This window comes from Paenibacillus auburnensis (assembly GCF_927798115.1).
Lineage (GTDB): Bacteria > Bacillota > Bacilli > Paenibacillales > Paenibacillaceae > Paenibacillus_AQ > Paenibacillus_AQ auburnensis.
In genome coordinates, this window is record NZ_CAKMMG010000001.1 from 1 (window position 1) to 461,373 (window position 461,373).

At 50.6% G+C, this 461,373-nt stretch carries 416 protein-coding genes, 3 tRNA genes, 1 other RNA gene, 3 pseudogenes and 2 other annotated features (1 of these 425 only partly in view); of the genes and pseudogenes, 311 read left to right on the plus strand and 112 right to left on the minus strand.

The annotated features are described in order from the left end of the window. From L6H70_RS00005 to L6H70_RS00055, 11 genes are all read left to right on the plus strand, one after another. A partial coding sequence (locus tag L6H70_RS00005) for a hypothetical protein (protein ID WP_236328336.1) occupies positions 1–858 on the plus strand: 858 nt, incomplete at its 5' end. A gap of 592 nt (positions 859–1,450) precedes the next feature. Further along, a complete protein-coding gene (locus L6H70_RS00010; protein ID WP_236328337.1) occupies positions 1,451–7,087 on the plus strand; it encodes a hypothetical protein in 5,637 nt (1,878 codons plus the stop codon). 26 nt (positions 7,088–7,113) lie between these two features. Then, positions 7,114–14,853: an S-layer homology domain-containing protein gene (locus L6H70_RS00015; RefSeq protein ID WP_236328338.1), complete on the plus strand. Its 7,740-nt coding sequence runs from the start codon at positions 7,114–7,116 to the stop codon at positions 14,851–14,853. An 88-nt stretch (positions 14,854–14,941) separates the two neighbouring features. Then, positions 14,942–23,542, plus strand: coding sequence for a chitobiase/beta-hexosaminidase C-terminal domain-containing protein (locus L6H70_RS00020; protein WP_236328339.1), 8,601 nt, complete (start codon positions 14,942–14,944; stop codon positions 23,540–23,542). A 21-nt stretch (positions 23,543–23,563) separates the two neighbouring features. Beyond that, positions 23,564–24,253, plus strand: coding sequence for a S1 family peptidase (locus tag L6H70_RS00025; protein ID WP_236328340.1), 690 nt, complete (start codon positions 23,564–23,566; stop codon positions 24,251–24,253). 148 nt (positions 24,254–24,401) lie between these two features. Further along, positions 24,402–24,764, plus strand: coding sequence for a LytR/AlgR family response regulator transcription factor (locus L6H70_RS00030; protein ID WP_236328341.1), 363 nt, complete (start codon positions 24,402–24,404; stop codon positions 24,762–24,764). Between the two features lie 78 nt (positions 24,765–24,842). Beyond that, positions 24,843–26,018 carry a MalY/PatB family protein gene (locus L6H70_RS00035; RefSeq protein ID WP_236328342.1) on the plus strand — a complete coding sequence of 392 codons (1,176 nt, stop codon included), beginning with the start codon at positions 24,843–24,845 and terminating at the stop codon, positions 26,016–26,018. Between the two features lie 122 nt (positions 26,019–26,140). Further along, positions 26,141–27,091, plus strand: a complete 951-nt coding sequence (locus L6H70_RS00040; protein WP_236328343.1) for a nucleoside hydrolase — start codon at positions 26,141–26,143, stop codon at positions 27,089–27,091. Positions 27,092–27,238: 147 nt separating this feature from the next. Further along, positions 27,239–28,483: a stalk domain-containing protein gene (locus L6H70_RS00045; protein ID WP_236328344.1), complete on the plus strand. Its 1,245-nt coding sequence runs from the start codon at positions 27,239–27,241 to the stop codon at positions 28,481–28,483. Between the two features lie 170 nt (positions 28,484–28,653). Next, a complete protein-coding gene (locus L6H70_RS00050) occupies positions 28,654–29,607 on the plus strand; it encodes a radical SAM protein (RefSeq protein ID WP_236328345.1) in 954 nt (317 codons plus the stop codon). Between the two features lie 364 nt (positions 29,608–29,971). Then, positions 29,972–30,433 (plus strand): hypothetical protein, encoded by a 462-nt coding sequence (locus L6H70_RS00055; RefSeq protein ID WP_236328346.1) that lies wholly within the window; start codon positions 29,972–29,974, stop codon positions 30,431–30,433. Positions 30,434–30,532: 99 nt separating this feature from the next. Here the strand turns inward: L6H70_RS00055 and L6H70_RS00060 are convergent, their stop codons facing one another. Next, positions 30,533–30,760 carry a KGG domain-containing protein gene (locus L6H70_RS00060; RefSeq protein ID WP_236328347.1) on the minus strand — a complete coding sequence of 76 codons (228 nt, stop codon included), beginning with the start codon at positions 30,758–30,760 and terminating at the stop codon, positions 30,533–30,535. A 327-nt stretch (positions 30,761–31,087) separates the two neighbouring features. Between L6H70_RS00060 and L6H70_RS00065 the strand changes: the two genes are divergently transcribed. From L6H70_RS00065 to L6H70_RS00085, 5 genes are all read left to right on the plus strand, one after another. After that, complete coding sequence (locus L6H70_RS00065; RefSeq protein ID WP_236328348.1) at positions 31,088–33,109, plus strand: methyl-accepting chemotaxis protein; 2,022 nt, start codon at positions 31,088–31,090, stop codon at positions 33,107–33,109. Positions 33,110–33,289: 180 nt separating this feature from the next. Beyond that, positions 33,290–34,528, plus strand: a complete 1,239-nt coding sequence (locus L6H70_RS00070; protein WP_236328349.1) for a helix-turn-helix domain-containing protein — start codon at positions 33,290–33,292, stop codon at positions 34,526–34,528. Positions 34,529–34,918: 390 nt separating this feature from the next. Then, complete coding sequence (gene licT, locus L6H70_RS00075) at positions 34,919–35,755, plus strand: BglG family transcription antiterminator LicT (RefSeq protein ID WP_236328350.1); 837 nt, start codon at positions 34,919–34,921, stop codon at positions 35,753–35,755. Positions 35,756–35,871: 116 nt separating this feature from the next. Next, complete coding sequence (locus L6H70_RS00080; RefSeq protein WP_236328351.1) at positions 35,872–37,767, plus strand: beta-glucoside-specific PTS transporter subunit IIABC; 1,896 nt, start codon at positions 35,872–35,874, stop codon at positions 37,765–37,767. 26 nt (positions 37,768–37,793) lie between these two features. Next, entirely contained in the window at positions 37,794–39,254 is a 1,461-nt protein-coding gene (locus L6H70_RS00085) for a 6-phospho-beta-glucosidase (protein ID WP_236328352.1), read from the plus strand. Positions 39,255–39,395: 141 nt separating this feature from the next. Here L6H70_RS00085 and L6H70_RS00090 read toward each other — a convergent pair whose 3' ends face one another. Continuing rightward, positions 39,396–40,670 (minus strand): histidine--tRNA ligase, encoded by a 1,275-nt coding sequence (locus L6H70_RS00090; RefSeq protein WP_236328353.1) that lies wholly within the window; start codon positions 40,668–40,670, stop codon positions 39,396–39,398. Positions 40,671–41,005: 335 nt separating this feature from the next. Between L6H70_RS00090 and L6H70_RS00095 the strand changes: the two genes are divergently transcribed. The 3 genes from L6H70_RS00095 to L6H70_RS00105 all read left to right on the plus strand — a co-directional run bounded on the left by L6H70_RS00095 (position 41,006) and on the right by L6H70_RS00105 (position 44,586). Beyond that, on the plus strand, positions 41,006–41,668 hold the full coding sequence (locus L6H70_RS00095; RefSeq protein ID WP_236328354.1) for an HD domain-containing protein: 663 nt from the start codon (positions 41,006–41,008) through the stop codon (positions 41,666–41,668). Positions 41,669–41,701: 33 nt separating this feature from the next. Further along, the gene (locus tag L6H70_RS00100) at positions 41,702–43,147 is read left to right on the plus strand and encodes a DEAD/DEAH box helicase (RefSeq protein ID WP_236328355.1); all 1,446 of its coding nucleotides are present in this window, start codon (positions 41,702–41,704) and stop codon (positions 43,145–43,147) included. Between the two features lie 203 nt (positions 43,148–43,350). After that, positions 43,351–44,586, plus strand: coding sequence for a M20 family metallopeptidase (locus L6H70_RS00105; protein WP_236328356.1), 1,236 nt, complete (start codon positions 43,351–43,353; stop codon positions 44,584–44,586). Between the two features lie 106 nt (positions 44,587–44,692). Here L6H70_RS00105 and L6H70_RS00110 read toward each other — a convergent pair whose 3' ends face one another. Then, positions 44,693–46,408: an ABC transporter ATP-binding protein gene (locus L6H70_RS00110; protein ID WP_236333017.1), complete on the minus strand. Its 1,716-nt coding sequence runs from the start codon at positions 46,406–46,408 to the stop codon at positions 44,693–44,695. A 207-nt stretch (positions 46,409–46,615) separates the two neighbouring features. Between L6H70_RS00110 and L6H70_RS00115 the strand changes: the two genes are divergently transcribed. Both L6H70_RS00115 and L6H70_RS00120 read left to right on the plus strand, forming a co-directional pair. Further along, entirely contained in the window at positions 46,616–46,717 is a 102-nt protein-coding gene (locus L6H70_RS00115) for a sporulation protein YjcZ (protein ID WP_197071419.1), read from the plus strand. A gap of 202 nt (positions 46,718–46,919) precedes the next feature. Then, positions 46,920–48,149 (plus strand): CynX/NimT family MFS transporter, encoded by a 1,230-nt coding sequence (locus L6H70_RS00120; protein ID WP_236328357.1) that lies wholly within the window; start codon positions 46,920–46,922, stop codon positions 48,147–48,149. 65 nt (positions 48,150–48,214) lie between these two features. On the opposite strand, the gene L6H70_RS00125 is transcribed toward L6H70_RS00120, so the two are convergent. The 3 genes from L6H70_RS00125 to L6H70_RS00135 form a co-directional block, all read right to left on the minus strand. Further along, a complete protein-coding gene (locus tag L6H70_RS00125; protein ID WP_236328358.1) occupies positions 48,215–48,973 on the minus strand; it encodes a class I SAM-dependent methyltransferase in 759 nt (252 codons plus the stop codon). A 112-nt stretch (positions 48,974–49,085) separates the two neighbouring features. Beyond that, on the minus strand, positions 49,086–49,715 hold the full coding sequence (locus L6H70_RS00130; RefSeq protein ID WP_236328359.1) for a LysE family translocator: 630 nt from the start codon (positions 49,713–49,715) through the stop codon (positions 49,086–49,088). Continuing rightward, complete coding sequence (locus tag L6H70_RS00135; RefSeq protein ID WP_236328360.1) at positions 49,712–50,179, minus strand: Lrp/AsnC family transcriptional regulator; 468 nt, start codon at positions 50,177–50,179, stop codon at positions 49,712–49,714. Before L6H70_RS00135 ends, L6H70_RS00130 begins: the two co-directional genes overlap by 4 nt. A 208-nt stretch (positions 50,180–50,387) precedes the next feature. Here L6H70_RS00135 and L6H70_RS00140 point away from each other — a divergent pair. The 3 genes from L6H70_RS00140 to L6H70_RS00150 all read left to right on the plus strand — a co-directional run bounded on the left by L6H70_RS00140 (position 50,388) and on the right by L6H70_RS00150 (position 54,373). Next, positions 50,388–50,471: transfer RNA gene (locus L6H70_RS00140), tRNA-Leu, on the plus strand. 215 nt (positions 50,472–50,686) lie between these two features. Further along, positions 50,687–54,151, plus strand: a complete 3,465-nt coding sequence (locus L6H70_RS00145; protein WP_236328361.1) for a PAS domain-containing hybrid sensor histidine kinase/response regulator — start codon at positions 50,687–50,689, stop codon at positions 54,149–54,151. A 33-nt stretch (positions 54,152–54,184) separates the two neighbouring features. Continuing rightward, complete coding sequence (locus L6H70_RS00150; protein ID WP_236328362.1) at positions 54,185–54,373, plus strand: DUF6954 family protein; 189 nt, start codon at positions 54,185–54,187, stop codon at positions 54,371–54,373. A gap of 38 nt (positions 54,374–54,411) precedes the next feature. Here the strand turns inward: L6H70_RS00150 and L6H70_RS00155 are convergent, their stop codons facing one another. The 3 genes from L6H70_RS00155 to L6H70_RS00165 form a co-directional block, all read right to left on the minus strand. After that, positions 54,412–55,290: a TIGR03943 family putative permease subunit gene (locus L6H70_RS00155; RefSeq protein WP_236328363.1), complete on the minus strand. Its 879-nt coding sequence runs from the start codon at positions 55,288–55,290 to the stop codon at positions 54,412–54,414. 63 nt (positions 55,291–55,353) lie between these two features. After that, positions 55,354–56,316, minus strand: coding sequence for a permease (locus L6H70_RS00160; RefSeq protein ID WP_236333019.1), 963 nt, complete (start codon positions 56,314–56,316; stop codon positions 55,354–55,356). A gap of 57 nt (positions 56,317–56,373) precedes the next feature. Next, positions 56,374–57,417 (minus strand): CobW family GTP-binding protein, encoded by a 1,044-nt coding sequence (locus L6H70_RS00165; protein WP_236328364.1) that lies wholly within the window; start codon positions 57,415–57,417, stop codon positions 56,374–56,376. Between the two features lie 216 nt (positions 57,418–57,633). On the opposite strand from L6H70_RS00165, the gene rpmG reads away from it, so the two are divergent. From rpmG to L6H70_RS00200, 7 genes are all read left to right on the plus strand, one after another. Then, the gene (gene rpmG, locus L6H70_RS00170) at positions 57,634–57,783 is read left to right on the plus strand and encodes a 50S ribosomal protein L33 (protein ID WP_236328365.1); all 150 of its coding nucleotides are present in this window, start codon (positions 57,634–57,636) and stop codon (positions 57,781–57,783) included. A gap of 51 nt (positions 57,784–57,834) precedes the next feature. Further along, positions 57,835–59,043 (plus strand): GTP-binding protein, encoded by a 1,209-nt coding sequence (locus L6H70_RS00175; protein ID WP_236328366.1) that lies wholly within the window; start codon positions 57,835–57,837, stop codon positions 59,041–59,043. 536 nt (positions 59,044–59,579) lie between these two features. After that, positions 59,580–60,287 carry a metal ABC transporter ATP-binding protein gene (locus L6H70_RS00180; protein ID WP_236328367.1) on the plus strand — a complete coding sequence of 236 codons (708 nt, stop codon included), beginning with the start codon at positions 59,580–59,582 and terminating at the stop codon, positions 60,285–60,287. Continuing rightward, on the plus strand, positions 60,233–61,096 hold the full coding sequence (locus L6H70_RS00185) for a metal ABC transporter permease (protein WP_236333021.1): 864 nt from the start codon (positions 60,233–60,235) through the stop codon (positions 61,094–61,096). Before L6H70_RS00180 ends, L6H70_RS00185 begins: the two co-directional genes overlap by 55 nt. A 34-nt stretch (positions 61,097–61,130) precedes the next feature. Next, entirely contained in the window at positions 61,131–62,216 is a 1,086-nt protein-coding gene (locus L6H70_RS00190; protein ID WP_236328368.1) for a metal ABC transporter substrate-binding protein, read from the plus strand. Between the two features lie 38 nt (positions 62,217–62,254). Continuing rightward, a complete protein-coding gene (gene rpsN, locus L6H70_RS00195; RefSeq protein ID WP_236328369.1) occupies positions 62,255–62,524 on the plus strand; it encodes a 30S ribosomal protein S14 in 270 nt (89 codons plus the stop codon). 171 nt (positions 62,525–62,695) lie between these two features. Then, positions 62,696–63,322 carry a class I SAM-dependent methyltransferase gene (locus tag L6H70_RS00200; RefSeq protein WP_236328370.1) on the plus strand — a complete coding sequence of 209 codons (627 nt, stop codon included), beginning with the start codon at positions 62,696–62,698 and terminating at the stop codon, positions 63,320–63,322. A 103-nt stretch (positions 63,323–63,425) separates the two neighbouring features. Here L6H70_RS00200 and L6H70_RS00205 read toward each other — a convergent pair whose 3' ends face one another. After that, complete coding sequence (locus L6H70_RS00205; protein ID WP_236328371.1) at positions 63,426–64,010, minus strand: helix-turn-helix domain-containing protein; 585 nt, start codon at positions 64,008–64,010, stop codon at positions 63,426–63,428. A gap of 163 nt (positions 64,011–64,173) precedes the next feature. Between L6H70_RS00205 and L6H70_RS00210 the strand changes: the two genes are divergently transcribed. From L6H70_RS00210 to L6H70_RS00255, 10 genes are all read left to right on the plus strand, one after another. Next, complete coding sequence (locus L6H70_RS00210; RefSeq protein WP_054939994.1) at positions 64,174–64,461, plus strand: Dabb family protein; 288 nt, start codon at positions 64,174–64,176, stop codon at positions 64,459–64,461. Between the two features lie 213 nt (positions 64,462–64,674). Continuing rightward, positions 64,675–65,115, plus strand: a complete 441-nt coding sequence (locus tag L6H70_RS00215; protein WP_236328372.1) for a DUF86 domain-containing protein — start codon at positions 64,675–64,677, stop codon at positions 65,113–65,115. 70 nt (positions 65,116–65,185) lie between these two features. Beyond that, on the plus strand, positions 65,186–65,857 hold the full coding sequence (locus tag L6H70_RS00220; RefSeq protein WP_236328373.1) for a helix-turn-helix transcriptional regulator: 672 nt from the start codon (positions 65,186–65,188) through the stop codon (positions 65,855–65,857). Between the two features lie 102 nt (positions 65,858–65,959). Further along, complete coding sequence (locus L6H70_RS00225; protein ID WP_236328374.1) at positions 65,960–66,442, plus strand: YtxH domain-containing protein; 483 nt, start codon at positions 65,960–65,962, stop codon at positions 66,440–66,442. Between the two features lie 221 nt (positions 66,443–66,663). Continuing rightward, positions 66,664–67,470 carry a glutamate racemase gene (gene racE / locus L6H70_RS00230; protein WP_279306713.1) on the plus strand — a complete coding sequence of 269 codons (807 nt, stop codon included), beginning with the start codon at positions 66,664–66,666 and terminating at the stop codon, positions 67,468–67,470. A gap of 850 nt (positions 67,471–68,320) precedes the next feature. Further along, on the plus strand, positions 68,321–69,529 hold the full coding sequence (locus tag L6H70_RS00235) for a M14 family metallopeptidase (RefSeq protein WP_236333023.1): 1,209 nt from the start codon (positions 68,321–68,323) through the stop codon (positions 69,527–69,529). Positions 69,530–69,643: 114 nt separating this feature from the next. Next, positions 69,644–69,895 (plus strand): hypothetical protein, encoded by a 252-nt coding sequence (locus L6H70_RS00240; protein WP_236328376.1) that lies wholly within the window; start codon positions 69,644–69,646, stop codon positions 69,893–69,895. A gap of 127 nt (positions 69,896–70,022) precedes the next feature. Further along, positions 70,023–70,325: a HesB/IscA family protein gene (locus L6H70_RS00245; protein ID WP_236328377.1), complete on the plus strand. Its 303-nt coding sequence runs from the start codon at positions 70,023–70,025 to the stop codon at positions 70,323–70,325. 41 nt (positions 70,326–70,366) lie between these two features. After that, a complete protein-coding gene (locus L6H70_RS00250; RefSeq protein WP_206104237.1) occupies positions 70,367–70,606 on the plus strand; it encodes a YuzB family protein in 240 nt (79 codons plus the stop codon). A gap of 181 nt (positions 70,607–70,787) precedes the next feature. Continuing rightward, positions 70,788–71,612, plus strand: a complete 825-nt coding sequence (locus L6H70_RS00255) for an aldo/keto reductase (protein ID WP_236328378.1) — start codon at positions 70,788–70,790, stop codon at positions 71,610–71,612. 75 nt (positions 71,613–71,687) lie between these two features. On the opposite strand, the gene L6H70_RS00260 is transcribed toward L6H70_RS00255, so the two are convergent. After that, positions 71,688–72,827, minus strand: coding sequence for a THUMP domain-containing class I SAM-dependent RNA methyltransferase (locus L6H70_RS00260; RefSeq protein ID WP_236328379.1), 1,140 nt, complete (start codon positions 72,825–72,827; stop codon positions 71,688–71,690). Between the two features lie 186 nt (positions 72,828–73,013). On the opposite strand from L6H70_RS00260, the gene L6H70_RS00265 reads away from it, so the two are divergent. Then, complete coding sequence (locus tag L6H70_RS00265) at positions 73,014–73,643, plus strand: O-methyltransferase (RefSeq protein WP_236328380.1); 630 nt, start codon at positions 73,014–73,016, stop codon at positions 73,641–73,643. Positions 73,644–73,660: 17 nt separating this feature from the next. Here the strand turns inward: L6H70_RS00265 and L6H70_RS00270 are convergent, their stop codons facing one another. Next, on the minus strand, positions 73,661–74,881 hold the full coding sequence (locus tag L6H70_RS00270) for an MFS transporter (protein ID WP_236328381.1): 1,221 nt from the start codon (positions 74,879–74,881) through the stop codon (positions 73,661–73,663). Positions 74,882–75,106: 225 nt separating this feature from the next. On the opposite strand from L6H70_RS00270, the gene hemE reads away from it, so the two are divergent. The 12 genes from hemE to L6H70_RS00330 all read left to right on the plus strand — a co-directional run bounded on the left by hemE (position 75,107) and on the right by L6H70_RS00330 (position 87,513). After that, positions 75,107–76,165: a uroporphyrinogen decarboxylase gene (gene hemE / locus L6H70_RS00275; RefSeq protein ID WP_236328382.1), complete on the plus strand. Its 1,059-nt coding sequence runs from the start codon at positions 75,107–75,109 to the stop codon at positions 76,163–76,165. A 46-nt stretch (positions 76,166–76,211) separates the two neighbouring features. Beyond that, on the plus strand, positions 76,212–77,162 hold the full coding sequence (gene hemH / locus L6H70_RS00280; protein WP_236328383.1) for a ferrochelatase: 951 nt from the start codon (positions 76,212–76,214) through the stop codon (positions 77,160–77,162). Beyond that, on the plus strand, positions 77,159–78,616 hold the full coding sequence (gene hemY / locus L6H70_RS00285) for a protoporphyrinogen oxidase (RefSeq protein WP_236328384.1): 1,458 nt from the start codon (positions 77,159–77,161) through the stop codon (positions 78,614–78,616). The genes hemH and hemY overlap by 4 nt, the downstream gene beginning before the upstream one ends. Before the next feature lie 156 nt (positions 78,617–78,772). After that, on the plus strand, positions 78,773–80,134 hold the full coding sequence (locus L6H70_RS00290; RefSeq protein WP_236328385.1) for a CapA family protein: 1,362 nt from the start codon (positions 78,773–78,775) through the stop codon (positions 80,132–80,134). Positions 80,135–80,207: 73 nt separating this feature from the next. Beyond that, positions 80,208–80,939, plus strand: a complete 732-nt coding sequence (locus L6H70_RS00295; RefSeq protein WP_236328386.1) for a glycerophosphodiester phosphodiesterase — start codon at positions 80,208–80,210, stop codon at positions 80,937–80,939. Between the two features lie 39 nt (positions 80,940–80,978). Further along, positions 80,979–81,602, plus strand: a complete 624-nt coding sequence (locus L6H70_RS00300) for a fumarylacetoacetate hydrolase family protein (RefSeq protein WP_236333025.1) — start codon at positions 80,979–80,981, stop codon at positions 81,600–81,602. A gap of 15 nt (positions 81,603–81,617) precedes the next feature. Next, positions 81,618–82,418 (plus strand): DUF92 domain-containing protein, encoded by an 801-nt coding sequence (locus tag L6H70_RS00305; protein WP_236328387.1) that lies wholly within the window; start codon positions 81,618–81,620, stop codon positions 82,416–82,418. A 298-nt stretch (positions 82,419–82,716) separates the two neighbouring features. Then, complete coding sequence (locus tag L6H70_RS00310) at positions 82,717–83,337, plus strand: TetR/AcrR family transcriptional regulator (protein WP_236328388.1); 621 nt, start codon at positions 82,717–82,719, stop codon at positions 83,335–83,337. A gap of 36 nt (positions 83,338–83,373) precedes the next feature. Further along, on the plus strand, positions 83,374–85,305 hold the full coding sequence (locus tag L6H70_RS00315) for an ABC-F family ATP-binding cassette domain-containing protein (protein WP_236328389.1): 1,932 nt from the start codon (positions 83,374–83,376) through the stop codon (positions 85,303–85,305). A gap of 55 nt (positions 85,306–85,360) precedes the next feature. Continuing rightward, positions 85,361–85,834 carry a tetratricopeptide repeat protein gene (locus L6H70_RS00320; protein ID WP_423802796.1) on the plus strand — a complete coding sequence of 158 codons (474 nt, stop codon included), beginning with the start codon at positions 85,361–85,363 and terminating at the stop codon, positions 85,832–85,834. Between the two features lie 148 nt (positions 85,835–85,982). Beyond that, complete coding sequence (locus tag L6H70_RS00325) at positions 85,983–86,924, plus strand: copper amine oxidase N-terminal domain-containing protein (protein ID WP_236328391.1); 942 nt, start codon at positions 85,983–85,985, stop codon at positions 86,922–86,924. Positions 86,925–87,030: 106 nt separating this feature from the next. After that, positions 87,031–87,513 (plus strand): IseA DL-endopeptidase inhibitor family protein, encoded by a 483-nt coding sequence (locus tag L6H70_RS00330; protein ID WP_236328392.1) that lies wholly within the window; start codon positions 87,031–87,033, stop codon positions 87,511–87,513. Positions 87,514–87,578: 65 nt separating this feature from the next. Here the strand turns inward: L6H70_RS00330 and L6H70_RS00335 are convergent, their stop codons facing one another. From L6H70_RS00335 to L6H70_RS00360, 6 genes are all read right to left on the minus strand, one after another. Further along, positions 87,579–88,418 carry a hypothetical protein gene (locus tag L6H70_RS00335; protein ID WP_236328393.1) on the minus strand — a complete coding sequence of 280 codons (840 nt, stop codon included), beginning with the start codon at positions 88,416–88,418 and terminating at the stop codon, positions 87,579–87,581. Further along, positions 88,402–89,445, minus strand: coding sequence for a M42 family metallopeptidase (locus L6H70_RS00340; protein ID WP_236328394.1), 1,044 nt, complete (start codon positions 89,443–89,445; stop codon positions 88,402–88,404). The genes L6H70_RS00335 and L6H70_RS00340 overlap by 17 nt, the downstream gene beginning before the upstream one ends. Positions 89,446–89,493: 48 nt before the next feature. After that, positions 89,494–89,820, minus strand: a complete 327-nt coding sequence (locus tag L6H70_RS00345) for a LapA family protein (RefSeq protein WP_236328395.1) — start codon at positions 89,818–89,820, stop codon at positions 89,494–89,496. Positions 89,821–89,907: 87 nt separating this feature from the next. Next, entirely contained in the window at positions 89,908–91,698 is a 1,791-nt protein-coding gene (gene pepF / locus L6H70_RS00350) for an oligoendopeptidase F (RefSeq protein ID WP_236328396.1), read from the minus strand. 194 nt (positions 91,699–91,892) lie between these two features. After that, positions 91,893–92,063 (minus strand): hypothetical protein, encoded by a 171-nt coding sequence (locus L6H70_RS00355; RefSeq protein ID WP_236328397.1) that lies wholly within the window; start codon positions 92,061–92,063, stop codon positions 91,893–91,895. Positions 92,064–92,069: 6 nt separating this feature from the next. Beyond that, on the minus strand, positions 92,070–92,303 hold the full coding sequence (locus L6H70_RS00360) for a hypothetical protein (protein WP_036702226.1): 234 nt from the start codon (positions 92,301–92,303) through the stop codon (positions 92,070–92,072). A gap of 173 nt (positions 92,304–92,476) precedes the next feature. Between L6H70_RS00360 and L6H70_RS00365 the strand changes: the two genes are divergently transcribed. Beyond that, positions 92,477–92,674 carry a cold shock domain-containing protein gene (locus L6H70_RS00365; RefSeq protein ID WP_019911834.1) on the plus strand — a complete coding sequence of 66 codons (198 nt, stop codon included), beginning with the start codon at positions 92,477–92,479 and terminating at the stop codon, positions 92,672–92,674. Between the two features lie 183 nt (positions 92,675–92,857). Here the strand turns inward: L6H70_RS00365 and L6H70_RS00370 are convergent, their stop codons facing one another. Further along, complete coding sequence (locus tag L6H70_RS00370; RefSeq protein ID WP_236328398.1) at positions 92,858–94,123, minus strand: MFS transporter; 1,266 nt, start codon at positions 94,121–94,123, stop codon at positions 92,858–92,860. 202 nt (positions 94,124–94,325) lie between these two features. On the opposite strand from L6H70_RS00370, the gene L6H70_RS00375 reads away from it, so the two are divergent. The 3 genes from L6H70_RS00375 to L6H70_RS00385 all read left to right on the plus strand — a co-directional run bounded on the left by L6H70_RS00375 (position 94,326) and on the right by L6H70_RS00385 (position 99,058). Further along, positions 94,326–95,408 carry a tetraprenyl-beta-curcumene synthase family protein gene (locus tag L6H70_RS00375; protein WP_054942022.1) on the plus strand — a complete coding sequence of 361 codons (1,083 nt, stop codon included), beginning with the start codon at positions 94,326–94,328 and terminating at the stop codon, positions 95,406–95,408. Between the two features lie 69 nt (positions 95,409–95,477). Beyond that, positions 95,478–96,449 carry a 6-phosphofructokinase gene (gene pfkA, locus L6H70_RS00380; protein WP_054940018.1) on the plus strand — a complete coding sequence of 324 codons (972 nt, stop codon included), beginning with the start codon at positions 95,478–95,480 and terminating at the stop codon, positions 96,447–96,449. A gap of 110 nt (positions 96,450–96,559) precedes the next feature. Further along, positions 96,560–99,058, plus strand: a complete 2,499-nt coding sequence (locus L6H70_RS00385) for a CoA-disulfide reductase (RefSeq protein ID WP_236328399.1) — start codon at positions 96,560–96,562, stop codon at positions 99,056–99,058. A 98-nt stretch (positions 99,059–99,156) separates the two neighbouring features. On the opposite strand, the pseudogene L6H70_RS00390 reads toward L6H70_RS00385, so the two are convergent. The 4 genes and pseudogenes from L6H70_RS00390 to L6H70_RS00405 all read right to left on the minus strand — a co-directional run bounded on the left by L6H70_RS00390 (position 99,157) and on the right by L6H70_RS00405 (position 103,319). Then, positions 99,157–100,526, minus strand: a pseudogene (locus tag L6H70_RS00390) (MATE family efflux transporter). 132 nt (positions 100,527–100,658) lie between these two features. Continuing rightward, positions 100,659–101,888, minus strand: a complete 1,230-nt coding sequence (locus L6H70_RS00395) for a putative glycoside hydrolase (RefSeq protein WP_236328400.1) — start codon at positions 101,886–101,888, stop codon at positions 100,659–100,661. Between the two features lie 239 nt (positions 101,889–102,127). Next, the gene (locus L6H70_RS00400) at positions 102,128–102,316 is read right to left on the minus strand and encodes a hypothetical protein (RefSeq protein ID WP_187388763.1); all 189 of its coding nucleotides are present in this window, start codon (positions 102,314–102,316) and stop codon (positions 102,128–102,130) included. Between the two features lie 169 nt (positions 102,317–102,485). After that, entirely contained in the window at positions 102,486–103,319 is an 834-nt protein-coding gene (locus tag L6H70_RS00405; protein ID WP_279306714.1) for a YitT family protein, read from the minus strand. A gap of 314 nt (positions 103,320–103,633) precedes the next feature. Here L6H70_RS00405 and cshA point away from each other — a divergent pair, with 314 nt between their 5' ends. Further along, positions 103,634–105,292, plus strand: coding sequence for a degradosome RNA helicase CshA (gene cshA / locus L6H70_RS00410; protein ID WP_236328401.1), 1,659 nt, complete (start codon positions 103,634–103,636; stop codon positions 105,290–105,292). A 101-nt stretch (positions 105,293–105,393) separates the two neighbouring features. Here cshA and L6H70_RS00415 read toward each other — a convergent pair whose 3' ends face one another. Next, entirely contained in the window at positions 105,394–105,492 is a 99-nt protein-coding gene (locus L6H70_RS00415) for a dihydroorotate dehydrogenase (protein WP_068727871.1), read from the minus strand. Positions 105,493–105,669: 177 nt separating this feature from the next. Between L6H70_RS00415 and L6H70_RS00420 the strand changes: the two genes are divergently transcribed. From L6H70_RS00420 to L6H70_RS00430, 3 genes are all read left to right on the plus strand, one after another. Then, entirely contained in the window at positions 105,670–106,512 is an 843-nt protein-coding gene (locus L6H70_RS00420) for a YesL family protein (protein WP_236328402.1), read from the plus strand. A gap of 103 nt (positions 106,513–106,615) precedes the next feature. Beyond that, positions 106,616–106,808, plus strand: a non-coding RNA gene (gene ssrS / locus L6H70_RS00425) — 6S RNA. A gap of 206 nt (positions 106,809–107,014) precedes the next feature. Then, positions 107,015–107,404, plus strand: coding sequence for a DUF1499 domain-containing protein (locus tag L6H70_RS00430; protein WP_236328403.1), 390 nt, complete (start codon positions 107,015–107,017; stop codon positions 107,402–107,404). Positions 107,405–107,578: 174 nt separating this feature from the next. Here the strand turns inward: L6H70_RS00430 and tpx are convergent, their stop codons facing one another. Further along, the gene (gene tpx, locus L6H70_RS00435; RefSeq protein WP_236328404.1) at positions 107,579–108,097 is read right to left on the minus strand and encodes a thiol peroxidase; all 519 of its coding nucleotides are present in this window, start codon (positions 108,095–108,097) and stop codon (positions 107,579–107,581) included. A gap of 110 nt (positions 108,098–108,207) precedes the next feature. On the opposite strand from tpx, the gene L6H70_RS00440 reads away from it, so the two are divergent. Both L6H70_RS00440 and gltC read left to right on the plus strand, forming a co-directional pair. Beyond that, a complete protein-coding gene (locus tag L6H70_RS00440; protein ID WP_236328405.1) occupies positions 108,208–108,834 on the plus strand; it encodes a rhomboid family intramembrane serine protease in 627 nt (208 codons plus the stop codon). A 14-nt stretch (positions 108,835–108,848) separates the two neighbouring features. After that, positions 108,849–109,763 (plus strand): glutamate biosynthesis transcriptional regulator GltC, encoded by a 915-nt coding sequence (gene gltC, locus L6H70_RS00445; protein WP_236328406.1) that lies wholly within the window; start codon positions 108,849–108,851, stop codon positions 109,761–109,763. A gap of 49 nt (positions 109,764–109,812) precedes the next feature. Here gltC and L6H70_RS00450 read toward each other — a convergent pair whose 3' ends face one another. Next, complete coding sequence (locus L6H70_RS00450) at positions 109,813–110,487, minus strand: zinc metallopeptidase (protein WP_236328407.1); 675 nt, start codon at positions 110,485–110,487, stop codon at positions 109,813–109,815. A 34-nt stretch (positions 110,488–110,521) separates the two neighbouring features. Further along, entirely contained in the window at positions 110,522–110,953 is a 432-nt protein-coding gene (locus L6H70_RS00455) for a MerR family transcriptional regulator (RefSeq protein ID WP_236328408.1), read from the minus strand. Positions 110,954–111,621: 668 nt separating this feature from the next. Here L6H70_RS00455 and L6H70_RS00460 point away from each other — a divergent pair. Genes L6H70_RS00460 through L6H70_RS00470 form a run of 3 tightly spaced genes read left to right on the plus strand, consistent with a single transcriptional unit; the run spans position 111,622 to position 114,876 of the window. Beyond that, entirely contained in the window at positions 111,622–113,016 is a 1,395-nt protein-coding gene (locus L6H70_RS00460; RefSeq protein ID WP_236328409.1) for an ammonium transporter, read from the plus strand. 40 nt (positions 113,017–113,056) lie between these two features. After that, positions 113,057–114,130: a DUF294 nucleotidyltransferase-like domain-containing protein gene (locus tag L6H70_RS00465; protein ID WP_236333029.1), complete on the plus strand. Its 1,074-nt coding sequence runs from the start codon at positions 113,057–113,059 to the stop codon at positions 114,128–114,130. Beyond that, a complete protein-coding gene (locus tag L6H70_RS00470; RefSeq protein ID WP_206104271.1) occupies positions 114,127–114,876 on the plus strand; it encodes an exonuclease domain-containing protein in 750 nt (249 codons plus the stop codon). Before L6H70_RS00465 ends, L6H70_RS00470 begins: the two co-directional genes overlap by 4 nt. Here L6H70_RS00470 and L6H70_RS00475 read toward each other — a convergent pair. After that, positions 114,858–115,334 (minus strand): Mov34/MPN/PAD-1 family protein, encoded by a 477-nt coding sequence (locus L6H70_RS00475; RefSeq protein WP_236328410.1) that lies wholly within the window; start codon positions 115,332–115,334, stop codon positions 114,858–114,860. The genes L6H70_RS00470 and L6H70_RS00475 overlap by 19 nt on opposite strands. A gap of 135 nt (positions 115,335–115,469) precedes the next feature. Between L6H70_RS00475 and L6H70_RS00480 the strand changes: the two genes are divergently transcribed. After that, positions 115,470–116,036, plus strand: a complete 567-nt coding sequence (locus tag L6H70_RS00480; RefSeq protein ID WP_236328411.1) for a TlpA family protein disulfide reductase — start codon at positions 115,470–115,472, stop codon at positions 116,034–116,036. A gap of 96 nt (positions 116,037–116,132) precedes the next feature. Here L6H70_RS00480 and cimA read toward each other — a convergent pair whose 3' ends face one another. Further along, the gene (cimA, locus tag L6H70_RS00485; RefSeq protein ID WP_236328412.1) at positions 116,133–117,752 is read right to left on the minus strand and encodes a citramalate synthase; all 1,620 of its coding nucleotides are present in this window, start codon (positions 117,750–117,752) and stop codon (positions 116,133–116,135) included. A gap of 226 nt (positions 117,753–117,978) precedes the next feature. Between cimA and L6H70_RS00490 the strand changes: the two genes are divergently transcribed. From L6H70_RS00490 to L6H70_RS00500, 3 genes are all read left to right on the plus strand, one after another. Then, on the plus strand, positions 117,979–119,271 hold the full coding sequence (locus L6H70_RS00490; RefSeq protein WP_236328413.1) for a DNA polymerase IV: 1,293 nt from the start codon (positions 117,979–117,981) through the stop codon (positions 119,269–119,271). A 158-nt stretch (positions 119,272–119,429) separates the two neighbouring features. Next, positions 119,430–119,672 carry a ferredoxin gene (locus tag L6H70_RS00495; RefSeq protein WP_236328414.1) on the plus strand — a complete coding sequence of 81 codons (243 nt, stop codon included), beginning with the start codon at positions 119,430–119,432 and terminating at the stop codon, positions 119,670–119,672. Between the two features lie 329 nt (positions 119,673–120,001). Beyond that, complete coding sequence (locus tag L6H70_RS00500; RefSeq protein WP_236328415.1) at positions 120,002–121,390, plus strand: L,D-transpeptidase; 1,389 nt, start codon at positions 120,002–120,004, stop codon at positions 121,388–121,390. Here the strand turns inward: L6H70_RS00500 and L6H70_RS00505 are convergent. Beyond that, on the minus strand, positions 121,387–121,524 hold the full coding sequence (locus L6H70_RS00505; protein ID WP_167347608.1) for a hypothetical protein: 138 nt from the start codon (positions 121,522–121,524) through the stop codon (positions 121,387–121,389). The two genes, L6H70_RS00500 and L6H70_RS00505, sit on opposite strands and share 4 nt — an antisense overlap. A 211-nt stretch (positions 121,525–121,735) precedes the next feature. Here L6H70_RS00505 and L6H70_RS00510 point away from each other — a divergent pair, with 211 nt between their 5' ends. From L6H70_RS00510 to L6H70_RS00535, 6 genes are all read left to right on the plus strand, one after another. Next, positions 121,736–122,830 (plus strand): quinone-dependent dihydroorotate dehydrogenase, encoded by a 1,095-nt coding sequence (locus L6H70_RS00510; protein ID WP_236328416.1) that lies wholly within the window; start codon positions 121,736–121,738, stop codon positions 122,828–122,830. Positions 122,831–122,858: 28 nt separating this feature from the next. Beyond that, complete coding sequence (gene yjbM, locus L6H70_RS00515) at positions 122,859–123,671, plus strand: GTP diphosphokinase (RefSeq protein ID WP_236328417.1); 813 nt, start codon at positions 122,859–122,861, stop codon at positions 123,669–123,671. After that, positions 123,637–124,113, plus strand: coding sequence for a DUF309 domain-containing protein (locus L6H70_RS00520; RefSeq protein ID WP_341482682.1), 477 nt, complete (start codon positions 123,637–123,639; stop codon positions 124,111–124,113). The genes yjbM and L6H70_RS00520 overlap by 35 nt, the downstream gene beginning before the upstream one ends. A gap of 99 nt (positions 124,114–124,212) precedes the next feature. After that, complete coding sequence (locus L6H70_RS00525; protein ID WP_236328418.1) at positions 124,213–125,739, plus strand: RsmB/NOP family class I SAM-dependent RNA methyltransferase; 1,527 nt, start codon at positions 124,213–124,215, stop codon at positions 125,737–125,739. Between the two features lie 3 nt (positions 125,740–125,742). Then, entirely contained in the window at positions 125,743–126,522 is a 780-nt protein-coding gene (locus L6H70_RS00530; RefSeq protein WP_236328419.1) for a pseudouridine synthase, read from the plus strand. Positions 126,523–126,631: 109 nt separating this feature from the next. Next, a complete protein-coding gene (locus L6H70_RS00535) occupies positions 126,632–127,429 on the plus strand; it encodes a Cof-type HAD-IIB family hydrolase (protein ID WP_236328420.1) in 798 nt (265 codons plus the stop codon). 214 nt (positions 127,430–127,643) lie between these two features. Here the strand turns inward: L6H70_RS00535 and L6H70_RS00540 are convergent, their stop codons facing one another. Both L6H70_RS00540 and L6H70_RS00545 read right to left on the minus strand, forming a co-directional pair. Continuing rightward, positions 127,644–127,733 (minus strand): YjcZ family sporulation protein, encoded by a 90-nt coding sequence (locus L6H70_RS00540; protein ID WP_206104282.1) that lies wholly within the window; start codon positions 127,731–127,733, stop codon positions 127,644–127,646. 105 nt (positions 127,734–127,838) lie between these two features. Next, complete coding sequence (locus tag L6H70_RS00545) at positions 127,839–129,236, minus strand: RsmB/NOP family class I SAM-dependent RNA methyltransferase (protein WP_236328421.1); 1,398 nt, start codon at positions 129,234–129,236, stop codon at positions 127,839–127,841. A 184-nt stretch (positions 129,237–129,420) separates the two neighbouring features. On the opposite strand from L6H70_RS00545, the gene L6H70_RS00550 reads away from it, so the two are divergent. From L6H70_RS00550 to L6H70_RS00565, 4 genes are all read left to right on the plus strand, one after another. Next, the gene (locus tag L6H70_RS00550; RefSeq protein WP_236328422.1) at positions 129,421–130,557 is read left to right on the plus strand and encodes a glycosyltransferase family 4 protein; all 1,137 of its coding nucleotides are present in this window, start codon (positions 129,421–129,423) and stop codon (positions 130,555–130,557) included. Beyond that, positions 130,508–131,926, plus strand: a complete 1,419-nt coding sequence (locus tag L6H70_RS00555) for a metallophosphoesterase family protein (RefSeq protein WP_341482683.1) — start codon at positions 130,508–130,510, stop codon at positions 131,924–131,926. Before L6H70_RS00550 ends, L6H70_RS00555 begins: the two co-directional genes overlap by 50 nt. Beyond that, positions 131,923–135,348, plus strand: a complete 3,426-nt coding sequence (locus L6H70_RS00560) for an AAA family ATPase (RefSeq protein WP_236328423.1) — start codon at positions 131,923–131,925, stop codon at positions 135,346–135,348. The genes L6H70_RS00555 and L6H70_RS00560 overlap by 4 nt, the downstream gene beginning before the upstream one ends. A 186-nt stretch (positions 135,349–135,534) precedes the next feature. After that, a complete protein-coding gene (locus L6H70_RS00565) occupies positions 135,535–135,762 on the plus strand; it encodes a hypothetical protein (RefSeq protein ID WP_236328424.1) in 228 nt (75 codons plus the stop codon). 377 nt (positions 135,763–136,139) lie between these two features. On the opposite strand, the gene L6H70_RS00570 is transcribed toward L6H70_RS00565, so the two are convergent. Beyond that, positions 136,140–137,258: a YkvI family membrane protein gene (locus tag L6H70_RS00570; RefSeq protein ID WP_236328425.1), complete on the minus strand. Its 1,119-nt coding sequence runs from the start codon at positions 137,256–137,258 to the stop codon at positions 136,140–136,142. A gap of 177 nt (positions 137,259–137,435) precedes the next feature. Between L6H70_RS00570 and L6H70_RS00575 the strand changes: the two genes are divergently transcribed. The 3 genes from L6H70_RS00575 to L6H70_RS00585 all read left to right on the plus strand — a co-directional run bounded on the left by L6H70_RS00575 (position 137,436) and on the right by L6H70_RS00585 (position 138,767). Then, positions 137,436–138,008: a xanthine phosphoribosyltransferase gene (locus L6H70_RS00575; RefSeq protein ID WP_236328426.1), complete on the plus strand. Its 573-nt coding sequence runs from the start codon at positions 137,436–137,438 to the stop codon at positions 138,006–138,008. A gap of 105 nt (positions 138,009–138,113) precedes the next feature. Further along, positions 138,114–138,431 carry a hypothetical protein gene (locus L6H70_RS00580; RefSeq protein WP_054940049.1) on the plus strand — a complete coding sequence of 106 codons (318 nt, stop codon included), beginning with the start codon at positions 138,114–138,116 and terminating at the stop codon, positions 138,429–138,431. A gap of 117 nt (positions 138,432–138,548) precedes the next feature. Further along, positions 138,549–138,767 (plus strand): hypothetical protein, encoded by a 219-nt coding sequence (locus tag L6H70_RS00585; protein WP_236328427.1) that lies wholly within the window; start codon positions 138,549–138,551, stop codon positions 138,765–138,767. A gap of 82 nt (positions 138,768–138,849) precedes the next feature. Here L6H70_RS00585 and L6H70_RS00590 read toward each other — a convergent pair whose 3' ends face one another. After that, complete coding sequence (locus L6H70_RS00590) at positions 138,850–139,305, minus strand: YhjD family protein (protein WP_236328428.1); 456 nt, start codon at positions 139,303–139,305, stop codon at positions 138,850–138,852. A gap of 179 nt (positions 139,306–139,484) precedes the next feature. On the opposite strand from L6H70_RS00590, the gene L6H70_RS00595 reads away from it, so the two are divergent. From L6H70_RS00595 to L6H70_RS00635, 9 genes are all read left to right on the plus strand, one after another. Continuing rightward, a tRNA-Leu gene (locus L6H70_RS00595) sits at positions 139,485–139,568 on the plus strand. Between the two features lie 203 nt (positions 139,569–139,771). Continuing rightward, positions 139,772–140,230, plus strand: a complete 459-nt coding sequence (locus L6H70_RS00600; protein WP_236328429.1) for a MarR family winged helix-turn-helix transcriptional regulator — start codon at positions 139,772–139,774, stop codon at positions 140,228–140,230. A gap of 87 nt (positions 140,231–140,317) precedes the next feature. Continuing rightward, on the plus strand, positions 140,318–141,220 hold the full coding sequence (locus tag L6H70_RS00605) for a GNAT family N-acetyltransferase (RefSeq protein ID WP_236328430.1): 903 nt from the start codon (positions 140,318–140,320) through the stop codon (positions 141,218–141,220). 239 nt (positions 141,221–141,459) lie between these two features. Continuing rightward, the gene (locus L6H70_RS00610; protein ID WP_236328432.1) at positions 141,460–143,070 is read left to right on the plus strand and encodes a response regulator; all 1,611 of its coding nucleotides are present in this window, start codon (positions 141,460–141,462) and stop codon (positions 143,068–143,070) included. Between the two features lie 30 nt (positions 143,071–143,100). Further along, positions 143,101–144,924: a sensor histidine kinase gene (locus tag L6H70_RS00615; protein ID WP_236328434.1), complete on the plus strand. Its 1,824-nt coding sequence runs from the start codon at positions 143,101–143,103 to the stop codon at positions 144,922–144,924. Between the two features lie 112 nt (positions 144,925–145,036). Continuing rightward, entirely contained in the window at positions 145,037–146,002 is a 966-nt protein-coding gene (locus L6H70_RS00620) for an ABC transporter permease (protein ID WP_423802760.1), read from the plus strand. A 12-nt stretch (positions 146,003–146,014) separates the two neighbouring features. Further along, positions 146,015–146,896, plus strand: coding sequence for a carbohydrate ABC transporter permease (locus L6H70_RS00625; RefSeq protein WP_236328444.1), 882 nt, complete (start codon positions 146,015–146,017; stop codon positions 146,894–146,896). Positions 146,897–146,930: 34 nt separating this feature from the next. After that, entirely contained in the window at positions 146,931–148,490 is a 1,560-nt protein-coding gene (locus L6H70_RS00630; RefSeq protein WP_236328446.1) for an extracellular solute-binding protein, read from the plus strand. 241 nt (positions 148,491–148,731) lie between these two features. After that, positions 148,732–150,132, plus strand: a complete 1,401-nt coding sequence (locus L6H70_RS00635; RefSeq protein ID WP_236328448.1) for an FAD-dependent oxidoreductase — start codon at positions 148,732–148,734, stop codon at positions 150,130–150,132. On the opposite strand, the gene L6H70_RS00640 is transcribed toward L6H70_RS00635, so the two are convergent. Continuing rightward, a complete protein-coding gene (locus L6H70_RS00640) occupies positions 150,126–150,980 on the minus strand; it encodes a YihY/virulence factor BrkB family protein (protein WP_236328450.1) in 855 nt (284 codons plus the stop codon). The two genes, L6H70_RS00635 and L6H70_RS00640, sit on opposite strands and share 7 nt — an antisense overlap. 269 nt (positions 150,981–151,249) lie before the next feature. Here L6H70_RS00640 and L6H70_RS00645 point away from each other — a divergent pair, with 269 nt between their 5' ends. Further along, positions 151,250–152,179 carry a hypothetical protein gene (locus tag L6H70_RS00645; protein ID WP_236328452.1) on the plus strand — a complete coding sequence of 310 codons (930 nt, stop codon included), beginning with the start codon at positions 151,250–151,252 and terminating at the stop codon, positions 152,177–152,179. Positions 152,180–152,256: 77 nt separating this feature from the next. Here the strand turns inward: L6H70_RS00645 and L6H70_RS00650 are convergent, their stop codons facing one another. Then, on the minus strand, positions 152,257–153,108 hold the full coding sequence (locus tag L6H70_RS00650; protein WP_236328461.1) for an SDR family NAD(P)-dependent oxidoreductase: 852 nt from the start codon (positions 153,106–153,108) through the stop codon (positions 152,257–152,259). A 192-nt stretch (positions 153,109–153,300) separates the two neighbouring features. Between L6H70_RS00650 and L6H70_RS00655 the strand changes: the two genes are divergently transcribed. The 3 genes from L6H70_RS00655 (at position 153,301) to L6H70_RS00665 (ending at position 155,969) form a co-directional block, all read left to right on the plus strand. Beyond that, positions 153,301–153,747 carry a MerR family transcriptional regulator gene (locus tag L6H70_RS00655; protein WP_236328463.1) on the plus strand — a complete coding sequence of 149 codons (447 nt, stop codon included), beginning with the start codon at positions 153,301–153,303 and terminating at the stop codon, positions 153,745–153,747. A gap of 109 nt (positions 153,748–153,856) precedes the next feature. Beyond that, on the plus strand, positions 153,857–154,951 hold the full coding sequence (locus tag L6H70_RS00660) for a glycerol dehydrogenase (RefSeq protein ID WP_236328465.1): 1,095 nt from the start codon (positions 153,857–153,859) through the stop codon (positions 154,949–154,951). A 199-nt stretch (positions 154,952–155,150) separates the two neighbouring features. Beyond that, entirely contained in the window at positions 155,151–155,969 is an 819-nt protein-coding gene (locus L6H70_RS00665; RefSeq protein WP_236328467.1) for a divergent polysaccharide deacetylase family protein, read from the plus strand. On the opposite strand, the gene L6H70_RS00670 is transcribed toward L6H70_RS00665, so the two are convergent. Continuing rightward, the gene (locus tag L6H70_RS00670; RefSeq protein WP_236333037.1) at positions 155,956–156,705 is read right to left on the minus strand and encodes an N-acetylmuramoyl-L-alanine amidase; all 750 of its coding nucleotides are present in this window, start codon (positions 156,703–156,705) and stop codon (positions 155,956–155,958) included. The two genes, L6H70_RS00665 and L6H70_RS00670, sit on opposite strands and share 14 nt — an antisense overlap. Before the next feature lie 174 nt (positions 156,706–156,879). Between L6H70_RS00670 and L6H70_RS00675 the strand changes: the two genes are divergently transcribed. After that, entirely contained in the window at positions 156,880–157,068 is a 189-nt protein-coding gene (locus L6H70_RS00675) for a YqzE family protein (RefSeq protein WP_236328475.1), read from the plus strand. A 119-nt stretch (positions 157,069–157,187) separates the two neighbouring features. Here L6H70_RS00675 and L6H70_RS00680 read toward each other — a convergent pair whose 3' ends face one another. The 3 genes from L6H70_RS00680 to L6H70_RS00690 all read right to left on the minus strand — a co-directional run bounded on the left by L6H70_RS00680 (position 157,188) and on the right by L6H70_RS00690 (position 161,200). Beyond that, complete coding sequence (locus tag L6H70_RS00680; protein ID WP_236328477.1) at positions 157,188–158,258, minus strand: hypothetical protein; 1,071 nt, start codon at positions 158,256–158,258, stop codon at positions 157,188–157,190. A 156-nt stretch (positions 158,259–158,414) separates the two neighbouring features. Then, positions 158,415–159,464, minus strand: a complete 1,050-nt coding sequence (locus L6H70_RS00685) for a YqhG family protein (RefSeq protein ID WP_236328478.1) — start codon at positions 159,462–159,464, stop codon at positions 158,415–158,417. Then, positions 159,461–161,200: a DEAD/DEAH box helicase gene (locus tag L6H70_RS00690; RefSeq protein ID WP_236328494.1), complete on the minus strand. Its 1,740-nt coding sequence runs from the start codon at positions 161,198–161,200 to the stop codon at positions 159,461–159,463. The genes L6H70_RS00685 and L6H70_RS00690 overlap by 4 nt, the downstream gene beginning before the upstream one ends. Positions 161,201–161,593: 393 nt before the next feature. On the opposite strand from L6H70_RS00690, the gene L6H70_RS00695 reads away from it, so the two are divergent. Together L6H70_RS00695 and L6H70_RS00700 are read left to right on the plus strand one after the other, a co-directional pair. Further along, a complete protein-coding gene (locus L6H70_RS00695; RefSeq protein ID WP_236328504.1) occupies positions 161,594–164,233 on the plus strand; it encodes an adenosylcobalamin-dependent ribonucleoside-diphosphate reductase in 2,640 nt (879 codons plus the stop codon). Between the two features lie 372 nt (positions 164,234–164,605). Continuing rightward, the gene (locus tag L6H70_RS00700) at positions 164,606–165,046 is read left to right on the plus strand and encodes a hypothetical protein (RefSeq protein WP_236328506.1); all 441 of its coding nucleotides are present in this window, start codon (positions 164,606–164,608) and stop codon (positions 165,044–165,046) included. Positions 165,047–165,175: 129 nt separating this feature from the next. Here L6H70_RS00700 and L6H70_RS00705 read toward each other — a convergent pair whose 3' ends face one another. After that, on the minus strand, positions 165,176–166,078 hold the full coding sequence (locus tag L6H70_RS00705) for an AraC family transcriptional regulator (RefSeq protein ID WP_236328507.1): 903 nt from the start codon (positions 166,076–166,078) through the stop codon (positions 165,176–165,178). Positions 166,079–166,281: 203 nt separating this feature from the next. On the opposite strand from L6H70_RS00705, the gene L6H70_RS00710 reads away from it, so the two are divergent. From L6H70_RS00710 to mnhG, 19 genes are all read left to right on the plus strand, one after another. Next, positions 166,282–168,465, plus strand: coding sequence for an alpha-galactosidase (locus L6H70_RS00710; RefSeq protein ID WP_236328510.1), 2,184 nt, complete (start codon positions 166,282–166,284; stop codon positions 168,463–168,465). A gap of 108 nt (positions 168,466–168,573) precedes the next feature. Further along, entirely contained in the window at positions 168,574–170,358 is a 1,785-nt protein-coding gene (locus tag L6H70_RS00715; protein WP_236328512.1) for a sensor histidine kinase, read from the plus strand. Next, entirely contained in the window at positions 170,351–171,898 is a 1,548-nt protein-coding gene (locus L6H70_RS00720; protein ID WP_236328514.1) for a response regulator transcription factor, read from the plus strand. The genes L6H70_RS00715 and L6H70_RS00720 overlap by 8 nt, the downstream gene beginning before the upstream one ends. Positions 171,899–171,983: 85 nt before the next feature. Then, positions 171,984–172,940 (plus strand): ABC transporter permease, encoded by a 957-nt coding sequence (locus tag L6H70_RS00725; RefSeq protein ID WP_074085595.1) that lies wholly within the window; start codon positions 171,984–171,986, stop codon positions 172,938–172,940. Between the two features lie 14 nt (positions 172,941–172,954). Continuing rightward, positions 172,955–173,893 carry a carbohydrate ABC transporter permease gene (locus L6H70_RS00730; protein ID WP_236328516.1) on the plus strand — a complete coding sequence of 313 codons (939 nt, stop codon included), beginning with the start codon at positions 172,955–172,957 and terminating at the stop codon, positions 173,891–173,893. Positions 173,894–173,976: 83 nt separating this feature from the next. Then, entirely contained in the window at positions 173,977–175,683 is a 1,707-nt protein-coding gene (locus tag L6H70_RS00735) for an ABC transporter substrate-binding protein (RefSeq protein WP_236328518.1), read from the plus strand. A 230-nt stretch (positions 175,684–175,913) separates the two neighbouring features. After that, on the plus strand, positions 175,914–178,316 hold the full coding sequence (locus tag L6H70_RS00740) for a glycosyl hydrolase (RefSeq protein WP_236328520.1): 2,403 nt from the start codon (positions 175,914–175,916) through the stop codon (positions 178,314–178,316). Positions 178,317–178,454: 138 nt separating this feature from the next. Then, the gene (locus L6H70_RS00745) at positions 178,455–179,963 is read left to right on the plus strand and encodes a spore germination protein (protein WP_236328522.1); all 1,509 of its coding nucleotides are present in this window, start codon (positions 178,455–178,457) and stop codon (positions 179,961–179,963) included. Positions 179,964–179,987: 24 nt separating this feature from the next. Next, on the plus strand, positions 179,988–181,247 hold the full coding sequence (locus L6H70_RS00750) for a Ger(x)C family spore germination protein (RefSeq protein WP_236328524.1): 1,260 nt from the start codon (positions 179,988–179,990) through the stop codon (positions 181,245–181,247). After that, a complete protein-coding gene (locus tag L6H70_RS00755; RefSeq protein WP_236328526.1) occupies positions 181,248–182,348 on the plus strand; it encodes a GerAB/ArcD/ProY family transporter in 1,101 nt (366 codons plus the stop codon). It begins immediately after the preceding gene. Positions 182,349–182,435: 87 nt separating this feature from the next. Beyond that, positions 182,436–183,707 carry an MFS transporter gene (locus L6H70_RS00760; RefSeq protein ID WP_236328528.1) on the plus strand — a complete coding sequence of 424 codons (1,272 nt, stop codon included), beginning with the start codon at positions 182,436–182,438 and terminating at the stop codon, positions 183,705–183,707. Between the two features lie 70 nt (positions 183,708–183,777). Further along, a complete protein-coding gene (locus L6H70_RS00765) occupies positions 183,778–184,047 on the plus strand; it encodes a metal-sensitive transcriptional regulator (RefSeq protein ID WP_206104316.1) in 270 nt (89 codons plus the stop codon). 317 nt (positions 184,048–184,364) lie between these two features. After that, positions 184,365–184,997, plus strand: a complete 633-nt coding sequence (locus L6H70_RS00770) for a universal stress protein (RefSeq protein ID WP_236328536.1) — start codon at positions 184,365–184,367, stop codon at positions 184,995–184,997. Between the two features lie 42 nt (positions 184,998–185,039). After that, entirely contained in the window at positions 185,040–187,904 is a 2,865-nt protein-coding gene (locus L6H70_RS00775) for a Na+/H+ antiporter subunit A (protein WP_236328538.1), read from the plus strand. Further along, the gene (locus L6H70_RS00780; protein WP_236328540.1) at positions 187,892–188,224 is read left to right on the plus strand and encodes a Na(+)/H(+) antiporter subunit C; all 333 of its coding nucleotides are present in this window, start codon (positions 187,892–187,894) and stop codon (positions 188,222–188,224) included. Before L6H70_RS00775 ends, L6H70_RS00780 begins: the two co-directional genes overlap by 13 nt. Then, on the plus strand, positions 188,221–189,699 hold the full coding sequence (locus L6H70_RS00785) for a Na+/H+ antiporter subunit D (protein ID WP_236328551.1): 1,479 nt from the start codon (positions 188,221–188,223) through the stop codon (positions 189,697–189,699). The genes L6H70_RS00780 and L6H70_RS00785 overlap by 4 nt, the downstream gene beginning before the upstream one ends. 5 nt (positions 189,700–189,704) lie before the next feature. Further along, the gene (locus tag L6H70_RS00790) at positions 189,705–190,181 is read left to right on the plus strand and encodes a Na+/H+ antiporter subunit E (RefSeq protein WP_236328559.1); all 477 of its coding nucleotides are present in this window, start codon (positions 189,705–189,707) and stop codon (positions 190,179–190,181) included. Then, a complete protein-coding gene (locus L6H70_RS00795; RefSeq protein ID WP_236328561.1) occupies positions 190,181–190,474 on the plus strand; it encodes a Na(+)/H(+) antiporter subunit F1 in 294 nt (97 codons plus the stop codon). The genes L6H70_RS00790 and L6H70_RS00795 overlap by 1 nt, the downstream gene beginning before the upstream one ends. Then, complete coding sequence (mnhG, locus tag L6H70_RS00800) at positions 190,464–190,826, plus strand: monovalent cation/H(+) antiporter subunit G (RefSeq protein WP_236328563.1); 363 nt, start codon at positions 190,464–190,466, stop codon at positions 190,824–190,826. The genes L6H70_RS00795 and mnhG overlap by 11 nt, the downstream gene beginning before the upstream one ends. Before the next feature lie 97 nt (positions 190,827–190,923). Here mnhG and L6H70_RS00805 read toward each other — a convergent pair whose 3' ends face one another. Both L6H70_RS00805 and L6H70_RS00810 read right to left on the minus strand, forming a co-directional pair. After that, the gene (locus L6H70_RS00805; RefSeq protein WP_236328565.1) at positions 190,924–191,781 is read right to left on the minus strand and encodes a sugar phosphate isomerase/epimerase family protein; all 858 of its coding nucleotides are present in this window, start codon (positions 191,779–191,781) and stop codon (positions 190,924–190,926) included. Between the two features lie 90 nt (positions 191,782–191,871). Next, positions 191,872–192,429, minus strand: coding sequence for a hypothetical protein (locus L6H70_RS00810; RefSeq protein ID WP_236328567.1), 558 nt, complete (start codon positions 192,427–192,429; stop codon positions 191,872–191,874). Positions 192,430–192,549: 120 nt separating this feature from the next. On the opposite strand from L6H70_RS00810, the gene L6H70_RS00815 reads away from it, so the two are divergent. After that, positions 192,550–193,137, plus strand: a complete 588-nt coding sequence (locus tag L6H70_RS00815; protein WP_236328575.1) for a TetR/AcrR family transcriptional regulator — start codon at positions 192,550–192,552, stop codon at positions 193,135–193,137. 596 nt (positions 193,138–193,733) lie between these two features. Here L6H70_RS00815 and L6H70_RS00820 read toward each other — a convergent pair. After that, a complete protein-coding gene (locus tag L6H70_RS00820; protein WP_236328577.1) occupies positions 193,734–195,470 on the minus strand; it encodes an SGNH/GDSL hydrolase family protein in 1,737 nt (578 codons plus the stop codon). 289 nt (positions 195,471–195,759) lie between these two features. Here L6H70_RS00820 and L6H70_RS00825 point away from each other — a divergent pair, with 289 nt between their 5' ends. Continuing rightward, complete coding sequence (locus tag L6H70_RS00825) at positions 195,760–198,600, plus strand: glycosyl hydrolase 115 family protein (protein ID WP_236328579.1); 2,841 nt, start codon at positions 195,760–195,762, stop codon at positions 198,598–198,600. A 55-nt stretch (positions 198,601–198,655) separates the two neighbouring features. Here L6H70_RS00825 and L6H70_RS00830 read toward each other — a convergent pair whose 3' ends face one another. The 3 genes from L6H70_RS00830 to L6H70_RS00840 all read right to left on the minus strand — a co-directional run bounded on the left by L6H70_RS00830 (position 198,656) and on the right by L6H70_RS00840 (position 200,987). Continuing rightward, positions 198,656–199,435 carry a helix-turn-helix transcriptional regulator gene (locus L6H70_RS00830; protein WP_236328581.1) on the minus strand — a complete coding sequence of 260 codons (780 nt, stop codon included), beginning with the start codon at positions 199,433–199,435 and terminating at the stop codon, positions 198,656–198,658. A 117-nt stretch (positions 199,436–199,552) separates the two neighbouring features. Continuing rightward, positions 199,553–200,641, minus strand: a complete 1,089-nt coding sequence (locus tag L6H70_RS00835; RefSeq protein WP_236333039.1) for a low temperature requirement protein A — start codon at positions 200,639–200,641, stop codon at positions 199,553–199,555. Positions 200,642–200,753: 112 nt separating this feature from the next. Beyond that, positions 200,754–200,987: a ferredoxin gene (locus L6H70_RS00840; RefSeq protein WP_206104331.1), complete on the minus strand. Its 234-nt coding sequence runs from the start codon at positions 200,985–200,987 to the stop codon at positions 200,754–200,756. Positions 200,988–201,201: 214 nt separating this feature from the next. Here L6H70_RS00840 and L6H70_RS00845 point away from each other — a divergent pair, with 214 nt between their 5' ends. Both L6H70_RS00845 and L6H70_RS00850 read left to right on the plus strand, forming a co-directional pair. Beyond that, the gene (locus L6H70_RS00845) at positions 201,202–201,702 is read left to right on the plus strand and encodes a GNAT family N-acetyltransferase (protein ID WP_236328583.1); all 501 of its coding nucleotides are present in this window, start codon (positions 201,202–201,204) and stop codon (positions 201,700–201,702) included. 128 nt (positions 201,703–201,830) lie between these two features. Further along, positions 201,831–202,739: a hypothetical protein gene (locus L6H70_RS00850; protein WP_236328585.1), complete on the plus strand. Its 909-nt coding sequence runs from the start codon at positions 201,831–201,833 to the stop codon at positions 202,737–202,739. A 105-nt stretch (positions 202,740–202,844) separates the two neighbouring features. Here the strand turns inward: L6H70_RS00850 and thiD are convergent, their stop codons facing one another. After that, positions 202,845–203,657: a bifunctional hydroxymethylpyrimidine kinase/phosphomethylpyrimidine kinase gene (thiD, locus tag L6H70_RS00855; RefSeq protein ID WP_236328596.1), complete on the minus strand. Its 813-nt coding sequence runs from the start codon at positions 203,655–203,657 to the stop codon at positions 202,845–202,847. Between the two features lie 198 nt (positions 203,658–203,855). Between thiD and L6H70_RS00860 the strand changes: the two are divergent. Next, positions 203,856–203,969, plus strand: a pseudogene (locus L6H70_RS00860) (glycosyl transferase); the annotation flags it as partial. A gap of 68 nt (positions 203,970–204,037) precedes the next feature. Here the strand turns inward: L6H70_RS00860 and L6H70_RS00865 are convergent. Further along, the gene (locus tag L6H70_RS00865; protein WP_236328598.1) at positions 204,038–204,811 is read right to left on the minus strand and encodes an SGNH/GDSL hydrolase family protein; all 774 of its coding nucleotides are present in this window, start codon (positions 204,809–204,811) and stop codon (positions 204,038–204,040) included. 173 nt (positions 204,812–204,984) lie between these two features. On the opposite strand from L6H70_RS00865, the gene L6H70_RS00870 reads away from it, so the two are divergent. The 4 genes from L6H70_RS00870 (at position 204,985) to L6H70_RS00885 (ending at position 207,534) form a co-directional block, all read left to right on the plus strand. Next, positions 204,985–205,389, plus strand: a complete 405-nt coding sequence (locus L6H70_RS00870) for a hypothetical protein (RefSeq protein WP_206104337.1) — start codon at positions 204,985–204,987, stop codon at positions 205,387–205,389. Positions 205,390–205,393: 4 nt separating this feature from the next. Then, positions 205,394–205,795: a hypothetical protein gene (locus L6H70_RS00875; RefSeq protein WP_236328600.1), complete on the plus strand. Its 402-nt coding sequence runs from the start codon at positions 205,394–205,396 to the stop codon at positions 205,793–205,795. Between the two features lie 116 nt (positions 205,796–205,911). Beyond that, on the plus strand, positions 205,912–206,283 hold the full coding sequence (locus L6H70_RS00880) for a hypothetical protein (protein ID WP_236328602.1): 372 nt from the start codon (positions 205,912–205,914) through the stop codon (positions 206,281–206,283). 12 nt (positions 206,284–206,295) lie between these two features. Then, on the plus strand, positions 206,296–207,534 hold the full coding sequence (locus tag L6H70_RS00885; protein ID WP_236328611.1) for a sialidase family protein: 1,239 nt from the start codon (positions 206,296–206,298) through the stop codon (positions 207,532–207,534). A 92-nt stretch (positions 207,535–207,626) separates the two neighbouring features. Here L6H70_RS00885 and L6H70_RS00890 read toward each other — a convergent pair whose 3' ends face one another. Further along, a complete protein-coding gene (locus L6H70_RS00890) occupies positions 207,627–208,736 on the minus strand; it encodes a glycosyltransferase family 4 protein (protein WP_206104341.1) in 1,110 nt (369 codons plus the stop codon). Between the two features lie 211 nt (positions 208,737–208,947). Continuing rightward, the gene (locus tag L6H70_RS00895; RefSeq protein WP_236328620.1) at positions 208,948–209,763 is read right to left on the minus strand and encodes a sugar phosphate isomerase/epimerase family protein; all 816 of its coding nucleotides are present in this window, start codon (positions 209,761–209,763) and stop codon (positions 208,948–208,950) included. A gap of 148 nt (positions 209,764–209,911) precedes the next feature. Here L6H70_RS00895 and L6H70_RS00900 point away from each other — a divergent pair, with 148 nt between their 5' ends. Continuing rightward, complete coding sequence (locus tag L6H70_RS00900; protein WP_236328622.1) at positions 209,912–210,289, plus strand: YkvA family protein; 378 nt, start codon at positions 209,912–209,914, stop codon at positions 210,287–210,289. A 26-nt stretch (positions 210,290–210,315) separates the two neighbouring features. Here L6H70_RS00900 and L6H70_RS00905 read toward each other — a convergent pair whose 3' ends face one another. Continuing rightward, the gene (locus L6H70_RS00905; RefSeq protein ID WP_236328624.1) at positions 210,316–210,708 is read right to left on the minus strand and encodes a winged helix-turn-helix transcriptional regulator; all 393 of its coding nucleotides are present in this window, start codon (positions 210,706–210,708) and stop codon (positions 210,316–210,318) included. Between the two features lie 146 nt (positions 210,709–210,854). Between L6H70_RS00905 and L6H70_RS00910 the strand changes: the two genes are divergently transcribed. The 3 genes from L6H70_RS00910 (at position 210,855) to L6H70_RS00920 (ending at position 212,866) form a co-directional block, all read left to right on the plus strand. Then, the gene (locus L6H70_RS00910; protein ID WP_236328626.1) at positions 210,855–211,547 is read left to right on the plus strand and encodes an NAD(P)H-dependent oxidoreductase; all 693 of its coding nucleotides are present in this window, start codon (positions 210,855–210,857) and stop codon (positions 211,545–211,547) included. Positions 211,548–211,763: 216 nt separating this feature from the next. Further along, on the plus strand, positions 211,764–212,180 hold the full coding sequence (locus L6H70_RS00915; protein WP_206104346.1) for a CidA/LrgA family protein: 417 nt from the start codon (positions 211,764–211,766) through the stop codon (positions 212,178–212,180). After that, positions 212,177–212,866: an LrgB family protein gene (locus tag L6H70_RS00920; RefSeq protein ID WP_236328628.1), complete on the plus strand. Its 690-nt coding sequence runs from the start codon at positions 212,177–212,179 to the stop codon at positions 212,864–212,866. Before L6H70_RS00915 ends, L6H70_RS00920 begins: the two co-directional genes overlap by 4 nt. An 18-nt stretch (positions 212,867–212,884) precedes the next feature. On the opposite strand, the gene arfA is transcribed toward L6H70_RS00920, so the two are convergent. Beyond that, positions 212,885–214,393, minus strand: coding sequence for an arabinosylfuranosidase ArfA (gene arfA / locus L6H70_RS00925; RefSeq protein ID WP_279306715.1), 1,509 nt, complete (start codon positions 214,391–214,393; stop codon positions 212,885–212,887). Positions 214,394–214,543: 150 nt separating this feature from the next. Between arfA and L6H70_RS00930 the strand changes: the two genes are divergently transcribed. From L6H70_RS00930 to L6H70_RS00960, 7 genes are all read left to right on the plus strand, one after another. Then, positions 214,544–215,446 (plus strand): ArsR/SmtB family transcription factor, encoded by a 903-nt coding sequence (locus tag L6H70_RS00930; protein ID WP_236328639.1) that lies wholly within the window; start codon positions 214,544–214,546, stop codon positions 215,444–215,446. 108 nt (positions 215,447–215,554) lie between these two features. Further along, positions 215,555–215,728 (plus strand): hypothetical protein, encoded by a 174-nt coding sequence (locus tag L6H70_RS00935; RefSeq protein WP_167347609.1) that lies wholly within the window; start codon positions 215,555–215,557, stop codon positions 215,726–215,728. Between the two features lie 187 nt (positions 215,729–215,915). Beyond that, a complete protein-coding gene (locus tag L6H70_RS00940; RefSeq protein WP_236328642.1) occupies positions 215,916–216,101 on the plus strand; it encodes a hypothetical protein in 186 nt (61 codons plus the stop codon). A gap of 115 nt (positions 216,102–216,216) precedes the next feature. Next, the gene (locus L6H70_RS00945) at positions 216,217–216,846 is read left to right on the plus strand and encodes a putative ABC transporter permease (RefSeq protein ID WP_236328644.1); all 630 of its coding nucleotides are present in this window, start codon (positions 216,217–216,219) and stop codon (positions 216,844–216,846) included. 335 nt (positions 216,847–217,181) lie between these two features. Beyond that, positions 217,182–217,655: an NUDIX domain-containing protein gene (locus tag L6H70_RS00950; RefSeq protein WP_236328646.1), complete on the plus strand. Its 474-nt coding sequence runs from the start codon at positions 217,182–217,184 to the stop codon at positions 217,653–217,655. Positions 217,656–217,687: 32 nt separating this feature from the next. Next, positions 217,688–218,128: a ribosomal maturation YjgA family protein gene (locus L6H70_RS00955; RefSeq protein ID WP_423802761.1), complete on the plus strand. Its 441-nt coding sequence runs from the start codon at positions 217,688–217,690 to the stop codon at positions 218,126–218,128. Between the two features lie 77 nt (positions 218,129–218,205). Beyond that, positions 218,206–219,000 carry a lipid II flippase Amj family protein gene (locus L6H70_RS00960; protein ID WP_236333043.1) on the plus strand — a complete coding sequence of 265 codons (795 nt, stop codon included), beginning with the start codon at positions 218,206–218,208 and terminating at the stop codon, positions 218,998–219,000. Between the two features lie 54 nt (positions 219,001–219,054). Here L6H70_RS00960 and L6H70_RS00965 read toward each other — a convergent pair whose 3' ends face one another. Then, the gene (locus tag L6H70_RS00965; RefSeq protein WP_236328648.1) at positions 219,055–219,837 is read right to left on the minus strand and encodes a hypothetical protein; all 783 of its coding nucleotides are present in this window, start codon (positions 219,835–219,837) and stop codon (positions 219,055–219,057) included. Between the two features lie 326 nt (positions 219,838–220,163). On the opposite strand from L6H70_RS00965, the gene L6H70_RS00970 reads away from it, so the two are divergent. The 3 genes from L6H70_RS00970 (at position 220,164) to lepB (ending at position 222,067) form a co-directional block, all read left to right on the plus strand. Beyond that, on the plus strand, positions 220,164–221,030 hold the full coding sequence (locus L6H70_RS00970; RefSeq protein WP_236328650.1) for an SDR family oxidoreductase: 867 nt from the start codon (positions 220,164–220,166) through the stop codon (positions 221,028–221,030). Between the two features lie 115 nt (positions 221,031–221,145). Next, positions 221,146–221,547 (plus strand): DUF4265 domain-containing protein, encoded by a 402-nt coding sequence (locus L6H70_RS00975; RefSeq protein ID WP_236328652.1) that lies wholly within the window; start codon positions 221,146–221,148, stop codon positions 221,545–221,547. Between the two features lie 22 nt (positions 221,548–221,569). Beyond that, positions 221,570–222,067, plus strand: coding sequence for a signal peptidase I (gene lepB, locus L6H70_RS00980; protein WP_236328654.1), 498 nt, complete (start codon positions 221,570–221,572; stop codon positions 222,065–222,067). Positions 222,068–222,074: 7 nt separating this feature from the next. Here the strand turns inward: lepB and L6H70_RS00985 are convergent, their stop codons facing one another. Beyond that, positions 222,075–222,380, minus strand: coding sequence for a Dabb family protein (locus L6H70_RS00985; protein WP_236328656.1), 306 nt, complete (start codon positions 222,378–222,380; stop codon positions 222,075–222,077). 295 nt (positions 222,381–222,675) lie between these two features. Here L6H70_RS00985 and L6H70_RS00990 point away from each other — a divergent pair, with 295 nt between their 5' ends. The 9 genes and pseudogenes from L6H70_RS00990 to L6H70_RS28855 form a co-directional block, all read left to right on the plus strand. Then, positions 222,676–222,915: a hypothetical protein gene (locus L6H70_RS00990; RefSeq protein ID WP_236328658.1), complete on the plus strand. Its 240-nt coding sequence runs from the start codon at positions 222,676–222,678 to the stop codon at positions 222,913–222,915. A gap of 149 nt (positions 222,916–223,064) precedes the next feature. Further along, positions 223,065–224,093, plus strand: coding sequence for an HD-GYP domain-containing protein (locus L6H70_RS00995; protein ID WP_236328667.1), 1,029 nt, complete (start codon positions 223,065–223,067; stop codon positions 224,091–224,093). A gap of 174 nt (positions 224,094–224,267) precedes the next feature. Next, positions 224,268–225,005 (plus strand): GTP pyrophosphokinase, encoded by a 738-nt coding sequence (locus L6H70_RS01000; RefSeq protein WP_236328669.1) that lies wholly within the window; start codon positions 224,268–224,270, stop codon positions 225,003–225,005. Positions 225,006–225,066: 61 nt separating this feature from the next. Next, entirely contained in the window at positions 225,067–225,933 is an 867-nt protein-coding gene (locus tag L6H70_RS01005) for an HAD-IIB family hydrolase (RefSeq protein WP_236328671.1), read from the plus strand. Beyond that, on the plus strand, positions 225,926–227,569 hold the full coding sequence (locus L6H70_RS01010) for a glycoside hydrolase family 9 protein (RefSeq protein ID WP_279306716.1): 1,644 nt from the start codon (positions 225,926–225,928) through the stop codon (positions 227,567–227,569). Before L6H70_RS01005 ends, L6H70_RS01010 begins: the two co-directional genes overlap by 8 nt. After that, the gene (locus L6H70_RS01015) at positions 227,556–228,230 is read left to right on the plus strand and encodes an HAD family hydrolase (RefSeq protein WP_236328673.1); all 675 of its coding nucleotides are present in this window, start codon (positions 227,556–227,558) and stop codon (positions 228,228–228,230) included. Before L6H70_RS01010 ends, L6H70_RS01015 begins: the two co-directional genes overlap by 14 nt. A 42-nt stretch (positions 228,231–228,272) precedes the next feature. Further along, on the plus strand, positions 228,273–228,821 hold the full coding sequence (locus L6H70_RS01020; RefSeq protein ID WP_236328675.1) for a YfiT family bacillithiol transferase: 549 nt from the start codon (positions 228,273–228,275) through the stop codon (positions 228,819–228,821). A gap of 186 nt (positions 228,822–229,007) precedes the next feature. Continuing rightward, positions 229,008–230,600 carry a sensor domain-containing diguanylate cyclase gene (locus L6H70_RS01025; RefSeq protein WP_236328683.1) on the plus strand — a complete coding sequence of 531 codons (1,593 nt, stop codon included), beginning with the start codon at positions 229,008–229,010 and terminating at the stop codon, positions 230,598–230,600. 142 nt (positions 230,601–230,742) lie between these two features. Continuing rightward, positions 230,743–231,270 (plus strand): annotated as a pseudogene (locus L6H70_RS28855) (cupin domain-containing protein); the annotation flags it as partial. 394 nt (positions 231,271–231,664) lie between these two features. Here L6H70_RS28855 and L6H70_RS01035 read toward each other — a convergent pair. Then, positions 231,665–232,657 (minus strand): acrylyl-CoA reductase family protein, encoded by a 993-nt coding sequence (locus L6H70_RS01035; RefSeq protein ID WP_236328691.1) that lies wholly within the window; start codon positions 232,655–232,657, stop codon positions 231,665–231,667. A gap of 155 nt (positions 232,658–232,812) precedes the next feature. Between L6H70_RS01035 and L6H70_RS01040 the strand changes: the two genes are divergently transcribed. The 6 genes from L6H70_RS01040 to L6H70_RS01065 all read left to right on the plus strand — a co-directional run bounded on the left by L6H70_RS01040 (position 232,813) and on the right by L6H70_RS01065 (position 237,083). Beyond that, the gene (locus L6H70_RS01040; protein ID WP_236328693.1) at positions 232,813–233,409 is read left to right on the plus strand and encodes a TetR/AcrR family transcriptional regulator; all 597 of its coding nucleotides are present in this window, start codon (positions 232,813–232,815) and stop codon (positions 233,407–233,409) included. Between the two features lie 196 nt (positions 233,410–233,605). Then, entirely contained in the window at positions 233,606–235,021 is a 1,416-nt protein-coding gene (locus L6H70_RS01045) for an NAD-dependent malic enzyme (RefSeq protein ID WP_236328695.1), read from the plus strand. A 39-nt stretch (positions 235,022–235,060) separates the two neighbouring features. Continuing rightward, on the plus strand, positions 235,061–235,612 hold the full coding sequence (locus L6H70_RS01050) for an ATP-binding protein (protein ID WP_236328697.1): 552 nt from the start codon (positions 235,061–235,063) through the stop codon (positions 235,610–235,612). Further along, entirely contained in the window at positions 235,609–236,067 is a 459-nt protein-coding gene (locus L6H70_RS01055; protein WP_236328698.1) for a hypothetical protein, read from the plus strand. Before L6H70_RS01050 ends, L6H70_RS01055 begins: the two co-directional genes overlap by 4 nt. After that, positions 236,064–236,603, plus strand: coding sequence for a histidine phosphatase family protein (locus tag L6H70_RS01060; protein WP_236328700.1), 540 nt, complete (start codon positions 236,064–236,066; stop codon positions 236,601–236,603). Before L6H70_RS01055 ends, L6H70_RS01060 begins: the two co-directional genes overlap by 4 nt. Positions 236,604–236,639: 36 nt before the next feature. Further along, positions 236,640–237,083, plus strand: a complete 444-nt coding sequence (locus L6H70_RS01065) for a GNAT family N-acetyltransferase (RefSeq protein ID WP_236328702.1) — start codon at positions 236,640–236,642, stop codon at positions 237,081–237,083. Positions 237,084–237,149: 66 nt separating this feature from the next. On the opposite strand, the gene L6H70_RS01070 is transcribed toward L6H70_RS01065, so the two are convergent. From L6H70_RS01070 to L6H70_RS01080, 3 genes are read right to left on the minus strand one after another with little or no spacing between them, the layout of a single operon-like run. Next, on the minus strand, positions 237,150–237,941 hold the full coding sequence (locus L6H70_RS01070) for an ABC transporter permease (protein ID WP_236328704.1): 792 nt from the start codon (positions 237,939–237,941) through the stop codon (positions 237,150–237,152). Positions 237,942–237,950: 9 nt separating this feature from the next. After that, positions 237,951–238,781 carry an ABC transporter permease gene (locus L6H70_RS01075; protein ID WP_236328706.1) on the minus strand — a complete coding sequence of 277 codons (831 nt, stop codon included), beginning with the start codon at positions 238,779–238,781 and terminating at the stop codon, positions 237,951–237,953. A 55-nt stretch (positions 238,782–238,836) separates the two neighbouring features. Further along, positions 238,837–239,781, minus strand: a complete 945-nt coding sequence (locus tag L6H70_RS01080) for an ABC transporter ATP-binding protein (protein WP_279306717.1) — start codon at positions 239,779–239,781, stop codon at positions 238,837–238,839. Positions 239,782–240,123: 342 nt separating this feature from the next. On the opposite strand from L6H70_RS01080, the gene L6H70_RS01085 reads away from it, so the two are divergent. Continuing rightward, positions 240,124–240,615: a DinB family protein gene (locus tag L6H70_RS01085; protein ID WP_236328708.1), complete on the plus strand. Its 492-nt coding sequence runs from the start codon at positions 240,124–240,126 to the stop codon at positions 240,613–240,615. A 19-nt stretch (positions 240,616–240,634) separates the two neighbouring features. On the opposite strand, the gene L6H70_RS01090 is transcribed toward L6H70_RS01085, so the two are convergent. Further along, on the minus strand, positions 240,635–242,311 hold the full coding sequence (locus L6H70_RS01090) for an ABC transporter substrate-binding protein (protein ID WP_236328711.1): 1,677 nt from the start codon (positions 242,309–242,311) through the stop codon (positions 240,635–240,637). Between the two features lie 114 nt (positions 242,312–242,425). Here L6H70_RS01090 and L6H70_RS01095 point away from each other — a divergent pair, with 114 nt between their 5' ends. The 3 genes from L6H70_RS01095 (at position 242,426) to L6H70_RS01105 (ending at position 246,722) form a co-directional block, all read left to right on the plus strand. After that, on the plus strand, positions 242,426–243,949 hold the full coding sequence (locus tag L6H70_RS01095) for a DUF4153 domain-containing protein (RefSeq protein ID WP_236328717.1): 1,524 nt from the start codon (positions 242,426–242,428) through the stop codon (positions 243,947–243,949). 84 nt (positions 243,950–244,033) lie between these two features. Then, positions 244,034–244,732 carry a Crp/Fnr family transcriptional regulator gene (locus L6H70_RS01100; RefSeq protein ID WP_236328732.1) on the plus strand — a complete coding sequence of 233 codons (699 nt, stop codon included), beginning with the start codon at positions 244,034–244,036 and terminating at the stop codon, positions 244,730–244,732. Between the two features lie 292 nt (positions 244,733–245,024). After that, complete coding sequence (locus L6H70_RS01105; protein ID WP_236328742.1) at positions 245,025–246,722, plus strand: methyl-accepting chemotaxis protein; 1,698 nt, start codon at positions 245,025–245,027, stop codon at positions 246,720–246,722. Between the two features lie 45 nt (positions 246,723–246,767). On the opposite strand, the gene L6H70_RS01110 is transcribed toward L6H70_RS01105, so the two are convergent. Next, on the minus strand, positions 246,768–247,190 hold the full coding sequence (locus L6H70_RS01110) for a hypothetical protein (protein ID WP_236328749.1): 423 nt from the start codon (positions 247,188–247,190) through the stop codon (positions 246,768–246,770). Positions 247,191–247,405: 215 nt separating this feature from the next. On the opposite strand from L6H70_RS01110, the gene L6H70_RS01115 reads away from it, so the two are divergent. Both L6H70_RS01115 and cysK read left to right on the plus strand, forming a co-directional pair. After that, entirely contained in the window at positions 247,406–248,311 is a 906-nt protein-coding gene (locus tag L6H70_RS01115; RefSeq protein ID WP_236328751.1) for an AraC family transcriptional regulator, read from the plus strand. Between the two features lie 115 nt (positions 248,312–248,426). After that, positions 248,427–249,347, plus strand: coding sequence for a cysteine synthase A (gene cysK / locus L6H70_RS01120; RefSeq protein ID WP_236328753.1), 921 nt, complete (start codon positions 248,427–248,429; stop codon positions 249,345–249,347). Between the two features lie 47 nt (positions 249,348–249,394). On the opposite strand, the gene L6H70_RS01125 is transcribed toward cysK, so the two are convergent. The 4 genes from L6H70_RS01125 to L6H70_RS01140 all read right to left on the minus strand — a co-directional run bounded on the left by L6H70_RS01125 (position 249,395) and on the right by L6H70_RS01140 (position 252,666). After that, a complete protein-coding gene (locus L6H70_RS01125; RefSeq protein WP_236328755.1) occupies positions 249,395–249,889 on the minus strand; it encodes a VanZ family protein in 495 nt (164 codons plus the stop codon). Positions 249,890–249,912: 23 nt separating this feature from the next. After that, the gene (locus L6H70_RS01130) at positions 249,913–250,785 is read right to left on the minus strand and encodes a M15 family metallopeptidase (RefSeq protein WP_236328758.1); all 873 of its coding nucleotides are present in this window, start codon (positions 250,783–250,785) and stop codon (positions 249,913–249,915) included. 98 nt (positions 250,786–250,883) lie between these two features. Then, positions 250,884–251,978: a HAMP domain-containing sensor histidine kinase gene (locus L6H70_RS01135; RefSeq protein WP_236328761.1), complete on the minus strand. Its 1,095-nt coding sequence runs from the start codon at positions 251,976–251,978 to the stop codon at positions 250,884–250,886. Then, positions 251,971–252,666, minus strand: coding sequence for a response regulator transcription factor (locus L6H70_RS01140; protein ID WP_236328763.1), 696 nt, complete (start codon positions 252,664–252,666; stop codon positions 251,971–251,973). The genes L6H70_RS01135 and L6H70_RS01140 overlap by 8 nt, the downstream gene beginning before the upstream one ends. A 328-nt stretch (positions 252,667–252,994) precedes the next feature. Between L6H70_RS01140 and L6H70_RS01145 the strand changes: the two genes are divergently transcribed. The 3 genes from L6H70_RS01145 to L6H70_RS01155 are packed head-to-tail and all read left to right on the plus strand — an operon-like array spanning position 252,995 to position 255,166. Beyond that, entirely contained in the window at positions 252,995–253,819 is an 825-nt protein-coding gene (locus tag L6H70_RS01145) for a sensor histidine kinase (RefSeq protein ID WP_236328765.1), read from the plus strand. After that, complete coding sequence (locus L6H70_RS01150) at positions 253,788–254,453, plus strand: response regulator (RefSeq protein ID WP_236328767.1); 666 nt, start codon at positions 253,788–253,790, stop codon at positions 254,451–254,453. Before L6H70_RS01145 ends, L6H70_RS01150 begins: the two co-directional genes overlap by 32 nt. 56 nt (positions 254,454–254,509) lie before the next feature. Further along, positions 254,510–255,166, plus strand: coding sequence for a YcnI family copper-binding membrane protein (locus L6H70_RS01155; protein ID WP_236328769.1), 657 nt, complete (start codon positions 254,510–254,512; stop codon positions 255,164–255,166). Between the two features lie 172 nt (positions 255,167–255,338). Here the strand turns inward: L6H70_RS01155 and L6H70_RS01160 are convergent, their stop codons facing one another. Together L6H70_RS01160 and L6H70_RS01165 are read right to left on the minus strand one after the other, a co-directional pair. Further along, positions 255,339–255,848 carry a GNAT family N-acetyltransferase gene (locus L6H70_RS01160; RefSeq protein ID WP_236328772.1) on the minus strand — a complete coding sequence of 170 codons (510 nt, stop codon included), beginning with the start codon at positions 255,846–255,848 and terminating at the stop codon, positions 255,339–255,341. A 578-nt stretch (positions 255,849–256,426) separates the two neighbouring features. Then, complete coding sequence (locus L6H70_RS01165; protein ID WP_236328774.1) at positions 256,427–256,750, minus strand: hypothetical protein; 324 nt, start codon at positions 256,748–256,750, stop codon at positions 256,427–256,429. 305 nt (positions 256,751–257,055) lie between these two features. Here L6H70_RS01165 and L6H70_RS01170 point away from each other — a divergent pair, with 305 nt between their 5' ends. Continuing rightward, positions 257,056–258,309 carry a purple acid phosphatase family protein gene (locus L6H70_RS01170; RefSeq protein WP_236328776.1) on the plus strand — a complete coding sequence of 418 codons (1,254 nt, stop codon included), beginning with the start codon at positions 257,056–257,058 and terminating at the stop codon, positions 258,307–258,309. Positions 258,310–258,523: 214 nt separating this feature from the next. Beyond that, the gene (locus L6H70_RS01175) at positions 258,524–261,880 is read left to right on the plus strand and encodes a X2-like carbohydrate binding domain-containing protein (protein WP_480244792.1); all 3,357 of its coding nucleotides are present in this window, start codon (positions 258,524–258,526) and stop codon (positions 261,878–261,880) included. A 315-nt stretch (positions 261,881–262,195) separates the two neighbouring features. Here the strand turns inward: L6H70_RS01175 and L6H70_RS01180 are convergent, their stop codons facing one another. Beyond that, complete coding sequence (locus L6H70_RS01180) at positions 262,196–262,936, minus strand: SDR family NAD(P)-dependent oxidoreductase (RefSeq protein ID WP_236328785.1); 741 nt, start codon at positions 262,934–262,936, stop codon at positions 262,196–262,198. Between the two features lie 130 nt (positions 262,937–263,066). Between L6H70_RS01180 and L6H70_RS01185 the strand changes: the two genes are divergently transcribed. Together L6H70_RS01185 and L6H70_RS01190 are read left to right on the plus strand one after the other, a co-directional pair. Then, entirely contained in the window at positions 263,067–263,978 is a 912-nt protein-coding gene (locus tag L6H70_RS01185) for a LysR family transcriptional regulator (RefSeq protein WP_236328787.1), read from the plus strand. 40 nt (positions 263,979–264,018) lie between these two features. Then, positions 264,019–264,711 carry a class I SAM-dependent methyltransferase gene (locus L6H70_RS01190; protein WP_236328789.1) on the plus strand — a complete coding sequence of 231 codons (693 nt, stop codon included), beginning with the start codon at positions 264,019–264,021 and terminating at the stop codon, positions 264,709–264,711. 82 nt (positions 264,712–264,793) lie between these two features. Here L6H70_RS01190 and L6H70_RS01195 read toward each other — a convergent pair whose 3' ends face one another. Further along, the gene (locus L6H70_RS01195; RefSeq protein WP_236328791.1) at positions 264,794–265,360 is read right to left on the minus strand and encodes a hypothetical protein; all 567 of its coding nucleotides are present in this window, start codon (positions 265,358–265,360) and stop codon (positions 264,794–264,796) included. Between the two features lie 648 nt (positions 265,361–266,008). Here L6H70_RS01195 and L6H70_RS01200 point away from each other — a divergent pair. Both L6H70_RS01200 and L6H70_RS01205 read left to right on the plus strand, forming a co-directional pair. Continuing rightward, positions 266,009–266,632: a hypothetical protein gene (locus L6H70_RS01200; RefSeq protein ID WP_236328800.1), complete on the plus strand. Its 624-nt coding sequence runs from the start codon at positions 266,009–266,011 to the stop codon at positions 266,630–266,632. Positions 266,633–266,804: 172 nt separating this feature from the next. After that, positions 266,805–268,994: an alpha-galactosidase gene (locus tag L6H70_RS01205; RefSeq protein WP_236328808.1), complete on the plus strand. Its 2,190-nt coding sequence runs from the start codon at positions 266,805–266,807 to the stop codon at positions 268,992–268,994. Between the two features lie 95 nt (positions 268,995–269,089). On the opposite strand, the gene L6H70_RS01210 is transcribed toward L6H70_RS01205, so the two are convergent. Then, entirely contained in the window at positions 269,090–269,707 is a 618-nt protein-coding gene (locus L6H70_RS01210; RefSeq protein ID WP_236328821.1) for a nitroreductase family protein, read from the minus strand. Positions 269,708–270,028: 321 nt separating this feature from the next. Here L6H70_RS01210 and L6H70_RS01215 point away from each other — a divergent pair, with 321 nt between their 5' ends. From L6H70_RS01215 to L6H70_RS01290, 16 genes are all read left to right on the plus strand, one after another. Next, positions 270,029–270,472, plus strand: coding sequence for a helical membrane plugin domain-containing protein (locus L6H70_RS01215; RefSeq protein WP_236328823.1), 444 nt, complete (start codon positions 270,029–270,031; stop codon positions 270,470–270,472). A 44-nt stretch (positions 270,473–270,516) separates the two neighbouring features. Continuing rightward, positions 270,517–271,695, plus strand: a complete 1,179-nt coding sequence (locus L6H70_RS01220) for an NAD(P)/FAD-dependent oxidoreductase (RefSeq protein ID WP_236328825.1) — start codon at positions 270,517–270,519, stop codon at positions 271,693–271,695. Positions 271,696–271,872: 177 nt separating this feature from the next. After that, a complete protein-coding gene (locus L6H70_RS01225) occupies positions 271,873–272,712 on the plus strand; it encodes a DUF2785 domain-containing protein (RefSeq protein ID WP_236328828.1) in 840 nt (279 codons plus the stop codon). 110 nt (positions 272,713–272,822) lie between these two features. Beyond that, a complete protein-coding gene (locus tag L6H70_RS01230; RefSeq protein WP_236328830.1) occupies positions 272,823–273,452 on the plus strand; it encodes an SGNH/GDSL hydrolase family protein in 630 nt (209 codons plus the stop codon). A 244-nt stretch (positions 273,453–273,696) separates the two neighbouring features. Then, positions 273,697–274,449 carry a metallophosphoesterase family protein gene (locus L6H70_RS01235; RefSeq protein WP_236328832.1) on the plus strand — a complete coding sequence of 251 codons (753 nt, stop codon included), beginning with the start codon at positions 273,697–273,699 and terminating at the stop codon, positions 274,447–274,449. 91 nt (positions 274,450–274,540) lie between these two features. After that, positions 274,541–275,287 (plus strand): type I methionyl aminopeptidase, encoded by a 747-nt coding sequence (gene map / locus L6H70_RS01240; protein WP_236328840.1) that lies wholly within the window; start codon positions 274,541–274,543, stop codon positions 275,285–275,287. 229 nt (positions 275,288–275,516) lie between these two features. Then, entirely contained in the window at positions 275,517–275,837 is a 321-nt protein-coding gene (locus L6H70_RS01245) for a carboxymuconolactone decarboxylase family protein (RefSeq protein WP_054940155.1), read from the plus strand. 39 nt (positions 275,838–275,876) lie between these two features. Further along, positions 275,877–276,458, plus strand: coding sequence for a DJ-1/PfpI family protein (locus L6H70_RS01250; protein WP_236328866.1), 582 nt, complete (start codon positions 275,877–275,879; stop codon positions 276,456–276,458). A gap of 29 nt (positions 276,459–276,487) precedes the next feature. After that, complete coding sequence (locus tag L6H70_RS01255) at positions 276,488–277,276, plus strand: hypothetical protein (RefSeq protein WP_236328868.1); 789 nt, start codon at positions 276,488–276,490, stop codon at positions 277,274–277,276. 64 nt (positions 277,277–277,340) lie between these two features. Further along, positions 277,341–277,775, plus strand: a complete 435-nt coding sequence (locus L6H70_RS01260) for an Rrf2 family transcriptional regulator (protein ID WP_236328877.1) — start codon at positions 277,341–277,343, stop codon at positions 277,773–277,775. Positions 277,776–278,169: 394 nt separating this feature from the next. Continuing rightward, positions 278,170–278,721, plus strand: coding sequence for a GNAT family N-acetyltransferase (locus L6H70_RS01265; protein WP_236328879.1), 552 nt, complete (start codon positions 278,170–278,172; stop codon positions 278,719–278,721). A gap of 3 nt (positions 278,722–278,724) precedes the next feature. Next, entirely contained in the window at positions 278,725–279,159 is a 435-nt protein-coding gene (locus tag L6H70_RS01270) for a hypothetical protein (RefSeq protein WP_236328880.1), read from the plus strand. A 203-nt stretch (positions 279,160–279,362) separates the two neighbouring features. Next, positions 279,363–280,235, plus strand: coding sequence for a VOC family protein (locus L6H70_RS01275; protein ID WP_236328882.1), 873 nt, complete (start codon positions 279,363–279,365; stop codon positions 280,233–280,235). Between the two features lie 34 nt (positions 280,236–280,269). Next, positions 280,270–280,905 carry an NAD(P)-dependent oxidoreductase gene (locus tag L6H70_RS01280; RefSeq protein ID WP_236328883.1) on the plus strand — a complete coding sequence of 212 codons (636 nt, stop codon included), beginning with the start codon at positions 280,270–280,272 and terminating at the stop codon, positions 280,903–280,905. A 181-nt stretch (positions 280,906–281,086) separates the two neighbouring features. Then, positions 281,087–283,114, plus strand: a complete 2,028-nt coding sequence (locus L6H70_RS01285) for a Na+/H+ antiporter (RefSeq protein WP_236328884.1) — start codon at positions 281,087–281,089, stop codon at positions 283,112–283,114. 2 nt (positions 283,115–283,116) lie between these two features. Then, positions 283,117–283,644, plus strand: coding sequence for a GNAT family N-acetyltransferase (locus L6H70_RS01290; RefSeq protein WP_236328885.1), 528 nt, complete (start codon positions 283,117–283,119; stop codon positions 283,642–283,644). A 135-nt stretch (positions 283,645–283,779) separates the two neighbouring features. Here the strand turns inward: L6H70_RS01290 and L6H70_RS01295 are convergent, their stop codons facing one another. Next, on the minus strand, positions 283,780–284,202 hold the full coding sequence (locus L6H70_RS01295; RefSeq protein ID WP_206104411.1) for a threonine/serine exporter family protein: 423 nt from the start codon (positions 284,200–284,202) through the stop codon (positions 283,780–283,782). A gap of 30 nt (positions 284,203–284,232) precedes the next feature. Beyond that, positions 284,233–285,000 carry a threonine/serine exporter family protein gene (locus L6H70_RS01300; RefSeq protein WP_236328886.1) on the minus strand — a complete coding sequence of 256 codons (768 nt, stop codon included), beginning with the start codon at positions 284,998–285,000 and terminating at the stop codon, positions 284,233–284,235. Between the two features lie 220 nt (positions 285,001–285,220). On the opposite strand from L6H70_RS01300, the gene L6H70_RS01305 reads away from it, so the two are divergent. From L6H70_RS01305 to L6H70_RS01325, 5 genes are all read left to right on the plus strand, one after another. Next, positions 285,221–287,341, plus strand: a complete 2,121-nt coding sequence (locus L6H70_RS01305; protein WP_236328888.1) for a chemotaxis protein CheA — start codon at positions 285,221–285,223, stop codon at positions 287,339–287,341. A gap of 84 nt (positions 287,342–287,425) precedes the next feature. After that, complete coding sequence (locus L6H70_RS01310) at positions 287,426–287,926, plus strand: chemotaxis protein CheW (RefSeq protein WP_236328890.1); 501 nt, start codon at positions 287,426–287,428, stop codon at positions 287,924–287,926. Between the two features lie 31 nt (positions 287,927–287,957). Further along, positions 287,958–289,676, plus strand: coding sequence for a methyl-accepting chemotaxis protein (locus L6H70_RS01315; RefSeq protein ID WP_236328910.1), 1,719 nt, complete (start codon positions 287,958–287,960; stop codon positions 289,674–289,676). After that, positions 289,673–290,491 (plus strand): CheR family methyltransferase, encoded by an 819-nt coding sequence (locus tag L6H70_RS01320; protein ID WP_236328912.1) that lies wholly within the window; start codon positions 289,673–289,675, stop codon positions 290,489–290,491. The genes L6H70_RS01315 and L6H70_RS01320 overlap by 4 nt, the downstream gene beginning before the upstream one ends. A gap of 31 nt (positions 290,492–290,522) precedes the next feature. Then, positions 290,523–291,572, plus strand: a complete 1,050-nt coding sequence (locus tag L6H70_RS01325; protein ID WP_236328921.1) for a protein-glutamate methylesterase/protein-glutamine glutaminase — start codon at positions 290,523–290,525, stop codon at positions 291,570–291,572. A 68-nt stretch (positions 291,573–291,640) separates the two neighbouring features. Here the strand turns inward: L6H70_RS01325 and L6H70_RS01330 are convergent, their stop codons facing one another. Together L6H70_RS01330 and L6H70_RS01335 are read right to left on the minus strand one after the other, a co-directional pair. After that, complete coding sequence (locus L6H70_RS01330) at positions 291,641–292,243, minus strand: YitT family protein (RefSeq protein WP_236328922.1); 603 nt, start codon at positions 292,241–292,243, stop codon at positions 291,641–291,643. 113 nt (positions 292,244–292,356) lie between these two features. Beyond that, the gene (locus L6H70_RS01335) at positions 292,357–292,875 is read right to left on the minus strand and encodes a DUF3231 family protein (RefSeq protein ID WP_236328932.1); all 519 of its coding nucleotides are present in this window, start codon (positions 292,873–292,875) and stop codon (positions 292,357–292,359) included. A 182-nt stretch (positions 292,876–293,057) separates the two neighbouring features. Here L6H70_RS01335 and L6H70_RS01340 point away from each other — a divergent pair, with 182 nt between their 5' ends. Further along, a complete protein-coding gene (locus tag L6H70_RS01340; protein ID WP_236328940.1) occupies positions 293,058–293,279 on the plus strand; it encodes a hypothetical protein in 222 nt (73 codons plus the stop codon). Between the two features lie 110 nt (positions 293,280–293,389). Here L6H70_RS01340 and L6H70_RS01345 read toward each other — a convergent pair whose 3' ends face one another. Beyond that, positions 293,390–294,235, minus strand: coding sequence for a helix-turn-helix transcriptional regulator (locus L6H70_RS01345; protein ID WP_236328942.1), 846 nt, complete (start codon positions 294,233–294,235; stop codon positions 293,390–293,392). 167 nt (positions 294,236–294,402) lie between these two features. Here L6H70_RS01345 and L6H70_RS01350 point away from each other — a divergent pair, with 167 nt between their 5' ends. Then, positions 294,403–296,355 carry a glycoside hydrolase family 127 protein gene (locus L6H70_RS01350; protein WP_236328944.1) on the plus strand — a complete coding sequence of 651 codons (1,953 nt, stop codon included), beginning with the start codon at positions 294,403–294,405 and terminating at the stop codon, positions 296,353–296,355. 205 nt (positions 296,356–296,560) lie between these two features. On the opposite strand, the gene L6H70_RS01355 is transcribed toward L6H70_RS01350, so the two are convergent. Both L6H70_RS01355 and L6H70_RS01360 read right to left on the minus strand, forming a co-directional pair. After that, the gene (locus L6H70_RS01355; protein WP_236328957.1) at positions 296,561–298,996 is read right to left on the minus strand and encodes a glycoside hydrolase family 94 protein; all 2,436 of its coding nucleotides are present in this window, start codon (positions 298,994–298,996) and stop codon (positions 296,561–296,563) included. Positions 298,997–299,080: 84 nt separating this feature from the next. Then, a complete protein-coding gene (locus L6H70_RS01360; protein WP_236328959.1) occupies positions 299,081–300,145 on the minus strand; it encodes a LacI family DNA-binding transcriptional regulator in 1,065 nt (354 codons plus the stop codon). Positions 300,146–300,404: 259 nt separating this feature from the next. Here L6H70_RS01360 and L6H70_RS01365 point away from each other — a divergent pair, with 259 nt between their 5' ends. Next, positions 300,405–300,599 carry a hypothetical protein gene (locus L6H70_RS01365; protein ID WP_236328961.1) on the plus strand — a complete coding sequence of 65 codons (195 nt, stop codon included), beginning with the start codon at positions 300,405–300,407 and terminating at the stop codon, positions 300,597–300,599. 34 nt (positions 300,600–300,633) lie between these two features. Here the strand turns inward: L6H70_RS01365 and L6H70_RS01370 are convergent, their stop codons facing one another. Beyond that, positions 300,634–301,047 (minus strand): NUDIX hydrolase, encoded by a 414-nt coding sequence (locus tag L6H70_RS01370; RefSeq protein ID WP_236328965.1) that lies wholly within the window; start codon positions 301,045–301,047, stop codon positions 300,634–300,636. A 208-nt stretch (positions 301,048–301,255) separates the two neighbouring features. Here L6H70_RS01370 and L6H70_RS01375 point away from each other — a divergent pair, with 208 nt between their 5' ends. The 5 genes from L6H70_RS01375 to L6H70_RS01395 all read left to right on the plus strand — a co-directional run bounded on the left by L6H70_RS01375 (position 301,256) and on the right by L6H70_RS01395 (position 306,679). After that, positions 301,256–302,278 carry an ABC transporter substrate-binding protein gene (locus L6H70_RS01375; protein ID WP_236328974.1) on the plus strand — a complete coding sequence of 341 codons (1,023 nt, stop codon included), beginning with the start codon at positions 301,256–301,258 and terminating at the stop codon, positions 302,276–302,278. Between the two features lie 115 nt (positions 302,279–302,393). Next, on the plus strand, positions 302,394–303,995 hold the full coding sequence (locus L6H70_RS01380; RefSeq protein ID WP_236328976.1) for a helix-turn-helix domain-containing protein: 1,602 nt from the start codon (positions 302,394–302,396) through the stop codon (positions 303,993–303,995). Positions 303,996–304,052: 57 nt separating this feature from the next. Further along, positions 304,053–304,838, plus strand: coding sequence for a 5-oxoprolinase subunit PxpB (gene pxpB, locus L6H70_RS01385; RefSeq protein ID WP_279306718.1), 786 nt, complete (start codon positions 304,053–304,055; stop codon positions 304,836–304,838). Next, positions 304,835–305,836, plus strand: coding sequence for a 5-oxoprolinase subunit C family protein (locus L6H70_RS01390; RefSeq protein ID WP_236328978.1), 1,002 nt, complete (start codon positions 304,835–304,837; stop codon positions 305,834–305,836). Before pxpB ends, L6H70_RS01390 begins: the two co-directional genes overlap by 4 nt. 63 nt (positions 305,837–305,899) lie before the next feature. Then, positions 305,900–306,679: a LamB/YcsF family protein gene (locus L6H70_RS01395; protein WP_236333056.1), complete on the plus strand. Its 780-nt coding sequence runs from the start codon at positions 305,900–305,902 to the stop codon at positions 306,677–306,679. A 99-nt stretch (positions 306,680–306,778) separates the two neighbouring features. Here the strand turns inward: L6H70_RS01395 and L6H70_RS01400 are convergent, their stop codons facing one another. The 4 genes from L6H70_RS01400 to L6H70_RS01415 all read right to left on the minus strand — a co-directional run bounded on the left by L6H70_RS01400 (position 306,779) and on the right by L6H70_RS01415 (position 309,758). Further along, positions 306,779–308,062 carry an ammonium transporter gene (locus L6H70_RS01400; protein WP_236328987.1) on the minus strand — a complete coding sequence of 428 codons (1,284 nt, stop codon included), beginning with the start codon at positions 308,060–308,062 and terminating at the stop codon, positions 306,779–306,781. A 138-nt stretch (positions 308,063–308,200) separates the two neighbouring features. After that, positions 308,201–308,548, minus strand: coding sequence for a P-II family nitrogen regulator (locus L6H70_RS01405; protein ID WP_054940182.1), 348 nt, complete (start codon positions 308,546–308,548; stop codon positions 308,201–308,203). Between the two features lie 230 nt (positions 308,549–308,778). Beyond that, positions 308,779–309,249 carry a DinB family protein gene (locus tag L6H70_RS01410; protein WP_236328989.1) on the minus strand — a complete coding sequence of 157 codons (471 nt, stop codon included), beginning with the start codon at positions 309,247–309,249 and terminating at the stop codon, positions 308,779–308,781. A gap of 437 nt (positions 309,250–309,686) precedes the next feature. Then, positions 309,687–309,758: transfer RNA gene (locus L6H70_RS01415), tRNA-Val, on the minus strand. A gap of 166 nt (positions 309,759–309,924) precedes the next feature. On the opposite strand from L6H70_RS01415, the gene L6H70_RS01420 reads away from it, so the two are divergent. The 5 genes from L6H70_RS01420 to L6H70_RS01440 all read left to right on the plus strand — a co-directional run bounded on the left by L6H70_RS01420 (position 309,925) and on the right by L6H70_RS01440 (position 313,435). Beyond that, the gene (locus L6H70_RS01420; protein ID WP_236328991.1) at positions 309,925–310,458 is read left to right on the plus strand and encodes a cupin domain-containing protein; all 534 of its coding nucleotides are present in this window, start codon (positions 309,925–309,927) and stop codon (positions 310,456–310,458) included. A 96-nt stretch (positions 310,459–310,554) separates the two neighbouring features. Continuing rightward, entirely contained in the window at positions 310,555–310,887 is a 333-nt protein-coding gene (locus L6H70_RS01425; protein ID WP_236328999.1) for an NUDIX domain-containing protein, read from the plus strand. Between the two features lie 51 nt (positions 310,888–310,938). After that, the gene (locus tag L6H70_RS01430; RefSeq protein WP_236329001.1) at positions 310,939–311,421 is read left to right on the plus strand and encodes an NUDIX hydrolase; all 483 of its coding nucleotides are present in this window, start codon (positions 310,939–310,941) and stop codon (positions 311,419–311,421) included. 135 nt (positions 311,422–311,556) lie between these two features. Further along, positions 311,557–312,363, plus strand: coding sequence for a helix-turn-helix transcriptional regulator (locus tag L6H70_RS01435; RefSeq protein ID WP_236329003.1), 807 nt, complete (start codon positions 311,557–311,559; stop codon positions 312,361–312,363). Between the two features lie 115 nt (positions 312,364–312,478). Next, positions 312,479–313,435 carry an aldo/keto reductase gene (locus L6H70_RS01440; RefSeq protein ID WP_236329005.1) on the plus strand — a complete coding sequence of 319 codons (957 nt, stop codon included), beginning with the start codon at positions 312,479–312,481 and terminating at the stop codon, positions 313,433–313,435. A gap of 2 nt (positions 313,436–313,437) precedes the next feature. Here the strand turns inward: L6H70_RS01440 and L6H70_RS01445 are convergent, their stop codons facing one another. Together L6H70_RS01445 and metG are read right to left on the minus strand one after the other, a co-directional pair. Continuing rightward, on the minus strand, positions 313,438–313,821 hold the full coding sequence (locus L6H70_RS01445) for a hypothetical protein (protein WP_236329008.1): 384 nt from the start codon (positions 313,819–313,821) through the stop codon (positions 313,438–313,440). Positions 313,822–314,032: 211 nt separating this feature from the next. Next, the gene (gene metG, locus L6H70_RS01450; protein WP_236329017.1) at positions 314,033–315,700 is read right to left on the minus strand and encodes a methionine--tRNA ligase; all 1,668 of its coding nucleotides are present in this window, start codon (positions 315,698–315,700) and stop codon (positions 314,033–314,035) included. Between the two features lie 59 nt (positions 315,701–315,759). Continuing rightward, positions 315,760–316,027: a binding site (T-box leader), on the minus strand. 116 nt (positions 316,028–316,143) lie between these two features. Here metG and L6H70_RS01455 point away from each other — a divergent pair. The 3 genes from L6H70_RS01455 to L6H70_RS01465 all read left to right on the plus strand — a co-directional run bounded on the left by L6H70_RS01455 (position 316,144) and on the right by L6H70_RS01465 (position 317,241). Further along, positions 316,144–316,359: a hypothetical protein gene (locus L6H70_RS01455; RefSeq protein ID WP_236329026.1), complete on the plus strand. Its 216-nt coding sequence runs from the start codon at positions 316,144–316,146 to the stop codon at positions 316,357–316,359. Between the two features lie 114 nt (positions 316,360–316,473). Then, a complete protein-coding gene (locus L6H70_RS01460) occupies positions 316,474–316,917 on the plus strand; it encodes a GNAT family N-acetyltransferase (RefSeq protein WP_236329040.1) in 444 nt (147 codons plus the stop codon). Positions 316,918–317,004: 87 nt separating this feature from the next. Further along, positions 317,005–317,241: a DUF3892 domain-containing protein gene (locus L6H70_RS01465; protein WP_236329060.1), complete on the plus strand. Its 237-nt coding sequence runs from the start codon at positions 317,005–317,007 to the stop codon at positions 317,239–317,241. Between the two features lie 77 nt (positions 317,242–317,318). Here the strand turns inward: L6H70_RS01465 and L6H70_RS01470 are convergent, their stop codons facing one another. Beyond that, the gene (locus L6H70_RS01470) at positions 317,319–318,056 is read right to left on the minus strand and encodes an MBL fold metallo-hydrolase (RefSeq protein WP_236329063.1); all 738 of its coding nucleotides are present in this window, start codon (positions 318,054–318,056) and stop codon (positions 317,319–317,321) included. Between the two features lie 153 nt (positions 318,057–318,209). Between L6H70_RS01470 and L6H70_RS01475 the strand changes: the two genes are divergently transcribed. Both L6H70_RS01475 and L6H70_RS01480 read left to right on the plus strand, forming a co-directional pair. After that, a complete protein-coding gene (locus L6H70_RS01475; RefSeq protein ID WP_054940195.1) occupies positions 318,210–318,761 on the plus strand; it encodes a hypothetical protein in 552 nt (183 codons plus the stop codon). A gap of 91 nt (positions 318,762–318,852) precedes the next feature. After that, positions 318,853–319,176 carry a DUF1292 domain-containing protein gene (locus L6H70_RS01480; RefSeq protein WP_019911532.1) on the plus strand — a complete coding sequence of 108 codons (324 nt, stop codon included), beginning with the start codon at positions 318,853–318,855 and terminating at the stop codon, positions 319,174–319,176. 120 nt (positions 319,177–319,296) lie between these two features. On the opposite strand, the gene L6H70_RS01485 is transcribed toward L6H70_RS01480, so the two are convergent. Then, a complete protein-coding gene (locus L6H70_RS01485) occupies positions 319,297–320,772 on the minus strand; it encodes an aminotransferase class I/II-fold pyridoxal phosphate-dependent enzyme (protein ID WP_236329072.1) in 1,476 nt (491 codons plus the stop codon). Positions 320,773–320,864: 92 nt separating this feature from the next. Between L6H70_RS01485 and L6H70_RS01490 the strand changes: the two genes are divergently transcribed. From L6H70_RS01490 to L6H70_RS01505, 4 genes are all read left to right on the plus strand, one after another. After that, positions 320,865–322,151, plus strand: coding sequence for an MFS transporter (locus L6H70_RS01490; protein ID WP_236329074.1), 1,287 nt, complete (start codon positions 320,865–320,867; stop codon positions 322,149–322,151). 311 nt (positions 322,152–322,462) lie between these two features. Next, positions 322,463–323,059 (plus strand): hypothetical protein, encoded by a 597-nt coding sequence (locus L6H70_RS01495; RefSeq protein ID WP_236329076.1) that lies wholly within the window; start codon positions 322,463–322,465, stop codon positions 323,057–323,059. Between the two features lie 263 nt (positions 323,060–323,322). Further along, positions 323,323–324,735 carry an NADP-dependent phosphogluconate dehydrogenase gene (gndA, locus tag L6H70_RS01500; protein ID WP_236329085.1) on the plus strand — a complete coding sequence of 471 codons (1,413 nt, stop codon included), beginning with the start codon at positions 323,323–323,325 and terminating at the stop codon, positions 324,733–324,735. 132 nt (positions 324,736–324,867) lie between these two features. Beyond that, positions 324,868–325,413 (plus strand): shikimate kinase, encoded by a 546-nt coding sequence (locus tag L6H70_RS01505; protein ID WP_236329088.1) that lies wholly within the window; start codon positions 324,868–324,870, stop codon positions 325,411–325,413. Positions 325,414–325,438: 25 nt separating this feature from the next. Here the strand turns inward: L6H70_RS01505 and L6H70_RS01510 are convergent, their stop codons facing one another. After that, the gene (locus tag L6H70_RS01510) at positions 325,439–325,747 is read right to left on the minus strand and encodes a rhodanese-like domain-containing protein (protein WP_236329089.1); all 309 of its coding nucleotides are present in this window, start codon (positions 325,745–325,747) and stop codon (positions 325,439–325,441) included. A gap of 114 nt (positions 325,748–325,861) precedes the next feature. Here L6H70_RS01510 and aroA point away from each other — a divergent pair, with 114 nt between their 5' ends. The 7 genes from aroA (at position 325,862) to L6H70_RS01545 (ending at position 335,270) form a co-directional block, all read left to right on the plus strand. Next, on the plus strand, positions 325,862–327,154 hold the full coding sequence (gene aroA, locus L6H70_RS01515; RefSeq protein WP_236329091.1) for a 3-phosphoshikimate 1-carboxyvinyltransferase: 1,293 nt from the start codon (positions 325,862–325,864) through the stop codon (positions 327,152–327,154). A 197-nt stretch (positions 327,155–327,351) separates the two neighbouring features. Then, complete coding sequence (locus L6H70_RS01520) at positions 327,352–327,786, plus strand: CoA-binding protein (RefSeq protein WP_236329093.1); 435 nt, start codon at positions 327,352–327,354, stop codon at positions 327,784–327,786. Positions 327,787–328,160: 374 nt separating this feature from the next. Then, positions 328,161–328,829: a hypothetical protein gene (locus L6H70_RS01525; protein WP_236329095.1), complete on the plus strand. Its 669-nt coding sequence runs from the start codon at positions 328,161–328,163 to the stop codon at positions 328,827–328,829. Between the two features lie 658 nt (positions 328,830–329,487). Next, the gene (locus L6H70_RS01530; RefSeq protein WP_236329097.1) at positions 329,488–331,374 is read left to right on the plus strand and encodes a glucose PTS transporter subunit IIA; all 1,887 of its coding nucleotides are present in this window, start codon (positions 329,488–329,490) and stop codon (positions 331,372–331,374) included. Next, positions 331,371–333,128, plus strand: a complete 1,758-nt coding sequence (ptsP, locus tag L6H70_RS01535) for a phosphoenolpyruvate--protein phosphotransferase (protein WP_236329099.1) — start codon at positions 331,371–331,373, stop codon at positions 333,126–333,128. The genes L6H70_RS01530 and ptsP overlap by 4 nt, the downstream gene beginning before the upstream one ends. A gap of 194 nt (positions 333,129–333,322) precedes the next feature. Then, entirely contained in the window at positions 333,323–333,856 is a 534-nt protein-coding gene (locus L6H70_RS01540; protein WP_236329105.1) for a sigma-70 family RNA polymerase sigma factor, read from the plus strand. After that, entirely contained in the window at positions 333,846–335,270 is a 1,425-nt protein-coding gene (locus L6H70_RS01545) for a hypothetical protein (protein ID WP_236329107.1), read from the plus strand. Before L6H70_RS01540 ends, L6H70_RS01545 begins: the two co-directional genes overlap by 11 nt. A gap of 84 nt (positions 335,271–335,354) precedes the next feature. Here the strand turns inward: L6H70_RS01545 and L6H70_RS01550 are convergent, their stop codons facing one another. Next, positions 335,355–335,879: a type 1 glutamine amidotransferase domain-containing protein gene (locus L6H70_RS01550; RefSeq protein ID WP_236329109.1), complete on the minus strand. Its 525-nt coding sequence runs from the start codon at positions 335,877–335,879 to the stop codon at positions 335,355–335,357. 209 nt (positions 335,880–336,088) lie between these two features. Between L6H70_RS01550 and L6H70_RS01555 the strand changes: the two genes are divergently transcribed. The 3 genes from L6H70_RS01555 (at position 336,089) to L6H70_RS01565 (ending at position 338,712) form a co-directional block, all read left to right on the plus strand. Continuing rightward, positions 336,089–336,541 carry a hypothetical protein gene (locus tag L6H70_RS01555; protein WP_236329111.1) on the plus strand — a complete coding sequence of 151 codons (453 nt, stop codon included), beginning with the start codon at positions 336,089–336,091 and terminating at the stop codon, positions 336,539–336,541. A gap of 363 nt (positions 336,542–336,904) precedes the next feature. Further along, positions 336,905–337,915, plus strand: a complete 1,011-nt coding sequence (ccpA, locus tag L6H70_RS01560; protein WP_206104454.1) for a catabolite control protein A — start codon at positions 336,905–336,907, stop codon at positions 337,913–337,915. A gap of 101 nt (positions 337,916–338,016) precedes the next feature. Continuing rightward, on the plus strand, positions 338,017–338,712 hold the full coding sequence (locus L6H70_RS01565) for a 5'-methylthioadenosine/adenosylhomocysteine nucleosidase (protein WP_236329113.1): 696 nt from the start codon (positions 338,017–338,019) through the stop codon (positions 338,710–338,712). 17 nt (positions 338,713–338,729) lie between these two features. Here the strand turns inward: L6H70_RS01565 and L6H70_RS01570 are convergent, their stop codons facing one another. Then, positions 338,730–339,362 (minus strand): GNAT family N-acetyltransferase, encoded by a 633-nt coding sequence (locus L6H70_RS01570; RefSeq protein WP_236329137.1) that lies wholly within the window; start codon positions 339,360–339,362, stop codon positions 338,730–338,732. A 160-nt stretch (positions 339,363–339,522) separates the two neighbouring features. Between L6H70_RS01570 and acsA the strand changes: the two genes are divergently transcribed. After that, on the plus strand, positions 339,523–341,247 hold the full coding sequence (gene acsA / locus L6H70_RS01575; RefSeq protein ID WP_236329139.1) for an acetate--CoA ligase: 1,725 nt from the start codon (positions 339,523–339,525) through the stop codon (positions 341,245–341,247). 92 nt (positions 341,248–341,339) lie between these two features. Here acsA and L6H70_RS01580 read toward each other — a convergent pair whose 3' ends face one another. Then, a complete protein-coding gene (locus tag L6H70_RS01580) occupies positions 341,340–344,327 on the minus strand; it encodes a transglycosylase domain-containing protein (RefSeq protein ID WP_236329141.1) in 2,988 nt (995 codons plus the stop codon). 138 nt (positions 344,328–344,465) lie between these two features. Further along, positions 344,466–344,723, plus strand: a binding site (T-box leader). Between the two features lie 83 nt (positions 344,724–344,806). Here L6H70_RS01580 and tyrS point away from each other — a divergent pair. Further along, positions 344,807–346,060 carry a tyrosine--tRNA ligase gene (gene tyrS / locus L6H70_RS01585; RefSeq protein WP_236329143.1) on the plus strand — a complete coding sequence of 418 codons (1,254 nt, stop codon included), beginning with the start codon at positions 344,807–344,809 and terminating at the stop codon, positions 346,058–346,060. On the opposite strand, the gene L6H70_RS01590 is transcribed toward tyrS, so the two are convergent. Both L6H70_RS01590 and rpsD read right to left on the minus strand, forming a co-directional pair. After that, the gene (locus tag L6H70_RS01590) at positions 346,055–346,591 is read right to left on the minus strand and encodes a GNAT family N-acetyltransferase (RefSeq protein WP_236329145.1); all 537 of its coding nucleotides are present in this window, start codon (positions 346,589–346,591) and stop codon (positions 346,055–346,057) included. The two genes, tyrS and L6H70_RS01590, sit on opposite strands and share 6 nt — an antisense overlap. 189 nt (positions 346,592–346,780) lie before the next feature. Continuing rightward, positions 346,781–347,380, minus strand: coding sequence for a 30S ribosomal protein S4 (rpsD, locus tag L6H70_RS01595; RefSeq protein WP_206104461.1), 600 nt, complete (start codon positions 347,378–347,380; stop codon positions 346,781–346,783). A gap of 391 nt (positions 347,381–347,771) precedes the next feature. Here rpsD and L6H70_RS01600 point away from each other — a divergent pair, with 391 nt between their 5' ends. The 5 genes from L6H70_RS01600 to L6H70_RS01620 all read left to right on the plus strand — a co-directional run bounded on the left by L6H70_RS01600 (position 347,772) and on the right by L6H70_RS01620 (position 352,932). Beyond that, complete coding sequence (locus tag L6H70_RS01600) at positions 347,772–349,769, plus strand: GGDEF domain-containing protein (RefSeq protein ID WP_236329147.1); 1,998 nt, start codon at positions 347,772–347,774, stop codon at positions 349,767–349,769. A 206-nt stretch (positions 349,770–349,975) separates the two neighbouring features. After that, positions 349,976–350,791 (plus strand): hypothetical protein, encoded by an 816-nt coding sequence (locus L6H70_RS01605; protein WP_236329149.1) that lies wholly within the window; start codon positions 349,976–349,978, stop codon positions 350,789–350,791. Between the two features lie 94 nt (positions 350,792–350,885). Continuing rightward, positions 350,886–352,001, plus strand: a complete 1,116-nt coding sequence (locus L6H70_RS01610) for an aminopeptidase (protein WP_236329151.1) — start codon at positions 350,886–350,888, stop codon at positions 351,999–352,001. 147 nt (positions 352,002–352,148) lie between these two features. After that, positions 352,149–352,394, plus strand: coding sequence for an HPr family phosphocarrier protein (locus tag L6H70_RS01615; protein WP_038590490.1), 246 nt, complete (start codon positions 352,149–352,151; stop codon positions 352,392–352,394). Between the two features lie 235 nt (positions 352,395–352,629). Then, positions 352,630–352,932 (plus strand): Fpa/YlaN family protein, encoded by a 303-nt coding sequence (locus tag L6H70_RS01620; protein ID WP_206104466.1) that lies wholly within the window; start codon positions 352,630–352,632, stop codon positions 352,930–352,932. Between the two features lie 100 nt (positions 352,933–353,032). Here L6H70_RS01620 and cax read toward each other — a convergent pair whose 3' ends face one another. Continuing rightward, entirely contained in the window at positions 353,033–354,103 is a 1,071-nt protein-coding gene (cax, locus tag L6H70_RS01625) for a calcium/proton exchanger (protein ID WP_236329153.1), read from the minus strand. Positions 354,104–354,257: 154 nt separating this feature from the next. Here cax and L6H70_RS01630 point away from each other — a divergent pair, with 154 nt between their 5' ends. Then, a complete protein-coding gene (locus L6H70_RS01630; protein WP_019911482.1) occupies positions 354,258–354,623 on the plus strand; it encodes an Asp23/Gls24 family envelope stress response protein in 366 nt (121 codons plus the stop codon). An 80-nt stretch (positions 354,624–354,703) separates the two neighbouring features. On the opposite strand, the gene ftsW is transcribed toward L6H70_RS01630, so the two are convergent. Together ftsW and L6H70_RS01640 are read right to left on the minus strand one after the other, a co-directional pair. Further along, a complete protein-coding gene (gene ftsW / locus L6H70_RS01635) occupies positions 354,704–355,939 on the minus strand; it encodes a putative lipid II flippase FtsW (RefSeq protein WP_236329155.1) in 1,236 nt (411 codons plus the stop codon). 5 nt (positions 355,940–355,944) lie between these two features. Beyond that, complete coding sequence (locus L6H70_RS01640) at positions 355,945–356,292, minus strand: YugN family protein (protein WP_206104468.1); 348 nt, start codon at positions 356,290–356,292, stop codon at positions 355,945–355,947. Between the two features lie 215 nt (positions 356,293–356,507). Between L6H70_RS01640 and L6H70_RS01645 the strand changes: the two genes are divergently transcribed. The 16 genes from L6H70_RS01645 (at position 356,508) to L6H70_RS01720 (ending at position 373,858) form a co-directional block, all read left to right on the plus strand. Beyond that, entirely contained in the window at positions 356,508–357,701 is a 1,194-nt protein-coding gene (locus L6H70_RS01645; protein ID WP_236329157.1) for a M20 family metallopeptidase, read from the plus strand. 79 nt (positions 357,702–357,780) lie between these two features. Then, the gene (locus tag L6H70_RS01650) at positions 357,781–358,212 is read left to right on the plus strand and encodes a CBS domain-containing protein (protein ID WP_236329159.1); all 432 of its coding nucleotides are present in this window, start codon (positions 357,781–357,783) and stop codon (positions 358,210–358,212) included. A gap of 122 nt (positions 358,213–358,334) precedes the next feature. Then, a complete protein-coding gene (locus tag L6H70_RS01655) occupies positions 358,335–360,038 on the plus strand; it encodes a DNA repair helicase XPB (protein WP_236329161.1) in 1,704 nt (567 codons plus the stop codon). Beyond that, on the plus strand, positions 360,035–361,951 hold the full coding sequence (locus L6H70_RS01660; RefSeq protein ID WP_236329163.1) for a helicase-associated domain-containing protein: 1,917 nt from the start codon (positions 360,035–360,037) through the stop codon (positions 361,949–361,951). The genes L6H70_RS01655 and L6H70_RS01660 overlap by 4 nt, the downstream gene beginning before the upstream one ends. Before the next feature lie 73 nt (positions 361,952–362,024). After that, complete coding sequence (locus L6H70_RS01665) at positions 362,025–362,462, plus strand: YlbF/YmcA family competence regulator (RefSeq protein ID WP_206104472.1); 438 nt, start codon at positions 362,025–362,027, stop codon at positions 362,460–362,462. Between the two features lie 41 nt (positions 362,463–362,503). Beyond that, on the plus strand, positions 362,504–362,767 hold the full coding sequence (locus L6H70_RS01670) for a YlbG family protein (RefSeq protein WP_054940223.1): 264 nt from the start codon (positions 362,504–362,506) through the stop codon (positions 362,765–362,767). A gap of 382 nt (positions 362,768–363,149) precedes the next feature. Further along, entirely contained in the window at positions 363,150–364,589 is a 1,440-nt protein-coding gene (locus L6H70_RS01675; RefSeq protein ID WP_279306746.1) for an ethanolamine ammonia-lyase reactivating factor EutA, read from the plus strand. Between the two features lie 18 nt (positions 364,590–364,607). After that, entirely contained in the window at positions 364,608–365,963 is a 1,356-nt protein-coding gene (locus tag L6H70_RS01680) for an ethanolamine ammonia-lyase subunit EutB (RefSeq protein WP_236329166.1), read from the plus strand. A gap of 77 nt (positions 365,964–366,040) precedes the next feature. After that, positions 366,041–366,751 (plus strand): ethanolamine ammonia-lyase subunit EutC, encoded by a 711-nt coding sequence (gene eutC / locus L6H70_RS01685; protein WP_236329167.1) that lies wholly within the window; start codon positions 366,041–366,043, stop codon positions 366,749–366,751. A gap of 238 nt (positions 366,752–366,989) precedes the next feature. Beyond that, entirely contained in the window at positions 366,990–368,663 is a 1,674-nt protein-coding gene (locus L6H70_RS01690; RefSeq protein WP_236329169.1) for an amino acid permease, read from the plus strand. Between the two features lie 65 nt (positions 368,664–368,728). Beyond that, positions 368,729–369,637, plus strand: a complete 909-nt coding sequence (locus L6H70_RS01695; RefSeq protein ID WP_236329171.1) for an EAL domain-containing protein — start codon at positions 368,729–368,731, stop codon at positions 369,635–369,637. Then, a complete protein-coding gene (locus tag L6H70_RS01700; RefSeq protein WP_236329172.1) occupies positions 369,618–370,586 on the plus strand; it encodes a GGDEF domain-containing protein in 969 nt (322 codons plus the stop codon). The genes L6H70_RS01695 and L6H70_RS01700 overlap by 20 nt, the downstream gene beginning before the upstream one ends. A gap of 115 nt (positions 370,587–370,701) precedes the next feature. After that, positions 370,702–371,145, plus strand: a complete 444-nt coding sequence (locus tag L6H70_RS01705) for a hypothetical protein (protein WP_236333060.1) — start codon at positions 370,702–370,704, stop codon at positions 371,143–371,145. A 262-nt stretch (positions 371,146–371,407) separates the two neighbouring features. After that, entirely contained in the window at positions 371,408–372,307 is a 900-nt protein-coding gene (locus tag L6H70_RS01710) for a selenium metabolism-associated LysR family transcriptional regulator (RefSeq protein WP_236329174.1), read from the plus strand. Positions 372,308–372,347: 40 nt separating this feature from the next. Then, positions 372,348–372,914, plus strand: coding sequence for a GNAT family N-acetyltransferase (locus tag L6H70_RS01715; RefSeq protein WP_236329176.1), 567 nt, complete (start codon positions 372,348–372,350; stop codon positions 372,912–372,914). A gap of 62 nt (positions 372,915–372,976) precedes the next feature. Next, entirely contained in the window at positions 372,977–373,858 is an 882-nt protein-coding gene (locus tag L6H70_RS01720; protein WP_279306747.1) for a PHP domain-containing protein, read from the plus strand. Positions 373,859–374,024: 166 nt separating this feature from the next. On the opposite strand, the gene L6H70_RS01725 is transcribed toward L6H70_RS01720, so the two are convergent. After that, complete coding sequence (locus tag L6H70_RS01725) at positions 374,025–375,896, minus strand: Rqc2 family fibronectin-binding protein (protein WP_236329178.1); 1,872 nt, start codon at positions 375,894–375,896, stop codon at positions 374,025–374,027. Between the two features lie 192 nt (positions 375,897–376,088). Between L6H70_RS01725 and L6H70_RS01730 the strand changes: the two genes are divergently transcribed. The 5 genes from L6H70_RS01730 to L6H70_RS01750 all read left to right on the plus strand — a co-directional run bounded on the left by L6H70_RS01730 (position 376,089) and on the right by L6H70_RS01750 (position 383,964). Further along, the gene (locus L6H70_RS01730) at positions 376,089–378,908 is read left to right on the plus strand and encodes a calcium-translocating P-type ATPase, SERCA-type (RefSeq protein WP_236329180.1); all 2,820 of its coding nucleotides are present in this window, start codon (positions 376,089–376,091) and stop codon (positions 378,906–378,908) included. A gap of 76 nt (positions 378,909–378,984) precedes the next feature. Further along, the gene (gene dapF, locus L6H70_RS01735) at positions 378,985–379,821 is read left to right on the plus strand and encodes a diaminopimelate epimerase (RefSeq protein ID WP_236329183.1); all 837 of its coding nucleotides are present in this window, start codon (positions 378,985–378,987) and stop codon (positions 379,819–379,821) included. Positions 379,822–379,997: 176 nt separating this feature from the next. After that, complete coding sequence (locus tag L6H70_RS01740; RefSeq protein ID WP_236329185.1) at positions 379,998–381,641, plus strand: spore germination protein; 1,644 nt, start codon at positions 379,998–380,000, stop codon at positions 381,639–381,641. A gap of 2 nt (positions 381,642–381,643) precedes the next feature. Next, entirely contained in the window at positions 381,644–382,849 is a 1,206-nt protein-coding gene (locus L6H70_RS01745; protein ID WP_236333064.1) for a Ger(x)C family spore germination protein, read from the plus strand. A gap of 14 nt (positions 382,850–382,863) precedes the next feature. Next, complete coding sequence (locus tag L6H70_RS01750) at positions 382,864–383,964, plus strand: GerAB/ArcD/ProY family transporter (RefSeq protein WP_236329186.1); 1,101 nt, start codon at positions 382,864–382,866, stop codon at positions 383,962–383,964. Here the strand turns inward: L6H70_RS01750 and L6H70_RS01755 are convergent. Beyond that, positions 383,937–384,194 (minus strand): hypothetical protein, encoded by a 258-nt coding sequence (locus tag L6H70_RS01755; RefSeq protein ID WP_236329187.1) that lies wholly within the window; start codon positions 384,192–384,194, stop codon positions 383,937–383,939. The two genes, L6H70_RS01750 and L6H70_RS01755, sit on opposite strands and share 28 nt — an antisense overlap. A 169-nt stretch (positions 384,195–384,363) precedes the next feature. Here L6H70_RS01755 and L6H70_RS01760 point away from each other — a divergent pair, with 169 nt between their 5' ends. The 16 genes from L6H70_RS01760 to spoVM all read left to right on the plus strand — a co-directional run bounded on the left by L6H70_RS01760 (position 384,364) and on the right by spoVM (position 401,693). Beyond that, positions 384,364–386,238 (plus strand): bifunctional homocysteine S-methyltransferase/methylenetetrahydrofolate reductase, encoded by a 1,875-nt coding sequence (locus L6H70_RS01760; RefSeq protein ID WP_236329189.1) that lies wholly within the window; start codon positions 384,364–384,366, stop codon positions 386,236–386,238. A gap of 38 nt (positions 386,239–386,276) precedes the next feature. After that, positions 386,277–387,173, plus strand: coding sequence for a YicC/YloC family endoribonuclease (locus L6H70_RS01765; RefSeq protein WP_236329191.1), 897 nt, complete (start codon positions 386,277–386,279; stop codon positions 387,171–387,173). 50 nt (positions 387,174–387,223) lie between these two features. Continuing rightward, positions 387,224–387,484 carry an extracellular matrix/biofilm regulator RemA gene (gene remA / locus L6H70_RS01770; protein WP_006209218.1) on the plus strand — a complete coding sequence of 87 codons (261 nt, stop codon included), beginning with the start codon at positions 387,224–387,226 and terminating at the stop codon, positions 387,482–387,484. An 18-nt stretch (positions 387,485–387,502) separates the two neighbouring features. Beyond that, positions 387,503–388,072: a guanylate kinase gene (gene gmk, locus L6H70_RS01775; protein ID WP_236329193.1), complete on the plus strand. Its 570-nt coding sequence runs from the start codon at positions 387,503–387,505 to the stop codon at positions 388,070–388,072. 54 nt (positions 388,073–388,126) lie between these two features. After that, the gene (rpoZ, locus tag L6H70_RS01780) at positions 388,127–388,327 is read left to right on the plus strand and encodes a DNA-directed RNA polymerase subunit omega (RefSeq protein ID WP_054940240.1); all 201 of its coding nucleotides are present in this window, start codon (positions 388,127–388,129) and stop codon (positions 388,325–388,327) included. A 334-nt stretch (positions 388,328–388,661) separates the two neighbouring features. After that, positions 388,662–389,894 (plus strand): bifunctional phosphopantothenoylcysteine decarboxylase/phosphopantothenate--cysteine ligase CoaBC, encoded by a 1,233-nt coding sequence (coaBC, locus tag L6H70_RS01785; protein ID WP_236329195.1) that lies wholly within the window; start codon positions 388,662–388,664, stop codon positions 389,892–389,894. After that, complete coding sequence (gene priA, locus L6H70_RS01790; protein ID WP_236329198.1) at positions 389,894–392,425, plus strand: primosomal protein N'; 2,532 nt, start codon at positions 389,894–389,896, stop codon at positions 392,423–392,425. Before coaBC ends, priA begins: the two co-directional genes overlap by 1 nt. 62 nt (positions 392,426–392,487) lie before the next feature. Beyond that, the gene (gene def / locus L6H70_RS01795) at positions 392,488–392,973 is read left to right on the plus strand and encodes a peptide deformylase (RefSeq protein ID WP_206104495.1); all 486 of its coding nucleotides are present in this window, start codon (positions 392,488–392,490) and stop codon (positions 392,971–392,973) included. A gap of 5 nt (positions 392,974–392,978) precedes the next feature. Further along, positions 392,979–393,917, plus strand: a complete 939-nt coding sequence (fmt, locus tag L6H70_RS01800) for a methionyl-tRNA formyltransferase (protein ID WP_236329200.1) — start codon at positions 392,979–392,981, stop codon at positions 393,915–393,917. 122 nt (positions 393,918–394,039) lie between these two features. Further along, a complete protein-coding gene (rsmB, locus tag L6H70_RS01805) occupies positions 394,040–395,413 on the plus strand; it encodes a 16S rRNA (cytosine(967)-C(5))-methyltransferase RsmB (RefSeq protein ID WP_236333066.1) in 1,374 nt (457 codons plus the stop codon). 250 nt (positions 395,414–395,663) lie between these two features. Further along, positions 395,664–396,704, plus strand: coding sequence for a dual-specificity RNA methyltransferase RlmN (gene rlmN / locus L6H70_RS01810; protein WP_236329202.1), 1,041 nt, complete (start codon positions 395,664–395,666; stop codon positions 396,702–396,704). Positions 396,705–396,710: 6 nt separating this feature from the next. Beyond that, complete coding sequence (locus L6H70_RS01815; RefSeq protein ID WP_236329203.1) at positions 396,711–397,487, plus strand: Stp1/IreP family PP2C-type Ser/Thr phosphatase; 777 nt, start codon at positions 396,711–396,713, stop codon at positions 397,485–397,487. After that, positions 397,484–399,685 carry a Stk1 family PASTA domain-containing Ser/Thr kinase gene (pknB, locus tag L6H70_RS01820; RefSeq protein WP_236329205.1) on the plus strand — a complete coding sequence of 734 codons (2,202 nt, stop codon included), beginning with the start codon at positions 397,484–397,486 and terminating at the stop codon, positions 399,683–399,685. The genes L6H70_RS01815 and pknB overlap by 4 nt, the downstream gene beginning before the upstream one ends. A gap of 133 nt (positions 399,686–399,818) precedes the next feature. After that, on the plus strand, positions 399,819–400,724 hold the full coding sequence (gene rsgA, locus L6H70_RS01825; RefSeq protein WP_236329206.1) for a ribosome small subunit-dependent GTPase A: 906 nt from the start codon (positions 399,819–399,821) through the stop codon (positions 400,722–400,724). 3 nt (positions 400,725–400,727) lie between these two features. Next, a complete protein-coding gene (rpe, locus tag L6H70_RS01830) occupies positions 400,728–401,396 on the plus strand; it encodes a ribulose-phosphate 3-epimerase (RefSeq protein WP_236329209.1) in 669 nt (222 codons plus the stop codon). A 216-nt stretch (positions 401,397–401,612) separates the two neighbouring features. Continuing rightward, positions 401,613–401,693: a stage V sporulation protein SpoVM gene (gene spoVM / locus L6H70_RS01835; RefSeq protein WP_020431362.1), complete on the plus strand. Its 81-nt coding sequence runs from the start codon at positions 401,613–401,615 to the stop codon at positions 401,691–401,693. Positions 401,694–401,793: 100 nt separating this feature from the next. Here the strand turns inward: spoVM and rpmB are convergent, their stop codons facing one another. Next, positions 401,794–401,982: a 50S ribosomal protein L28 gene (rpmB, locus tag L6H70_RS01840; protein ID WP_036686205.1), complete on the minus strand. Its 189-nt coding sequence runs from the start codon at positions 401,980–401,982 to the stop codon at positions 401,794–401,796. Positions 401,983–402,173: 191 nt separating this feature from the next. On the opposite strand from rpmB, the gene L6H70_RS01845 reads away from it, so the two are divergent. From L6H70_RS01845 to L6H70_RS01865, 5 genes are all read left to right on the plus strand, one after another. Then, positions 402,174–403,952 (plus strand): DAK2 domain-containing protein, encoded by a 1,779-nt coding sequence (locus L6H70_RS01845; protein ID WP_236329210.1) that lies wholly within the window; start codon positions 402,174–402,176, stop codon positions 403,950–403,952. A gap of 29 nt (positions 403,953–403,981) precedes the next feature. Further along, positions 403,982–404,842, plus strand: a complete 861-nt coding sequence (locus L6H70_RS01850; protein ID WP_236329212.1) for a DegV family protein — start codon at positions 403,982–403,984, stop codon at positions 404,840–404,842. Between the two features lie 7 nt (positions 404,843–404,849). Then, positions 404,850–406,907 (plus strand): ATP-dependent DNA helicase RecG, encoded by a 2,058-nt coding sequence (gene recG, locus L6H70_RS01855; RefSeq protein WP_236329214.1) that lies wholly within the window; start codon positions 404,850–404,852, stop codon positions 406,905–406,907. Positions 406,908–406,973: 66 nt separating this feature from the next. Next, positions 406,974–407,261 (plus strand): stage VI sporulation protein F, encoded by a 288-nt coding sequence (locus L6H70_RS01860; protein WP_054940251.1) that lies wholly within the window; start codon positions 406,974–406,976, stop codon positions 407,259–407,261. Between the two features lie 210 nt (positions 407,262–407,471). Continuing rightward, a complete protein-coding gene (locus tag L6H70_RS01865; RefSeq protein WP_236329216.1) occupies positions 407,472–410,213 on the plus strand; it encodes a calcium-translocating P-type ATPase, SERCA-type in 2,742 nt (913 codons plus the stop codon). A 69-nt stretch (positions 410,214–410,282) separates the two neighbouring features. Here the strand turns inward: L6H70_RS01865 and L6H70_RS01870 are convergent, their stop codons facing one another. Continuing rightward, positions 410,283–411,215, minus strand: coding sequence for a C40 family peptidase (locus tag L6H70_RS01870; protein WP_236329218.1), 933 nt, complete (start codon positions 411,213–411,215; stop codon positions 410,283–410,285). A 342-nt stretch (positions 411,216–411,557) separates the two neighbouring features. On the opposite strand from L6H70_RS01870, the gene L6H70_RS01875 reads away from it, so the two are divergent. The 4 genes from L6H70_RS01875 to L6H70_RS01890 all read left to right on the plus strand — a co-directional run bounded on the left by L6H70_RS01875 (position 411,558) and on the right by L6H70_RS01890 (position 415,574). Next, positions 411,558–412,634 carry an ABC transporter substrate-binding protein gene (locus L6H70_RS01875; protein WP_236329220.1) on the plus strand — a complete coding sequence of 359 codons (1,077 nt, stop codon included), beginning with the start codon at positions 411,558–411,560 and terminating at the stop codon, positions 412,632–412,634. A 68-nt stretch (positions 412,635–412,702) separates the two neighbouring features. Next, positions 412,703–413,629 (plus strand): ABC transporter permease, encoded by a 927-nt coding sequence (locus tag L6H70_RS01880; RefSeq protein WP_236329222.1) that lies wholly within the window; start codon positions 412,703–412,705, stop codon positions 413,627–413,629. Next, positions 413,616–414,410, plus strand: a complete 795-nt coding sequence (locus L6H70_RS01885; RefSeq protein WP_236329224.1) for an ABC transporter ATP-binding protein — start codon at positions 413,616–413,618, stop codon at positions 414,408–414,410. The genes L6H70_RS01880 and L6H70_RS01885 overlap by 14 nt, the downstream gene beginning before the upstream one ends. A gap of 264 nt (positions 414,411–414,674) precedes the next feature. After that, the gene (locus L6H70_RS01890; RefSeq protein WP_236329226.1) at positions 414,675–415,574 is read left to right on the plus strand and encodes a GNAT family N-acetyltransferase; all 900 of its coding nucleotides are present in this window, start codon (positions 414,675–414,677) and stop codon (positions 415,572–415,574) included. An 80-nt stretch (positions 415,575–415,654) separates the two neighbouring features. Here the strand turns inward: L6H70_RS01890 and L6H70_RS01895 are convergent, their stop codons facing one another. Continuing rightward, positions 415,655–416,737 (minus strand): GntR family transcriptional regulator, encoded by a 1,083-nt coding sequence (locus L6H70_RS01895; protein ID WP_236329228.1) that lies wholly within the window; start codon positions 416,735–416,737, stop codon positions 415,655–415,657. 292 nt (positions 416,738–417,029) lie between these two features. Between L6H70_RS01895 and L6H70_RS01900 the strand changes: the two genes are divergently transcribed. The 15 genes from L6H70_RS01900 to L6H70_RS01970 all read left to right on the plus strand — a co-directional run bounded on the left by L6H70_RS01900 (position 417,030) and on the right by L6H70_RS01970 (position 437,047). Continuing rightward, a complete protein-coding gene (locus tag L6H70_RS01900; protein WP_236329229.1) occupies positions 417,030–418,643 on the plus strand; it encodes a xylulokinase in 1,614 nt (537 codons plus the stop codon). Between the two features lies 1 nt (position 418,644). Then, positions 418,645–419,340, plus strand: coding sequence for an L-ribulose-5-phosphate 4-epimerase (locus L6H70_RS01905; RefSeq protein WP_236329232.1), 696 nt, complete (start codon positions 418,645–418,647; stop codon positions 419,338–419,340). 282 nt (positions 419,341–419,622) lie between these two features. Beyond that, positions 419,623–421,047, plus strand: coding sequence for an L-arabinose isomerase (gene araA, locus L6H70_RS01910; RefSeq protein ID WP_236329234.1), 1,425 nt, complete (start codon positions 419,623–419,625; stop codon positions 421,045–421,047). A gap of 210 nt (positions 421,048–421,257) precedes the next feature. Next, positions 421,258–422,049, plus strand: coding sequence for an SDR family oxidoreductase (locus L6H70_RS01915; protein ID WP_236329236.1), 792 nt, complete (start codon positions 421,258–421,260; stop codon positions 422,047–422,049). Positions 422,050–422,266: 217 nt separating this feature from the next. After that, on the plus strand, positions 422,267–422,989 hold the full coding sequence (locus L6H70_RS01920; protein WP_236329238.1) for an MgtC/SapB family protein: 723 nt from the start codon (positions 422,267–422,269) through the stop codon (positions 422,987–422,989). An 84-nt stretch (positions 422,990–423,073) separates the two neighbouring features. Further along, entirely contained in the window at positions 423,074–424,063 is a 990-nt protein-coding gene (locus L6H70_RS01925) for an aldose 1-epimerase (RefSeq protein ID WP_236329239.1), read from the plus strand. Positions 424,064–424,290: 227 nt separating this feature from the next. Further along, positions 424,291–426,096: an LTA synthase family protein gene (locus L6H70_RS01930; RefSeq protein WP_236329241.1), complete on the plus strand. Its 1,806-nt coding sequence runs from the start codon at positions 424,291–424,293 to the stop codon at positions 426,094–426,096. A 205-nt stretch (positions 426,097–426,301) separates the two neighbouring features. Beyond that, the gene (locus tag L6H70_RS01935; RefSeq protein WP_236329243.1) at positions 426,302–427,315 is read left to right on the plus strand and encodes a substrate-binding domain-containing protein; all 1,014 of its coding nucleotides are present in this window, start codon (positions 426,302–426,304) and stop codon (positions 427,313–427,315) included. Positions 427,316–427,339: 24 nt separating this feature from the next. Beyond that, complete coding sequence (locus L6H70_RS01940; RefSeq protein WP_236329245.1) at positions 427,340–429,196, plus strand: cache domain-containing sensor histidine kinase; 1,857 nt, start codon at positions 427,340–427,342, stop codon at positions 429,194–429,196. A 23-nt stretch (positions 429,197–429,219) separates the two neighbouring features. Further along, positions 429,220–430,452 carry a response regulator gene (locus L6H70_RS01945; protein WP_236329247.1) on the plus strand — a complete coding sequence of 411 codons (1,233 nt, stop codon included), beginning with the start codon at positions 429,220–429,222 and terminating at the stop codon, positions 430,450–430,452. A 235-nt stretch (positions 430,453–430,687) separates the two neighbouring features. After that, entirely contained in the window at positions 430,688–431,773 is a 1,086-nt protein-coding gene (gene chvE / locus L6H70_RS01950) for a multiple monosaccharide ABC transporter substrate-binding protein (protein WP_236329249.1), read from the plus strand. 97 nt (positions 431,774–431,870) lie between these two features. Further along, complete coding sequence (mmsA, locus tag L6H70_RS01955; protein WP_236329251.1) at positions 431,871–433,400, plus strand: multiple monosaccharide ABC transporter ATP-binding protein; 1,530 nt, start codon at positions 431,871–431,873, stop codon at positions 433,398–433,400. 6 nt (positions 433,401–433,406) lie between these two features. Continuing rightward, positions 433,407–434,570, plus strand: coding sequence for a multiple monosaccharide ABC transporter permease (gene mmsB, locus L6H70_RS01960; protein ID WP_236329253.1), 1,164 nt, complete (start codon positions 433,407–433,409; stop codon positions 434,568–434,570). A gap of 202 nt (positions 434,571–434,772) precedes the next feature. Further along, positions 434,773–435,441 carry a TraX family protein gene (locus L6H70_RS01965; RefSeq protein WP_236329255.1) on the plus strand — a complete coding sequence of 223 codons (669 nt, stop codon included), beginning with the start codon at positions 434,773–434,775 and terminating at the stop codon, positions 435,439–435,441. Between the two features lie 91 nt (positions 435,442–435,532). Beyond that, a complete protein-coding gene (locus L6H70_RS01970) occupies positions 435,533–437,047 on the plus strand; it encodes a copper amine oxidase N-terminal domain-containing protein (protein WP_236329257.1) in 1,515 nt (504 codons plus the stop codon). Positions 437,048–437,158: 111 nt separating this feature from the next. On the opposite strand, the gene L6H70_RS01975 is transcribed toward L6H70_RS01970, so the two are convergent. Next, the gene (locus L6H70_RS01975; protein ID WP_236329259.1) at positions 437,159–438,595 is read right to left on the minus strand and encodes a metallophosphoesterase; all 1,437 of its coding nucleotides are present in this window, start codon (positions 438,593–438,595) and stop codon (positions 437,159–437,161) included. Between the two features lie 270 nt (positions 438,596–438,865). Between L6H70_RS01975 and L6H70_RS01980 the strand changes: the two genes are divergently transcribed. Next, positions 438,866–439,465: a nitroreductase family protein gene (locus tag L6H70_RS01980; RefSeq protein ID WP_236329262.1), complete on the plus strand. Its 600-nt coding sequence runs from the start codon at positions 438,866–438,868 to the stop codon at positions 439,463–439,465. 75 nt (positions 439,466–439,540) lie between these two features. Continuing rightward, positions 439,541–439,735, plus strand: coding sequence for a DUF2188 domain-containing protein (locus L6H70_RS01985; RefSeq protein ID WP_236329264.1), 195 nt, complete (start codon positions 439,541–439,543; stop codon positions 439,733–439,735). An 81-nt stretch (positions 439,736–439,816) separates the two neighbouring features. Here the strand turns inward: L6H70_RS01985 and L6H70_RS01990 are convergent, their stop codons facing one another. Together L6H70_RS01990 and L6H70_RS01995 are read right to left on the minus strand one after the other, a co-directional pair. Next, the gene (locus L6H70_RS01990; protein WP_236329265.1) at positions 439,817–441,025 is read right to left on the minus strand and encodes a peptidylprolyl isomerase; all 1,209 of its coding nucleotides are present in this window, start codon (positions 441,023–441,025) and stop codon (positions 439,817–439,819) included. Between the two features lie 239 nt (positions 441,026–441,264). Further along, positions 441,265–441,600: a hypothetical protein gene (locus tag L6H70_RS01995; RefSeq protein WP_206104527.1), complete on the minus strand. Its 336-nt coding sequence runs from the start codon at positions 441,598–441,600 to the stop codon at positions 441,265–441,267. A 222-nt stretch (positions 441,601–441,822) separates the two neighbouring features. On the opposite strand from L6H70_RS01995, the gene L6H70_RS02000 reads away from it, so the two are divergent. Beyond that, on the plus strand, positions 441,823–442,929 hold the full coding sequence (locus L6H70_RS02000; protein ID WP_236329267.1) for a lactonase family protein: 1,107 nt from the start codon (positions 441,823–441,825) through the stop codon (positions 442,927–442,929). Between the two features lie 154 nt (positions 442,930–443,083). Here the strand turns inward: L6H70_RS02000 and hfq are convergent, their stop codons facing one another. Continuing rightward, positions 443,084–443,320 (minus strand): RNA chaperone Hfq, encoded by a 237-nt coding sequence (gene hfq / locus L6H70_RS02005; protein WP_054940279.1) that lies wholly within the window; start codon positions 443,318–443,320, stop codon positions 443,084–443,086. A gap of 135 nt (positions 443,321–443,455) precedes the next feature. On the opposite strand from hfq, the gene L6H70_RS02010 reads away from it, so the two are divergent. Beyond that, entirely contained in the window at positions 443,456–444,058 is a 603-nt protein-coding gene (locus tag L6H70_RS02010) for a phosphatase PAP2 family protein (RefSeq protein WP_236329268.1), read from the plus strand. A gap of 67 nt (positions 444,059–444,125) precedes the next feature. Here the strand turns inward: L6H70_RS02010 and L6H70_RS02015 are convergent, their stop codons facing one another. Continuing rightward, a complete protein-coding gene (locus L6H70_RS02015; protein WP_236329270.1) occupies positions 444,126–444,620 on the minus strand; it encodes a hypothetical protein in 495 nt (164 codons plus the stop codon). 335 nt (positions 444,621–444,955) lie between these two features. Here L6H70_RS02015 and L6H70_RS02020 point away from each other — a divergent pair, with 335 nt between their 5' ends. Both L6H70_RS02020 and helD read left to right on the plus strand, forming a co-directional pair. Further along, positions 444,956–445,987, plus strand: a complete 1,032-nt coding sequence (locus tag L6H70_RS02020; protein ID WP_236329272.1) for an FUSC family protein — start codon at positions 444,956–444,958, stop codon at positions 445,985–445,987. A gap of 230 nt (positions 445,988–446,217) precedes the next feature. Next, positions 446,218–448,575 carry an RNA polymerase recycling motor HelD gene (gene helD / locus L6H70_RS02025; protein WP_236329274.1) on the plus strand — a complete coding sequence of 786 codons (2,358 nt, stop codon included), beginning with the start codon at positions 446,218–446,220 and terminating at the stop codon, positions 448,573–448,575. An 85-nt stretch (positions 448,576–448,660) separates the two neighbouring features. Here helD and L6H70_RS02030 read toward each other — a convergent pair whose 3' ends face one another. From L6H70_RS02030 to fsa, 3 genes are all read right to left on the minus strand, one after another. After that, the gene (locus L6H70_RS02030; protein ID WP_236329276.1) at positions 448,661–449,863 is read right to left on the minus strand and encodes an MFS transporter; all 1,203 of its coding nucleotides are present in this window, start codon (positions 449,861–449,863) and stop codon (positions 448,661–448,663) included. Between the two features lie 12 nt (positions 449,864–449,875). Then, complete coding sequence (locus L6H70_RS02035; RefSeq protein WP_236329278.1) at positions 449,876–450,319, minus strand: MarR family winged helix-turn-helix transcriptional regulator; 444 nt, start codon at positions 450,317–450,319, stop codon at positions 449,876–449,878. 162 nt (positions 450,320–450,481) lie between these two features. After that, positions 450,482–451,135 (minus strand): fructose-6-phosphate aldolase, encoded by a 654-nt coding sequence (gene fsa / locus L6H70_RS02040; RefSeq protein WP_206104535.1) that lies wholly within the window; start codon positions 451,133–451,135, stop codon positions 450,482–450,484. Between the two features lie 229 nt (positions 451,136–451,364). Between fsa and L6H70_RS02045 the strand changes: the two genes are divergently transcribed. The 3 genes from L6H70_RS02045 to L6H70_RS02055 are packed head-to-tail and all read left to right on the plus strand — an operon-like array spanning position 451,365 to position 452,888. Continuing rightward, positions 451,365–451,835, plus strand: coding sequence for a hypothetical protein (locus L6H70_RS02045; protein ID WP_236329280.1), 471 nt, complete (start codon positions 451,365–451,367; stop codon positions 451,833–451,835). After that, a complete protein-coding gene (locus L6H70_RS02050) occupies positions 451,819–452,373 on the plus strand; it encodes a macro domain-containing protein (RefSeq protein ID WP_236329281.1) in 555 nt (184 codons plus the stop codon). Before L6H70_RS02045 ends, L6H70_RS02050 begins: the two co-directional genes overlap by 17 nt. A 38-nt stretch (positions 452,374–452,411) precedes the next feature. Further along, positions 452,412–452,888: a GNAT family N-acetyltransferase gene (locus L6H70_RS02055; protein ID WP_236329283.1), complete on the plus strand. Its 477-nt coding sequence runs from the start codon at positions 452,412–452,414 to the stop codon at positions 452,886–452,888. 6 nt (positions 452,889–452,894) lie between these two features. On the opposite strand, the gene L6H70_RS02060 is transcribed toward L6H70_RS02055, so the two are convergent. Then, entirely contained in the window at positions 452,895–453,092 is a 198-nt protein-coding gene (locus L6H70_RS02060; RefSeq protein ID WP_236329285.1) for a hypothetical protein, read from the minus strand. A gap of 73 nt (positions 453,093–453,165) precedes the next feature. On the opposite strand from L6H70_RS02060, the gene rpiA reads away from it, so the two are divergent. From rpiA to L6H70_RS02085, 5 genes are all read left to right on the plus strand, one after another. Continuing rightward, entirely contained in the window at positions 453,166–453,852 is a 687-nt protein-coding gene (gene rpiA, locus L6H70_RS02065; protein WP_236329287.1) for a ribose-5-phosphate isomerase RpiA, read from the plus strand. Next, positions 453,836–454,327 carry a VanZ family protein gene (locus tag L6H70_RS02070; RefSeq protein ID WP_236329289.1) on the plus strand — a complete coding sequence of 164 codons (492 nt, stop codon included), beginning with the start codon at positions 453,836–453,838 and terminating at the stop codon, positions 454,325–454,327. Before rpiA ends, L6H70_RS02070 begins: the two co-directional genes overlap by 17 nt. 14 nt (positions 454,328–454,341) lie before the next feature. Next, complete coding sequence (locus tag L6H70_RS02075) at positions 454,342–454,782, plus strand: GNAT family N-acetyltransferase (RefSeq protein ID WP_236329291.1); 441 nt, start codon at positions 454,342–454,344, stop codon at positions 454,780–454,782. A gap of 192 nt (positions 454,783–454,974) precedes the next feature. Beyond that, a complete protein-coding gene (locus tag L6H70_RS02080; RefSeq protein WP_236329294.1) occupies positions 454,975–455,448 on the plus strand; it encodes a MarR family winged helix-turn-helix transcriptional regulator in 474 nt (157 codons plus the stop codon). Beyond that, complete coding sequence (locus L6H70_RS02085; protein ID WP_236329295.1) at positions 455,426–458,587, plus strand: MMPL family transporter; 3,162 nt, start codon at positions 455,426–455,428, stop codon at positions 458,585–458,587. The genes L6H70_RS02080 and L6H70_RS02085 overlap by 23 nt, the downstream gene beginning before the upstream one ends. A gap of 113 nt (positions 458,588–458,700) precedes the next feature. Here the strand turns inward: L6H70_RS02085 and L6H70_RS02090 are convergent, their stop codons facing one another. Next, a complete protein-coding gene (locus L6H70_RS02090; protein WP_236329297.1) occupies positions 458,701–459,372 on the minus strand; it encodes a tetratricopeptide repeat protein in 672 nt (223 codons plus the stop codon). A gap of 155 nt (positions 459,373–459,527) precedes the next feature. Here L6H70_RS02090 and L6H70_RS02095 point away from each other — a divergent pair, with 155 nt between their 5' ends. The 3 genes from L6H70_RS02095 (at position 459,528) to L6H70_RS02100 (ending at position 460,853) form a co-directional block, all read left to right on the plus strand. Beyond that, positions 459,528–460,310: an aldo/keto reductase gene (locus tag L6H70_RS02095; RefSeq protein ID WP_341482686.1), complete on the plus strand. Its 783-nt coding sequence runs from the start codon at positions 459,528–459,530 to the stop codon at positions 460,308–460,310. After that, entirely contained in the window at positions 460,289–460,525 is a 237-nt protein-coding gene (locus L6H70_RS28785) for an aldo/keto reductase (RefSeq protein WP_341482687.1), read from the plus strand. Before L6H70_RS02095 ends, L6H70_RS28785 begins: the two co-directional genes overlap by 22 nt. A gap of 169 nt (positions 460,526–460,694) precedes the next feature. Continuing rightward, a complete protein-coding gene (locus L6H70_RS02100) occupies positions 460,695–460,853 on the plus strand; it encodes a hypothetical protein (protein ID WP_167347611.1) in 159 nt (52 codons plus the stop codon). A 169-nt stretch (positions 460,854–461,022) separates the two neighbouring features. Here the strand turns inward: L6H70_RS02100 and L6H70_RS02105 are convergent, their stop codons facing one another. Together L6H70_RS02105 and L6H70_RS02110 are read right to left on the minus strand one after the other, a co-directional pair. After that, entirely contained in the window at positions 461,023–461,328 is a 306-nt protein-coding gene (locus L6H70_RS02105; protein ID WP_236329299.1) for an HNH endonuclease signature motif containing protein, read from the minus strand. Between the two features lie 3 nt (positions 461,329–461,331). After that, on the minus strand, positions 461,332–461,373 hold the final stretch of the coding sequence (locus L6H70_RS02110; RefSeq protein WP_054940297.1) for a hypothetical protein. 171 nt of this gene lie beyond the right edge of the window; 42 of the gene's 213 nt are visible here — the last part of the coding sequence; its start codon lies beyond the right edge, outside the window; its stop codon occupies positions 461,332–461,334.

Sequence of the window (461,373 nt, forward strand, 5' to 3'; positions counted from 1 at the left end):
AAAAGTATTAATGGTAATATATTCATAATTAATAATAGTATTTGTTGGGAGATGTTTGAGTATATGACTAAAAAATTGAAAATAATTCTAACATTTATACTTATTATTTTAGTAGTGATTTTTGGTACATATTTTTCTTTAACAAAAGACAAATTTGCCTCAGCACACTTTATCCAATACAATTCTTCCATAGCAGCAGAACTAAACACAAATTATACTCTTGATTTAGCTTATTTTATTGAGAAAAACCATAAAGATAAAATATCTAATAAAAGTATAGTATCCATAAACTTTAAGAATTCAGTAACTACTCAGGTCAAATCCTATAAATTAGTTAAAAGTGACTCATCAAAAAAGTATGATATTAGAAATATTACATTAGATGTATCATTTCAAAAACCCGGAAAGGAAAAAGTAAGATACATAGAAATAAAATTTGATGATAATTCTGTTGAAGAATACCCAGTAGGTATTTGGAACTTTAATGTTTCTAAGGATAAGAATGAAGAAAAATTGGTTATGAGTGACACTTTTCCATTAGTTTCTAATGATTTTAATGGATATAATTTTAGTTTTACAAATACTACTGCGAATGATATTAAGGTTATCGATTTGGGAATAGACTTAAATGAAACTTCTTTAGAAAATAAACCCATAAACATTAAACCAAAAGGAACAGAGAAAGTTGTTATAAAAACCAGCACAAAAAACAAGGATAAATTCTATATAATAAAACCTAAATTATCCTATGTTTATAATAATAAAGTTTATGTATATTATCCGTTTGCGACCTATTATGGTTTTTTAAACATGACATATGCCGATATAGATAAAGAAGTAGAAAAAACAAGTATATAGACTGAAAGCCTTCCTGATTGAAGCTTATCCATTTCTGTGACCATCTTCCGTAACTCAATGCTATGAGTTTCTTGCACACTTGCAAGTTGATGACTACGATGTGAATGATGAGGATTCGATTTCGGCGATTCTGGGACAGGTGGGGAAGGTGATCAACCGGAGCGCGGTGACCAAGTAAAGGCTGCATGAAGAGAAAATGAACTTCATATCTGAATTCCAGAAACCTGGATGGTATTTACCGTCCAGGTTTTTTTGTTGTACAGAATATTTTTATTGAGGTATTTTTACAAGAAAAAGTCGAATTTTCGCACCATTTTAGCAGAATTTTCAAAAAAATATTCATTTTCAAGCAAAATACCCGATTTTAGTTCCTCTGAACCAGTATATTGTCGAGATTTGTTAAGAGTTTGTTTAGAGCGTCCTGCTAGAATGAATTTCAGTTATGAAAAAATAGGTAAATAGACGTTATTTGTTTTTTGTCCGCCGGAAGGGAGCCGAAAGGAGAGAGTGCGAGCGCATAGAGAGATTAGGAGCAAACAATCTTGTAGGACGGCGGGCGAAAAACAACGAAAGAATAAGGGGGAGCATTGATTTGCTGAAGAGCAGGAAAGCGAAGAAATACACGGCAATAAGTCTGACGATTATAATGCTAATGTCTTTGATACCTGATATTTGGACAGGGAAAGCACAGGCTGCTGCCAATGACCTTGAGGTGGTCTTTAAGAGCGGAGCACATGTAGGAAATCTGTCCTATGCCGCGGATAATACGTTCGTAAACTTTTACAACAACCAGGTTGAAGGATTTGTGCAGACGGAAACAGACAAAGATGCCAGTTATGATTGGGCTAGCGGGGATATTTTTGCCGGTGATGGCAGTGATGAAGCAACAGTCCAATTTGAGATTCGCGTTGCGGATAATCCAATTCTGCGTGAAATGGCAAAAAGCGGGCATGCAGAAGTAATCACCGGATTCAGTATTTTAAGACGGCACTATAAGTTCTTTAGTGGATCACGTGAATCTGAGATCAAGATAAGTATCGACGGGAATCAGGTTATCCATGAAAATACGAATGATGGCGACAGTCAAAAATATAACAAATCTGCATCAGCTATTATAACTCCTAACTCAGTAATTCACGTATGGCTGTATGGTGAGGGATCAATGGACGGAGAAGGGGTAGGAGTACGCGGCCTATACTTCAAGTTCCAGGACCTTCAGCGCCCCGTACTGAACAGCTACACCTTCACCGGTAACGGGGCAACGCGTGAGAACACCACGATTAACCAGACCGAGCTTTATGTCAAGAACACTGAGAATGTTACGCTCGGTTACAATTTTTCAGAACCAGTAAAGCCAACTTCGGTTGTTGCTCAAAACTCAGACTGGTTTCTGCGCCATCCGCTGTTTGTAAATCCGGCGGGTGGCGGTTTGCCGGGAGCCGGACAGCAGCAGTACATGGAGAATATCACATACAGTTCTTCCAATCTGTCGACTCTCAACAAACAAATCGCTTTCCAATACAGTCCGAACCAATACTCCCAGAGCGGGAATCTTCCGCTGGAGCCGAAGATCGCGGGGACTACACCAAACAATCCTCCAATGGAACAGACGATGCAGGAGAAATTTATGGCCGCTGGGCTGGCCGATGCCGCCGGGAATATGGCAACGATCAGCTTCCCGAACGTTGGCAGTGCGAACAGTCTGCCTAATGTACAAGGCGATACCATTGATCCCTTTGACTACAAGCACGGTGGCTACCGTGTCATTGTCGATGCGGTGAGACCTAAATATACGAAGGAAGGCAACGGAATCCAGCCGGAAATTTTAACGGGCGTAACGCTAAACAAGGGCGACGTTATTGATTTCACGGTCCAGATGACCGAAGAAGCTGTGGTGAAGAAAGGCTGGGATACTGCGAAGACCTTCCTTTATTTCAACAATGGCATGAAAGCATATTATACCGGCGGTTCTAATACGAAGAACTGGACATTCCGGATGACCGTTCCTGACGGTGTCACTGTGGAAGCGCCACTGCTCAAGGTTATCGCTTTGTCGAATGATGCCAAGGGCAATAACACTGACCTTAACGTTGTTCAGGACTATGCGGGTAACCTGCTGTTCCAGCCGGCTAACTATGCCGGCGATCATGTCGACGGCAACACCACGCTGATCAACTCTAAGATTGACTGGGCAAACCTGTCCATTGACAACACGAAACCAATTGTCAGCTACCGCTATGAGAGCGGCGGGGGCAGTAATACGACTTATCAGAAGAAAGGTAAGGTTACGATTGATGCCAATGATCCGGCCGTCCTAGTGCCTGCCTTTGACCCGATTCCAGAAGACAAGGGGCAATACAGACCAAGCCGGGGGATTTACCGTCCGTCTAATATGACAGGCTCAGCCTCACCATCGGTTGGCTTGGTGTACTACCTATGGAGCCAGGATCCGTCCGATCCGTTTGCTGACAAGACGGAGGATAATTTTGCCGCACTAAAACGCTATGCGCTGGCAGCCAAACAGCCATCGGAGGAACTCTATCCGGGAGAGTATCAGAACATTAAGCTCCAAGTGGCTAATAACAAAACCAATCTGCTCTCTCCGCCTGCGGAAGCCTTTACTTCGGAGAACAGCGGTGAGTGGTATCTGCACACCTGGACCGCGGATATGACTTGGGATTCCGCGCGTGAGCTGAAACAGTATGAATTAATGAAGAATTATGTCCGCTTGCATTATGAGCAATACGAAGCCTGGAAAGCGGAAGTCCCAGGTACTGACGACAAGCAAAAGGAATTATATGCCAACAACAAAGCGCTGGTTGCCGTAGGTCAATACGGTGATTTAACCACATGGAAGCTGGACTATTTCAAACAGGATGATTCCAACTGGACTCATGAGGTAGGGGTCCTGAAGCTGGACAACCAGGTTCCGGTGATTGCTAATGGTACCCCGAACAACGACAACTCTAACAATGTAGAGATTACAGCACTTGTTACGGACCCGCACAGCGGAATCGGCAGTGTGAAATATCAGTGGGTCAAGGACGGCAATCAGCCGTTGGACGATGACTGGAAACCGGCAACTTATAGCGGCACTACGGTGACACAGTCCACTTATGAGGATGTTTTTGAGGATGGCAGCTACTGGCTCTACCTCAAGGCAATGGATAGAGCCGGCAATGAAATTACGGGCAAAGCGTACGACAAAACGGTGACGGTCAATTCGCAGGACAGCGTTCCTGCTACATTCTCCCCCGAGGCTAACCCTAATTATGTGCAAAGCCATGATGTGATGTTCAAGATCAGCGGGATTACGCCGGATTACGTTGGATATGCCATTACCGGCAGCGCCAATCACCCGGTTACCGATGCGGAATTTAAGGGGGTTGAGCCCATAGAGCCGCAGAAGATGAAGGTGGAATCCAGTGACGAGGTCAAGGCAACGCCAACGCCAAGTACGGGTAGTAATGACGCTGCATCAGAACAACCGGCGGCTTCGCCTGCTCCAACTCCTACTCCGGATTCCGATCCGATTAAAGAGCCTACAGTTGGTGCTGTGTTTGGTCCTGTAGCCATGATGAAGCTGTTGGCGGCTGGTCCGGTGAGCGCAGGCAGCTTTACGCAAGTAGCAGTGAGCGTATCGGAAGCTACTCCTGCTCCGGAAGTTACTGCATCACCGGAGGCGGCACCAACTGCGGGCAGCAGTTCGAGTCCGGAACCGGCGGCTACGCCGGGACCCACTCCATCTTCTGAACCGCAAACGTCACCGGCGGCAGATGGTGCTGAACCTGCTGCCAAGCTGCTGGCTGGTGACAAGGAAGAATCACTAAGCTATCTGATTCCGGCTGATGCCACCAAGAATGGTGTGCAGTACGTGCATATGATTGTGAAGCAGGGCGACAAGGCGTATTACTACTCCAAGGCCTATTACTTTGATAATCAGCCGGCTGCTATAACCTTCAGCAAGAACGGGGTATCGTATCCGCTGCCTAAGCAGTCCGTGACCGTGTCGGTGTCTGAGCAGTACAGCAAGACAGGCATGAAAACCAAATACCAATGGGTTAAAGAAGGTGCAGGTGTACCTGATGCCAATTCCCAAGGCTGGCAGGTGCTGCCGTCCGGCGGGAATACGGAAATCGATGGCACAGTGCTGGCACCGGGTGAAGTAGCTGATTTCACTCTGTATGTGTGGTCTGTAGATGGCGCAGGCAATAGTGTCATCGCGAAGACACCAGAAATCTTCAAGGTATCGGCAGCAGGAGGCAAGGAAGCCCCACCGGCTGATGCCAAGTCGGCGCTTCTGTATTTGTCCGGTGACCAAGAAGACGGCTATACCGCGATTGTGAAGCTGAGCCTCGATACTGAGGATAAATCAGGATATGAATATTCCATCTCACCAGACAACGGCAGCAGCTGGGTGAATTGGAAACCTTACACGAACTTTGTATCGGTTAAGGTGCCGACGGGTGTTCCGGGACAACTTGAAATTATGGTGAAATACAGAACGCCGGGCGGCAAGGTCAGTGACGCAGCTAAGCTTGAGCTTCCAGACAAGATGCCGGAAGAAGCTCCGGTATACGCGTTGGCCAGTCAGGTGACTACCGGTCCGGTGAATGCCAAGGTTGGTGCAAACATTGATGTGACGGTGCCGGCAGGCATAAAAGTGATCCTAGGCAAGTCGAATCCGACAACACCGACACGCACCGGCAATACCTTTAACGTCAAAGAGAACGGCTTTTACAGCTTTGAACTGATTGATCTCAACGATCCTGAACGAACAGATAACCTGTATGTAGTTGTCAAAAATGTGGACGGAACCGATCCGAAGGCGACAGTGGAGTATCCGTTCACGAAGCTCACCAACAGCAATGTTACAGTTCTGCTTACAGAACCATCTGAGCCGATTATAATCACGAACAATAACGGTAAGAGCAGCCATACCTTCACTGAGAACGGTACATTTACGTTTGAATTTAAGGATGCTGCAGGCAATACAGGAACGGCTGTAGCCCAAGTGAACAATATTGATAAAGAAGCGCCTAAAGTGAAAATTGTCCGCTCTTACCAATATGGAATGGATGGCAGCAAGGTGTTCGGTACGATCAAGGATGGCAACGGCAATGTGCTGCTCTCCTCCGGTGTAACGCTTGAAGTTCAAAAAGCGGATGATTCGGCCAAGGAACTCTTTATCACCAGCCAGAATCAGACGATTTCGCTCAAAGAAAACGGCGTTGCTTCCTTTACCGTTGCTGATCAGTTCGGTAATACAACGGTAGTCAAGGAAACAGTGACTAATATCGTGAGTGCACCACCGGAAGCGGATAACGTTACTTATACCTTCGTTGATGCTGCAGGCAAAACTCTGCCGGACAGTAAGATTGTCACCATCGGCGGACAGAAGTACGCACAGGGTAAGGTGAAGGTTACGATCTCCGGTAAAACGGCAGCGCCGAATATGATTTTCTCAGGCCTTAAGCCAATTCTGTCTGGTGGCAGCTACACCAATAAGATTAGCGGGTCCAACGGAACGTTCACCTATTCAAGAGAATTTGAGGGCAATAGCTCTACGGTGATCGCAATCTCTGATTTGCTCGGCAACTCGAACAAGATTCCGGTTACGGTCAAAGGATTGGACAACTCGGCGCCAGAACTGACGCTGAAAAAAGAAACCATCGGCATTGTCCAGAACAAGCCGGACTTCAATTTTGCCACTGACCTGGGTGGCTACACCGTGTCCGATAATGTATCGGCGGCAGGGAATGTGAAGGTTGCAGTCAGCGGCCTCGATCTGACGAAACTGGGACGTCAGCTGGTTACCTATACTGCCACAGATCAGGTAGGGAACAAGAGCATTGCTACTCAGAGTGTAGTCGTAGTAAAAGACGGCGGACTGCTTATTTTCGGGGACGATACACTGATTTCGGCTTCTTCCGGGGAATCTGCATTGTTCAGCAGCAATACGATTACCTTCAAGATTTCCGGCTACAACGTGATGAAGGTAGCTGGAGCAGACAAAGTTAACGAGTGGGGTACCTTCGATCTGCTGTATCAGACAGGACTTTACCGTGAAGGGCAAATGAAGACGATCGCAACCAAGATCACTTATCAGGAGCTGGTCAGCGGCCAGTACAAGGTTACTTTCCCGAAAGCCGGCTGGTATACGATTATCGTGAGAACGCAGGAACGCGACCGTGAATATGCGACCTTCTTTGTCAGCAGCACGAATTAGAAAACTATGAAACAGGGGGGACTATGGTGAAGCTGTTTAAAAAAACGTGTGCGCTGATGCTCTCATTTGTGATGGTATTCCTGTCCACATCGGAAAGCCTGCATGCCTTGGCTGATGCCGTGAAGAACACGAACACAACGACTATCCAAAATGAATTCATCAAAGTTACCGTGGATAACGCTACGGGCCGGTATGGTGTCCGTACAGTGGAAGGCCAGCCAATACGTAAAAAAGACCAGGAAACAAGTCTGTTATTCAAGGGAGATGATCCGGAAACATCGTTCACGACGTTCCGGATTGATGGAACAGATTATATCTATGGTAACAAATATAAGTTCGGCAACAATTTTTACTCCGAGACCACAGCACCGAAAATTGTGGTGAACACGAACGGAACCCAGCAGCTGGAGATGATCTGGAAGATCAAAGGCGTAGAGATCAAGCAAATTCTGATGCTCTATACCGACAGCGCCGATAAGGTGAACTCCGGAAATGTGAATATCCGTTATGAAGTGAATAACAAGAGCGGTGCCAAGGTTCAAGTCGGCAGCCGGATATTGCTGGATACGATGGTAGGCAGCAATGACGGACCTCTATTCCAGATTGGTACGGCATACCAGGCACCTTTAATGGTAGAAAGAAAACTGACGCATGACCCGAAAGCTGCCGGTATTCCGGATGAGGATGCCGCACTTTATAAATTGCCTTCCTACTGGGTAATGCGCGATAAGCTGGACCTGGCGAACCCGCAGGCGACGAACGTTGTCGCCTACGGCTTCAACAATATCGCCGAGCAGAATATTAACATTGTGGATGAGATGATTGTCGGCCACTGGAACGGCCTGGCCAACACGAAATGGGATTACACCGTACATCCGAATCTGGATTTCACGCGTGATACCAATGATTATGGGAGCTCTGACTCCGCAGTTGCCTTCTACTGGAACCCGGATACCATTGCTGCCGGCGGCTCCCAGAGCTTCGAGACTGTATACGGTCTGGGAGAAATCATTGCCCCGGATAAAGTCTTCTCGATCCGATATGTTGACCAGATTCAGCAGCTGGCTACACTTCCGGACAACAGCGCTTATAACAATGAGGGGATCTTTGACATTACCGCTGAAGTGGAGAATCTGGCCGCTTTTGGTATGGAGCATTCCCAAATTGAAGTGCAGCTTGACCTAGAGAGCGGGCTTGATTTCGTTAAGCTCGACAGTAAGGGCGATGTTGTTAGGGATAAGAACGGGAAGCCGGTTCTTGAGAATACGCGGAGCCGGAGTCTTGAATTCAAAAAATCCGCCACACCTGAAGAAGCGGAACAAGGGATTAAGCCTAAATACAAGCCGGGCGATACGATTGCCGTTTCCTTCAAAGTTATGGCTAAAGGCAGACCTTGGCCGGTAACGCGCGAATATATGCTGACTGCCCGCAGCCCGGAGACACAGAGCAAGATTGAGGGTGTCTCAGACAAGAGCATCAAAGCACAGTATGAATCGAATAAATCCAATTTCATTCTGCTGCCGCCGGTTGGCGAGGCTACTCCGACCTACGTGTACGGAATTTCGCCGAAAGAGCTTTACAGCTCTGATGTGAAATATATGACGGTGAACCTCTCAAATATTGAAGCGTACAATACCGGAAATGAGACCACAGCACCTAACTTTGACTTATATCTGAAAGAAACCGTAACAGGTGAACGGTATAAGGTTGATGTGCAGGATGCGATAGTCATGCAGCCGACGGATGATGGGATGTCCGGCGACATGCGGATTACGTACCGCGGCGGAGCTAAGGTAGATGAGTCGGGGAAAGTGATTGAACCGGACCTCGGACCCGAATTGCCGCTTGGTGAATATCAGGTGGAGATCGACTACAAAGGCGATGCCGGCGGCGATGAGGAAGTCGCTGCAATGTATGACATTACAACCGAACAGACCATTCTCGTATCCGACAATGATGAATCACGGATCCGTGAAGCCGGTATCATGGTTGTTTACAAGCAGCTGGTAGATGTCAGCGGAATCGCGAACGGAGCTTCAGTGAGCGGGGATCTGCTTGACGATCTGAACAGCATGTTCCCGGACGAACCGTTCGAAGACGGTGCGTTTCTCTACAACGCTGTAACGGAATACAAAAAGACCAAAGCGGTATTCGGAATGGCCAGCAAGGCGGTTGATCCGGAATTTGAGCTCAGTGATTTCATGGATGATGAAGCACTGGAAGAAACACCTCTCTACAATTACAAACTGTTTGACTCCGAAGAAGAGCTGGAGGCCTTCGAGGCCGAAGCGGAGGAAGAGGAAATTGACCGCGAAGTGGTAGTTGTCATCCGCGGGATGATCAAGCAGGTCGGTTCCAAAGCAGACGAGCAGGTTATTGTAGATACGAAGACTGAACCGGCAATCATTAATGATTCTGTAGCATACACAGGAAAAGATTTGGCGTTTGTCCGTGGTAAACTCGACATTTTCGGAGTATCGCAGCCGGATGATATGCCGTTCCTTGATACGCTGTTTATTAAAGGGGACGGTACGCTGAGTGTGGCGAGCAGCGGCTTTATTTTCCATCAAGGCGAATGGACACTGGACTTCTTCAACGGCTTCAACAAGTCTCTGGGCGGAGATAACTACAATCTTCCTTCCGCAAGCACCGGTGATGATGAAGATGAAGATGAAGAGGGTGAAGAAGCGAAAGAGAACACGAACCCGGAAGATGATACCGAGAATGGCAGTCTGAAATGGGCCGTCGGGGGCGTGGGCGACCGGTTGAACCCGCTGCGCCAGGTGATGATTGAGGACGTATACTTCAACAAGCAATCGCTGTTCGGTGCACCGAGCTTTTCGATTGACGGATTCGGACTTTCTTTTAATGACTTCATTTTAAGAGAAGGCGGTATTTCCTTCGGCGGTTCCTTATCGATGAAGATCGTTAATGCAGAGATCAACAACGTTGTGTTCAATGATAAAGGCTTTGTCGGCATTGACGCGGCGCTCAAATTCGACTTAGGTGAGGAGCTTGGATTGTTCGGACCTAAGAAAGAAGGGGTTGCCAAGAAAAAGGAAGACGGACCAAAGAGTCCTAGCGGTGAGATTACGGTCACCCACTATGTTCAGGATGTGGGCGGTGAGCCGGTTGAGAATCAGTACGGGCTTGCTTTTGATGCCCAACTGAAAAATATGCTTGAAGTGTCGATTGAGCTGTCGCTCAAGAAAGTAAAGGACGGGCGGATTCTGCCGGATGTTATCGCCTTCGGAGCGGGATTGCCTTCTCCGGGTATTCTGATTACCGGTGCAACCTACCTGACCGGTATTCGCGGTGCGGTTCGGGAACTGGCCGATACGATTGCCGGAGGCAGCAAGGATGATCCATTCCCGCTGACCGTATCGGCAGGCGTGAGTGTGAGATTCGGTATGGCTCCGGCGTATTTCTTCGGAGATGTAGACCTGACTGTCAAACGGACCGGACTTAAAGTCGAAGGTAAGCTGGATTATTCAGCGAAAGCAGACGCAGAAGATGACGATAAGCTGCCGATGCTGACGGAGGCGCTGCTCGAAGCTCAGTGGGTCACCCCATGGTTCGTGCGCGTGCAGTCGGAGATGGATATCGGCGGTTGGGATATTATTATCGGTAAAGCGGGGATCTTCGTCGGGCAAAACCTTGAGAAGAACCGGACGGATTTTGAGGGCTATATTGGCTCCAAAATACAGATTCCTAACGATGTGCCGATTGTCGGCGGGATGCCGCTTTCCAGCATGTTCCTCGGTGTCAACAACGACAAGGTATGGGGCAGCATCGGCATTCTGCTGATCTCGCTCGGAGTTACCTATTACTGGGGCGGCGGGGTCGAATTCGGCACCTCGACCGATCAATTGCCGGATGGTATGATCCATCTGGTTGTCGATGACCCAGAGCTGGGACCGCGTCTGATGGTAATTGGACAGGGCGTAGAAACTTTAGCAACCTCAGAAGCAGCAGCTCCGGCAGCTGAACAGGAAAATCAGGAAATCGTTTATCACGATGTTGCAGAAGGCGTCGAATACATTGAGAATGGTTCGATGAACATCAGCGTAGGCGGCATCACTGTGAAAAACAGCGGCCGGGTGCATGAGATCCCAATGGATAATGTAACCGGTAATGCGGTCATTGAAATGGAATATGAATCGAAAGACCTTCCGGCATTCAGTCTGAAGGATGCCAGCGGCAAGGTGTTCCCGGTTAAATTCGATAACACGAATACAGACCCTACTGCCAATGCATTCACCCAGTACATTCCGGCCAGCAAATCTCCTGACCAGGTTGATGTGCGCAAAGCTTATATCATAGTTCCTGCGGACAAAGTGAAAAGCGGCGGCAAATGGACGCTGACGGCGGTTTCTCCGGTTAAAACGAAGCTGCTGAACGTGCCTACGGTACCACAGCTGAATGATATTAACCTTGCCAAGGACAGCACGAATGCCAATAAATTCACAGCCTCCTGGAAGGTAGCCAATGCTGGCGAAGGGGATACAGTCAATCTGTATCTGGCAGAAGATGCTGTAACCAAGAATGTGACGAAGCTGGACAACGGCCAATCCGTTCTTGAAGCGGGCGATCCCGGACTGCTGATTGCGAAGGATATTCCAGTCGGCCAGGGCGGCAGTGTCAGCGGCGGCATTACGAGCGGCAGCACAAGCATTGATGTTACGAATGTAACCTTGATGGGTAACCCGGAGGATATCCGCGGACTGCTGCGTCAAGGCAATTACTATCTGCGTGCCGAGCTGAATTCCAGCGCGAACTTCGCTACCAAGACTTCAGCGCAGAAATTCGAGATCACTGATCCGTTTGCTCCGCAAAACGTGAGTGAAGTGAAGGTTGAACCGGCAGGAAACGGACTGTTTGCCCTTTCCTTCAAACCGGGTGCAAAAAAGGCAGGACATGCAGATTATGAACACAGCTATGTCATTGATGCCAAGCGTGAGCAGGACGGCGCGATGAAGGATTATTCTAATTTCGGCGAGATCCTGTTTACTGAAGACGAACTGGCGCCTTACTGGAATGCTTCGACCGGCAAATACGAAGGTATCCTGATCGGCGGATGGTCTGCAACCTCCACGTCGGATAAAGTGGAGCTGGGCAGTCTGGAAGGAACTGTAATAGACCTGAAGGATGTGAAGTATGTAGGACTTGAAGTCGGTCACGAATATGAGATCGGCGTTTCTGCAGCAACGATTCCGACAGCGGCAGATGATAAGAATCAGAATTATCATTATGCGGACCGTGTCGCCGGTGCCAAGAAACTGCTTCCAGTACCTGTTAAGCCTAAGCTGAACGTTACAGGCCAAGGTAAAGCAGTGAATACAGGCGACTATATCAACCTGCTCACAAAACAGACTGAGCAGACGCTGACCCTAACTTCGGATCAGAAGAATGTGACGGTTGAAGCCTTCTATGCGGATCAATCGATCGGCAAGGTTGCGCTCAGCAATACCGCAAGCGGAAGCCAAGGCACACTCAAGCTGGATCAGTTCAAGACGGACGGACCGTTCGCGATTGAACTGCGGGCAACGAATTCGGTGTCCAAGGATCTGTCGGTCACCATGCTGTACCTGACGGTCGATACGATTGCACCTGTGCTCTATATTGATCAGCCGGCAACCGGAGCCAGAACCGTCAATGACGGTACAGGCAACACAATTACAGTAGCGGGTACAACCACGAAGGATACTCTGCTTAAAGTGGGAAGTACGGTAATTCCGGTAGCGGATGACGGAACCTTTAATGCCAAAGTAGCGGTGAATTCTGCCGAACCTACAGTGGCGCTTCAGTTCACTGCTACGGATGCGGCCGGCAATGAGAATTCGGCGGTTGTGGATATCTCGAATGAGAGCTTCGAAGTTCCGTCCGCACTGATTTTGGAGAAAGTTCCATCCCTGCAGCCTGGCCAGACTGGCACGATTAAGGCCTATCTTAAAGTGGCAGACGGCAAGGATGAGAACGGGAAGACGAAGTATAAGCAGGTGGCTGTGAAAGACAGTGAGCTCAGCAAAATCACCTATTCGGTGGCTTCCGGGGATTCTGTCGAGGTTGTAACAGCGAACGATACGCTTACGAAAAAACCAGTAACAACAATTACCGCCCTATCAACCGGCTCCAGCCTGATTGAAGGGGAATATACGGTAGCGGAAGGTGTTACCCTTCAGGGTTATGCAGTAGCTTCAGTTGCAGTACCTAAGCCTGAGAAGCTGGGCAGTCTGACGATTTCTGCAGAAACAGTTTACGCGGATACCGATCATACGAAGATTGTCGTCTCTGATTCTGGGGATATGACCGGCCAGCAATTGGCTTATAAGATCTACCCTGCAGGTACAGCAGCTGTACTTCCAGTATTTGAATCCAATCTGAGCGATTGGAAAATGCTGCCTGCGGACGGTGTGATTTCTGTAAAACCGGGTGACGTAATCGTAGTTGCCAAACGAACCTCACTCCATAAGCTTGCCATGGCAGCAGCTAAAGTATCATCTATTATTCACTCCAACCTTCCGGGCGGAACAGGTGGTACAGGTGGCGGCGGAGGCGGTGGCGGTGCTGTTGGCGGCGTTGTGCCAGTAACACCGGCCGGACTTCCGGCTGCGACATTGAATGGTCAGCCTGTGGACGCTGCTTGGGATGGAACGACGGCCATCATTCATGTGACCGCGGACAGCAAAGCTGGGGAAAGCAGCGGGGACATTACGATTAGCAGCACAGATTCTGCAGCTACAGGCTTCAATATTACTGTTGACCTGAATGTAGCAGAGCAGGCCATAGCAGCCAAGAAGAAGATAATTGTCAGTCTGCCACAAGGACAGCTGGTAATTGGACCTGAGAACCTGGCTGGGCTGAAAGAGCCGCTTAAGATCAGCATTGGAAACAACTCCGCTGCAGACAAGGATGCAATGACAGCCCTTGCCAAGACTCAGAACTTCACCGTACTGGGTGCAGGCGGCGGGACAACTGTTGCTGTCAATCTGCCTGCGGGCAAATGGACACCGGCGCTTCAGTCTAAGGTTATGATTCCAAGTGGTATCACTTCAGGTGAGCTAACCGCTGTAGTCCTGAAGGATGACAGCGGCAACTGGACGACAGTACCTTGGAAACTGGCCGCAAACGGCAGCTATGTGGATGTTCAGCTGACAGGAGAAGGAAGTCTGTTCTTTATCAACAATACCAAGGCGTTCAAGGATGTTGCCAAGGGCTTCTGGGCTGAACAAAGCATTCAAGACGCTTCGGACAAACTGTTTGTCATGGGTAAGGCTGCTGACAGCTTTGTCCCTCAGGCTAAAGTTACCCGTGCCGAGTTGCCTACCATTCTGCTTAGAGTAGCGGGCCTCATGAACAATCCGTTCACGCAGCAGAACTTCACGGATGTGGCAGCAGGCAGCTGGTACAGCCGCAGCGTATCTATCGCCGCTGAGCTGGGAATTGTCACCGGACAGAGCTCCGGACAATATGCACCGCAGGCTACATTAACGCGTATGGAAGCAATGACGATGGTCGGAAGACTGCTGAATGTGGTCAGCGCTGGCGGTGAAACGCTCAGCAATGCTGAGATTACACAGATTCTTAGCAGTTATGCCGACAAGGATATGATTCCGGCATGGGCTAAGCAATCGATCGCACTAAGCATTAAATACGGAATCCTCCGCGGTACAGACGGCAAGATCAACCCTGCGGGCGTATTGACCCGTGCGGAAGCTGCTGCGATAGCTATTAGGCTTGATGAGTACATTACAGACAAACAATAGAGAAGCAGGGCCCACACCCGTGAAATGACGGGTGTGGGTATCCTACTGTAAAGGATCACAATACTATTTAAGGTGGTGCATGATGGGAATGAAGCAGAAATCAATCCTGGGGTTGGCGGTTGCGCTGATCGTGCTGACTATCGCAGCGGTTGCCGGGGGCTTGATGGCGAAAGCTGATGGGCAGACCTGGTCGGGCGCGGCAGATACGTCATGGTACAACCCGGTTTATACAACCTTTAAGATTGACAATGTAACCAAGCTCGCCGGGGTTGCGAAGCTGGTAAATGAGGATAAAGATGCCAGTGGGGACCCGATTAACGGGTTCAGCGGCAAAATTCTGGAGATTGACCGTAACTTGGATCTGGGCGCTTATCTCTGGGTACCGATTGGAACCGGGGAGCATCCGTTCCGCGGAACCCTGATTTCCAAGGAAGGCTCAATCATCACCCTTTCGGGGATGAAAGTGCAGGACGGCCTGTCCTATCAGGGGCTGGTCGGCAATATGATTGACGGAACCGTAGGCGGGTTTGTATTTTCCAATAGCGGTTCCATTAGTGTTACAAGTGTTACCTATGATGTCTATGCAGGTGCGGCAGTCGGCAAGATGGCCGGAACAAGCATTGTGTATGATATTACCAACAATATGAAGATTACAACGGATAGTGCACCTTACCCTGCTTATGCAGGCGGGATCGTTGGGATGGGGGAAGGCTCCATCGCCAATTCCTTTAACCATGGCGTGGTTACCTCAACGGGTACGGCTGCTGCCGGCGGGATCGTGGGTTATGGAGACGCCGGCGGTTTGAAGGTGAAGAAGGTGTCCAACTACGGCGCAGTTGCGGCGGTCGGGCGGGACGGAGACTCTGTCTATGCCGGTGGTATCGCCGGGCATGCGGTTGGCTCCGTTACAATGAATGATGAGAATACCGTGATCAGCAATACTGCTCAGGTAACCGTAAACGGCGGTTCGACCGTCTTTGCCGGGGGCATTATCGGTAAAATCGACAATACTGCAGTATTTTCCGACTCAACAATCAACAGCGGAGCAGTAAGTATCGACGCACCGGCAGCAACTGGCACCTATGCAGGAGGCTTGCTTGGGGCAACAGGGACTGTGACCAGTCCTGACTTCAACATTGCTTTTGTCAATTCTGCTCCAGTCACCAATATTGGTGGAACCAATGTGCATACTGGCGGGATTGCCGGCTATGCAGACAGTACGTTTACCTGGACAAAAGGCTATATTCATGCTGCCGATGTCACAGCTGCGGGTTCGCAGAATATTTACACCGGTGGATTGATCGGCTATGCAGCTAAAGGTATTGTCCTGAATAATCCTGCGGCCAATGCTTATGAGAATACTGCCCATATCAAAGCCAACGGTGGCACTGTAGTGTATACGGGCGGAATTGCCGGCTACGATACAGGCGGCAGTATCTCCAATGCCTCCTTCACCGGCAGCATTGATGCTGTTGGTACAGCGGATGTGTACACCGGCGGGATCGCCGGATATGAGATCGGCGGCACCATCCTCTCATCCCAAGCCGGCAAATCGTCTGCGGCTCCTACGATTACTTCCGACGGAACAATCGGCGGGATCGTTGGTTATCTGGATGGAACGGTCAGCCAAGCTGCCGTTAAGTATATTCGCCTGAAAGCTACAGCTGAAGGCGGTGTTATAGGCGGGATCGCAGGCCGTGCGCAAGGAACCATCAGCAGCGCTTTTGCCGGGGATGCTGAAGCTGCGGACTACAACAGCTTAACGATTGAGTCCGCGGTTAAGAATCCGGCTGCCGGCGCTGATAACATCACAGCGGGCGGGCTTGTCGGTATTAATGACAAGGCGCTGGAGCTTACCGGCAGCAAGACTGCCAGAGTAGGTTTTATTACGGAGAGCGGGAAGAGCGGATACACCTTCGGTGCTGTAGCGGGTGAGCTTAACGCGCTGGCTGTCATCGGGACAACAGCAGCACCGATTGAAGCCAATGATTTCCTGATTGAACTGAAAGCAGATAATAGCATTGCAGGCGGTGCGGTCGGGATTAACCGGGCAACCGGACTCCATCTGCACACGAACCGCATTGAGATCAAGGCAGTTGGAATATCGGCGCGTGCCGGAGGTGTCTTTGGTGAGAATCACAGCGCGGCCCCATATGTACTGGCTGAAAATATTGCCTTGTCTTCCACAGGCGCAGATGCGAAGCTTGGCGGGATTGTGGGATATAACACGGGATCGCTCACAGACGCCACTGCAAATTCGGTGAGCATTATTGTTAATGGTGAACGTACCGAAGCCGGCGGTATTGCCGGACGTTCGGAAGGAGCGGACGCTGCCTCCAGCCGGGCCAGTATTGTTACCCCAGTATTCACTGCCGGGGAAGCAATCGTTGTAACGGTTAACGCAGTTGATGCCAAAGCCGGCGGCATTGCCGGATTTGCGAAAGCTACGGATATTATCAACCCTGCAGCCGGTGCGGTAGCACCGGATTACGTCAGTTTCTCGGTCAAAGCAGCCGGGGCCAGAGTCGGTGGATTAGCCGGAGCCCTGGAGAACAGTAATATCAGCGGGGATACCACTACAATCAATATGGAGAATCTGTTGATCAATACAACCAAGGACGCTGCAAACGCCTATGTCGGCGGTCTGGTTGGCTATAACGACAAGTCCAGACTGGAACGTCTGGTCGGCAAAACCCTGAATCTGACCTTAAACGGGCCTGGCGTGATAACCGGAGGAATGACCGGTTACAATCTAGGTACCAATTCGGCAGTTATAATGAACAACTATATTTCCGCCCTTAGTCTGAAAGCTAACGCTACCGCAACCGGCTCGACAATTGGCGGTATCGTCGGACTCAATGATGCGCGGACCACAGACCCGGCCGTAAACCCGGGAACTGCGGTAAGCACCCTTCAGAACAGCCGGACACTTGGCAGCATTGCGATTACGGCACCTTCCTCGAAGCTGGGCGGAATGGTCGGCGAAAACCGCAGCCTGATTGCCAATAACAGCATTACGGATAAAATCTCGGTGTCCTCCAAAGGCAGCAATGTAACCTTCGGCGGCTTGGCCGGATTGAACACGGAAAAAGGAACACTTTATTACACCTATTCGAATGCCAACCTGACCATCGAGGGTGCCGGCACACTGGCAGGCGGTCTGGCAGGCGAGAATGCCGGACAAGTCAAAGGCTCTTATGTTGATATCGACATTACGGGCAAGGCTACTGGTACAGCAAGCCAGTCTGTCTTCCTGGGCGGTCTAATCGGCCGTAACAGTGCAGGTACGGTGGAGCAGTCTTATACTTCATCCAAAGTTACTGCGGACGGGATTTATACCAATGTCGGCGGGCTCATCGGTGAGCTGACCGGTGGTTCAATTAAGAACTCCTACGTGGCAAAAAGAGTATCTGCCACTAAAGAAAATTCCTATGCCGGCGGATTTATCGGCAGAATTAAAGACGGTAAAGTAACAAACGCCTACTCTGCGGCTGAAGTATCAGCCACAAATGGCGCTTATGCCGGAGGTTTTGCCGGCCGCTATGATAATGCCAGCAAAGAGCTCTTATATAAGACCTACTATATTAAAGATGATTCACTCAATATCAATACAGATCTGCCGGACTTTGCAGAAGGCAATCACCGTTGGTTGAACGTGCATGTAAGGCTGACAACCATTCTGTCGTCTACATTGAAGGACAGAACCGCATTCCCTGACTTGTCCGGCTGGGATTTCACCAGTGCATGGAAATACGGATCACTAAATGCGGATTACAAATACCCTGAAGTGAACCGTGAAGCAAATACGGGCGGCGATACCGGCAATGAGGTCAATGCCAATATCAACTGGTACATGAAGGATAAGGATGCTATCGGCTTCCAGATTACCAGTGAAGCGGAACTAGCCGGCCTCGCGGCAATTGTTAACGGCACGATTGCCGGTGTGGACCAATTCGACTTCGCAGGCAGAACTATCACCATCATGAACCCGATTCATATTCAATCGAAGCAATGGGTTCCGATCGGCGACAAGGAAGTAAATGCCTTTGAAGGAACACTGGATGGTGGCAATCATCTGATTGACGGCCTGACCCTGCAGCCGGTCTTCACTTACTCCGGTTTGTTCGGAGTTATCGGAAAAGAAGGAACGGTATCCAACATTAATCTGGAGCCATTATCCGTGACCGGTAACCAATACAGCGGCGCTCTGGCCGGTCTGAATCTGGGTACGGTATCGAATGTGGATCTGAAGCTGCTTGGCGGCATCAAGATCAGCGGCGGAACTGTTGGCGGAATAATCGGTAAGAACACCGGGGCTGTCTCCGGGCTGAAGCTGACCCTGGATGGCGGAAGCCGGATCGAGACGGTTTACAGCAGCGGAATTGCCGGAGGTATTATTGGTGATAACACAGCCGATGTCACCTCCGTCACACTCTCGATGAATACAATCGACGGCAGCATCGGCAGCTCTGCTGATCAAGCTGTTGTTGGCGGCGCCTTTGGCAGACAGTCGGGAAATGTAACAGGACTGAAATTGGAAGTAAGCTCGAAGATCCGGATTACTTCAACAGGCATGAACAGCATCACGGGCGGTCTGATCGGTTCTTACACCGCCGGAACGGCCAGTGAACTGGAAGTAAGCTTCACTGACGGAACGCTGGAAGCCCGCGGACATGATTCCATTCTGGGCGGCGTGATCGGCCAATCTGCTGCCGGTACACTGCTCAAGAATATTACGGTCACTGGACCAGACAACGGTGTTCAATTGACCGGTAACGGCACAATGGGCGGAATCGTCGGTGTGAAAGAAGGCGTACTTGGCGGCATCCTGCCTCTGAATATTGAAGCTGGCGGCAGCACCTTCGATATTGATCATGCAGCAGCAAAACAGATTCATCTGGTCACGACGGAAGACTCTCTGGAAGCTGTGATTGGCGGGATTACCGGACAGGCTGTAAATGTAGCCATGAACGGAAGCTCGTTTGAAGGCGGAATATCGGCTCCGGGCGAAACCGTGGCTGCCGGTGGTATTACCGGACAAGCCGGGAACTCCATTCTATATGATGTAGAAGCCGCTCCAGTGATTACGGCGACAGCCAAAACTGGTGAAGCAGCAGTTGGGGGTATCACCGGAACAATCTCCAGCGATGATATGAACCAAGGCTTTGACTTTGGCAAAGCCTATCCTCTATACAGAGGTATTTATCTCGCAGAGGTCCATAACGGGGCTATCACAGTAACTGGAGTAAACAATACAATGGATCTATATGCCGGAGGTTTGACAGGCCGTATGACAGATGCATCGGTCTACCGCTCCAATACGGCAATTGACCTGAAGGTTACCGGCGGAAAAACTGTGAATGCTGGCGGTATCGCAGGTTACAGCAATGGCATTATCGTGGATGCATTGGGGAACAACAGCCTGAATGCAGAAGCCGGCAGCGTGTACAATGTTGGCGGTATCGTCGGCTGGGGAGCCGATGGTGAAATTCATTACAGTGAAGCTGCTGCCCAAGGCGGCCAGTCTATTACTGTAGGCACTGCTTTGACTCTGGAAAATTCCTTGCCGGCGACACATGCCGGAGGTATTGTAGGATTGGGGGATCACATTAAGATCACCTATACTCATGCACAGCTTCCAGTGAACATTAACGATACCAATAAAGACAATACGATTTATGCGGGCGGCTTCGCCGGCCTTATGGGTGATACCGATGTCCGTGAAGCACAGATTCAGCACTCTTATGCTACTGGTGCTTTGAATGTCAGCGGCAAGCTGGGGTCTTATGTCGGCGGCTTCGCCGGTTCGGTGGATCACTACAGCATTAGCGATGCTTATGCTTCCGGTGATATTGCCAACACGGCGCTGGACACGCGCAGCGGCGGTTTCGCAGCAGCGGTTGAAAGAAACGCCAGCATCAGCAGCTCCTACGCGCTGCAGGCGAAGGTCACTACAACAGGAATCAAATCATCAACCCGGTCTTATACAGGCGGCTTCGCCGGTTATAATGACGGATCTTTAAACAATGTATACGCGAATGTTCCTGGTCTTACGGCAACCGCACCTGCGGGAGCGGATTTCCAGAAGGGTGCGCTGGTCGGCTATAACTTCCGGGACGGCAAAGTGAGCGGTTCGAAGTATGTCGGAACATTAAATGCACTCGGCAAGAATGCCGGTTCGGCAGCGGATGCCTTGAAGTTAGAGGATGCACTAGATCCGCTTGCTTCCGGAGCATGGAACATTGATTTTGACACTTCGTTCATGGATAATGCTGCAGAAGGTGTCATGACGCTGAACTCTCCGCAGCAGTTAACGGGTGCAGTTCTGCTCTACAATGAGACAGGTCTTGAATACTACCGTCTGTATAACAGAACAGCTACGGAGAAGCCTGAGATCAATACACTGCTGCTTGGTGCTGATATTGATCTGGGAGGCAAGCCATGGGTCTCCTTTACGAGCTTTGCAGACAAATTCGACGGCCAAGGGCATACGATTTCCGGTCTTACGCTTGGCTCAGCCGGTGAGATTTATGTCGGCTTTGCTGCTGAGAATCTCGGAGAGATTACCAATGTGAACTTTACAGGCGCTATAGTTACAGCAGACAAGAATGGCGGAGCTGTTGCCGGAATCAACAAAGGAACGATCAGTAAAGTTCATGCCACGAACCTGACAGTGTCAGGTACAGGCACGCTGGGCGGCATAGCCGGCATCAATGCGGGCACCATAGCAGCTTCCAGCTCCGGCGGCAGTATCAGCGGCACTGGTCAAGCGGCCGGCGGTATCGCCGGCGACAATGTGGCTGCTGGTACGATTGCTAACTCGCTGTCTTATGCGGATATTCATGTGGCAGCAGCCGAAGCGGTTGCCGGCGGGATTGCCGGACGCAGCAGCGGCAAGATCAGCAACAGCTACTCAGCGGGTAGAGTTTCGGCTGAGGGCACGGTTAAGGCATGGAGCGGCGGGATCGCCGGACTTGCCCTGAATGGCTCCATTCTTTCTTCATTGAATACTGGTGAAGTAAGAGCCGCAGTGGGCGGTAAGCTGGCACCGGGACAAGCCTTCTTTGGAGGTATTGCCGGGCAAATGGCCAAAGAAGCTTCCATTAGCGGGTCTGTCTTCAACTCACAGATGCTTAAGACCAATACTGCTTACTTTGATGCAGACGGCAAAGCTATAACAGGCAACGCCAGCGCATCCAGCGCAAATGGAATGAAGGCTGCAGAGCTGGCGGGCGGAACACTTCCAGCAGGTCTGAACAACGGATATTGGAAGGCACATGCCTCCTTCTATCCGGGACTTGAAGCTTTCGAAGGCACGAAGCAAGGGCTGCTCAGTTCAGCGGCTGTAATCCTTGCTCCGAAGGATCTTATTAACCGTGTGGCTTCCAGCTTTGCACTGGGAGGCACCGATGCTATTAACTGGACTGCAGACTCCTCCAAAGTAATTCTGAACGGAAAAACCGGAACGCTGACATCCGGCGGCAGCACGAAGCTGACGGTATCCGTTCAAGGAATAAGCAGAAGCATCATCATCAATGAACCTGCCGTGAAATATCCCGAACAGGCACTGGCGCCGGTTGATCTGACCGAAAGCAAAGAAAAGTGGATTATGGTCGGGAAGCCTATCGTTCTTTCTACAAATGAGCCGGGCGGAAGTATTTATTACACACTGGACGGCAGCGCACCAAATGAAACATCTCTGCTGTATAGCGGGCCAATTACGCTGCAGAGTACAACAACGCTTAAAGCAATAACGATTGTTGAGGGTAAAGAGTACAGCGGCGTATTGACGGAAGAGTGGATCATTCCACCATCCGGCGGCGGTGGTGGCGGTGGATTCGTTGCCATACCTGTCAAAGAGCCGGCAATTACGGCTATCGCGAATAACACCAGCGTGAGCGGCAACAGCGAAGCACCGGTGAAGGTAGCCCGGAATAGCAAGCTGAAGCTGACTGCACCGGAAGGGCAAATTATCTATTACACGCTCGATGGCAGCACGCCGACAGTCAATAGTACGAAATACACCGGTGAGCTTCTGATTACCGGAAATATGACGATAAAAATGATCACAGATCAGGATGATACGGTCATCACCATCCAGTATACGGTAGAAAATGCGGAGTACAATCTAAAGAGCACTGCCAGTGAAATCAAGTATATGACTGCCTATGCGGACGGAACATTCAGACCGAAGGCGGCCATTACGAGATACGAGCTGATTTCTGCGCTTGCCCCACTGCTGGATATGGAAGACGTGAATGTCGGAAACCTGTTCAATGATGTAACAGCAGAGCATGAGAAGCTGACGGCGTTCTTTGCTTCTGCGGGAATTATTCAGGGATATCCGGACGGAGGCTTCGGCGGCGAGAAGGGATTGACGCGGGCTGAGTTCGCGAAGATCATGACTAACGTGCTTAACCTGGACCTCACCAAAGCTGGAAGTACGAAGCAATCCGATCTGAAGGGCCACTGGTCCGAGCAATATGTCAACGCCCTATCTAAAGCGGGTTATGTCCAAGGCTTCCCGGACGGAACGTTCAAACCGAATGCACCGATTACACGGGCTGAGGCTGTAGTGATGATCAACCGGATCGCCGGTACGAAGAAGCTGACGATTACGGCTGTGAAGTACAAGGATCTGCCGGCTACCCACTGGGCGTATAAAGATATTATGTCTGTAGTGCAATAAATCGAAGGGAATGTGCAGCGGATGAAAAAACAACTGGCTTACCTTTGCATCATTGTGTCCCTCTTGTCCGCAGTGCTCTTCTACAACGGAACTACTAACGCTGATACGCCGGTTGTTAATAATGCCGAACAGACCTATCAGCTAACCAAGAAGGCTATGTTCTATCTCCGGGTGCTGAAAAGCGACGGGACAGCTAGTGCCACGGGTACGGGAGTGATCCTGTCCCCGGGCGGCACAGCGGCAACCGCCTACCATGTGGTAAAAGGCGCACAGCGGATGGAAGGGATCATGGCAGACGGAACGATCATTAGTCCTATCAAAGTCAGTAACTATGATGAACAGAAGGATCTTGCCGTGCTGGATCTGCCTACACCGGCAGCAGCGAAGCAGGCAGACAATGCCTATCCTTACCTGGAGATACGCACAGAAGCGGTGAAGCATGGCGAAGCTGTATTCGCACTCGGGTACCCCCTGAAGAATACGAACATCATTACCGAGGGGATTATCAATACCCCTGCAGCTGAGATTAACGGAAGAAGCAGAATTCTGACCTCAGCCCAGGTGGTAAGCGGAATGTCCGGAGGACCGCTGATGGATGCGCACGGGCGGCTGGCCGGCATTATTTCCGGCTCTCTGCGGACGATGGATAATATTCATCTGATCATCAATATGGATGACCTGCGCAGCATATTGCCGGCGGCAATGAAGTAAGGGCATAATAACAAGTAGCTAATCTTCTGTAAGCAGCATAGAGGTTTTTACAATCATGGCTGTCCCCCGATAATTCAGATCTACGCGGGGGCGGCTCTTTTTTTAAAGTATAGGTCAAAAAGATTTCCTGGCGAGAGGCGGGAGAGGTATGATTAGAGCGTTTTTGCTGGATGTGAATCAGAAGGATCTCTATAAACTGGCAACAATGCTCCAGCAGTCCGGGAAAGTGGATGTAATCGGAATGTCCTCCCATCCGCAGAGCGCTTTGCATCAGATCATCGGGCTTCATCCGGATGTGCTGTTTCTGGATCTCCAGCTCCACGGCTTGCAGGGAGTGCTGGTAGCCGAGCAGATCAAGCAGCAGCTTCCGGCGATTCAGATCGTAGTGATCACAGAGAGTAAGCAGCATGCCCTATGGGCATTTGATCAGGCAATTGCCGACTATCTTTTGAAGCCGCTTGAAGAGGTTAGGCTTTGCCAGTCATTGGAACGGCTGCGTAAGGGGGGCTGAAGACGTGAAGGATGCCGGAAAGCCCGCCCCTGTGATACAATAATCTGAAAAGCTGAAAATGATGGGGGATTGAAGTGAATGTATGATTTTGAACGCATAATTGACCGCCGCAATACCCGCTCTTACAAATGGGATCAGAATGAAAAGCTCTTCGGCAACAAGGATATTCTGCCGCTTTGGGTGGCGGATATGGATTTTGAGAGCCCTCCGGCGGTGAAGGAAGCGATCCTGCGCCGGGTGGAAGCCGGTGTCTATGGCTATAGCATAGCAAGTGAATCTTACAAACAAGCGATTGTTAACTGGTTCGGACGGCGCCATGATTGGGCGATTCAGCCGGAGTGGATCACGGATTCACCGGGAATTGTCACTTCGCTTAGCTTTTCGGTAGAGCTGTTCACCCAGCCGGGTGATGAGGTGATTCTGCAATCGCCGGTCTATTATCCTTTCTATGATGTCATTAAGATGAATGACCGCAAGGTAGCCAAGAATCCGCTGATTCTTCGCAATGGGCGGTATGAGATGGATTATGCCCACCTTGAATCGCTGATGCAGGGCGGCGCCAAGCTGCTGCTGCTGTGCAACCCCCATAATCCGGGGGGAACCGTCTGGAAACGCGAGGAGCTCCAGCAGCTTGGAGAGTTATGCCTGCGTTACGGGGTAACCGTCATTTCAGACGAAATTCATTGCGATTTGACGCTTCCGGGACATAAGCATATCCCGTTCGCCTCTTTATCTGAAGAACTGGCTAATATTACAGTTACAACGCTGGCAGCAACCAAAACCTTCAATCTGCCCGGCCTGCAGACCTCTTTCATCGTGTCCCGGAATCCTGAACTGCAGGGGAAATTTGAGCGTAAGCTGAAGGCGCTCAGCCTGCATATGTCGTCTTATTTTGCTCCCGAAGCGGTAGAGGCGGCATACAATGAAGGAGAGACATGGCTGGACGAGCTGCGTCAACATATTGCCGGTAATGCCGAATATGCGATCAGCTATCTCGCAGAGCATCTTCCTGCGGTTAAGGTTATGCGCCCTGAGGCCACTTATCTGCTATGGCTGGACTGCCGGGCGCTGGGACTGGATGCAGCAGGACTGAAAAATCTGATGTACAGAGAGGCAGAAGTGGCTTTTAACGAAGGTTCTGTGTTTGGAGCTGAAGGAGAAGGGCATCTGCGGATCAACCTGGCTTGTCCGAGATCGGTACTCACTGAAGCGCTGCTGCGGTTCAGCCGGGCGGCTGCTTCATACGCAGAGTAATAAGGACCCGTTCTATTACAGTTAAGCTTGCTGCAGTCCTTTGAACGCTTGTTGTTCATAGCGCTGCGGCAGGCTTTTTGCTTGGGATCATAAACACATAGAAGAATGGGAGAGAAACAAAAATGAGCAAAACCCGAATCATAATCGACTGCGATACAGGTATTGATGACGCACTGGCCATATTGTATGCGCTTCGTGCTCCGGATGTTGTTGTAGAAGGGATTACTACGGTATTTGGCAACATCGGTGTCGAGCAGGCGGCGGACAATACGCTGCGGCTGCTTGCGCTGGCCCGGCCCGAAGCAGAGATTCCGGTTGCTCTCGGTGCTTCTCAGGCACTGGTCCGTGAACTCCGCGGCTTCTCCCAGCATGTGCATGGTGAAAATGGCATCGGCGATGTGCAGCTTCCGCCATCCAACCAGCGCCTGGTTAGTGAAACAGCGGCAGAATTTATTGTACGGCTGGCGGATGAAAATCCCGGCGAAATTGTACTGGTAACCCTCGGGCGGCTGACGAATCTGTCGCTCGCGCTTGATCTGGACCCCGGACTCAAGGGCAAGTTGAAAAAGGTAGTTGTAATGGGGGGAACGATCTTCAAGCCGGGCAATGTGACTCCGGTGGCGGAAGCCAATTTATGGGGCGATCCCGAAGCGGCTGACCGGGTATTCACCTCAGGACTGCCTGTGCTGATGGTCGGTCTGGATGTGACACTGAAGACACTGATCACCACGGAGCATTTGGAGCTGCTGAAACGGTATGGCCGGGAAGACAATCAGGCGATTATTGAATTTATGGACAAGTCTCTGCAGCATTATTTCAAATTTTACCGTGATGCTAATTATGTGATTAACGGTGCACCGCTGCATGATCCGCTGGCTCTAATGGCTGCGCTGCAGCCGGACCTGCTGACCTGCCGGCAGATGAAGGTACGTGTGGAGCATCAAGGGGAGCATACCTCCGGGATGGTCGTTGCCGATTTGCGGGCGCAGCCCCGGATAGGTGAATTCATCGAGGTCGCCGTCGATGTGGATGCCCAGCGGGCAGTTGGTGTCTTTTTAAGTGCCTTCATGTAAATGTCCTGTTTGCGTTGATTCTGGCTGGTATAAATCTGTAATCTGCAGAAGTTACAATCTATTAATTTGCCAAAAATATCAATTTTGGTAAAATGATAGAGGTGTAACATATATCATTCGGAATCTTGCAGAATGGAGAATCAACATATGAAAATGCTAAGTAAACTATTATTATGTGCGGCAATTTCGATAGGCGGATATACAGCTCTTCCCGCACAGCCTACACAGGCTGCGGCAGGCAGTGTCAGTATCATGCTCGACGGTTATCCGCTGCCGTTCCCGGTTCCGCCTGCGGTGATGAACGGGACTACAATGGTGCCGTTCCGTGCTATCTCCGAAGCGCTCGGTATTCAGGTGGAGTGGAATCAGGCCGCCAAGAAAATTACCGCCACCAAAAGTGACGCAGCGGGCTCCAAAGTAGTCATTCTTACACTGGGCAGCACAAATGCGGCAGTGAACGGAGCCCCCGTAAAGCTGGCTGTGCCTCCGCAAAATTTCCGCGGCACCACGATGATTCCGCTCAGCTTCTTCGGACAGCAGTTCGGGGCCGGAGTTGGATGGAACCAGGCCACTAAAACCGTGTCGATCACCTCATCCCGGAAGGATATGTATACCCTGGGCTTCTATGCACAGAAGTCATACAGTGAGGTTTCGCTGATTCCGGATTTTAATGCGGTTGCTTTCGGCTGGAGCCGGATCGACCGCAGCGGCCAGTTCACGACGACCAGCACGGATTTCTGGTGGCCGAAGGCCGACGGTGATGTCACGCCTGAATCCATTGTTCAGAACGCCGCTGCCGGAGGAACTGCTCCTTATTTGATGGTTTATTCAGGCGATAAGGAGCTGGAATTGACTAAAAATCTGGAAGATCCTGCGCTTCAGCAGCAGACCATATCTGGCATTGTCTCACTGGCTGCAGAGAAAGGATTTCAGGGTATCGGACTGGATCTGGAAGGGCTCGGTCTGACCGGGGACAAGAAAATCGTACAGGGCCAATTCAATACATTCGTGAAGAACTTGGCGGCAGCAGCCAGGCCGGCGGGGCTCAAGCTGACCGTTATTCTGCCCCCGCTGAACGGCTCCTTTAAAGGGTACGACTACAAGACCTTGGCTTCGCTTGCTGATGATCTGGTCATTATGGCCTACGCTTATGAGGACGAATCCAAGCCGGAGCCGCTGAACATGGTGGACCAAGGTATCCGTCTGGCACTGGAGCAGGTTAGTAAAGACAAACTGATCCTCGGCATCTCCGTATACAGCGAGGATGAAACCTCTGTAAATGCCAAGATCGGGCTGGCCAAACGGTACGGGCTTAAAGGTATAGCGATCTGGCGTCTGGGACTGATTGGACAGCCGGTATGGAACGAAATGGGCAAATCCGTGGAATTATAGAATAAATATTGTGAAGGGGCAGCCCGCGGGCTGCTTCTTTTTTGCGCGCTCAGACGATTCTAAACAGACCCATTACAACAAAAGTCACATTAACCTGCGCCTGAAACCTTTATAATTTTTAAGGTTGACCCTAAAGCAGAATATCTTATTTTTCAGGAGGACTATAGAGCATGAGCATTAAATATAAAGCACTGGAGCTGGATAAACCGCTGACTTACGAGCTGGAGGGCCTTGAGGTCGGTGTAACTTCAAACTGCAATTTCCGCTGTGATTACTGCTGCGCATACAATAGAAATGACGGGCAGAGTATTAACGGCAAGGAGGTTATCCGCATCCTGGAGGAGCTTCCGGGACTTAAGCGCGTCCGGTTATCCGGCGGCGAGGTGACACTGAAATTCGAGGACTGTGTGGAGATTGTGACCTACTGCTCCTCACGCGGGATTCAGACTCAGCTGAACTCTAACGGCAGTCTGCTGAATGCGGCCCGGATTCAGGAGCTGGTAACGGCCGGACTGACTACAATACATATTTCGTTTAATTTTACGACCGCTGAGGCGTTCTCGAATTATTATAATATTCATCCTAGTGTCTATGACAAAATTAGAGAGAACATCACCATGTTTGCCAAAACAGACGTGAATGTGGTTCTGGAAACCCTGCTGTTCAATGAAACGCAGGACAATATGCAGGAAATCAGCGACCATGTCTATGCGATGGGTGTACGGACGCATGAGATTCAGAACAGTATTATTATGGGTCACACCGGCTGGAAGGCGATCGCCGCGCAGGAGCAATTGAAGAATGCCGTTGCGGAGCTAATTGCTAACCGTAAAGAGGATACTACACTTTACTTCACCTGTATGGACCGGTTTATGGATAAGCTGGGTTTTGCAGAGCAGCCGGGCGTGTATTTCCCGCACTGTATTGAAGGCAAGAAACAGCTGCACCTGCACGGGAATGGCGACATCCTGATTTCCGAGCTGTGCCATCCGGTTATCATCGGCAATATTTATAACGGAACCTCACTGAATGAGCTGTATACCAACATGCCGGCACCGCTTTCGCAATTTTTGGAGAAGCTGCCTTGCCCCGCACTGGATGCTCTATTCCCGCAAGAAGTTTAAAGCGTTCGAATTCACATCCGCAATTACACAAGGGCCGCGGCGATTCTGCCGTGGTCTTTTAATTTATATATGTAAAGTCATGAACGTGTAACATATTTCTGTAATACTTTCCGATCAAACTGAAAATTTTCATGTATAATCATCAGCATGTTTACGGGTTTTTACTATTGCTGCTGGCCTGCATTTTCCAGGGGAGCTGCGGATTGGGTGATCTTCTCCGTCGTTGGCATCCTGCATATACAGGCGACGTTTTTCTATACAAGCATACAGATTCAGTGTTCTGCTGCCGAAATAATAAATACGGAATACACGAAACATTACACTGCAACTGCTATCCTTTCCTAAAAGCTATGCGGCAAAGAAGGTGAATAAACTGAAGGATCAATTGTTTCATCAGGTAGTAAGTGAGCTGCTAATGCGGTCTAACAGCCGGGTCCAAGTGAAAATAGAGGCTTGCTTCCCCGGAAAACGGCTGGTCGGCGGCAAATATCATATGGGCAGTCACACAGTTTACCTATATAAAGCAGAGATCAAGGAGCAATGCATCCGTTTATTCGGGTCTCTGGACCGGTTGGACGAATATATTGCGGTCATTTTTGCCCATGAACTCGGGCACTCGGAAGACAAGGAGCTGAATGAGCTTGCCGCTCTTCTCGACAGCCCCCTTTCGGACAGGGAAGAAGCAGAGATCTGTTTGCACCTAGAAAAAAATGCATGGCGATATGCCCGGTGTCTGCTGAGTCATATGGACCCGCTTTTTATAGATCATATTGTTGGAGAATCCCTGTCAGGCTATTATCAGAGGCTCGAACTTAATACCGCCTGAGAATTCTTAATATTAATCAAACAGGGCCAAACCTTATAAGGTTTGGCCCTGTTTGATTAATTCCTGTTACCTGTACATTTCAAGTTAATATATTATAAATTAATTATCATTGTTACGCTGGCGTGCTCTGGCTTCTCCGCCTTTGCGGCCTGCTTCTTCACGGCTCATTTTGCCTTCATTGCCGTCGCTGTTCTCACTTCTTGCTTGTCCACCTTCACGGCCAATTTCCTGGTAGAATTCACGATCATGATTTTTGGCTGTTGCTTCCCCACCCTTACGTCCTGCTTCTTCACGGCTCATCTTATCATTCTGGTTGTTTTGTGCCATTACGAAATTCACTCCTCAGGTTGTGGTATGGTGTTGCATTGTTAATTTACCCGTTCCCTGTAAAACGAAACAGCAGTCCCTTTCTCTTAACGAGAAGAGGGACTTTTTGCTCAACTTGCTGGACGGCGGCCAAGGTTTTGTTAACGGAGTGTAAATTAAACCTTAAATTTCGACAAAGTATGATAATTTTCACCGAATTCCCCCATGTCATATTAACTATCAACAAGAATAATCCGATAATAAATTAAACTATATTACATTATTTAGGGTGTTTAACAAGCTAGGATTAGACGAGGGCGGAAGGATGTTGAGAAGATGAAGATTCGGATGAAGCTATCAGTTATGATGATCGCTGTAACAATGATTTCAACAGCACTAATGGGGATTTTTACGTATAACAAATCTACCAGTACGATTCTGAATCTCACCGATGCCTCTATGGGGCAAGTCAATACCAACAAAGCACAGACGATTGAAGCGATGATCGACAAAGAAAAGCGGAGCATACAGCTGGTAGCCGGGGAAACAGAAATCGCCGAAGTGCTACTGGAAGAACAATCCGGTGCATTAGCCGCTGGCGATGAGCTTCAGACCGAGGTTAATACCAAGCTGCAGGCTTTGGTCAAGGATGCAGGCAACCTGGAGCATATGTTTGTGGTCAATATGAAAGGAATCATTGTTGCGGATAGCGATACCAAGCTTTTGGGCGCGGATCTAAGTGAACGGAATTATACAATCAATGTCTTGAAGACGGCTGCACCGGTGGTTAGCGAAACGCTCAAGTCCAAGTCTACAGGAGCTTATGTACTTGCTTTTGTACATCCGGTAACCAGCGGTGGCAAGATGATCGGGTTCGTCGCTTCAGCGGTGAATGCGAACAGTATTATTAAGTATCTGGCCGATGCCAAGGTGGCGAATGCGCCTTCCTCTTATGCCTATCTGGTGGATGAGACTGGAAATATACTCTATCATCCGGATGAGGCCAAGATCGGAACACCGGTAGAGAACGCGCAGATTAAAGGGGTTGTAGAGCAGGTAAAAGCCGGGAAAACCGTTAAAGACGGTAACGTGCAGTATCTTTACAAGGGCGCCGAGAAAAAAGCAGCCTTTACCGTATTGCCTAATACGAATTGGACGCTGGTTCTGACTGGTGACCTGGACGAAATTACAGAACCGGTTCAAAACATGACGAACTATATCCTTCTGCTGGGGATCGGGAGCCTGCTGGTTACCCTGCTGATCGGGATCATTGTGGCCACCCGGATCTCATCGCCGATTATTAAGCTGACCGAGCTGATTAATAAGACGGCTGAGCTGGACCTGAAATACGATAAGCAGTATGAGCATCTGGTGAAAAATAAAGATGAGACCGGAACGATCGCCAAGGCGATGTTCCACACACGGGCGGTACTGCGGGAGATGGCCGGAAGCCTGGTGACGATCTCTGCCAAAGTGCTGGATAATGCAGAGACACTTGAGAAGCTCTCCATTGATGTACGAGAGAATGCTCATGACAATTCGGCTACTACAGAGCAGCTGTCGGCAGGCATGGAAGAGACGGCGGCATCTACGCAGGAAATGACTGCAGCAATCCACGAAGTTGAGAATAATGTGCGCATGATCTCCAGCCGCGTCAAAGAAGGCGCTGGAGTATCCAGTGGTATCACTGAGCGTGCATTGGTACTTCAGCAGGATGCCCTTACATCCACCGACAATGCCAAACGGATCTATGAATCCGTGCGGGTTGAAATGGAGAAAGCCATTGAGCAGTCGGGGGCCATCAATGAAATTAACGTGCTCGCCGATACGATTCTCTCTATCACCAGCCAGACGAATCTGCTTGCGCTGAATGCGGCTATTGAAGCCGCGCGGGCAGGAGAGGCCGGCCGGGGCTTCGCTGTCGTGGCGGGTGAAATCCGCAAGCTGGCGGAGAAATCCTCTGAGACGGCTGCGGGCATCCAGGGCGTCGTCAAAAATGTATATTCCTCTGTGGAGCAGATGAAAGAGCATTCTGAGGCTATGCTAGTTTTTATAGATCAGAATGTATTAAGCGACTACGAACGGTTAACCGAAGTCAGCCAGCAGTATAATGATGATGCCTCCACGATCAACCAGCTGATGGGGCAATTCGAGGAAGCTGCCGATCATCTGAACGAGACCGTGTCCAGTATTGCCATAGCAGTCAATGAGGTTGCGGCTACCGTGAATGAGGGAGCGATCGGTGTGCAGGATATTGCAGAAAAAACTGCCGATATCGTTGAGAAGACCTTCCATGAAGCAACTATGGCTGACGAGAATACCCAGAGCGCCAAAGAGCTGCAGGGACTGGTGGAAAAGTTCAAAATATAAGCAATATTTTACCCCGCCGCGAATCCGGCGGGGTTTTTCGCCTCTCTTTTCAAATAAATTTGGGTTTTGCGGGTTCTTCCTGTTTTTTTGGTCCATAATGATAGTAAGGAATGCGTTTTCCGCCGGAATATGGGAACAGAGAGGATTAATGCTGCTTCTGTTATAGGGGGTGATACGGCTATGTTTGAGATTAGCCAGGTAGAGGAAGAACAGCAGGGGAGCAGCCAGGTGCGGCAGCTGCAGGAGAGCTTTTTGCAGCAGATGGTCAAGGAGGATTGGCTCAGTGCGGAACCGGTCAGAACCCGGCTGCGCCAGCTCAAGCTGTCTGTGCTTGCGGGAGAGGGTTTGAAACTGCGGTATGCTGCAATCGAACTGAAGGTGCCGCAAGAGCTGATGGCTTCCAGGCACAAGCACCGGCTGCTTACGGGTACACTATTACAGAAGCTGTGCCGGGAGACGGCAGGCGGATGGAAGCATATTTACCCCTTCGGTGATGAAGCTGATCCGCTGCGGATGTATTTCCTGATTCCTTCGAAAGAGGGAGTGGAGCATGCAAACCGTACCGAACGTTTCATAGAGGAGCTGCTACAGAAACTTAAGGATATTATGGAGCTGGATTGCTCTTGTGCAGCTGGAATGGAAGTGAAAGGCCTGAAGCGGGTGAAAAATGCGTTTGCTTCCTGCCTGTGCGCCTTACACAGAACCAATACGTCAGTCTCAGAGAGTTGGGTAGAAGCCGGGACGGGTATGGTGATGACCTGGTTGTCCCCTGAAGAAGAGCGCAGGCTGGCGCAAATGATAGAACAAGCGGATTTAGCTGCTTATGAGCGGGAACTGGAACTTCTTTTTGAGGTCGGTGAACAGGAACAAATACCGTTTGACATCTCCATGTATAGGGCCATGCGGCTGCTGCTGCTCCTGACAGCAATAGCCCGTAAATTTGAATGCAGTGGCACGGCCTTAGGGAAGTTTATGTGGAACAGCCACAAGACACTGGCTGCCTGTACCTCTCCTGAGGAACTGAAGCAGCAGCTGCATGAACGGGGACTGCTGGTAATGGAAGAAGTTACGCTGGCACGTAAGTCCAGCAGTAGCGCTCTACCCGAAGCGGTCAGAAGATATATGGAACGCAACTATGGCTGTGAGCTGCCGCTTGCTGCTGCAGCACAGCTGTTCGGCTTGGAGGAACATAGCCTGTCACGCCAGTTCAAACAGCATGTGGGCATTCCACTGGCCGATTATGTTACCAAGATCAGAATGGCCAAAGCGGAGCAGCTGCTGCAGGCTGACGGTCTGAAGCTCCCGGAGCTGGCGCTGCTCGTCGGTTATTCCAGTCTGAGCCATTTTGTCAGCGCCTTCAAAAAATTCTGCGGCAAAAGCCCCAAGGAGTATCGCGAACGGATCCAGAGAACCCGCTAACAGCATACGCAAGCACCGGAGGCAGCCTTACAGCGGGGGCTTCTCCGGTTAACTTGGTTGAATATTACAAGCAGGACTGGTGTGATATGGCAATAAAGAAAGCGCATACTTTTCTCTTGCTAAATCAATAAATTGATGGTATTCTGACTTTGGGATTGTTACTGAAAAGGCAAAACCCAGGACATGTGTTGAGACATGTTTTGGGTTTTGCCTTTTTTTAATCTCACCACTTGTACTCACGATGGTTACAGAACTTAGGAAACGGAGTGGGTGATGTTGAAATCCTAATCTATATGGAAGCGCTTAACATTGTCGGCTGGCCTGAGTTTTTTCGTCCAGTGTCTAAATCCTGCGGGTACATTATTTAGGGATATGGAGGAGGCAGCTTGGATGATTATCAAAAAAATCTTTAACAACAACGCCATTGTAGCTAAAGATTCGCAGAAGCAGGAATTTGTAGTCATGGGCTGCGGGCTTGGCTTCAAAAAGAGCATTGGAGACGCTGTGGACGAAAGCTTAATTGAGAAGGTCTTTATACTCAAGCAAAAGGAAGCTTCCGAGAGATTTAAGCTCCTGCTGGAGGATGTCCCTTCAGAGTACGTATCACTATGCTACGACATCATAGAATACGGCAAGAATATGCTGCAGGTGCCTCTAAGCGAATATATCTATGTTACACTCACGGATCACATTCATAATACATTCAAAATGTATGACGAAGGGATCCAGAACCCCAATCCGCTGATTTGGGAAATCAAAAAAATCTACCCGAAAGAATTTGCAGTCGGCTTAAAAGCACTGGAGTTCATTAAAGATTCTGCCGGTAAAGAGCTGTCGGAAGATGAAGCGGGGAACATCGCCCTTCATTTAATCAATGCCCAGATCAACAGCTCGTATCATAAAACATCCGATGTGGCCGGCCAGACCCAGAAGATTCAGGACATTCTGAACATCATCAAATACACCTACAATATCACTCTGGATGAGAAATCAATCAGCTTTGAAAGATTTATAACCCACCTGCGCTTCTACTTCCAGCGGATTCACCAGAAGAAGAAGATGGAGCTGGAGGATGACTTCTTACTAAAGCAAGTCAAGGCCAAATATAAGAATGCTTACAACTGTATGCTGAAAATAGAGAAGTACTTGAACACCGAACTGTCGGATGAGGAAAAGCTGTACCTGACCATTCACGTGCACCGTGTAACAGATCAGGCAACTGAATAACTATTTTGGATTGTTACTGGTAAAGCAGGCGAGACCAAAATAGATAGTATGCTCTGTATGCTATCTATTAGGTCTCGTCTTTTTTTATAAGAAATTTGAAATGAGGAGCGGTCAACATGAAATACGAAAAGCTGGCTAAAGAGATTATCAAGAACGTCGGCGGCAAAGAGAACGTAAGCAGTCTGACGCATTGTATCACCCGATTACGCTTCAAATTAATAGATGAGAGCAAGGCGAATACGGAAATTCTCAAGAACATGGACGGCATCGTGACGGTAATCCAGAGCGGAGGCCAGTATCAGGTGGTAATCGGCAACCATGTGCCAGAGGTGTATGCGGATGTCTCGGCGATCGGCGGTTTTCAGTCGGCCGCTGCAGAGTCCCCGGACGAGAAAATCGGCTTGTTCAATAAATTTATAGATATTATCTCAGGAGTGTTTACTCCGGCACTTGGTGTATTGTGTGCGACCGGTATGATCAAAGGCTTTACCGCTTTGTTCCTGTCTCTAGGCTTGCTGACCAGCACCTCTGGAACCTATCAGATTCTTAATGCAATCGGAGACTGCTTATTCTATTTCTTCCCGATCTTCCTGGGATATACATCAGCCAAAAAGTTCAATGCCAACATATTCCTGGGGATGGCGATCGGGGCAACGCTGGTCTATCCTACCTTTTCTTCAATAACGGCTTCGGGACAACCGCTGTACACCCTGTTTAGCGGCAGCGTCATTGAGTCACCTGTGTACCTGACCTTCCTTGGGATTCCGGTGATCTTAATGAGCTATTCTTCAAGCGTTATTCCGATTATCCTCTCGACCTATGTGGGGGCTAAGATTGAAGCCTTGTTTAAAAAGATTATTCCGAGCGTAGTGCGCACCTTCCTGGTTCCCTTCTGCACGCTGCTCATTATTGTTCCTCTGGCGCTGATTGTGATTGGACCGGTTGCCACCTGGGCAGGCCAGCTGCTTGGCGCAGGTACATTGTTTATTTATAATCTGAGTCCGGTTATTGCCGGCATTCTGCTCGGTGCCTTCTGGCAAGTATTTGTTATCTTCGGCCTGCACTGGGGGTTTGTACCGATTGCGATCAACAACCTTACTGTGCTGAAATATGATCCGATTCTGGCTGGTGTATTCGGAGCTTCCTTTGCCCAGACAGGTGTTGTACTCGCGATTCTGCTGCGGACCAAAAACATAAAATTGAAATCGCTTTCTATTCCAGCGGTCATCTCCGGGATCTTCGGGGTTACAGAGCCGGCTATTTACGGGATTACCCTGCCGCGCAAGAAGCCGTTTGTTCTAAGCTGTATAGCAGCGGGAGTCGGCGGCGGAATTATCGGCCTGATGGGAACCAAGGGATATATCCTGGGCGGACTGGGGATTTTCGGAATCCCGAGCTATATCAGTCCGGAGGGGATGGACGCAGGATTTTACGGGGCAATCATCGGGATTACAGTGAGCTTTGTGCTCGGATTCCTGCTGATGTACTTCGGCGGATTTAAGGACGATGTGGTCAAAGATCAGCCTGCAGATGGCCCTAAGGGAGAAATTCTAGTTAAGCAGGAGACCGTAAGCAGCCCGTTAAAAGGCGAGGTTGTCGCGCTTTCTGACGTAAAGGATGAAGCATTCTCCACAGGAGCGCTGGGCAAAGGGATTGCTATCGAACCCGCGGAAGGCAAGGTGTTTTCTCCGGTAGACGGTGTATTGACCTCACTATTCTCATCCGGGCATGCGATTGGAATCACCAGCGATCATGGGGTGGACATCCTGATTCACGTCGGCAAGGATACCGTTAAGCTGAAGGGAAAACATTTCACACCCCGAGTGAAACAAGGGGACACCGTAAAAAAGGGAGACCTGCTTATGGAATTTGATATGGAAGCGATTCGGGCGGCAGGCTACATCCTGACTACACCTGTTATCGTCTCTAATTCGAATAATTACCTGGATGTCATTGAAACCGGGAAGAAGTCTATCGGCTACAAAGAAGATTTGTTAACGGTAATGATCTAAACAACCTTATAAGGAGGAAATAAACTATGCAACCATTGAATAAGCGTTTTCCGGAAGGATTTCTATGGGGGGGAGCGACAGCCGCGAATCAGCTGGAGGGCGGTTACAACGAGGGCGGCAAAGGCTTAAGCACTGCGGATGTCATCACAGCTGGAACACACACGACACCCCGCAAAATAACACCGGTGCTGGAGCAGGGGATGAACTACCCGAGTCATGAGGCGATAGATTTTTACCGCCATTATAAAGAAGATATCCGGCTGTTTGCAGAAATGGGCTTCAAAGTCTTCCGGATGTCCATGGCCTGGTCGAGAATTTTCCCGAACGGGGATGATGCGCAGCCGAATGAAGCTGGCTTGAAGTTCTATGACGATGTGTTTGCTGAACTGAAAAAGTATAATATCGAGCCGCTCGTCACCATTTCCCATTACGAAGCTCCGTTTCATCTGGCGCAGAAATACAACGGCTGGTCTGACCGCAGGGTTGCCGATTTCTATGTGAACTATTGTGAAGTGATCTTTAACCGCTATAAAGATGTGGTGAAATACTGGCTGACCTTTAATGAAATCAATATTCTGACCATGCCTTTTGGCTCCTTTATGGCCGGAGCGATCTTACCGGACGGGAATACGGAGTTCGGTCATACCGCGGGTGCTGCGGAAGATGAAGCCTTGAGATACCAGGCGCTGCATCACCAGTTTCTCGCCAGTGCAAGAGCAGTGAAGCTGGGGCATTCCATTCATCCGGATTTCAAAATAGGCTGCATGATCGCGTATATGTGCTCCTACCCACTGACCTGCAATCCTGAAGACATTATACTCGCGCAGCAAAAGGATAACTTAACTAACTTCCTCTGCTCCGATGTGCAGGTCCGGGGAGCGTATCCCGGCTTTGCCAAACGCTATTTTGCAGATAAGGGAATTGAAATCGCCATGGGTGAGCAGGATGAACAGATTTTGCAGGAGGGCCGGGTCGATTTTTATACCTGCAGCTACTACTCATCCACTTGTGTGAGCGCGGATCCGGAACAGGAGAAAATTGGCGGCAACCTGTCCATGGGGCTGAAGAATCCTTACTTGAAGGCTAGTGCCTGGGAATGGCAGATTGATCCGAAGGGTCTCAGATGGTCTCTGAACAACATCTACAACCGTTACCAGATTCCGATGATGGTGGTAGAGAACGGTCTCGGCGCAGTTGATACTGTGGAAGAGGACGGAACTATTAATGATGATTACCGGATTGATTACCTCAGGGGCCATATAGCGGAAATGAAGGAAGCCGTAGCGGACGGAGTTGAACTGATCGGTTATACACCATGGGGCTGTATCGATCTGGTGAGTGCAGGGACAGGTGAAATGAAGAAGCGTTACGGCTTCATCTATGTAGATAAAGACAATGATGGACAAGGAACGCTGGCCAGATCACGCAAGAAGAGCTTCGGCTGGTACAAGCAAGTAATTGAGAGCAATGGGGAAGAGCTGGAATAAGCATTCAGGCAGCCAGAAATAGAACGGAAAAGCAGCCGTATCAGACGAAGGTCTGGTACGGCTGGTGTGCTTTAAGCCCACGGATATTCAATAGCATTCACCAGCCTCACAAACCCGATCTTCAGAAGGTTCAGTCCGGCCTTAACCCGAAATAACCATCTTCGCTTCTTCTGCTGTAACCACTTGCTCTGTTTGCAGCGCCATATCCTTCAGTCGCAGTTTACCCAGCTCTGCTTCGCTCTCTCCGATCAGCAGACAATACCGGATGCCCTTGGCAGAGGCTGAGGCGAGCGTTTTTTTGAGCTTGCGTTTACCTGGATCCACACTGACCCGGATGCCGGCATTCCGCAGTTCTGCTGCGGCCAGTAGTGCCTGCGGCATAGTCTCACCAATCGGTACGATCAGCACAGCGGAATATTCCTCCTGAACCGGGCGCTCCCCGATCAGCGCCATGATCGACTCCATCCCGAAAGAAATACCCACTGTCGGATACGGGATGTCATCGCGTCCCACCAGCTTGCCGATGATGTCATCATACCGTCCGCCGCCGCCAAGGCTGGAGGGATAACCGCCTGTGGCATCGAAAATTTCATATACCGTTCCGGTATAAAAGGATAAGCCCCGTGAAAGGAACGGGTCGAACATGCAAACAGCAGAGAGTCCGGTGGCATCAATCAGCTGCTGCAGCGCCAGTACTTCAAGAGCTCCGGGCTGACCGGTTAGTCCATAGCTGTCTGCCAGACTTTCGAAGTCTGTTTTGTCTGTCATCAGCAGTTCAGTAATGCCGAGTAGCGCTTCCGCAGACAAGCTTTTCCCGCGCAGCTCTGCCAGCACACCCTGGATGCCGATTTTGGCTAGCTTATCCAAAGTCAGCATCACGGACAGGCTGTCTTCCGCAGGAACGCCGGCCGCCGACAGAATTTCACCAAGGAACCGGCGGTTATTCCATTTGAGGACGACCGGAATCTCCAGCCGGCGGAAGACTTCCGCGGCCAGCTGCATCAGCTCGGCTTCGGCCTGCGGGCCGGCAATTCCGACCACATCGGCATCGCATTGCAGGAACTCGCGCAGCCGGCCTTTTTTGACCGGGCCATCACGGAATACCTTGCCAATCTCATAACGTTTATAGGGAAATTCGATACCCGGATTCAGCGCGATTACTTTGGCGAATGGGATCGTCAGATCATAACGGAGTCCTAGAGAACGCCCGCCTTGATCCGTCAACTGGTACATTTCGCGGAGAATTTCGTCCCCGCCGGCATATTTGGAGGTCAATAGCTCCAGCTCATTCAGCATTGTAGTCTCCATCGGTTCAAAATCATACAGGCCGAACAGTTCGCGCAGCGTACCCTGTACCTTTTGTCTGACCGCCTGCTCCCGTCCGAAATAATCATAGGTTCCTTTAATATTTTGCATATTACGCAGCTCCCTTATGGTGTGGCCTAAGCCTGATTTCCGGAATTTCCGGCAAAACAAAAAACGCGCCGGACCTCATGGTCCTGCGCGTTTCATATTCCGCAGGGAGGTCAAACGCAAAATGCGTTAGCCCTCCCTGAACTGATTCAGGTGTGCTAACGCTGCTTGTGATGATGAAGCTGATTCTGTATGATGGAAATGCTGTTTATGAGGTTCATAGGAAAAAGCTCCCTTCAGATTTAGATTACTGCACATTATAACGGATGAAGATACGCCATGCAAGCAGCAATTTCAGCATTAAACCGGATTGACTTATACGAAAAGGGGAATTATTTATGGATAATCAACAATGGATAGCAGCAGCCGAAGACTTTGCCAAATCGGAGCTGAGCCGGGACACTACAGGCCATGACTGGTTTCATACAGACCGTGTGCGGAATACGGCTGCGCTGATTGCCGGGATGGAGGGGGCCGATGTCCTCACCTGCACCATCGCCGCACTGCTGCATGATGTGGCTGACGAGAAGCTCAATACATCCAAGGAAGCGGGACTGCTTAAAGTACATAACTGGCTGGAACAGCATCTCGCAGATGAGGAGAGAATCAGACATATTATGTTGATTATCGAAACAATGTCTTTCAGTGGCGGCGGAGGGACGCCTATGTCTACACTTGAAGGACAATGTGTGCAGGATGCGGACCGGCTGGATGCGCTTGGGGCAATAGGTATTGCGAGAACGATGGTTTTTTCGGGGGCAAAAGGACGGCCGGTCTATGATCCGGATCTCACGCCGCGCGATGAATCGCTGCAGAAGGAATACCGTGATTACTCCAAGGGGACGGCGGTCAATCATTTTTATGAGAAGCTGCTGAAGCTGAAAGACCTGATGAATACATCCTATGGACGCAAGTTGGCCGAGGAACGGCATGATTTCATGTTGCTGTATCTGGAGCAATTTTATAAGGAATGGAATCAGGGCAGCCAGAAGCTGCTATAATGAGACCATGCTTAACACGGAAGGAACAACTACATGAGTGAATTACAATTTAGAGACTATGATTTAAATGAAGAGATTATCAAGGCACTGGACGTTCTGGGCTATCATAGCCCGACCGAAGTACAGAGCAAGGTCATTCCGGCCGCGCTGAAGGGTCAGGATCTGATCGTCAAATCCCAGACCGGCAGCGGCAAAACGGCTTCGTTCGGCATCCCGGTCTGTGAGCTGGTGGACTGGGCAGAGAACAAACCGCAGGTTCTGGTACTTACTCCGACACGGGAATTAGCTGCACAGGTCAAAGAAGACATTACCAATATCGGACGTTTTAAGCGGATCAAAGCGGTGGCTCTATTCGGCAAGCAGCCGTTTGCCCCGCAGAAGATTGAGCTGACACAAAAAACGCATGTTGTCGTAGGCACGCCTGGACGGGTGTTTGACCATATCGAGCGCGGCACCTTGCCTCTGAACCGGATCAAGACCCTTGTGATTGACGAAGCGGATGAAATGCTCAGCATGGGCTTCATCGAGCAGATTGAGAAGATCATCCAGCAGCTGCCGCGGGAGCGGGTCACGATGCTGTTCTCGGCGACTTTGCCGGAGGCTGTGAAGAACCTCTGCCGCAAATATATGACGCAGCCGCTGGATATTGAGATCGAAGCTGCCGGGCTGACTACTGCATCTATTGAGCATGCCCTGATTGAAGTAAGACAGGCAGCCAAGTTCGCGCTCTTGCTTGATCTGCTGACGGTGGAAAATCCGGACAGCTGCATTATTTTTTGCCGCACCCAGGATCAGGTGAATGCGCTGTTCCGGGGGATGGCCGATCAGGAGCTTCCGGTGGACAAGATCCACGGGGGGATGATGCAGGACGAACGGTTTGAAGTGATGAATGCTTTTAAGAGAGGCCAGTTCCGCTATCTGATCGCTACGGATGTTGCGGCCCGGGGCATTGATATCGAGAACATTACCCATGTGATCAACTATGATATCCCGATGGAAAAAGAGAGCTATGTGCACCGCACCGGCCGGACAGCCCGCGCAGGCAAAAGCGGCAAAGCCATCACGCTGGTTACGCCAAATGAACATAAATGGGTGGCGGACATTGAAGGATACATCGGCTTCAGCATTCCGGTGATGAAGGCTCCGTCCGAAGATGCCGTGGCCTATGCCAAACCGGCTTTTGAGCAGAAACTCGGCAAGCAGCAGGTACGCAAGGTTGGCAAGACTGAGGTGATGAACCAGAACATCATGAAGCTATATTTCAATGGCGGCAAGAAAAAGAAGCTCAGAGCTGTCGATTTCGTCGGCACCATTGCGAAGCTTGAGGGCATCACCGCCGATGATATCGGGATCATTACTATTCAGGATAACGTGACTTATGTAGATATTCTCAACGGCAAAGGTGCATTGGTGCTGCAGGCGATGAGGGAGACTACGGTAAAAGGCAAGCTGCTTAAGGTGCATATTGCGAAAAAATAACAAGATGTAATAGCTGGTAGACGGAAGCAATATCCGGTGTCGCCTCATTTCGCTGTGGATGGTATGCCATTCATGGACTGAAATGGGGCTTTTTCGTGTATAAACGCTGGGAACGTGATATTTTCGGCTGCATCCTGCTCCCGTATAGCGTACATTTCAACATAACTATTGCGGGTTTACGCTGCCAAAGGGGATGTGGAAGAATGATAGATGTCAGAAGCCGGGAAGTCGCGGTTCCCTTTCTGCAAAGCTTGATTCAAGTGGATACCTGCAATCCGCCCGGGAATGAACACCGTTTGTCCCTGCTGCTGCAGGATTTTTTGCGGAAGGCTGGGCTTGACAGCAGGATCAGCAGTATCGGTGGGATTGAGCAGGGGCGCAGCAATCTGGAGGCCGTGTTTCCAGGCGACGGAGGCCGGAAGCTGATGTTCTGCGGCCATCTGGATACCGTCAGCCCGTGGACGGCCGAAGCCGGGAAATACCACCCGCATGGCGCGGTTATCGATAACGGCAAGATGTACGGCCGGGGAACCTCTGATATGAAAAGCGGCCTGGCAGCCATGCTGCTTGCCGCCGTTTCGCTGCACCAGGACGGCATCCGGCTGGGAGGCGATCTGATCTTTCTGGCGACAGCCGGGGAAGAGGTTGACAGCTGCGGGGCCAGGCAGTATGCCGAGCAGCACAGCCTGTCGGAGCTGGATGGCCTGGTCATCGCCGAACCGACAGGCAGCCGCGTTGCTGTCGGACATAAAGGTGCGCTATGGCTGCGGATTTCGCTGTTCGGGCGTAGCGCCCACGGCTCCATGCCACAGCTTGGCCTGAATGCCGTGGAGGGCATGATGGAAGTGATCGCACTGCTTCACCAACATGCGCTGGAGTGGCAGGCCCATGATCCGGTGCTGGGGTCAAGCAGCCTGTCAGTCAACAAAATTGATGGCGGTGTGCAGACCAATGTCATTCCCGACCGCTGCACCATCGACGTGGATATCCGGACCGTTCCGCCGCTCCTGCATGAAGAGCTGCTTAGCGAAATCACGGCCAAGCTGGAAGAGATGAAGCAGCTTCACTCCGGCTACCGCTATCAGGTGGAAGAACTGCTGGACCGAAGTGTTGTTTACACTGATCCCGTTGAGGAATTGATCCGAATTGCGCTGGAGCTCGCAGGAAAGACGGGCGGCGCTGGCGGACAATCCGGTGAGGAAGAAGTGCATAGGAAGGCTGCTGCAAACGCAACTGACACTGCTGTACGCGGGGTATCTTATTATACGGATGCCTCTGTACTCCATGATCACGGAAGACTGCCCGTGCTGATCTATGGCCCCGGTGATCCCGGGCTTGCTCATCAGCCGGATGAGTGGGTCGATATTGAAGCTTATCTGGATTCGATTGAGTTCTACCGTAAGCTGGCCGTCTCCTACCTTGGAGTTATCAGGGATTAGGCTGTGTCTGCTTATCACGCTCAAAAACAACCTTCCGCCAGCAGCCGATGAGGCTCCGAAGCAGAAGGTTGTTTTTGGGTTCATTATTTATTTTTATAAAAAGGATTTACGCATGATATTGCGCCTGATACAGGCGGCTGTATGTCCCTCCGGCATTCACCAGCTCCTCATGGCGGCCTTCCTCGGAGATGCCGTCCTCGTTCACGACGATGATCCGGTCGGCATTTTTGATCGTCGTAAGACGGTGGGCGATTACCAGGGTAGTGCGCCCCACAGACAGCTCAGCCAGTGACTGCTGGATTGCGGCTTCCGTCTCGGTATCGAGGGCTGAAGTAGCTTCGTCCAGAATCAGAATCGGCGGGTTCTTCAGGAACATCCGGGCGATGGCCAGCCGCTGCTTTTGCCCGCCGGACAGCTTCACACCACGTTCTCCGATCACCGTGTCCATGCCTTCCGGCAGGCTGTTGATCAGGTCCTCCAGATGGGCCCGCCGGGCAGCTTGCCAGATTTCCGGCAGCTCCGCCTCCAGCTTGCCGTAGGCGATGTTCTCACGGATGGTCCCGGAGAAAAGGAATACATCCTGCTGTACAATCCCGATCTGCCTGCGCAGCGAATTCAGTTTTATATCGCGGATATCTGTACCGTCAATGGAGATGGAGCCGCCGGTAACATCGTAGAAGCGGGGTAGCAGGCTGCAGATCGTTGTTTTGCCGGCACCGGAGGGTCCGACAAAGGCAATCGTTTCGCCGGCATTTACCTTCAGGCTGATCTCCTGCAGCACCGGACGGGCGGCATCATAGCCAAAGCTGACATTGCTGAAGAGAATGTCGCCGCGCAGGGTACCGGCCGGGGCCGCACCCGGCTTATCCGCAATATCCGGCTCGGTATCCATAATTTCCAGATACCGCTTGAAGCCGGCGATGCCTTTCGGATAGCTCTCGATTACGGCATTGATCTTCTCGATCGGCCGGAAAAACACATTGGCCAGCAGAATGAAGGCGACAAATTCCCCGATTTCAAGCTCCCCTTGAATGAAGAACCAGGCCCCGCAGACCATGACCACAATTGTAATCAGACGCGTCATCATATAACTGACCGACGAGCTTTTGGCCATCAGCTTGTAAGCCATCAGCTTCGTTTGACGGAACATTTGATTGTCGGCAGCGAACAGCACCTTCTCATGTTCTTCATTGGCAAAGGACTGGACCACACGGATACCGCCGACATTGTCTTCGATCCGGGCATTGAAATTACCTACATTGCCGAAAAGCTGGTGGTAGGTGGAGGTCATATTGCGTCCGAAATGAATAATGACCCAGGCCATAACCGGCACAATAATGAAGGTGATGACAGCCAGCTTCAGATTGATGTCTGCCATTAAAATAAAGGCTCCGATTAGCGTCATCACAGCGATAAATACATCTTCAGGCCCATGATGCGCCACTTCGCCGATATCATTGAGGTCATTGGTGATCCGGCCGATCAGATGACCGGTTTTATGATTGTCGAAGAAGCGGAAAGAGAGCTTCTGGATATGATCAAACATTTTTTTACGCATATTGGTTTCGATATTGATTCCCAGCATATGTCCCCAATACGTGACCACATAATTCATGGCAGTGTTCAGGGCGTAGATGGCAAGTAGGGCAACACAGGCCATGAGAATCAGCGGCCAGTCCTGTCCGGGCAACAGATTATCAATAAATGTATTCACAGCCACCGGGAAGGCAAGCTCCAGCAGACCCGCACCTACCGCACAGGTGAAGTCGAGAATAAACAGCTTTTTGTAGGGGCGGTAATAGGAGAAAAAACGACGCAGCATCTCTTTTTCACTCATTTCTGTTGTAATATGCATTGTCAGTTGAGAGTCATTCTCAACTATTCTTATTCTTAGGATACTAAAGAGGACTTAGAGTTTTGTCAACCTTTCCAATGTAGGGAATGAGCAGCATTTAATGCCTTTTCACCCAGTCCGGCCTGGCCGTTTTCGCATATTTTATCAGTATTCAAGTGCAAAGGAGGAGTTAACATGAGCGAAAATGTCGGCGGATACAGCCCGTTCACTTCTACTGGCGCGATTCTGGTTTTGTTCATCCTGCTGGTAATCATCACTAAATCCCTCTGGGTATAAGGTTAGATGGTCTTATCCCGAAGCTGCCGGTCCTTATGGGCCGGCAGCTTCTTTACATAGGGGTGCCTGGAAGAGGAGCTGAAATCTTTATGCAATTACAGTCATGTAAGGTTATAATAATACAATGTGCGTTGACATAGGGCAGTAATCCCTGACAAGCCCGGGTTTGTCAGGGATTTGCGCTGCAACCGGGAGGAACATCATGACTGCAAAACCGCAAGACCAAACCTTACTGAATCCGGACATATCCCGTCCTGATGCCGGATCCGGCCGCTTCCTGCTGGTGCTGGGTATTCTGTTTGTTGCCGCAGCACTGCGTGCTCCATTCACCTCTGTCGGGCCGCTGCTGGGACAGATTCGTGACGATCTGGGCTTGACCAATACACTCGCGGGGTTCATTACTACTTTGCCGCTGCTGGCCTTTGCGCTGTTATCACCTTTTGCGCCGCAGCTTGCCCGCAGGTATGGTCTGGGGAAAATTCTGCTGCTGGCTATGCTGGCGTTATCGATAGGAATTCTGCTCCGCTCAGTGGCGGGAGCTGTTACCTTCTTTGCAGGCACGGCGCTAATTGGACTGGCAATTGCCGTCTGCAATGTGCTGCTTCCCGGACTGATCAAGGGCAGATTTCCTGCACGGATCGGTCTGATGACTGGTATGTATACAGTTTCCATGAATCTTTGTGCAGCCGCGGCTTCTGGCTTCAGTGTGCCGCTTGCCGGTATTGATGGCTTCGGGTGGCGGGGAACGCTCTCGCTGTGGTTTATTGTCGCTGTCTTGGCTACGGTGTTCTGGATTCCTCAAATGAAGAATCTGGTTCAAGGCAACGGGACCCGTTCAGCTGCTGCCACTGTCACCATATGGCGTTCACCGCTTGCATGGCAGGTAACGCTGTTTATGGGTCTGCAATCTTTGCTCTACTATGTTCTGATTGCCTGGTTTTCGGTGATCTTAAGTGAACGGGGCATGTCTTCCGGCCATGCCGGCTGGATTCTGTCGTTGATGCAGCTGGCCCAGCTGCCGTTTACATTTTTTGTACCTCTATGGGCGGGAAGATTGAAGAATCAGCGGGGGCTTGTTCTGATCACCTCCATGTTGTTCATCTTCGGCATTCTCGGAATCTGGCTTGGCGGCAGCCGGTGGATGGCGCTGTGGGCGGTATGCATCGGTATCGCCGGCGGGTTCGCCTTCGGCCTCGCGATGATGTTCTTCAGCCTGCGGACCCGCACGACTCAGGAGGCAAGTGAGCTCTCGGGGATGGCCCAGTCTGTCGGATATCTGCTGGCTGCCGCAGGTCCGGCATTGTTCGGGCTGCTGCATGATGCGACGCGTAGCTGGAATGCTCCACTGGCCCTGCTGGCAGGGGCAAGCCTGCTGCTATTCGTTGTAGGGATGGGAGCCGGAGGAGACAGGTATGTAGGGGAACAGACATAGCCGTTTGCTACACGTAATCACTAAAGGAGCGCACCGGAAGGAACTATTCCGGTGCGCTCTTATTTTTACCGTTTCATGGCCGATACACGGATTCTCCGGTAATCCATTACCCAGACTCCATCATAGAACAGCTGGGGCTTCAGCTCCTTTTCCAGGAACTTCAGTACTTCTTCACACTGCGGAGGCGTCAGCACACTAAGTATTCCGTCAGCAAAAGTATTCAGCCAGCGCCTAAGTCCCTGCTCACCGCCGGTGAGTGTGGTCGGACGGTCATAGCAGAGTGCGAGGCTGGCAGTCAGCCCATGCTGCTCCAGCAGTGTTGTGTACTCCGCGATGCCGGGGAAATACCAGGGCAGCACTAGCTTATCGGCGCAGCCGATAGCCTCGAAGGCGAGCGGCAGTCCGTTAATGACCGAGGCAATATTGCCCTGACCACCGAATTCAGCGATGAAGCGGCCGCCAGTACGCAGGCTTGCAGCAATGCTCGCCGCAGCTCCTTCTGCATCCTTCAGCCAGTGCAGCGCTGCATTGCTGAAGATAGCATCCGCTAGTGGGTCTGCAGTATAATCCTGGCCATCGGCTAGGATGAACGCCAGCTCCGGGTGCTTGCTGCGGGCAGCAGCGATCATCTCAGGTGAAGCATCGATCCCGGTGACGGCTGCGCCATAACCTGCGATGGCAGCAGCCAAGTCCCCAGTGCCGCAGCCCCAGTCCAGGATTCGTTCTCCGGGCAGCGGCTTAAGCAGTTCAACAAGTGATTCGCCGTATTGTGAGACAAAAGCCATATCCGTATCATAGGTTCCGGTATTCCATTGCTGATTCATGCGGGAGCTCCTTTCGGGTTGCACAGGAATACTATTGTTGTAACACAGGACGCTCTTATAAGTGAAATATATGGATGTAATAGAGTTTATTGTCTTTGCCTATCAGTGGGGGTCAAGCCGGAAATCCATTCCCCAGATTGAATATAGCGGATATAATCCCGTATAAGCTGAACAGAATCAGGATGAGGGCTGAGGCCAGACTCAGAGTGCGGGTGAAGGACACAGGCAGCCTGCTGCTGATCCATAATATGACCGAAGTCAGGAGCAGCCACCAGAAAAATGAACCGAAGGCAATACCGGCCGGGAGCAGAAGTGAACTGCCAATGGTGCTGCCGAGTGAAGCGGCGAGTGCCATAAAGCTTAGGATCGTCGCCGGATTAGCCATGGTCAGGAGGAAGGAAGAGATCATGCAATAAAGAACTCCGCTGTGTCCGGTTTCCGGACGGGATTCAGCAGCACCATTCCGCAAGCCTCTGACTCCAAGGTAGCCGATAAACAATGAACCCAGGAATTTGAGGGGGAATTCATAAACAGAAGTGAATTCATTCACAATCCTGAAGCTTGAAACAGTCACCAGAGCATAACAGGTATCTGCCAGAGCGATCCCTGCTCCGGTAGCAAGACCTGCGAGTAAACCCAGCCTCAGTGTCCTGTTCATGCATAGAATAGACATGGGTCCGACAGGGGCGGCAATGATGAAGCCGAAGCTAAAGCCGCCGATCAGTGCAGACCAGAGGGTCATGGCTCACGGTCCCCGGGCGGCAGAGGAACATTCGGTGTTTCCTTCACCGTACCCAAAATAATGGTCGTCCGGGTGCGTACAATCCCCGGAAGACTCTTCAGCTCTTCGCTGATGATCCGGTCAAGATCCCGTGTTCCGCGGCAGCGGATCTTAAGTACATAGTCGTCATCGCCTGCGGTGTGATGACACTCCTGAATTTCCGGGAGCTTCTGCACCAGCTCCAGAAAAGCCTGCCGGTGTGCCGGGCGCTCAAGCGATACTGCTACTAGTGCAGCCAGTCCATAGCCAGTTGATTCGGCATCTATCAGCGCCGTGTAGCCTTTGATCACTCCCTGTTCTTCCAGACGCCTTACGCGGTCAGCAGCTGCCGGAGAGGAGAGGCCCAGCAATCCGGCCAGCTCGGCCCAAGTTATTCTTCCGTTAGCCATCAGTGCCTTGATGATCTTGTGATCTAAAGAATCCATGCTTATCATCCTTTCTTTAGTAAGTTTTTTGATAATATATCTTATTTAAGTTTATATTACAAGGTAGAATTCATCTAAAACCTTATATTTATCAAAATTAATATTCTTTTAGTAATTAAATTAAGGTTAATAAAAAACCTGTTGCAATTGTGTTGCAAAGAGAGTATATTCTTAATTACGGTGATTGAATCACTGAAGTACATAATATGCGGTCGTGGCGGAATTGGCAGACGCGCACGGTTCAGGTCCGTGTGGTAGCAATATCGTGGAGGTTCGAGTCCTCTCGACCGCATCAATAGTTTCAACTAAACCCTTCTAACGAAGGGTTTTTTCATTTTTTCCGGCACATTAAGACCATCTTACAGTCATTCCGGTGACAAAGGGGCGGTTTTTTTGTGCCTTAGCAGCTGCACTTTACAGGACTTCATATCTAGGGCGTGTTGGCCGAAAAAAAGGTATAATGTTTATAATTTAAGACCCCCGACTTTTACTGAGGAGGCATTATCATTGTCCGACACTCTTTATAAAACACTATATTTGCGCTCTTCTACAGGCTTTGCCGTCGTTTCCCTGGAGGACGGGACGATCCGGCTGGCCAACCCTGCCTTATGCAAGATGTTCGGATATACGGAGGAGGAGTTTAAAGGTCTCCGGTATATGGATATTGCTTGTGCAGAAGAAAAGGACCGGGCGGACCAGGACCGTGTGATGAAGCTTTTGCTGCATAGCCCCGGCGCGGCTGTAGACAGCGAAGAACGGTTTTTGCGTAAAAACGGAGAAATGTTCTGGGTATCGCTGCATTTATTTCTGACCTTTGAGGAAAATGCCGAAGCCCCTACATATATGATTGCGGAATTGACCGATATTACGGAACGCAAGCAGGCGGAAAAGAAGATCAGGGAGGAGCATAATCTCTATAATCTGATTACGCAAAATACACCGGATATGATCTCGCTGGCTTATCCTGACGGCACTATATTTTATGTATCTCCCTCTGTAGAGAGAATGCTGGGATATCCCGCCTCAGATATGATCGGCAAAAAAAGACCGGAGTTCTATCATGAGGAAGACGCTCATGAGATGAGGGAGCACGGGAAGCTCTTTTCGGACAACGATGTGTTTACCCGCAGAGTACGGCATAAAAACGGGGATTATTTGTGGATTGAGAGCTCTTTTCAGGTGATGCGTAATTCAAACGGTGAAGTGGAGCAGGTGCTCACGGTTGCCCGGGATATTACAGTGCGGAAGAAGTATGAAGAGATGCTGGCGAACGCCCAGTTCCTGGCAAAGATGGGCTCCTGGGAGTGGGATCATGCCGGCAAGCAGCTGACCGCCTCAAGGGAAATGCGCCATATTTTCGGACATACTGATGATAACAGCAACCATTCCTTATATGACCCTGAGCTTATTATGAGCTGTATTGATCCGGAGGATTTGCCCGGGGTAATTCAAGCGATACTGGATTGTTTGGAGCACGGGGGAAGCGGAAGCAAGGTGTTCCGGATTACTTCAGCTGACGGTGTGAAGAAATTTATAGATGCCCATTGGAAAACTGCGCTGGATGCTTCAGGGAACATGCGTTATATCAGCGGTGTGATTCAGGATGTGACCGTACAAGTGATGATGGAGGCGCAGCTGCGGGAAAGCGAGCATAATTACCGGCTGATTTCGGAGAATACTCAGGATTTCATTACAAGGAATGCCTCGGATGAGGAAGCTACTTATCTGTATGCTTCCCCTGTATGCCAGCAGATGTTCGGATTTACCCCGGAAGAATTGATAGGTACCGCCGGGATGAGTTATGTTCATCCGGAGGATAAAGACAGAGTGCAGGCATATCGGATTGAAGGCGGGAACGGGAAGCAGCTTGAACCGATCGTTTTCCGTTTCCGGTGTAAAGACGGCACGTATATGTGGGTGGAGACCACGCTTCGCCATATCACCTCTGGGACTGGTGGAGCACCCGAGATCATCGGCGTGACACGTAATGTTTCGGAGCGCAAGCAGTATGAGCTTAAAATGATGGAAAGTGAGAACCGCTACAAATCCCTGTTCGAATATAATCCCTCCGCAATTATTGCGATGGATCTGGAGGGCTGCATTCAATCACTGAATGCCAGTCTCCAGTATCTGACCGGTTATTCCCGCGAGAGTCTGCTGCATTCGTCCTACAGTGAGCTTATTGACTTGGATGAACTGGATTTTGTGTCAGACCGGTTCAAGCTCGCTGCCAGCGGTGTGGCTCAGACCTTTGAGAGCCGGCTGATTCACAGGGACGGCCATGCTGTTGAGGTAAGTATGATTTATGTTCCGATTCTGCTGGACTCCCGGGTTGTCGGGGTGTTTGCCATTACGAGCGATATTACGGAGCGCAAACGCCATCTGGAGCAGATCGAAAAGCTAAGCTATGAGCATGCGCTCATCCTGAATTCAGTCACCGAGGGTATTTTCGGGATGAGTCTTGAAGGTGAAACGGTGTTCATTAACCCTGCTGCCTCTGCGATGCTGGGTTATGGTCCGGGGGAGCTGGGAGGAAGCATTGCACTGCACTCGATACAGCAGACCTGGCTGGACGGCGAGCCCTACCCGGGAGGCGGCAAGACACTGCCGGAATGGTTCTCCGAGCATCTGTCCTACGAAGAGAAGGAAGGGGTATTCTGGAGACGGGACGGCTCCAGTTTTCTCGTCAAATACCGGATGACCCCGCTGTTCGACAATGGGGAGCGCAAGGGCGTTGTTGTGGTATTCCGCGATATTACTGAGGAAAAGGCTATTGTGCGTGCCAAGGAATCGGCGGAGCAGGCGGACCGGGCAAAATCGGAGTTTCTGGCGATCATGAGCCATGAGCTGCGCACACCGATGAACGGGATTATCGGGATGGCCGATTTGCTCGCCGGAACGGAACTGAGTGAAGAGCAGCAGTATTATACGCAAATCATTAATAAAAGCGGCGCATCACTCCTGCATATTCTGAATGAGGTACTTGATTTCAGCAAAATTGAGGCGGGGATGATGTCCATCGAGCTGCAGGCGGTCGATCTCCGTCAGGTCATGACCCATGTCACCGAAATTTTTTACCCCCGGGTAAAGGAAAAGGGCCTTAAACTGCATGCAGAGATTGATCCTGCGCTTCCGCAGCTTCTGGTGACCGATGAAGGACGGCTTCGCCAGATTCTTATTAATCTCGTAGGGAATGCAGTGAAATTTACCGAAGAAGGGTCAGTCAGTCTTTCTGTGAAGCTGGAAACGTTCAGGGAGCCTGCACAGGCGATTCTCAAGTTCACTGTCAAGGATACCGGCATTGGCATTCCGCAAGCCAGCCAAGGCCTGCTGTTCCAATCTTTTTCCCAGCTGCATCCATCCATTAACCGCAAGTATGGCGGGACTGGACTTGGGCTTGCGATCAGCAAAAAGCTGGTCGAGCTGCTGGGCGGAGCGATTGGGGTCGACAGCCAGGAGGATGAAGGATCGGAATTCTACTTCACCATTGAAGCATTAATCCCGCAGCAGTCTACCCAGGGAATCATTACTGCAGGCACCGGGGATAAACAGATAAAAGTGAAAAACAGACGTTCAGAGTACTCTATAGGCGAATTCGGACCGCTCTCGATTCTGATTGCCGAAGATCATCCGGTGAACCTGCAAATTTTGCAGGTCTATCTGAAGAAGCGGGGATATGCGGCCGATGTGGCTCTGAATGGTCAGCAGGCTGTTGAGGCGGTGCGCTTGCATCACTATGATCTGATCTTTATGGATATTCAAATGCCGCTTATGGATGGTATTGAGGCTACGATGAAAATAAGGGAGGAACACGGGCTGTATCCGGTGATTGTAGCAGCTACGGCTTTTGCCCAAAAAGAAGACAGGGAGCTGTGTCTGAAAGTAGGCATGCAGGACTTCATCTCCAAACCGATCCGTACGGAGGAGCTGGACAGAGTGCTGCGGGAATGGTCGGCCCAAATCCGCAGATAGGGTATACTACCCTTGTGAAGGGAGGGCCTCTACATGAAATGGCTCCTTTATATACTGTTCGCTCTGCTGTATCTGATCGTTACCTTTTTCGGGCTGGGACCGGTATTGTTCGCGGATGGTTCTACAACAGAGCGGATGGTGACGCTGGTTGTGGTGCTGCTGATCTATGTGCTAATTACGTTTTGGCTGCGAAATGTACTGAAGCGGCTGCGTAATCGTTAATGAAGAGCCTCTGGCAGAGTACAAAGAGCTGGGTATAATTATTTGCCCTCGTTCTCTGCCCGGCTGACCGGAAGCTGCTCCAAGGCTGCAATGGAATCGGCGCTGGTGTACACATATGGTGTTGAAGGCTGAGAGATCGGTGTCAGACTCTCCGGCGTAATCATCACAATTTCCTCATTTTCAAATACTGCAGCATGAAGCTTGCCCCGTACCTCAATCCAGGTGTCCGCGGGCAGGCTTATTTGTGTTTGCGGGTCAAGCAGGATGCCAAAAGGGGTCGCGTCAGCTGTGCAGCACTGTACGAGAAAGCGGCTCACTGCATAGATATAACTGCCGGCCCGCTGCTCCCGGTACAGAAATCCGGATACGCTGATCTCTTTACCCTCAAATTGCTTCTTATACAGATCAATTGCGCCGAATGTCTCCGAAAAGATCTCCGGATGTACGTTAATAACCGGCTGCTTATACAGCTTACCGGCCAGTTCGGCGAACTCAGCCTGATAAGGATTAACGGCGGTAAAGCGCTCTTCTCTCCCGGTTTCGGGCAGGGCATAGGTTAGGGAGATTCCCTTCCTGGCAGCCGCTTCGCTGCCTAACGCCCGGTCGGGAAGCAGAAAGCCGAGCAGCAGGGGAAAGAGGAACAGGCCGTAGAGGGCACTGCTTCTCAAGGGAGAACGGGGCAGCTGGTGCTCGCAGTCGCACAATGCGCTGCTTTTGCCGAATAAAGCCTGCAGACCGAGACTTGCAGCCATCAGTGACAGCGGCACCGGACAGAGCCTGATCCAGCGCGCCAGCTTGGGCGCAACATAATAATGCAGTGCATCCTGCTGGCTTAAATGTCCGATATACAGCGCGAAACCGAGCAGAATGACCGCCCTGAGCAGATAATGAATGCGGATGCTTCGCGGGTCATTCATGTGGACCTCCTAAAAGTTTTGTAAGCATAATCTTCCACGAGCTACATCGGCAAAACTTGCTCTTCACAGCCATAATGAAGCGAGTACCGAACCGATGAACACAGCGGAGAAGATGAGGAAGAACAGGTACATGGCAAATCGTGTTTTGAACAGCGACAGCAGCATAAGTGAATTCTTGAAATCAAGCATCGGACCAAGCACCATGAAGGCGAGCAGAGAACCGGCAGGAAACGTATGCAGGAAGGTAGCCGCAACAAAGGCATCGGAAGTCGAGCACAGGGAGAGCACGAAGGCGAGTCCTATCATGAACAGATAGGAGCCGAGCGGCTGTTCTCCAATGGCGGCTAAGCTGCCGTGATTCATAAAAGTCTGAATGCCGGAGGTCAGCAGGCATCCGATGATTAAATATTTGCCCATTTCAAAAAACTCGTCCGAGGTATGTACAAGGACCGAGACCAGCCGGCCTCCACGCGTACGGAGCTGATGGGGTTCGGCAGTCTCCCGTTTGATGGACAGGCGCAGCGGCGATTTTCGGACCGTGGCATAAATGATGAGTCCGATCCCTGCAGCCACGGCAAAAGCCAGTCCCATCCGCGCATAAGCCAGCCATGGATGAGAGCGGAAGGCGGTCAGTGTTGCCCCATAGACGACAGGATTCAGAATCGGGCCGGAAAGAATGAACACGACAGCTACATATAGCGGCATCCCTTTGTGCATCAGGCGGCGGACGAGCGGGATCATCCCACATTCGCAGACCGGAAAAATAATACCAAGCAGACAGCCGAACAGAATCGCCGGAACCGGCCGCCGCGGAATCCACCGTGAGATCCATTCGTCCGGCACGAATACGCGAAGCAGCGAGGAGAGCAGCGCCCCCAGCAGCACAAACGGCAGGGCTTCCAGCAATATGCCGATAAAGGAGGTTTTAAAGGTATCCATATACGCATTGTCCAGCAGCTCCGGGTGATCCGGCAGCCAGACCATACCGAGGATGATCAGGAAGACAGCGGGAACAAGCAGCGGCATGATTTTGAACGGCAAAAGGGTTGTCAAGGGTGGATTAGCTCCTTCCCGGTCTTTGCTTTAGGCGAATAGTGCATTCCAGCCCTCGGCCAGACGTTTCTCATCCAGATTAAGACCGATGAATACGATATAGGGCAAGCCGGGATAGCGGGAGGTTTCCCAGGTTACGCGGTTTCCGGCGAATTGGACCAGCTGAACGGGCTGAAGCTCTTCTTCCAGTCCGGATAGACGGACATGTCCTTTTGCCCTTATCAGGCTGCTGCCCCATTCTTGGAAAAAAGCTTCCAGATCCCCTCTGCAGATACTCCGTTCCCCTGCTTGCGGGAAGGTTAGCGTAACGGCAGAGACTTGTGAATAAGAGGTTTCCGACTTTGTTTCGGGCTCCTGCACAGCAGTTGCTCCCCGGGAGTGCCCTGAATTCATGCGCTCCAGCGGAACTCCATGAATGCTGCGGGAACTGCGCTGTGCCGCTGCGCTGCGGGGGGCCTGAGGGCTGATTCCAGCCAGAAGCGGAGCCAGATTAATTTCGCTGTAATGGGTAAAGACGATCTCCGAGTCCGCGTTATACTTACGGACGGTCTTTTCAATTCTCCATAATGTTTCCGGCTCCACGAGATCGGATTTATTGACGATCAGCAGGTCGGCACCGCTCAGCTGCTTGCGCAGGGTGCGGATCAGCTGCTTATCGGCCGAAAAACGGCTGTTATACTCCAGTACGTTCTCCGCATCCAGCACCGTAACTGTATAATGCAGCATGAGACGCTCGCTTAGCGGAGGGGCCTGCAGCGATTTGGCAATTTCTTCGGGGTCGGCAACCCCGGTTAGCTCAACAAAGATGATATCCGGCCGCCGGGCGAGCAGGGCATTCAGGCTCCTCGGCAGATCCTCCTTGCGGCTGCAGCATACACAGCCGTCCAGCAGCTTTTCCACCGTTGTGCCAGTATGCTCTTGCAAAATGTATCCGTCCACATCACGTTTCCCCAACTCATTCATCACTACACCCGGATTCAGCCCCCGTGCCTTGCTCTCCTTCAGCAGGGTGAGCAGGAGGGTTGTCTTCCCGCTCCCCAGAAAACCGCTCAATATCATCACCGGTATCTTCATGGTCCACACTCCCGCTTTTGTTTTTTGTAACTGCAAGAATCATAGTTTCATAATTCCATCTATACGTCATTTGGCGGACAGAAAGACCACAATTCTAAGAGAGTACCCGTGATGAAAATTAGAATTTTCTGCCGCGGACGGTTGACATCCGGTTATTATTACCTGTATGATGTGTAAATCGTAATTATTACGATTAAATAAAAGGAGCTGAATCCGATGAGAACAGTTGTAACTTTGGCTTGTACAGAAACAGGCGACCGCAACTATACCACTACCAAGAATAAGAGAAATAATCCGGGACGGCTGGAAATGAAGAAGTATTGTCCGCGTCTGAAGCGCGTTACGCTGCACCGTGAGACACGCTGAGCATTTCAGTGACGCGTAGAATGAAACTACGCTAAGGTAAGGAGCAAACCGATGAAGAAAATACCTGTAACTGTGCTGAGCGGCTACCTCGGCTCCGGCAAAACCACACTGCTAAATCACATTCTGCATAACCGCGACGGTTTGAAGGTGGCGGTCATTGTCAATGACATGAGCGAGGTGAATGTGGATGCCAATCTGGTGAAATCCGGAAACACGCTCTCACGGACGGAAGAGAAGCTGGTGGAAATGTCTAACGGCTGCATTTGCTGCACTCTGCGGGATGATCTGCTGCGTGAAGTAAGCAATCTGGCCGCTGAAGGCCGGTTCGATTACATTCTGATCGAATCCTCCGGCATCAGCGAACCGGTTCCTGTGGCCCAGACCTTCACCTACGCCAATCCGGATCTTGATATTGATCTTACTGAGCTGGCCCGACTGGATACGATGGTCACGGTGGTTGATGCTAACCGGTTTTGGCATGACTTTGCTTCGGGCGACAGTCTGATCGACCGGCATATGACTGCCGGGGAAGGTGACTACCGTGATATTGTCGATCTGCTGATCGATCAGATTGAGACCTGTGATGTACTTCTGCTCAACAAATGTGATCTGGTGGAAGAGCAGGAGCTGAACAAGCTGGAGGCTGTGCTGCGCAAGCTTCAGCCGTCTGCCAAGATGATCCGCACGGTCCATGGCGTCGTGGATCCCAAAGAAATTTTGAATACGGGGCGGTTTGATTTTGAACAAACAAGCATGTCCTCCGGCTGGATCGCCGAGCTGAATAAGGACGGCCATACACCGGAAACAGAAGAATACGGCATTAGTTCCTTTGTCTACCGGCGCAGAACGCCGTTCCATCCGCAGAGACTAAGCTTTTTCTTCAGCAACTGGCCGGAAGAGGTTGTACGCGCCAAAGGGCTGGTCTGGCTTGCGGTAGGTGGAGACCTTGCCGCGACATTAAGCCAGGCTGGGCCTTCGATCCAGTTCGGACCAGCCGGCTACTGGCTGGCTACACTGCCGGAAGCGCAGCAGCTTGAGGTGCTTGAGAATGAGCCGGATGTAAAAGCCAAATGGGACGGACAGTGGGGAGACCGGATGAATGAGATCGTGTTCATTGGTGTCGGCATGGACCGCGCTGCGCTGGAGGCACGGCTCGACAGATGTCTGCTGACCACGGAAGAGATGCAGCAGGACTGGAAGCAGTTCAATAATCCGCTGCCCTGGCCGGCAGAGAAGCTGCTGGCGGCAGTTCAGGAATAGGTGCCATTTACAGAATAGGGATAGAGAGCACCAAGTATGGGAGTAAGTGATGCCAACCCGGATCAAGCGCAATATGCTTAGGAAAGGTCTAACGGTAAGCCGGAATCGTCGTCAGGTGATTCCGGCTTTTTGCCGCCTTAATTCATGATTAATCGTTGGTATTACGATTAATTTGTTGTTTTGGGTTTACAAATCGTAATTATTACGATATTATCAGTGGAGTCAATTCGTAATAATTACTAATAAGCAATGGGAGCGAATAATCATGATGGTTCTAGGCGAGTGAGTTCGCTGTTTGGGACTCCAGTGCCGTTATTTTGCAAATAATCAATCTCGGGATTTCCATACGGACACCAGAGACGTTATCTGCCGGAAATAGGAACGGATTAGCATGTTCTGGACGAATTAACGTCATCTGAGTCCGTAGGAGGGCATTCCCGCTCCAAATGATCCAACTAACGGCGCTGAAGTCCGTATCATTTCTTTCAGGTGAATGGACAGTTAAACCATTATAAATTTGAAAGGGAGGCGACTCCATGATTTTGTCATCGATGCAGGATGTAGTGTTCGGTTACGGGGAGGATCCGGTCATCGACCGCCTCTCACTGGATATTGAAGCCGGGCAGTTTATCGGGATTACCGGCCCGAACGGGGCAGCGAAGACTACACTGCTTAAGCTGATGCTGGGACTGCTCCGCCCATGGAGCGGAACAGTTACCATAAACCAGGAGCTGGCTGTGGAAGGCAGGCTTGAGATCGGCTACGTTCCGCAGCAGGTCGCAGCCTTCAATGCCGGATTTCCCAGCAAAGTGATTGAGCTGGTCCGTTCCGGCTGCTACGGGCGGCTGGGGCTGTTCCGGCGCTTCACGCAGGAGCAGGAGGCGCTTGTGGAGCGCTGCCTGCGGCAGGTGGATATGTGGGAATACCGCGACCGCAGAATCGGCGAATTGTCCGGCGGGCAGAAGCAGCGGATCTGTATCGCCCGGGCGCTGGCCCAGCAGCCGCAGGTGCTCGTGCTGGACGAACCTGCAACCGGCATGGATCTGGAGAGCCGTACCGGCTTCTATGGACTGATGCGTCATTATGTAAGTGCGCATGGCCGGACGGTGATTATGGTCACTCATGGCCTCGAAGAAACAAGCCCCTATCTGGATTGCATTATCAGCCTGGAGCGGAAGGAGCGGGAGGGCTGGACATGTTTAGTTACGAATTCATGCAGCGCGCATTTTGGGCCGGGGGCCTGATTGGTATGATAGGTCCGCTGCTTGGCGTGTATCTGATGTTGCGCCGCCAGGTGCTGATGGCTGATACGCTGTCGCATGTATCGCTTGCCGGGGTAGCACTGGGCACGGTACTGCAGCTTAATCCCGCGCTCAGCGGCTTTGCGGTGGCCGTTGCCGGCGGCATCATCATCGAGCAGCTGCGTCGTTCTTACCGTACATACAGCGAGCTTCCGGTAGCGATCATCATGACCTCTGGGCTGGCGCTAGCGGTTGTACTAATGAGCCTGAAGCAGAATCTGAGCAAGAGCTTCAGCTCCTATCTGTTTGGCTCCATCGTCGCTGTCAGCGATACCCAGCTTAAGCTTATCGCACTTGTTGCGGCCGCCGGATTGCTTTATTTCATCGTTTTACGCAGGCCGCTTTACAGCCTGACCTTTGACGAAGAAACCGCTAGCATCAGCGGTGTACATACAGGTCTGCTGTCCTTTTCGTTTGCAGTGCTTACGGGAATGACCGTTGCTGCAGCTATGCCTGTAGTCGGTGTACTCCTGGTGTCCGCACTGATTGTGCTCCCGGCATCGATCGCTTTGCGCATCGCATCCGGCTTCACCGCCGCAATACTAATTGCAGTGTTGACAGGCCTTCTCGGAGTTTTCAGCGGTCTGACCGCATCCTATTACATCAATACACCTCCGGGAGGCACGATCGCCCTTATTTTGCTTATATTCCTGCTTACAGCAATCGGTGTTCAGAAGCTATTAAGGCTGAAACACCGCTGCAGCAAATATAGAAGACCTTTGAAGCAACTCGAAATTCATGCCAAACCATAGAAATCATTGAAGAAAAAAGGAGCTGTTATCCCTCATGTTTACTTTTCGAATCCGTCATCTTGCTGTTCTGTCCCTATCTGCCCTGCTGATTGCCGCCGGCTGCGGAAGCAACAGCAACTCTGCAAACAATGCCGGCAGTACAGGTGCTAATGCTAACCCTGGCCCGTCTACAGTAGAGACCAGTTCTGCTGCCCCGGATAAGCTGAAGATTAAAGTCAGCTTCTATCCGATGTACGAATTCACCAAAAACATCGTTGGCGATCTCGCCGATGTGGAGACGCTGGTCCCTGCGGGAATCGAGCCGCATGACTGGGAGCCAACCGCCCGGGACATGGCGGCAATAACCGGTGCCGATGTGTTTGTCTACAATGGGGCTGGTATGGAGGCCTGGGCTGAGCAGGTGCTGGACAGTGCCTCAGGCAGCAAGCTGGTTGCCGTGGAAGCCAGCAAAGGACTGGAGATTATGGAAGGCACAGAGGAGGAAGAGGCTCATACCGAAGGAGAAGCGGATGACCATGATCATGCCGAAGAAGATCATGAACATGCGGATGAAGCTCATGCTGAAGAAGAACCGGGCCATGATCACGACCATGGCGGACTTGATCCGCATGTCTGGCTGGCTCCTGCCTTGGCAATTCAAGAGGTCCGTACCATTGAAGCTGCGTTGTCCGCTGCTTCTCCTGAGAATGCCGCTGCATTCCACACCAATGCAGACAGCTATGTCGCTAAGCTGGAACACCTTGATCAGGACTTCAAAGACGGACTTGCGGGTACGAAGCGCACGGATTTCATTACCCAGCATGCAGCCTTCGGCTATCTTGCTAAGGAGTATGGCCTAACACAAGTACCGATTGCCGGCCTTTCACCGGATCAGGAGCCATCCGCCGCCCAAATGGCTGAGGTTGTTGAGTTTGCGAAGGCACATGTTGTAAAGACGATCTTTTTTGAAACCCTCGTCTCCTCCAGTGTAGCAGATACTATTGCCCAGGAAATCGGAGCCAAGGCGGCTGTGCTGAATCCGATTGAGGGATTAACTGATGAGGAACGCAGCAATAATCTGGACTATGCGGCGATTATGCACCAGAATCTTGAAGCACTGAAGACAGCGTTAAATGAATAGGCAATATACTATTTGAACTAGGAAGGTGGAGACCCAGCGTGGCAAAGAAATCTAAAGTAGTTAAAGAGCTTAAACGGCAGGAACTGGTCGCCAAATATGCGGATAGACGAAGAGAGCTGAAGGCAAAGGGGGATTATGCGGCACTGCAGAAGCTGCCGCGCGATTCCTCGGCCACCCGACAAAAGAACAGATGCGCCGTCTCCGGCAGACCCCGAGGCTATCTAAGCAAATTTAAGGTTTCGCGGATCGTCTTCCGGGACCTGGCGCTGAAAGGGCAGATTCCCGGTATCACCAAATCAAGCTGGTAGCTGCAGGTATGGTTCTTTTCATATGGACTAACAAGAACGGCCAATGTCCCGGAATACCGGACCGGCCGTTCTTTGCTGTGCGTTTAAGCTTTGCATGAATCACTCCGGTGAATTAAGATAGACATCAATGCAGTACAAGCTGTATGAACACTGCAAAGGGGGGGGACAGATATGTCGCAGTACTGGAGCGGGCGGTTTGCCCGTGAAGGCATGATTTGGGGAAGGGAACCCAGTCCCTCCGCGGAGTGGGCCAAAAAGAAGTTTCAGGAAGCAGGGCTGAGCTCTGTCCTGGTTCCCGGTGCGGGCTATGGACGTAACAGCAAGGTATTCTCAGCCGCATTCACTACCTACGGGATCGAATTAAGCACCGAGGCCCTGGAGCTTGCTGCAGCATGGGACCCGGACACTATCTTTATCGCCGGTTCTGCGCTGGAACCGCAGCTGAATACCCAGATTGATGCCGTCTACTGCTACGATGTGCTTCATTTGTTTCTGGAAGAGGAGCGGAAGCAGCTGATTGCTGCAAGTCTTGCCCAGTTGCGCACCGGCGGGCTGCTTTATTTCACAAGTTTTTCCGATGAAGACCGCAATAACGGCTGCGGCAGACGGCTCGAACAGGGAACCTATGAATATAAGCCGGGGAAGTATGCCCACTTTTTCACTGAAGCCGATTTAAGAAGTCATTTTTCAGGGACAGAGATTCTCCAGACCGGATCATTCCCCGAGAAGCTTGAGAGTGAACAGGGAGGAATCCACGAATACATACTCAGATACATTGTTGCGCGTAAAATAAACTGAATCTCATCAGACGTCAATAGGCCCTTCTTTTATATAAAGAAGGGCCTTAAGTATAGTTGGAACCAGGTTGTGGGGGATTGTTCATGTGGGACTTCGCGCCCGCCTATCTCAAATCGCAGTCAGCGAACAGAATATTCCGTGGAATACGGAAGAAGTTTTCGGCTTTTTCCTGCAGGGCCAAGGTTGGAAGATGGCATTGATGCAGCCATTTGCGGAATGTGCCGGGATGTACACCGATCCAGACGCTGACATCGGTTACAGAGAAATCATACACCATACACAGCCCTGTCAAAATCACATTATTCTGCGGTGAGTGGGCAAGTGTTCTTTTCATAAAACGTGAAGGTGTAGGCTGGCATACAATCGGACTTTGCCGCAGGAGAGCTTCATTGAACAGGATATGGGACGGATAGCCTAGCAGGCGGCAGACCTTCTCCAGATTGTTTCTGGAAGGAATGCGTCCTTCGTATACCCAGGCGCTCACACTGCGCGAGGATACGGCGAGCTCTTCCGCAAGCTTGGACAATTTAATGTCCTTAGCCATCAGGATAGCAAGCAGAACGCGGTTGCGGATCTGGCTGCGTTTGGGCCTCCGGAACCGTTTGACCCGTACGCCTTGTCCAAGATATTTGCGGTTGATCAGAGACCAGGCCTGGATTTTATGAGATTCTTGTTGATTCTTAGGCATACTTCCTCCGAATTTTTAACGTTATACTACAATACTTTCGGGAACGCTGCAATGGTTAATGCTGTAATTGCTGACATGAGGTTTAAGTTTCTTTCAGAAGTCTTGCCGTTATGATATATTTTTACTAAACAAATTACAATATTCAGGGCAGGGAGCGAAATAGATGATTAAGCATATCGTATTTTTCAAATTAAAAGACTCGTCACCGGAAAGTATCGCTGCTACAGTAGCAGTTCTGCAGAATATGGAAGGTAAAATCCCTCAGCTGATTTCCATCGAGGTTGGAACCGATGTCGTTCGTTCGGAGCGTTCTTTTGACATTGCGCTGGTAACTGAGGTTGCCTCACTGGAGGATTTGCAGGCATATCAGGTGCACCCCGCCCATAAGGAAGTAATAGCGCACATCAACGAGGTCAAGGAAGTGTCCTACGCCGTAGACTACGAAATTTAAGGCTGCCGGGAGCGGCAGGAGTTCCCATTCTATTCCGGAAGCGGTGATGTAAATGCGTGAGCTTGAGTATCCGATGGAAGCGTTAACCTACCTGATCGTCTTTCTGGCCGCCTGCTTCACCATGCTGTTCTGGCTGAAACGCCGCGGCAAGCGAGACAAATAAATTCTTAATCGTTGTAGTTCATTTATACCACCAGACTTGGAGGGTCAGCTGTGTACTATGTTAACCGGAAGCAAATTGAAAATATACTGGGGCAGATTCCTGATATCGGGACCGGTCTGCGGGGCGCTGCGGATTCCTGGGATGGAAGCATTGTCATGGGTCTGGTGCAGGAACGCTGCCTGCATTTGGCGATAGAGGTCGTTACCGACGTGGGGAGCTGTCTGATCGACGGATTCATTATGCGTGATGCCGGTAGTTATGAAGATATCATCTCGATTATCCATGAGGAGAAGGTGCTTGGAGACAGCGGGATATACGATGTGCTCATTAGCCTGGTAGCGCTCCGTAAGCCGCTTGTGCAGGATTATTATTCCTGGGATCGCAGCGCGCTGCATCCGCTAACGAAGGTGCTTCCAGGCGTTCTGGAGCGTTTTGCCGCAGAGGTGCACCGGTATCTGGATCAGGAGCTGGGAGCGGAGCTGCCGGTTTGAAAAGAGGGTAACCTGGCGGACCGGAGGGCATTACACGGACGGAAGCCGTAAGGAGAGGAGGTTCCAGAACATGAAGAAGGGTCAGGAGAGCGGATCGACAAGACGCAATATAATGACGCTGCTCAAAATGAAAGGGCCGCTGACCATCGGCGCGCTGGCGGAAGAGCTCGGGATTACCGAGATGGGCGTGCGGCGTCATGTGCTCCAGCTGGAGCAGGAGTCGCTGGCCAAGACCAAGGTAGTACGCCAGGCAATGGGCAGGCCCTTGCATGTATATTCGCTGACCGAGCGGGCAGAAGAGCATTTTCCCAAAACGTATCATAATCTGGCCCTGGAGCTGCTGAGGGAGCTTGATCACACCAGCGGGCTGGAGGCTGTGAATGTGTTGTTTGAAGGCCGGCGGAGGCGGATGCTTGCCCAGTATACCCCGATGATGGAGAACCGTAATCTGGAGGAGCGGGTAGCTGAGCTGTCCTCTATCCAGAACTCCGGGGGGTATATGGCGGAATGGAGCAAGGGGGAAGACGGCTCATATGTGATGCGGGAATATAATTGTCCCATCCGTCAGGTTGCCACCCAATACCGCAAAGCCTGCCAATGCGAACAGAGTCTTTTCGAGGAGCTGCTCGGGGCTAAGGTGACACGCACGGAATGTATGGCGGAAGGCGGACAATGCTGCCGGTATGCCATCACTCCTAACCCGACAAACCGACAGGACAATCCTTCTGAAAAAACTTCCTGAAGTAATCACAGGACAAACTCTCTGCGCTTATGATATAGCAGAACTAGGCGATAGCCCGGATGGCCGGGCAGAGGCACTTTGAATCCAAAGGAGAGATGGACGATGAAAAAGGATAGCAAAAGCTTGCTGTGGGGAATTCTGGCCGGTAGCGTAGTGGGTTCAGTCACGGCGCTGCTGCTGGCACCCAAGCCGGGAAAAGAACTGCGCAAGGATATTGTTGACGGAACGAATGGGGCGATTGATAAAGTGCAGGAAATTGCCGCCCAGGCAGGAGATAAAGGATCGGAGCTGTATGGCAAAGCCAAGGACGCGGTAGAGTCTGTGGTGAGTGAAGTGAAGGAATGGAGCAAGCAGTATACCCAAACTGATACGGAAGAGGAGCTTGCCGTGGTCAGCGGAATCGCCACAGAAGAAGCTCCGGTAAGCTTGGACGAAACCGAAACAGCAGAAATTATTGCCGCAGCCATTGAGGATGACCAGGATGTGGCGGATGCCGGTATCGAAGAAGCCGCAGACAGCGCGGAGGCTGTTGTGAATGAAGATGGTGCAGCGGATACAGACAAAGACAAAGACGGTATTATCTAAATTTATTTTGCAGCCCGCGTAACTAGTGAATGCTGAATATATAAGGCTCCAGCAGGCATACAGCCGCTTTCCGCGCTTCCGGCGGGAGGCGGTTTTTTCAATACTTCCTTGAATTGGGGCCGTAAAAAGAGTAATATCTGCAATTGGGGCTCAAAGTCAGGTACACTTTGTTTTGACCTTACATAAGCTACACAAAACAAGTTAAAGGAAGCGGTGTGTTCGTGCAGCAAGCTATAGCTATACTAGACTCAGGTGTGGGGGGACTTACGGTTGTCAAAGAAGTAATGAGACAGCTCCCTAGGGAGAAAATCATTTATTTTGGCGATACTGCCCGTGCCCCATACGGACCCCGTTCAACCGAAGAAGTGAAATTGTTCACTGAACAGATTGTGGACTACTTAATTCAATTTAATCCTAAAATGATTGTTATCGCCTGCAACACCGCAACAGCGGCAGCGCTGGACTATATCTCTGCCAAGGTGTCCATACCGGTAATCGGAGTCATTCATCCCGGTGCCCGCGCCGCCATCAGTGCAACCAAAACAGGCCGGGTCGGTGTCATCGGCACCATCGGAACGATAAAGAGCGGGGCTTATACAGCGGCGCTGAAGCAGCTGTCCCCGTTTGTCGAGGTGGTCAGCCAGGCTTGTCCGGCGCTTGTCCCTTTTGTGGAGCAAGGCATGTTCCGCTCAGAGGAAAGCCATATCGCAGTGGCTGAATCTCTCAACGGAATCAAATACGAGCCCATCGATACTATGATTCTCGGCTGTACACATTATCCTTTCCTGGTAGAGCCGATAGGCAAAGTAATGGGGCCGGGAGTGAAGCTGATCAGCTCGGCGGATGAGACTGCACGGGAAATTAGCACCATTCTCTACCAGAAAGGCCAGCTGGCCAAGGGGGATGAAACCCCGATCCACCAATTTTTCTGCAGCGGAGATGCCGAAATGTTCCAGCGGATCGCCCGCGACTGGCTTGGTGAGCAGCTCAAACGCACACCTGTAGTCTGGCAGGTATCCTCTTTGTAGATTACTGTGGTGACATGAATAGGGACAAACTGTATTCGAGGCTGTACTAAGTGTTTATCAAGGAAACCAGGGAAATATTGCCCTGGTTTCTTTTTTTTAACGCTCTTATCGAAAGTATTGTTGTTAAAAGGGTATTAATTACTGCACATAAATTGGTATAATATAGTGAATTTAAATAAATGGTGGTGGTATGCGTGATTCTAAAAAGAGCTACATTTTGGTTTTCGCTTGTTAGTATTGCAATCTGCTTACATAACTATTTAGGGTATGACAGAAAAAATATTCTTTTATTTATTTCTAATCCCGTATTGGTTAATACGATTTATTTGGAACCGTTTAACCATTGGTATTTCAATTATGAAAGTGCAACGATAAACAGTGGTAGTGCCGATATTACCGTTGCCTTTCCCTCTTATATCGTTCATTTTCTTTCATACTTCTTAGAAGGGTTAATTATTGATGGTTTAGTTAGATTAAGAAATCGGAAACCTAGATGTAAAGTTGATAATTAACATGCCGACCTCATGCTTGCGATTAGTCATTTGATTCTTCTTTTTATAAGCATTCAAAATTATTTTGCGTCTATGTTGATCTTTATCGAGTTTTTTATGCATCTCTAAGAAACGGAACCAAAAGAACAAATCATTTTGTTTTTTTCACCTCCCTGTTGAGCCATATTATTGTAAGCTCCACTATGTTTGTATGCGGTTACACTTTTTCGTGCGGTCAGGCGCGGTCAAGCTCTTTTCGTTCATGCGCGGCAGTAGGGGCTGCATACAATAAGTTGAGGCTGTGCCCCGAAGTCTTGCAGGGGATGACGGCAACTAGAGGGTTTGAGAGGATGAGACATATGCAGCAATATATTACCCGCAGGGGAGACACTGTTAACCGCATTGCCGCCAGGCATGGACTTACACCGGAACATGTCATCCAAGGGAATCCGTGGGCAGGGAGACAGCCCTACTTGTACCCGGGGCAAATTCTTTTCCTGCCCTCTGCACCGCGCAAGCGTTACTCCGTGCAGCAGGGGGACGATGCAGCTTCCATCTCTGCTCTGTTCGGAGTGAGCATTGAGGAGCTTGAAACTCTAAATCCCGGCGTCACCTCCGCACGCCAATGTATCCCGGGTAAGGTGCTGGTCATCCCCCAGCCGCTGTCCAGCGGCAGGGTAGCTGTCAACAGTGAATACGGACCGGAAGATGTTGAGGAAGATGTCAGGCAGCTTACGGACAAATTTCCTTTTCTTCACCGGGACAGCATCGGAACCAGTGTGCTCGGCAAACCGCTGCATGTGCTGCGGCTCGGGAGTGGACCCCGGCATCTGCATGTGAATGCCGCTCTGCACGCCAATGAATGGCTGACATCACCCTGCCTGATGTCTTTTATAGAACAATATGCCTCGGCTTACGCGGAGGGGAGGGACTGGAACGGACATGATCCTTCTCTCTGGTACCAGAACTGGACAATATGGGCTGTGCCGATGGCCAACCCGGATGGTGTGGAGCTGGTACAGGAAGGCGTACAGCCGGGACATCCCTATTATGAAGCGCTCATGAAATGGAACTGCGGCAGACACAGCTTCCGTCATTGGAAGGCCAACCTCCGCGGTGTGGATCTAGGTGACCAGTTCCCGGCTCACTGGGAGGAAGAGGTTGCCCGGCGCAGAATAACCGGTCCGGCCCCCCGCGATTACAGCGGCCCCGCTCCGTTAAGCGAACCGGAAGCAGCAGCGCTCGCGGCTCTGGCTGAGCAATATCCCGGGGAGGCAGCAGTGTCGCTGCACAGCCAGGGTGGAGAGATCTACTGGAACTACCGGGGATATGAACCTCCGGAGAGCAAAGAGCTGGCCGCCCGTCTGGCGGCGGCCAGCGGATACCGCGCGGTTGAGCTGACCGGCAGTGACGCCGGGTATAAGGATTGGTTCATCCAGCGTTTCCGTAAGCCTGGTTTTACGGTAGAGCTGGGGATTGGCAAGAATCCGCTGCCCCTGGCTGATTATGAGGATATGGCGCTGGAAACAGGCTGGATTTTAGCAACGATTCTCTCGAATTTTAAATAAAAATGAAACACATCCTGCAAATTTGCGTAAGATAACAGCAAAGGGTACGGCCGCAATCATATTTGCACTTGCTTCGCGGCTGTATCCTTTTCTTATGGAAAGAGGAGGATACCTATGAAACTAAGAAAATTGCTGTCGCTGAAGCGGTGGTCTCATATATTACGCAACTCCTGGCAATACGTTATTTCACCTTCTGTAACGCTTGCGGACAAGCTGCTCTTCACCATTCCGGTGCTCCTGTATTGGGTTTTGCCTGATATCATGCCTTTTATGCCGATTGATGATATTGGCGTGACCATGCTGCTGATGGGCTGGTTCGTGTCTCGGATGGACCGCAAGTATCCGGCGCTGAAGAGCGGAAGGTGAAATTTTTAAGAATCTTTTGCACTTGATTCCAGATCTATTTATCCCAGGGTGGTTGCTTTTACAGTCCACTTTCCTTAAAATAAATTATTGAGGTTTTAAAATATAGTGCCTGGGAGATGGATGAGGAATGAACGTCAAAATTACCCGCAATGCGGCTAAAGTGATAAAAAAAACCATGGAGCTTGAAGGCAACAGCGAATTGAAGCTGCGCGTAGCGATTACACATGCTCACGGCGACCATGCCCACTACGGTCTTGATTTGGACACGCCCCAAGAAACTGATGTTGTAATTTCTACGGATAAAGAGATCGATGTTATTCTTGATCCGAACCAGCCGCTGCTGGACGGTGTGAAGATCGACTACTTGTACTTCCCGGAAGAAGGCTTTGTCATTACTAATCCGTCAAAAGGTAATCATGGCGACCACTAAAAATTCGCCGATGACTAACGGACAAGAAGAAGGGTTGCTCCATGGCTAACGAAATACAAATTTGTGATCAATGCAATCACACCCGAATGAAAACCATCCTGCCCAAGCTGCGTAAAATGGCGCCGGACGCCGAGATCAAAGTCGGCTGCAAGTCCTACTGCGGACCTTGCGGCAAACGGGCCTTTATCTATATTAACGGACGTTATGTCAGTGCTCCAACTGAGGATGAAGTGTTGGCCAAAGCAGAAGCTTTTGTAAAACGGCCAGTCGCCAAAGATTAATTCAGATACCTGGCAGCAGTATTCAGCCAGTGCACCATATTAACGGGTTTAACAGCCTCCGCACCATGTGTGGAGGTTTTTTGCATGCCCGGGTCCGGGCTGGTTTGGGTCCGGCTGTCAGGCCATGATATAATGTGCTTATTGTTTCACAGCTGTATACATAGATTAGGAGGGATTTGAGATGATGCATCTGACTGACAGTACGGTTCTGAATAACGGTGTGCACATGCCCTGGTTTGGTCTGGGGACCTATAAAGCGGAAGGGGCCGAGGTGGCCAAGGCGGTAGCAACCGCACTCGAACTGGGGTACCGCAGCATTGATACAGCAGCGGTGTACGGCAATGAAGAAGAGGTCGGACAGTCGATAGCTGCAAGCGGTGTGGCGCGGGACAGCCTGTTCGTAACTACAAAAGTGTGGAATACCGATCAGGGGTATGATACAACTCTGCGGGCCTTTGAAACCAGCTGCAAAAAGCTCGGGCTCGATGTCATTGATCTGTATTTGATCCATTGGCCGGGCCAGACCCTATATAAGGACACCTGGCGTGCCCTAGAGCGCTTGTACGGGGAAGGCCGTGTGCGGGCGATCGGGGTCAGCAATTTCCAGATCCATCATCTGGAGGAATTGAAAAAAGAGAGCAGTATTGTTCCTGCAGTCAATCAGGTGGAGCTGCATCCTCGGTTTATCCAGAAGGAGCTGCGTGACTACTGTACACAACATCAGATCCAGATTGAAGCGTGGGCACCACTGATGAAGGGAAGACTGCAGGATAACGAGCTGCTGCAGGGCATTGCCGGGAAACACGGCAAGACGGTATCCCAAGTTATTCTGCGGTGGGGGCTGCAGAGCTCCATCGTCATCATTCCCAAGTCAGTTACAGCCTCGCGGATCAAAGAGAACAGCGAAATCTTCGATTTTGAGCTGTCAGCGGATGAAGTCAGCGCGATTAGCGGGCTGGATGCCGGAGAGCGGATCGGCACGAATCCGGATAACCTGCTATTCTAGAACGTCGAAGACACATAAAAAGCCTTAAGCTCCTTACAGCGCTGCTGTATGGGCTTAAGGCTTTTTGCATGCTGCTTATTGCGGATTACGCGGCGGAAGCGGGCCGAGATACTGATAATATTGGCATTCGATCCGGCCGTTGTACAGCTTGCGGCGCTTGTCCGCTTTGCGGCCGTAGTATTGCTCAAATTCCTTGTACGGGCTGATCGCAAAAAAGGACCAAGTCGGTAGATACAGCATCATCTCGCCGAATTGGCGGGTCAGCTTCTCTACTTCCTTGTCATTACTGATCCGCTCGCCGTAAGGCGGGTTCGTGATGATGCAGCCGTAATCGCCCTCAGGGCGGGCTTTGGCAGCCGCGAGATGCTTGAAGGTGATTTCTCCGGCCAGCCCAGCGCTTTTGGCGGCAGCTTCGGCAATTTCAATTGCTGCGGGATCGATATCGGTGCCGGTTAATTGCAGCGGATAATCGTCGCGTACGGCATCGAAGGCCTCATCGCGGGCTTCTTCCCACAGGCGCTTTGGAATCTCCGGCCAATGTTCGGACGGGAACGAACGACGCAGTCCCGGCGCGATGTTCCAGGCAATCATTGCCGCTTCGATCAGGATGGTACCGGAGCCGCAGCATGGATCGTACAATGGACGGTGTCCGTTCCAGCGGCTAAGCTGGATGAGGGCGGCAGCCATTGTTTCTTTCAGCGGCGCTTCTGTCGCCTGGCGGCGGTATCCGCGTTTGTGCAGTGCCGGACCGGTGGTATCCAGAGTAATCAGGGCAATGTCGTTCAGCAGAATCACCTCAACCACATAGCGCGGGCCGTTCTCCGGGAACCACTCGGTGCGGTACGACTGCTTCAGCTTCTCAACAATCGCTTTCTTGACAATCCCCTGGCAGGCAGGTACGCTGGTAAGCTGGGATTTGTGGGACCGGCCTTCTACCGGAAACTCCCCGTTTTCGGGAATCCAATCTTCCCAGTTGATAGCTTTGACGCCTTCGAACAGCTCATCGAAGGTTTTGGCAGGGAATTGGCCCATTTTTACCAATACCCGGTCAGAGGTACGAAGCCATAAATTGCAGCGGCAGATATCGATATAATCTCCGCTGAACAAGACCCGTCCGTTCTCGACGGTGGTCTCATAACCCAGTTCGTTTAGTTCACGTGCTACTACAGCCTCCAGCCCCATAGGGGCGGTGGCGATCAATTGTAATTTACCCAAATGCGCTCAACTCCGTTTAGCTTGTAGATGGTTGCTCCTAGCCAGTACAATAAGAAAAGCAGAGAAGTAACAACGACACTGTGCATCGCCTTTATTCTGTGCATGCGCTTAGTAAAGCTTGGCCTAGCCGATCCTTCTAAGTATAGGTGAATGCGCGGGACTTCACAATATCAAAGGAGAATACATATGCCTAATCAGGAAGAATACAGCGAAATGCTCTATAAAGAGGATGAATTATTGCTTGAGGTCAAACAGGCGATTGCGGATCACGGGATGCCTGAGGTCTCCATCGCTCCGGGGTACGGGCGGCTACTCTCGATGCTGGTCCGCCTGTCCCGCTCCACCCGCATCCTGGAGATCGGTGCGCTTGGCGGATACAGCGGGATCTGCTTATGCCGCGGATTTGCCTCCGGCGGCCAGCTGACATCCCTTGAGCTGAAGGCGGAATACGCCGAACTGGCACATAGCCACTTAGTCAAAGCAGGCTTCGGCGAAGCCGTAGAATACAAAATCGGCCCCGCGCTGGACAGCCTGCAGGGGCTCGAAGCGGAGGGCCGGACATTTGATTTCTTTTTCATCGATGCGGACAAAGAGAATTATCCGAATTATCTGGAGTATGCAATCCGCCTGGCATCACCGGGGGCCATTATCGCCGGGGATAATATTTTCCTGCGCGGCCGTACCTTGAATACAGATAAGAACGGACCCGCAGTACAGGCGATGCGCCGGTTCAATGAGATGATCGCCAGCGATGAGCGGCTGACCAGCACGCTGCTGCCTGCGTACGATGGACTAGCTTTAGCCATGGTGAAGTAAGCTGGAGTCTCCGGGTGTCAGCGGAACCAATGGTGCCGGGTCGGCTTGTACAGCTTGAGGCGTACCCAGACTGTATTGATCAGCAGGAACCCGCCGGAAATAATGAATAAGCCTTCAATCCCGATATAACCCGATAAGAATCCGCCGATAACCGCTCCAAGCATATTACCCAGGGCCAGCGTGCTGCTGTTGAAGCCGAAGGCCCTGCTCTCTTTACCGTCTGGAGTATAGGAACGGATGAGAGCATTCACGCTTGGCAGGAGCCCTCCCATAAACACTCCCATCAGGAAACGGATGATGATCAGCTGCCAGACGCTTGTCACAAAGGCTTGCGGAATTAGGAACAGGGACGCGCCGATCAGCGCATAAGTCAAAATACGATGGGCGCCGACCTTGTCGCTCAGCCTGCCGAGAAGCGGAGAAGCCAGCATGTTGGATATACCGGTAACCGCGCTGACCATCCCTGCCCAGAATGCGATATTAACGGCGGAGCCATGCAGCTTCTCCACGTACAACGGCAGCAGGGACATCGGGCTGATCATCGCAAACTGCAGCAGGAAGGTCACGCCGAACAGTGCAGGCAGCTGCGGCACCTTCGCCAGTTCTTTAAATCCTTCGAGTACCGATACCTGCGGTGCCTTTGCGGCTTCGCCCCGGTTGAACTTCTCTTTCACGAGGAATAAAGCGAGCAGCGAAGCAACGAACAGGAGCGCACCGACGACATAAAAAATCGGGCGGAAGCCGATCCAGTCAGCCAGCGCCCCGCCGATCAACGGTCCCAGAATCGTTCCTGCAACCGACCCGGACTGCATCAGCCCCATGGCAAAACCCATACGAGGTTTAGGGGTTGTACCGGATACCAGCGCGATGGAGGCCGGATTGAAGCCGGAAATCGTCCCGTTTAGCAGACGCAGCAGCAGGAGCTGCATCGGCGACTGGGCGAAGCCCATCAGTACCATGACGATGGCCATACCGAAGCTGGAGCGCAGAAGCATGATTTTGCGGCCGTATTTGTCGGCGAGCTTGCCCCACAGCGGCTGGAATAAGAACGAGGTCAAAAAGTTTGCGGCAAAAATAAGGCCTGCCCACATCCCGATAGAATGATCACCGGTTACTCCAAGATCCTTGGCTAAATAAAGAGACAGGAACGGGGTAATCATTGTCATGCCGGCATTTACCAGAAATTGGCCAAACCAAAGCACCATGAGGTTGACCTTCCAAGTCTCCCAATTCTTCAAAGTGCTTTCACTTCCTTTCAGAGAGTTCTATCTAAAAAATTCACGAAAAATTGACATTCTATCAGTATATCATATATTTTTGGTTGTCCGGTGCAACACTTGTCATAGTAATGTCATTGGATTGTCATTCCGTTGACGTGAGAACGGTTGTTACCATCTTTTAAAAGGGGCATAATAAGTTATATGCGTCAGCAACTATCCTATCAAACTAATGGAGATCTTATCATGACCTACAATGATACTTTTATCCGCGCCTGCAGACAGCAGGACACGGACCACGTTCCCGTATGGTACATGCGGCAAGCCGGCCGTTATGATCCCGAGTACCGTAAAATCAAAGAAAAATATTCGCTGCTGGAAATTTGCAGCCAGCCGGAACTTGCGGCGGAAGTAACCTTGATGCCTGTGCGCAAGCTGGGTGTGGATGCGGCTATCCTGTATTCCGACATTATGAACCCGGTGGCTTCCATCGGTGTGAAGTTTGACATCGTGAAGAATATCGGCCCGGTTATCGAGAATCCGATTGCGACAGCTGCCGATGTGGACCGGCTGAAACCGATTGATGTAGAAGGCGACCTCAGCCATGTGCTGGAGACTATCGCCATACTGGACAAGGAGCTGGATGTGCCGCTGATTACGTTCGCCGGTGCCCCGTTTACGATTGCCAGTTATTTAATTGAAGGCAGACCTTCAAAGAGTTATCACCGTACCAAGGAAATGATGTTCAGCCAGCCCCGCGTCTGGGAGAAATTGATGGATAAGCTGGGCGATATGGTAATTGCTTATCTGCGTGCCCACGTGAAGAGCGGCGGCAAAGCCTTTCAGCTGTTCGACAGCTGGGTGGGTGCACTGGCCCCGCGTGACTTCGAACGGTATGTGCTGCCTACGATTTCCCGTATTTTTGCCGAATTGTCTGATCTTGATGTACCGAAGATTTATTTTCCGGGCGTAAGCTCCGGAGAACTGCTTCCAAGCCTTACCAAGTTGCAGGCCGATGTCATCGGACTGGACTGGCGTGTGAGCCTTACTGAAGGCAGACGCAGAACCGGCGGAGGTTTTGCTATTCAGGGCAATCTCGATCCTTATCTGCTGACAGCCCCAATGGATCTGCTCAAGGAGCGGGCTAAGGATTTGATTGATGAAGGCATACAGGAGCCGGGTTATATTTTCAATCTGGGCCACGGCTTATTTCCGGAGGCTTCCCTGGACACGCTAAGGGAACTGACGGAGTATATCCATACGTATTCACAGCAGGCGTTGAAAGCAGCTGCACCGAAATTATAATACCGCACACTGGTATGAACATTATTCGTAAAAGGAGATGGATTCCGTGACAGCTAAAATTGGTGTACTCGTGATGTCTTACGGCACGCCTGAAAGTCTGGAGGGTGTGGAAGCCTATTATACTCATATCCGGCGCGGCAACGCGCCTTCCCCGGAGCAGCTAAAAGAGCTGAAAGACCGCTACGAAGCGATTGTAGGCGGCGTGTTCCCCCTCCGGGAGAATACAGACCGTCAGGTGGAGGCTCTGCAGGAAATGCTGAACCGCAGCGGCGGGGATGTGGAATATGTGTGCTACCAGGGACTCAAGCATGCCCGGCCTTTTATTGAAGACGGCGTTGAAGCTATGGTACGGGATGGCATTAGCCAGGCTGTCGGCATTGTACTTGCCCCTCATTATTCTGTAATGAGTGTCGGCACCTACATCAAACGGGCAAAAGAAAAAGCGGATGCCAGCGGAATCCGGATGGAATTCGTGGAGAGCTACCATCTGCATCCGGAACTGATAGACGTGCTTAGCAGACGGGTATCAGCGAAGCTGGATCAATTCGAAGAAACCGGTGCAGCCCGCGGGGATGTGCAGGTCTTATTCAGCGCGCACAGCCTGCCGGAACGGATTCTGGCCATGGGCGATCCTTACCGTGACCAGCTGCTGGAGACTTCCAAGGCAATCGCTGACAGGGCAGGAGTCACCTCCTGGCAGTTCACCTGGCAGAGTGCAGGCAGAACGGCTGAACCTTGGCTTGGCCCGGATATTCTGGATACACTGCGTGAGCTGTCCAAAAGCCAAGTGAAATATGTGCTGTCAGCTCCGATCGGATTCGTGTCCGACCATCTGGAAGTGCTGTACGATCTTGATATTGAAGCCCAGGCGCTTGCTTCGGAGCTGGATCTGCGGCTGATGCGGATTGATTCGTTAAATAGTGATCCGGCGTATATGTCTGTTCTCAGCGATGTAGTCCGCACCAAGGCAAGCCAGCTGAAGGTGATTCAGCCATGACCGGTATGCCCCGGAAGATCGTCATTATCGGCGGGGGCCTCAGCGGCCTCAGCGCCGCGTTTTATGTCCGCAAGTTTTACCGGGAAGCCGGATACCAGCCTGATATTGTGCTGATCGAAAAGGAAACTGCACTCGGCGGCAAAATCGAAACGCTGCACCGCGACGGCTTCGTCATAGAGAAGGGGCCGGATTCCTTTCTGGCCCGCAAAACAGTGATGAGTGATCTGGCCAAGGAGCTTAAGCTGGATCATGAGCTGGTAACCACCAATCCGAATGCCAAGAAGACGTACATACTGCAGCGGGGCAAGCTTCATCCGATGCCGGCGGGGCTGGTTCTCGGCATTCCTACCGAGCTGAAGCCGTTCCTCAAGAGCGGCCTGGTATCCTTCAGCGGCAAAATGCGGGCGATGCTCGATTTCGTGCTTCCGCCGCGCCGGAGCAGCGAAGATGAGTCGCTCGGAGAGCTGATCGAGCGGCGACTGGGGACTGAGGTCCTGGAGAATATGACCGAACCGCTGCTCGCGGGGATTTATGCGGGTGATATGCGTAAGATCAGTCTTCAGGCTACCTTTCCGCAATTCGGTGAAGTGGAGCGCAAGTACGGGAGCCTGATCCGCGGAATGACTACCGGCCGCAAGCCCGTCGAAACGCATACGGGTACCAAGAAAAGTGCCTTCCTGACCTTCCGTAATGGTCTGCAAAGCCTTGTGGAGGCCTTAATCCGTGAACTGCATGATGTGGAGCAGCGGACCGGAGCGGCAGCAGCGGGGATTACGGTGCTGAACAATGCTGCAACAGATGGGCCGCGGTATGAGGTGAAGCTGGAGACGGGTGAAATTCTGCAGGCTGATGATATTTATGTCACCGTGCAGGATTTTGCTGCAGCGGAGCTGTTCCGTCCGTATGTTGACGTATCTCCGCTGGAGAACGTTAATTATGTATCCGTTGCGAATGTGGTGCTGGCGTTTGCCAAGAAGGACATCGTCACCGAGTATGACGGCTCTGGTTTTCTTGTACCACGTAAGGAAGGACGCAATATTACAGCCTGCACCTGGACCTCCACGAAATGGCTGCACACCAGCCCTGATGACAAAGTGCTGCTGCGCTGCTACGTCGGGCGTTCCGGTGATGAGCAGAATGTGGAGCTGCCGGATCAGGCGCTGACGGAGCTGGTGCTGAAGGATCTGCGGGAAATCATGGGAATTACGGCTAAACCTCTGTTTGCCGAAATTACCCGGCTTAAGCATTCGATGCCGCAATATCCTGTCGGGCATCCGGCCAGAATAGCCGGTTTCCGCAGTGAGCTGGGACAGAAGCTGCCCGGCGTTTATGCTTTTGGCGCAGGTTATGATGCTATTGGCTTGCCGGACTGCATTAAGCAGGCCAAAGAAGCTGCCGAAAGTGCGGCGGCAAGCTTGAAGAAACAGCCGGAACCCGAAGCTGTATTCATTTAATTTAAAGAACGGTGAGCCGGGATGATTCGGCTTCACCGTTCTTTTTTTGCCGGATAGAGAAGTTAGCAGTAGCAATACTCCCTGCGGTTTGGAGGGGGGAGTGTGAGTTATGCTATAATAGAAACACTTTTAATACAAAGGAGATTCTTAGTACCCATGTATCCGCCGCGATCACGAAAAAGAGAGAAGAATAAGCGCAGCAGTAAACGCCGACGCAGAACGGTATGGTCATGGATTAATGTAAGCTTATTATTGTTGATTACTGCCATGTTAACCTATTATTTTATTGGAGACTCTGACGGCGGCCTGTCCTCGCAGCCCCCGTTAACGGAGACAGCAGGTTCGCCATCCCCATCTCCAGAGCCGGTTACTGCTGCCCAGCCTTCCGCAACGGTGACACCTGAGCCGGAAGCTACTGCAACACCTGAGCCGTCGCCTTCCGCTACTCCAGAGGTTTCACCAACACCTTCTCCATCTGAGGAGGCGGCTGAAACCTCTTCGCCTGAGAGCAGCGATACAGGTGATAACAGTTCAGAGGATGTTTCCGGCTTGCCCGGGGATGTTTCAGGGGCGACGGTTAAGCTCAACTTTGCCGGGGATGTCATTTTCTCGGGCAAAGTAGCCGAGCTGCTTCAGAAGAAGGGCTATGATTATTCCTACTCTGCGCTGGACGGAATGTTCCAGAAGGATGATCTGACCGTAGTAAATCTGGAGACCCCCATCACTACCGGTGGCGTGGGTGCCGAGAACAAGCAGTATGTGTTCAAGGGAGCCCCGGAGGCGCTGGATGCGCTCAAGTCAGCAGGTGTGGATGCGGTCAATCTGGCCAACAATCATACGCTGGACCAGGGAGAGCAGGGGCTGCTGGATACACTGAACAACCTGAGCACCAGGGGCATTCCTTATGTCGGCGCAGGTAAGAACAGCCAGGAAGCATATACCGCCCAATATTTTGAACGGAACGGGATTAAGATCGCTCTGCTCGGCTTCACCCGTGTCATTCCGCACAGCGATTGGATGGCGGGCTCAAGCAAGCCGGGAGTAGCCAGTGTCTATGACAGTAAGGAGGCGCTCAAGACCATTGCAGCCGCCAAGAAAAAAGCGGATCTGGTTGTCGTAGTTGTCCACTGGGGCAAAGAGCGGGTGGAACAGTATGACGCTGCCCAGCAGACCCTGGGCCGCAGCTTCATTGATGCTGGAGCAGATCTGGTCATGGGCGGTCATCCGCATGTACTGCAGGGGATCGAACCTTACAAAGGCAAGTGGATTGCCTACAGCACAGGTAATTTCATTTTTACACGCTCAACAACTGCCGCCACCTGGGAGACCGCTGTCTTTCAGGCGGAATGCGGCATCACAGGCCAGTGTTCACTTACTCTGCATCCGATGGATGCAGAATTAGGCCAGCCCGTGCCAATGAATGATGCTGACGGACAGCTTTTGCTGAACAAGGTCCAGTCCTTATCTTCCGGTTTAGTCAAGATCGGCAGTGACGGCCGCGTTACTGAAGGCCGGTAGATAGGCTGGAGCAAGGGCTCAATATTTGTAAGCAGCCCGGGGACTGATCATACTTCTGCTGGAGGTGGTTATGATGAAAAACATATGTGTTGCCCATCGCGGGTTTTCCGGTAAAGCGCCGGAAAACACACTCGCCGCCGTCCGGATGGCACTTGCTCTGCCCTATGTCCGCTGGATGGAAATCGATGTGCAGCTGACCAGGGACGGCGTGCCGGTTGTGATTCATGATTTCACGCTGGACCGGACAACCAACGGCCACGGGAAGGTAAAAAATATGGATTTTGAGCCTATGCGGCGATTGGACGCGGGAGGCTGGAAGAGCCGTGCCTTCCGCGGGGAAAAGGTTCCTTCACTCGAAGAGGTGCTGGATCTTGCTTCCGGGAGACTGAAGCTGAATATTGAGCTGAAGACGAGCGGCGACATGTATCCGGGTCTGGAGAAGGCGGTCATTGATCTGATCTCTGCCAAAGGCATGCGCGATGAGGTAGTGCTGACCTCCTTCGATGCAGGGGTACTTCAACGGGTAAAAGAACTGGATGCCCGGTTTCGTACCGGGCTGATCTATGACTCCCGTTCAGGGGATCCTGCACGCAAGGTGAAAGAGCTGGGTTGCTCCTTTCTGTCAATCAGCTTTACTAGGATCAACGCGGGGCTGGCCAAGCTGCTGGCCGAACGCGGAGTGAAGACCATGGCCTGGACCGTAGATAAGGCGAAGGAAATGCGCCGCCTGGCTGAGATGCATTCGGATATCATGATCTGTACGAACCGCCCGGATATATGGGGCGACACTTTTTTGGAAGTCTGACTGCATTTAAATTTGACCGGAAAGCGAGCTGAAGCTTCGATGTGTGCTGATGTAAATAATGTATACTGTGTTGGACGTAATTATAGATTGCATGCGGAGGAACTGGGCAATAAGGTTCCATCAGAACCGCTGATTTTTCTAAAGCCCTCCCATGCTGCTGTTCCGCTCGATAAAGCTATCATTCATCTTCCCCAGGACGCCGGGCTGATTCATTATGAGGGAGAACTTGTCCTGCGTATCGCCCGGGATTATGTGCCGGGCATGAGTGTCGATGAGCTGGTGGATGTCATGGCGCTGGGTCTCGATTTCACCCTGCGGGATGTGCACAACGATCTGCAGAAGAAGGGGCTGCCCTGGACGCCGGCCAAAGGCTTCAAGAACGCCGCTCCGCTCACTCCTTATATTGCTTTCCCCGAAAAAGAAGAACTCGAGGCTACAGATTTCACTGTCCTCAAGAATGGTGTAGAGGTGCAGCGGGGGAATGTGAAGGATATGATCTTTTCACTGCAGAAAATCGTCGAATTCATAGCTGCGCGGTATGGGCTTGGTAAAGATGATGTTATTTTTACCGGAACCCCGGCAGGGGTGGGGCCGGTCGTTTCAGGAGACTCCTTCGAGCTGTTCTGGGGCGACAAGCTTTTAGGCACCTGCCTCGTCGGTTAACGGGAGCTGAATGATATGCTGTGGATATTAGGCGCCTGTGGCGCCTTACTGGTTGCCGGAGCAGCTTACCGGAAGCGTTCGCTGAGCTTCTCCGGCATGATCGCGGCTTTTGTAATGGGTACGATTTACTTTGGAGCAGGCAATGCTTTCTGGTTCGGTATCCTTCTGCTTTTTTTTATCTCCTCAAGTTTGCTCTCTAAGCTCCATCACGAGAACAAAGCAGAGCTTGAGCTGACATATGATAAGACCGGTACGCGTGATGCGGGGCAGGTCTTCGCGAACGGCGGCATGGGTATGCTGCTCGTCTTGCTGAACGCGGTTTATCCGCTGGAGCTTTGGGGATTTCTTTTCATTGGCGTAATGGCGACCGTAACCTCGGATACATGGGCCACAGAAATCGGCACCCTGGCGAAGAAGCCGCCCCGTTCTGTGCTGACAGGCAAAGTGCTGCCGGCAGGAACCTCGGGCGGCGTATCGCTGCCGGGCACACTTGCCGCTGCCGCGGGCGGAGCGCTGATCGGCGCTGCCTCCTGGCTGCTGCGGGCGGCTTCCGGAATGGCAGACCATTCCTTCCTGCTCCTGACGCTGGCCGGCCTTACCGGCGGACTCGCCGGCGCGTTCGCTGACTCCATCCTTGGCGCTACGGTACAGCGGATGAACCGCTGCACTGTATGCGGACGAGAAGTGGAGGCTTCCCGGCACTGCGGTCAGCCAACGGTATTCGCAAGAGGTTGGCGCTGGATGGACAATGATGCCGTCAATGCAATCAGTTCCATTATTGGCGGTGCAGCCGCTCTGCTGGTTAGCTTGCTGTAAGCAGGCGGCAGAGCAAATCAATCACATAATTGAATTTAAAATACACATTTAGGGGAAAGTGGCGAAGGGGAATTTTGGAACTGTAGGAGCGGTAGCGTCCGCCTGAAAGCTTTCCGTAGGAAAGGTCGCTTCGGAAGCATAAGCAGTCATCAGATTTCTACCGCTAATAGCGGTTCTGATCAAGAAATCTGAAGACAACAGCGGCCGAAAGTCCAAACATCCTCTGTAGTCACAACCCATCGCAAAATATAAGAATTACAAGTTCAATATATAGAGTCATTAATTGGAGGTGAACCGGTTGGGCGGCACAGTAAGTCACAAGCATACAGCCATTTTGGATGCCGCATATGAACTTTTTGGTTCAGAAGGCTTCTACGAGACGAAGATGTCGGAAGTGGCAGAACGTGCGGGAATTGCCAAGGGCACGGTCTATTTATATTTCAAAAGCAAGGAAGAGCTGTTTATGGCCGTCACACGCCGTGACTGTGAGGACTTCCTCCAGCGGCTTGAAGAGCTGCTGCAGGCTTGCAGCACCCTCGCGGATAAGCTGTCGGCCATTGCCGGACATCATCTGCTGTACTATTATGAGCGTAAGCAGCATACTAAGCTGTTCTTCCGGGCCCCTAATAACAATCCGGAGCTGATGGCTTATATGGCCCGCTTCATGGAAGAATACATGCAATCTGTAATGAAGGTTATGCAGGAGAGCGGTGCCGCCGAACCGGAGCTGCTGGCAGAGTCTTACATCGGCATGCTGGACCGGCTGAAGATGGATATTATGCTGCGTCCCGGTTTTTCTGAGGCGGATGCGCATAAGCGGGCGGAATTTGCCGCCGGACTCTTTATTCACGGCGCACTAGGCAGCCGGCATGCGCCAGAGTTACATACAATGCACGAAGATCATCAAGAAGAAGCGTAACCCGCTATTAAAATATAAGGCAAGCGAGGACAAAGCATGAATATTATGACTGTGGAGCATCTATCCAAAAGCTACGGAGAGAAAACATTGTTCCAGGATGCATCGTTCGGGATGGATGACCGGGATAAGATCGGCGTTATCGGTGTGAATGGAACAGGAAAATCTACCTTTCTGAAAATTATCGCAGGTCTGGATACTGCCGATGAAGGACAAATCGCCATCGGCAACGATGTGCGGGTACAGTATCTGGCGCAGAATCCGCCGTACGAGCCGGACAATACCGTGCTGCAGCAGGTGTTTGCCGGGGATGATCCGGACCTTCGTACGATGCGTGAATATATGGAGATCCTGGCTGAACTGGATAAGAGCCCAGGCAATGCAGAACTTGAAGCTGCATTGGTCCGGATTGGTCACAAGATTGACGCAGCCGGCATCTGGCATCTGGAGAGCGAAGCCAAAACGGTACTGACCAAGCTCGGTATCACCCGCTTTGATGCACAAATGGGAACACTGTCGGGCGGTCAGCGGAAGCGCGTAGCACTTGCGGCTGCACTTATTACGCCTTCTGAGCTACTGATTCTGGATGAGCCTACCAACCATATCGATACCGATTCGGTGGCCTGGCTGGAACATTATTTGCAGAAACGGCGCGGCGCGCTGCTGATGGTCACGCATGACCGCTACTTCCTGGAGCGGGTAGCCAGTGTGATGCTGGAGCTGGACGGCGGACGCCTCTACCGGTACGAAGCAAACTATTCCCGCTTCCTGGAGCTGAAAGCCGACCGCGAAGAGCGTGAGGCCTCAGCGGAGCAGAAACGCAAAAACCTGCTGCGCACAGAGCTGGCGTGGATTCGGCGCGGAGCCAAGGCCCGTTCGACCAAGCAGAAGGCCAGAATCGACCGCTTCGAGAAGCTCAAGGAAAGCACAGGAGGAAGCTCGGCGGGATCGCTGGACATTTCGGTGGCTTCGACGCGGCTGGGCCGCAAGATCATCGAGATGAAGGACCTGACCAAATCCATGGACAGGCGGACTCTGATTAAAGACCTGACCTATATCGCGGTACCGCAGGACCGGGTCGGCATCGTCGGTCCGAACGGCAGCGGCAAATCCACTCTGCTTAATCTGATTGCCGGGAAGCTGCAGCCGGACAGCGGCGAAGTTGAGCTGGGTGCTACGGTCAAGCTGGGGTATTTCACCCAGGAGCATCAGGATATGGATGACAGCATGCGGGCGATTGAGTATGTTAAGGAAGAGGCAGAGGTGATCCGTACAGCCGACGGCAGTGTGATTACGGCAGGCCAGATGCTGGAACGCTTCCTGTTCCCTCCGGCCATGCAGTGGACGCCGATTTCTAAGCTGTCCGGCGGCGAGAAAAGACGCCTGTACCTGCTGCGCGTCCTGATGGGAGCACCGAACGTGCTGTTGCTGGATGAGCCGACCAATGACTTGGATATCGGCACACTATCAGTACTCGAAGACTACCTCGATGAATTCCCGGGTGTCGTCTTTACCGTATCCCATGACCGCTACTTTCTGGATCGTACCATCGATAAGCTGATCGCATTTGAGAACGGCCAAATCCGGTTACATGTCGGGGATTACAGTGAATATGAAGAATGGCTGGCGAAGAATGTACCTGCGCAGAGCAGCACGGACAAAGAAATGAACAGTAAACAGAATACCGTTCAGGAGCCGGCTGCGAGTGCTGCGGCTGCCCCTCCGGCCAGGGAAAAGGTCAAATTCACCTTCAAGGAACAGCGTGAATACGAAACAATTGATGAGATGATCGGGCAGGCTGAACAACATCTCGTGGATATCACTGCGCAGATGGAAGCGGCCTTTGCCGACTCGGGCAGACTGCAGGAGCTGGTCGAACAGCAGCGGCAGGGTGAAGCGGAGCTGGAGCGGCTGATGGAGCGCTGGACGTATCTAAATGAGCTTGCAGAGAGAATTGCCGGCAAAGCTTAATTTAATCGCATGATTTCAATCCATAGTCAGGAGGCGGCGGCCTTTGAAATATACCATGCAGGATGCCGTTGCCTTACGCAGCGGGGGTCAAACGGAAGAAGCGAGGATAATACTGCTCAATCTGCTGGCAGAGGACACTGAGAATGCAGAGCTGCTGTACCAGCTGGCCTGGACGCATGATGTGCTGGGTCTTGAACGGGAGGCTGTTCCCTATTATGAACAGAGCCTTGCGTTAGGGCTGCCTCAAGATCAGCGGGCTGGAGCGCTGCTTGGACTGGGAAGTACCTATAGAACGCTGGGAGAGTACTCGCGTTCAAGGGAGGTGCTTCAGCAAGGGGCCCGGGAATACCCGGAGCGCAAAGAGTTCCAGGCTTTTCTCGCGATGGCACTTCACAATTTGGGAGCGCATCATGAAGCGATGGAGATTCTGCTTAAGCTGCTTGCAGAAACCTCTGCTAATCCGGGAATTAAGGATTACAGCAAAGCGATCGTGTTTTATTCGGATAAGTTGGATCAGATCTGGCCGTAATGGTCTCAACCTTTCATTCATAAGCAAGCTGAAACCGGACAATCCGGGAGTCGGCTTGCTTTTTTTATTATAGAAACCAACCTACTAAATTATAGAAACTAATTAGGTCGTTTAGAGTAAAACTTTTATACAGGAAAGAGGTGGAATTGTGAAAAAATTTATTCTCGGCCTGCTATGCGGCCTGGTCATTGCCAGTTCATCCGTTGCCTTCGCATCAGGCTCTATCAAGGCCTTATTGTTTCCGGTAAGCTTTGAAATCAACGGCAGTACGGCGACAGCAAGCAGCAGTGCCCAAGCGCTTAATGTGAACGGCTCCACTTATGTCCCGCTGCGTTTTATCGCAGAGAGCCTAGGAGCAACGGTGGGCTATGATGCGGAGCTGCAGCGGATTATTGTCAAGAATGGGGAGCTGAATCTTAAAGACCCGGATTACGCAGACATAAAAGTCGGTAATCTCATTGTGACCCCATCGGGCGGGAATTCCATAGTCACGGGCCAGCTAATATTTGCCGGGGTAGGCAACAGTAAGAATAAAATCTCCGCCACACTCTCATTTTACAATGACAACAGCAGAAAGATAGGCGAAGTTCTGATTAAAGGGAATCAGTTTGGAGTCGAAGCCCAAGCCTTTACAGCCAAAGGAACGGGGGATTTCAGAGCCTATTCCACTGCTATTCTGCATGTTGATGCCGTGAATGATAAGGCTGCTCCCAAGCCTGCCTCCATCATCTACAAGAATTCCAAATACAACTTTACTTTGCAGCTTCCAGCTTACTGGGAGGGGAGATACAAGGTAGAGTCTTCGGTAAACGCAGCTTCAGACCGGGAAAGCATTCATTTTGTTACCAATCAGGGTGGAATTATCTTCTCAATCCTGGTGTGGAGTTCACAAGAATGGAAAGAGCAAGGCGCGATGACTCAGGAGGTTACGCAAATCTGGAAAATCGGTGAGCAGGGAGACAAGGTGTTTACGATCATTCTTCCGGGCGATGTGCAGTATGTTACGGAGAATGAAGAGCAGACAGCGGAGTATCACAAACTGGTTTCGTACATTGATCTAATTAAAACAAGCTTTAAACTCCAGGAATAACGCGCCAATCCAAATCAAGTCTATGCAGCAAAAAGTTCTCTCCCCGTGGACAATCACCCGGGCATTTATTGTCTGCCGAAATACGCTGTACGGAGGAGGCGAATAAATGGCGCAAACAGGACAATCACCGGGTGAGCTAAAAGCTTTAATTGATGCAGCGGAAGGTGTCTGGTTCGAGGTGTTTTATTCCGGGGACTTAAATGAGGCGATTACCGTCGGCAATAGGGAGTATTATCTTCTGCCGCTCAAATTCAGTACAAAGGAAAAGGTGATCACTTACTTCAGGCGTTTCTGGGGAGTAACTATGAGCAATAGAATGTTCTGTAATCTGTATACGATTAAGCGGAATAACAGACTCTATGTTATTGGGGGCGATCCTGGTATATTTACCATTATCCCTAGAAGAGTAAGGGTGACCAGCCGTACGGCAACCAGAATTAAGGTTACAGCTGTCCTATCCATGAGTGAGGATTACGATGAGGAAACTATGGTAGTTCAATACCTGATCGGCACATCCGGAACGGGGCTTCGCGTCCTGGACCGCAATAAGAAGGATGAACGTTTTGCCAGATGCGGAAGGTCAGGATAACATTCATATGAAAAAGAAGCAGAGCCAGCACGGAGTTCCGCTGATTCTGCTTCTTTTGTATTCGTTCATTTGCCGCCCGCCACGGCAATCATCTGCACGACCGGACGGGAGTCTCCGGTGAGGATAGCTTCGTCAGCATTCATCTGTGAGGAGCCGTCGCCGTCGAGGAAGATGCCCTCCCGTCCATTACCGGGAACGGTTTGCAGTACTGCTGTACGGAACTCTTCAGCCGTACAGAGTGTTGGCGTGACGATCAGCCACAGCTTACCGGTTTCGTCATAGACGAGTCCGGAGCGCATCCGCTGCTCGTCTGCGTAAGGCAAATGCTCGGCAGCAATCGCGGCTGCCCACAGCCCTTCCTGCTGCAGATTCATGCTGATGCCGCCCTGGGCCCAGTAATGACTACGGTCGCTGACGGACAGCTCATCACCCGAGGAGACGGTCTGTACCGACAGCCTGCCGGCAGCTCCATCCCAGACCAGCGTGCCGCGTGCATATTTAGCGTTGAACCAGCCGGAGCCATAAGCACCCTTGGCGCCATTTACCGGGACATCATTCATGATCGCCACCGACAGGAGATCGGTGCCATAGAAGAAGCCGCCGTTAATGCCGTAAGCGGGAACCCTGCGCAAATCGGACCCTGCGGTCCGCAAAATGATGTCTTCCGGAGCGACCGCCATCATATGCAGCTGAACCTGACCGGGGCTTACCGCTTCGAGATACTCATAGTCATGCGGGAGGCCGCTGAAGGCCTCCCGTATTTGTTTCTCCGGCTTGTTCAACAGAATTGCCGGTATCACGATCACCAGAGCAAGCAGGACAAGCAGGGCGATGCTAAGCGGCCACCGCTTGCGCATCCATATCTGCCGCAATTTACCGCTTCCGGCTTCAGTTTGCACCAACATAGGCGGCAAGCAGCTTGGCCGTATTCAGGACGGCCCGCTTATGTGTGCGTTCCATGGAGTGGGAGGCATGCACCCCCGGACCGATCAGTGCAGCACGGATGTTGTTGCCGCCGCGCAGTGCAGCGGAGGCATCTGAGCCGTACTGCGGATAGATGTCAACCGCAAATGGAATCGCCAGGCTGTTCGCCAGATCGATCAAACGGCCGGTCATCGCATAATCATAAGGGCCGGAGGAATCCTTGGCGCAGATGGAAACATCCGTTTCCTTGCAGCTCAGGTCATCCCCCATGGCGCCCATGTCTACCGCAATGAATTCGCTGATTTCACCTGGAATCCATGCCGTACCGTGGCCGACCTCTTCGAAGTTGGAGATCAGGAGGGACAGATTGTGAAGCGGCTTCCAGCCTTCACGCTTGATGCTTTCCAGCAGGCCGAGCAGGGCGGCTACACTGGCTTTGTCATCCAGATGGCGTGACTTGATATAGCCGCTAGGAGTAATAACCGCGCGGGCATCAAAGGAGATGAAATCACCGACCGCAATACCGAGCTTCAGCACATCATCTTTGGTGGAGACCAGCTCGTCGATCCGGATTTCCATATTCTCCTCGGCCCGTTTGAAGTCACGCGCATCAGCATAGACATGCACCGAGGGATGGCTGGTTAGAATGGTGCCGGTATAGGTCAGACCGCTGCGGGTATGAATGACGCAGTATTCATTTTCGATGCTGTTCATTGTAAACCCGCCGACAGAGGTCAGGCGCAGTGTTCCGTTTGGCTTAATGGAGCGGACCATCGCGCCCAGGGTGTCTACATGCGCGCTAATGCCGATTGTGCGGGATGGATCAAGCCCGGGCACGCTGAGAATGATTCCGCCTTTCTCGTTCCAGCTGAGCGGAACGTTCAGCGCAGCCGCTTCCTCGGCTACGAGCCGCATAACCTCAGCGGTGAAGCCGCTGGGGCTGGGAGTATCGAGCAGTTTTTTGAGAACGGATAGAATATAGTCTTCATTTGGCTGAATTGTAAGCAAGATTAAGCCCTCCAGTTCATACTTGATTTAGAATAGGTGGTAAATAACTTAGCGCTCCATGTTCGGCTCTTCAGCCAGGCTGTCATGCTTGGCTTGAGGAGATAAGGGATCGAAAGTATTTCCCGCATCCCGCAGTTTGGACAGCTCTGCGTTCAGTACCTTAATTTGTTTCTGCAGCTTGTACTGGCGGAAAATACCGTAGGAACCGACGATGACCCCGCCGATGACCGCGCAGCCCAGAATAACAAGAATAAGCGGGAGTTCGATCTGATCGAAGCCGAAATTCACCTGGACCGGATCTACGTTGATCACCGCGAATACAGCTGTAAGCAACGCAAAGATTAAACCTAAAATTAGCGACCATTGCAGTTTCATATGTTATCCTCCCACTTTGACAGTGTAACAGTATAAATCCCCTGCCCGCGAGGGGCAAGGGATTACCTCAATCCTAAGCTGTATAATTTATTTGGTCAACTGTTCCATCTGCTCGATGACGCTCTCGAAGACACTCATTGCTTCGCGGATCGGTTCCGGAGAAGACATGTCTACACCGGCTTTGGCCAGGATATTGATCGAATAATCACTGCCGCCGCTCTTCAGGAAGCCGAGATAGCGGTCCACCGCCGGTTTGCCTTCCTCGAGAATCTGCTTGGAGAAGCTGGTTGCCGCGGAGAAGCCGGTAGCATATTTGTAAACATAGAAGCTGTTATAGAAATGCGGGATCCGCGCCCATTCCATTTCGATATCCTTATCAACGACCATGTCCTTTCCGTAGTACTTCACATTAAGGTCATAGTAGATAGCCGACAGGTCCTGCGGAGTCAGCGATTCTCCGTCTTCAGCACGCTGGTGGATAATCTTTTCGAATTCGGCGAACATGGTCTGACGGAACACCGTAGTACGGAACTGGTCAGCGTAGTAGGTCAACAGGTACATTTTTTCTTTCGGATCCGTCGACTTGTTCAGCAGATAGTCCATCAGCAGCGCCTCATTCGTTGTAGAAGCCACTTCGGCGAGGAAAATCGTGTATTGTGCATCACGGTACTTAAGCGCGTTATCCGAATAGTACGAATGCAGGGCGTGACCCATTTCATGCGCCAGTGTGAACATGCTGTTCAGGTTGTTGTTATGGTTCAGCAGCACATACGGATGGGTGCCATAAGCTCCCCAGCTGTAAGCTCCGGTGCGTTTGTTCTCATTCTCGTAGACATCGATCCAGCCCTTGTCGTAGCCTTCCTGCAGCACGCTGAGATAGTCTTCTCCGAGCGGCTTCAGTCCTTCTTTGGTAATCTTTTTGGCTTCTTCAAAAGTAATATCCAGCTTATATTCATCCACCAGCGGAGCGAACAGGTCATACATATGTAGTTCATCGACGCCAAGCAGCTTCTGGCGAAGCTTCATGTAACGGTGCATCAGCGGCAGACTCTCGTGAATGGTGTCGATCAGGTTGGTGTAGACTTCCTTGGGAATATTATCGCCGTAGAGCGACATTTCCAGCACGGACGGATACTTGCGGACCCGCGAGTAGAAAACATTCTTGTTAACATTGGCGCTAAGTGTGGCGGCGATAGTGTTTTTTTGCTTGCCATAAGTCTCATAGACGGCTTTAAAAGCGTTCTTGCGCACTTCGCGGTCCGGACTCTCCAGGAACTGAATATAACTGCCGTGAGTCAATTCCACTTCCTTGCCTTCTTCATTTTTTATCTTCGGGAATTTGAGATCGGCGTTGTTCAGCATGCCAAAAATATTCTGCGGTGCCTGGGAGATGTTTCCCACCTGAGCGAGCAGAGCTTCCTCCGCTTTGGAGAGGACATGTGCCTTTTCACGCTTCATTTCTGTCAAGGTAAAGGTATAAGCGAAAAGGGCAGGGTCAGCGATGAACTGATCGAGCTTCTCCACGGGCAAAGCAAGAATTTCAGGGGTTACAAAAGAAAGAGCTTCACCAGCTTCGACACTCAGCTTTTTCGCTTTTTGCGTAAGCGCCTGATAGGTCGGTGCGGCGGTGTCCTCATCCTGGCGCATATGTGCGTAAACATAGAGGCGTTCTGTCAGCAAAGACAATTGGTCATCCAGCTCAAAGCATGCTTTAAGCTCTTCCGGCGTATCCAGTTTGCCCTGGAAAGCGGCAGCTTTTTTAATCAGCTCTTTGACTTCGCTGTATTCAGAATCCCATTCCGCCTGCGATGCAAACATATCTTCAAGCTTCCAGCGGTTTTCGGCGGGCACTTCACTTCTCTTCAATAACTGTTCCATAGAAATCCTCCTTAAATGATGAGATGTAGCAGGCATATTATTCTGTGCTGCGCTTGAGAAATCACCCGGAAGCAGGCACAGCGCTAATAGAAGCGATAGAGATTTGACTGTAAAGGACATGACCTGTGCCTCCTGAATCGTAAAGTCGGCTTAGTATGCCCTGCCAAAATCTGTTGTATGAGCTTCTTAGAGAGTTATGCCAGTAAGCTATAAATAATGAAGATAAAAGCTAGAGCAATCAGAATTACAGCGGTTAGCGCCATGCCGCGATTAAGGCGCGGCGGCACTTTTTCCTTGCCCATAATGAGCACGGCACCAAGACAGAGGACTACTATAACGAATATGACCAGACTCTCGTTATCCATGCCCCTCTATACCTGCTTGAAAGCTGCGATGATATTCTTGTATTCTTCTTCGTTATCTTTATAGGATTCTTTGTTAAAGCGGTTATTGACCCATTGCATCATGGCCGGCCGGCTCATAAAAGTATGCGTTTCTTCTCCCCATTGATCGGAAATTTCCCGAAGGATGATGTAGCGCCCCTGAACCTCAACGGTCATCATATTCCATTTGTCTGTTTTGTATATTTCATGTTTTTTGATCATTGTCATTACCACCCTGGCGATTTTTGGCTTTTGGGTCAATGATAACGCACCGGGTCAGTGAAAAGCAAATTAAATCATTAATAAAGGGAAATGATGGATTGCTTTGCAGAATTAGCTGGAGTATAATGTAAGCATACGCCATATATGGCGGTATTTTTTAGGAGGTTGTTCATTTGAAAGGTACAGTAAAATGGTTTAACGCAGAAAAAGGTTATGGTTTCCTTCAAGTAGAAGGCGGCGAAGACGTATTCGTTCACTTCTCAGCTATTCAGGGCGACGGATTCAAGACTTTGGATGAAGGCCAAGCGGTTGAATTCGATATCACTGACGGTAACCGCGGTCCACAAGCAGCTAACGTAGTTAAATTATAAGAAACGGCTGGACAGATTATCTGTCAGCTGCAATATATATTTGATTTATGGCAGGCACTTGCAAGAGTGGTAACCAACAACTTACAGAGCACACAGTTCTTCCGGGAACTGTGTTTTTTTATGCGTAATAAGACCTGCTCCGCCCCTTAAGGGTAGTGCAGGTCTTATTTTGAATGCTAAGAATTAGAGTGAAGCCTTCTCTGCAGGAGCCGCTTCCTGAAGTGTCTTTTTCTTGAAATAACGGCTTGAAGGTCCGCTGATATCCATCAGATGCTTCACGAGAAAACCGATGAATGCAAGTACCGAAAAGCCCATGGCGACCAGATAAAAGACGCTCCGTCCGGAATCCTCATAGATGAGCCCTCCGAAGGTACCGCTTAGCAGCCCTGACACACTGGACCAGACTACTGTGAAAATCGCCAGACCGGTCGCCCGGAGGTGGTCGGGAATAATACGTGTAATATACCTGACAGCTGTTACATAAAAAATGCCGAACGAAATGCTGTGCATGGCCTGAATGGCAATAATGGCGCCGGGTACATCCGCAATCGACATGAAGAAAAAGCGCAGACCATACATCAGGCTGGCAAAAGCGAGCAGAGGAAGCTCCTTGAACCGTTCCCCGTATTTGCTAAGCAGGAAGAAGATTGGAATCTCACTTAGCGCAGAAGCAAGCAGCGCCCAGCCGATGACCTCATCACCTGCATTCATGCTCTTCAGACTAAGCGTAAGAAAAGCTTCATTCATCCGGTGGCCAAGCGCCAGCACAAACACGCAGCTAAAGAACCACAGGACTTCTTTTTGCAGCAGAATTTCTTTAAGCCCGCCGCCCTTTGCGCTTATTTTGGCAGAACCCTTACTATTGTCAGAATCACCTTCGGTCCGCTTCACATCCTTCAGTCCGAGGGTGATAAATAATGCGACTACTACTATTACAATACACACACCGATACTGTAAGAAGAACCGAGTGCTCTCAGTACATATCCGATCGTAAGCGCAAAAAAGGAATATCCCAGCGAGCCAAACACGCGAATCGCAATAAAGTTCCGCCCATGACGCTGTGCGATTTTGATGGCCATCGTGTCTGCGAGAGGAAAAACAGGGTAATAGAAGAAGTAGAAAAGGGTTAAAATAAGCATGACCATCCCAAAGTCCGTGGCTTTGGCCAGCATTATTGCTGTAACAAGCTGACCTGCAAGCAGAATAGCCATAATCTTTTTGATGGTTCCCAGCCGGTCGCTCATCATGCTCCAGAACAGATTGGACAGGATTGAGATCAGGGGTCCAAGGGAATACAACAGGCCTACCTGAGGACTGCTAAAGCCGAGATGGGTATAAAATAACGGGAAATAAGAAACTACCAGCACACTGGTGCCATAGAGCGTAAACATAAAGGAACGCAGCCAGTTTTGATCACTATAATGCCCGCCGGTCCGTCCGGATTCCATGAAATTGCACTCCTTAAGGTTCAAATACGAGTAGTATAGCATAAAGGAAAGTCACGATGTTTGTTAAAAGCTTGTTAAAATTGTGCTATTTCTGAATCTTTCAACGTTTTGCGAAAGTGATTTTGTTGTTTGTACAAATACGCTCTGCATATTATAATAATGATGATTTGGATAAGGAGACAACAATGTGGAGGCACTGTCATTGAATGAATTTGAGCAAGGCCGTTACCTAAGCCCCAGAAGCCCGATAGGGCTCATGAGCAGGGTCTATAAGTACGTGCTGCCGGAAGTGCGGGAATGTCTTCACTTTTGGCGCCAAGATGCGGAAGGGATTCCCGATCCCGAACTCCGGAAACAAGCGCTTGCCAGCATTGAAACCAAACAGTTTCATTGTGAAGGCGGCGGTATTTATGCTGCCGGCAATTTGTCGATGAGACATATACTTATTCCGCTAATTGTCGCTTATCAAACGATCAGTGATTATCTGGACAATCTGTGTGACCGAAGTACATCACTGGATCCGGCTGATTTCAGACTGCTGCATCAATCAATGCTGGACGCCATTAATCCTAAGGCTGAACCCGTCAATTATTATGCATTGCGCAGTGAGCAGAATGACGGCGGATATCTTCACAGGCTTGTCCGCAAATGCCAGGAGATGACTGCGTGTTTACCAGGCTATGCTGCGGCAGCTGCGGAGATTCATGATCTTGCCGTGCTGTATACGGATTTGCAGGTGTACAAGCACATCCGCCCCGAACTCAGGGAAGCTGCCCTGAAGGAATGGTGGGCGGTGGAAGGAAAGCGTGCTCCGCATCTTCACTGGAATGAATTTGCGGCGGCAACCGGCTCTACACTGGGAGTGTTCATGCTTTTCCTGGCTTCTTGCGACCCCCGGCTAAGCACATCGAAAGCGGCTTCGATTCGTGCGGCGTACTTTCCGCATCTTTGCGGATTGCACATCATGCTCGATTATCTGATTGATCAGGACGAAGACCGGGCCGGCGGAGACCTCAATTTCTGCAATTATTATGACAATACTGATACCATGCTGAATCGGATCGCTTCCATCGTGGAGTGGGCCCGCAAGGATGTCCAGAACTTACCTGAGACCTCAATGCATCGTATGGTCATCGAGGGGCTTCTGGCACTTTATTTATCCGATCCAAAAGTCAGCGAACAGCGGGAGGTTCGTTCGGTATCCAAGCGATTAATGAGAAGAAGTCCGCTGACCAGATTGTTCTTCTTCGTCAACAGTCGCTGGATACGCAAACACATGTATTAAATGCTGTGAAGCAGCTATTCCATTTCCGGAACCCCAAGCTTCACACAATTTTAAGGAGGAACTAACAGGATGGCAAATGTAAAAAGAATCGCAGTATTAACCAGCGGAGGAGACTCCCAGGGCATGAACGCGGCCGTTCGCGCGGTTGTGCGCAGTGCAATCTATTACGGTATTGAAGTATTCGGTATTCAACGCGGCTACCAAGGCCTTTTGAACCGTGATATTTTCCCGATGGATCTGCGCAGTGTTGGCGATATTATCCAGCGCGGAGGTACCATCTTGCAGTCTGCAAGATGTCTCGAATTCGTGAAGCCGGAAGGGCAGCAGAAGGGCGCGGATATCCTGAATGAAATGGGAATCGACGGCCTGGTGGTTATCGGCGGAGACGGCTCTTACAAGGGCGCTAACAAACTCAGCAAGCTCGGTATCAACACGATGGCTTTGCCGGGGACTATTGATAATGATATTTCTTTCACAGATTACACTATCGGCTTTGATACTGCGGTAGGTGTGGTTGTAGATGCAATCAATAAGCTCCGTGACACGATGTCCTCCCACGAGCGTTCTTCCATTGTTGAAGTAATGGGACGCCACTGCGGAGATATCGCGCTGCACGCAGGTCTGGCTTCCGGGGCGGAAACGATTCTGGTGCCGGAAATGCCTTACGATCTTAACGAAGTGGCAGACCGGATGAAAGACAATTTTGCCAGAGGCAAACGCCACAGTATCGTAATTGTTGCTGAAGGCGTAGGCAAAGGTGAAGATGTAGCGCAAGCCCTCAAAGACCGTCACTCAACACTCGATGCACGGGTAACCGTTCTGGGTCACATCCAGCGCGGAGGCACGCCTACTCCAGGAGACCGTAACCTGGCCAGCCGTTTAGGCGACTTCGCAGTACGCAAACTGATTGAAGGCGAATCAGATAAAGCCTGCGGAATCATTAAAGGCGAATTAACGCTTACTGATATCGATAAGGTTGTTAACACGAAGAAGGGCTTCGATACTGAATTGTACGAGCTGGCTTCCCGCCTGTCCCAATAGAATTCATTTTGAACCGCAGCCGCCTAGAAATAGGCGGTTTTTTACATTTGACAATATACCCCCACCGGTATACTATAAACCCCATAGGGTATACAACTAGGAGGGTGAACATGAACAGGAAAATTGTCATTATAGGTGGAGTAGCGGGAGGCGCTTCTGCTGCTGCAAGATTGCGCAGACTGAATGAGCAGGATGAGATTGTAATGTTTGAGCGTGGTGAGCATGTATCCTTTGCCAATTGCGGCCTGCCCTATTATATTGGGGAATCCATTACTTCCCGCGAGAAATTGTTTCTTCAGACGCCTGAGGGAATTAGAGCGCGCTTTAATATCGATGTAAGAGTATTTCATGAAGTGACAGAGATTGTCCGTGACCAGAAGCTTGTCCGGTTCCGGAATGTAGTTACAGGCGAAGCAGGGGAAATCTCGTATGACATACTAATCCTGTCTCCGGGTGCCAGACCTGTAGTCCCGCCGATTCCAGGTATCGCCGAAGCCGGGAATTTGTTCACCTTAAGAAATATACCGGATACTGACCGGATTAAAGCCTATGTCGACGATAAGCAGCCCAAGCATGCAACAGTTATCGGCGGCGGCTTTATCGGGCTGGAAATGGCGGAGAATCTGCGGGAAAGGGGGCTTGAGGTGACTCTGATTGACCGGGGGAGTCAGCTCCTGAACCCGCTGGATCCGGAAATGGCCCGGCTAATTGAGGATCACTTTAAGCTAAATGGGGTAGATCTCCGATTGAGTGAGGGTGTTAAGGCCTTCGAGCAAGAGGGTCAATACTTGCGTTTATCCTCAGGCGGCAGGCTCAGAACCGATATGATTATCCTGGCAATCGGAGTTGCCCCGGAGAACGGATTGGCCCGGGATTGCGGCCTCGATCTTGGATTCGCCGGAGCAATTAAGGTAAATGCTTCCCTGCAGACGAGTGATCCTCATATTTATGCTGTTGGTGATGCTATCGAGGTGAAAGACCGTAACCATGGTTTTGCCACTATGGTCTCACTGGCTTGGGGAGCAAACCGCCAAGGCCGGCTGGCAGCGGATCATATTAATGGAAGGGCAATCTCCTATGACGGGGCGTTAGGCAGCGCGATTATCAAAACATTTGCCCTAACCGCTGCTGTAACAGGCAATAATGAAAAGACGCTCAAATCGCTTGGCGTTCCGTATGAGGCGATTCATATTCACCCGAATTCACATGCCGGTTATTACCCGGGAGCTTCTCCAATTGCCATGAAGCTGCTGTTTAATCCGCATACAGGAGCAATCTATGGTGCTCAAGCAGTGGGTGCAGCCGGTGTAGACAAGCGGATTGATGTCATTGCGACCGCCATTCGCGGGAATCTGCTGGTGAACGAGCTGGCAGATATAGAATTGGCATATGCTCCGCCATATTCTTCCGCCAAAGACCCCGTCAACATGGCTGGTTATGTAGCCTCTAATGTGATGGATGGACTGGTCTCCCTCATGCAATGGCATGAGGTGGATGAGTTCACTACCGGAGGCGGACTCTTAATTGATGTCAGAGACGCGGTAGAGCTACTAGCCGGAACTATTCCCGGTTCCGTTAATATTCCGCTTTCGGAGCTTAGAGAGCGGCTGGTCGAGATTCCCCGGGACAGGGAAGTGGCTGTCTCCTGCCAGGTAGGCTTGAGAGGTTATATTGCTGCAAGAATGCTAACCCAGCATGGCTATAAGGTAAAGAATGTTGACGGAGGCTACAAAACGTATTCTGTAATGGCAGCTGACAGCAAAGGGACTAATTCTGAGCCAACAGCATCTGTGGAAACGGCAGAAGCAGCGGAAACAAAAGCAACGGACACTCTTACAGCTGTCGGTGGCAATGAGAATAATAGTGTAGCGAGTCAGCTTTTTCTGGATGCCTGCGGTTTGCAGTGCCCCGGCCCTATACGCAAAGTCTATGAGACTGTGAATTCCATGCAGGAGGGACAGCAGCTGGAGATCGCCGCGACGGATTTCGGGTTTGCCGCAGATATTAAGCAATGGTGTCTTTCAACGAACAACACCCTGGAATCCGTCGATGTCACTGCAGGTAAGGTAAAGGCGCTGCTCCGTAAGGGTTTAGGCCAACAATCTGGCGATAAACCTTCCGCTCCGGCATCCGCTGACAAGGACGGTACGACAATGATCGTATTTAGCGGTGATCTGGACAAGACGATTGCCTCTTTTATTATTGCCTCCGGTGCAGCCGCTATGGGTAAGCAGGTCACGATGTTCTTTACTTTTTGGGGACTAAATGTTCTACGCAAGGGAGGGGCATCAGACGTGAAGAAAAAGGGGCTCGACAAGATGTTCGGAATGATGATGCCGCAAGGCACCCGGAAGCTGCCGTTATCCAGAATGAATATGGGCGGTTTAGGAGCCAGATTGATCCGTCATACGATGGGCCGTAAAAATGTGGACTCTCTTGAGGTGCTCATGCATGAGGCGCTGAAAGCCGGTGTAAAGCTGATTGCCTGCACGATGAGTATGGACATCATGGGAATCAAACAGGAAGAGCTGATCGCAGGCGTTGATTATGGCGGAGTGGCAAGCTATCTTGGTGCCGCCGAAGATTCCGGAGTTAATTTATTTATCTAAGCCGCTGATACACCAACAAACCCGCTTTCCACAGTACTCATTTTGTGGAGAGCGGGATTGTTTTTTTTATAGATTAAAATTGCAACAAGAATTATGTGTTATCTCGCTATAGAATCAACTGACCGAACAGTAAAGCTCCGCTGAACCTTTACCAGTCGTGAAAGAAGCAGGATCGCTCCGATGGCCAGGCCTGTAATCAATCCGACCCAATAACCGTAAGCTCCCATATCCGTATAGGTAGCCAGCAGATAGCCGGTAGGGAGTCCAATAACCCAGTATGCCGCGAAGCAGATGATGAACGCCGGATTGACATCCTTATAGCCTCTGAGCACCCCTTGGGTAGGCGTTGCAATAGCATCGGAGATTTGGAAGAAGATTGCATAGATCAGGAAATGCTGAATGAGTGTGATTACCTCAGGTTCGTCCGAGTATAATCCGGCAACCGAATTGCCGGCGAACAGCAGGACCAGAGCTGTCAAAAGCGAAAGTACCGCCGCAGAACCTATGCCCATGATGCTGTATTGGCGGGCATCCTTCAATCTGCCTGATCCGCTCTCAAAGCCGACAAGAATCGTTAGGCTCATGCAAATACTAAGCGGAATCATGTACAGCGTGGACGCAAAGTTGATTGCCGCCTGATGGGCTGCGATCGTCACCGTATCGAAGCGGCTCATCAGCAGCGTTACCGCCGAGAATACAGCTGTCTCAAAAAAGATGGAAAAGCCGATCGGTACGCCAATCTTTAGCAGTTCTTTAAAGCTGGATAACGATACGGAGTAGAACTTGCGGAACAGCTGCAGGCTCTTGAACGGTTCAAACCGGTAGATGAAGGACAGGGCAATCCCAAAAATCACCCAGTAGGTAATCGCAGAGGCGACCCCTGCGCCTACACCGCCGAGCCGGGGGAATCCGAAATTCCCGAAAATCAGCAAATAGTTCAGACCGACATTGACCGGAAGGGCGATTAAGGTAATCAGCATCGAGATGCGGGTCTGGCCCAGGGCATCGATGCAGCTGCGCAATACCGTATAGCCGAACAGCGGAATAATACCGAACGAAATCGCACAAAGGAACCGGAAAGCAATGTCACGTACCTGCGGCTCCAAATTCATGAAATTCAGCACCGGAGACAGAATCAGGCTGCCGATGGCCAGCACCAGAATAGAAATGAACAATGAAAGCCACATGCCCTGGGTAACCTGGTAGGCCACATCCTTATTTTTTTGCTGCCGAGGAGATGGGAGACGATGGGGGTAATCCCCATCAGAATACCGCTAAGACCGGTTTGAATGGGAATCCATAGGCTGGTACCGATTGCAACGCCGGCTAGATCATTGGTCCCGAATTTACCGGACATGTTGGTGTCAAAGAAGGTAATGGCAGATAAAGCAATTTGTGTGATTAGAATCGGAAAAAGGATATGCAGAAACTGTCCTGCTTTTTGTTTGAGCGAATGGGTTTGTTTCATTGATAAATGCCTCGTTATCTATAATTTGAAATGATCTATATCCCCAGTAAAAGACCCGGCAGACGCCGGGTCCTAATCCATACATTGAATTGATAAATGGTTGTAATGAATGCTGAATAATGGCTGGATGCTTTATTGTTCGTAATCTACACCTGAAGTATAACGGTTGTTGGCGTTCCAGAGCAGGTATTCATCCACCTTCTCATCCTTTAGGGCACGGATCTGGTCTTCAACCTGTTGTTTGCCGTATTTCACATAATGACCGCTTCCCAGCCAGCTGGCGGTGAAGTCCTGAATCCAAGGCCGGATGACCGGTTTGTAGCTGCCCAGCGGGTCGAGCTTCTTGTGCGTATCCACCATGGAGCCTTTGATGGTAGCATACGGGTCTTTATCCGGGTCTTTTACATCAAACCAGCCAGTGGAGTAGTGGCTTGGATACACCATCGGGCTGATCACATCCACGTTCTTGGAGATCTTCACGAAATCCTGGCCGATTCCTTCCGCAGCGGGTACAGAAGCCGCGTAGCCGAAAATATCAACGGATACTCTGACCCCAAGCGGAGCAAGCTCAGCTTTGGCATATTTGACGAAATCAGCAATAATCTCGACACGGGGTCTATTACTCTTCGTGTATTTCAGAGTATCCGCTCGTTTTTCAAAGCCCTCAGGGAAGCGTACATAGTCAAATTGAATTTCTTTGAAGCCGAGTTTGACCGCTTCCTTAGCGATGTCCACGTTGTATTTCCATACCGCTTCATTATAAGGATTCACAAAACTGTCGCCGCCTTTGTTCTTCCAGATGCTGCCGTCTGTATTTACAAATGATAATTCCGGATTTTTCTTAGCCAGTACAGAATCTTTGAACACAACGATCCGCGCGATCGGATAAACTTCATGTTTTTGCAGACGTGTCATAAGCTTGTTGATGTCTCCGATGAAGTTCTGGGGTTTGCCCATTTGCTGAAGCTCGGCGTTATCCGTTTTGTATGTGATATATCCGGCATCGTCCTTGATGTCGATAACCATGGAATTCAGCTCAGTCTTGTCAAGCAGGGCTAGCAGCTGTTCCATCCGGGAGCCACCGGCACTGTAAGCTGTTACATAGATACCTTTAACTTTTGGAGCCTCCGGCTGAGGGTCCGTCTGAATTGCGCTGTCCGCAGCTCCGGGCGTAGTGCTTGGAGAAGGAGCAGGTGATGAAGTGCCGCCTGTGGCGTTCTGTGTAGGTGATCCGGTGTGCTCTGCGGTAATGGGTGGATTGACAGCGGACTGCAGGGCGGCTGCCACATCGGTGTCGTGCCCGTTATGCTGGACGCCGACACCCCCCAGAGCCATCATGAGTAATGCCCAGGTGATGTTCATTGTGTTTTCTCTCCCTTTATGTACATTCCTTTAAAGTATAATGGAACGACTGCTTCCAAAAAGAACAGACTTGTAACAATCCCTGTAATTTTTGGGTTCAGTAAAATTTACCGTTCCCTGTGTTCTTAAACGGGATGCACAGATTTTAAACCCTCATATTAAAAAGTAAATGCCGCTCAGAGCGGCACGGGGCCGGACTCAAAGCGGCAACTATAAAGACTTGCCATCAAGCGGTTTTGCTATTGAAGATACGCAGGATTCTGATGCTCGCAAATGCTGTAATGGATGATATCCATGGCATCCGCCGGTTCCAGAATACTCAGACCGTCGCGCAGCACGATTACGGAATTCAGTTCGTTCTGCTTGAGAAAGGGCATCATGTCGGGATACCACCTCATGACGATTGCTGACAGTTTTACCGTTTCCATTTCCACAAAAATCACCCTTTCCTTTTTCGAATGGTACTGAACATTAAATTCAGGGTACATCCGTAAAGCGAAGTGCCTGGAAAAAAGAGGGGTAAAGCACAATCTTCATGAAATTGTTAGGTCCTGCGTGAGTCTAATATATCACAATTTTAAAGTATGCGCATTTCTTTCAATTTGATCTTTTACGGAATGAACCCATGACACCTACTGTTTCCACGATATTCACGAAGGCCTGGGGATCGCTGGTTTTAATGATTCGTTTAAGCTCTGCGAGTTCGTAACGTGTTGTCACTGTCATTAGCATATCCCGTTCAACATGAGAATAAGCACCTTCCGTTTTGATCTTGGTCACGCCGCGCTGCAACGGGAGAAGCTGCTGAAGCAGCTCGTCGGTCCGCGTTGTTACAATATATACAGTGACCTTTATATGGCTGATATGGATCAGGTCTACAACTTTGCCGGTGACATAGATAGAAACCATGGAAGCAAGCGCCAGGTTCCAATTGTTGTCAAAATAAGCTGCGGCCAAAATGACGAGACCATTCAAGCCGACCAGTACGCTCCCGATTGGAAAGTCGCGATAACGGGTAATGATGGAACCGAGGATATCAAATCCGCCGGAGGATCCGCCCATACGGAAGGAGATACCCGCACCAACGCCCACAAGCACTCCCCCGAAAACGGAAGCCAGCAGCATATCCGAAGCTACAGTCACTGTAGGAATCAGCGCCATCAGCCAGGTAGTTGAAACTACGGACAGGATGCTGAGGATAATGAATCTGCGCCCCAACTGAAACCAGCCGGCTACGAGCAGCGGCACATTGAAGAGCAGATACATTAGACTGATGTTAAACGGGGTGAAATATCCCACTAACATAGCCAGTCCGGAAACCCCGCCGCTGAGCAGCCGGTGGGGCACCAAAAACAGATTAAAGCCGCATGCAATCATCGCAGAACCCAAGATGACGGCAAGGTAATTCCCGATTTGTCTTAGTCTTAACAAGCATGTTCACCTCTGACTTCTAATGTAAGTAATGAAAGAAAGGAATACACTGGTATTCCTAATTGGGTTTGTGATATAATGTATAGGATATTCTTGAGTAGAACGTTACAATGGTATTTTTGCATTGCTTCGGATGTGAAGCTACAATTGTTCAGGCCTTTAGAGACCTGATCTTAGGACATCTTTTCGTCCCAATACGCGTAAACCATGCAGAAATTACGGCATGATTGGACAGCCTATAAATGTGTTTACCGCTACTTAAGAATACAGACAAGCATGTGGAATGTCCACTGTATAGAAGGAGCATGAATAATTTGAAAACATTCGCAGAATTCGGCTTGGAGCCAAAAGTGCTACAAGCAATCACAGAGCTAGGATTTGAGGAAGCAACACCGATTCAGGAGCAGGCGATTCCCATCGCACTGACAGGAGCAGACATGATCGGTCAGGCCCAGACGGGTACTGGTAAAACAGCTGCTTTCGGTATTCCTCTTATTTCCAAAATCGCCCGTGAAGATGAAAAGATCCTGGCGCTTATTATGACGCCAACCCGTGAGCTGGCCATTCAGGTTGCAGAAGAAATCGGCAAACTGACCCGCTTCAAAGGACTTCGTTCGCTGGCAATTTACGGCGGACAGGATATCGGCCGCCAAATCCGCGGACTGAAGAAAAAACCGCAAATTATTATTGGTACTCCAGGCCGTTTGCTTGACCACATCAACCGTAAAACCATTCGTCTGGATGATGTTCAGACCATCGTACTGGATGAAGCTGATGAAATGCTGGATATGGGCTTCATGGAAGATATCCAATCCATCCTCAAGCTTGTTCCGGAAGAACGTCAAACCATGCTGTTCTCAGCTACAATGCCTCCCAACATTCAACGCCTTGCCCAGCAGTTCCTGAAGAACCCGCAGCATGTTTCCGTAATTCCTAAGCAGATCAGTGCACCGCTGATCGATCAGGCTTACATTGAAGTGCCTGAGCGCCAGAAATTTGAAGCACTAAGCCGTCTGATTGATATGGAATCCCCTGATCTGGCAATCGTCTTCGGCCGCACCAAGCGCCGGGTTGACGAACTTGCTGAAGGTTTGCAGAAGCGCGGTTACTCCGCTGACGGATTGCATGGCGACTTGTCCCAGAACCAGCGTGATGCGGTAATGCGCAAGTTCCGCGATGGCAGCATCGACGTTCTGGTAGCTACTGACGTAGCGGCACGCGGACTCGACGTATCCGGCGTAACGCATGTTATCAACTTTGACCTTCCGCAGGATCCGGAAAGCTATGTACACCGTATCGGCCGTACCGGCCGCGCGGGTAAAGAAGGTACAGCATGGTCCTTCGTGACACCTCGCGAAATGGATCACCTGCATCTGATTGAGCGTGTTACACGCCACCGGATTACCCGTAAACCGCTGCCTACCATGGCTGAAGCCATTGAAGGTAAACAACGCATTACAGCAGAACGCCTGCTGGCAATGGTTGAAGCTGGAGAACTGAACGAATACAAAGGCATCGCCATTCAGCTTTTGGAACAATATGATTCTGTGCAATTGCTATCTGCAGCAATGAAGCTGCTTACCGGCGACAGTAAAGATGCACAGGTTGAATTGACTCCTGAAGATCCGATCCGCGCTAAACGCCGCGGCGGCAAGAACGATATCCGCAGCGGACGCAAGCCTAGCGGCGGTTATGGCGGTAACCGTACCGGCTCCGGAACTGGCAGCAGCGGCGGATACCGCGGCAACCGTGACGGCGGCAGCAGTTATGGCGGCGGCTATAAAGGTAACCGTGACAGCAGCACCGGCAGCAGCACCCGCGGTGGATACAGCAGCGGCTACGGCGGCAATAGCAGCAGCGGCGGCTACAAGGGCAACCGTGATGATGCAGGTCGCAGCGCAGACCGCAAGCCGCAGTCACGTCCAAGTACCACAAGTGCACGTCCGGCTAAACGCGAAGATTACGATATCTAAGCAGCAGGCTTAAGTTATACAGAAGAAGACGAGAGACCGATTAGCGGCTCTCGTCTTCTTTTTTGTGCGGATATGAAGAGAAGTGTTAGAAGCTCCGGTTGTTAGACCACAAAAGTACGGGTGATGATTACGAGCAGAATGAACAAAACGAGAATAGTGCCAGTAGAAGTCCAGAGGCCGTAGCCAGCAGGTGTAGACATGAGGTCAACCTCCTTTAGAATGGGGTGGAATTATGGTTACGATCCTAATATATGGACGAATCGGAGGGGATGCTTAGACTCTAACCCAGATTCCTCGGATTGGGCGCTGGAAAAGTTCCGGGCAAAAAGGTATAGTTAAGATACGCAGTATGCGCGAGACAGACAGGAGGAAGGGAATTGGAGTTTAAGGGAGCTATGGGCGGTTTATACCGCATCACGGAATGGATTTCACGGATCGCTTTCAGTAATATATTATGGGCGGTGTGTTCTGTTCCGTTTCTGTTTATGGCAGTTATGAAAATGATTATGCTAGGTTCGGGTGCAGGTGGACCCAATGAACAGATTACACTGAACTGGACGCTGGGGATTCTGGCTCCGTTCACTGTGTTTCCTGCTACGGCAGCACTGTTCACAGTAGTACGCAAGTGGGTTATGGGGAATACGGATGTCAGCACGTTCCGCACTTTTTTCCAGGGGTACAAAGAGAATTATTTCAAGAGCATGCTTGGGGGACTCATCTATACCGTGCTGTTTGTTGTGATGTACGTCGATGTGACCGTATACATGACACAAATGGCCAACTTCAAGATCGTAGGGATCCTGATGCTGGTGCTGATGATTATTTTGTTCGTCTCCATGTTTAATTTCTTCTCCATCGTAGTTCATTATCAAATGACCTTCAAAGAAGTAGTGACTAACTCTGTACTGTTGACGATCGCCCGGCCGATCCGAGTATTCTCTACGCTAATCGGTGCAGCGGTGCTTGTTTATATAGGTCTGCGGTACCCGGTATTATACGCAATATGTATTCCTACCTTAATCGCTATGTTCGCCTTCTTCAACTTCTACGCCACGTATAACAAACTGCAGCTGCAGGTGGAGAAGAAGAAGCAGGAGGAGCTGGAAGCTCAAGAGGCTGCGGAAAGAGAAGCAGCGGAACGGCTCATGAACGACGATGATGAAGATGACGATGAGGATTTGGACGATGTTAACGAAACGGATAAGCCTAAGCGGATTTAACATGTTCTAAACAATCTTCGCCAAAAGAGACGAGAATATTATTCCAGTGTTAATTAAAGCGCATACAGGTTTACTTTTTCGTCAAAACGCAATATAATAGTTATAAATCCTGCGATGTTCGTTACGGTTGCTCGTTGTTTTGAACCAATGATAATGTCTTGGGAGACTTATTACGAAGCGCGGCTGAACAGCCCTGTCTATACGACGTGGGGAATTCAAAAACGACTTCTGCGGTCACCCACCTGCTATAGCAGGTTCAGAAGACACTGTAGCCGGACGGCATAAGCGGGTTTTCTACTGATTTTGACAAGGTGCCCTGTATCCCGCTTATCCGCGGGGACGGGGTACCTTTTTGTTTGTGGTTTTTTGCTTCTTTGAGAGGGTATGTGATACTGCTCTTACTACATAGAAGGTCAGGAAAGTGAGCTATGCTCTTTTGTTCCTGGGATAAGAATGTTACACTGATAATAATGAACTTGGGATTTGAAGAGGGGGAAAAATTTTGTCGCTCAAAAGAACCTTGGTCGGTTTATTCCGCAGTCATGACGGAACAAGCGACCGTGCAAAGGACCCGGCCTTAAAGACGCGTTATTACAATCTTTCTAGAGATAAGGCGTGGGATGAAGTATCGTCAACGCTGAAGAAGGTTCCTGGTTTCAAGGTGCTTCATGAAGTGCAATCTGTAGGGGAGATTACCCTGGAGAAAAGAACGGCATTCGGCCGTACGCTGGACATTACCGTATCCGTCCTGAGCACCTCGCCGGTGCGCTGTGGTGTAGATATGTACTCTGCCTCCAGAGGATCGCTTGGCGATCTGGGTGCCAATTACCGCGTCATTCAGCGTCTCTTCGAGTCGCTTGATAAGAAGCTGGGCAAATACAAGACCGAATAAGCTCAACCGGTCTTCGTTGTTCAGAGATTGTATGCGGTTTCGGACAAATGCTGAGACTGTACAAAAAACAATATTAAATAAGGTTGCCTATAGCAAAAAGCGGGAGAAGGATGACCTTCTGCCGCTTTTTTTATAGATAACGTATGGTATGTGTCAAAATGAGCACTGAGGTGATTACAGTAATTCCTTCACGGCAGCGATAGCAGCTTCATAATTAGGATGCTCGGCCATCTCACTCAGATACTCTACGTAAGCTAATTTGTCGTTTTTGTCGACGACGAAGATAGAGCGCATATCCAGGCGGAATTCCTTGATCAGCACGCCATAAGCTTGTCCGAATGCCGTTTCTTTGTGATCCGAGAGGGTGATAACCCGGTCAATGCCGGCAGCGCCGCACCAGCGGGCTTGGGCGAATGGCAGGTCCGTGCTGATGGTGAGGATGACCACATCGTCACCGAGCTCTGCGGCTTCGCTGTTGAAACGGCGGGTCTGGGCATCACATACGCCTGTATCCAGGGAAGGCACAACACTGATCAGCTTAATTTTGCCGGCATAATCACTGAGGGAGCTATCCTCCAGCAGGTTCTTGCTTACCACGAAATCCGGTGCGGCATCTCCGGCCTGAAGTTTAGGGCCCACGAGAGTGATCGGGTTGCCTTTAAATGTGGCTACGCCTGTTCTTTCTTGCGTCATGTCCTTGTTTCCTCCTTGAATTGCATTATTGGATTGTTACTGCCAGAATAAATTATAATCTTTTTAGAAGGTTAAAGTCCAACGGACAACATACATAAAGGATGGGTGCGATGATATTTATACGTTATGAGAATTGGAAAAGCTATCTGCGGTATTATCCAGTAACGGTTATTCTGCTGTTGGCGAATGTGCTGATGTTCATCATTGTGTCACTGAACGGCGGTTCAACCAACCTCGATACACTTGTGAAGTTCGGAGCTGTTGTGGACAACGGTCCGGAGAAGGAAGAGCTATGGCGATATTTTGCTGCGACCTTTTTGCATAACGGGTTTGCCCACTTGTTCTTTAACAGCTTCTCTCTGCTGGTGTTTGCACCTCCGCTGGAGCGCCTGCTGGGCTGGTGGCGGTATACAATCCTCTATGTGATCGGCGGTTTTTTGGCTAATATTCTTTCGGTTGCTCTGGGCGGCACGCCTGAACCGTACACGGCCACAGTTTCTGTCGGGGCTTCGGGGGCGATTTATGCGATCTATGGTGCGTTTTTATATATTGCCGCGATTCAGCGAGGGATGATGGATGAAGGCTCGCGTAAAACGCTGTACGGGCTGTTAGTCGTGGGGATTATTATGTCTTTTGTTACGCCGAATATTAACTGGAAAGCCCATTTGGGCGGTTTGGTGGCCGGATTTTTCCTGTATGGTTTGATTATCCGTATTTTCAAAAGACGCAGAAGATAGGAGAGGATGGGGAAGTGGAGCTAAGACAGCTGCAGTATTTTTTGAAGGTTGCCCAAAAAGAGCATGTCACCAGAGCGGCAGAAGAGCTGCATGTAGCCCAATCAGCGGTAAGCCGCCAGATTCATCAGCTGGAGCAGGAGCTTGGGGTGGACTTGTTTATGCAAAAGGGCCGGAATCTGCAGCTTACCCCCGTTGGGCAGCTTTTTTGTAAGCGGGTAGAGTCGCTGCTGAAGGATTTGGAGCGATCTGTGGCTGAGGTGCATGAATTTTTAGACCCGGAGCTCGGTGAAATCCGCATCGGCTTTCCGCACAGCCTTGGCACTCATCTGATTCCTACTATTGTAGCGGAATTCCGGCGCCTGTATCCTAATGTCAGGTTCCGCTTCAAACAAGGGACTTACTCTTCTTTGATCAAAGATGTGATATCGGGCGAGGTAGATCTGGCGTTCATTTCCCCTTTTCCGGAAAATGATGGTCATGTCGCCGGAGATATCGTGATGACTGAGGAACTGTTCGCGATTCTGCCGCAGCATCATCCGCTTGCTGGAGAAGCGGTAATCCGTCTGGAACAGCTGCGTGATGATAAATTCGTATTGTTTAGCCAAGGGTATTCCTTAAGGCCAATCGTATGGCAGGCCTGTGTTCAGGCAGGGTTTAAACCGCAGATTGCCTTTGAGGGCGGAGAGACGGACACGATCCGCGGGTTGGTGGCTGCGGGGATGGGGGTAAGCCTGCTTCCGGAAACGGCACTGTATCAGACGAACCCGATGCAGCCAGCCCAGGTTAGGGTGGTGGAGCCGACTATAACCCGCACCGTGGGTATCATTCACCGCAGTGAAGGGAAGCTGCCGCTGGTGGCCAGATCCTTCCTTACGTTCCTGCTCACTTATTTCAAAGACAAAAACAACAATACCCCGGTAGGCTCGTAGCCTTCCGGGGTATTGCTTGTTCAGTGATGCGCGAAAGCTGGAATTAAGCTTAGTTGCGGTTGCCAAGGAACATCATGATCAAGCGCAGAAGTTCAAGCAACGATACCAAAGCAGCAGCGACATAAGTCAAGGCGGCTGCATTCAGCACCTTAGCCACACCGCGTTCTTCTTCGTTACGGATGAAGCCTTGTTCGACCATGACCTGGCGGGCGCGGCTGCTGGCGTTAAATTCTACCGGAAGTGTTACCAGCTGGAATGCTACAGCGGCGGAGAAGAAGATAATCCCCAGACCGACCAGATTCATGGAGCTAAACAGAAAACCTGCCAGCAGCATGAAGGGAGCTACGCCGGAAGCAAAATTAACGACCGGGAACATCCGGTGGCGAAGTGCCAGCATCGGATAACGTTCTTTATGCTGGATGGCATGACCGATCTCGTGGCAGGCCACGGAGACGGCGGCGATAGAGCTCTCGTAATAGACTGGCTCGGACAGCCGGACAACCCGGTGGATCGGATCATAATGGTCGGACAATGTTCCTCGGACCGGTTCGATGGGAACGTCATGCAGACCGTTGGCATCGAGCATGCGCCGTGCTGCTTCGTATCCGGTTAAGCCGTTCATGTTGGCCACTTTAGCCCATTTATTAAAATTGCCCTTTACCCGGAACTGGGCCCACAACGAAAATAGAAATGCAATAATTACTAATAGATACATTAAAGCCATCTTTCATTCCTCCAAGTAATGTAAGTGAGTTGAATTACATTGGCGGCCCCTGTGTCAGCAGAAGCCGGATCGCTTCCATGCAGGCAACACCTTGCGGAATCAGAGCGGCAAGTGCTCGTTTAGCTTGAACTGGCTTTAAACCGCTGATCATCGGTTCCAGTGCTTTCACTTCACGTTCCAAACGCTGCATCTGAAGCTCCAGCAGGACAAGTTTGTCCGAAACATCAGTTTCAGGAGTAGCTGAATTCCATTTGCTCATCATGGATTTAATTTCTTCCAATGTATATTTCTCTTGCTTAAGTTGATTAATACGTTCCAAGGCAATTAAAGTTTCATGGCTGTACAGCCTGTAATTCTTCATGCTTCTTGATTCCGGAGCGATTAGCCCCAGTTTTGTATAGTAATCGATGGTTCGTTCACTAATATTGGCAGCCTTGGCAAGTTCTCCAATCCGGTACAGGATCATATCCCCATGCTATTTCACCTTCCTTGCGAATTCATTCAGCTCGAATGACAGCAGTTTTTTAACTAAATGCTTCTATATCAAATGATACCAAATGACGAACCGTACAGTCAAACGTCATACTTACTTTATGTATATGCAAGGCGGGCTGCATAGATTCTGCAAATAGCATGGCGATACCATTTCTTTCAGGATGCCGATGAACCCCCGTGCGAGGTTTAGGGAAAAAGGGGGCTATAGGGCGCGCTTGAGATTAATCTAACATTTGATGTGATATTTATAGATGGCAATCATTTTTTGGCGGACTTGTCATTATAAAAAATGGTAGCTGTTGTTAATTCGCATTTGTTTTTCACTTTATTAGAAAGAAAGGAGTAGATTATTTAACATAGAGGAGCATGTTTAAGCCCAAGAGCTAATAAAAATACATTAAAGAAGATGAAGTGACTGTATCCGTTTGCAGGGGAAATAATCTGTGGATTAGGCGAAAATCCTTTACCCATCAGTAATAATGTATAAATAAGGTCAAAAAGTGTAGAATTCATCTTCGTTCTAAATAAATTAAATGCAATCAAAAAAATAGTCTTGTCAATTTACCTGACTTCTGATTATAATGACATTAAGAGTTTCACGCTTTGTTAGAAAATATAACATTGGGGAGTGGGGTTAAGATGAAGAAAAAGATGTTGATGATGTTTCTGGCCATGGTTACGCTGATGATCTACCCTGTCAGTGCCTTTGCTGCTGATGGACCGGCAACACCGGATTTACAGATCGGTCTGGATACGGCGTTTACGTTTCTGGCATTTATCTTAGTATTCTTTATGCAAGCTGGGTTTGCAATGCTTGAAGCCGGTTCGGTCCGGATGAAGAACGCAGGTCACGTTGCCGGTAAAACGGTACTGACACTGGCTATTGCGTGTTTGTGCTTCTGGGCACTCGGGTTCGGTCTAGGCTTTGGTAACGGCAACAGCTTCTTCGGAACTACAGGCTTCTGGTACGCTGGGGATCCACAAGCTGCATCCTTCGATAATGCCCTAGGATTCTCCGATGTCACCCTTAACGTTAAATTCCTGTTCCAAATGGCTTTTGCAGCAGTTTCCCTGGCTATCGTATCCGGTGGTATGGCTGAACGTGCTAAGCTGAGCGTATACATTATCTTCGGTATTCTGTTCTCTGTAGTCATCTATCCTGTCGTAGCTCACTGGGTATGGGGCGGCGGCTGGTTGGCTGAACTGAGCATGCAGGATTATGCAGGTTCCACAGTAGTCCATCTTACAGGCGCAACGGCAGCGGTAGTTGCTACAATCTTGCTTAAACCTCGTCTAGGCAAGTTCAACAAAGAAGGTAAACCGGTTATTATTCCAGGCCACAACCAAGTGTTCACCGTACTCGGTGTAATCATCCTCTGGTTCGGCTGGTTCGGCTTCAACCCAGGTAGTGCTTTGTCTCCAATGGGCGGGTTCTTCGGACACGTAGCCCTGACAACTAACATTGCCGCGGCTGCTGGGGGTCTGGCTGCATTGATTGCTTCCTGGCTGTACTTTGGTAAGTCTGACATTCCGGCTATGCTGAATGGCGTACTGGCAGCGCTTGTTGCTATCACAGGTGCCTGCGCATATGTACAGCCTTGGGCAGCTATCATCATCGGTCTGGTTGCAGGAGCATTCACATTCATGACTTCGCAATGGCTGGAACGTGCTGGTCTTGATGATCCAATTTATGCATTCTCTGTACACGGTATTGCCGGGATGTGGGGCGCATTGTCCACGGGTCTCTTCGCAGATCCGGATCTGATTGAAAAAGGTGCACTTGTAGGTAAAGCTGGTCTGTTCTACGATGGCGGATTCCACCAGCTCGGCGTTCAGGCGCTTGGTGTAGCCGGCACCTTCGTATTCGTGGCCGTGATGTCCTTCATCATTCTGTATGTAATCAAGCTGGCTATTGGCCTGCGTGTTACAGAAGAGGAAGAATTGATGGGTCTGGATATCAGTGAGCATGGTACTTACGGTTATCCTGAGCAAATGAAACTGATTGCAGAATCGGAATCCAAAACCCGGAAATAACTGATAACATTACTGACGGGGGGCGGACCGATTGGCTTCGATGGAATTGACAGACTGGAATGAAGATAAGCGATACTTGTCCATCGCAACGGCCGGTTCGCCGCAGGAACTTAAGGGCAGGCGCACGGCCTGCCAGCAAGTACTTCTGGAGCAGTTGAACATTATTCCAATTGAGGAATGGATGGACCGTGTCAACGCGATGCACGATCTGATTGCTAAGACGGCGGTAAACATTTGTGAGGCGCAGATGAAGGAGGCGGGCTACGGCCTGCCTCCCTGCGCCTATTCCTTTATTGTATTTGGCAGCGCTGGCAGACAGGAAGCTACGCTCTGGAGCGACCAGGATAACGGCCTGATTGTAGAAGGAGAACCGGATGACGATAAGAATCGTTATTTCACCACTTTTGGCGGGATGTTGTCCGATGTGCTTGAAGAAGTGGGCTTTGAAAAATGTGAAGGAAAGGTAATGTGCTCTGAGCAGTTATGGAGCAAGACACTTCCGGAATGGAAAATGCAGCTGCAGAGCTGGATGGGCCAGATGGAATGGGAACCGATAAGGTATCTTATTATCGCTTCTGATATGAGACATGTAGCGGGAAGTGCTGAACTGTCGGCTGAATGGAGGGAAGCCTTTCATGCCGGCTTTGTGGACAACGAGAAATTGAGTACTGCGGTTCTGCGCAATACCGTACGTCACAAAGCAACGCTTAACCTGCTTGGACAGGTTCTCACAGAACGATTCGGCGATAATGCCGGGGGATTTGATATTAAATATGGTGTCTATATCCCGCTTGTCAATATTGTTAGACATTTAGCGCTATTGCATGGAATTGAGGACAGTTCTACGCTTAAAAGAATTGAAAAGCTTAGTGAAATGGACAAATACGAGCATCTTGAAAATATCCGGCGGGCTTTTTTGACGGCGTTGCGGATGCGGGTGAACACACCTTTCGTTGAACGTGATGGTATGTTGTCGAGTAGTGACTATATTTCCGGCAATGCTTTGAAGAATAAGCAGCTCATGTCTGAGCTGCGTGAAAGTCTGCTGCTGGTCAGACGCTTACACAGGGCTCTGCAGCGTCAGCTCCGGTCAGCGGAAAGGAGGCAGTCATGAAGGAGCCAAATAAAGGCGGAGGATTCTGGAATAATCTGAGGCAAGGCGGAATGCCCTCCGCCATTGCATCGATGAGAGGCGGGGAATCGGCACAGCAAACCGCGCAGCAAATGGCCTTTATCCGATCACTCATGCGCGAGAAGCGGCGACCTGAAGTACTGCATACCCCGCTTTCCGAACTGGAGACGGTCATATTCGATCTGGAAACTACCGGGTTCTCTCATCAGCATGGCGATGAAATTATGTCCTTTGGAGCAATCCGGGTGGTCGGTGAAGAAATCAAAGAAGATGAGTGCTTTTACACACTCGTGAATTGCCAGACGTCGATACCGGACAATATTACTAGACTTACGGGAATTTCCGAGGAGATGACATCATCCGCGCCTTCATTGATCGACGGCCTTCATAATTTCATGTCGTTTGTAGGCCAGCGTGTGCTTGTGGCCCATGGGAGTGCGCATGACAAAGCCTTTCTAAACGCTGCATTGTGGAAAACTTCAAAGGTACAGCTTACCCACAGGGTACTGGACACGATGATGCTGGCCCGCTGGCTGGAGCCGCACCGCAGCAATTATACCTTGGATGAGCTGCTCGCGGTACATGAAATCCCCATCGAAGGGCGGCATAACGCCCTGGAGGATGCTAAGATGACTGCCCGACTATGGGTGTCCTATCTCCGGGAAATTTCGCAGAAACGCCAGGTGGAAACACTGGGAGATCTTTATGCTTACTTGAGCAGAGCATAGAGCTGGGTATGCAATAATTGCTGGCTTAGGCTGCCGTCAGTTCCACGTTGCCGGTCAATAATGAAACCATTTAGTACCGGAAGCTCAGGGTTATCTTTGCCGGGGGAGCCGATCAGATAAACTTTGAATTGCGGCCCCAAGGAAGATAGACCCTGCACGTCGGCAGCAGATGGCCAGGGCGGTGAGCTTGGATGGGAATGGAACAGGCCAATGGGAGCCGGTTCGCTGTAGAGCCCTTTGACCCATTCCCGCGGGTCGGGAACAAATGCATGCAGCGGGTCAGGCGCTACGTTGCTCATCGGCACATAGTTGCTGATGAGCATGCCCCCCGCTGCGGCAGTGCCCAGCAGTAATCCGCATGCTTCATGCGGAAAGCAGGTCAGCAAGTGCTTCCCCAGCATGAGCTGAACGGAGGAATCCAGCCTTATCGGCGGGGTTGTTCCCTGGTATGCTGTCAAGTATTTACCCCTCTCTCTTCATAGGATTCCGTCTTTGACGGGATCCTCTTTTTTATTTTACAGATGGTTTGAAACTGCCTGCATTGAGGGTACAATAGGAGCAACCCATCCCATTTGTAAAGGACAGACATACTGATGAGAGCTGTTAATAAACGTAATCTAACGGTTGTGGCCCTGATTGTATTTCTGGCTGTGCTTGCGATAGAGCACCGCTTTAAGACAGAGCCGGAGACGGTTCCTGTCATTGAGCAGCAGGCGTCTGCGTCCGCAAGCGGTGCAGGTGCGGGTCTGGCAGCCCCAGCGTTCTCTCTGGAGGACAGCACCGGGAAGGTGTATAAAGTGGGCGGGCCCAGACAGAAGGCGCTTATTGTGAACTTCTGGGCTTCGTGGTGCGAACCCTGCCAGCTGGAGGCACCTGAACTGAATAAAATGGCGCTTAAATATAAGGATGTTCTGGATATTTACGGAATCAACGTAACGAGCCAGGATTATAAGCCGAACGCGGAACGGTTCATCAGGAAGTATATGCTGGCTTTTCCGGTGATGTTTGATAGTAAAGGTAAAGTATTTGACAAATATCAGGGCCAGGTGTTTCCAACCAATGTGCTGATTGACAAAAATGGTGTGATTGCAGAGGTTGTACTTGGTGCTTTGACAGCCGAGGAGCTGGAAAAGAAGATTATTTCACTTACCGGCTCTTAAGGCATACGGAAATCTGCCTAAAGCCCCTTTGCGTACAGGATATCCTGGCTGCAAAGGGGCTTTATGGTGTGTTATGCCTTTTCAGAGAAACGAACTTTAGTGGTTAACTAATCCCTTAGGTTCATTGCTGTTCTTATGCTGATTTTCCAGCGAAATCTGTCCAAGAAGAGCATAACGCATACTGTCAACCAAAGCTTCCCAGCTTGCTTCAATTACATTGCTGGATACCCCGACCGTACTCCATGTATGATTGAAGTCTTTGGATTCTATCAAGACTCGTACCTTCGCAGCGGTCTGATCCTGCTCATCGAGTACCCGCACCTTATAGTCGGAGAGGTGCATTTCATCGAGCTGAGGGAAATAGGTCTGCAGCGCTTTACGTAATGCATTATCGAGTGCATTGACAGGTCCATTACCTTCAGCGGCTGTATACAGACTGTCTCCGCCAACCCGAAGTTTAACAAAGGCTTCGGAGACAACAGGCTGGCCGGCGTTCTTTTCAACAAGCATTTTGAAGGATTCGAAAGTGAACAGCTCATTCAGCTCCCCGGTGGCTTCGCGTAGCAGCAGCTCAAGCGAGGCATCTGCACCTTCGAATTGGTACCCCTGATGCTCCAGGTCTTTGATCTTGTCAATGACCTTGCGGGCCTGCTCGCTGGTAGGATCGAGGCTTAGCCCCATATCCAGCGCTTTGGACAGGACATTACTCTGGCCAGCAAGCTCAGAGACAAGTACACGCTGTTTATTGCCGACCAATTCCGGTGCAATATGCTCGTAGGTACGTGAATCACGCAGGATGGCTGAGACATGAATGCCCCCTTTATGGGCAAAAGCAGCGGTTCCGACGTATGGCTGATTCACCGGCATATTTACGTTGGCTACTTCGCTGATATATCTGGCGGTGTTGGTCAGCTGCGGGAGTGAATCCCCGGGTATGCAGTGATAACCCATTTTAAGTTGAAGTGTTGGAATAATAGAGCATAAGTTGGCATTGCCGCAGCGTTCACCATAGCCGTTAATGGTACCCTGCACCTGGCGGGCACCGGCACTAATAGCACTGAGTGCATTGGCTACTGCAAGTTCGCAGTCGTTATGGGTGTGGATGCCAAGTGAAGCGCCGGACAGTTGCCCCGACATTGCTGACACGATGTCATAAACTTCATTAGGGAGTGTGCCGCCGTTTGTATCGCACATCACGAGCCAGTCTGCTCCGGCTTCCCGGGCCTTGGCAAGCACAGCGGAGGCATACTCCGGATTGTTCTTGAAGCCGTCGAAGAAATGCTCAGCATCGAAGATGACCTCGAGGCCTTTATGTTTGAGATAAGCAATGGAATCACCGATCATGGCAAGATTCTCTTCTAAGGTAGTCTGCAGTGCGGTATGCACATGAAAATCCCATGACTTTCCGACTAGAGTAGCCGCAGGCACTCCGGCGTCGATCATTCTTTGCAGATTCTCATCATGCTCAGCAAGGGAGTTTTTGCGGCGAGTGCTGCCAAATGCGGTAATTTTGGCATTTAGGTACAGTTCCTTGACTCTTTTGAAAAACTCAATGTCTTTATTATTGCTTCCCGGGATGCCACCTTCAATATAATGCACACCCAGATCATCGAGTTTCTTAGCAATCTTCAGCTTGTCATCTGCCGACAGACTGATGCCCTCGCCTTGGGTGCCGTCGCGCAGTGTCGTATCGAAGATGGAAATGGACTTAGACATAAGAGTCCTCCTAAAAGTTTGATGAGCATGGCTTCTGAGGAACAGCTGCGTACAAAACTGACTCCGGAAGCATACGTATGGGGTAAATAATTTTTATATTATAGCATTTTTACGCGGGAATGTAACAAAGAACTTTACAGGAGGCTGCTGCTTGGTTGACCTCCCGCCGGCGAAAGAGGTATGCTGAATTTAACAATGGAACCATGAAGATAAGAAGGTAGATATTGTGCAGAACGTGGATCAGTATTACCCGACGAGCGGCAGGGTCATTCTGCATGTGGATATGAACGCATTTTACTGCTCTGTGCATGATGCGGAAGATCCTGCTCAATATAAAGGCAAACCGACGGCAGTAGCAGGCAGTGTGGAGCTGCGCAGAGGGATAATCGTCACCTGTTCCTATGCGGCGCGGAAGTATGGAATCTCTACAGGTATGCAAGTACAGAAAGCGCTGCGGATTTATCCCTCATTAATTTTGATTAAGCCGGACTTTAACCTGTACCGGAAATACTCCAATGCTTTTATGCAGATTGCCTATAGCTACACTCCGCTGCTTGAAGCAGTCTCGATTGATGAATGTTACCTGGACATCACCGGTTCCCGGCAGTTTGGTACACCTCTGGAGATTGCTGCAGCTATACAGCGGCGGATTATGGAGGAGCTTGGGCTTCCCTGCTCCATTGGTATTGCCCCTAACAAGCTGCTGGCTAAGATCGCATCTGATCTGAAGAAGCCCAATGGTATCACCGTCCTGCGCCTGCGTGATGTGCCGGAGATTCTATGGAACAAGCCATGCGGGGAAATGTTCGGTATCGGCGGAAAAACGGCTGAGAAGCTGCGTAAACTAGGCATCTACACTATAGGCCAGCTGGCGGCAGCCGACGAGAAGTTTCTGGTAGATCATTTCGGAGTCATGGGCTCCTGGCTGAAGCGGGCGGGGAACGGTATTGATCATGGCATCGTGAATCCGGAACGGGAACAGAGCAAGTCGATCGGCCATACGACGACGCTGCCGAGAGATGTGGTCGGGCTGGCTGAAGCCAGGCCGATTCTGCTCAACCTCAGCGACCAGGTGGCTCGTCGCTTAAGGAAGCAAGGCTTGGTCGCTTCGGGAGTGCAACTCACGATCCGTACACCCGATATGAAGACTATCACCCGTTCCCGCCAGCTTGAGGCTCCCACCGAAAGCGCTGAAGATATCTACAAGGCTGTATGCGAGCAGTATGCCCGCCACTGGAACAACGAGAAGCCTGTGCGGCTGCTGGGTGTAACCCTGCAAGGGCTTACGGCCAAAGAGGAGTCGGCGATCCAGCTGGATTTGTTCGATTATGAACGCCAGCCGAAAAAGGAATCCTTGAATAAGACAATGGACATGCTGCGCAATAAATTCGGTGAAAATGCTGTTCTCACCGCGGGAATGCTCAGTGACAGCCATTCAGCCCGCCTTCGCAATCATAAGGAGCGGGGCACCTCGCTGCAGAAGGACAATCTGCAGAGTGTAGATCCGGATCATGCTTGAATCGTCCTTTCCGGGCATAGGAAAACAACCCGCAGATAATGCGGCAATTGTGTAAACGTGTTGAAAATTCATTGAAATTGTATTCTATTTATATTAATATGATTGAAATAACAGGCTGCAACTGCAGGCTGTATTGTTTAACGGGAGGCAGAGATAAAATGGCTAAGTACACTTGGGTCGAAAAAGACACTTGCATCGCTTGCGGTGCGTGTGGCGCAACGGCTCCTGATATTTTTGATTACGATGACGAAGGTTTGGCAGAAGTGATTTATGAGAATGACAGCAACCGCGGCTGCACAGCGATTCCGGATGATCTGTTTGATGATCTTCAGGATTCGGCTGACGGATGCCCAACGGATTCCATTAAAATTGCGGATGTACCTTTCAACAAAGAAGGTTAATCTTCTAAGCGGTTAGTTCTTCACAGCATAAGGATCAGATATAAGGCGTAAGCTTATATTTGATCCTTATATTTTAAATATAAGGATGTATTTGTTTACATTATAAATTATCCTTCTATTTCTCAGGAACGGTACCATCCCTCCATAAAGACGGCAAAGCCGTTTCTTCTTGCATAAAGACATCTCTTCGCCGGCAAAAATTCGGCTGGGATGTCTTTTTTTGATGAACTGGCCGATATAAGGAATATATGAATCAATCACCCGCGGAGGCCCCGATGAAAAATTCGCAGCATCTTAAGGCATATGTCCAAATGCATCCTGATAACAAGATGGCATGGTACTTGCTTGGTAAGGAATACTATAAGAACGGCCAGCAGGGGAAAGCTAATTACTGCTTCAATCAGGCCGGAGAAGTATATGAGGCTTTTGAACGCAGCAAGGTTCCCGCGGATATGCTGCGCGAATATGAGGATGGGCTGCTGAAAGTGGCGCATGAACGTCATCAGTCCAAGCTGAGGAAGCGCAGGATGCTGGTGGCTCTCGTACTGTTGCTGTTATTGTTCCTGCCCCCGGCGGTATCGCCCGAAGCAGACTCCGGGATTACTCTGGAATCCCTGCTGGATGATGGTGAGGACGTTCCTGCACAGCTGGCTGCCGATGCCCAGGAGACAGTTGCAGAGGAAGAGCATAGTGAACAACCGCCAAAGCTGGCTTTTACAGCCATGGCCGGAGATGCAGCCGCTTCTAGCCAAGCGTTTGCGGCTATTGTAAAGAGCAAGAGTCCAGTAATGACTGCCATCATGGGGATGGAGCGTTCCGGGAAATGGCTGGTATGGAAAAAGAAGCTGCCGCTTACTGCAACTCTGGTGAAGAATGATAACGGGCGCATTGTCTACCAATCCTATGATCAGGCCCGTTGTGAATGTCAGCCGCCGGAATCCGGGGAGCTGCAGAAGCAGGCGGCGCAGTGGCAGGAGCAGCAGGAGCAATTAGCTGTTTTATGGAGCGCAATGCGCGCTTATAAGAGCAGCAAAGGGAATCTGCCTCAATCCCTAAAAGAGCTGACAGGTGCTTTTCCCGGCAATTGGCTTGGCGCGGCTACACCGCTGATGAAGGAGAAATTCGCCTCACTGCGTGCTTCAACAGCGGATTCCTTATCCGAACAGCCAGCAGGCGGAACTGGCGGGGAAGAGAATCAGGAAGCGCAAGCAGCAGCCGATGGCGGAGGCGGAGCTGGGGCAGCAGGAGAAACAGCGCAGGAAATGCCTTTTTTCACCGGATCTCTTACTATTATTGTGGATAAACAAAATCACCGTCTGGCAGTGACCAGCGGCTCGGTTATTCTGCGGAACTATGCGGTAGGGCTGGGTGGAGATAAGACTCCTGAAGGTGCTTTTGCAATTACAGATAAGGTGGTTAATCCGAATGGCCATGATAACGGGGAGTTTGGCAGCCGGGGCATGCAGCTCTCAGACAGCAATTATGCGATCCATGGCACCAATGAACCGGAAAGCATCGGAAAGGATGAGTCGCTGGGCTGTATCCGCATGAGCCGTAAGGATGTGGAGGAGTTATTCGCACTTGTACCCAGGGGAACGAAGGTGCAGATTAGTAAAGGGGTTTTGCCTGAGGAGCTGCTGGTTCCGGAGGACCGTTTCCCCTCTGGAGCACCTCGAAATCAGACCAACCCCAACAAAGTCTACCACTGGCTGAATTAATTGCCTGCTACAATAAATAGAACAATGATGAGAAGCACCAGCAAGACCAGACTTGCGCTAATCCACAGGATTGCTTTGCGGTTTACTTCTTCTTTCTTCTGCTGAAGTGTTGGAGGTTTACGTTTAGTTGACATAATTGCCATCCTTCTTTCTCTCTTGATCGGTGATTACCCTTACATTGTAATGGGTTTAGGAGAAAATTACTATACTCTCCACTTCAGCCCGGAAACTCCGCAACCCAAAAAACTTTTCTTTTCCCCCGGAAACGGATAAAATTAAGAAGAAAACTAACAGAAACGGGGAGTCGGAGGACGAATCGAGTGATCCCTTGAAGGAGCGAGAACGGTGCTGTATCGACATTTTGGCAAACCTATTTTCTTTAAAATGGACCCGGAGAAGGCACATCATCTCGTCATAGGCGGATTAAACAAATCGGCACTGGTTCCGGGCGGCAGCGCGGCCATGCGTTTGATGTACGGTGTACCTGAAACTGCGGATATGGCAGTGGATCTGTTCGGGCTGCATTTCCCCACTCCGGTGGGACTGGCAGCGGGACTGGACAAAAATGCCGAGGCGGTGGGAGGCTTTTCGTCAATCGGCTTCGGATTTATGGAGGTTGGTACGGTAACCCCCAAAGGACAGCCCGGCAATGACAGTCCGCGCCTGTTCCGTCTTCTTCCGGACGAAGCGCTCATCAACCGGATGGGCTTCAATAATGAAGGTGCGGAGGCAATGGCGGAACGGCTAAAGGCACTTAAGAAACGCAGGATACCGGTAGCTGTCAACATCGGGCGCAACAAAGCTACTCCGAATGAAACGGCGCATGAGGATTACCGCAAGTGTATCCGTACGCTATATCCGTACGGTGATTTTTTTGTGGTCAATATCAGCTCTCCGAATACACCGGATTTGCGCAGTCTTCAGCATGGAAGCGAGCTGTCAAATCTGCTGGCCGAGGTCAAAGAAGAGATGGCGATCCAGCGGAACAAGAGCGGAATAGCTAAAAGCCTGCTGGTCAAGATTGCTCCGGACGTCAGCGACAGTGAACTGGAATTCATGGTACATACACTTTCGGAGGCGGGAGTAGATGGTGTAATTGCCACTAACACGACATTGAGCCGAGAAGGATTGACCAGTGAGAAAGCCGGAGAAACAGGAGGGCTTAGCGGTAAGCCGCTGAGAGACCGTTCTACAGATATTATCCGCAGTATTTACCGCCAGACCGGCGGGAAGCTGCCAATCATTGGCTCGGGCGGGATTTTTAGCAGCCAGGATGCTTATGACAAAATCCGGGCAGGTGCAAGCCTGGTTGAAATTTATACGGCTCTCATCTATGAAGGACCGGAGGTTAACCGCAGACTGCATGCAGGACTTAGGCAGCTGCTGCGGCGGGACGGATTCTCTCATATCCTAGAAGCGGTGGGCGCCGATCATCACTGATGGATGAATGGACAGGAGGACGAAGGCGATGGACGGCAGGGACTGGGGAACTTTTTTGCTTCCATATGAACAGACTGTGGAGGAACTTAAGGTTAAATTTAAAACAATGCGCTCGGAGCTTAAGAAAAGAGAAGAATATACGCCGATTGAGTTCGTAACAGGACGTGTAAAACGGCTGTCCAGCATACTGGAGAAGGCCCAGCGGCTTAATGTGAAGATGGAGGATCTGGAAACAGGCATTGAAGATATCGCCGGCATACGGATTATGTGCCAGTTCGTTGAAGATATCCGCAGAGTGGCGGAATATATCCGCGCCCGCAAAGATCTTGAAGTGCTGTATGAGAAAGATTACATCACAAATTATAAGGAAAGCGGCTACCGCAGCTTCCATATGATTATTAAATATCCTGTGCAAACCGCTCTGGGACAAAAGATTGTACTTGCCGAAATTCAAATCCGTACACTCGCGATGAATTTCTGGGCAACGATCGAACACTCCCTGAACTATAAATACCGCGAAAGCCTGCCGGATGAAATGCGGATACGCCTGAAAACAGCTGCGGAGGCCGCGTCGATTCTGGATAGTGAAATGTCCAGCATCCGTGAAGAAATTCTAGAAGCACAAAAGACATTCGAGGAAAACTCAAACACGACTACTCAATTGCTTAAGGCGATTCATCAATTGTATTTCCATCATCTGGTGAATGAGGCGATTGAAAGCCAGGAGCGGTTCAACGTGATCTGGCAGGCACAGGATATGGAAGCCATGAAAGAACTGCTGGTCCATGTGCGTGAATTGCTCTCAAGTGCGAAGAAAGACAGTCTGCCGGATGGCTTATGAACCGCTTTACCTGGCTTACCTGGTCTACTTCAACCGTGACAGAGATTATTTTGAATGCCATGAGGTCCTTGAAGAGCTTTGGCTGGCGCAGGAACGTAATCCTTTGTACAAAGCCCTTCTACAGGTAGCAGTGGGGCTGTATCATTTCCGTAATAACAATGTCCGAGGCGCAGCGATCATGATGATCCGGGCACATGAAGTGCTTGGAACCTATCCTGGTGATTCCTTGGGCATCGATCTTGCCAAGCTGGTGCTGGAAGCCGGTATATATGCAGAGCAGTTGAAGGCTTATGAAGCTCATCCGTTTCCGTATTATGATCTGACGATCGACATTCTTGATCCGGCACTGGCTGAAGAAGTTAAGCTGGCAGCGGCTGGCATTACGCCGAATCAACCCCAGCGGCGCGGACCACAGCGGCCGGACAAAGCGCATCGTAAATAAGATGCTGAGATATCGCTACATCATCAGGAACACCCCGCAGGGGTGTTCCTTGAACTATTATTTCCCTAAATTCAGGTAACACAGCAGGAGGACGGCAACATGGCGGCACAACTGCCCAGCACTTTCATAGAACGTATGAAGGAGCTGCTGGGAACGGAATATGAGCAATTTGCGGACACCTATAAGCAAACACCTTATGGAGGTATCCGTGTCAATACACTGAAGATTACGGTCCAGGAGCTGCTGGAACGCTCGCCGTTTGAGCTCCAGCCCATTCCCTGGTGTCCCACAGGATTCTATACGGAAGATGGGACAAGACCGGGCAAACATCCCTATTACCATGCCGGCTTATATTACATACAGGAACCGAGTGCCATGGCACCGGTTGAGCTGCTTAATGTACAGCCGGGCGACCGTGTACTCGATCTGTGTGCCGCTCCAGGCGGTAAATCCACTCAGATTGCCGCCAAGCTGCAGGGCCAAGGGCTGCTCATTAGTAACGATCTTCACCCGGAGCGGACCAAGGCTCTGGCCAAAAATCTGGAGCTGTACGGCGTCAGAAACGGCATTGTGCTGAACGAGAGCCCGGATCGGATTGCCGCAGCTTTTCCGGGTTTTTTCGACCGTATTCTGATCGATGCGCCGTGCTCCGGCGAGGGCATGTTCCGCAAAGACGAAGATATGGTGAAGCAGTGGGAGCCGGGAACCCCCCGGAAGTATGCCGATATGCAGCGGGATATACTACGTTCAGCCGCGGAAGCATTAACTCCAGGCGGAACGATAGTCTATTCGACTTGCACCTTTGCTCCCGAGGAAAATGAGGGTTCCATTCTGGAGTTTCTCGCCAGCCATCCGCAGTTTACAGCGGTTCCGGCTGGGGGGGCAGGCAGCTTCTCGCCGGGACTCGGTGAATTGCCCGAGGCAGCGCGGCTATGGCCGCATAAGGTCAAGGGCGAAGGCCATTTCATGGCGGTGCTCCGCCATGACGGAAGCTCTGCTGCGCAGGGAGATACCGGGAACGCGGACACCGCGCTCCCGGTTTCCGTGCACAGCAAGAGGGGAAAGGCTCCGATGGCGGCCAAAGCGCCTGGCGGCAGAGGGGATGGCGGACGCGGAGGCAAAGGCGGACGCGCTTCAGGCAAAGGCAGCGCACCGAAGGGACGCGAGCCGCAGGGTTCCGGGGAAGAGGCTGCGCTTGCAGCATTTGCCGAGTTCTGCAGGGAGCAGCTTGGCTGGCAGCCGGATGGTTGTCCGGTGATGTTCGGCGACCACCTGTACATCTCCCCGCTGCCAAAAGAAGCGCTGGATGGACTGAAGACCATCCGCCCGGGCTGGTATGTAGGCCATGTGCGCAGCGGCAGGTTTATACCTGGCCATCCGCTGGCTACTGCGCTGAAGCCGTCTGAGTGCTGCCGCAGCCTGTCTCTGTCCAGCGGGAACGGCGAGGCGGTGTCCTATCTGAAAGGCGAAACGCTGGCTATTCCTGAACAACGCCTGTCCGTGAAGCCCGAAAGTACAAGCAAGGGCTATGTACTTGTCTGTATCGACGGTTTCAGTGCCGGCTGGGCGAAATGGCAGGAAGGTATGCTTAAGAATGAATATCCCGCAGGCTGGAGGTGGACTTAAGGCATGAGCGCACCAGGAAATAAGAAACAACGGATTGATAAAGTGCTGTCCCATATGGGCATTGGCTCCCGAAGTGATATTCGCAAACAAGCGAAGCAGGGACTAATCACTGTGAACGGTGCTGTGGTCAAAGACAGCGGTTTTCATGTTGACCCCTATAAAGACAAGATTGAGGTGGCCGGTGAACCGGTCCGCTACCGTGAATATGTGTATTTGATGATGAATAAGCCGCCTGGCGTATTGTCTGCCACTGAAGACAAAAGGGACCGGACCGTGCTTGATTTGTTAAAGCCGGAGCACGCGCAGTTCGAACCGTTTCCTGTCGGCAGGCTGGACAAGGATACCGTCGGACTATTGCTGCTCACCAATGACGGCAAGCTTGCCCATGAGCTGCTCTCCCCGCGCAAGCATGTGCCAAAGACCTATGAGGCCACGGTAGAGGGAGAGGTGGATGCCGATGATGTCGCGGCATTTGCCGCCGGGGTCGAGTTGGAGGACGGTTATGTCACACTACCCGCACAATTAACGATTCTCAGCCGGGAACGCGGCAGTAAGACGATCTCGCAGATCTCTCTTACCATAACGGAAGGGAAATTCCATCAGGTGAAGCGGATGTTCATCGCCGTAGGAAAAAAGGTGACTTTTTTGAAGCGGGTATCGATGGGGGAATTAAAGCTGGATGAAAGTCTGCCGCTGGGTGCCTGCCGGGAGTTAACTGCTGCGGAACTGGAGCTGTTGACAGCAGCAGATGGAGCGGCAGATCTGACACCGGAGTCTCGCTAGGCGATTTAATACAGGCTTAATTAAAGTGCGATTTCTCGTTGACCGGACTTTGGTAAGCTTGCTTAATATATAGGCGATATGATAAACAGACAGACAAGGATGGTGGGGTATGAAATACAAACTGATTGCATTAGATGTGGATGGAACACTGCTGAACGATGATCATCACTTAAGCGATGAGAATAAAGAAGCGATTGCCGAGGTTACACAGAGGGGCGGACAAATTGTACTATGTACGGGCCGTAGTCCGCAGAATTCAATTCCTTTTATGGAAGAGCTGGGATTGACCGGGTATGTGCTTGGACACAACGGTGGAGCGACCGTATCGGTAAGTGACCGTAAAGTGCTTGATCAATATGGCATGGACGGACGTGGCCTGGACCCGTACATCGAATATTGCCGGAAGCATAATATACATTTCGATGTCAGTACCGCCTTTGAGATGTATGTTGATAATGCGGATAATCTGACCAAGGAAGCTCATTTCATGTATGAGCATTTCCGGATCGTCCCGGCGTCACTGCCTGCCTGGGAGGAATTCCGCGAACCGATTGTCAAATTCACGGTATTCACGCAAGCAGACATTTTGGATGAAGCAATGCGCGAATGGGGGACCTGGACCCAGCAGTACAACCTCCAGCGCAGCGGAGAGTTTTTTGCTGATTTTATGCATCATGAAGCGTCCAAAGGCAATGCGCTGAAGAACCTTGCAGCGAGGCTCGGAATTCAACGGGAAGAAGTGCTGTCTATCGGGAATTATTATAATGATATTTCTATGCTGACTTATGCGGGTCTGGGAATTGCGATGGAGAATTCACCGCTTGAGGTCAAAGCGGCTGCAGATGCAGTTACGGGTACGAATAACGAAAATGGCGTGCGTGACGCACTTTTAAAATATTGTCTATAGCCCTCATTTAAATCGAAGCAAAGCATAAACCGGTGCCGGACGGCGTTAGTTTATGCTTTTTTGTTTCATGTGCCGGATTGTTGCAATGGGGGGCCAAACCGGTATTTATCAAGAAGCGGTTCTGATAGTAATCCACATGCAAAAAAGCGGCTGTTCCGCCCTGTTTAGGGCGGTACGGCCGCTTGCTGTCACTGTTGCATTGTCTCGGATGGAATTAGACAAACAATGAACGGGAAATGATGACGAGCAAAATGAAGAGTACCAAAATCGCACCGGTCGATGTGAAGCCTGGCATTGTACCCATGTCTGATTCCTCCCTTAACTCATGTCTAGGTCCCATTGCCGTGCTCTTGGCTCCGGCTTTCCTGGGATAATGACATCATATGCGAAGGAAGGCCTTGTGAACTGGTCAGTTGCCTAACCCGCCGTCAAGATGGGCTTTCAGAATTCTGAGTCCTTTAGGCAGATGATTCTTAAGCTGGCCGGAGCTGGCTTTGCCCCAGCTGACCGGCAGGCCGTCTACCGTAACAAGCGTCCAGCCGTGCAGCTCTGGCGGAACCGGCAGGCTTTCGCCTCGCAGCCAGGCCTGAATATCCATACTGTCCGCAGCCAAATCAAAGCTGCGCGCTGCCTGCTCAGGTTTCAGTGCCATTGCCAGGGCATGGGCGGGTTCAATCCGGTTCTTCTTCAGGTGGGCGATATGCAGGCCGGCACGGGGAACCTTGAGACCTTCCAGCAGGCCGGTATGCAGACGCTCATTAAAAGAATCAGGCAGCAGGTATAATGATTCACCGAATAGGAGGGGCACGCCCTGCCCGGTAAAACCGGGAAGTTCGGCCGCGGCCCAGTCCATGAATTGCTGATAGGCATCCCGGACGGAGGACATGAGCCGGGGGCCGTTTTTGCCCCGGCCGTCATTTCGTTTGCTGCGGGGACTCCCGCTTTCCTCAGAGGCTGCTTTACGCAGCAGCGCGACAAAATGTCCTTCGCCTTTTTCCAGATGCGGCCAGAGCCTTTTTTGCGTGATCAGCTGCATGTCTGGATAAGCTGCTGTAAATCTGGCAAGAGTCTCCTCATTTTCTTGGCGGTTGAACGTGCAGGTTGAGTAGGCCATAGTGCCGCCGGGCTTCAGCATGAGGTAGGCATCCTGTAAAATATCCCACTGTCTTTCGGCACACATCTTCACATGCTCAGGTGACCATTCGCTGACGGCGTCGGGGTCTTTTCGGAACATGCCTTCCCCCGAACAGGGTGCATCGAGCATAATCCGGTCAAAGACCTCCGGGAACCGCCGCGACAATTCCCCCGGACTGCTGCTTGTCACCAGTGCGTTCGAAATACCTAGCCGCTCGACGTTTTCAGCCAGAATTTTCGCCCGTTCGGGATGTATCTCATTTGATACAAGCAGTCCTTGTCCCTGCATCAAAGATGCGAGATGCGTAGTTTTACCGCCGGGCGCTGCAGCCAGATCAAGCACGGTTTCACCGGGGAGCGGAGCTAGCAGCTCGGCGGCGGACATTGCAGACGGTTCCTGAATATAATATAATCCGGCGGAATGATAAGGATGTCTGCCCGGACGGGCAGGATCTTCATAGTAATAGCCTGTGGGGCACCACGGAACCGGAGTCAGGCCAAACAGTGAAATTGCATGCGCAGCAGGGCCGCTGCCGGGAGCAGCTTTTAAAGAATTGAGCCGCAAACCTTGAGTCCTCGCCATATTATAGCTGTGCAGAAAAGCGTCCGCCTCCTGCCCCAGCATCTCTTTCATGGCAGTGGTAAAAGCGGCGGGCAGCCGTTCTTCCTTCATAAGTCATTCTCCTCTAGTTAATTTCAAAACAGGCTCAAGTGTTCTTATTCCTTGCTGTTTCAGGTGGATACCGATAAAATCATGGTATGGGACCTAAGCGTGCCTGTAAATGTACATATATACAACTATATCATAATTGCCGGGTCTCACTGTAATCAGGGCAATCGAAAAGGGGATGTACCTTATGAATTTGCTGCAAGCGCTATTCTTCCCACCGGAGCAGCCCGGTGGCGTATCTTCTATGATCCCTTATCTGCAGGAGCGGTTCCGTTCCAGCCGCTGGGATATGGATTTATTCTGGCTGCCCAAGCGAATTCGGGGCAAGGGACGCGAAGAGATTGTCTTTGAGACATTTGACTGGACAGTGTACGGCGAAAGTCCGGTTGTGCAAAAATATATTCAGACCTACCGCGATTATATCTGGTGGACGAAGCTGCGGATGAATAAGCAGTATGATCTCATCCATGCCCATCATCCGATTGCAGGACTGGCGATGAAAAAAATCTATCCGGACATTCCACTCATTCAAACGCTGCATTCTAGCTATGAACGCGAGCTGATTTTGAATGGTGTGATTGAAGAGGGCGGCGTGGAGCATCAGTTTCTGGTGTCCATTTACCGCGAGCTGGAGCATGCCAGCGACCGTCTGATGACGGTATCGCGATCGTTCGCCGACTATTTAGCGCCTTATATTGATCATCCTGATCAGATCGGCATTATTCCCAACGGTTTTGATGAAAAAAGATTTAAACCGGTGCCGCATGACAACAGCATTCCGCAACTGGTGACAGTCACCCGCCTGGTGCCGGCGAAAGGGATTGATACCTTATTTAAAGCCTGTGCAGAGCTGAAAAGCCGCGGCCATGAATATGTGTTGCATATTATCGGGGACGGACCTTCACGGGCTGAGCTGGAGCTGCTCGCGCAGGAGCTCGGGATTTATAATGAAACTATTTTTTACGGGTATACGCTGCATCCGGAAGAGTTTATGCCGTTCTTTGATATCTTTGTATTGCCGTCACGCGCAGAAGCATTCGGTTCGGTGTTTGCGGAAGCTGCGCTTAGCTGTCTTGCTCTGGTAGGCACGAATGTAGGCGGGATTCCCGAACAGATTGAGGACGGGGTGAACGGCCTGCTGGTGAATCCGGAAGACCAGCTGGCGCTTGCGGATGCGCTGGAAAAGGTGATTACCGATCCGGGCTACCGCTATGAGCTGTCGAGATCTGCATGGGATAAAGCGAAGAGCCTCTATTCTCTGACCCGTGTCGCCAATGAGCTCAAGAAAATCTATTTGCAGTATCAGCCGGGAACGAAAGGGTGAGCAGATGATTCCTTTCCGTTTTCTGCATGCTGCGGATCTGCATCTGGACAGCCGGTTTGCCGGGCTTTCGCAGCTTCCGCAAGCTATACGCTCCTATTTACGGGAATCCACCTTCGCCGCCCTCGGGCGGCTTGTTGGCGTAGCTATTGAGGAGAAAGTTGATTTCGTTGTGATCAGCGGCGATGTATATGATGTCTCTGACGCATCACTGCAGGGCCAGCTGCGTTTTTATGAGGCGCTGAAGGAACTGGGTGCCCACGGCATCCATGTCTATCTCATTCATGGCAATCATGATCCGCTCGATGGACCCCGCCTGCAAATGGAGCTGCCGGAGCACGTTACTGTGTTTGGGGCCGGAGAGCCGGGACAAGCCGTTGCCTGCCGCCGCAGCGACAGCAGAGAGGTCGCTGTAATCAGCGGGATTTCCTATCCCACCGCTAAGGTGACAGAGAATACGGCATTGTTGTTCAACCGCAAGCCGGGGAGTACCTTGTTCCATATCGCTTTACTCCACGGAAATGTGGATGGTGATCTGCAGCATGAAACCTATTCACCGTGCAGCCGCAAGGATCTGATCGGACGCGGATTCGATTATTGGGCGCTGGGCCATATCCATAAACGCAGCATTCTGCACGAGAATCCTGTAATCGTCTATCCGGGCAATATCCAGGGGCGTAGTGTCAAAGAAACCGGCCCTAAAGGCTGCTATGTTGTCGAAGTGAATGAAGAAGGGTATGCACAGCTCCGCTTCCGTGAACTCGATTCTGTCCGCTGGCAGGTGCGGGAAATTCCGATTGAAGGTCTGGCGGACGAAGCGGAATGGACACGGGCTGTGGAACAGGCGGTGGAAGATATCCGGGAAGAGCTTCCGCAGCTGATGTCTGTCGTGCGCTTCCGGCTCACCGGCAGGGGCAATGTACACCGGATACTGTCGGAAAAAGGAGCTGCAGCCGATCTGCTTACCGAGCTGCAGCGGCGGGAAACGGTCCGGGCCGAACGCAGTGAGTATGCCGGACTCGTCTGGACCGAAGGTTTCTCGGTGGAAACCGGGCTGTCAATTGACCGGGAACGATTGCTTCAGGAGGACAGTTTCCTCGGTGAAATGTTGCGGCTCTCCAGGCATAGCGGACAATCTGCGGAAGGGCTGGATGACCTGCTCTCTGCTGCGCTGAAGCCGCTGATGGAGAACCGGGAGCTGCGTAGGCTGCTCGCCGGCGCCGGAGAAGAAGAGAAGCTGGGGTGGCTGACCAGTGCTGCAGAGCTCGGTATTACCCTGCTTAGCGGCGTGGAGGACGAGGGCGGGGCAGCAGGGCCCATGTTCTCCAATGGAGCGGCTGCTGCCCGGCATGAGCGGGAGGCTGAAGAATGAGGATTGAGCAGTTACAGATTGGCGGTTTTGGCCGCCTGCAGCAGCGGGAGATGGTGCTGCAGGAGGGGGTTACCGTCCTGTATGGGCGCAATGAAGCCGGCAAAAGCACAACGCTGCAGTTTATCCGGGCAATGCTGTTCGGAATTCCCAGCAGGGCCAACCCGGCGGAGAGATATGAGCCGGCGCAAGGCGGGCAGCATGGGGGTATGTTGACCGCTTACGACCGGGAAGGGGCGCGCTGGATGATCCGCCGCTATGCTGCAGGGGGAGAACTGCAGGGGCGGAGCGAAAAACTGAACATCACCGTCAGCCATCCCGATGGCAGAACAGAAGAAGCAACACAGGAAGAGCTGGAGCGGCGGCTTTTGGGAGGGATCTCTCGAAATATGTTCCGCCAGCTGTTCGCCGTGTCGCTGGACGAGCTGCAGGAGCTCGGCGCGCTGCAGTCCGAGGAGATGAGCAGCTATTTGTTCCATGCCGGCATGGGCGGGGGCGGGGAAATTATGCGGGCCGAGCGCAAGCTTATTCAGGATGCAGAGAAGCTGTATAAGCCGCGGGGCAAGGTGCAGGAAGCTGCAAAGATCCTGCAGCAAATCGAGAAGCTGGAGCGCGAGATGGCAGAAAGCCGCTCTTTCCTGCCGAGATATAACGAGAATTTGGCCGCACTTGAACGGGCGGAACAGAAATTGATGCAGCTGGAGGAATCCCGCACGGGCGCCGGCAACAGGTTGGCGCTGCTGCGCAAAGCTGCGGATATCCGTGAGCTGTGGCTGAAATGGCGTGAAGCCCGCCTTGAGCTTGCCGATCTGCCGGTGATCGAGTCTTTTCCAGATAACGGGATGGCCCGGTGGCAGGCGCTGGAGGGGGAGATCCGGAACGCAGAAAGTGCAGTGTACCGGCTTAAACGCCAGCAAGATGAGCTTACGGCCGAGCTTGCAGAGCATCCGCCGGACGAGCTGCTGGCTGCGCAGGGTCCAGTACTCGAGCAGCTGGACCGCCGCCGGTCCAGCTATGAGGACCGGCGGGCTGAACGGCAGCGGCTGGAAGCCGAGCTTGCCTCACAGCAGGCACATCTGGAGCGCATCCTGCGCAGTATTGGTGCTGGCTGGGGCCCGGCGGAGCTTGCCGGCTTCTCCGGCTCCGCAGCGGACCGTGAAGCGGCACGGCGCTTTGCTGCGGCATTCGCCGGCTACGACCGGCGGATGGAGGCCCGGGAGGCGGAGCGGCAAAGCCTCCGCTCCCGGATGGCTGCCGCTGCTGCCGCGCTGCAGGCGGCGGAACGCTCGCTTGCGCGCGAGCATGCAAGCGGCGCAACCAGCTTCGCGGGCCTCGCCCCGCGAAGCCCGCGCGAGGTGCTGCAGCTGTGGGACGAGCTGCAGCAGGCCGCCGAGCGCTGGCGCGAAGCGCAGCTCGGCGCAGGTACCGGCGCCGGCCGCAGCCCCGGCGCAGAAGACCGCCGGGCGGCACGCTACCGGCGGCTGCTTGCCGCAGGCGCAGCGCTAACGCTGCTGCTGCCGGCGGCGCTTCAGCTGACCGGCGCGGCGCCGGTCAGCGTCTGGTCCGCGCTCGGCCTGCTGGCCGCCGCGGACCTGGTCCTGTGGGCCGGCCTGCGCGCAGCTGGCCGGGCTTCGTCCCCGCCGGGAGCTGGCGGGGACAGCGGGGCCGCCGCAGCCGAGATGCTGCGGCTGCGGGGGCTTTTGCTCTCCGGCGCGGAGCCGGAGAGCGGACTGAGCCGGCCGGGACGCAGGCCGGCGGGCGGCGCCAGCCCTGATGCAAGCGGGCTGGAGGCCGGGATGAAAGAGCTGCGCCGCCTGATGGAAGCATGGAACGCTTGGCGGCAGCGGATAGACCGGCTGTCCGGCGAACATGAGACCTGCCGGACAGAAGCAGAAGCGCTCGCCGGGCAGGAGCGCGCACTGGCCGAAGAGCTGAACCGTGCCGAGGCCGAGTTCACGGAGCTGGACGAACGATATGCAGAGTGGCTCCGTCAGCGCAGCCTGCCGGAAGGCTTGTCGCCGGAAGGCCTGCCGGATATTTTTGCACTGGTCGAGCAGGGCAACGACCTGCTCCGCCAGCATAGCAAGCTGACTCAGCGGCTCAATGAGCTGGAGGCGGAATGCGGCGCTTATGAGCAGGAAGCCTTGTTGCTGATGAAGCAGGCCGGAATGACAGCTGCCAGCCGTTCAACTACCTCAATTCCAGGCAGAACAGTGAGCGCAGCAGGTATTGTTCCAGCATCTATCCATCCGGACATTCCGTCGATTGCTGAGATAACCGATACTCTGACAGATTCAAAAGGCATCCCTGCCGTTCAGTCGCAACAATCGCAGGAAGCCTCTAAAATTCCAGCTATAGCTTTGAATACAGCAATCACGGGACAGGACAGCCCTTATTTTGCTTCGGTTGAAGGAGACAGTGATGCTGGAATTTCTGTATTCACGCTGCTCAGCTGGCTGGAGACCCGGAAGCGGGATTGGGATTTGTTGAAGCGTGAACTGCTGCGCCGGGAGGGCATCCATACCCGGTTGACCGAGGTACAGATAGAACTTGCAGAGAACAGCCGGATCCTGGAGGATTTGAAGCAGCGCAGCAGCAGCCTGCTGCGTGAGGGAGGAGCCTTGGACGGTGAAGATTTTCTGCGGCGTTCATCGGCGGTGCAGCTGCGGGTCGAACTGACGAAGTCTATCCGTCAATGGGAGCTGGCGATGTTCGGCGGCTGGGAGGGCGGCGGGGCAGAACAGCTGCAGCAACTTCTGGAGCACCATGATGCCTTTGCTCTGGAACAGGAGCGGTCCGCCGCCGAAGATACGGCGGCTAACATTGAGGAAGAACGGAATACGCTCCTGCAGCAGCGGGGCAAGCTGCTTCAGGAGCGGGAATATTTGAAGGAACGCTGTATGCAGGATACCGTTAATCAGCAGCTGGAGGAACAGCGGACTGCGTTGCGGAGTCTGGCCGGACAATATGCAGTAAACGCATTGGCTGCAGAGTTGATCGGCCGGACAAGAAGGATTTATGAGCAGGAGAAGCAGCCCCAAGTGCTGCAGCTGGCCTCTGCCTACTTCGCGAAGCTGACGGAAGGGGAATACCGGCGGATTGTAATGACACTCGGACATAAGGAGCTAAAAGCGGAGCATGCTTCCTTGGGTCTTATAGACAGCGGGCTGCTTAGCCGGGGTACTGCGGAACAGCTCTATCTCGCCATCCGGCTGGCTCTGGCAGGGACGATGACCCGCCAGAACAGCCTTCCTCTCCTCTTCGATGATCTGTTCGTCAATTTTGATGAACAACGACTGTTTGCTGCATTGGCCCTGATTGGTGAGCTATCGGCTACCCGGCAAATCGTAATGATGACCTGCCACCGCCATGTGGCGGAAGCAGCGGCACGGATTCTTCCCGCTGCTGGGGTAATCAATGTATAAAGAGCAGACATAGGCTGAGGGGCCTCAGGGAACCGTTACCCTGTCAGTGAGACAGTGTTCAGTTCCAAGGCTCTTGCCTTCTGCTTTTTTGCTGTTTCAGAAACTTTAATTTAATCTGCTGTTGATACTATGGCAATAAGTGTTAAAAGAGTGTTTATGTCAGCTGGACAAAGTTACACTTGAAAAATGGAAGAAGTCATTCTACAGAGCCAGAGCCAGAGCCGGAGCCGGAGCTTGAACTGGAACTGGAACTGGAACTGGAACTGGAACTGGAGTTGGAACTGGGATTTAGCCGGAGCTGGAGCTGGAGTTGGAGTTGAAGCTGTGAATGCAGGTACAGAATATCGGGGATCTGGGAAGACAAGCGTCGAGAGTCCTGTGCACCCCCGATTCTGCCGCCAGCAGGTAGAATGAGTAAATCAAAGGTATAAATCCCTTTGATTCTGCCGCTAGCAAGCAGATTGAGTGAAACAAAGTCATAAATCCCCCAGATTCTGCCACCAGCAGGTGGAATGAGTAAATCAACGGTATAAATCCCTCTGATTCTGCCGCCAGCAGGCAGATTGAGTAAATCAACGGTATAAATCCCTCTGATTCTGCCTCCAGCAGGCAGATTGAGTAAATCAAAGGTATAAATCCCTTTGATTCTGCCGCCAGCAGGCAGAACGAGTAAATCAAAGGTATAAATCCCTCTGGTTCTGCCACCAGCAGGCAGAACCAGTAAATCAGAGGCATAAATCCCTCTGATTTACTTCTGAACTGGGCCCTTCCCGGCGTAGGGGGATGTTAAGTTATTTTCGGATCCGGATCGCTGGCTTTACAGCGACAATAGTAATTCCTGTGCTCTCGGGGCTGGGGGGCTCGCCTGTCCGCGGCGGCAGCGACGTTGGGGCCCGCAGCAGCATGATGACCCAGACCAGTGCCAGGGCACCGAAGATCGGGTAAAATACTCCAAGCAGCGAGCTGAAGCCGAATTGGCTGAACAAATAGCAGATCAGCATGAGCAGCGGCGTCACCAGGGTTGGCGCAATAGGCAGACGCTGTTTCAGCTGTACACTGACTCCATAAATATCGGCGACAAAGGTGCTGAAGATTTCCAGAAAGATCAGCAGCAGATAGATCAGCTGCACAATGGGGCCGAGCCGGAAGGCGATGCTGCCCATGGGAACCTCAAACTGCAGGATGCCCGGCATCTGCGAGCTCATTGCAAAATGTGCAGCCAGCAGCATAAAGCCGATTCCCAGCCCGCCAAGAATGCCGCCGCGCATCAGGGCTTGTTCATCATCCGTGTGCCGGGCCAGCGGAACAAGTACGGCTTGGGCCATTCCGAGGTTAAAGGCAGTATAGAGCAGCGGCGACATCCATGCGCCAAAGATACTGCTGTCCGTCTGCAGGAACAGAAAACGCTCTGCACCGGGCAGTCCGAATGTATTAAAAATAATGATTAGCGACAGAGTAAGCATCAAAGGTACAACCAGACTATTGATTTGTAAAATTCCGTTAATCCCGCGTTTCAGCAAAAAATAAGATCCAAGAATAGTAATCAGCAGTCCGGCCTGGTAGGGCAGCCCCAGATGCTCCTGAAAAATAGCTCCAGCCCCTGCTAACATGATACTGTTCACCCCGATCAGGATGACCATCGTAAAGAGACTGATGCTGGCGCCTGCTTTTTCACCAAACAGATGCCGGTTGAAATCCTCATACGAATCCGCTTCAATCCGCCGGGCGATGATCATCATCTTGGTACCCAGCCAAATGAACAGCGCGGTCGATAACAGAATGGTCAGGAGTGCAAAGTGGCCGTACCGGGTGAAAAAACGTAGAATCTCCTGTCCGGTAGCAAAGCCGGCGCCAACGATGGTGCCGATATAAGTGAAAGCAATTTGCAGCGTGCGGACATGCGATTTCATAGCTCCCCTCCTTTAGTCCTCTAATTATAAAATGGGCAGCGCCCGCAGGATTGCCTTGTGCAGTCCGTATAGTACAGGTTATGATGATGAGCAGAAGGACATGACTTCCGCCTCTTGAAATGAGTAATAAGGAAAGTGGAACGTCTGGAATTATAAAGGTAATGGAGGTACACAGTCATGGAAGTTTTGAAACAGCGGATTTTAGAGGAAGGCGTTGTCCTTTCGGATCAGGTGCTGAAGCTGGATGCTCTGCTTAACCACCAGGTTGATCCTATCCTTACGATGGAAATGGGACGGGAGTTTGCCGGGAGATTTGCGGATGCCGGTGTTACACGAGTGGTTACCGTGGAGTCCTCGGGTATTGCCGTGGCGTTTGCCACCGCATTGGAAATGAAAGTGCCGCTGGTGTTCGCCCGCCGCAAAAAAACGCTTCTGGCCGATCCCGATGCACTATGCGAGCGGGTTCCGTCGTTCACCAAAGGAATCGTGACCGATATTATGTTGTCCCGCCAATACATCTCGGCAGATGATAAAGTTCTTTTTATCGATGATATTATCGCTAACGGTGATGCTGCACGCGGACTTATCAAGATTATCCAGCGTTCCGGGGCTGAACTGGTCGGACTGGGTGTTGTCGTTGAGAAATGCTTCCAGGCAGGAGCACGTACAATTAGAGAGCAGGGCATCCGACTTGAATCTCTTGTCCGCATCACTTCGCTTGAAGACGGTAAGGTTGTCTTTGGCGAATAACCCGTGGCAATTAACAAAACAAAAGCCTATTTTTAAAACATCTTCTTTTCACCCTATAACTTTTCCTTTATAATAAGCATTAGACATAGGAGAGGAGGCGTCACAATGGGGAAAGAACCGGTGACAGAGCAATTTTTTATTGATAAACTAACCGAGGCCAAGGATCATTTCGAGCGTGCGCTGGATTGTAAACACACAGAGTTCGACGACCTGTATCCCTATATGATTGAACATCCTCAATTTTTCTGGTACAAACGTTATGTCGCATGGTCGGAACTTTTGACTATCACTAGTCTGTGTCAAGAACTGGATTTCAACTGGAAAGAGAATTTCACAGAAAATCAGGTTGAGTATCTGGAACAACGTGTGATGTCCGCTAAAGTTCTTGATTTCTGGTTTGAGAAGAATGAAGCGCTGATATAGGAATTTGGTTAAGCAGGCAAGACCCAAATGAGCTATCATTTGGGTCTTTTTTTGGATACAAGAGTGTTATCTATATCAAAATGATACATGCTATAACTGAAGGGGGAATACAAGCTCATGATTAGTGATGAACAGCTGGATGCCTACCGCATTTCCGGCGAGAAGATAAGGGTCATTCGAGATGCTCTGGAGAGCAATGATGTTAAAGGCATTATTCTGGCTTGGGATGATTCCCAGGTGATGGTGCGCCGTCCCAATAAACGTGTAGTGAAGCTGGACCGCAACTACATATTCCAGCCCTTCTCGGAACCGAGACAGGCTATTGAAGAATTATAGGATTACCCGCGAACAACAGATGCAGCCCCCATCCAATAGGACGGGGGCTGCATCTGTTATGTTGTAAAGATGGTCATCAAAGTTAGATGGACATTGCCATCTGTTCAACGCTTTCCGGTTTAGGCAGAACGGCGAGCTCAGGATTCAGCCCCAGATAAGCGCGCATGCGCTGCATCATCTCACTGCGGAAGCCGGGCCATTGGATATTAATCTCACCAGTGTAGCCCCTGCAGGTATATTGAGCCTCGACGCCGCGCTGATCCTGGCGGACAGTGGTGATCTTCAAGTTGCGGGAGGTCAGCTCACGGGTAACTTCCTGGAGCATTAGAGAGGTCTTCTTAGTCGCACTGGACACCAGCTCCATATAGAGCTGTGGAGTCTTGAACAACCCGCTCTTGCCGATGACCCGGCAATCACGTTCAAATACTTTATGAATAAACGTTAGCAGCAAGTAGCTTCTGACAAGGGATAATTCGTCTTTAGTTATATCTTCAGGAATAGTTGGTGTGTTTAGTGTAGATCTGTTGGTAGTCGCCATTATAAATCACCTCATTTATAGTATGCGAACCTTTGTTCTTATTATACCTCTAATTTATAATTAAAAGCAATAAATATCCAAAAATTAATGAAATAATTGAAAAGTAAAAAAAGGTTGACTCTAATTTCTCCACATGTTAAGATCTATCTTGTGGCCGCGAGAGCGAGTCAACATAATATGCGGTCGTGGCGGAATTGGCAGACGCGCACGGTTCAGGTCCGTGTGGTAGCAATACCGTGGAGGTTCGAGTCCTCTCGACCGCATCATGAATCAAAAAAGGCACGTATAATCACCCTTTCGGTGGTATACGTGCCTTTTTGTATGAGTTCAGTCTCTTATGTGTGATACAATTCGTTTTGGAAATAAATGAATATGATTGATATATATCAGCCATATTGATATGATTGATATATATCAATTAACTATAAATTTAGTATTGTTCCTTAGAAAAAGAAAGGTGAGGAAATTGCAGAGAAACACTTCAGGAAATGCTCCAAGGGAGCAGCTTGAAAATGCATTAGGAAAGCAGCTGAATGCACTGCTCAGCGCTTCGCATGCCATAAATGTCAGGGCCGCAGCCCGCTTCGATGCTTCCTTACAGCCTGCTGCATTTCATCTAATCCGCTGGCTGTACGCTTACGGGCCGGCCAGTGCTGCTGTGCTGGCGGATTCTACGGCCATGGACCGCAGCTCGGTCAGCCGTTTGATCAAACAACTGGAATCTTTGGGTTATGTGCGGAGAGAGGCCTCTCCTGAGGATGGCCGGGCTATTCTTTTGTCCTTGACTGAGCATGGGCAGCAAATGACGGTTGAAGCGCTTAAAGAAAAGGGATCGTTGTTCTATGAGCGGATTGCCGGCTGGGAAGACAAGCAGCTGCATGAATTTATTGAGCTGCTTAGAAAGTTTAACGGCTTGGAGTGTTAGCCGGAATGGTAAAATGATGGAGCGAATATCTTAGAGGGCCAACGGTATTGGATGCAAGTGTGTTTTATTCGGATAGGGGGAAGTCTGTTGATTATAGAAAAGTTGGATGAGGTCCGAAAGGAAGAGTTCCTGAACTTCTGCCGGAAGCACCGGAATGAGCTGGATGATTCTTTTCTGTATGAGGAGGACCTTGCGGAATATGAGCCTAATGCTGAAAATCCCACTTATATTGCACTGAATCCGCAAGGGACAGTCGCTGGAGCGGCTTCGCTGATACTGAATGATTACAGCCGCAGAGGCCGGAAAGCCCGGTTCCGTATTCTGCATGCGGAAACGGATGATCCGGCAGTATACCGGGAGCTGCTGCAAGCGATGCTTCAGCATACAGCAGGGCTGGATAAGCTGGATATTTTTGTTCCAACGGTAAATACGGGTGATATAGATAAGCTGACAGATGCGGGTTTTACGGTCGAAAGATTTTCCTATCTGCTTGTCCGGGACGAGGAAGTACTGCCTGATATCAATATTCCGGAGGAGTATGAGCTAAGGCCTTTCCGGCCTGGAGCCGATGAAGCAGTCTGGTGTGAGGTCAGAAATGCGGGCTTCGCCAAGCTTAAGGGGAGTGAGACGCCGGCGACTCCGGATATGGTGAGTTCCATGATTGCCGGAGCGGATTATATCGAGGACGGAATGCTGCTGCTGTATCACGGCGGCAAGGCTGTCGGGATTGTGCGTGGTTCTGATGATGAGTATAATGATGCGCCGATTATGAACATTGGACCCGTGGCGCTCTTGCCTGAATATCAGGGTAAAGGACTCGGGAGAGTTCTGCTTAGAGCAGCGCTGCATCTCTCAAGAAACAAGGGCTATACCCGCAGCATCCTGTGTGTGAATGCGGAGAATGAACGGGCCCAAGCGTTGTACACCGGTGAAGGCTTCAGGCAGGTGGAGGCAGCCGCCTGTTACAAATATGATTTGACGGTGCAATAGTAAAACATAGTACGTGAGCAGAGCAGCGATTTTCCCAATACTGGAGAATCGCTGCTCTTCGTTTTTGGTCCATTGTAGCTTGGTATAGGCAGATTATGGGCAATGGCAGCCTTCTCAGCTGTTCTTTCCAAGTTCCATTATTAATATAAAAAGCAGCAGGAGAACTTCGTTCTGTGTAGAAAATTTTTACATAATGATATTTAATTTGGTTAAATTTTCGAATTGAAAGGAATATGCCTATGAAAACGCTGGTTATTGTGGACGATGAACCGTCAGTGATAAACGGGCTACGCACATATGTGGATTGGGCCGGGCAGGGAATCGAGCTGATTGGCACTGCTGACGACGGGGACACAGGACTTGCACTAATAAGTGAACTTAGGCCTGATATCGTGCTGACCGATGTGCAGATGCCGGCGATGGATGGGATAGCAATGGCGGCGGAGGTCCGTGCGCTGCTTCCAGACACCAAAATCGTGTTCATCAGCGGACATAATGATGCCGAATATCTGCGATCAGCACTGCAGATGCATGCGGCGGATTATATTTTTAAGCCGGTGAGCCGTAAAGAATTATCGGTGGTGATGGGGAAAGTGACAGCGGCGCTGGATGTGGAGCGGAGAGAGCGGCAGCTGGTGAAGGATATGCAGGTCAAGCTGACGCAGAGCATGCCGCTGCTTCGTGAGAAATTTCTGCTGTCTGTGATCAGTGACAACATCCACCCGGAACGGGTTCATGACAAGCTGGCCTTCCTGGGGCTGCAGAGCCTTGAATCGGACAGCTATATTATTATGGTCATTGTAATTGATGATGTGCCGCAGGTGATGGATATCCGCACCGAGCAGGATAAGCAGCTGTTATCGTATACCGTGCTGAATATTATTCAGGAGCTTATAGATGAACAAATGCGCGGAGTTACTTTTGAAAAAGAGCCGGGGGAGTATGTCGGTATTCTCCTGCCCGGCCAGCGGTTCTCGGAAGATGATCTGCTGCAGCTGGCCGAATTGATCCGCGATAACCTGCGGAAGTGGCTGAAGCTGAGTGTGACCATCGGTGTCGGTGAGGGGGTAAGCAGCCTTTCTGAGCTGCCGGCATCTTATAGGCAGGCCCGGGGAGCCGCTGACCAGAAATGGTACCTGGGTAAAAACCGTATTCTCACCATGGATAACATCGAATCCGCAGAGAACCTCCGCTACCGGTTTGAGCCGGAATGGGGAGAACGGGTGCTGACCTCGATCAAGTCGGGGGATAGCAGCCGCCTGCATGCAGAGCTAGCTGAAATGTTCGGCCTGCTGGAGAAAAACCGCGGGCAGGGGCCGCGTTATGCGCAGAACGTCAGTCTGCACCTGATTCTGCAATCCGGCCAGGTGCTGCTGGAGCTGAACGGGATGACGGCAGAGTGGGAGCAGCGGGAGCTGGCGGCCTGGAAAGCGGTGGCCCGTCAGGAGACAATGCAGGATCTGCTCTTTTTCACAGAGTCGTATTTGCAGCAGGTCTGCGAATTCGTGCAGGTGAAGCGGAGCGGGAAAGCGAGTGAGACAATTGCGCGGGTCCGCCGCCTGATAGAGGCGCGCTATGCCGAGAATTTGACCGTGGCTGATATCGCAGCCGGGGTATATCTCAGTCCCACTTATGTCAGGCTGCTGTTCAAGCAGGAGACAGGAGAAACGCTGTTCGAGTACTTAACCAAGGTGAGGATCGAGAAGGCGAAGCAGCTGCTGGGTGATCCGCAGAACAAATTCTATGAGGTGTGTTATGCGGTAGGCTATACCGATCCCAGCCACTTCAGCAAGCTGTTCAAAAAAATAACCGGCTTTACACCAAGTGCCTACCGGGAGCAGCACCATTAGATTCGTTTAGCGGAAGGAAGGGAGTGTATTATGCAGTTTGGCTGGAATTATCTGAAAGGCCTTCTCCAGGGAATACTGGCGGCACGAAAATGGCTGCTGGCATACATCCTGCTCATCCTGCTGCCTGTCTCCATTCTTCTGGCTTCCTTTTATACACGTTCCAACAGGATCCTGGAAGAGGAGGTCACCCGCACCATGCAGCTAACCTTGAAGCAGGCGGGGCTGAATTTAACCTATAAACTGGAACATATCCGGGACAGCAGCAATTCTGTTTTTATGAATCAGATCCTGTATGAGAATCTCCAGCGGAAAAGCACCATTACTGACCAGCTCAAACAGATCAAGGAGCTGCGTAATCTGGCAGAGACCGCCAAGGAGAACGGGGATATTTTTCGGACGCGTTTTTTTATAGACCCTTCCCGGCTGTATGCAGGTGACAGAGTCAACTTATACAAGCTGAACGACATTAAGCAATATCCATGGTACGAAGCTGTGATGGAAGCGGGCGGGGGGATGGTCTGGACCGGAGTGTATCAGGAGAGCTATAACGATATAGGGGTAAAAAAAATCTTCTCTGTAGCCCGAATGCTGCGCAATCCGCAGAATTATGAAGAGATCGTCGGCGTTCTGGTGATGGATGTTTCCGAAGAGCTGATTGGTGAGATTCTGTCGGAGCTGCATTTCTCGGATACCTATGCTCCTTATCTGCTGGATGGGGCCGGAAATGTTATCTATAGTTCCGCCAAAGCGGACAATGGTCCGGCTTCGTCAGCCGCAGTGCTGCCGGCAGAGCTGCTGGATACGATCCGGCACTCGGAGGAAGGCATTCAGCAGAGTAAGGACGGCCGCAAAGCTGTGAACGTAGTGTATACCACCATTGGTCCGTCCGGGTGGAAGCTGGTGGCCAGGGTAGCCCAGTCCGAAATTTCGCACCGGGCCACGGCACTGAACCAGTTTACCAGTATAGCTACTCTCGCGGGGATCACCATTCTTTTTCTGGTCCTCTCTTTTGTCCTGCTGATGTTCATGACCCAAAGCATGCAGCACAGGGTGCAGATGATCCTGAAGATGATCCGCAAGGAAGGGATCGGATGGCTGGAAGAGCGCCGCTCCATGCCGGACGGGGATTTCCGGCTGCTGGAACGCAGCGTGGATCATCTGATTCATAAAGTCAACAATCTGATGGAGGAGTCGTATCAGGCCAAAATGCAGGAACGGGAGGCCCAGCTCCGGACGCTTCAGGCGCAGATAAATCCCCATTTTCTGTACAATGCCCTTGATATGATTAACTGGTCGGCCATTTCGCATGATGCGGAGGATACCAGCCAGATGATTGAAGCGCTGGCGCATTATTTCCGGCTCAGCCTCAATAAAGGGCGTGATAACGTCAGCATTAGAGATGAGCTGGAGCTCGCCAAGGTCTTTTTGGAGATTCAGCAGAACCGTTTTCCGTCTACCTTTACGTTCACCATTGAGGCCGGGCTGGGACTCGAGGCGTATATTATCCCCAAGCTTACCCTTCAGCCGCTGGTGGAGAATGCTCTGCTTCACGGCATCCGCAAAACCAAAGATAAACAGGGGACGATCACCATTGCTGCCCGGCTGGAGCAGGAGACCATTGTGCTCACCGTGTCTGATGACGGCATCGGCATGAGTCCTGAACAAGGGCAGCGGCTGCTGCGTGAGCCTTCCTTGGAGAAGCAAGACAACGGTTCGTCCGGCTCCTTTGGCCTCTACAATGTCAACGAGCGAATCCGTTATTTTGCCGGCAACCGCTACGGATTGTCCATCGATTCGGAACCCGGAAAAGGGACGGTTGTCACGGTAAGAATTAAAGCGGTTACATCAGAGTAAGGCCACACGGAATATACAGTCGCCAGAGACCAGAAATAATCGGATTACCACCTACAATACCACCTGGATGAACTCGTATAATCATCTCATAAACCAGGCGGAGGTGAGTAACTTGGGCACAGGTGTCACGGATTTGAAGCGGAAGAATAATGTCAAACGGGTCAGGACGAGTTCAGCAGGCAAGTGGAGGCTGGCCTGGAGAAACAGGGATTATTATGTACTGCTCATTCCCGGACTCCTGTTTCTGCTGCTCTTCAAATATACACCGCTCTATGGTGTACTGATTGCGTTTCAGGATTTTAATATTTTTGAGGGTGTCAGAGGCAGTGAATGGGTCGGGCTTGAGCAATTTCATAAGCTGGTCCAGTCGGAGGAATTTGGAAGGGTATTCATGAATACCCTCCTAATCAGTGTGTATAAGATTGTGCTGCTGTTTCCGATTCCAGTTTTTATCGCGCTGGTGCTGAACGAGGTCAGGCTGATGTTCTTTAAGCGGACGATCCAGACAATCATTTATCTGCCGCATTTTCTCTCATGGGTGATCATCTCGGGGTTATTCGTGACCATTCTTTCGACTTCCGGGGGGCTGGTCAATAATATCATCCAGTCGCTGGGCGGCGAGCCCATCAGCTTTTTTGTCAGCAATGAGTACTTCCGCAGTCTGGTTGTGTTCACGGCGGGGTGGAAGGAAACGGGCTGGAATGCGATTGTGTTTATTGCCGCTATCGCCGGAATTGACCAGGAGCAATATGAAGCCGCTGCCATTGATGGGGCGGGCAGAATCCGCAGAATGCTGCATATTTCGCTCCCGGGTATCCTGCCTACCGTTGTGCTGATGTTCATTCTCCGCCTCGGTTCGGTGCTGGATGCAGGGACAGAGCAGATTCTCACCATGTACAATCCGGTTGTCTATGAAACCGCCGATGTTATTGGAACCTTCGTGTACCGCATCGGCCTTGGCAAAATGGATTACAGCTTCAGCACCGCAGTTGGTCTGTTCAACTCGGTTGTCGGTTTTATCCTGATTATCTCAGGCAACTTTATCAGCCGGAAGCTGCTGAAGCGCGGTATCTGGTAGCGGGAAGGGAGAGTGGAAAGGTTGACGAAACGAACCAAGGGCGATTTGGTGCTGGATACGGCGGTTTATTTCTTCCTGATCCTCCTGGGTGTCATTATGCTGCTGCCGTTGATCAACGTATTATCGAAGGCTGTTAGTGCGGAATGGGCCATCACCTCCGGTAAAGTTGGCATTCTGCCGGTAGGCTTCCAGCTGGATACGATGAAGGAGGTCATATCCTCCTCAACGTTCATCAGAGCCTTCGGAGTTTCGGTAGGCGTTACTGTTGTCGGAACTATAATCTCCATCCTGATGACCGCACTAACCGCGTACCCGTTGTCCAAGCGCCTGCCGGGTATCCCCTTTATTATGGTGCTGTTCATTTTCACCATGCTTTTCAGCGGAGGGCTAATCCCCAACTACTTGCTGATGCGCCAGCTGCACCTGATCAACAATCTATGGGTACTGATTTTGCCGGGAATGATCAGTGTGTTCAATCTGCTGGTGATCAAGAGCTATTACGAAAGCCTGCCTGAAGCACTCGAAGAGTCGGCGCGGATCGACGGGGCCAAAACCTACACGATTCTGTTCCGTATTATCCTGCCGCTCAGCATGCCGGTCATCGCGACGATCGCTTTGTTCTATGCGGTTGGGTTCTGGAATGATTATTTTGGCCCGATGATCTATATCAATGATACGGCGCTTAAAACGCTGCAGCTCTACCTGCAGGACGTTGTGATGGATGCCAGCGCAGCGAATGCCGTGAACAAAAGTGTGGATGATCTCATGAACATGTCTCCCGAAGGAATCCGGGCAGCGACAGTTGTTGCTTCCACGGTGCCAATCCTGTTTGTGTATCCGTTCCTGCAGAAGTATTTCATTAAAGGCGTGCTGATCGGCTCTGTCAAAGGCTGAGCCGTGATCTATTATTTAGAGGAGGGTTATACGTATGAAATATAAAAAAGGCTGGTCTCTTCTGCTCTGCACCGGACTGCTGCTTGCTGCAGCGGGATGTGGCTCATCGGGTAACAATGGGAACGGAAATAAGGAAGCTGCAGAGGCAACTAAGGCTCCGGCGAGTGCTGCCGCCACTACCGCGCCAACGGAGGACACGGCCAAACCTGAATTGAAATCGCTTAATTTGTGGTCGAAGGATGATTATAATACGTATCCGCTTGCCAAGGTCATCGAAGAGAAGACGGGGTATAAAGTGAAATATGAAATGCTGCCCGCCGACAAAGCGATGGATAAGCTGAACCTGTTGATTTCATCCGGCGAACCCTATGATGTCATTACCATTTCAGGTGAAAAGGCTGTATACACGGACTATGCCAAAATGGGGGCGCTGGTCGATTTGACCCCGCTCATTGAAGAGTATGGACCGAATATTAAGGCTTCCATCTCCGAAGCATCCTTCGATGCGGTTAAAGTGGATGGTAAAATCTTCGCCATCCCGAACAGCTCCTCGCAATTTGCGGGCGCCGACCTGATGATCCGTCAGGATTGGCTCGACAAGCTGGGCCTGAAAACACCTACAACTCTGGATGAATTCACCGAAGTACTGAAGGCGTTCAAGGAAAAAGATCCCGGCGGCAACGGCAGCAGCGGCGCTCCGATGTCAATAGACGGCGGCCTGGCTACAACTGCCAATATTACCGGCGCGTTCGGCATCGGCACCAGCTGGAATAAGCTTGACGGCAAGCTGGTACCACCGCCGCTGCACCCGGGCTTTAAGGAATATCTCACGTATATGGCTGACCTGTATAAGCAGGGACTGCTAGATAAGGAGTTTGCCGTCAACAAGGATGCTACCCTGAAGGAGAAATTCACCAGCGGCAAAATCGGTGTCATTCAGCTCCCTTGGTATGATATTCCGAGCGTTGCCGATGCCCTGAACGCCAATTTCCCGGATGCCAAGTTTGTATATCTTCCGGCTTTAAAGGGTAAAGACGGGCAAATGGGTCTTGGCATGAGTGGAGGCTTTGACCGCCTGACCTTTATCCCGAAATCTGCCAAACATCCTGAGGATGCCATCAAGTGGATTAATGCCAAGCTGGATAAAGACACCTTCAAACTGATCGCCATCGGGGAAGAAGGCAAACATCATACGTATAAAGACGGCATCTACAGCCCGATCTTGCCGCTGTTCACGGACGAACGGGGCAATGCCAGCAACTATCTTACCGGTATCGATGAGAAGCTCTACCCGATCTACTGGCAGGCCCGTGTCCAGAAGGATGCACGCTTGTTCGCAGGCTTCTCGTATCTGAACAATGAACTGCCTGCCGAAGCGCGGATTGCTGATCCGCTTGCACTTGCGCCGTCTCTTCCTGAATATTCTAAGAACAACGCTTCCCTGAATCAGATGATCAATGATTTCGCTGTGAAGGTGATTGTTGGTGAGGAATCTCCGGATGCCGTGGACGCTTTTGCCGAGAAGTACAAAGCAGCCGGCGGAGAAGCCAGCTACAAAGAGGTTAACGACTGGTACGCGGCTAGCGGTAAATAGCAGTAGTAAAAAGAAAAATATAAGATGAACTTGGGAACAAACATAAAGGTAACAGTAACGGAGGGGATTTTGGAACTGGAAGAGCGTTAGCGTCCGCCTTTGTCTACGGATTTCTACCACTAAGAGTGGTATTAATAAATGAAATCTGTAGACAACAGCGGCTGGAAGTCCAAATATCCCGCAGTTACGACTATACCAAATGTAAGTCCCAAGCTCGTCTTATATTGCAGGAGGAGATCAAATGAAAACCTACCGGATGCGGATCAGCGAGGTTCCGCTTCAGGATGATTGGGATGTCATTGTTGTCGGAGGCGGGCCGGCCGGTTGTACAGCAGCTGCCGCAGCTGCGCGGGAAGGTGCAAGAACGCTGCTGATCGAAGCGACGGGAAGCCTGGGCGGGATGGGAACTTCGGGGCTTGTGCCGGCCTGGTGTCCTTTCTCTGATATGGAGCAGATTATCTATAGAGGGCTGGCTATGAAAGTGTTTGAGGCGCTAAAAGCGCAGATGCCGCATGTGGCTAAGGACGCGATGGACTGGGTGCCGATTGAGCCGGAGAAGCTGAAGGTGATCTACGATGATCTGGTCCAGGAGGCAGGAGTGACGGTATTATTCAATACGCTGCTTGGCTCAGTGGAAACTGAGCCGGAAGGCAGAGTTTCCGCGCTGATTACGGCTAACAAAAGCGGACTCCAGGCACTTCAGGCCAAGGTTTACATTGATTGCACTGGGGATGCCGATGTTGCAGCCTGGGCGGGGGCGGAATACCTCAAAGGGGATACGGCGACCGGTGACCTGATGCCGGCTACACACTGCTTCAATCTGGGCAATGTGGATGAATATGCTTATCTGAACGGTCCGCTGCTGCATAACAACAATAAGCAGAGTCCCATCTTCGATATCCTTCGGTCAGGCAAATATCCGCAGATTCCGGACTCGCATATCTGCAACAATATGATCGCGCCGCGCACGGTAGGTTTTAACGCCGGACATTTATGGGATGTGGACAATACGGATGCTTACTCGGTATCTGCTGCGCTGATGCAGGGAAGAAAACTGGCGGCCGTCTATCGGGATGCGCTTGCGGAATTTATGCCGGCTTCCTTTGGCAGTGCTTTTGTCGCCAGTACAGGTTCACTTATGGGTGTACGGGAGACTCGGCGGATCACCGGTGACTATGTTCTTAGTGTCGATGATTATGTGAACCGCCGCAGCTTCGAGGATGAGATCTGCCGTAACAGTTACTTTATTGACATCCATGGAACGGAAAAAGAAGAGAAGCAAGCCGGAGGCAAGCCGGAGGTAATTAAGCGGTACGGCCCTGGTGAATCCCATGGTATTCCCTACCGCTGCCTGACACCCCGCTCCCTGCAAAATGTACTGGTAGCCGGACGCTCCATCTCTTGTGTACGCGAGGTTCAGGGCAGTGTCCGGGTAATGCCGGTCTGCCTGGCTATGGGTGAAGCCGCGGGAATTGCTGCAGCGATGGCAGCACAGCTTCCGGATCATGATGTTCATACTGTGGATGTTCAGATCCTGCGAAGACGGCTGAAGGAAGAAGGAGCCTATCTGCCTGATCTTCCGGTGGTTCAAGCCGGAGAATCAGCAGATCAAGCGCAGAACGGAGCGTTCAAATATCATTGATGATGCGCGGATGTATGAAGACTGGTCCGGCGATTGCGCAAAATGGCATTGATCTCCCCGCCGGCCAGAATAATAATGGAGCTGATATACAGCCAGATCAACAGGATCATCACCCCGCCGAGGCTTCCGTAGGTTTTGGTGAAATCGCTGAATTGGTTGACATACACGGAGAACAGCACGGAGGTGGCTATCCAGCCGATGGTAGAGAAGAATGCTCCCGGCATCACTTCCTTCAGCCGCAGTCTGCGGCTGGGGGCAATCCAGTACAGCAGGGTGAACACCACAAACATCACGAAGAGAGGAACGGCATATTGCAGCAGATCCCAGAGCTTTTGCAGGCCATAAGGCAGATCAGCCAGTAAAAATACCTGTGTCTTCAGCCAGCTGCCGAGAACGAGCAGTAGAATGCTGAGCAGCACCACAAAACCGATGAACAGGGTGGCGAGGAAGGCAATCCCCCTAACTTTCCAAAACACCCTGCTCTCATCAATATCATAGGCGCGGTTCAGTCCTTTGATGATCGCGTTGACACCTTTGGAAGCAGCCCATAGAGTAGCTAGCATCCCAAAGGACAACAAAGCCTGGCTCCGCCCCTCGGAGACATCCTGCAGAATTTCTTCTATAATGGAGACGGCTTCCACCGGCATGATTTGCTCCAGCTGCTGAATTTTATCCTCCAGGGAAATATTGGCGTACCCGATGAGTGTCATAATAAAGATCAGAAAAGGAAACAGGGAGAGAATAAGATAATAGGTTAATTGCGCACTAATCCCCTGCACATCATCATTTTTTATTTTTTGGAACAGTTCTTTTAGAAAAGAGTACACCCCGGCCGCATTCTTCTTCATAATTCCCTCCTCAGCTTCTTCTATAATATGCACCAGCCTGTCTTTAATATTATTATTAACCTAAATTCAGCGGACGTTTTTGACAAGAGGATCGCCATAGCTAGTCTCCCTCAAATAGATGGTTATACCTTCTTTGATTTCCGTCTTCCAATATCCTGCAAATGTTTCTCCTGGGAAATGAAGGACCTCACAGCTTTTCTTCCGGCAGTCCAGTTTAATACGGGTATATGGAATTTTCTGAATCCTATAACTGGAAAAGGGGAATGTTGATGAAGACACTCACACCCGCGGAATTTGAGGTTATCAAAAACTGGATTTACCGCAACGCCCGTCCGCTGGATCTGGCACGGTGGAAATATCATTTCGAAGAGGGGGATCTGCCGGCTGTACTGGAAGCATTGGCTGCTTACCAGAATGAGGACGGCGGGTTTGGACATGCTCTGGAAGCGGATGCCTGGAATCCGTATTCTTCGCCAATTCAGACGGGTACAGCGGTGGAGAGACTGCTTGAGATTCATTTTCAAGATAACACCCACCCGGTCGTGCGAGGTATATTGAATTATCTGGACAGCGGAGCCGAGATGGACGGAAACACGTGGCGTAATGTTATTGCCTCCAACAACGATTATCCTCATGCGCCTTGGTGGCATACGGACTCGGACAGTACAGCCCGCAGCGTGTTTAACCCTACGGCAATTCTGGCCGGCTTCATTCTGCGCTTTGCTGACAGGGAGAGCAGGCTCTATACACGGGGCCTCAGTATCGCCAAAGAGCTTGAGGAGATTTTTTTGCAGGATCCCCATATCGAAATGCATCCGCTGATCTGTATGGTTACGCTGCTGGAGTGTATGGATGCGGCCGGTGTGCAGGAACAGTTCGCCTATGCAGAACTGAATGCAGCTGCAGCGAAGCAAATTACGGTGCTGCTGGAGAGAGATGCCGGAGACTGGAGCGGATACACCTGCAAACCCTCGGCATTCCTCAAAACTCCGGAAAGTTTAGGGTTCAGTGACAACGCTGCTCTGGTTCAGAAGGAACTGGATTACATATTGGAAATCAGGAATCCGGAGGGATTATGGAACCTGAACTGGACCTGGGCCGGCTATGAACAAGCATTTGCGATCAGTGAGAACTGGTGGAAGGCGCACATAGCGATTGAGAAGCTGTTGTTATTGCGGGCGTTCGGGCGGCTGGACTAAACGATTATCAAGCAAATAGGCAATCAGAGCAGCGTCCTCCCGTTACTTGGTAGGACGCTGCTCTGATTGTTTGGCTATTAGCGGCTTGCAGCAAATTCATGCTCATAGATCTTCTGAACCTTATTCAGAACAGCGGGACCTTGATCGGCGAATTTAAGCTTGGATATTTCGTCCTTGATCAGGAAGACACCAGGCTCATTCTTATGCTTGCCAAGCGCCGCGTTGTACAGCAGACCGGCTCCATAGCTCGGATGCCGGAAGAACATTTTCATAATCGGCTTAAGCCAGAAGGGAAGGCCGGATTTTTTACCGCCGCGGATCGTATTGTTGCCTCCCGGGTCGGCACTGCGGATCCTAATTCCCTCACCTGCCAGCTGCGGGGCGATTTCTTTTGTCCATAGAGATAGCGCCATCTTGGAAGTGGCATAGGGTCCAAAAAGCTTCTTGAACTCTGCCGGACGTTCCAGCTGGGCAGGGTCAAACTTCTTGAGGCTGAGCGTAGCATTGGAAGAGGTATTAATGACTGTTCTCAAAGAGCCCTTAAGCAGCAGCTCCTTCAGCTCCATGGTGATAATATACGGGACAACGGCCTGCAGCTCGAAATGCATCTCACGCCCCTGTTTGGAGTAGCTCAGCTCCGGGAAGCTGCCGCCGGCGTTATTGAACAGCAGATCCAGACGGGATTCGCCCAGCCTGATCTTCGCTAATGCAGCCCGGAGACTGCCGAAATCAGACAGGTCTGCTGTGTAAATCCGCAGCTGCTTGCTGTTTAGTGCATCACGGATCTGGTCGTCATCAGAGGGAAAAGCTGAACGGATCAGAGCAGCGATCTGCCAGCCCTCGGCAAGCATCCGGCGGGTCAGTTCTAGTCCGATGCCGTTGTTGGCACCTGTGATAAGCGCGGTTTCGGGTTTAAGTTGTATAGTCATTTTAATCTCTCCTTATCTTTATCATCTAGACCAGATAAACTGTGTGCTGTCGTTGCTTATCTGTGAATTGCGCTCATTGTATAACTTGGAGTCGACTCCAAGTCAAGGCATTGATTTGCACAAAAAATTAGCTTGACCTGGAGCTGACTCCAAGTTATACAATAAAGAAATGAAGAAGTAGGAGGTGGCAAGATGAGTGAGGCGGGCGTAATGACAACGGGGTACTCCATCAAAGCTGCATCAGAGCTTACAGGAATTACGGAGGATACGATTCGGTATTACGAGAAGATTGGACTCCTGCCCCGGGCACAGCGGAAAGAAAACAGCCACCGGGTATACACTGAGGGGGATGTTGAGCTGATGAAGCTTATCTCCTGTCTGAAAAAGACGGGCATGCCGCTGGATGAGATGCGTCCGTATCTGAATCTGTCGCGTGATTCCAATCTTTCAGAATATCCCGAGCTGTATGACAAGATCCAGATCCACAAGCGGAAGATCCTGGATCAGATTGCTTCCTTGCAGCAGATTGTAGATTTTATTGACACCAAGGTCAGTGAGGGCAACTTTGGAGAGAGAAAAAGGAATGAGGATTGTACTCTTACAGGAGATGTTAAACGCATGCCAGTCCGAAATAAATAGAATTTGATGAATCAAGTGCTCCAATCTGCCGGGATTGGGGCTTTTTTAATTGCCCGCTGCCGTTTTCTTGCTTACAATAAGTAGCGGTTGGAAAAAGGAGGAAATCAAGATGAGACAGATTACTTATTCCCCGTCCAAGTATATTCAGGGCGAAGGGGAGATTGCCAGACTGGGTGCTTATTGCTCGCAGATGGGAGTCGGGGCGGCTTATGCCATCATTGACCCGTATATTCTCGGCGTATATGGTCAGGAGATCCGAAACAGCTTTGCAGAGGAGTCGCTGCCGCTGACAGAACGTGAGTTCAAGGGTGAATGCAGTATGAACCAGGTGGAGCACATTGTTGCCGGGCTCGATCTTGACACGGTAGGGGTCATTCTGGGAATCGGCGGCGGTAAAACACTGGACACGGCCAAAGCCGTCAGCCATTATGCGAACCTGCCGGTGGTCCTCGTGCCTACGGTGGCTTCCACTGATGCCCCCTGCAGCGCCGTGTCGGTGTTGTACACCGAAGAGGGAGCCTTTGACCGCTACTTGTCTTTACGGCGGAGTCCGGATACGGTTATCGCAGATGTCGGGCTAATCGCTAAGGCACCGGCCAGATTGCTGGCGGCAGGTATGGGCGATGCCCTCTCCACCTTTTACGAAGCCAGAGCCTGCCGCAATTCAGGCGCTATCACTGAAGCCGGAGGGACAGGCTCCATCGCTGCCATCTCGCTTGCCAGGGCCTGCCTCGAGACGGTTCTATCGGAAGGGGCAGAGGCCCTGCGGGATGCCCGGCAAGATATTGCTTCTGAGGCGGTTGCACATATTGTAGAAGCGAATATTTACCTTAGCGGCATCGGGTTCGAAAGCGGCGGCCTTGCTGCTGCCCATGCTATCCATAACGGCCTGACGCTGCTGGAAGAATGCCGTCATATCCTGCACGGGGAGAAGGTTGCCTTCGCGACCCTTGCACAGCTGATGCTGGAGCAGGCTCCGGAAGATGAAGTTTCTGCTGTGGTCAGCTTCTGCCGTGAGACAGGGCTTCCGGTGACTCTGGAACAAATGGGACTTTCCGGCATTGCACCAGAGAAGCTTATGAGTGCTGCGGCGGCCAGCTGTGCAGCGGACGGCCCAATGGGTAATATGCCGTTTACTGTAACCCCGCAGGATGTATTTGAAGCTATTGCTGCCGCAGACCGCCGGGGGCGACAGGCTGTATAACGATTGTTAATTATTGCGTACCTTGCCGGTACATATTTACCCTTCGTGTTCCAAACAATGAGAACAATGGTTACAGAAGACGAGGGAGGCGTTTCTTTTGACAAAGTATAATCCGGCATGGTTAAAATGCACAAAGCGGCTATCCTTGACCGCGATTGTTATATTAATGACCGCACTGTTTCCGGGAGGTCCGTCAGTGATGGGGGCAGCTTCGGGGCAGCGCCAGGATACTGCTCTACACACCGCCGTACTTACTGAGCCCGCCGGGGACAGTAAGGCAGCTGAGGTGCAGGAAAAGCCGCTGCGCCCCGCCCGCAGCCGAGTAGCGATCATCGTCGATGACTTCGGCAATGGGATGCGGGGTACAGACGAGATGTTCACACTACCGGTGAAGATTACAGCGGCTGTAATGCCATTTCTGTCTACGACGGAGAAGGATGCACGTCGTGCTCATGAACACGGCTATGACGTATTGGTGCATCTCCCGATGGAACCGCGACAAGGGAAGCCGGAGTGGCTTGGGCCGGGTGCTGTTCTGACCCGCATGACGGATGCAGAGGTGCGTGAACGGGTGGAAGCCGCGTTGGATAATGTGCCGTATGCGGTAGGCATTAACAATCATATGGGCTCTAAGGTAACCGGTGATGAACGTGTGATGGGTATTGTACTTGCTGTATGCAAAGAGCGCGGGCTGTTCTTTGTGGACAGCCATACGAATTACCGTTCCGTTGCGGGCAGAATGGCCAGGGAGCTTGGACTGCCCCCTGTAGAGAATCATATCTTCCTTGATGATGTTCACTCTGCCGGCCATGTCATGAAGCAGATGCGTCTTGTAGAGCAGCGGGCAAAAAGCCAGAGATATTGCGTGACGATCGGCCATGTCGGCATTCAGGGCAAAGAGACCGCAGCGGGTATCCGCAGCGGTATTGCCGCAATGAAGGACAGTGTGGACTTTGTCGGCATCTCTGAGCTGGTCAAGGAGGAGTGGAAATGGAATACGCAGCTCACACTTCCATAAGATAGGCAGCTATGCCGCCAGCAATGGCTTCAGCGATTTCCTCCTGGCCATGTGGAGTACAGAGCTTACTGCGGTCCGCCGGACTGCTAATAAATCCCGCCTCAACGATAACCGTTGTGGCGGTTATTTTGTTGAGCAGATAGAAGGGTTTGCCCTGTCTGGGAGCTGCATTTATATCATAAATCTGGTTAAGCTGGTCCTGAATGGAGCGGGCAAGCAGAAAGCTCCTGCCTTCCTGGCGGTACAGCACCAGCGGCCCATGCTTAGACGGCGAAGGCGCCCAATTGATATGAATGCTGACGACGACATTCGCCGGAAGCATTTCAGCCAGCTCCTTCCGCTGGGCCAGATCCCGAAGATGACGGGAAGAGCTGCGCAACCAGCGGTTCTCCTCGCTTGGCGCGTAATCCCCAGAACGATTCAGGATTGCATCGAACCCGTCGCTGCGCAGCAGGAGAAATAAACGCTTGGAGATAGCAAGCGTAATATCTTTTTCCAGGATGTCGCCATGGGATGTCCCGCCGTCAATTCCCCCGTGGCCGGCATCGATCAGAATGATCCGCTGATCATGGCCCAGCATTTGCTGCCTTTCCTCCTGCCGCCCGGAAGGGGAAGCGGAAGGCTCCTGCACAAACTTTGCGGCATCAGCCTGTCCGGCCAGCAGAGCCAGCAGACCGGCAGAAGCCAACAGAATGGACCATCTCCGCCATACAGGGTTTATCCTGCGGTAGCTCATGTTTCTCAAGTGCATGACCTCCTTGCACATTGTTAATCTTCATCCAAATGGATACTTTGTTAGATTGTGCTGTTATAGGCAAGTCTATACGAATTACCGTTCTCCTGTTTAGACACAGCTAATCTGGAGCACACTATGGATATTAGATCCTTCGAAGAATAAGGAGGTGGCGATATGGCTTCGGGCGGTGATGATCTGGTAAAGTATATTACCGAAAAAGTAGTGGTCTATATGGAGGACCCGCGGGCCAGCCGGGCGCGCAGAAAAGCCGAGAAACAGCCATGGGCGGAAAAATGGTTCGGTATGCTGCCGCTGGGACTGTCGATCTGGCGGAGCAAGTGGAGTGATGGCGGCCGCAAGTAGCGGTACTGAGGAATAAGTTTCCACTTGTTTCGGCGAATATTCTGATAAAAAAACAACCTTCCCAGCCGTATACGGCAATTTACGGGAAGGTTGTTTGGTGTGAGGCGGCTGCCTGAACTTTACTTCAGCATAAAGTCAGCTGCCTGAATAATCGTGCCGGATGCAATATTCTGGGATTGCGGGAGCTTATGCAGCGTCCCTGTCTGCTGCAGCGCGGTAAGAGGAAGATAACGCCGTCCCTGCAAGCCGGAGGCGGCATATATAACTGTCTTTGCTTGGTTTGGACTCCCTTGAGCGGGGAGCTGCCAGCTCTGATAGCCAGTGATCATAAATGGTGCGCCTGTCGTATCATTTTTGCCGGCTGACTGAAAGGCCAGGGCGCTCCCGCTGCCTAGCAGTACCGCGACATTGTCCCCGTTCACCAGTTTGAGCTTGGGACTGGCCAGCCACTGTAAATCGGCATACGGGTCATCCTGCCCGCCGCTCCGGAAAGCGCGCTGCGGAGTCCAGCTGTGCTCCACGCTGGTCACTGTGCCTGCTGCAGGCAGAGTTCCATTCAGGACGGACTCGGCCTTGCTGAGACTCCAAGGCAGAATTTCCAGGGTTAAGGCGTTAATATAGTAGGTTTGTTTATCGAGTGTTAATTTCCATACCGGCAGCATGGGAGCGTAGAGCGCTGTTAACTCGGTTTTACCTGAATAAGTTGAAGGTATAAGTTCTTCCTGCACCAGAAACTGGCGCAGCTCTGTCATACTGTAAGGGAGTCCGGAAGTTCCGGCACCGTATTCACTGAGTAAATATCCGCCGTCTTGCGTAGCAGAAACGATTAGATAACCTATGCGTTGTTCCCCGTTCTTCACATTGACCAGCCAGCTGTGTGTGCCCGGGCCGAGCGGGTAAAATTCGGTTTTGGCATTTTTCCACTCTGTAAATGGAGCGGCTGCAGACAGCCTGCTAATGGTGAGTGCAGTGAAATCCTGAAGGGATTGTGGAGATGGTAGTGCCTTCAGAGTAAGTCCGGGCTGAAGCTCAAGAGAAACCGCTTGTGAAACGGTGATGCGGCTGCCCTGAGCCTCCGTAGCAGATGGAAAACCGGAAGCGATGGGGAACAGGGTTAGCCCCAGACACAGAATGAGAAGAAGACGGCCGCGCCGCCTGGACGCTGTCCTTGACCTTACGTTTGAGTTCATGAAAGTCAGTCACCTTTCTTTGTCCATATTCGTACGGGCTTGTCCTATACCCATTATTGTAGAGTACAAGCTCTGAAAAGGCTGTTGCTTGCTGTCGCGCTGCTGCTTTGGAATTTCGCTGTTTTTTTGCCTGCTTTTAGCGGACCTAGTCGCATTCTATGTGCTGCGCAGGTGAAACAGACCATAGGTTACGGCAGAAACTGCAATTTGCGGCTCATATTGCCAGGCTGTCTCTTTGCGGCGGCGGTTGTACTGCTCCTCTATGGCCTGCTTTTTCTCTTCATCCGGCTCCTTCAGAAGCTCCTCATAATAGATATCTACGATGCTCAGCTCCAGACGCAGCCGTTCGCGGGCTTCCTCAGCCCAGGTATAGTCGAGCGCGGCCAGCTGTGAGGTCAGATAGCTTTCCAGTCTATCTGCTCCAGCGGCAACATTCATCTCATAAGGCTGGATATGAATGTTCTCCGGCAGACGGGGTGTCAGCTCCAGGGCGTTTAGTCTGGAACCGAAATCCTCGGTAATTTTCCCGGTAGCAAGCGATATGCCGATAAAATGTAGCTCTTCCCGCTTAAGATCACAGGTCATCTCCACCTTATAGCACACACCCAGCCAAGGCTCGTAAGCGGCAGAGAACAGAGTCGTCCGCTGTCTGCTGCCCGGGTCCTCGAACAACTGCAGACATTTGCCTTCTTCCTTGGCCGCAGCCCAGATTTGCCGCAGCCGCTTGCTTCCGTAGATAACATCCTCGCGGCGGATCATTCCCGGACCAATCCGCGGCAGTGCCGGGACAATGCCGAAGTACCGGGCAAGAATACTGTCCTGCGGATCGGTGGAGACGCCGGGAGGGGCTCCGCTTGCTGCTGCCGACGCGTTATCCGCCCCGGCTTCCATCTCTGTTCCGCCGGAAGTCAGCGCCGCACCGGCAGGACGGTTCAAGCCGCCGGGCGGGCGCGAGGGAGGCGGCGACTGTGCTGCGGCAGAGTCGTATTTCTCCGGGTCGAACACGAAGGTAAAAGACAAGGTCTCCGGGTCTACACCGGTGCGTTCAACAAAACCCCAATAGTAAGGCCGATCGGTCAGCATCCGGTCTGCACGCGGCGAGAGCTTGACCGTTACATGCAGCGGCGATACTTCAATCAAGGAGCAATCGGTCGCTTCCAGATAATCCATTACCTGCTTGCGAACCTCTAGCGGACTAAGTGTCATGGCATTATTTCCTTCCGGGTTTCGTGGGACAGCTCGCTTAGCGATTCGCCGATATGGTCAAGACCGCTGCGCAGTTCTTCATCGCTTCTCGCTTCGAGCATGATCTTGTAGAGGCTTTTCTCCAGCGATTCCTTCTTCTCGAACCGCTCCAGAATCACATCGAGTCCGCCGATAACCATTTCGAACATGTTGATTTTTTCGTGGAGCAGGTGCAGGATATGCTCTTCAATCGTGCCTTCGGTGGACAGATTATAAATGACAACATCATTTTGCTGGCCCAGCCGGTGAACCCGGCCGATCCGCTGCTCCACACGCATCGGGTTCCACGGCAGATCAAAATTGATCATATGGTGGCAGAATTGCAGGTTAATCCCTTCACCGCCGGCTTCCGTGGCAATCATGACCTGGGCCCGGCCGCGGAACAGATCCATCATCCAGTCTTTCTTCCCGCGGTTCATGCCGCCGGAATAGGACACGCACTGCAGCCCGTGCTCACGGAAGTATTGCAACAGATATTCCTGAGTGGCGCGGTATTCGGTGAAGACGATGACCTTTTCATTCATATCCCGGATCAGCTCCATCGTTTTCTCCGCTTTCGTGTTCGTTTTGACAGTGCGGATGCTCTGCAGGAGATCCATCATCCGTTCACGCTTTGGAGAATCAGCCGGAAGCTTTTTGATCAGGTTGACCAGTGTTATGAAAACGGCATCTCGGCTGCTGCATACCTCACGCTGAAGGGTCACCAGGGAGAGCATGCTGCTGAGATTGCCGCCTGATTCCTGATATTGGTCTTTGACAAAAGCCGTTACTCCGTCATATAATGCCTTTTCCTCCGGTGAGAGCGTGAGCGGTATATTCCGGACTTTTCGCTTGGTGAAGTTGACAGGCCCCTCGCCCCGCCGGTTGCGGATCATGACCTTAGAGAGCTCGCCGCGCAGCTGGACTTCATTCTTCGGCTGGCGTTTATCCACAACAAAGTTGGCGGCGAAATCGCCCTGGTTGCCGAGCTGTCCCGGCTTAAGCAGGGTGATCAGATTGAACAGCTCGCCGAGATCATTTTGTACGGGAGTTGCGGTGAGCAGAAGACAGTATTTTTTACGAAGCTGCTGCACAAACTGGTAGTTGGTCGATTTCTTATTTTTCAGCTTGTGCGCTTCATCGATAATGAGCATGTCGAATTCCGAGCTGAGCAGCAGCTCCTTATGGGGATCGCGCTTGGCGGTATCCATGGAGGCCACCACAATGTCATTGCCCCAGGAGTAAGATTTTTTCTGTGCGACTGCCGTGATGCCGAATTTAGTATTCAGCTCCCGGACCCATTGCAGCACGAGTGAGGCGGGTACCAGAATCAGCACCTTGCTCACAAGGCCCCGCACCAGATATTCCTTGAGGACGAGTCCTGCTTCAATGGTCTTACCCAAACCGACCTCATCGGCGAGAATTGCCCGGCCGGACATTTCAAACAGCACCTTATGGGCGGTATCGAGCTGATGGGGCAGCGGGGATAAGCCGGAAAGATGCTTCATACACTGCAGTTCGTCGAAGCTGGTGACAAGTCCAGATTGTTCACCCTGAATGGCCAGGCGGGTTAATCTCCAGTCCCCCCAGGGTCCGCCCTTGTCCAGTTTCGATTCAAGATCATGCAGCCAGTTTCGCTCAAAAGACAGAGGGACGGGCAGCAGCGGGGCGGGTGTGCTTCCCTCCTGCGGCAAGGAATTGCGGGATAATTGCGTCATGTTGCAGCCTCCTCCGGCGCGGTTTCATATAAGAATTGCGTAGAAGTAGTATGCGCGTAAAAGAGAGAATTCATAACTATACAAAGTATTCTTGTAGAGCAGACGTGCTGATTTTGCGGTCTTTTTTTCATGCTGAATCTGATAAAAAAGCGAGAAAAAGTGAGAAAAAGCGGCTCAAAGCTGATTTTTCGCGATAAGGCTTCCTTTTTCGAAAAAGAACTTCGATACAATATGTGGTATAGTTGAAAAGCTGGTTCACACAATATATTGTTACAAAAGCTTGAAATTATTGTTTACGGAGGGCTTTTGGCGGTTATTTGATATTGACAAGAGGACTCCACATGACTACTTGCAGCGGAAGATTTACATATTACACACCGGGAGGTTTTTCTATTGAGTACAGTGGAACGCAAGCAGCGCCTTGAAGGGCTAAGTGAGAAAATATTTTTGGACCGTTATGCCTGGAAGGATGCAGACAGCAACAATGCCAAGGTTGGCGATGTTGTGCTGGTCCTGACCAAAGATGATCCCAAATTTCCGACAAAGGAAGTGGGGGAGATTGTTGAGCGCAACGGCCGGATCGTTACCGTCAAGACGCGCAGCGGGGAACTGGTGCAATCGGATGTAGAAAAGCTGACGCTTAATATAGAGAAGACTCCGGAAGAAATGTGGGACCGTCTGGCCGCTGCCATGGCTTCTGTAGAGAAAACACCTGAACTGCAGGAAGAATGGACAGGCCGGTTCCGTTCGATTCTGGATGACTGGAAGCTTGTACCGGGCGGACGGATTGCTGCAGGTGCAGGGGCAAGTGAAGAATTGACCCTGTTCAACTGTTATGTTGTGCCTTCGCCAAAAGACAGCCGCGGCGGCATCATGCAGACCCTTTCGGAAATGACCGAAATTATGGCCCGCGGCGGTGGTGTGGGGATCAACCTGTCCTCGCTGCGCCCACGCCGAGCAATTGTGAGAGGCGTCAACGGCTCGTCGAGCGGTTCTGTATCCTGGGGCGGATTGTTCAGTTACACAACCGGACTTATTGAGCAGGGCGGCAGCCGCCGCGGGGCACTGATGCTGATGATCAATGACTGGCATCCGGATGTTGTTGATTTCATCACTGTGAAACAGACCATGGGCCAGGTGACCAATGCCAACCTGTCGGTATGCGTGAGCAATGCCTTCATGAAGGCAGTCAAAGAGAATCTGGACTGGGAGCTGGTCTTCCCGGATACAACGGACCCTGATTACGATACAATCTGGGACGGGGATCTGGATAAATGGAAAGCGGACGGCCGTGCGGTTATTCCTTATCGTACCGTCAGAGCGCGTGATGTCTGGCATACGATTATTGAATCAGCCTGGAAATCGGCTGAGCCGGGTGTAGTGTTCATGGAATATTACAATCAAATGTCGAATAGCTGGTACTTCAACCCGATTATCTGCACGAATCCGTGCGGTGAGCAGGGTCTTCCGGGCTGGGGCGTCTGCAATCTGTCTGCCGTCAACCTCTCCAAATTCTACGATGCGGAGAATCATGATGTGGATTGGGCAGATCTGGCGACAACTACCCGTTATTCTGTGCGTTTCCTGGATAATGTTATCGACAAGACGCCTTACCACTTCCCTGAGAATGAAGCCAACCAGAAGCTGGAACGCCGCGTAGGTCTGGGTACTATGGGTCTGGCTGAGCTGATGATCAAGCTGAACATCCGTTACGGCAGCCCGGAATCGCTGGAGTTCCTGGACAAGCTCTACGGCTTCATGGCCCGCGAAGCGTACCTGGCTTCGGCGGAAATCGCCGGCGAGAAGGGTTCCTTCAAGGCATTTGATGCCGAGAAATATCTGCAGAGCGGATTTATGCGTAATATTACAGAGGTCTATCCGGAAGTCGGCGAATCGATCCGTAAGCACGGCATGCGTAACGTTACCGTGATTACCCAGGCACCAACAGGTAGTACCGGTACAATGGTCGGCACTTCGACCGGTATCGAGCCGTACTTTGCCTTCAAATATTTCCGCCAGAGCCGTCTTGGCTATGACGAGCAGTTCGTGCCGATTGCCCAGGAGTGGCTGGAAGCCCATCCGGGTGAAGAGCTGCCAGATTACTTCGTGACTTCCATGGATTTGTCAGCTAAAGACCATATCCGCGCACAGGCAGCCATTCAGCGCTGGGTGGACAGCTCGATCTCCAAAACAGCGAACTGCCCGTCTGACTTCACCGTCGAAGAGACAGCCGAGCTGTATGAAATGGCCTTCGATCTGGGCTGCAAAGGCGTAACGATCTACCGGGACGGCAGCCGCGATGTGCAGGTGCTGGAAACTTCGAAGAAGGAAGACAAGAAGGACACACCGGCAGCAGAACCTACTGCAGAAGAAGCAGCTCCGGCCGCGGCGGCAACAACCGCAGTAGCAGCAAGTCCTGCACCACAGGCCAATGTGGTGGACAAACAATACAAGAAACGCCCGCAGGTGCTGCGCGGCGCTACTTATAAGATCAATACGCCGTTCGGCATGGCGTATATCACCATCAACGACCTGGACGGCATTCCGGCCGAAATCTTCCTGAATGTCGGCAAAGCCGGCTCCGACGTCTTCGCCATGGCGGAAGCCCTGGGCCGTGTCTGCTCGCTGTTCCTGCGTTACGGCGACCACGGCGAGAAGGTCGAGCTGCTGATCAAGCATCTCAAGGGCATCGGCGGCTCCGGCGCCATCGGCTTCGGCGCGAACCGCGTCGAGTCCATCGCCGACGCAGTGGCCAAGGCCCTGGAAACCCATGTGCTGAACAACGCACAGGATGACCACGTGGCGGCGCCAATCGCAGCCACGCTGGAGCTTGATTTCAATGAAGCGCTCAGCGCGGAGCTGAAATCTAGTGTCCCTGCTGCCGCTGCTACGAATGATGGTCACGGCGGCCATTCGGCGCACAGCCATTCGACCGCTTCCCGCGACCTCTGCCCATCCTGCGGCAGCGCTTCGCTGGTTAACATCGAAGGATGTAAGACCTGCAGCAACTGCGGGTATAGCCGGTGCGGGTGAGGGAATTCAGAACATGCATTTTTGGTTTATTAAAATGATTTAATAATATTTCATTAAATATAAAGGTGGCAGTCTAGAACTTAACTTGTTCGGGACTGCCACCTTTTATATAAATTTTAAGCCGTGGAGATATGCCCATCATCCATGATTGATTGACAGCGAAAGAACTAAGCGTATTACGATTGGTTGCGGAAGGTCTGTCCAACTATGTTCAACTGTTAATCCACAGGTGGAGCCAAACAACGGAGCCTAACAAGAGCCAATTGGGGAAAATGCTCATGCTAAACGCCTTATTTTGTAGATTGGGCGGTACTATGAGAAGTTCGCAGGTATACCTGCATATGCTATGGGATATCAGAAAGGAGGTGCTTTATGACTCTTTTGCTAGATTCCCGAACATCACAAAATGCAAGCTTCGCCTCTTCTCTTGGCGATCCTTTCCCGGCTATACTATCGCCCCAATTATACGGGCAGGTCGGATTGAATATTGTGAGACCCACAGGTAATATTAGGGTGGAATTTTTCACTACGGTAACCATCTTACAACCTGCCGAAACTCCCCCGACTGGAATCTTTGTAATAATTGTTAGAGGAATCAGTACGACTGATCCTATCATCTATTCTGCACTCGAGGTATCCCTGCCATCCAATACGAACGAACAGGTATTACCCATCACGGTCATAGGATCTGACTTCAATGTTCCTGCTCCAGAGAATAATGAATTAATCTATTCAGCTTTTGTTAGCACTACAACCCTCGGACCGGTTCGGATCGGACCTGAAAGCTTTACCGTTACAGCTTATTCAGATTAAGTTGAGAATACGGAAAACCAGCCATACGGGATACCTATACGGCTGGTTTTTTGTTTTCTTCTTAATTTATTCATTTAAGATGCTAAATATCTTTAAGACTACGACAAAGTGTTACATTACTGGTGCGTCCTAATTTGAGCTTGGCATGTAACTATAAAATAAATGCTCCTCTTCAATCTGGATCATAGATTCTTGAGTGTCATCCTGGATTTGAGCCTGGATCTCCGTCCGGTAATTTTTAGGGGAAGAGCCCTTTAGCTTTTTGAACATTTTGGAGAAGAGCAGTGGATCATTGTAACCTACGGATCGGGAAATATCAGCGATCGAAAGTTCAGCATTCCCCATCATTTCACATGCTTTGTTAATTCTATAATGAATTAAGTAGTTTTGAATGCTGACCGACATCCGCTCCTTAAATAATGAGCACAAATAGCTTCGGTTAAGTCCGATATACTGGGCAATGTCCTCAACGGTAATGCTCTGAGGATAATTCATTTCGATAAAATCTTTTACCTGTTCCACGTAGATTTCTGCCCGGGTCTCTTTAACTTCAGGGGATGCCACCGGGCCGTATTCCACGAGCTGCGATAACAATAAATATAGTAACCCTGTCAGTCTGGTTTCCCTGGCTTTATGGAATACTCTTGATTCGTTCATCAACTGCAAGTACTGGTAAATCATATCATCTCTATCATAGTGAATGATTGGAGATGCTTTGGTTAGCCCGGCCTGCTTGAGGAGCAGCTCCGCCGAGGTTCCGTTGAAGCCAACCCAGCAATAAGTCCATGGATCTGATGTATCGGCTTGATAATAAGTAATAATCTCCGGAAAAATTAAGAACCCCTGCCCCTTCTTTAAATAATATCTCTTTCCCTCGACTTCAAAAACCCCTTGTCCGCTTAATACATAATGGAGCAGATAATGACTTCTCACCGCTGGCCCGAAAAAGTGACCCGGGATACATTCCTCAATACCGAATTGAGTAGTATGCAATTCTGCGTGTTGTTTACTACGCGGTAAATATTCGAGCACAGTAAGCCTCCTGTGTATAATAATAATCTAGCATTATTATATATTTAGTGAGTACCAAGCCATGTACTAGACGGCTTATTTTATATATTATTTCTATAGAACTGACTGCTATATTATATAAGCTTATCAAGTATTAAGCCATGTCTAAATAGCTGGAAGAAATAAACTCTTAATAGCATGAACTAGAAAGAAGGGGATTTTCAATGGGCATAATCGTACAAGAGCAGGAAGGGCTGTTTCATCTGCAGTCGTCTGGCATGAGTTATATTTTTCAGATCGTCAACGGGTATCCAGTACATGTCTATTGGGGAAGCAGGCTGATACACCGGGAATCTATGACTGAACTGATGGTTCATACCCCGATAAATGCCGGATTAGACCGGCTGCCGCAAGAATACCCGCAATATGGGAGCGGAGATTTCCGGAATCCGGTATATCAGGTTGAACTTGAGGATGGAACACGCATCACAGAGCTTAAATACATCGGTTACAAGCTAATAAAAGGGAAATCGTCCTTAACCGGACTTCCGGCTGTTTATACAGAGGATGAGACTGAAGCGGATACATTGGAAGTGGAACTAAAGGATGCTTATTCGGGTCTAATAGTTGTGCTAAGTTACTGTATCTACGCAGACCGAAACGTCATTGTCCGCTCGGCCCGACTATGCAATAAGGGAGACAAGCAGTTACGGCTTCGCCGTGCCTTGAGTGCCAGTGTCGATTTTCCGGGTAACCGTGATTTTGAGATTACTTATCTTTCAGGTGCATGGGCCCGGGAAGGTAATATTACCCGTAAAGGTCTTCATCAAGGGGAGACCCGAATCGATAGTAAAAGGGGCATGAGCAGCCACCAAATGAATCCATTTGCTGCGCTAGTCACCCCGGAGACGAATGAATACCAGGGGGAGGCTTTCGGCTTTAGCCTTGTCTATAGCGGTGGCTTTGAAGCAGTGGCGGAAGTGGATTCGTTCGGCTCTACCCGGTTTAGCATCGGTATAAATTCCTTTGACTTTGCTTGGCTGTTAAGCCCCGGGGAGGGTTTCCAGACTCCTGAGACTGTAATGGTATACTCCGGACAAGGACTGGGAGAAATGTCACGGACGTATCACCGGTTGTACCGGACCCGGTTGTGCCGGGGGAGATACCGGGACGAAGAACGTCCGATATTGGTCAATAACTGGGAAGCTACCTATTTTGACTTTAATGCTGAGAAGCTGATATCGATAGCAGAAGAAGGCGCCAAGCTGGGGATCGAGCTTTTTGTGCTGGATGACGGCTGGTTCGGGAAACGGGATTCTGACAATTCGTCGCTTGGCGATTGGTACGAGGATCGCCGGAAGCTGCCAGGCGGTCTTGCCGATGTGGCGGAGCGCATCAACCAGTTGGGCCTTGAATTTGGGCTATGGTTTGAGCCAGAGATGATCTCGCCGGACAGCGAGCTGTACCGGAAACACCCGGACTGGTGCCTTCATGTCCCAGAGCGCAGACGCAGTGAAGCCAGATGGCAACTTGTTTTGGATTACACCCGCCAAGATGTACGTGATTATATTTATGACTCACTTTCCGCTATTTTCTCAAGTGTGCCTGTCGCTTATGTGAAATGGGATATGAACCGGTGTCTGACGGAAATTGGCTCGGCTGACCTGCCGCCGGAACGTCAATCCGAGACTGCTCATCGTTATGTTCTAGGATTATACGAACTGTTAGAGCGTATTACTGCCTCATTTCCGCATATTCTGTTCGAAAGCTGCTCCAGCGGGGGCGGGAGATTTGATCCGGGGATGTTATACTACATGCCGCAAACCTGGACCAGTGACAATACCGATGCGGTGGAACGGCTAAAGATCCAATATGGTACCAGCCTTGTGTATCCCGTAAGTGCAATTGGAGCGCATGTCTCCGCTGTGCCTAATCATCAGGTTGGGAGAATAACTCCTCTTGATTTCCGGGGGGATGTTGCAATGTCTGGAAACTTTGGTTATGAGCTTGATTTGACGAAGTTCACTGAAGAGGACAAAGTGACGGTCAAGCGCCAAATCGTAACCTATAAGGAGATACGCGGATTGGTACAGAGTGGGGACTTGTACCGTCTAAAGAGCCCGTTCGAAGGCAACGAGTCAGCCTGGATGTTTGTTTCCGACAATAAAGAAGAAGCACTTGTTTACTACTTTCAGGTGATGGCCGTGCCTAACGCGCCACGGAGATTTTTGCGTCTTGCCGGCCTTCATCAGGAATTGGAATATGAGATTCGTCCGGGGCACAGTGATGAACAGTACATCTATGGCGGAGACAGGCTGATGCAGATTGGACTGCCGATTGTTTATGAACAGAAGGATTATGAAAGCGGATGGTTCAGAGTTAGGGCATTAAAGCCAACTATTGCTTGACTTATAGGAATAACCAATCGCAGAAGAAATCAACCAATCAATACCCCTTTCTGTATGAATAGGGGTATTTGGTGTGTAGCGGTTAACATTGGCCTGGGAGGGTTAACCATGTATTTTATCCGCATGATGAATGATATGAGAATGAAGAAAAAACTAGCGTTTACCTTTATTTCAGCGGCCATACTCCCTTTGCTGTTATCCGGACTTTATTTAACCGGAAAGCTCAGGGAGATCGTCATTAATAATGCCTTTATGCAAGTATCGGATAATGTAGATCGCGTCCGCAAGCGTACGGAGGAACTGATTAAGGTACCGCTGGACATCTCCTACCGTCTATCCGTTGATAACCGGATGAAGAAGGTAGCCTCGCGGGAGTATGCCAATTACGGTGAAGTTATTCAGGCTTACCGTGAATATACGGATATTCGCGATTATATCCAGTTGTACAAGGAGATATCGGGCATCCGGGTATATGTCGAAAACCCGACAGCACTGAATAACTGGGAATTCATACAGCCGGACAATAGCATTATGGACCAAACCTGGTATAGGGAAGCCATTGATCAGAAGGGACTCGCCGGTTGGAATCTCATTAAGGATGAACAGAGTGATACAGAATCTATCAGTCTCATTCGTTCTTTCCCCGTGGATGCCGTAGGTAAAAAGGGAGTATTGGTCATTAATGTGGATCAGCAGCAATTAAGCTCGATTCTGGAACAGGAATCATTTACAACCTTGATTGTGGATAGCCGAAACCGGATTGTCGGATCTAATGAAGCGGAACTGACCGGGATGAATCTGTCGGACATCAAGGTTGATGAACAGATCCTTTTAAATCAGGAGGGAAGCTATAACACGGTCGTTAAAGGAAAAGACTCCAAAGTGGTTATAGCGGATCTGAATCCGCCGAACAGCTGGAACGGGCTGCGCGTGATTTCTATCATAACCGTTGCCGGAATTACCCGTGAAGCCGATCAGGTTATTCTGCTGGGTGCAGTTGTGATCTTGGTCAGCCTGTTGTTTGCTGTCCTGCTTATCTATGCTTCTGCTACACTGTTGTCCCGGAGAATGCTTCGTTTAAGCAAGCATATGGCCAAAGTGGGTTCGGGATCTTGGGAAACGTATATCCATATTGACGGTAAAGATGAAGTGGGCCTGTTGTCTAAGCAATTCAATACGCTTCTTAGAAGCGTGCATGATCTGGTCCAGGAAGTTCAGGAAACAAATGCCCAGAAGAATCTTATCGAGCAAAGACAAAGCGAGATCAGGTTCAAAATGCTGGCCAGTCAGATTCATCCGCATTTTCTCTTCAACTCCCTGGAATCCATACGGATGGAAGCCCATATCCGCAGGCAGGACGATATCGCAGAGGCTGTGTGGCTCCTGAGTACCCTGCTGCGGAGCAGCCTGGAGGCTGGGAGCGGCAATATTCCCCTTCGGGAAGAAATCGAGCGCGTACGCTGTTATCTCGATATGCAGAAGTTCCGGTATGAAGACCGCTTGGAATATCACTTAACCGTTGATCCGGACCTGCAGGAGCTGCCGGTTCCTCCGTTAATTATTCAGCCGCTGGTAGAGAATTCTATTCTACATGGTTTAGATAACCGTGAAGAAGGAGCTGTCATTACTGTTGAAGTGAAGAAAATAACGGACGGAGCTTTAATTAAAGTATTTGATAACGGTGCTGGCTTCCCGCCAGAACGGCTGGCCGGGATTCGGGCGGAGCTTGCAGAAGACGTTCATGAACAGGAGAGTGAGCGGATTGGTATGCGAAATGTAAACGACCGGCTTGTTCTGATGTATGGGGAATCCAGTGCTTTACGTATCGAAAGTCAACCGGAAACCGGCACCACGATTACATTCTATATTCCTGGAGGCGTAGATAATGATTAAGGCTGTTATTGTGGACGATGAACCGAAGCTGAGGCAGGGACTCCAGACACTGATTGCATGGGAAAGCCTTGGTTTCACTATCGCCGCCACCGCAGGCAATGGCAGAGATGCATTGAAGATCATTGAGGATGAAGAGCCTGAACTATTAATCGCAGACATTCGGATGCCCGTTATGGACGGCCTTCAGCTTATTCAGCACTTGCGTTCGGCGGGTCATCAGCTGCAGTGCATCATCCTTAGCGGATATGCCGATTTCGAATATGCCAAACAAGCGATCAAGTACGGTGTAGCGGGATATCTCGTTAAACCAGTCAATATCGCAGAAATGACAGCTACGCTCAAGCTCGTACGCGGGCAGATCGAGGAAGAGCGTTTGCGGAGGGACTGGAATAGGACGCAGGTGAAGAACCCGGAGCTGTGTCTGCAAAAGCTGCTCAACCCGGAGAAGAATGAAGATCCGGCCGCGCTACGAAGCATGATCAGACAAACGGGTTTATTGTGGAGCCACTACGAGATCGTAGTCATATCTCCCCGTGTATCTGAAGCCGACCGTTCAGAATCCTTAAGCCGGCTGTCTGCAGGACTGAAGCGAGGGATAGAGGAGCGGAATAGGGGGATCGTGACTGAAAGCCCCCCGTATATCATTCTCCTGCTCAACGCGCCTTTACACGGAAGACTGCGGCGGGATCAGCTATACGAGGAGATCCGGTGCATCGCTGGCGATACCCGGTTTATTGCTGCGACCGGAGGAACTGTTACTGAACCCGGGCATATTTACAACGCTTATGTGAATGCAAGGCAAGCGGTTAAACAAGCCTTTTTTAGCTTTCATGACCGGCTCCTGGAACCAGGCCTTATTCTGTTGTCTTCTCCCGAATTTCCCTGTCTGAGCGGTGATACTGATGAAAAAGTGCTGGATGATTTAATATTCCGCTTGTATTACAGCTTGGATGCAGGTAATAAATCCATGGTAATGCCGCTTCTCAAGGAGGCTGCTGCTTTATTTTACAGACAGGAACAAGAGGAGAAGTCGGTCAAGCAATCCTTCTTCTTCCTGACAAACGCGATTATTCATAGGCTCGCTGCCTCCTCCCGGATAGAACCCAAAGAAATGGAGTCCGTTTCACGCTTCTTAAACGGGATTTATCAGTATGATTATCTACTGGATCTTCTGGAAGAGACCCATCATTTCCTGTTTGAGTTTACGGAGGATTCCGGGCCGAAAGGCAAAGAACAGGAGATTAAACAAATGATCGACTTTATTCACAGACATTATGCAGAAGACTTAAGGCTATCAACACTGGCGGGCCTGCTGAACTACAGCACACCGTATCTGGGGCAATTGTTCAGGAGCAAGACCGGAGAGTACTTTAATACCTACCTGGACAAAGTCCGGATCCAAAAAGCCAAAGAGCTGCTGGCCCAGGGAATGAAAGTCTATGAAGTGGCTGAGCTGATCGGATACGCGAGCGTGAATTACTTCTTCAGCAAGTTCAAAAAATACGAGGGCCGTTCTCCGTCCGAATATAAAAATCCATAGTTTGTGTATGATTTTTCCCGAAATCCGTAGTATGGGATACACCTCTCCTCTGAATTATGATGGTAAACAAGAGAGGGGAGGAACTATGAAAACGATAACACTAGGAACGGAAAACGCATACAAAAAAAGAAGGAAGAGTGCGTGGAAGCAACTGAAGAATCAGAAATACCTGTATTACATGTCTATACCCTTTGTGCTGTGGGTCTTTGTCTTTCAGTATTTGCCCTTATGGGGCTGGACAATGGCCTTCCAGAAATATAAGCCGGGAATCGGTTTTTTTGATCAAAAGTGGGTAGGCTTTGAGCACTTCCGAACATTGTTCCGGGATGAGCACTTCTATCAAGTGCTGCGAAACACGCTGGCAATGAGTTTTATGGGACTGATCGCCGGGTTCATCGTACCAGTCATCTTTGCCCTGCTTCTTAATGAAGTACGTGTGCAGAGTATGAAACGGTTCGTGCAGACTGTATCCTATCTTCCGCATTTTGTCTCTTGGGTCGTGGCCGCAGGGATTGTCAGCAAGATGCTCTCTACGGATGGCGGAGTCATCAATGATATCCTCCTTGGCCTGAACATTGTGGATCAGCCGGTTCAATTCATGGCACAAGGCCACCTGTTCTGGGGAATTGTCACCGGCGCGGATATTTGGAAGGAAACAGGCTGGAATGCGATTATCTATCTCGCTGCCATATCCGGCATTGGCCCCGAATTGTATGAAGCTGCAAGGGTGGACGGTGCGAGCCGTCTTAGACAAATGTGGCATATCACGCTGCCGGGGATCCGGCCGACAATCATTGTCCTGCTGATTATGTCCATCGGACATTTGCTCGGAACGGGATTTGAGAAGCAGTTTTTGCTGGGAAATCACCTGGTCATCGATTACTCTGAAGTGCTTGATTTATATGCGCTTAATTATGGTCTGGCCATGGGAAGGTACTCCTTCGGAACAGCAATCAACATCTTCAATTCAGTGATTAGCCTGATGCTGTTATTTGCGGCCAACGGAGTATTCAAGCGCTTTACGAATGAAAGCATTATGTAGGGAGGAAGGGTGACATGGGGGTTGTCAACAGCAATACGCAGGTCGGCCGGTTAAAACAAAGCCTTCAGGCAAAATCAGCACATGACCGGTTTCTTGAAATCATTGTTTATGTATCCATGATTGTTGTAACGGTTCTGACGATTTATCCGTTCTTAAACGTGCTGGCCATCTCACTTAACGATTCGGTGGATACGGTCCGGGGAGGTATCACCGTTTGGCCTAGACAGTTTACGCTGGAGAATTTCAGTCTGATTTTTACTTATGGAAGTCTGATTACCGGATTTAAAATATCAGTTTTGCGGACGGTTATCGGTACAATAGCAGGCCTGATCAGTGGCTCTATGCTGGCCTTTACACTGGCGAGAAACGACTTTCAGGCGAGAAGATTTGTCTCCATGTTTCTTGCTGTCACGATGTATGTCTCAGGCGGGCTGATTCCGGGATTTATTCTGATGAGAGATCTTCACATGATCGACACTTTCGCTGTTTATATTCTGCCTGGTCTTGTAAGCGCGTTTAATGTCTTCGTCATCCGCTCGTTCATCGACGGTTTGCCGTTCGCATTGCAGGAATCCGCTAAGCTGGACGGGGCTAACGATTTCACGATATATTGGCGCGTTATTCTGCCGCTGTGCAAGCCGGCATTGGCGACCGTGGCCCTGTTTCTTGCAGTAGGCCAGTGGAACTCATGGTTCGATACGTATCTGTTTAACGGCAGTAATGAGTCCTTGACCACGCTGCAATATGAATTGATGAAAATTCTACAGAGTACGACTACAAGCGCAACTAATTCCCAAGACACTGCTAACATGGCTGAGCGGATGTCACAGGTCTCACCGGAGTCGGTGAAAATGGCAATTACTATTGTGGTTACAGTTCCGATTTTGATTGTGTATCCGTTTTTACAAAAATACTTTGTCAAAGGTATGACGCTCGGTGCGGTTAAGAGTTAGTACCTCACAGCTGTGGTGTGTCCAGGCTAAAGGCCTGTCTCATACGAAATATGATCGAATTCATAAAATTAGGGGGTTGCTTCATGAAGCCGGAAAAAAAGAAGTTTGTTGTCTCCTCCTTGGTGGCGCTGACTATAGCGTCCACGCTTGCAGGATGCAGCGGGAATAATGGCTCTACTGCCGGAGAGGGCAGCAACGCGGAAGATTCTTCGTCCGGGACAGATTTAAAGCCAATCACGTTAACCTATTTCTCGGAGGACGGCAGCACGAATTGGAATAACATGAAGGATGAAGTCGGCAAGATTATTACGGAGAAAACGGGTGTAACCCTGGATGCCGAGTTTGCTGTCGGTGATCCGGTACAGAAGATCTCACTGATTGCCGCAACAGGCAACTATCCTGATCTGTTAGCTGCAAAGGCGGATGTGGGCAAGCTTGTAGACGCCGGTGCGGTCATCGATCTGACAGATTTAATCGACAAGTATGCTCCGAATATCAAAAAAATGTTAGGAGATAAGCTTGTACGGACCAAGTACAGCCTGGATGATGAGGCGATTTATGCCATACCAACCTGGTCAGCAGTGGATGAGAAGAAAATGAAAGCCGACGGCGGATTTGAACTTCAGCATCGTGTAGTTAAAGAGGCCGGTTATCCGGAAATAAAAACAGTGAAGGATTACGAAAAGGTTATTCAGGATTACATCGATAAACACCCGACGGACGAGAACGGAAATAAAAATATCGGGCTCTCACTAAACGGGGACGATTGGCATATGTATCAGGTTACCAACTCGGGATTCCAGACAACCGGGGGACCGGACGACGGCGAATATTACATCGATCAGGAAACGCACCAGGCAACTTATCATTTCCGCCGTCCGGAGGAAAAGGAATATTTCCGCTGGTTGAATCATATGAACGACATCGGTCTGCTGGATCCGGAAAGCTTCGTGCAGAAAACCGACCAGTTTAAAGCTAAAGTGGCTTCGGGCCGTGTTCTCGGGCTGGCGGATCCGGAATGGGATTACGGGGATGCACAGAATGCATTAAAGGCGGCAGGTAAGTTTGATCAGACTTATGGTCATTATCCGGTTACCATGAGTAAAGAATACAAGGATACCAGCTTCTGGCCGGCCGGCTTCGACGGAGGGTATGGGATCTCGATTTCCAGCAAGTGTAAGGACCCGGTACGTGCCATTCAGTTCCTTGACTTTTTGGCCTCAGAAGAGGGTCAAATTTTCAATAACTGGGGGATCGAAGGGAAGCATTATACGATGGAAAACGGTAAACGTGAGGTTATTCCGGCTGTGCAGCAACGTATGGATAATGATAACGCCGCTTTCCAAAAAGAATCGGGTGTCGGACTTTACTGGAACATGATGGTTCATTACGGGGACGGGATTAAAGATTCAACTGGAAACTATTTCACCCGGAGTTTTCCGGAACAGCTGACAGCGAGCTACAGTGAGCCGGAAAAGGAAGCACTGAAGGCATACGGTGTGGATCATTGGAAGGAACTCTTCCCGTCAGAAGAGGAATTCAAGCCAAGAGCTTATGGTGCGGCTTATACGATGTCACTTGCCAGCGACGATCCTGCTGTGATTCTTGGAGCCAAAATGAAGGATATTACCTGGAAACGAATTCCGGAAGCAGTGATGGCTAAGCCGGATCAATTCGACAAGATCTGGGACGCCTACATGAAAGATCTGGATAAGGCCGGAGTGAAAGAGATGGAAGAAGCTTATACCAAGCATGTCCAGAACCGTATTAAATTGTGGTCTTCAAAGTAATCTAGCTGCGTATCCGGGCCCGTTTCCAACATCTGTGCGAGGGAAGCGGGCCTGTTACTATGATGGGTGATAGAGATAACTGTTCCGCCAATGGCACCGGCTTAATTTATTATCATATCTGTAAGCGCTTTATTGTGTTGTGGAATCCTATTGCTATCAAAGATATTCAAGGAGGTACGTTAATGAGGCTGGAGATGAAGAGATTACTATTAGGCTTTTTATGTTTTAGTTTGGTCTTCTCTTTACTGCTATATTCAGGTGCGAATCGTTCGGAGGCCGCAGCATCCGCTGCAGAGTCGGACAGCCAACCAGGCGTTATCAAACTTATTTATGCAGATGCCGTAATAGATGGCTATGGCATCGAGAAGCGCGGAAATGTCTTTGAAGATCAGGATCGGCTTTATAATGGCGAAGGTTACATCTCATTCTTTTTCGCTGAAGATGCGTCCTCTGCGGAGCAGGCCGGAAGTGCAACCTTTACTGTAGAGGTTACAGAGCCGGGATTGTACAAAATGAGTATAGGCTACTATATTCCTGAAGGCTATGGCGGAAAAGCGACGAGCATTCAAATTAATGGGGTTGGCACTGGTGAGTTAACGCTGGATGCACCTGCAGCAGGTACGGTTAGGGCTGAAAAAATGGTTAGCAAAGTGATGTTAAATGCCGGTAAGAATACCATCAAGGTCAACCGGGGCTGGGGGTATTATGGCCTTGAATATTTGAAGCTGGAAGCGGCCAAGGCATCTCAGGCAGGGGGCATGCTGGAAGCGGAGGATGGTGTGATGAGCGGCGGCGTTTCAATAGAAACCCAAGGAGAAGGGTATTCCGGCCAAGGTTATGCGGCATTCCAGCAATCAGGTTCACTTACCTTTACTTACAAGGCACCCTCGGCAGGAATGTATAACCTTCTTATAGGCTACAGTGCTCCAAACGGTGAGAAGAAAACCAGTATGATTGTGAACGGGCAAACATCTGAAATTTCTCTGCCGGAGCAGACAGGTTTCAGCGAAATTTCCGCCGGAAAAGCATTGCTGAAGGAAGGCGGTAACACGATCGAATTCTCAGCGAACTGGGGCTGGTACAATATTGATTATGTCAAATTGACGGCTGCCGCCAAAGCGGAAGGCAATGCCGTAACGGGCAAACTAATTAACCCGGAAGCGACCTCTGAAGCCAAGGCGCTGATGAATTATTTGGTAAGCCAGTATAGCCATAGAATCATATCGGGTCAGCAAACATTGGAGGATGCCGAATGGATCGGACAGCAGACCGGCAGATTTCCGGCGATAATGTCCACGGATTTAATGGATTACTCCACTTCCCGTGTCGACAATGGCGCCACTTCAACAGAGGTCGAAAAAATGATTGATTGGTACAAACGCGGCGGTATTGTAGCTCTATGCTGGCATTGGAATGCCCCCAAGGGGATTGGTGGGAATGAGCCCGGCAATGAATGGTGGAGGGGCTTCTACACTGAGCATACAACCTTTGATGTGGAATATGCGCTCGATCATCCGGATTCTGAGGACTACAGCCTGCTTATCAGGGACATTGATAATATCGCACTCCAGCTGAAACGTCTGCAGGATGCAGGTGTTCCCGTGTTATGGCGGCCACTGCATGAGGCAGAGGGCGGATGGTTCTGGTGGGGAGCGAAGGGACCGGAGCCAGCAAAGCGTTTATGGAAGCTGATGGTTGACCGGCTAACCCATTATCACCATCTGAACAATCTGATCTGGGTATGGAATTCCGAGAAACCGGAGTGGTATCCGGGAGATGATGTCGTGGATATTGCCAGTGTGGATACGTATAACCCGGCAGGTGATTACAACCCTAGCGTTGCAAAGTATGAGAGACTAATCTCTTTGGTGAATAATAAGAAGCTAGTCGGATTGGCAGAAAACGGGCCGATTCCCGATCCGGATATGCTGCAGGCTTATGGTGCGTACTGGAGCTTCTTCAGCACTTGGACAGGCGATTTCATCAAGGATGGCAATACAAACACTGCTGAACACTTGAAGAAAGTTTATCAGAGCGACTATGTTGTCACACTCGACGAACTTCCGGCTAACCTGTATACCTTTACGGAATTTTCTGATCTCAGCGGCCATTGGGCTAAGGAGGATATTGAATTATTGGCGGATAAATTGCTGGTCAAGGGTGATGGCGGCCGGCAGTTCGCCCCCGGCCGTTTAACGACACGTGCTGAATTTACAGTGATTATTACCAGAGCACTGGGCCTAAGCGCTTCAAGTACACCCGTCCAATTTACAGATGTTCCGGAAACAAAATGGTATGCGGAGCCGATTAGAGCCGCTGCTCAAGCTGGTTTGATTACCGGTTATTCGGACGGTACCTTCCAGCCAGACACACAGATTACGCGTGAGCAAATGGCAGTTCTGATCGTTCGCGCTGCGGCACTTGCTGGTAAGAAACCGGCAGCGGTAAAGAATGTTCTGGATCAGTTCGCGGACGCTTCATCTATTAGTACCTGGGCAATAGACAGTGTCAATGCAGCGGTTGCTTCAGGACTTATGAAGGGATTAACCCGCAACCATTTTGCGGCGAAGGATTTAGGAGATCGCGCACAGGCAGCAGTCATGGTTAAGCGTCTGATGGCATATGTGAACTAAATAATTAAATAGGATTGATGAAAGAGAGCCGTCCCGGCGCAGAGAAAACTGCTTATGGGACGGTTCTTTTTTATATAAGGTTCTGACAATGCATATTTCCCCCATTTACAGCAAATACCAACATTGGGGGGATGTCGTATGGAACAGGAAACAACCTATAAGCCAGAAGAACCGGAAATGCTGTATCCGGATCTTGCGTACAACCTAGAACGGATGCAGCTGGAGTTCCTGAATTGTTCAGATATTATGTACCGGAATTGCAGCATCGGGGGACTAAACCGGGCGACACTCATTTATGTGGACGGGATGTGTGATGTCCAGGCCGTGGATGAATTTGTGCTGCAGCCGCTAATTGAGCATTTCCGCAGAAGCTCTATGGTGGATGAAGGCAGAGCAGTTGAGCTGAAGGGGATATTTATTCCGACTCTGAAAATTCGTATCGTATATCAAACGAAGGAAGTCATCAAAGCGGTCCTGCGCGGTGAAACGGCAATATTCACGGAGGGCAATGCCTTTGTGATGTTGGCCGATCTGATCAAAATGGAGAAACGTGCGATAGAGGAAGCCACCTCGGAGAAGGTAGTCCGCGGTCCGCGGGATGCGTTCATGGAGACGCTGCGGACGAATACCTCGCTGCTCCGGCGGCGGCTCCGTTCCTCCAAGCTGAAACTGGAAAGTATGACGCTTGGGAGTATCAGTGAAACGGATATTGTGATCGGCTACATGGAAGGCATTGTGAAGGAAAGTCTGGTCAAAGAAGTGAGAGCCCGTCTGCAGAAAATTCAAATTGATGGAATCATTCACTCCAGCAATATTGAAGAATTTATTGAAGATGATGTGTTCTCGCCATTTCCGCAGATTCAGAATACGGAGCGGCCCGATGTAGCGGTCTCCAGTCTGCTTGAAGGCAAAGTCATTATTATCACGGACAATACGCCATTTGTCCTTATCGTGCCTATGACCTATTGGTCCGGTCTGCAGGCTGCAGACGATTATACCGACAGATTTATGTATGCTACCTTTGTACGGTGGATTAGGTATACTTTTGTGCATACCTCTTTGCTGCTGCCTTCCTTATATGTGGCATTGACCACTTTCCATTTGCAGGTTATTCCCACACCGCTTGTGGTCAGCATTGCATCTGCCCGAGAGGGGGTTCCCCTACCGGCTGTTATTGAGGCCCTCATTATGGAGTTTATTTTTGAGGGCCTGCGCGAAGCCGGACTGAGGCTGCCCCAGCAGGTGGGCCCAGCGGTCAGTATTGCCGGAGCACTTGTTATTGGACAAGCGGTCGTAGCTGCGGGGATTATATCCACACCCATGGTAATTATCGTTTCCCTGACTGGGATCGCTTCTTTTGCTTTTCCGCTGTATAACCTGGGAGCAGCCTACCGGATGCTCAGGTTTCCTTTGCTGGTGGCAGCAGGAATACTAGGCTTCTATGGAATTGTTCTATTTCTTATTGCACTTTCGGTACATATGGTAACGCTGAAGCCCTTTGGCGTGCCTTACATGGCCCCATATGCACCCATGTCGACCGGCAATCTGAACGATGTGCTTGTACGTGCGCCTAAACCCAGGATGCGCAAGCTGCTGCCTTGGCTGGCCAAGGGCAAGTCCGAACGCTTCCCCAAACGCACCAAATAACAGGCAGGAAAGGGGAAGGGGCGTATGTTCAAGAAAATAATAGTGTTATCCGTAGCCCTGTCGCTGGTTCTCACCGGATGTTGGGATCGGCAGGAATTGAATGACCAGGCGATTATTCTGGGCTGGGGGATGGATCTCTTAGAGGATGGCCGATATTTGGCGACAGCCAATCTGGTGCTTCCGCTTGCCTCCAAATCGGGAGGGCAGCAAGGCGGGGAACAGGGGGGCCGATCCGGCTTCATGACGGAGAGTGCTTACGGAAAAAACAACAGGGATGCCGAACAGAATATGCAAAGAAAGCTATCACGGGTGCTTTTTCCGGGGCATCGACGGAATATCTTTATCGGGGAGAAGCTTGCGGAGCAGGGGGTTTTTTCGATCCTGGATGAGTATGGCAGAAGCCCGATGGTACGCCCGAGGGCCAATATTTTTGTCGTCAGGAAGGGGACTGCCCAGGAGGCGATGAGCCTGGCTTATCAATTGGAGACCAATCCGGCGGTTGCCGTGCAGAAAATTCAGGAGAAGAGCGGGGCACCGATCAGCCGGTCACTGCTGGATTTTTTTATCTCGGCCAACGGGACCGGATGTGGAATAATGCCTGCGCTCACCATTTTGCCGCCCGAAGTGAAGATTGACAAAAAGAGCAAGAATGACAGCCCGCCGCAAACGACGCTCGGCTTATATGGGGCTGCTGTTTTTAACGGTCAGCTGAAGCTGGCAGGGTATTTGAAATATGATGAGTTCTGGGTAAGACTCTGGATTACGAACCTGCTGGCATTCCGGACTTTCACTACAATCATCAATGCTGTGGATGAGGATAAACCAGGCGGAGCCGCAGAGGATGCCCTCTCAGGAGCAAGCAGGGGCAAAACGGTGACTGTCAGTGTGGACACCTTCAAGAGCGATATTACACCTATATTCACCGGAGACCTGCCAAGGTTTCGAATCCTGCTGAAAGGCAAGGGATATATTGAAGAGAATAACTCCCCGCTGAATCTCTCCAAACCGGCAAATGTGAAGAAAGTGGAAGCCCGGATGAATCAATATCTTGAAAAGGAGATCCAAAAAGTCGTCACGAAAGTGCAGAAGGACTTCAAATGTGATATTTTTGGGCTCGGAGATACGATTCACCGCCGCCATCCTTACCGTTGGAAGAAGCTTTCTGCTGACTGGAATACGATCTTTCCGGACCTTGATCTGGACATCACTGTTAAGCTTGATCTCACTGGTACCGGGCTTACAGGGGAATCGCTGCTGCCAACGAGGGAAGGCGGTGATAAGTAGATGAAGATCAACAACCGCCAGCTGTTCTGGATGATCATGATGCTGGAGATCGGGATTAACCTGCTGATCACGATGACGGCGACGATCCAGAGTGCCAAACAAGATTCCTGGATCTCTTATATTCTGGCTGGAGTAATGGGGCTAATCATTACTTATGTTGCCGCCAGGCTGAGCTCGCGGTATCCCCGGCAGACCTTGATAGAGTATAGTGTAGTTATTCTTGGAAAATGGGCCGGCAAGCTGATTGTCATCCCGTTTTTCCTCCAGTGGTTCTGGGTGATGGGCCTGATTCTGCGTGATGAGTTCTTGTTCATCCGGTTGAGTGTCCTCTATAAGACACCTGCCTGGGTAATCATCGGAACGATGATTGGAGTGGTGTTCTATACAATGTACCATGGCGGGATTGAAGCGATCGGCAGGGTCAGTGAGCTGTGGGGTCCTATCCTGATGGTTATTCTTGTACTCACCTTTGGCCTAACCGCCAATAATCTCAACTGGCCGATGCTCCTGCCCGTGTATGCAGATACCGGACTCTGGTCTATTGTGGAAGGAGCGCTTGCACCGGTATCACTGCTGGGCGAAGCCGTCCTGCTCATGATGCTGTTCCCCTTCGTGGAGCATCCTGGCAAAGAAACACGAAAGGCGCTGCTCCTGGCGTTAGCCTTCTCAACGATACTGCTGCTGTTTGGCGTTCTATGGGTCATCATGACCTTCGGTCCGGAAGTAAGCGGACGGCTGCAATTTCCTTTTTTTGAGATGGTTAAGCTGGTCTATCTGATGGAGTTTATTCAGAACATGGATATTTTTGTGATGGCTGTCTGGCTGGTTTCCATCTTCGTCAAGTTATCCATCTATATGTTCATTACCAGCTACGGGTTTGCACAGTGGACCGGAAAGACCCGCAGCTGGAAAAAAATTATCTGGGGCGTAGCTCCGGTAACGTTCATTCTCACTATGCTGGTTATTACTTTAAATCCTCCTTCCGGACTGCTGTTGAAAAGTGTCTGGATCCGCTATGTGCTTCCGGTGAATATGGTTGCGATCCCGTTATTTCTGTTGGCAGTATCTTCTATAAAGGCAAAAGTGAAACATCAGAAATAAATCACCTATGATTTAACATCCTTTTAACATGTTTCATATGTTCACGTGATATAACTGAAACAGTTGGTTAAAAGAGGAGAAGATTAGATGAAGCTGAGCAAAGAGGAGAAATCATGGATTCTGTATGACTGCGGGAATTCAGCGTACTCGATGGCAGTAACTACGGCGCTGCTGCCGATTGTATTTGGCATGTTCACGAATGTCGACAGCAGTATGGATTTGGGCTACTTTAATTCCATTGCCAGCATCTTAGTAGCGATTCTCAGCCCGATCTTAGGGACGATAGCGGATTATAAGGACCGGAAGAAGCGCTTCTTTATTTTTTTCGCTGCGGTCGGCGTGCTGGCTACGGCTTCACTGGCCTTTATTTCACCGGATAGCGGGCAATGGCAGCTGCTGATTGCTTTTTACATTCTGTCAGCGATCGGGTTTGCCGGGTCCAATATCTTCTATGACTCCTTCCTGGTGGATATCACAAGTGATGAACAGATGGATAAGGTATCCACAAGAGGATTCGCGTTCGGATATATCTTCAGTGTCATTCCGTTCGGAATCAGCCTGCTGCTGATTTTTGTGATGGGGATGGACAAAGCCATTGGTTACCAGATCGGGTTCATCATTACGGCGCTCTGGTGGGGGCTGCTCACAGTACCTATGATCAGAGACGTGAAGCAGAGATATTATATTGAGCCTGAACCTAAGCCGATTGCGAACAGCTTCAAAAGGCTGGCTGTCACTTTTATGAATATCCGCCAGCACAAAATCGTATTTGTGTTTCTGCTCGCCTATTTCTTTTACATTGACGGGGTGGATACCATCATTAAGATGGTGGTGCCGTATGCCACTTCCGTGCTGGGCACGGACGCGATGGATACCTTTACACTGCTGGGGATTCTGCTTATTATCCAGATTATTGCTTTTCCATGCGCGATCCTCTATGGCAACCTGGCTAAAACCTTCTCTGCCCGGAAGATGATCATTGCCGGGATTTTCACCTATATCATCTCCTGTATCGCGGCGTTCTTCATCACCTCTGTGTGGCATGTTTTTATTCTCGGTGCGCTGATCGGATCGGCCCAAGGCGGAATTCAGGCACTCAGCCGGTCGTATTTCGCCAAGATTATTCCCAAGGAGAACTCCAATGAATTCTTCGGGTTTTATAATATCTTTGGCAAGTTTGCGGCCATTCTCGGCCCTGCGCTGATGTCACTGACTACGACGCTTACGGGCGAAGCCAGCTATAGCATTTTAGCGATTATCCCGCTGTTTCTGATAGGCTTCTTCATCTTTATCACTTTACCTAAGGGGAACGGCTATCGGATCGATGACTCTATACGCACAAAAAGTCAGGACATTTAGCGTGTACAATCCCCTCTTTTGATCTATACTTTACCTATACAGGTATAGTAACGAAGAGGAGATGAACAATATGGAATACAGTTATCCCGATGAGATCAAAACACGCTTACGGAGAATTGAAGGACAGATTCGCGGCGTGCTGCGGTTAATGGATGAAGGAAAGTCCTGCAAAGAGGTAGTTGCGCAGCTGTCTGCTGTCCGGAACGCCTCCGACAGAGCGCTAGCTCAAATCGTTGCGGAGAATCTCCAGCATTGTATTCTGGAAGAACAGGCTAACGGTAACTATGATCCCGGTAAAATGGTCAAAGAGGCCGTGGAGCTGCTTGTTAAAAGCAGATAATAACGAAGGCTCCACCCGTTAGGGTTAGACGCTATGGCCAATAGAAGAGAACACTAGTTAAATATCAGGATAGAAGCCAGATCACTTTGTTAGTGATTTGGCTTTTTTGTTTTCTGAATGGGAGAATTTGAATGCTTCATTAGGGGAATAATTACTTCAGTCACAATCCAGGCATTCACCCGGTAAGCTTTACATTCTCCTTTGGTGACGATATAATTATTTTAATTGTATACGGAGTGAAAAGGAGGAGCCTGCCAACAGCGGGCTCTTTTTGTGTATTTTTAATGGAAAAAATTTACTGACACGGAGGCTTTGGGATGGAAATGAACAATGAGAGCATCATGGTGTGTGTGCATTATGGTCCTCACGGGCAGCGGTTGATTCAAAGAGGGAGCCAGTTGGCCAGACTGCTGCATGCCCCTTTGACTGTACTTACTGTAGATTCAGCCGGTGACAATGAGTATAACCGGGAGAAACAGCAATACCTTTCCGGTTGGGAGAATCAGACGAAAGAAGCCGGCGGACAATTTTTAAACCGCAAATGTAATGGTAAAAAAACCGTTGACGTCATTGTGGAAACCGCCAGGGAAAAGAATATCACCCAGATTGTGATCGGGCAATCGAGTCAAACCCTCTGGCAGGAGATTACCCGCGGTAGCTTCATCAATGATTTGATGGAACAGCTTGGCCCCACCGATCTGCACATTGTGGCCGTTCAGCGGTATCCCGAGCTGCTGGAGCAGACGCATGAGCAGGGGTTTACTGCTTATTTGGTCAAAGATGGCGGCCGTTACGTCCTCACGGAGGAAGCTGCCGGAAGCGAACCGGTGAAGGGTGTGTTTTTCCGTGAGCTCGACACCGATTTTAATACCGGTCTGTTTAAAATCGTTAAAAACGGTGAGGCGCAATACTTGAGAATTGTACAGAATGAATGGGTTAAGCCGCGCTAAGGGGATATTACTCAAAATTTATCAAAAGGGGGGTGCTGACCCATGCTGCATGTCATTATCTTACTTCCATTTTTGCTGGGTGTGCTGATGCTGATGATTAGACAAAACCTGCGCTTTCACATGGGCTGGATGGTCCTGCCTCTGCCTGCGGCTCTGTTCCTTTATTTCCTTACAAGGATTCCATTGATCCGGGCGGGTGACAATATCCTGGACAGCTTCACCTGGATGCCATCCCTTGGGATCGATATCACATTGATTCTTGACGGGCTAAGCCTGATCTTTGTCCTGCTGATCACCGGGATAGGGGCACTAGTCGTGCTCTATTCGATTTATTATCTTCAAAAGCACACGGATGGGATCCGCCAGTTTTACATTTATCTGTTAATGTTCATGGGAGCGATGCTGGGGGTTGTCCTGTCGGATAATCTGATGGTGCTGTACGGGTTCTGGGAGCTAACCAGTATATCGTCATTCCTGCTCATCGCTTTCTGGCACCGCCGGGAAAGATCCCGTTATGGCGCGATGAAATCCATGCTCATAACGGTATTCGGCGGTCTGGCGATGTTTGCCGGATTTAATCTGCTCTATGTAATGACCGGTACCTATAGTATCCGCGAGATTGTTGCGCAGGCTGGAACCTTAACGGCTAACGCCATGTTTGTCCCGGCCATGCTGCTCATTCTGCTGGGTGCCTTTACGAAGTCCGCCCAATTTCCGTTTCACATCTGGCTGCCCGATGCGATGGAAGCACCGACGCCGGTCAGTGCCTATCTTCATTCGGCTACGATGGTTAAAGCAGGGATCTATCTGGTAGCGCGTCTCACACCGCTGTTTGCCGGGCAATCGGAGTGGTTCTGGCTGGTTTCCCTGACGGGGTTGTTTACTCTGATCTACGGCTCGTTTCAAGCCATCAGGCAAACCGATCTCAAAGCTTTGCTCGCATACTCGACTATCAGCCAACTGGGCTTGATCATGTCTCTGCTGGGGCTTGGCTCGGCGGCAGCCTTCTTTGCCGGTACAGAGGAAGCGGTCTTTTATTCGATGGCTACCTCGGCAGCCCTATTTCATCTCATCAATCATGCCGTCTTTAAAGGCAGTTTGTTTATGGTGGTGGGTATTATTGACCATGAGACCGGTACCCGCGATCTCCGTAAGCTTGGAGGATTGATGTCGCTCATGCCGGTCACCTTTTCAGTGGCAGTGATCGGAGCGTTCTCCATGGCTGGATTGCCGCCGTTCAGCGGATTCCTTAGCAAAGAAATGTTCTTTACCTCCGTATTGAATATCCGTGAGTTTGATCTCCTGAGCTCAGGGTTCTGGATGCAGTTCTTTCCGGTGATTGCCTGGCTTGCCAGTGTATTCACCTTTGTATACAGCATGATTCTCGTCTTTAAGACCTTTGGCGGCAAGCTTCAGGAAGCCAAGCTGGATAAGGCTCCGCATGAAGCGCCGCTCGGCCTTTTACTGTCTCCGGTGATGCTAATATCACTTGCTGTTGTGTTTGCCTTCTTCCCTGATCTGGTCTCCGTTCCGCTGATTGAACCGGCAATGGCTTCCATTCACAACGGTCTGCTGGCACCAGGGACAAACTTCGGGGTTTCCATCCATTTCTGGCATGGCTGGACTCCGGAGATATTCATGACACTAGGCGTTATAGCTGCAGGTACGCTCCTGTTCAAAGGTTACAGCCGGCTGCGGGTACTGGATCGTGAAGCAAGCGGACGCAATCCGCTTAACCGCATGTATGACGGATCGCTCCAGCTGCTGGAAAAGGGTTCGAGACGCTTGACCGATGCCTATATGACAGGCTCCAACCGTCATTACCTGTTGTACATTTTCAGCTTTTTGATTATCGCGCTGCTTGCTGTTCTGGTGAGGGAACCCGGTATAAGCCTTGGGATGGAGCACTATGCCCCATTGTCCTTCTATGAAGCTGTTGTTGTAGCCATCATGCTGCTGGCAGCCTTTGCCGTACCTTTTGCCAAATCACGGGTCAACGCGATCCTGTTCACCGGGGCTGTCGGCTACATGGTGACGCTGCTATTTGTCCTTTTCCGGGCGCCCGATCTTGCGCTTACACAAATGATTATCGAGACCGTTTCGGTCATTCTGTTCCTGCTCTGTTTCCGGTATCTGCCGAAGCTGAAGAAACAGAAGGAGCCGCTGCGCTTTAAGCTGCCCAATCTGATTATCGCGCTGGGTGTTGGCATTACAGTGACATTGATCGCACTGGCAGCTATGGGCAGCAGTCCCTTTAAACCCATCTCCGAGTTTTTCTTAAAAGAAAGCTACAGCCAGGCCGGAGGGAAGAACGTTGTCAACGTCATCCTGGTGGATTTCCGCGGCTTTGATACCTTGTTTGAAATTATGGTGCTGGGCATCGCCTCACTGGCTATCTACGGGCTGATCCATTTAAGAATGGAAGCAGATCTACCGCAACGGCAGCGGGACAAAGTCGGTTCAGCTTTGACTCTGCGGAGCAATGACGTGATCCTGCAGACCATGTCCAAGGGGATCGTCCTTATTATTCTGATCTTCTCCCTGTATCTGTTTTTTGCCGGACATCATCATCCGGGGGGAGGTTTTATCGGGGCATTGATGGCCTCTGCCGCACTTGTTCTAATGGCGATTGCCTTCGGTATGGATTGGGTCCGCAAGGCTCTTCCTGTAAATTACCGGCTGCTGACGGCAGTAGGGCTCATGGTTGCCATTCTTACCGCGTCAGGATCTTTTGTTTTTGGAGCCCCTTTTTTAAGCCATGCTTTCGGTCATTTTCATCTGCCTGTCCTTGGGGATGTAGAGCTGGCGACTGCTGTGTTGTTTGATCTGGGTGTGTATTTGGCTGTCGTGGGTGTCACGATGAACATCATCTTATCGATTGGAGGGGATAAACAATGGAACTCGTAATGGCTGTAGCGGTGGGGATTCTATTTACTATAGGCGTCTATCTGATCCTGTCCAAAAGCCTGCTGCGCATTGTACTGGGAACCTCCCTGCTGACACATGGTGTGCATTTGCTGCTGATGACGATGGCCGGACTCAAAAAAGGCTCAGCGCCGGTACTGGGCTCAGCAGATACTTATGTTGATCCGCTGCCGCAAGCGCTGATTCTCACCTCTATCGTAATCAGCTTTGGGGTCACTGCCTTCTACTTCGTACTCGCATACCGTTCTTACCAGGCTCTGGGGACCGATGAAATCGACAGCATCAAGGAGGACAAAGAATGAGCAATTTACTGGTGCTGCCGATTCTGATTCCTCTATGTACAGCTGTTATTCTGATTTTCTTCAAAGAAAAGACAAGGCTCCAGCGCGGTATTAGTGCAGTCAGCGGAGTGCTGAATATCCTAATTGCGTTGCTTTTGGTGGCACGTGTTCACGCTGAGGGCATTCAAACCTTGCAGATGGGGGGCTGGGCTCCTCCCTACGGCATTGTCTTTGTAGGTGATATGTTTGCTGTGTTACTGGTAACGATGGCCTCGGTCGTCAGCTATGCGATTTTGCTCTATTCCTTTCACAGTATAGGAGAGAAGCGGGAGCGGTTCTATTACTACACGTTCTTTCAATTTTTGCTGGTCGGGGTATACGGGTCCTTCCTTACCGGTGATATATTCAATTTGTTTGTTTTCTTTGAAGTGATGCTGATTTCTTCTTATGCTCTGATTTCAATTGGAGGCACAAGGCTCCAGCTGCGGGAAACGTCAAAATATCTGCTTATCAACATCGTATCCTCGACACTGTTTGTTGCTGCGGTTGCTTATCTCTACGCGGCGGTTGGAACGCTTAATATGGCGCATCTGTCCCAGCGTATTTCGGAAGCAGGGCAGGGCGGCGTGCTGAATGTGATTGCGGTTTTGTTTTTAATTGTATTTTCCTTGAAGGCCGGGCTGTTCCTGTTCTTCTGGCTGCCGGGATCGTACAGTGCACCTCCCGCAGCGGTCAGAGCATTGTTTGGCGCCCTGCTGACAAAAGTCGGGTTATATGCAATTATCCGCACGTTCACCCTGCTGTTTGTAAACGATCCGGGGTTCACCCAAAGCTGGATTGCCTGGATGGCGGCAGTAACGATGATTTTAGGCGGCTTGGGGGCAGTGGCTTACAAGGATATCCCCCGGATTCTGAACTACAACGTCATTATCAGCGTAGGGTTTGTGGCCTTTGGGCTTGCTGCGGGAACCAGGGATGCACTTGACGGAACAGTCTTCTATCTGCTGCACGATATGCTGGCGAAGGGACTTATGTTTATTCTGGGCGGAATTATTATCTCTGCTGCGGGAACTGACCGGTTGAACAGCATGGGGGGCATGATCAAAAAGTATCCCGTCATCGGCTGGATGTTCTTCATCCTTACGCTTGCCCTGGTGGGCATACCGCCGCTCAGCGGTTTTGCCGGCAAGGTGCTGATCATCCGCGGAGCTTTAGATACGGGCATGCTGACCTTGTCGCTCATTGGTCTTGGATCAAGCTTCCTGGTGCTGTATTCCTTGATTAAGGTGTTCAGACAGGCCTTCTGGGGAAATGAACCAGAGAATGAACAGCCTAAAGTGAGCCTGAAATGGCCTTCGGCTGTAGCTGGCGGACTACTAGTCCTCGTAATTGCTATGGGGATCGGAGCAGAGTTCGTATTGACCTATGTATCGCAGGCTGGAGAAGTTTTGGCCTCCCCCGTGCAATACATTGAAGCTGTAATGAAGAAGGAGTAGAGGAGATGGCCATACAAATCCTGTTTAACCTGTTGATAGCCTTTCTGTGGATGCTGCTGAATACCAATAGCTCGGGTTCCAGCTTCATCGTGGGCTATGTGCTCGGTATAGCTATTTTGCTGATCCTGCGAAAATCCTGGACCCGGCCGTTCTATCTGAGACGCTTATGGGCTATGCTGAAGCTCCTGCTGATCTTTATCCGTGAGCTGGTTATCTCAAACTTTGTAGTGATCGGTCACATTATTCGTCCAAAACTGGCTATACGTCCGGGTATATTTGCTTATGAAACTGCATTAACTTCAGCCTGGGAAGTCACCTTATTATCCTGCCTGATCTGTCTGACTCCGGGAACGCTGACGTTAGATGTTTCAGGTGATGGCAAGACCCTGTATATTCATGCTATTGATATTGCTGATGCAGAGGAGCTGGCTGCGCAGATTAGAGGTACTTTCGAGCAGTCGATTATGGAGGTGACCCGCTGATGATCTCAGCCCTGTTAACTGCATCATTGGTGATTCTGGCTCTGGCAATGCTGGCTTGCCTGTACCGGCTCCTGAAAGGGCCGACCCGTTCCGACAGGGTTGCCGCACTCGATACGATCGGCATTCATGTGCTGGCCATCATAGCAGTGGTCTCTATGCAGCTGAACACACAGGATTTCCTGGAAATCATTCTAGTGATCGGTATTCTAACATTTATAGGAACGACAGCGCTGGCCAGATATATTGAACGGGGCGTTGTGGTCGAAGAAGGAGGTGACACCCATGACAGGTGAGCTGATTAGTTCGATTCTGGTATTGGTAGGAGCCATTTTCTGCGCTCTGAGTGCCTTCGGCTTAGTCCGCCTGCCCGATGTCTATCTGCGTTCGCATGCTGCAACCAAAAGTGCAACGCTTGGGGTGCTTTGTGTGCTGGGCGGGGGATTTGTGTACTTTTGGGTGGTGGATGGAACGGTCAGCTTCAAGCTGCTGCTCGCCATCGTGTTTGTATTCATCACTTCACCGGTGGCAGGTCATTTGAACGGCCGGTCCGCCTACCGCTCAGGAATACCCTTATGGGAAGGCAGTGTTCAGGATGACCTAAAACACCCGGTGGAAGAGGGTAAGGAAATACCCGTGGAAAAATAGGTATCGCAGTATTATGGAGGCATACTCCATGGAATAATGAGGGTAGAGGGATTGGCTTGCAGCCTGAATCAAGCCAATCATCCTCAGGGAAGGTCCATTAGTTGCTTTTTCCCAAAACCTCAGTTCGGAGCCCAAGCAGCCATTCGGCAGATTGCTTCATATACGCCAGCTGATCCACTGCACCAAAGTGTTCGATGGCGAAAGTGTCATCATAGCCGCTTTTCAGCAAATCCGTTACGATCTCCTTCATCGGGATACAGCCGCTGCCTACAGGGATTGCATACATGGCCTGGCCGTCTGTGGTCAGTTTAGGCGTTTCTCCGGCATGCACCTCAAACGTGCGGTCTTTGCAATGGACATATCCGATATACGGCTTGCATGCGGTATATGCCTCCATGACGTCTTCCCCGCTGTACAAAAAATTCCCGGTGTCGAAGGTGCAGGAGAGTTCTGCTATTTCCTGAACAAAAGACAGCAGCTGCGCGGTAGTTGCAAACGGGGCCTCTAAGGCATCAAAATCCTCCATACCCACCGCGATTCCCAGTGGTTTCGCATAAGCACACATTCTGGTTACAGCGGCTTTCATGGATTGCACACATTCCTGATATTCAATTGAAGCGGAACCCATCTCTTGTTCGTTTAAAAAGCCCGGGATCACCAGCACCCGTGAAGCGCCGGCTCTATGAGCCATAGAGAGGAAAGAGTGGATCTGCCGGTCTTTCACTTCCTCACTATCTTCATGGCCGAAATCGAAGAAACCGTACATACAGCTTACCTGCAGGCCTGCTTTGTCCAGCAGCTCTTTGATCATTGCTTCCTCAGGCGCGTAGCAGTCGGCATCCATCTCCACTGCATCGATCCCGTAGCTTTTTACCAGATTGCAGATTTCTTCCAGGCTCCGGTTATTCTGTCTTGCAGCTTCCTGGATATGATCGTAAAAAACAGATAATTTCATCGTTGGTTGCTCCTTATAGGACACTTTGGTGAGATATATTCATGACTTATAGTAACGCTATTTAAGCGTTATTACTACAAATCACTTGTACTATAAATCCCGGGTGACCGGGTTTTTTGCTTTTCGCGGCCAGAGAAAATATGAACCTGAGATGAGCAGATCAATGGCGACCACTACTGACCATATCGTGATGATGTTTTGCAGCGCCTCCGTTCGGGCAGGATCGTTAATCCAGGTGATCAGACCATACAGTATTCCGGCTCCAAGCAGATAAGCGAGCACATGCTTTAGCCAGCTTTTGAAATAATGAACGGCATGTTCCATCCCATAACGCTTGAGCGGCAACGGCCCCTGCTTAGTGACATAATACCGGAAGCGTTCGTCGGCCCAGCTGATCATGCTTTTACCAAAGACAATGGACACTGAAATATAGATGGCTGCGAGCGCATGCGCTGTGGTGGCGGACGCGCCCTTTGCCAGATCCGTGCCTGCAATCACCAGCAGAATGAGGTCCAGCACCGGAGTCATAGCAAGGAACAAGAGCCCCAGCTTCTTGCGTTTGAAGATGTAACGAGCCGTAAGTCCGGCGATAATGACCACCCAGAACAGAATTTCACAAGTGACAATTGCCCACGCTACCAGATTCATAATCCACCCCTGTAATCGAATAATGTGTGTTAGATAAGTGAAATTATAGCAGCCGGATTTATATAATACAACTGTATTATAAAATTGCACGCAGTGTTTCTCCTGTGATACAATACGGCTATGCCAAAAATTGTCGATCATTCAGAGCGGAAATCGCATATTGCAGAGGCGACCTGGCGCGTCATTATGAATCAGGGGATGAAAGGAGCCACTGTACGTAACATTGCGCAGGAAGCAGGCGTGTCTCTGGGAGCTTTACGCCATTATTTCACTACGCAGCAGGAGCTGCTTGCGTTTGCCATGAATCTGGTGAAGGAACGGGCCAACGCCAGAATCGAAGCCGTAGTCAGTCTCGGCCTGCCGCCAAAAGAGCTGGTCACCAGGGCACTGATGGAGATGATTCCTTTAGACGAGAGTACCATGGCGGAGATGGAAGTATGGTTCGCGTTTATCTTTCATGTTAGGAATACGGAAGGGGAGCATAGCGGGCTGAACGACGGGGTCTACCCGGGTATATGCCATCTCGTTGACCATCTGGACGAGCAGGGCTTGTTGAGACAGGGGCTGGATAAGGACAACGAAGCGGAGCGGCTGTATGCCCTGGTCGACGGTCTGGCCCTACATGCCATGCTGGAGCCTGGGCGGATAGACAAACAGCGGATCATCCGCGTACTGAACAGCCATATGGACTCCATCTGCAGGGAATAGAGCGGAAGAGGGATTAGGGCCGGAGACCGAAATCAAAGGGAAAAATCCCTTTGATTCCGCCGCCAACGGGCTAAACGGGAAATCAAAGGTAAAAGTACCTCTGATTCCGCCGCCAACGGGCTAAACGGGTAAATCAAAGGTAAAAGTACCTCTGATTCCGCCGCCAACGGGCTAAACGGGTAAATCAAAGGTAAAAGTACCTCTGATTCCGCCGCCAACGGGCTAAACGGGCGAAATCAAAGGTAGAAGTACCTCTGATTCCGCCGCCAACGGGCTAAACGGGTAAATCAAAGGTAAAAGTACCTCTCCAACGCCAACGGGCTAAACGGGGAAATCAAAGGTAGAAGTACCTCTGATTCCGCCACCAATGGGCTAAATGGGGAAATCAAAGGTATAAATACCCTAGACTGCACACTAGTAGCTATTGAGAGCAAGGGTGCCCTCCAGCCATAATACGGCAGAGAGGACACCCTTTTATTAGTTAGCAATAATGGAAATTGGTCTGAACAAACGATGTGTCACTAGCATTCCGAAGCGGGATATATTTATTTTCTCATACAGCAGCTCACATAATGGACAATAACTTCTACACTCCCTTAGCAATACCCAAACCCCAGTATCGTAAAGCACTTGTCCTCATCCCCAGGGGCCATTGAGATTTCGATAGTATGCTCCACGCTGCTCTCATTCTGATAAAGGATGACCGGATTGCAGTGTGTCCAGCTGTTCTCGTGCGGGTCCGCGGTGATCACCAGATCGCCGTCCACGTAAATATTTGCCTTACCGAAGTCGGGGCTGCCGGAATCCTTGAAGATCAGGACCAGGATTCTGCTTGTGATCGTCAGCTTGAAGCCCGCAGAACCTGACGAAGCCGAATGCATCCAGTTATGCGGAAATTCCGCTGTACCGTAAGGGTTAGCATCCATTTCTACCATCTGCAGCTCGGTATCCAGCTCCGTGAAACCGCCTATGTCAATCTTCGCAGCTTCCATTGGGGTGATCCGGTCCAGCAGTCGGATGCCCGTGTAATCATTCCCGATCACCGGAGGCTGATCCAGACTAATATCACTGCTATCCATTTCAGCCTTACTGGTTTCGGAGAACAGATAAGTTAGGCAATCCGCCATGACCCGGTGGCCGTCATTGGTAGGATGATAGATATCATAGAAAAATTGCCGTTTCGAGATGATGTTCCCCTCCGCCTTGGTTAGCTGGAATTGCTCTGATACGGCGTCCTTTACACTGACCATCGGAAGATTATAGCGCAGTCCGACAGGGGAGAGCCGTTCCTGCAGGTTCCAGTCATTCACAAACACGCTGAACAGCAGAATAACAGCCGGCTGGTTGTCAGCGGACAGGATTTTCAGGCATAGGCTTTCGTAGCAATTCCCCTTCGTTTCATCGCCTTCGTCGTTTACGGCAAATTCCACGATTACTATGTCCGGCACCACGGAGCCCTCCCGGAGAATGTCCCGGTCATAACGGATAACGCCTAGCTCGGACGGGGTGCCGCCTACTCCGGCTTTTACAAAATGGATATTCTCTCCGCCGTCCTTACCGAACTGCTCCTTAAAGCCCAAATAGGATTGATAGGCATAACATTCCGTATGTATCGGCTTGGCTCCCGCGCCTTGCGTAATCGAACCTCCGATATAGGCAATCGTAACCTCCTCACCCCGTACCGCTTTGTTTATAGCAGACTTCAATCTTCGATTATTCCCTGAATGCATCAAGGACTTCGCGATCATCTCCAGGTATTCGTCTGAGCCGAAATGGACCGGTGCTTCAGCCGTCAGTTCTGGCGCAGCATATCCGTCATTCAGATAAAAGATTATACTCGCCGTAGCCAGCTCGCCCGGATGATTGAATTCAAAAGCAAACTTGCCGGGAGCCTCATCATCTGCGGACCATTCGAAGTCCTCCAGTCTTAGAATGACCTCCGTTCCATCGCCGGGGCAGGGAATCCGCAGACTGCTGCCGGTTACATACTTATTCGTCTTCCCCCAATTCTGCAGCAGAAAGGAGACCTCCGACTGCTTGTTCTTCACTTTTACAGCCACACCGATACTGTGCACCAGCTTGCGGAAACCGCTCCAGCTTCTCAGAAGCTCAAGCATATGCTCATCCGTTACGCCGCCAATATACCTGGCCTTGTCCGTCAGATAGCTCCCTTCCAGATAAATCTCCTGTGAGGGTTTGCCTTCGGCCCGCGCCGTTGCTTCCACGTCTGTCTCGAACAGCACGTAGAACCCGTTTCTCCGCTCAGCGGGATCCTTAGGGGCTTTGGGGCCAGCGGCTGTATCACCTGTTATGGTGCTGTAATTGTCCTCCATCGTTCAAATCATCCTCATTCGTTTATATTTTTGAAGGCGCTTTCCAATCGTCCGAAGTGAATAAGTGAATATTCCATTATTAATCTGCTGACCGCGCCTCACAATGTCTACACTGTACCAGAAACACTCCGGGACTGGAATCCTTAATCGTTCATTTCAGCCCCAGGATCACAATTTCCCTCTGTTTATTACAAAAAGTATCTAATTTCCACATGGTCGCTGAAACCGCTTTACTTATATAATGTGCCTGAGTCTAGTCTTTGAAAAAAGCTACGGAGGGAAATTTCGAATGATACTTGTGAAGCAAGGGGAAGCCGCAAAGATATACCTGGACCCTACGGCGAAGGAGTATGACGGATTGAGAAGGGTGGCCGGGTCTTTTGCAGAAGATATAAATTTGGTGACCGGGGCCACCCCTGAAATCATCACCCGGCAAGAGCAGCTTGGCAGCACTGCGGTTATTGCCGGAGCAGTCGGCAGTAATGACTTTATCGATACATTGATTGCGGCGGGTAAGCTGGACGTATCATCCATCCGTAATAAAAGGGAGTGTTACATCATTCGGCTGGTTGAACAGCCGGTTGACGGGGTGGATCAGGCGCTGGTTATTGCGGGAAGCGATAAACGGGGCACTATCTACGGCATTTATACAATTTCCGAACTGATCGGTGTCAGCCCGTGGGTGTACTTTGCGGATGTGCTCCCGGAGAAGAAACCGCTGCTGGAAATTCCCGATCATCTCCTGAACAGCACTTCCAAAGAGCCTTCTGTGAAATACAGAGGTATTTTCCTGAATGATGATTGGCCGTCTCTGGGCTCTTGGGTTACCGGGGCTTTTGGCGACTTCAACGAAGATTTCTACGACAAGGTATTCGAGCTGATCCTCAGATTGAAGGGGAACTACCTGTGGCCGGCCATGTGGAGCGCCGAATTCAGTTTGAACGGCAAGAGCCACCCGCTGGCGAACGCCAGGCATGCGGAAGAATACGGCATTGTTATGGGCACATCTCATCATGAACCGCTGTTCAGGGCAGGCAGTGAATGGCAGAAGGTGTATGAGCAGTACGGGACAAGTAATCTGTGGGATTTTGCCCGGAACAGGCAGGCTATTACGGCTTTTTGGGAGGACGGAATCAAGCGAAATAAAGATTACTCCAACCTGATCACACTAGGGATGCGGGGAGAGAGCGATTCTGCACTGGAGGGCTCTGACCGGGAAAATATAGAGCTGCTGAAGGATATCATCCGCACGCAGAAAGCGCTTTTGAGAAAATATAATCTTGAACATGCGCCGCAAATTCTCGCAGTCTATAAGGAAGTGGAGAAATACTGGTACGGTACTGACGAGGTAGAGGGGCTCAAGGAATGGGATGTGCTGAACGATGTGACAATTCTGCTGGCTGACGATAACTTCGGCAATCTCCGCAAAATCCCGGCGGGTGAAGAGCAGCAGCGCAGCGCCGGTTGGGGAATGTATTACCATTTTGACTATCACGGAGGTCCGCATTCCTATGAATGGCTGAATACGAGCCCGCTTGAAAAGACCTGGGAGCAGATGTGTATGGCCTTTGATTACGGCATCCGTGACGTATGGATCGTCAATGTCGGAGATTTGAAGCCGATGGAGCTGTCAATCTCTTATTTTTTGGACTTGGCCTATGACTTTGAGGCATGGGGCACAGGTGCAATTAACCGGACAGCGGAATATACCTTGCGTTGGACCAGGCAGCAGTTCGGGCATATCGCAGATCCGGAAGCACTCACTGGGATCGCACAGGTACTCTCGGATTACACGAGAATGAATGGACGGCGTAAACCGGAAATTATAAGGCCATTCACCTTCAGCCTAGTTCATTATAATGAGGCCCGGAGAGTCCTGCAGCAGGCGGTCATGCTTGAAGAAGCTGCCGGTAAATATGAGAGTCTCATTCCGGAAAGCCACAAAGACGCGTATTATCAGCTCGTTTATTTCCCGGCGGCAGCTTCAGCCAATGTGGTCAAAATGCAGATTTACGCCGGACTTAGCCAGCTGTTCGCTGAGCGGGGCAGTGTCCTGGCCAATACCTATGCCGAACGGGTCAACGAAGCGATAGAGCGGGATAAGCAGCTGGAACAGGTCTATAATAACGTAATCTCCGGAGGGAAATGGCGGGGGATGATGAGCTCCGCACATGTGGGTTATGTCAACTGGGACGCGGAAGGCTGGAGCTATCCCGAAGCCAAGACCACTGTACCTGTCAAAGGATCACAGATGATTGTCAGTGTTGAAGGAACAGAGCGAGGCTATAAGTCCGGTACAGCGAGTCTGCCGGAATTTACGAATCTGCGCAAAGAAAGGTGCGAAATTACGATCAGCAATGGCGGAGATACTGGATTTGCCTATGAGGCGGTCAGCAGCACGGAGTGGGTCAGGCTGGATAAGCCGAGCGGCTGGGTTGAAGAAGGTGAGACGATTGCTGTCTCTGTGGATTGGGAGAAAATAAGGGAGTCAGCAAGCGGTGAGATTACCATTACGGGTGCAGGAGGAACGGTCAAGGTGAGTGTGGCAGCAGACTGGATTGACGTCCGGGAAGTGCCGCCGCTGACCTTTATTGAAACACATAACGTCATTTCTATCGAAGCGGAGCATGCGCTTAGCCGCGTGTCGAAGTCCGGTGTGGAATGGAAGATCATTGAAAATTACGGGCGTACCTTATCTTCGGTGAAAATGTATCCGGACGGAGTGTCCTTTGAACAACCGGAGCATGCGCCATATTTGGAATACTCGGTACTAGTGCAGCGAAGCGGGGAGTACAGCCTGACTTCGTATCTTGCCCCGACGAATAACCTGTCACAGACCAGCGGACTGAAATATGCGGCAGGCTTTGATAATGGGACACCGGTTATTGCTGACGCTCTTCCGGCGGACTTTGAGGGCGGCAATCATGATAATGCAGCCTGGTGCCAGGCCGTGATGGATAATATTCATACCATGACTACCCGCCATACCTTGACCAAGGGAATCCATACCCTCCGTTTCTACGGCTTGGATGCCGGTCTGGTCCTGCAAAAGCTGGTGCTGTCTGCTGTCCCGCTCCCTTATTCGTACCTGGGGCCGGAGGAGAGCTTTTATACAGGACAGCCGGAGTAATAGCGTACATCTTCACGGTTGAACTTGAATGTCCATGAGTGTCCCGGGCAGTACGTTATCTCAGGACGGATGACGGAGGATAACCCTTGATACTTTTAAAGACATTGCTGAAATACGCGGCGTCATGATAACCGCAGTGCTCCGCTACTTCGGATACATTAAAGCCGCCTGCTGCCAGAATCATCTCGGCGTTGTTCACCCGTACCCTGTTGAGGAATTCTTTGCAGGTGGAGCCGGTGTTCTGCTTAAACAGCTTGCCCAGGTACTCGGGGTTCAGGCCAACCAAACCGGCAAGCTCATGTATGGTGACATCCTTGGCATAATGATCCATGATATAGGCCATTGCCTTTTGGATTCGGGGATCTACCAGCGGAGCCTGCTGATGGTGGGCGATACAGAGCAGACGGTATATAATCAGCTGGAAGATGGCCCGTGCCTTCATTTTGTAGAAGGGCTGTTTGTCCATCCAGACATGCGAGAATTCACGGATATCCTCCAGGAGCTCTTTGGTCCTCCAGTTCTTGGTGACCGTCCCGAAAGGAAGCTGTACATGGTTGTCCGCACCTTCCCAGACGAAATTAAAGGCAAAAGAATGCATGGGGGCCTCCTTGAAGGTATGGGCCTGCCGAATACTGCCGGAAGGGGCATATAGCATATCGCCTGCTTCCACGGTGAATTTCTCCCCGTTTATGTAGTAGTTGGATTTCCCTTCAACGATGAAGGTAAGATCATGGAAATCGATGGTGCTCCGGCCAATCTCCCAGTCCGGGAAGGATCTGCGGTCCACGAACAGAAAGACGTTTGGCACAAGTTGCTCATATTTGTTAATATCCATTCTTAGCTGTACCTCCTTCTGTTAAATCATAGCATCCCTCTTCCAATTTAAAAAGCCGCTGGCGGGGAATCCCCTTACCAGCGGCTGCTTCTGTTTATTGGTAATAACATGTCTGGGTCATGTCGTGACTTTGGCATAGACCGCAAAGAACAGAGCCATTTCGCCCATCATCAGCACATTGGATACGTGGAATACCCTATCCAGGATGTATAAGCCGGCCAGAAGCGCTGCCAGAATTGATAGTTGAAAGATTCCCAGCCGGTGCTGCTTGTGCCTGTAGACATGGAAAACCAGGGTAGTAGATGCAAAATAAAGAGCTACCGAGCCAAAGAACAGATTCACCATCAGCTCATAATGAAGCTTATTCAGGAACAGGAGCTGAATGGTTGCGGCGATGGTGCACAGCGACAGAAAAATGAACAGATGTCCGTAGATAATCGTCTGTCCGGCAGTCTGCACATGCTTGTCTACCTTCTTCTCCAGGTTGTCATAATATTGCCACCACATCGCAATAATCAGCACAAAGGCCAGCGCTGCAAAGGTCACGGATTCCGGTGTCCAAGTGCTGGATTGCAGCACCGCGAGGATGCTGACTACAGATTCACCGAGCAGGATCAGCGCGAACAGTGAGAAACGCTCCAACAGATGATGCGTGTTCGTTGGGGTCTTCAGCAGGATTCTTCTCCCGGTTAATGGCAGGATAATGTCGAGGGCAATTCCGGCGTATAGCACGGCATAACGCACCCATGAATCAAAGAACAGGGAGCAGGCGGAGATGGCCAGCCCAATCCAAAAACGGGTCCCGAAATAGCGGGCGGTAGCCCGCAAATGGCCTTGTTCTTTAGCGTGCGCGTAATGATACTGCACCGCGGTCATCGCCCGGAGTCCGATGTAGCCGATCAGAAATGAATAATACGTGTCATCGAAATCCACGGACAGACTTGCCGTCATAATCAGCACGAAAAATAATTGGATGATCAGAAAGACGCGGTGGGAGACACTATCCTGCCCAAAACGGTTTACAAACAGTGTCTGCCCCACCCAGGCCCACCAGATCGGGATGAAGATCAGTACGAATTTGCCAAGTGTCTCAAGAGAGAGAGTCCCGTCCTCTACATGAAGCAGCACATGGCTTGCTTTGGACACAGCAGCGACAAACAGAAGGTCATAGAACAGCTCCAGCCAGGTTACTTTCTTTTCGGTTATTTGCACAGGGCCTCCTCTGCCATCCGGATAGGTTCATTCCGGCTTCCTTGGGTTTCCCCTATCATAAAGGCTATCGCGGAGTCAGTGCAAGGCATTTGTGCAGATGAATTCTTTATGCAAACGGTGATTCAGCAAGCTGGATGCATTGGGTAGGACAGCTGTCAAAAGCCTCTTGCAGCTCTTCCTGCAGCTCTTCAGCAATGGCCGTAACGCCGCGGTTGTTGTCACCTGCAAAAACCACGGTAGCGATTCCACTATCATCCAAATCAAAAATATCCGGAGCAGCTGAGTTGCAGGCACCGCAGGCGATGCATTCTTCCTGATTAACACTGGCAAATAAGATCATGATTTGTTTCCTCCCTCTCGCCTTATATGAAGTAGTTAAATCCCCATATCTAGTGGCATGTATATGTAAACCAAGGCTTTATATTCCGGTTATCCGGACGAAACCATAGTTTCGAAGGTTACTTTGTGACGTGCTGTTGACGAATTTACGCCCCGTGCTATAAATTAAGCACAGCACATATTTCGGAAGGGTTAATCAGGAGGATGAAGATCGGATGGCAAACGATATTAATATTACCTATAAGCTTAGATTGATGGAGAAACAGGATGCTTTTGAGATTGGCAAATGGAAATATGAGCCGCCGTACTCCCTATACAATTCATCGGATGACCAGGAGAGTCTGGAAGAACTGCTGGACGGTTCCTATTACGCTGTAATCACACCAGAATACGGGCTGACCGGATTTTTCTGTTACGGAAGAAACGCACAAGTTCCGGGCGGAGTGAAACAGGGCTTATATACAGGTGACAACGTACTTGATATTGGCCTCGGGTTAAAGCCGGAATACACGGGGACCGGGCTGGGTAAGGGATTCCTTCAGGCGGGTATTCAGTTCGCAGAAAGTGTGTTTACTCCGGAGAAGTTCAGGCTGACCGTAGCTGCATTCAACCAAAGAGCCATTGCTTTATATAGCCATGCGGGATTTAGGACTCTGGGCAGTTTCATCAAAATAAATGGAGAGAGTCAGATGGAATTTCTGGTGATGGAACGGTAGTGCACCTGCCTTTACGCTAACGATAGTTTCCCAGGCCGGTGTCCGACTGGAGAATTGGAGTGGATGTCTGTTAGAATAGTAGTAGTTCGTAAGAAGTTGGCATCATACATACCAAAGGAGAAATTAATGTGAATGAGAAGCTGAAGCAGGCATATGATCGGTTAGGATTATCTGAAAACGTATCCAGAGAAGAGATAAATAAACGGTTTGACCTCCTGCTGAAACGGCGGCGCTCCAAATCCTCCGATGAGGAAAGATCTGCACCGGAGGAGGATTTTCAGGCCTTTAAGTTCATTCTGGACAGTCTGGACGAACAGGAAATTAGTGAAGCGGAGCAGCAGCGTCTGGCGAAATACGGCAAGCTCTCAGGTGCAGCGAGTAAGTGGGAACGGTTCATGCGCCTGTATAAAACCCATGTGTTCGTCTCGGTTATCGTGCTGATCGTGATTGCATTTGCAGGCAATGCCTTGTATAACAACTGGCAGCATAAAAAGTATTTGGCCTCGTTGCCGCCGCTCGATGCGTCGATCATGTTTATCGGTAATTTCGGGCTTAAGGATCCCAGCGGAAAAAACGATGATCTGAATGAAGCAATTATTAAGCAGTATCCGGAATGGAAGCGGGTAGATGCAAGCATTTCTTATCTGCCAAGAACCGGCGAAGGTGCAGATTCGTTCGATATGAACTTTATGCAGAAAGCCGTGGTGGAGCTGGCCGCGAATCATCCGGATATTCTGATCCTCGATAAGGCTACTCTGGAATGGATCGGCGGACAGGATGGCTTCCAGGATATTAAGAGTATTGTGGAGAGCGGGAAAATCGCTAAAGACGATCCGCGACTGAAGTGGGGAAAGAATCCGGATAGCGGACAGGAAGAGCTGTACGGCGTCGATATTACGGACTCACCGTTTGTTGCCGCGCTGCCGGTTAACCGCGGAGATGAGGATATGATCATCGGTGTGCTCGCCGACGACGAAGTGAAGGACAAGGCTATCGCCTTAATTGAGCATATCGTCGGAGAGGCTCCTGCAAAGTAAGTGTGATCAAAAAGGATAAGAAACAAACAAACCGTGCCCCTGAATAAGGGGGCACGGTTTGTTTGTTATATGCATACAGGCTATAGCCTTGTAAACAGGCTTGTCTTATTTCTCCAGACGGTAGCCGCCGTGGAATACAGGCCCGACGTACTGGTTGAAGGCATATCCGCTGCGGATCGCTGCCGAGACGAAGTCTTTCGCTTTGGCCACTGCTTCATGCACGGACAATCCGTTCGCCAGTCCGCCTGTGATCGCGGCGGCGAAGGTACAGCCTGCCCCATGGTTATAAGCCGGCTCAATTTTTGCGGTTTCCAGCACTGTATAGTCTGTGCCGTCGAAGAAGACATCAATGGCCAGATCGCCGCCCAGCGCCTTGCCTCCTTTGACAACCACATTTTGAGTTCCCAGTTCATGGATCAGCCGGGCAGCCTCTTTCATTTCTTCCAGGGTAGTCAGCTTGCCCAGTCCGGAGAGAACACCGGCTTCGAATAAATTAGGAGTAACTACCGTTGCGAGCGGCAACAGCAAATCGCGGATCGCATTTGCACTCTCAGGGTTTAATACCTCATCTTCGCCTTTGCAGACCATAACTGGGTCAATAACTACGTTGGTCTGATGATTGTCTTTAATTGCTTTTTCTGCCACAAGCACGATATCCACACTGCCCAGCATGCCAGTTTTCATTGCATCGACAGGACCGCCGGCAAAAATAGTCTTAAGCTGTTCAGCAACAATAGCAGCCTCAATCGGGTAGACGTTATGGTGCCAGCCGTTATCCGGGTCCATCGTAACGATGGTAGTTAATGCGCTGAAACCATAAGTGCCGTATTCCTCAAAAGTTTTTAAGTCAGCCTGGATTCCTGCGCCTCCGCTGGAGTCACTTCCGGCTATAGTTAGGGTTTTAATAATTTTTGACAAAGCGAACGTCCCCTTTTTGTATATAAATTATCCTGCTCTTTCTTGCAGAAACGGATACCGCCCCTAATAGGACGGCAACGCCGTTTGTACTTGTTCTCCGATATTATAACAAATATCACTTCAGGAGTCGTCAAAAAGCGGATTGGAAGAACGGTATGGGTAAGTACAGGGGTTTCTATCCGCCAGCCAGCCTTGCATATCCATATAGTAGATACAGGCTCAACCGATGAGACTAAGGCCATCGCTGAATCCTTCGGGGCGGTAATTTATGATTTTACTTGGATTGACGATTTCTCGGCAGCGCGGAGCTACTGTCTATAATGGGCACACAGCAAAAATCCTTAGATACACTAAGTGCATCCAAGGATTTATTTTTGGTGTTAATGGCCGGCGGCAGCGTGTCCGGTGCTGTCCAGAAGCAGCTGGGGTTCGCTGTTGCGGATGAAATCAAGTACTTTGTCATAAATAATCCGGTGCCCTTCTTTATTCGGATGAATTCCGTCCAGGCAGATGAATTTGGTGAAATCCGGCTGCTGGAGAAAAGCCCCCCGGACATCGATGATTTTGGTCTTTGTAGTCTCGGCAACTTTGATGATTGTGGAGTTGTATCTCTCCTGCCACCAGTAGATTTTGGTCACGCTGCCCAGAAATTTCAGGATAGTGACTTCCGATTCCGGTTTGTTTCCGCTGACCCATTTGAAATAACTGTCCGCATTAAGCGGAGGGAGACTCATAAGAATCGGCATCACTCCCTGGTTTTTCAGGAAGTCGATCATATCGAGGAGCATTCCTTCAAAAGCGGAGAAATCGGTCTTAGGATTATGCTCTGCCTCCGGATTGTTCACGATTTCTTCCCAGTAGAAGTCGCAGTCATTTCCGCCGTATTCGATCAGTACAACATCCGGCTTCTCCTTGAGTACATCCCGCTTAAGATTGGTGAAGCCCTTCATTAGCGTATTGCCGAATCTGGCGGTATTGCGCATTGCCCCCTTCAGCTTGCCCTGAAGCAGCGAAACATAGTTGTCTTCAAGAATGACATATTTGCTTCTGGCTTCGTCATAGATGACCCCTTTCGAAATCGAGTCCCCGCTGACCATATATTTGAGCTGTGCACTGGCACTATAATTTAGTCCATTATCCAGTTCCTTATTCATTTTTGCGCCACACCTCCGGTATCCCTAGTGTACATAATACAAGTGTAATCCATTCATGATACGGTGCCTATGTATAGATGTCATGGGTTTTTGTGTTTCTTACGGTCCAGTCACTGGCATAACCATGCTCATATTCTATACAGTATAGAATCTTCCATAAGGAGGCGTTAGTTATGACCCAGGTTGTTGATTTCAGCAAAAGCGCAATATCCAGCTTCAGTCAATCGATTTCCATTCCGATCCTTGGAGCTCCTTCCAGCAATACATTGACCCAATTCGGACTGGCAACAGCACAGGGCGGTAATGTGCTGCTTAATGCAACCGTCGGTGTCCAGACCACACTCGGAAATCCGGATCTGCTATTCACGATTACACGTGGCGGCACCTCGGTTTTTACGACTCTTGCCAGTGCACTGGACGCCGGATTGTATGATCCGATCAGTTTCTCGTACGTCGACAGCAATGTGCCAGCCGGTTATTTTGCTTACACATTGACCGTTTCGATTGTAAACTCCACAGTGACGAATGCCGCAAATCTGGTGGGTCCTGTAGATTTTTCAGGGCTATCGTTGGTGTGACGCGATGAGACAAATTATAGATTTTGGTAAAAGTATCCCGTCCAGCTTCAGCCAGTCCGCTACGCTTCCTGTACAAAGTCTCCCCAACAGCACCATTCTGGGACAGTTCGGTTTAAATGTAGGTACGAACGGTTCGGTATTACTTGAAGGCACAATTGGCCTGCAGAACAGCATGGCAAATTCATCCGATGTTATCTTTACGGTTGTCCGCAATGCGGTGGAGATCTTTAGCCTGCGCTCCAGCGGACGGGATGCCGGTGATTTTGAAACCGTCCATTTCTCCTTTGCGGACAGTGGAATTGCTGCAGGTTATTACGGATACGCACTGACTGTGTCCGCAATCGGTGCGATGAATCAGCCGGTTGTTGTCGGCCCGCTTCTATTCTCGGGTATGTCCATCCTGTAACTTGAGTCAGCTGCCGGAAAAGGTTCACCTCCGGCAGTTTTTTTCATCATTGGACAAAAACAAACAACATAATATAAAGAAATAAAGGAGTTGAGAGAGAAGGGAGTTTGAACATTATGCCTTTTACAACCGGATCGGTATACAATCCGCCGGCCGGACTGAACCATATTGACCGTATCCGCGTCGCTTGCCTGAATGATTCGATTCTAACGCCAATTAATATCAATTTGCAGATTTTTCATTTCCGCGGGAATTCGCTAACCCGGTTTCCAGTAGGCGAGGCCTTATTCCAGGTTGATCCCCAGCAGCTTGTTGTCCAGACCTTTTCGGTAAATATTGCAGATTATTACGAAGTTCAGATCAATTTCTACAGTGCTGTTAATACCATCATCAACGTGTTTGCATTAGACGCAGCAGGTAATTTACTGGAGAGGATACTGCAGTCTGAACTTACATACATCGACCGGCTAACAATAATTCCTACGTGAACAGGGAGTGATATGAATTTGGCAAATGTCAATATTACTGCCGCACTGCCGGGCAATCATATCGAGCCTTCAATTGCAGTAAATACGCTTTCCCCGAATTTCCTGTGCGTGGTCTCGGTGGATGACAGTACGGGGACGGCTCTGACCGGATTCTACAGATCAACCGACGGTGGGCAGACCTGGTCGACGACGATTCTCCAGCAGGCTCCCGGCTATATGAGTGCAGAAGCGCCGACCATAGACTATACGTTTCCCAACACCTTTATTGTTGCGGTCCATTTTTTCAACGAGTTTGATGATGGTACGATTGCTACCTACACCTCATTTGATAATGGAGCCACCTTTAATCCGCCCGTTATCGTGCAGCAGGGTTTTGGTCTGTATATTCACAATGATGAACCATTTCTGGCTGTGGACCGTTCACCGTCCAGCCCGTACCGCGGAAATGCATACGTTGGCTATACCCCTTTGTATGATCTTGCACAGAATGCAGCGATCTTCTTCCAGCGTTCCTTGGATCAGGGATTAACCTGGGAACGGCCGCAGAGGATCTCCGATCCGCGGGGAGATCTTGAACGTGCGGCGCTGGTTGTGGGTCTCGCGGGAGAAGTGTATGTCGGTTATATTCAACTTGGGCCGGCACCGAAGTATGCCCTGATCCGGGTATCCCAGGATGGTGGCGTTACCTTCAGTCCTCCGGTTTCACGCGGAGCTACCTTAATTGCGAATACAGTTCCTGTGCCAAGTCCCCTGCCTGTGCCGAACTATGCCTTTCGCGTCCAGACCAATCTCAGCTTGGGTGCTGATATTTCAGCGGGACCGTTTGGCGGATTTGTATACGCAGTCTGGAATGATTTCCGGCTTGGCTATGCCGATATCTTCTTTTCGCGGTCACCTGATGGTCTGCTCTGGTCTCAGCCGGTTAATATCACGGGAGCGCCAGCTGGCTCGCAGAATTTTTCGCCGTCGATCACGGTTTCACCTTCGAATGGGACGATAAGGGTCATTTATTATACGAACCGGATTGACGGCTTCCTGCTGGATGTATTTGTTGCAGAATCGATCAATAGCGGCCTGTCCTTCACCAATCGGAGAGTGTCGGATGTGTCCACGAATCCCAATGGTAATTCGCCGACACCTGTTCCGCTAATCGGCGATTATATTACAGCTGCAACGATCTTCCCGAATACACTCGGAGCGGTCTGGAACGATACCCGATTAGGCAAGCAGGACATTATTTTCGGGAATTGAAGAAGGAGGGCGGAATACATCCGCCAACACGAAGCAGCAGCAAGTCTCCGGTTAACCAGGGATTTGCTGCTGCTTCGTAATTATAGTGACGATTACTTGCGGGTTGCCCGCAAGCTGTCAGTCCGGCGGAGCATGGCCTGGGCAGATCTGGGCGGATCAATTAAGGGGATGCCCTGCAAATAATGGATAACTGTCCGTTCCATAATCCGGACACTGTTCTCCCAGGTCCAGCTGTTTGAATCAGCCTCTCCCTGTGAAGCCAGCCTGATACGGAGCACATGGTCCTGTACCAGCCGGATGATATCTTCAGCCAGCCGGTTCTCATACCGGTAGGAGAGCAGGCAGTTTTCTTCATGTCTGGCATACTCCATATTGCCTCCGGAGTAGACGGTGACAAGTGCGGCGCCGCAGCGCATAGCTTCCAGTCCGGGCAAAGAGCCGCTATCAAAAATACTGGAGCTGACAAAGATATCGGCTCCGTTATAATGATAGCAGAGCTCTTCGTCATTCTGTGGGGTGAAGAAGCGGTATTTGCCGCTTGCTTTCATGTTTTGCAAAGAATCCGAGCTGTAGAACTCGTCAGGCGGACTGATAAAGTTGATATTCACATGCGGAAGATTCTGTTTAACAATGTCCAGCTGCCGGACCAGATAATCCTGTTCGCGGTGCCAGGAGAAACCGTTCTCCACTTTTCGGAGGATGGCGGTTATGTTCATCGGTTCCTGCAGCCTGTGGCGGATATGCCTGTTGCTGAAACTCGAGCTGATGCCTACAGGTACAATGCTGCCCGTAATTCCATGGTTGAGGGCAATGATCTCCCGCTGCCATTCGGATAACACAATCAGTCTGGGAGTAGTATTGTAGGATGGGAAAGATACACTATTTTCCGGTAGGAACAGCGGTTCATAACATAGAGAGAGGCGGACATGCATGCCTTTGCCATTAAGGCTTGCCGCTTCTGACACAGGCACAGTAGTGTAGAAATTGGAAACGATGATATCACTAGCCGGAAAATCGGATTCGCGAAGCACCGTGTGGTCGGTGCGGTGAACGGTGGAGTGAACCTCATAAGAAATGTCTCCCCCCGACGGCATGACAATGACTACCTGGTGACCCAGAGCGGTAAGACCATTGGTAAGCTCCACCAGCATCCGTTGCGCCCCGCCATGGCATAAGGTGAGAATGGGGAATGTGAACCTCATCGCTGATCGCTTCCCTTCTAAATTAGCGCTGGATTGGCATTAATGCTTTTGTATACCATTTTATTCAGCGGATAGGGAAAAGTACCGTGGGAAGGTCATGCGTCTATTTCGAGGCATCCGGGAGTTACTGGCCGGTGCGGCAGTAGATTTTGCTTACCACACCAGCCAGTCTGTTGAAGAGGAGTATTATAACAAGTAGGTCACGGCCTATTTAGCTGCTGCGCAGGCTGTGTAATAGGGCGGCAGTCTCATTGAACACCGGCAGTGTGATTTCCTCGAGCGAGACATCAATCATCGGCTTATAAGCCTGAAGCTTGTTCAAAAACTCAGCAGTGTGGAACAGCCCCCGGCCCGGTACGCCGTGACGGATTTTATCACCTTCGTCGTAAATATCCTTCAAATGGGCCAGAATAATCCGGTCTCCGAACAGATTGAAGGCGCTGTCGACAATTTCATCCTGCCTGTGCAGATCTTCACCGATCAGATTGCAGGGGTCGAACACGACTCCGATGGAGCTGGACGGCACTTCGTCCAGAATGCGCCGCATATGAGCCGGGGTGGCTAAAGTATGAGTACTGACACCTTCAATCCCTACAAACACACCCCATTTTTCCGCTTCCTCGGCCAATTCCTCCAGTGTAGCCTTGAAGGTCTGCCAGCCGATTTCTTCATATTGTTCTGGTGCAGACGCCTGATAAGTATTCAAACCGCCGCTTTCGGTGGCTACCATAGGGGCCCCGAACTGCTTCGCATAACGCAGCTGCTCCTTGAACCGGTTAATCTCCGCCCTGCGTACAGCCGGATCGGGGTGGATGGGATCAATATAGCAGCCGAGCACACCGATGCGGATGCCGGCTTTGTCGAACTGCTCCCCGATATAGTTAGCCAGCCCTGGACTCAACTTGCCTGGAGAAGTATCAATATCCTGGATAGCCTTGGTCAAGGCAAGCTGTACGAAATCAATATCATGGGCCTGGAGGGTTGAAGTCAGAGTATGCAGCGGCAGACAACCGGCGGTATGGGCCAAAGTTCCGAAGCGAATGAGAAACATCTCCTTTTAAATGCGATAATTTCGTATTACCATTAATAATAATAACGCTTTCAACTACTTGCAACGTAAAAGTTCAGAGACAAGAATAGCAGAATGGGGTAAATGCTAGTAGGAGGGATGAATAATGGAACTGGACAAAGGTAAAATTCCGGCAGACCTTTCGGCCGGGGAATTTAAATACAGCCAAGCGAATGAGCAGCTGGTGAAAAACAACTTCTGGCGCAAAACCAAAAAATTCGCCGGCAAAATTCCGTTTACCAAGGATGCTGTAGCGATGTATTACTGTGCTCTGGATGCCAAAACCCCGCTCTGGGCCAAGGGCATTGCCTTCGGGGCACTGGCGTATTTCATCTCACCGCTCGACACCATTCCGGATGCCTTGCTCGGGCTTGGCCTTACGGATGATGCCGCAATCATTGCCGCAGCTGTGCGGGCCATTGCCGGACAGGTTACCGATGAGCACCGGCAGAAGTCCGAGGAATTTTTTGACGATGGCAACTGATACAAAAAGAGGGTGTGGCCTAGTGCCTACACCCCAACATCTTCTTCTATCTGTTCGCAGCTTTCCGAGGAAAGCTGTTTTGTTTTGTAAACCTCGCCCCAGTCCCGCATAAGCTTGATGATCGGAATCAGGGTTTTGCCGAATTCGGTCAATGAATATTCTACCTTTGGCGGAACCTGATGATAGACTTCCCGGTGCACCACCCCGTCTTCTTCCAGTTCCCGAAGCTGGAGCGTTAGCATGCGCTGGGTAATCCCAGGGCAGATCCGCCGGAATTCATTAAACCGTTTCTTCTCATCCATCAGGTGGTATAACAGCACACCCTTCCATTTCCCTCCGATAACGTCGAGCGTAAATTCTACAGGACAGGCAATTGCGCCTTCCGGACACTCGCCAAATCCGCCTTTTCTGTCACGCATGGCGCTTCACCTCATAGTATCAATTTGTATACTACATAACAAAAATGTGCGTACTTCAAACTTTGATATATATACTTTATTATTATGCATGTGAGCAAGACTGAGTCAAATAAAACTTTAATAGGAATGGAAAGGGTGACTGGGATATGGGAACATTGAAAACTAATGAAACCAATGCAGAGGTTAAAAAAGAAATACTGTCCGCATTTGAATTCAGGCATGCCACTAAGGAATTTGACAGCAGCAGGAAGATCAGTGACGAGGATTTTCAGTTCATCCTGGAAACCGGGCGTCTGTCACCGAGCTCCTTCGGCTTTGAGCCCTGGAGATTTGTCGTGGTGCAGAATCCCGAACTCCGCGAGAAGCTGCGTCTACATGCCTGGGGTGCGCAAAAGCAGCTGCCTACGGCCAGCCATTTTGTGCTGATCCTGTCCAGACAGCCTAAGGATTTGGCCGCCGACTCTTCCTTCATCGGAGGAATGATGCGGGATGTGCAGCAGCTGCCGCCTGCCGTCGCGGAAGGCAAACAAAAGGTCTACGATACGTTCCTTAACGATGATTTCGGGTTGAGGGGCAATGAGCGGGCCCAGTTCGAGTGGGGAGCGCGCCAGACCTATCTTGCCCTTGGCAATATGATGACCAGTGCGGCACTGATCGGTATCGATTCTTGCCCGATTGAAGGATTCGACAAAGAGAAGATTGAGCAGACGCTGGAGGCGGAAGGGATTTTGGATCGTGAGCATTTCGGAATTGCCTGCATGGTTGCATTCGGATACCGGATTCATGAGCCGCGCGGCAAAACAAGACAAACCGCCGATCAGGTAATTCAGTGGGTGTAATGTAGGCGGCAGCTGCAAATTACCGGGATATATTAGAAGAAACCTCTCTATTGAAGCGGGTACAGATTAACCGCCGTTTATAGAAAGGTTTCTTTTTTGTGAAAATATTGAGAAGGTGCGAAAAACGATTGAAAATTTACTGAAAGGTCGCTAGGCTAAGAAGGTGATCATTTTTGATGACGTTTTTCATTTCAAGATCGAAGGGATTCCTGCAACATGAAAATCATTCGTGTCATTGCCGAGGTCGGACTATTGTACGTGTTCTATTTGATAGGGGACTATCTGCAAAAGCTGCTTCATCTCCCGGTTCCCGGCAGTATCGTCGGGCTTCTGCTGCTTTTTGTACTGCTGCTGCTCCGAATTGTACCCGTAAAGCTGATTGAGAACGGCTCTTCCTTTATTCTTGCCTATCTTCCTATGTTTTTCATACCCGCAACCGCGGGAATTATGAATCATCTGGACATCTTCAGCGGCAGAGGGCTGCTGCTGATTGCCATTCTGGTGGTAAGCAGCGTGCTTACCATGGTAGTGACTGCCCATTCCAGCGAATGGATCGCCGGCTTGAGCGCAAACCGCAGCAGCAGACGGCCCCTCCGCGCCAGAGGGATTAGAGAGAAGGGGAAGGAAGCATGAGAATTCTACTAGCTGCCGGGTTCGTTCTGTTCAATGTTGTGATATATCTGGTGATGGCCCTGCTATACAAACGGTACCGTCTTCCCGTCCTTTTACCTGCGCTGACTGCGACTTTTACTGTGGTTGTTCTGCTGCTAGGATTTCATATTTCCTATGATACTTATATGATTGGCGGACAGTGGATTAACCGTCTGCTGGGACCGGCTGTAGTGTCTCTTGCTTACCCGCTGTACAAACAGCGGAATGTACTCTGGGAGAATCTTCCGGCGGTTCTAGGCGGAACAATAACAGGTCTGCTGGTAGGCATGCTGAGCGGGCTGCTGATGGCGGCCAGTCTCGGCTTCTCCAAAATTTATGTGCTCTCGATCCTGCCCAAATCGATTACGACAGCTGTTGCGATTCAAATTTCGGGCAATCTGGGCGGAGACTCATCTCTAACCTCAGTTTTTGTAATGATTGCCGGGTTCACCGGCGCTATTGGCGGTCCCTACATCATTAAACTGTTCAGAATCCGCAGCGAATCCGGGATCGGTATTGGGCTCGGAACGGCATCGCATGCGCTTGGTACGGCCAAAGCCCTGGAATACGGTGAACAGTCCGTATCCATGAGTTCAGTCGCAATGACAGTATGTGCGATTGTCGGCTCCATCGTCAGTCCGCTCGTCGCCTGGATGATGTACCATTAAGTATTGCGGGATTATCTGCTAAGCGTTGACCCGCAGACGGATAACATTCCAGGAAGCTTTGGGCAGCAACGCGCTGACCCGCCCACCTTCTGCCGAGGCATTTCCGCGATCATGCGGAAGTACGGTTCCGGGGTTCTGACGGGTGTTGGCTGCATAAATATCCTCATGTTCCAGTACGGTATGCTGGAGCACGGTTGTTGCGCCGAAGCTGCGCAGATCCACGGACAGCTCCAACCCTTCGGTCAGGTGGCGGTTTACGGCAAATACCGTAACCTCACTCAGCTCCTCATTGTAGACACTGACCGCTTCCAGGTATGGAACGTCAGTGAAACTCTTAGAATCATATTTCGGACTGGTAATCAGAGGGTGCAGCACAGTTCCCCGGCCGTACACGGAAGCATGCATATAGGGGTAATAGGTTGTCTGCAGCCAGAGCGGACCGCCATTTTCGGTCATAATCGGTGCGATGACATTGATTAGCTGGGCGATGCAGGCCATCTTCACCCGGTCCGCATGCTTCAGCAGACTGATCAGACAGCAGCCAACGACCAGCGCGTCTTCCAATGTATATACATCCTCAAATTCCGGGGGGGCGATCTGCCAATGCTGTTCCGCGCGGCTCGTGCCCTGGGATTTCCATACGTTCCATTCATCAAGCGAGAGGAAGATTTTCTTCTTGCTTTTCTTTTTGGCCTTGATATAGTCACATGTAGCAGCTACACTGTCGATAAACTGGTCCAAATCCAGCGATTGGGCCAGAAAGTTTGGCGTATCGCCATCATTATTGTTGTAATAGGCGTGCAAGGACAGGTAGTCCACATTGTCATAGCTGAGATCCAGTACAGTTGCTTCCCATTCCGCGAAGGTGCTCATTCCTCTGCCTGAGCTTCCGCAGGCGACTAGCTCAATCGTAGGATCAACCCAGCGCATGGCTTTGGCGGTTTCGTTCGCGAGTCTGCCGTATTCAACTGCTGTTTTGGCGCCAATCTGCCACGGACCATCCATCTCATTGCCGAGACACCAGGTCTTGAAGCCATGAGGTGTTTTATATCCGTGCGCAATCCGCATGTCACTGTAGTAAGAGCCGGAAGGATGATTGCAATACTCGACCAGGTTTCTGGCCGCATCTATTCCCCGGGTTCCGAGATTTACCGCCATCATAACTTCTGAGCCGACCAGTCTGGCCCAATCGGCAAATTCATTAGTGCCCACCTGATTGGTTTCTGTCGTCCACCAGGCAATTTCAAGAGAACGCTTTCGTTCTGCCTTGGGACCAACGCCGTCTTCCCAATTGTAGCCAGAGACAAAGTTGCCGCCAGGGTAACGGATGATCGGAACGTTCAGTGCACGTATAGCTTGTAGAGCATCTCCACGAAAACCTTGCTCATCGGCCGTAGGATGTCCAGGTTCATAAATCCCGCCGTAGACAGCCCGCCCTAAGTGCTCGATAAACGAACCATATACCCTGGGGTCTACCTCAGCCAGCTTGAAATCCTTATCCACAATCATTGTCGACCGTATTGTCATCTTCATATCGCTCCTTGTATTAGAATTAATGAATTTATTAATTCGAAGTTCTTTTTTATGATTACATAATACGTACTTAATGATATTATAGGCAATATAAATATTGAGGATTAATTAAATTGCTAATTCTAATGAGGCGGAGGGTTTGAGGTGTACTTAACAACTGATTCTGAATCTCTTAAGGTGTATGAGGCACTGGCCAGCGAGGTCCGTCTAAGGATTATCGACCTGCTCGGCACGGAGGAAATGCATATTAAAGAACTGGCGTCGAAGCTGTACCTCAGCAGTGCCATTGTAAGCACCCATGTCGCTAAACTGCAAAAAGCCGGCATTGTCAGCTCACAAATGAAAAGAATCGACGGCGGTACCTATAAATACTGCTCCCTGTCCGCCAATTTCCTGCAGATTAAATTGTCCGGAGCGAAGGGGATCGCCAGAAAAGTAGTGGAGGTATCCGTCCCTGTAGGCCATTATACAGATTTGCAGGCTTCGCCTACCTGCGGGATTGCCACGACGGAGAAATTAATCGGATATTATGATGATCCGCGTTATTTTCTTGATCCGGAGCGGGTGGATGCGGGCATTCTATGGTTTGCCAAAGGGTATGCCGAATATAAAGTACCTAATTATCTGTTTATGGATCAGAAAGTCCAAGAGATTGAAATTTCGCTGGAAATAGGCTCGGAGGCTCCGCATATAAATGAAAAATGGCCTTCCGATATCCTGTTTTCATTAAATGGACATGATCTGGGGAAATGGACGAGTCCCGGAGATTTCGGCGTTATGCGCGGACGACTGACCCCGGCCTGGTGGAATTCCGATGTGAACCAATACGGGCTGCTGAAGGTGCTGCGGGTAAACCGGGGGGGCACCTACATCGATGGACAAAAGATTTCGGCGGTTACGCTGGATGATGTATGCTGGCAGCAGGATCAGTGGACCTTCAGGCTTACAGCGGAAGACTCCACCCGAAGGCGTGGAGGACTGACGCTATTCGGCCGCGGCTTCGGAAATTACGAGCAGGATATTGTTTTTCGGGTGTATTATGAGTAACCTCAATAAGGCTTAACATCCTCCGGCAGAAAAAATGTTTGCGAAACAGTTCAACGGGTAACTATAACTAAGTGACCAAAAAACTGTACAGCACGAGGAGGATTTCACATGACAGATCATATTCAGAACGAAGCGGATCTCCGCAATAAAGAGAACAAAGACGGCGACTCTCTTGCGGAACGCAAAAAAATGGAGAATGGCGTAGATATTGAGCCGGAAGCCGATGACTGGGTAGCCAAACCAGCGGAATCCGCTCATCCGGACCCGCTGCCGAAGAACTAAATAGGGTTAAGACAAACAGGCTGTCCTGCGGGACGGTCTGTTTTTATTATTGCGGGCTGTTAAGTATTGAGCAGGGTTTAGTTAATATTGTATAATCTACCTACGTACAACCATCTGTCTTCATTCTCCAGGATCATCGCAGATTTCCCAGGTTATTAAGCTATTGAACTTGCGGGGAGGTAATGAAATGCGTAGTCGGAACGAGAACGGCCGGTATAGGCATAAGCGTGGCGAAGCGATGGCCGGCAATTTCGAAAAGAAGTACGGATCGGATGTTGGTGTGCGCAGCGAGGTGAAGCTGGAGACGCTCAAAAGGCTAAACGACAGCTCAGTAATAACGCCACTGCTCAAGGAACAGCAACATAAGGAGTGAACCCTCAGGTGTACCGCACCCAGTCTTTTAGCACAAGAAAATGTCCATGAAGCCACGATATTGGCTGCAGGGACATTTTTTTTTGATTCTTGGATTACATAAATTGGGCTGAAGGATGGCATACTACCTCCCGGATGTACCTGATGACAATACTCGCAGGGAGAAGGGGATTAATATATTTCCGGTGCTGTCGCTGGATAGCTATACTGCAGTTGTTGTGGTGGCGGGTCAGTATTTCTTTTATTTTATGATTTACTCATTCTTTGGGTGGGTACTCGAAGGGTTATATAATCTATATAGTCAGGGAAGCTTCCGCAAGGAGGGGTTTCTTAAGGGGCCGTTTAAGCCGATGTACGGCTTTGCCCCGCTACTGCTCCTGGCAGTCCAGATGTTAGAACTACCACTTCCGCTGTTTCTGGGGCTTACCCTGATCATTCCTTCAGCGGTTGAATATGCAAGCGGCTGGCTGCTGAAAACGGTCTTCCATAAGCAGTGGTGGGATTATTCAGCGATGCCCTATCAGCTGCATGGACATATCTGTCTGAAATTTTCTTTATACTGGTGGGTGCTCGCGACGGCTTGTATTTATCTTTTGCAGCCGCTTATGGAGCTTGTCTATCTTCTCCTTGAGCCGATTTGGGTGCTGGGAATGCCCTTGATAATAATGCTGTTCAGTGCCGATTTACTATGGACCTGCTGGTCCAGGCGGCGTACCTTGAGAAGGCTGGAGTTAGGGGAAGGATGATCACAAGTTAAGATTATGTTAGACACAATAACAAGGGACATTTCTTAGCCGCCATGGTAAGGATGTCCCTATTTAGCATGTCCCCAAGGAAAAACGACCAGCTTTGTAAAATATAGTGAAGTGAACTAACGGGATATTAGCAGGATGAGATATGAGGGGGTGGTGGGCTGAAGCCTATTAAGGTTATTATTGTGGTCGAGACGCTGATTATCGGCGTTTTGCTGGGGTTGCTGCCCCAGACCAGCGGATCCCGATGGTTTCCTTTCCTAAGGAGAACCTGTAATCTGTCCATAGACATAATCATATAATGTATGGAAAAGAGAGGGGAAGCAATCATGCCAATATCTGAATACTACCGCGATCTGCGCAGCAAAGTGGGGACAGATCTGCTATTAATTCCGTCTGTTGCGGCAGTCATACGTAATGAGGCTGAAGAGATCCTCTTTATCCGTAAAGGCGGAGAAACACTGTGGGGATTGCCGGCAGGTGCAGTGGAACCTGGGGAAACGCCGTCCAGAGCGCTGCGGCGCGAGGTTTTTGAGGAAACGGGACTCATGGTAACACCGGAGCGGATCATTGGCGTATTCGGCGGTGCAAAATATGCATACGAGTACAGTAATGGAGACCGTGTGGAGTATTCAATTACTGTCTTTGAGTGCTCAATCGTTAAGGGGACACCAAGAAGCATGGATGGGGAATGTGAGGAACTCAGGTTTTTCAGTGAAGAAGAGCTCCCGCAGATTGCTATTCCCTATCCGCCTGAGGTATTCCGCCGGGAATCGGGTACAGTAAAAACGATTTTTGAGTAAAATCTACTGAAAGACCTCTGAATATACACAGGTTGTCTAAGATTTTGCATGAAGGGGGCAGAGGTATCAGACGATTACAGAGTGATATTAATCTCATTACATACAGCTGCGCAGCACTGATAACCATGGTTCTGGGACTGGGCTCCAGAGCCTACTCTGAACATCTGCCGCGGTTTGTGGCAAGCCATCTGGGCGATGCGCTGTGGGCGGCGATGGTATACTTTGCTTTCCGGCTGCTGCTGGGCCGTCGCAAGCTGTACATCTCGTTTGCATTGAGCCTTAGCTTCAGCTTTATGATCGAGTTCAGCCAGATGTATCAGGCAGTATGGATTAATGAAGTAAGAGCAACAATCCTGGGCGGACTGATTCTGGGCAAAGGGTTTCTCTGGGTAGATCTTATCCGCTATTCACTTGGGGTTTGGGGCGCATACGCCCTTGACCGCTGCTGTCTCACAAGAATACCGCCGGCATAATCAGCCAATTCAACCGGAAAGCCGGATTTATTGTAATTCTATATTGCCAGATTTGGAGATGAGATCCTGTAATGACCATGGTGAATAGCTTAATTGTGGTATGCCTGTTAACAATGATTATTAATACGGCTGAAACATTATCATATTCAGTCCGCTATGCCGGGGTGAAGCTCAACAAGATCGCCATTGCTTTGTCGCTGACCGGAATTATTGTACTTGTATCGAGAACAGCAAATATGATCCAGGGTCCGCTAACGGCTAAATTCGTTGATTATTCCAACGGTGCAGACACAAGCTTTCCGCTTGGTAATTATTTACGGATAATTATGCTGGCCTCTTCACTAGGCACATTAATCGCCATTGCGCTCTTCCCGACCTTTGTCGGCCTGTTTAGCAGGGTAATCTCCAAGCTGGAGGTGGAAGGCTCCCTTCCTAAGCTCCTAAGCAGCGTGACGGTAGAACAGCTTAAGAACACGCGCAAATATATCAAAAGACCTGGAATAAAGCTGCCCAGCTTCAGATATCTTGGAATCCCTAAGCGGTTTATCATTTTGAATATTTTCGTTACCGGCTTTTACACTGTAGGGGTAATCTCCTCATTGTATGCAGGGCATTTATCCCCCCATCTCCTAGCAACGGCTTCAAATTCCTCGGGTCTGATCAACGGATTGGCTACGATCTTGCTGACCGTCTTTATTGATCCGCAGCTGGGAATTATTACTCACAAAGCCACAGAACATGCAGAATACCGCGACCAGCTGGGTAAAATCTATGTGATGTTAATGTTTACCCGGTTTCTTGGAACAATGCTGGGCCAGCTTGTGTTCATACCTGCAGCCTATTTCATAAGCTGGATGGTGCAACTGATCTGATGAGGCCATTATTAAGACGTAGCTCCAGCAGATGACGATGATCGCAGAAGGGACTCAATTCGGCAATTTGGTTTCGGCTAATCGGAGCGCTGTGGTAATCTTTTGTTCCAAGTTATTGATTTGGGTCAGCCAGGTACGGATGTCTTCCATTTTGGTACAAGATAGCTTCATCGCTGCCGCCGCAGTGACCGCGTCGCCCGCCTTCACTGCGGCTTTGTAGCGTTTGTCGGCCTCCGAACGTACAGTCTGGATTTCACTGACCTGTTTATTACCAGCAGTTACCTGCTTCCTAAAGCCTGCGATGGGTGAGAGTGCATCTTTGGCAGGCTTATTTCTTGCAGAGGCTGCTGCCTTGGCTACGGCAAGCGCGGTGTTCTTGCTTTTAATCTCCGCCCGGGCTGCCGTTACCGCTGGTTTCAATTTATTGCGCTGCAAATCCAGGGCTGTGACAGACTTGAGATTTCCCGCTTTACGCGCGGCGGCTGCCTGTTTGCTCAGTGCCGAATATTGCGCAAGCAGCATCGCATGCTTCTTCTGTACCGCTTCTGCTTCTGACTTGAGACGGCTCAGCAATGCCTGATCCGTTAATTCGAGCCGGGCATTAATGGCGGCAAGATCACTGATGTTCTGCTTGCGGAGGGCCTGATTACGTTTGCTCTCCGCCTTGACTGTTTCCTGCAGGCTAATGTAGCTGCTGTACAATTCATTAATCTGGTCCAGCGCCTCATCCCACCCGGAGGCTGCTGCAGCCTGGATGCTGTTCCCGGTGAGGAGTGCCAGCACAACCAGTAAACCAGTGAATCTTCTGATACCATTCGTGATCACATGTTTAGCCATTTCAGTCAACTCCAGTCTTAATATTGATATAGAGCGCAAAAAAAAGCACCCCCAGGAAAGGCATCAATGCCTGTCCTGCGAGGTGCTTCACCCGCTCAATATGTGTAATTGCTATTACTATAGCCTGAGATTATTGGGAAGTCAAGGAATAAAAGAACATTAGTTCGTTCGATTAATTCTAAAAACTACCAGTCTATCTTTTCCAAGGATTGCCAGATGTATGTTACAATACTAGAAGGACTGTGAAATATGTTGCGTATACAACTACATAATGAGTAACTCCCGTATATTGAAATGGGATTATCAATGAACCAAAGGAGGCGGATATGAATCAGATTCAAGATCTACCCTATGATCAAATAGCTCTTATTACTGGGACCTCCAGCGGCTTTGGACTGCTGACTGCGCTTACTTTGGCGGCAAAAGGATATCACGTGATTGCCACGATGCGTGATCTGGGCCGCAAAGACGAGCTTATCCGTCAGGCTGAAGAAGCTGATGTGCTCAATCGGATTCATCTAATGACGCTGGATGTCACAGATTCGGAGTCCATTGAATCGGCTGTTTCAGCAATTATAGACCGTTTTGGAAGAATTGACGTGCTGGTTAATAATGCAGGCTTTGCCGTCGGCGGGTTCGTTGAGGAAGTAAGTATGGAGGAATGGCGTCACCAGATGGATACGAACTTTTTCGGGCTGGTAGAGGTAACTAAGGCTGTACTTCCTGTGATGCGCCAGCAGCGCGGGGGAAGCATCATCAATGTCAGCAGTGTCAGCGGATTAATCGGCTTTCCCGGTTACGCACCTTATGCCGCGTCCAAGTATGCCGTGGAGGGCTTCAGTGAAAGTCTGCGCCAAGAATTGCTTCCCTTTGGTATCCGGGTCATTCTTGTCGAGCCGGGCTCTTTCCGCACTTCGATCTGGGGCAAAGGTATTGACGGAATCCGGACAAGTGAGGATTCGCCCTATAAAAAGCAGCTGACTGAGGTACTGCGCTACTCCCGGCGAACCGCGGAAACTGCACCCGATCCCGGGCAGGTGGCTGAGCTGATCGGAAAGCTGGTACTCCTGCGTGCGCCCAAGCTGCGTTATCCCATCGGCAAAGGCTCTAAGGTCCTGAGCATAGGCAAAGTGCTGCTGCCCTGGAAGACGCTGGAACGGTTCATTGCCAAATCCCTGTCGGGAATGAAATGACCACTCACCGAAAGCTTAAGCTCTATAACCGCACACGCAGATTCATTGCCAAATATCATGAGTTTGCCTAAAATGAAGGTTGATGGATTTTGTATATGAAGAATTGAGGTGTGCTATGCCGGAAACAGTAGGACTACATATCTGTTTTGATGATCAGGGGCGTGAGATTGAGGTGCTCGATGTGACTCCCGTGGCGCAGGATAAATACAGGATCGAGGAGACACCGATTTTCAACCCGTGCATTACGCTGGGAGATATTATCCGGGTAACAGAGAAACAGGGCATTTCGTATTACGTGGAGACGGTGCAGAAGTCCGCTTACCGGAGATATGCATGGCTGCTCAGTAAAGAGGCGGCAGGTTCCCCGGAGATCAGGGATATGAAGCAGCGTGTGAAGGAGAACGGCGGAAAATGGGAGCAGATCTTCGGCGGATTGCTCGTTATCCACATGCCCAAAAATACCGTGATCGACACGGACGCGGAAATGTCGCGGATACTAGCAAAGTTCGAACTCTAAATATAGATAACTGAGGTGGCAAATGAAAAAATTTCTGAAGCAGTGGGTTCCGAGTATCGCAATTGGTATCATCCTGTCCTTATTTATCCGGTCTTATGTTGCTGAAGCAATGAGAGTTCCGACCGACTCCATGGTTCCCACGATAAAAGTGGATGACCGGCTGCTGGTAGAGAAGATGCTCTGGCTGACCACGCTGAAGCATGGCGATATCGTTGTGTTCAATCCGCCGGTTGCCGGTGATGAACAGAAGAAATATGTCAAACGCCTGATTGGCCTGCCGGGTGACACGATCGAAATTAAAGAAGGTGCCTTATTCAGAAACGGTGAAAAGATCGATGAACCTTATCTGAAGGAGACCATGAACTATACCTTTGGGCCGGTTACTGTTCCAGCGGATCACTATTTTTTCCTTGGCGACAACCGGAATATCAGCTACGATGCTCATTTGTGGGCGACACCCTTTGTAGCCAAGGATAAATTGATTGGTAAAGTAGTTGCCGATGTGAACGATCTTTTTTAGAACCGTATTAGCCTGTGACTGGGTAATCTACCACAACGACATTTTCAATTATTCCCTCTAGCATAGCTACAAACTCCTGGTGGGCCGGATGCGGTCCATATTGACGCAGGGCTTCCTGATCTGTAAAGGTCACGCGAAGCCCCAGCGTATATCCATGGATATTCCCCGCTTCCTCTGTCACATTTACCCCTGCCGTCAATTCGACAATCCCTGGTATCTGTTCCTTCAGCCTCAAAAGTGTCTGCACCAGCAGCTCTTCTGTTTGCGGTTGGTAATTATTGTTGAATTTAAAGACAACCAAATGCTCGTACATAATACTACCTCCTCAAAGTTACAGCTTAGCGTTCATTATACTATATAACTGAAACATGAAAGGATAAGCCATGACAGATCCTGTCTATGTAACGAGAATCAAACCTCCGTTAGCCCTTAGAACGATGCTGAGCGTGCTGGTAAGCATCGCTATTCTTCTTATATCATTCTTTAGGAGTCCAGGTAATACGATCCGGCCGCATGACACCTTGTACTATGTTCTAATCCTTTGTCTCATTTTCTCTACTTTGTTAGAGGTGTATTTGATTTTGCTAGCGCTCCGGAAGGCAACTGAAATGAAGTGGAGTACTGATACTTTGCAGATTCATAACCGTATGATCCCAGCACCTGAAATCAAGTCTTTTCATATTGATGGTCCTTTAGTCGGTATTTTGCCGAAGAATACAAGAATTGTACCGCTCAGCCTGTGTTTCAGGTTCACGGATGACCGGACACAAGCAATAGAGAGTCTTCATGCCTGGGCCGAAATGAATGGAGTCAGGCTGAAATACGGCAGATTTGTGAAATGGATGTAGTAATATTTGAAAAAGGCGGCTAAAGTAGGGATTCATTTGAACTAGTCCGGGCAGTGAATGCGACTTTAACCATATTGTCACTATAAAGGCATTTGACTATGATCAATTTACACAAGGAATATTATTTACTCAAGAAGGAGTGCTGCAATTTGAAAGTTCATGTCACAGATCTAAAACCCGGTGATTGTCTTATGACTGACACTTTCAATAGTGTGGGCTTGCATATATTGCCCAGCGGGACCATTGTCCAGCGTGAAGAAATCTCCCTGCTGATCCGGCAAAGAATAGAATATGTAGCAATTGTAGCCCGCGAGCTGCCGCAAACCATTGAGGAGCTGAACCATGGTCTCCATGATGATTTTGATCAGGTGATCATGAATTATGAATCGACTTTCCTGGAGGCTCTTTCGCAGGGCAGCTTTACCCCGGAACTTGTTGATGCTACGCTGCAGCCGCTGCTTGAAACCTTGGATAAGCAAAAAGATGTCGTATCCCTGCTGCTTCTGCTGGACCGTGAAGATGTTGATACTTACCAGCATTCGCTGCAGGTAGGGTTGCTGTCTTATTATATTGCGACATGGCTTGGTTACTCCAAAGAGGAGCGCTACAAGATCAGCCGTGCCGGCTACCTGCATGATATCGGCAAAAGCCAGGTGTCATTGTCCATCTTAAATAATTCGGGATGGCTAAATGCTGCCGAGGAAGAAGAACTGAAGCGCCACACCGCTTACGGTTACGATATTATCCGGAGATCCATGAAGGATGAAGCTACGGCACTAGTTGCGCTGCAGCATCATGAATATGAGGATGGTTCGGGTTATCCGGCCAATCTCCGCAAAAATGATATTCATCCCTATACTGAAATAGTGACTGTCGCTGATATCTATATGAAGCTTACTACGTCCAGGCTGAACCGGCCGAAGCAGGGGCTTGTGTCCGTGCTGCGCCAGGTGCATGAAATGGGCTTTGGCAAGCTGAACGGAAATGTAGTGCAGGCCCTTACGGGGCATTTGCTGCCAGGGTTTGTAGGTAAGACGGTGCAGCTCAGTAACGGAGAGACGGGCACTATTGTAATGAACAACGCTCTGGATATCTTCAAGCCGCTGATCAAGGTGGATGAGGATTACAGGGATTTATCACGGGAGCGTAGTCTGACCGTTGATGAAGTTTTTATTTAGAAAATCAGGTTGTCATATAAGCAGCCATAGTGTATAGGCTATCTTCACGGATCCAGAGTGACCGTTGGGGATAGCCTTTTTACATTCTGCTGAATTTGAATTCCCTCTGTTAAATGGGCTATGATTAATTCAGAGCCGGCCTATTAAATGGCAGCAGAAAGAGGAGAACTGAATATGAAAACAGGCAACCAGATAGAGAATTTTAAGCAGCTAAAATATGAACTTACCCGTTTTATGATGATCTATAAATTTGCCCTGGAAGAAATAGAGACGAAGATTGAAATTCTGAAACAGGAGTTTCAGATGCTCCATGACTATAGCCCAATTGAACACACGAAGTCCCGCATTAAATCTCCTGAGAGTATTATGAACAAAATGCTTCGTAAGAACAGCGAGCTCTCACTGCCAGCCGTCCGTTCCAGTATTAAGGATATCGCCGGCCTCCGCATCACCTGCTCGTTTATATCTGACATTTATCAAGTCAGCGAAATGCTGCAGAAGCAGGATGACCTGAAGGTGCTTCAGATTAAGGATTACATCAAAAATCCGAAGCCTAACGGATATCAGAGCCTGCATCTGCTGGTCGAAGTGCCGGTGTTCCTGTCGGACTGCACAGAGATGGTGTGTGTTGAAGTACAGATTCGCACCATTGCTATGGATTTCTGGGCCAGTCTTGAACATAAAATTTTCTATAAATACAGCCAGTCGGTTCCTGAGCATCTGACCCGTGAGCTGAAGAATGCAGCGCTCAAAGCCAACGAGCTGGATCTGCAGATGGAGCGTCTGCACCGTGAGATTAAAGAAATTAAAGATGCCCAGGCCGACGAGGAAGTGCTGGAGTTCCAGCGGATCATGATTAACAATCAGCAGTTTAATTTGCCGGCCAACTTTATGAAGCTGCTGGGTGAATAATCATAGTCGAAACCTTCGATCAGCGTATAGCATGTAATTATCACTGTAAGGGGGATGATTCATGGCAAGGCAGGCCTATATTACGGATCTCGACGGAACGCTGCTCACCTCAGAACAGAAGCTTACAGACTACACAATTCAGGTGATTACAGCAGCAATGGAGCAGGGGGCGATCATCAGCTTCTCAACGGCCAGGGGCTTCATTAGTGCAGCCAGTGTAGTTTCGGAAATTGCCTGGAAGTATCCGCTTATTCTTTATAATGGAGCCCTTATTTATGACGGAATGTCCGGGACGGTGATCGACGGATACTGGCTGGATTGCTTTATTTCTAAGGAAATTATAAGCATCGGGCGGCAGCTTGGCGGGATTACTCCATTTTATTTCTCGCTGGATGATAATGACCGTGAGAGAGTGCTGCATGAACCGCTCAAACGCGAGGGCGATGTTGTGTTCTTTAACAGCCGTCCGGGGGATAAGCGATTTCGGGAGGTGGACAAGCTGGAATGCCCGGCAGGACACCGGACTTTGATTATCACTTATATCGGCCTGCTGGAAGAGCTTCAGCCTATTCATCAGGCGGTGCAGCACAGATTCGGGGATAAGCTGCAAATCCACTTCATGAAGGACTTATACATAAAGGATCACTATTTTCTGGAATTCAGCCATCCCCAAGGCAACAAAAGCGAAGGACTCAAGTTATGGGCGCAGCATATCGGTCTTGAACCGCAGGATATTACTGTATTCGGTGACCACTTGAATGATCTGGGACTGTTCGCAGCCGCCGGAACAAGGATTGCCGTACAGAACGCCCAGCAGGAGATAAAAGCATTGGCACATCAGGTCATCGCTTCGAATAACGAAGATGGTGTAGCCAGATTCTTGGAGAAAACTTTGATGTACAAAAAGGAGCGGATACCAGGTGAGTGAGCAACAGGTTCGCGCAATTACAGTAGATCAGATCGGATATTCCACATACATGAAGAAAATCGCCCTGTTAACCGGGACGGAGCATTCATTCCGGGTTGTGAATGCAGAGACGGGAGCGGTAGTATTCAAGGGAGAATCTGCTGCCGTAGCAGACGATAAGGCCAGTGGTGCCAGAGTTCATGCCGCTGACTTCTCAGCGGTTACCGCTACAGGACAGTATTTCCTTGAAGCTGGGGATGGGGCGGTATCCGCAACTTTTGTCATTGCAGATAAGCCCTATCAGGAGCTGCAGAAGGGATTGTTGAAAGCCTTTTATTATTACCGCTGCGGGGCCGAACTAAGCGGGGATTATGCCGGACCTTGGGGACATGCTGCCTGCCATCTGGCAGAGGGAACCGTAATCGGCCAGCCTGAGCTGAAGCTCGACAGCAGCGGAGGCTGGCATGATGCAGGGGATTACGGAAAATACTCCGGTCCGGGCGCCAAGGCTGTCGCTGATCTGCTGCTGGCCTATGAGTTATATCCTGCTGCGTTTGCGGGTGACTTTACACTCCCGGAAAGCGAGGGGATGATGCCGGATGTGCTGCTGGAGTGTAAGGTAGAGCTGGATTTTCTGTTCAAAATGCAGGAGGCCGGCAGCGGCGGGGTCTATCATAAGCTGACCACGCTGAACTTTCCCGGCCTTGATGTTATGCCGGAGGATGATACATCAGAACTGTTTTTCTCACCGGTATCCGCTGCTGCTACAGGAGATTTTGCCGGGGTAATGGCAATGGCAGCAAGGATCTATAAGCCATTTGATGAGTCCTATGCAGACCGTTGTCTTGAAGCAGCGTGTGCCGCCTGGCAGTGGCTGGAGCAGCATCCGCAGGAGCCTGGCTTTAAGAATCCGCCGCAAATCACGACGGGTGAATATGGGGATGCCGAAGATCATGACGAACGTTTCTGGGCAGCAGCGGAACTGTACCGGACGACAGGCGAAGAAGTCTACCATAAGGCTGTCCAAAAGTTATCCAGACTGCCATTCCCCAAATTCAGCCTGGGCTGGGCGGACATGGGCGGTTATGGTACACTGGCCTATCTGCTGAATGTGGAGGCACAAGGGGAGGCATTATACGCATCCCTTAAGGAAGGACTGCTTGCGGAAGCGGAGCAGCTTGTCCAGGTGAGCCAGTCAGACGGATACCTCATTTCTCTGCGGGAAGAGGATTACATCTGGGGCAGCAATATGCTGGTGATGAACAACGCGATGCTGCTGCTGGCTGCGGAGCATTTCAGCGGAGATGCCCGTTATGCCGATTGTGCACTGGACCATCTTCACTATCTGCTTGGCCGAAATGTGCTGGATATCAGCTATGTGACCGGTTTTGGCGACCGTCCGGTATTGCATCCGCATCACCGCCCGTCTGTAGGCGATCATGTGGAGGCGCCAGTTCCCGGACTTGTGTCCGGCGGGCCTGACCGCGGATTGCATGATGAATATGTCCTGCAGCATTTACAGGGTAAGCCTGCAGCGCAGTGTTTTGCCGACCATGAACTCAGCTACTCCACGAATGAGGTTACGATCTACTGGAATTCACCGGCTGTCCTGGTGGCAGCGAGGTTTAATACACAGGTGAACCATGGGACGTTATAAAGTCATCAGCCTGGATATGTTTCAGACATTGGCAAATATTCAGGACCGCAGGGCATATGTATGGAAGCCTATTTTGCAGCGGGACTATAGTGAGGAACGGGCTTTGGCACTTGGAAGCATGCTGCTGAGCAGCTATCAAAGGTTATCTTCTGAGATACGAAGTAACGGAGATTTTTGGACCAGTAAAGAAATTTATACCCGCAGCTTCCAGCAGGTTTTTAAGCAGCATGGGGTGGAATTTGATCCTCTTCAGGCAGTTGATATTCTGTTTGCACAGCACCGGTTGTCCACGTTATATGAGGATACGGAGCGTTTCCTGCAACAGATATGTGCTAAATACCAGGTCTGCATAGTCAGTGATACTGATGAGCTGATGCTGCCGGACTTTTATCAGAACTATCCGGTTACTTTATTCACATCGGAAATGCACAGGTCCTACAAAAATGACAGCCGCAACGTAATGTTCCGAGAGGTCATTGCCCATTACGGCGTAGAACCTGTGCAGATTATCCATGTAGGAGACACAGCATCGGATGTGTTAGGTGCGGCAAGAGCGGGAATTACCGCCTGCTGGATCAACCGGGAGAAAGCCGTTTGGCAGCAAGCGGTGCAGCCGGATTATTCAGTAACATCGCTGGTTGAGTTATATGAGCTTCTATAAGGCGGTTAAGCTGATGACTCCATTAAAAGGAGGGCAAAGTAGATGAGCAGTTATACTGAGGATGACATGGAGCACCTATGTTACCCCATTGGAAGGTTTGCGGCCAAGGAAAACCGGACGGCAGACGAACGGAATCAGGATATTCTAAAGATTGGCCGACTCCCGGCTGGCTTAAGTGAAGCCGTGGGCCCGCTCACATTAGAGCAGTTAAATACCCCTTACCGGCCTGGCGGCTGGAGTGTTGCACAGGTTGTTCATCATCTTGCTGACACGAATATGTTCGCCTATCTCCGCTTTAAGCGGGGGCTTACTGAAGATGCACCGCAGATTCCAACCTACCGGCAGGACCTGTGGGCGGAACAGAGCGATTATCTGGAAGAGCCGGTAGAGTCTTCACTCCGGCTGCTGGAGTATCTGAACCCGCGGTTCATGAACTTGCTGAGTTCACTGAGTGATGCTGATTTTGACCGGATTTTTGTGAGTGCAGGCCTTGGGACGATGAGCCTGGATACAGCATTACAGAGATATATCTGGCACAACAGCCATCACATTGCGCAGATCACCTCGCTAATCAAGCGGAGCGGATGGTAATATAAACAAGAGCAAGCGGAGCAGGAGGCACTCCTGCCGCTTGCTTTTTTTCTTTTGGAGATATATAAATCGTGCCCAAATCTGCTCCATCATGCAAAAAATGGAAATGAAATCTGTATGTAGATTCTCTTTCTTTATCGTATATAATTATACCAAATGGGCACAGGTACATAAGGAGGTCGGGGAATGCCTACACCACATAGAGCAGAAACCAAATCAAGAATGAAACTCAGCCTCACTTTGCTGCTGATGGCGCTGGTGACAATGGTGTTTCTATTGACAACTACGATTCTGCTCATTGGGTCATACCAATCTAAGAAGAAATCACTAATAGAGACAACGCTTAATTTGAATTATGCCAATGCGGAAAGAATGAGTAAAACGGTAGATTCATTGTTCCGTTCGATGCACAGCAGCCTGCTTTTCAGTGCGGATCAAATCGCCAATATGGAGGCATCGCGGCCTGAAGATATAGATGCTTATCTAGATTTAATGCGCCACAGCAGCAACTACTTTAATTCAATTATTCTGTTTAACGAAAACGGATCGGTACTGAATAATTCACCGAAAACGCTAGGGATGATGGGGAAAAGAATTCAATCGCCTCAGGTTCTGGAAGCTCTCCGGCTGAAGAACTCCTATCTGTCTTCACCGTATACTTCGTCCACTACAGGCAGGATGATCTTGTTCATGAGCGAACCGCTGTATAACAAAGACAGACATTATCTTGGACAACTGGCAGGTACGGTCTATCTCCGGGATTACAATATTCTGAATATGATATTCGGGAACAATAATATTGATGAATCCGGTTCGTATTACTATATTGTCAGCGCTGAAGGGCATGTGCTGTTTCATCCGGACGCAGAAAGAATAAATAAGGATATTAGCAGTAACGAGGTCGTCCAGAGATTAAAGAGGGGAGAGAGCGGGAAGATGCAAGCACTGAATACCAAAGGGGTATCCATGCTTGCCGGCTATTCTGCGGTTCCCGCTAATAATTGGGGAGTCGTTGTTGTATCGCCAGTTCATGTCATACAGGAACAATTGCTGGCTCACTTACGCAAAATTCTGGCCTATACGGTTATTCCATTCGTTATTTTGCTGCTTAGTGTGTTTGTCCTTGCACACCGCTTAGCCAAGCCGTTCGTTGTCCTGGCCGACCTTGTGAACAGAATCGGCAAAGAAAATGTCGAGCTGCCGGAGCTCAAACCTCATTGGAACAGGGAAGTTGATCTGCTTACCAAAGCAGTGGTAATGGCCTGGTCGGACATCCAGAAGCAGACCGATCAGCTGACCCAGGATGCGATGACCGATCTACTGACAGGTCTTACGAACCGCAGAGCGCTGGATATCAGCATCAATCAGTGGATAGCCGCCCGGGTACCTTTTTCCGTAATCGTTCTGGATGTGGACAAGTTCAAATTCGTCAATGACACTTACGGTCATTTGGCTGGTGATGAGGTGCTTAAAAGCGTTGCAGAAATCCTTACTGCAAGCATCCGTCCCGGCGATATCTGCGCCCGTTACGGCGGTGAAGAATTTGTCCTGCTGCTTCCCCGGACGAAGCCCGATCATGCTTTTACAGTGGCCGAAAGAATCCGTAAAACACTGGAAAAAAGTGAAGTTCCCTTACCGATCAAAGTGACTTCCTCGCAGGGAATTGCCCATTATCCCACACACGGGCGTACCCGGGAAGAATTGCTTGGACATGCAGATGAAGCTTTATACTCCGCCAAACATACTGGAAGAAACCGGACAGTTATTGCGGGAGAGTAAGGAAATAGAGCATCTTCCCCAGGGAGGATGCTTTTTTAATGCGGTCTTAAACCAAACCAAGAAAATCATCACCTGAACATAGGCGAATACATATCCTACTTCAGAACGATAAAAATGGGCTCCGAAGAAAGGAAGGATTCGCGTGACTTTAAATATGGATTATACTTCCCCCAATACTCAATTTACCTTTGATTTGAATTGCAGCACCTTGTTTAAGAAGGATGACTGCAACTATATCAACGTTATGGGGATTAAAGAGCTGAATACGCTGGATAATACGTCGCTGCTTGATATTTTTCTCAGCAAATCAAATGTGGTCGAACCGCATTATCATCAAAATGCTGCTGAGTTGGTCTATTGTATCTCCGGTGAGGCAGTAGTTTCGTTGATTAATCCGTTCACGGGTGAGCTGCTGCACTTTACGATAACACCGGGCCAGGTGGCTAACGTGCCGCAGGGCTGGTGGCATTACGAAGTTGCAACGGTAGATTGTACGCATCTGCTGGCTATTTTTAATGCTCCTACACCTCAGGTCATTCTTGGATCAGATATATTAAGCAAAACACCGGCCCGTGTGCTGGCCCATACTTACTGTCTAAATGAAGCTATGCTGAAGGAGACGTTGGCTCCGCTGAAGCCAATGACGTTCATTGGTCCTCCGGCGGATTGCTGTGAACCGTCAAAGGCAGCGGCTGAAAATGTAAAAGGAGCCATAATAGCACCGGCGAATTTAGCTCCGGTGAACATGGCTCCAGTTAACATGGCTCCAGTTAACATGGCTCCGGTAAATATGGCTCCGGTAAATATGGCGCCAGTGAATATGGCTCCGGCTATGGCTACAGCAAATATGTCACCATACATGTATCAGCCGGCTCCACAGAGCTTCGGATACCAGCCTACGAGTGTTCATGGCTACTATGGTCAGCCTTATGTTCAGCAGACCTACCGTCAGCAGCCGTATGCTCAAGATTATCCAGCCTATCCGAGCGCAGGAATAGAGAACGAGTAAGATCAGTTAGTGCCAAAGAAAGCCTCCCTGGAACGATCCCGGGAGGCTTCTGCTTCTAGGACAGGCGGACAAGCACCCTGCCTCTAATATTTGAATTTAGAATATCTTCGAGTGCTGCAGGCAGAGCGTCCAGTGTGATCTCGCGGTCAACCAGTGCTTCAAGCACCTCCGGCTTCAGATCCGTTGCCATCCGCTGCCAGATGTCTTTACGTTTCCCGGCAGGACAGGACACGGAATCAATACCGAGCAGGCTGACCCCACGCAGGATAAATGGCAGTACTGTTGTCGGAACTGCCGTGCCGGCGGTTAGGCCGCTTGCAGCCACAGCGCCGCCGTATGCGATCTTACTCAGCACGGCTGCCAGCGGACTGCCGCCTACTGAATCTACTGCTGCCTGCCAGAGCTGCTTGTCCAGCGGTTTCAGCGCACTACCGCCTACATCCTCGCGGGAAATGACCTCATCGGCACCTAAAACCTGCAGATACCCGGCTTCGTCTGTTCTGCCTGTGCTGGCAGTTACCTGGTAGCCTAGCTTGGCCAGCATCGCTACTGCCGCACCGCCAACACCACCTGTTGCTCCGGTGACGAGCACCTTGCCTTTATCCGGTGCAGCCCCGTGATCTTCCAGCGCTTGAATGGACAGTGCGGCGGTAAAGCCGGCCGTCCCGTAAATCATTGCTTCCCGCAGGCTAAGACCATCCGGGAGCGGGAGAACCCAGTCGGCGGGAATTCTGGCATATTCACTGAAACCGCCAAAATGGGACACGCCAATGCCATAACTGGTGGCGATGACAGACTGGCCTGCCTCAAACCGGCTGTCGGCCGAAGAAATTACAACCCCTGACAGATCTATGCCGGGGATAAAGGGATAGTTACGTACAATATTTCCATTTGGAATGCTCGCTAATCCGTCTTTATAGTTTACGCTAGAATAGGATACCTTGATCAGCACCTCACCTGCAGGCAATTCTTCCATTGCCACTGGCTTGACCTCCACTGAGAAAGTATCTGTTTTGTCTACAACCAAAGCCTTAAAAGTATTTGACATTTGATGTTCCGCTCCTAATCCGGACTGTATTTATAAGCCTGTTATATATTAATTATTCTGACCGGTCAACTTTTTTATTACCATGATATAATACACATCATATATATTGAACTTAATCAATGATTGCTTTACATACCTACTATCATGGAGGTCCTATGGTACGTTACAAGAAGTCGGAAGAGAAACGCAAACAGATTTTGTATGCCGCTTTTCACGCACTCTCCGAACGCGGCTACGATGCAGTGACCCTGCAGACCATTGCCGATCATGCAGAGGTCAGCAAAGGGGTTGTCCACTATTATTTTGAGAATAAGGAAGCGGTTCTGGTTGAACTGCTCGAATGGCTGACCGGCAAAATCTCTGCAAAGGAGCAAGCAGCGGTAGCAGAGCAGCATACAGCAACCGGCAAGCTGACCGCCTATATCAGCTCCGCCTTCCCCGGCCCGGACCAGAACCGGTCCTTTTACCGCGTCTATTTGGATTTCCTGGCGAGAGCCAGCCGCATTCCGGTCTACCGGGAGATTAACCAGCGGTTCTATGACAGCTGCGCTAGTATCAGTACGGAGATACTGAGACTCGGACAGCAGGAGGGGATTTTCGCTAAGGAGTTGTCCCCGGATACAACAGCACCCGTCATTCGTGCGATCATCGACGGTTGCCTGATCCAATGGCTGATGGCGGATAAAGACGAGCTGCACGGGTTGTATAAGGACTCCTGTTATGGTGCCATTATGAAGGTGCTCAGCGTGTGAAAGCTTGTGAATATTAGAAGGAGGATAAGTATGCCTGGAGAAATAGTTACAATTTTGCAGGCATTTATCTTCGTGAATATGTTAAATTATGGTTTGATATGGTGATGATTCTCATTATGAAATCTCTACCATTATGTACATTGTGTGAACTGTAGTATAGTAGATATAGAAAATTTTGGTCTAGGAGGCCTGTTCTATGTCCATCGCTACTACAATGATTATTCGTCTGGAAATCCGCAAATCGGTTGCTTCATTTGGTGATGTAGCTTCAGCGCTCGCAGCAGCGGGCGGGGATATAGTAGCTATTGACGTTATCCGTGCCGGGAAAGAGTTGACCATCCGCGACATTACCGTAAATGTCCAGGATGCGGCTAACGGAGAGATCCTCACCGTACTTTCAACCTTGCCGGGGATCAAAGTCATCAATGTATCGGATCGGACATTCCTTGCACACATCGGCGGCAAAATTGAGATCACCCCTAAGATGCCGATCAAAAACCGTGAGGATCTCTCGCTGGTCTACACCCCTGGTGTGGCCCGTGTTTGTATGGCTATCGCGGAAGACCCCGGCAAAGCCTACTCTCTCACTATGAAAAGAAATACGGTAGCTGTCGTTACCGACGGTACGGCAGTACTCGGTCTCGGCGATATCGGTCCAGAGGCGGCAATGCCGGTTATGGAGGGGAAGGCAATGCTGTTCAAGCAGCTGGCAGATATCGATGCTTTTCCGCTCTGCCTGGACACGAAAGACCCGGAGCAAATCATCAGTATAGTGAAAGCGGTTTCCTCAGGCTTTGGCGGAATCAATCTGGAGGATATCAGTTCTCCGCGCTGCTTTGAGATTGAACGGCGGCTGGCTGCTGAACTCGATATTCCTGTATTTCATGATGATCAGCATGGTACGGCAGTAGTCGCATTAGCCGGATTGCTGAATGCACTGAAAGTAGTAGGCAAGGAGCTCGCAGAATGCCGGATCGTTGTTGTTGGCATCGGTGCAGCCGGTGTGTCCATCTGCCGTCTGCTGCTCGCGGCAGGCGCCGGGAAAATCTGCGCTGTTGACCGGGAGGGGATTCTTAGCAGGGAACAGGTCTACAGCAATGCCGAGTGGCAGTGGCTGGCCGGAGCGACCAATCCGGAAGGGATTACAGGAGGCTTAACGGAGGCCTTACGCGGAGCGGATGTATTCATTGGGGTATCCGGCCCGGGCGTGCTGTCAGTGGAGCAATTACGGAGCATGGCCAGTGATAACATCGTATTCGCGATGGCCAATCCGTCTCCGGAAATAGAGCCTGAACTGGCCGAGCCTTATGTCCGTGTGCTGGCGACAGGTAGAAGTGATTATCCGAATCAGATCAATAATGTGCTGTGTTTTCCGGGGATTTTCCGCGGAGCCCTGGATTGCAGGGCCAAGGCGGTTAATCTAGAGATGAAGCTGGCGGCAGCCCGGGCCATTGCTTCGGTGGTTCACCACGACGAGTTGAATGAGCAATACATTATCCCGAGTATTTTTAACGAAAAGGTAGTTGAGCAGGTACGGCTGGCTGTAATCAAAGCTGCTGTCTCTACAGGAATGGCTCGCCGCATTCCACCGGATATCTCGGAGGAGGGCTAACTTGGCTACGTGAAACGGGATACGGATCTGGAGGTATAGATGAAGAGTAGGATTCATATTATGGGTGCTTCGGGAGCAGGTACGAGCACGCTCGGACATGCGCTGGCCGGACGGCTGCCGCATGTCCATCTGGATAGTGATGACTATTTTTGGGAGCAGAAGTTTTCGAAGCAGAGTGATATCCGTGAGCGGCTTAGCAGGATTAAGTATGATCTGGAGCATCAGGAGCCATGGATTCTATCGGGGGCCGTTTGCGGCTGGGGAGACGGGCTCCGCTCTTATTTTGATCTGGTCATCTTCTTGTGGATTCCCCCGGAGCTTAGGCTGGAGCGGCTTAGGGCAAGAGAGTTCACACGTTATGGCGAACAAAGTCTACCAGGCGGGAGCAGGTACGAGGATGTGCAGACATTTCTGGAATGGGCCAGCTTATATGACACGGCAGGGCCGGAGGTCAGAAGCCGGAAGCTTCATGAAGACTGGATGAGGGAGCTTGAGTGTCCGGTTCTGCGGCTGGAGGGTAATCTGTCCGTCGAAGAACGGGTGGAGACTGTGCTGAGCTACTTATCCTGCGAGAGAGGGGTAAGGACATGAGGAAGATAGTAGTTATACGTACATTGCTGCTGTGCGGACTTATGCTTATACTGAATTCCGCCTGCAGCAGCGGAACCCTTTATCATACCTACACTTTTTCCGGAGAGGGCGAGCACTGGTCAGCAATCTATAGTGAGACACTTACAGAGAAACCGGTCCACTCAGAAGGAAAAGCAACGTATTACCAGCCTTCCAGTGAGTATGCTTTCCAGCTTGCCTACAAAGGGAAATCCGGGGATCTGAAAAAGATTAAAAAATTCACCTTTGGCTTTGATGCGGTTGGACACGGGTCCAGTCAGACGATGGAAGGACCTGTAAGGGTAGAAAGTCTGCGGCTGGAGGGCTCGGGCGACGGATTGGTGGGCCGTGAGGAGTCAGTCATTAAGGTAAGTGTCGATTGGGACGGACAGAGTGAGCAGTTTGAACTGCTGACAGACTGGAATGAGCCGAAATGAGAATGGGTCTGGTCAGGCATTTTAAAGTAGAACATATCCCGGTGCGGGGCTGGATCACTGGTGAGCAGTTCAATAGGTGGGTTGCAGAGTACGATGCAGCCAGCATCCGCCTGACACCATTCACGGATCATACAGAGCACTGGGATTACTGTATAAGCAGCGATCTTCCAAGAGCCGTACATACTGCAAGGCACATCTATTCAGGCGATATTGCACTAAGCGAGCAGCTTAGGGAAATTGGAGTGGCGGCGGTAAAGCTGTCCGGCTTAAAGCTTCCGGCAGCATGCTGGATGGTTATAGGGCGGCTGTTGTGGCTAGCCGGACATCCCTCTCAGCCGGAGAGCCGGCGGGAAACAACGCAGCGGATCATTTCGGTTCTGGACAAATTGGAAGCGGAGCCGCAGGGGAAGAATGTACTAATCATAACGCATGGAGCATTCATGAAACAGCTGGAGCGGGAGCTGCGGCGCAGATCTTACAGCGGGCAACGGATGAAGCACCCGCGAAATGGACAGCTTTATGTATATGAGAAATAATCCAAACATGCAGGAAGCAGGAGGTACAGAGTACAAATGGTGTCTATTAAAGAAATTGAGGCTGACTCGCTTTCAGCCTTAAATGAGCTATATGGTGAATTGACGGGTACAATGGCGGAACTATACAAACTTACCAATGCTTTTGCGGCAATTAAGGCAGACAGCAGGTACATATTATTAGGTGCTTATGTGGACGGGAAGCTGCTGGGCTCCATAATGGGCATCATTTGCCAAGATCTCGTAGGAGATTGCCGGCCGTTTATGGTCGTTGAGAATGTTGTTGTCTCCGCGCGGGCCCGCCGCCAGGGTCTGGGCAAACAGCTGATGACCGCCATTGAAGGCATTGCCCATGAGCGGGATTGTTATTACATCATCCTGGTCTCCGGTGAGAAACGCAAGGAAGCCCATGTCTTCTATGAGAGAATGGGCTACCGGGATGAGAAGGTTGAGGGCTACCGTAAGCATCTGAGCTCACATTGAAGTATGTAATGGAGCCCATACTTAGCCATGAAGTTCTGCCAGGGAAGCTGATTCCGTTCACCGGAGTCAGCTTCCTGTGCTTTTATAATGCCTCACGCCGATGCGCCAGACCAGAAGTGAGAGTCCCAGGAATACAGCCCCGGCGGGTAGCGAGAGGAAGCCCAGCCAGTGTGGATATTCCCAGCCGCATACTGTAGCTGCCGGATAGAAGCTGATGAACAGCATCGGGAGCACAAAGCTGAATACAGATTTTAGCGCCCGCGGCATATACGGCTCCGGACACCGGGTAATCTGGTAGCTGGCATTGGTCAGCAGATATATCCAATCGAGTCCTTTGATTGTGAAAAATGCCAGACCCGAGGTCAGCACGAATACTCCGCAGTACATCAAGCAGCCTCCCGCCATCGCCATCGCGAGTATTCCCAGCTTACCGGGCGTCAGGGGGATGCCGAGCTCCCCAAGCGCCCAGCCTGCCGCACAGATTCCGGTGACAGGCCGGACCAGCCGGTGTAGATGGAATCTGGAGGCGGCAACCTGCACGAACAAGGAACGGGGGCGGAGCAGCAGCCGGTCGAAATCCCCGGAGCGCAGCAGATGCCACGGGAAATAGTCAAAGCCGCGGCAGAGGCTCTCGGCGAGTCCGAAGGAAGACACTGCCAGCGAGTAGACGAGAATGATATGGGCCACGGTCCATTCGCCGATATTGCCAAAGCGGGAGAACAGTAGGATGGTGGCAATGGGGTCAGAGATCACAACGATAAGGACCTGAATCAGCATCAGCCACCAGCCCTTATACTCCATGCCGGACAGCAGATGCATCCGCAAATATTTGAAATAGATTTTACCTTCAGCGATCATTCGTTTATCTCACCCTCCCTGGACGATGATACTGTTCAGTTTACGTTTCATGATGAGCCGGCCGGCCGCAATGAAGAGCAGGCTCCAGATAAGCTGCAGGCCAATACCGGGCAGTGCGGTGGCAGGAGCCATACTCCCTATATACAGCTGTACCGGTATATCAGCGAACCCTCCAAAGGGCTGAAGGTACAGGAAGGTCTGCATGAAATCAGGCCAGAGCCGCAGCGGAAGATAGGTGCCGGACAAAATGCCGCTCACTAGTAAAAGCATATAGGTCGGCCCGTCACCCCAGGTGATGTTCAAGCGGATTGCGGTCACGAGCATGGCAAATGCGGAGCATAACACAAACGCCATGATCACAGATAATAGAAAACAGAACAGCGCGGTGAGTGATGCCGGCCCGCCCAGTGCATATCCGGCAGGCATTAGCAGACCGGTAAACACGGTGGCTACACTGCGGATCCACGAGGTGCCGAGCTTGCCGGCCGAGCTTTTGACGAACCAGTGAGTATAAAGGTTCATAGGCCGGCACAGCTCAATACCGACGTCGCCGCTGTTGATTTTGCCCATGATCTCGCTGTCGATGCTCATGCTCTGCAGCACAAACAGTCCCTGGGCCAGCCACACATAGGATATCGTCTGCGGAAGACTCAGCCCGTTATTGTTCCACGAGCCGTTCTCGCTGTATGTATAGAACACAGTGAACAGCACACATTCCAGAAGCGCCCAGAATACCCCGACCACCGTGCCGGATATTGCGGATACACGGTACTGCAGCCCTTCGGCCATCCTAATCCGGAACAGGGAGCTGCAGGCCCGGAACGTATTTCTAAAATTCATTGTTACACCTCCTGATTGATGAGCATACAGACATAGTCAGTCTGCCATAACTGGCTTAAGTTAGGGCCAAATCATTGTACATGGCGGCAATCATCGCGTCGGTGTTGACCTTCATAACCACTTCAGGCGCGTATTTCTCCTGCAGGCCCGAGAGCCTTCCGTCATAGAGCAGCTGGCCGTGTCCGATAACCATAACCCGCTCACATAGTGCCTCAATATCATCCATATCGTGTGTTGTCAGCAGCATCGTGACCCCATACTTGCGGTTCTCTTCCTTCAAAAAATTGCGTAGCGCCAGCTTCGATACCGCATCGAGTCCGATGGTCGGCTCATCCAGAAACAGAATTTCCGGCCGGTGCAGCAGCGCCGCCACCAGCTCACAACGCATCCGCTGTCCCAGCGACAGCTGTCTTACGGGCGTTCTTAAGAGCGCTTCCACACCAAGAGTTGCTGTTAACTCCGATAATCTTAACCTGTAGTCTCCTGGAGGAATCGCATAAATATCCTTCAGCACGTCAAAAGAATCAGCCACCGGCACATCCCACCACAGCTGTGACCGCTGGCCGAAGACGACGCCGATTCTGGATACGTGCTCAACGCGGTGCTTCCAGGGAACTTTGCCCAGGATGGTGCATTCGCCGCTGTCCGGCGTCAGGATGCCGCTCATGACTTTAACAGAGGTAGATTTGCCGGCACCATTCGGGCCGATGTAACCCACCAGCTCGCCTTCGGCGATATCAAACCCTATACCGCCGAGCGCCTCGACAGTTGTTACGTTCCGCATAAAGGCTCCCTTCAGCAGCCCCCATTTTCCTTCGGGCCGTTTGTACACTTTAAAGCTTTTGCGGATATTTCTGAGTGTAATTTGCATCTTTGCCGCCTCCTTCGTGCAGAAGATCATATCATCATAGGCAGACGGGAATACAGCGACACTAAACACGTTCTTGATCCTTTGCTTCCAGCCCCAGGGGGGAAACCATTTATTTTCTTCGTTTTCCATAAAAATGCTTGCTATGTTGACATTTCCGTGCTATATTAATTTTATAGTTAACGCAAGGAAAACTGATGTTTTTTTACATATGTATCTCAAATATAACCTTAACGTACCGGTGATAAATTCACCGGTATTTTTGCGTTTTCTGACAAGTGGATTAACAGTGAAATCTGCGACAATGAACCGGTAACGATATTACAGCTCTGAGTTCCGGGAGAGATTCCATACCTGCGAACATGAACAGGCCGTAATGCAGTTTTATACTTATTTTTTACCTTCGGTGCGGCAGCAGGCTGTGATACACTGGACACAATTATTCTATTAAATTTTAGATATTGGAGGCCTTTCATGCAGACATTTTTTCGCTATAACTGGATGGTCCGGGAAGAATGGTATAAATGGTGTGAGGAGCTGAGTGAAGAGGAGCTGCTGCAGCCGCGGGTCGGCGGGGTTGGCGGGATCCTGAAGACGCTGTTTCATATCGCCGATGTGGAGTGGAGCTGGATCATGGTGATGCAGGGCAAACCGGATTTTCAGGAGGATTTTGCCAATTATAATACGGTGGAGAAGGTTAGAGCGCTGGACGCTCGTTTCCGGCCGGAGGTAGAAGCGTTTGTCCTGGCATGGAATGAGAGGCTGGAGCGGAATATTTTTAAGGATGTACGCCAGGACGGCTCGGTAGTGACCGATGGCTGGGGAGAGATTATGCGCCATGTCATCGCCCATGAGATCCATCATATCGGGCAGCTGTCACTCTGGGCCAGGGAACTCGGCAAAGCGCCCATTTCGGCCAATCTGATTGGCCGCGGACTCCTGGAAACCTTGCCGGGCAAGGAATAGTTCTGAGTAGCGCAGGGATTCACAATTCAGGTGGAAACCACAGGTGTCGCAGGTCTACCCAGCCTTGGCTGTTAAAGGTAACGCCGCGGACAGAGGGCAGATAGGCTGTTTCCGCTGGCTTCTCATACAGGATATGCAGCTGGTGCTCATGCCTCAGGCTGTCTTCTATCGCCTGGAAGCCTGCGGCACGGGCCTTCGGATCCTGTTCGCGCGTAATGATCTGGAGCCGTCCTTCAATATCGGCCCGTGTGCGCGGCTCAATATGCTGCACCATCGTAGAATACAGATCGAACAGTCTGAGCTGCTCATCCTGATCACGGAGCAGGGAGAAGACGATCAGATCAGCCAGCAGGCGGACAGGACCTTTGAATTCCTCAGGGGAGACGGATAATACATTGCATGAATATCCGCGGTGCGACAGCTTTGCAGCAACGGCCTCGGCATCGCCGGCATACTGCGGGATGGTTGCGATTTGCAGTGAAGGCGTATCAGCATGATGCTGCTTTGGCCCCTGCGCCGCGGCTCCTTCATGTAAACAGGAGAGTACATCTGCACGTAGCAGGGGATCGCTGAGCGGTCCTCTTTTTTTCGTATTGCAGGTGATGAATTTCCGCACAGAGGATTCCGAGTGTATCCGGCTCCAGACAGCTGAGCCTGCGGTGGCAGGGTTCGGGATGATATGAAACGGAGAGCTTGTCTCAGCCGCAGCCGAAGCGATGTCCCACGGGACATAGAGAATCTCCACCCGGTCGAGATGAGCCCGTCCCTGGAAATAATAAGGGAATACTTCCAGCGCACACATATCCTCATTCATCTCCACCAGCTTAAAGGGCCCGGTACCCGCCGGTCTGCGCCCGAAGCTGCCGGCAAGTGTTGTCTCCAGATCACGCGGAACGATGGCAGCCCGGCTGGTGCAGAGGAAGGGAAGGAACAGCTCGTTCGGTTTCTTCAGCAAAAAGCGGACCGTAGTCAGGCTGAGTGCCTTGACTTCCCGGATCTCTTTGAAGATGTTGCTGTAAAGCATGCGCTGCGAAGTATTCATCATCCGTTCGAAGGAGTATACGACATCTTCAGCCGCTAATACCTTTCCGTGATGGAACAGTACATCCTTGCGTAAGTGAAAGGTCCAGACCGTGCGCTTCTCATCCGTATCCCAGGCATGAGCCAGTCCGGGTATGATCCCGCCTTGTCCGCCGCTGCGCGCCACCAGACCGTCAAAAATGTGGCTGGAAACAAAGGATTCAGCCAGCAAATTCATATACAGCGGATCCAGGTTATGGAGGTGCTGCGTTACCGGAAGCCGCAAGGTATCAATCCGTCTATCACTGCGGATCTCGGAATGATGCCCGAAATAAGTAAGCAGCCAGCCCTGAAGTGTATCCTGCAGGGAGGAGGAGCGGGCATACCTGCGGATACCTTCAATAGTGCTGCGCATATCGCTGCTGCTGATTGCCTGCATCATGGACTGGAGCGCAATCTCTTCAGCACCTGCCAGGAACCTCAGTGAAGAACGCCGCCCGCGTCCCCGGCTTGGCGTCCAGCGGATCCAGCCCTGTTCTGCCAGCTTGCTAATTACATTTAGGGCATTCCGGTGGGTGCAGCTCAGGGTATGCGCCAGCTCGTCCAGTGTAACCGCGGCTTCCTCCGTACCTCCATGCTGCGAATGCAGCTTCAGAAATTGACTGTGCAGCTTCACGGCAGGTAGCCCCCTTTTAATAAAATAGGAAATGAACTTGGTTTTTTTTCTCTTTTTCTTCTTATTTTATCAGCTAGAATCAGGATATGAAAGTGATCAACTGGAGGGATTCCCATGGAAGAGAAAAGCCCTGCTAACCCGAAGACTGCGCTTCAGGCACTGGCTGCAGCCTTTATACTGGCAATTGTGCATCAATATTTGTTCTTTGGCCATAAGCCCGGTGTTTCATATCCCATCTTCGTGGCCCTGTTCTATGGCTTCATGCTCTACTATGCCAAAGAACGCCTTCGTCCGCCCACATGGTTCAGTTATGTCTGGCTAGGTGTAATTTTCCTGCTATCAATGACGTTTGTGCTGTTCTCGAACTGGTTTTTCATCGCACTGAACCTGCTGGTGCTTCCGGCGCTGATTCTGTTACATATGACTTATATGCTCAGCTACCGCCAGCCTTCCTGGAGCAGATTCAGCTTGATCGGTGCAGCGCGGGAGCACTTTTTTGCCCAGAGCTTGAGGCATTGGCCTACGGTATTTGCCGTTATCAAACAATCAAGTGGACGCAGTATCCAGGGGGAACGCAAGCAGGTGGTCATCAAGGTATTGATCGGTCTGGCGTTTTCGTTTCCGCTTCTGCTGGTAGTGGTTTCCTTGCTCTCTTCGGCGGATGGTGTCTTCCATCAGGTTCTTAATCAATTTCCCGATCTGCTGGAGCGGATTTCGTTCGATGAAGGCTTTGCCCGTACGCTGTGGAGTGTCCTGCTTGGAATGGGGTTGTTCGGGTATCTCTGGGGTTTTGTTGCTCCCCGGCTGAATAAGGCGGGTCTGCAGCTGAAGGAAGGGAAGGCAGAGGGTGAAGGGAATGTTGAACCTGTAAGCTTTACCCTTGATCCGGTCATCATCACGACGGTTCTGACCATGATTAATATTGTTTACGTACTGTTTGTTACGGTTCAATTCTCTTATCTGTTCGGTGCCTGGGATGGCATTCTGCCACAGGACAGTACATATGCCGACTATGCCCGGAGCGGTTTTTTTGAGCTGATGCTGGTGACAGCGATCAATTTTGCCATCCTGCTGCTGTCACTGCTTGCTCTCGGAAAGGCTAAAGCGAGGCTGCAGACCTTCATCCGCATGCTGCTCTATATTATGGTGCTGTGCTCGATAGTGATGCTGTATTCGGCCTATTCCCGGCTGGCACTTTATGAAGAAGCCTACGGCTATACGCAGATCCGCTTTCTGGTCCATGCGTTTATGATCTTCCTTGGGCTGCTGCTGGTTCTGGCCTCAGTTCGGATAAGCCGGGCACAGTTTCCGCTGATGAAATGTTACATTGTGCTTGGCCTGTTCGCCTACGTGATCATGAATTATATCGGAATGGACCGAATCATCGCCGGCCAGAATATAGCCCGTTATGAAACCAGCGGGAAGCTGGATACGCACTATCTGATGGAGTTGTCGTGGGAAGCTGTTCCGAAGCTGATTGCGTTCAGTAAACAGGAAAACGGCTTGCTCGATCAGAGCCTGCGTGAGAAAAGGTCTGAACCATCGCTAGACGCACAGGAATGGCCTTCCTTCAACATCTCTACATACCGGGGGCAGCATGCGCTTAAGCGGTATCTCGGAGCGCAGCAGACGCCTTAAGGGTACATTCTTCCTGAAGACAAAGGGTTGTGTTACAGTGAATACAATTGGACAGCGGTCCTTGTGTAGAAGGAGGAAGGTTGTATGCAGTCGATCATTGACCCGGAAGTAGTTCATAGGCTTGCCGAGCAAAATGGTCTTGGGGAGATGTTCAGCAGCGGTGTTATAGCGGCCATGGAGCTGCGGAGGTATAGTGACGGGGAGGCGGTCTGCTCGGTTGGTGACCGGCTGGAGAGCATGTTTATTCTCGTGCAGGGCAAGCTGAAAATTCATACGCTGCTCCCGAACGGGAAGTCTATGCTGGTGCGGTTCGCAAGGCCGATGTCTGTCATCGGGGATGTTGAGCTGCTCCGGCAGTATCCGGTTAAAAATGAAGTGGAGTCCGTAGGCGATAGTCTGCTGCTGGTGGCCGGTCGGAAGATGCTACTGAAGGAGCTGGAGGAGAATACGGTGCTGCTGCGTTTTCTCATGGGGGAGCTGAGCCACAAGATGTATACGCTGGGCCAGACCTCTGCCCTGAATCTGCTCTATCCGGTAGAAAACCGGTTTGCCAGCTACCTGATGTCCTTGTTCGAAGATAATGTAGGGGGACAGCGTGTCGAGGAAATCCGTACCTCCAGCCTGACAGAGACTGCGGACCTGCTCGGGACGAGCTACCGCCATCTGAACCGGATTGTGCGCCGTTTCATCGAGGAAGGGATTATTGAACGGAAGCGCGGCCGCCTGAGCGTGCTGGATAAAACCCGGCTGGCCCAGCTGGCTAACGGGAATTTGTATGAATAACTGATATTGGATGTCATATGACCGCAGAGTCTGGCCTGGAGCCGCTCATGACGGTCTTTTTTTTGCCGTTTGTTAGACAAAACATATTTTCAGCTAATGTTCAGCTTAAGCCTATAGCTATTTAAGGTCCATTTAAGGCTTAGGCCGTAGGATAAAGCCAGAGGAAATGTTTAGCATTAGAACGGAAGCGGCAGGCCTGCTGCTAAGAGAATGGAGGGCCACACTGGGATGTAAGGTGTTCAATACATAGGAATAGCATCACAGATTACATAAGAATGGGGAGAAATTATTTATGTTCAAAGGGATCCGCGCAAGAATTTTAATGGGCTTCACTGCCGTTATTCTCGTATTTATTTTCGCTATAGCCGGCAATACTTTTTTTCAGGGCAAGGCTACGATGCTGTCCGACCAGATCAACCGTAACTACAGCAAGCTGACGCTGGTGCAGGAGCTGACCGATAGCATCCGCACGGCGGACGGTCTTGCCGCCAGATATGTGATGAGTAATACGGATGGAGACAGGAAGACTAATCTGACCGCTTATGAGGCGGAGATTCCGGAAATCACTGCTGCCATTACGGAGCTCAAAAATACCGGATTAAATGAAGCGGAGCTGGCAGGGATTACGGATCTGGAAACCGGATGGAGCACTTATTTGACCACGCTGGACAGTGCCTTCGCACTGGCTAAGGAAGGGAACTTCCCGGCTGCACAAAAAGAGTTCACCAATCTCTCCCTGGATAAGATCATAGACTCCCAGCTGGTATTTGAGAACATGCTGAATGAAGAGATAGCGGCTGAGCAAAGCCAGGCGGAAGCACACCGTGGCTCGGCAATGGGCATAAGCTTAGGAGTAACTGGCTTATCTGTACTGCTGGCCGCAGTTATTGCACTGCTCCTGTCGCAGCGGATTCTTAAACCTATCCGAGATATGAACGGGCAGCTGATGGAGATTGCTGACGGTGAAGCGGATCTGACCCGTAAGCTGACTGTCCGCACCCGGGATGAGATTGGTGAAATGGCCCGTCACTTTAACCGGATGACGGATAATCTCGGCCGCATCATCGGACAAGTAAGCCAGTCTGCGAACAGCCTGGCCGTATCTTCCTCGAAGCTTACTTCGGACAGCGGAATGACCGCCGCAACTACGGAGCGGATTGCTGATATTATGGGTACTGTTGCTTCCGGTACGGATAAGCAGATGAATGATCTGCAGACCAATATGACGACCATTCTGGAGATGTCCGCCGCGATCCAGCAGATCGCTGCAAGTGTGCAGGATATTTCTGATGCTTCCCTGCGTTCGGCAGATTATGCCATTTCCGGCGATGAGTCGCTGCAGGCGGCTTCCCGCCAGATGGCTTCCATCAACCGCTCGATTCAATCATTGTCCCAGCAGGTGCTTGGGTTCGTGGAACGTTCACAGGAAATCGGCAGTATCGTGGATGTGATTAAAGGGATCACTTCACAGACCAATATGCTGGCACTGAACGCAACCATCGAAGCGGCACGTGCCGGAGAGCAGGGCAGAGGGTTTGCTGTGGTTGCCGATCAGGTACGTAAGCTGGCAGAACAATCGGGTGAATCGGCCAGCCTCATTGCCGGGATGGCGGCCAGCATTCAGACCGATGCTGCGAGTGCGGTGAAAATGATGAAGAGCAGCATGAACGAGGTGGAGGAGGGAACCGGAATTATTGAGCAGGCTGGCCGTTCCTTCGGTGAAATCCGCATTTCAATTGATACGCTGGCCGGTCAAATACAAGAGGTGTCGGGAGCCGTGGAGGAAATGACGGCGGCTACGGATGAGATTGTTGTCTCCATCCGCAACGTAACGGAGATCTCAGAAACAACTGCCTCCAATACACAGCATGTCTCCGCTGCTTCTCAGGAGCAGATGGCTTCGGTCGAACAAATCGCCTCCTCTGCAAGCAACCTTAGCACAATGGCGCAAGGGCTGCAGGGTCTGGTAGCAAGATTTAACGTAGCTTAGCAGAATAAAAACAACAAGACCCTGCCGTCATCCGGCAGGGTCTTTCTATTGGCTTCTTTTTCCCCGTAGATATTTCAGGTCTTTAATCAATCCTATGATCAGAAAAATAATTATCAGGATCAGCGTGACCGGGCCTGTGATCAAGATCAGCCAGAAGATGGTCCCGCCGTTAAATGCCGAAAGGCAAAATAAAGAGAAGAGATGAATATTTAAAATGATCAGCGGATAATTCAGCCAACGTAAAAAGGCTATCCGTTTCAGGCTCAGGACACAAAAGAGAATATAAACGGCCAAGGGAGGCGTTGTCATTAAGAAATAGGGAAGGATTTGACCGTCTTCGGGCATGCTTGCTTCACTAAAAAAACTATGCCGGTCTCCATACGGCGCAGCTACGAAGAAAAAATAAACAATAATCGCAACAGATGCAAGCAATACATAAAGATCCATATTTTTTCGCTTAGCCGCCATAAATCAGCCTCCAATACTTTAACATATTCGATGCACGGCCATAATTTCCTCTCACACAAAGCTTTCAGCTAAGTTATTGCAAAAGAGGGATCACTCGTTGCGGAAACCAGTAACTTCTTGCTATTCTGAGAAATAGTAACAGTTTGGATAGACATCTTTTATTCTGTATCCATATTATTATCGGGATTGAGGGAAACCAGGTGAATAATGATTACATGGCACGTATTCAGGCTGTTCTTCAGTTTATCGAGGAGAATTTAGAACAAGATTTGACTCTGGAAATGCTCGCTGAGATTTCGAATTTTTCGAAGTTTCATTTTTCCAGAATCTTTTCGGCAGTCATACATAAAACGCCCATGACCTATCTTACGGAGAGACGTCTGCATCACGCGGTTACCTATCTGTCTACAACGAATAAAACGATGCTGGATATTTCATCACTATGTGGCTTTACTTCCGTCTCCAGCTTCAATTCATCATTCAAAAAGCAATATAAGACTACACCAAGCGCAATGAGAAGATCCATGCAGGAAAATAGCAACATTCCGTTAATCTCCGGCAATAATCAGGAAGAATTGTCCCTCTCTAAAAATTATGATTTGAATAGCAAGAACAATAATAATTTTCTGAGGAGAGTGTGGGATATGAACATTGAGGTAAAAGAGCTTCCAGGCTATCAGGTGGCATATGCAAGGCACATTGGGAGCTATCTTGAAACGTATAAGGCTTGGGAAACCATCGGCAAATGGGCCCAGGACAACGGTATACCGCGGGAGCAATATTTTATCGGAATCTCTTTGGATGATCCTAGTGTAACCGACGAGCAATTCTGCAGGTACGATGCCTGCATCACACTTCCGGAAGGATTTTCTGCAGAGAGCGGTTCGGGCATTGAGTTTAAAACTTTATCCGGCGGTCAATATGCGCTGTACAAGTTCTACGATACAATTGACAAATTAGCGATTGCTTACCAAAGCGTGTACGGCGGGTGGCTGCCTAACAGTGAATTTGAACCGGATGACAGACATGCTCTGGAGTTTTGTATGAATGATCCATATACGGACCCTGATGGCAAAGCGAAGATTGACCTTTACATCCCGATAAAGCGTACTCTATCGTAATCTGCAGCTATCGTCTAAGTTAGCCTCCGCCAGTCCCGCTAATCGACAAATGCCAGCCTTTAAGTCTACAATGGGGGATACAGAATGTATGAAAAGGAATAAGGAGGACAACAGAATGAGATCCCTGGTAGTGAACAATATTACGGAACTGATCGGGAACACACCGGCGGTCCGGCTGAACCGGCTGGCGGGGCCGGATGATGCGGAAGTATTTGTGAAATTGGAGATGTTCAATCCCAGCGGGAGCGTGAAGGACCGGGCGGCTTATAATCTGATTCTGCAGGCAGAGCTGGACGGCAGACTGAAGCCCGGCGGCACGATTATCGAGCCGACGAGCGGCAATACGGGCATCGGTCTGGCGATGAATGCTGCTGCCAAAGGCTACAAGGCCATTCTCGTTATGCCGGATAATATGACGAAGGAACGGATCAATATCCTGAAAGCCTATGGCGCGGAAGTGGTACTTACTCCTGCGACAGAGCGGATGCCGGGAGCGATAGCCAAGGCGCTGGAGCTGGGTGCGGGCATACCGGACAGCTTTATCCCGCAGCAGTTCGAGAACAAGGCCAACCCGGACATTCACCGCACAACGACAGCACCGGAAATCCTGGAGCAGATGGAGGGTAAGCTTGATGTGTTCGTCGCTACTTCTGGAACCGGCGGAACGATTACCGGTACGGGTGAGGTGCTGCGCGGGCAGCTGCCGGACCTTCGTGTAGTAGTCGTAGAGCCGCAAGGTTCGCCGGTGCTCTCCGGAGGGCAGCCAGGACCGCATAAGCTGGTCGGCACCAGTCCGGGCTTCATCCCGGCGATCCTCAATACTGAGGTGTATGATGAAATTGTCCAGGTCACTGATGAAGATGCCTTGGAGACAGTCCGGGCGCTGGCGAGCCGGGAAGGGATATTAATCGGCCCTTCCGGCGGTGCGGCGGTATGGACGGCACTGCAGGAAGCACGGCGGCTTGGCCCTAGCAAGCGTGTGCTGTGTATTGCACCGGATACAGGGGAAAGATACCTTAGTATGGGAATATTCTAATTTTCTATTGGAAGCATAACCAGCTGTAAGCACTGACCGGCCCTTCGTCACTTTTCCGTGACCGGAGGGCTTTTTCGCATGCCCTTCCACAGCCTGAACAGGCCATAACCCAGCATGCCTCCGAAGGTATTCAGAATAAGATCATCCACATCAAAGGTTCCAATCGAGAATAGGCCCTGTGCACATTCCAGCAAGGCACTTAATCCAAAAGCCCGCAGGACCAGCCCGCGCAAGGAAAGGTTCTGGTTAGGAGACAGGAACGCTACAAATAGGCCAAACGGCAGGAACAGCGCTATATTGCCGATAAAATTCAACAGCGTAGTAGCTGTAAGATGATGAAAGGTATTAGATATGGTAGCCAGCGGGACGAAATTACCCATCCGCAGCTGACGCACTATGGTATCAGGACTCCGCTGCAGCTGATGCCAGAGGAAAGTGAAATCAATGGGACTGAACTTGAACAGAATGATTTTGAACAAAATATAGATATATACTGCATACAAAGCCTGTAATGCGTATTGGCGAAATTTAAGCAGATTCATCGGGGTTCCCGCCTTCTTATAGATTATTGATTGCTGTCATGATATACCGTTACAATGACTCCATCCATGTTGTTGCCCGAGACCTCATAGTGCCGGCCTGCGGGAATGGTGAACGGGGTATTGCCGGTAATAGGAATGTAGCTGATTTGGTATTGCCTTCCATCTACAGCCGCTGTTATGTTCTTCTCCTTTTTGAGAAACTCCAGATATTGCTCAAGGGTTAAGTTCTTGTCACGCATAATGATGCTGTGCGGCAACCCGACATAGCGGAAATGCCAGGGCTCATATTTGATGCCGGTGATGTCCGTCTTATCCTGCGGATAACGTAAAATAAATCCGTAGTCCCAGGCATTCTCCTCAAGCCATTGCCCTTCAGGTGCACGGTTCATTTCCATCTGTGTAGATCCGATATCCAGCGACAACCCGAGGTTATGCTCACTGTGACCGGGGGGCAGAGCAACTTCCGCGCCTTTCTCCTCATAGAGCCGCTCCTGCTCCTTTTTGCCGCGGTAACCGCTGCTGATCAGAAAATGCGTAATGCCTTGGCGCCCGGCAGCCTCTACCATGGCCGAGAACTTTTCCGCTACCTTTTGCGACAGCATGATCTTGTTGTTCAGCAGCCCGTATCCATTCGTCAGCTCGTGATGTTGGAACAGGTTAACGATGTCGGGGGTAACCCCCGTCTTATGTACAGGATAATCCTTGTTGACCAGCAGCAGATTTCCCTGATAGATCTGATTCTTCGAAAGGACCGTAATATCAAAACCTCCGGATTCTCCAGTCAGAGCATGGACAGTTTCTGCTCCACGCGTATTGTAGTTAACCTCCTTATTCTGATGCAGCGCCTCATAGCCCACCAGCAAAAGGATGACAGCCCAAAAAACCCACTTCTTCATTTCGGTCTCCTCCTTATCTTTATGTCTAAAGAATAGAGGCAACCGTTTAAAAAGAAGTGGGGTAAAGTTAAAGTTTTTCTTAAATTCGCTTAGCAGAATTATTGTGGCCGCGGCAGGCGGACTTCAAAGAGCGTACGGATAGGGTCGCTCTGCACCGTGATCGTACCGTTATGCTGCTCTACGATATTTTTGGCAATGAATAATCCGAGTCCGGTGCCGCCTTCAGGATGCTGGCGTGCCTGGTCGCCGGTATAGAACATATCGAACAGATAAGGCAGATCCGGCTTCGGAATGCTGCCGCCGTAATTGATCACTTGAACGACCGCCTGCTCCCCCTCGGGGTAACTGCGGATGTCGACATATTGGCCGTCCTTGCCGTACCGCACGGCATTAGTTAACAGGTTCTCAAATACGCGTGCCAGCAGCTCGCCGTCACCTTCAATCTCCATCTGCGTTGTGATCTTCAGCCGGGCATGGAGCCCGTTGTTGTCCAGGAGCGGATACAGCTCTTCATTTAACTGGACCAGCAGCTCGCTCAGGTCAAGCGGACGCTTATCGAGGGTCAGCATGCCGTAATTCATCCGGGTAATTTCAAAGAGCTCATCAATGAGCCTTTCCAGCCGCTGGGACTTGGTATAGGCAATCGAGGTATAATGCCTGATTTGTTCGGCGGATAACTCTCCATCATTCAGGACATAGTCGAGATAACCCAGCACAGATGTCAGCGGCGTACGCAGGTCATGAGCCAAATTCAGCACCAGCTGATCCTTGCTGTTCTCGGCGAAATCCCCGCGTTCCACCGCCTGTTGCAGCTTGCCGCTGGCCAGATTCAAATCAGCGGCAATATCGCCGAACTCGTCGCTTGCGGAAATATCAATCCGGCTGTTGAAGTCCCCGTTAGCCAGCTGGCGGATATGCTGCGAAATCTCCCGGAAGTAGCGGGCGTAGGGCTTGGTGAAGAGGAAGAAGAACAACAGTGCCAGCGGAATGAAAAAAATCAGGAAGAAATTCAGATCGCCGATATTGCCGATGATATAGCGGAATCTGGCCAGAGAGTCCTCCGCCTTAACCTGAGATACATAATATGTTTGCAAAACCTTATACAGTGCATAAGTAAGCGTGCCGGAGCAGAGCATGCTCAGGACAAGCAGCAGGATCATGGTGAAGCGGAAGCTGCGGAACAGTTTAGCCATTGAATGTATACCCTACCCCCCAGATCGTTTTAATCCATTTATTTTTGTTCTGCTCCTCGCCGAGCTTTTTGCGCAGCGTACGGATGTGCACCATAACGGTATTCCCGCTCTCATAATAGGCTTCGCCCCAGACCTGCTGGAATAACTGCTCCGCGCTGAATACTTTCTTGGGATAGCTTGCCAGCAGATAGAGAATATCGAACTCCTTGGGTGTCAGCTCCACATTGTTTCCAAAAACAATAACGGTCCTGCGGTCCGGATCAATCATCAGGCCCCCGGCTTCAAGCACCGACTTTTGTTCGGCCTGCGGCTGATTAAGCTGCATAGAACGGCGAAGCTGCGCATTCACCCGGGCGACCAGCTCCATGGGATTAAACGGCTTGGTCATATAATCATCGGCTCCGATCACGAGGCCGGTGATTTTATCCAGGTCCGAGGTTTTGGCGCTTAAAAAGATAATTGGCAGCCTGTGCTGCTCCCGGATCTGCCGGGTCACTTCATGCCCATCCAGTCCGGGCATCATAATATCGAGTACGGCCAAATCAATATGCTGCGATTGGACCGCCTGAACGGCGGCTTTCCCGTCGGTTACCTTGACGGGATGATAGCCCTCTTTTTCCAGATGCAGCCCGACCAGATCGGCAATTTCGGCATCGTCATCGGCGATAAGAATCGTTATCCGTTTCATTTCATTTCCGCTCCTGTTAAAGTTAACTAGATTTGTGCGCCTGTACGGCGCTTTGCTCCTAGTGTACCTTATCGGATGTTGTTTCGCGAACGGCAATCGTGAATAATAGGTATAGGCTGCTTCGTCTGGCGAAATAGAGGTTCCACTGGTCTGCCGGGCAAGAGAGTTACATTTTAAATACTTAATTTTGTAACATTTATAGAAACGGCATAGCCCGAAAGAGTCATGCCGGAGCTTAGCCGGAGATGGTAAGTTTAGAATCAGGATTTAGGAGGGGACAGCAACGTATACGATAATCAAGCTGCTAATTCTGCTGCTTCCAACGGTCATGGTAGGCATCTGGGAATTTGTGCGCCACCAGTTCTTGATGCCTTATATTTCGATGGATATGGGGAACTATTTAACACCTGCGCTGGTCTTTTTGTTCAGCATTATGCTGCTGCTGCCGCTGTTCCGGATGATGGAGCGGAATCAGCGGGAGCTGGAACAGGAACGGGCTGCAACAGCTGCGATGGAAGCCCGTGAAGGCTTGGCCAAGGAGCTGCATGACGGGATGGCGCAGTCCCTGTTTCTATTGTCGGCGAGGATTGACCGCCTGGAGCAGAGCCGCAAGCAGGGTGGGATTAGCGCAGAGAGTGTAGATCAGATTAAAAAGACGGTCCATGAGGTAAACCGTTATATGCGTCAGGCGATTGCCAGTCTTAAAGTGCCGGTCTCCGGTAAGGCGGAATTCTCCCTGGAACAGTCTGTGCAGGAGCAGCTGTCCGGAATCGCCAGTGAAGTGATGATCGATGTCTCGCTGAATTGGAGCCTGCAGAAGGATGCATTGACGGCTGCGGAACAAGCCGAGCTGCTGTCCTGCATCCGTGAAGCGATAATCAATGTACGCAAGCATACGCGGGCAGGCAGAGTTACCATTTCCGGTGAAGGCGGACAGCGTCACTGGAGAGTGACAGTTGCGGATGACGGTGCGGGTATTATACATAGTGATCCTTTTGCGGTGAGCGGAAGCTACGGCCTCCAGATTATGAAGGAGCGGGCTGAGAGCATGGGCTGGCAGCTTGCCTTGAAATCCGGTGCCGGAGGGACGATTGTCGAACTAACGAAAGGGGGGCCTGCGGATGAACCGCTGCCGGGTGCTGATCGTCGATGATCATGCGCATGCGCGTGAAGCAATGGGCGAGATTCTGTCGCTGGATGAACGTTTCGAAGTGATAGGGGCAGTGGGAAGCGGGGCTGAGGCGATGGTCTGGACCGGGCAATGGATGCCCGACCTCATTCTGATCGATATCGAAATGCCGGGAATGGACGGGTTGGAGACCACAAGACGGATCAAGCTGGAGTACCCGTATGTCAAGATCGTCATTGTCACCGTGTCGGATGAAATCTCTTATTTATTCGAGGCGCTGAAGCAGGGCGCACAGGGATATCTGCTGAAGAATCTGGCTCCGTCCACGTGGATCGAATATCTGCTGGCAATTGTCAGTGAAGAGGTTCCGCTAAGCCGTGAGCTGGCTTTTCAGATCCTGAAGGAATTTGCAGTTACCTCCGTGAAAGAGGAAGGGGAAGCATTAACGGCACGCGAGAAGGAAATACTGGGCTGTGTCTCCTCCGGTTCCACGAACAGGGAAATTGCTGCAACCCTCGGCATCTCCGAGCACACGGTCAAAAACCACCTCAAAAATATTCTGCAAAAGCTCCAGCTTCAGAATCGGACACAGCTGACGCGGTATGCCCTGGAGCAGGGGCTGGCCTCACGGGAGCGGGATTTTCCGCGGAAGAGATAGAAGCTGAATATAGCTAAACTTTAACATCATCGAAAATAGAAAGAGAGGAAATGATCTTGAATACATTACTTCGTAAAATAATAACTTTGACTGCACCCATGGCGGCAGCCTTGATGCTGTTCGCAGCGGTAGCCAGTGCGCATGTAACCGTCGCTCCGGCCGAATCCACCGCTGGTGCGTGGGAGACTTATACACTGAAAGTGCCTTCGGAAAAAGACGTCGCCACCGTGCAGGTGGATCTGCGCATTCCGGAAGGTGCCGCGTTCAAGCAATACGAAGCTGTGCCAGGCTGGAACGTGACCATTGAAGGCAACAAAGTCAGCTGGACAGCGACGGGAGAAGGTATTCAGGCTGGGCAATTCCAGCGCTTCACCTTCACCGCCCAGAACCCGGATACCGCAGGCAATATCGCCTGGGATGCCTACCAGCATTATGCGGATGGCAGCTTAGTGCAGTGGTCCGGCGAGGAAGGCTCGGAATCCCCGCATTCCATTACCGGGATTGTAGAGGCAGCGGCAGGCAGTGACAGCCACTCACATGGTTCAATGGATATGGGAAATGGCGATTCTATGAGTATGGATGAGCACAATGCAATTATGGCGGACGTGGACAAATCCAGTGATACCTCACCGCTGCTTTATATCACGCTGGGGATCTCTCTACTGTCGTTTCTGCTGGCGGCGATTAGTCTGATGCGGGGGAAGAAGGAGTAGGGCTGGGAGCGCTGCCAGAATACTTATATACAGCGATAATACGAAACTGCGGATCTGTCGTCCTTTAGGGGGTGGCGCGGTCCGCAGTTTTTTGTTGTGTAAGGGGGGGGAATTGACTACAGTTGAAATGTATGGAAGTAAAAATTAGAGGGAAATCGTGGCAGTCCCCAGTTCATTTTGATTTTATTAAGTAAAGAACAAGTTCATCGTCGATACAAACCTGACTTCCGGGTTCTACAGGTAAATCATTGTACATTACTCCTCTGCCATCAGGGATGTAACCGCGTTTTACGTACAACCGTTGCGCGGTTCCGTAGCTGGCATATAATCCAAAACCAATACCGATCGAATTTGATCTGGAAAATGCTTCTTCTTCAAGCACTTCAATTAGAGCACTCCCTATCCCACGTTTTCTAAAAGGGGGGATGATATCGAAATTCTGAATTTCGGGGATGTTGTTTTCAGCAAAGTGTGGGTAGTGGGATTTAAAGACGACATGTCCCCATCCTGCAAAGTCATTTTCATAGAACACTAAGTGTGTAACGCGTGCTTGGGTTTGGTTTTCTTCCCAGCAACGTTCAATATATTTCAGAGGTTTGCTTACGTCATGTAGTGCTAATCCCGTATATATAGTCTCTATGTCGCTCTGCATCATTTGGCGAATCTGAATAGATTGACTCATAGGTGTTATTCCTTTCAAGATTTTTAAATGCATCTAACAATATTGTAACAGCTTATTTGAATTTTATTTGGTAATAAACTATTTTTGTTAAACTATCCAGCAGATAAGTAAGGAGGGAGTTTATGTCGATATCAGCATCGATTGATATTTTCCTAAGCGAGCGTAGTCGTGCAGTTTTATCAGTACCTGATTGCTGACCAGGAATATAGGGATAAGTAGCTAGTTGCTCACCTACCAAATCAATTTTCGAATATAGTGGGAAAACCTCCCTCTAATTCTTTCATTTTCGCCTAAAATCAGAACATAGGCGGAAAACCTCCAGTTAAATTTCCTGAGAACGCTGATTGTAGCTCGTAGTGAGAAATTAGTGGGAGGAATTCCCGCTATGCTTAGGCTGCGCCCCGTTTGGAGGAATTTAGGTGGAGGAAATCACACTATTATCTTGTAGTCCCATCAAAGCAAACGTTCCACATGTAGTTCCCTTGTTCAGATGAAGAACTGACGGATCTTCAATAATCAGAGTATTATAGCTTTTGTATATAAAAGCCTCAGACGGCCTGCCGTCTGAGGCTTATTTGTTACTGTTTAGAGTCGTTTCCGTTTGTAGAACGTAACAAACGCATGCCCAACAGCAGCACGATAATCGCTACGCCGGTAGTAATGGCTTCGCTAGTGCTGCCTTGCTGCTGGGCGCCGTCTGGTGCGCCGCCAAAATCGCCGCTCATCCCGCCGTCCCCGCCAAAGCCGGGCATGCCACCGCCGCCCATGCCGTCCGAAGCCGCCACCTCCGGCCATATCGCCGCCGTGGCCGCCGTACTGGCCGACCAGGCCCGCCACGCTTTTGCCCTTCGCGGCTTGACCTCCGGCAGCTCCATCCGCGCAGCCGCCACCGGAGCTGTCACCGCTGGAAGCGGTGGAGCTGCCGTACTGGCCGGAGACGCTCGCAGTCATCGTGGACACGAAGGTATTCGCGGCCTGCAGGCCACTCTCCTATCGCTCGAGCGTTAGAATGCGGAGGGATCAGCCTTCGCTTCACTTGCGATGATCAGATCCGGCTCATCAATCCGCGCCTGGAAGGTGTCATCCTGCAGATAACCGTCCAGCATCTTCGTGATGATCTCGTGGTCAGTCTTTTGCTTAGGGATTTGACTTCCAGGCTTGCAGAAGGCTATGTTTGTAAACAAAGGACGGGTTTGGGAGGGATAGGATGAAAGACTTAAAGACTATAATCATCATCGGAATCATCATTGTGGTCTTAATTGTGGCGGCGGTGGTGCTGGAATGGCTGAAGTCCGGTCGGACTGCGGAGACCTTGTCTTCTTCCGGTATACCCTATGATGTGGTCACTTCATTCAAAAGAGATGCGGAGACCAGCCGTGCATTCACCTGGTACACGGGAGACTCCGGCGCTGCAGGTGTGCTACAGGTGGTTAAAGGCGGGAAAGCCACTTTTGACGAAAAGTCTGTAATCAAGGCAGAAGCTGATAATACGTTTATTAAGACAGACAAAGGCAGCAGAGGCGTACATAAAGCAGAGGTTAGCGGACTTGAGGCAGGTGCGCTCTATACTTACAGAGTGGGCACGGGCAATGAAGGGGAATGGAGTGCAGCGGCGCAGTTTACGACGGCGGAGTCGGACAACGATAGTGTAACGTTTATCAATGTAACTGACTCACAGGGTGTGACGGCAGGGGATTTCGAAATTTGGGGCAAGACGCTTAATAAGGCGTTCGAGACCTTCCCGGCCGCACAGTTTATTGTGCATAATGGTGACTTCACGGAGACTCCGGGAGATTCGGCGGCATGGGACAGCTTGTTCAGCAATGCAGCACGCTGGGTTACAGGCATCCCGCTGATGCCGGTTACGGGCAATCATGATGAAATCAACGAACAGGCGGCGGAATTCACCTCCCACTTCAATCTGCCGGATAACGGGGCCAAAGGTTCGATCACGGGGACTTCATATTCTTTTGACTATGGACCGGTGCATGTGACAGTACTCAATACGGAGAGTAATCTGAAAAAGCAGGCCGAGTGGCTGAAAAAGGATCTGGCGGGTACGGATAATCCGTGGAAAATCGTAGCGATGCACCGCCCGGCCTACGGCGGCAACACCTATAAGAAGGTGGAGGACTGGACAGAGATTTTCGATAAATATCAGGTCGATCTGGTCCTTCAGGGTCACAATCATGAATATTCCAGGTCTTATCCGCTGCTGGATGGTGCCATCGTACCCGAAGGAGAGAACCCGGTAGGAGCGGCCAGGGGAACGGTGTATGTAGTTACGAACGCTTCCGGTTCAAAGTTCAATGAGAAAAAGGAGGACCAGTTTTACCATAAAGTCCATTTTCAGAATAACCAGCCGGTGTTTGCCGGAATTACCGTCAGCGGCCGCACGCTCAGCTTTGAGGCTTATGATATCGGCGGCAACAAGCTGGATGAGTTCATACTGACGCATTAGTCGAAGGAGACTTTGCTGAATATCATTTAGCAGAGTCTTTTGTTTGACTAAAAATGTAATATTTAGTGCGAAAATGGTACGGTATCTGGTGACGTATTTCCGAAAAGGTGAACCCTTTTCCCTCCCTATGAAACTGGTTTTCGCTCTATAATGTAAGCGATACCAAAATAAAGCATAGGAGGCTGGAATCGTGATTCGTAACCGTATCCGAAGAATGGGAATTGTTGTCCTGCTGGCCGCAATGTCAAGCACGTTATTTACTGCCTTTCCCGCGGTTACTCATGCTGCAGCAAGTGAAGCGTACACCTGGAACAGTGTTGTCACCGGAGCTGGCGGAGGGTTTGTGCCGGGAATCATTTTTAATCAGACTGAACCGAATCTGATCTATGCCCGAACGGATATCGGCGGCGCCTACCGCTGGAATCAGGCTTCCGGCAGCTGGACTTCCATCAGTGACGCCGTCGGCTGGGTAGACTGGAATAAGAACGGCGTGGATGCGCTGGCTACGGATCCCATCAATCCGGACAAGGTATATATGGCCACTGGCACCTACACAAACTCATGGGATGATAACGGCCAGATTATGCGTTCGAGCGACCGCGGAAACACCTGGCAGTCAACGGCACTTCCGTTTAAGGTCGGCGGCAATATGCCCGGCCGTTCTGCGGGTGAGCGGCTTGTGATTGACCCTAACAAGAACAGTATCTTGTTCTTCGGGGCACGCAGCGGCAATGGCCTGTGGAAAAGTACGGATTCCGGGGTCACCTGGTCTAAAGTCAGTTCTTTTCCCAATGTAGGAACGTATATTCAGAACCCTACACTTGATTACGGAAACGATCTGGTCGGCTTATCCTGGATTACCTTTGACAAAAGCACAGGAACACTGGGCAACGCCACCCAGACGATCTATGTCGGTGTAGCAGATACCGCAAGCAGTATCTACCGCAGTACAGACGGAGGCGCAACCTGGTCCGCAGTGCCCGGGCAGCCTACAGGATACCTGCCGCATCACGGTGTACTTTCTTCAACGGGCAATCTTTACATCACCTACAGTAATGGAGTTGGCCCGTATGACGGCAGCAAAGGTGAAGTCTGGAAGTTCAATACCACAACCGGAGCCTGGACCAATATCAGCCCTTCCACAGGAACCGACAACTGGTATGGCTTCGGCGGTCTTGCTGTGGATGCCCAGAATCCGAATACAGTTATGGTCTCCAGCCTGAATGCCTGGTGGCCGGACGAGGTGATCTTCCGCAGCACCAACGGCGGGGCAACCTGGAGCCGGATCTGGGACTGGGGCAATTATCCTGAGCGGACCTATAAATTCGCGATGAATATTACGGCGGCTCCATGGCTTGATAACGGAACAACTTCGAGTTCGCTTGATCCTTCGCCGAAACTGGGCTGGATGATGGGCGATCTGGAGATCGATCCGTTCAACTCGAACCGGATGATGTACGGAACGGGTGCTACCATTTACGGTACGAACAATCTGGGAGCATGGGATACTGGCGGGACCGTCAACATCTCAGTCATGGCTAAGGGTGTAGAGGAGACAGCAGTACTGGGCCTAATCAGTCCTCCTTCGGGTGCCCACCTGATCACCGCACTTGGCGATGTGTCCGGTTTCCGGTATGACGATGTGACGGCAGCCCCTGTTAAGTTCCAGACCAGTCCGTCCTGGGCGACCACGACCGGCATCGATTATGCGGAGCTGAGCCCGTCCTATATTGTTCGTGTAGGCGGTGCGGATAAAGAGAAGACCCCAAGTATGAAATCGATCGGGATCTCCAATGACGGCGGGTCCAACTGGTACATGCCCAATGCCGAGCCGTCGAATGGAACGATAACAACGGCCGGGCAAGGCCAGGTCGCAGTATCGGCCAGCGGCAATTCGATCCTGTGGAGCACCTCGGATATCGGAGTTTATTATTCCAAAACGTCGGGCAATTCCTGGACCGCGAGCACCGGAGTACCTGCGGGATCAAAAATCGCCTCGGACCGGGTGAATCCAAACAAGTTCTATGCCTTTTATGCAGGCACCTTCTATGTCAGCACAGATGGCGGGGCTACCTTTACCGCTAGCGCGGCGACGGGCTTCCCGACCAATAATGTCGGCAGCCTGCAGCCGAATCAGGCCCAGATCAGCATCAAGGCGATGCCGGGCATTGAAGGCGATATCTGGTTTGCTGGCGGCAATACCGTGGAGAACAAATATGGCTTGTGGCATTCAACCAATTCAGGAGCCAGCTTCACTAAGCTGTCCAATGTGCAGGAAGCGGATCTGATCGGCTTCGGCAAAGCCGCTCCGGGCCAGAGCTATATGGCACTGTACACTGTTGCCCAAATCGACGGCGTGAGAGGTGTTTTCCGCTCCGATGATGCCGGGACGACCTGGGTGCGGATTAATGACGACGCCCATCAGTATGCCAAAATCAATATGGCCATCACCGGAGATCCGCGGATTTACGGCCGGGTGTATCTTGGAACAAACGGCAGAGGCACACTTTATGCCGATCCGCTAAACCCGCCGGCTGCAGGCTCGGTGATTACACCGGTCAGCGCAAGCTTCGATAAGAAAACGGCGAACCAGGCGGATCTGACTGTCACGATGACGCTGAACGGGAACACCCTCAGCTCGATCAAGAACGGGACAGCAACACTTGTTTCGGGAACGGACTACACGGTCAGCGGCAGCACGGTAACGATTAAGAAGTCATATCTGGCAGCGCAGGCGGTGGGGACAACGACGCTGACCTTCAGCTTCAGCGCCGGAGCAGCACAATCTCTGGCAGTAGCAGTTGTGGATACGACAACTACAGCAAGCGATTCAGTGATTGCGCCGGTTAGTGCCAGCTTCGACAAAAAGATGGCGAACCAGGCGGATCTGACTGTTACGATGACGCTGAACGGGAACACCCTCAGCTCGATCAAGAACGGGACGGCAACACTTGTTGCGGGAACGGATTACACGGTCAGCGGCAGCACGGTAACGATCAAGAAGTCATATCTGGCATCGCAGGCGGTGGGGACAACGACGCTGACCTTCAGCTTCAGCGCCGGGGCAGCACAGTCTCTGGTGGTTACCGTTGTGGATACGACAACGGCAACTTCCGGCGGTCTTAAGGTGCAGATGTACAACAGCAGCACAGCGGCTGCGGCGAATACTTTGAGTCCGCGGATTAAACTGGTGAATACGGGCACTACTGCGGTTTCCCTGGCCGATGTGAAGCTTAGATACTACTACACCATCGACGGCGACCAGCCGCAAAGCTTCTTCTGCGACTGGTCGCAGGTGGGAAGCGCCAATGTAACCGGATCATTTGCGAAGCTCACAGCCGCTAAAACCGGAGCCGACTACTACTTGGAGCTGGGATTCACCAGCGGCGCCGGTTCCCTGGCGGCAGGGACAAGCCTTGATATTCAGATGCGGGCTTCCAAAGCTGATTGGAGCAATTATACCCAGACCGGAGACTATTCCTTTAATGCATCTGGAACAAGTTACGCTGACTGGGCTAATCTTCCGGCATATCTCTCGGGCAGCCTGGTCTGGGGCAATGAGCCCTCATAATCTGGCGCGGCAGGAAGCGGAACGCTGATTTTAAGCCCTAGGCTAACCTTAACGAACAGCCTCATCCTTCACTTTGCAGTGGAAGATGAGGCTGTTTACATTTTAGTGGGAAAGTCTCCAACTAATTCTTCCGTTTTCGCTTAACATCTGGCTTTAGGTGGAATTCCTCCAGCTATTTTCCCTGGAAACGCTGATTTGGGTCTTTACGAGAGGAATTAGTTGGAGTAAATCCTGCTTATATCTTTTTCAACACAGGCTGGAGGAAATTAGATGGAGAAATTCCCACTACTGTAACTTTAAATAGTCCTTCTGCCGCTATAACGTCTGTCCGCTGTCCACCGTAATGATCTGCCCTGTCATGGCTTCCTGTGTAAGTGAAGCGCAGATGAACTGTGCGATATCCTCCGGTTCCGCAATCCGCTGCAGCAGCAGGTTCGGTGCTAGACTGTGCATTTGTTCCTCCCGGCCTGCCCACCACCGTGTTGCCACTGCACCCGGAGCTACACAGTTCACCCGGACATCGGGGGACAGGGCGCGGGCCAGCGATTTAGTTAGCCCGTGGACGGCTGCTTTGGATACTGCATAGGGCAGTGAAGAACCGTTGCCTGTATTCCCCGCAATGCTTCCGAGATTGACGATTGCCCCCTGTTTGCTCTGCTTCAGATAAGGGGCAGCTGCCCGGGCGCAGTAGAACATTCCTTTGACGTTGACATCAAACAGCTCATCCCACACCTCATCACCAGCAGCTTCCAGATCCGCAAGCGGAATATGCCTGGTGATGCTGGCGTTATTCACTAGCAGATCAAGCGTACCAAATGCTGCTATGATCTGCCGGACCATTTCCCGGACCTCGCTGTCTTTAGACACATCGGCCTGCACCGCAATGGCCTGTCCGCCCTGTTCTCTAATTAACCGCACGGTTTCTTCGGCCTCAGCTGCGGAACGGGAATAATTCACGGCGACTGCTGCACCGCGATGGGCCAGCTCCAGGCTGACAGCCTTACCAATCCCAGTGCCTCCGCCGGTCACAAGTGCTGCTTTTCCTGCCAGTTCCATTTTATATCCTCTCCTCTGTACACATAGCTTTGTTCTTGATATAAACTATTTTAAAGTTAACCTTTGATTCTGTATAATTGAATTAAGTGAAGCTATGATTCAATTATGTTGAACTGTAAGGGGGATGACTATGGAGCTCAAAACCTTAAAAACCTTCCAGGCCATTGTAAATACCGGGAGCTTTAACCGGGCTGCGGAAGAACTAAACTATGCCCAATCTACGATCACCATGCAAATCCAGAAGCTGGAGGCGGAGCTTGGCATGTCACTGCTCGAACGTGGGAAACAGCAGGTTAGTTTAACTGAGGCCGGGCGTCTTCTCTACGAACAAAGCCTGCGGATTGTAAAAGACATGGAGCTGCTTGAGAGCAGATTGGGTGAATTGACAGCAGGCGAGGCCGGGAATCTAAGGCTTGGGGCGACCGATCCTACCGCCAGTTACCGGCTGCCGGCTCTTTTGCGGGAGTTCATGACAATGCATCCCGGTATAGATATCTCAGTCGACATTGGCAGTACACCGGCGCTCACGGAGCGTCTGCTGAAGGGCGAACTGGACATGATCCTCTGCTCGGTACCGGAGATGGGCAAGGGACTGCATTATGAGCCGCTTTTTACGGAAAAATTCGTGCTGCTCCTGCCGGAAGACCATCCGCTGGCCGCTGAACCGCAGGTTACCGCGAGTCAGCTCAGGGAGCATCGCCTGCTCATTACGGCCGCCGGCTGCCCGTACCGCAAGAAATTGGAAAGTGTGTTGCAGGAATCTGCAGGGCCGCCGCTGAATACTATGGAAATCGGCAGCATGAGTGCATTGAAATATTATGTGCAGAGCGGTTTGGGGATGGCCTTGGTTCCGGAGTCAACGCTAACGCCTTTGCCTATAGGTACCATAGGAAAGAGACTGCAGGACGGGCCGGTGGATATGAGCTGCGGAATAGCCTGCAGAACTGCCGATTATCCCTTACAGCTGGCCGCTTTAAGCCTGTACCAGTTTTTAAAAAGCGAGCTTGCCGAGCAGCCTAATGTCCAAACTGTAAATTATTGAGATGAGAAGAGCTGAGCAGAGAAAGGTGAGATGATTGCAGATGAGTGGAGCTAAATTGGATTTAGAGCGGATTGTGTTCATTGGCCGGACGTTTGACGAGTATATGAGGATGTTTGATTTACAGCCGGGTGAGCTTCGGGGACGGAGTATTCTTGACTGTCCTGCAGGAGCCTGCTCCTTCACTGCGGAAGCGAACCGGCACGGGGCTATGGCTGTTGCGGCTGATATCGCATACAGTTATTCGGCAGAAGCCCTTCAGGTTAAGGGACTCTCTGATATTGAGCATACATTGATCCAGCTTGATAAGGCACGTGATAATTTCAAATGGGATGTTTTCCAATCCATAGAGGGACTGAGGCAGGCAAGAACGGAAGCGCTGACTGTGAGTACCTTAGACAGACTGGCCCATCAGGAGCGTTATGTAGCTGCAGAGCTGCCTGTGTTGCCTTTTGCCGATCAGGCGTTTGATATAACCTTATCCGCTCATTTTTTGTTCATGTACGGAGACAGACTGGATGTTGATTTTCATCTGGAGACCCTCCGCGAGCTGCTGCGTGTAACGAAGGCGGAGATCCGTATTTTCCCGCTGGTGGATCTGTCCTGCCGGAGATATGCGCATTTAGATGGACTGATCCGCTTTATTCAGACCCAGGGCTGGAGTGCAGAAGAAGTACAGGTTTCTTATGAATTTCAAAAAGGTGCGGACTCCATGCTGCTTTTGAAGAGGGGATAGCCTTTTTTGGAGCTGCGGAAAAAGAGATCCTATGCCTGTGACATAAAGTCATTAGACATAGGATCTCCAAAAGCTGAATAAATCAGCGGGAAGAGCGGCGCTTCAACCGGAAGGTTCCTGCAATCTTCGGTACATCTTCATTGACCATGCGCTTCAGCAGGCGTATCGGCCTCCCGTATTTCCGGTAATCATAGTCATCTTTGGATGGATTGAGGAACTTGTCAGGAAGCTCCTCCGGGACCGTGTAGGCGAAAATTCGTCCCTGCCGGTATGCTAGGAAAATTATCGGAGATTCAGCATATCCCTCGTCATGCCACTGCTTCAAGGTCATCTTATAGACTAACAGATTTAGCGCATCATCATATATCTTCCCTTTGTACTTAAAACGGAAAAACACGCCATATTCTATATCCTTCAGCCGGCTGCTTCGTTTAATGGAGGTATAGCATTTCCACCAGCGGGGAAGCTTCAGCGTGAAGCCGTACCTGGGGTCACGGTACAAAAGTACATTCGTACGCTTCCTGGCGGCGCCAGAAGGAGGCTTCTTCGCTGCCGTTTTTCTTGCTTGGATTCTGCGGTTCAGCGTCATCACATCCTCATGCATCGTTATAGGACTGTAGGTCCCGGACATAATAGTCAGGATATTCATCCAGGGGATTATGTGATTGGGCTGCTGCCCGGCGCTGATTGATGAGGTTACACTGGGGTTCCTATATGTATAAAAAAAAGTGCCTGTAACACAGGTAAACCCCTATTATTGATTTGCATCAACAATAGAGGTTTACGTAGTAAGCACTATATCCATGTTCTTCTCAGACTCCTTATCCTATCCTTTGTACTCAGCCGGGTAGAAATCGTCCGAGGTGGCAGTAAATTTGCCTATCCTGCACATTAAATCTTCTCTAATTCATCCTCTGGCCACGCTAGGATTGATGTTCAACATTTGAGCTTTAAGAAGCTCATACCAGTTCGTTCCGGGATGGATTGAAAGCTTTAGCGTCAGGATCAAAGATATAGTCTCAAGCTCAGGGATTACAGCGGCTAAGGATTGCTGCGGTGAAATTTTCATGCCCGTCAGGCTTCCTTCCAGCAGTGTAAGGTTCCCTTGAGTTGATGTCTAAAGTATACCCTGCTTCTCATGGGCAGTAAAAAGCCGTATGGTTGTAAAATAGGACTATTTTACAATAAACGCTAATGTAAGCGCTATTATTCTGGCTGGTTCTTAGTTTTTTGAAAATAATTCACGGCGGTTTGCGGCCTGCTTATCCTGTATAATTAACCGGAGAGGTGAGAAACAATGAAGCTGTTTCAGATGAAAACATCGCCGCAGGGTGTGGAGCGGATTAAGGAATTTCTGGAGGACAACTATCTGTGCATCGGGTATCCCGGCACCGGAGATTTGGAGCAGGCCGAGCGCGAGGATTTACGTGTAAAGCTGCTGCGGAGTGGGATTAATGGGGAACAGAAACTGGAAGAGGCAGTGGATTATCTGGATCTGTTTGTGCATGAAATGCAGGATGGGGACTATGTTCTAATAGCTGACGGGGATTGGGTGCACCTGGGTGATCTGGGGGACTATTTCTATGATGACACCCAGGACAATGAGGAGGATGGCCAGTGCCACCGCCGGGGAGTAACCTGGCTGAAAAGCATGCCCCGGCGCTCACTGAATTCCGTTGCAGCAGAACTGCTGGCGGAGGAAGCGCTGATTTCCCGATACCAGGGGACACTTCCGTCGGCAAGGCTGGAGCTATGGATCGAGGATACGGGAGCTGATATAAGGAATTCGGGCGAAAAACCAACTGGTGTGGATGAGGACACTCTTGAATTGGCCGTCGCCGTCCTGAAGGAAGCACTTCACAGCGGGGATGCTGAACGGCGGGAACGGGCAGCGATTGCAATTTTGCAGTACGCGAGATGAATGCAGGGATGATTTTGAAGCGATTACAAGATATAATGAACGAGATTGAATGTTAAAAAAAGTAGCCTTTACTAACAAAAAAATGCTAACAAATTTCAGCCTATTCTTCCGGTGCGGTTTTTTACGCGGTGAAGTGCAGGAAGCAAGGCTCACAACCCTTTAGGAGGCTTCAATGGGAATTCAATATTTTGCAGAAGAGCGTATTTTTCATCTTCAGAGCAAGGCCACCAGCTATGTCATTCAACTGCTGCCCACCGGGGTGCCGGCGCATGTCTATTGGGGCAGGAAAATTCGTTCAACAGGCTTATCTGCCATCCTTCAGCGGACAGAGCGCTGCTCTTTTTCGCCAAGTCCATATCCTGAAGACATGTCGATTTCTTATGACACCATCGCCCAGGAATACCCGTCCTACGGGGTAGGGGATTTCCGACATCCGGCTTATCAGATTCAGGCGGAGAACGGGACTACCGCTTCTGAGGCTATCTATGATACACACCGGATATACCAGGGCAAGCCCAAGCTGGAAGGTCTGCCGGCTACGTATGTCCAGCAGGAGGATGAAGCAGAGACGCTGGAGCTTGAGCTGCTTGATCCGGTTGCCGGGCTGCGGATTATTCTGAGCTACACCGTGTTCGAGGCATTGAATGCCATCACCCGATCCGTTAAATTTGTGAACGAAGGCGGACAACAGCTGAAGCTGCTGCGCGGACTAAGCATGAGCGTAGACTTCCGCGACGCGGATTATGAGCTGCTGCATCTCTCCGGCTCCTGGGCACGTGAGCGCTATGTGGAGCGCAGAGCCCTTGCCTCCGGAATGCAGGGCATCGAGAGCCGCCGCGGGGCAAGCAGTCATGCGCATAACCCGTTCATTGCATTACTCTCGAAAGGCGCAGACGAGGATCATGGGGATGTCTACGGTGTCAGCCTGGTATACAGCGGCAGCTTTACCGCCCAGGCAGAAGTTGATCCGTACCGGACAACCCGCTTATCCGTGGGGATTAATCCGTTTGATTTCAGCTGGCTGCTGGAGCAGGGCCAGTCGTTCCAGACGCCGGAAGCCGTGCTGGTCTTCTCGCCCGATGGTCTGGGAGCGATGTCGCGGACCTATCATAAGCTGTACCGGACCCGCTTAAGCCGCGGCAGCTTCCGTGACCGTACGCGTCCCGTGCTTGTCAACAACTGGGAAGCCACTTATTTCGACTTCACCGCTGACAAAATTGAAGATATTGCCCGTGCGGGTAGCGAACTGGGCATGGAGCTGTTCGTGCTGGATGACGGCTGGTTCGGTCACCGGGACAATGACCGCAGTTCTCTGGGTGACTGGTTTGTGGACAAGAAGAAACTGCCGCAGGGCCTGGAGGATTTGGCCCGCCGGGTTAATGAGCTGGACATGCAGTTTGGCCTCTGGTTCGAGCCGGAGATGATCTCGCCGGACAGCGAGCTGTACCGCCAGCACCCGGACTGGTGCCTGCATGTGGAAGGCCGGCGCAGAACGGAAGCACGGATGCAGCTTGTGCTGGATTTCTCCCGTGCGGATGTCTGCCAGGCGATAGGCGACCGGGTGGCGGATGTGCTGCGCAGCGCTCCGATTTCCTATGTGAAGTGGGACATGAACCGTAATATGACCGAGATTGGCTCGGCGCTGCTGCCGCAGGAGAGACAGCGGGAGACAGCGCACCGTTATATGCTTGGTCTATATGGTGTGCTTGAGCGGATCACCGCGGAATTTCCGGATGTCCTGTTCGAGAGCTGTTCAGGCGGCGGCGGACGGTTTGACCCGGGAATGCTTTATTACATGCCGCAGACCTGGACAAGCGACAATACCGATGCCATCAGCCGGCTCAAAATCCAATATGGAACCAGCATCGTCTATCCGCTGAGCGCCATGGGCAGCCATGTATCGGCGGTGCCGAACCATCAGGTTCAGCGCAGCACTTCGCTGGAGCTGCGCGGCCATGTTGCGATGTCAGGCAATTTCGGATATGAACTCGATCTAACGAAGTTCACGGAGGATGAGAAGACGGCTGTTCAGGCACAAGTGGCGCTATATAAAGAGCTGCGCAATCTTGTGCAGTTCGGGGAGCAGTACCGACTGCTCAGCCCGTTTGAAGGCAATGAAACAGCGTGGCTGATTGCGGCCGAGGACAAATCCGAAGCCGTCGTGATGTACGCTCGGACCCTTGCAGAGCCGAATGATGCGCTGCATTACCTGCGGCTGAAGGGGCTGGATCCCGAAGCGGATTATGAGTGGGTGGAGGGCGGCGGCGTATTCGGCGGAGATCATCTGATGTATGCCGGGTTACCGCTGCCTGCACTGCATGGGGATTTCCAGAGCGTCCTGTGGCGTTTCCGCAGAGTGTAGGAGGGATTCCCCAGCGATTAACCAGCTATGAACACAAAAGAGCCTTCCGGCGTAATGCCGGAGGGCTCTTTTGCATAGAATATAGATGGTTTGGATTAGATGAAATCAACAAATTCATTCACAGGCTTGCGGTAGCCGCGGGGTCTGATCTTACGCTTGTTATCTTTGCCGATGGTAATCATCAGGGCAGGGACGAAATTGTCCGGTGCATTCAGCGTAGCATTGACCGCCGCAGGATCAAAACCGATCATCGGGCATGTATCCCAGCCCTTGTCTTTCGCAATCAGCATGAACTGCATGGCTGAAAGGGAAGCGTTGCGGATCGCTTCGTCGCGCTGGAACTGGTCATTTCCGCTATAAGCATCGTTGATCGACTGGATGGTGCTGTCGTATTCTTCCTGGCTCATCGCCCCCAGCAGCTTGAGGCCGCCGTATATTTCCGGCGCCTGCAGGTAAGCATTTTTGTCCCCATAAACAATAATTACAGCTGAAGCGGTGTGAACCTTGTACTGGTTATAGGCATCCTTGTGTAGCTGTTCTTTAACAACCGGATCGGTAATTACCTTGTAATGCGCATGCTGCAGATTGTTGCTTGAGGGGGCAAGGCGGGCGAGGGAGAACATTTCCTCCAGCTCTGCCTTAGAAATCGTAACTCCTTCCACAAAATTCATAGCGGATCTCCGGGCTTGGACCAAATCTGAAAAAGTACTCATAAGTAATGCCTCCGTTAGTTTATGTATTGGTTAATAAATATAAATAGCTAGTTTTTATTAATGAACTTACAATTAGTTACTTGCTAAAGATAACACGGCATTCAGCGGTCGTCAATGATTTTGTACATGTATGTAAAAATTATTTTGAAAAAAGAAGATATTTCGCAAAAACGACATTAAAGAAGTGATTTTTATCACAAAACAAGGATATACAGGCAAAAACTTTGTGACATAATTAACATTATCGGTGGTATAATAGGCACATTGAGTTTGTGGATTTTTAATTATGCAGTATTAAGTGAATACGGAGGAGAGGCTAATATGTCAGAAACTATCACTCAAACCCTGCCTAAAGAAGAACAAACAGCAGGTAAACCGGCTTATACCAAAGAGGATTTACTGGATCAGCTGCTCAAACCTGAGGTTCAGGAATCGCTCACACTGCTGGTGGAGGAACTGCCTAAGTTAACTCAGCTGGTCGGAGTACTAACCAAATCGTTTGACTTCGTACAGGCGGTTGCCTCGGATGAGGTCCTCAAAAATGATACGGTAGGTGCTATCAAGGAAATTGCCGAGCCGGTGGTGGATTCGGTTAAAAATATGGCGGCTACAGTCATTGAAGCAAAAGACCGTGCGAATGAAAGCACTGAAACGATCAGTCTTTTTGGAATGATGAAAATGGTCAAAGACCCGCAGGTCCAAAAGATGCTCCGTTTCCTGAATGCTTATCTTCAAGTCAGCGGCGAACGCAGTACTCAGAAATAGATTCCCTAATTCCATAACACACAAGTAAGGACGGAGGATATATGATGTCAAAACATATCGTAATTCTAGGAGCAGGGTACGGCGGCTTATTGAGTGCTTTAACTGTGCGCAAATATATGAGTAAAGCTGAAGCGAAGGTTACAGTGGTCAATCAGTACCCGACACATCAGATTATTACGGAGCTTCACCGTCTGGCTGCAGGCAGTATCTCTGAGAAGGCTGTGGCGATGCCGCTGACAAAGCTGTTTGCAGGTAAAGATATTGATCTCAAAATTGCTAAAGTGAAATCATTCTCCGTTGACAACAAGCAAATCGCTTTGTCTGACGGTACAGTTCTTTCCTATGATGCACTTGTTGTAGGTCTGGGCAGCACGACGGCATATTTCGGAATTCCGGGTCTGGAGAAATTCAGTATGGTGCTAAAATCTGCTGAAGATGCCAAAAACATTCTTGCCCATATTGAAGCCCGGATTCGTGATTATGCCGCAACTAAAAATCCAGCTGATGCAACGATTCTGATCGGCGGAGGCGGCTTGACAGGCGTTGAGCTTGTGGGTGAAATTGCAGATGTGCTACCTAAGCTTACAAGACGTTACGGAGTAGATCCGAAGGAAATCAAGCTTCTGTTAGTTGAGGCCGGCCCGAAAATTCTGCCGGTATTGCCGGATCATTTGATCCAGCGCGCAACATCAAGCCTTGAGGCCCGCGGTGTACAGTTCCTGACAGGTCTTGCTGTTACCAACGTTGAGGGCAATACAATTGATCTGAAGGATGGACAGAAGGTTGTTGCGAATACATTCGTCTGGACAGGTGGCGTGCAAGGTAATCCGCTGGTCGGAGAATCCGGTCTTGAGGTTAACCGTGGACGTGCGACCGTCAATGACTTCCTGCAATCTACTTCCCACAAAGATGTGTTCGTTGCCGGAGACAGCGCTGTTTACTTCGCGCCGGATGGCCGCCCTTACCCGCCAACCGCGCAAATCGCCTGGCAGATGGGCGAACTGATCGGCTATAACCTCTATGCCAGCTTGAACAACAAATCACTGGAAACCTTCAGCCCGGTGAATTCGGGTACGCTGGCCAGCCTGGGCCGTAAAGACGGTGTGGCGATTATCGGCGCCAACTCGACTCCGCTCAAAGGCCTGCCTGCAACGATGATGAAGGAAGCGAGCAACATCCGTTATCTGACCCATGTTAAAGGTTTGTTCAGTCTTGCCTACTAAGACTCCCTGATATCCGTAGCGGATCTCAGTCATAAAGACCCCCTTCAATTCACCCGAAAAACTCATGCCGGCATGAGGTGCGGGCGCTTTTGAAGGGGGTTTTGTGTAGTTTTATATAGTAAACTTCTGAAAATGGATATAGACTGGTTTGGTCTGTAGGGTAAAGGAGTGAAAGTTATGAGCGATCCGAGAGCAAGGCTAATGATGGATCTGAAAAGAATTGAGACCGAGGAGTACCTGCTTCGTGAAGGTGAAGCGCATGCCGATTTCATCCGCCCCATGCTGGAATATATCGGAGATCCGCAACCAGAGCTGCGGGATGATCTGATCTATCCCACTTTTTATAAGTGGATACTGGAGCAGCAGCTGTTTACCGCTGATGAGCTACGCAGCTTCCTGAAAGTCCTGCTTGATGAGCAGCATTTGTTCTATGGCATCGGCAGGACGGAAGATAACAGCGTATTTACGCGGACATTCTCTGTGCTTCCGGTAGCTCTGATCGTGCAGCGGCATATCAAGCAGCCGTTTCTCACTGCGGAGGAATTCCGTATTTTGAAGAATGCGCTGCTTCGCTATTACCGGGAAGAGAAGGATCTGCGCGGATATGTAGAGGATGGCGGATGGGCCCACGCTGCGGCTCATGGAGCGGATGCGCTGGATGAACTGGTGCAATGCCCGGAGAGCAGTGAGGAGGTGCAACTGGAAGTGCTGGAGGTTATCAAAGATATGCTGCAATACCGGATGTGGCTATTCGGCGAGGAAGAGGACGAGCGGATGGCTACGGTTGTGGATACGATGATCGTTCAGAACCGCCTGAGCTGGAACAGTATCGCCGGCTGGATTCTTAGCCTGGGCGACTGCGTGGATTGGACGCCTGGCCGCAGCCAGCGCATCGCCCAGAACAACAGTAAAAACTTTCTGCGCAGCCTTTATTTCAGAAGAGGACGTCAGGAGCGGAGTGAAGCCTTTGAACAGGTGCTTCTTACTGCAGAAGCTGGTTTGAATCGATTCTGTTAGGTAATTTTATTCTATGTATCCTAACTAAAATAGAAGATGTTATATTGAATTCTGTTTGATATAATAGGCATGTTTATACTATTAAGCAGTTTTATAGGAGGATTATGTAGATGGGACTCAAGGATAATGATGTTATTGTTTTCATCGGCGACAGCATCACAGACTGTGGGCGGAATTATGAAGACGCTTCATCACTGGGTGTCGGTTATGCCCTGATGGTAGCTGCACGCCTCGGGCTGCAGTATCCGGAGAAGAAGCTAACGTTTTTTAACCGGGGAATCAACGGCAACCGTGTTGTCGATTTACAGGAACGATGGGATAGGGATTGCCTGGGTCTGAATCCAACCTGGGTCTCGATTTATATCGGGGTCAACGACACCTGGCGCTATATGGACTCCGGTCAGGAAACGACTGCCGCTGAGTTTGAAGCCGCTTACCGGGACCTGATTGAGCGCACGAAGGCATCCGTGGACGCTAAGCTGGTGCTGATTGAACCGTTCGTGCTGCCGGTGCCGGAGGACCGCAAGACATGGCGCCGCGATCTTGATCCGAAAATTCATGTTGTGCGTGAATTGGCGCGTGAATACGGTGCGCTGCTGGTACCGCTTGACGGCTTATTCGCGGCCGCCTCGATGAAGGCTGAGCCTGCGTTCTGGGCAGGTGATGGCGTTCACCCTTCATCAGCTGGCCATGCCCTTATTGCTGATGCCTGGCTGAAGGCTGTAGGCGCGATTAATTAGTTCATATCATATCATGCCTTCCGGTTTAAGACCGATCCGTTAATATGCTGCGGAACGGTCTTATTTATATTTCATTAAAGGTACATAATGCTTTGCATTTATTCTCCCTATAGACACTGGTATAATTGAAAGATACATATGGATTTGGAGGTGGAACCCATCAGGCGGTTTCTGCTGATCATACCTTGCTCAAAAAGTTCAATAAGCTGTGGACTGCCGGACATAACTATAGATGGGGATGTCTATGTATAACGTTATAGCAGTAATTTCAGATATCCATAGCAACAGGTTTGCTCTTGAGGCTGTTCTACAGGATGTAGAGAACCAGAATGCTGACCTCATCGTGAACCTGGGCGACACACTATTTGGTCCCATAGATCCGCTGGGTACAGCAGCACTGCTGATGGAGCAGCCGGCAATTGTGAATATAATGGGCAACTGTGATGAAATTTTACTGCAGGAGAGAAGCGGATCACTCTCCTATATGCAAGTGAAGCCGCTGCTTAGTACTGCCGAGGAGGAATGGATTTCCTCTTTCCGGGGGACATGGAGCTATGAAGAGCTGCTGTTCTGCCATGGCACGCCTTGGAACAATGGCCGTTATCTTCTGGAGCGGGTTCAGTCCGATGGTACCGTGGTTTATAAGGAGCCGGAAGCGTTGGCTGCAGAGCTGCAGGGGATAGAGGAAAGAATCGTTTTTTGCGGACACAGCCATGTATTTCATTCTATTGACTTACCTGGCGGGAAGAAGGCGGTTAATGCGGGGAGTATAGGTTTGCCAGCCTATGAAGATGAGGCGCCTTATCCCCATGTGATGGAGTCTGGCACCCGCTTCGCCAGCTACTGTCTTTGCCGGAGAACCGGAGAACCGAACGGCTGGGCTGTCCAGCATAGATTGGTGGAATATGAATGGGAGGCTGCTGCTGCAATGGCGGACAGCAAGGGGCGGCATGATTACGCGGTTGCCATCAGAAACGGCCGGATGAGCCGGGGATAAGCACTACTGCAATGAGCAGGTTATATAGTAATTCATAGATGCAGCTGATGGAATCCGTTACGGATACCGGCGCGAGAGGGAAGTGAGCAGGGTGACGAGTGATACAGCAGAAGATTTGCAAGGTCTGAAAGAGGCCGGTAAAGTGGTCGGTTATACTATTGCCGAGATGAAACGCAGAGTGGTTCCCGGTATGACAACGGCAGAGCTTGATCAGGTGGGTGCAGAGATACTGGAGCATTTTGGTGCAAAATCCGCGCCAAAAGTGACTTATAATTTTCCAGGAAGCACCTGTATCAGTATCAATGAAGAAGTGGCTCATGGTATTCCGGGTCCCAGAGTGATTCAGCCTGGAGATTTGATCAATATTGATGTTTCTGCCGAACTGAACGGCTATTACGGGGATGCGGGGGTTTCTTTTCAGCTGCCTCCGTATGATGAGAAGCTTACCCACCTGTGCCGCAGCACCGAGGAGACGATGATGAATGTGATCAACCATCTCCGGGCAGGCATGAAAGTGAATGAGATCGGCCGGATGATGGAAATGGAAGCACGCAAACGCGGCTACAAGGTAATCCGCAATCTCTGCAGCCATGGGATCGGAAAATCCCTGCATGAGAAGCCTTTCGAAATCCTGCCGTTCTATAATCCGCGTGAAACTACGGTGCTTAAGGAAGGGCAGGTGATTACGGTCGAACCTTTCCTGTCAACAGGGGCGGATTTTGCGGAGCAGCAGAGCGACGGGTGGACTCTTAGTGTTAAAGGGGGCAGCCGGGTTGCCCAGTTTGAGCATACGATTATCGTGACAAAAGGCAAACCGATAATTCTGACAAGTGCATAGGCAGCTGTTCTCCGTAGCTGTATCCTCAGACTTCATTTAAGTAATCGAAGGCTGTTCCACGATGCCGTCACATGGCGATCAGGAGCAGCCTATTTGTGTTAAGGCAGGATGGCACGGCGGGTGTGTGATATGCAAAATATTCCCTGTTTTGTGACGTGTTTAACCGAACGGCCGGCTCGTTTACGCTAGTGTAGAACTGTTAAGGTTAAACAAACGGGAGGGATTGGATATGGAGGGTTCGCCGCAAGTCAGTAATTCGTTTATGACGTTTATGAAGGAGGCTCCTGAGCAGCAGCAGGCCTGGATGGAAGCTGTTCACAAGCTGGATGCAGCAAGCAGACTTGATCCCAAGACGGAAGAGATTGCCTATATTGCCGTCTTAGCCGCGGTTCGGCTGGAGAGCGGCTTGCCGTTTCATGTGAAGCATGCCAAACAGCTCGGGGCTACGCGGGATGAGATTATTAGTGCGGTACTGCTGGGTCTTCCGGCAGCGGGCAATGTGGTGGTGCAGGCGCTGCCAGTAGCTTTGCAGGCTTACGATTCAGAGTAATGAACAGCTGTATTGCCGCAGGAGAAAGGAGGAGTCCCGGTGAAGATTGCCTTTATTCTTTTTGACGGGATGACATTTCTGGATTTCGCCGGGTTCTATGATGTGATCTGCCGGCTGGGACAATTTGAAGCAGGTAAAGGTCTGGAATGGGACATTTGCGGCATCTCGGATGAGGTTACCGATGAGCGGGGTCCGATGAAGACCGGCCGGGTGATACCGGATTTATCGGGATATGATCTGGTTTTTGTGCCGGGTGGACTTGGAACGAGGAAGCTCCGTTATGACGAAGTATTCATTAACTGGCTGCGCGGTGCTGCAGTAGCTCCTTATAAAGTATCCGTATGTACAGGTTCGCTGCTGCTGGGTGCAGCAGGTTTCCTGCATGGGTGCGGCGCAACAACGCATCCTTCGGCTTACGAATTGCTGGAGCCTTATTGCCAAAATGTAGTAAAATCGCGTATTGTTCAACACGGCAACGTTATTACCGGCGGCGGTGTTTCCACTTCGATAGATCTGGGCTTGTACGTACTGTCGCTGCTGGCAGGGGAAGAGGCAATGCGCGCTGTGAAGCAGCAGATAGATTATCCTTATATCACACAGGAAATAGTCCAGTGGCATTAGAGTGTACAAAGGAAAGGATGTCATGAGGCGTGAGCGGAAAAAAAGCTGAGGAAGTACATTTTCAGGAATGGATCGAGAACCGGGAGCATTGGCCTCTGCTGGAGGGTTACATGCAAGACAACAGCGGGCTTCCCGGACCTCGGGCCAATCTTGAACTGGCTGCGGGCTTTGCACGGTATTTTGCGGATTCAATGATATCGGATACAGCCTGGGTGCTGCTGTGTTCGTGGGTAGATGCTCCTGATGAATTTCTGGCGTTCTGTGCAGTTCAGGCCTGCGGAGCCCACTATGCATTTGCAGATGACCAGCGCCGCCGCCTGGTAGAGCGGGTGCTTAAAGCGGCGATGAATGCTGCGGGGTGGCGGGTACGCGAGGCGGCTGCGATCGGTCTGCAAAGCCTAGGGGAGGCCGATTTCAGGCTTTTGACCCAATTGCTTGACGGCTGGAGAGAAGATGCTACTCTGCTGGAACAGCGGGCCTTTGTCGCCGCACTTGCCCACCCGCCGGTGCTCAAAAACCGTGACCATGTGCTATACGCTTTGGACCTGGCAGCCGGAATTACGGACGGTATCCTGCACGGAGCGGCTAAAGGCTGTGATCCCGAGCATTTCCGGGTGTTGTCCAAAGGTCTGGAGTACAGCCTCAGCCTCTTTGCGGCCGCCGAACCGGAAGAAGGTTTTGCCCTCTTGCGCAGGCTGGCAGAGAGCGGTGATGCCCGGATGATGAAGATTGTGAAGAGCAATCTGGGAAAAACAAGGCTTAGCAAAAAGTACCCTGACCGGGTTCATGAGCTGTTGGCGGGATTGACAACTGTTTAAAATGTAACTATTATTGTTGCATCTACAGCTTTTTTTGTCTGAAGGCTCCAAAGGAGAGATACCCATGAATATCAGCACCCGGTTTGCGGTCGCTATTCATATTGTGACTTTAATTGACAGTAACAAGGAAGGCAAGAGTACCTCTGAGTGGATTGCAGGCAGTGTGAATACCAATCCGGTCGTCATCCGCAGGCTGACTGGGATGCTTCATAAAGCGGGTCTGGTGGATGTCCGTCCTGGTGTAGCCGGTGCTAAACTAACACGCAGTGCTGCCGAAATTACGCTGCTGCAGATTTATAAAGCCGTTAATGCAGTGGAGGATGACAGCTTATTTGCGGTGCATGACCATCCGAATCCTGAGTGTCCTGTAGGTAAGAACATTGCTGGTGCTATTGTACCAGTCTTCTCGCTGGCGCAGAAAGCGATGGAAAATGTGCTGCAGGAAGTTACCCTGGATCAGATAGTGAACCAAATTCCGGTGTCCCAGGTAAGTAAATAACTGTGTTCATTCCGAATTTAAGAAAGCTTTCAGCAGGATTTTATCTGTTTTTAAGGTTCGGGGAGTATAGTTAAGGTCTCCACCCCCCAGTGGATACATTTGTAGTCGGATCCTGCCGTGCCCCGGCGGGATCCTTTTTTGTTCGCCGCAATCAGAACTGCAGAAGGAATCCTGTCCGATATGCGGCTAAATTCAGCAAAACTTTATGTCCTTTTCATCCGCTTTTAAGCTTCGAGCGTTATAGTAATCACATGACCCCCCCTTATAATAGACTTTGGCCCTGCCGGATGACGGTAGGGCTACTTTTTTGCCATTCGAGCCGCTGCTTTACACAATATTCCAGTTAACTTAGACTGACAATAGGGACTATATGTTGTTATAAGGAGTGACTGCTTTGTTGTTATATGGTAACGGAGAAGTAGATGTCAGAAGCTTAGAGCCTGAGGATGCGGAGCTGCTGGTTAACTGGCTGTCAGATCCTTCTGTGCTGGAGTATTACGAAGGACGCGACCGTCCGCATGATATGGACATGGTATTGGAGCATTTTTATGGTGATGACACAGAGGAAATAAGGCGGGGCATTGTCCGGTACAATTCACAGGATATCGGTTACATCCAGTTTTATCGGTTAGATGATGCGGAGCGGGGGATTTACGGATACTCGGAATTTGGCGGCAGCATCTATGGCATGGACCAGTTTATCGGGAACCCTTCCTTCTGGAACCGGGGGATCGGATCGCAGCTGGTCAAAGAAACGGTACAGTACCTGATTGAGGTAAAGCAGGCCGGTAAAATTGTCATGGACCCGCAATGCTGGAATCAGCGGGCGCTGCATGTGTACGAGAAAAATGGCTTTGTACGGAAACAACGGCTTCTAAAACATGAACGGCATGAAGGTGAGCTAAGGGACTGTTGGCTGATCGAACATGCTGGTAAAGGGGAATAGGGGATGCAGATGAAAACAAATCAAATAACTATTCTGGCGGCGAGCTTGATACTGGGCTTGTCACTTATCATTGGCTGTCTGATTCTTGGCAATGAAAGAGCCTCAGGTACGGAGAAGGAGATAGAAGCGCAAATTGCAGAGACCGAGACAGAGGCCAAGACACAGGATGCATTGATGGAGCAGGCCCGGTCAAAGGATAAAGCGGTAATGACGCTTCAAGAAACGGCACAATTCCTGAATATGCAGGAGGCTCAGGTGCTGAACATCATCAAAGCAGAGAATGCGTTCTTAAGCAACAACGGTGTATTTACGGGAGTCCGCCTGCCTTATTTTAAAATAGACGCCGAGTTTATGTTCGCCAAGACAGCAGTCCTGGCGTGGGTTCAGGCTGTGACGGCCGAGAACCGGATCTACAGCGGAGACAGAATTATTAAATGAATAGTGTTAAGTGAGTGATAGCAAATGTGAACCCCTGGCACTGATTGCGAAAGTAATTGACAAACTTTTAAACTGCTACTATACTAAAGTTAGTTAAAGTGTAACGGTAATGGTTACAGGTGGATGTTATTAGCAGCAGAGGTTAAAACTAAGCCGCGTGAAATAGATTTACCGAAAGCGGCATACCTTCAGGAGGGGTTAATATGACAGCAACAGCGACATTACATGAGGATGTTCAAATTGGTCTTGTACAGATTAGAGTAAGCAATTTGGAGCGTTCACTCGCTTTTTATCAGAATGTGGTCGGACTTAAGGTGTTGCGCACGAATGGAAGCGTAGCGGAATTGACGGCAGACGGACAGCAGGTACTGCTTGTTTTACGGGAAATCGAGCATGCCCGGATGCAACCCCGTAAGGGAGCAGGGTTGTATCACTTTGCGATTCTCGTGCCTGACCGCCCGAGTCTCGGCCTGGTGCTGCGAAACCTGATCGACTCAGAGATTGAGGTCGGCCAGGGTGATCATCTTGTGAGCGAAGCACTCTATATTCAGGACCCTGATAATAACGGAATTGAGCTGTACCGCGACCGTCCGCGCGATACATGGAAACGTGATGCTCAAGGAGACTATATCATGACTACTGATCCGGTAGATGTGGATGGTCTGCTGGCTGCTTCCGAAGGCTTAACCTGGAACGGCCTGCCTGCAGGCACCGTGATCGGACATGTTCATTTTCATGTGGGTGATCTTGCCCAGGCTAAGAAATTTTATGTCGATGCGCTCGGCTTTGAGCCAACCACCCATTACGGAAACTCGGCGCTGTTCATCTCGGCCGGCGGTTATCATCACCACATGGGGCTGAATATCTGGGCTGGTCAAGGCGCTCCTGCAACACCGGATGATGCACCGGGAATCGATTATTTCACCCTGCAGCTGCCGGATGGCCGGGAGATTGCTGAAGTGGCAGAACGTGTACGCCAAGCGGGATATTCTGTGGCAGAAGCAGCGGACGGAGTCACACTTACAGATCCCTGGAACATTGGCATTAAGCTGATCACAATTCCGCAGAGTAACTAATTATCGGTTCATTTAACTTTTAGGAGGGCGTATTATGAAGATTGCAGTTATTGGAGCAAGCGGCAAAGCAGGAAGCGAAATCGTAAAGGAAGCGCTGAGCAGAGGTCATGAAGTAACGGCTATTGTGCGGAATGCCGCAAAGGCAGCAGACAGCGGAGCGGCTATACTTGAAAAGGATATTTTGGCTTTGACGTCAGATGATTTAAGAGGATTTGAGGCCGTTGTAAATGCCTTCGGCGCACCATTTGGGCAGGAGCATCTGCATGTAGAAGCCGGAAATGTGCTGATCGGGGCGCTTAAGGATACCCCGGGTACGCGGCTAATCGTAGTCGGCGGAGCCGGAAGTTTGTTCGTCGACGAAGCTAAAACCATGAAGGTTGTAGAGACGCCTGGCTTCCCTGATTTTGTTAAGCCTACGGCGCTAAACCAGGGTAAAAATCTGGAGATCCTGCAGGGGACTGAAGGACTGAACTGGACCTTTGTCAGCCCGTCGGCTAATTTTGCCATTGGCACAAGAACAGGATCATACACTAAGGGTAAGGATAACCTGCTGGTCAATTCCAAAGGCGAAAGCTATGTCAGTTATGCCGATTATGCCATCGCTATTGTTGATGAGATTGAACAGCCGCAGCATATACGTGAACGTTTCACAGTTGTATCGGAGTCCTGATCCCAGCAGTTTTGTTTATCCACTTCGTACTAGAGGGGGCAATGCCGGATGATACGGCTTGTCTCCTTTTGTTCTTTGTTCGTGTAGAGGATAGGCCTGGTAAAGTTTTGCTCTTCTTTTGCCGCAGCAGCGGGGTTTAGGATATAATGATAGAAAAAAATTGGATTGGAGTTGATGCAGCTTGGAGACTTTTCTTGCCGTGCTTCTACTGCTCGGGCTTATTGCGGCATCAAATATTGTGAACCGGTTTATTCCGTTTGTGCCGATTCCCCTGATCCAGATCGGGCTGGGTGTAATTGCCGCAATGGTCCCGACAGGAATACATATGTCCTTCGAACCTGAACTGTTTTTTTTATTATTTATTGCGCCGCTATTGTTTAATGACGGCAAACGAACACCACGCGATGAGCTATGGAATCTGCGCGCGCCCATTCTGCTGCTGGCACTGGGGCTGGTCTTCGTAACTGTATTTGTAGCCGGATATGCCATCCACTGGATGATTCCTGCGATTCCGCTGGCGGCATCGTTTGCGCTGGCGGCAATTCTCTCGCCGACCGATGCTGTTGCGGTGAGTTCGCTGGCAGGAAGGGTAAATCTGCCTGGCAGTATTCACCGGATACTGGAAGGCGAATCGCTGATGAATGACGCTTCCGGTCTGGTTGCCTTTAAATTTGCCATTGCCGCTGCGGTTACCGGAGTCTTCTCCCTGCCCAAAGCGGCACTGAGCTTCGTCCTGATTGCAGCCGGCGGCCTTCTCCTCGGGGCACTACTGTCCTTCCTGCTGATCCGGTTAAGCGTATTTCTGCGCAGGTTCGGCATGGAGGACGTCACTATGCATGTGCTGCTGCAGATCCTTACGCCGTTCATTATCTATCTGATCAGTGAGGAGATCGGAGTATCGGGTATCCTGGCGGTCGTAGCCGGGGGTGTAGTCAATGCGATCGAAAAGGACCGTGCCGTTTCGCCGCAGTATAAGCTGCAGTTAGTGTCGGCCAGCACCTGGTCGGTGTTGCTGTTTATCCTCAACGGGATGGTATTCCTTATTCTCGGGGTGTCGGTCCCGGATGTCGTCGAGGTTATTTATCATGATCAAAGTCTTAATAACTTTATGGTAGCCGGCTATGTTCTGGTCATTACCATGCTGCTTATTGTGCTGCGTTTTCTCTGGATATACTTCTATTCATTCTTTGAAAGCCGCCGGCTGAAGGTGAAGTGGTCGCCGCTTAAATCACAGCTGATAACCTCCATTTCTGGTGTGCGGGGAGCCGTTACATTAGCCGGAGCCTTTTCTATTCCCCTGACGCTGGGAGACGGTTCACTATTTCCCCAGCGTGACCTGATTATCGCGATTGCGGCAGGCGTTATCCTGATGTCGCTGTTGATTGCCAGTGTCCTGTTACCGCTTTTGGCAGAAAAAGAGGAGTCTGCAGCTGTAGTTCTGAAGGAAGGCACGGGGAATCCGGAGCTGGCCGCAAGATCAGTAGTGATTGATGCGGGCATGACTATGCTGCGGAGCCTCGTCACCGAGACGGGCGGGGGCCAGGCACAGCCTGCCTTGCTGGAATTTACCGACAAAATCGACCGCCTCTGCGGTCTCAAAACCGAAAATGATCCTAAAGCGGAGCAGTTCCGCCGCTTAGGGATTGAAGCCCGGCTGAGCGGCCTGGAGGCGGAGCGGACGGAGCTGCGGCGGATGACGGAGAACGGCATGCTGCCGGCACCCGTAGCGGTGAAGATGGAAGAACTGCTGGATCACAAGGAGGCTGTCCTGTGCCGGCGGTTCGATACGCAGGTGAAATTTTCATTGACCGAGATTCAGCGTCTTCTCTCCGGGATATTCACGGGGCGGCTCAACGGCAGTGAGGGCCGCCAGGCGCTACAGAATGCAGAAGAGGCCCGAAAGGCTAAAATTGCAATGTGCCAGGCAGCGGTCACGGCTGTCAGCAGCGGGATCAATGAGAACAACCGCGAAGCTGCACAGCTGGTCATTGACAAATATGAGAAGATGGAGTCACGGCTTGAGCAAGGAGACGGATGTAGCAAGGAAGGCGTGATCGACGATCAGAATTTTGAGCTTAAGCTGAAGGCGATCCAGGAGCAGCGGGATACTGTACAGCAAATGTACCAGAATGGTGCGATCAACCTTAAAATCGCCGGCAAGCTGCGCCGGTTCGTCGATCAATTAGAGACATCAATCTGGGAGGATTAAATATGAGGGAAATCATTGCTGGCGGGCTGTCTTTTGAGGAGATCAAGGAAGAACATCTGGCTGAGGTGCTGGATATTTATAATTATTATGTGTTGAATACAACGGTTTCTTTTCATACCGAACCACAGACCTTACCGGAAATGCGCAATTCCGTGCTAAGCGGCGACCCGCGGTTCAAATCCTATGCCATCCTGCAGAACGGCGTTTTGGAAGGGTACGTTCTTATAACCAGACATAAAAATAAGCAGGCGTATGACACCTCCGGTGAAATTAGTGTCTACCTGAAGCCGGGCAGCAGCGGGCGGGGAATCGGCGGACAAGCGCTGCGGTTTATTGAAGAGCGGGCTGCCGATCTTAAGTTCCATGTACTGGTCGCTACGGTGTGTGCGGATAATGAGCCGAGCCGCCGCTTGTTTACCAGACACGGTTACGAGCAGAGCGCTCTGTTCAAGGAAATCGGCCACAAATTCGGACAGTGGCTGGATATTGCCAGCTATCAGAAGATTATCGGCCAATCGTCCTCCAGCTAGAAGCTGCCGTTAATAAGCAGCAAAGCATAACAAAGTCCGCCCGCCGTAAGGATAAATTCCTTGCCGGCGGGCGGACTTTGCTGTGTTATCGGCCTGATGTATCTTACCTATGTAAGCTGTATGGTTTCGAATGCCTTATGCTTTTTTCCGCCGGAATATTTGCCCGAGCACTTCACTAAGCACAAGACCGGTGGCGATGGCTCCGGATAGCAGCAGAGCCTGCACGGCAAACTGGATCGCCTGATTATTATCATTTTCCACGAACTTGCGCATCGCATCATACGCCAGTCCCCCCGGGACAAGTGGAATAATCCCTCCGACGCTGAAGATAATGACCGGCATCTTGAAGGATCGGGCAAAGATTTGACTGATTACACCGACAACGACGGTGGCTAAGAAGGTGGCAATCACTGTATCCCACCGCTCATCAAGCTGCAAATACAGTATCCAGCCCACCATTCCGGCGAAACCGCATTGCAGCAGCGCACGCCCTGGCGCATTGAACAGAATGCAGAATGCGGCAGCGGCGATAAAGCTGGTTATCAATTGCAAGATCATGAAGGGTTGACCTCTTTCACACCATTTATTTTAGAATAGCGACAGCACAAGCCCGATTCCTGTTCCAATCGCAAAAGCGGTCAGGAAAGCATCGGCTCCCTTGGACAGGCCGGAGACCAGATGCCCGGCCATCAGATCACGGACGGCATTGGTAATGAGCAGACCCGGCACGAGCGGCATCACGGACCCGATAATAATCTTGTCCATCTCCTGGCCGATACCAGCTTTAACGGACCAGAAAGCAAACAGGCCGATCAGGAATGAGGCGCTGAACTCTGCGAAGAATCTGATCTGCACAAGCCGGTGCAGATAGGTTGCAGCGGCGAAGCCTATTGCCGACGCGATGAGGGCCGGGAGGGCATCCCACAGGCTGCCCTTGAACATTACGGTGAAACATGCGCCGGTGAGGGCAGCTGCAGCGATCTGCAGCCAGGCCGGATAGGCATGCGCAGCATCGTCAACAGCCCCAAGCCGCTCGCGGGCTTCGGCTGCTGTAAGCTGGCGCTCGCTGAGACGGCGGGAGATATCGTTGACCTCCGACACCTTTTGCAGATCGGTTGTCCGCTCGGCGATCCGGAACAGCTTTACCGGCTCGGTTCTGCTCGTCGTAAACATAATAACCGTAGGGGTCACATAGCTGTGTGCTCCGGGAAAACCTAAGGCTGCTGCCATGCGGGACATGGTGTCCTCCACACGGTAGGTTTCCGCGCCGCTTTGCAGCATGATTTTACCTGCCAGCAGGCACAGGTCGATAATATCATGCGCGGAAGTATTGCTGTTATTGCTTAAGCTATCCAACTTCGTTCGATCCTCCCCTGGAGTGTTATATATATCCGATTGTCGCCGCAATTTCATAAAAGATCAACCTCAATTGCTGTTATTTACCGAAATAATAAAAATTTATTGAAAGTTTTAACTAGATATTAACTTTTTATTTCCAGTTTACGATATAAAAAGGGAGAAAAGTAAAAAAGAGAATTACGCATTCCTATTTAAAATAGGCCGAAAGGAGAATTTTATGTCAGGCTCTTTTCCGGAAGAATCACTGCTTGAGCTATTTATATTCGAAACCCTGCAATCCCTGCAGCAGCTGGAAGATTCGATCCTTGCCAGTGAGCAGCAGGATTCGCTTAAGCCAGAGGATATCAATCTCATTTTTCGCATTATGCATACCATCAAAGGCTCGGCAGGCGTGATGGGGTATACGAATATTTCCGCCTTGGCGCATGCCATGGAGGACTTATTCTTTTATCTGCGCGCCAAACCGAAAGCCCCTTATGACTGCTCCGAGCTATCGGATCTGATTCTGCAGGGCATTGATTTCACCAAGCTGGAGACGATTAAGATCAGAAACGGAGATCCGGCAGATGGGGACGCCTCTGCGCTGGCAGAGGAGCTGGCAGCCTATTTGCAATTTCTGAAAAACCGGTCTGAAAGCGAGACTGCAGAGAGGAATACGGACGTCGCGAAGCTTCAGCAGCCTGATGCAATGAGCCAAACCACCGATGCTGGTGCAGCAGGAACTTTATGTTATAGAGCTTTTCTGCGCTTTGAAGAGACTTGCCAGCTGGAGAATATCCGCGCTTTCACCGTGATTCACCAGCTGGATGAGACACTGGATTGCAATTTTACCTACCATCCCGAGGATATTATAGAAAATCCGGACAGCGCGGATGTCATTCGCCGGGACGGATTTGTGATTGTGCTGGAAACCGCTGTTTGCCGGGAAGTGGTTGCTGATTTTTTGCGGAATGCCCCTTATGTAAGCGTAATGGAGCTTGAACAGCTTCAAGAGCGGCCTTCTGCTATTCAACATCATACACCACAAATGCGAAAGTCAGAGCTGCCACTTCATACTAAGGAGTTAGCTGCACGGATGCCGGATTCTACTCTTCAGACCGCCGGCGGGAAGAAGCCTAAGGAGAGTGGACACATTCCCCCTGCACACCAGACAATGATTAGTGTCAATGTGGCGAAAATGGACAAGCTAATGGACCTGATCGGGGAACTGGTCATTGCTGAGGCAATGGTGACACAGAATCCGGATTTGGCCGCTGTGAACGGGACGCTGGACAACTTCAGCAAAGCGGCCAGGCAGCTGCGTAAGATTTCGGCTGAAATGCAGGATGTGGTCATGTCGCTGCGTATGGTTCCCATTGCTGCCACGTTTCATAAGATGGGCCGGATTGTAAGGGATATGACCCGGAAGCTGAATAAAGAGGCCACTCTTGTGATTGTTGGCGAAGAGACAGAAGTAGATAAAAATATTATTGAGCATTTGTCCGACCCGCTGATGCATCTGGTGCGCAACGCTCTGGATCATGGCATTGAATCACCTGAGGAGCGTCTCACTGCGGGCAAGCCGCGGAGCGGAACCGTGACGCTTGAAGCCAAACATTCCGGGGGGGATGTGATGGTTATGATTAGGGATGACGGCAAGGGGCTACACCGGGACAAAATTGTCCGCCGTGCTCTCGAGAACGGGCTGCTGACCCGGGATGAACGGGAGCTTAGTGATAAGGAGATCTTCAAACTGATCTTTCACCCAGGCTTTTCCACCAAGGACAGCGTCAGTGAATTCAGCGGGAGAGGTGTCGGGATGGACGTCGTTGTCAAGGATCTGGAGCAGGTCGGAGGCACGGCAACTGTAGACAGTGTGCCCGGTGCCGGGTCGACAGTGACCTTAAGAATTCCGCTAACACTTGCAATTGTTGATGCTATGAACGTTGGGGTAGGTCATTCACGGTTTTCTTTGCCGACAGCATCGATCGTCCGCTCTTTCCGGCCGAACGCCAAAGACCTGCTCCTGGATCCGCATGGGAATGAGTGGATTATGGTGCGGGGCGGATGCTATCCGGTACTCCGCCTGCACCATCTCTCGGGAACAGTCCGGAGCACAGCTTCGATAGAGGAAGGCATCCTGATCATGGTAGAAGATGAGGGACGCAGCCTGTGCCTGTTCGCAGACGAATTGCTTGGTCAACAGCAAGTAGTGGTGAAGGCGCTTCCAGATTATATTCTGAACAGTGCGGGGAGCAAGCATTTTGTCGGCTGTACACTGCTTGGTGACGGCAGCATCAGCCTGATTCTTGATGTCATCCGGTTAACCTCCGCGATGAATGCCGTTGCTATCTCTTAAGGAGGGCGGAGCAATATTCTGCATAGATTGCATTAGCTATAGCGCTTAGGGTATTAATTTCTAGATTAGTCAGGAGGTGTTCCAGTGGCTGGAAACCATGCATACGAAGAATCGCCGGAGGAGGACACACAGCGGGATAAATATCTGATTTTTTCGCTGGGCAGCCAGTTTTATGGAATCGAAATTGAATATGTGACGGAAATTATCGGGCTCCAACCGATTGCCGGAATCCCGGATCTACCGGAATATATCAAGGGTATTATTAATCTGCGGGGTAAAATCATTCCCGTGATGGATGTAAGATTGCGTTTCAGAATGGAACCGCAGCCGTATAATGACCGCACCTGTGTAATTGTAATCGATATTTTGGACGAGGTGCTCGGGTTAATTGTGGAGAGCGTATCGGAGGTATTGCCCATCCCGCCGGAGGAGATAGTGCCTGCGCCGGATTCACCGGGCAGCGGAAGGTTTGTTACACGTATCGGTAAAACCGCTCATGGAGTGAAGCTGCTTCTTGACTGTGCTAAGCTGCTCCGGGATGCCGAGCCGGAACTGCCTGGTAATGCGATTCAGCCGAACGAATAAGGAGAAGATGATGATGAAATGGTTTAACAATATGAGAATAAGCACTAAACTGATCACTTCGTTTATTATTGTCGCAATGATGGCCGGTATTGTAGGCCTCGTGGGAATTGTTAACTTGCACAGGATTGACCGAAACTATTCGGATTTGTATGTTAACTATGGAATCGGAGTGGGTGACATAGGCAAGTCCGGTATTGAGTTTCATAAAATCCGGTCCCTTACCCGTGATGCGCTAATTAACTACAAATCCCAGGATTTAAATGAGATTCTGGACAAAATTGAAACCTTGGATAAGCAGCTTGCGGCCAACCTGGACGCCTTCGAGAAAAGCATCCAATCCCAGGAAACTCGGGTTATTTTCAATAATCTGAAAGCATCTATTAATGAGTATAATCAGGTGCGTGACCAGGCGATTACAATGGCAGGCGGCGGACGGAGTGAAGAGGCGCTTGGTTATTTCTATAAGGAAGCTCTCGATAGCGTTACGAAGACGAATGAGTATATTGACAGCCTGTTCGAAAGTAAAGAGACTAAGGGATTTAAAAAGTCAGAAGAGTACTCGGATGCTGCCGCCCGGACCATTCTGATTTTGGGAATTGTTGTAACGGTAGCCGTAATTCTGGCGGTACTGCTTGGTCTGGTTGTATCCCGTATCATTAGCAAGCCGGTGGTTGAACTGGTTCGTGCGGCGGACCGGATCGCTGACGGTGACTTAAATGTAGATATCCGGAGCGAAGCGAAGGATGAAATCGGCCAGCTGTCGGCTTCATTCCGGCGCATGTCGGGCACGTTAAGTGAGGTAATGTGCAATATCCGCTCAGCATCTGAGCAGGTGGCTTCAGGCTCCAAGCAAATGTCGGAGTCGAGCATGGCGCTCTCTCAGGGTGCAACTGAGCAGGCGAGCTCCATTGAAGAGCTGACAGCATCGATTGAAGAGATTGCTGCACAGACCTCCCGGAATGCCCACAGTGCAGAACAGGTCAATGGCCTGGCTCAAGGTGCCATGAGCAATGCCGTGCAGGGCAATGCACAAATGAAGGATATGCTGGTGGCTATGGAGCAGATTAATGAGTCTTCGGACAGCATTTCCAAGATTATCAAGGTAATCGACGAGATCGCCTTCCAGACGAATATACTTGCCCTGAATGCTGCGGTTGAAGCGGCCAGAGCGGGCCAGCACGGCAAAGGGTTTGCAGTTGTAGCGGAGGAGGTGCGTAATCTTGCAGCGCGTTCTGCAGGTGCGGCTAAAGAAACTACGGCAATGATTGAGAACTCGATCAAAAAAGTGGAGGGCGGCACGAAAATCGCCTCGGCGACGGCATCCGCACTGGAGCAGATTGTCGGTGATGTCTCCCGGGTTGCCGAGATTATCGCAGAAATCACTTCGGCTTCCACCGAGCAGGCTGCAGGCATCAGTCAGATTAATCAGGGAGTCATTCAGCTCTCGCAGGTGGTTCAGACCAACTCGGCCACTTCGGAGGAAACCGCTGCGGCCAGTGAAGAATTGGCCAGCCAGGCAGAACTGATGCGTGAGCAGGTGACAAGATTTAAGCTGAAGGAGCAGGGCCAGCATGCTTTTGCCGGTATGGAGGACTTGAATCCAGAGGTTCTGCGGATGCTGGAGCAGATGTCGCGCAATAAACAGGGCATCGGAAATGCTCCGGCACAGTCATGGTCGAAGGACAGTTCCCCCGCTGTTCCTGTAACGATTGCGCTCAGCGATAAAGAATTCGGCAAATATAGCCTATGATCGCGATGACGGATATGGAGTTTGCCCAGCTTGCGGAGCTGATCAAAGCACGTACGGGTATTCACCTCAAGACGGAGAAGCGGGCGATGATGGCAGGCAGGCTCCAGAAAATTGTTCAGGACAAGGGGATGACCAGCTTCAGTGAATATTACCGCTTCCTCCAGAGCCAGGGCCGCAGTGACACAGCAGAGCTGGCTCTGCTTGTGGATAAAATCAGCACGAATCATACCTTTTTTATGCGGGAGCGCGGACACTTTGCCTATTTCCAGCAAAATGTGCTTCCTGAGCTTATGAACCGTCAGAGCGACCGGGATCTGCGGGTGTGGAGCGCTGGCTGCTCCAGCGGGGAAGAGCCATATGTGCTGTCGATGCTTATCGATGAAGCCTTCACCGGCGGCAGGAAAGGTTGGGATACACAGCTGCTCGCCACGGATATCAGCCATACGGCGCTGGAAATGGCGCGCAGGGGCAAATATGGGGCGGATGCTTTACAAGAGCTGCCCGAACGCTGGATCAAGAAATACTTTGAGCCTTCGGCGGGAGGGGAATATTCGGTGAAGCCGAATATCCGCAGCCAGGTGCTTTTCCGCAAATTTAATCTGATGGAGGAACAGTTTCCGTTTACCCGGCGTTTTCATGCCATTTTTTGCCGGAATGTTATGATCTATTTCGATCAGGCCACCCGCTACAAGCTGGTTCGTAAATTCTATGAATGGACGGAACCGGGAGGTTATCTCTTTATTGGACATTCGGAATCGCTGGAACGCGAGCGTACGGCTTACCGTTACATCATGCCGGCTGTCTACCATAAATAACAGCTGTGCTGAAGGAAAGGAGGATGCAGTTATGAAGAATACCCGGAGCATACGGGTATTGGTAGTGGATGATTCGCTGTTATTCCGGGAAGTTATCTCCCGGGGAATCTCCTCTGATCCCCTAATTGAAGTCGCTGCAAGAGCAGGAGATCCGTTTGAAGCGAGGGATGAGCTGTTGCGGGTGCGTCCGGATGTGATGCTGTGTGATGTGCAGATGCCAAAGATGAACGGCATTGAGTTCATCCGCAGGCTGCTGCCGCAATATGCGATTCCGGTCATTGTGGTAAGTGGAGTAACAGAAACGGTATTTGAGGCGATGAACGCAGGTGCTGTTGATTTTGAAGCGAAACCGGACATGAATTCACCCGGGAGTGTGCAGCATTTCCTGGAACAGCTGATTGTGAAGATTAAGAATGCTGCTCAGGCAAAGATTATAGCGCCGGTGCAGCCCGCTATGACCGCTGGGTCAGCAGTTTGGCCTGGCAATGGTATTAAAGGAAGTGCTCTATCCCTTAAGGAACGGCTGATAGTTATCGGAGCCTCGACCGGAGGCACGGAAGCCATTGCCAGTGTGATTAATGCGCTTCCGCCGGATATGCCCGGAATCATTATAGTCCAGCATATTCCACCAGTATTCTCCCGGATGTTCTCGGAGCGGTTGAACTTAAGCTCGGCTCTTTCGGTTAAAGAGGCGGAGGATGGTGATCTCGTAGTCCCGGGCAAGGTGCTTGTGGCGCCAGGAGATAAGCAGGTGAGTGTGCGGCGAATCGGGGGACAATACCGGCTGGAGTGTGCGTCCGGAGCAAAAGTGAACGGTCACTGTCCATCGGTCGATGTTCTGTTTGAATCAGCAGCGAAGGCAGCTGGCGCCCAGGTAATCGGGGTGCTGCTGACGGGAATGGGCTACGACGGGGCTAAGGGCCTGCTTGCCCTGCGCCGCAAGGGTGCGCGTACCATCGGTCAGGATGAAGCTACGTCCGTAGTCTATGGTATGCCTAAGGCTGCTTATGAGCTAGGCGCTGTGGAGAAGCAGGCGGCACTCCCCGCTATTCCCCGGCTGCTTCTTTCGATGCTGCAATAGGTGGCGCTGTTATTAACTCCGCCTATTTTACAGTAAGCAGAGTGAAAGGATAGCCGCTCAGGCATCCGTTATTTCCACGTGCTGTCGGGTTTGTTTTCAAGGGTACATAATCCCGTTGCAACGCCCCCTGAAAAGATTGTCAGGATCGAATGGAAAAAGGTTTCTTTGGAGATGAGCAGACCACCGGCCCCGATAATAAGAATATCCGTCAGAAAAATAATGACCCCTACATTCAGCGGAACATAACGTTTCAGAAATTTAGCAAGCAGATCCGTGCCCCCTGTACTTGCCTTGAATCGCAGCATCAGCCCGAGGCCGCTGCCCATCAGAAAGCCTCCGATAATAGCGCTGGAGATGGAGCCGAGTTCAATGTAATAGAGAAAATAAAACTGGAGCGGCCCGAGCAGCTCGATCAGGAATGAGGAGATCACAAGCCCGAGAATGCTGTTATAGAAAATGTCCCGCTCCTTTACCCAGGCAAGCAGAAAGATGGGGAGGCTGCACACGATGATGGCCAGTCCGATTTTTGTACCGGTTATATAATTGATAATTAAGGCAATGCCGATTATTCCGCCGTCCAGAATTTTGTAAGGGACAAGAAAAAAATTAGTTCCAGCTGCAATAAGCAGTCCCCCCAATAAAATGACGGTGTACCGCAAAAATGGGCGCATATTCAACATCTCCAAAATGAGGCATGTCTTAAAGAATATGCTTGGCCCTTACAAAAAATAGCCGGAATGCAAAAAATCCTGCTTGCGCAGGATTAGGCGGGATGCTGGGTTTATTAAACCAGCACAGGCTCCCGAGTTTTAAGCTGAAGCGGAGGCGGTACCAGCCACCCTTTCTTTTTATTCATTTTGAGCACTTGGAGCCCCAGTGCAGCCATTTGTGCATGAAATTTCATGAACATTGCCCCGAGGTCCTCACGGATTGAGGTTCCCATAGCCTGGCTGCATACCACGAGGCCTAACGAAGCGGCGGCAGAAAGCGCAGCGGCAATTTCAGGATCGGAGAACCGTGCTCCGGCGGGGATATCCTCCAGCTTCACTGATGGCCGGTCCGGGAGTCCGGGAGGAGGTGTGATCCCGTTTGTTTTCAGAAGCTTGTCACATTCCTTGATTTCCCGGTGTACCTGATCGATGAAATTATCAATGACTTCTTTCAGATCCTGATCACCTGCATGATAATGAAAGGCCTGGAAAGTGGATAAGGACATTTTGGTTGACGCAGAAAATTGCCACAGGTTGAAGATTTCCCCGTAATGCAGCGGTTCATCTTTAGAATTTCCGGATAAAACACCCATAACTAGTACAACTCCTTCACAAATAAAGTTAGGAACGTGGAGTTAGGATGTCCGGCATAACCTGTTTTATACGGAGATAAACTGATAGTGCAACATTAAGTCTTGCCGAAGCAGATAAAAAAATATATATTAACAGTAAACGTTACGAATAATATATTGCTGGCAAAGCAGGTGAACGACAGATGGACTATACATATAAAGTACTGGAGAGCGACTTGGATTTGCTGGCAGCCGCGCTGTCAGAGGTCCCGGTAGCGGTTGCCGTAAAGGAGTATGAGGATGATATTCTGGAGGATGGCGGACGTATCAGAGAATATACCCCCAATTCTGTTCGCATCCGCGGATTGTCCTACAGCCGGGAGCTATATGAATTTCGCGCCTATCCCATACTCATGAGAGAATAAACTTTTATTCCATCAAGACCCCTCAAATTAGCCTTCACTGCTTGGGCAGTTAAAGAAAGGCTGATATGGGGTTTTTTTTGGTGTTTTCGCCCGGGCAGCTGTTATCCGGATTAACGTGAATACCGCTTACGGTAACGCAACGGGGAGATACCAACCTTCTTTGTGAACCGCCTTGAGAAGTAGGCCGTGCTCTCAAACCCTGTACGCTCTGCGATCGCGGCAACAGAAAATTCCGTCTTCAGCAGCAGCAGCTTGGCCTGCTCAAGCCGGTAATCGGTCAAATATTCCATTGGTGTCAGCCCGTAGACACGCTTCATGCAGCGGGCTAAATAGTTGTAATGGAAATGCAGTTCATCGGTGAGGACCGTATTGGTGAGCGCTTCCGTATAATGATTGCGGAGATAGGCCTCCGTCTGCTCAGCTATCTCTACCGCATGACTTCCTGCCGCATCCAGCTGGGCCAAATCCATCATCCGTAGCATCTCCTCGAAGATCCGCTGCTGCTGCCATACTGCGCTTGAGCGTCTGGCGCGGTTCAGCTGGAGCAGCATTTCCGCCTGTCCGCTCCGTTCAAAGGGGTGCGGCAGCGGCCCGAACTGGGGCACACGGATCGTGTACGGAAATGTAAGGAATTGCCGGAAGTGCTCTTCCCGGCGGGCATAGACGGGGTCTCCCTCTGCAATCATCCATTCTCCGACGGTATGAAAATGAATCCATGTGAAGCTGGTTATCTCCTCACACGGCTTGGCTGAGTAATGATAACGGTCGGGCAGCAGCAGCAAGCTGTGGCCGGCAGGTACAGCCCATTCCTTCTCCTCTTCACCGATATACAGGCAGCCCTGTTCAACAATGAGCAGGTCGAATTTACCCATCGCATTGCGGTTAGGATGCTGGTCTCCAGGCTGATAGACAGTACGGTTACACTCCAGAAAATAAGGGAATGGCGGTGCCGCCAAGTGAATATATGAAGGGGCGAATAACATGAAATTCTCCTTTCAGTTTCGCATGTTCATTAGTGTGAAATAGTACAAAAACAGGGTTGCTTCTGATCCTGTTTTTTATTCATTTTACCCTCTATAATGGCAATTAGCGAGGGTAAATAAATTGCGAAGGGAAGAGGAAAATGAACAAAATTACTGAGATGAAGCTGACGCAGCCGGGGAATACAACAATCAAAGACGAGTTCTGGGGACGCTATATCCGGCTGGTACAGGATGTCGTTATCCCGTATCAATATGAGGCATTGCATGACCGCGTGCCGGAAGCTGAACCAAGCCATGCGATCGCCAATTTTGAAATCGCTGCCGGGAGAAGGGGCGGAGAATTTAAAGGCTGGGTGTTCCAGGACAGCGACGTGGCCAAATGGCTGGAGGCAGTCGGATACTCTCTGAAGCTGAAGCCTGACGCTGAGCTGGAACGTCAGGCGGATGAGGTCATCGATCTGGTAGGCGAGGCACAGCAGGAGGACGGTTATCTGAATACTTATTTTACAATTAAGGAACCGGGGAAACGCTGGACCAACCTTCAGGACTGCCATGAACTGTATTGTGCCGGTCATTTTATCGAGGCTGCAGTGGCGTATTATGAAGCTACCGGCAAAGATAAGCTGCTGAATATCATGCGTAGGGTAGTTGATCACATTGATACTGTCTTTGGCCCGGAAGCCGGGAAGCTCAAGGGCTATGACGGGCACCAGGAAATTGAACTTGCACTCGTGAAGCTGCATCGGCTTACGGGGGATGAGAAGTACCTGAAGCTCAGCAGCTTCTTTATCGACCAGCGCGGACAAGCGCCCAATTTCCTGCAGCAGGAATGGGAGGGCCGGGGGCAAATCACGCATTGGAGCGGCAAAACAAATGATATTGATCTTTCTTATCTTCAGGCGCATCTTCCAGTCCGTGAACAGAGTGTTGCCGTAGGACATTCCGTCCGTGCAGTCTATATGTATACGGCCATGGCGGACCTGGCACTGCTTAACGGAGACGGGGCGCTGCGCGAGGCTTGTGTACGGCTATGGAATAATATGACGGAGAAGCAAATGTATATCTCAGGAGGCATCGGCTCTACGCATCATGGTGAGGCATTCACCTTTGATTACGATCTGCCTAACGATACGATCTATGCAGAGACCTGTGCTTCTATCGGATTGATCTTTTTTGCACAGCGGATGATGAGACTTGCTCCCGAAGCCCGGTATGCGGATGTGATGGAGCGGGCGCTCTACAACAATGTGCTCGGTTCCATGGCCCAGGACGGCAAACATTATTTCTACGTGAACCCGCTTGAGGTATGGCCGCAGGCCTGCAGCTGCAATCCTGGCAAACATCATGTGAAACCGGAGCGCCAGGGCTGGTTCGGCTGTGCCTGCTGTCCGCCCAATGTAGCGCGGCTCCTGACTTCGCTGAATCAGTATATCTACACAGTACATGGTGATACGCTCTATACGAACCTGTATATCGGTAGCGAATCGAACTTCACGCTAGGCGGGACCGAAGTGGCTATCACCCTGGAAAGCCATTTCCCGTGGGAGGGAAAGATTTCGATGAAGGTGAATCCAGAACAATCCGGGGATTTCGGCATCGCACTGCGTATCCCATCCTGGAGTGTTGGGGCAGAGATCAGGGTGAATGGAGAAGCAGTGAATGTCACCGAGAGTCTGGAACAGGGCTATGCAGTTATCCGTAGAACATGGAAGGCAGATGATGTGATTGAATTGACACTTCCTATGGAAGCGTACCGTGTCTATGCCCATCCAAATCTGCGTGCTGATGCCGGGAAGACAGCCATTCAGCGCGGGCCGTTGGTATATTGCCTTGAAGGTGCTGACAACGGCGAGCCGCTGAGCTCTATTTCCTTAAGTAAATCCGGAGGCTTTACGGAAACCTTTGATGGGGGACTGCTTGGCGGAGCCGTAGTGGTCAAAACAACGGGCTACCGTGTAGATGAGCAGAGCTGGAATGACGGACTTTATAGCAGAACCAAGGCAGCAGAGCAGCCGGTAGAAGTAACGGCCATTCCATATTATCTATGGGGCAACCGCGGCAGCGGTGAGATGAAGGTATGGATACCGGAGTAATGCCTGAATAGCTGAATTGCGGGTCATCGGAGAAACTCAGCAACTTCTGCTGCGGTGCCAGCGACTAATGAACATCCGGGGAAGTTTTGGCTTACAAGTTCAGGTAGCACAACAATAAACAACCCGGTTGTACCGCCTCAGCGGACATCCGGGTTGTTTGTTGTGGAATTATTAGCTCAGGTGTGAGTTCCGCCCGTATAACTGCTTAACCAAGAACTACAACCACTTGGTGAACAGCACCATCACCAACAGGGGCAATGATGTTGCCTTCAACAGCTGTGCCGTCAAGTGTCAGGCTGGCAACACCCTTGGATACATGGTTCGGGTTCTGGATGCTGATGACATAAGTGTCTCCCCGGAAGACGCGGGTGATTTCGAAGCCGTCCCACTCAGCAGGGATACAAGGATCTACTTTCAGACCGGCAAAGTCAGCCTGGATACCGAGAATGGATTGGGTAATAGCTACATAGTTCCATGCAGCTGTACCAGTCAGCCAGGAGTTCTTAGCTTCACCATGACGTACGGCATCTTTACCTGCGATCATCTGCGAATACACGTATGGCTCCATACGGTGTACTTCACTGATGTCTTCCAGATAAGCCGGAGCGATCTTTTTATAGATTTCGAACGCTCTGTCACCATGGCCGAGCACGGTTTCAGCAATCATGATCCATGGGTTGTTGTGGCAGAAAATACCGGCATTTTCTTTGTAGCCCGGAGGGTACGTAGAAATTTCACCCAGGTTCAGATAGTACTTGGAGTACGGAGGCTGCTGCAATACGATACCGTATTCAGTATCCAGACGTTCCTGCACGGAAGTCAGGGCTTTTGCAGCTTGACCTTCTTCTACACCGATACCTGCCATTACGCACATACCTTGCGGTTCGATGAAGATCTGGCCTTCTTCGTTTTCCTTGCTGCCGATCTTATCGCCGTAGTGGTCATAAGCGCGCAGGAACCAGTCGCCGTCGAAGCCGTGTGTCAGCGTAATTTCACGCATGTTGTCGATCTTCGCAACAGCATCTGCAGCCACATCATCAAGACCGCGCATACGGCAGATTTCTGCATAGTCCGGTCCAACGAAGACGAACAGACCTGCGATGAATACGGATTCCGCAACGCCGCCTGCAATGTTCTCGGTTGTCTGGAACGATTCGCCCGGCTCGGTGGAGAAGCAGTTCAGATTCAGACAGTCATTCCAGTCTGCGCGTCCGATCAGCGGCAGGCCATGAGGTCCGAGGTTGTTCGTTACATGCTCGAAGGAGCGTTTCAAGTGCTCGAATAGAGTAGCGGTGTTATTAGGATCGCTGTCGAAAGGAACCTGTTCATCGAGAATCGAATAATCTCCGGTTTCCTTGATGTAGGCAGCTGTTCCTGAGATCAGCCAAAGCGGATCATCATTGAAGCCGGAACCGACTTCGTTGTTGCCCTTCTTAGTGAGCGGCTGGTACTGGTGATACGCACTGCCGTCAGGGAACTGGGTAGCGGCAATATCGAGAATACGTTCTCTGGCACGTTCAGGAATCTGGTGTACGAAGCCGAGCAAGTCCTGGTTGGAATCGCGGAAGCCCATACCGCGGCCAATCCCGGATTCGAAGTAGGAAGCGGAACGGGACATGTTGAAGGTAACCATACATTGGTACGGATTCCAGATGTTAACCATACGGTTAAGCTTGTCATCACCGCTTTGAATCTGGTATTTGGACAGCAGGTTATCCCAGTGTGCAGCAAGTACCGCCAGGGCAGCATCTACTTGAGCATCTGTAGCGAACTGTTCAATAACAGCCAGCGCCGGTTTTTTGTTGATGACATTCAGGGATTCCCATTTCTCATCTTCCGGGTTCTCGATGTAGCCGAGTACGAAGATGAAGCTTTGCTCTTCGCCTGGTTCCAGCGTGATTTCCAGAGCGTGGGAGCCGATTGGCGACCAGCCGCTTGCTACGGAGTTGGTTGCTTCACCTGCTGCTACAGCCTGTGGAGCGTCCAGGCCATTGTACATACCCACGAAGGATTCGCGGTCGGTATCAAAGCCGGCGATTTCTTTATTTACAGAATAGAAAGCGTAGTGGTTTCTGCGCTCGCGGTATTCCGTTTTGTGATAGATAACAGAATCCTTCACTTCAACTTCACCAGTGCTCAGGTTGCGCTGGAAGTTGGTCATATCATCATTGGCATTCCACAGACAGAATTCGGCAAAAGAGAACAGCTTAACTGTCTTTTTCGCGGAGCCGGTGTTCTTCACAACAAGGCGGTGTACTTCAGCATTATGGCCCATTGGTACAAAAGCCAGCTGATTTACGGAGATCCCGTTACGTTCGCCAGTAATGGAAGTGTAACCCAGACCATGGCGGCATTCGTAGAAATCAAGATCGCGTTTAACCGGCATCCAGCCCGGGGTCCAGAAATCGCCGTCGTCATACAGATAGTAGTAGCGTCCGCCTGTATCCAGCGGAATATTGTTATACCGGTAACGGGTAAGTCTTCTCATGCGGGCATCGCGGTAGAAGGTGTAACCACCGGCAGTATTAGAGATCAGGCCGAAAAATTGCTCATTACCGAGGTAGTTAATCCATGGGTAAGGTGTTTTAGGAGTGTTAATTACATACTCTTTACGAGTGTCGTCAAAAGTTCCGAATTTCATTAGAGGAAAGTCTCCTTTCAATTGTGAACGCGCGTTTACGATGGTGAGAAAAAATTCCCTCGGGGCAAAGGGAGTTTCTCGGGTTTATTGAATAGATGACTTCGGCGGCTGGCACGAATCTCTTTCGACCAGCCGGGCCGGAAAACTGATGGTGCTGAAGGTCGGCTGCCGGGAATCACACAGCTCGATAACTTTCTCTACAGCAGCCTTGGACATTTCGTAAATCGGCAGCCGCACGGAGGTCAGCTTCGGATTGATGCGGGCAGCCAGCTGCACATCATCGAATCCGGCAATGGACATGTCTTCCGGTACGGAGATTCCATGTTCGGTGAACGCTTCCATTGCGGAGATAGCCATGTCGTCATTGGAAGAGAAGAAGGCGGTTGGCAACGGACTGCCGCTACTCAGCAGCTTCTTAACTTCTTCATAAGCCGTCTCCTTTAGAAAGTCACCCCGGAGGATAAACTGTTTGTTCAGAGCCAGCCCGTGTCGCTTCAGCGTATCCTCGTAGGCCATGAACCGTTCCCGTCCGGAGTAGGTGTTCATTCGTCCGCAGATCATGCCGATTTCTTCATGGCCAAGGCTGATCAGATACTCAATCGCTTCGACTGTACCCTCATAATCCTTGGAATTGACGATGGCCAGATGATTGCGGTCCAGGTGCTCCGACATAATCTCCGAAATATCATAATCAATCAGCACAAGAGGGGAGTCAAGACTCACCATTTCCCGCACGATATCAATATCCTTCTGGGTGCCGACGATGATACCGCCGTCAATCCGTTTCTGCAGGAAAGCCTGCTTCACCTTCAGGAAATCATCGGGGGAATATACGGTGTGGATCAGCACATAACAGCCGCGGGCATTCGCCGTGTCGACTACGGCATCGACGAAAGGTGCGAAGTAATTGTTCTGATAGATCCGGGTCGTATTCTCCTTCTCGTTCATGCTGATGGCGAAAAGGCCGATCGTATCGGTCTTCTTGCCGGCCAGCGCCCTTGCAAAGCTGTTAGGCTCGTACTGGTGCTGTTCAATGACCTTCAGTACCTTGGCACGTGTCTCTTCAGGGACGTTGGAATAATTGTTGATCACGCGGGATACCGTGCTTCGGGACACCCCTGCGAGCTTGGCTATATCTTCGCTGCGCATATTGCCCCCTTTTCCAAAACATAAGGATTAATAAGGTATAAGTTATAATCATCCTTATATTTCTTGCTGAAACTGATGCCGTCCGCTTAAGAACGGAATATCTGTTTCTAATTGTAAACGCGCGTTTATGAGCCTATTGTAAATGAAAACCCTGGAGAAATCAATTGTCAGAATGAAGAATTTTGCCTTGCGGGCGGAGCGGATCCGGGTTACAAATATAGCAGCAGTTAAATTTACGGGGTGGAAGGAAGGGCAAGGAATGTTAGTTAAACCAATCGATGCGGAAACAAGAGAAGCAGCGCTGCAATTAAGTGGCCCGCTTATTGTATCCAGAGGCCGGGTCCATCATTTAGGCGGATTGCCCGGATTTTGTTCGGTTTCGGACGGGAGAGTGGAGGCTGCGGTTTATTACTGCTGTGAGGATGGAGCGTGCGAGATTGTATCCCGGGGCTGACAGGAATCTGAACGGACTCACCGGGGATTCACGTTTAGTGATTAAATTCAATCAGATAGGAATCCTTTTGACTCAGGCAATGCACAATCTGCTCCTTGATGCTGTCCCAGTTCACCTTAATGAGTGCCTCATCTATATTAAAATACCCTAGTTCATAACTTTCACTGGATGTTCTAAACTCACCACCAATGGCTCTGGCTAAAAATATATTGCTAATGACGGATTCCTTTACATTTTGGAAGATACCGCAAAATCTTAAGATTTCGATATCAATACCTGTTTCTTCTTTTGTTTCGCGTATTACTGCTGATGATATAGATTCACCTTCTTCAACCCGTCCCCCCGGAATTTCCCATCCTCTTTTTGGCCCGTTAAGAAGTAAAATATCATTGTCTTCATTCAGTACAACAGCTGCTGCGACTACAATGTGCTTCGGTGACTGATTCATTATCCACTCATTCCTTTCTATATATTACATTCATTCAACAAACGCTTCTAACTATCCTGCCTTTCAATGAATACGAGAAGATTCTTAGAGTTTGTATAAGAAATTTACGGAGAATGTGCATTGAAAGCCTGGGAAGACATGCTAATATTGAAATTGAGATTATTGAGAATGATAATCAATCACAGCGAAAACGGGAGTGAAGTGACCAATGGCAAGATGGGGGCGGAAATTAGTCTGTACAGCTATGCTCATGCTGGCAATGGCTGCGATGGCAGCCTGCGGAACGAATAATAATGCAGCCAGCGGAAATCCCGCACAAACAGAGAATGCGGCAGAGACAGCGGCAGTAAACAGCAATGCACCGGCTGCAACGAACAGCAATACTACAGTTGAGGGTGAGACCCGCATGATTGCCGGAGAGTTCGGCGACGTTGAAATTCCCGCACACCCGAAGCGGGTGGTTGGTTTATATGTGGAGGACTATCTGAAGGCGCTGGGAGTAACGCCTATTGTGCAGTGGTACACTCCAACTTGGGGCAAGCAGGATTATCTGGGACTGGACGTTCCTGAATTTGATATTACCGGCAGCATAGAAGCCCTACTGGATAAAAATCCGGACTTGATCATTACAGACGGCGGCGTAGATGCGGCGAAATATGAACAATATTCCAAATTAGCGCCAACCTACCGTCTGCCGGAGAGTGTTCTGCAAGACTCGAGAAAGATCCTTACAGCAATTGCAGATGCTCTGGGTATTCCGGAAAAAGCGGAGAGTGTGCTTGCTGAGTACGATCAAAAGGTAGCGGATGGAAAAGCCAAGCTGCAGACGGCAGTGGGGCAGGAGAAGGTTGCGGTCATCAGACTCAATGTAGCCGATAAGACCTTTGCCTTATTTGGTATTAAAAACCGCTTCACAGGTGTACTCTTTGACCAGTTTGGACTCACGCCGATTCAAATGGCTGCTGAAATGACAGAATTCCAAGCGCTTATCTCGCAGGAGGTTATTCCGGAACTGGGTGCCGACCACCTCATCGTATTCCCGGACAACGGAGGCTGGGACACACCAGAGAATCAGGAGGCACTCAGCATTCTTGATGGTCCGCTGTGGAAGAATATCCCTGCAGTGAAGAACGGGAATATTTATAAAATGGAACGTTCCCATTGGCAGTCCGGAGCCATCACGGCCAATTCGATGAAGCTTGATGATCTGCTGGAGGCTATGGTGAAATAAAGCGGCTGCAACGGTTGGAATATAATACTTATGAAGGTCTATCAGCAGGTTGATAGACCTTCTTTTTTGTTTTACACTAGATTAGTGAAAACGATTCTCAATTAGGAGGGGGATAATGGGAGGGACTAGGAACCAGAGCATATATAAAAAGCTATTTTATAGTCTTAACAGTATAGATATAGCAACGCAGTCCCTATTTGGAAGCAAACAGGCTTCAGTGTTTCCGGCGCTAACCCTAATCGTTGTAACGGAAGGGCAGGGCTGGGTTGAAGCAGAGGAGGGACGGTATCCACTGGAGAAGGGGACGGGATTTCTGTTTGAAGCTGGCTCTATGAACAGAATCCAAGCGGTTGAGCATGGACTGAGCTATTACCGGCTTTGCTTTGAAATAATCCTTACAGGAGAACATAAGCATATTAGTGTGAACAAGCTGCCCAAGGAAGGTATGCTCCGCCCGGGGCATGTAAGCTGCAGGCCTTTTGCCCAATGCATTCTGATGCTGGAATCTATTCATAAGAGCTGCAGAAGTGCGGAGGATATCGAATGGTTTGCGGGACACAGCCGTTTTCAGGAGCTGCTGCTGTTAATCATGCGTGCAAATCCCGCTGTACCGGATACAGAGGATGATCGTGAAGCGGTTCAGCGTTCCATTCAGCATATGCAAGAGCATTTCAATGAAACGATGAACGTCGACCATCTGGCAGAGATTGCCGGCATTTCCCGTGGGCGCTATACACAGCTGTTCAAAGAGCAGACGGGGCAAATCCCCCTGGAATATTTGAATGGCCTCCGTATAGAACGGGCACAGCAGCAGCTGCTGCTCACCAAAAACCGCCTGCATGATATTGCGCTGGCAGTGGGCTACAGTAATGAATATTATTTTAACAGGCGTTTTAAAGGGACAGTTGGCGTTACACCCGGCCAGTATAGAAGCCTACATCAGGAGGGTGTACGTATATTCGCACCCTTTCTGGAGGATTATCTGCTGGCGCTTGGAATTACGCCGGTGGCGCAATATACTCATCCGAAGTGGGGCAAGCAGGACTATCTTGGTCTACATGAGGTTCCTGTGTTTGATATCTCATCCGGTGACTGGCAGGAGCTCTCCCGTTACTCACCTGAGCTGATCATGCTGGATGACGGTTTTCAGCGCTGGCATCTTGAGGAGTCCCGCCTGGTCGCGCCGCTGTTCAAGCTTCCTTTTCATCAGGAGGATTGGCGTGCCACCCTGCGCTCTGCAGCAGCGATCTTTGGCAGAACTGGACGGGTGCAGGAAGTTATCGACAATTATGAGCAGCAGGCGCTTACCGCAAAAAGGATTCTGAGCCGCTCTGTACGAGGACAGACTGTAGCTTTTCTGCGGATCTCTTCCAGCGGAGTGAAGCTGTACGGATGTGACGAACTGGGTTATACGGGAGGTGTGCTGCACCGTGACCTGGGGCTCCAGCCGCACCCGCTTGTCCGGCAACTTAGCCGAGGCCAGAAGCTTGTAAGTCTTACGAGTGAAGCCTTGTCACAGCTGACTGCGGATCATTTATTTATTACCTTTGACCGGCAGGCAGGTGAGGGGCGGGAGCTTCTGGATACAGCACTTTGGCGCAGTCTTCCTGCTGTACAAAGCCGCTGCGTCTATGAAGTAGATTTCATGGCGTGGATGAATTACGGCGTGCTGTCTCATCAGCGTAAAATTGAGGATGTATTGCGGGTGCTGGCGTAAGGCGAGCAGAAATACAGTATAATAAGCATAATTAACTTTGAAAAGGGGGCGCTGGATATGGGGGAGACAACAGACGGCAGGGAGTTTATGCCCAACATCCCCGGCAATCCCGGCTCTGCCCGCATTGTTCCGCTCGGTGACTCGGCGGCTGTTGTAATTCTTGGAGACTCCATCAGTCTGCAAATTCACTACCGGGTCAGGGCTTTATGCAGTTATCTGGAGCACCATCCGTTTACAGGCATGGCGGAGCTGGTGCCTTCTTTTACCTCAATAGCCGTCTATTATGATGGACTGGCAGTCCTTAAGGCGTATCCGGGATATATCCGTCCAGGCGGGGAGTATTATCCGTTCCCGGTTGTAGCTGCACTCCTTGAGATGATGCTAAGTCATATAGATGATGAGCCACCTCCCCAGCCGAGAACGGTCAGAATTCCCGTATATTATGGAGGGGAGGCCGGTCCGGATCTGGAATTTGTCGCTGAGCATAATGGGCTCTTGCCTCAGCAAGTGATCGATATCCATTCTTCTGCCGAATATCTGGTATATATGCTGGGTTTTGCCCCGGGGTTCCCCTATCTGGGCGGTCTGCCTTCTTCAATCTCTACACCGCGCAGACTATCGCCGAGAGTGGCCATTCCTGCAGGCTCGGTGGGCATTGCCGGTGACCAGACAGGTGTCTATCCGCTCGAAACCCCGGGCGGCTGGCAGCTAATCGGCAGAATGCCGCTCTCCCTTTTCAAGCCGGAGTCAGTACCGCCTACACTGCTTCAAGCAGGAGACACGGTCAGGTTCTATCCCATTTCCCGGCGTGAGTTCATGGAGTGGGGGGAGGATTTGCCATGAGCCTGCTGATTATGACGCCGGGCCTGTTAACTACCGTCCAAGACCTTGGAAGGTACGGATATCAGCAGTATGGTATTATTGCCGGCGGTGCGATGGACAGCTATGCCCTGCGCATGGCCAATCTGCTGGTGGGCAATGATGAATGGGAGGCGGGGCTGGAAATGACGGTAACCGGGCCGGAAATCACCTTCGCGGAGCCGTCCTTGATTTCCATCTGCGGCGGGGGATTATCACCAATGCTGGATGAGCACCCGCTGCCGCTCTGGCGGACGGTATATGCGCCCAAGGGAGCCCGGCTGCATTTCGGTCGCCTGTCACGCGGCTGCAGGGCCTACCTGGCGGTAGCCGGAGGCATAGCGGTCCCGGTTCAGCTGAACAGCCGCTCAACCTACCTGCGTGCAGGAATCGGCGGCCATCAGGGCAGGGCATTGCGCTCCGGGGATGTATTACCTGTAGGAACCCCCACGCTAAGGGGAGAAGTCTGGACAGAGATGCTGACCAAGATAAACGGACCGGAGAGTTTATCTGTGAGCCGCTGGTTTCCCGCCTACAGCCTGATTCCTTCATATAATGAAATCCCTGTTCTGCGAGTCATCGCAGGGGAAGAATTCCACTCATTCCGTGAGGAGAGCCGGGAGCGGTTTCTCTCAGAGCCCTTTACGATCCTCCCCCAATCAGACCGTATGGGCTATCGGTTGTCAGGCAGCAGTCTGAATCTGGTGCGGGAGCAGAGCCTGATCTCATCGGCTGTGACCTATGGAACGGTTCAGGTTCCAACCGGTGGCAGCCCCATTATTCTGATGGCGGACCGGCAGACGACCGGCGGTTATCCGAAGCTGGCTCAGGTGATTACGGCTGATTTGCCGCTGCTTGCTCAAGCTAAGATCGGCAGCGCCGTCCGGTTCCGGCTGATCACATTGCAGGAAGCCCAGGAGCAGCTACTGCAGCAGGAATTGGAGCTGCGCCGGCTGCGCTTAGTGCTGGAACACTATTATTAGAAGCTGAAGCCGGACAATTTTAATGCATTAATGCAAATACATAAATACTGGGGGTTAGAGCCGATGAAGGTTGTTGATTTAAACTGCGATCTAGGCGAAAGCTTCGGGGCTTACCGCTTGGGACGCGATGAGAAAATCCTTCCATTAATTACCTCAGCCAATATCGCTTGCGGATTTCATGCTGGAGATCCCGGGGTCATGTCACGTACTGTCAAGCTGGCGCTTGAACATCAGGTGGCTGTGGGTGCTCATCCGGGCCTGCAGGATCTGGTCGGCTTCGGGCGCAGGGAGATGAAGCTCTCCCCCCGGGAAGCCTATGAGATTACCATTTATCAGGTGGGGGCGCTATGGGGGTTTGTACGGGCGGAAGGGGCGGTGCTTCGGCATGTTAAGCCGCATGGCGCACTTTATAATATGGCCGCTGTTTCCGCAGGGCTGGCGGAGGCGATTGCTGAGGCCGTGTACCGGATTGATCCGGAGCTTATTCTAGTCGGTCTGGCCGAAAGCGAACTGATCCGGGCGGCCAAGAAGACTGGGCTGCGCAGCGCCAGTGAGGTATTCGCCGACCGCACGTATCGGCCTGACGGATCGTTAACGCCCAGAAGCGATCCAGGTGCGCTGATCACGGATGAACAACAGTCATTGCAGCAGGTCCAGCAGATGGTAACGGAAGGTAAGGTGCGCACTACGCAGGGAGAGAATATAGCTATATTCGCGGAGACAATCTGCCTGCATGGTGACTCTCCACACGCCGTAAAATTTGCATCGTCCATCCGCAGTTTATTGGAGACAGAGGGAGTGGTGGTAAAGAGCCTGAGCCATACAGCTAAGCGCTTATCTTGAACCACATTGACACTGTCACCCACATAACAAAAAGAAACCTCGCTTTAGAAATGGTTGCCTGTACCCATTTACTAAAGTGAGGTTTCTTAATTGTGCTTTCTAATCTTCTGAACCGGTTCTAAGGAGCAAAGCTTCATCCAGACCAGGCTGATCGCTGAACCGTTCCAGCTCATTATATGCAGGGATACCGTGCATAGCCATGTCCAAACCTTCTTCTTCTTCAGAGGCATGGACCCGCAGACCAACGGTTTTCTGAATCAGCTTGGCCGCAGCATAGCTCATTACAAATCCCCATACCATGACCACGGCCACACCTAGCAGCTGAACACCCAGCTGGTGAAACTGTCCTGTGGTGAACAAGCCTTCCTGCTGATCAAAAAGCCCCACAGCTATCGTACCAAATGCTCCGTTAACTCCGTGTACCGCAACCGCTCCGACAGGGTCATCCACCTGCAGCTTATCGATGGCAAGTGTTCCCCAAATCACCAGTATACCGGCAATAAGGCCAATGAGAATCGCAGAGTAGGGAGTTACAAACGCGCAGCCTGCTGTAATTGCGACGAGACCGGCCAGTGCGCCGTTCATGGTCATACTGGGATCTGCCTTGCCAAAACGGAACATCGTGTAGACCATAGCGGAAGTTCCTCCGGCTGCAGCAGCCAGCATAGTGTTCAATGCTATAACGGAGAGATTGAGATCCGCAGCATTCAAGGTGCTTCCGGCATTGAAGCCAAACCAGCCAAACCAGAGAATAAAGGTTCCTGCCGATGCCAGCGGAATATTACTCGGTGCAAACACGTTCACACTGCCGTCGGTGTTGAATCTTCCGCGGCGCGGGCCCAGAACTTTGGCGAAGGCCAATGCGGCTGCTCCTCCAAGTGCATGTATGGCGGCCGACCCGGCGAAATCCTTCATTCCAAGTCCGGCAAGCCAGCCGTCCGGGTTCCAGACCCAGTGTCCGGAGACCGGATACAGAATCGCTGCCACAAAAAAGGCGATAAGGATATAAGCTTTAAAGGACATTCGTTCAGCTACCGCACCGGAGATAATCGAGATGGCTGCGATGGCGAAGCCGATCTGAAATAATACGTAAGCTGATAATGGGAGATTTAAATCTATAGGTAGAGACTGGGAAGCTCCCCAAAAATTAAAGCTAATGATTCCGCCAAAATCTTTTCCGAACATAATCCCAAAGCCAATTAGGAAAAATGCCAGAACACCGACTGTAAGATCCACAAAAATCTTCATGGTGACATTCACCGCGTTCTTCGTCCGCACAAAACCTGCTTCGAGCAGGCTAAAGCCGCCCTCCATAAACAAAACCATAGCAGCAGCAAGCACTACCCAAACCGTATTTAATGCCATATCCGTTCCGGCGTTCATGATGTTACCCTCCCTGTCACTTTTACAACATAGTAATGATATAAGGAGAGTGTGGGGAATGTCAACTTCAAATGTTATGTTAGCTTACATAGATTTCGGTTAAAACCGTCTGGTCATTTGCACTTTTTAACATATGGGTTATTTTAACTCGTCGATCGTATCATCGGTTTCGCCAGTTCGGATGTTGTACATTTCAAGGAGGGGCAGCACGAAAATTTTGCCGTCTCCCATTTCTCCGGTCTGGGCGGTAGCAATAATGGTCTTAATTGTTTCTTCGACTTTATGGTCGGAAACAACGATTTCTAGCTTTATTTTATGGTGCAAATTGACGGTATACGATTTCCCTCTGTACACTCCGGTTGTGTTTTTTTGCTGTCCGCGTCCTTGGGCCTGGGTCACTGTGAATCCGGTGACTTGAATCGTACGGAGTGCATCGATCACTTCTCTTAGTTTCTCGGGGCGAATAATTGCTTCAACTTTTTTCATATTAATCCTCCACAATCAGTGTTCTGATACGTGAATTGTACCACAAGATTTGCACTCATAGGTATTTCAAAAAAAGTGACTTTAGCAAGGGGAAGCGTTAAAAAGTTTTTTTGGTAACGCTATCACACAGCTGAGTCACAAGAGTAAGATAGTGGCACAGTAGACGCAAAATGCGTAGTAATTAAAAAAGAAAAGGCGTATCACCTAAGTGATTACACCTGTGAGATAGGTTAATCCCAGACACGTACTCTTGGAATCCTTGCCGTTCTTAAGTAATCCAGCAATTGGCCGGTATGGACTGATTCATGATAGGCGACTCTTAACAACATGTCCCCCAAACTTCGTATATAACCTGAATCAGAACGATCAATTTTAATACTTGTTAAATCTTCTTCAGAAAATGACTTAATAGTTTCTAAGAAGTGATTTCTAAAGGGTTCTGCAAATTTCAATTCCGCATTTACGGTAGAAAAAGGTTGTTTTTCGAAAGGAGAATCAAATACTACCAGACTGCCTCGATTTTGGATAGCTAGATGATAATAATATTCACTTTCTAGAACATGCCTAATCATCTCTATACAAGTCATTGCTTCGTTATCGGGTTTCCATAATAGTTTTTCTTGGGGAATAGAAGTCCAAACTTTAATACTTCTTCTTCGTACTTCATTGAAATTTAAAAGAATTAAATCAATTGAGTTCACTAATTTGGTCTCCTTTAGTTGGTGTGAATTAATTATATACGAATGAATGTTCGAATAAAAGAAAGCGATTTTGTTTAAATATTACGTCACAGTACGACGATACCAGGGAGTAGAACTATCCCTCAAAACCAAAGGTTCTTTAAATTACTTCTTCTTTTTGAAGAAACCAAACAAAAACAAGAGAATTAAAATAACGATTATAAATTTCATCGGTATCACCTCTTTTTTTGGGGATTATAGCATGATCTGTAAGATTGATATAGAGGGTAGAGGAAGTATGAAATGGTTAGAAGGATAAAAAAGCTGGTGCCGAAGATGGCACCAGCTTTTACCTTAGTATAGTACAGGGCACCAAATCGGCACCAACACCATTAATACTGTGTTTGTATTAGTCAGAGAAAAAGAAAAAAGCCTTGATATACAAGGCTTTCTCTGTATAGGACGGATGGGGTTCGAACCCATGACCCCTACCCTGTCAAGATAGTGCTCTCCCGCTGAGCTACCGTCCTGCAACGAAATTTATAATACCACAGGATGTCAGGTGAGCGCAATATTTTTTTCGTGGAAGGATAAATTGTGGTTTCAAGGTGGATTTAGAGGGATGGAAATTATGGAAAACTATACAGAAACCATGTTATCTTATGTGGGAAGAATTTAAGGCGGGAGTGAGCGGAAATGGCGACGATTTTTAATGAACATAATATTTTATTTAAGCAAAAGCAGTCTCCTGTACCGGAATTTGCCTGGCATACCAGTGAGAAGCTGGCGAGTGTGGTGGGCTCGAAGCATTTGTTCTTTGATATCCGGTCACTGGATCCGGGGAAATACTCTTACCCTTATCATTTTCATAGAAATGCGGAAGAGATCTTTGTGATCATGGAAGGGAAGGCACTGCTTAGAACGCCAAAAGGAATTGAGGAGCTGGGCACAGGCGATGTTGTGTTTTTTGAGACGGGCCCGGAAGGAGCGCATCAGCTGTTTAATCATACAGAGGCACCATGCAAGTACTTGGATCTGCGGACGAATAACGGATTAGATGTTGCAGAGTATCCTGATTCCGGGAAAATCAATATTTTGCCGTACGAAGAGCTATATCAAACAGATGACAAGGTGGATTACTACAAAGGCGAAGACAAGACCCGTGAGAAGTGGGAGAAGTTATCCGGGAGTTCTTCCAGCTATTCAGACAAAGGGGACAACAGCCAGTGAAAGTAACGATGCATAAGACAGGTGTAGATGAAACCGTTCTAAAGTATGTGGTTATTGTTGTAAGACAGGATGAGCATTGGGTTATGGCAAAACATAGTGAACGGTCGACGTGGGAATTTGACCGGTGGTCATATTGAGCCGAATGAATCCCCGGATGAAGCCGCGGCCAGAGAGCTGTATGAGGAGACTGGAGCGGAGGAATATACGTTATATCCTATCAGCATATACTCGGTTGTCAGTGAGGGAGTACCTGAGAGCTTCGGCAAACTCTATCTGGCGGCCGTTCATAAGTTCGGACAACTCCCGCTATATGAAATGGAGGGAATTAAGGGCTTTGCAGAAATACCCGATGAAGTAACATACCCGATGATCTACCCTGCGCTAATCGCTGAGGTGAAGAATTTCATGGGGCAGGAAGAGCGGGTCTGACTAGCGGACAGGATACGCGAAAAAATTCACATTTGATATGGAGGTGCCGTCATGGCAATGCCCGTTCATATTGTAGCGGTCGGGGGAATTGTTGAAAATGAGCAAGGCGAGGTTCTTTTAGTCAAAACCTTTCATGGAGGTTGGGTGTTTCCCGGCGGGCAGGTGGAATCGGGGGAGAATCTGCTGGATGCGCTGATAAGGGAGATCCGGGAAGAGAGCGGAATCGAGACGGAAGTCTCCCATTTAATCGGCGTCTATTCCAATACAGGAATGTACAAATGGCATGATGGCGTAACAGATGTGCCTACCAAAGTGATGTTGGATTATGTGTGCAGGCCCGTGGGCGGTGAATTAGCGGTTTCAGAGGAGACGTCGGAGAGCTGCTGGACCGCAAAAGAGAACGCCCTGAATATGATCACGAGCGCTGCGATCCGTACAAGGTATCAGGCTTATCTGGATTTTAAGGGTCAAGTCGCTTACATGGCCTATGAGACTAGGCCTGAATTTACAGTGAGTGTGACGAGACATATATAGTTTAATTAAGAATTGGATTTAAGAAGCATTAAATCCTGTGCGGCTTCTGCCTGGACTGTCTTGCAAGAGTTTATCTGTAGAGTCGGTTAGTTTAAAATAAGAAGCAACGCTTGTGAAGAGAAGAGGTTGCTTATATTGAATGAACATAGCAGAGCTAAAACGTTAGGCGATTACCTTAAATCGCGCCGCAACCGGCTTCAGCCCGAGCAGGCGGGGTTCAAAGAGTCCTACGGCAACCGGAGAACGCCGGGACTGCGGCGGGAGGAAGTTGCTATACTGGCAGGTGTGAGTCCGACGTATTATGCATGGCTGGAGCAAGGCAGAGAAGTGACGGCATCGCGGGAGATCATGGAGAGCATCGGCAAAGCGCTGCAGCTTACAGCGGATGAGCATACTTATCTGATGAAGTTATGGAACCCTCATGAGCCGGAAATAATTCCTTCTATAAATACGATGCTTAATCCGCAATGGCGGGAGATTATCGGGCAGCTGTCCTACCCGTCTTTTATCAGCAATGAACGTTCGGAGATCCTGGCCTGGAATGATGAGGCTGCTAGAATGATTGTTGATTTCGCCGCGTGGCCTGATGTGGAACGGGTTATGCTTCGCATGTTATTTGTTGATCCGGCTTTGCGGAGCCGCATGGTCAACTGGGAAGAGTTCACCCGTCATTCCGTAGCCGTATTTCGAACCTATTATGATAAACATCTGAATGATCCCTGGTATATAAATATGGTGGACCAACTCGCGCAGGAAAGTGCAGAGTTTAACGCGATGTGGAAGCTGCATAATATCCAGCTAAAAACAGTAAACAGGGTTTTTCTCCGCTCCTCCGACAGTGCTGCACAGACTGCTGCTTATGATATCCATTCTTTTATGAGTCCGACAGAGCATCCTGATGTGCACATATGTGTCTATACACCGGTATCTGACGCGGAGTGATTCTATCCTGGTAATAATCTTACTAGCATAATCCTACTGTGGTTGCCTCTTTTCTTAGAGACTAGAATAAATGCATGTTCATTTATCCAATCCCTAAGAAAAGAGGAACTAAACGATGCAGACAAGAAAACTTGGAAATGAAGGACTGGAAGTATCAGCCCTGGGCCTCGGCACGATGATGATGCCAGACAATGAAGAGTCGGTGGATACGATTCGGGGAGCGCTGGAGCTCGGGATCACCATGTTTGATACTGCAGATCTTTATGGTGAAGAATATGGCCTGCAGCGTTTTGGCGGCAATGAACGGCTGCTCGGCCGTGCGCTTAAGGGACGCAGAGACAAGGCCATTATTGCGACCAAATTCGGGGTCACGCATACTCAAGGACCTAAAGGGGATCGTGCCTATATTAAAAAATCCGTCGACGCCAGCCTGTACTCGCTTGGAGTGGACTACATCGATTTGTACTATCAGCACAGGGTAGATCCCAATACGGAAATTGAAGAGACGGTCAACACCTTGGCTGAATTGGTCGGACAAGGGAAAATCCGCTATATCGGCCTGTCGGAAGCTCCGGCAGAGGTAATCCGGCGCGCTCATTCGGTGCATCCGATTACAGCTGTAGAAACTGAATATTCTCTGTGGAGCAGAGAAGTGGAGGACGACATTCTGCCGCTGCTGAAGGAGCTTGGTATTGGGTTTGTACCTTACAGTCCGCTTGGACGCGGATTCCTGACCGGACAGATCAAGAGTTTTGACGATTTGCCTGAGGATGATTACCGCCGTTATTATCCGCGGTTTCAAGGGGATAACTTCGCCAAAAATCTCGAAGTCGTTGCGCTGATTGAACAGCTGGCTATCCAAAAAGGCTGCAAAACCTCACAGCTTGCGCTAGCCTGGCTGCTTGCTCAAGGCAGCAATGTCGTCCCCATTCCAGGAACGAAACGGCTGGACAGAGTACAGGAGAACCTTGGTGCGCTGCAGATCACTCTGTCACCAGAAGAGCTCGCTCGGATTGAAGAAATCTCGCCGAAAGGTATTGCATCAGGCGGGCGGTTTGCTTCCGGGATTTAATACTATTGCAGAACAAAACCATAATCATAATAAAACTGCGCCACTGCTTGCGCTCCCAAATCGTTGTATATGAACAGCGCCTTATCCGGCAAATTCCAGGAATACCCTTGAAAATTTGCATTATTCTTATAGGTGCCTTCACCATAAATATATAAGTATTGTTGCGTAAGCTTGTCAACGATCTGAGTTCTGGCATAATCATCTTCAATATAATAGATGTAGCCGGCTATGCTTAACCTGGAATTGCTCTTCTCCGGGAAAAAATAATAAACATATGCGCTGTCTGATTCCGGTGACGGGTAGCGGTACTGCAAAATCTTCATCGCCCCATCATCCAGGGTTTCATACGGAAGATCTTCACTTGCCCTGACCTCTCGAATGCTCATACCTTAGTATGCGCTGCGAAAGAAAGGCTCTTGTTTGGGAGAAGGAGACGCAGTCAGAAATAGGAGGGTCAATAAAATTAGTGTTTTTCTCATAGGATGTCCTTTTTAATAATATGAGTGTTGCCGGATAAGTAAGCAGTTATTGTCAAATACCCGGCAGATTTATATTAATCCCACTCTCCAGCATATGGCAATCAGGATAACCGGAGTCTCAGTGAGATCCGGTTATTTGTTTATCCAGCAGCGCTGTTTCTTCTTCGATACGATTAACGTCGATACGATCGAAGAGCAGCTTCAAGCCGTGAATAGCTCTTCCCGCAGGTACAGAGATGCTGTGCCAGCAGGGCTCTTCCAGCGAGAGGAATGAGCGGATCTGGTCACAGGAGAAAGGGATAAACGGACTCAGCAGGTTAGCAAGGTTGGCGATAATCTGCACGCAGTTGTAAAGCGTATGGCCGCAGGAAACGGGACTTACTTTAAGCTCAATCCATGGCTTTTGCTCATCGAAATATTTATTGGCTTGGCGGATGTAACTGAAAATGAATTCCAGTGCATCTTTGAACTGGCCTGCCTCGATGTGTTCCCCCGCTTTTGTATACAAGACTTTGATATTATTGTCCCACTGGGGTTCTAGTACACCTTCAGGTACAAGGCCCTCAAATGCTTTATTCACGAAGGCCAGACTGCGGTTGACGAAATTGCCGAAGGCACCAAGCAGTTCGCCGTTATGGCTGTGAATAAATTCCCGCCAGGAGAAATCGGTATCCCGCTTCTCGGGGCCGTTCGCCACCAAGAAGTAGCGGACCGAATCGGGCTGATAGCGGCTCAGAATATCCGGCACCCAGATGGCCCAATTGCGGCTGGTGGAGAACTTCTGACCTTCCAGCGTCATATATTCGCATGCGAGTAACTGGTCTGGCAGATGTAGGCCGCCGGCGCCAAATAGAATAGCAGGCCATATCAGGCTGTGGAACGGCACGTTGTCTTTGCCATGTACATAATAGGCCCGGATGTCAGGATTCTGCGAGCCGTTCCCGGGATTTTCCAGCCAGAAGTCTTCCCACCTGCCGCCTGTTTCGGTGGCCCATTGCTTGCTGGCGGACAGGTAGCCACTGACTGCTTCAATCCAGACGTAGATTTTTTTGTCGCTGAATCCTTCTACCGGTACATCCACCCCCCAGTCCAGGTCGCGGGTAGCTGCACGGTCCTGTAGCCCCTCCTGCAGGTAACGCCGAGTCAGCCGTACGGCATTCTCTCTCCAGCCCGAAGTTGTATCCACATAGTGTGCAAGTTTAGACTGGTAATTAGAAAGTGCGAGATAATAATGCTCTGTAGGCCGCAGAACGGGCGGCGTACCACAGATTTTACAGACCCGTTCCAGCAGATCTGAAGGATCGAGCAGAGCCGAGCAATAATCACATTGATCGCCGCGCGCCGGCTGTCCGCAATTTGGACAAGTACCCTCTACATAGCGGTCCGGCAAAAAACGCTGATCCCGCTCGCAGTAGCATTGCAGCGTTGTTTTTTTGTACAGGTACCCATTGTCCCGCAGTTTTAGGAATAACTCACGTACGACGGTATGGTGGGCAGGCTGGTCAGTCCGTGTATATAAGTCATAGGTGAAGCCCAGTTTACTGAAACAATCCACAAATTCTGCATGATACCTGCCAGCAAATTCTCCGGGAGTCACCCCCTCTTTGGCTGCTTGAACAGCTACCGGTGTTCCATGACAATCGCTGCCTGATACATAAAGCACTTGAGCTCCTTTTGCGCGGTAATAGCGGGCTAGAATATCACCGGGCAAAATGCTTGCCAGCCTGCCGAGATGCAGGGAACCATTGGCATATGGCCAAGCCCCACCGATAAAAATATTAGTCATGATCATTCTCCTCTCATTCTGTGCCAAATGTCTGAACAACAAAAAAGACTCCCGTCCCCAAAAGGGACGAGAGCCTGTGCTCACGTGTTACCACCCAACTTCATCAATGCCTTGCGGCATTCACCTCTTCAGGTACGCCGCTAAATTCGCGGGTATACCCTAGCATGTTAACGGATGCGGGTTCCGGCGCAGCCTACAACCCGGTTAAAGGGCTTCGATGCGCAGCTCAGAGACCATATTCCCTTGGATTTTCTTTGCTCCTTTTCAGCGGACGGGAGCTCTCTGTGAAAGAATGGCCAAAGTACTCTTTCTCTTCTCAGCTTTTGCAGTATCCTAATTACTGGATATCTTACGGCCTGGTTGAGCAGAAGTCAAGTCGTTAGTTTAATAATCCCCCCAATCGTCAAAGCTGGAAACAGCAGATGATGATAGGAGGATAAACAATGCGAAAATTCAATATACCCTTAACGGGGCTCTGTCTGGCTCTGCTCCTGGGGTTAACCGGTTGTAAGACAGCCTATCAGCCTCCCGAAGCTGTGGAAATACACCAGATGACGGACATGGGCGGCAAACAGAATAGTCTATATGGCCCCTTGTCACCCGTAATGCAGGATGTCTATGACCGTTCCATCTCCTCTGATGTTTATTCGGCAGAATAAGTCCTGCTGCCCCCGCCGTGGCAGGAGGAAATGCACTTTCCTATACAGATAATCAAAAATTCTGTATAATAGGTCAACTATTGTTTTGACATAGAGAGGGGACAAAGGGAGAACATGGCGGCGGAAATTGTACATGTGACTACAGATGAACTGCTTCAGATGGGGCTGGATATCCGCAAAAAGGTATTTGTTGACGAGCAGAAGGTACCGGCGGAAGAAGAAATTGATGAATACGATGTGATCAGTGATCAGGCACATCATATGCTTATTATCGATAACGGCCTGCCGGTAGCCACCGGACGCCTGATTTATTATAAAACGGGAACTGCCAAGATGCAGCGGATTGCTGTTGATAAGGATTACCGGAGCAAGGGATTCGGACGTGTTCTGCTGATGGCACTGGAGGAGCGGGCCCGCGAGCTGGGTCTTGAGTTTTCCGTGCTGGATGCACAGTGCCAAGCAGAGGACTTTTACAGCAAGCAGGGGTATGAGGTTATCTCTACGGAGCCGTTTTATGATGCCGGTATTTTACATGTAAGAATGCAGAAAAAGCTATAACGGGCACAGGTACATATTTTGTCGGTGCTGAGGGCAAGATAGGGGTGAGCCGTATGGCTAATCCAAGCGTGAAGGAATGAATCCCAAGTGATGAACAATGAACGCGAGCGGTTTATAGCAGCCCAAAGAAATGGTGACGGTGACCTGATGAAGTTTCAGACGTCCTCAGGACGAGTGCTGGATTACCAGCAGGCACTTCAGGAGGTTCAGGCCGGCAGTATAGCGGGAGTGAACGTGTTCAAAGGAAGAGACGGGGAGATGTACATTCGCGGTGATGCAGACGGTGATCCAAGCAATAATCTGGATCAGCTGCCGCAGTTCTAAGTATGGCTGGACAAACGCTATTAAAGCGTAATTGTCCGGCCCTTTTTTTCGTTTACTTCCCAAAAGGTTAGTGGATCTTACAGCGCATAGATTACATGCTGCTCCAGAAAGGTCATCTCAGCAGTTTTTCCCTCGAACTGAGGCTTATGATCCCCGTAATGCATCAGACGGATCATTTTACGGACGTCTTCGGGCAGAGACAATAATTCACTAAGCGTTGTATGAACCTCGCCGGGACCTTTAAGCTGGCAATCGTGGAAAATTTGACGGATTCCTTGCTTACGGACCAGCTTCAGGAGCAGCTCAGGCTGAAAGATCATATCGGCACTATAAAAGATATCTCCGCCCAGCAGGAGTGAGTAGCTTTCTTTGCCGCGGATATGGGGTGTGCGGATCAGCTCCAGTATGATTTCAGTGGAGAGCTTATGAGGAGAGCCTGGTTTCAGCAGCCTGACCTCAAACGCGTCTTCTAGAGAACTTGGATTATGAGCTGTCACGGGGCTGTTCTTTTGAAAACTTTCCCACAGCGGTTCAGCTAAAGTATCGGCTATCAGCAAGATCATCTTTCTGCCGAATTTAGTTTTCATCAGCCTGGAAAGCTCAGGAAGACCGCCGACATGATCATCATGGATATGAGTGATAAGGACGGCGTTTACATCCGCGAAGGATCTGCCCAGCTTCTCCATTGCCCGCGGAGCTGTCGTTCCACAGTCAATCAGAAGTGTGTAATCCCTGCTTAGAAGCAGCCCGTTATTATTATAGTAGTTTTTGGCAAAAGCATCGCCTGTACCAAGCATTTGCAGATTTACAGTCATCGCATCGTTCCTCCAATATTCAGTGCTGAGGCCTTAATTTAAATATAGTATCATTTTAAGCTTTGTATTGAAATTTTCCCCTTAATCCTGCGCAACTTGTGGCAATCTTGGTAGTATATATTAACAGCATGAATTATTTGGAGGGTCTCAATTATGAGATGGAAAAAAATTGCTCTGTGCGTGGTTGTTTTTTCCCTAATGGGAGGATCATTATTGTTCGCGGACGCTGTAAATCAGAAGCTTAGGGTATGGAGCAATGGAAAGGAAATGGCCGACGGTGGCTATTTGATTGACGGAAAAGCCTATATACCGGCTAGAGAAGCCGGAGGTGTCGTCAGCTGGGACGGTTCGGGCAAAGTGACGATCCTTAAGCCAAATGTGCAAATCGTGCTGTTTAACGGCGATAAGGTTTTTGGCAATGTAAATGTAGGCAAGCTCAAAATCAAGGTGTTGACCCAAGTGGACAGTCTGACCGACGATATTGCTGCAGTGAAGGTTGCCATTACCGATCCTTCCGGCAATGTGAAGGACATTCAGTCGCAGGAGCTTGGCGGTTCGAAGAAGGAGGACTTCTGGTTCCCGACTTCGGAGTTCACGTATGATTTCAAGGATGCCGGCAAATACCGGGTGGGCTTCTATATCAAGGCGTCCAAGGGCTCTGATTACGTACTTGTGTCGGAGAAGGTAATCACTGCGCTGGATTAAGGTTTTTGGGCGGCCCTCAAATTGACCTGAACTTATCATACGTGTTACGATACCAAATGTAGGATAATTCAATTTAAAGTGAGGTATTTCAATGAGCGATCACAAACATGAGCATGGCCATGAACATGGTGAAGCATGCGGTTGCGGACATGATCACGACCATGAGCACGAGGAGTTTGTGCTGACCTTGACGAACGAGCAGGGCGAAGATGTAGAAATGGTGCTGGTGGAAACGTTCGACGTAGGCGAGAAATTGTACGCACTGCTGCTGGAACGTGAAAACCCTGAAGCGGACGGCATCATTCTGCGTATGGAAGAAGAAGATGAAGAAATGGTGCTTTACAACATTGAAGATGAAGCTGAATGGAAAGCTGTTGAAGAAGCTTACAATGAGCTGCTTGCCCAGCAAGAATAGATTTCAGTGTAGCTGAGAGGCTGCGGACCGGACAGGCAGCGGCGCTCTAATGCACAAAACCCGATACTGATCCAGTATCGGGTTTTTGTATGGGGACATTTAATTGGGAGAAGCGGCCGATCAGGAGATCGGCTCGGCTTCTACAATCACTTTCACGAAGTTGATGCTTCGGTCTTCAGGCCCTTTGACCGGCAGACCGATTTCTACATGGTCGATGATATAGTCGATGTTATCCTGGGTAATAACTTCACCTGGGAGCAAAATAGGAATCCCCGGCGGATAGACATAGATAAACTCCGCTATGATATAGCCTGCAGACTCGCGGAACGGAACCACCTGAGTGTCTGCGTAGAAGGCATCCCGGGGGATTAAGGCAAGCTGCGGAATTTCCGGCACTTGTACCTTTAGCTCATAAATTTCACCTTTGCTGTAATGGATCGCTGAGAGCACCCGCATTGCAGAAATCAATTTATCTACAGATTCCTGGGTATCACCAGGGGTAATCAGGCAAAGAATGTTATACATGTCGCTCAGTTCAACTTCAATGTTGTACTTCTGGCGGAGCCAGTTCTCAGTCTCGTAACCGGTAATGCCAAGATGACGAACATGAATGTTGAGTTTCGTCGGATCCAGATTAAAGGTGGCTTCTGTACCGAGAATTTCTTTTCCAAAACTGTACAAGCCGTCAATGTTGTTAATCGCTTCACGTGCGTAATTGGACAAAGCAATCGTCCGTGAAGCCATTTCGTGGCCGTTCAGTGCCAGATTGCGTCTGGAGGTATCCAGGGACGCCAGTAAAATATATGAAGTGGACGTTGTTGTGAGCATGCTGATGATCGTCTGTACCCGCTGCGGGTTGACCAGGCCGGTCTTTGCATTCAGATTCAAAACCGAGCTTTGCGTCATGGAGCCGCCCAGCTTGTGCACACTGGTTGCTGCCATATCCGCTCCGGCCTGCATGGCCGATACCGGCAGATCCTCATGAAAATGAATCAATACTCCATGTGCCTCATCCACCAGTACGGGAACCCCGTAGCTGTGGGCAAGATCCACAATCGAACGCAGGTCGGCCACAACGCCAAAATACGTCGGATTGATTACTAGAACTCCTTTGGCGTCCGGATGACGCTTTAATGCCCGTTCCAGCGAGCTGGTGGTAATGCCGTGGTCTATCCCAAGATTCTCATCCTGTACAGGTGAGACAAAAACAGGCTTGGCTCCGGAGAAAATAATCGCCGACATCACTGATTTGTGAATGTTACGGGGGACAATTATTTTGTCTCCTTCCGAGCAGACAGAGAGGATCATAGTCATGATGGCATTGCTCGTGCCTTGTACGCTAAAATACGTATAGTCGGCGCCAAAGGCCTGCGCAGCCAGCTTCTGAGCTTCTAGTATCACGCCGGTAGGCTGATGAAGGTCATCGAGCGGTGCGATGTTGATCAAATCTATGGATAGCGCGTTATCGCCGATAAACTCACGGAATTCGGCATCGGTTCCTAGCCCCTTCTTATGCCCGGGAATATGAAATTGAACTGGGTTTCCGGCGGCATGCTTTTTAAGAGCGGTGAAGAGGGGAGTTTCGTGTTGATTCATTTAATGCTGTCACAACCTTTCGTCAAGATTTATTTTTTTACGACAAGCATCAGTATAACAAATCAATCACCATAATACTAGGATGTGATGTAATGTCTGGCAAAGTAGCACAACGTATGCATATCAATCTGGCTTCGCCGTTCATCATGGAGATGTGGGTAATCATCTTTCTGGTGGAATTTGTAAAAGGATCCCTGCTGGTCGCTTTGCTGCCGGTTTATATGGAGAACATTCTGGGTCTGTCAGTCACTGTTGTCGGGTTCGCTTTCGCCCTGCAGTATTTAGGTGATAATCTCTTTCGCAGTCCATTCGGCTGGGTGATGGAGCGGATCGGGTACCGCTGGACCATGACCGGGGCTCTGGCCCTGATTCTGGTGGCTGTCGGTATGATTATATATGCTAAGGATGCCGTAACGTTGTCTGCAGCCTGTCTTATTCTAGGCATCGGTACATCGCCCCTCTGGCCATGCACCATGACCGGCATCACCGAACTGGCAGGCTCCACGGAAAGCGGCAGCAGCGGGGCAGCGATGGGTGCGGTGGAGATGGCTTCGCTCGCCGGAACGGGTATCGGACCGATTGTTGTCAATTTCATGATGGATCATGGGGGACAGAGCTACCGGTTCGTATTTCTTGTACTCATGGGCTGTGCCGCAGCGGTGGCTGCGATTGCCCTGCTGCTGCCTTCGAGAATTGGCGGGCAGGCGACTCATGTGGTACGCGATATGCATGGCGATGCCCCGGAAGGGGAGCGTAGACCGCTACAGCCCCTGAAGAGTCTGAAGCGTACGATGCATCAGGTAAGAACCTCGCTGAAGGTCAGCAGACTGCTCTTCCCGGCTTTGTTCCTCCAGGCGTTTGCCATTGGGCTCATGACCCCTGTGGTGACCTTGTTTACACGCGCTGAACTGCATGTGACCCCGAACCAGTTCAGTCTACTATTGATTGCAGGTGGAGGAATCACGGTACTGGCGCTTATTCCAGCAGGAAAGCTGGTAGATCGGATCGGAACAACGCTCTTTTTGAATATCGGCTTCCTGCTGGCGGCCTGCTCGCTGGCATTCTTCTCCCAGGTGCGCTGGCTGCCGCTGGCCTTCGTGGCTGTGGCACTTGTCGGAATCAGCTATGCGCTTATTCTGCCCGCCTGGAATGCTTTTTTAGCCAAGCAGGTGCCGAAAGGTGAGCGGGGTACTGTATGGGGCTTATTCCTGACCCTGCAGGGCTCCGGGATGGTAGCCGGGCCGGTGCTGTCTGGCAAGCTGTGGGATTCAGTCAGCCATAGTGCGCCTTTTCTGGCGAGTGCAGCGGTGATGGTATTGCTGTTCGGCCTTCATCTGCTGATCGTTCATAGAACCAAGCTGAAGCATAATCCAAGCTGAATAAAGCCGGTCATCCGCATTAACAAGCCGCAAGCCAGGGAACTCTGTTGTTCCTGTGCTTGCGGCTTATTTTATGGTAAGGGCTGAATTAATAGGGACATAAGTAAAATGAGGAGACACCGTTTGGAAATGACAGGAAACGGGTAAAAATAGTCAATAAACCAAGTTACCGCTACATAAAATGAAGTATAAAATAAGTGTAAGACGAATGCATAGCTATTGACAGGTTAAGTGGAGGTCCGGCAGTCAGTTTTACTCTATGTATACAGATCAGCTGCATTGTATTAACAAAGCTGTTAGGGGGGAGTGCCGTGAACAAAAATGATGAAGTGGAGTACTGTAATCTGGAGCTGCGCTTTGACAGACAGCATATTCAGGAGCTGATCAAGGATTTGATCAAAGAAGGCTATTCCCTTTACTGGAGTGAGAATGAAAGTGTTTTTTTGATTTCGGTGCGCACCGGACGCAAGCTGGTAAAGCTTCGCTTCCAGCAGATCAAGGATGGATATAAGCTAGTAGGCGATTATATGATCCGTGATGCGCGCCTGTCCGAGTGGATGGAGAAGCTGATTGGCGATATGAGAGGTCATGCGGTAGTCAAACGGTTCCGTGACCGCCAGATCATTATTGAGAATATTTTATTTGGTGAAGTGATCCGGCTGGTGGAGATTTCCGGCTATCAGCAGCGTGTGCTGTACCAGAAAGGTCCGCTGCTATCAGATCAGGAGCTGACGAAGCTATTCTACTCCGGCGAGGGGGAGGAACGGATCCAGCAGCGCAGAGTGGAAGTGGATGAGGAACTGGACCGCCTGAGCGAAGCGCTGCGAAGCGAGGATCCCGCGCTAGTAGAGGCTAGCAAGGTGAAACTGGCTAAACTGGCCCGTGAATTGAACATGCTTGAATGGTAAGAACATCAACAGCAATGATACCAGGGTATCCCGCAGGCCGGGGTGCCCTGAGTTTTTTTGACTTGTGGGCAGGGGTTCACTTCTGGCGGCAAAAACGGTAAAATAGTCATTGTGAGCAATTTCCTGATTGAAAAGGATTTTGTCAATGAAATTGATCTCTCTTTCGCAGACGGAACTTTGCTGTATCTGACAAAGGGTGGTATTCTTAATACTGCGAGAAATGGATTTCACAAAAATACAGGGTGCAAAGGGTGGAGGACCAGATGGCAAAACAACAAATCGGCGTGATTGGCTTGGCGGTAATGGGTAAAAACTTGGCTCTGAACATCGAGAGCAAAGGCTTTACCGTATCGGTATTTAACCGTTCCCCGGAGAAGACACATGATCTGATTGCCGAGGCAGAAGGCAAAAACTTGGTAGGTACTTTTTCTGTTGAAGAATTTGTAGAATCACTTGAAGTACCGCGCAAAATTCTGATTATGGTGCAAGCGGGTAAAGCTACTGACGCTACAATCGAGCAGCTGCTGCCGCATCTTGACCAAGGCGATATCATTATCGATGGCGGTAATGCTTACTTCCCTGATACTGTTCGCCGTAGCAAAGAGCTTGAAGAAAAAGGCTTCCGCTTCATCGGCACCGGTGTATCCGGCGGTGAAGAAGGCGCGCTTAAAGGACCTTCCATTATGCCTGGCGGTCAGGAAAGTGCCTATAAGCTGGTAGAACCGATTCTTACGGCAATTTCGGCCAAAGTGGACGGAGAGCCTTGCTGTACATATATTGGACCTGACGGTGCCGGACACTATGTAAAAATGGTGCATAACGGTATCGAGTACGGCGACATGCAGCTGATCTGTGAAGCGTACCAATTATTGAAGGATGTGCTTGGGCTGGATGCCAAAGAACTGCACAGCATCTTCAAAGAGTGGAACAGCGGGGAGCTGGACAGCTACCTGATTGAGATCACTACCGATATCTTCGCACAGTATGACGAAGAAACCGGCAAACCGATGGTAGACGTCATTCTGGATGCAGCGGGCCAAAAAGGAACTGGCAAATGGACAAGCCAAAGCTCGCTCGACCTTGGTGTGCCTCTGTCCATGATCACCGAATCGGTATTCTCCCGCTTCCTGTCTGCTATGAAGGATGAGCGTGTAGAAGCCAGCAAAGTGCTGAGCGGACCGGCTGTGGAGCCTTTCCAGGGCGACAAGGCAGAGTTCATCGAGAACGTGCGCAAAGCACTGTTTGCCAGCAAAATTGTATCCTACGCTCAAGGCTTCGCCCAGCTGCGCGTAGCTTCCGACGAATACAACTGGGATCTGAAATACGGCAGTCTGGCTAAAATCTGGCGCGGCGGCTGCATTATCCGCTCCCGTTTCCTCCAGAACATCACCGACGCTTACGAAACCAATCCTGAGCTGAAGAACCTGCTGCTTGATCCGTTCTTCAAAGACATCATGAGCTCCTACCAGTCCGCTTGGCGTAAAGTGGTTGCCGCAGCGGTAACCCAAGGGGTACCTGTACCAGGCTTCTCCAGTGCACTTGCGTACTACGACAGCTACCGTACAGAGCGCCTGCCTGCGAACCTGCTTCAGGCACAGCGCGACTACTTCGGCGCCCACACCTTCAAACGTGTGGACAAGGAAGGCGTCTTCCACCACAACTGGCTGTCTGAATAGTAGTAAGGGATAAACCGCAAGTTACGGCCCGAACAGCTTCCCTTTCGAGGGAGGACGTTCGGGTCTTTTTTATTTGTGCAACCTTTTCACCCTGTGTTATGATATGACAAATGTCGCGGTTGGAGGGTAGTCATGACAGGGGATAGGGAGCAACAAAGTGAAAACAGGGCGAACCGGAGCAGGAATATTATCCTGGTTGGGATGATGGCTACAGGCAAGTCAACGGTTGGCGCAATGCTGGCAGAGGAGCTTGGCTACGAACTGATTGATTTGGATCATGTGATTATTGAGCGTGAAGGCCGGAGCATCGCGGAGATTTTTGGGAATGAGGGTGAGGCGTATTTCCGGAAGCTGGAATCGGCAGCATTGCTACAGATGCTTGAGGGAGAGGGAAGAATAATCTCCACAGGCGGAGGTGCGGTGCTTGTGCCCGGTAACGCCGAGATCATGCTGGCCCATGGTCTTGTGGTGGCTCTTACAGCAACTGAGGAGGCAATTCTTGCGAGGGTTAGCGGGGATCAGAATCGTCCGTTGCTCGCCGGCAACGCGCAGGAAAGGGTCCGCACCATAATGGAACAGCGCCGTGAGGCTTACCGTTTCGCGCATTGCACGGTCGATACATCGGAGTTGAGTGCGGTAGAAGTGTCGCAGCATATTTTAATGCATTACCGCGGTTGAGCTTTTAAGTGTGCTTGCGGGCAGCTTATTCTTCTGCAGTTTCGTTCCATTCAATCATCCCGCCGCTGAGGTTGGCGGTAGTGAAGCCGAACTGCTGCAGATATTCACAGACTCGCTGGCTGCGTGCGCCTGAGCGGCAGATGAATACCACTTCAGCATCGGCCGGAAGCTCTGCGGTACGCTGCGGGATCTGGCCCATGGGAATGTGAATAGCGCCCGGAATCATTCCGGTGGCTACTTCATCATCTTCACGGACATCTATCAGACACAGGTCCTCACCTGCCGTAAGACGCTGCCGCAGCACTTCGGGTGTAATTTGTGGAATATCATTCATGGTAAAGACCTCTTTTCTTTTTGAAGAATGATTTTATGATAACACAGCATTAGATTACCATGTCAAACTCAGCACTACATATATACACTACTTATATTAAGGAGCGTTTGGATTATGGACGTTATTGTTAGGCCGACACCTACCCTGCAAGGAGAATTTGGAGCACTGTCTTCTAAAAACTACACTACACGCTACCTGCTGGTAGCTGCTCTGTCCGAAGGTGTAAGCACCATTTATCATCCTGCGCACAGTGAAGACAGTGATGCAATCCGCAGATGTATCGCTGATCTGGGAGCTGTGCTGACGGAAGACGACGAGAAGATCGTGATTCAAGGCTTCGGCCGGAACCCACGTGACGTTAAGGAATTAAATGTCGGCAATGCCGGAGCAGTGCTGCGTTTTCTGATGGCTGTTGCAGCGCTCAGCCCTGAGGTAACGTTTGTGAATACATACCCGGATTCCTTGGGTAAACGCCCGCATGACGATCTGATTAAGGCGCTGGGGCAGCTGGGTGTTGAAGTGGAGCATAATAACGGTAGGCTTCCGATTACGATTCGCGGCGGCAAGCCTGCTGGCGGTCAGATTACCGTCTCCGGAGCAGTCAGCTCTCAGTATCTCAGCGCGCTGCTGTTCCTGACGCCGCTGCTTGAGGAAGACAGTGAGATCATCGTTCTGGACGATCTGAAATCGAAGGTCGTTGTCGGACAGACTCTAGAGGTGTTGGAGCAGGCAGGCATCATTGTGCATGCTGCAGATGATTACATGTCCTTTAAAGTGCCAGGCCGCCAGGCCTATGCAGCCAAATCCTACACTGTACAAGGCGATTATCCGGGATCAGCGGCTGTGCTTGCGGCAGCGGCAGTCACGAAGTCGGATGTAAAGATCCACCGGTTGGCTGAACACAGCAAGCAGGGAGAGCGGGCAATTGTCGACGTGCTGCGTATGATGGAAGTACCGCTTACCCATGAGAATGGTACAGTTCATGTGCAGGGCAACGGAATCCTGAAGGCTGTGGAATTCGATGGTGATGCAGCCACTGATGCAGTACTAGCGATGGTAGCGGCGGCGGTATTTGCCGAAGGTACCTCACGTTTCTACAATGTGGAAAATCTGCGGTATAAGGAATGTGACCGCATTACAGATTACCTGGCCGAGCTGACCCGGGCCGGAGCCAAGGTCGAGGAGCGCCGCGACGAGATCATCGTCCATGGGTCGCCGGAAGGCGTAGAAGGCGGCGTGACCATTAACGCGCATTACGATCACCGGGTCATTATGGCCTTGACTGTGGTCGGCCTTCGGGCCCGTCAGCCGCTGCTGATCAAGGACGCACACCATGTGGCTAAATCGTACCCGCAATATTTTGACCATTTGCGCGAGCTTGGTGCCGACGTGGAATGGGTAAAATAGGAATAGAGCGTAGAGTCTAATATGACTTGATCACCGTAGGGGCTGATGGCCGAAGATTTACTTAAATCGGTACGTACTCGTACTTTTGTGAGAAGCTTGCTTTGAGCTGAACCCAAGTCTAGAATTAATGTGTTTCGTAATATTCACAGGGAATCCCGGCCTAAGGCGGGGACAGCTGAAGAGAGGGGCAAATCATTATGAGTTTTGAGAACCCGAGCCGTGAGCAGATCGGCGATATTCTAGCCTCTGCAGGCAATATTGCTGTAGTAGGCCTTTCTGACAAATCGGACCGTACCTCGTACATGGTCGCTTATGCCATGCAGAGCCGGGGTTACCGGATCATTCCGGTTAATCCTACAGTGGACGGCGACATCCTGGGCGAGAAATGCTACCATACACTGGCTGAGATACCGGAGCCGGTTGATATCGTCAACGTGTTTCGCCGTAGTGAATTCTGCGCTGAGGTTGCGCAGGAGGCGGCTGACATCGGGGCACGCGTGCTGTGGCTCCAGCAGGGCATTATCAGCCAGGAGGCGGCTGACATCGCCGCTGAGCACGGCATGACTGCGATCATGGACCGCTGCATCAAGGTCGAAGAAGCTATTACGATGCACGGGCGCAGCCGAGCGTAATCATTCGGGCTTGGGGGGACGCGAAAGCCGTCCGGACACAAGCATGAATCGTGACTGGGATTCATAGATCAGACGCACCGGAACTCTGGAATCTCCGGCACCTCATGATCCCCCAAAGTTCGGGTACCTGGAACCCAGAACCCCATGATCCCCGGAAGCTTGAGTACCCAGAACTCAGAACCGCGGATACCCGGAACCCCGGGCACCCGGTACCTGGCACTCCGGCAAACAAGAGCGAGTGCTTGGGTCCAGTTAGTTTATTCTGGAAAATGCCGGGCCGGATTGTTATACTGGCATTAGACGAAGAACGTCCATACCGTAAGTTTACTTACGAACTATGGGCGTTCTTTTTTTATTTGCCGGGAGGGGACCATATGGAGTTTGAAGAAGGGCACAATCTGTGGATCAGCCGCCATTCAGCAGAAAGAAGCGGTGAACGTAAGGGGAGATTAATGAGAGGTCTTCATTTTGCGGAGAAGCTGTTCGTACAGAACGTGTGGTGGCCTCTGTTTGAGTCGCTAGACCATTTACATCCCGAATATGAGGTGTATGACTGGAACCGCAAATCACAGTTTCTGGACTTTGCTTATCTGCCGCAGAATGGTGCGCGCATCGGAATTGAATGCGATGGGTATCAGAGCCACATTAAGGATATGGACCGCGAGAAATTCAGCTATGCGCTGAACCGGGATGCTTTTCTCACCGCAATGGGATGGAGGATGCTTCATTTCTCATTTGATGATGTCCAGCAGCGTCCAGAAGTGTGCAGAATGCTGCTACAGCTTGCGCTCGCACCTTATTTGGCCAGAAAAGAAAATGTAACCAAACTGCTCTCCGAAGAAAAGGAAGTGTTGAGGCTAGCCTGGCAACTTGGCAAACCGCTTCGCCCAAAAGATGTTACCGACTATTTTCAGATAAATTTCCGGACCGCCCGGAGGCTGCTGGATACTTTAAGCGGAAAAGGGCTGCTAAAGCCAATTGCGGGTGGCCGAGGGGTTCGATATTATGAGCTAAAGCCAATGCAACCTGATCAAATTTGGTAAACAAGAGTGCTTGGGGTGAAAATTCGCAAAAGTATAGAATGATATTCACTAGTTGTACTCACAAAAAGGAGGCTTCCCATTAATTCTGATGTATTTGGTGCAGTAGATTGAAAGAAAACATCCTCTGAATGGATTCTATTGCACTTTGTACTGCAGAATTCTCCGATTTCCTTCTTTTCGGTCTATACGTGCGAAATCTGATGTACGAAGTGCAATAGATTGCAAAAATGAACATGAAATCAACCAATCTATTGCACGAAATACAGCAGAATTGAATAGGACCCTGAAAAACGTTTATGACTGGTAAGTGACTAACACACGATGTTAATTTAATCGAGTTTTTGTATCTATTTGCAACATTTTAGTTGTAAAAATACACTTAGCAGCACCAGCACCATTCTGTTTTTTAAATAGTTAGTAAACAAATAAGCTCGATAACCTCCTTAACCACCAAAATAAAAAATGTTGTGCGTGAGCCTCCATCCGCCGATTCCCTTGCCGGTTCCCTACTGCAGGACCAGCTTTTTTCTGTGCCTCATAATTTCGATTTCCCTTCCCATCCCCCGGGAAAGCGTGGTATTCTAAGTGTTGCGTATTCTTTTGACAAAAACTGTTGTAGCGCTTACCATTCATTATAGAACGAAAGGAGAGGGTCACCTTGAATTGGCTCGGATCTTTGCAGCAGTTGGGCAGAGCCATTATGCTTCCTACCATGGTGCTTCCGGCTGCGGCCATTCTGCTGAGTCTGGGCAGCTTACCGTGGTCTGCATGGGGACTTTCTTCGGTATCCGAAGTGACTACATACGCGGGGCAGGGGATATTTTATTTCATGCCTTATTTGTTTGCTGTCGGTGTAGCCTGGGGGCTGTCCAATCAGGCCGGACCGGCCGGGCTTGCAGCGCTTGCGGGAATGTTCACCTATGACCGGATTGTTACCAATATGGGCAACGGGGCTGTTCAGCCTGCAACACTCATCGGAATTATCCTCGGGATTGTCGCCGGCGTGGCGCATAACCGGTTCAAGAATATTAAACTGCCAGAGGCAATCCAGTTTTTTGGCGGTTCACGTTTCGTACTGTTGTTCATGGGACTGTTCTCCGCCTTGTTTGCCTGGGTAATGCTCGGTGTTTCTCCGGTCTTACAGGATGTGCTGGATATTTTATTCCGGGATATACAGGCCGCCGGCGGTTTTGGGGTCTTTGTATATGGGGTTTTGTATAGGGTCCTAACAGCCTTCGGGCTGCATCATATCCTGAACAATGTATTCTGGTTCCAGCTGGGCACCTTTACCACTCCTGACGGCAGTGCGGTCGTGCAGGGGGATTTGCCGCGTTTTTTTGCGGGTGATCCAACAGCAGGCGTCTTTATGGCCGGATTGTTCCCGATTATGATGTTCGCTCTGCCGGCGATTGCGCTGGCTATTATTCAGGAAGCACGAGAAGATTTGAAGCCGAAGATTAAGAAGACTTTCTTGCGGGCCGCACTCGTCTGCTTTTTGACAGGGGTTTCGGAGCAGATTGAGTTCGCCTTCCTGTTTGCTTCCCCTTATCTATTCGGACTGCATGTGGTGATGTCGGGTCTAGCTATGGTGCTCACCTATGCGCTGGGGATTCATCACGGGTTCTCGTATTCGGCGGGGGCGATTGATTTCATCCTCAATATGCATCTCTCACAGCGTGCCTGGCTGCTGATTCCGATCGGGATCGGCTATGGCATTGTATATTATAATGTGTTCCGCTGGGCGATCCGCCGCTTCCAGATTCCGACGCCGGGGCGTGAGGAAGGCTCGGAGCTGGGGGATTGGGCAGGTAACATTCCATATCAGGCACCGCTAATTCTGGAAGCTCTGGGCGGCAAAGAAAATATTGTCCAGGTACAAGCCTGCATCACAAGGCTAAGATTAACGGTACACAATGACCGATATATAGATACAGCGGCACTAAAAGGCCTTGGCTCTGCAGGGATTATCAAGCTGGGCGGCGGTAACGTGCAGGTGGTGTTCGGGACTTACTCCGAGCTGATCCGCGAGGAGATCGATAAGCTGATGCTGCGTGATCTCCCGCAAGTGTTATTCTGTTCACCGATTCAGGGCCGGATGATGCCGATTGAAGAGGTGCCGGATCATATTTTTGCAGCTAAGCTGGTTGGAGATGGAGTTGCCTTTTTCCCGGAAAAAGGAGAACTGGTTTCGCCTGTCTTCGGCAAGGTAATGCACGTGTACCCCACAATGCACGCAGTAGGCATTTCAACGCCTGAGGGGCTTGAGGTGCTTATGCATATAGGGATCGATACTTCGCAGCTTAAAGGGCCGTTTGAGGCGCTTGTACAGGAAGGTGACAGTGTGGAGCCGGGACAGCTGCTGGTCAGATTTGACCTGGCCTTTTTGCAGGAGCATGCAGCTTCACTTGCCACACCTATGGTCATTACCAACCCTGACCGTGTAAAATCCTGGAGCTATGCTCCATTCAAAAACGTGAAAAAGGGGCAATCGTCCGTAATGTCCGTGGTACTACATGAGAGTAATGTTGGAGGGATCGAAGCATGATACAGGGCATAGGCGCTGCAGCAGGTGTTGCCATCGGGAAGGCCTTTGTCTTGCCGAACTGGGAATGGAGCCTGCCGGATACGCAAGTGAATCCCGTGGATCTGGCCAAGGAGTTTGAACGGTTATATGAAGGCATCCGTACCTCTAAAGATGAAATAGAATTTATTAAAAAAGAATTCCGTGAGGTCGTAGGTCCGGAAGAATCAAGTATCTTCGACGCTCACCTGGCTATCCTGGATGATCCGGTATTCATGAGTGAAATCCGCGGGATTATTGAACGTCAATATAAAGCGGCTGAGGTAGCTGTTAAGGAAGCAATCGATCACTTTGTTGCGATGTTCGATCTGCTCGACGATGAGTACATGAAGGAGCGGGCCGTTGATATCAAGGATGTCGGAAACCGTCTGCTGAAGCATCTGCTGGGAGCGCCAGAGGTGACGCTGCCGTCGGATACACAGCCATATATTCTGGTGGCAAAAGAGCTTTCGCCTTCCCAGCTGGCTCACTTGAATCCGGTTTATGTGCTCGGTATTGTTACTATGATGGGCGGCAAAACCTCTCATTCCTCGATTATGGCCCGGGCGCTGGGCATTCCTTTGGTAGCGGGCTTGGAGAACAAGCTGACGAGCCCGATCCAGACCGGGGATATGCTAGTAATGGACGGCGAGACCGGGACAGTACAGATTCATCCGGATGAAACCACCGTACAGGCCTACGCCGCAAGACGCGACAAGCAGCAGAAGAAAAAAGAACAGCTCGAGCTGCTCGCGACGGTGGAAGCCGTCACCAAAGATGGTGCGTCGCTGCACCTCGCCGGCAATATCAGCTCCGTCAAGGAGCTGGATATGGCGTTGAAGTATGGGGCGGAAGGCGTTGGGCTGTTCCGTACAGAGTTTTTGTATATGGACCGCCACTCGTTCCCGACAGAAGAAGAACAATTTGAAGTCTACAAGCTGGTTGCCGAGAAGGTGGGCAGCAACAGTGTAGTGATTCGTACCCTTGATATCGGGGGGGACAAGCACCTGGATTATTTCCAGCTGCCGGAGGAGCAGAACCCGTTCCTTGGCTACCGCGCAATCCGCATCAGTCTGGACCGCAAGGATATGTTCAAAACGCAGCTGACTGCGATTTTGCGGGCCAGCCACTATGGAAATGTCAAGCTGATGTTCCCGATGATTTCATCGGTAGAAGAGGTTCAGGCGGCCAAAGCCATACTGAATGAAGTGAAGAATGAGCTGGATGAGCAGGGAATTCCTTATAACCATAAAATACCCGTCGGCATCATGATTGAGGTTCCGGCTGCTGTTATGATTGCGGAGCTGCTGGCGGAAGAAGTTGACTTTTTCAGCATTGGCACGAACGATCTGGTGCAATATGTACTGGCGGTTGACCGGATGAATGAGCAGATTGCCCATATGTACCACCCGTATCATCCGGCTGTACTGCGTATGATCCGGATGACCGTGCAGGCTGCACGGGATGTTGGCATCGACGTTAGCGTATGCGGCGAGATGGCTGCTGATGAGCGCTCGCTTCCGCTCTGGCTGGAGCTGGGCATCCGCACTCTCAGTATGTCACCGCAGGCGCTGCTGCGGGTGAAGCACCGCACACTTAATACATTAGCTGCGGAAGCTAAAGAGATTGCCAAGGCTTGTTTCCGTCACCGGACAAGCCTGCAGACGGAAGAGGTGCTAAGCGCATTCGCCGTACGAAGCGGAGCTACAGGCGAGGCACCAAAAGAGAAAACCTTGTAATGATCAGGCAGCCAAAGTATATTCGATGAAGTGAAGGGTCCGGCGGATACGCCGGGCTTTTTGCGTTACTGCTCCAAGAATGTCGTTAGCAAAAAAAGTAAAACCGTTTTTACCTTAAAGGAGTCAGTATAGATAGAAGTACATAAAGGGGCGCTTTTTGAGGCTGTTGTTAAGGGAGGCAGAGAAAACGGAGCATGGAAAACCTGATGGAAGGTGAACGGGTTAAATATGGTGAAGAAAGCGGCCAGGCTTTTATCGGACTCGTCTCGGCGCAGAAAAGAATACTTTACGGAATCGCATACAGCTACTTCCGGAGTGAAGCGGATGCGCTCGAAATGCTGCAGGAAGCTACGTACCGGGCTTGGATGAAGCGTAAAAGTCTCAAAGATCCGGAACGGTTTGCACCCTGGGTCACGCGAATACTGATCAACTGCTGCAAGGATGAATTGAAGCGTAGACAGCGGCTGGCTTCCGTAAAGCCTACCCATAACGGCAATGATGGATTGATGGAAATGACCAGTGACCGCAAGTTGGACATGGAGCAGGCACTTGACAGCGTGAAACTGAAATACCGCCAGGTGCTGGTGCTGAAATATTACCGTGATATGACCCTGACAGAGATTGCGGAAGTACTCGGCAAGCCCGAAGGGACGGTGAAGACCTGGCTGAATAAAGGGTTAAAGCAGCTGCGTGACAAACTGAAAGGGGGGCTTACTAATGGCCGGTAATGAGGAAAAGCTGCTGAAGGATTATTTTGAGGAATTATCCGGACAGGTGGAGGAGGTGCCGGAGATCAAGTTGCAGGCGGCAATACGAAGCGGGATGTTACAACCAGTTCGTTACCGTATTTCTGCAGTCAAAAAGCGGTTTGCAATATGTATTACGGTAGTTATGGCTGCTGCCCTGCTCTTCGCATTCCCTTGGATTGGTCAGCAGGTTGTGAGGCCTCACAGTGCTCAGATTCCGCCGGAAATGGTCCAGAGAACTGGAGAGTTCGACGAGTACCGGGTAGTGGCAGGCATTAATCCTGCGGGATACGATAACACTACCGTACTTTCTGCGATCGAAGCAGGTTTGATACAGCGTGTCAGCGGTGCTACAGCCCGGCAGAATGGATTTGTGCTGACGGTAGACGGAATTGCTGCAGACCGTATGGGGATTATTATCTTGTATTCCCTTCAGAATAATACCAAACAGAGAGCCCGCGTGAATGTTCTGCAGCTTACAGGAACTGGAGATGAGCTGGTAAACACCCTGCCTGGATCGGCCTGGAATGCCAAGGATGTGCCGACCGGCACTACGCGCGGATATGAAGTATTGCAGTGGGGTGAAGAGTTCAGCTCGCTGCCGGAACAGATTACGTTCGAGGTAAAGCTTGGGGAGTATAAGCCTGCGGATTTCGGAAATACGCTGGCTCAGCTGTCCGTGCCAATCCTGCTGGATAAAGAGCAGATGGCCAAAACAGGTGAAGTCCAGAATATAGACCAAACTTTAACTATTGCGGGACAGCATATACAGATTGATGATGTTTACCTTTCAACAACAGGTGTTTATTTGGATTATGCCTACGATCCGCAGAACACCAAACAAATCTTTTCGATGCTTAACCCGCAGCTTTTAATGGGCAGCAAGGGTGATTTTACGAATCTGGCTTTGCTTCGTACATTGGCGGTTGAAGGGAATAGTCGGTTGGTGTTTGCGAATGATAGTCGCTTCAGCCAGCCGCTCAAGCTGCAGATCGGCGGAATTCTGGCGCTGGATAAGGAGGCAACAGAACTGATTATTGATACGGAGAAGCAGGAAATTATTAAAGCGCCCGACAATCATTTGAAAATGTCACTTTACAGCACTGATAAGGGTTCTACAATGATTCTGGAGTATCTCAGAGCGCCAGCGAAGCAGAGATTATACAACTCCCTGATGATAGGCAGTGAGTTTACGGATGCAGATGGCCAGATTCATTCAGCCAGCCAGTTTGATATCAGCATTCCACAGCGCCAGGAGTCAGCGGAAAAAAAGTCAATCCCACTGCTGCATTATCTGGGTCTCGGCAGCAATAAATATTCCCAGCCCCTGACGTTCACCATAACCGGCTATCCTAATCCAATACAGGAGACACTATCGCTCCCCATCCGCAAATAGCTGCCATAAAGCACAAACAGCCCTGTACCTCAACAAGCAGTAGAGGCGGGGCTGTTTATCTTTCTGAAGATATTTAATTACGCCCTATTCCCCGGCCAGCGCATCACAGAATGCTTTACCGTAAGGCGGAAGATCCGGCGGACGGCGGGCAGAAATAATATGTCCATCCGTCACCACAGGTTCATCCTTCCAGATGGCCCCGGCATTCTCCATGTCATCACGGATGCCAGGGGTAGAAGTGACGGTAACACCATTTAGAATCTTGGCCGAAATTAATACCCAGCCGGCGTGGCAGATTTGGCCGATCGGCTTCTTAGCTGTGTTAAAATCCTGCACCAGCTTCAGTACGGCACTATAACGGCGAATTTTATCCGGTGCCCAGCCACCAGGCACAAGAATTCCATCATAATCAACCGCATTTAGCTCATCCCAGGAATATTCGGCTGTAGCAGGTACGCCGTATTTACCGGTATAGGTTTTGCCTTTTTCAAGGCCTGCCAGATGCACCTCAGCGCCTTCTTCCCTCACACGGTATACGGGATACCAGAGCTCCAAATCTTCAAACTCTTCATCGACAAGCGCGATAACCTTTTTACCGGAAAGTCTCATGATCTTTGCAGCTCCCTTCAAGTCATCATATCCTGTTTATTCTATCAAATTTGAAATATGAAGTCATCTTGGAACATGTAAACCTTTGCTTTATTACCAAATAAATCATTTTATGCAAATGAGAAGGGATTTAAGGCGGAGAGGGCGAATATAGCAATTGAAAAGGCGGACTCACGTGTTTTTTCAATATTGAGCCTGAGGTGTGGGAGATGTTAAAAGATAATCTGGTTAAAAAGTCATGCGGCTGCGGCGGAATCATGACCCTACATATGCATACGCTGATTTACAGCGCAAAGATCAAAATCACTCATGTTCCAGTTTACACATGCGGCGTCTGCGCACGTTATGAACCTTTTCCTTTCATTAAAAAGGAACTGGGTAAGCTGATTGGCGAATTAGGAGAGACTCCACCCAGACGCCATCTTTCCTTTGCAGACCGGAATGAGTGGGCGAGTGTACTTAAGGATGCTTTTACTTCCGGCATATTTCCCGGCGGAATGACTGAGCTTGAAGAAACCATTTATAAAGCGATTCAGGGACGGATCGATGTCCTTTTGGATGTGTACCGGCTGTCAGTGGAGCTTGGTGACCATCAATGGATGGAAGAAACTGGTTCTAGACTGTCGCAATTGACACTTCAATCGGCAGAAAGTGCGAAATGAAAAGTTTTTTCTGCAAAATCAATGAAAATTTTTCACGAATGTTGGATTTTTCACGGACTTTTTGTTACGATAGAAGCAGGTTCAGATTATCGCTGATTTCGGTAGAACTCCTTGCTGATGTCTCCGGCATTTTTCGTTAAATTACAGCAAAGGGAATCAACGCCGCGCCGATAAACCTACTGGAAATCAGTGGAGGGCTTTATTGAGGCAATTGGAGATAGAACCGCGCCAGGATAAGCTTTATGGTCCTTTGAAAGAATTTTGAAAGGAAAATGAAGCGTTATCATTGCACAATTGTACAAAGTGTCGTATCATAATTTTAATTAGTCGAACGATAAAATTTATCGCAATGGAGAGAGTAATTTGACGGTAACCATTTACGATGTAGCTCGCGAAGCAGGCGTATCTATGGCAACGGTATCACGGGTTGTGAATAATAACCCTAACGTGAAGCCGCAGACCCGGAAGAAAGTATTTGAAGCAATTGAGCGTTTGGGCTATCGTCCAAATGCTGTGGCGAGAGGTCTCGCCAGCAAGAAAACGACAACCGTAGGGGTTGTCATTCCTGATATCTCCAACTCGATTTTTGCAGAAATTGCGCGCGGGATTGAAGATATTGCAAATATGTATCATTACAACATTATTTTGTGTAATGCCGATAAACGCAAAGAGAAGGAAATTCGTGTAATTAACACACTTCTGGAGAAACAAGTGGACGGGCTGCTCTTCATGGGCGGAACGGTAACTGAGGAACATATCCAGGCTTTCCAGACCTCTGCAGTTCCGATCGTGCTTTGCGCAACGCGTGATGAGAAGGGGACTTACCCGTCGGTTGATATCGACCACGAGAATGCGGCTTTTGATGCTGTGAACACGCTAATCCGCCACGGACACCGTGAGATTGCTATGATCAGCGGAACGCTGCAGGATCCTGCAAACGGTTATGCCCGGTTCCAAGGCTACAAGAAAGCACTGGAAGCGGCAGGAATCGAGTATCAGGAAGACCTGGTACGTATTGGTAACTACCGTTACGAATCCGGTGTCGAAGCGATGAAGTATTTCCTAGGACTCAAGAAGAAACCGACAGCTGTATTCGCCGCAACGGATGAAATGGCTATTGGCGCAATCCACAGTATTCAGGATGAAGGTCTTAAAGTTCCGGATGATTTCTCAATCATCAGCGTAGACAACATCCGTATGGCTTCGATGGTTCGTCCGCTGCTGACTACTGTAGCACAACCTATGTACGACTTGGGTGCGGTAGCCATGCGGCTTTTGACGAAGCTGATGAAGAAGGAGACGGTTGAGAATCCGCGGGTTATTTTGCCGCATGAGACCATTCTCCGTTTGTCTGTCAATCATGTAAACAAATAAGATTATTAATTCGTAGAAAGCTCCTTCGGGGGCTTTTTATGTTGAAGAAGTGAAAAGTTTCAGCCTCCCGCTTGGCGGAGGAATTTACGGAGGGATACATATTGAGTGAGTTAATCGGTTTAATTGGCGCGATGGATGAGGAGATTGAACTGCTGTTGAATAGTATGGAGAACAGGCAGACCACCGTTAAAGCCGGTATAAAATACTATTCGGGAGACATCTTTGGCAAGCCGGCTGTCCTCTGCAAGTCGGGAGTAGGCAAAGTAAATGCAGCGGTGACTACGCAAATTCTGCTCGATACCTTTGGTGTATCCAAGGTGTTGTTTACCGGTGTGGCGGGGGCTGTTCATCCTGACCTTAATATTGGAGATATCGTAATCTCCTCCCATTGCATCCAGCATGATATGGATGTAACAGCCCTTGGTTATCCCAAAGGGGTAATCCCTTATCAGGAGGTATCAACTTTCACTGCAGATGAGTCTTTAGTAAAATTGGCTGAGCAGGCCTGCTCTGAGCTGAAGCAGCATGCCATCACTGGAATTGTGCTGTCCGGCGATCAATTTATTGCCAGCAGTACAGTGGTTGCTAATCTGCGGGAACAGCTTAACGGCGCTTGTGCCGAGATGGAAGGGGCGGCTGTTGCACAGGTCTGCACCATGAATGCTGCACCGTTTGTGATTATCCGCTCCATGTCAGATAAGGCTGACGGCTCGGCTCATGTGAATTACCAGGAGTTCACTGTATTAGCCTCTCGGCGTTCCCATGCCATTCTTGAATATATGCTAAAAGCTTTATAACGGTACTCACCCGCTAATTAGTACATAAAACGCTGCCTGAAGCGTACTCTGTCGAAGGTCTCTTGAGAAGACATCGGTACTTCATTTCCAATCCGGACCATCAGGCAGTTGGCAGGATGCGAACAGATTTCCGGATCATCGGTGGCATACCAGACCATATCAACGGTTTTCATCAGGTTTTCCATCATTTTTCGGTATGCCCATACATCCAGCCCGCTGCCCTTCAGGTCCCAATGCCAATAGTATTCTGTAGTGAAAACAATACAATTCTCCAGCTGCTCCCGCTCAAACGCTGTGGCAATCAGCAGTTTGCCAAGCCCGCCTCCCCTATAAGCGTCTGCTACCTCTATAGCTCCTAATTCAATCAAGTCAGGCATTCCACCCTGTGACCATAGTTCCAGCTCATCCGGATAATGAAAGGTTACATAGCCTATCAGCATGTTATCTGTAACTGCGGTAATAACCCGGCCCTCGGGTAGTCCCGAAATTTCAATGAGTGCTTCCAGCTGTTCATGCGGCTTGCGGAAGGCATCCAGATCGTGATGGATGTCCAGGCTTTGCAGTACTACAGGGGACATTGGACCGCTAATAATAATTTCTTTATTGCGATATACGTATGCATGTGAGACGGGTATCTTGCGGTGCTCCATGAATGGGCTCCTCTCGAACAACTAATTTATGGAATGTAACCGTTTCCTATGTTATACTGATTCCGACATAAATATTTCACATTTAGTACATTGACAGTTTTCATGAACTAAGAATCTCGCCCTTAAAGCTTAATTCAATCTAGTAGGGGAGGCAAGAGTAATGGGGCAAGTCCATAGTGAAATTTTACCGGGCCGTGTACAAAATGCGAACATGACAGATTACACCCGGGCAGTCAGCGAATTCCGGTGGGAGGATGTAGAGAAGGAGTTCTCCTGGTTTCATACGGGCAAAGTAAATATGGCCCATGAAGCCATAGACCGCCACGTAGCAGAGGGGCGTGGAGCGGCAACAGCGCTCATCTACAGCGATTCTGCGAGAGAGGAAAGGTACACTTTCGCGGATCTGCAGGAACGCTCCAACCGCTTTGGGAATGTTCTGCGTAAATACGGTATAGGCAAAGGCGACCGGGTATTTATCTTTATGCCGCGGAGCCCGGAGCTGTACTTTAGTTTGCTTGGTGTCCTAAAGGTTGGTGCAGTGGTCGGACCGCTGTTTGAAGCTTTTATGGAAACAGCTGTGAAGGACCGGCTGGAGGACAGCGGAGCGGTGGCATTGGTTACTACACCGGAGCTGCTGAAGCGGGTCAGGCATGAGGAGCTTCCAGAACTGCAGCATATTATTGTTGTTGGTGCTCAGGCAGATCCGGAACACGGTATACTAAGCTACGAAGAGGAGACAGCCACTGCTGCAGCCGAACTGGAGCCGGAATGGCTAACCTTGGAAGATGGACTTATTATGCACTATACCTCGGGCTCAACCGGGAAACCTAAAGGGGTCTACCATGTGCAGAGGGCGATGATTCAGCATTATTATACAGGCAAGATCGTACTCGATTTACGTCCGGATGATGTGTATTGGTGTACCGCAGACCCTGGGTGGGTAACAGGAACCTCCTATGGGATTTTTGCACCCTGGCTGAATGGGGTTGCCAACGTAGTCCGGGGCGGGCGCTTCAGCCCTCAGGACTGGTATAAGACGATAGAACGCTTTGCGGTTACGGTATGGTACAGTGCACCTACAGCATTCCGGATGCTGATGGGAGCAGGCCTCAGCAGCCTGCAGGGGATTGATCTGAGCAGTCTGCGTCATGTGCTGTCTGTCGGGGAGCCGCTTAATCCAGAGGTTGTCCGCTGGGGGGATAAGATTTATAACCAGCGCATTCATGACACGTGGTGGATGACCGAAACAGGCGCACAGCTGATCTGCAATTACCCGGGGATGGACATTAAGCCAGGCTCCATGGGACGTCCGCTGCCAGGTATTGAAGCGGCGATTCTAGATGACCGTGGCAACGTGCTTCCCCCCTATTCGATGGGGAACTTGGCGATACGGACACCTTGGCCTTCCATGATGGGGACCATCTGGAATAACAAAGCAAAATACGACGAATATTTCCGCATTCCCGGCTGGTATATTTCCGGTGACTCAGCTTATATGGACGATGAGGGGTATTTCTGGTTTCAGGGGCGGATCGATGATGTAATCAATTCATCCGGTGAGCGGATTGGCCCCTTCGAGGTGGAAAGCAAGCTGATAGAGCATCCGGCAGTGGCGGAGGCGGGAGTCATCGGGAAGCCGGATGTGCTGAGGGGAGAGATCATCAAAGCATTCATCTCTTTGCGGGAAGGCTACCTGCCTTCAATAGAGCTTAAGGATGAGATCGCTGCCTTTGTCAAAGCGGGGTTATCCGCGCATGCAGCCCCCCGGGAGATTGAATTCAAGGATAAGCTGCCGAAAACCCGTTCGGGCAAAATCATGCGCCGGGTGTTAAAGGCCTGGGAGCTTCATCTTCCGGCTGGAGATCTGTCGACAATCGAGGATTAGGCGTGCTTAAGCAGACACACACAAAAACACCGATTCCCGCACTTTCGTGAGGAATCGGTGTTTTTGTGTTCTGATAGGCCGAGATGGAGCGGTTACTTTGTTTTCCCGGCACCCTTCTCGCCGCCAGCAGCATTATTGCCTCCGCCAGCAGCGTTGTTGCCCCCACCACCAGCGTTATTGCTTCCGCCGGCAGCATTGCTGCTTCCGCCGGTAGGATCGTTGACACTGCCAGTTGGTACATCCGAGCTGCCAGGATCCACAATGATCATCCCGGGATCTTCGGTTGCTTCGGGTACCGCGCCACCGTCAGGTGTCGGATCAGTTCCCGGCAATGCCTCCGGTGTCGGCGTTACCTCCGGTGTCGGAGTTGCCCCGCCGGATACGCTGCCAGAAGCTGTCTCATGGCCGGCTACATCTACAGCTGTCACGTAGAAGGTAGCATTCACGGTCTCTGGCGTGCCGGGCGAGAAGACGGTATTTTCACCGGCAGAAATGACCGCCTGCTTCTTGAAGGTACCTCCGTTTAAGGAACGGTACAACCGGTACCCTACAACGTCGGATGAGCTGCTTGGTGTAAATGTTATAACGGCTTTACCCGAGCTGTAGGAGACATTAACACCGCCTGGTGCTGCGGGTGCGTTTCCGTCATCAACACGCGGGTCAACTTCGGTTGGGAAGTCGGTCTTGGCATCTTCCGGCATATAGTATTCCAGCGGTTCATGCTCTTTCATAGCCGGGAAAGCAGCCAACAGTTCCTTGACCAGATCCTGAATTGGCTTTTCACGCTTGACGACGATTTTCTCCTTCAGGAAATCCTCCGGTGTGCCTTCCAAAGGCAGATAGTTCACGCCGCCATATGTTATATATTTGGCTTTGGAAATGCCGTCATCGCTATCTTTAGGCACATATTTTGTATTGAACAGGTCTGTTGTGAATTTGTCGGTCAAATCTGTAGGCAACTTGCCGCTGTATGCGGAGACCGTCTTTTTGACGATACCCTCAGGCTTTGTGAACGCTTTGGTTACGAACAATTCAGGCTGTTTCTCGATCACCTTGTTCATTACCTTAGCCCAGAGCGTCTGTGCCTGTCGTTTTTGGGTATCACCCTGGAGAGTGTTGATCTGCTCTTTATAGCCCACCCACATACCCAGTGTTACATCTGGTGTGTAGCCCATAAACCATACATCCCCATAGTTCTGTGTAGACCCGGTCTTCCCGACAATCGGCACTTCTTTGAAATGCTTATAATTGCTTCTTACCGTGCTGGCTGTACCTTCGGTAATAACCGTACGCAGCATGTCGGTCATAAGATAAGCCGTCTGTTCGGAGAATACCTGCTCCGGATTCACTTTATGCTGATACACAATTTTACCTTGCGAATCTACGATCTTCTCGATCATATAGGCGTCATTAAAAGCGCCTTTGTTACCGATGGAAGAGTAGGCATTGGTTAATTCTTCTACGGACACCCCGTAACGCAGCCCCCCGATAACCCCGGTTTGCGCATTATAGTCATCGTCCTGAATGGTGGTGATCCCCAGTTTCTTAGTGAATGCCCAGGAGGCTTCGATTCCTACCTTGTCATTAAACAGTTTAAGGGCAGGGAGGTTCAGGGATTTGTTGAGCGCATATCGTGCTGTAACGAGCCCCTGATAGCGGTTATTGGCATTCTTCGGAATATGAAATCCCTTGGTGCCGTCCTTCAAAATAATCGGCGCATCATCCACGATACTGGCAGGCTGAATTAATCCGGCGTCGAGCGCAGGCAGGTATGCAGCAATTGGCTTCATGGTGGAACCCGGTTGACGAACCATCTGCGTGGCGTAGTTCATCTGCTCGATATTGAAGTCACGGCCCTCGATCATCCCGAGGATAGCCCCGGTTTTGTTATCGATCATCATGCCCGCAGTCTGTTCCTTGCCTCTTGACTTACTGTCCTTCGTAAAGTTGTCGCTGTCTTCTGAAATGCTGTGCATCGCACTGTATACTTTTTTGTCAATAGTGGTGTATACACGGTAACCGCCGGTCATAAGCTGCTGGCGTGCTTCCTCGAGCAGTACAGTGTCATCAGTAGAAGCGGCGGGATCTGTTGCATCGGTCTTTTCTTCATTTATTGAGAGAAGGATCTCTGCAGCCTTGCGTTCCGTTTCCAGCATCAGATAAGGATATGTAGCGTACGCTTTCTTCGTGTGCGGAGCCAGGGAAGCTTTGATGTCGAACAGTAACGCTTCATCATATTGTGAGGTGGTGATTTTGTTCTCTTCGAGCATCCGGCGCAGGACCAGCTTTTGACGGTCCATGGCACGGCCAAAGGCAGTCTCGTTGAATTCGCCTACTCCGTTAAAAGCAGAATACTTGGAAGGAAGCTGCGGAAGCCCGGCTAAGTATGCAGCTTGGGCAATATTCAGCTTGTCGAGATCATCGAGCCCGAAGATCCCCTTGGCAGCAGCTTTGATGCCGTATACATTATAACCGTTAGATCCGTTTCCAAAGGGAACCTTGTTAAGATAAGCTGTAATTATTTCCTGTTTGGACAAAAAACGCTCCAGTCGCAGAGACAGCAGAATTTCTTTTACTTTGCGGTCTTCTGTGCGGTCCAGGTTTAAAAATACACGTCTTGCCAGCTGCTGGGTGAGTGTACTGCCTCCGGTCTGAACGGATTCATTAAGCAGCTTCTGTTTGACGGCACGCACAGTGCCGCTGAAATCGACTCCTTTATGGTTATAGAAATTATTGTCCTCTATAGCGAGGACGGCATCGATCACTAGCTGTGGGATATCATTAAATTCAATAAGCCTGCGGTCTTCTTCAGTGCGAAGCTGACCGATAGGCTGGCCGTCACGGAAATAAGCAAAGCCGGTGATGGCGTTCTGGCTGACTTGCTGCTGAATCAATTCTTCGGAGCGTACAGGGTCATCCTTCACTATGGAAGTGACATAGCCTGCCACGGCACCGCCTGCAAACAGAATGCCCAGGATGCCGAGTATAAACATCCACTTTACGACTGAACCGAACCTGCGGAGCCAGGATCTTCGCGCGGGACGCTGTTTTGCGGTCTTCTTTTTGTTCTCCTCAACCATCGACGATAATCCTCCTTTTAACGGAACTATTATAGCACAATTTGCCGATTTTGAATGCGCTTCTGGCCGGAAACCCGGTTTGCGCGGGTGTTGACTTATTTAAAGCTTATGTGGTATAAATTTACTCAATTGGATATCCAAAAAGCATTGAAAGACATCAGTAGAAGGCATGCCATGTGTTTCAGAGAGCCGGTGGGTGGTGCGAACCGGCAGCAGGCCCCTTTGAATTACAGTCTGGAGCTGTCCGGAGGAACCTCAGGCACTAACCTGCTTGCTTAGTAGTCCGGAACCGGGGCGTGCCCCGTTATCGCAATGAAGTGAAGGATTACGGCTGCGTCCGGACGCGGCTGGATCTTTAATTAGGGTGGTACCGCGAGTCTTTTACTCGTCCCTTTATGGGATGAGTAAAAGGCTCTTTTTGCGTTGCTTAACCGGAAAAAATGCATTGAGCACTGACAGATTTTTAAGGAGGAATACATATGAAATGGGAAGAGTTGACTCCCCAGCAGCAGCTGGAAGTGGAACGGCAGCTGGAAGCTGTCTCACGTGGTGCAATGGAAATTGTACCGCAGGAGGAATTGCGAGGCAAGCTGATAAAGTCTGTGGTGACAGGGGTCCCGCTTAACATAAAGCTGGGGCTTGACCCCTCGGCGCCTGACATTCATATCGGGCATACGGTTGTACTCCATAAGCTGCGCCAATTTCAGGAATTTGGACATGTCATTCAGCTGATCATCGGGGATTTCACCGGACGGATCGGGGACCCCACTGGTAAATCTGAGACACGTAAGCAGCTTAGTGAAGAAGATGTGCAGCGTAATGCCCTGACTTATAAGCAGCAGGTGTACAAGATCCTAGATCCGGAAAAGACACAGATCCTATGCAACTCGGATTGGCTGAGTCCAATGACTTTTGCTGAGGTAGTGAATTTATCGGCAAAAGTAACTGTGGCCCGGATGATGGAGCGTGACGACTTCACCAAACGTTTCCAGGGCGGCCAGGCCATCAGCATTCATGAATTTTTCTATCCGCTGATGCAGGGGATGGATTCGGTTGCGAACGAGACGGATATCGAAATTGGCGGTACGGATCAGAAATTTAATATATTGATGGGACGCACCCTGCAAAAGGAATACGGGGCGGAGCCGCAGGTGGTCATGCTCATGCCGCTGCTCGAAGGGCTAGACGGAGTGAAGAAAATGAGCAAGAGCCTCGGAAACTACATTGGTATCGATGAAAAGCCGAATGAAATGTACGGGAAGGCAATGTCTATTCCTGATGAGCTGATGCTGAGATACTATGAAATGGTCACGGACCTCAGCAATGGGGAGCTGGATATGCTCAAAGAAGCATTGTTTTCCGGAAAGGCACATCCAAGGGATGTCAAAATGCAGCTGGCATATACCTTTGTACGCATGTACCATGGTATAGCAGCAGCGGAGGCCGCGCAGCAGCATTTCATCACTGTGTTCCAGCAGCGTGTCCTGCCTGACGATATTGAAGCTCACACCCTTCCGGCAGATATGCTGGTGAATGGCACGCTCGCACTGGTTAAGCTTCTGACTCTCCTGGGCTTTGCAGACTCAAACAGTGAGGCAAGAAGGAGCATTCAGCAGGGCGCAGTGAAGCTGAACGGGATGAAGCTGGAGGACCCGAACAGGGTGATTAAGCCGCAGGACGGGGATATTGTTCAGGTAGGTAAGCGAAAGTTTGCAAAATTGAGCTTGTCATAATGGGAACGGCGGATACTCTAAATAATCTTCTTTGGTTAATTCATAATCAATAAAGGATTGCAGCTCACCAAGTTGGTTACGCCTGGTATCATAATGAACAGCACATTCCCGGAAGCCGATCTTTTTATATACATGCTGTGCTCTGTAGTTCTTGAGGTTAGTATCCAGTTGGATAGTGTCGATCCCCTGCTCCTTAAATAAGTAGCGGATTAACATCTTCAGAAAGGCAGTCCCGTATCCCTGGTTCTGCTGGTGCAACAGACAGATTTTGATGCCTATCTCTACAGTGTGGGGAGCAGTCTGCCTGCAGCTCATCTCTCCTGCAGGGATGCCGGCGATCTCGAGTATATAACGGCGGTGATGTTCTTGTCCGGAGCTGAGAGTATCTACTACTTCATCGACAGTAATGCCAAGGCCGTTCGGGAAGCCTGCGTGAGCCATGACGAGACCGTCATTCCACCAGTTACACAGAATTTGGGCGTCGTCCGCAACTGCCTGGCGGATTATTAAAGTACCGTTGCTTAAGAGCATTCTAGTTCCTCCAATTTATCCATTTTACCTAAATGTACCATGATCCAATTTTTTAGAGGAATGGAAAGAATGAGTTAAACTGAAATTGAACATTCTTGGTCCGCAGCCCGATATAAGTATTTAAAGAAGAGCACAAAAAAAGCCTCCGGAAAACCGGAGGCTTTGCTTGATTCGCGTAAACGCGAAATCTTAACGGTTGTAGAATTCGACGATTTGCTTTTCATCGATATCTTGGGACAGCTCGGCACGTTCTGGCAAACGGATGTATTTACCTTCGAAAGAGCCATCAGCATATTCCAGATAACCTGGAAGGTGGGAACGGTTATCCAAAGCTTCTTTGATCGAAGTCATGGAGCGGCTTCTTTCACGAAGTCCGATAACGTCGCCTACACTTACACGGTAAGAAGCGATGTCAACTTTTTTGCCGTTAACGGTTACGTGGCCGTGGGATACCAGCTGACGTGCGCCTGCACGGGAGTTAGCAAAACCAAGACGGTAAACCAGGTTGTCCAAACGGCTTTCGAGCAGGAACATGAAGTTTTCGCCCGCGATACCTTGGAGCTTTTGTGCTTTGGTGAAGAGAGTTTTAAACTGTTTTTCACCCAAGCCGTACATGTGGCGCAGTTTTTGTTTTTCCAAAAGCTGCATTCCGTAGTTACTTACTTTTCTGCGTTGGTTAGCGCCGTGCTGTCCTGGTGGGAAAGGGCGTTTCAGGTCTTTGCCTGTACCGCTAAGGGAAATGCCCAGACGGCGGCTGAGTTTGAATTTAGGTCCGGTGTAACGTGCCATGATATAGTAGACTCCTTTATAATTGAAATTTCATGTTAGGGCCTATTTGTGCCGCAAATCGTATCCGTGAAAGCGTGTATTGGTTTCACTCTGCCGGGGAAGTTCAGCCGCTGCCCTGGCAGTAACGAAATGCGTGAGGGTGACACAACGTTACGCCCAAGTAAGACTTCTTACAGTCTTGTTCAACAATAAATATTATATGAAAACAATATATAATGTCAAGCGCATCTTTAAAGAGATTTTGTCTATCTTTGTCGTTAGTTCTTTGGTCCTAAAAAAAATCCCGGTTTTCAGGAAAATATAATGCATTGCAGGAAAAAAGAGAGTAAAATATAGCTAATTAGATGTTATCGGAAAGAAACTCATTTGAGATGCAAAGGGGATCCTTTTTATGTCGGAACAGGAAGCATATGGTCGTAAAGACAATCGTATGCTGTTGCAGGACACGATGCAATCAAGCGGAGAGCTCAATGATCCCGCCGCATGGCTCAAGGAAACGGATATTGTATCCTATGATTTTCCGTATGCAGCCGAATTGATTGCTGAGAGCTTCAGAGAATGGCGGGGACAGGCTGTCCCTCCGTTTGCAAAGCTTTGGGAATGGTGCGTGCTGAGTTTCGAAGGGAAGTGGCTTGAGGGCATTGACGGGTCCGGAGCCCGGAGTGAACGCTGGAAAGCGCAATGGGAAGCGGAGGCGGCATATTCTCTTCGCTCCGGAAAGCTTTATTCGGCAGAAGAACGGACAACTGAACCGGCGATAGTGCTGCTGACGATTCCCGTATTGACCAGAGGCCTCGGAGAAATTTTTGCCCTGCTTGGATGTGCAATGACAGCAGAACAATACGAACAGGGGGGAGTGCATACGGCGGAAGCGATGGCTATGCATTTCCAGACCTGCTTTTACCACAGATTTGAGCATGTTTTTGTGTCGGATCTGGCAGGTATACACCAGCATGCGGAACGGGAAAGCAGCCGCCGGTCATTGTTGTTTCAGATCGTTCAGCGGATGCATGACAATATCGATGTCAACGCTGTGCTGACTGAAGTCATCGACAGCATCTCAGCGATGTATCCGGGAGCACGGCTGGATCTTTTCATGTCCCAGGATCATCGCAGCACTCACCCCCAAGTCAAGCCGCTTCCGTTGCGCTGGGGCGATGAGGATGTCTGCGCCAAAGCCTTCAAGGACGGGCGTGTGGCCCTCCACGCTGGTTCTGATAAGAGGTCTGTGGAAATCGGGCTGCCGCTTGGGGGTAAACAGGGAGTATACGGTGTATTTCATATGGTGCTGGACAGGCCGGCATTTCCCGATGTAGATCTCCGCTTTCTTTCTATGGTAGCAGATACTGCGGGGACTGCTTTTGAGAACGCCAAGCTGTATGAGCGCTCTAATCAGCTGATCCGTGAGCTGCGGATGAGTAACGAGCTGACCCAGCGCCTGAACCAGAGCTTACGGCTCGGGGATATTTTTCAATATGCCTTTGAAGAGCTGCTGGAGATGTTCGATGCGGATTACTGCTGTATCCTGCATCTTAATGAAGAAAAGGGCGGCCTCGAAGCGATTGCCTGCAATTATCTGCCGCTCCGCGGTGAGATTATTGATGCGGGCAATGGACTCGGGGGGAAGGTTTATATCACGGGTGAGCCCATTATAGTGTCTAACTATAGAGATGCCGAAGATACCACGTCCAAGCTTATGCAGGCAACGCACTCACAGTCACTGATTGCTACTCCGCTGAGTGTCGGCGGGGAGGTGCGCGGAGCGATCATGCTGGCCCACCGTGAACCTCAGTTCTTTTCCTATGACAGCTTCAGGTTGCTGCAGGCGATGGCCGGCCATATCGGACTTGCCGTAGGGAATGCGCGTTTACATGCAGAGGTTCGTTACCTGGCGAACAGGGACAGCCTGACCGGGCTATATGCCCGCCATTATTTGGACGAGGAGATCAAGGAAAGGCAGTCTAAGGACTTCTGCGGCTCCTTGATTGTTGTCGATATCGATCAATTCAAAATGGTCAACGACACCTACGGGCATCAGAAAGGCGATAAGATTCTGAAGCAGGTTAGTGAAATTGTGAAATCCTCGATCCGCCAAGGTGATATCGCTGCAAGATGGGGCGGGGAAGAACTGGCGGTCTACCTGCCTCAGCTGGGAGTTCAGCAGGCTGTGTTTGTGGCCGAGCGGATACGCAAGCGGGTGATGGGTGAAACGGAGCCTCGTGTTACCGTATCCTGCGGAATTGCGGAATGGAGCTGGACTGATGATAGAGTAAGCGTAGAATCCCTGTTCTACCGGGCCGATATGGCGCTTTATGATGCTAAGAACAACGGCCGCAATCAGGTCGTGATCGACTGTAAAGATGCAGATGTCAATGTGAAGAATCCTTAGGCTTAAGCCGCAAGGGTTCTTTTTTTTGCCCGGGGAAGAAAGGAAGTATAAGCAAAATGTGATAGGAGAACCTATAAAAGATCGTTCAGGCGAGAAGTGGAGTCTTTATTCAGCCTGAACCCTCCACAGCAAATCACTCGACCGGGAAAGGCTTGAATGTCATGAATATACCTAACTATCGGAGTAAGAGAAAGGCTTCATTCATAATGCTATTGCTGCTTCTCAGCGGCTGCGGGACCTCAAACGGCAAACCGGCTGCGCAGGAGCTGAACCTGGTTCTCGCCGGTATGGACGGCAGCGACGCGGTATCTTTTGAAGGAGCGGCGGCGCTGCTGATCGGCGGACAGACTGTTTCCGAATCCGCGCTTTATTATGGAGGCAAGATTGAGGACCATAACAAGGTCAGTCTGTATTCACTGCTGCCTGATGAGCCGGGAGGGACGAAGGCGGCAGCACTAGAAGGCCTGAATAAGCTTGAGCAGAGCCGTTCGGCAACTCCTGCATACTACACTCGGCTTGAGAAGAAAGACGGGGAGTGGCTAATGCAGTCTTCATCCCCGGAATCCGGGGCAGGAAATCCGCTTACGGCGCTGAACCCTCTGCGGCAGCTGGAAGAGCTGGAACAGCTCGAGAAGCAGGTGACAGAGGAAACGGGCTCGGCCAGGGGCAGCAAGGTGCTGCGGATTAAGCTGAGTCCCGGTGAAGCAAAGCGGCAGCTTAAGGCACAGCTTGAGCGGGAGATGCAGGCTATCCGCCCGGCTGCAGGCAACGCTCAGGACACAGCAGGGCAACGGTCTGAAGTTACTACAGCTATGAATACCTTATGGGCACAAAAGGAGAAGGAGCTGCAGCAGAAGCTGGCTCAAGCTGAGATCTCGTCTGTGTATTTCTTAAAGGTGGACACCAAGCGCAATCTGCCCAAGCGGTTAACCTGGACCCGTACGGTAAGTCATCCCGCTTCCGGGGACCCTGCGGAGGTCGAAACCTATGTGACCAAAGTAGATTTTTACGGGTATCACTGAGAAGCTGCTGTAGGGGAAAACCTTGCGCTAAGTAGTGGGCGTGCTACAATAGAACAGTATGTTTATTTTCTGTAAGAGGAAGGAAGAGAGAAGGATGAAAGATCCAAGAATTCAAAAGCTTGCGGCAAACCTTGTAGGGTATTCCGTAAATGTGCAGCCGGGTGAGAACGTGCTCGTCGAAATGATCGGCAGCGAAAGAGATTTGATAAAAGCTGTGGTGGAGGAAGTCGGCAAAGCCGGAGGTCATCCCTTTGTGCAGCTGACAGACCGTACCGTCCTGCGCAGTATGCTTCAATATGCTACCCCTGAAGGCCTTAAGGCCTGGGCGGACATTGACCTGAACCGGATGAAGCAGATGGATTGCTATATCGGAATCCGTGCCGGTGAAAATGTCAACGATCTGGCAGACGTGCCGGAAGAAAACATGAAGCTGTACAACGCCCTTTATTCGCATCCGGTACATAGTGAGCAACGCGTTAAGCATACTAAATGGGTTGTATTGCGTTACCCGAATGCAAGTATGGCTCAACTGGCTAATACCACTACAGAAGCTTTTGAAGACTTTTATTTCGAGGTCTGCAACCTGGATTACGCCAAAATGGATAAAGCACAGGATGCCTTGGCAGATCTTATGCGTAAGACTGATAAGGTGCGTATCACAGGACCTGGTACAGAGCTTACCTTTTCGATCAAAGGGATTGGCGCAGAGAAATGCTCCGGCCAGAAAAATATTCCGGACGGAGAAGTGTACAGCGCCCCTGTCCGCGATTCCGTTAACGGTACGATCAGCTATAATGCAGCAACCCTATATAACGGGATAACGTTTGAAAATGTGAAATTCAGATTCGAGAACGGTAAAATTGTTGAAGCGACAAGCAATGATACTGTGCGCCTGAACGAAATTCTCGATTCCGATGATGGTGCGCGCCATATTGGTGAATTTGCCATTGGCTTTAACCCTTACATCCTGCATCCGATGAAGGATATTTTGTTTGATGAGAAAATTGCCGGAAGTCTACACTTTACACCGGGCCAGGCTTATGATGTAACTGATAACGGCAACCGCTCTTCCATCCATTGGGATCTTGTGCTGATTCAACGTCCAGAATACGGCGGGGGCGAGATCTATTTTGATGATGTGTTGATTCGCAAGGACGGCATTTTTGTCATTCCTGAACTTACAGGTCTGAACCCTGAAAACCTGAAATAAAATGTAATAACAAGCAGAGTGTTCTTATGTTCTTAGTGTATTTACAGAAAACACCTTGCGCGAGTAAGCGGATTCAATGTATCATGGAATTGGTTACAAATGAACAAGCGTACTAAGTTTTTCTAATCAAGTTGCGGAGGGATTCCTATGTCCAGTAACAATGCGGCAATCGTGGATATTGCCCAAACGGCAAGCCAGTTCAACTCATCTATCGTTCTTCAGGCGGACAACAAGTACATTGACGTTAAGAGTATCCTTGGATTGTTTACTACTCTGGTTTCCAGTCAAAGTTACGAACTTCATGTTCATGGTACTGATGCCGAAGAGGCTAAGAAGGCAATGAGCGAAGTTTTTGCCAAACATGGTCTGAACTTTACAGTAGTTGCTGAGTAATCTATTCAAATCTGAGACGTCCTGCCCTAAACGGCAGGGCGTTTTTAGTTCATATCAGAAAGTATATATTCAGAGTTCCCTCAAAGGTTCTGAATAAGCTTCAGTGGAAAGGCCCCGCTTTGTGGGGTTATTTTGTATACTTGAAACTGAATTCTTGTATTGGGTCCGAATTTCGACTAATATTAAACTAAATAGCAGTAGCAGCTGTAACTTTTGGACATGGGGGGGAAAATGCATGACTTCATCGGATTTGCAGGAACAGCTTAACCTTAAAGCCATCACTCTTCTACAAGAAGATGCCGATAAAATTCAGAAGCTCATCGAAGTGCAGATGGAGAATCTGGCAACTCGTTACTGCCCTCTCTATGAGGAAGTGCTGGATACCCAGATGTACGGCTTTTCAAGAGAGGTTGATTTTGCGGTCAGAGCGGGTCTGGTGCCTGAATTTACCGGCAAGCAGGTATTGAGTGAACTGGAACGCAATTTGGCTGTGCTTTATGAGGCTCTGAACCAAAAAGCGAAAGAGCGCGAGAATTAGGCTGAGCTTCCGGGCTAATCATAAAAACGCACTTGAGGACCTGCTGGCCGCTCATGTGCGTTTTTTGTTGTGCTGCTATAGATGTAAGAGAAGCCCGTGCTTAAACCAGATAAAAGGATACACCGAGGATCAGGTACACTGCCAGCAGGAGCAGTCCTTCATACCAGTTGGTCGCACCGTCCTGAATGATTGATTTGGCAATAAACACGGATACGGCGATGGCCACAATTTCAATGGTGGTAAAGACGATATCCATCGTATTCCCCAAAAAGTAGCTGGCGAAGATGAGCACAGGGGCTACGAATAAGGCGATCTGCAAGCTGCTGCCGACAGCGATTTCCACTGCTGCACCGATCTTGTTCTTCATTGCCAGCATGATTGCAGCACTGTGTTCAGCCGCATTACCGATAATGGCTACGAGGAACGCACCCACGAACAGTTCGCTGAAGCCAAAGCGTTCAGTTAACGTCTCCAGCGTACCGACCAGCCATTCACTGACAAAAGCGACCATTACAGTTGCTAATACCAGATAGATGATCGACTGTTTCATCGACCAGGCCGGCTTGTGCTCATTAGGCAGCTCTTCCTCAGAGTCCACGGTGACATCAGCCAGGTATTTCTTGTGTGTGATCATTGAGAAGACCAGCCAGGCCATATAAGAAGCAATGAGCAGACCTGCGACGACAAGACTGAGCACATCGGTGTCTTTCTCTGTGATCGAGTGGGTATTGAAGAACATAGCAGGAACAAACAGGGCAATGACAGCCACGATCATCAGCGAGCCGTTCAAGCCGGCCAGGGTAACATTGAAATTCTGAACCTTAAACTTCATCCCTCCGGCAAAAATGCTGAGGCCAAGCACGAGCAGCAGGTTGCCGATGATAGAACCGGTAAGACTGGCCTTTACCATGTCGAAAAGACCTTCCTTGACCAGGAAGAAGGCGATGATCAGTTCGGCAGCATTACCGAAGGTGGCATTAAGAAAACCGCCCAGCCGCTGGCCTGCATAGTGGGCTACACTTTCTGTGGCTCTGCCGAGAAAGCCGGCGACAAATACGACTGCAATTGCGGATAACACGAACTGCAGAGTGTGGTCCCAGTCTGCATAGTGTCCGATGGCGCTTAAGATAAATGTGATTATCAACAGCGCTGGAGAAATCCATTTTTTCAAGTAAGACACACCCCAGTTTCTATATGTAGGTTGAATTCATAATTCAATATACCCAAATTGATCCACTGTGTAAACGGGTGTGATAGAAAGTCATTTGCTTTTTAGCCTGTTTTCGAATTACAATAATTGATAATGAGTGTAGGGGGGATATGGCATGGCGGAACAACTTCAACTTGAAATGGGAAACATACGGATATCCAATGACGTCGTCTCGAAGATTGCCGGATTGGCTGCGCTAGAGACTCCGGGAATTGCAGCCATGTCAGGCGGATTGTCCGAGGGATGGGCGAAACGCCTCAGCGGTAAAAACGTGCAAAAGGGCGTTACCGTTGAAGTAGGACAGCTTGAAGCCGCAGTGGATTTACGCATTATCGTGTTGTATGAAACTCCGATCCATGAAGTCTGCCGGATGCTTCAGCAGAACGTCCGCGAGGCTGTGGAGAGCATGACCGGACTTCATATTGTTGAGGTCAATGTTAAGGTGGAAGGCGTAGCTTTCAAGAATGATGAGATTTCGTAAGACAGTACACAAAAAGGCAGTCCGGAGGTTATTCCGGACTGCCTTTTTTGTGTTCCTTAGCTAATGTTGTATATGTAGGCTTAGCGTGCCCGTACTTGTCTGACTGTGGTTACTGATTTTGTTACTTCTTCTTTGGCCGGCCGGTTAGTCTCGCGGGAAATGCTCAGCATGATACCCATACAGAACATGGTGACCACAAGTGAAGAGCCGCCGTAGCTGATAAATGGCAACGTGACCCCTGTGAGCGGAATGGTTTTGGTAACACCGCCGATATTAACGAAAGCCTGGATCGCTATCAGGCCCATGACCCCAATTCCGACTAGGGTACCGAAAGGATCGGTACACCTTAGGGCAATCAGAATGCCCCTCCAGATGAAATACAGATATACCAGGAGGAAAATCGTCGTTCCGATAAATCCAAGCTCTTCACCGATTACGGCAAAGATAAAGTCTGTATAGGGATAAGGTAGATAATGCAGCTTCTGGATGCTCTGTCCGAAGCCGGCGCCGCTCGTTCCGCCTTCACCAAGCGCCATCAAAGATTGAATGATGTTGTAACCGCCGTCTTCGGCATCCTGAAACGGATTCAAAAAAGCTTCGATACGGTCCTTTTTATAATTCTGGTCGGCTGCGACGGTTTGGGTCTGCGGTGACAAAGATTCAATAGCAGTCTTAGCTCCCATGACGATCCCGACACCAAGCACAAGCAGCGCGATGGAAGCGAGAATATGCTTCATGCTTGCCCCTCCGGCATAAATGACCAGACCGCTTGTCGCTACAAGGATTAAGCAGGATCCTAAATCCGGCTGCATCATTATTAGTCCTGCAACGATTCCTACGATAACCATTACCGGAATGTAGCCAGTGCGCAAGTCTCTCAGCCGTTCGCCTTTTTTGGTAATCAGTGCCGCAAGATACAAGATAATGGAGATTTTGGCCAGCTCGGTGGGCTGGATACCAAAGCCTCCGATATTAAACCAGCTCTTGGCGCCGTTCGTACGCTCTGCAAAGGCAACGAGAAACAGCAGCAGAAGCGTTAGCAGAAATATCGGGGCATACCATTTCTTGAATTTGCTGTAATGGACATTCATTACAAAGAACATCACAACAGTACCCACGACTACCCATTGCATCTGGTTCTTAAAAAAGTATAGTGGATCATTGCCGAATTTTTCGCTTGCCAGAGTTAGGTTGGAGCTGGCGCTGAATACCATGACGAGTCCAAAGCCTACAAGCAGCAGGGTGAGAATAAGTAACTGGAAATCGGGTGTTCCTCTTTTGGGCAGGCTGACTTTTTTACTTGTCTTTCCCTTCATTGTACTCAAGCTTCAAGCAGCTCTTTCAGCTCAAGAATCCGCTGCGCGGCAGTATCCAGTATAGGCTGTGGAACCGGAGAGTCATACTCCAGGCCATGGGGAAAGGTAGCCTTGCCCAAGTAAACGGCTTCAATGGCCAGTATGCTATCGGGTTTTTCCAGCTTGCCTTCGACAGCACGGGTATTAACCCGCAGGAAGTATTCCCCGCCATTCTGATGGTCTTCTATCTTACAGTCGTAAGTGGCGCGGTAATATTCCCATTGCCAGCGGATGAATCCGGCTTTGGCCGCGCTCTCGTCAAGATAAAGAAGGTCGCTTTTTAATCCAACGAGGCCAGTGTTCTCAAATATCATAGCGAACATATCCCCCTTATGAAGTATAATGATTATTTTGTAACCGTAATTATTAATGTTCTACCTCATGATAGTATGTTTCCGGGGGATGCGCAAGGTAGGCGGGGCCTATCGATACACAGTTTTTTGCGTTTCTGCTACAATATAAGAAATATAGTTCTTTGCGGCAGGAGACCTGCGCAAACGTTGCGTTTGCAGGTCTGCCGGAGCGGGCTATGGAAGAAGGGAATGGAAGCGATATGGAGAACACTGCATTGGAACAGCTGCTTCCGGATATGGTGGCATGGCGCCGCCATCTGCACATGCATCCGGAGCTGTCTTATCAGGAGAAAGAGACATCAGCTTATGTAGCCGCCCGATTGGCTGAATTCGGTATTGAAGTCAAACGGAGCAGTGCAGGCTTCGGTCTGACCGGGATTATTAAGGGGGACAAGCCGGGAAAGACGGTAGTCCTGCGCGCAGATATGGATGCGCTGAATATCACTGAGGAGAATGGAAGCGAATATGCTTCGCTGAACAATGGTGTTATGCATGCCTGTGGACATGACGGACATACAGCGATGCTGCTTGCAGCAGCTTCCTATTACAGCACCCGGCGTGATGGCCTCCAAGGGGAGATTCGCTTCCTGTTCCAGCCTGCTGAAGAAATCTGCCCCGGCGGAGCTAAGGACATGATTGCCGAAGGAGTACTTGAAGGGGCAGATGCCGTCTATGGCCTGCACCTGTGGACACCGCTGCCGCTCGGTACGATTGGCAGTGCACCGGGACCGCTGATGGCTTCGGCGGATGAGTTTTTTATTGATATCACCGGTAAAGGCGGACATGGCGGCATCCCTCACCGCACGGTAGACAGTATAGTAGCCGCAGCAGCGCTTGTAACCCAGCTGCAGACGATCGTCAGCCGCAATGTTGATCCGCTACAGCCTGCCGTTCTGAGTGTTGGAACGATTCAGGGCGGATCTGCTCAGAATATTATTGCCGAACGCTGCCGGATTACAGGGACGGTCCGGGCTTTTGATGAGGAGACCCGTTATTTGATCCGCCGAAGAATCGAAGAAATGGCCGTTTCTGTAGCTTCAGTATACGGGGCAGAAGCGAACGTAGATTATATGATGGGGTATCCGCCGCTCGTCAATGACGAAGCGGAGTTCAACAGATTTTTCCGTGTTGCTCCAGAAGCCCTTGGAGACTCCGTAAATGTGATCCGGATGGAGAAGATCATGCCGGCCGAAGATTTTGCCTATTATGTTAAGGAGATTCCTGGCTGCTTTATTTTTGTGGGGGCAGGCAATCCGGACAAAAATGCGGTATATCCGCATCATCACAGCAAATTTGATTTCGATGAGGATGCTATGCTGCATGGTGTGAAGCTGCTGGTAGCACTGGCTGACTCCTGTCTTAATGAATAGTTCGTATTATTGCGAATAAAAAGCATAGTTCGGGGAGAACCTACTTCCGTAGATTACTGAGCAGACAGGAGGTTCTTTTTTGAAAACAGTCCAGGAAGTAATGACAACACAGCCTGCAGCCGTTACGCTGCAAGATAACATTTATGAGGTTGCCGTCAAAATGAGAGATTTTGATACGGGATTCATTCCTGTAGTTGATTCAGAAACGGGTAGAAAGCTCATTGGTGTGATAACAGACCGTGACCTGGTGCTTAGAGGATATGCGGACAAGCACTCAGGCTCTACCTCCGTTGAGACGGTCATGAGCAAACCGGTGACCTCGATTGCAGAGAACGCATCTGTAGATGAAGCGGCTGAAATTATGGCCTCAGGACAGATCCGCCGCCTGCCGGTAACACGTGATAACGAACTAATCGGTATCGTATCGCTGGGCGATCTGGCCGTGAAGCGTATCTTCGCAGATGAAGCGGGAGAAGCGCTGAGCGACATTTCGCAACGTCAGCTGCATTGAATAAGCAAACAGGGAAGCTCATGTCCGCATTCGTGCGGAGGTGGGCTTTTTCCTGCTTCACCTTGACAGGAAATGGATACTGAGCCGACAGCTTGTAATGTTAAAAGACAGGAGGAGACCCTTTGACTGGGACAGGGTCATGCATTATCCGCAAAGACAAAACGATTCTGCTGGAATGCGGCCATCCAGGATTTGATGCGGCGAGAACGGCGCTGGCTGATTACGCCGAGCTTGTGAAAAATCTTCCTGCCTACCACACCTATCGGATTACACCTCTGTCTTTATGGAACGCGGCATCCGGAGGAAGGACAGCGGAAGATATTATTGCCAGCCTGCAGGAATTGTCTCGTTGGGGTACACCGGCCGGACTGGAGGAAGAAATCCGCAGGCTCATATCCAGGTACGGCAGGCTGGAGCTGCATTCCCATATGACAGATAACCGGCTCATGATCCTTCGCACTGATCTGCCTGCTCTGCTAGATGAACTGGGGGAATTTCTAGTGCTTAGCGGGCTCCAGTTGGACAGATCCGGGCTCATGGAATGTGAATGTCCTGCTGTGAATCGGGGACTGCTGAAGCAGGAGCTGACCAGACTTGGTTATCCTGTGATCGACATGGCAGGCTACCGGGAAGGCCAGAGACTGAACATTGCCTGGAAGGAAAGAGAATACCATGAAGGTGCTTCTAAAGAAAATGTCTTCGGGCTTCGGGATTATCAGCGGGAAGCGGTCCGCTTATTTCATGGCAGTGGCGGCAGCGGTGTTGTTGTCCTGCCCTGCGGGGCAGGCAAGACGGTAGTTGGACTTGCTGTGCTGGAGAAGCTGCAATGCGAAACGCTGATCCTCACTTCGAGTACAACATCAGTGGAGCAATGGCGGGAAGAGCTGCTGCAGCGGACGAATCTGGAGGCAGAGGAAATCGGGGAATACAGTGGTGAACGCAGAGAAGTGCGGCCTGTTACACTAGCTACTTATCAAATGCTGACACACCGGCGCTCTAAGGACGATCCGTTTGTTCATATGAACCTGTTCAAGGAGCGTAACTGGGGGCTGATCATCTATGATGAGGTGCATTTGCTCCCGGCTCCGGTGTTCCGGGCTACCGCTGACATCCAGGCAACACGTCGCCTGGGGCTGACCGCGACTCTCGTCAGGGAAGACGGGCGTGAGGGTGATGTCTTCTCCCTGATTGGCCCCCGATGCTACGATCTTCCGTGGAAGTCGCTGGAGCGGCAGGGCTGGATTGCGGCAGTGGAATGTGTAGAGATAATCGTGCCGATGGAGTCTGCCCTAAGGAGCCGTTATATCTATGCAGGAGGGAAAGAACAGTTCAGACTTGCTGCAGGGAATCCGGCTAAGGCTGAAGCGGCGGGGCAGATTATTGCAGCGCATTCCGGAGCAGCAGTGCTCGTGATCGGTCAATACCTGGATCAGTTAGAGGCTATAGCAGACTTCCTGGAAGCCCCTTTGATAACCGGTAAAACGCCGCAGCGGGAACGTAATGAGCTATATGCGGCATTTAATGAGGGGAGCCTTAAGGTTCTGGTGGTGTCTAAGGTTGCTAATTTTGCCGTAAATCTGCCGGATGCCTCGGTGGCAATAGAGGTTTCCGGCGCTTACGGCTCGCGGCAGGAAGAGGCTCAGCGGCTGGGCCGAATCCTGCGCCCTAAACCGGGTGAGAACAAGGCGTATTTCTATACGCTTGTAACCGGAGACAGCCGGGAACAGGAGTTTGCTATGCGGCGCAGGCTGTTTCTGACCGAGCAGGGCTATGAATATGCCGTCAGAGCGGGAGACCAACAGGAGGAGGCGATATTATTATTATGATGACTCTGAGTCCGCCGGCACAGGAAGTCCTGAGGCGGATCTGCGCCGCCCATGCCGCACGGCCTTTTGCCGTGGAGAAGCTGGAGCGGCTGCGCCCCGAGGCGCTGTGCCGTGCCGAACTGCAGCTGGCCATGCTGGAGCTGCGCCAGGCAGGGCTGGTTGAGTTGCGGCAGAAAATCTGGGGGGAGCAGTTGTATCAAATCCCCCCACAAGAGCTGGCAGTTATTCAATGGAGCTGCTTCCCTCATACACCTAAGCCGTTACCTGCAGGAACGGTAACCGTGGAGTGTCCAGCGGATGCAGGCCTGGCCGGACAGCTGTTCCGGGCGCTGGTGTTCACAGCGCAGCAAGGGCTTCCTCTGACTGCTAAGGGAAGCATCCACAAAAAGCAGGCGGGCCGTCTGGCTGCCCTGCTGCCGGTGCAGGATAAGCACCTGCGGGGGCTGTTTCCTCAAGCTGTCGATTGTGAGACATGCCCGCTCGCGGTTACAGTAATCGTAGATCTGATGCTGGTTCTGGGACTGGTGGAACGTCAAGGATCAGCTTATTTTCTGGATATGGTGAAGCTTGAGAGCTGGCTTGGGCTCAGCGAGCTGCAAATGACAAGTATTCTATTTAACGTGATACTGAACCGTTATGGAATAGACGGGCCTGCACCACAGCATTTCAGATATCTTATCTCTTCTCCCGCCTTCTCTAAGGGCAATTGGTATCCCTTGGGCGATGTTCTGGAGTGGATGTCCGAGGTTCAGCTTACGGCTGAGCAGCCTTTAGAAGCTCTCCAATCAGCCTGTCTGGCTTGGCTGGGCAGTCTGGCCGGATTTGGCTGGTGTGAGCTGGGGTATACAGAAGGTGGGGCATGGTGCTTCCGCTGGACAGAGCATAAACCGCTGCTGGTTACCGGTAAGATGTTGGATTCTGACCCTGATAATCTGTCCGGCATCTTCGGGGATAGTGAAGGGCAACAAATAAGCGGCGATGAAGGCCATTTTATTGTCCAGCCGGATTTCGAGGTTCTGGTTCCTCCTGGCGTGAATTACCGTCTCCGCTGGGGGCTCGCTGGCTGTTCGGAGCTGCTGTACGCCGATGAGCTATGGAGCTTCAGACTAAGCCGGATGAAGCTGGAGGAGGCTGCTGAACAGGGGCAGCCGCCAGAATCGGTCATCAGCTGGCTGGCTTCCCATGCCAGGGGAGGATTGCCGGCTCAGGTAGAGCTGACCTTAAGGCAATGGGCCAGAAGCATCGGCCGTACGGCCTGGTCCGAGGTGATTCTGCTGGCTTGCCGGAGCGAAGCGGATGCTGCTGACATCGCCGCTCATCCCCGGCTGCAGGGCAGCCTATCGCGGGTGGGACCGCTTCATTTCATCGTACGGCATGACAGCACTGAGCTGGTCCGTAAAGAACTGTCGGCCGCCGGACTAGCCCCGCCGCGAATTATCGGCGGTCGTGAAGGGGAGGTCCCGCCGCAACAGACGGTTTACTTTATGGACAATAAAGTTCCGAAGGCTGACGTATATGCGCTTCCTGTACAGGAAGCGCATATAGGATTGCTGGGTGGAGGGGCCGTTCTGCAGCCGCTGCCGCTTCCATCATCAGATTCAGAGGAACTTATCCTGCCCGGTGAAGAGGCTGTTCCCCAAATGTGGCTCCGGGAATGGCGGGAGTATCATATTACTACGGCTCAAAAGGTCATGGAGCAGGCTCTGACATGGGGCATCAAGGTCCGTTTGTCCCTGGAGGGCCAAATCTGCGATTTTATCCCCGAGCAGCTCCGGGGGAATCCCTGGAGAGTCGCCGGAGGCCTGCTGCCTGCCGGCACAGAAGAGCGTGAAGATGCGGAGCTGGCTGCCGGGGACTGGAAAGAGATGAAGCTGCTGATTCCGCAGAAGCGGAGAAATTCCTCTTCTGCTTAAGCAACTGGTTATGGTATGATAAGGTAGTCTACGGTTTACTGTAGAACATTAACACAGAAAAGAGTTGAAGTTCATGAGCGTAGCGGAATTAAATACGGTCGATATGGCCGAAGTGCTGACATACGCCTATGAATTAGGCGATATGATTAACCAATCCGCCGAAGTGTCGGATTACTTATACTGGAAAGGGCGGGTTGACGCCAATCCCGAAATCCAGGCCATAGTCAAGCGGCTTCAGAACAAGAAGGAGCTGTTTGAAGAGACACAGCGGTTTGGACATTTTCATCCGAACTATCATTCGGCCAAGGATGAAGTGACGGCTGTAGAGAAGGAGCTTGAGCAGTTCGAGGAGGTTGTCCGCTTCAAACAGGCGGAGGCGACGCTGGATGATATTTTACATTCCATGTCTGAAGCAATCGCGTTCTCAGTCTCGGACAGCATCAAGGTTCCAAGCAATGACCCGTCGCCGAAGGGCGGATGCGGCAGCGGAGGCAAATGCTCTTGCGGATAAGCTGCCTCTAAGAGGGAGAGAAGGAAAGGGCGGTTGAGCTTATGTTTGCGGAACGGACAGGATATATCGTTTGGGTTAGTGATGTCAAAGCGGCACGCAACCTGGAGAAATACGGGACACTGCATTATGTATCCCGGAAAATGCATTACGCTGTAATGTATGTAAATGCGGAACGCGCCGAGGAAGTCATGAAGACCGTCCGCAGACTCTCATATGTGCGTAAGATTGAAAGATCATACCGTAATGAATTGAAGACGGAATACACTAGCAACGGGCCGGACAAGACCCGTTACTATGGACTGTAGGATGTGCTGATAGATCATTCAGAAGCAGGCACCACTGGTGCCTGTTTTTTTGTGCCCTGTGTTAACAATTATGTTAGGTTTTGAGTAGGGAATCCATTTTAGGTATACATTATATTGAATTTTGTGACTTTTGAGTTATTATAAATGACACATACTCCGAATAATATAAATAAAAATGAATTAGATGTGATTTAAATTGACATTTATATAACCCTGTCATACTATGATCGAAGACAGCATCCAACTCAATATGATTTAAACACAGACGCTTTTTAGGCATGCATAGAGCAAGTAATGCAGGGCTTACGGCGTCTTTTTTGTTACTTATGAACTGAACTTCCAAGAAAGGGAGGCGGAAAGCACGGATACAGTCTGCTCGGTTATAAGCGTCGGGATTGATGTCGGAACCAGCACGACGAAATGCATTTTCAGCAGACTGGAAATTGAGCGTTGCTACGGAGCATCATTGCTTCCAGGGTTCAAGATTACCGGGCGGAAGCTCTTGTATGAAAGCCCCATGTACAGTACGCCACTCCTCAGTGACCGGGAGATCGATCACCTTGCACTCCATGCTATCCTGGCCGGGGAATACGAGAGAGCCGCTTTACAGCCGGAAGATGTGGACACCGGGGCAGTGATTATTACAGGTGAGACGGCTGTGAAGCACAATGCGGATCAGATTGTGCATCATCTGGCCCGATTTGCCGGTAAATTTGTCGTTGCCCAGGCTGGGGGCGATTTGGAGGCCGTGCTGGCAGGTAAAGGATCGGGGGCAGAGGCCCGTTCACAGGAAATTGCAGGCCAGGTTGTAAATGTCGATATCGGAGGCGGAACAGCGAACTGTGCATTTTTTGCCGGAGGGAGCTGCACACGTACTATCAATTTCCATATTGGCGGCCGATTGATCAGACTTGGCGCACAGGGAGAGGTCCTTAAACTGTTCCCGGTAATTGAGGAATGGCTGAGAAGAGAGGGTTACGGGCTGGCGGAAGGGGATCTTGCTGAGTTGGAGCAGCTCAAGGAGATTACCGGCAAATGGAGTGTCATGCTGCTGGACACTATCTTAAATTCGCGTGATCCCAAGGGCTGCCCTCTTGTCTACGGCCAGCCTGAAGAAGTAACGGGCACAGCAGAGCCAGTATCAGAGCTGTGGGTCTCTGGGGGCGTGGGTCTGCTGCTGGAGCAGCCCGGTACACGCAGCCTGACGGAAGCCGCCCGATTTGGCGACATTGGTCCGCTGCTGGCTGAATCCCTGGTCCAGACCGCGGCGAACTACTCCATTAAGCTGAGGACCACACCGGAGGCGCAGCGGGCAACTGTAATCGGCGCTGGAGTCCATACAACGACACTTAGCGGCTCGACTGTATTTGTGGATAGCACACTGCTGCCGCTGCGGAATATTCCGGTGGTAAAGTTGAGCCGGCCGGAACTCGCGGAGGGGGATCTGCCCGGGCTGGCTTCGGCAGTGGAGAAGGCGTATGCAGAAGGGAAACGGAGATTTGGCACAGGAGAACCCGCAGATCTGCTATTTGCGGTCGCCCTCCCGGGTTTCATACCTGCCACCTATCCGGTAATCCGCAGGATTGCTTCCGCCGCGACAGAGGCTTCTCTTCGGAATGGAATGAAGGTGATCATTCTAATTTGTGAGAACGACATTGCCAAAGCAGTCGGTAATGTTATCCATCTGCTTACCCTTGGAGAACAGCGCTGCATTTGTCTTGATCAGATTGTTGTCAGACATGGTGACTATATTGACATCGGCTTTCCTCTGGACGGAGACTGTATTCCGGTGGCGGTAAAAACCCTTGTTTTTCAGCCGTGAATAAAGGAGTTGAAAGGCATGAAACTAACGGTCACCCTGCTCGGTGAAAGCTACCGGTTCCATGATTTAAAGGAGTTGTTTGCCAAGGCGAATGAAGAGAAGTCCGGGGATCAGCTGGCCGGCATCGCTGCGGATCATGCGAAGGAACGGATGGCAGCCAAGCTGCTGCTGGCTGATTTGACCCTGGCTGATATCCGTACCCACCCGCTGCTGCCCCCGGAGGAGGACGAAGTGTCCCGGGTGATTGAGGAAGGGGTGGATGAGGCGGTGTATGAGCAGATCCGCCACTGGAAGGTGGGGGATCTGCGGGAACAGCTACTATCACAGGAGGATGCGCAGGTACAGGCAATCGGTAGGGGCCTTAATAGCGAAATGGCTGCGGCGGCTGCCAAAATCATGTCCAATCTGGATCTGATCCAGGCCTCCGCCAAATGCGAGGTGCTTACCCGCTGCAATACTGTTCTCGGGCAGAAAGGCAGGCTGGGCAGCCGGGCCCAGCCCAATCACCCTACCGATGATCCGATGGGAGTCAAAGCCTCAATCTATGATGCGTTAAGCTATGGGGTGGGCGACGCGGTGATCGGCATTAATCCGGTCATTGATACAACAGACAATATAGTGCGCCTTTTCCATGAAACGATGGAGGTTATCACAAGGTGGAACATCCCCACGCAGAACAGCGTTTTGGCCCATGTGACCACCCAGATGAGGGCAATCCGTAAAGGGGCTCCCGCGGATCTGATCTTTCAGAGTCTGGCCGGCACCGAGAGCGGTAATGCTTCATTCGGCATCAGTCTGCGGCTGCTGGAAGAAGCGGATCAGCTGATCCGCGAGTCAGGGACGGCGAAAGGCGAGAACCGCTGGTATTTTGAAACGGGCCAAGGCTCGGAGCTGTCCTCCGGAGGGCATCACGGCATAGACCAGGTCACACTGGAATCCCGCTGCTACGGTCTCGCCAAACGCTTTAAGCCGTTTTTGGTCAATACAGTGGTTGGGTTCATCGGCCCGGAGTATCTCTATGACAGCAAGCAGGTGATCCGCGCCGGCCTGGAAGATCATTTCATGGGAAAAATTCAGGGGATTCCGATGGGTGTCGATGTCTGCTATACAAACCATATGAAGGCTGACCAGAACGACATGGATAATCTGTCCGTACTGCTGGCTGCCGCCGGGGTTAACTTTTTCATCGGTGTGCCGATGGCTGATGATTGTATGCTCAATTATCAGTCCACCAGCTTTCACGATATTGCCACCTTGAGAGAGCTGCTGCGCCTCCAGCCGGGAGCTGAGTTTGCCGCATGGGCGGAAGGCATGGGAATTCTGCAGAACGGACGGCTGACCAGGCGGGCCGGTGACCCGGGAATTTTTGTGTAATGTGAGTATTAAGCGGTGTATGACATGAGAGTTAGCGGTAATGCTGAAGCACCAGAAACTATAAGGAGGGAGATCCTATGGTTTACAGTGAGGTGGACAAAGTTGAGTGGTTAAAGCAAAAGACACCCGCCAGAATCGGGACTGGCCGGGCAGGAACCCGGCCCACTACAGCCGAGCAGCTGAAGCTGCGCTGTGACCATGCGGCGGCCGTGGACTCGGTTTACGGTAAGGTCAGCCAGGGGCTGCTGGAGGAACTGGGGTTATTTTCAGTGGAGTCGGGCGCTCTGGATAAGGAGCTGTATCTGCGGCGTCCTGATCTGGGCAGGCTTCTGCCTGACAGCAGCCTCCAGGCCCTGAAGCAACGCTGTATTCAGCAGCCGCAAGTGCAGATTGTAGTATCGGACGGACTCAGCGCAAATGCGATTGAGAGTAATCTGCGGGACATCTACCCGGCGCTGCTGGATTCGCTGGAGGTGCACCAATTGTCCGCAGGTACTCCGTTTTTTGTGCATAACGGCCGGGTAGGCTGCATGAATGCCATCGGTGATATCCTGCACCCGGAAGTGATAGTGCTTCTGATCGGGGAGCGGCCGGGGCTGATCACTTCCCATTCGATGAGCGCGTATCTCTGCTACAAACCCGGTTATGGAATGACTGATTCCGAGCGGATCGTCGTTTCGAATATCCACCAGGGAGGTACCCCTCCTGTAGAAGCTGGAGCCTATCTGGGCGGGCTGATCGCCAAAATACTGGAGCAACAGACGAGCGGTGTCGGTCTGCAACTGTAGCCCTCTTGGAGTTCTCCCCGTACACACTATGCACCTGACCAAAAACGGAGGTTTTGCCAGGGAGGTGAGGAAAATGGTTCTGGGTATCCTATGCGTTCTGCTGCCTTGTCTGGTTATACTTGGTATTACACTGGCAGCAAATAAAAATATCCGTGAATTTGATGAGTCCACTCATGAAAGCTTTTTGGGGTAAATGGCACGTAGCATCCATTATGTGATTCGGGAGAGGAAGATGGACATGAATCAGATCAAAGATGAGCAACTGCTGCAGGACAAAAAGGATTTAAATAAATTCGGCTATGCCCAGGAGCTGCTGCGCAGTATGGGCGGCTTCTCCAACTTTGCCATCTCCTTTTCCATTATCTCTATACTCACCGGGGCTGTCTCCCTTTACGGCCATGGCCTGACTTACGGTGGTCCGGGGATGATGGGCTACGGCTGGCCGCTGGTAGCGCTGTTCGTGCTGCTGATAGCGGCTGCGCTGGCTGAACTGGCTTCTGCGATTCCTACGGCTGGGGCACTGTATCACTGGGCTTCGGTGCTGGCGAACAAACGGTGGGGCTGGTACACAGCCTGGATCAATCTGATCGGCCAGATCGGGATTGTTGCCGGGATTGATTATTCGGCTGCATTGTTCGCTGATCCGCTGCTGTCGGATGTCTTCGGCTATACCTCGACGGATACCACGATTCTAATCACGTTTATTGTTATCCTGCTCACCCACGGCATCTGCAATCATATCGGTATCCGCATGGTCGCAAGACTGAATGACTTCTCAGCCTGGTACCATATTGTGATTGCCGCGGGACTGGTCGTAACACTGGCGCTGTTCACTAAATCCGATCTTCAGCCGGTCAGTTATTTATTCAAAGTTGGAGAGACGTTCTCCGACAAACCGTATGCCTTTGCCTTTCTGATCGGACTGCTGCAGGCACAGTGGACCTTTACCGGCTACGATGCGTCCGCCCATACCATAGAAGAGACGGTGAATCCGCGGATCCGCGCACCTTGGGGGATTTTTACCTCGGTAGCTTATTCGTTTGTTTTCGGATTTATTATGCTGGCTTTTGTGACTTTGTCGATTCAGGATGCGGGCGCGGCTACGGCGGCGGACAATGCTTTTATATATGTTATTAGCGAGGCGCTAGGCGGCACATTCGGCAAAATCATCCTGTGGCTCATTACCCTGGCAATGTGGTTTTGCGGACTGTCTTCCATCACCTCTTTCTCCAGAATGATGTATGCCTTCTCCCGGGATAAAGGGATGCCGCTAAGCAGACACTGGGCGGAAATCTCCAAGAAATACCGTACACCGGCCAAAGCGATCTGGCTGTCCGTCGCCCTCTCTTTTTTGCTGGCTTTTATTGATTATATGATTAAAATCATCAATCCGGATGCTGCCTACGGAACGTTAGTATTTCTCACGGCAGTAAGCGTAGTAGGTCTATATGTGGCATACGGCATTCCGATCTTCCTGAAGCTGCTGGCCCAGCGTAAAGGCTTGTTCCAGCCCAAGCATCTGGGACCATGGAATTTAGGCAAATACAGTAATATTGTAGCTGTGCTATCCCTGGTGTGGATCGTGTTCATCAGTGTAATTATGATGATTCCGCCTAATCAAAACGCGGCCTATGCAATGTTGGGCATGATGCTGATCCTGGTAATTATGGATTTTACGTATTACCGCAAGCATTTCAAAGGACCGCCAGGCTGCGCTTCGGACCTCCATGGCGGACCTCCAGCGAAGAGAACAGGAATTGGAGCTGAGCTCCGGCCAGGGAACGGGCTCTGCCACAACTCTATAGTGTACCTACATACCTTTCCGGCTGAGTTATCCTCTGCCTGCTGCTGCGGGTGGAGGATTTTTGTGTCTAATTGTCGAGATTTGGCAGACTACTTTATCGCCGCTTAATACTTCCCGTATATGCTTGTAAAAAGAGTGATAAAATTCACGAAGAAAAGTATATAGGTGATGAGATGAATAAACAGCGGACACTGTCCCACAAATTAGCGGTAATTCCCCAGTACCTCCAGCATTTAAACGGCAGGCTGAAAGGGGAAGTCAAAGCGCTTTGCCAATTATCCGCATTGCTGGATATTATGAATAATGAACGTCTGGATACGTTTTTCCAGCCGATTCTTCAGCTGCGAACCGGGCGGACACTCGGTCATGAGGTGCTTAACAGGCCCCCTGCTTCAATGCATTTTCCGACTACCGAGCATTTTTACGAGTTTGCCGGAAGGACGGAGCAGATGTACAGGTTTGAACAAAATTGCCGCAGGATGTCACTTACCCGGTATATGGAAAGGCTGCCGAGAACGGAGGCCGGGAGCGGTAGGCTTGTTTTTGTTAATGTCCATCCGGGGGTATTGGATGACGCCCGCCATAAAAGCGGTGAGACACTGGCCTTGCTGCAGTCGCTGGGATTGTCACCGGAGCGGATTGTTTTTGAGCTGACCGAACGGCAGGCGGTGCAGGATTATATCGGCTTTGAAAAGGTGTTGTCCTATTACCGTGAGCAGGGCTTCCGGATTGCTGTTGACGATGCGGGTTCCGGTTATAACAGCCTAAAAACGCTTGTCTATTTGAAACCGGAATTTATCAAGCTGGACAAATCGCTGATCCGCGGAATCCACGGCAGCCGGGAGCAGCAGGAGCTGCTGGAGCTAGTCAGGGAATATGCTGCGCGCTCGGCAACCCGGGTAATCGCAGAAGGGATTGAAACGGCTGAGGAGCTGCTGTTTCTGCAGCGGGCAGGCATCGATTTTGGACAGGGCTATGCACTGGGCAGACCGGCACAGCTGCCGGTACAAGGGGCCTTACCGCCGGGTTCCATTCAAGCTGCAGGAAGAGGAGGCTACAGCTATGTTTCTTCAGATCGGTGAAATTGCTGAGCAGATTCCGGAGATTTCACCGCATCATAAATGCGAGTATGTGGATCAAATCTTCAAAACAAGCCCCCGGCTGCAGGGAGTCTGCGTTACTGAAAACGGACAAGCCGTGGCCTTGATCATGCGCATCCGTTTTTATCAGCAGATCGGCACTTTATACGGTTATACGCTTTATATGGGCAGACCGGTGGAGCTGGTTATGGACCGGAACCCGCTGGTGGTCGACTATAAGACGCCGATTACAGAGGTCAGCAGATTAGCGATGGACAGAAGTGAGGAACATCTATACGACTACGTGCTTGTAACACATGAAGAGCATTTATTCGGGGCGGTTAGCGTCCGTGATCTGCTGCTCAACTTTGCCGAGATTCAGGCGGTTGCGGCCAGCTTTCTCAACCCGCTCACAGGTCTGCCGGGCAACCTCAGTATCAATGAATGGATGGTGAAGTCGCTTTTGCAGGAGCAGTTCAGTGTGCTCTACATCGATCTGGACCATTTCAAAGCGTATAACGATACCTACGGATTTAAAGAGGGGGACCGGATGATTCAGGCGGCAGCAGAGATACTGAAGCATTCTGCCCTGCAGCTGGAAGGGTTCCTGGGCCATATCGGCGGAGATGATTTTATCATCTTTATAAATAATTATCAGTTTGAAGAATGCTGCAAAAGGATCATTAAGGAGTTCGAAACAGTTATAAAAGGCTTCTATCACCCCGGTCATCTGGCACAGCAATATGTACTGGCGGAAACCCGCTCGGGGCGCATGGAAAAAATCCCGCTGGTCTCGATCTCCGTTGCTGTAGTGACTAACCGATTCCGCCAGTTCGCAACAATCGAAGCCCTTTCCGAGGAAGCGGCGCGGATTAAGAAAAGATGCAAACTGATCAAAGGCAGCAGTTATGTGGACGATTCTGACCTTGTTGTCAGCAGATCCGGCAACTAACACGGGCAGTTCTCAGCGACGGAGTAGGGTCAGTACGCTTGAACAAGCTGCGTCTATGCGGTAATATTGACAACAATAAGAGCATGCTAGACCCTTTCGGTGGAGAGTGATGAGAATGCATGGCAAGGGGCTGGAGTCGTGGGGGGCGTTCGAACCCTTCCACATCATGCTGAATGATTACAGGGTCGCTGATATCGTGATAACTTCTCATGCCCAGAGCCGCTATTCGGACCGGGTAAGCCAAGGCGAAGGCAACGGCAGCAATGGAGAGATTGGCGCGTGGTTATGGCAATGTCTGAAACAGAACCGGGTTAAGCCTTATTTGCAGAGCAAATACAACGCGTACCTGATTGACGAGGATACCGTTGTAATTGCAGAGTTCAAGCAGCTGGAAGGCGTCACCAGCCTTTCCGGCCGTCCGCTGCATATCATGGTCATCATATCCTTTCTGGGACGGATCTCAGCGACTCCACAACTGCGGGATTTGCAGACGTATTATTCCAGGCTGCGGAATTCCCGCCGGATGAAGCTGATGAAGAAGCGCCGCAAACGCAGATAATGCACAGCGATTTACAAAGAAGGCATGCGGCTGAGGCTGCATGTTCTTTTTTTAAGAGGAAGTCTTTTTTGAAAGTTAAAATGAATTGCTATTTTTAATTGAATTAAAAATTTTTATATTTAGGGAAAAGTGGAGGAAGGGAAGTTTGGAATTGGAGGAGCGTTAGCGGCTGGAAGTCCAAACATTCCCTGTAGACACGTTCAATCCCGAAATAGAAAAATCATTGGTGCAATTTATATAGCAATAAAGGAGTTCTGGATGCATGAATTTTCATCAGCTACATATTTTTTATACCGTTTCCGAACAGGGAAGCTTCTCGGCTGCGGCCCAGAGACTGCATATGACACAGCCTGCCGTGACCATGCAGGTGCAGGCGCTCGAGGATTATTTTGGTGCCAAGCTGTTCGACCGCTCCAGTAAAAAAATCGTTCTCTCTGAAGCGGGCCAGGTCCTTCTTCCTTATGCACGGCGGAGCATTCAGCTAATCCGGGAGGCAGATCAGGCCATGTCCGCGTTCACACATATGCTGGAGGGGCGGCTTCAGCTGGGCGCCAGCCTGACGATTGGCGAGTATGTGCTTCCGCGGCTGCTCGGGCCCTTCGGTAAAGCCTATCCGAATATCTCCATTATGATGAAGGTGATGAACACCTCGCAGATCATAGAGGAGATTCATAAGCATCAGCTGAATTTCGGGCTGATTGAGGCCCCGGTATCGCATCCGGCGATGGTATTTGAACCGGTCATGGGCGATGAGCTGAAGCTGATCGTTCCCTGGGAGCATCCGCTAGCGGACAAGGAAGAGGTTACGCTGGCTGAAGCGCTGCAGTATCCGTTCGTGCTGCGTGAGCAAGGGTCGGGAACCCGTAGGGTGATGGAGGAGCAAATGCTTGACAAAGGGCTCGATCCGGGAGCAATGCGGGTGGTGATGGAGCTGGGCAGCACTGGGGCGGTTAAGTCAGCCGTGGAAGCCGGACTGGGCATCACGATTATCTCAGCTTCTTCGGTCAAACATGAAGTTACTCTGGGCTTACTGAAAATAGTGAATATTTCAGATGCCTCTTTTAAACGGCAATTCTATGCGATTCATCTGAAATCGACGCTGCTGCCGATCTCGGCGGTCACCTTTCTGACTTTTCTGCGTGAGCACACGGATGAATGGTAATAAGCTGTTGTGTATATAACATTGACGGGGGTGTCGGAGAATGGCTGTATTTGTGCGGGGAGATAAGGTTATACTGCGGGATCTGACCGAAAGCGATATACGTAAACTCTATTATCACTACTATGAGGCAGAAGACCAGGAGTTTCAGCGCTGGGATGGCCCGTATGAACCGCTGGAGGAGCTGAGCTATGAACAATTCGCCGGGAAATATCAGGGGGCATTAGCTCTTGCTGGAACGGATGAACCCCGGAACCGGCTGATTATTGAAATTGATGGTGAGCTAAAAGGCACGGTCGGCAGATACTGGGTGTCGGAGGCTACGAACTGGTTCGAAATCGGCATCGTTATTTTTGATTCCCGGTACTGGTCAGGCGGTTACGGCACCGAAGCGTTCAAAATGTGGATGGCCTATCTGTTTGATTCGCTTGATACCGTACGCCTCGGCATAGGAACTTGGTCCGGCAACGTCCGGATGATGGGGCTGGCTGCTAAATGCGGTATGGTAGAAGAAGCGCGTGTCCGTAAAGCACGGATCGTGCGGGGTGAGTATTATGATGCCGTCAAAATGGGGATTCTTCGTGAAGAATGGGAGTCGGCAGGCAGATAATCAATCTTGGGAACGGAGTGACAGGTGTGGATAACCCGAAGGAAGACGATAAGCAATTGGAAATTAGAAAAGATGCTAACCCTGAACTCCATGGGCGCTGTGATTTGCATACGCATTCCCAAGCGTCGGACGGCATGCAGCCGCCGGCGGAGAATGTACGGATTGCCTATGCCAAAGGGCTGTCGGCAGTAGCGATTACTGATCATGATACGGTCAGCGGCGTTGCGGAAGCACTAGAAGCAGGTCTGAGACACGGAATTACCGTCGTACCTGGCGTTGAGATCAGTACCCGTGCTGAAGGCAAAGAAATCCATGTTCTAGGATATTATATAGATATCGAGCAGGAACTGTTTCTCTCACGGCTTGCAGCACAGCGGGATACCCGGGCTGCGCGGAACGAAGCGATCATCGCTAAGCTGCGAGGGCTTGGCATAGATACTACGCTGGAACAGGTTATAGCTAATCTGGGCCGCGAACTAAAGCCGGATGAGAGCATCGGGCGGCCGCATATTGCCGATGAGCTGGTACGGCTGGGAGTGGTGGCGGATATGCGCGCTGCCTTCGATCAATATCTGGCTGACGGTGCAGCAGCTTATGTATCGCCTCCGCGCATAACACCGGAAGAAGCCTGCACCTGGATCCTTGAAGCTGGGGGGACCCCGGTGCTGGCTCATCCCGGTATTTACGGTGATGATGAGCTGGTGCGGAAGATTATTGCCCGCAACAGCTTTGGCGGCATTGAAGTTTATCATTCCGACCATGGTCCGGAAGATGAAGCCCGCTATTTGGCAATGGCTGAAGAATTCGGGCTGCTGGTTACCGGCGGCTCTGACTTCCATGGTGCGCGTCAAGGTGTTGTCTTCCATGGCGATTTGGGCAGTGTAAGTGTTCCGGTGGCTGTGCTGGAGCAGCTCCGGAATCAGGCGAAAGGCAACCGCAAATAACGACGAAGGGCGGCACAATATGTGCCGCCCCTTCTATGAAACTTCCAGCTGCTCTATGACCGGCAGCAGACAAAACCCCCGTAAGACAGGACGAGAAATCGTCTCAGTTATACGGGGGTTTTTATTTAAAGATCAGAAAATATCATTGAGCTTAGCTATTCCTTGGTTAGCTCCGCAGAACATTCGGCAGACTTTTAATCCGCTCCTCATCCGGTGTGACAAACAGCGTCTTCTGATGATCGTAGATGACGAAGCCGGGTTTGGCACCGCTCGGTTTGCGGACATGGCGGATTAGCGTGCAGTCTACAGGGACGCTGCTTGATTGCTTGGCCTGGCTGTAATAGGCAGCAAGCTGTGCCGCTTCCTCCAGTGTAGCGTCGCCGAATTCTTCGCTGCGGATTACGACATGCGAGCCCGGAATGTCTTTGGTGTGCAGCCAGGTGTCATTGGCCGAGGCCAGCCGGTTCGTGACGTACTCATTCTGCAGATTGTTTTTGCCGACATAGATATCCACACCTTCCGAGGAAGTATAGACCTGCAGGGTCGGGCGGGTAGTTTTTTTCTTCTTTTTGCCTTTTTTACTGCGGTCGCGTAAGTAGCCCTGATTCACCAGCTCATCGCGGATTTCCTCGATATCATTGAGGGAGGCATGCTCCAGCTGCTGCAGCAGCATCTCCATGTAAGTGATTTCTTCATTGGTTTTAACCCTTTGCTCCTCAATCACGAGCAGGCTGTTCTTGTACTTGTTGTACTTCTTGAAATAACGCTGCGCATTATCGGATGGCGTAAGCAGCGGGTCGAGCGGGATGGTGATCTCGGCCTGGTTCTCATCATAATAATTGACCAGTTTTGCTTCTTTATCACCTTTGGAAACGGTATGCAGGGAAGCAAATAGCAGCTCACCCCAGATCCGGTACTGGTCTGCGTCATCCGCTTCTGCCAGATCCTTCTGGAGCTTGGCCAGCTTCTTCACATTTTTACTGCGCTCGTTGCTCAGGAAACGGATCAGGTCGCTTACCCGCTGCTTTACTGTATCCCGCTCCGCTTTATCCCCGTAATAATCCTCCAGGCAGGCGCTAATTGAGCTGTAGTGCTTGGCGTCACCGCCAAGTGAAGTCAGCGGAATGGCTGAAAAGACTGGTTTGCCTTTGGCATTGTAGCCTGTAACGGGAGAGAACTGAAACTCTCTTACCGGCGACATAATGGAGTCAAAAGCAGCCCATAGCTGAGCGGGATCAGCGGAACCGCCCGCATTGTGCTGGTGGCCGGACCTCAGCAGGATCTCTCCGGCGATGAGCGGGCTCATTCCGCTGAACGCATGAACCATCCAGCCCATAGGGTCAACGGAGGGTGCCGGGCCGCCGCTGCCGTCCGCCTTCGGTTCTTCCAGGGAACGTAGCAGCTCCGCGATATCCCCCTCTATGATTTCTTCCGGTTCTTGTTCCTCCCCGGTGCTTGCAAGAAGTGCAGCTTCTTCAGCGGATGCCATCAGGGAGATGAACTCCTCCTGCGAGGTGGTGAGGGGATTCAGCTTATGCTGCTGAGGCGGCTCCGTATAAGCAGCTCCGGGCATCACAATACGATAGCTGCTGATCGACGGGGTTACATGGTGAATGCCATCGATAATCGTTCCGGTGGCGAGATCGGTGAGGATAATATTGCTGTGGCGGCCCATCAGCTCGATGATAATCTTTTTGGCAGATACATCTCCAAGCTCATCCCGAGTTCTGATTTGGATATGAATGATCCGCTCCATGCCAACCTGGGTGATGCTCTCAATGGTTCCGCCTTCGCAGTGCTTGCGCATCAGCATGCAGAACATCGGCGCTTCCGCCGGATTGATGCTGTTGCGATCGCTCAGGTGCAGGCGAGGATAGGTCGGATTGGCGGAAAGGAGCAGCTTTCCTCCGCCGCCTGCGCCGCGCAGTATGAATATAAGGTCGTGAGTGCTGGGTTGATATATTTTGCCGACTCGTGCACCAATAAAGGGTTGAAGCTCGTGCACGATCGCTCTGGTAACAATGCCGTCTAATGCCATGATAAAGCTCTCCTGTCGCAAAAAGATAATATCCTACTCTCTATGATGCCATACTTTAACACATTCGCGCAAAAGGAGAAGCGGCCAGGCAGTGATATTTTGGGACGACCATGAATACACTTGGTCATGAACAGGTGGAAAAGCTGTGCGCCGCCGGAAGTCAAGAAACGACCGGGAGGGGAAAGAAACGATATGGAACAAAAAAGCTGGCACCGGCTCGGTGCTGAGGAACTGCAGAAGATGTTCGGCGTTCATCCGGGAGCGGGCCTAAGCGGAGAGACAGCCGCGGAAAGACGCCAAGAGAGCGGGTACAACGAGCTGTCTGAAGGCAAAACAGTCTCGCCGCTGACCTTGCTGCTGAACCAGTTCAAGGACTTTATGGTGCTTGTGCTGATGGGGGCAACGCTGGTATCCGGCCTTCTGGGCGAATACCTGGATGCAATTACGATCGTCGCTATTATTCTGCTCAACGGAGTGCTGGGGTTTGTGCAGGAGTTCCGCGCCGAGCGTTCACTGCGGGCGCTGAAGCAGCTCTCTGCACCGAGTGCCAAGGTACTGCGTGACGGCAAACAGGAAGTTATTCCGGCCAAAATGCTCGTTCCCGGCGATATCGTGCTGCTGGAAAGCGGCGATCGGGTTCCGGCGGACGTCCGCTGGCTGGAGTGCAGCGCACTTTATGCCGAGGAATCCGCATTGACCGGTGAATCATTGCCTGTCTCCAAACATGCGGAAGCCATTCATGCCGAGGAGCTGCCGCTGGGGGATCAGAAGAATATCGGCTTCATGGGCACGATGGTAACGCGCGGAACGGGCAAAGCTCTCGTTGTCCGCACGGGTATGGATACCGAGATGGGGAAGATCGCAGATCTGATCCAGAATACCGAATCCCAGGAAACGCCGCTGCAGCACCGGCTGGAGCAGCTCGGTAAAATTCTGATTTATGTCTCACTCGGCCTGACAATCGTTGTTGTGCTTGCTGGAATTCTGCATGGTCAGCCAGCAGCTGCGATGTTCCTCGCCGGCGTAAGCCTTGCGGTCGCAGCTATTCCTGAAGGTTTGCCGGCGATTGTCACCATCGCGCTGGCGCTTGGAGTGCAGCGGATGATTAAACGCAAGGCTATCGTCCGCAAGCTGCCTTCGGTCGAGACGCTGGGTTGTGCTTCTGTCATCTGCTCGGATAAGACAGGGACGCTGACCCAGAATAAGATGACCGTGACGCGGATCTGGAATGCCGGCCGCAGCCTTGAGGTGACCGGTGAAGGCTATGCGCCAAGCGGACACATTCTGCAGAAGGGCAAACCAGTCGACCTGAAAGCTGACCAGAGTCTGCGCCGCCTGCTGCAGATCGGTGCGCTCTGCAACAATGCAGAGATCGTTGAGACCTTCCCCGGAGAAATGCGCGGCAAACGCAAGGGGAAGGAGAAGGGCGAGGACACGGAAAAGTCGCTCAAGAGCCAGTCGGTATGGGAGCTGAAGGGCGACCCTACCGAAGGTGCCCTGGTGGCCCTGTCCTCCAAAATGGGACTTACCGCGCAATCCCTCGCGGTTACTTATGCCAGAGAGCAGGAATTCCCGTTCGATTCGGAGCGAAAGCTTATGTCCGTCATCGTTAGCCATCCCGGCGGGCGGATGATCTGCACCAAAGGAGCGCCGGATGTGCTGTTAAACTGCTGCTCCTATATGCTATGGGAGGGCGGGGTCGTTCCATGCACGCCGACGCTGCGCCAAAAGGTGCTTGAGGCGAATGAGGAAATGGCATCTGGCGCCCTGAGGGTGCTCGGCATGGCTTACCGTGACGTCCGCTCAGGTGAAGTGGTCGGCAGTGAGAAGGAAGCGGAAAACCAGCTGGTCTTTGTCGGACTGGCCGGAATGATTGACCCGCCGCGTCGTGAGGTGCGCGATGCGATCAGCATTACCCGGCGGGCGGGCATCAAAACGGTGATGATCACAGGCGACCACGGAACGACAGCAGAAGCCATTGCACATCAGCTCGGAATTCTGCAGCGCGGAGGAACTGTGCTGACAGGAAGCCAGCTGACCCGGATGGACGACGATGCGCTCGATAAGGTCTCGGATAATGTCTACGTCTATGCCCGTGTATCTCCTGAGCATAAGCTGCGGATTGTCAAATCGCTGCAGCGGCGCGGGCATGTGGTGGCAATGACCGGGGACGGGGTTAACGATGCCCCTGCGATCAAAGCTGCGGATATCGGGATCTCCATGGGGATCACCGGTACCGATGTTACCAAGGAGGCTTCGGCGCTGATCCTTGGTGATGATAACTTCTCGACCATCGTTGCTGCTATAGAGGAAGGGCGGAATATTTATGAAAATATCCGCAAATTCATCCGCTATCTGCTGGCTTCCAATGTCGGTGAGATTCTGACCATGTTCTTTGCCATGATGCTGGGCCTGCCGCTGCCGCTTGTGCCGATCCAGATTCTCTGGGTGAATCTGGTCACTGACGGACTGCCGGCCATGGCGCTCGGTGTCGATCAGCCGGAGAAGGATCTGATGGAGCATAAACCGCGCGGAGCGAAGGAAAATATTTTTGCCCGCCGGCTGGGCTGGAAAATCATCAGCCGCGGGCTGCTGATCGGCCTGTGCACATTAGGTGCCTTCTGGCTGACCCTGCGGATTGATCCGGGCAGTGCACAGCAGCTGATCCGTGCGCAGTCGGTTGCTTTTGCCACACTGGTTATGGCTCAGCTTATCCATGTATTCGACTGCCGCAGCTCCCGTTCCGTGTTCCACCGCAACCCGTTACAGAATAAATATCTAGTACTAGCCGTATTGTCTTCAGTAGCCTTGATGCTGGTTGTTATGTATCTGCCGCTGCTGCAGCCGGTGTTCAAGACCGTGCCGCTGAACTTCCGCGAATGGTGCCTCGTATTCGTAAGCGCGGGTATTCCTACATTCCTTATGGGAGCAGGCAGCGTATGGGGCGGCAAAAAGAACCGCAGCCGCAGCGGCGGACGGACGATGATAAAAAGTACAAAAATTTCAGCATAAAATCAATAGCATCGGTCCACTCCTTAAGGTATGCTTGTTTCACAAGAATACTTAACTTTTAGGAGTGGACCTTTCAATGGAATTCACAAAAATGCATGGCCTCGGCAATGACTTTATAATCGTATTTGGTGAACAGGAGCTGCCCGGCAATGCAGCAGAGCTGGCAGTTAAACTCTGTAACCGGTTCTTCGGCATCGGTGCCGACGGACTGGTGTACATCCTGCCGTCGGAACGCGGCGATTACATGATGCGCATTATGAATTCGGACGGATCGGAAGCGGAACAGTGCGGAAATGCAATCCGCTGTGTATCCAAGTATGTATATGAACATGGTCTGGTGGAATCAGAAGAGATTGTTATTGAAACGATCGGTGCCGGGGAACAAAAGGTATCGCTCAAGGTGAAGGATGGGGTAGTGGAGACGGTTACTGTTGATATGGGTGAACCCGTATTGTCTGGAACACAGATTCCGGTAGCCATTGACGCTGAACCGGTGCTGGATCAGCCGATTGAAGCGGATGGAGCAGAATTTAAATTCACGGCTGTGTCGATGGGCAACCCTCACTGTGTCATTTATGTGGAGGATGCGGTATCCTTTGATCTTGCCACGTGGGGTCCGAAGCTTGAGGTTCATCCGTTGTTCCCGAGAAAAGTAAACGTAGAGTTTGCGACTGTTCTTGACCGCGGTCATGTTGATATGCGTGTCTGGGAACGCGGTGCGGGACCTACCCTGGCTTGCGGCACAGGAGCCTGCGCAACGCTGGTATCCTCTGTACTGAACGGTCTCACCGACCGTTCGGCTGTAATCAGCCTTAAAGGCGGGGATCTGTTTATTGAATGGAACGAGCAGGACAATCATGTGTATATGACCGGCCCGGCGCAGGTGGTATACACAGGTTCTGTAGAAATTTAAAGGAATAGATAATTACCCTGCGGTTCACACCGGCAGGAGAATTCCAAAAGGATGTCCAGCAAGCCGTTCAGGGCTTGAAGGGCATCCTTTTGGCATTTCGGGCGATCAGAAGCAGCCGAATAATGGCAAGTCGATCCGTGAATAATAAGGAGCAGCATAAGAAGGGGGGGAGTCTGATGGATACTAAGCGACGTACAGGCAGACAACTGAAGTCTGCTGATTCTGCAGGTTCTGGCAGCAGAGCGCCGAGGTTATCAGAGGTTCTCGCTGAGAGTATCGAGAACATCCAGGGCGAGCTTGGGTACAGTCCTGACCTAAAGGTACGGAAAGTTGAGATCGGTGTAGAAAATCCGGTACAGGCTGCAGCTCTTCATCTCAGCGGACTGGCGGATAAGACTTCCGTCAATGAATTTGTTGTAGGATCCCTCCTGCTAAATACCGACGGATGGGCCCAGGAATATGAAGATAGCTCTCCCGACCTCCCTGCTCTGCTATTAAGCCGTATTCTGGAAGTTGGCGAAGCGGAGGTCCAGGAGGATTGGAACGATATTATGCTGGCCGTGCTCTCCGGGGATACGGCGATACTGATCGATGGCTATACCCTTGCGATTATCTGTGAGACCCGGGGCGGGGAAACCCGGTCCGTCGAAGAATCCTCTTCGCAAATGGTGGTCCGCGGTCCAAAGGATGGATTTGTGGAATCTGTGGGCACTAATGTCTCTCTAATCCGCCGGAGGATTAGATCCTCCAAGCTGCGGCTCGAGTTCATGAAGCTCGGCACAGAGACTAAGACCCATGTGGCAATGATGTATATGAAAGAAATAGCCAATGAGGATCTGGTAGAGGAAGTGCGGGAGCGACTGAATAGGATTGCGAATGAAGAGGTGCTGGAATCAGGTTACCTGGAGGAGCTGATACAGGATAAGACCTTCACCCCGTTTCCGACAATCTATAATACCGAACGGCCGGATGTTGTCGCGGGAAATTTATTGGAAGGCCGGGTGGTAGTCATTGTGGACGGAACGCCGTTTGTGCTGATTTTACCTGCGGTCTTTACTCAATTTTTCCAGTCGGCAGAAGACTATGCCCAGCGGTTTGATATTGCCATTCTAATGCGGATAGTCCGATATGTCAGTTTTATTGTTCTGCTGCTGGGTCCCTCTGTATATATTGCATTCACTACCTATCATTATGAGATGATTCCGACAACCCTTTTGATTAACTTGCTCTCCCAGCGGGAAAATGTGCCGTTTCCGGCTTTTGTCGAGGCGCTGCTGATGGAAGGCGCCTTTGAGATTTTGCGTGAGGCCGGGGTACGCATGCCGCGAGCCATCGGCCAGACTGTCTCAGTTGTAGGTGCGCTCATTCTAGGTTCGGCTGTAGTGGAAGCAGGAATTATTACACCGATTATGGTAATCGTCATCGCGCTGACCGGAATAGCGAGCTTCGCCATACCGGCATATAACATGGCGATTGCAGGACGGATTATCCGTTTTGCTTTTCTCCTGCTGGCAGGAATGTTCGGGTTCTACGGTATCACGCTCGGCCTCATTGTACTGGTGGCGCACATGAACAGCCTGCGCTCGTTCGGCTTACCCTATCTGTCACCGTTTGTTCCTTTGTCCGTGATGGATCAAAAGGACACTATTCTAAGGCTGCCGGTCTGGCTGATGGAGCCTGGTCAATCACCGCAGCAGATCCGTGCAGAGATGCCGGAGTTCAAGCAAGTGACGTCAGGTCATGAGTCGGAGCTGGCTCCGCTAATCAAGAAGAATGAAAACAGGGGCAAGCAGCCGAAGGGTGAAGGAGAGGCCAAGTGAAGATGAGACGCCTTTGTACTTTTTTACTGGCTGTTTTGCAGCTCCTGCTTCCGCTGGTTCTTACCGGCTGCTGGGATAGTGTTGAGTTGAACCGGCGGGCAATCGTTTCCGGTGTGGCTATTGACCGGGGGGAAGGAGAGAAGGAGAAGTATGTGGTTTCCTTTCAGGTCATTGTCGCCGAAGAAATCTCTGGTAAGAACACACGCGGGATCTCACCGGTGGTTCTGTATACAGGGAAGGGCCGGACCATGTTTGAGGCGCTGGCTAATGCTTCCCGGCAAACCGCCCGCTTCTTATCACTAGGCCATGTCCGGGTTCTGGTCATTTCTGAAAAACTGGCGCGGGAAGGCATTAAGGATATGTTGGATGTGCTTGAACGGGAGAGCGATACCCGGCTTACCAGCCTGATTTTTGTTGCCAAAGGCCAGCCCGCAAGTGAACTCATGTCTACAATGACCGTGTTCAGTAAAATCCCCGCCAATGATCTGGTCGAGAAGCTTGAAACAACCTCGAAGCAGTTCGGCTACAATTTCCGGATGGAAGTGGATGATGTAATCAGAGGTATTCAGCTCAGAGGCGGCGGTCCGGTGATCAACGGGGTGTTTACCGACGGGAGCCGGGAGAAGGCAGATAGTAACGATAATTTTAAGACAATTGTTCCACATGCGATCCTGAAGGTATCGGAGCTGGCAGCTTTTAAGGATGATAAGTTAAAGGGCTGGATCAAGGGGGATGCTGCGCTGGGCACCGTGCTCCTGCACAACAAAATCAAGGAATATCCTGTGGTCATCAGTCATCCTCAAGGCGGCTATATTGCTTTTAATGTGTATCAGTCCCAGGTCAGGCTGACGGTAGCGGCCAAAGATCCCGAGCACCCTGTTTTCACAGTGAAAATCAGCCAGCAGGTTTCGATCAAAGAAAATGCCAATGAGCTAAACTTGATCTCTCCGGCAACAGTCGTGGATTTATCGTCACACGTGATTAAGGATACCACCAGAAAAATTAAAGATGCGATCGATACAGCCAGGAAGTACAACAGTGATTATCTGGGATTTGGAGAAGCGATGGAGCGGGAAAATCCGCAGGGCTGGAAAAAAGTGATGAAACACTGGGAGGATATTTTTGCGGATTGCGAATATAAAATTGAGGCAGATGCAGTGATCAGACATACCGATATGCGGAGCAACTCGTTTCAGGTGAATCCGTAGAGCAGGGGGACAAAATGGGAAAGGTTAAGATCGGATTGCTACAGTTTTTCACTTTAACCGTGCTGTTTGAGCTGGGGACGGCGCTTGTTGTCAATCTGGGCATGAACGCCGGCAGGGACGCATGGATGTCCATTCTGATTGGCTGTCTTGCAGGGCTGGTCATGTTTTGGGGGTATGTTTATTTGTACCGGAAGCACCCGGACATGCCTTTCACGGCCTATACCCGCAAACTGCTTGGCACAACAGCCGGCACACCAGTCGCGGTAATGTATATTGTTTTATATATGAATTTGGCAGGCCGAGATCTGCGTGACGGAAGCACGATGCTCGCGATGGCTACAATGCATAACACACCTCTCTTTATCCTAAGTATGCTGATGATTTTATCCAGTGCTTATGTGCTGCACAAGGGTCTCGAGGTACTCACAAGGACGTCGCTGATGTTCACCATAATCGTCCTGCTGATCGGTGTATTTAGCCTGCTTTTGCTGATTCTGTCCGGTTCAATCAAACTTTTTCGGCTGCTTCCTGTTCTGGAGAACGGGATCGGGCCGGTGATGGATTCCGTTGTTCATCAGAATTATATGTTTCCGTTCGGTGAAATGATTTGCTTTACGATGCTGATGCCTTATCTGTCTGATGTCAAAAAAGGACCGTGGGTTATTGCGGCAGGTATGCTGATATCCGCTCTGCTGCTCAGCGCTACCATGGCCCTTAATATATCGGTGCTTGGGGCAGATATCGTGGAGCGTTCCCCGCTGCCGCTGATGCCGACCATCAGCAAGATCTCGATCTCGGATTTTATCCAGCGGGTTGACATTTTTGTAGTAATGGTGCTGATTATTGGTGTCTTTTTCAAAGTGTCTGTCTTCTTCGCGGCTGCACTAATCGGTATTTCCGAATTGTTCAATCTTCCATACCGGAGAATGGTGTATCCTGTTACGCTGATGATTCTGTTTACTTCTATGCTTGATGCCCGCAGTTTCACTGAACATCTGAACGAAGGCGGAAGACTCCTGTACACGGTCTATCCGCTGTTTATGATTGTTATTCCGGTTATTCTGATCATTGTTACTGCAATACGAAGTTACTTTTCGGCGCCCCGGCCGGGCTGAGAGCCGCGTATCCAATAGATGGCATCCGGAATGATAAGGCATAACAGCATAACGGAGGCAGCCAGCTTCTCCGAGGCAGTATAGAGCAGATAGTTGAGAATATAGCCGATGTTATTTATCCCATATCCGAACAGCCAGTCGTTCAGGTAAAGATACAGCAGTGAAAGTACTGATAGTAAAAGGATCGCAATGTACTTGCGGAGCAGGAGCTTACGGGTTTTCTTTTTCAACCAAAACAGTCCTTTCCGGGTGATTAAGACTAGTATGAATCATTTCCTGGACTGCCATGCAAAGCCGGGTCCGGCGAGGGACTGCTTTTGCGCTATGAATGCTTATCATCCATCCCGATTTATGTTACATTAGTATGAAACTAATGACAGTATAGGGGAGGTTCTTGCGGTGAAGCCGGATTTGCGCTCTGCATGGAAGAATAACGTGTTGGTCGGAGACGGAGCGATGGGAACTTTTTTATATCAGAAAGGCTTCCCTGTCGGGATCTCTTATGAAGAATTAAATCTAACCTCTCCAGAGGTCATTGAGGATGTGCACCGCAGCTATATTGAAGCGGGGGCGGTGCTGCTGGAGAGCAACACGTACTCGGCCAATTATGATAAGCTGTCCAAGTTTGGCCTTGAGGCCAAGGTGGAGGAGATAAACCGTGCCGGTGTACGGATAGCCCGGCATGCCGCCGGTGATACCGGATATGTTGTCGGTGCGGTAGGCTCGATTCGTGCCGGTAAGCGTGCGAACCTGTCCAGCTCGGAGCTGAAACGGTTTTATGCTCAGCAGTTTTCAGCGCTGCTTGAAGAGCAGCCGGACGGTATCCTGCTGGAAACTTTCTATGATGTGGAGGAGCTGCATCTGGCGCTAAGAGCGGTCCGTAAGCTCAGCGGTCTTCCGGTAATCTGCCAGCTGGCTGTGGATGAAACAGCACGTACACTTGACGGCTTAACATTGCCTGAGGCTTTTCGGATTCTGGAGCAGGACGGGGCAGACATCATCGGCTTCAACTGCCGTACCGGACCAAACGGAATCAAGCGGGCTTTAAAATCACTGCAGGGAAGTCTTACACTGCCCGCTTCGGTATATCCTAATGCCGGTATCGCTGATTATGTGGACGGGCAATACCGCTACGGCGCATCACCGGAATATTTTGGCCAGATGGCCCCGGTGTTTGCCGATATGGGCTGCCGGATTATCGGCGGATGCTGCGGTACTACACCGCAGCATATCGCTGAAATTTCTGCAGCGCTGCGCGGATATGTTCCGCAGCCGCTGCCGGAGCCGGCGGTGAAGCGAAGCACAGAGAGTATTACGGTGCATGAGCCTCTCGGGGAAGACAGGGACCGGAACGGCGGCGAACCGAATCTGGTCGATCTGGTCAAGGAGCGCCATACCGTGATTGTAGAACTGGACCCTCCGCGGGATCTGGATATCACCAAGTTTATGAAGGGTGCTGAAGCGCTGCGCAGAGCGGGCGCTGATGCGTTGACACTGGCCGATAATTCCCTGGCCGTGACCCGGATGAGCAACATGGCGCTCGGATCTCTGGTACAGACCCGTACCGGACTACGCCCCCTGGTCCATGTTGCCTGCCGTGACCGCAATCTAATCGGAACGCAATCCCATCTGATGGGCTTCGATGCGCTGGGGATTGACCATGTGCTGGCTGTGACCGGAGATCCGGCGAGGTTCGGCGATTTACCGGGGTCCAGCTCGATTTACGATCTGACCTCCTTCGAGATCATCCGGATGATTAAGCAGCTCAACGACGGCATTGCTTTTTCCGGCAAACCGCTCAAGCAGAAGGCGAAATTTGTGATCGGGGCTGCTTTTAATCCGAATGTGAAACATTTGGACAAGGCAGTAGAACGTCTGGAGAAGAAAATCGCCTCAGGCGCTGACTATATTATGACTCAGCCCGTGTATGATCCAGAGCTGATTGCCCGCATTGCCAAAGCCACCGAACATCTGGATATTCCAATCTTCCTCGGGATTATGCCGCTGGCGAGCGGCCGTAATGCTGAATATCTGCATAATGAAGTGCCTGGAATTCAGCTCTCGGACGAAGTGCGCAGACGTATGCAGGGACTTGAAGGAGAGACTGGCCGCGCGGAAGGTGTAGCTATAGCTAAAGAGCTGCTGGATGCAGCGACAGCACATTTTAACGGGATCTATTTAATGACACCTTTCATGTTCTATGATATGAGTGTGCAGCTGCTGGAATATATTTGGACGAAGCAAGGACGCAAATTGTCCCCCTTGTTTCGGTAGTAATAATCAATTACAATAGTGTAATGGATGTGATTCCGTTGTCATTTAGCATGACCGGATACGGTCAATCATCCCTGCAATTCGGCGGTTACAAGATAACGTTCGAAGTCAAATCGGTGAATAACCGTTACTGCGAAGTTGTGCTGCGGATGCCCCGGGATTGGACGGTTTATGAGGATATGCTGCGACGAATAGTTCAAAGCCATATCAAACGGGGACGGGTAGATGTCATCATTAATAGGGAAGTCACTGAAGAAGCTGCTTCCTTACAGGTTTTGAACCGTAATGCGGTGAAGTCCTACCTGAAGTCAGCGGAAGTGCTGAAGGATGAGTTCGGGCTGCCGGGAGAGTTGACTTTACGTGATATACTTTCTATGCCCGGGGTTATGGAACTTAAGGACGGGCCGGCGGACGAAACGTCCGGTTCTTCCGATGAGTGCTCCGAGATGCTTGCACGGGGATTGACGCAGAGCCTGCAGTCGCTGCTCCAGATGCGTGCCCGTGAAGGAAGCTATCTTGCTGCTGATCTGTTCAGCAGGCTTGGCCATCTTGAAGAGCTTCAGGCTAGAATGGCTGCACTTGCCCCCGCTGTTGTCAGTGAATACCGTGACAAGCTAAGGCTGCGGCTAAGTGAACTGAATGACGGAACGTTCCCTTTTGAAGAGCATAAATTCGGAATGGAAATTGCTATCTTTGCCGACCGCTGTAACATTGATGAAGAGCTTACCCGGCTGTACAGTCATTTTGAACAATGCAGGACTCTGCTGAACGGAAGCGAGCCGGCAGGACGCAAACTGGACTTTCTCATCCAGGAGATGAACAGGGAGACGAATACAATCGGGTCGAAATGCAATCATCTGACTCTGGTGAACCTCACGCTTGAGATGAAGGCTGAGCTGGAGAAGATTCGTGAGCAAGCGGCGAATATTGAATAACATGAATCTGTATACGCAAAGATGTAACTTATGGGGGGAACAACCGGAACATGGCAATTAAATTAATCAACATCGGCTTTGGGAATATCGTATCGGCCAACCGTATTATTTCCATTGTCAGCCCGGAATCTGCACCGATTAAACGTATTATCCAGGAAGCGAGAGACCGGCATATGCTGATTGACGCTACCTATGGCCGCCGGACGCGGGCCGTCATTATCACAGACAGCGACCATGTCATTCTGTCGGCCGTTCAGCCGGAGACTGTGGCACACCGCTTATCCAGCAAAGATGACGATAACGACGAATAACAACAATTGGAGTGTACTATGTCAAAAGGATTGCTGATCATTTTATCCGGACCTTCCGGCGTTGGCAAAGGCACAGTGTGTACAGCACTACGGCCGAAAATGCCCGAGCTTGTCTATTCCGTTTCCGCCACCACCCGTAGTCCGCGTGAAGGCGAAGAGAACGGTGTCAATTATTTTTTCAAGAGCAGAGAGCAGTTTGCGGCGATGATTGAAGCCGACCAGCTGCTGGAGTATGCGGAGTACGTAGGCAATTATTACGGTACTCCGCGTGATTTTGTGGAGCGGACACTTGAGAGCGGAAGAGATATTATTCTGGAAATCGAGGTTCAGGGAGCACTCAAAGTCAAAGAGAAATTTCCCGAAGGAATCTTCGTATTCCTGCTGCCGCCATCGATGGACGAACTCAAGGACCGTATCCGCGGGCGCGGTACGGAGCATCCTGATGTGATTAACCACCGTATGTCTGTAGCGGAGGATGAGATTGGCCTGATCCGGCATTACGACTACGCCGTAGTGAATGATGAGATTGATCTCGCCTGCAAGCGCATAGAAAGCATTATTATCGCCGAACATTGTAAGGTAAGATGATATGCACTACAAGAATGGATTATATTTACAGTAAAAGATGAAGAGGTGTCTTACGTGCTATATCCATCTATTGATGAAATGATGACTAAGGTTGACAGCAAGTACTCGCTGGTTGTCGCTGCAGCCCGCCGGGCAAGAGCACTCCGCGAAGGCGGTAAAACGGATGTTAAATCGCCGAAATCGCACAAATTCGTTGGTGTGGCACTGGAAGAAATCTATGAAGACCGCATTGTTGTAACCCGCGGCGAAGAATAGTCCGGGAAGCCTGCTATGCCTACAGTAGAAACGGTCACCGCCAGCTTCATTTGCGGCGCAGCCGTTTCTTCTTCTGTTAGCAGGGCTTGTATTGTATAATGGTATATGTAGCCCGTGCAGGGCTGATCCTGACAACCGGAAGGTTGTTATTTTTTTAAGAATCAGTTGATTTTTAGTGATATTGATTACCTGAATGTCCCGCAAGAAACGGGTGCCGTCCTTTGCCTAAAGGCGACGCAGCCGTTTCTTCTTGCCGGAATATGAAGTCATAAGGATATCTTTTTTCATAGCCGGTTCATGTGCTTCTTACAGGTTTGGAACAGGGGGGATTAAGTTGAACAGCTTACAAGGCAAAACCATCATCCTTGGTGTTACAGGAGGGATCGCTGCCTATAAGGCGGCGGCCTTGACCAGCAAGCTAGCCCAAAAAGGAGCCGAGGTTCATGTCATTATGACGTCTTCGGCCAAGCAGTTTATTACCGAACTGACGTTTCAGTCGCTGTCCAAACAGCGGGTGTATAGTGATACCTTCCAGGAACGCGACCCGGCTTCAATTTCTCATATAGATCTTGCCGGTTCTGCTGATCTGGTTCTGATTGCTCCGGCAACGGCCAATATTATTGGTAAAATGGCGCATGGACTGGCCGATGATATGCTGTCCACCACGCTTCTTGCAACTACAGCGCCAGTTATGGTCGCACCGGCAATGAATGTTCATATGTACCAGCATCCGGCGGTAATCAGCAATATGAACACACTTGCCGCCCGTGGTGTGAAGTTTATTGAACCGGGCGAAGGCCTGCTCGCCTGCGGTTATGTGGGCAAAGGGAGGCTGGAGGAGCCGGAAACGATTGTCCGTGTGGTGGAGGATTTCTTTACTCTCCAGGCTGTCAATGTAAAGGGACCTTTAGCCGGTAAAAAAGTGATTGTTACCGCCGGTGGAACGGTAGAACGGATTGATCCGGTCCGCTATATCTCTAATGATTCTTCCGGTAAAATGGGCTTTGCCATTGCCCGTGCCGCACGGGCAATGGGTGCGGAGGTTACCCTGATTGCTGCCCGGACCGATGAAACGCCGCCGCAGGATCCTGAGATCACGTTAATCCGGGTGGAATCAGCGCAGTCCATGCTGGAGGCCGTCACCAGCCGGTGGGCTGAGTGCGATATTCTGATCAAAGCTGCCGCAGTGGCTGATTACCGTCCGATGCACAGTGCTGACTCGAAAATTAAAAAAAGCGGAGATACGATGACGCTTGAACTGGTCAAGACAACCGATATTCTGGAGACTCTGGGGAAAATGAAAGACGGCCAGTTCCTGGTCGGATTTGCCGCTGAAACAGGCAACGCCGAATATTATGCAAAGGATAAGCTGGTCCGCAAAAATCTGGATCTTATCGTGGCTAATGATGTGTCCACTGAAGGCGCCGGCTTCGGCACGGATACCAACATTGTATCTATCTACGATGCCGGGGGACTGGTGCTGGATCTACCTTTGAGCTCAAAAGATGAAGTTGCGCGCCGTCTGCTGACCCTGGCGGCAGAGCGTATATCCGGGGTAGCCTTGTAATGGAAATAGCGAAGGTCATTGTCGATGTTCCTGTGCGCAGCACCGACCGGCCGTTCGATTATTTGATTCCTGATTCCCTGAAACTGTGGATAGAAGTCGGCAGCAGGGTAGCCGTTCCTTTCGGACACCGGACGGTACAAGGTTTCGTAGTCTCACTTGAATCCGGTGAGACTGGCTCGGTCTCTAGTCTTAAGCCGATTCAGGAGGTCCTGGATCTCCTGCCCCCGTTGTCGCCTGAGCTGGTTGAATTAGGCGACTGGATGAGTCAAAGATATGCCTGCAGACGTATTTCAGCTCTTCAGGCAATGCTTCCAACGGCTCTTAAGGGCAAAGCCGAGCGTCTGATTTCTCTGGGGGAGGCTGCGGAAGAAGCAGCTAAGCCGGAGGATGAGCTGTTTCCGCTGTTTCTGGAGGATGATCAGGAGGAACGTACGATCATTGATTTTGTCAGACGGGGCGGAGAGGTCTCCATGAAGCAGCTGACCCGGACATTTCCGGATGCGGCGGAGACAGTGAAGTTTATGCTGCGGCGGGGAGTGCTGACCGAAAGCCAGTCCATTAAGGATAAAATGGGCAAAAAGAAGCTGAAGGCAGTAGATTTGGCGGTTGGTCTGGCTGCAGCCCGCGAATCGCTCAGCAGTTTCCCTGCGCGTTCTGCCCGGCAGAAGGAAGTTTTAGCTTTTTTGATCGAAATGGAGCAGATGCTGCCGATGCCGCTGAAAGACCTGCTGTCAGTGCTGCAGGTTACAACCGGCACGGTGAAAGCTCTTGAAGACAAAGGTTTCATCGAAATCACTGAGATCGAGGTATACCGCGACCCTTACCGGGGGCGGGACTTCAAACCGAGTACACCGCTGCCGCTTACTCCTGAGCAGCAGACGGTATTCACACGGATTGCCCGTACAGTTGAAGAGCAGCAGCATGAAGTGTTTCTGTTGCATGGGGTTACCGGAAGCGGGAAAACGGAGATTTATCTGCAATGTATCCAGCGTGTAGTCGATCAAGGAAGACAGGCGGTCGTGCTCGTGCCGGAAATTGCGCTTACTCCGCAGATGGTGGAACGGTTTAAAGGCCGGTTCGGCAGTGGTGTAGCGGTCATGCACAGCCGCCTGTCCGTAGGTGAACGTTATGATGAATGGCGCAAGATCCGGGAGGGGAAAGCGAATGTAGCCGTAGGGGCGCGTTCGGCGGTATTTGCCCCCTTTTCAAATCTGGGTCTGATCATTATGGATGAAGAGCATGAATCCTCCTATAAACAGGAGGAGAATCCGAAATATCATGCCCGTGATGTCGCTGTTCGCCGTGCAGAGCAGGGCGGAGCAGCGGTTATTCTGGGCTCAGCCACTCCTTCACTGGAGAGTTATCATGCAGCCAGATCACAGAGTGATATCCACTTCTCTCCAGTCCTGCTGGAGATGCCTACCCGGGCACTGGGCAATGAATTGCCCAAGGTGCATGTAGTCGACATGCGGGATGAATTGAAGGAGGGCAACCGCTCGATGTTCAGCCGCAGGCTGCATGCCGCACTGGAGAGCAGGCTCGAACGGGGAGAACAGACTGTATTGCTGCTGAACCGCAGGGGCTTCTCTACCTTTGTGATGTGCCGGAGCTGCGGTTATGTGGCTACATGTCCGGAATGCGATATTTCACTGACGTATCACAGCCGAAGCGACAATTTGCGCTGTCATTATTGCGGACATGCCGAAGCTTCGCCGAAGGAATGTCCGGAATGCGGAAGTGAACACATCCGTTTCTTCGGAACAGGGACCCAGCGCGTAGAGGAAGAGCTGGGTAAGCTCTTTCCAGGCATCCGTGTCATCCGGATGGATGTGGACACCACGACAGAGAAGGGCTCACATGAAAAGCTGCTGAACCAGTTCAGAGATAAGAAGGCTGATGTGCTGCTGGGAACACAAATGGTGGCAAAAGGACTGGATTTCCCGGATGTAACGCTTGTCGGCGTCATCACTGCGGATTCCGCGCTGAATCTGCCGGATTTCCGCGCAGCAGAGAAGACGTTCCAGCTGCTCACACAGGTCGCAGGCCGGGCCGGAAGACATCAGCTTCCCGGTGAGGTCGTAGTGCAGTCCTACACACCGGAGCATTATTCAATCGTTCATGCCAGCGGACATGACTATAATTCGTTTGTCCGGGAAGAACTGAAGCACCGGAGAGATTTGCATTACCCGCCATACTGCCGTCTGATTCTTGTCACGCTCTCACATGAGCAGCTTCCGCTGCTCCTGAAGATGGCGGAGAATTATGCGCTGAATCTGCAGGGACGGGCAAGGCAGCTCCGCTGGTTCGGCAGTCTGGACAAGCTGTCCTCAGATGCGCTTGACCTGCTCGGCCCGGTTGCCTCACCTTTGCCCCGGCTGAAAGGACGTTACCGCTTCCAGTGCATCGTGAAATGGCGGGGAGCGATCGATGCCATCGGACTGGCCCGCCAGGTAGCTGAAGAGCTGGAGGATTCTGTCCGCGATAACGGTCTGCAGATCAGCATTGATGTGGACCCGCAAATGTTGATGTAACCTTCAGAAATGATACAATGAAAGTACTTTGAAATGTTCAGAACAAGGATGGTGTACGTGTAATGGCAATCAGATTAATCGTAAAAGAACCGGATGAAGTGTTGCACAAGACAGCGAAAACAGTAACGAAAGTAACCGCGAACGTCCAGAAGCTGCTGGATGATATGGCAGATACTATGTATGACGCCGAAGGTGTGGGTCTTGCGGCACCACAGGTGGGAATTCTGAAAAGGCTGATCGTCGTTGATGCTGACGAAGAGCATGGGCTGATCAAGCTGATTAATCCGGAGATCATCAGCACAGAGGGCGAGCAGTTCGGACCGGAAGGCTGCCTGAGTATTCCCGGGCTCAATGGTGATGTGCGCCGTGCAGAGACGGTAACAGTGCGTGGGCTTGACCGTGAAGGCAATGAAGTCACCATTACGGGTAGCGGACTTCTAGCTCGGGCTTTCCAGCACGAGATCGATCATCTTAATGGAGTCCTCTTTACGGACATTGCCGAGAAGGTCTATGAGTACAAAGCTGAACATAGCGAAGCCGGGGAGTGAATGAAATGAAGATAGTGTTCATGGGAACACCGGCATTTGCCGTGCCTTCATTGAAAATGCTCGTGGAGGAAGGCTATGACGTGGTAGCTGTTATTACTCAGCCTGACCGGCCGCAAGGCCGTAAGAAGACGCTTATGCCTACTCCGGTAAAGGAGGCTGCACTGTCTCTGGGGCTGCCGGTACTGCAGCCGGAACGGCTGCGCCGTCCGGAGGCGGTAGCCGAGCTTGCTGCCTATGAGCCGGATCTGATTGTTACGGCTGCTTACGGGCAAATTCTGCCTAAAAGTGTGCTTGATCTGCCTAAAAATGGTTGCGTCAATGTTCACGGTTCACTGCTCCCGAAATACCGCGGCGGTGCGCCTATTCAGCGCTGCATTATTAACGGGGAAAGTGTAACCGGCGTAACGCTGATGTACATGGCGGAAGGTCTGGATACAGGGGACATGATTTCCCGTGTCGAGGTGCCGATTGAAGATGAAGACACTGCAGGTGACCTGTTTGAGAAGCTGAGCCTTGCCGGATGTCATCTGCTAAAGACTGAGATGCCTCGTCTAGCGAAGGGGCGGGTAGAAGCAGCAAAACAAAATGACAATGAGGCAACGTACGCACCGAACCTCACCCGCGATGATGAGCGTATTGACTGGAATGCAGGCTCACGTGAAATCTATAACCGTATCCGGGGGCTGGTGCCGTTCTCCGGCGCATTTACCCTCTGGAATGGCGAGACCTTTAAGGTATGGGCAGCGGCTAAACCTTTGGCAAGTCACAGCTCTGCGGTCAAAGCACCTGGTACAGTGCTGGTGGTTAACGAGCGCGGTGTAGAGGTGAGCACCGGTGACGGATCACTGCTGCTGACCTCTGTGCAGCCGGCCGGCAAAAAAGCGATGAGCGCCGGCGACTTCAGCCGCGGTGCGGCTATGAGTCCAGGGACGGTGCTAGGTTGAGCGCGGGCGGCAATAATGGTCCGGGCCGTAGCGCGCACCGGCCTCACAACAAGAGTGGAGCGGCTAAGGCTGCGGGCAGTACAACACCTGCCGGAACCAAATCTGGAGCGGAAGGCAAGAATATCCGCAAGAGCAGCAAGCAGGCAGCGGGTTCTGCCCGTGAGCTTGCGCTCGATGTTCTCGTGCGGGTCGAGCAGGAAGGAGCTTACAGCAATCTCCTTCTGAACAGCAGTTTGCAGAAGTCTGCGCTTAGCCGTGAAGATTCAGGACTGGTAACGGAACTGGTATATGGTACTATTTCGCGGATGCTCACCCTAGATCACGTCCTGGGAGATTTCGTGAGTAAGGGCATCACGAAGCTGCAGCCTTGGGTACGCAATCTGTTGCGCCTAAGCCTGTATCAGATTATGTATCTGGACCGTATACCATCTCATGCAGCTGTTAATGAGGCGGTCAATATCGCCAAGAAGCGCGGTCATCAGGGCATATCCGGCATGGTTAACGGCGTACTCCGCAGCGTGCTGCGTGCAGGCGATCTGCCGGTGCTGAGTAAAAATATTAGTGAGACTGAAAGAATTTCCATTCTGCATTCCCATCCGCTCTGGATGGTGGAGCGCTGGAGTGCAGAGTATGGGATCGAGACGGCAGAGGCTATGTGCGCCGCTAACAATGAACCCCCGGCAGTCAGTGTCCGTGTGAACACAACGATGATCAGCCGTGACAGTCTGCTGGCGAAAATGCAGGAGTCAGGACTGGATGCTGCTGCCTCCAAGGTAAGCCCTTATGGTATCGTGGTCAAAGGGGGCGGTAATCTTGCCCTATCTGCCTGGTACAAGGACGGATATCTGTCTGTGCAAGACGAGAGCTCCATGCTGGTCGCCGAAGCTGTAGAACCTGAGCCGGGAATGAGGGTGCTTGATTGCTGTGCAGCCCCCGGCGGTAAAAGCGCGCATATGGGTGAGCTGATGAAGGATGAAGGATATATTTATGCAAATGATCTGCATGCCCACAAAGCCAAACTGATCTCTGATCAGGCGGAACGCCTGGGGCTGGACTGCATTACCACAGGCAGCAGTGACGCACTTGAACTGGCAGCAGCGCTGCCGCCGGAATCCTTTGACCGGATTCTGCTGGATGCGCCTTGTTCCGGTCTTGGGGTCATCCGGCGCAAGCCGGATCTTAAATGGCGTAAGCAGCCTGATGACGTAGCCAGCGTAAGCGCTCTGCAGGGAGAGCTGCTGCAGTCGGTTTCCCGGCTCTTGAAGCCGGGCGGCGTGCTGGTGTACAGTACCTGTACGACTGAACAGGCCGAGAACAGCGGGATTGTGGCTGAGTTTTTAGAACGTAACCCGGATTTCGTTCCGGTGAGCTTTGAAACGCCTGTCTGGGAACGTCTCGGCGGGACGGCGCTGGCCGCAGGTCAGGGAATCCAGCTGCTGCCGCAGCATTTTGGAAGCGACGGATTTTATATTGCCCGGCTCCGGCGACTCTTGTAAAATAGTAAACCGGCAGGGAAATTACAGATGTCCCGCCCGCAGATTTTGGTGCGCGGCGGGCTTTTCTTTTACCGTCTCTGATATTTGTGTTAAAATAGGAAGAATGAGAAATAATACGCATATCCGTTAGGATAATCGTCATATCGTCCTTTTAAGGACGGTATTCGTTTTGTGCTGATACAGAAGCTGGTCCGCAGTCGTCCCGATCCATTGATTTTTATACTTTATGAAAGAACAGGTGCTAAATATAATGAAACCTTTAATATATGATTTCTCTTTGGAAGAGTTGCAGCAGTGGGCCAAAGATAACGGAGAGCCAGCTTTCCGCGGCGGCCAGATTTTCGACTGGCTGTACGTGAAACGCGTCAATGACTTTGAGTCCATGAGTAACCTGTCCAAGACGCTCCGCGCCAAGCTGACGGAGCAGTTCAGCATTAATGCATTGACTGAGATTACAAAGCTGGAGTCTAAGGACGGAACCGTTAAATTCCTGTTTGGTCTGCATGATGATCATGCAATCGAGACAGTTATTATGAAACACAATTATGGAAACAGCGTATGTGTTACGACACAGGTAGGCTGCCGGATCGGCTGTACATTTTGTGCCTCTACACTGGGCGGCCTGAAGCGCGACCTTACAGCCGGCGAGATCGTTGCCCAGGTTGTCCGTTCCCAGCAGATTCTTGATGCACGCGGTGAACGTGTCAGCAGTATCGTAATTATGGGTACTGGAGAACCGTTTGAGAATTATGACGCCACGATGCGCTTCCTGCGTCTGATGATTCATGAGAAGGGACTCAATATCGGCCAGCGCCATATCACAGTATCTACAAGCGGAATTGTGCCGAACATTTACAAATTTGCTGAGGAAGACACACAGATCAATCTGGCGATTTCGATTCATGCACCTAATGATGCGCTGCGCTCCAAGCTGATGCCGGTCAACCGGCGGTACCCGTTCGATGATGTAATTGAGTCCTTGCGTTATTATCAGGCCAAGACAGGCCGTCGTATCAGCTTCGAATATGCGCTGATCGGCGGAGTCAATGACCAGCCGGAGCATGCTAAAGAACTGGCCGGTGTGCTCAAGACAATGCTGTGCCATGTCAACCTGATTCCGGTCAATCATGTACCGGAGCGCAAATATGTGCGGACTTCCCGCAATGATATTTTTGAATTTCAGCGTATTCTGGCCGACCAGGGCGTGAATGTAACGATCCGCCGTGAGCAGGGCCATGATATTGCGGCCGCATGCGGACAGCTGCGCGCCAAACATATGGAGTTGGGGTGAGGATATTTGATCAGAACAGTTCATGCCAGCGACGTTGGCCGGGTACGTACGGTCAATGAGGATTCGGTCTGGATCGGCACAACACGTCACGGTTATACCCTTGGCATTATTGCCGATGGAATGGGCGGACATTTAGCAGGAGACACTGCGAGCAAGCTCGCGCTGGAGACAATGCGCAGCACACTCGACGAACTGCCGCCGGATCTTCCGGGGGAAGAGCTTAGAGAATCGCTAACAGCTGCCATAATGGAGGCCAACCGCACGGTCTTTACCGAGGCTTCGCGCGACGAAAAGTACCATAACATGGGTACGACAGTGGTTGCTGTTCTACTTCAAGGGCCGGCCGGATATATTGGCCATATCGGAGACAGCAGAGCTTATCTTGTTAAAGACGGTGCCGCAATTCAATTAACCGAGGATCATACGCTGGTCAATGAGCTGTTCAAAAACGGCCAGATCAGCCAGGAGGAGCTTGGCAACCATCCGCGCCGCAATGTACTGACTAGAGCGCTGGGGACGGATGCCGAGGTTAAGGCTGATTTGGCTCCTGTAAGCTTGTCCTTGGGGGAACTTCTGCTGCTGTGCAGTGACGGTCTGAGCAATTTCGTCAGCCAGGAGCATCTGGGCAAGGTTGCCGGGATTCATGAAATACCGTTAGAGGAAAGAGCGGATCGATTACTTCAACTGGCATTATTAGCCGGTGGCGGCGACAACATCAGCGTCGCTATGTTAGAACATCAAGGAGAGGCCGCTGTGCCCGAGACAAAGGAGTGGAATAGATGATCGGTCACGAATTGGGCGGCCGTTACCAAGTCATCGAACGGATCGGGGGAGGTGGCATGGCGCTTGTTTACAGAGCCCATGACATTTTGCTTAACCGGAACGTCGCCATTAAAGTATTAAGAAATCAGTTTGTACATGACGAGGAGTTCATCCGCCGCTTCCGGCGTGAGGCACAATCGGCTGCTTCCTTATCGCATCCGAATGTAGTCAGTATCTACGATGTAGGTCAGGAAGAGGATGTCCATTACATCGTGATGGAGTATGTTGAAGGTAAGAACCTGAATGAAATTATAAAAGAACGGGCGCCGCTACAGGTAGATGAATCTATCCGGATTGCTTCCCAGATTTGCGATGCGCTTGACCATGCGCATCAGAATCAGATTATCCACCGTGATATTAAACCTCATAACATCCTGATTGGACGCAACGGCCGAGTTAAAGTAACGGATTTCGGTATAGCCCGTGCAGTTACCTCTACCACAATTACCCAGACTGGTTCTGTAATTGGTTCTGTGCATTATTTTTCACCGGAGCATGCCAAAGGTGTGATGACCGGAGAAAAGTCCGATTTGTATTCGCTCGGGATCGTACTCTACCAGATGTTAACCGGTGTGCTGCCTTTTTTGGGTGAAAGCCCGATCAGCGTAGCGCTTAAGCATCTGCAGGAGGAATTCGAAGAGCCGCGGCTGCTGAATCCGCTGATTCCGCAAAGCGTGGAGAATGTGATCCTGCGTTCTATGCGCAAAAATCCGGATGAGCGGTATCAGTCTGCCAAGGAGATGCTTCAGGATCTGGAGACCTGCCTGCTGCCTGAACGGCGTAGCGAAGCCAAAGCCTTGTTCCATGATGAGGACGATGAAGACCGGACAAGGATTATCCCGGCGATCAAACCGATTCAGCGTGGTCTGGGCAGCCGCAGCGGCGGGGGTGAAGAACGGATGCGCCGTATGGATGAGGAGGATGACGTTCCGCCCGCACTGAACAGTAAGCGGAGATGGGGGCGTCCGGCATTATGGATAGGTCTTACCTTGCTTTTATTACTTGCCATGGGCAGTGTGGTCTGGTATGTGAACTCCAAGCTGGTGGTTGCCGAAGTCACTGTGCCGGATGTAACCAACCAAACGCTGGAAAAAGCTACATCAATGCTGGATGAAGTTGGGCTGATCGTGGAGGATCCGGTTGTAGAGCAATACAACCCGAACTTTGACGAGAATGTCGTCTGGGAACAGAATAAAAAGAAAGGCACTGTGGTTAAAGAAGGAACGCATATTGTTCTCACAGTGAGCACTGCAAAGCCTACCTCAAATGTGCCTTCATTGTCCGGCAAAACCTATGATGATGCAGTAAAAGCTTTAATGGCAGAAGGTGTGGAACAAAGCCGGATCAGCCAGGACCCGCGCTTCAGCGAAGATTTCCCTGAAGGACAGGTAATCGGCACTGAACCGGCGGAAGGCAGCGAATATGATCCGGAGACGGCTACGATTAAAGTCATTGTCAGTAAAGGCAAAGAAAGCAAGCCGATGCCTGACCTGACAGGTAAAACCCAGGATGAAGCCAAGGTAATATTGGAGGATTTGGGACTGGTGCTGGATGAGGTTAGTGAAGATACCAGCTACTCCGTCGATAAAGGGAAAATCACGAAGCAATGGCCTTATGAGAAAGATGATCTGGTATCTCCCGGAGATAAAATCTCCATCTCCCTGAGCACAGGATTCCCGCCGGAAGCGTTGAATTATACTTTCAATGTGCCGGTAGCACCGTCAAGCGACGGTAAGAAAACCAAAATCCGTATCGTGTATTCCGATGCCCGCAACGATGGGGAGCCTCAGGAGTGGGGTACGCGTACTATAGCGAAGACCCAGGTGTTGTCTGTGAATCTGGTCCTTGCACCGAATAAGGACGGCGCGGTCTCGATCTACCAGGACGGGGAATATATCGAGGCTTATGAGATCCGCTATTCCGATGCCAAGAACGGCACGGTACAGCAGCCTGAACCTCCGGCGACTCAGACGCCAGAGCCTACGGTTGCACCTACCGAGACACCGGCAGAACCTACGATTGAACCGGAGATCCTGCCACCGGGTTCCGAAGAAGGCGTAAATGCAGGCGGTAACAACCAAACCGGTTATATCGTGAACAACGCCTCGGAAGGTCAAAGTAATAAAAAAGGTAAAGCGAAGGACAATAAGAAGAATTAAGGCAATATCCAATAAAAGAGAAAAGCTGCAGCTGTTCCAGTTCATTAGCGGTAAGGCTGCGGCAGCGAGATGACCCGGGGAGTTTTTAGCTTGGGTCATTTGCGCAAAATCAGGAGAGGAAGGCTCATTATGTATGCCTGAAGGAATCATTGTAAAAGCGCTGAGTGGTTATTATTATGTAAAACCGCTGCGTAACGGATTCATTGCGACAGAAGAAGAGGCTGTACAGTGCCGTGGACGGGGGATCCTGAAGAAAAGGGGAATCGCTCCGCTCGTAGGAGACCGAATTATCTACGTTCTGACCGAAAACGGGGAAGGGATGGTCGATGAGATCCTCCCCCGGGAATCCGAATTAATCCGGCCGCCTGTAGCCAATGTCAAGCTGGCGGTGCTGCTGTTCTCGGTACGTGAGCCGGACATGAATTTGAATCTGCTGGATAAGTTTCTGGTGCATATCGAGCACTCCGGATTGGAACCCCTGATTGTATTAACGAAGCAGGATCTGGCCGTTGACGAAGGTGAAGCCACAGCACTCGTGAAAGAGCTGTACGAGCGTATCGGATATGAAGTGATGATTACCAGTTCTTTAACCGGCTCGGGCAGTGATGAGCTGCGCAGCCGGCTGGCTGGAGTTATCAGCGTCTTCTCCGGTCAGTCCGGAGTCGGCAAATCGACGCTCTTAAATCGGCTGGTGCCGGGGCTTGAGCTGGAAACAGGTGAAATCAGCATGCGGCTGGGGCGGGGGCGTCATACCACCCGGCATGTCGAGCTGATGGATATCGGGAACGGCGGATTTGTGGCTGATACACCAGGGTTCAGCCAGCTGGATTTTTTGGAGCTGGGTGTGGAGGAGCTGTCGGTCTGTTTCCGGGAATTTGCTTCCTATGCGGAGAATTGCAAGTTCCGCGGCTGCAGCCATCTTCATGAGCCGGGCTGCCGGGTCATTGAGGCCTGGCAGGCCGGTGAGATCGCGGACAGCCGCTATGAGCACTACAAGCTGTTCTATAATGAAATGAAAGACAAAAAGCGGAGGTACTAACCTATGATATTACTAGCCCCATCCATTTTATCTGCCGATTTCGCAGCACTTGGTGCTGAAGTCGCGGAGGCTGAGGCCAGCGGCGCAGACTGGATTCATGTAGACGTGATGGACGGCCACTTTGTGCCGAACATTACACTTGGGCCACCGATTGTTAAGGCGGTAAAGGCGCATACCTCTTTGCCGCTGGATGTTCATTTGATGATCGAAAATCCGGAACGTTATATCGCAGAGTTTGCAGCTGCCGGCGCATCTGTTATTACTGTACATGCCGAAGCCTGCGTACATCTTCACCGTGTAGTGCACCAGATTAAGGAGCTTGGTATTATGGCAGGAGTGGCGATTAATCCTGGAACCCCGGCTTCAGCTGTACGTGAGGTACTTGAGGATGTGGATATGGTGCTGGTTATGACTGTGAACCCCGGTTTTGGCGGACAGGCTTTTATCCCTAATGCGATGCGTAAAATCCGCCAGATCCGTGAATGGGCTAATGAAATTAATCACAGCAACCTGCGGATTGAAGTGGATGGAGGAGTTGCCGAGAACACCGCCCCTATTGTGGCTGAAGCTGGCGCAGACGTGCTGGTGGCCGGCAATGCCGTATTTGGACGTACTGACCGTGCTGCTGCCATACGGGCAATCCGTGAAGCTGCAGAGGGTGCAATCCGTTAAATGCACGCATATGAGCAAGCATTAAGGTATTAAGGTATAGGCCAAGTTATGGCCGCATAAATATGGTTACATGAGCAGAAATCTCATGTAGCCTTTTTTTGTACAACAAGGGAGGTCTGCACAAGGGAGGTCTGCAGTTCGTCTGGGTTCAATTATGAATACGGAAATCAAGGGAAGTCTCCTACCGTATGGCAAGAATTGATGGGAGGGTTAATGATGAAATTTTACACGTTTAAGCTGCCGAGATTTTTGGGAGGTTTTGTTAAGGCGATATTGAACACATTTCAGAAGAGCTGAGTTCATAACCGAACAGAAAACATGAAAAAAAGCACCTTACGAATGTAAAGGGTGCTTTTTGCTTCATATGAGATATCGCTGGGCCTTGGAATAACCAAGACTAAACGCGTTCAACTTTGCCGGCTTTCAAAGCACGGGTGCTGACGTACACGCGTTTCGGTTTTCCGTTCACGAGAATACGGACCTTCTGAACGTTAACTCCCCAAGAACGACGGTTGCGGTTGTTTGCGTGAGACACGTGGTTACCGCTGCTCGGCTTCTTGCCTGTTACTGCACATTTGCGGGACATAGATTACACCTCCTTGTTACTTACACCTGCATAAAACAATACTTAAATATAATATCACAGCAAAATTTGCTACGTCAACCGATTCAAAAACATTTATTTCTTTTGGCTCTTATAGTACAATGTAAATTAGTGCATTATGTCCAGTTAATCATAGAATTGATTAGGCATGAAGTTAGGAAGGGGAATTCTCATTGAGTAAGCGTTCTATAAACGGAGCAGATTTTACCGCAATGGTACTCGCCGGTGCGGAAAAGCTGCAGCAGCATGCAGAGCACGTCAATTCCTTGAATGTATTTCCGGTTCCAGATGGAGATACAGGAACCAATATGAATTTGACGATGACCGCAGGTGCGAACGAATTGAAGAAGAATAATACCGCCTCAGTCGGTCAATGTGCAGGAGTACTCTCCAAAGGTCTATTGATGGGCGCACGGGGAAACTCCGGCGTTATTTTGTCACAGCTGTTCAGAGGTCTTGGACGCTACGCCGCCCAATATGATGAGCTGAACACGCAGCAGTTCGCAGCAGCGCTGCAGACCGGTGTGGATACGGCCTACAAAGCAGTGGTTAAGCCCGTGGAAGGAACCATCCTTACCGTCGCCAAAGAAGCTGCCAGACATGCCGTATACTATGCCCGCCGTACCACTGATATTATTGAACTTATGACAGAGGTATTGTCCAAGGCAAAAGAAGCTTTAGCCAATACACCGGAATTACTGCCGGTCTTGAAGCAGGTTGGGGTAGTAGACTCCGGCGGCCAGGGTCTGGTCTATATTTATGAAGGATTCCATCAGTATTTGACAAGCGGAAGCTCCGGTTTGCAGATCCCTGCACAAGGACAAGCTCCTGCCCCTGCAGCTGCAGCGGTACCAGTGCTGACTAAACAAGAAAATGTATTGTCATCCGTACAATCTTCCGCTCAATCTCAGCTTTCTACGGAGGATATCGAGTTTCTATATGATATGGAATTTTTCATCAACCGCCAGCTTGGCGCATCCGTGAAAGCGGATTTTGATGAGGAAGCTTTTAGGAAAGCGTTATCAGTCAACGGCGATTCCATTATTGTTATTTCCGATGATGAAACGATCAAAGTGCATGTGCATTCCAAAACACCTGGTGAAGTGATGACTTTAGCGCTCCAATATGGTGAGATCACTCAAATTCATATTCTGAACATGCGCGAACAGCACCGTGATTTGCTGACCGCAGGGATGGATATTGCGCCTATGCCGGAGTTGTTCGCGGATATACCGAAGGAGCACAGCTCAGTACAGGCTCCGGCCGTTCCGCCGGCAGATGACATGGCACCTTACGGTTTCATCGCGGTATCTTCCGGTGAAGGCATTTCCGATATTTTCAAAAGCCTTGGGGTAGATGCGGTGCTTGCAGGTGGACAGACCATGAATCCGAGCACGGAAGATTTCGTCAATGCAATCTCGTCGATCTCTGCGAAGCATGTCTACATTCTGCCTAACAACTCCAACATCGTGCTTGCCGCACAGCAGGCCAAAGAGCTGCTCGAAGGTGAACGCGACATCACCGTGATTCCAAGCAAGAGCATTCCGCAAGGAATTGCTGCAGCTTTCGCCTTTCAGGAAGAGGATGCTGTGGACACCAATACCGAGAATATGCTTGAGGCCATTTCTCAAGTGAAGTCCGGGCAGGTGACGAATGCGGTCCGCGATACGGTCATCGAAGATCTAGAGATTAAATCCGGGCAGTTCATCGGAATTTCCAACTCGAAGATTGTTGCAGCCTCTGATGAATTGCTGGCAGCCAGTAAGGCATTGCTTACGACCATGCTGGAGAACGGGGACGAGATTGTTACCGTGCTGACCGGTTCAGATGCTGAAGCAGGCGTAACCGATTCGCTCGGAAGCTGGCTGGAAGAAACGTATCCGCAGGTGGAAGTAGAGGTTCATGAAGGCGGACAACCGCTTTATTATTATCTTTTCTCTGTGGAACCATAGGTTAATATTATAGTTTGGGGAGGAAACCCATGAATCGTACGGTCATTGTCACTGACAGCACATCAGATATCCCGCCGGCACTGGCGGAGAAGTACGGCATTGAAGTCGTACCGCTTACGCTTATGTTCGGTGAAGAAGCTTTCCGGGATAATATCGATATGACACCGGAGCAGTTCTATGAGCGTCTTCCCCGCTCACCGCAGTTACCGACAACTTCTCAGCCCTCCCCGGTTGAATATATGAAGGTGTACAGCAGCATTTTGGAACGTAATCCGGATAGCCGTATACTTTCTTTTCATATTTCATCCGGGCTCAGCGGTACATACCAGTCCGCCGTGCTCGCCAAATCGATGCTGGAGGAAAAGGGAGAAGTCATCACTGTTGTTGATTCACTGTCAGCATCCTACGGGTTCGGGTTTATGGTAGTAGCAGCTGCACGAATGGCAGCGGAAGGCAAGGCGCCGGCAGAAATTCTGGAATCCGTAGAAAAGCTGCGCCAGTCCCGTAAGTTGTATTTTTTGGTCGACACACTAGAATATCTGCAGAAAGGTGGCAGAATCGGGAAAGCGTCTGCGATTCTGGGCACGCTGCTTAATATTAAGCCGATTCTTTCCATTGATGCCGAAGGTATCATTTATGCGGTAGAGAAGGTCAGAGGCCGTAAAAAGGCAATAGCCCGAATGATCGAGCTGTTCAAGGGGGATCTGCCGGGTGTGGACAAAATCAACGTGGCCGTGGGTCATACGGCTGAACCGGCTTACGGCGAAGAATTCCTGCAGGAATTGGCCGGGCACTTTACCCTGGAAGAGAAGGTGCTTACGAATGTCGGTCCCGTTGTAGGTAGCCATGTGGGCAACGGTACTTTAGCCGTATTCATTTGGCCCGCGTAAATAGGGGATGAATACACTGCTATCATTAGATCAAATTGAAGTCAAACAAATAACTGGCGTGAGCGCTCAAAAGCAAAGTGAGCTTCACGCCTTTGGCGTCTTTACAGTGAAGGATCTGCTGGAGTATTATCCGTTCCGTTATGAGGATTTCCGGCCTAAGACACTGAGTGAGGTCAAGCACGGCGACAAGGCTACACTGGTTGCCAAGGTGATCGGCATTCCTGTGCTGCAGCGATTCGGCGGCAAATCACGGATAAGCTGCAAAATGGTCGCCGAACCGTGGATGTTCACGGCCATCTGGTTCAATCAGACGTATGTCCGAGAACAGCTGACCGTGGGCCGCGAGATTGTGATTACGGGGAAATGGGATCAGAAGCGGAGCCAGATTAACGTAACCAATTATGAGTTTCCGGACCGCGGAGAAGGTAAGACTGGTACATTGCAGCCTGTCTATTCGGTCGGAGGGAAAATCACGCAGACTTGGCTGCGTAAGGTCATTAATCAGGCCATGCAGCAGTTTGGCGAGCTGATTCCGGAGATCCTGCCGCAGGTTATCCTTCGGAAATATGATTTCATGCCACGTAAACGGGCAATCGCCACGATTCATCAGCCCGAGGATACCCGTGAAGGCCAGCAGGGACGGCGCCGGATGGTGTACGAGGAGCTCTTTCTGTTCCAGCTCAAGGTGCAGGCGTTCCGCGTGCTGAATCAGGGCAGAATGGATGGTGTGGTGCACACGGTCGATAATTCTACCGTCCGCCAGTTTGTGCGCAGCCTTCCGTTTGAGCTGACGGATGCCCAGAAGCATGTGGAGCTGGAGATTTTGCAGGATATGCGTTCCGGCTATTGCATGAACCGTCTGCTGCAAGGGGATGTGGGCTCCGGTAAAACGGTCCTCGCGGCCATTGCGCTGTACGCAACCGTAAGATCGGGTTTTCAGGGCGCACTGATGGTGCCGACTGAAATTCTCGCCGAACAGCACATGCGCTCGCTGACCAAGATGTTCGAGCCTTTTGGCATCACAGTCGGCCTGTTGACGGGAAGCGTCAACGGCCGCAAGCGCAAGGAGCTGCTTGCTTCGCTGCAGATGGGGCTGCTGGATGTTGTGGTGGGAACCCACGCATTGATTCAGGAAGATGTATTCTTCCGCGCACTCGGTCTGGTCGTCACGGATGAGCAGCACCGTTTCGGGGTGAACCAGCGCAGCATTCTGCGGCGCAAGGGCTACAACCCTGATGTGCTGACGATGACGGCGACGCCGATACCGCGTACCCTTGCGATAACAGTATTCGGCGATATGGACGTCTCCACATTGTCCGAGCGTCCGAAAGGGCGTGTGCCTATCACTACCTATTGGGTCAAGCATGACTTGATGGAACGGGTATTGAAGCTGGTGAACCGGGAGGTAGACCAGGGCAGACAAGCTTATCTGATTTGTCCGCTCATCGAAGAGTCGGAGAAGCTGGATGTGCAGAATGCGATCGATCTGCATGTGCAGATGTCCCAGGCTTTCCCTGGCTATAAGGTGGGTCTGCTGCACGGACGGATGACTCCGGCGGAAAAGGATGAGGTCATGCGGGCATTCTATAGTAATGAGATTCAGCTGCTCGTCTCCACAACAGTGGTAGAGGTCGGGGTTGATGTACCTAACGCCACACTGATGATCATCATGGACGCTGACCGTTTTGGCCTGTCGCAGTTGCACCAACTGCGCGGACGGGTCGGCCGCGGCCAGCATGCTTCCTATTGCGTACTGGTGGCTGATCCGAAATCGGAAATTGGCCGGGAGCGGATGACCGCAATGACCGACACCGATGACGGGTTCGAGGTGTCGCGCCGCGATTTGGAGCTGCGGGGGCCGGGGGATTTCTTCGGCACGAAGCAGAGCGGTCTGCCGGAATTCCGGCTGGCGGATATGACAGCCGATTTCGAAGTGCTGGAGCAGGCACGAGATGATGCCGCCGGGCTGCTGAAAGAGGCCTCTTTCTGGACTTCGGCCGATTATGCGCCGCTGCGCAGCTATTTGCAGAGCGAGCAAATATTTCAAGGTGATATAATTGATTAAATAGGCACATGCGGCCGCCTGCCTTCATATACTGTGAATGATTGGATATGACGGGAGGTGCTGCATTTGGGTTATCAGCAATACGGAATCAGTCCACAACTGGTGGAGCGGATCAAGTTGAAGATGAAGAATCCGGCGGTCAAGGAACGGATTAAGAACATGATTAACGGGATCTCCAAGCAGGAGCTGCAGGATACAGCGGTGGTACGCAGGCTTGTACGCAATGCCTCTGCAGTGCTGAGCGAGAAACTGACAGGGGCCCAGGAGGATCAGATCGTTAAGTTTGTTATTGCGCAGAAGATAGATCCCAGCAATACTTTTCATCTTATACGTTTATGGGGGATGTTCCGCTGAGTGCGGAGGATGCCTGATATCCGGCATAATAAAAGGTCGTTCCCGCAGTGAATATTGCGGAAACGGCCTTTTTGCGTTCAACAGCAGGTGCATAAGACTAATGATTTTGAAATATATACACAGTTTCTCTGCATCCCGCAGAACCAATTGGGTAAAACTCCATATAAGGATTAGCCGTATATCCATGAAATCTTGGAAGGAGCTGAGGTATTGAATTCAAAACCGGCAACGAATGAACCCGCGGATAACGTACCCTACCATACGCTGGATCATGATGAGGTGCTCAGGCGTCTGGAATCTGCCAATAACGGGCTAACATCGGCAGAGGCTGCACAGCGGCTCGAGCGTTACGGAAAAAATATGCTTCAGGAAACAAAGACGAAGTCTTTGCTGGCAAAATTTATAGAGCAATTCAAAAATGTTATGATTTTTATCCTGCTGGCTGCTGCGATACTGTCGGGGATTTTGGGAGAATGGACGGATACGGTCATTATTTTGCTGGTCGTGATCCTAAATGCGGTGCTCGGGGTCATTCAGGAGAATAAAGCGGAACAGGCGCTGGAAGCCCTGAAAAGTATGTCTTCGCCGATGGCGAGAATCCGCCGGGACGGGCAGGTTATGGAGATCAAAAGCGAGGAACTCGTACCAGGCGATATAGTACTGCTGGAAGCAGGGAACGTGGTGCCAGCTGACCTTAGAGTGCTGGAATCTGCGTCGCTCCAGACAGAGGAAGCGGCACTGACCGGAGAATCCCTGCCGTCAGATAAACATGCCGGGGTACTGGAAGGGACGGATCTTGCACTCGGAGACCGAATCAATATGGCCTATATGAGTAGCAGCGTGACTTACGGCAGAGGAGTTGGAGTGGTTACGGCAACGGGAATGTCGACTGAGGTCGGCAGAATCGCGGGTTTTATAGCCCAGGCTGAACAGGATGTAACCCCGCTGCAAAAGAAACTGGATGAGCTTGGAAAATATTTTACGTATATAATTTTGGGAGTTTGCGTTGTGATTTTTGCCGTCGGGATTCTAGAGGGCAGAGACATGCTGGATATGCTGCTCACTTCCATCTCCTTGGCTGTAGCAGCGATTCCGGAAGGCCTGCCGGCGATTGTGACGATAATTCTGGCTCTTGGTGTCCAGCGGATGGCCAAGCGCAAGGCCATTATTCGCAAGCTTCCTGCGGTGGAGACACTGGGCAGTACCGAAATCATTTGCTCCGACAAGACGGGGACGCTGACGCTCAACCAAATGACTGTGGAGAAGCTGTATATAAACGGCCAATCTATGGAGGCCACAGATGCAGTCAAAGGTGAATCCGGAGGAGAACTGTTACTGCAGGCGATGACGCTGTGCAATGATTCCAGTATCGATGAGAGTAAGGAATCAGGAACGGGCGGGACAGACGGGAAAAAGGAAGCCAAAACCGCAAAAACGAAAAGCGGTAAAGCCATCATCGGCGACCCGACAGAGACTGCACTGGTTGATTATGCACTGAGCATCGGGGTGGATAAGCGTGAGCTGGAGAAGCAGTATCCCCGGAAAAGGGAGCTGCCTTTTGATTCCGACCGCAAGCTAATGACTACGGTCCATGAGCAGGGGCAGGGCGGGGAATTCCGAGCCTATACCAAGGGCGCACCCGACGTGCTGCTGTCCAAGTGCAGCCATATCTACGAAGCCGGCCATGTCGTTCCCCTGACAGAGGAGCATTCCCGGCAAATTACAGCCCGCAATAAGCAGCTGGCTGACGAGGCGTTGCGCGTTTTGGCTTTTGCCTACCGTGATTACGGAGAACTTCCTGGCGAAATGACGCCGGAGAGCGCTGAGACGGAGCTTGTATTCATCGGGCTGTGCGGGATGATTGACCCGCCGCGGGATGAGGTCCGTGATGCGGTAGCCGTCTGCCGAAAGGCTGGCATCCGTCCGGTCATGATTACCGGCGATCACAGGGATACAGCTGCGGCCATAGCCAAACGCCTGGGCATCATTGACGATGACCGCAGTGTGCTGACGGGCCGGGAACTGGATAAGATCAGTGAAGCTGATTTTGCCGAGAAGGTGACCGATTACTCTGTATATGCGCGTGTCTCACCTGAACATAAAGTGCGGATCGTCAAAGCCTGGAGGCAGAAGGGGAAGATTGTCGCCATGACCGGAGACGGGGTGAATGATGCGCCGGCGCTGAAATCTGCGGATATCGGTGTCGGCATGGGAATCACCGGAACGGATGTGGCTAAAGGTGTCTCTGATATGGTGCTTGCCGATGATAATTTTACAACGATTGTAGTTGCTGTAGAAGAAGGGCGGAAGGTGTACAGCAATATCCGTAAAGCTATTCAGTTCCTGCTGTCCGCTAACCTCGGGGAAGTGCTGACCTTGTTCATTGCGACGATGATTGGCTGGCGCATTCTTGAGCCGATTCATATTCTCTGGATCAATCTGGTGACGGATACCCTGCCTGCATTGGCACTGGGACTGGAGAAGGCCGGGGAAGATGTAATGAAACGGAAGCCCCGCAAGTCAAGCAGCAGCATATTTGCCGACGGAGTGGGTGCCGGTATTGTGTATCAAGGAATTATTGAAGCAGGGCTGACACTGCTGGTCTATTACTGGGCGCACACGCATTATGATGAGGGTGTTGCAGTTACGATGGCATTTGCCACCCTGGGACTGCTGCAGATTACCCATGCCTTCAATGTCAGATCCAATACCAAATCACTATTCCAGATTGGATGGTTTACCAACCGCTTTATGCTGGGGGCATCTCTGATCTCAGGCCTGCTGCTGGTACTGGTAATTATCATACCGAGTCTGAACGAATGGTTTGGCGTGAAGCATCTGAGCGGCCTGCAATGGGGAATTGTCTGCGGTGCTGCTGTAGCTATTGTAGTGATTGTGGAAATCGTAAAGCTGTTCCTCCGGGTGAGCGGCAAAGGAAAGACCTGGGATTAATATGCAAAGAGCCTGGTGGTCCAATTACGGACTCCAGGCTCTTTTATCCTCTGTAGTGCGGTCTAAATTTTAAAGCACACGCTGCATATGCAGGATAACATTATGCCAATAGCCGGTGTCGAGCTCGCTGATCTGTACGCCGGGTTCACCCCAGGTATGGATGAATTTCCCGCCGCCGATATAAATGCCGACATGGCCTGGTACAGCGTCACTCTCAAAGCGTCCCGGCACCGTGAAGAAAATCAGGTCGCCGGTCTGCAGATCATCGCGGCTTACCCGCCGGCCGATATTGTCCTGATCTCTAGCCAGGCGCGGAAGAGAAACGCCGAATTTCTTGAATACATGCCTTGTAAAAGAGGAGCAGTCAAATTTTTTGGTTTCCTCGTAAGAGCCGGCACCGAAATCATAAGGTACACCTAAGAACTTTTTGGCATAATCCACCAGTTCCCCGGTGTCAACATTCGAGGCACTCTGGATGCGCAGCGGTTTAGAACCATCGGAATTGCCGTTCCCCCCTGTTCCAGTGTCTTTGTCCCTCGGAGGAGCAATATTGATCTCGCCACTACTCGGATTCCAGCCCACTTCAGTCTGGAGCAGCTTGGACAGAGCGGTTGGCGTGATGTAGATTTGACCGTCCCGGCGAACCGGCGCATCCGGCAAAGTGATTTTCTCGCCTAACGAAAAGACCTGGACTGAGTTTGGCTTTAACATGTACATCACGTCTGTGTAGCCGATTTTGGCATATCCGCCGCTGGAGGTGTCATCCTTCATCCTGTAGCCTATAGAAGCAGCCGCGGGCTTCAGCGGAATCCAGAACTTGCCTTGCTTGTCTGTAATAGTTGATTTCTCGTAATAGCTGCCTACAAAATTTCCGGCCGGATTAACAGCGTTCACTTTAGGTTTTGTATCGCTTTTGTAATATCCGCATGCGCTGCCGGTGAGGGAAAACGCCAATAGGATTGCTGCGGTGGCAACTGATTTTTTCTGTGCAGAAATTGTCATATGTCACGCTCCATCTTCATACTGTAGCTTAAGTTTGCTCAGCCGGGTGTTGTTTCATCAGGTTGGACGGTGTAAATATCTTGGGTAAACTTCCTGATCCTGCAAGAAAATTCTGCAAAGATGAAGGGGTCCGCGGGAATCTGCACGGTTTGTAATATCTGGATCATTCATAAATGATTGACGGATAAACAACGTCCATATAATATTAGTTAATAGATTTGCTGTATTAAATGGGAGATTCGTGTGAACTGTCGCTTTAATGCTTTTATCTTTAAAAGCGATAATGCTGAGTCGCTCACTTTGATGCACGCGCTGATACCGTAAATGAAAAGGGGTTATCTGATGAAGAAAAAGAATATTTGGGCAGGCCTGAGCCTGTGTCTGATGCTCGTAGCTGCTGGCTGTGGGAACAATAATGCAGCGAACACAGAAAATGCTGCTAACGCTGGGAATACACCGGCAACAACAACCAATGCCCCTGCTAATGCCGGAGCTGGCGACGCCAAATCCTATAAAATTGCAATCTCACAATATGTGGAGCATCCTTCGCTGGATGCCACACGTGAAGGGTTCCTGGCCGCACTCAAGGACGCCGGAATCGTAGAAGGCGATAACCTTAAGGTGGATCTTGAGAATGCTCAGGCCGATCAGGCTAACAACCTGTCCATTGCACAGAAGATTGCCGGTGATAAGAATGATCTAGTACTGGCGATTGCTACACCGTCAGCCCAATCAATTGTACAGAATGTAAAAGACACCCCGATTTTGTTCGCAGCGGTTACGGATCCGCTGGATGCCAAGATTGTCACGGACCTGGAGCATCCGGGAGGCAATGTTTCCGGTGCATCTGATACGAACCCGGAAGCGATCACCCGGCTGATGAACTTCATTGCAACACAGTTCCCTAACGTGAAGAAGCTGGGGCTAGTGATCAATGAAGGTGAGCCCAATGCAGTCGTCATGGCTGATATTGCCAAGAAAGAGCTGGACAAACATGGCATCGAATTGGTGAAAGCGGCTATCACGAATACTTCCGAAGTGAAGCAGGCAGCAGAGTCCCTAGTCGGCCGTGTGGATGCCTTCTATATCACCCTTGATAACTCCGTCGTGAGCGGTGTGGATGCAATCATCCAGACGGCAAATGACAACAAGATTCCATTCTTCTCGGCTGACCGCGACACCGTAGAGAAAGGCGCTTTTGCTACAGTCGGCTTTAAGTATTATGATCATGGCTACCAGGTTGGCGAAATGGCTGTAGAAGTGCTTAAGAATGGTACCAGCCCTGGAGATATGAAAGTAACGATGCAAGAGAAGCTGGACGTGATTCTTAACCTGAAGGCAGCAGCTGCCCAGGGTATTGAAGTCACAGATGCCATGAAAGCTGAAGTTGCCGATCAGGCCAGCAATATCATTCAATAATAGTCAGACATCATTATGGGGCGATTCCCGGCGGGACGCCCCTTGCCGCTTGAGGGAGGAAGTCACCTATGTATAATTCAATGCTTGGAGCCGTCGAAATGGGCCTCTTGTATGCTTTTATGGCTTTAGGGGTTTATATTACGTTCCGGATTCTCGATTTCCCGGATTTAACCGTGGATGGAAGCTTTACAACAGGCGGTGCAATTGCCGCTGTGATGATTACTAACGGTTATTCACCATGGCTGGCTACTCTTTGTGCGCTGGCAGGTGGAATGCTGGCCGGCATGTGTACAGGCCTGCTGCATACCAAAGGTAAGATTAACGGACTGCTGTCAGGGATTCTGATGATGATTGCGCTTTATTCGATCAACCTGCGGATATTGGGCAAACCGAATGTTTCCCTGATGGGGGAAACTACATTATTCAGCTCGATTAACCCGCTGCTTGTAATGCCGTTTGTTGTGATCCTGGTTAAGGTTCTAATGGATCTGTTTCTGCGGACTGACCTGGGACTCGCTCTGCGGGCAACAGGTGACAATGCACGGATGATCCGCAGCTTTGGCGTGAACACCGATACTACGACTATTCTCGGCATCAGCCTGTCGAACGGGATGGTGGCGCTCTCGGGAGCACTAATCGCCCAGTATTCCACTTTTGCCGATTCATCTATGGGTATAGGAATGATTGTTATCGGTCTGGCTTCGGTAATTATCGGGGAAGCTATCTTTGGAGCCGGCAGCGTATTCCGGGCCACACTGGCAGCAGTTCTCGGCTCGATCGTGTACCGGATTGTTGTCGCACTGGCGCTGAGAGTTCCTTGGCTGGAGGCCTCCGATCTGAAGCTGATTACAGCAATTATTGTCATTATCGCACTGCTGTTCCCTTCCCTTCAGCGTTATATGAAAACGAAGAGTACAGCACGCAGACGTACGGCCGAGCTTGAAGATCTGGCGCTGCGCAACAAGAAAGGGGGAGCAGCTGATGCTAAAGCTTGATAATGTCTCCAAGCTGTTCAATCCCGGCACACCGGATGAGAAAATTGCGCTGTTCGGCATTGATCTGGAGCTTCATGCCGGTGATTTCGTGACGATCATCGGAAGTAACGGAGCAGGCAAGTCTACGCTGATGAATGTGATTTCCGGCGTAATGCGGCCGGATCTGGGCGAAGCCCGGATCGATGGAAGCTCTATCAGCCACTTGCCGGAGTTCCAGCGGGCCCGCTGGATCGGGCGGGTCTTCCAGGACCCGATGGCCGGAACAGCGCCGCATATGACCATTGAAGAGAACCTGGCGATGGCTTACAAGAGGGGCCAGAAGCGAGGATTATCCTTTGGCGTGAATGCCGCCAGACGCTCTATGTTCCGCGAACAGCTGAGCCGCCTGGGGATCGGGCTGGAGAACCGGCTGCGCGCCAAAGTGGGGCTTCTGTCCGGCGGGGAGCGGCAGGCGCTGAGCCTGCTGATGGCGACCTTTACCCAGCCGCAAATTTTGCTGCTGGACGAGCACACGGCAGCGCTCGATCCTGCCCGTGCGGAACTGATTACCAAGCTGACAGAATCCATCGTCCGTGAGATGAAGCTCACGACGCTGATGGTTACCCATAACATGGAACAGGCCATCCGGCTGGGTAACCGTCTGATCATGATGGACAAAGGGTCGGTTATTCTGGATATTGATGAAGAGCGAAAGAAGGATCTGACTGTAGAACGTCTGCTTGGCGAGTTTGAAGCGATCAGCGGACACAAGCTGGCGGATGACCGGATGATGCTTGGTTGATGCTCGGTTAACTATACCTGAAACAGCAGCACTTACCGCTGGATACAGATCTAAAGACTTGAACACAGTTAAGCAATATACTGTGATTCAAGTCTTTTTGCTTTATAGCAGAGGCTGTATTGCGAATAAATAGCTGTTAGAATAGGATAAGTAGAGTATCAAGGAGGCGGTTCCAATGGCAACTTTATTAATGCGGACAGAAATAAGAAGGATAGCGCCTGCTCGTCCATAAACTGCGTATTTCCTTCCTGATGAGGGTCGTACATGCAAAACTATCCAATTACTAAAATGAAGGACTTTTCCAAAGATCAAATAGATCTGATCCACAGATTGGAAGATCTATGCAAGACATTTGATTGTTCAAGCTTAAGAGTGGGCTTAGAAAGTCTTAAAGAAATTGACGGTGACGAAGCCTTTCTGTGCCATGCCGGTAATCAGATCATCGGATTCCTCAGCTGGTATACCTCGGATGGCAAGGAAGCGAATATTAATGGTATGGTCCACCCGGACTATCGCCGCCAGGGTATATTTCGCGGATTACTGGATCATGCCTTATCAGACATGCAGGCACATAGCATCGAAACTTACCGGTTCAGGATACCATCCAATTCTGAACCGGGGATGGAGTGTATACAGCATCTAGGTGCTGACTTTGCAACGTCTGAATTTACCATGATGCTGAACCACAGACAAGCGGCGGTCTCTTTGCATTTAGTCCACTCCATAGATCTGCGGCTCGAGCAGGCTGCCGATTTTGAGTTCATGGTTAGCTGCTCCTCGCAAGCGTTTGGCGATTCAGAATCATGGACCAGAAGTTATTTAACGCGTACGAGCGGACCGGAACGAATCACATACATTGCATTGAAGAACATGATTCCAGTCGGGATGATCAGAATCAATTACCTGGCAACAGATCTTGCTGTCATTCATGACTTTTGTGTGCTTCCAGCATACCAGGGCAAAGGGCTCGGCGGTGAAATCCTTAGTGCGGTGGTTAAACTCTTGCTGGCTCAGAAGAATGTCCGTGTACGTCTTGGAGTCGTCACTCACAATAGGCGGGCATTAGATCTGTATCAGAGAGCAGGATTTGAGATCTCTGCGGAGTCTCATTATTATGTGATTCGGGCGACAAAATCTAATAGGTATTCAAAGCTTCCTAAATGAAGATCGCCCTGCATCCGGCCTGTTTGGCTGGGAGCAGGGCGATCTTCTTATATTTTGGCCGAGGCGTGTGCCTGTGCAGCTTATCTTTTCCTTACCGTCTCGCCTTCAACCAGCACAGGCTGATAGTAGGTTTGATCGCGCAGATCCTTTTTCCCCTGCAGCTTCTTAATGACCCAATCGGCGGCATCCCGTCCCATTTGTTCCTGAGGGTGGGTCAAGGTCGTCAGTGTGATGTTCGCATTTTTAGCAATATAAGAATTATCCTGGCCAATAATGGACAACTCTCCGGGAACCGGGATATCAAGTTGTCTGCACACCTGTACGACTTCCAAGCCAACCTCATCGTTATAACACACAATTGCGGTTAATCCGCCTCTATTTTCGTTCAGGAAGTTCTTTAAGTTGGCGGACAGCTCCTGCTTCGTCTCGGTATAGAAAGATAGCACCTGTTCCGGGTGAAACCGTAGCTTGGCTTCTCCGAGGGCTTTGATATAGCCTTTCATCCGGTACTTTCCCTGCAAATCATCCATTTTGGCAATGATCCCGATCTGTGTGTGCCCGTTTGAGATCAATTCCTTAGTAGCCAGGTAGCTGGACTGAACGTCATCGAGGCAAAAGAAAGGAACCTCCAATTCCTCATAATAAGCATTAATCATGATGAACGGGACGTCCTGTTCCTTGAACGTCAGGTAGTAGGCGATGTTCGGATTGTACAGGTTACTTTTCGTAGGTTCTATGATCAGACCGTCCACCCCAAAGGACAGCATCATCTCCAATGCTTTCTTTTCCTGGGCGACATCATTATTTGTACTAGCCAGCAGCAAGGAATAATCATCTTCGTTCAATCTGGACTCAATCCCGCGGATAATGGAGGGGAAGATGTAATCAGAGATGTAGGTCGTGATGACGCCGATTGTTTTATTATTGGAATTCCCGCCGGTTTTGGAGCGGAACTGATTGCTAACATAAGTGCCGGAGCCTTTCTCACTTCGCAGGAAACCTTCATTTGCCAGCTCCAAAATCGCTTTTCGTACCGTCTGCCGGCTGACTTGATACATCTCTTGCAGAGCAGATTCCGTCGGGATCTGGTTCCCTACGCTGTATGTTCCTGAAAGAATATTGCTTTTTATATCTTCAAGGATGACCTGATACTTTGGTTTCACACGACTCCTTCTTTCCTGGTTGTTCTAATACTACTTTGTCGTTCCGTAATAGTTGTATGTACATATTCTAGCACAGTTATGAACAAATTATAATCCATCGTCTTACATGTCCATAAATTTGCGGAGGATTATCAGAAAAATGTCGCTTGTTCAGGATATTTGTATGTATAACTATTAAAGTGTGTTGACAAATGTACGAACAAAAAATATACTTGAGCAGTAAATAAGGGAAAGCGCCTTCTTTCAATATTATAGCGAATAAAACAGTTGTTCAGAGAGGAGTAACGTGTGCATGGATCAAGACATTAAACAAGCGATACTCAAGGGAGAAACCTCACTGGGTATCGAATTTGGATCCACACGTATCAAGGCAGTGCTGATTGATCATCGTTTTGAGACAATCGCATCTGGTAGTTATGAGTGGGAGAACCTCCTGGCAGACGGATATTGGACGTACAACTTGGAGAGTATTATCTATGGTCTGCAAGAGGCATACAGTGGAATGAAGCAAGAGGTTGAACGGAAATATGGAATCACGATCCGGACAGTGGGGTCGATTGGATTCTCCGCAATGATGCACGGCTATATGGCTTTTGACAGCGAGGGTAAGCTGCTTGTTCCGTTCCGGACCTGGCGTAATGCGACTACGGGTGCTGCAGCAAAAGAATTAACGGATATATTTAAATTTAACATTCCTGAGCGGTGGAGTATTGCTCACTTATATCAAGCTATTTTGAATAAAGAAGAGCATGTCCCCCGTATTGACTTTGTTACGACGCTGGCCGGTTATATTCACTGGCTGCTGACCGGTAATAAGACCATTGGTATCGGTGATGCTTCCGGTATGTTACCGATTGATGAAGCTACTCATGATTTCAATGAAACGATGGTTAAGCAGTTTGACGAACTTGTTGCGGCAAAAGGCTACTCCTGGAAGCTGAAGGATATTCTTCCTGAGGTTAATGTTTCAGGCCAGCAGGCAGGTGTGCTCACCGCAGCAGGTGCCAAAATCCTAGATAAATCCGAAAACCTGCAGCCGGGTATTCCGCTTTGTCCTCCAGAAGGGGATGCGGGAACAGGGATGGTCGCCACGAACAGTGTAAGAAAACGGACGGGTAATGTCTCGGTGGGAACTTCGGTTTTTGCTATGCTTGTATTGGAGCAGGAGCTTTCGGCGGTATATCCGGAGATTGATATGGTAACTACGCCAAATGGCAATCCGGTCGGAATGGTTCATGCCAACAACTGCTCAAGTGATATCAATGCCTGGCTGGGCTTGTTCCGTGAATTCTATGAAGCCATGGGACAGAAGGCGGATGTCAATCATTTATACGGTGTGATGTTCAATAAGGCTTTGGAGGCAGATCCGGACGGTGGCGGCTTGCTTAGCTATGGTTATTTCTCGGGAGAGAATATCACTGGTATCGAGAAGGGCCGGCCGCTGTTTGTCCGTTCCCCTGAGAGCCGCTTCAATCTGGCTAACTTCATGCGCACTCATCTGTTTACTGCTTTTGGCGCTTTGAAAATCGGAATGGATATTCTAACGAAGCGGGAAAATGTCGCCATTGACAGCATTCTGGCACACGGCGGATTATTTAAAACTCCGATTGTCGGGCAAAAAATTGTTGCAGCTGCGCTAAATGTACCTGTGTCGGTAATGTCGACAGCGGGAGAAGGCGGAGCATGGGGGATGGCTATTCTGGCTTCTTACATGAGTAACAAGGAACAGCAGGAAAGCCTGGAAGACTTCCTCGACCAAAAAGTATTTAAAGATGCTGAGGGCCAGGAAATTTATCCTGACGGCTCCGATGTGAAGGGCTTTGAGACATTTATGGAACGCTACACTCAGGGTCTGGCCATTGAGCAGGCTGCTGTAGATAATCTAGTGGAGAACCGGAGGGGTTAGTGTGTTAGAGCAACTGAAGGAAGAAGTATTTCAGGCGAATCTGGATTTGCCTAAGCATGGACTCGTGAAATACACCTGGGGAAACGTGAGCGCCGTTGACCGTGAAAGCCGCTTATTTGTTATCAAACCCAGCGGTGTAAATTACGACAAGATGAAGGCTAGTGACATGGTCGTTGTTGATTTTGACGGCAATGTCGTTGAAGGGGATATGAGACCTTCTTCGGATACACCGACCCATGCCGTACTGTATAAGCATTACGAGGAGATCGGCGGTATTGTGCACACACATTCGACCTGGGCGACCATTTGGGCTCAAGCAGGGTTGGATGTACCTGTAATGGGGACTACTCATGCAGACACCTTCTATGGTTCTGTGCCTTGTGCCCGGTTCTTAACCCAAGAGGAGATTGACCGTGGTTATGAAGCGGAAACCGGCCGTGTCATCATTGAGACGTTTGAGCAGCGTGGGCTGGATATTTTAGCAGTACCCGGTGTTCTGCTTAAAGGCCATGCTCCTTTCACCTGGGGCAAAGATGCGAAATCCGCAGTTATGAATAGCGTCGTGCTTGAAGAGGTTTCAAAAATGAACTTGTTCGCACGGCAGTTGAACAGCTTCGCTGAGGAATTGCCGCAGCGTATTCTGGATAAGCACTATTTGCGCAAACACGGGAAAGACGCCTACTACGGGCAGAAGTAGTACAAACCAATAAATTGAACTTGGAAATATATAACTTGGGATAAGTAGCGGAAGGGAATTTTGGAACTGTAGGAGCGTTAGCGTCCGCCTGAAAGCATTCCGAAGGAAAGCTAGCATCGTAAGCATAAGCCGTCTGCGGATTTCAACCGTGAAAACGGAATGAATCAAGAAATCTGCAGACAACAGCGGCCGTAAGTCCAAATATTCTCTGTAGCCACGGCCAATCACAAAAAAAGAATAATCAAAAGTTCAATCTATAAAACAATGAAAAGAGGATGAATAATGTCAACAGCAGGAACAAAAGTATTCTGGTTTGTCGTAGGTTCACAACATCTGTACGGGGAAGAAGCACTCGCGGAAGTAAAAGCTAATGCACAAGTAATGACAGATGCCCTGAATGAAAGCGGCGTTCTTCCATACCCGTTGGTACTGCAGGATCTGGCCGTTAGTGCAGACAAAATCACTACCCTCATGAAGGAAGTCAACTATCGTGACGAGGTTGCCGGGGTTATTACCTGGATGCATACCTTCTCCCCTGCAAAAATGTGGATCCGCGGGACTAAATTACTGCAGAAGCCGCTGCTACATCTGGCTACGCAATACAATGAAAGTATTCCTTGGGCTACCATCGACATGGACTTCATGAACCTCAACCAGGCTGCTCATGGTGACCGTGAATATGGATTTATCAATGCCCGTCTGAAAAAACAGAATAAAGTGGTAGTAGGGTACTGGGGACGTGCAGAAGTTCAGAAGCAAATCGCTGAGTGGATGGATGTAGCGGTTGCTTACAACGAAAGCTTCACGATCAAGGTTGCACGCTTTGGCGATAACATGCGTAATGTTGGCGTAACCGAAGGCGACAAGGTAGAAGCGCAGATTCAATTTGGCTGGACCGTTGACTACTTCGGCATCGGCGACCTTGTTCAATACGTAAATGCTGTAAAAGAAGAAGATATCGATGCTCTGTTTGCTGAGTATGCGGAACTTTATGACTTCGAATATGGATCATACAGCAAGGAAGCCTGGGAAGCCAGCGTAAAAGTTCAGGCGAGCTATGAAATTGCCCTCAAACGCTTCCTGGATAATGGCGGTTATACAGCCTTCACAACGAACTTCGAAGATCTCTATGGAATGAAACAGCTTCCGGGTCTGGCTGTTCAGCGTCTGATGGCACAAGGATACGGTTTCGCTGGAGAAGGGGACTGGAAGACTGCAGCACTCGATCGTCTGCTCAAAGTAATGAGCCACAACCAGAACACCGGATTCATGGAAGATTACACTTATGAATTGGCTGCAGGTCAGGAATCGATTCTGCAATCCCACATGCTTGAGGTTGATCCGACACTGGCCAGCAATAAACCTAAGGTCCTCGTATCTCCGCTCGGTATCGGCGATCGTGAAGATCCGGCCCGTCTGGTGTTTGACGGTAAGGCAGGAGATGGCGTGGTTGTTTCCATGGCTGACTTCGGCACGCATTACAAGCTGCTGATTAATGAGGTTACTGCCTTTGAACCGACAGTTCCTGCTCCAAATCTTCCTGTAGCCCGTGTACTCTGGAACGTGAAGCCAAACTTCCAGGACGGGGTTAAAGCATGGATTGAAAACGGCGGCGGTCACCACACTGTGGTTTCCTTGAATCTGACGACAGACCAAATCGTTACTTATGCCAAGCTGGTTAACCTGGATTACGTAGTCATTAAATAATTCAGAAGTTATCAGCTTCCAGAAGCATTGGGTTCCTTTACAGGACCCAATGCTTTTTTTTGATGATATGGGTGAAGATATACAAAGCCGGTTTGCCAAAAGCATGTCCATCCGGTTCACTTTCGTGTATGTGAGGTAAAGGTTAAGGAAAGAACTTCATAGGTCAACAAAATTTTGCTGGTTCTACTACTGTGAGGAGGAAGCAGAGATATGACAGATCAAAAGCTTGCAGGCAAGGTAGCGATTGTAACAGGCGGGGGTTCGGGTATCGGACGGGCATCGGTGCTGGAGTTCGCCAGAAACGGTGCTAAAGTCGTGATGCTGGACCGTACTCCGGAACATGCCGAAAAAGTAAAACGGCAGATCGAACAGGAAGGCGGGGAAGCCTTTGTAATAGCCTGTGATATCGAGCACCCGCAGCAGGTGGAAGAAGCGGTGAAACAGGCTGCCGAGAAGTGGGGGCGGCTGGATATCGTCTTTGCCAATGCCGGAATTAACGGGGCAATGACACCGATTGAGACGATGGATATCGAAGCCTGGGACCAGACGATTCATATTAATCTACGCGGAACGTTTGCAACCGTTAAATATGCGATCCCCTATATGAAGGAGAAGGGCGGCAGCATTCTGATCAACAGCTCGATCAACGGTAACCGCGTATTCTCAAATATCGGATTCTCGGCATACAGCACGACTAAGGCCGGCCAGGTTGCTTTTATGAAAATGGCGGCGCTGGAGCTGGCGCAATACAAAATCAGAGTCAATGCTATCTGCCCGGGTGCGATCAAAACTAATATTGATGACAACACCTATCCATCCGAGGATCTGAAAGAAGTGCAGATTGAAGTGAACTTCCCGGATGGCGGACAGCCACTGGAGGATGGACCGGGACGGCCTGATCAGGTGGCCAAGCTGGCGCTGTTCCTGGCCTCGGAAGATTCAGATCACATTACTGGCACAGAAATCTATTGCGACGGTGCAGAATCGCTGCTGCATGGCTAGATCATTCTAAATCAGGGCAGCCGGGCATAAAATAAACAGAATAGTTCCTTATCTGAAGAAACGGATTCCGTCCGCGGCAGTCCTGCATAGCCCTCAGCGGCTGATATGCAGTTTGCGGCAGGCCGGCAATACGTTTCTTCTTGCTATAAATAAACTAAAGCTTTTGCACCGTTTTCAGGTATACTAATCCTATCTGTTTTTTATATTAGGAGGAATTATGAGTATTGATTTGCACACGGAATCGATTGTAAAACTGCTTGTGGCCATGCTGTTCGGGCTGTTCATCGGTATTGACCGGCAATTGAAGCAGAAACCGCTGGGGATTCGGACCAGTATGGTCATTAGTATTGCAAGCTGTCTGGTTACACTTGTCTCCATTCATGCTTACGACAAATTCGGAGGGAATGAGCATCCCAATATGGACCCGATGCGTCTGGCGGCGCAGATCGTCAGCGGGATCGGTTTCCTGGGGGCAGGCGTTATCCTGCGTAGAGGCGGGGATGCCATATCGGGTCTGACTTCTGCAGCACTAATCTGGACGGCTTCCGGGATCGGAATTGCGGTTGGCGCCGGTTTTTATGTAGAAGCGGGTTATGCGGTTGTGCTGCTGATGTTCGCGGTCAATGCAGTCCCTCTGTTAATCAAAGCGGTTGGCCCGGAAGTGCTGAACAAGCATGAAATTTCAGTGAAAATTATTATGGAGCCGAACTATGTTTTGACCGAGGTGATTCAGAAAATTGAAGGGCGGCAGATGACCGAACAACGGAAAACACGGAGTCCCGGCCGGACCATCCGGCGGATGAAAATTAAAGATCTGGATGACGGCAGACAGCTGATCGATATGGTATTGTCCGCGCCGGACCGGGATTATGCTACGGAAATCTATTATGATGTGAAGAAAATCGAACATGTGATGAGCGTAGAAGTCGAACAGTTATAAAAATGCCATGTTTCCGCTTACGCAAATGTGTTAATCTATTTAAGAGAGTCATTTTGAGATTATGGAAGGGAGAAGGAAATTACGATGTCAATTACTGCTTATGAAGGACATTATGAGGGAGAAGCTGCAGTCTGGCTGAAGGCTGGACGATATGAGGCGGCAATCCTGCCGGGGATCGGGGGGAACCTGATCTGTTTCCGCGATACCGAAAACGGTTACCGTTTCCTGCATGAGCCGGGAGCGGAAGATATGGAGGCGTTCAAGGCCAATCCGGGAATTCACGGGATACCTGTGCTGTTTCCTCCGAACCGTTATGAAGACGGAGAGTTCCCTTGGAATGGACAAACCTACCGGTTCCCGGTGAATGAGACAGCAACTGGCAACCATTTGCATGGCTTTTTACATACGGCTGCATGGGAAGTCGAGGAATTCGGCAGCGGTAAAAGTGAAAGCTTCGTCACTGTAGCGATCAAGGTGGATGAGAATCATCCATCCTATCAATATCTGCCGTTCAAATACACCATCAAGCTGCGTTACACACTCGGTGAGGGCGGCTTGTCCCAGCAACTGCTGGTGCATAATGACGGGGAAGAACGGATGCCTTGCCTGCTGGCGTTCCATACGGCAATCAATGCACCATTCGCACCGGGAAGCACAGCTCAGGATTACCTTGTGAAGCTGACGATCGGCGAACGCTGGAATCTGAACAATCGCATGCTGCCAACGGGTACTTTCCAGGAGCTGACCGCGGATGAGATTGCCCTGCGTGATCAAGGCGTGAATCCTTTCTACGCGGCAATGGACAACCATTATACCGCAGTAGCTCAGAATGGCCGTAACCGTATGGAGCTTACCGACAGCAAAGCCGGCGTAACCCTGGTCTATGATGTCGGAACCTCGTACAAGCAGTGGATGATCTGGAACAATGGGGCAACCGAAGGCTTCTTCTGCCCAGAGCCGCAGATTAACCTGGTTAATGCACCGAAGGTGGACCTTCCGGCGGATGAAATCGGTTTGTTCGGCCTTGAGCCGGGCGAATACTGGGAAGAAACCAGCCGTCTGTATGTAAAATAGCAGGGCTTCTCTGGGACAGCATGCTGTGCAGAGACCTAAGTAAGGCGGAATGCAGTGAAGTTGCTGCGTTCCGCCTTTTTTTGCTGTTATAGGAGTAATAGGTATACGCTGAGCAGATCTTTGCACAGAATAGTGGCAGTGTATGGAGATTTTCCAGCGGGTTTTTAATGCTGTTTTAAGCAAAGTGGCGTATACTACACGTTTAGTATAGATAGGAGTGATTGTACTTGCGTCATACGCTGCGTTCATGGCGGCTTGGCATCCTGCTGCTGAGCTTGCTCCTTACGGGGCTTTTGCTGAATTTGTTTATGCAGGCGGCCACATTGGAGCTGAATTTGTTAAAAGTCTTCCTTTGGATCGGGGAATATCCTCTGCTTTATGCTGCCGGCAGTCTGTTTTTCTTCTTTCTTCTGGTGGCCTGTTCAGCAATTTTACCTAATCTGTATTTAGGCCCGGTGCTTATCTCCCTGGTGTGTGCTGTTCTCGGGATCGCAGACTATAAAAAGCTGACGACCACCGGGGAGCCGCTGTTTCCTTGGGATTTACTACTGCTCAAAAATGCCGGCGAAATGAGCAAAATTACCAAGGGCATGGTGTCGCCGCTGGCGCTATGCGCTGCAGTTCTGCTCGTCGCCGTACTTCTCTGGGGATTGATGAAGTTGCCGAAGACGAAGCTTCGCCTGCCGCTAAGGGCGCTTCTTGCCGGGGTTTCCGCTGTGATGCTTGGCGGATTTATAACCATGGTCGGCGGGCAGACGACGCTTGCTTCCTCACTGAAGTACCAGAATATATTCTGGAACCAGAGGGTGAACTACACGCAGAACGGGTTCCTTTTTGCCTTTGCCGGAAATCTGCGGCAGAATCTGCTGGAGCAGCCCGATGGTTACAGCCGCAAGGCCATTGAAGAGATCGCTGCCAAATACAGCACATTACCGGAATCTCCCGCTGCGGGTACTGCTGTAGAGCAGCCGAATATCATCTTTATGATGGATGAGGCCTTTTTCGATCCGACCCGGCTGAACGGGCTCACCTACAGTGAGGATCCGCTGAAGTTCATACGTCAGGAAGAGTCCGCCACACCTTCGGGTTATCTGCTCTCCCCTGAATTCGGCGGTAATACAGCCAATGTCGAGTTTGAGGCTTTGACCGGAATGTCGATGTATTTCCTTAATGACGGATCGATTCCGTATCAGCAGCGGATTGTGAAAATGTCCTCGCTGCCTTCCATAGTCAGCATTCTGAAAGACCGGGGCTACAGGGCACTGGCTCTGCATCCGTTTGACGAGACCTTCTATAACCGTAACCGCGTCTATCCAGTGCTGGGTTTCGACGCTTTTACCAGTGAAAAGGATCTGGAGCAAGCGGCCCGGATGACCCCGGACGGTTATATTTCAGACAAAGCTGCGGTACAGGAGGCTGTGCGTGAGCTTAAGTCTTCTGCCGTCCCGACGTTCCTGCACCTGGTGACGATGCAGAACCATTTTCCGTTTACCAAAGGACTCAATGGACCGAATACGATTGCTGTAAACGGCGTTCAGGCAGAGTATAAGGATGAGCTGGAAACCTACTTCCAGGACACCAAGCTGACGGACGAGGCGCTTGCTTATCTGCAGCAGGAGCTGAAGACGATTGAGCGGCCGACGATTGCCGTATTCTGGGGAGATCATCTGCCGGCGCTGTCGGCAGGCATCTATTCAGAGGCGGGCTGGGATACCGAGCCGAGACTGAAGCATGAGACGAAGCTGATGATCCTGGCGAACTTTGACATCGGGCATGCTCCGCTTGGAACCTTAAGCCCGGCTTATCTCGGGCCGACGGTGTTCCGGCTGTCTGGGCAGGCAATGCCGGCATATTATAAGCTGCTGGAGCAGGTGCAGGCGGAAATTCCCGGCCTCAGCAAAAGTGTGCTAATCGGCGCTTCCGGCCCGCTCACCGGGTTGACAAAAGAGCAGCAGAAGCTGCTGGATGACTACCGGCTGGTGGAATACGACATGCTGGAGGGTGAAAACTACTCGGAAGGTCTGCTTTTCTGAAGTGCGGAGCTGCTGTCAATCTTAAATCATGGTATTAAATTAATGGGCTCACCATACTGGTGGGCCCTTTTACTGCTGCTAAGGCAGTAGACCAAGTGGTTAATCATGACATGAATCCCACTTAAATTTCTATTTCCTTCCCCGGGTAAACAAGGTATTATGGCGGTAGCCATTTATCTTAGTTGGTTTTGAAAGGGGTTACATTGTGAAGAAGCTGTGGCTGGTCTATGTGCTGCTAATCGGAATTTTCCTAATTTATGTGCTGAATTACAAGCTGCACGCAAATAGCACAGATGAATGGGAAGCCGCAGGACTGCGCGGCAATATTGAAGATAAATATGTGATGGTGACCTTCCAGATCGGAATCGATTACTGGAAAAGTGTCCTTAAGGGTTTTGAGGATGCCGCGGAAGAACTGAATGTATCGGTCGAATACCATGGTTCTACCCAGCACGATGCCAATGAGCAGATGACGGTGCTGGAGCAGATCATCGCCAAGAAGCCGGCCGGCATCGCTATATCGGCAGTGAACTCCAAGCTGTTGACGGAGACAATCAATAAGGCGGTAGATAGCGGAATACCGGTTGTCTTATTTGATTCCGGTGCGCCGGACAGCAAGGCCTATTCTTTTCTCGGTACCGATAATTACAATGCAGGCGTAGAAGCCGCGCGAAAAATGGCCGAGCTAACCGGAGGCAAAGGTGAAGTGGCGATTATCACTACACCTGAACAGCATAATCACCAGGAGCGGACAGACGGGTTCAGCATGACCATCCGCAGCGAGTTTCCGGAGATGAAGGTGGTTGCCATCAAGGACGGACGCGGGGATCAGGTGGCCTCTAGGGAAGCCGCGGAGCAGCTGCTCTCGGCCTATCCGCAGCTGGATGGAATTTTTGCCACAGAGTCTAATGGAGGCATCGGGGTGGCGGAAGCCGTAGAGAAAATGCAGGGCAGTCACTCCTTGCTCCAGATTATAAGCTTTGATACGGATAAAGGTACGCTGGATCTGGTCAAAGAAGGCAAAATCGCCGCAACGATGGCCCAAGGCACCTGGAATATGGGGTACTGGTCGCTGACAGAGCTGTTCCGTTTACATCGGGATTTGCAGGAGGATTCCTCCGCTTATGACAATAATAAGCCGCTGCCCGTACCGGATAAGGTGGATACTGGGATTGATGTGGTAACCCGGGCGAATGTGGACAATTATTATGCCAAGTAGGCTGGGCAGGGGGAGGAGGGCGACATGCAGAGGAGCGGTTTAACGATCGAAAAACTGAAGCTGAATAACATGCCGATCAGGTATAAGCTGATTATCCATTTTCTGCTGATCAGCATCCTGCCGTCGATTGGGCTAGGATTATTAATCGGCTGGACGGTGGACCGCAGAGTTGAAGAACAGAGCAGTGAGAATACGATGCAGCTGATCGGCAAGGTTAATACCGCACTGGAGAATGATGTGGAGAATCTTCAGAAGATCACTTACTTAATCTCCTTTGATCCGGGGGTTCAGGCTTTTTTGAAGGGGACGATGAAGGACGGGGCTGAGCCGGGCGGAACCGGTGTAAACGGGGAGTCGGCGGAATACAATATCCGCAAATTTATGCAGGGCTTCACTACACTAAGCTCTGAAATCGCCGGAATAATGCTGGTGAATCAGGCAGGTGAGTTCATCAGCAATGAGATGTATACCCGGCCTGGGACCGAAGTGAAGAATGAAGCATGGTACAAAGCAGCGGCTGCCAATAAAGGAATCTTTAAAATGATCGGACATCCTTACGGCCGCGCAGTTATGTCTCATGCCGACTACAAGGAGAGTGAGGTCGTCTCAGCGGTCAGAGCAATTGTGGATCCTGATACTCAAGTGGTCCAGGGTGTTGTGCTGGTCGATCTGAAGCTGCGGGTTATTGCAGAGACGGCAAGGGATGTGACACTGGGTAAAACCGGATATTTAACCGTAGTCGATGACAATGGTGAGCTCGTCTATGCGCCGCAGCATCCCTTTATGCAGTCGATTCCGGTCGGACTCTTCAGCGAGACGTCCGGGATCACTTCCGAAACGGTGAACGGCCGTGACATTCAGCTGATTTACCGTACTTCGTCCTTTACCGGCTGGACGACAGTAGGCGTATTTCCAATGGATGAATCGGCTTATGGCGTCCGTGAGATTACCTTTAATGTGGTCACCTTCGTATTCGTGGTTTGCATGCTGGGGATGACAGCATCGTTCTATTTGGCTTATTCCATCTCCCGCCCTATCGGTCAGCTCGCTTCTTTTATGAGCAAGGCACAGTCAGGTGACCTCACTATACGTTATTGGGGCAAACGCTCAGACGAAATCGGGATGCTGGGCCGCAGCTTTAATACAATGCTGGCCCAGATCAGCCGGTTGCTCAACCTGACAGAGCTTCAGGCGAGGCAGAAGCGGGAAGCGGAGCTGCGCAGTCTGCAGGCACATATCAAGCCGCATTTTCTCTACAATACACTGGATACCATTCACTGGATGGCCCGCAGCAGGGGCGCCGAGGATATCGCAGAGGTGGTACAGTCTTTATCCAAGCTATTCCGTCTGGGGCTCAGCAAGGGAAGCGATATTATCCCGCTCTCCGATGAGCTGGAGCACATCGTCAGTTATCTGAAAATTCAGCATACACGCTACAGCAGTAAGCTGTCCTACACAATAGAGTCGGAGCCGCAGTTCGGGGAGCTGTACGTGCTGAAATTATTGCTTCAGCCGATTGTAGAGAATGCGATCTATCACGGAATTAAGGAGCGGCGCGGTCCCGGGAATATCAGGATCGCTGTGGCTGAACGCGGCGGTGACTTGTATCTGACGGTAGCCGACGACGGCGCCGGCATTCCGGCGGAGCGGCTTGCACAGCTGAGGAAACGTCTGGAAGACATAGGTACGGGCAGCATTGAAGCGGAGCATCCAATCCCAGAAAGCGCAGGATCCGGCTACGGAATCCTGAACGTACAGGCACGGATCAGACTGACTTACGGAGAGCCTTACGGCCTAAGTATTGACAGTGAACCGGGCGGCGGTACCCTTGTGACTGTCCGTCATCCTGTAGTCCGCAGCAGCTATCCTGAAGATCATTAAATAAGGGAGGAAGCCATAGAGCTATGGATAAGTGGAAGGTACTAATCGCTGATGACGAAGATATTATCCGTGACGGGATCAGGCGCTGCGTAGACTGGGAGGCGCTCGGGCTGCAGGTTGCAGCCGAGGCTGAGGATGGGGAAGAGGCGCTTGAACTTGCGCTTCACCACTCCGTGCATATCGCACTGGTGGATCTGAACATGCCGATCATGCATGGCATGGAGCTAATGAAGCAGCTTAGAGAGCGGCTGCCCTTGTGCAGGATTATTGTAATCACCGGGCATGACGAGTTTACTTATGCCCAGGAGTCGATCCGCCTGCAGGTGAATGATTATATTCTCAAGCCTGCAGATCCGGGGGCGCTAATGCAGGTGCTGCGCGGGGTGAGGGATGATCTGGAAGCGGAGCGCCGGCAAAGCGAGCATCTGCAGCAGGCCTCCAGGCAGATCCTGAAGAACTTTCCGCTGCTGCGCGAACGCTTCTGCCAGGAATGGCTGGACGGCAACCTCAGCCGGGAGGAAATCTGCGAGCAGCTGCAATTTCTGAAGCTGCCTCAGGCACCTCCCCAGCTGATCTCCATTATCCGCTGGCGGGGGGAAGTCCGCCAGCCCGCGATGAAGGAGAACGAGCGGCAGCTGTTTCTGTTTGCCATCGAGAATATCAGCACTGAGCTGCTGGAGCCTTACCCGAAGGTAATCTTCCGCGATGCTGCCGGTCTGATTGTAATCCTGCTCTGGGATGCCGGAGGCGAAGCGGTACTGGCCGGCATTGAAGCAGCAGTGCGCAGCCATCTCAAAATTGCGGTCGAGGTGGGCATACAGCAGGTTGACGCTGATATCACCGGCCTGCCCGCAGCCTACCGCAAATGCAGAGTGGCCCTGGCTAACGAGCAGCCCTTATCACCACTGGTCCGCCGGGCCAGGCAGTATGTGCAGGAGCATTACACGGAATATGGTCTGAGTCTGGAGTCGATGGCCGGTATCCTGCAAGCCTCCCCGGTGTACCTCAGCCGTCTTTTCAAGCAGGAGCTGGGCGAATCGTTCGGAACGTATCTGACTCAAATCCGGATCCGTAAGGCTGCGCAGCTGCTGCACTCCTCAGATATGAGCATCAATGAAGTTGCAGAGCGGTCAGGCTATGAGACGCAGCACTATTTCAGTACAGCCTTTAAGAAACATACCGGTGTCTCTCCCCTGCAATTCCGCAAAGGCGTGCTTCCGGAAGAAGGCGACAGCGGAGTGCCCGGGAACGGCTGAGCTCCGGCCCGGTTCAATGCAATACTTGTAGAATCATTCAATAAGCACATGCTGCCAATAGTCGGCATGTGCTTATTTTTCGTTTTATGAAAGCGCAAACAATAAAGGTTTGTTTTTTATAAAAACAGTAGCTTCAGTGTAAATACGCCGCAGTACCCCGGTTGCTATACTCAACTTGTCGAACGGGAGGCACCCGCTTCAGACGAACAACAGACCAGTTCAGGGGGTATGCAGGATGAAGAAGGTTTCATTAATGATGTTGACGCTGGCTCTAATGCTGATGATGTCCGCTTGCAGTAACGGTAACGGCTCAGGCGGCTCAGAAGGAAAGGAAGGCAAAGTGGGTATCGCGATGCCTACGAAATCCTCGGAGCGCTGGGTGAATGACGGCAACAACATGGTGAAGGAATTTGAAGCGCTGGGGTATGGGACAGACCTGCAATATGCGGAGGATGTTGTAGAGAATCAGGTGTCGCAGATTGAGAATATGATCACTAAAGGTGTTAAGGCGCTTGTTATTGCTTCAATTGATGGAGAAGCGCTGACTGATGTGCTGCAAAAAGCGCATGACGCAGGCGTGAAAGTCATTGCTTACGACCGGCTGATCAAAAAGAGTGAATATGTTGACTACTACGCTACCTTTGACAACTTCAAAGTCGGTGTGCTACAGGGCTCTTACATTGAAGAAAAGCTGGGCTTGAAAGAAGGCAAAGGCCCCTTCAACATCGAGCTGTTCGGCGGCTCACCGGATGACAACAATGCTTACTTCTTCTTCGATGGCGCAATGTCCATCCTGAAGCCTTATATCGATTCCGGTAAGCTGGTTGTCCGCAGCAAACAGACCACGATGGAGCAGGTAGCTACACTGCGCTGGGATGGCGCCACTGCCCAGTCGCGGATGGATAACCTGCTGAGTGCCAATTATGCCAGCGATAACCTCGACGCCGTGCTCTCACCGTATGACGGCATCAGCATCGGTATTCTTTCTTCCCTAAAAGGCGTTGGTTACGGATCCGGGGACAAGAAGCTTCCGGTTGTAACCGGACAGGACGCCGAACTGGCCTCTGTAAAATCGATCCTGGCCGGAGAACAGACGCAGACGGTCTTTAAAGACACTCGTGAGCTGGCCAAAAAAGCGGTACAGATGACCGAAAGCGTGCTGAAAGGTACGGAAGCGGAAGTTAATGACACAACCACCTATGATAACGGAGTCAAAATCGTCCCTTCCTACCTGCTGGAGCCCGTCTCTGTGGATGCAAGCAACGTGGATAAGGTGCTGGTGGAAGGCGGTTACTATACCAAAGAACAGCTGGGTCAATAACCGGCTGGAGCCTATTAGCGGCATGCGGCGGCAGCGCTCTCCGAAACGCTGCCGGCATACCGCTGCACAGTAACAAGGAAAGCTGGGTGATTGACAGATGAGTGAATATATTTTGGAGATGAAGAGCATCACGAAGACTTTTCCCGGGGTCAAAGCCCTCTCGAACGTGAACCTTAAGGTGAAGGCAGGCGAAATCCATGCACTCTGCGGAGAGAACGGGGCCGGGAAGTCCACGCTGATGAAGGTGCTTAGCGGAGTCTATCCGCATGGTACCTATGAAGGGGATATTCTGTTTGGCGGTGAGGTATGCCAGTTCAAGGATATCAAAGACAGTGAGAGACTGGGGATTGTCATTATTCATCAGGAGCTGGCCCTGATTCCGTATTTGTCGATTTCGGAAAATATCTTCCTCGGCAATGAGAGGGCGAATCGTGGAGTGATCAACTGGAGTGAGACAACGGTGAGGACGAAGGAGCTGCTGGAGACGGTCGGGCTTCAGGAATCGCCGCTTACCCGGGTATCCACAATCGGTGTGGGGAAGCAGCAGCTGGTGGAGATTGCCAAAGCACTCTCTAAGGAAGTGAAGCTGCTCATACTCGACGAGCCTACAGCGGCGCTGAACGAGGATGACAGCGAGAATCTGCTGACGCTGATCCTTGAGCTGAAGAAGCGGGGGATCTCTTCGATTATCATTTCACACAAATTGAACGAAATCGAGAAGGTAGCGGATTCGGTAACGATTTTACGGGACGGCCAGACCATCAAAACACTGGATATGAAGATGGATGCGGTCACGGAGGATGTCATTATTAAAGGTATGGTCGGCCGGGATTTGACTAACCGCTATCCTGAGCGGACACCGGAACTCGGAGAGACGATCTTTGAAATCCGTAACTGGGAGGTGTATCACCCTACGCAGGCTGACCGCAAAATGCTCGATCAGGTCAATCTGCATATCCGTCGCGGGGAAGTGGTTGGGATTGCCGGTCTGATGGGCGCAGGACGGACAGAGCTGGCGATGAGCGTATTCGGTAAATCCTACGGCAAACGGATCAGCGGACAGCTGTACATGCATGGCCGGGAGGTCCATTTAAATAACATCAACCAAGCCATTGAAGGCGGACTGGCCTATGTGACGGAGGACCGCAAACAATATGGGCTGATCCTCATCGACGATATTAAACGCAATATTTCACTTAGCAGCCTGAAAAAGCTGTCCCGCCGGGGCGTAATCAATGAGAACGAGGAAGTACTGGTCGCTGAGGAATACCGCAGGAAATTAAATATTAAGACGCCTAGCATTTTGCAGAAAACAGTCAATCTAAGCGGCGGTAATCAGCAGAAGGTGGTTCTCAGCAAATGGATCTATGCCCAGCCGGATGTGCTTATTCTGGATGAGCCGACAAGGGGGATCGATGTGGGTGCCAAATATGAAATCTACTCGATCATCAACGGACTGGCGGCAGAAGGCAGAGGCGTACTGGTGATCTCTTCTGAGCTCCCGGAGATTATCGGGATGTGTGACCGGATTTATACCATGTGCGAAGGACGGATTACGGGGGAAGTTGAACGGCAGGACGCCACGCAAGAGCTGCTGATGAAATATATGACACGAAGCAGGGGGTAGCACCATATGGGAGCAATTAGTGAAATTTTCAAAAGGAACATCCGCCAATACGGCATGATTATTGCCTTAATCTTTATTTCAGTCTTCTTTCAGATTCTGACGGACGGCATTCTGCTCAAGCCGCTTAACGTCACAAACCTTATTTTGCAAAACAGCTATATCCTGGTGCTTGCTATCGGCATGGTGCTGGTTATCATCACCGGACATATCGATCTTTCCGTAGGGTCCGTTGCCGCTTTCATCGGGGCACTGTCGGCGATTATGATGGTGGATATGCAGATGAATCCGGTGCTTGCCGTCATCCTCTCCCTGCTGATGGGCGCGCTTGTCGGTGCCTGGCAGGGGTTCTGGGTCGCCTATATCAAAATCCCGGCATTTATCGTTACTCTGGCAGGCATGCTGCTGTTCCGCGGGTTAACGATGATTGTGCTGAACGGGCAGTCGATCGCCCCCTTTCCCAAAGCTTTTCAAAAAATCAGCTCGGGTTTCATCCCGGATTTCAGCGGTGAAAGCTCACTGAATGTGCTGACGCTGGTCGCAGGCATCATTCTTTCCGTACTGATCGTCTATCAGGAATTCAGAACACGTAAAACCTCCGTGAAATACGGGTTTGAGCTTCCGCCGGTATGGATCCCCATTGCCAAAGCGGCTGCCTTGGTTATTGTAGTTAATCTGTTCACTTTCGTTCTCGCGCAATATAACGGAATTCCGAACATCCTTGTAATTCTGCTGGTGCTGATTGCGATTTACTCCTTTGTCATGAACAACATGACGATGGGCCGTCATATCTATGCACTGGGCGGGAACGAGAAGGCAGCCAGCCTCTCCGGTGTGAAAACCAAACGGGTGACCTTCTGGGTATTCGTTAACATGGGTGTACTAGCCGCATTGTCCGGCCTGGTCTTTGCTGCACGCCTTAACTCGGCAACACCGAAGGCGGGAACCAACTTTGAGCTGGATGCCATTGCAGCCTGCTTCATTGGCGGAGCATCGGCTTCTGGCGGGATCGGAACGGTGGTTGGGGCGATTATCGGCGGTCTGGTTATGGGCGTCATGAATAACGGAATGTCCCTGGTTGGCCTGGGTGTCGACTGGCAGCAGGGTATCAAAGGACTGGTACTGCTGCTCGCAGTAGGCTTCGATATTTACAACAAGTCAAAGACAGCTTAGACGCGAAGTTTGATAATAATAGAAAGAATGTTGAGTCGTTTTCCCGGTCTGCCGGGAAAGCGGCTTTTGTTTTTGGATATCCGATGGAACAACTTGTGTTAATTGACGTATATCTTGTAGGATATGGATGCAGGCACAAATAATTGTCTATGCAATCATGTGAAGCCAACTTTAACCTGATGAACTTTATAGGAGGCCGGAGATGCAGATTATTGCGATGCTGACCATGCTGATTGACCATATCGGCTATATTTTTTTCCCGGGGGAGCTTGGCTGGAGATATATTGGAAGAATCGCTTTTCCGATTTACTGCTACGCGCTGGTGCAAGGGCATATACATACTAAATCGAGGCCCCGATATTTGCGGAGGCTGTTCCTGATTGCCTTAATTGCCCAGGTCCCTTATAATTTAGCACTGGACCCCGGCGGCTGGAATGTTGTATTTACGCTTCTGCTGTCCGCCGTCGTACTGGTCATTCTGGATGAGCTGCCGTCGCTCTGGCTTGGCATTCCGGTTGTGCTGGCGGCCATTTTCCTGATGGATTATTTTCCGATTGATTACAATGCCTATGGGCTCTTTCTGGTGCTAATTTTTCGTTATGCACGTTCCTACTGGATGATTGCGGGACATTTTTTGCTAAATGGCTTCTATTTATTTTATAGTGGCTGGCTGGTCCAGTTGTTCAGCATTGTTCCTACAATATTCATCGCCTTAACGCCAGGGGTATGGGGCTTTCTGGAGAAAAAACGACTGCCGCGCTGGGTATGGTGGTCCTTTTATCCGGCTCATCTGGCGGTGCTGGCAGCAGTGAAGATTCTAACTTCCAGAGAATGGGTAACTATTGAGTGGAGGAGTCTGCTCACTTTTTGAATTTTTTACATAAAGGTACTCGTAAATTCAAGTCCTTCCTCATTTGAGTTGATGGATAGATTTAACAAATATTCGTAAAAGGAGTCTTGCTATGAGGAAAATGAAAGCACGAGCAAAGTGGCTGATGCCGGTTCTGGCACTGCTGCTGATTCTGGCAGGTTGCCAAAGCGTTGGCGGTCTGGATGTCAATAAGGCACTGCTGGGGGGTCTGGATGTTAAGTCGTCGGAATCAAGTACAACCTTTGCTTTAAATGTGGTTCCGGCAAGCGGAATAACCAGTGAAGATCAGGAAATCATCGATCTTATTAATTCTTTTTCAGTGAATATCGCTCATGTTAAGCTGCAGGATAACGGAAACGTTTCTGCTGCCGGATCGGTTACGTACAAACAATCCGTTGTACCTTTTACCTTCTTTATGGATAAGGAAGCGGTTGTGTTCACCGCTGAAGGCGCGAAGCAGCCGTTCTACTTCCCGCTGGAGAGCTATGAAGAATCCATGGGCATTGAAGGATTGGATCAGGCCAAAATCCAGGATATCTCCAAGCTCGTTACAGGGTTTGTTGTGAAGAATCTTCCGAACCCGGCCGCCATCAGTGCTTCTTCGGTAAGTGAAACCGTCTATGGCCAGCAGCTGAATTTGACTAAGCTACATACGGAGATCACAGGTGATGAGCTGCCTGCTTTAGTGAAAGGGTTCCTGAAATCAGTCTCCAAAGATACAGAAGGCTTTACTGCTTTGATCAGCGGCCTCTATGATTACCTGTATCCGGTTCTGACCGCAGCTGGTGTGGATTCAGAGCTGAATGATCTCGGATTTGGTGAGATTCCGCTGAACGACAAAGAAGGTGTTGTAACCGTAGCCCATGATGCTGCTAAGCTGGCCGTGGATGCGCTGCTGCTTGTTTATGATAAACAGCTCGAAAGTCTTTATGAATCTACTCCTGAGCTGAAGACCGTTCTCAGCAAAGATACGAAGCTGCAGGTGGATTTATTCGTGGACAGCGGGCTGCACATTCGTAAGCAGAATGTTGATCTTAAGGTTGCACTGCCAGCCAGTGAAGATCTGCCGATCCAGAGCCTTTCGATGAAGATGGAAAGTCAGACCTGGAATGTGAACGGACCGGTTACAGCTGATCCGATCCCTACAAAAGGTGCACTGGATCTGTCTACAGCCAATCTCACCCCAGGTGAAACCCTTCGCAGCTTTGAAACGGGTTCTACCGTATATAATCTGCTCAAGGATGACTTAGGCATTACGGCGAGAAGCTTAGTTATCGCTCCGGATGATGAGTATTATTATCCAATTGTTGATGGAGGCACGACTTATGTTCCGCTGCGTTACGTGGCAGAAGACCTTGATGCAGCCGTGACATGGGATGGTGCAAACCGGGCCATTACAGTTACCGATGATGTATACGGCGATAAGCTGGTGTTCAAAATCGGTTCTGATCAGGCGCTCATTAAAGGCGTTTCTGTGAAGCTTCCACAACCGGTATTCGTTGATGAATACGGCGATGCCTATGTGCCGCTCCGCATCCTTGCAGAGGCGCTGCATGCCAAGGTAGAGAAGGATGAGGAAGGTTATATATTCATTGACCGTCCTTAGGATATCTTATTATGTATAACACAAGAAGGCCGAAGCTCCTGAAATCAGGGCTCCGGCCTTTTTTGCATCGATTGGGTTCAATGGGATTAACCTGTGACGGAGTCCAGGCTCCTATTGTGTGGTCAGGGTCATTTCGAGCGATACCTTACTCACTTCCTGCGGCTCAAGCATGCTGTCAATATATCCCGACATGAATCCTTCCTTCTGGCTCTCCCATAACTTATAACCGGGCATGGCTTTGATCTCAGGGGCCGCGCTGGCGGCTTGACCGGCAAAATATTTCACATTCAGCTTAGACATCATTTCAGCCATGGACTGTTTTTCCGTTTCCGTGAAGGGACTATCCTGCAGATTATTTAATGCTTTGTTGTAAGACCCCCCGGCAAAGCTCTGCTCAGCGTAAGCCTTAAAGTTTAACAGGTTGGGGTCGCTGATCCCTTCCGCAGCAGCCCAGCCCTCTACATCAACAGATTGCGTATGATAGCTGACTTTTCGAGAGAGCGGATCAAAGGTCATGGCACCATACTGATGCGGGTTGACGGCAAATGCACTTGTGGCAATATCATATACCGGCAGGGCATCGGAGTCAGCTGTACTCTCTTGACCTGGGGCCGGATCGCGGCGGATATCCTGCATATGGATATGACCGGATAACACCAGATTGAGGTCGTCCTTGCGCAGCCTCTTCATCGTTTCCTGACTGTTATTCAGCGTAAAACCGGAAATAGGCATGGAGGTGTGGCTGAGCAGATTATGGTGCATTACTGTAATGATGGAGGCATGCTGTTCTGCTGCCAGCTTGACGCAATCATCCATCCAGTCCAAAGTCTCGGGCAGAATTCGTCCGTCAGTCTGCGGAAATCCGTATTTCTCATTGTTCCGGTACTGGCTGCTGTCAATCATGAGCAGCCATAATCCGGGTGCAGCACTGACAACATAACTTAGACTGTTCTGATCCCGCGATATTGCCTCATCATATCCATAGTCAGCATATAGCGTTGTAAAGTCTTCATCGGTAATGTGCCCGGTAACAATCTGCTGATCACCCTTGAAGGCTCTTGCCCAAGGATTGAACAGATCATGATTCCCGGGAATGACATAAACAGAGGTGCCCAGCTCCTCAATACGCTTCAGCTTGGCTGCAAGCTGCTTATGGCTGCTCACTTCACCGTTGTTCGTCAGATCACCGCTCAGGATCAGGAATTCCGGCTTCTGCTGCTGCACATCATACACTAGTGCTTCCATCAGCTCATCACTGTAAGGCAGCATTTTACCATCGCCGCTGGATACATAACTTTGAAAGGCGGCTCCGCCGTCCTGCAGTGCTTTATCAAGATAATGGGTGTCGGTAGCTACCCAGAAGGATACAGGCTGTTTAGAGTCCTTAGCATTTGAGGTAGCGGAGACAGTGGAAGCTTCAATGGAGACAGTTGACGATATTGTGTCCCGGCAACCTCCCAGAAGTGCTGCGGAGATAATCAGTATAGATAAAGCGAATAGTGGTGTTTTTTTTAGCGGATAAGGCGCTTTTTGCGGTGCTAGTTTCATATTTATGACCTTCCTTCAGCAATTTGGCTGAATTATTGTAGCTTATCTGCAGCTACATTGTATATCGGAAAATAGGAGGTGTTTCGAAAATGGTCTATGTGATTATAGAAAATAGTGGAAGGTGAATAAATCACCGGATTACTGCGACAATAAGTGTGGGGACTCCGTGTGATTTTAGGAAAAAGTTGTGAAATAGTTGTTGTCTTATCGGAATATAAGTGTTATGATATAAAAAAGTAAGTTACTAATATTAATGGAGGTAGTTATTTTATGTCTAAAACATTCCTGGAAGCTGTAGAAGCAAGACGTTCCATATACGCCATCAGCAAAGAATCCCCGGTTTCCGATGCACAAATCAAGGATATTGTTGAAGCGGCGGTATTACATAGCCCAACTTCATTTAACTCCCAAAGCTCCAGAGCTGTAGTTCTTCTGGGCGAACAGCACGACAAGCTGTGGGATATAACAGCAGAAACGCTGCGTAAGATTGTACCTACTGAGCAATTCGAAGGTACAGCGCAAAAATTGTCTTCGTTCAAAGCCGGCTACGGCTCAGTATTATTCTTCGAAGACCAGACAGTCGTGAAGAGTCTCCAAGAGAACTTTGCGCTGTATGCTGATAATTTCCCGATTTGGTCTAACCAATCCTCCGGTATTCTGCAGTTTGTCGTATGGACGGCATTTGCTGAAGCAGGTCTGGGCGCTTCACTCCAGCACTACAACCCGCTGATTGACGACGAAGTAAAAGCAACGTTCGGAATTCCGGCTGAGTGGAAGCTGATTGCCCAAATGCCATTCGGCAAGACTGTTACCCCTCCAGGGGAAAAAGAATTCCAACCGATCGAAGAACGTGTAAAAGTGTTTAAATAGGCACATAACAGAAATGTTTAGAACCTCCTGGATCAGGCTAAGTATAACTATAACCTGATCAAGGAGGTTTTTGTTATGCCTTGGAACAAGGATGAATATCCGGATTCGCTGAAGAATTTCATGGCTCCCGTGCGCAACAAGGCGATTGAAATTGCCAATGCACTTTTGGAGGATGGCTATGACGAAGGGCGGGCTATCTCCATTGCCACGGCACAGGCCAAGGAGTGGGGCGAGAATCATGATAAACAAATCCGCAAGAAAAACACATAATAGGAGAATGATCTGATTGTAAGTCCAGCAGACAACAAACAGGCCCGGCGGAATCCGCCGGGCCTGTGATCATGTGCTTAATTATTTAGTAGCCGGAGCTTCAGTTGCTGCTGCTTCTGCGCTGGCCTCTGGAGAAGCAGATGCTTCCGCTTTATCAGTTAGCGTGTTAGTGATTTTAGCTTTGGCTGTCAGATCCTGGAGCCAAGTGGAAGACATTTCAGAAACCTTCTGCGAAATCAGTGTCTTTTTGATTTCGTCTTTCTTTTCTTCCAGCGTATATTCTTTAGCTTCTTTGCGGTCAGTCACTTTAATGACGTGGTAACCGTATTCGGTCTTCACAGCACCGCTGGTTTCTCCGACCTTAAGTTTAAAGGCGGCATCCGAGAACTCGGCAACCATGTCTGCCTTCTTGAAGAAGTCAAGATCCCCGCCTTTATCTTTCGAACCGGTATCCGAGGATTTCTCTTTAGCTAGAGTAGCGAAATCGGCACCGTCCTTAAGCTGTTGAACGATAGCGTCGGCTTCTTCTTTTGTTGCAACAAGGATGTGGGAAGCGCGAACTTCTTCTTCCTGGTTAAAGGTAGCTTTATTTTGTGTGTAGTAAGTTTTAATGTCTTCATCCGTCACCTTAACCTGCGGTTCAAGCAGCTTGCGGATCTCAACCTGCAGCGGCATTTGCTCCTTAAGATCATCAAGTGTCATCGAGCTTTGTGCCAATGCGGAATTCAGTGCCTCTTCACCGCCGAACTGGGTTTTCAAATCTTCAATCTCAGTCTTGATATCTTCATCAGTAACGGTGATGTTGGCTTTCTTGGCTTCCTGATCTACGAGTGTAGTGGTGATCAGGTTTTGCAGGGTGGACTCACCACCGGCTTTAACGAGTTTATCATACAGCTGTTCTTTGGTAATATCCGTACCATTTACGGAAGCTACCGCCGTACTGCTGTCATCTTTTTGGAATGGCGGTTTAATTAGTACAATAATCAGTGCTGCAGCGAGTACGATAGAAGCGATCATCCATCCTTTGCCGCTTTTAGAAGAAGGGGAAGAAGGAGGAGGAGTGCTGCCGCCTACTTTACTCATTACAGGAACACTTTCAGTGACGCCGTCTTGAGCAGGGATAACAGCCGGATTGTGAGCGGCTTCTTCTGTAGCTGTAACTTCCTGTACAGGAGCAGGTGCTGCTTCTGTTTCGAGTGAACCTTCATTGTTGTTTACGGAAGCGGTAACCTCTTCCGGTGTTCCGTTGCTGCTTTGTTGCTCATTGCCTTCAAATTCTTTTTTGTCCATTATAATTAATGACTCCCTTCGATATAGGTGATGCCTGTCTTTCTACAACTTTACCAGAAATCATGATTCCAAACCTTAAGAAAGTATAAAAAAGCATAATTTCTTTTTAAGTTTCCATTAATAAAAAGGAAAAAGCCGGAGCGGCATGGGATCCCCACGCACCTCCGGCTTATTTGTAGGAAGTCACAAGAATGCATAAAGTGTAACGGATTTCGCATTCTTGTATCCACTTCAGATGCTTAAGAAGTAAGCCCTTTCAGCAAATGGCGTATGCTTTCCTGTTTCCGTCTGGGTACACGGACATTTTTAGCGTAGAGGCCCTTTTCTCCGAAATAGATGCAGTCGTCTTCAATGGCACTGATCTTATTCAGATTCACGTAGCAGCCTCCATAGACATGATAATAACTGGGATTCGACAATAAGCGGTTCAGTTGCTCGGCAGTCATTCTCTTTTTAATGTTATAGTTTCTGCCGTGAAAGATGACCAAATCATGGTCTCCGACCTTAAAGAACAGAATGTCTGTTTCCACCTCGAAGTCCTCATATACGTTTCTGGCTTCCAGCAGGCTGCTCATTCGTGTTCCCCCTTTATACAAAATAAAAGACAGATGTTAGCGCTTTCATTATAGCATAATTCTTTTCTCTTGAGAAGTCTTATTTTTGAAATGTTTTTTGTCATTTTTTCCGTTGCATTTGTCATAGACGCTGAAAAATTGTAAATTATAAAGATGGCTGCTGAATTAATGACGGCTGGTATGCCTAAACACCGGATGGACTAATGGAGGAGGATTACCGAGATGAATGAGCATTCAAAGCTGTTATTGTTTACCGGCTCCTACGCGAGTGCGGCGGAAAATGGAGTGCAGGTGTATGAATTTAACGGAGACGCCGGGGGCACGTTAGACCTGCTGGATAGTGTACAAGGCATTATTAACCCTACCTTTGTAAACGTGGACGCTGCGAATCATCGTTTATACGCAATTGGGGAGAAGGCGAATGGTGAAGGCGGCAAGGAAGGCGAGGTAGTCTCGTTCGCGATTGATCCGCTAACCGGCAAGCTGACCGAACTGAACCGGATTCCCACGATGCCAGCTCTCGGAGCAGGGCAAACCACAACTTGCCATATTAACAGGGATGCTGAGAGTGAATATATGGTTGTCTGCAGTTATCACGGCGGCCTGGTAGGCTTAATCACCGTGGATGAGAACGGCCAGCCCCTGCAGCTCATAGATACTGCTGTACATACCGGTAAAGGAAGCGTACCCGGTCAGGAAAAGCCGCATCCGCATTCCGCTATCTTCAGTCCGGATGAACGGTACCTGTTCGTTTCCGACCTTGGTCTCGATCTGATCCGTTCATACCGCATCAACCGGGATCGGAATATCCTTGAGGCTCATGGCGAAACTAAGGTGCAGCCCGGCGCAGGTCCGCGGCATTTTGTCTTCCACCCGGACGGCAAATCGGCTTATGTTATTAACGAATTGAACAGCACAGTCACTTCGTTCCTCTATAACAGTGAGGCAGGAACTTTGCAGACTGCGGATACCATGTCAACACTTCCCCAAGATTTCCCGTCGGAAAAGAACGGCTGTGCGGAGATCGCATTCTCGAAGGACGGGCGTTTCTTATACGGCTCCAACCGTGGACATGACAGTATTGTAGTCTACGCTGTGAATCCGGACACTGCAGCGCTGACGCTGGTGGAGCACGTGTCCACAAGGGGTGGGCATCCGCGTCATTTCACTGTGACTCCTGACGGACAATACTTAATCGCAGCCAACCGGGATGGGAATAATCTGGTGGTATTCTCACTGGATACAGCCACCGGCCGGCTGAGCTTTACAGGTAATACTGTGGAGCTGTCCAAGCCTGTTTGTGTGAAACCGGCTGTATTCCCTGTCTAAGAGACTTATATCCATTATAGGGAGCGGCTATTTATTCCGGCTGAACACCGGCAAAAGGAACACCGGACGGGTTAGCGCCGGTGTTCCTTTTGAATTAAACTGTTATGTTCGTTTGTCGGATTGAAGAAGCTGAAATGATAAAGGGAAGAATAGCTTATTTGAGCGAGACGGGCTTTAACGGCACGATTGTTGAGACCGCTGATTTGAACAAAACGTTCTGTCTGCCATCACCCTGGCCCTGCAGGGTAATTGTATAGGCGTCATAAGAGGTAACGAGTCCCTGCATCTTGACCCCATTGGTTGTAAAAATCGTCACGGGCACCTTTGTTGAAATACACTGGTTCAACAAACGTTCCTGTAGTTTTAGACTTTCCACTTGGCAGCACTCCATCTTTTATGAATTAACTTCCGGGTTAATTATAACACGGGAATACCTATCCCAGGAAATGACTTCATAGACTACAAAATAAACAAGGGGGTAGTTATGCTTTATTATCGGAACTGGTCTAGAGGGGGCCGCTTATTCTTGTGGTTTCTGCTGGGCTTTGCTGTCATCGCCGTACTAGTAATGTTTGACCGGACCGCATCCTTTGATAACTTCATCATACGTAATGTACAGTCGGCAGAGTCGCCTGTACTTACTGCGATAGCCAAAAACCTGTCACTGGTAGGTTCGACTTGGTTTGTTGTTGTCATATCACTGGTAACTATAACCTTACTGTTCTTGGTGCTTAAACATCGGATGGAACTGATCCTGTTTGTCTGGGTTGCAGTAGGCTCGCAGCTGCTGAATACATTGTTCAAGTTTTGGTTTCGCCGCGAACGGCCTACAATTCACCGCTTGATCGAACAGGAAGGCTTCAGCTTTCCCAGCGGACATTCCATGGCGGCTTTTTCCTTGTATGGGGCTATCGCCTATTTGCTCTGGCGTCATATGCGGCATAGAGCGCAGAGGATACTGCTCATTCTGTTTACTGTCTTAATGACAGCTGGTATTGGCTGGAGCCGGGTTTATCTGGGTGTCCACTATCCCAGCGATGTTATCGGGGGATATGCTGCCAGCGGGGCGTGGCTGATGTTGTCTATCGCAATTTTCGAGGCATACCGGACCAGGAAGCAGCGGAAATAAGCTTGGTCTGTACAAAAAATACGGATACCAGCGGCTAGCTTTGCTAAGGTATCCGTATTATAATGCTTTACTTAGTCTTGAGTGGCTGCTCTGACGGCTTGCCTTTATGGGCATTTGCGGCATTACTGATGCTAAGCTTCAGAAGCGCGGGAAGTCCCGCCTTCAGCTTTTTGACTTCATCCTTCGTAAGCTGGCCGTCCTGAATGGACTCATCCAGCTTCTGGCTTGCCGCGTCGCTCAGCTTTTGTATATATTGATCTTCGCTCCAGCCCTTTTTTTCCTTTGCCAGGCTGTAAAGGGTTTGTCCGCTCTTCAGGCTGTTCATCAGCTCAGCGCGGTCCATATCCAGCAGTTTGGCGGTTTCACTCAGGATAAAATGTCCTCCTGCCCTGAATCCCCGCGCGTGGTGCGGATGCGACGGCTGTTCTTGACCGGATCGAACACTGTCCGCTGATGGCGCGGGTGTGCTGCCGGAAGAATTCTCTGCAAATGCAGCGGCTGGTGTCAGGCTTAGCATGACGGCTGCCGCTAATGCAGTCATTCTTTTAATGCTGCTATTCATGGGGTCACCTCTCGGGTATGTGATGGTACTGCCGTAACCAGTATTCCCGGGAAGCTGAAAGAATTCTGAAAGCCAGCTTAAGACTTTCTAAAATTCGTCTTCCTGCTTCATGGGTAATTACATTTGTACTCTAATAGAGATTGACCGAAGCTCTTTAGGATATACATAAAAGGTGTGAACAAAACTTTAACCATATGCTTCCGAAGCGAGTTTTGCCGAAGTGAATTCAATGGAGCCTATGCTAAACAAAACTTTAAGCATATGCTTCCGAAGCGAGTTTTGTCGAAGTAAATTCAATGGAGCTTATGCTAAACAAAACTTTAGGAGGGATGGATTTGGCTTTTGGCGCCCGCATACTAAAAACAGGAATGGCAGTTACCCTTGCCCTCTATTTATCCGCTCTGCTGAATTTCACTTCTCCTGTCGGTGCGGCGATTGCTGCAATTTTTGCCATGCAGCCGTCCATCTACCGTTCATGGCGTTATTTCCTGGACCAGATTCAGACGAGTACCATGGGCGCTGTGCTGGCGCTGCTTGGGGGTATGCTGCTGTCCAATGAACCGATTGCGGTTGGACTTGTATGTATCCTGGTGATTATGATCAGTATGAAGATGAACCGTGCCGATACCATCGGCCTGACTCTGGTAACGGTCATTTCGGTGATGGAGGCTTCCGGACAATGGGAGTTCGCGCTGACCCGGTTTTTGCTTACCCTGACGGGGATTGTCTCAGCATTCATTATCAATATCAGTGTATTTCCGCCGAAGCCGCGTAAGCAGTACATCCAGCAGATTGAGACCGTGTTTACCGGACTTTCGCTGCTGCTGCGGACTGCAGTGTCGCATGAGATGAAGGAGAGTGTATTTCGTGATGAGAAGAATGCGCTCGAAGGCTCTATAAAAGCGCTGGCTGACAAATATGCTTTATTTGAGGAAGAGCAGAAGCAGCTGCGCCGGGCAAAGTACAGCCAGACCAGACAGATGGTGGTATACAAGAACCTGCTGCATTCCTTGCAAAAAGGGTTTGAGGTGCTGGAAGCGGTAGACCGGCATTATTTCCAGGCGGAGCGGACGGAGCGGACGGATGAGCTGTTTGACCGGCATTTAGAGCAGCTGATCAAATACCATGAGTACATTCTTCTTAAGTTCGAAGATAAGCTGAAGCCGGGTGCTAATGACTCGGAGCCGCTCGGAGACGACAATGACAATTTTCTGAATGCGGCGATTCAGGGCTATGACCCGGAGAAATCGGGACAATTACGCTTGTCAGTTGTGGCAGCGGCGATTTATGATTATGGGTACCAGCTCGAACGTCTCGACAAACTGGCGGATCAGATCAACCGGCTGAACGGCGATGAGAAGGAATAACTGCACTATTAAGCTAAACGCAAAAAATCCGGCCCCAAGGGCCGGATCCTATACATAGTATAAAAAAACATCCTAGAGCATGTTGCGAAACACTGTACGACTTGAAAAAGTGCAGCGAAGTTGTTAGAATATAAGGATATCGAAAGATGGAAGAATTTAGACATAGATAGTCAATTTAATTATACCATGTACGAATAGTAATGTCAACCTTCCAAAGGGGATGAAATGCATTGGAGAAACATGATAGCGAGTGGCAAGCGGAACAAAAAAGGGTAACGGGAATTACGAAGCTGCTTACTGCCCGTATCCGGCAATTATCGGAGGAGCTTGGCCTCCATCGTAGCGATGTGGTAGATATGCGCAAAGACTTCTGGGAAGAGGTTACCGTGAACTTCAGCAGCCCGGATGATCTGGGTGAAACTTCTACAAGCCTGCGGCAGCAGGCGCAAATTCTGAATGAACGTGAGCGCCATCACCTGCAGTCCAGCAAAGCGCTTAAGAAATATAAGAAGCTGGTAGTCTCCCCGTATTTCGGACGAATTGATTTCTCTGAAAGCGGGGACAGCGGGGCTGAGAAAATCTATCTCGGAATCGGATCATTAATGGAGGATGACGGCACATTCCTGATTTATGACTGGCGGGCGCCGATTTCCAGCTTGTATTACGATGGTGCACCCGGTCCCGCAGCTTATGAGACACCAGGCGGCCTGGTGAACGGGAACATGGAGCTTAAGCGCCAGTTTGTAATCGACAACGGCATTATTGAAGTAATGTTCGATACCGGTATGACCATCGGTGATGAATTGCTCCAGCAGGTGCTCAGCCACAGTGCGGATGACCGGATGAAGAGTATTGTCGCAACGATTCAAAAAGAGCAGAATGCTGTAATCCGCAATGACCGGAGCCGTATGCTGGTGGTCCAAGGGGCGGCCGGCAGCGGCAAAACATCAGCAGCGCTGCAGCGGGTCGCCTATCTGCTCTACAAATACCGTGAGGTGCTGCAGGCGGATCAGATGCTTCTGTTCTCACCGAATCCATTGTTTAACAGCTATGTATCCACGGTTCTGCCTGAGCTTGGCGAAGAAAACATGCAGCAGACTACATTCCAGATGTATCTGGAACACCGGCTGGGCCAGGAATTCCAGCTGGAGGATGTGTTTAGCCAGACGGAGAGCCTGCTCAACGCGCCGGATGGTCCGGCTGCGGCTGTGCGCCGTGAAGGAATTGGCTATAAATCCTCCGTTGCTTTTCTGGATGCCATCCGGCGTTATGTGAATCTGCTGGAACATGAGGGCATGAAATTTAAACCGCTGATGTTCCAGGGACGGGCAGTTGTCAGCAAAGAAGAGATGGAACGGCAGTTTTATGCATATGACTCTAATATTAAGCTGGCGAACCGGATCGACCTTATGACAGGCTGGCTGCTCAAAAAAATAGCCGCCTTCAGTGTGGAAGAGCGCAGCGCCTCCTGGGTTGAAGATCAGATTGAAGTGCTTGATTCGAGCGATTATCAGCGTGCTTACCAGATGACACGGCGCAAAGGCGGCGGACATGACAACAGCTTTGATGATTTTGATACCGAAAAGAGCATGCTGGCCCGCTACATTGTCAGCCAGCGCCTGAAGCCGCTCCGGGTTTGGACCAAACGTGGACGTTTCGTTGATGTAAAGGGGCTGTACAGCAGACTGTTTACCGACCGTCAGTTAATCGACAGTCTGAATGGAGAAAACGTTTTGCCGGAGGCATGGGCTGAAATCTGTGCTATGACGCTGGATACCATCGCTGCCGGAGAGCTTGCATATGAAGATGCGACTCCATTTCTCTACCTGAAAGAACTCAGCCAAGGCTTCCGGACGAATACCCTGATCCGCCATGTGATTGTGGATGAAGTTCAGGATTACTCTCCGTTCCAGCTGGAGTTCATGCGCCGGCTGTTCCCGCGGGCCAAGATGACGGTACTCGGCGATTTGAACCAGGCTATCTATGCCCAGGGAGAAGTGCTGGGTGACCTGGCTGGCCTAGTCAGTATTTACGGTGAGGAAAATACTGAGGTGATCTCCCTGACCCGCAGCTACCGCTCGACCTACGAAATAGTAGAGTTTACGCGGGCGATGATTCCAGGCGGAGAACGGATCGTTCCCTTTAACCGCCGCGGGGAGACACCTTCGCTAACTGTATTGAACAGTGAGTCTGAGCTGCTGGCTTCAGTGGAGCAGGATGTGCTGAATCTTCATGCAGCCGGTTACCATTATGTGGCGGTCATCTGCAAAACAGCAGAGGAGAGCGCAGATGTGTATACCAAGCTTCAGAACAGGCTTCCGGTCAGACTGGTTACCAAGGAGACTCCTAATTTCCAGAAGGGCACCTTGGTTCTCCCGGCTTACCTGGCCAAAGGCGTAGAGTTCGATGCGGTTATTATTTACGACGGCTCGGACCAGAAATACAGCAGAGAAAATGAACGCAAGCTGTTCTATACAGCCTGCACCCGAGCAATGCATCTGCTTCATATCTACAGTCTGGGGCAGCTTAGCCGCTTTTTGCCCGCCGCAGCCCGTGAATCCGTGGCTACAGCTTCGTTGAAGAGCTGATTCACCGCACCTGCTGTTACTATAAAAGGCTAAAGACCATCCATGAAGCGGATGAGGTCTTTAGCCTTTTGGCGTTTTGTTTATTTTATTTATTGGAGAATCCCGATAATACAGTACGGTTGCGGCGCTGTACCGTAAGAATAATGATGTAGATGGCCAGCAGCAGAAGAGGAGCAAGTGCTGAGTAGCGGTACATTACAGCATAAGAGTTATAAAGGGCTACTGATCCAAGGAGCATCGTGCCGATGGCTACCCCTAAATCGAGTGAATTGAAAAACATGCCGTTCGCCATGCCCCGCTGCCGCGCGTCTACAGATTGGATCATCCAGGTCTGTAGCGCAGGCTGCATGGATCCGAAGCCGATGCCGTAGCAAATTGCGGCGGGGAAAAGCGCGGCGGTTGAAGCAGCAAAAGAGAGCAGCATCAATCCTCCTATGATGAACAGGCTGCCGGGAATCAGTAAGGCAGCCGGACCGAAGCGGTCATATATTTTGCCGGAGACCGGCCGTATGATGACGATGGCCACTGCATTAAACAGGAAAAAGTAAGCGATATGATCCAGATGAACCTCCTGGCCATATAAGGCAAGAAAACCAAGCAGTCCGCCGTACGAGATGGACAGCAACAGATTCAGCAGACAGGGAATAAACAGCTTGCGGAATACACTGCCCTTAGGGCCAGGTGCTGATACCGGAACGGGTTCTTTGTGATTCGCCGGCAGGCCCTTAGTCAGGCGGTAGCCAAGCGGCAGAATGAATGCAAGCGCTAGGCCGGTACTCAGGAGCAGTGAACCGAAGCCCGGTCCCTGCAGCAGGCTGAGTCCGATCAGCGGGCCGGCGGACATCGCAAGACTGGTGGATAAGCCGAAATAGCCCATGCCTTCTCCCATCCGGCGGATGGGTATGACATCTGAGGCCATTGTGGGAAATGCGGTACTGGCCATCCCGAACCCTATGCCGAAGAGCATTCGCATCAGTAGCAGGACGATAATGGTTCCTGACCAATAATAGCCGGTTACAGCAGCAAGAGAGATGGCCAGACCGAGGAAGATCAGTAGATTGCGGCCGCCTTTTTCCATGGCTTTGGCGGCGAATAACCGGGAGGCGATGGCGCTTAGGGCGAACAGACTCGTTACGAGACTGATTTGCACGGAGGAAGCATGCAGGGTTCCTTCAGCATAAACCGGCAGGGTGGACAATGTCATCTGCAGGCCGGTAAACAGCAGCAGATTGCAGAGAGTTAGCTGGACAAAGGATTTGGTCCATAAACGTTCAGAGTTAGTATTCAATACGAATTGCTCCTATTCTTGATGTGGGTTCCCTGTGTTGTGATAGATGAGCTCAAGCATCTTCCGCAGCTGTTCTAGCTGCTCAGAGGTCAGTCCGGTGACGGCAGTATCGATCACCTGCTGCTCCAGGGTCAGAGTGTTTTTGATTAATGCTTTGCCTTCCTCAGTTGCGTAGAGCTGGAAAGCACGGCGGTCACTCTTATTCATCGTTTTTGTGATAAAACCTTTTTTCTGAAGAAGTTCAACGATCCGGGCAGTGGTTGGCTGGTCCTTGGCTGCCGATGCGGCGACCTCTTTCTGGTTAATTCCGTCCCGGTCTACGATCATTAGCAGGACAGACCATTGTTCAGGGGTAATATCGTAAGGCTTCAGCACACGGGCAAAGGCCGTTGAAATCCTCCGGTAGGTGGAGCCGAGCAGGAAGCCGAGAAATTGCTGAGGTGAGGAACCAGGCATAGGCGATCTTCCTTCCTAAATAGTTGTCAGAACAATTATATTCATGACAATTAAAATTGTCAATTATGATACAGAAAAAGCACCCCCCGGAAAAATATCAGATCTTACATAAGATCCAACATAGTTTCTGAGAGGTGCCTTAATTGTTGTTAGCTTTGATTATTATTTAGCCGCCTGCGGAACAGTTTCCCAGTCTTTCAGGAAACGCTCAATACCGCTGTCAGTCAGCGGGTGTTTCCAGAGGGAAGGGAGCAGGGAGCCAGGGATTGTTGCAATGTGCGCTCCGGCAATGGCCGCTTCCTCTACATGTGCGATGTTGCGGATGCTGGCAGCAATAATTTCAGAAGACAGTCCGTAGTTGGTCAGGATGGTTTTGAGATCCTTGATCAGCTTCATACCGTCTACACCGATATCATCCAGACGTCCAACGAACGGGCTGATATAAGTTGCGCCTGCTTTGGCGGCCATCAGGCCTTGAGCGGCGGAGAATATGAGGGTAACGTTGGTTTTGATCCCTTTTTTAGTCAGCTCGTAGCAGGCAGCCAGTCCATCTTCGGTCATAGGCAGTTTAATTACTACGTTAGGTGCCCATTCTGCGATTTCGAAGGCTTCCTTAAGCATTTCTTCGGTTGTAAGGCCAATAACCTCTGCACTTACAGGACCAGGTACAATCTCAACGATTTCTTTAATGACATCTTTGAACAGTCTGCCTTCTTTGGCGATCAGCGACGGGTTAGTCGTCACGCCATCCACTAATCCGAGGCGGGTAATACGTTTGATTTCTTCAATGTTTCCGGTATCCAAGAAAAATTTCATTGTAAATTATTCCTCCCTTGATTTCATATGGATTGACAAACATTGTACATAACTTCATTATGTATCATGCCACCTGAAGTTTCAACTGTTAATATGAATATTTCAAAATAACTTTATAGAACACCTCTTAGAAAAAAATGAATTCCACCTTTAGACCATTTCCCGGCACGTTCCTCCCATGATAATATAGAAACGGTATTGCTTAAAAAGTTGCGAATGGCTGGTGACAGTGATGATAACTGTAATTGCCGGAGTTGCCCTGTTTCTGCTGGCAACTGCCGGACTTCTCGCCTACCAGAACAGCAGGCTGATCACTGAACAGGAAGCTGACAGCACTGCGGTCCCCACGGGGATGTTGATGTATTCCGTGATTAATGAACGATTTTTGGAGAATGAAGAAAGACCTGAAGCTGTCCCCCTATTTCAGTACACAGTGTTATCGGAGCCGGGTGAGCAGCTTTCTCCGGGAGAAACCGGAACAACGTTTGCCCTATGCCGTGTACCGGCCGGTACCGGAGAAATGATTCTTTGGGACGCACAAAACTGGATGGTGAACAATATCCGCAAGGCTGCTATCCAGGGTGTGCTGATGGAGCATTCCGGATTTCCTGATAAAGCTGCCCGCAAAGGCGAGAAAGAGCTGATCGTAAATCTGGAGGCTACGGTAAAGGAGGAAACCGGACATGCAGATTCATATTAATCATGTAGAGATCTCAGTCAGTGTAGGTGATATTACGACCTGGCAAGGCGATATGATTGTGAATGCCTCTAACTCGGGACTGTATGGAGGCGGAGGTGTGGATGGTGCGATCCATCGTGCAGGCGGGCCGCAAATTGCTGCCGAATGTGCGGTAATCCGCCAGAAGCAGGGAGGCATCCTGCCGGGGGAAGCTGCTGTTACCACTGCAGGAAAATTACCGTACCTGGGGATCATACATACCGTCGGACCGATTTGGAAAGGCGGCGGTGCAGGGGAGGCCGCAACTTTGGCCAAATGTTATATAAGCAGCCTTGACATGGCTATTGCCCGCGGCGCGCAAAGCATTGCTTTTCCGAACATTAGCACGGGGGTTTATAATTTCCCTAAGCTGCTGGCCTGCCAGACGGCGCTTTCTACCGTGGTCCAATATGTGTCTGACAGGGATTCCCAGGTGCTGCCGCTGAAGACCATTGCGTTTATTTGCTTCGAGCAGGACAATGCTAAGCTGTATGAGGAAACGCTTAAAAGTTATATGTAAAGAAACCGGAATGCCGGATGAAACGGGGGAAGCGGGAGATGTCATCTGTTACTGAAGTGAAATTTGTTGAAGTCAATCCTGAGAATGAGGACCTGCACGGGCTGATCAGCCGTCTGGACGAAGATTTAAAGGTGCGGTATCCTCATGAAATGATTTATGTTGTGGATTTCTCCGATCCCAAAGTTCATGAAATGACCTTTGTAGTGGCTTATCTCAGCGGGAAACCGGTGGGCTGCGGAGGACTGCGGCCGCTTGACAGCGAGAGCAAGGTCATGGAACTGAAACGTTTCTACGTGGATCCGGGCAGCCGCAAGCAGGGGATTGCGAACAAAATGCTGCTCTACCTGGAGGCCATAGCGATGGCTGCCGGCTGCGGGGAGATTAAGCTGGAGACGGGAATTAAGCAGCCGGAAGCTATCGCACTTTACGTAAAACACGGCTATCGGCCGATTGATCTGTTCGGTCAATATATTGGAGATCCGGACAGCCTCTGCTACGGCAAAATATTGTCCTAACCGCGGTTAAGCATGGTATCTGCCGGAGGGTGCATTCAATACCCATTCGAGCATAAGGATCATATCCTCGAGTCTGCCGATCTGCGCGTTCAGGCTCTCCCGCTGTGGGCTGTCTGATTCAAGGGGGGCAAGGCGGGTCTCCAGAGATCTGCGCTGGAGCGTTAGTTCATTGATTTTGGATTGAATCTGATTTTCGGTTCTCATCCGGAATCCTCCTGGTGATTATAGATTAATGTCATGATTAGTTCATTATAACGGATAACATGGAGGTATTAAAATGAGTGTCAATGTGAAGCAGCTGGCTGCGGAGAAAGCCGTGGAATATGTGCAGGACGGTATGAAGGTGGGACTGGGTACCGGTTCTACCGCCTATTGGGCCATCCGTAAGCTGGGAGAGCGCGTGCAGCAGGGTCTGAAAATTACCGCTGTCGCCACTTCCCAAGCTTCCGAGGATCAGGCGCGCGAGCTGGGGATTCCACTGGTTGCTTTTGGTGATATTGACAGCCTGGATCTGACCATTGACGGCGCGGATGAACTGGACGGGGAGCTTCAGCTGATTAAAGGGGGAGGCGGGGCTCTGCTGCGCGAGAAAATCGTAGCTATGGGCAGTACCCGCATGATTGTTGTTGCCGACGAGAGTAAAGCGGTGCAGACGCTTGGTAAATTTCCGCTGCCGGTAGAGATCGTTCCCTTTGCCTGGGAATGGACGGTCGCGAAGCTTGCGAAGCTCGGCTGCAAACCGGAGCTGCGCCGAAGCGGCGATGAGCTCTACAAGACGGACAACGGCAATTATATTGCCGACTGCCGGTTTGAAGTTATAGCTTCCGCTCCTGAACTGGCCTTATCGCTGCAGGGCATTTCAGGAGTGGTGGATCACGGGCTGTTCATCGGAATCGCCAGCATGGCGATTATCGGCAAGAATGACGGCAGCATCGAAATTATCGAAGGTGAGACCCATCTCTAAACCGCGAAAACAACGAAGCAGTCCTTCACGTACCGGCAGTTCACAGATCCGTCCACGGCTGCAGCTTGGGAAATGGATGCTGCTGTTTGTGTATAGTGCAGCTGTGATATACTGGATGTTTCTTGGTTTTGGACGAACGGTCCGGACGGAGGGGCCGCTAAAATATAATCTGGAGCTGCTTCGCACCGTAAAGCTATATTTTAATTTGGATAACGGAGTATCCGTCACCGGCAGATTGATTAATCTCGTTGGCAATGTGGCCGTATTCATTCCGTTTGGCGTGTTATTCCCGTTGCTGCTGAGAAAATTCCGTTCCTTATTCATACTGACCTTATGGGAAGTTCCTAGTATTTTGCTGCTTGAAATTTTTCAGATGCTGCTGCGGGTCGGCAGCTTCGATGTTGATGATCTGCTGCTCAATCTAATAGGTGTATGGTTAGGATATTTATTGCTTCGTATCAATAAACACATTTAGGAGGATTAACATTTATGCTGATAGATCTGAAGCAGCGCGTCGGAACAGCTGAAGTGGATGAGCTGCTGTCTTACGCCGTTATCGATGAACCGGATGCGCTGTGGCGCGCTTCAGCCGAATACAGCAAGCATGCTGCGCTGCAGCTGTGCGGCTGGGAAGAAGAGGGGTTGTTGCTAGGCCTGGTAGGCTTTGAAGAGACCGAGGACGGTTCACTGGACATCCGCCACATTGCTGTTCTGCCTGAGAACAGAGGCAAGGGTTATGCACGCGGCATGATTCTTGAGCTGCTGACTGCCCGTCAGCCGCGTTACTTGCTTGCAGAGACTGAAGATGAGATTGCTGCGGATTTTTACCGTGCGCTGGGTTTCATGGTGTACAGTCTTGGCGAGAATCCGGCGGGCATTGAGATGTTCCGCTGTGTGTATGAAGTAGAAGAGACTGAGGACGAAGAATAAAGGGCACTCCGCTGGTGCCGTTCAAATGAAGCTATCCGGGAGCCCCTCCTGGGTAGCTTTTTTGTTGTTTTTGGGGAGTGAAAGAATCCGCAGAAAGGAGCCGTGCCGGGTTGACTTTTTAGGCTGATGACAATATAGTTTTACTGTGAAACTATTCTATACGTGAACTAATGGCTGGAGGGGGCATGAGTGGTGGATAAAGAGGCGGAGCAGTGGATCAACCGCTATTTGGATGCCTACCTGGTAGTGACAAGGCAGGTTAGTACTAGAATCAAGGAGCGGATATTGGAAGGATTGACGAATGATCAGTTTATGATTCTGCGTCTGATCAAGGGACAGGAGATGTGTACCTCCACCTATCTGGCGGAAGCCGTATGTGTCGGAAAAAGCTCGATTACCGCGATTATTAACCGTCTGGTGGAGGCAGGGATGATTGAACGGACCCGTGATGAGAATGACCGGCGCCTGGTCTATCTGTCGCTGACGGAGCTAGGGAAACAGGGGTTTGAGGTAGCTGATAAGCAGGTAAAGGAAGTGATTTCTCCATATCTGTTTCATTTTGCAGAGGAGGATATCGAGAAATTCATCACCATGTTTGAGAAGCTGGCATTTTTAATGCAGGAGAAACAGGAGGTAGAAACGATTGAAGACCATACTGAAAGCTAGATGGGCTGTGATAACAGTCTGGCTTGCCGTCGCTGTTGTGTTATTCATGACTGCACCGGCCATGTCTGACCTGGTTCGCGAGAAGGGGCAAATCTCCGTTCCGGACGGATATACCTCTTCGCGTGCAGCCGAAATTATGCGGGAGGTCGCAGCTGCCAAGGGCGGAGAGACGCTGCATCAGGTAGCCCTTGTGTTCAATAAGCCGGAGGGACTTAGCGCCGAAGATAAAGAGAGCATCAAACAAGGCGTGGAGAAGCTGGCTGGAGATAAGGAGGCACTTAAGCTTGACTCCATAACAGATCCTTTTTCGCAGTCAGAGCTGGCGGATACGCTGATTGCCAAAGACGGTAATACCATCATGGTGGCACTGTCTGTAAAAGGCGGAGAGGAAGAGGTAAAAGCGTTGCCGGATAAGGTGGATGAATTGCTCGGAGATGTCACTGCCGATCATTATCTGACCAGTGAAGGGCTGATCACCGAGGATACGATTGTCAGCTCGGAAGCCGGCCTGAAGAAATCAGAATACATTACCGTTATTTTTATTCTGCTGATTCTGTTCGTTGTGTTCCGTTCCTTCGTCGCGCCGTTTGTGCCGCTGCTGACGGTGGGACTGAGTTATATTGTATCGCAGTCGATCGTATCCTTCCTGGTTGACCGTTTTGACTTCCCATTATCGACCTTCACACAAATCTTCATGGTCGCCGTGATGTTCGGGATCGGGACGGATTACTGTATTCTGCTGATCAGCCGCTTTAAGGAAGAAATGGCTACTGCAGAAGATACGAAAAGCGCCATTATCTCAACTTACCGCAAGGCAGGAGGCACGGTGTTCTATTCGGGTCTTGCTGTGTTCGTCGGCTTTTTGGCAATCGGCCTCTCGAAGTTCATGCTGTACCGTTCAGCGGTGGCCGTGGCGGTAGGGATCGCTGTAATGCTGTTGGCCCTAGTGACCGTAGTTCCTTTCTTTATGGCCGTCCTGGGCAAAAAGCTGTTCTGGCCTTCAAGCAGCAAGCTGGAGCATAGTGAAAGCCGGATATGGGGAGCGGCAGGTTCCTTCTCGTTGAAAAGACCTTGGGCGGCGCTGCTGATTGTAGCGGCTGTCGTTGCTCCGTTCCTGGTTACTTACGACGGGAAGCTGTCTTTCAACAGCATGGATGAAATCGGCCCGAATTACGCCTCGGTAAAAGGCTTTAATATCATTTCGGAGAGCTTTGGCCCGGGTGAATCGATGCCGGGTAAAATCGTGATTAAAAATGACGACCGTATGGACAGCTCGGAATATATGGGCTTAGCTGAAAAAATCAGCCGTGAGCTGGAAAAGGTGGATGGTGTCAAGTCCGTACGCAGTATGTCACGTCCAACCGGGGAACAAATTAATGATTTCCTGATTCCGACCCAGGTCGCTACCCTGTCAGATGGTCTGGATCAGAGCAATGACGGACTGAACAAGATCCAGTCAGGGCTTGCGGAAGCAAGTAAGCAGCTGAGCGACAATGAACCGAAGCTCCAGGAGGCTGTATCCGGCAGTGCGAAGCTGACGGAAGGAACGGCGGAGCTCAAACAGGGCATTGCTGCACTGGGAGACGGCCTCTCCCGGATTGAGAGCGGCATTAAGAGCGGCTCAGCAGGTGCCGGAGAGATCAAAGCCGGTCTGGCCCAGGCAGCAGCCAGTGCGAAGCAGCTGGCAGATGCGAATGCTGCGCTGCTCCAAGGCTATAAGAAGATTGGCGCAGGGTTGACTGCGCTTGACGGAGGCCTTGGCGGGCTGCAAACACAGCTTGAAGGTGTAGCTTCCGCATTAACCGGGCTGGATGCTTCATTCACCGGCCTTGAAGGCAGTCATCCTGAGCTGCTTCAAGATATGAATTACCAGACAATCAAAGGTACCGTCACTCAAACCGGCACAGGTGCTTCACAACTTGCAGCAGGGCTCGGCCAGATTTCCGGCCAGCTTCAAAGCGCATCGGCAGGCTTGACTGAAGCTAATGCCGGTTATGCCAAGGCGGCGGCAGGTCAGACTGCACTTGCCCAGGGTCTTGAGAAGCTGGTGGCCGGAATCGGACAGCTGCAGACAGGGCTGAACCAGGCGGCAGCCGGCCAGGGCCGGATTGTGGACCAGATTCCGTCGATCAGCAGCGGGCTGGATCAGCTGCAGGGCGGACAACAGCAGCTGGCTGACGGATTTGGACAGCTGACCGGGCAGATTGGCGAGCTCACCAGCGGACTTAGCGACAGTGCGGACGGCCTTAAGCAGATCACCACGGGCCTGAGTTCTGCCCAGGATTACCTGCAGCAGATTCAGGATGCCAAAGACGATGAGCTGAGCGGATTCTTTGTTCCGGCGGAAGCTCTGGAAGCCGAAGGCATGCAGCAGGTGTTTGACACTTATCTGTCTGATGACCGCAAGGTAATGACGCTGGATGTTGTATTCTCTTATAATCCTTACAGCTCTGAAGCGATTGACAGTATGGGAGATATTCAAGCGGCAGTGGACCGTGCGGTCAAAGGCACGAAGTTGGAAAATGCCGAGACGGCCATCAGCGGTGTAACCAGCACCTACAGCGATTTGCAAAAGATCTCTAATGAGGACTATACACGGACGGTTGTGCTGATGCTTGCGGGGATATTTATCATTCTCGTATTGCTGCTGCGGTCGGTAATCATGCCGCTGTATCTGATTGTATCACTGGTAATCACTTACTTTACGGCGCTAGGCATAACGGAAGCAATCTTCGTGAATCTGCTGGATTATTCCGGAATTACCTGGACCACACCGTTCTTCAGCTTCGTAATGCTGATTGCATTAGGAGTGGATTATAGTATCTTCCTGATGGCCCGTTTTAACGAGAACAAAACATGGGATGTTCGTGAAGCAATTCTGCATGCGATGCGCAATATGGGTACGGTTATCCTGTCAGCGGTAGTCATACTGGGAGGCACCTTTGCTTCCATGTATCCATCCGGCGTATTGTCGATGATGCAGATTGCCACTGTGGTACTCTCGGGGCTTGCCCTGTACGCCTTGGTCTTCCTGCCGTTCTTCGTACCTGTTATGGTCCGTATGTTCGGCCGCGCGAACTGGTGGCCGTTTGGCGTTAAGGACAGCGGAGAGACAACGAAGCATGATCTGCATATGTAAATGGCGGCTTCCTTCTAAATAAGCAGCAAAAAGAACCTCTGTGAATTACTGGTGTCCCAGTCATACTCAGAGGTTCTTGTTTCAAAGCATAGAGTTATGTAGCAGTGCATACCTTAACGCATCTTTGCAAAAAAGCTGCGCAGTGCCCAGCCGCGTTCCTGGCGTTTCTTGTATTTCGGGAGGGAGCGGTAGATTGCCGTTGATTCCTCAAAAGCCCGTTTGGCATCCTCATTCCTGCCGAGTGCCTTATACATAGAGCCGGCAAGGTAGTAGGCTTCACTGGATGAAGACTGAATCTCTTGAAATTGGCTCACGTAGTACAGCGCTTTGTCCTGATCTACACCACGGAACGTCTCTGCGAGCTGGAGATAAGGCTGGCCGTATCGTGCCCTGCGGTTGATCTCAAGTCCCTGCAGCATCTGAGCTTCACCTTCCGGCATCAGACCCAGCTTCAGATTCACGTATCCGAGCTCCACCCAATATTCGGCGGATTGTTCATACCGGTCGGTGATCTGCAGGAGAAGATCTTTGGATTCGCTGTACCGCTTGCGTTCTACAAGTAGCCGGGCCAGTTCAAATTTGGCGGAGACATCGTTTGGATTGAGCGAAATGGTCGTCCGCAGTCTGGAAATTTGTCGGCTCCGCCGGAAGGGTCTGGTGATGCTGGGGAAGATGCCGACGTAACGGCGGTCCAGGAAATATAGAATCACCAGCAAAACAATCAAGGCAAGAAAAGGATTGCCCACCAGACGGTATAGCAGTAAAAAGCCCAAGATTTTAAACATGAATTCCCTCCGTTAAAATGGTAACTCCGGATTGGCATTTCGATTAACATCGAACTGCAGAGCAGGGTAATTATACCATATCTCTGCCATATTCCACGATGTCATTTCTATACGAAGACGCTTTATATTCTATATAATGAAAGAAGGATAAGAGAATGAGTACAGTGACATCATCAATCGAATTACGCAAGCTGGGACAATCGGATCTGGAGGTTTCACCGCTGGGCCTCGGATGCTGGCAATTCAGCCGGGGAAGCGGAATTGTAGGGAAGTACTGGAGTAATCTTGAGGATGCGGATATCCTCGAGATTGTGAAGGCGAGTCTGGAGGGCGGCATGAACTGGGTGGATACAGCGGAAATTTACGGGGGCGGCAAATCGGAACAGGCGCTTGCGTATGTGTTGGACCAGCTGAAGCGCGAGGGCAGCATCCATGCCACACCGCTGATTGCCACCAAGTGGTGGCCGATGCTCCGCACAGCGGGGTCGATCACCTCTACCATTGATGAACGTATCCGCTGTTTGGGCGGACGTAATATTGATTTATATCAGATTCACCAGCCCTTTTCTTTGTCTTCCATCGCCAGTGAGATGAAGGCGATGGCCGGTTTAGTTAAAGCAGGCAAAATCCGTTATGTTGGCGTAAGCAATTATTCGGCCAGACAGATGACGGAAGCACACCGCCTGCTCCAGCAATACGGCTTGTCGTTAGTCTCGAACCAGGTGAAATACAATCTGCTGCACCGCAATATTGACCAGAACGGCACGATGGCAGCCGCTAAGGAGCTCGGTATTTCAATTATTGCCTATTCCCCGTTACAGCAGGGCATTCTGACCGGTCGATTCCATAATGACCCTGCACAGATCCATGCGGTATCCGCCTGCGGAGGATGCAATCCGGCCTCGATGAGAAGAGCTTGGCCCGCAGCAAGCCACTGATTGATCTTCTTGCCGTCTTTGCCGGAAAATATGGAGTTACACCTGGCCAGATTGCTCTAAACTGGCTGATCTATTATCACGGGGATACGGTGGTAGCCATTCCTGGTGCTTCTAAGGTCCGGCACGCCCGGGAGAATATCGGAGCCATGAGCTTCCGGCTGGAGAAGCAGGAGCTGGAACAATTGAATGAAGCCTCCTGGGCTGCTATGAAATAGAATTTATTATAGCTTTGGACCGGATAAACGGTCTGAAGCTTTTTTTATTGGGAAATGCAAAAAAAATGCAAAAAAACTGTTTAGGATTGGAAACTCGGGGTTAATTAAGGGATAAGAAAGTGCGCAACCACGAAAATGGGTGCAGATTACGGAAGGAGGCTGAACCATTATGAGCATGACAGTACATAATCTTATGGCTTTCAATCATCAGTTTTTTAGACCTCAACCTGTCATCGAGCCCAAGCAGTCCAGAACAGATGAGAAGACGCAGAGCTTCCAGGATATCCTTAACGAGAAGCTGAAGGTCCAGAATCAGATGAAGCGGTAGCCTGGAGAACAACGAAGTAAATATCGCAGAATATTCATGAAATTGAATAGAAGCCGGACATTTGGCCAAATAGGGCTACGTGTCCGGCTTCTTTGTGCTTCTGTAGACTTCGGGGCAGTGAAATCAACGGCAGTTTCTTGGCATCCGTTGAACAGGCAGAGGGCTAGTCTTACCGTTTGCTCCGGACCCTCTGTGACTTGCGCAGCTTCGGCTCGGCTCCCGGGGGTTGTTTGCTTATCCACTTCAAATATGCAGCAATCTGCTGGTCCTGACGCAGGGCTTGGATGGTGGTCAGGTCCATCCGGACAAGATCGGAATTAGTATAAAGCGCATGAATCTGCCGGTGGCAGGCTTTGCAGAGCAGCGCAGTGGGCTGCATTGCGCCCCCTTTTTCCCGGGGAGTGAGATGATGGACTGTAGTAGCCAGTGGTGAACGTCCGCATAATTCACAGGTACCTGCAGCCTGTCCCTTCATAGTCTAAGGTCTGACCTCGAAGAACTGGCAGGTCCGGCGGGAATA

What these genes read in the sequence shown, in the direction of transcription:
- L6H70_RS01445 (WP_236329008.1), bottom strand. Translation starts at nt 313,821, where the DNA reads ATGAGCATTCGAGAGGTCAGGGCAAGTGAAGATCTTCCGTATGAAACC.
- L6H70_RS00370 (WP_236328398.1), bottom strand. Translation starts at nt 94,123, where the DNA reads ATGGAATCCGGACGGACCGGCGGGCATTATAGTGATCAAAACTGGCTG.
- fmt (WP_236329200.1), top strand. Translation starts at nt 392,979, where the DNA reads ATGAAGATAGTGTTCATGGGAACACCGGCATTTGCCGTGCCTTCATTG.
- L6H70_RS00780 (WP_236328540.1), top strand. Translation starts at nt 187,892, where the DNA reads ATGGAACTCGTAATGGCTGTAGCGGTGGGGATTCTATTTACTATAGGC.
- L6H70_RS01025 (WP_236328683.1), top strand. Translation starts at nt 229,008, where the DNA reads ATGCCTACACCACATAGAGCAGAAACCAAATCAAGAATGAAACTCAGC.
- L6H70_RS00460 (WP_236328409.1), top strand. Translation starts at nt 111,622, where the DNA reads ATGAAGAAAAAGATGTTGATGATGTTTCTGGCCATGGTTACGCTGATG.
- L6H70_RS00580 (WP_054940049.1), top strand. Translation starts at nt 138,114, where the DNA reads ATGGGGAAAGAACCGGTGACAGAGCAATTTTTTATTGATAAACTAACC.
- pfkA (WP_054940018.1), top strand. Translation starts at nt 95,478, where the DNA reads ATGGCAAATGTAAAAAGAATCGCAGTATTAACCAGCGGAGGAGACTCC.
- L6H70_RS01510 (WP_236329089.1), bottom strand. Translation starts at nt 325,747, where the DNA reads ATGAATGATATTCCACAAATTACACCCGAAGTGCTGCGGCAGCGTCTT.
- L6H70_RS00970 (WP_236328650.1), top strand. Translation starts at nt 220,164, where the DNA reads ATGAATCAGATTCAAGATCTACCCTATGATCAAATAGCTCTTATTACT.
- L6H70_RS01245 (WP_054940155.1), top strand. Translation starts at nt 275,517, where the DNA reads ATGGAGGGTTCGCCGCAAGTCAGTAATTCGTTTATGACGTTTATGAAG.
- L6H70_RS00535 (WP_236328420.1), top strand. Translation starts at nt 126,632, where the DNA reads ATGAAATACAAACTGATTGCATTAGATGTGGATGGAACACTGCTGAAC.
- L6H70_RS00685 (WP_236328478.1), bottom strand. Translation starts at nt 159,464, where the DNA reads ATGACACTTAGTCCGCTAGAGGTTCGCAAGCAGGTAATGGATTATCTG.
- L6H70_RS00775 (WP_236328538.1), top strand. Translation starts at nt 185,040, where the DNA reads ATGCTGCATGTCATTATCTTACTTCCATTTTTGCTGGGTGTGCTGATG.
- L6H70_RS02015 (WP_236329270.1), bottom strand. Translation starts at nt 444,620, where the DNA reads ATGAATAGCAGCATTAAAAGAATGACTGCATTAGCGGCAGCCGTCATG.
- L6H70_RS00670 (WP_236333037.1), bottom strand. Translation starts at nt 156,705, where the DNA reads ATGAGCTACCGCAGGATAAACCCTGTATGGCGGAGATGGTCCATTCTG.
- L6H70_RS00565 (WP_236328424.1), top strand. Translation starts at nt 135,535, where the DNA reads ATGGAAGAAGTCATTCTACAGAGCCAGAGCCAGAGCCGGAGCCGGAGC.
- L6H70_RS01430 (WP_236329001.1), top strand. Translation starts at nt 310,939, where the DNA reads ATGGCAATGCCCGTTCATATTGTAGCGGTCGGGGGAATTGTTGAAAAT.
- L6H70_RS00065 (WP_236328348.1), top strand. Translation starts at nt 31,088, where the DNA reads ATGAAGCTATCAGTTATGATGATCGCTGTAACAATGATTTCAACAGCA.
- L6H70_RS00575 (WP_236328426.1), top strand. Translation starts at nt 137,436, where the DNA reads ATGGAAGTTTTGAAACAGCGGATTTTAGAGGAAGGCGTTGTCCTTTCG.
- araA (WP_236329234.1), top strand. Translation starts at nt 419,623, where the DNA reads ATGTCAACAGCAGGAACAAAAGTATTCTGGTTTGTCGTAGGTTCACAA.
- L6H70_RS01225 (WP_236328828.1), top strand. Translation starts at nt 271,873, where the DNA reads ATGAGCGATCCGAGAGCAAGGCTAATGATGGATCTGAAAAGAATTGAG.
- L6H70_RS01180 (WP_236328785.1), bottom strand. Translation starts at nt 262,936, where the DNA reads ATGGAACTGGCAGGAAAAGCAGCACTTGTGACCGGCGGAGGCACTGGG.
- L6H70_RS01125 (WP_236328755.1), bottom strand. Translation starts at nt 249,889, where the DNA reads ATGAATCTGCTTAAATTTCGCCAATACGCATTACAGGCTTTGTATGCA.
- L6H70_RS01295 (WP_206104411.1), bottom strand. Translation starts at nt 284,202, where the DNA reads ATGATCTTGCAATTGATAACCAGCTTTATCGCCGCTGCCGCATTCTGC.
- L6H70_RS01055 (WP_236328698.1), top strand. Translation starts at nt 235,609, where the DNA reads ATGAGGAAGATAGTAGTTATACGTACATTGCTGCTGTGCGGACTTATG.
- L6H70_RS00795 (WP_236328561.1), top strand. Translation starts at nt 190,181, where the DNA reads ATGATCTCAGCCCTGTTAACTGCATCATTGGTGATTCTGGCTCTGGCA.
- L6H70_RS00560 (WP_236328423.1), top strand. Translation starts at nt 131,923, where the DNA reads ATGAGGATTGAGCAGTTACAGATTGGCGGTTTTGGCCGCCTGCAGCAG.
- L6H70_RS00865 (WP_236328598.1), bottom strand. Translation starts at nt 204,811, where the DNA reads ATGAATAAGGAACTGGATAATGGACTAAATTATAGTGCCAGTGCACAG.
- aroA (WP_236329091.1), top strand. Translation starts at nt 325,862, where the DNA reads ATGGACGTTATTGTTAGGCCGACACCTACCCTGCAAGGAGAATTTGGA.
- L6H70_RS00045 (WP_236328344.1), top strand. Translation starts at nt 27,239, where the DNA reads ATGAAAATGCTAAGTAAACTATTATTATGTGCGGCAATTTCGATAGGC.
- L6H70_RS01390 (WP_236328978.1), top strand. Translation starts at nt 304,835, where the DNA reads ATGAGCCTGCTGATTATGACGCCGGGCCTGTTAACTACCGTCCAAGAC.
- L6H70_RS00845 (WP_236328583.1), top strand. Translation starts at nt 201,202, where the DNA reads ATGGCAAACGATATTAATATTACCTATAAGCTTAGATTGATGGAGAAA.
- fsa (WP_206104535.1), bottom strand. Translation starts at nt 451,135, where the DNA reads ATGAAATTTTTCTTGGATACCGGAAACATTGAAGAAATCAAACGTATT.
- L6H70_RS01050 (WP_236328697.1), top strand. Translation starts at nt 235,061, where the DNA reads ATGAAGAGTAGGATTCATATTATGGGTGCTTCGGGAGCAGGTACGAGC.
- L6H70_RS01920 (WP_236329238.1), top strand. Translation starts at nt 422,267, where the DNA reads ATGAGTATTGATTTGCACACGGAATCGATTGTAAAACTGCTTGTGGCC.
- priA (WP_236329198.1), top strand. Translation starts at nt 389,894, where the DNA reads ATGGAAATAGCGAAGGTCATTGTCGATGTTCCTGTGCGCAGCACCGAC.
- L6H70_RS00165 (WP_236328364.1), bottom strand. Translation starts at nt 57,417, where the DNA reads ATGAAGATACCGGTGATGATATTGAGCGGTTTTCTGGGGAGCGGGAAG.
- L6H70_RS00360 (WP_036702226.1), bottom strand. Translation starts at nt 92,303, where the DNA reads ATGATCAAAAAACATGAAATATACAAAACAGACAAATGGAATATGATG.
- L6H70_RS00635 (WP_236328448.1), top strand. Translation starts at nt 148,732, where the DNA reads ATGAAAACCTACCGGATGCGGATCAGCGAGGTTCCGCTTCAGGATGAT.
- L6H70_RS00910 (WP_236328626.1), top strand. Translation starts at nt 210,855, where the DNA reads ATGGGAACATTGAAAACTAATGAAACCAATGCAGAGGTTAAAAAAGAA.
- L6H70_RS01850 (WP_236329212.1), top strand. Translation starts at nt 403,982, where the DNA reads ATGAATCGTACGGTCATTGTCACTGACAGCACATCAGATATCCCGCCG.
- L6H70_RS00400 (WP_187388763.1), bottom strand. Translation starts at nt 102,316, where the DNA reads ATGGAAACGGTAAAACTGTCAGCAATCGTCATGAGGTGGTATCCCGAC.
- L6H70_RS00440 (WP_236328405.1), top strand. Translation starts at nt 108,208, where the DNA reads ATGATATTTATACGTTATGAGAATTGGAAAAGCTATCTGCGGTATTAT.
- L6H70_RS01140 (WP_236328763.1), bottom strand. Translation starts at nt 252,666, where the DNA reads ATGAAACGGATAACGATTCTTATCGCCGATGACGATGCCGAAATTGCC.
- L6H70_RS00090 (WP_236328353.1), bottom strand. Translation starts at nt 40,670, where the DNA reads ATGCAAAATATTAAAGGAACCTATGATTATTTCGGACGGGAGCAGGCG.
- def (WP_206104495.1), top strand. Translation starts at nt 392,488, where the DNA reads ATGGCAATCAGATTAATCGTAAAAGAACCGGATGAAGTGTTGCACAAG.
- L6H70_RS00640 (WP_236328450.1), bottom strand. Translation starts at nt 150,980, where the DNA reads ATGAAGAAGAATGCGGCCGGGGTGTACTCTTTTCTAAAAGAACTGTTC.
- L6H70_RS01970 (WP_236329257.1), top strand. Translation starts at nt 435,533, where the DNA reads ATGAGGAAAATGAAAGCACGAGCAAAGTGGCTGATGCCGGTTCTGGCA.
- L6H70_RS00885 (WP_236328611.1), top strand. Translation starts at nt 206,296, where the DNA reads ATGAATTTGGCAAATGTCAATATTACTGCCGCACTGCCGGGCAATCAT.
- L6H70_RS00875 (WP_236328600.1), top strand. Translation starts at nt 205,394, where the DNA reads ATGAGACAAATTATAGATTTTGGTAAAAGTATCCCGTCCAGCTTCAGC.
- L6H70_RS00785 (WP_236328551.1), top strand. Translation starts at nt 188,221, where the DNA reads ATGAGCAATTTACTGGTGCTGCCGATTCTGATTCCTCTATGTACAGCT.
- L6H70_RS01710 (WP_236329174.1), top strand. Translation starts at nt 371,408, where the DNA reads ATGAATTTTCATCAGCTACATATTTTTTATACCGTTTCCGAACAGGGA.
- L6H70_RS00290 (WP_236328385.1), top strand. Translation starts at nt 78,773, where the DNA reads ATGTATCCGCCGCGATCACGAAAAAGAGAGAAGAATAAGCGCAGCAGT.
- L6H70_RS01870 (WP_236329218.1), bottom strand. Translation starts at nt 411,215, where the DNA reads ATGACAATTTCTGCACAGAAAAAATCAGTTGCCACCGCAGCAATCCTA.
- L6H70_RS01470 (WP_236329063.1), bottom strand. Translation starts at nt 318,056, where the DNA reads ATGACTGTAAATCTGCAAATGCTTGGTACAGGCGATGCTTTTGCCAAA.
- L6H70_RS00935 (WP_167347609.1), top strand. Translation starts at nt 215,555, where the DNA reads ATGACAGATCATATTCAGAACGAAGCGGATCTCCGCAATAAAGAGAAC.
- L6H70_RS01105 (WP_236328742.1), top strand. Translation starts at nt 245,025, where the DNA reads ATGTTCAAAGGGATCCGCGCAAGAATTTTAATGGGCTTCACTGCCGTT.
- L6H70_RS01210 (WP_236328821.1), bottom strand. Translation starts at nt 269,707, where the DNA reads ATGAGTACTTTTTCAGATTTGGTCCAAGCCCGGAGATCCGCTATGAAT.
- L6H70_RS00630 (WP_236328446.1), top strand. Translation starts at nt 146,931, where the DNA reads ATGAAATATAAAAAAGGCTGGTCTCTTCTGCTCTGCACCGGACTGCTG.
- L6H70_RS01620 (WP_206104466.1), top strand. Translation starts at nt 352,630, where the DNA reads ATGACTTCATCGGATTTGCAGGAACAGCTTAACCTTAAAGCCATCACT.
- L6H70_RS01460 (WP_236329040.1), top strand. Translation starts at nt 316,474, where the DNA reads ATGGCGGCGGAAATTGTACATGTGACTACAGATGAACTGCTTCAGATG.
- L6H70_RS02050 (WP_236329281.1), top strand. Translation starts at nt 451,819, where the DNA reads ATGCAGATTCATATTAATCATGTAGAGATCTCAGTCAGTGTAGGTGAT.
- L6H70_RS01325 (WP_236328921.1), top strand. Translation starts at nt 290,523, where the DNA reads ATGAAGAATACCCGGAGCATACGGGTATTGGTAGTGGATGATTCGCTG.
- L6H70_RS00790 (WP_236328559.1), top strand. Translation starts at nt 189,705, where the DNA reads ATGGCCATACAAATCCTGTTTAACCTGTTGATAGCCTTTCTGTGGATG.
- tpx (WP_236328404.1), bottom strand. Translation starts at nt 108,097, where the DNA reads ATGACGCAAGAAAGAACAGGCGTAGCCACATTTAAAGGCAACCCGATC.
- L6H70_RS00480 (WP_236328411.1), top strand. Translation starts at nt 115,470, where the DNA reads ATGAGAGCTGTTAATAAACGTAATCTAACGGTTGTGGCCCTGATTGTA.
- rpmG (WP_236328365.1), top strand. Translation starts at nt 57,634, where the DNA reads ATGAGAACAGTTGTAACTTTGGCTTGTACAGAAACAGGCGACCGCAAC.
- mmsB (WP_236329253.1), top strand. Translation starts at nt 433,407, where the DNA reads ATGGGAGCAATTAGTGAAATTTTCAAAAGGAACATCCGCCAATACGGC.
- L6H70_RS00750 (WP_236328524.1), top strand. Translation starts at nt 179,988, where the DNA reads ATGTTCAAGAAAATAATAGTGTTATCCGTAGCCCTGTCGCTGGTTCTC.
- L6H70_RS00190 (WP_236328368.1), top strand. Translation starts at nt 61,131, where the DNA reads ATGTTTACTTTTCGAATCCGTCATCTTGCTGTTCTGTCCCTATCTGCC.
- hemY (WP_236328384.1), top strand. Translation starts at nt 77,159, where the DNA reads ATGACCGGTATGCCCCGGAAGATCGTCATTATCGGCGGGGGCCTCAGC.
- L6H70_RS00840 (WP_206104331.1), bottom strand. Translation starts at nt 200,987, where the DNA reads ATGATCTTATTTGCCAGTGTTAATCAGGAAGAATGCATCGCCTGCGGT.
- L6H70_RS00710 (WP_236328510.1), top strand. Translation starts at nt 166,282, where the DNA reads ATGGGCATAATCGTACAAGAGCAGGAAGGGCTGTTTCATCTGCAGTCG.
- L6H70_RS00525 (WP_236328418.1), top strand. Translation starts at nt 124,213, where the DNA reads ATGGCGGCACAACTGCCCAGCACTTTCATAGAACGTATGAAGGAGCTG.
- L6H70_RS00255 (WP_236328378.1), top strand. Translation starts at nt 70,788, where the DNA reads ATGATGCATCTGACTGACAGTACGGTTCTGAATAACGGTGTGCACATG.
- L6H70_RS01555 (WP_236329111.1), top strand. Translation starts at nt 336,089, where the DNA reads ATGTTAAAAGATAATCTGGTTAAAAAGTCATGCGGCTGCGGCGGAATC.
- L6H70_RS01200 (WP_236328800.1), top strand. Translation starts at nt 266,009, where the DNA reads ATGAAGCTGTTTCAGATGAAAACATCGCCGCAGGGTGTGGAGCGGATT.
- L6H70_RS01190 (WP_236328789.1), top strand. Translation starts at nt 264,019, where the DNA reads ATGAGTGGAGCTAAATTGGATTTAGAGCGGATTGTGTTCATTGGCCGG.
- L6H70_RS01705 (WP_236333060.1), top strand. Translation starts at nt 370,702, where the DNA reads ATGCATGGCAAGGGGCTGGAGTCGTGGGGGGCGTTCGAACCCTTCCAC.
- L6H70_RS00610 (WP_236328432.1), top strand. Translation starts at nt 141,460, where the DNA reads ATGAAAACGCTGGTTATTGTGGACGATGAACCGTCAGTGATAAACGGG.
- L6H70_RS01135 (WP_236328761.1), bottom strand. Translation starts at nt 251,978, where the DNA reads ATGGCTAAACTGTTCCGCAGCTTCCGCTTCACCATGATCCTGCTGCTT.
- L6H70_RS01455 (WP_236329026.1), top strand. Translation starts at nt 316,144, where the DNA reads ATGCGAAAATTCAATATACCCTTAACGGGGCTCTGTCTGGCTCTGCTC.
- L6H70_RS01490 (WP_236329074.1), top strand. Translation starts at nt 320,865, where the DNA reads ATGTCTGGCAAAGTAGCACAACGTATGCATATCAATCTGGCTTCGCCG.
- L6H70_RS00540 (WP_206104282.1), bottom strand. Translation starts at nt 127,733, where the DNA reads ATGGGTACAATGCCAGGCTTCACATCGACCGGTGCGATTTTGGTACTC.
- lepB (WP_236328654.1), top strand. Translation starts at nt 221,570, where the DNA reads ATGAAAAAATTTCTGAAGCAGTGGGTTCCGAGTATCGCAATTGGTATC.
- L6H70_RS01985 (WP_236329264.1), top strand. Translation starts at nt 439,541, where the DNA reads ATGCCTTGGAACAAGGATGAATATCCGGATTCGCTGAAGAATTTCATG.
- L6H70_RS01270 (WP_236328880.1), top strand. Translation starts at nt 278,725, where the DNA reads ATGCAGATGAAAACAAATCAAATAACTATTCTGGCGGCGAGCTTGATA.
- L6H70_RS00025 (WP_236328340.1), top strand. Translation starts at nt 23,564, where the DNA reads ATGAAAAAACAACTGGCTTACCTTTGCATCATTGTGTCCCTCTTGTCC.
- L6H70_RS01745 (WP_236333064.1), top strand. Translation starts at nt 381,644, where the DNA reads ATGAGACGCCTTTGTACTTTTTTACTGGCTGTTTTGCAGCTCCTGCTT.
- L6H70_RS01305 (WP_236328888.1), top strand. Translation starts at nt 285,221, where the DNA reads ATGTCAGGCTCTTTTCCGGAAGAATCACTGCTTGAGCTATTTATATTC.
- L6H70_RS00505 (WP_167347608.1), bottom strand. Translation starts at nt 121,524, where the DNA reads ATGTCAACTAAACGTAAACCTCCAACACTTCAGCAGAAGAAAGAAGAA.
- L6H70_RS00820 (WP_236328577.1), bottom strand. Translation starts at nt 195,470, where the DNA reads ATGGAGGACAATTACAGCACCATAACAGGTGATACAGCCGCTGGCCCC.
- L6H70_RS01380 (WP_236328976.1), top strand. Translation starts at nt 302,394, where the DNA reads ATGGGAGGGACTAGGAACCAGAGCATATATAAAAAGCTATTTTATAGT.
- L6H70_RS00335 (WP_236328393.1), bottom strand. Translation starts at nt 88,418, where the DNA reads ATGTTGGTGCAAACTGAAGCCGGAAGCGGTAAATTGCGGCAGATATGG.
- L6H70_RS00105 (WP_236328356.1), top strand. Translation starts at nt 43,351, where the DNA reads ATGATAGATGTCAGAAGCCGGGAAGTCGCGGTTCCCTTTCTGCAAAGC.
- L6H70_RS00755 (WP_236328526.1), top strand. Translation starts at nt 181,248, where the DNA reads ATGAAGATCAACAACCGCCAGCTGTTCTGGATGATCATGATGCTGGAG.
- tyrS (WP_236329143.1), top strand. Translation starts at nt 344,807, where the DNA reads ATGAAATGGGAAGAGTTGACTCCCCAGCAGCAGCTGGAAGTGGAACGG.
- L6H70_RS01670 (WP_054940223.1), top strand. Translation starts at nt 362,504, where the DNA reads ATGTTTGCGGAACGGACAGGATATATCGTTTGGGTTAGTGATGTCAAA.
- L6H70_RS00500 (WP_236328415.1), top strand. Translation starts at nt 120,002, where the DNA reads ATGGCATGGTACTTGCTTGGTAAGGAATACTATAAGAACGGCCAGCAG.
- L6H70_RS01645 (WP_236329157.1), top strand. Translation starts at nt 356,508, where the DNA reads ATGGAAGAAGGGAATGGAAGCGATATGGAGAACACTGCATTGGAACAG.
- L6H70_RS01130 (WP_236328758.1), bottom strand. Translation starts at nt 250,785, where the DNA reads ATGAAGAAGTGGGTTTTTTGGGCTGTCATCCTTTTGCTGGTGGGCTAT.
- L6H70_RS01885 (WP_236329224.1), top strand. Translation starts at nt 413,616, where the DNA reads ATGCTAAAGCTTGATAATGTCTCCAAGCTGTTCAATCCCGGCACACCG.
- L6H70_RS00070 (WP_236328349.1), top strand. Translation starts at nt 33,290, where the DNA reads ATGTTTGAGATTAGCCAGGTAGAGGAAGAACAGCAGGGGAGCAGCCAG.
- L6H70_RS00900 (WP_236328622.1), top strand. Translation starts at nt 209,912, where the DNA reads ATGGAACTGGACAAAGGTAAAATTCCGGCAGACCTTTCGGCCGGGGAA.
- L6H70_RS01320 (WP_236328912.1), top strand. Translation starts at nt 289,673, where the DNA reads ATGATCGCGATGACGGATATGGAGTTTGCCCAGCTTGCGGAGCTGATC.
- L6H70_RS01370 (WP_236328965.1), bottom strand. Translation starts at nt 301,047, where the DNA reads ATGAATCAGTCACCGAAGCACATTGTAGTCGCAGCAGCTGTTGTACTG.
- L6H70_RS00745 (WP_236328522.1), top strand. Translation starts at nt 178,455, where the DNA reads ATGGAACAGGAAACAACCTATAAGCCAGAAGAACCGGAAATGCTGTAT.
- L6H70_RS01340 (WP_236328940.1), top strand. Translation starts at nt 293,058, where the DNA reads ATGGACTATACATATAAAGTACTGGAGAGCGACTTGGATTTGCTGGCA.
- L6H70_RS00180 (WP_236328367.1), top strand. Translation starts at nt 59,580, where the DNA reads ATGATTTTGTCATCGATGCAGGATGTAGTGTTCGGTTACGGGGAGGAT.
- remA (WP_006209218.1), top strand. Translation starts at nt 387,224, where the DNA reads ATGGCAATTAAATTAATCAACATCGGCTTTGGGAATATCGTATCGGCC.
- L6H70_RS00735 (WP_236328518.1), top strand. Translation starts at nt 173,977, where the DNA reads ATGAAGCCGGAAAAAAAGAAGTTTGTTGTCTCCTCCTTGGTGGCGCTG.
- L6H70_RS00300 (WP_236333025.1), top strand. Translation starts at nt 80,979, where the DNA reads ATGTGTGCTGATGTAAATAATGTATACTGTGTTGGACGTAATTATAGA.
- rpsD (WP_206104461.1), bottom strand. Translation starts at nt 347,380, where the DNA reads ATGGCACGTTACACCGGACCTAAATTCAAACTCAGCCGCCGTCTGGGC.
- L6H70_RS00940 (WP_236328642.1), top strand. Translation starts at nt 215,916, where the DNA reads ATGCGTAGTCGGAACGAGAACGGCCGGTATAGGCATAAGCGTGGCGAA.
- L6H70_RS01235 (WP_236328832.1), top strand. Translation starts at nt 273,697, where the DNA reads ATGTATAACGTTATAGCAGTAATTTCAGATATCCATAGCAACAGGTTT.
- L6H70_RS00760 (WP_236328528.1), top strand. Translation starts at nt 182,436, where the DNA reads ATGAAGCTGAGCAAAGAGGAGAAATCATGGATTCTGTATGACTGCGGG.
- L6H70_RS00805 (WP_236328565.1), bottom strand. Translation starts at nt 191,781, where the DNA reads ATGAAATTATCTGTTTTTTACGATCATATCCAGGAAGCTGCAAGACAG.
- L6H70_RS00730 (WP_236328516.1), top strand. Translation starts at nt 172,955, where the DNA reads ATGGGGGTTGTCAACAGCAATACGCAGGTCGGCCGGTTAAAACAAAGC.
- L6H70_RS01110 (WP_236328749.1), bottom strand. Translation starts at nt 247,190, where the DNA reads ATGGCGGCTAAGCGAAAAAATATGGATCTTTATGTATTGCTTGCATCT.
- L6H70_RS00040 (WP_236328343.1), top strand. Translation starts at nt 26,141, where the DNA reads ATGAGCAAAACCCGAATCATAATCGACTGCGATACAGGTATTGATGAC.
- L6H70_RS01980 (WP_236329262.1), top strand. Translation starts at nt 438,866, where the DNA reads ATGTCTAAAACATTCCTGGAAGCTGTAGAAGCAAGACGTTCCATATAC.
- L6H70_RS00225 (WP_236328374.1), top strand. Translation starts at nt 65,960, where the DNA reads ATGAAAAAGGATAGCAAAAGCTTGCTGTGGGGAATTCTGGCCGGTAGC.
- L6H70_RS01035 (WP_236328691.1), bottom strand. Translation starts at nt 232,657, where the DNA reads ATGTCAAATACTTTTAAGGCTTTGGTTGTAGACAAAACAGATACTTTC.
- L6H70_RS01610 (WP_236329151.1), top strand. Translation starts at nt 350,886, where the DNA reads ATGAAAGATCCAAGAATTCAAAAGCTTGCGGCAAACCTTGTAGGGTAT.
- L6H70_RS01925 (WP_236329239.1), top strand. Translation starts at nt 423,074, where the DNA reads ATGTCAATTACTGCTTATGAAGGACATTATGAGGGAGAAGCTGCAGTC.
- L6H70_RS01330 (WP_236328922.1), bottom strand. Translation starts at nt 292,243, where the DNA reads ATGCGCCCATTTTTGCGGTACACCGTCATTTTATTGGGGGGACTGCTT.
- L6H70_RS01175 (WP_480244792.1), top strand. Translation starts at nt 258,524, where the DNA reads ATGGGAATTGTTGTCCTGCTGGCCGCAATGTCAAGCACGTTATTTACT.
- L6H70_RS00265 (WP_236328380.1), top strand. Translation starts at nt 73,014, where the DNA reads ATGCCTAATCAGGAAGAATACAGCGAAATGCTCTATAAAGAGGATGAA.
- L6H70_RS01990 (WP_236329265.1), bottom strand. Translation starts at nt 441,025, where the DNA reads ATGGACAAAAAAGAATTTGAAGGCAATGAGCAACAAAGCAGCAACGGA.
- L6H70_RS00450 (WP_236328407.1), bottom strand. Translation starts at nt 110,487, where the DNA reads ATGGCTTTAATGTATCTATTAGTAATTATTGCATTTCTATTTTCGTTG.
- L6H70_RS01915 (WP_236329236.1), top strand. Translation starts at nt 421,258, where the DNA reads ATGACAGATCAAAAGCTTGCAGGCAAGGTAGCGATTGTAACAGGCGGG.
- L6H70_RS01400 (WP_236328987.1), bottom strand. Translation starts at nt 308,062, where the DNA reads ATGAACGCCGGAACGGATATGGCATTAAATACGGTTTGGGTAGTGCTT.
- mnhG (WP_236328563.1), top strand. Translation starts at nt 190,464, where the DNA reads ATGACAGGTGAGCTGATTAGTTCGATTCTGGTATTGGTAGGAGCCATT.
- L6H70_RS00240 (WP_236328376.1), top strand. Translation starts at nt 69,644, where the DNA reads ATGAAACTAAGAAAATTGCTGTCGCTGAAGCGGTGGTCTCATATATTA.
- L6H70_RS01075 (WP_236328706.1), bottom strand. Translation starts at nt 238,781, where the DNA reads ATGAATTTTAGAAATACGTTCCGGGCCTGCAGCTCCCTGTTCCGGATT.
- metG (WP_236329017.1), bottom strand. Translation starts at nt 315,700, where the DNA reads ATGACTAATATTTTTATCGGTGGGGCTTGGCCATATGCCAATGGTTCC.
- L6H70_RS01375 (WP_236328974.1), top strand. Translation starts at nt 301,256, where the DNA reads ATGGCAAGATGGGGGCGGAAATTAGTCTGTACAGCTATGCTCATGCTG.
- acsA (WP_236329139.1), top strand. Translation starts at nt 339,523, where the DNA reads ATGGGGCAAGTCCATAGTGAAATTTTACCGGGCCGTGTACAAAATGCG.
- L6H70_RS00690 (WP_236328494.1), bottom strand. Translation starts at nt 161,200, where the DNA reads ATGACGCAATTATCCCGCAATTCCTTGCCGCAGGAGGGAAGCACACCC.
- rsgA (WP_236329206.1), top strand. Translation starts at nt 399,819, where the DNA reads ATGCCTGAAGGAATCATTGTAAAAGCGCTGAGTGGTTATTATTATGTA.
- L6H70_RS01695 (WP_236329171.1), top strand. Translation starts at nt 368,729, where the DNA reads ATGAATAAACAGCGGACACTGTCCCACAAATTAGCGGTAATTCCCCAG.
- L6H70_RS00810 (WP_236328567.1), bottom strand. Translation starts at nt 192,429, where the DNA reads ATGAATCTGGTAGCGTGGGCAATTGTCACTTGTGAAATTCTGTTCTGG.
- rpmB (WP_036686205.1), bottom strand. Translation starts at nt 401,982, where the DNA reads ATGTCCCGCAAATGTGCAGTAACAGGCAAGAAGCCGAGCAGCGGTAAC.
- L6H70_RS00135 (WP_236328360.1), bottom strand. Translation starts at nt 50,179, where the DNA reads ATGGATTCTTTAGATCACAAGATCATCAAGGCACTGATGGCTAACGGA.
- L6H70_RS01700 (WP_236329172.1), top strand. Translation starts at nt 369,618, where the DNA reads ATGTTTCTTCAGATCGGTGAAATTGCTGAGCAGATTCCGGAGATTTCA.
- L6H70_RS00680 (WP_236328477.1), bottom strand. Translation starts at nt 158,258, where the DNA reads ATGAACTCAAACGTAAGGTCAAGGACAGCGTCCAGGCGGCGCGGCCGT.
- L6H70_RS01015 (WP_236328673.1), top strand. Translation starts at nt 227,556, where the DNA reads ATGGGACGTTATAAAGTCATCAGCCTGGATATGTTTCAGACATTGGCA.
- arfA (WP_279306715.1), bottom strand. Translation starts at nt 214,393, where the DNA reads ATGACAATACGGTCGACAATGATTGTGGATAAGGATTTCAAGCTGGCT.
- L6H70_RS00345 (WP_236328395.1), bottom strand. Translation starts at nt 89,820, where the DNA reads ATGAAACTGCAATGGTCGCTAATTTTAGGTTTAATCTTTGCGTTGCTT.
- L6H70_RS01405 (WP_054940182.1), bottom strand. Translation starts at nt 308,548, where the DNA reads ATGAAAAAAGTTGAAGCAATTATTCGCCCCGAGAAACTAAGAGAAGTG.
- L6H70_RS01260 (WP_236328877.1), top strand. Translation starts at nt 277,341, where the DNA reads ATGAATATCAGCACCCGGTTTGCGGTCGCTATTCATATTGTGACTTTA.
- L6H70_RS01505 (WP_236329088.1), top strand. Translation starts at nt 324,868, where the DNA reads ATGACAGGGGATAGGGAGCAACAAAGTGAAAACAGGGCGAACCGGAGC.
- L6H70_RS01095 (WP_236328717.1), top strand. Translation starts at nt 242,426, where the DNA reads ATGGAAGAGAAAAGCCCTGCTAACCCGAAGACTGCGCTTCAGGCACTG.
- L6H70_RS01145 (WP_236328765.1), top strand. Translation starts at nt 252,995, where the DNA reads ATGGTAGGCATCTGGGAATTTGTGCGCCACCAGTTCTTGATGCCTTAT.
- L6H70_RS01230 (WP_236328830.1), top strand. Translation starts at nt 272,823, where the DNA reads ATGGGACTCAAGGATAATGATGTTATTGTTTTCATCGGCGACAGCATC.
- L6H70_RS00715 (WP_236328512.1), top strand. Translation starts at nt 168,574, where the DNA reads ATGTATTTTATCCGCATGATGAATGATATGAGAATGAAGAAAAAACTA.
- L6H70_RS01395 (WP_236333056.1), top strand. Translation starts at nt 305,900, where the DNA reads ATGAAGGTTGTTGATTTAAACTGCGATCTAGGCGAAAGCTTCGGGGCT.
- ptsP (WP_236329099.1), top strand. Translation starts at nt 331,371, where the DNA reads ATGATACAGGGCATAGGCGCTGCAGCAGGTGTTGCCATCGGGAAGGCC.
- L6H70_RS00915 (WP_206104346.1), top strand. Translation starts at nt 211,764, where the DNA reads ATGAAAATCATTCGTGTCATTGCCGAGGTCGGACTATTGTACGTGTTC.
- gndA (WP_236329085.1), top strand. Translation starts at nt 323,323, where the DNA reads ATGGCAAAACAACAAATCGGCGTGATTGGCTTGGCGGTAATGGGTAAA.
- L6H70_RS01350 (WP_236328944.1), top strand. Translation starts at nt 294,403, where the DNA reads ATGAACAAAATTACTGAGATGAAGCTGACGCAGCCGGGGAATACAACA.
- rpe (WP_236329209.1), top strand. Translation starts at nt 400,728, where the DNA reads ATGATATTACTAGCCCCATCCATTTTATCTGCCGATTTCGCAGCACTT.
- ftsW (WP_236329155.1), bottom strand. Translation starts at nt 355,939, where the DNA reads ATGAAGGGAAAGACAAGTAAAAAAGTCAGCCTGCCCAAAAGAGGAACA.
- L6H70_RS00200 (WP_236328370.1), top strand. Translation starts at nt 62,696, where the DNA reads ATGTCGCAGTACTGGAGCGGGCGGTTTGCCCGTGAAGGCATGATTTGG.
- L6H70_RS00355 (WP_236328397.1), bottom strand. Translation starts at nt 92,063, where the DNA reads ATGGATAACGAGAGTCTGGTCATATTCGTTATAGTAGTCCTCTGTCTT.
- L6H70_RS00305 (WP_236328387.1), top strand. Translation starts at nt 81,618, where the DNA reads ATGCTGTGGATATTAGGCGCCTGTGGCGCCTTACTGGTTGCCGGAGCA.
- L6H70_RS01975 (WP_236329259.1), bottom strand. Translation starts at nt 438,595, where the DNA reads ATGAAACTAGCACCGCAAAAAGCGCCTTATCCGCTAAAAAAAACACCA.
- dapF (WP_236329183.1), top strand. Translation starts at nt 378,985, where the DNA reads ATGGAATTCACAAAAATGCATGGCCTCGGCAATGACTTTATAATCGTA.
- L6H70_RS00050 (WP_236328345.1), top strand. Translation starts at nt 28,654, where the DNA reads ATGAGCATTAAATATAAAGCACTGGAGCTGGATAAACCGCTGACTTAC.
- mmsA (WP_236329251.1), top strand. Translation starts at nt 431,871, where the DNA reads ATGAGTGAATATATTTTGGAGATGAAGAGCATCACGAAGACTTTTCCC.
- L6H70_RS00645 (WP_236328452.1), top strand. Translation starts at nt 151,250, where the DNA reads ATGAAGACACTCACACCCGCGGAATTTGAGGTTATCAAAAACTGGATT.
- L6H70_RS01690 (WP_236329169.1), top strand. Translation starts at nt 366,990, where the DNA reads ATGAATCAGATCAAAGATGAGCAACTGCTGCAGGACAAAAAGGATTTA.
- L6H70_RS02075 (WP_236329291.1), top strand. Translation starts at nt 454,342, where the DNA reads ATGCTGATAGATCTGAAGCAGCGCGTCGGAACAGCTGAAGTGGATGAG.
- L6H70_RS01290 (WP_236328885.1), top strand. Translation starts at nt 283,117, where the DNA reads ATGAGGGAAATCATTGCTGGCGGGCTGTCTTTTGAGGAGATCAAGGAA.
- L6H70_RS01170 (WP_236328776.1), top strand. Translation starts at nt 257,056, where the DNA reads ATGAAAGACTTAAAGACTATAATCATCATCGGAATCATCATTGTGGTC.
- L6H70_RS00470 (WP_206104271.1), top strand. Translation starts at nt 114,127, where the DNA reads ATGAAGGAGCCAAATAAAGGCGGAGGATTCTGGAATAATCTGAGGCAA.
- L6H70_RS00155 (WP_236328363.1), bottom strand. Translation starts at nt 55,290, where the DNA reads ATGAATGACCCGCGAAGCATCCGCATTCATTATCTGCTCAGGGCGGTC.
- L6H70_RS01715 (WP_236329176.1), top strand. Translation starts at nt 372,348, where the DNA reads ATGGCTGTATTTGTGCGGGGAGATAAGGTTATACTGCGGGATCTGACC.
- L6H70_RS01580 (WP_236329141.1), bottom strand. Translation starts at nt 344,327, where the DNA reads ATGGTTGAGGAGAACAAAAAGAAGACCGCAAAACAGCGTCCCGCGCGA.
- L6H70_RS01065 (WP_236328702.1), top strand. Translation starts at nt 236,640, where the DNA reads ATGGTGTCTATTAAAGAAATTGAGGCTGACTCGCTTTCAGCCTTAAAT.
- rpiA (WP_236329287.1), top strand. Translation starts at nt 453,166, where the DNA reads ATGAGTGTCAATGTGAAGCAGCTGGCTGCGGAGAAAGCCGTGGAATAT.
- L6H70_RS01540 (WP_236329105.1), top strand. Translation starts at nt 333,323, where the DNA reads ATGGAAAACCTGATGGAAGGTGAACGGGTTAAATATGGTGAAGAAAGC.
- L6H70_RS01355 (WP_236328957.1), bottom strand. Translation starts at nt 298,996, where the DNA reads ATGAAATTCGGAACTTTTGACGACACTCGTAAAGAGTATGTAATTAAC.
- hfq (WP_054940279.1), bottom strand. Translation starts at nt 443,320, where the DNA reads ATGGAGTGCTGCCAAGTGGAAAGTCTAAAACTACAGGAACGTTTGTTG.
- L6H70_RS00455 (WP_236328408.1), bottom strand. Translation starts at nt 110,953, where the DNA reads ATGATCCTGTACCGGATTGGAGAACTTGCCAAGGCTGCCAATATTAGT.
- rlmN (WP_236329202.1), top strand. Translation starts at nt 395,664, where the DNA reads ATGAAACCTTTAATATATGATTTCTCTTTGGAAGAGTTGCAGCAGTGG.
- L6H70_RS02055 (WP_236329283.1), top strand. Translation starts at nt 452,412, where the DNA reads ATGTCATCTGTTACTGAAGTGAAATTTGTTGAAGTCAATCCTGAGAAT.
- L6H70_RS01020 (WP_236328675.1), top strand. Translation starts at nt 228,273, where the DNA reads ATGAGCAGTTATACTGAGGATGACATGGAGCACCTATGTTACCCCATT.
- L6H70_RS00085 (WP_236328352.1), top strand. Translation starts at nt 37,794, where the DNA reads ATGCAACCATTGAATAAGCGTTTTCCGGAAGGATTTCTATGGGGGGGA.
- L6H70_RS01185 (WP_236328787.1), top strand. Translation starts at nt 263,067, where the DNA reads ATGGAGCTCAAAACCTTAAAAACCTTCCAGGCCATTGTAAATACCGGG.
- L6H70_RS01085 (WP_236328708.1), top strand. Translation starts at nt 240,124, where the DNA reads ATGCAGACATTTTTTCGCTATAACTGGATGGTCCGGGAAGAATGGTAT.
- L6H70_RS01750 (WP_236329186.1), top strand. Translation starts at nt 382,864, where the DNA reads ATGGGAAAGGTTAAGATCGGATTGCTACAGTTTTTCACTTTAACCGTG.
- pepF (WP_236328396.1), bottom strand. Translation starts at nt 91,698, where the DNA reads ATGGAACAGTTATTGAAGAGAAGTGAAGTGCCCGCCGAAAACCGCTGG.
- L6H70_RS00905 (WP_236328624.1), bottom strand. Translation starts at nt 210,708, where the DNA reads ATGCGTGACAGAAAAGGCGGATTTGGCGAGTGTCCGGAAGGCGCAATT.
- L6H70_RS01725 (WP_236329178.1), bottom strand. Translation starts at nt 375,896, where the DNA reads ATGGCATTAGACGGCATTGTTACCAGAGCGATCGTGCACGAGCTTCAA.
- L6H70_RS00035 (WP_236328342.1), top strand. Translation starts at nt 24,843, where the DNA reads ATGTATGATTTTGAACGCATAATTGACCGCCGCAATACCCGCTCTTAC.
- L6H70_RS01900 (WP_236329229.1), top strand. Translation starts at nt 417,030, where the DNA reads ATGGATCAAGACATTAAACAAGCGATACTCAAGGGAGAAACCTCACTG.
- L6H70_RS02105 (WP_236329299.1), bottom strand. Translation starts at nt 461,328, where the DNA reads ATGAAGGGACAGGCTGCAGGTACCTGTGAATTATGCGGACGTTCACCA.
- L6H70_RS00095 (WP_236328354.1), top strand. Translation starts at nt 41,006, where the DNA reads ATGGATAATCAACAATGGATAGCAGCAGCCGAAGACTTTGCCAAATCG.
- L6H70_RS01000 (WP_236328669.1), top strand. Translation starts at nt 224,268, where the DNA reads ATGAAAACAGGCAACCAGATAGAGAATTTTAAGCAGCTAAAATATGAA.
- L6H70_RS01890 (WP_236329226.1), top strand. Translation starts at nt 414,675, where the DNA reads ATGCAAAACTATCCAATTACTAAAATGAAGGACTTTTCCAAAGATCAA.
- L6H70_RS00585 (WP_236328427.1), top strand. Translation starts at nt 138,549, where the DNA reads ATGATTAGTGATGAACAGCTGGATGCCTACCGCATTTCCGGCGAGAAG.
- L6H70_RS00395 (WP_236328400.1), bottom strand. Translation starts at nt 101,888, where the DNA reads ATGAACATCACCTGGGCATTACTCATGATGGCTCTGGGGGGTGTCGGC.
- L6H70_RS00150 (WP_236328362.1), top strand. Translation starts at nt 54,185, where the DNA reads ATGAAATGGCTCCTTTATATACTGTTCGCTCTGCTGTATCTGATCGTT.
- L6H70_RS02035 (WP_236329278.1), bottom strand. Translation starts at nt 450,319, where the DNA reads ATGCCTGGTTCCTCACCTCAGCAATTTCTCGGCTTCCTGCTCGGCTCC.
- L6H70_RS01150 (WP_236328767.1), top strand. Translation starts at nt 253,788, where the DNA reads ATGAACCGCTGCCGGGTGCTGATCGTCGATGATCATGCGCATGCGCGT.
- L6H70_RS00960 (WP_236333043.1), top strand. Translation starts at nt 218,206, where the DNA reads ATGGTGAATAGCTTAATTGTGGTATGCCTGTTAACAATGATTATTAAT.
- L6H70_RS00550 (WP_236328422.1), top strand. Translation starts at nt 129,421, where the DNA reads ATGAATTTGCTGCAAGCGCTATTCTTCCCACCGGAGCAGCCCGGTGGC.
- L6H70_RS01590 (WP_236329145.1), bottom strand. Translation starts at nt 346,591, where the DNA reads ATGCTCTTAAGCAACGGTACTTTAATAATCCGCCAGGCAGTTGCGGAC.
- L6H70_RS01045 (WP_236328695.1), top strand. Translation starts at nt 233,606, where the DNA reads ATGTCCATCGCTACTACAATGATTATTCGTCTGGAAATCCGCAAATCG.
- gmk (WP_236329193.1), top strand. Translation starts at nt 387,503, where the DNA reads ATGTCAAAAGGATTGCTGATCATTTTATCCGGACCTTCCGGCGTTGGC.
- L6H70_RS01205 (WP_236328808.1), top strand. Translation starts at nt 266,805, where the DNA reads ATGGGAATTCAATATTTTGCAGAAGAGCGTATTTTTCATCTTCAGAGC.
- L6H70_RS00770 (WP_236328536.1), top strand. Translation starts at nt 184,365, where the DNA reads ATGGAAATGAACAATGAGAGCATCATGGTGTGTGTGCATTATGGTCCT.
- L6H70_RS01520 (WP_236329093.1), top strand. Translation starts at nt 327,352, where the DNA reads ATGAGTTTTGAGAACCCGAGCCGTGAGCAGATCGGCGATATTCTAGCC.
- licT (WP_236328350.1), top strand. Translation starts at nt 34,919, where the DNA reads ATGATTATCAAAAAAATCTTTAACAACAACGCCATTGTAGCTAAAGAT.
- L6H70_RS00830 (WP_236328581.1), bottom strand. Translation starts at nt 199,435, where the DNA reads ATGGATATTAACAAATATGAGCAACTTGTGCCAAACGTCTTTCTGTTC.
- L6H70_RS00315 (WP_236328389.1), top strand. Translation starts at nt 83,374, where the DNA reads ATGAATATTATGACTGTGGAGCATCTATCCAAAAGCTACGGAGAGAAA.
- L6H70_RS01215 (WP_236328823.1), top strand. Translation starts at nt 270,029, where the DNA reads ATGTCAGAAACTATCACTCAAACCCTGCCTAAAGAAGAACAAACAGCA.
- L6H70_RS00020 (WP_236328339.1), top strand. Translation starts at nt 14,942, where the DNA reads ATGAAGCAGAAATCAATCCTGGGGTTGGCGGTTGCGCTGATCGTGCTG.
- L6H70_RS01680 (WP_236329166.1), top strand. Translation starts at nt 364,608, where the DNA reads ATGAAACTAACGGTCACCCTGCTCGGTGAAAGCTACCGGTTCCATGAT.
- L6H70_RS01315 (WP_236328910.1), top strand. Translation starts at nt 287,958, where the DNA reads ATGAGAATAAGCACTAAACTGATCACTTCGTTTATTATTGTCGCAATG.
- L6H70_RS01965 (WP_236329255.1), top strand. Translation starts at nt 434,773, where the DNA reads ATGCAGATTATTGCGATGCTGACCATGCTGATTGACCATATCGGCTAT.
- L6H70_RS00920 (WP_236328628.1), top strand. Translation starts at nt 212,177, where the DNA reads ATGAGAATTCTACTAGCTGCCGGGTTCGTTCTGTTCAATGTTGTGATA.
- L6H70_RS01660 (WP_236329163.1), top strand. Translation starts at nt 360,035, where the DNA reads ATGATGACTCTGAGTCCGCCGGCACAGGAAGTCCTGAGGCGGATCTGC.
- L6H70_RS01040 (WP_236328693.1), top strand. Translation starts at nt 232,813, where the DNA reads ATGGTACGTTACAAGAAGTCGGAAGAGAAACGCAAACAGATTTTGTAT.
- pknB (WP_236329205.1), top strand. Translation starts at nt 397,484, where the DNA reads ATGATCGGTCACGAATTGGGCGGCCGTTACCAAGTCATCGAACGGATC.
- L6H70_RS01335 (WP_236328932.1), bottom strand. Translation starts at nt 292,875, where the DNA reads ATGGGTGTTTTATCCGGAAATTCTAAAGATGAACCGCTGCATTACGGG.
- L6H70_RS01630 (WP_019911482.1), top strand. Translation starts at nt 354,258, where the DNA reads ATGGCGGAACAACTTCAACTTGAAATGGGAAACATACGGATATCCAAT.
- L6H70_RS01730 (WP_236329180.1), top strand. Translation starts at nt 376,089, where the DNA reads ATGGAACAAAAAAGCTGGCACCGGCTCGGTGCTGAGGAACTGCAGAAG.
- L6H70_RS00570 (WP_236328425.1), bottom strand. Translation starts at nt 137,258, where the DNA reads ATGAAATCGCATGTCCGCACGCTGCAAATTGCTTTCACTTATATCGGC.
- L6H70_RS01665 (WP_206104472.1), top strand. Translation starts at nt 362,025, where the DNA reads ATGAGCGTAGCGGAATTAAATACGGTCGATATGGCCGAAGTGCTGACA.
- L6H70_RS02090 (WP_236329297.1), bottom strand. Translation starts at nt 459,372, where the DNA reads ATGTTTAAAATCTTGGGCTTTTTACTGCTATACCGTCTGGTGGGCAAT.
- L6H70_RS00945 (WP_236328644.1), top strand. Translation starts at nt 216,217, where the DNA reads ATGGCATACTACCTCCCGGATGTACCTGATGACAATACTCGCAGGGAG.
- L6H70_RS00465 (WP_236333029.1), top strand. Translation starts at nt 113,057, where the DNA reads ATGGAATTGACAGACTGGAATGAAGATAAGCGATACTTGTCCATCGCA.
- L6H70_RS00665 (WP_236328467.1), top strand. Translation starts at nt 155,151, where the DNA reads ATGGGGGCAGCTTCGGGGCAGCGCCAGGATACTGCTCTACACACCGCC.
- L6H70_RS01880 (WP_236329222.1), top strand. Translation starts at nt 412,703, where the DNA reads ATGTATAATTCAATGCTTGGAGCCGTCGAAATGGGCCTCTTGTATGCT.
- L6H70_RS01005 (WP_236328671.1), top strand. Translation starts at nt 225,067, where the DNA reads ATGGCAAGGCAGGCCTATATTACGGATCTCGACGGAACGCTGCTCACC.
- L6H70_RS00765 (WP_206104316.1), top strand. Translation starts at nt 183,778, where the DNA reads ATGGAATACAGTTATCCCGATGAGATCAAAACACGCTTACGGAGAATT.
- L6H70_RS01360 (WP_236328959.1), bottom strand. Translation starts at nt 300,145, where the DNA reads ATGCGCAGCGAAGATATAGCCAAGCTCGCAGGGGTGTCCCGAAGCACG.
- L6H70_RS01480 (WP_019911532.1), top strand. Translation starts at nt 318,853, where the DNA reads ATGAGCGATCACAAACATGAGCATGGCCATGAACATGGTGAAGCATGC.
- L6H70_RS00320 (WP_423802796.1), top strand. Translation starts at nt 85,361, where the DNA reads ATGCAGGATGCCGTTGCCTTACGCAGCGGGGGTCAAACGGAAGAAGCG.
- L6H70_RS01740 (WP_236329185.1), top strand. Translation starts at nt 379,998, where the DNA reads ATGGATACTAAGCGACGTACAGGCAGACAACTGAAGTCTGCTGATTCT.
- L6H70_RS00825 (WP_236328579.1), top strand. Translation starts at nt 195,760, where the DNA reads ATGATACTTGTGAAGCAAGGGGAAGCCGCAAAGATATACCTGGACCCT.
- L6H70_RS00495 (WP_236328414.1), top strand. Translation starts at nt 119,430, where the DNA reads ATGGCTAAGTACACTTGGGTCGAAAAAGACACTTGCATCGCTTGCGGT.
- eutC (WP_236329167.1), top strand. Translation starts at nt 366,041, where the DNA reads ATGGTTTACAGTGAGGTGGACAAAGTTGAGTGGTTAAAGCAAAAGACA.
- L6H70_RS00530 (WP_236328419.1), top strand. Translation starts at nt 125,743, where the DNA reads ATGAGCGCACCAGGAAATAAGAAACAACGGATTGATAAAGTGCTGTCC.
- L6H70_RS00965 (WP_236328648.1), bottom strand. Translation starts at nt 219,837, where the DNA reads ATGGCTAAACATGTGATCACGAATGGTATCAGAAGATTCACTGGTTTA.
- L6H70_RS00870 (WP_206104337.1), top strand. Translation starts at nt 204,985, where the DNA reads ATGACCCAGGTTGTTGATTTCAGCAAAAGCGCAATATCCAGCTTCAGT.
- L6H70_RS01945 (WP_236329247.1), top strand. Translation starts at nt 429,220, where the DNA reads ATGGATAAGTGGAAGGTACTAATCGCTGATGACGAAGATATTATCCGT.
- recG (WP_236329214.1), top strand. Translation starts at nt 404,850, where the DNA reads ATGAATACACTGCTATCATTAGATCAAATTGAAGTCAAACAAATAACT.
- L6H70_RS00890 (WP_206104341.1), bottom strand. Translation starts at nt 208,736, where the DNA reads ATGAGGTTCACATTCCCCATTCTCACCTTATGCCATGGCGGGGCGCAA.
- L6H70_RS00660 (WP_236328465.1), top strand. Translation starts at nt 153,857, where the DNA reads ATGAGACAGATTACTTATTCCCCGTCCAAGTATATTCAGGGCGAAGGG.
- L6H70_RS00675 (WP_236328475.1), top strand. Translation starts at nt 156,880, where the DNA reads ATGGCTTCGGGCGGTGATGATCTGGTAAAGTATATTACCGAAAAAGTA.
- L6H70_RS01640 (WP_206104468.1), bottom strand. Translation starts at nt 356,292, where the DNA reads ATGATATTTGAGAACACTGGCCTCGTTGGATTAAAAAGCGACCTTCTT.
- L6H70_RS00415 (WP_068727871.1), bottom strand. Translation starts at nt 105,492, where the DNA reads ATGTCTACACCTGCTGGCTACGGCCTCTGGACTTCTACTGGCACTATT.
- yjbM (WP_236328417.1), top strand. Translation starts at nt 122,859, where the DNA reads ATGGACGGCAGGGACTGGGGAACTTTTTTGCTTCCATATGAACAGACT.
- L6H70_RS00615 (WP_236328434.1), top strand. Translation starts at nt 143,101, where the DNA reads ATGCAGTTTGGCTGGAATTATCTGAAAGGCCTTCTCCAGGGAATACTG.
- L6H70_RS02060 (WP_236329285.1), bottom strand. Translation starts at nt 453,092, where the DNA reads ATGAGAACCGAAAATCAGATTCAATCCAAAATCAATGAACTAACGCTC.
- L6H70_RS00815 (WP_236328575.1), top strand. Translation starts at nt 192,550, where the DNA reads ATGCCAAAAATTGTCGATCATTCAGAGCGGAAATCGCATATTGCAGAG.
- L6H70_RS00130 (WP_236328359.1), bottom strand. Translation starts at nt 49,715, where the DNA reads ATGACCCTCTGGTCTGCACTGATCGGCGGCTTTAGCTTCGGCTTCATC.
- L6H70_RS01280 (WP_236328883.1), top strand. Translation starts at nt 280,270, where the DNA reads ATGAAGATTGCAGTTATTGGAGCAAGCGGCAAAGCAGGAAGCGAAATC.
- L6H70_RS02095 (WP_341482686.1), top strand. Translation starts at nt 459,528, where the DNA reads ATGAGTACAGTGACATCATCAATCGAATTACGCAAGCTGGGACAATCG.
- L6H70_RS00590 (WP_236328428.1), bottom strand. Translation starts at nt 139,305, where the DNA reads ATGGCGACTACCAACAGATCTACACTAAACACACCAACTATTCCTGAA.
- L6H70_RS00110 (WP_236333017.1), bottom strand. Translation starts at nt 46,408, where the DNA reads ATGCTGCGTCGTTTTTTCTCCTATTACCGCCCCTACAAAAAGCTGTTT.
- L6H70_RS01070 (WP_236328704.1), bottom strand. Translation starts at nt 237,941, where the DNA reads ATGATCGCTGAAGGTAAAATCTATTTCAAATATTTGCGGATGCATCTG.
- L6H70_RS00555 (WP_341482683.1), top strand. Translation starts at nt 130,508, where the DNA reads ATGAGCTCAAGAAAATCTATTTGCAGTATCAGCCGGGAACGAAAGGGT.
- L6H70_RS00160 (WP_236333019.1), bottom strand. Translation starts at nt 56,316, where the DNA reads ATGCCGCTGCTTGTTCCCGCTGTCTTCCTGATCATCCTCGGTATGGTC.
- L6H70_RS00080 (WP_236328351.1), top strand. Translation starts at nt 35,872, where the DNA reads ATGAAATACGAAAAGCTGGCTAAAGAGATTATCAAGAACGTCGGCGGC.
- L6H70_RS01940 (WP_236329245.1), top strand. Translation starts at nt 427,340, where the DNA reads ATGCAGAGGAGCGGTTTAACGATCGAAAAACTGAAGCTGAATAACATG.
- L6H70_RS01605 (WP_236329149.1), top strand. Translation starts at nt 349,976, where the DNA reads ATGCTATTGCTGCTTCTCAGCGGCTGCGGGACCTCAAACGGCAAACCG.
- cysK (WP_236328753.1), top strand. Translation starts at nt 248,427, where the DNA reads ATGAGATCCCTGGTAGTGAACAATATTACGGAACTGATCGGGAACACA.
- L6H70_RS00385 (WP_236328399.1), top strand. Translation starts at nt 96,560, where the DNA reads ATGAACAGGAAAATTGTCATTATAGGTGGAGTAGCGGGAGGCGCTTCT.
- L6H70_RS01875 (WP_236329220.1), top strand. Translation starts at nt 411,558, where the DNA reads ATGAAGAAAAAGAATATTTGGGCAGGCCTGAGCCTGTGTCTGATGCTC.
- L6H70_RS00250 (WP_206104237.1), top strand. Translation starts at nt 70,367, where the DNA reads ATGGCTAACGAAATACAAATTTGTGATCAATGCAATCACACCCGAATG.
- chvE (WP_236329249.1), top strand. Translation starts at nt 430,688, where the DNA reads ATGAAGAAGGTTTCATTAATGATGTTGACGCTGGCTCTAATGCTGATG.
- L6H70_RS01440 (WP_236329005.1), top strand. Translation starts at nt 312,479, where the DNA reads ATGCAGACAAGAAAACTTGGAAATGAAGGACTGGAAGTATCAGCCCTG.
- L6H70_RS00060 (WP_236328347.1), bottom strand. Translation starts at nt 30,760, where the DNA reads ATGGCACAAAACAACCAGAATGATAAGATGAGCCGTGAAGAAGCAGGA.
- L6H70_RS00125 (WP_236328358.1), bottom strand. Translation starts at nt 48,973, where the DNA reads ATGAATCAGCAATGGAATACCGGAACCTATGATACGGATATGGCTTTT.
- L6H70_RS01600 (WP_236329147.1), top strand. Translation starts at nt 347,772, where the DNA reads ATGTCGGAACAGGAAGCATATGGTCGTAAAGACAATCGTATGCTGTTG.
- L6H70_RS00975 (WP_236328652.1), top strand. Translation starts at nt 221,146, where the DNA reads ATGCCGGAAACAGTAGGACTACATATCTGTTTTGATGATCAGGGGCGT.
- L6H70_RS01995 (WP_206104527.1), bottom strand. Translation starts at nt 441,600, where the DNA reads ATGAGCAGCCTGCTGGAAGCCAGAAACGTATATGAGGACTTCGAGGTG.
- L6H70_RS00950 (WP_236328646.1), top strand. Translation starts at nt 217,182, where the DNA reads ATGCCAATATCTGAATACTACCGCGATCTGCGCAGCAAAGTGGGGACA.
- L6H70_RS02100 (WP_167347611.1), top strand. Translation starts at nt 460,695, where the DNA reads ATGAGCATGACAGTACATAATCTTATGGCTTTCAATCATCAGTTTTTT.
- L6H70_RS00220 (WP_236328373.1), top strand. Translation starts at nt 65,186, where the DNA reads ATGAAGAAGGGTCAGGAGAGCGGATCGACAAGACGCAATATAATGACG.
- L6H70_RS00725 (WP_074085595.1), top strand. Translation starts at nt 171,984, where the DNA reads ATGAAAACGATAACACTAGGAACGGAAAACGCATACAAAAAAAGAAGG.
- L6H70_RS00880 (WP_236328602.1), top strand. Translation starts at nt 205,912, where the DNA reads ATGCCTTTTACAACCGGATCGGTATACAATCCGCCGGCCGGACTGAAC.
- L6H70_RS00235 (WP_236333023.1), top strand. Translation starts at nt 68,321, where the DNA reads ATGCAGCAATATATTACCCGCAGGGGAGACACTGTTAACCGCATTGCC.
- L6H70_RS01420 (WP_236328991.1), top strand. Translation starts at nt 309,925, where the DNA reads ATGGCGACGATTTTTAATGAACATAATATTTTATTTAAGCAAAAGCAG.
- L6H70_RS00655 (WP_236328463.1), top strand. Translation starts at nt 153,301, where the DNA reads ATGAGTGAGGCGGGCGTAATGACAACGGGGTACTCCATCAAAGCTGCA.
- L6H70_RS01485 (WP_236329072.1), bottom strand. Translation starts at nt 320,772, where the DNA reads ATGAATCAACACGAAACTCCCCTCTTCACCGCTCTTAAAAAGCATGCC.
- L6H70_RS00100 (WP_236328355.1), top strand. Translation starts at nt 41,702, where the DNA reads ATGAGTGAATTACAATTTAGAGACTATGATTTAAATGAAGAGATTATC.
- L6H70_RS00985 (WP_236328656.1), bottom strand. Translation starts at nt 222,380, where the DNA reads ATGTACGAGCATTTGGTTGTCTTTAAATTCAACAATAATTACCAACCG.
- L6H70_RS01545 (WP_236329107.1), top strand. Translation starts at nt 333,846, where the DNA reads ATGGCCGGTAATGAGGAAAAGCTGCTGAAGGATTATTTTGAGGAATTA.
- L6H70_RS02000 (WP_236329267.1), top strand. Translation starts at nt 441,823, where the DNA reads ATGAATGAGCATTCAAAGCTGTTATTGTTTACCGGCTCCTACGCGAGT.
- L6H70_RS00030 (WP_236328341.1), top strand. Translation starts at nt 24,402, where the DNA reads ATGATTAGAGCGTTTTTGCTGGATGTGAATCAGAAGGATCTCTATAAA.
- L6H70_RS01100 (WP_236328732.1), top strand. Translation starts at nt 244,034, where the DNA reads ATGCAGTCGATCATTGACCCGGAAGTAGTTCATAGGCTTGCCGAGCAA.
- L6H70_RS00205 (WP_236328371.1), bottom strand. Translation starts at nt 64,010, where the DNA reads ATGCCTAAGAATCAACAAGAATCTCATAAAATCCAGGCCTGGTCTCTG.
- L6H70_RS00295 (WP_236328386.1), top strand. Translation starts at nt 80,208, where the DNA reads ATGAAAAACATATGTGTTGCCCATCGCGGGTTTTCCGGTAAAGCGCCG.
- L6H70_RS01080 (WP_279306717.1), bottom strand. Translation starts at nt 239,781, where the DNA reads ATGGAAAACGAAGAAAATAAATGGTTTCCCCCCTGGGGCTGGAAGCAA.
- L6H70_RS01615 (WP_038590490.1), top strand. Translation starts at nt 352,149, where the DNA reads ATGTCCAGTAACAATGCGGCAATCGTGGATATTGCCCAAACGGCAAGC.
- L6H70_RS00650 (WP_236328461.1), bottom strand. Translation starts at nt 153,108, where the DNA reads ATGACTATACAACTTAAACCCGAAACCGCGCTTATCACAGGTGCCAAC.
- L6H70_RS00115 (WP_197071419.1), top strand. Translation starts at nt 46,616, where the DNA reads ATGAGCGAAAATGTCGGCGGATACAGCCCGTTCACTTCTACTGGCGCG.
- L6H70_RS01475 (WP_054940195.1), top strand. Translation starts at nt 318,210, where the DNA reads ATGAGATGGAAAAAAATTGCTCTGTGCGTGGTTGTTTTTTCCCTAATG.
- cimA (WP_236328412.1), bottom strand. Translation starts at nt 117,752, where the DNA reads ATGTCTAAGTCCATTTCCATCTTCGATACGACACTGCGCGACGGCACC.
- L6H70_RS01550 (WP_236329109.1), bottom strand. Translation starts at nt 335,879, where the DNA reads ATGAGACTTTCCGGTAAAAAGGTTATCGCGCTTGTCGATGAAGAGTTT.
- L6H70_RS00720 (WP_236328514.1), top strand. Translation starts at nt 170,351, where the DNA reads ATGATTAAGGCTGTTATTGTGGACGATGAACCGAAGCTGAGGCAGGGA.
- L6H70_RS00990 (WP_236328658.1), top strand. Translation starts at nt 222,676, where the DNA reads ATGAAGTGGAGTACTGATACTTTGCAGATTCATAACCGTATGATCCCA.
- L6H70_RS01275 (WP_236328882.1), top strand. Translation starts at nt 279,363, where the DNA reads ATGACAGCAACAGCGACATTACATGAGGATGTTCAAATTGGTCTTGTA.
- L6H70_RS00210 (WP_054939994.1), top strand. Translation starts at nt 64,174, where the DNA reads ATGATTAAGCATATCGTATTTTTCAAATTAAAAGACTCGTCACCGGAA.
- L6H70_RS00700 (WP_236328506.1), top strand. Translation starts at nt 164,606, where the DNA reads ATGACTCTTTTGCTAGATTCCCGAACATCACAAAATGCAAGCTTCGCC.
- L6H70_RS01525 (WP_236329095.1), top strand. Translation starts at nt 328,161, where the DNA reads ATGGAGTTTGAAGAAGGGCACAATCTGTGGATCAGCCGCCATTCAGCA.
- L6H70_RS01160 (WP_236328772.1), bottom strand. Translation starts at nt 255,848, where the DNA reads ATGAGTCAATCTATTCAGATTCGCCAAATGATGCAGAGCGACATAGAG.
- L6H70_RS00545 (WP_236328421.1), bottom strand. Translation starts at nt 129,236, where the DNA reads ATGAAGGAAGAACGGCTGCCCGCCGCTTTTACCACTGCCATGAAAGAG.
- L6H70_RS01195 (WP_236328791.1), bottom strand. Translation starts at nt 265,360, where the DNA reads ATGAATATCCTGACTATTATGTCCGGGACCTACAGTCCTATAACGATG.
- L6H70_RS01220 (WP_236328825.1), top strand. Translation starts at nt 270,517, where the DNA reads ATGTCAAAACATATCGTAATTCTAGGAGCAGGGTACGGCGGCTTATTG.
- L6H70_RS01365 (WP_236328961.1), top strand. Translation starts at nt 300,405, where the DNA reads ATGTTAGTTAAACCAATCGATGCGGAAACAAGAGAAGCAGCGCTGCAA.
- hemE (WP_236328382.1), top strand. Translation starts at nt 75,107, where the DNA reads ATGACCTACAATGATACTTTTATCCGCGCCTGCAGACAGCAGGACACG.
- L6H70_RS01115 (WP_236328751.1), top strand. Translation starts at nt 247,406, where the DNA reads ATGGCACGTATTCAGGCTGTTCTTCAGTTTATCGAGGAGAATTTAGAA.
- L6H70_RS00245 (WP_236328377.1), top strand. Translation starts at nt 70,023, where the DNA reads ATGAACGTCAAAATTACCCGCAATGCGGCTAAAGTGATAAAAAAAACC.
- L6H70_RS01060 (WP_236328700.1), top strand. Translation starts at nt 236,064, where the DNA reads ATGAGAATGGGTCTGGTCAGGCATTTTAAAGTAGAACATATCCCGGTG.
- L6H70_RS01570 (WP_236329137.1), bottom strand. Translation starts at nt 339,362, where the DNA reads ATGGAGCACCGCAAGATACCCGTCTCACATGCATACGTATATCGCAAT.
- L6H70_RS00175 (WP_236328366.1), top strand. Translation starts at nt 57,835, where the DNA reads ATGAAGAAAATACCTGTAACTGTGCTGAGCGGCTACCTCGGCTCCGGC.
- spoVM (WP_020431362.1), top strand. Translation starts at nt 401,613, where the DNA reads ATGAAATTTTACACGTTTAAGCTGCCGAGATTTTTGGGAGGTTTTGTT.
- pxpB (WP_279306718.1), top strand. Translation starts at nt 304,053, where the DNA reads ATGGGGGAGACAACAGACGGCAGGGAGTTTATGCCCAACATCCCCGGC.
- L6H70_RS00120 (WP_236328357.1), top strand. Translation starts at nt 46,920, where the DNA reads ATGACTGCAAAACCGCAAGACCAAACCTTACTGAATCCGGACATATCC.
- L6H70_RS00330 (WP_236328392.1), top strand. Translation starts at nt 87,031, where the DNA reads ATGGCGCAAACAGGACAATCACCGGGTGAGCTAAAAGCTTTAATTGAT.